Source organism: Propionibacterium acidifaciens (genome assembly GCF_003798325.1).
Classification (GTDB): Bacteria; Actinomycetota; Actinomycetes; order Propionibacteriales; family Propionibacteriaceae; genus Propionibacterium; species Propionibacterium acidifaciens.
This window is the reverse complement of sequence record NZ_CP033719.1, coordinates 460,051-921,423: the sequence shown is the minus strand read 5'-3', so window position 1 is coordinate 921,423 and position 461,373 is coordinate 460,051. Positions and strand designations below refer to the sequence as shown.

At 70.0% G+C, this 461,373-nt stretch carries 382 protein-coding genes, 3 tRNA genes, 1 other RNA gene, 9 pseudogenes, 3 CRISPR repeat arrays and 2 riboswitches (2 of these 400 cut by a window edge); of the genes and pseudogenes, 263 read left to right on the top strand and 132 right to left on the bottom strand.

Annotated features, from left to right (window positions below; genetic code table 11):
- On the top strand, positions 1 to 848 hold the 3' portion of the coding sequence (locus tag EGX94_RS03925; protein WP_021798889.1) for a rhamnulokinase. It extends 676 nt beyond the left edge of the window; only the last 848 of its 1,524 coding nucleotides appear in the window; the start codon falls outside the window, past its left edge; its stop codon occupies positions 846 to 848.
- Positions 845 to 1,669 carry a class II aldolase/adducin family protein gene (locus tag EGX94_RS03920; RefSeq protein ID WP_021798886.1) on the top strand — a complete coding sequence of 275 codons (825 nt, stop codon included), beginning with the start codon at positions 845 to 847 and terminating at the stop codon, positions 1,667 to 1,669. Before EGX94_RS03925 ends, EGX94_RS03920 begins: the two co-directional genes overlap by 4 nt.
- 87 nt (positions 1,670 to 1,756) lie before the next feature.
- Here EGX94_RS03920 and uidA read toward each other — a convergent pair whose 3' ends face one another.
- The 3 genes from uidA to EGX94_RS03905 form a co-directional block, all read right to left on the bottom strand.
- Positions 1,757 to 3,601, bottom strand: a complete 1,845-nt coding sequence (gene uidA / locus EGX94_RS03915; protein WP_021798884.1) for a beta-glucuronidase — start codon at positions 3,599 to 3,601, stop codon at positions 1,757 to 1,759.
- Positions 3,602 to 3,970: 369 nt separating this feature from the next.
- Positions 3,971 to 4,306, bottom strand: coding sequence for an MFS transporter (locus tag EGX94_RS03910; protein ID WP_021798888.1), 336 nt, complete (start codon positions 4,304 to 4,306; stop codon positions 3,971 to 3,973).
- A gap of 321 nt (positions 4,307 to 4,627) precedes the next feature.
- On the bottom strand, positions 4,628 to 6,265 hold the full coding sequence (locus EGX94_RS03905; protein WP_081707501.1) for a dolichyl-phosphate-mannose--protein mannosyltransferase: 1,638 nt from the start codon (positions 6,263 to 6,265) through the stop codon (positions 4,628 to 4,630).
- Between the two features lie 418 nt (positions 6,266 to 6,683).
- Here EGX94_RS03905 and EGX94_RS03900 point away from each other — a divergent pair, with 418 nt between their 5' ends.
- The 5 genes from EGX94_RS03900 to EGX94_RS03880 all read left to right on the top strand — a co-directional run bounded on the left by EGX94_RS03900 (position 6,684) and on the right by EGX94_RS03880 (position 12,932).
- The gene (locus tag EGX94_RS03900; protein ID WP_021797015.1) at positions 6,684 to 9,122 is read left to right on the top strand and encodes a glycosyl hydrolase family 95 catalytic domain-containing protein; all 2,439 of its coding nucleotides are present in this window, start codon (positions 6,684 to 6,686) and stop codon (positions 9,120 to 9,122) included.
- Positions 9,123 to 9,213: 91 nt separating this feature from the next.
- Positions 9,214 to 10,080, top strand: coding sequence for a 16S rRNA (cytidine(1402)-2'-O)-methyltransferase (gene rsmI, locus EGX94_RS03895; RefSeq protein WP_021797017.1), 867 nt, complete (start codon positions 9,214 to 9,216; stop codon positions 10,078 to 10,080).
- Positions 10,081 to 10,130: 50 nt separating this feature from the next.
- The gene (locus tag EGX94_RS03890) at positions 10,131 to 11,063 is read left to right on the top strand and encodes a TatD family hydrolase (RefSeq protein ID WP_028706822.1); all 933 of its coding nucleotides are present in this window, start codon (positions 10,131 to 10,133) and stop codon (positions 11,061 to 11,063) included.
- Between the two features lies 1 nt (position 11,064).
- Positions 11,065 to 11,955, top strand: a complete 891-nt coding sequence (gene rsmA, locus EGX94_RS03885) for a 16S rRNA (adenine(1518)-N(6)/adenine(1519)-N(6))-dimethyltransferase RsmA (protein WP_123825917.1) — start codon at positions 11,065 to 11,067, stop codon at positions 11,953 to 11,955.
- On the top strand, positions 11,952 to 12,932 hold the full coding sequence (locus EGX94_RS03880) for a 4-(cytidine 5'-diphospho)-2-C-methyl-D-erythritol kinase (protein WP_123825915.1): 981 nt from the start codon (positions 11,952 to 11,954) through the stop codon (positions 12,930 to 12,932). Before rsmA ends, EGX94_RS03880 begins: the two co-directional genes overlap by 4 nt.
- A gap of 13 nt (positions 12,933 to 12,945) precedes the next feature.
- On the opposite strand, the gene EGX94_RS03875 is transcribed toward EGX94_RS03880, so the two are convergent.
- On the bottom strand, positions 12,946 to 13,401 hold the full coding sequence (locus EGX94_RS03875; protein ID WP_021796565.1) for a MarR family winged helix-turn-helix transcriptional regulator: 456 nt from the start codon (positions 13,399 to 13,401) through the stop codon (positions 12,946 to 12,948).
- A gap of 57 nt (positions 13,402 to 13,458) precedes the next feature.
- On the opposite strand from EGX94_RS03875, the gene EGX94_RS03870 reads away from it, so the two are divergent.
- Both EGX94_RS03870 and EGX94_RS03865 read left to right on the top strand, forming a co-directional pair.
- On the top strand, positions 13,459 to 13,824 hold the full coding sequence (locus tag EGX94_RS03870; protein WP_028706818.1) for a VOC family protein: 366 nt from the start codon (positions 13,459 to 13,461) through the stop codon (positions 13,822 to 13,824).
- A gap of 226 nt (positions 13,825 to 14,050) precedes the next feature.
- On the top strand, positions 14,051 to 14,578 hold the full coding sequence (locus EGX94_RS03865; RefSeq protein WP_021796559.1) for a MarR family winged helix-turn-helix transcriptional regulator: 528 nt from the start codon (positions 14,051 to 14,053) through the stop codon (positions 14,576 to 14,578).
- Here the strand turns inward: EGX94_RS03865 and EGX94_RS03860 are convergent.
- From EGX94_RS03860 to pyrB, 3 genes are all read right to left on the bottom strand, one after another.
- Entirely contained in the window at positions 14,575 to 15,672 is a 1,098-nt protein-coding gene (locus EGX94_RS03860; RefSeq protein ID WP_021796554.1) for a DUF2330 domain-containing protein, read from the bottom strand. The genes EGX94_RS03865 and EGX94_RS03860 overlap by 4 nt on opposite strands.
- Positions 15,673 to 15,841: 169 nt before the next feature.
- On the bottom strand, positions 15,842 to 16,489 hold the full coding sequence (locus tag EGX94_RS03855; RefSeq protein WP_081707296.1) for a TetR/AcrR family transcriptional regulator: 648 nt from the start codon (positions 16,487 to 16,489) through the stop codon (positions 15,842 to 15,844).
- A 61-nt stretch (positions 16,490 to 16,550) separates the two neighbouring features.
- Positions 16,551 to 17,597 carry an aspartate carbamoyltransferase gene (gene pyrB / locus EGX94_RS03850; protein WP_021796567.1) on the bottom strand — a complete coding sequence of 349 codons (1,047 nt, stop codon included), beginning with the start codon at positions 17,595 to 17,597 and terminating at the stop codon, positions 16,551 to 16,553.
- Positions 17,598 to 17,704: 107 nt separating this feature from the next.
- Here pyrB and EGX94_RS03845 point away from each other — a divergent pair.
- The 10 genes from EGX94_RS03845 to EGX94_RS03800 all read left to right on the top strand — a co-directional run bounded on the left by EGX94_RS03845 (position 17,705) and on the right by EGX94_RS03800 (position 29,726).
- Positions 17,705 to 17,783, top strand: a tRNA-Gln gene (locus EGX94_RS03845).
- A 108-nt stretch (positions 17,784 to 17,891) separates the two neighbouring features.
- Positions 17,892 to 19,433: a bifunctional UDP-N-acetylglucosamine diphosphorylase/glucosamine-1-phosphate N-acetyltransferase GlmU gene (glmU, locus tag EGX94_RS03840; RefSeq protein ID WP_021796564.1), complete on the top strand. Its 1,542-nt coding sequence runs from the start codon at positions 17,892 to 17,894 to the stop codon at positions 19,431 to 19,433.
- A 91-nt stretch (positions 19,434 to 19,524) separates the two neighbouring features.
- Entirely contained in the window at positions 19,525 to 20,475 is a 951-nt protein-coding gene (locus EGX94_RS03835) for a ribose-phosphate diphosphokinase (protein ID WP_028706813.1), read from the top strand.
- A 196-nt stretch (positions 20,476 to 20,671) separates the two neighbouring features.
- Positions 20,672 to 21,286, top strand: a complete 615-nt coding sequence (locus EGX94_RS03830; protein WP_021796560.1) for a 50S ribosomal protein L25/general stress protein Ctc — start codon at positions 20,672 to 20,674, stop codon at positions 21,284 to 21,286.
- Positions 21,287 to 21,437: 151 nt separating this feature from the next.
- The gene (gene pth, locus EGX94_RS03825) at positions 21,438 to 22,028 is read left to right on the top strand and encodes an aminoacyl-tRNA hydrolase (RefSeq protein WP_021796556.1); all 591 of its coding nucleotides are present in this window, start codon (positions 21,438 to 21,440) and stop codon (positions 22,026 to 22,028) included.
- Positions 22,029 to 22,035: 7 nt separating this feature from the next.
- Positions 22,036 to 23,439, top strand: coding sequence for an amino acid permease (locus tag EGX94_RS03820; protein WP_021796557.1), 1,404 nt, complete (start codon positions 22,036 to 22,038; stop codon positions 23,437 to 23,439).
- Positions 23,432 to 24,811: an amino acid permease gene (locus tag EGX94_RS03815; RefSeq protein WP_021796561.1), complete on the top strand. Its 1,380-nt coding sequence runs from the start codon at positions 23,432 to 23,434 to the stop codon at positions 24,809 to 24,811. The genes EGX94_RS03820 and EGX94_RS03815 overlap by 8 nt, the downstream gene beginning before the upstream one ends.
- A complete protein-coding gene (gene mfd, locus EGX94_RS03810) occupies positions 24,808 to 28,413 on the top strand; it encodes a transcription-repair coupling factor (protein ID WP_123825913.1) in 3,606 nt (1,201 codons plus the stop codon). Before EGX94_RS03815 ends, mfd begins: the two co-directional genes overlap by 4 nt.
- A gap of 120 nt (positions 28,414 to 28,533) precedes the next feature.
- The gene (locus EGX94_RS03805; RefSeq protein ID WP_021798735.1) at positions 28,534 to 29,070 is read left to right on the top strand and encodes a hypothetical protein; all 537 of its coding nucleotides are present in this window, start codon (positions 28,534 to 28,536) and stop codon (positions 29,068 to 29,070) included.
- Positions 29,070 to 29,726 (top strand): MazG family protein, encoded by a 657-nt coding sequence (locus EGX94_RS03800; RefSeq protein WP_021798731.1) that lies wholly within the window; start codon positions 29,070 to 29,072, stop codon positions 29,724 to 29,726. Before EGX94_RS03805 ends, EGX94_RS03800 begins: the two co-directional genes overlap by 1 nt.
- A gap of 257 nt (positions 29,727 to 29,983) precedes the next feature.
- On the opposite strand, the gene EGX94_RS03795 is transcribed toward EGX94_RS03800, so the two are convergent.
- Together EGX94_RS03795 and EGX94_RS03790 are read right to left on the bottom strand one after the other, a co-directional pair.
- Positions 29,984 to 31,003 carry an ABC transporter permease gene (locus EGX94_RS03795; RefSeq protein WP_021798736.1) on the bottom strand — a complete coding sequence of 340 codons (1,020 nt, stop codon included), beginning with the start codon at positions 31,001 to 31,003 and terminating at the stop codon, positions 29,984 to 29,986.
- Entirely contained in the window at positions 31,003 to 31,683 is a 681-nt protein-coding gene (locus tag EGX94_RS03790) for an ABC transporter ATP-binding protein (protein WP_196807798.1), read from the bottom strand. The genes EGX94_RS03795 and EGX94_RS03790 overlap by 1 nt, the downstream gene beginning before the upstream one ends.
- A gap of 998 nt (positions 31,684 to 32,681) precedes the next feature.
- Between EGX94_RS03790 and EGX94_RS03785 the strand changes: the two genes are divergently transcribed.
- The 3 genes from EGX94_RS03785 (at position 32,682) to EGX94_RS03775 (ending at position 35,065) form a co-directional block, all read left to right on the top strand.
- Positions 32,682 to 32,945, top strand: coding sequence for a hypothetical protein (locus tag EGX94_RS03785; protein WP_021798074.1), 264 nt, complete (start codon positions 32,682 to 32,684; stop codon positions 32,943 to 32,945).
- A 357-nt stretch (positions 32,946 to 33,302) separates the two neighbouring features.
- The gene (locus tag EGX94_RS03780; protein WP_043122331.1) at positions 33,303 to 34,214 is read left to right on the top strand and encodes an ABC transporter ATP-binding protein; all 912 of its coding nucleotides are present in this window, start codon (positions 33,303 to 33,305) and stop codon (positions 34,212 to 34,214) included.
- Positions 34,211 to 35,065, top strand: coding sequence for an ABC transporter permease (locus EGX94_RS03775; protein WP_021798076.1), 855 nt, complete (start codon positions 34,211 to 34,213; stop codon positions 35,063 to 35,065). Before EGX94_RS03780 ends, EGX94_RS03775 begins: the two co-directional genes overlap by 4 nt.
- 114 nt (positions 35,066 to 35,179) lie before the next feature.
- On the opposite strand, the gene EGX94_RS13670 is transcribed toward EGX94_RS03775, so the two are convergent.
- Complete coding sequence (locus EGX94_RS13670; RefSeq protein WP_021798080.1) at positions 35,180 to 37,429, bottom strand: helix-turn-helix domain-containing protein; 2,250 nt, start codon at positions 37,427 to 37,429, stop codon at positions 35,180 to 35,182.
- A 730-nt stretch (positions 37,430 to 38,159) separates the two neighbouring features.
- Between EGX94_RS13670 and eno the strand changes: the two genes are divergently transcribed.
- From eno to EGX94_RS03740, 6 genes are all read left to right on the top strand, one after another.
- Entirely contained in the window at positions 38,160 to 39,449 is a 1,290-nt protein-coding gene (eno, locus tag EGX94_RS03765; RefSeq protein ID WP_021798072.1) for a phosphopyruvate hydratase, read from the top strand.
- 270 nt (positions 39,450 to 39,719) lie between these two features.
- A complete protein-coding gene (locus tag EGX94_RS03760; protein WP_021798067.1) occupies positions 39,720 to 40,379 on the top strand; it encodes an FtsB family cell division protein in 660 nt (219 codons plus the stop codon).
- 296 nt (positions 40,380 to 40,675) lie between these two features.
- A complete protein-coding gene (locus EGX94_RS03755; protein WP_021798073.1) occupies positions 40,676 to 41,200 on the top strand; it encodes a DUF501 domain-containing protein in 525 nt (174 codons plus the stop codon).
- The gene (locus EGX94_RS03750) at positions 41,197 to 42,159 is read left to right on the top strand and encodes a Ppx/GppA phosphatase family protein (RefSeq protein WP_021798070.1); all 963 of its coding nucleotides are present in this window, start codon (positions 41,197 to 41,199) and stop codon (positions 42,157 to 42,159) included. The genes EGX94_RS03755 and EGX94_RS03750 overlap by 4 nt, the downstream gene beginning before the upstream one ends.
- 55 nt (positions 42,160 to 42,214) lie before the next feature.
- Positions 42,215 to 42,287 (top strand) — tRNA-Leu (locus tag EGX94_RS03745).
- Between the two features lie 66 nt (positions 42,288 to 42,353).
- Positions 42,354 to 43,181, top strand: a complete 828-nt coding sequence (locus EGX94_RS03740; RefSeq protein ID WP_028706871.1) for a uracil-DNA glycosylase — start codon at positions 42,354 to 42,356, stop codon at positions 43,179 to 43,181.
- Here EGX94_RS03740 and EGX94_RS03735 read toward each other — a convergent pair.
- Positions 43,132 to 44,745, bottom strand: a complete 1,614-nt coding sequence (locus tag EGX94_RS03735) for an MFS transporter (RefSeq protein ID WP_051245580.1) — start codon at positions 44,743 to 44,745, stop codon at positions 43,132 to 43,134. The two genes, EGX94_RS03740 and EGX94_RS03735, sit on opposite strands and share 50 nt — an antisense overlap.
- 144 nt (positions 44,746 to 44,889) lie before the next feature.
- On the opposite strand from EGX94_RS03735, the gene EGX94_RS03730 reads away from it, so the two are divergent.
- Together EGX94_RS03730 and EGX94_RS03725 are read left to right on the top strand one after the other, a co-directional pair.
- Complete coding sequence (locus tag EGX94_RS03730) at positions 44,890 to 45,534, top strand: TetR/AcrR family transcriptional regulator (RefSeq protein ID WP_021798692.1); 645 nt, start codon at positions 44,890 to 44,892, stop codon at positions 45,532 to 45,534.
- A 117-nt stretch (positions 45,535 to 45,651) separates the two neighbouring features.
- Positions 45,652 to 46,518, top strand: a complete 867-nt coding sequence (locus EGX94_RS03725; protein WP_021798691.1) for a Bax inhibitor-1/YccA family protein — start codon at positions 45,652 to 45,654, stop codon at positions 46,516 to 46,518.
- Between the two features lie 129 nt (positions 46,519 to 46,647).
- Here the strand turns inward: EGX94_RS03725 and EGX94_RS03720 are convergent, their stop codons facing one another.
- The 3 genes from EGX94_RS03720 to EGX94_RS03710 form a co-directional block, all read right to left on the bottom strand.
- The gene (locus EGX94_RS03720; protein ID WP_021798690.1) at positions 46,648 to 47,706 is read right to left on the bottom strand and encodes an aldose 1-epimerase family protein; all 1,059 of its coding nucleotides are present in this window, start codon (positions 47,704 to 47,706) and stop codon (positions 46,648 to 46,650) included.
- 198 nt (positions 47,707 to 47,904) lie between these two features.
- Positions 47,905 to 48,498, bottom strand: a complete 594-nt coding sequence (locus EGX94_RS03715; RefSeq protein WP_081660737.1) for an NUDIX hydrolase — start codon at positions 48,496 to 48,498, stop codon at positions 47,905 to 47,907.
- Positions 48,499 to 48,951: 453 nt separating this feature from the next.
- Positions 48,952 to 49,923: a hypothetical protein gene (locus EGX94_RS03710; RefSeq protein WP_123825911.1), complete on the bottom strand. Its 972-nt coding sequence runs from the start codon at positions 49,921 to 49,923 to the stop codon at positions 48,952 to 48,954.
- 95 nt (positions 49,924 to 50,018) lie between these two features.
- Here EGX94_RS03710 and EGX94_RS03705 point away from each other — a divergent pair.
- From EGX94_RS03705 to EGX94_RS03695, 3 genes and pseudogenes are all read left to right on the top strand, one after another.
- Positions 50,019 to 50,582: pseudogene (locus EGX94_RS03705) on the top strand (DNA-3-methyladenine glycosylase); the annotation flags it as partial.
- Between the two features lie 279 nt (positions 50,583 to 50,861).
- Positions 50,862 to 51,275, top strand: coding sequence for an SRPBCC family protein (locus EGX94_RS03700; protein WP_021797177.1), 414 nt, complete (start codon positions 50,862 to 50,864; stop codon positions 51,273 to 51,275).
- A gap of 184 nt (positions 51,276 to 51,459) precedes the next feature.
- Positions 51,460 to 53,211 (top strand): FUSC family protein, encoded by a 1,752-nt coding sequence (locus EGX94_RS03695; RefSeq protein WP_021797551.1) that lies wholly within the window; start codon positions 51,460 to 51,462, stop codon positions 53,209 to 53,211.
- 10 nt (positions 53,212 to 53,221) lie between these two features.
- Here EGX94_RS03695 and EGX94_RS03690 read toward each other — a convergent pair whose 3' ends face one another.
- A complete protein-coding gene (locus EGX94_RS03690; protein WP_021797554.1) occupies positions 53,222 to 53,734 on the bottom strand; it encodes a DUF664 domain-containing protein in 513 nt (170 codons plus the stop codon).
- Positions 53,735 to 53,799: 65 nt separating this feature from the next.
- Positions 53,800 to 54,339, bottom strand: coding sequence for a mycothiol transferase (locus EGX94_RS03685; protein ID WP_021797548.1), 540 nt, complete (start codon positions 54,337 to 54,339; stop codon positions 53,800 to 53,802).
- A gap of 644 nt (positions 54,340 to 54,983) precedes the next feature.
- Between EGX94_RS03685 and EGX94_RS03680 the strand changes: the two genes are divergently transcribed.
- The 4 genes from EGX94_RS03680 (at position 54,984) to EGX94_RS03665 (ending at position 59,048) form a co-directional block, all read left to right on the top strand.
- Positions 54,984 to 56,135 carry an ABC transporter substrate-binding protein gene (locus EGX94_RS03680; RefSeq protein WP_021797552.1) on the top strand — a complete coding sequence of 384 codons (1,152 nt, stop codon included), beginning with the start codon at positions 54,984 to 54,986 and terminating at the stop codon, positions 56,133 to 56,135.
- A gap of 2 nt (positions 56,136 to 56,137) precedes the next feature.
- Positions 56,138 to 57,223, top strand: a complete 1,086-nt coding sequence (locus EGX94_RS03675; protein ID WP_028706865.1) for an ABC transporter permease — start codon at positions 56,138 to 56,140, stop codon at positions 57,221 to 57,223.
- The gene (locus EGX94_RS03670; RefSeq protein ID WP_081660734.1) at positions 57,217 to 58,032 is read left to right on the top strand and encodes an ABC transporter ATP-binding protein; all 816 of its coding nucleotides are present in this window, start codon (positions 57,217 to 57,219) and stop codon (positions 58,030 to 58,032) included. The genes EGX94_RS03675 and EGX94_RS03670 overlap by 7 nt, the downstream gene beginning before the upstream one ends.
- 479 nt (positions 58,033 to 58,511) lie before the next feature.
- Positions 58,512 to 59,048 carry an NADPH-dependent FMN reductase gene (locus EGX94_RS03665; RefSeq protein ID WP_028706864.1) on the top strand — a complete coding sequence of 179 codons (537 nt, stop codon included), beginning with the start codon at positions 58,512 to 58,514 and terminating at the stop codon, positions 59,046 to 59,048.
- A gap of 146 nt (positions 59,049 to 59,194) precedes the next feature.
- On the opposite strand, the gene EGX94_RS03660 is transcribed toward EGX94_RS03665, so the two are convergent.
- Positions 59,195 to 59,884 (bottom strand): uracil-DNA glycosylase, encoded by a 690-nt coding sequence (locus tag EGX94_RS03660; protein WP_021797422.1) that lies wholly within the window; start codon positions 59,882 to 59,884, stop codon positions 59,195 to 59,197.
- Positions 59,885 to 60,068: 184 nt separating this feature from the next.
- On the opposite strand from EGX94_RS03660, the gene EGX94_RS03655 reads away from it, so the two are divergent.
- Positions 60,069 to 61,487: an AI-2E family transporter gene (locus EGX94_RS03655; RefSeq protein ID WP_021797423.1), complete on the top strand. Its 1,419-nt coding sequence runs from the start codon at positions 60,069 to 60,071 to the stop codon at positions 61,485 to 61,487.
- Between the two features lie 61 nt (positions 61,488 to 61,548).
- On the top strand, positions 61,549 to 62,520 hold the full coding sequence (locus EGX94_RS03650) for a hypothetical protein (RefSeq protein ID WP_021797421.1): 972 nt from the start codon (positions 61,549 to 61,551) through the stop codon (positions 62,518 to 62,520).
- Positions 62,521 to 62,884: 364 nt separating this feature from the next.
- Here the strand turns inward: EGX94_RS03650 and greA are convergent, their stop codons facing one another.
- Positions 62,885 to 63,385, bottom strand: a complete 501-nt coding sequence (gene greA / locus EGX94_RS03645; protein WP_021797424.1) for a transcription elongation factor GreA — start codon at positions 63,383 to 63,385, stop codon at positions 62,885 to 62,887.
- Positions 63,386 to 63,452: 67 nt separating this feature from the next.
- On the opposite strand from greA, the gene mca reads away from it, so the two are divergent.
- Positions 63,453 to 64,379: a mycothiol conjugate amidase Mca gene (gene mca, locus EGX94_RS03640; RefSeq protein WP_043121397.1), complete on the top strand. Its 927-nt coding sequence runs from the start codon at positions 63,453 to 63,455 to the stop codon at positions 64,377 to 64,379.
- A gap of 236 nt (positions 64,380 to 64,615) precedes the next feature.
- On the opposite strand, the gene uppS is transcribed toward mca, so the two are convergent.
- On the bottom strand, positions 64,616 to 65,425 hold the full coding sequence (uppS, locus tag EGX94_RS03635; RefSeq protein WP_021798300.1) for a polyprenyl diphosphate synthase: 810 nt from the start codon (positions 65,423 to 65,425) through the stop codon (positions 64,616 to 64,618).
- A gap of 132 nt (positions 65,426 to 65,557) precedes the next feature.
- Between uppS and trhA the strand changes: the two genes are divergently transcribed.
- Together trhA and EGX94_RS13320 are read left to right on the top strand one after the other, a co-directional pair.
- The gene (gene trhA / locus EGX94_RS03630) at positions 65,558 to 66,235 is read left to right on the top strand and encodes a PAQR family membrane homeostasis protein TrhA (RefSeq protein WP_051245576.1); all 678 of its coding nucleotides are present in this window, start codon (positions 65,558 to 65,560) and stop codon (positions 66,233 to 66,235) included.
- Positions 66,236 to 66,321: 86 nt separating this feature from the next.
- Entirely contained in the window at positions 66,322 to 66,732 is a 411-nt protein-coding gene (locus tag EGX94_RS13320) for a hypothetical protein (protein WP_021798297.1), read from the top strand.
- 696 nt (positions 66,733 to 67,428) lie between these two features.
- Here EGX94_RS13320 and EGX94_RS03620 read toward each other — a convergent pair.
- The gene (locus EGX94_RS03620) at positions 67,429 to 67,671 is read right to left on the bottom strand and encodes an exodeoxyribonuclease VII small subunit (protein ID WP_043122619.1); all 243 of its coding nucleotides are present in this window, start codon (positions 67,669 to 67,671) and stop codon (positions 67,429 to 67,431) included.
- Between the two features lie 172 nt (positions 67,672 to 67,843).
- On the bottom strand, positions 67,844 to 69,133 hold the full coding sequence (gene xseA / locus EGX94_RS03615) for an exodeoxyribonuclease VII large subunit (protein ID WP_021798298.1): 1,290 nt from the start codon (positions 69,131 to 69,133) through the stop codon (positions 67,844 to 67,846).
- A gap of 425 nt (positions 69,134 to 69,558) precedes the next feature.
- Here xseA and EGX94_RS03610 point away from each other — a divergent pair.
- Positions 69,559 to 70,518, top strand: a pseudogene (locus EGX94_RS03610) (4-hydroxy-3-methylbut-2-enyl diphosphate reductase); the annotation flags it as partial.
- 493 nt (positions 70,519 to 71,011) lie between these two features.
- On the opposite strand, the gene rmuC reads toward EGX94_RS03610, so the two are convergent.
- The gene (rmuC, locus tag EGX94_RS03605; protein WP_021797570.1) at positions 71,012 to 72,259 is read right to left on the bottom strand and encodes a DNA recombination protein RmuC; all 1,248 of its coding nucleotides are present in this window, start codon (positions 72,257 to 72,259) and stop codon (positions 71,012 to 71,014) included.
- A gap of 145 nt (positions 72,260 to 72,404) precedes the next feature.
- Here rmuC and EGX94_RS03600 point away from each other — a divergent pair, with 145 nt between their 5' ends.
- The 5 genes from EGX94_RS03600 to EGX94_RS03580 all read left to right on the top strand — a co-directional run bounded on the left by EGX94_RS03600 (position 72,405) and on the right by EGX94_RS03580 (position 76,388).
- The gene (locus EGX94_RS03600; protein ID WP_043121620.1) at positions 72,405 to 73,667 is read left to right on the top strand and encodes a M18 family aminopeptidase; all 1,263 of its coding nucleotides are present in this window, start codon (positions 72,405 to 72,407) and stop codon (positions 73,665 to 73,667) included.
- A 40-nt stretch (positions 73,668 to 73,707) separates the two neighbouring features.
- Positions 73,708 to 74,799 (top strand): redox-regulated ATPase YchF, encoded by a 1,092-nt coding sequence (ychF, locus tag EGX94_RS03595; RefSeq protein WP_021797565.1) that lies wholly within the window; start codon positions 73,708 to 73,710, stop codon positions 74,797 to 74,799.
- A gap of 142 nt (positions 74,800 to 74,941) precedes the next feature.
- The gene (locus tag EGX94_RS03590; RefSeq protein ID WP_021797566.1) at positions 74,942 to 75,202 is read left to right on the top strand and encodes a type II toxin-antitoxin system Phd/YefM family antitoxin; all 261 of its coding nucleotides are present in this window, start codon (positions 74,942 to 74,944) and stop codon (positions 75,200 to 75,202) included.
- Positions 75,171 to 75,458 (top strand): Txe/YoeB family addiction module toxin, encoded by a 288-nt coding sequence (locus tag EGX94_RS03585; protein WP_450091336.1) that lies wholly within the window; start codon positions 75,171 to 75,173, stop codon positions 75,456 to 75,458. The genes EGX94_RS03590 and EGX94_RS03585 overlap by 32 nt, the downstream gene beginning before the upstream one ends.
- A gap of 285 nt (positions 75,459 to 75,743) precedes the next feature.
- Entirely contained in the window at positions 75,744 to 76,388 is a 645-nt protein-coding gene (locus EGX94_RS03580) for a class I SAM-dependent methyltransferase (protein WP_021797564.1), read from the top strand.
- A 241-nt stretch (positions 76,389 to 76,629) separates the two neighbouring features.
- Here EGX94_RS03580 and EGX94_RS03575 read toward each other — a convergent pair whose 3' ends face one another.
- Both EGX94_RS03575 and EGX94_RS03570 read right to left on the bottom strand, forming a co-directional pair.
- Positions 76,630 to 78,759: a P-loop NTPase fold protein gene (locus tag EGX94_RS03575; protein ID WP_226906068.1), complete on the bottom strand. Its 2,130-nt coding sequence runs from the start codon at positions 78,757 to 78,759 to the stop codon at positions 76,630 to 76,632.
- Between the two features lie 2 nt (positions 78,760 to 78,761).
- The gene (locus tag EGX94_RS03570; RefSeq protein WP_021796964.1) at positions 78,762 to 79,664 is read right to left on the bottom strand and encodes an aldo/keto reductase; all 903 of its coding nucleotides are present in this window, start codon (positions 79,662 to 79,664) and stop codon (positions 78,762 to 78,764) included.
- Between the two features lie 396 nt (positions 79,665 to 80,060).
- On the opposite strand from EGX94_RS03570, the gene EGX94_RS14020 reads away from it, so the two are divergent.
- Both EGX94_RS14020 and EGX94_RS03560 read left to right on the top strand, forming a co-directional pair.
- On the top strand, positions 80,061 to 80,639 hold the full coding sequence (locus tag EGX94_RS14020) for an MFS transporter (RefSeq protein WP_021796966.1): 579 nt from the start codon (positions 80,061 to 80,063) through the stop codon (positions 80,637 to 80,639).
- Positions 80,542 to 81,459, top strand: a complete 918-nt coding sequence (locus tag EGX94_RS03560) for an MFS transporter (protein ID WP_081707333.1) — start codon at positions 80,542 to 80,544, stop codon at positions 81,457 to 81,459. Before EGX94_RS14020 ends, EGX94_RS03560 begins: the two co-directional genes overlap by 98 nt.
- A 451-nt stretch (positions 81,460 to 81,910) precedes the next feature.
- On the opposite strand, the gene EGX94_RS03555 is transcribed toward EGX94_RS03560, so the two are convergent.
- The 4 genes from EGX94_RS03555 to EGX94_RS03540 all read right to left on the bottom strand — a co-directional run bounded on the left by EGX94_RS03555 (position 81,911) and on the right by EGX94_RS03540 (position 86,948).
- Positions 81,911 to 82,978 (bottom strand): IS630 family transposase, encoded by a 1,068-nt coding sequence (locus tag EGX94_RS03555; RefSeq protein ID WP_081707332.1) that lies wholly within the window; start codon positions 82,976 to 82,978, stop codon positions 81,911 to 81,913.
- 1,536 nt (positions 82,979 to 84,514) lie between these two features.
- Positions 84,515 to 85,207: a hypothetical protein gene (locus EGX94_RS03550; protein ID WP_123825903.1), complete on the bottom strand. Its 693-nt coding sequence runs from the start codon at positions 85,205 to 85,207 to the stop codon at positions 84,515 to 84,517.
- A 212-nt stretch (positions 85,208 to 85,419) separates the two neighbouring features.
- Entirely contained in the window at positions 85,420 to 85,863 is a 444-nt protein-coding gene (locus tag EGX94_RS03545) for a hypothetical protein (protein ID WP_123825777.1), read from the bottom strand.
- 887 nt (positions 85,864 to 86,750) lie between these two features.
- Positions 86,751 to 86,948, bottom strand: coding sequence for a PIN domain-containing protein (locus EGX94_RS03540; protein WP_051383757.1), 198 nt, complete (start codon positions 86,946 to 86,948; stop codon positions 86,751 to 86,753).
- Between the two features lie 697 nt (positions 86,949 to 87,645).
- Between EGX94_RS03540 and EGX94_RS03535 the strand changes: the two genes are divergently transcribed.
- The 4 genes from EGX94_RS03535 to EGX94_RS03520 all read left to right on the top strand — a co-directional run bounded on the left by EGX94_RS03535 (position 87,646) and on the right by EGX94_RS03520 (position 94,134).
- A complete protein-coding gene (locus EGX94_RS03535) occupies positions 87,646 to 89,664 on the top strand; it encodes an acyltransferase family protein (protein WP_051383758.1) in 2,019 nt (672 codons plus the stop codon).
- Positions 89,665 to 89,823: 159 nt separating this feature from the next.
- Complete coding sequence (locus EGX94_RS03530) at positions 89,824 to 91,881, top strand: acyltransferase family protein (RefSeq protein WP_081707348.1); 2,058 nt, start codon at positions 89,824 to 89,826, stop codon at positions 91,879 to 91,881.
- Positions 91,882 to 92,236: 355 nt separating this feature from the next.
- On the top strand, positions 92,237 to 93,601 hold the full coding sequence (gene brnQ / locus EGX94_RS03525) for a branched-chain amino acid transport system II carrier protein (protein ID WP_051383760.1): 1,365 nt from the start codon (positions 92,237 to 92,239) through the stop codon (positions 93,599 to 93,601).
- Between the two features lie 176 nt (positions 93,602 to 93,777).
- Positions 93,778 to 94,134, top strand: coding sequence for a DUF1304 domain-containing protein (locus tag EGX94_RS03520; RefSeq protein ID WP_028707281.1), 357 nt, complete (start codon positions 93,778 to 93,780; stop codon positions 94,132 to 94,134).
- Positions 94,135 to 94,215: 81 nt separating this feature from the next.
- Here the strand turns inward: EGX94_RS03520 and EGX94_RS03515 are convergent, their stop codons facing one another.
- The gene (locus tag EGX94_RS03515) at positions 94,216 to 94,836 is read right to left on the bottom strand and encodes a DJ-1/PfpI family protein (protein ID WP_028707280.1); all 621 of its coding nucleotides are present in this window, start codon (positions 94,834 to 94,836) and stop codon (positions 94,216 to 94,218) included.
- A gap of 304 nt (positions 94,837 to 95,140) precedes the next feature.
- Here EGX94_RS03515 and cas7g point away from each other — a divergent pair, with 304 nt between their 5' ends.
- The 9 genes from cas7g (at position 95,141) to EGX94_RS03470 (ending at position 116,442) form a co-directional block, all read left to right on the top strand.
- Positions 95,141 to 96,487, top strand: coding sequence for a type I-G CRISPR-associated RAMP protein Csb1/Cas7g (cas7g, locus tag EGX94_RS03510; protein WP_081660886.1), 1,347 nt, complete (start codon positions 95,141 to 95,143; stop codon positions 96,485 to 96,487).
- A 1-nt stretch (position 96,488) separates the two neighbouring features.
- Entirely contained in the window at positions 96,489 to 97,883 is a 1,395-nt protein-coding gene (csb2, locus tag EGX94_RS03505) for a type I-G CRISPR-associated protein Csb2 (RefSeq protein WP_021798711.1), read from the top strand.
- The gene (cas3g, locus tag EGX94_RS03500) at positions 97,880 to 100,729 is read left to right on the top strand and encodes a type I-G CRISPR-associated helicase/endonuclease Cas3g (protein ID WP_021798694.1); all 2,850 of its coding nucleotides are present in this window, start codon (positions 97,880 to 97,882) and stop codon (positions 100,727 to 100,729) included. Before csb2 ends, cas3g begins: the two co-directional genes overlap by 4 nt.
- Complete coding sequence (locus tag EGX94_RS03495; RefSeq protein WP_123825901.1) at positions 100,726 to 101,661, top strand: type I-G CRISPR-associated protein, Cas3-extension family; 936 nt, start codon at positions 100,726 to 100,728, stop codon at positions 101,659 to 101,661. The genes cas3g and EGX94_RS03495 overlap by 4 nt, the downstream gene beginning before the upstream one ends.
- A gap of 50 nt (positions 101,662 to 101,711) precedes the next feature.
- A complete protein-coding gene (locus tag EGX94_RS03490) occupies positions 101,712 to 103,337 on the top strand; it encodes a CRISPR-associated endonuclease Cas4/Cas1 (RefSeq protein WP_021798721.1) in 1,626 nt (541 codons plus the stop codon).
- Positions 103,334 to 103,624: a CRISPR-associated endonuclease Cas2 gene (gene cas2, locus EGX94_RS03485; protein ID WP_028707274.1), complete on the top strand. Its 291-nt coding sequence runs from the start codon at positions 103,334 to 103,336 to the stop codon at positions 103,622 to 103,624. Before EGX94_RS03490 ends, cas2 begins: the two co-directional genes overlap by 4 nt.
- A gap of 167 nt (positions 103,625 to 103,791) precedes the next feature.
- Positions 103,792 to 109,205: a CRISPR direct-repeat array (repeat unit 36 nt; unit sequence GTATTCCCGGTCTTCATGACCGGGCTCCATTGAGGC).
- 199 nt (positions 109,206 to 109,404) lie between these two features.
- Positions 109,405 to 110,136: a transposase family protein gene (locus EGX94_RS03480; RefSeq protein WP_192962690.1), complete on the top strand. Its 732-nt coding sequence runs from the start codon at positions 109,405 to 109,407 to the stop codon at positions 110,134 to 110,136.
- Positions 110,137 to 110,143: 7 nt separating this feature from the next.
- Positions 110,144 to 114,719: direct repeats of the CRISPR family, unit length 36 nt; unit sequence GTATTCCCGGTCTTCATGACCGGGCTCCATTGAGGC.
- Positions 114,720 to 114,828: 109 nt separating this feature from the next.
- A CRISPR array of direct repeats spans positions 114,829 to 115,224; the repeat unit is 36 nt; unit sequence GTATTCCCGGTCTTCATGACCGGGCTCCATTGAGGC.
- Between the two features lie 150 nt (positions 115,225 to 115,374).
- Positions 115,375 to 115,680 (top strand): helix-turn-helix domain-containing protein, encoded by a 306-nt coding sequence (locus EGX94_RS03475; protein ID WP_043123207.1) that lies wholly within the window; start codon positions 115,375 to 115,377, stop codon positions 115,678 to 115,680.
- 48 nt (positions 115,681 to 115,728) lie between these two features.
- A complete protein-coding gene (locus tag EGX94_RS03470; protein WP_021798705.1) occupies positions 115,729 to 116,442 on the top strand; it encodes an IS630 family transposase in 714 nt (237 codons plus the stop codon).
- Positions 116,443 to 117,573: 1,131 nt separating this feature from the next.
- On the opposite strand, the gene EGX94_RS03465 is transcribed toward EGX94_RS03470, so the two are convergent.
- Positions 117,574 to 118,494 (bottom strand): DNA-methyltransferase, encoded by a 921-nt coding sequence (locus EGX94_RS03465; protein WP_021798727.1) that lies wholly within the window; start codon positions 118,492 to 118,494, stop codon positions 117,574 to 117,576.
- 4 nt (positions 118,495 to 118,498) lie between these two features.
- The gene (locus EGX94_RS03460; RefSeq protein ID WP_021798699.1) at positions 118,499 to 118,882 is read right to left on the bottom strand and encodes a putative sulfate exporter family transporter; all 384 of its coding nucleotides are present in this window, start codon (positions 118,880 to 118,882) and stop codon (positions 118,499 to 118,501) included.
- A gap of 92 nt (positions 118,883 to 118,974) precedes the next feature.
- Between EGX94_RS03460 and EGX94_RS03455 the strand changes: the two genes are divergently transcribed.
- Positions 118,975 to 119,622, top strand: coding sequence for an aminoacyl-tRNA hydrolase (locus tag EGX94_RS03455; protein WP_028706982.1), 648 nt, complete (start codon positions 118,975 to 118,977; stop codon positions 119,620 to 119,622).
- Between the two features lie 192 nt (positions 119,623 to 119,814).
- Positions 119,815 to 120,720: an ABC transporter substrate-binding protein gene (locus EGX94_RS03450; protein WP_021798703.1), complete on the top strand. Its 906-nt coding sequence runs from the start codon at positions 119,815 to 119,817 to the stop codon at positions 120,718 to 120,720.
- Between the two features lie 90 nt (positions 120,721 to 120,810).
- On the opposite strand, the gene EGX94_RS03445 is transcribed toward EGX94_RS03450, so the two are convergent.
- From EGX94_RS03445 to EGX94_RS03430, 4 genes are all read right to left on the bottom strand, one after another.
- On the bottom strand, positions 120,811 to 121,032 hold the full coding sequence (locus EGX94_RS03445; RefSeq protein ID WP_021798713.1) for a hypothetical protein: 222 nt from the start codon (positions 121,030 to 121,032) through the stop codon (positions 120,811 to 120,813).
- The gene (locus EGX94_RS03440) at positions 121,032 to 121,946 is read right to left on the bottom strand and encodes an SPFH domain-containing protein (RefSeq protein ID WP_021798725.1); all 915 of its coding nucleotides are present in this window, start codon (positions 121,944 to 121,946) and stop codon (positions 121,032 to 121,034) included. The genes EGX94_RS03445 and EGX94_RS03440 overlap by 1 nt, the downstream gene beginning before the upstream one ends.
- Positions 121,947 to 122,345: 399 nt before the next feature.
- The gene (cysK, locus tag EGX94_RS03435; protein WP_021798704.1) at positions 122,346 to 123,311 is read right to left on the bottom strand and encodes a cysteine synthase A; all 966 of its coding nucleotides are present in this window, start codon (positions 123,309 to 123,311) and stop codon (positions 122,346 to 122,348) included.
- A gap of 444 nt (positions 123,312 to 123,755) precedes the next feature.
- Positions 123,756 to 124,874, bottom strand: coding sequence for a hypothetical protein (locus tag EGX94_RS03430; protein ID WP_123825897.1), 1,119 nt, complete (start codon positions 124,872 to 124,874; stop codon positions 123,756 to 123,758).
- A 144-nt stretch (positions 124,875 to 125,018) separates the two neighbouring features.
- Here EGX94_RS03430 and EGX94_RS03425 point away from each other — a divergent pair, with 144 nt between their 5' ends.
- Positions 125,019 to 126,236 (top strand): M20 metallopeptidase family protein, encoded by a 1,218-nt coding sequence (locus tag EGX94_RS03425; protein WP_021798495.1) that lies wholly within the window; start codon positions 125,019 to 125,021, stop codon positions 126,234 to 126,236.
- Positions 126,237 to 126,382: 146 nt separating this feature from the next.
- Here EGX94_RS03425 and EGX94_RS03420 read toward each other — a convergent pair whose 3' ends face one another.
- On the bottom strand, positions 126,383 to 126,883 hold the full coding sequence (locus EGX94_RS03420) for a phosphoribosyltransferase (protein WP_021798498.1): 501 nt from the start codon (positions 126,881 to 126,883) through the stop codon (positions 126,383 to 126,385).
- A 10-nt stretch (positions 126,884 to 126,893) separates the two neighbouring features.
- Positions 126,894 to 127,439 carry a GNAT family N-acetyltransferase gene (locus EGX94_RS03415; RefSeq protein WP_021798502.1) on the bottom strand — a complete coding sequence of 182 codons (546 nt, stop codon included), beginning with the start codon at positions 127,437 to 127,439 and terminating at the stop codon, positions 126,894 to 126,896.
- 170 nt (positions 127,440 to 127,609) lie between these two features.
- Between EGX94_RS03415 and tkt the strand changes: the two genes are divergently transcribed.
- Positions 127,610 to 129,673: a transketolase gene (gene tkt / locus EGX94_RS03410; RefSeq protein ID WP_021798491.1), complete on the top strand. Its 2,064-nt coding sequence runs from the start codon at positions 127,610 to 127,612 to the stop codon at positions 129,671 to 129,673.
- A 338-nt stretch (positions 129,674 to 130,011) separates the two neighbouring features.
- Positions 130,012 to 131,298 carry an MFS transporter gene (locus tag EGX94_RS03405; RefSeq protein ID WP_226906046.1) on the top strand — a complete coding sequence of 429 codons (1,287 nt, stop codon included), beginning with the start codon at positions 130,012 to 130,014 and terminating at the stop codon, positions 131,296 to 131,298.
- Positions 131,299 to 131,655: 357 nt separating this feature from the next.
- Here the strand turns inward: EGX94_RS03405 and EGX94_RS03400 are convergent, their stop codons facing one another.
- Both EGX94_RS03400 and EGX94_RS13315 read right to left on the bottom strand, forming a co-directional pair.
- Complete coding sequence (locus EGX94_RS03400; RefSeq protein ID WP_021798480.1) at positions 131,656 to 133,143, bottom strand: pentapeptide repeat-containing protein; 1,488 nt, start codon at positions 133,141 to 133,143, stop codon at positions 131,656 to 131,658.
- Between the two features lie 35 nt (positions 133,144 to 133,178).
- Complete coding sequence (locus tag EGX94_RS13315; RefSeq protein ID WP_155948346.1) at positions 133,179 to 133,355, bottom strand: hypothetical protein; 177 nt, start codon at positions 133,353 to 133,355, stop codon at positions 133,179 to 133,181.
- Positions 133,356 to 133,439: 84 nt separating this feature from the next.
- On the opposite strand from EGX94_RS13315, the gene EGX94_RS03395 reads away from it, so the two are divergent.
- Positions 133,440 to 133,895: a helix-turn-helix domain-containing protein gene (locus EGX94_RS03395; protein ID WP_192962689.1), complete on the top strand. Its 456-nt coding sequence runs from the start codon at positions 133,440 to 133,442 to the stop codon at positions 133,893 to 133,895.
- Positions 133,896 to 133,926: 31 nt separating this feature from the next.
- Positions 133,927 to 134,508, top strand: a complete 582-nt coding sequence (locus EGX94_RS03390) for an IS630 family transposase (protein ID WP_021798485.1) — start codon at positions 133,927 to 133,929, stop codon at positions 134,506 to 134,508.
- Between the two features lie 1,298 nt (positions 134,509 to 135,806).
- Here the strand turns inward: EGX94_RS03390 and EGX94_RS03385 are convergent.
- The 4 genes from EGX94_RS03385 to aspA all read right to left on the bottom strand — a co-directional run bounded on the left by EGX94_RS03385 (position 135,807) and on the right by aspA (position 140,947).
- On the bottom strand, positions 135,807 to 136,703 hold the full coding sequence (locus tag EGX94_RS03385; RefSeq protein ID WP_021798500.1) for a DUF6531 domain-containing protein: 897 nt from the start codon (positions 136,701 to 136,703) through the stop codon (positions 135,807 to 135,809).
- 655 nt (positions 136,704 to 137,358) lie between these two features.
- A complete protein-coding gene (locus EGX94_RS03380; RefSeq protein WP_021798474.1) occupies positions 137,359 to 138,138 on the bottom strand; it encodes an aspartate/glutamate racemase family protein in 780 nt (259 codons plus the stop codon).
- A 16-nt stretch (positions 138,139 to 138,154) separates the two neighbouring features.
- Entirely contained in the window at positions 138,155 to 139,447 is a 1,293-nt protein-coding gene (locus EGX94_RS03375) for an anaerobic C4-dicarboxylate transporter (RefSeq protein WP_021798478.1), read from the bottom strand.
- 39 nt (positions 139,448 to 139,486) lie between these two features.
- Positions 139,487 to 140,947 carry an aspartate ammonia-lyase gene (gene aspA / locus EGX94_RS03370; protein WP_021798477.1) on the bottom strand — a complete coding sequence of 487 codons (1,461 nt, stop codon included), beginning with the start codon at positions 140,945 to 140,947 and terminating at the stop codon, positions 139,487 to 139,489.
- A 234-nt stretch (positions 140,948 to 141,181) separates the two neighbouring features.
- On the opposite strand from aspA, the gene EGX94_RS03365 reads away from it, so the two are divergent.
- Complete coding sequence (locus EGX94_RS03365) at positions 141,182 to 141,934, top strand: FadR/GntR family transcriptional regulator (protein ID WP_021798494.1); 753 nt, start codon at positions 141,182 to 141,184, stop codon at positions 141,932 to 141,934.
- A gap of 100 nt (positions 141,935 to 142,034) precedes the next feature.
- Here EGX94_RS03365 and fumC read toward each other — a convergent pair whose 3' ends face one another.
- Positions 142,035 to 143,459 (bottom strand): class II fumarate hydratase, encoded by a 1,425-nt coding sequence (gene fumC / locus EGX94_RS03360; protein ID WP_021798492.1) that lies wholly within the window; start codon positions 143,457 to 143,459, stop codon positions 142,035 to 142,037.
- 125 nt (positions 143,460 to 143,584) lie between these two features.
- A complete protein-coding gene (locus EGX94_RS03355) occupies positions 143,585 to 144,550 on the bottom strand; it encodes a 2-hydroxyacid dehydrogenase (RefSeq protein ID WP_021798490.1) in 966 nt (321 codons plus the stop codon).
- A 223-nt stretch (positions 144,551 to 144,773) separates the two neighbouring features.
- Between EGX94_RS03355 and fdxA the strand changes: the two genes are divergently transcribed.
- The 11 genes from fdxA to EGX94_RS03300 all read left to right on the top strand — a co-directional run bounded on the left by fdxA (position 144,774) and on the right by EGX94_RS03300 (position 158,398).
- Positions 144,774 to 145,091: a ferredoxin gene (gene fdxA / locus EGX94_RS03350; protein WP_021798476.1), complete on the top strand. Its 318-nt coding sequence runs from the start codon at positions 144,774 to 144,776 to the stop codon at positions 145,089 to 145,091.
- Complete coding sequence (gene dapC / locus EGX94_RS03345; protein ID WP_021798487.1) at positions 145,091 to 146,182, top strand: succinyldiaminopimelate transaminase; 1,092 nt, start codon at positions 145,091 to 145,093, stop codon at positions 146,180 to 146,182. The genes fdxA and dapC overlap by 1 nt, the downstream gene beginning before the upstream one ends.
- Before the next feature lie 233 nt (positions 146,183 to 146,415).
- The gene (locus EGX94_RS03340; protein WP_021798479.1) at positions 146,416 to 152,367 is read left to right on the top strand and encodes a DUF6531 domain-containing protein; all 5,952 of its coding nucleotides are present in this window, start codon (positions 146,416 to 146,418) and stop codon (positions 152,365 to 152,367) included.
- A complete protein-coding gene (locus EGX94_RS03335; protein ID WP_021798486.1) occupies positions 152,364 to 152,792 on the top strand; it encodes a DUF7878 domain-containing protein in 429 nt (142 codons plus the stop codon). The genes EGX94_RS03340 and EGX94_RS03335 overlap by 4 nt, the downstream gene beginning before the upstream one ends.
- A gap of 76 nt (positions 152,793 to 152,868) precedes the next feature.
- Positions 152,869 to 153,225 (top strand): hypothetical protein, encoded by a 357-nt coding sequence (locus EGX94_RS03330; RefSeq protein ID WP_043122886.1) that lies wholly within the window; start codon positions 152,869 to 152,871, stop codon positions 153,223 to 153,225.
- Between the two features lie 309 nt (positions 153,226 to 153,534).
- Positions 153,535 to 153,771, top strand: coding sequence for a hypothetical protein (locus tag EGX94_RS14275; RefSeq protein WP_192962688.1), 237 nt, complete (start codon positions 153,535 to 153,537; stop codon positions 153,769 to 153,771).
- A gap of 54 nt (positions 153,772 to 153,825) precedes the next feature.
- Positions 153,826 to 154,893, top strand: coding sequence for an IS630 family transposase (locus EGX94_RS03320; RefSeq protein ID WP_081707470.1), 1,068 nt, complete (start codon positions 153,826 to 153,828; stop codon positions 154,891 to 154,893).
- Positions 154,894 to 155,164: 271 nt separating this feature from the next.
- Positions 155,165 to 155,581, top strand: coding sequence for a DUF6188 family protein (locus EGX94_RS03315; RefSeq protein WP_123825893.1), 417 nt, complete (start codon positions 155,165 to 155,167; stop codon positions 155,579 to 155,581).
- Between the two features lie 146 nt (positions 155,582 to 155,727).
- Positions 155,728 to 156,828 carry an IS630 family transposase gene (locus tag EGX94_RS03310; RefSeq protein ID WP_043122888.1) on the top strand — a complete coding sequence of 367 codons (1,101 nt, stop codon included), beginning with the start codon at positions 155,728 to 155,730 and terminating at the stop codon, positions 156,826 to 156,828.
- A gap of 85 nt (positions 156,829 to 156,913) precedes the next feature.
- Positions 156,914 to 157,063, top strand: coding sequence for a hypothetical protein (locus EGX94_RS13310; RefSeq protein WP_192962687.1), 150 nt, complete (start codon positions 156,914 to 156,916; stop codon positions 157,061 to 157,063).
- A gap of 522 nt (positions 157,064 to 157,585) precedes the next feature.
- Positions 157,586 to 158,398 (top strand): Imm51 family immunity protein, encoded by an 813-nt coding sequence (locus EGX94_RS03300; protein WP_051383847.1) that lies wholly within the window; start codon positions 157,586 to 157,588, stop codon positions 158,396 to 158,398.
- Between the two features lie 702 nt (positions 158,399 to 159,100).
- Here the strand turns inward: EGX94_RS03300 and EGX94_RS03295 are convergent.
- Together EGX94_RS03295 and dapD are read right to left on the bottom strand one after the other, a co-directional pair.
- Positions 159,101 to 159,934, bottom strand: a complete 834-nt coding sequence (locus tag EGX94_RS03295; RefSeq protein ID WP_021798475.1) for a hypothetical protein — start codon at positions 159,932 to 159,934, stop codon at positions 159,101 to 159,103.
- A gap of 1 nt (position 159,935) precedes the next feature.
- Complete coding sequence (dapD, locus tag EGX94_RS03290) at positions 159,936 to 160,862, bottom strand: 2,3,4,5-tetrahydropyridine-2,6-dicarboxylate N-succinyltransferase (protein ID WP_021798508.1); 927 nt, start codon at positions 160,860 to 160,862, stop codon at positions 159,936 to 159,938.
- Positions 160,863 to 161,072: 210 nt separating this feature from the next.
- On the opposite strand from dapD, the gene dapE reads away from it, so the two are divergent.
- The 5 genes from dapE to EGX94_RS03265 are packed head-to-tail and all read left to right on the top strand — an operon-like array spanning position 161,073 to position 165,019.
- Entirely contained in the window at positions 161,073 to 162,182 is a 1,110-nt protein-coding gene (gene dapE / locus EGX94_RS03285) for a succinyl-diaminopimelate desuccinylase (RefSeq protein WP_043122894.1), read from the top strand.
- Positions 162,175 to 162,921: an LOG family protein gene (locus tag EGX94_RS03280; RefSeq protein WP_021798501.1), complete on the top strand. Its 747-nt coding sequence runs from the start codon at positions 162,175 to 162,177 to the stop codon at positions 162,919 to 162,921. The genes dapE and EGX94_RS03280 overlap by 8 nt, the downstream gene beginning before the upstream one ends.
- 34 nt (positions 162,922 to 162,955) lie before the next feature.
- Entirely contained in the window at positions 162,956 to 164,419 is a 1,464-nt protein-coding gene (locus EGX94_RS03275) for a chloride channel protein (RefSeq protein ID WP_123825891.1), read from the top strand.
- Between the two features lie 49 nt (positions 164,420 to 164,468).
- Complete coding sequence (locus EGX94_RS03270) at positions 164,469 to 164,864, top strand: DivIVA domain-containing protein (RefSeq protein WP_021798671.1); 396 nt, start codon at positions 164,469 to 164,471, stop codon at positions 164,862 to 164,864.
- On the top strand, positions 164,852 to 165,019 hold the full coding sequence (locus tag EGX94_RS03265) for a DUF3117 domain-containing protein (RefSeq protein ID WP_081660596.1): 168 nt from the start codon (positions 164,852 to 164,854) through the stop codon (positions 165,017 to 165,019). Before EGX94_RS03270 ends, EGX94_RS03265 begins: the two co-directional genes overlap by 13 nt.
- A 110-nt stretch (positions 165,020 to 165,129) precedes the next feature.
- On the opposite strand, the gene glgA is transcribed toward EGX94_RS03265, so the two are convergent.
- Positions 165,130 to 166,320: a glycogen synthase gene (glgA, locus tag EGX94_RS03260; protein WP_021798672.1), complete on the bottom strand. Its 1,191-nt coding sequence runs from the start codon at positions 166,318 to 166,320 to the stop codon at positions 165,130 to 165,132.
- Between the two features lie 137 nt (positions 166,321 to 166,457).
- Here glgA and glgC point away from each other — a divergent pair, with 137 nt between their 5' ends.
- Positions 166,458 to 167,702, top strand: a complete 1,245-nt coding sequence (gene glgC / locus EGX94_RS03255) for a glucose-1-phosphate adenylyltransferase (RefSeq protein ID WP_021798674.1) — start codon at positions 166,458 to 166,460, stop codon at positions 167,700 to 167,702.
- An 82-nt stretch (positions 167,703 to 167,784) separates the two neighbouring features.
- Here glgC and EGX94_RS03250 read toward each other — a convergent pair whose 3' ends face one another.
- A complete protein-coding gene (locus tag EGX94_RS03250; RefSeq protein ID WP_021798670.1) occupies positions 167,785 to 168,453 on the bottom strand; it encodes an O-methyltransferase in 669 nt (222 codons plus the stop codon).
- Between the two features lie 69 nt (positions 168,454 to 168,522).
- Between EGX94_RS03250 and dapA the strand changes: the two genes are divergently transcribed.
- Positions 168,523 to 169,404, top strand: coding sequence for a 4-hydroxy-tetrahydrodipicolinate synthase (dapA, locus tag EGX94_RS03245; protein WP_021798673.1), 882 nt, complete (start codon positions 168,523 to 168,525; stop codon positions 169,402 to 169,404).
- A gap of 110 nt (positions 169,405 to 169,514) precedes the next feature.
- On the top strand, positions 169,515 to 170,030 hold the full coding sequence (locus tag EGX94_RS03240; RefSeq protein ID WP_226906067.1) for a sec-independent translocase: 516 nt from the start codon (positions 169,515 to 169,517) through the stop codon (positions 170,028 to 170,030).
- A gap of 63 nt (positions 170,031 to 170,093) precedes the next feature.
- On the opposite strand, the gene EGX94_RS03235 is transcribed toward EGX94_RS03240, so the two are convergent.
- The 3 genes from EGX94_RS03235 to EGX94_RS03225 all read right to left on the bottom strand — a co-directional run bounded on the left by EGX94_RS03235 (position 170,094) and on the right by EGX94_RS03225 (position 173,274).
- Positions 170,094 to 171,251 (bottom strand): Mrp/NBP35 family ATP-binding protein, encoded by a 1,158-nt coding sequence (locus EGX94_RS03235; RefSeq protein ID WP_028706428.1) that lies wholly within the window; start codon positions 171,249 to 171,251, stop codon positions 170,094 to 170,096.
- A 155-nt stretch (positions 171,252 to 171,406) separates the two neighbouring features.
- The gene (locus EGX94_RS03230; RefSeq protein ID WP_021796779.1) at positions 171,407 to 171,949 is read right to left on the bottom strand and encodes a DUF1003 domain-containing protein; all 543 of its coding nucleotides are present in this window, start codon (positions 171,947 to 171,949) and stop codon (positions 171,407 to 171,409) included.
- Complete coding sequence (locus tag EGX94_RS03225; protein ID WP_021796776.1) at positions 171,949 to 173,274, bottom strand: magnesium transporter MgtE N-terminal domain-containing protein; 1,326 nt, start codon at positions 173,272 to 173,274, stop codon at positions 171,949 to 171,951. Before EGX94_RS03225 ends, EGX94_RS03230 begins: the two co-directional genes overlap by 1 nt.
- A gap of 135 nt (positions 173,275 to 173,409) precedes the next feature.
- Here EGX94_RS03225 and EGX94_RS03220 point away from each other — a divergent pair, with 135 nt between their 5' ends.
- Together EGX94_RS03220 and EGX94_RS03215 are read left to right on the top strand one after the other, a co-directional pair.
- Positions 173,410 to 174,273, top strand: a complete 864-nt coding sequence (locus EGX94_RS03220) for an HpcH/HpaI aldolase/citrate lyase family protein (RefSeq protein WP_021796778.1) — start codon at positions 173,410 to 173,412, stop codon at positions 174,271 to 174,273.
- A 149-nt stretch (positions 174,274 to 174,422) separates the two neighbouring features.
- Complete coding sequence (locus tag EGX94_RS03215) at positions 174,423 to 175,187, top strand: general stress protein (protein WP_051245413.1); 765 nt, start codon at positions 174,423 to 174,425, stop codon at positions 175,185 to 175,187.
- Positions 175,188 to 175,200: 13 nt separating this feature from the next.
- Here EGX94_RS03215 and EGX94_RS03210 read toward each other — a convergent pair whose 3' ends face one another.
- Entirely contained in the window at positions 175,201 to 176,643 is a 1,443-nt protein-coding gene (locus tag EGX94_RS03210; RefSeq protein WP_021797245.1) for an aminopeptidase P family protein, read from the bottom strand.
- Between the two features lie 91 nt (positions 176,644 to 176,734).
- Positions 176,735 to 177,421 (bottom strand): 4'-phosphopantetheinyl transferase family protein, encoded by a 687-nt coding sequence (locus tag EGX94_RS03205; RefSeq protein ID WP_021797247.1) that lies wholly within the window; start codon positions 177,419 to 177,421, stop codon positions 176,735 to 176,737.
- 104 nt (positions 177,422 to 177,525) lie between these two features.
- Between EGX94_RS03205 and EGX94_RS03200 the strand changes: the two genes are divergently transcribed.
- The 4 genes from EGX94_RS03200 (at position 177,526) to EGX94_RS13305 (ending at position 180,396) form a co-directional block, all read left to right on the top strand.
- Positions 177,526 to 178,269 (top strand): zinc ribbon domain-containing protein, encoded by a 744-nt coding sequence (locus EGX94_RS03200; RefSeq protein WP_021797244.1) that lies wholly within the window; start codon positions 177,526 to 177,528, stop codon positions 178,267 to 178,269.
- Between the two features lie 50 nt (positions 178,270 to 178,319).
- Positions 178,320 to 178,711, top strand: an RNA gene (rnpB, locus tag EGX94_RS03195) — RNase P RNA component class A.
- Positions 178,712 to 178,949: 238 nt separating this feature from the next.
- Positions 178,950 to 179,387 carry a hypothetical protein gene (locus EGX94_RS03190; protein ID WP_021797246.1) on the top strand — a complete coding sequence of 146 codons (438 nt, stop codon included), beginning with the start codon at positions 178,950 to 178,952 and terminating at the stop codon, positions 179,385 to 179,387.
- Positions 179,388 to 179,604: 217 nt separating this feature from the next.
- Complete coding sequence (locus EGX94_RS13305) at positions 179,605 to 180,396, top strand: hypothetical protein (protein WP_192962686.1); 792 nt, start codon at positions 179,605 to 179,607, stop codon at positions 180,394 to 180,396.
- Positions 180,397 to 180,455: 59 nt separating this feature from the next.
- On the opposite strand, the gene map (EGX94_RS03180) is transcribed toward EGX94_RS13305, so the two are convergent.
- Positions 180,456 to 181,364, bottom strand: coding sequence for a type I methionyl aminopeptidase (map, locus tag EGX94_RS03180; protein ID WP_021798902.1), 909 nt, complete (start codon positions 181,362 to 181,364; stop codon positions 180,456 to 180,458).
- A gap of 53 nt (positions 181,365 to 181,417) precedes the next feature.
- Entirely contained in the window at positions 181,418 to 182,305 is an 888-nt protein-coding gene (locus EGX94_RS03175) for a DUF2510 domain-containing protein (RefSeq protein ID WP_021798903.1), read from the bottom strand.
- A 147-nt stretch (positions 182,306 to 182,452) separates the two neighbouring features.
- Here EGX94_RS03175 and glnA (EGX94_RS03170) point away from each other — a divergent pair, with 147 nt between their 5' ends.
- A complete protein-coding gene (glnA, locus tag EGX94_RS03170) occupies positions 182,453 to 183,787 on the top strand; it encodes a type I glutamate--ammonia ligase (RefSeq protein ID WP_021798905.1) in 1,335 nt (444 codons plus the stop codon).
- A 20-nt stretch (positions 183,788 to 183,807) separates the two neighbouring features.
- Positions 183,808 to 184,905 carry a threonine synthase gene (locus EGX94_RS03165; protein ID WP_021798904.1) on the top strand — a complete coding sequence of 366 codons (1,098 nt, stop codon included), beginning with the start codon at positions 183,808 to 183,810 and terminating at the stop codon, positions 184,903 to 184,905.
- A gap of 36 nt (positions 184,906 to 184,941) precedes the next feature.
- Here EGX94_RS03165 and EGX94_RS03160 read toward each other — a convergent pair whose 3' ends face one another.
- Both EGX94_RS03160 and EGX94_RS03155 read right to left on the bottom strand, forming a co-directional pair.
- Positions 184,942 to 185,676, bottom strand: coding sequence for a sterol carrier family protein (locus EGX94_RS03160; RefSeq protein ID WP_123825887.1), 735 nt, complete (start codon positions 185,674 to 185,676; stop codon positions 184,942 to 184,944).
- A 101-nt stretch (positions 185,677 to 185,777) separates the two neighbouring features.
- Positions 185,778 to 187,106 carry an aminotransferase class I/II-fold pyridoxal phosphate-dependent enzyme gene (locus EGX94_RS03155; protein ID WP_021798591.1) on the bottom strand — a complete coding sequence of 443 codons (1,329 nt, stop codon included), beginning with the start codon at positions 187,104 to 187,106 and terminating at the stop codon, positions 185,778 to 185,780.
- Between the two features lie 48 nt (positions 187,107 to 187,154).
- Here EGX94_RS03155 and EGX94_RS13300 point away from each other — a divergent pair, with 48 nt between their 5' ends.
- From EGX94_RS13300 to EGX94_RS03115, 9 genes are all read left to right on the top strand, one after another.
- Entirely contained in the window at positions 187,155 to 188,339 is a 1,185-nt protein-coding gene (locus EGX94_RS13300) for a tRNA ligase class II core domain protein (RefSeq protein ID WP_021798596.1), read from the top strand.
- A complete protein-coding gene (locus EGX94_RS14270; RefSeq protein WP_404825116.1) occupies positions 188,252 to 188,611 on the top strand; it encodes a hypothetical protein in 360 nt (119 codons plus the stop codon). Before EGX94_RS13300 ends, EGX94_RS14270 begins: the two co-directional genes overlap by 88 nt.
- Positions 188,604 to 189,296, top strand: a complete 693-nt coding sequence (locus EGX94_RS03145; protein WP_081660591.1) for an HpcH/HpaI aldolase/citrate lyase family protein — start codon at positions 188,604 to 188,606, stop codon at positions 189,294 to 189,296. The genes EGX94_RS14270 and EGX94_RS03145 overlap by 8 nt, the downstream gene beginning before the upstream one ends.
- A gap of 439 nt (positions 189,297 to 189,735) precedes the next feature.
- Positions 189,736 to 190,212, top strand: coding sequence for a citrate lyase holo-[acyl-carrier protein] synthase (locus EGX94_RS14265; protein ID WP_081707481.1), 477 nt, complete (start codon positions 189,736 to 189,738; stop codon positions 190,210 to 190,212).
- Between the two features lie 4 nt (positions 190,213 to 190,216).
- Positions 190,217 to 191,635 (top strand): L-threonylcarbamoyladenylate synthase, encoded by a 1,419-nt coding sequence (locus EGX94_RS03135; protein WP_192962684.1) that lies wholly within the window; start codon positions 190,217 to 190,219, stop codon positions 191,633 to 191,635.
- 14 nt (positions 191,636 to 191,649) lie between these two features.
- On the top strand, positions 191,650 to 192,606 hold the full coding sequence (locus EGX94_RS03130; protein WP_021798598.1) for a triphosphoribosyl-dephospho-CoA synthase: 957 nt from the start codon (positions 191,650 to 191,652) through the stop codon (positions 192,604 to 192,606).
- Between the two features lie 323 nt (positions 192,607 to 192,929).
- Complete coding sequence (locus EGX94_RS03125; RefSeq protein ID WP_021798593.1) at positions 192,930 to 194,327, top strand: MFS transporter; 1,398 nt, start codon at positions 192,930 to 192,932, stop codon at positions 194,325 to 194,327.
- A 441-nt stretch (positions 194,328 to 194,768) separates the two neighbouring features.
- Complete coding sequence (locus EGX94_RS03120) at positions 194,769 to 197,735, top strand: bifunctional [glutamine synthetase] adenylyltransferase/[glutamine synthetase]-adenylyl-L-tyrosine phosphorylase (protein WP_123825883.1); 2,967 nt, start codon at positions 194,769 to 194,771, stop codon at positions 197,733 to 197,735.
- Positions 197,732 to 198,607 carry a decaprenylphospho-beta-D-erythro-pentofuranosid-2-ulose 2-reductase gene (locus EGX94_RS03115; RefSeq protein WP_226906044.1) on the top strand — a complete coding sequence of 292 codons (876 nt, stop codon included), beginning with the start codon at positions 197,732 to 197,734 and terminating at the stop codon, positions 198,605 to 198,607. Before EGX94_RS03120 ends, EGX94_RS03115 begins: the two co-directional genes overlap by 4 nt.
- A gap of 81 nt (positions 198,608 to 198,688) precedes the next feature.
- On the opposite strand, the gene EGX94_RS03110 is transcribed toward EGX94_RS03115, so the two are convergent.
- Both EGX94_RS03110 and EGX94_RS03105 read right to left on the bottom strand, forming a co-directional pair.
- A complete protein-coding gene (locus EGX94_RS03110) occupies positions 198,689 to 199,240 on the bottom strand; it encodes a TetR/AcrR family transcriptional regulator C-terminal domain-containing protein (protein ID WP_021796721.1) in 552 nt (183 codons plus the stop codon).
- Positions 199,241 to 199,244: 4 nt separating this feature from the next.
- On the bottom strand, positions 199,245 to 199,772 hold the full coding sequence (locus EGX94_RS03105; RefSeq protein ID WP_021796720.1) for a hypothetical protein: 528 nt from the start codon (positions 199,770 to 199,772) through the stop codon (positions 199,245 to 199,247).
- Between the two features lie 154 nt (positions 199,773 to 199,926).
- Here EGX94_RS03105 and EGX94_RS03100 point away from each other — a divergent pair, with 154 nt between their 5' ends.
- Positions 199,927 to 200,325 (top strand): helix-turn-helix domain-containing protein, encoded by a 399-nt coding sequence (locus tag EGX94_RS03100; RefSeq protein ID WP_043120491.1) that lies wholly within the window; start codon positions 199,927 to 199,929, stop codon positions 200,323 to 200,325.
- A gap of 188 nt (positions 200,326 to 200,513) precedes the next feature.
- Here EGX94_RS03100 and glnA (EGX94_RS03095) read toward each other — a convergent pair whose 3' ends face one another.
- From glnA (EGX94_RS03095) to EGX94_RS03075, 5 genes are all read right to left on the bottom strand, one after another.
- Positions 200,514 to 201,935 (bottom strand): type I glutamate--ammonia ligase, encoded by a 1,422-nt coding sequence (glnA, locus tag EGX94_RS03095; RefSeq protein WP_021796716.1) that lies wholly within the window; start codon positions 201,933 to 201,935, stop codon positions 200,514 to 200,516.
- A 198-nt stretch (positions 201,936 to 202,133) separates the two neighbouring features.
- Complete coding sequence (locus EGX94_RS03090; protein ID WP_021796718.1) at positions 202,134 to 203,549, bottom strand: ABC transporter substrate-binding protein; 1,416 nt, start codon at positions 203,547 to 203,549, stop codon at positions 202,134 to 202,136.
- Between the two features lie 9 nt (positions 203,550 to 203,558).
- Entirely contained in the window at positions 203,559 to 204,503 is a 945-nt protein-coding gene (locus EGX94_RS03085) for a carbohydrate ABC transporter permease (RefSeq protein WP_021796714.1), read from the bottom strand.
- A gap of 12 nt (positions 204,504 to 204,515) precedes the next feature.
- Positions 204,516 to 205,421: a carbohydrate ABC transporter permease gene (locus tag EGX94_RS03080; protein ID WP_021796711.1), complete on the bottom strand. Its 906-nt coding sequence runs from the start codon at positions 205,419 to 205,421 to the stop codon at positions 204,516 to 204,518.
- Positions 205,418 to 207,634, bottom strand: a complete 2,217-nt coding sequence (locus EGX94_RS03075; protein WP_021796717.1) for an alpha-galactosidase — start codon at positions 207,632 to 207,634, stop codon at positions 205,418 to 205,420. Before EGX94_RS03075 ends, EGX94_RS03080 begins: the two co-directional genes overlap by 4 nt.
- A 396-nt stretch (positions 207,635 to 208,030) precedes the next feature.
- Between EGX94_RS03075 and EGX94_RS03070 the strand changes: the two genes are divergently transcribed.
- From EGX94_RS03070 to EGX94_RS02990, 17 genes are all read left to right on the top strand, one after another.
- Complete coding sequence (locus EGX94_RS03070) at positions 208,031 to 208,663, top strand: DUF1819 family protein (RefSeq protein WP_081707308.1); 633 nt, start codon at positions 208,031 to 208,033, stop codon at positions 208,661 to 208,663.
- Positions 208,660 to 209,268, top strand: coding sequence for a DUF1788 domain-containing protein (locus tag EGX94_RS03065; RefSeq protein WP_021796722.1), 609 nt, complete (start codon positions 208,660 to 208,662; stop codon positions 209,266 to 209,268). The genes EGX94_RS03070 and EGX94_RS03065 overlap by 4 nt, the downstream gene beginning before the upstream one ends.
- A complete protein-coding gene (gene brxC / locus EGX94_RS03060) occupies positions 209,265 to 212,780 on the top strand; it encodes a BREX system P-loop protein BrxC (protein WP_021796710.1) in 3,516 nt (1,171 codons plus the stop codon). The genes EGX94_RS03065 and brxC overlap by 4 nt, the downstream gene beginning before the upstream one ends.
- A complete protein-coding gene (pglX, locus tag EGX94_RS03055; protein WP_021796719.1) occupies positions 212,777 to 216,352 on the top strand; it encodes a BREX-1 system adenine-specific DNA-methyltransferase PglX in 3,576 nt (1,191 codons plus the stop codon). Before brxC ends, pglX begins: the two co-directional genes overlap by 4 nt.
- A gap of 11 nt (positions 216,353 to 216,363) precedes the next feature.
- Positions 216,364 to 217,608 carry a Shedu immune nuclease family protein gene (locus tag EGX94_RS03050; protein WP_123825881.1) on the top strand — a complete coding sequence of 415 codons (1,245 nt, stop codon included), beginning with the start codon at positions 216,364 to 216,366 and terminating at the stop codon, positions 217,606 to 217,608.
- 123 nt (positions 217,609 to 217,731) lie between these two features.
- The gene (locus EGX94_RS03045) at positions 217,732 to 218,766 is read left to right on the top strand and encodes a virulence RhuM family protein (protein WP_021796703.1); all 1,035 of its coding nucleotides are present in this window, start codon (positions 217,732 to 217,734) and stop codon (positions 218,764 to 218,766) included.
- 18 nt (positions 218,767 to 218,784) lie between these two features.
- Positions 218,785 to 219,915: an ATP-binding protein gene (locus tag EGX94_RS03040; RefSeq protein WP_021796706.1), complete on the top strand. Its 1,131-nt coding sequence runs from the start codon at positions 218,785 to 218,787 to the stop codon at positions 219,913 to 219,915.
- Positions 219,912 to 222,425: a BREX-1 system phosphatase PglZ type A gene (pglZ, locus tag EGX94_RS03035; protein WP_021796709.1), complete on the top strand. Its 2,514-nt coding sequence runs from the start codon at positions 219,912 to 219,914 to the stop codon at positions 222,423 to 222,425. The genes EGX94_RS03040 and pglZ overlap by 4 nt, the downstream gene beginning before the upstream one ends.
- Positions 222,426 to 222,440: 15 nt before the next feature.
- Positions 222,441 to 224,669, top strand: coding sequence for a BREX system Lon protease-like protein BrxL (gene brxL / locus EGX94_RS03030; RefSeq protein WP_021796723.1), 2,229 nt, complete (start codon positions 222,441 to 222,443; stop codon positions 224,667 to 224,669).
- A gap of 610 nt (positions 224,670 to 225,279) precedes the next feature.
- On the top strand, positions 225,280 to 228,333 hold the full coding sequence (locus tag EGX94_RS03025) for a sigma-70 family RNA polymerase sigma factor (RefSeq protein WP_192962683.1): 3,054 nt from the start codon (positions 225,280 to 225,282) through the stop codon (positions 228,331 to 228,333).
- Positions 228,334 to 228,485: 152 nt separating this feature from the next.
- The gene (locus tag EGX94_RS03020; RefSeq protein ID WP_021797267.1) at positions 228,486 to 230,339 is read left to right on the top strand and encodes an ABC transporter ATP-binding protein; all 1,854 of its coding nucleotides are present in this window, start codon (positions 228,486 to 228,488) and stop codon (positions 230,337 to 230,339) included.
- Positions 230,336 to 232,066, top strand: a complete 1,731-nt coding sequence (locus EGX94_RS03015) for an ABC transporter ATP-binding protein (protein ID WP_021797265.1) — start codon at positions 230,336 to 230,338, stop codon at positions 232,064 to 232,066. The genes EGX94_RS03020 and EGX94_RS03015 overlap by 4 nt, the downstream gene beginning before the upstream one ends.
- A gap of 195 nt (positions 232,067 to 232,261) precedes the next feature.
- A complete protein-coding gene (locus tag EGX94_RS03010) occupies positions 232,262 to 232,492 on the top strand; it encodes a hypothetical protein (protein WP_043121110.1) in 231 nt (76 codons plus the stop codon).
- A gap of 217 nt (positions 232,493 to 232,709) precedes the next feature.
- Positions 232,710 to 233,657, top strand: coding sequence for an ATP-binding cassette domain-containing protein (locus EGX94_RS03005; protein WP_226906043.1), 948 nt, complete (start codon positions 232,710 to 232,712; stop codon positions 233,655 to 233,657).
- A 3-nt stretch (positions 233,658 to 233,660) separates the two neighbouring features.
- Positions 233,661 to 234,449 carry an ABC transporter permease gene (locus EGX94_RS03000; RefSeq protein ID WP_021797273.1) on the top strand — a complete coding sequence of 263 codons (789 nt, stop codon included), beginning with the start codon at positions 233,661 to 233,663 and terminating at the stop codon, positions 234,447 to 234,449.
- Entirely contained in the window at positions 234,446 to 235,237 is a 792-nt protein-coding gene (locus EGX94_RS02995) for an ABC transporter permease (RefSeq protein ID WP_043121111.1), read from the top strand. Before EGX94_RS03000 ends, EGX94_RS02995 begins: the two co-directional genes overlap by 4 nt.
- Positions 235,237 to 236,400, top strand: coding sequence for an isochorismate synthase (locus tag EGX94_RS02990; RefSeq protein WP_051383771.1), 1,164 nt, complete (start codon positions 235,237 to 235,239; stop codon positions 236,398 to 236,400). Before EGX94_RS02995 ends, EGX94_RS02990 begins: the two co-directional genes overlap by 1 nt.
- Positions 236,401 to 237,549: 1,149 nt before the next feature.
- Here the strand turns inward: EGX94_RS02990 and EGX94_RS02985 are convergent.
- Positions 237,550 to 237,834, bottom strand: a complete 285-nt coding sequence (locus EGX94_RS02985; protein WP_192962682.1) for a hypothetical protein — start codon at positions 237,832 to 237,834, stop codon at positions 237,550 to 237,552.
- A 72-nt stretch (positions 237,835 to 237,906) separates the two neighbouring features.
- Here EGX94_RS02985 and EGX94_RS02980 point away from each other — a divergent pair, with 72 nt between their 5' ends.
- From EGX94_RS02980 to EGX94_RS02910, 16 genes and pseudogenes are all read left to right on the top strand, one after another.
- Positions 237,907 to 239,262 carry an NAD-dependent epimerase/dehydratase family protein gene (locus EGX94_RS02980; protein ID WP_196807746.1) on the top strand — a complete coding sequence of 452 codons (1,356 nt, stop codon included), beginning with the start codon at positions 237,907 to 237,909 and terminating at the stop codon, positions 239,260 to 239,262.
- Positions 239,263 to 239,356: 94 nt separating this feature from the next.
- Entirely contained in the window at positions 239,357 to 240,439 is a 1,083-nt protein-coding gene (locus tag EGX94_RS02975; RefSeq protein WP_021797255.1) for a Gfo/Idh/MocA family oxidoreductase, read from the top strand.
- Between the two features lie 52 nt (positions 240,440 to 240,491).
- A complete protein-coding gene (locus EGX94_RS02970; protein ID WP_021797263.1) occupies positions 240,492 to 246,047 on the top strand; it encodes a non-ribosomal peptide synthetase in 5,556 nt (1,851 codons plus the stop codon).
- Between the two features lie 5 nt (positions 246,048 to 246,052).
- Complete coding sequence (locus EGX94_RS02965; RefSeq protein ID WP_021797253.1) at positions 246,053 to 246,661, top strand: VOC family protein; 609 nt, start codon at positions 246,053 to 246,055, stop codon at positions 246,659 to 246,661.
- Positions 246,658 to 248,298, top strand: a complete 1,641-nt coding sequence (locus tag EGX94_RS02960; protein ID WP_196807747.1) for an AMP-binding protein — start codon at positions 246,658 to 246,660, stop codon at positions 248,296 to 248,298. The genes EGX94_RS02965 and EGX94_RS02960 overlap by 4 nt, the downstream gene beginning before the upstream one ends.
- 12 nt (positions 248,299 to 248,310) lie before the next feature.
- Positions 248,311 to 256,086, top strand: a complete 7,776-nt coding sequence (locus EGX94_RS02955; protein WP_021797281.1) for a non-ribosomal peptide synthetase — start codon at positions 248,311 to 248,313, stop codon at positions 256,084 to 256,086.
- Positions 256,086 to 256,901, top strand: coding sequence for a thioesterase II family protein (locus EGX94_RS02950; protein ID WP_021797257.1), 816 nt, complete (start codon positions 256,086 to 256,088; stop codon positions 256,899 to 256,901). Before EGX94_RS02955 ends, EGX94_RS02950 begins: the two co-directional genes overlap by 1 nt.
- An 84-nt stretch (positions 256,902 to 256,985) precedes the next feature.
- Positions 256,986 to 257,309, top strand: a complete 324-nt coding sequence (locus EGX94_RS13290) for a hypothetical protein (RefSeq protein ID WP_043121118.1) — start codon at positions 256,986 to 256,988, stop codon at positions 257,307 to 257,309.
- Between the two features lie 54 nt (positions 257,310 to 257,363).
- A complete protein-coding gene (locus EGX94_RS13285; RefSeq protein WP_192962681.1) occupies positions 257,364 to 258,041 on the top strand; it encodes a hypothetical protein in 678 nt (225 codons plus the stop codon).
- Positions 257,953 to 258,135: pseudogene (locus tag EGX94_RS14260) on the top strand (hypothetical protein); the annotation flags it as partial. The gene EGX94_RS13285 and the pseudogene EGX94_RS14260, both read left to right, overlap by 89 nt.
- 97 nt (positions 258,136 to 258,232) lie before the next feature.
- A complete protein-coding gene (locus tag EGX94_RS14255) occupies positions 258,233 to 258,433 on the top strand; it encodes a transposase (RefSeq protein ID WP_404825144.1) in 201 nt (66 codons plus the stop codon).
- Between the two features lie 139 nt (positions 258,434 to 258,572).
- On the top strand, positions 258,573 to 259,175 hold the full coding sequence (locus EGX94_RS02930; RefSeq protein ID WP_021797279.1) for an MptD family putative ECF transporter S component: 603 nt from the start codon (positions 258,573 to 258,575) through the stop codon (positions 259,173 to 259,175).
- On the top strand, positions 259,175 to 259,909 hold the full coding sequence (locus EGX94_RS02925; RefSeq protein WP_021797282.1) for an energy-coupling factor transporter transmembrane component T: 735 nt from the start codon (positions 259,175 to 259,177) through the stop codon (positions 259,907 to 259,909). Before EGX94_RS02930 ends, EGX94_RS02925 begins: the two co-directional genes overlap by 1 nt.
- Before the next feature lie 30 nt (positions 259,910 to 259,939).
- Positions 259,940 to 261,409 (top strand): ABC transporter ATP-binding protein, encoded by a 1,470-nt coding sequence (locus EGX94_RS02920; protein WP_021797270.1) that lies wholly within the window; start codon positions 259,940 to 259,942, stop codon positions 261,407 to 261,409.
- 216 nt (positions 261,410 to 261,625) lie between these two features.
- Positions 261,626 to 261,976, top strand: coding sequence for a hypothetical protein (locus tag EGX94_RS02915; RefSeq protein WP_021797250.1), 351 nt, complete (start codon positions 261,626 to 261,628; stop codon positions 261,974 to 261,976).
- A 4-nt stretch (positions 261,977 to 261,980) separates the two neighbouring features.
- Positions 261,981 to 262,694, top strand: coding sequence for an IS630 family transposase (locus EGX94_RS02910; protein WP_021797283.1), 714 nt, complete (start codon positions 261,981 to 261,983; stop codon positions 262,692 to 262,694).
- Positions 262,695 to 262,923: 229 nt separating this feature from the next.
- Here the strand turns inward: EGX94_RS02910 and EGX94_RS02905 are convergent, their stop codons facing one another.
- The 7 genes from EGX94_RS02905 to EGX94_RS02875 form a co-directional block, all read right to left on the bottom strand.
- The gene (locus EGX94_RS02905) at positions 262,924 to 263,811 is read right to left on the bottom strand and encodes a polysaccharide deacetylase family protein (protein WP_043121156.1); all 888 of its coding nucleotides are present in this window, start codon (positions 263,809 to 263,811) and stop codon (positions 262,924 to 262,926) included.
- Positions 263,812 to 263,839: 28 nt separating this feature from the next.
- Positions 263,840 to 264,811 carry an asparaginase gene (locus EGX94_RS02900; protein ID WP_021797271.1) on the bottom strand — a complete coding sequence of 324 codons (972 nt, stop codon included), beginning with the start codon at positions 264,809 to 264,811 and terminating at the stop codon, positions 263,840 to 263,842.
- A gap of 260 nt (positions 264,812 to 265,071) precedes the next feature.
- Entirely contained in the window at positions 265,072 to 267,009 is a 1,938-nt protein-coding gene (locus tag EGX94_RS02895; RefSeq protein WP_021797252.1) for an ABC-F family ATP-binding cassette domain-containing protein, read from the bottom strand.
- 46 nt (positions 267,010 to 267,055) lie between these two features.
- Entirely contained in the window at positions 267,056 to 267,817 is a 762-nt protein-coding gene (locus EGX94_RS02890; protein WP_021797277.1) for a DUF4191 domain-containing protein, read from the bottom strand.
- Positions 267,818 to 268,298: 481 nt separating this feature from the next.
- Entirely contained in the window at positions 268,299 to 269,942 is a 1,644-nt protein-coding gene (gene sucB / locus EGX94_RS02885; protein WP_123825875.1) for a 2-oxoglutarate dehydrogenase, E2 component, dihydrolipoamide succinyltransferase, read from the bottom strand.
- A 488-nt stretch (positions 269,943 to 270,430) separates the two neighbouring features.
- Positions 270,431 to 270,652, bottom strand: a complete 222-nt coding sequence (locus EGX94_RS02880) for a hypothetical protein (RefSeq protein WP_021797260.1) — start codon at positions 270,650 to 270,652, stop codon at positions 270,431 to 270,433.
- Positions 270,652 to 271,233 (bottom strand): DUF3043 domain-containing protein, encoded by a 582-nt coding sequence (locus EGX94_RS02875; protein WP_021797251.1) that lies wholly within the window; start codon positions 271,231 to 271,233, stop codon positions 270,652 to 270,654. The genes EGX94_RS02880 and EGX94_RS02875 overlap by 1 nt, the downstream gene beginning before the upstream one ends.
- Before the next feature lie 232 nt (positions 271,234 to 271,465).
- On the opposite strand from EGX94_RS02875, the gene EGX94_RS02870 reads away from it, so the two are divergent.
- From EGX94_RS02870 to EGX94_RS02860, 3 genes are all read left to right on the top strand, one after another.
- Positions 271,466 to 272,308, top strand: coding sequence for a PspA/IM30 family protein (locus EGX94_RS02870; RefSeq protein ID WP_021797264.1), 843 nt, complete (start codon positions 271,466 to 271,468; stop codon positions 272,306 to 272,308).
- 43 nt (positions 272,309 to 272,351) lie between these two features.
- On the top strand, positions 272,352 to 273,245 hold the full coding sequence (locus EGX94_RS02865; RefSeq protein WP_123825873.1) for a glycerate kinase: 894 nt from the start codon (positions 272,352 to 272,354) through the stop codon (positions 273,243 to 273,245).
- 76 nt (positions 273,246 to 273,321) lie between these two features.
- Positions 273,322 to 273,687, top strand: a complete 366-nt coding sequence (locus tag EGX94_RS02860) for a HesB/IscA family protein (RefSeq protein ID WP_021797122.1) — start codon at positions 273,322 to 273,324, stop codon at positions 273,685 to 273,687.
- 114 nt (positions 273,688 to 273,801) lie between these two features.
- Here the strand turns inward: EGX94_RS02860 and EGX94_RS02855 are convergent, their stop codons facing one another.
- On the bottom strand, positions 273,802 to 275,265 hold the full coding sequence (locus EGX94_RS02855) for a GuaB1 family IMP dehydrogenase-related protein (protein ID WP_021797132.1): 1,464 nt from the start codon (positions 275,263 to 275,265) through the stop codon (positions 273,802 to 273,804).
- Positions 275,266 to 275,700: 435 nt separating this feature from the next.
- Here EGX94_RS02855 and EGX94_RS02850 point away from each other — a divergent pair, with 435 nt between their 5' ends.
- The 3 genes from EGX94_RS02850 (at position 275,701) to EGX94_RS02840 (ending at position 278,213) form a co-directional block, all read left to right on the top strand.
- Entirely contained in the window at positions 275,701 to 276,216 is a 516-nt protein-coding gene (locus EGX94_RS02850) for a DNA-binding transcriptional response regulator (RefSeq protein ID WP_021797116.1), read from the top strand.
- Entirely contained in the window at positions 276,216 to 277,265 is a 1,050-nt protein-coding gene (gene trpD / locus EGX94_RS02845) for an anthranilate phosphoribosyltransferase (RefSeq protein WP_021797131.1), read from the top strand. Before EGX94_RS02850 ends, trpD begins: the two co-directional genes overlap by 1 nt.
- 156 nt (positions 277,266 to 277,421) lie before the next feature.
- Positions 277,422 to 278,213 (top strand): DUF4282 domain-containing protein, encoded by a 792-nt coding sequence (locus tag EGX94_RS02840; protein ID WP_123825871.1) that lies wholly within the window; start codon positions 277,422 to 277,424, stop codon positions 278,211 to 278,213.
- A 70-nt stretch (positions 278,214 to 278,283) separates the two neighbouring features.
- Here EGX94_RS02840 and EGX94_RS02835 read toward each other — a convergent pair whose 3' ends face one another.
- Both EGX94_RS02835 and EGX94_RS02830 read right to left on the bottom strand, forming a co-directional pair.
- Entirely contained in the window at positions 278,284 to 278,982 is a 699-nt protein-coding gene (locus EGX94_RS02835) for an A24 family peptidase (RefSeq protein WP_021797123.1), read from the bottom strand.
- Between the two features lie 370 nt (positions 278,983 to 279,352).
- Entirely contained in the window at positions 279,353 to 279,796 is a 444-nt protein-coding gene (locus EGX94_RS02830) for a transposase (protein ID WP_051383763.1), read from the bottom strand.
- A 118-nt stretch (positions 279,797 to 279,914) separates the two neighbouring features.
- Between EGX94_RS02830 and EGX94_RS13280 the strand changes: the two genes are divergently transcribed.
- Positions 279,915 to 280,403: a hypothetical protein gene (locus EGX94_RS13280; RefSeq protein WP_155948320.1), complete on the top strand. Its 489-nt coding sequence runs from the start codon at positions 279,915 to 279,917 to the stop codon at positions 280,401 to 280,403.
- 135 nt (positions 280,404 to 280,538) lie between these two features.
- Here EGX94_RS13280 and EGX94_RS14250 read toward each other — a convergent pair whose 3' ends face one another.
- From EGX94_RS14250 to EGX94_RS02795, 6 genes are all read right to left on the bottom strand, one after another.
- Positions 280,539 to 281,009: a transposase gene (locus EGX94_RS14250; protein ID WP_123825869.1), complete on the bottom strand. Its 471-nt coding sequence runs from the start codon at positions 281,007 to 281,009 to the stop codon at positions 280,539 to 280,541.
- 1,019 nt (positions 281,010 to 282,028) lie between these two features.
- On the bottom strand, positions 282,029 to 282,520 hold the full coding sequence (locus EGX94_RS02815; RefSeq protein WP_021797112.1) for a hypothetical protein: 492 nt from the start codon (positions 282,518 to 282,520) through the stop codon (positions 282,029 to 282,031).
- Positions 282,521 to 282,704: 184 nt separating this feature from the next.
- Entirely contained in the window at positions 282,705 to 283,772 is a 1,068-nt protein-coding gene (locus EGX94_RS02810; protein WP_081707345.1) for an IS630 family transposase, read from the bottom strand.
- A 336-nt stretch (positions 283,773 to 284,108) separates the two neighbouring features.
- Positions 284,109 to 285,176, bottom strand: coding sequence for an IS630 family transposase (locus tag EGX94_RS02805; protein ID WP_081707356.1), 1,068 nt, complete (start codon positions 285,174 to 285,176; stop codon positions 284,109 to 284,111).
- A gap of 268 nt (positions 285,177 to 285,444) precedes the next feature.
- Positions 285,445 to 285,681, bottom strand: coding sequence for a hypothetical protein (locus tag EGX94_RS02800; protein ID WP_043120932.1), 237 nt, complete (start codon positions 285,679 to 285,681; stop codon positions 285,445 to 285,447).
- 730 nt (positions 285,682 to 286,411) lie between these two features.
- Positions 286,412 to 286,939 (bottom strand): transposase, encoded by a 528-nt coding sequence (locus EGX94_RS02795; protein WP_021797130.1) that lies wholly within the window; start codon positions 286,937 to 286,939, stop codon positions 286,412 to 286,414.
- 118 nt (positions 286,940 to 287,057) lie between these two features.
- On the opposite strand from EGX94_RS02795, the gene EGX94_RS13275 reads away from it, so the two are divergent.
- Positions 287,058 to 287,501, top strand: coding sequence for a hypothetical protein (locus EGX94_RS13275; protein ID WP_155948321.1), 444 nt, complete (start codon positions 287,058 to 287,060; stop codon positions 287,499 to 287,501).
- A gap of 174 nt (positions 287,502 to 287,675) precedes the next feature.
- Here EGX94_RS13275 and EGX94_RS02785 read toward each other — a convergent pair whose 3' ends face one another.
- The 6 genes from EGX94_RS02785 to EGX94_RS02760 form a co-directional block, all read right to left on the bottom strand.
- Entirely contained in the window at positions 287,676 to 288,170 is a 495-nt protein-coding gene (locus EGX94_RS02785; RefSeq protein WP_123825867.1) for a hypothetical protein, read from the bottom strand.
- 17 nt (positions 288,171 to 288,187) lie between these two features.
- Positions 288,188 to 288,322 (bottom strand): hypothetical protein, encoded by a 135-nt coding sequence (locus tag EGX94_RS14245; RefSeq protein ID WP_404825115.1) that lies wholly within the window; start codon positions 288,320 to 288,322, stop codon positions 288,188 to 288,190.
- Positions 288,323 to 288,643: 321 nt separating this feature from the next.
- The gene (locus tag EGX94_RS02775) at positions 288,644 to 289,711 is read right to left on the bottom strand and encodes an IS630 family transposase (RefSeq protein WP_081707345.1); all 1,068 of its coding nucleotides are present in this window, start codon (positions 289,709 to 289,711) and stop codon (positions 288,644 to 288,646) included.
- On the bottom strand, positions 289,672 to 295,704 hold the full coding sequence (locus EGX94_RS02770) for a DUF6531 domain-containing protein (RefSeq protein ID WP_123825865.1): 6,033 nt from the start codon (positions 295,702 to 295,704) through the stop codon (positions 289,672 to 289,674). The genes EGX94_RS02775 and EGX94_RS02770 overlap by 40 nt, the downstream gene beginning before the upstream one ends.
- Positions 295,705 to 295,942: 238 nt before the next feature.
- Positions 295,943 to 297,085 carry a bifunctional GNAT family N-acetyltransferase/nucleoside triphosphate pyrophosphohydrolase family protein gene (locus tag EGX94_RS02765; protein WP_021798305.1) on the bottom strand — a complete coding sequence of 381 codons (1,143 nt, stop codon included), beginning with the start codon at positions 297,083 to 297,085 and terminating at the stop codon, positions 295,943 to 295,945.
- Between the two features lie 95 nt (positions 297,086 to 297,180).
- Complete coding sequence (locus EGX94_RS02760) at positions 297,181 to 297,834, bottom strand: sunset domain-containing protein (protein WP_021798307.1); 654 nt, start codon at positions 297,832 to 297,834, stop codon at positions 297,181 to 297,183.
- A gap of 244 nt (positions 297,835 to 298,078) precedes the next feature.
- Between EGX94_RS02760 and EGX94_RS02755 the strand changes: the two genes are divergently transcribed.
- The 5 genes from EGX94_RS02755 to EGX94_RS02735 all read left to right on the top strand — a co-directional run bounded on the left by EGX94_RS02755 (position 298,079) and on the right by EGX94_RS02735 (position 303,232).
- Complete coding sequence (locus EGX94_RS02755; RefSeq protein ID WP_021798306.1) at positions 298,079 to 298,588, top strand: peptidylprolyl isomerase; 510 nt, start codon at positions 298,079 to 298,081, stop codon at positions 298,586 to 298,588.
- 25 nt (positions 298,589 to 298,613) lie between these two features.
- Positions 298,614 to 299,717, top strand: a complete 1,104-nt coding sequence (locus EGX94_RS02750; protein WP_123825863.1) for a hypothetical protein — start codon at positions 298,614 to 298,616, stop codon at positions 299,715 to 299,717.
- Positions 299,718 to 299,961: 244 nt separating this feature from the next.
- A complete protein-coding gene (locus tag EGX94_RS02745) occupies positions 299,962 to 300,768 on the top strand; it encodes a lysophospholipid acyltransferase family protein (RefSeq protein WP_051383823.1) in 807 nt (268 codons plus the stop codon).
- Positions 300,761 to 301,696: a lysophospholipid acyltransferase family protein gene (locus EGX94_RS02740; protein ID WP_021797998.1), complete on the top strand. Its 936-nt coding sequence runs from the start codon at positions 300,761 to 300,763 to the stop codon at positions 301,694 to 301,696. Before EGX94_RS02745 ends, EGX94_RS02740 begins: the two co-directional genes overlap by 8 nt.
- 183 nt (positions 301,697 to 301,879) lie before the next feature.
- Positions 301,880 to 303,232 (top strand): class II 3-deoxy-7-phosphoheptulonate synthase, encoded by a 1,353-nt coding sequence (locus EGX94_RS02735; protein WP_081707428.1) that lies wholly within the window; start codon positions 301,880 to 301,882, stop codon positions 303,230 to 303,232.
- 10 nt (positions 303,233 to 303,242) lie between these two features.
- Here the strand turns inward: EGX94_RS02735 and EGX94_RS02730 are convergent, their stop codons facing one another.
- Positions 303,243 to 304,331 carry a Rib/alpha-like domain-containing protein gene (locus EGX94_RS02730; RefSeq protein WP_021798000.1) on the bottom strand — a complete coding sequence of 363 codons (1,089 nt, stop codon included), beginning with the start codon at positions 304,329 to 304,331 and terminating at the stop codon, positions 303,243 to 303,245.
- A 223-nt stretch (positions 304,332 to 304,554) separates the two neighbouring features.
- On the opposite strand from EGX94_RS02730, the gene EGX94_RS02725 reads away from it, so the two are divergent.
- The 7 genes from EGX94_RS02725 (at position 304,555) to EGX94_RS02695 (ending at position 311,035) form a co-directional block, all read left to right on the top strand.
- A complete protein-coding gene (locus EGX94_RS02725) occupies positions 304,555 to 305,205 on the top strand; it encodes an MBL fold metallo-hydrolase (RefSeq protein ID WP_021797994.1) in 651 nt (216 codons plus the stop codon).
- Between the two features lie 341 nt (positions 305,206 to 305,546).
- Positions 305,547 to 306,860, top strand: a complete 1,314-nt coding sequence (gene secY, locus EGX94_RS02720; RefSeq protein ID WP_021797985.1) for a preprotein translocase subunit SecY — start codon at positions 305,547 to 305,549, stop codon at positions 306,858 to 306,860.
- Positions 306,857 to 307,429 carry an adenylate kinase gene (locus EGX94_RS02715; protein WP_021797988.1) on the top strand — a complete coding sequence of 191 codons (573 nt, stop codon included), beginning with the start codon at positions 306,857 to 306,859 and terminating at the stop codon, positions 307,427 to 307,429. The genes secY and EGX94_RS02715 overlap by 4 nt, the downstream gene beginning before the upstream one ends.
- A 53-nt stretch (positions 307,430 to 307,482) precedes the next feature.
- Positions 307,483 to 308,271, top strand: a complete 789-nt coding sequence (gene map / locus EGX94_RS02710) for a type I methionyl aminopeptidase (protein ID WP_051245323.1) — start codon at positions 307,483 to 307,485, stop codon at positions 308,269 to 308,271.
- Between the two features lie 280 nt (positions 308,272 to 308,551).
- Complete coding sequence (locus EGX94_RS02705) at positions 308,552 to 309,046, top strand: hypothetical protein (protein ID WP_123825861.1); 495 nt, start codon at positions 308,552 to 308,554, stop codon at positions 309,044 to 309,046.
- A gap of 486 nt (positions 309,047 to 309,532) precedes the next feature.
- Positions 309,533 to 309,898: a DUF1707 domain-containing protein gene (locus EGX94_RS02700; protein ID WP_021797980.1), complete on the top strand. Its 366-nt coding sequence runs from the start codon at positions 309,533 to 309,535 to the stop codon at positions 309,896 to 309,898.
- Positions 309,899 to 310,204: 306 nt separating this feature from the next.
- A complete protein-coding gene (locus EGX94_RS02695) occupies positions 310,205 to 311,035 on the top strand; it encodes a cation diffusion facilitator family transporter (protein ID WP_231386110.1) in 831 nt (276 codons plus the stop codon).
- Positions 311,036 to 311,066: 31 nt separating this feature from the next.
- Here EGX94_RS02695 and EGX94_RS02690 read toward each other — a convergent pair whose 3' ends face one another.
- A complete protein-coding gene (locus EGX94_RS02690; RefSeq protein WP_021798003.1) occupies positions 311,067 to 311,354 on the bottom strand; it encodes a YciI family protein in 288 nt (95 codons plus the stop codon).
- A 320-nt stretch (positions 311,355 to 311,674) separates the two neighbouring features.
- Here EGX94_RS02690 and infA point away from each other — a divergent pair, with 320 nt between their 5' ends.
- The 8 genes from infA to EGX94_RS02650 all read left to right on the top strand — a co-directional run bounded on the left by infA (position 311,675) and on the right by EGX94_RS02650 (position 316,521).
- Positions 311,675 to 311,896 carry a translation initiation factor IF-1 gene (infA, locus tag EGX94_RS02685; RefSeq protein ID WP_021797992.1) on the top strand — a complete coding sequence of 74 codons (222 nt, stop codon included), beginning with the start codon at positions 311,675 to 311,677 and terminating at the stop codon, positions 311,894 to 311,896.
- A gap of 56 nt (positions 311,897 to 311,952) precedes the next feature.
- Positions 311,953 to 312,066, top strand: coding sequence for a 50S ribosomal protein L36 (gene rpmJ / locus EGX94_RS02680; protein WP_016667967.1), 114 nt, complete (start codon positions 311,953 to 311,955; stop codon positions 312,064 to 312,066).
- 206 nt (positions 312,067 to 312,272) lie between these two features.
- The gene (gene rpsM, locus EGX94_RS02675) at positions 312,273 to 312,647 is read left to right on the top strand and encodes a 30S ribosomal protein S13 (RefSeq protein WP_021797990.1); all 375 of its coding nucleotides are present in this window, start codon (positions 312,273 to 312,275) and stop codon (positions 312,645 to 312,647) included.
- A gap of 45 nt (positions 312,648 to 312,692) precedes the next feature.
- Positions 312,693 to 313,100: a 30S ribosomal protein S11 gene (gene rpsK / locus EGX94_RS02670; RefSeq protein ID WP_021798001.1), complete on the top strand. Its 408-nt coding sequence runs from the start codon at positions 312,693 to 312,695 to the stop codon at positions 313,098 to 313,100.
- 31 nt (positions 313,101 to 313,131) lie between these two features.
- Positions 313,132 to 313,737, top strand: a complete 606-nt coding sequence (rpsD, locus tag EGX94_RS02665; protein WP_021797997.1) for a 30S ribosomal protein S4 — start codon at positions 313,132 to 313,134, stop codon at positions 313,735 to 313,737.
- Positions 313,738 to 313,893: 156 nt separating this feature from the next.
- A complete protein-coding gene (locus EGX94_RS02660; protein ID WP_021797995.1) occupies positions 313,894 to 314,916 on the top strand; it encodes a DNA-directed RNA polymerase subunit alpha in 1,023 nt (340 codons plus the stop codon).
- 43 nt (positions 314,917 to 314,959) lie between these two features.
- Positions 314,960 to 315,487 (top strand): 50S ribosomal protein L17, encoded by a 528-nt coding sequence (gene rplQ, locus EGX94_RS02655; RefSeq protein ID WP_021797982.1) that lies wholly within the window; start codon positions 314,960 to 314,962, stop codon positions 315,485 to 315,487.
- A 236-nt stretch (positions 315,488 to 315,723) separates the two neighbouring features.
- Positions 315,724 to 316,521, top strand: coding sequence for a carbon-nitrogen hydrolase family protein (locus EGX94_RS02650; RefSeq protein WP_021798004.1), 798 nt, complete (start codon positions 315,724 to 315,726; stop codon positions 316,519 to 316,521).
- Between the two features lie 46 nt (positions 316,522 to 316,567).
- On the opposite strand, the gene EGX94_RS02645 is transcribed toward EGX94_RS02650, so the two are convergent.
- On the bottom strand, positions 316,568 to 317,698 hold the full coding sequence (locus EGX94_RS02645; protein ID WP_021797991.1) for a resuscitation-promoting factor: 1,131 nt from the start codon (positions 317,696 to 317,698) through the stop codon (positions 316,568 to 316,570).
- Between the two features lie 279 nt (positions 317,699 to 317,977).
- A complete protein-coding gene (locus EGX94_RS02640; RefSeq protein ID WP_021797989.1) occupies positions 317,978 to 318,586 on the bottom strand; it encodes a superoxide dismutase in 609 nt (202 codons plus the stop codon).
- 357 nt (positions 318,587 to 318,943) lie between these two features.
- Here EGX94_RS02640 and EGX94_RS02635 point away from each other — a divergent pair, with 357 nt between their 5' ends.
- Positions 318,944 to 319,741 (top strand): ABC transporter ATP-binding protein, encoded by a 798-nt coding sequence (locus tag EGX94_RS02635; protein WP_021797999.1) that lies wholly within the window; start codon positions 318,944 to 318,946, stop codon positions 319,739 to 319,741.
- Positions 319,711 to 320,196 (top strand): hypothetical protein, encoded by a 486-nt coding sequence (locus EGX94_RS02630; RefSeq protein ID WP_123825859.1) that lies wholly within the window; start codon positions 319,711 to 319,713, stop codon positions 320,194 to 320,196. The genes EGX94_RS02635 and EGX94_RS02630 overlap by 31 nt, the downstream gene beginning before the upstream one ends.
- Positions 320,197 to 320,598: 402 nt before the next feature.
- On the opposite strand, the gene EGX94_RS02625 is transcribed toward EGX94_RS02630, so the two are convergent.
- On the bottom strand, positions 320,599 to 321,186 hold the full coding sequence (locus EGX94_RS02625) for a hypothetical protein (protein ID WP_043122215.1): 588 nt from the start codon (positions 321,184 to 321,186) through the stop codon (positions 320,599 to 320,601).
- A 239-nt stretch (positions 321,187 to 321,425) separates the two neighbouring features.
- Here EGX94_RS02625 and EGX94_RS02620 point away from each other — a divergent pair, with 239 nt between their 5' ends.
- The 3 genes and pseudogenes from EGX94_RS02620 to EGX94_RS02610 all read left to right on the top strand — a co-directional run.
- Positions 321,426 to 322,646 (top strand): CbiQ family ECF transporter T component, encoded by a 1,221-nt coding sequence (locus EGX94_RS02620; protein WP_192962680.1) that lies wholly within the window; start codon positions 321,426 to 321,428, stop codon positions 322,644 to 322,646.
- A complete protein-coding gene (locus tag EGX94_RS02615) occupies positions 322,643 to 324,247 on the top strand; it encodes an ABC transporter ATP-binding protein (protein WP_021798227.1) in 1,605 nt (534 codons plus the stop codon). The genes EGX94_RS02620 and EGX94_RS02615 overlap by 4 nt, the downstream gene beginning before the upstream one ends.
- Positions 324,244 to 325,020, top strand: a pseudogene (locus EGX94_RS02610) (ECF transporter S component); the annotation flags it as partial. The gene EGX94_RS02615 and the pseudogene EGX94_RS02610, both read left to right, overlap by 4 nt.
- Before the next feature lie 107 nt (positions 325,021 to 325,127).
- Here the strand turns inward: EGX94_RS02610 and EGX94_RS02605 are convergent.
- The 8 genes from EGX94_RS02605 to EGX94_RS02570 all read right to left on the bottom strand — a co-directional run bounded on the left by EGX94_RS02605 (position 325,128) and on the right by EGX94_RS02570 (position 333,505).
- Positions 325,128 to 325,778 carry a TetR/AcrR family transcriptional regulator gene (locus EGX94_RS02605; protein ID WP_081660502.1) on the bottom strand — a complete coding sequence of 217 codons (651 nt, stop codon included), beginning with the start codon at positions 325,776 to 325,778 and terminating at the stop codon, positions 325,128 to 325,130.
- On the bottom strand, positions 325,775 to 326,656 hold the full coding sequence (locus EGX94_RS02600) for a CPBP family intramembrane glutamic endopeptidase (RefSeq protein WP_021798228.1): 882 nt from the start codon (positions 326,654 to 326,656) through the stop codon (positions 325,775 to 325,777). Before EGX94_RS02600 ends, EGX94_RS02605 begins: the two co-directional genes overlap by 4 nt.
- A gap of 381 nt (positions 326,657 to 327,037) precedes the next feature.
- Positions 327,038 to 327,619, bottom strand: a complete 582-nt coding sequence (locus EGX94_RS02595) for a hypothetical protein (RefSeq protein ID WP_051245317.1) — start codon at positions 327,617 to 327,619, stop codon at positions 327,038 to 327,040.
- 304 nt (positions 327,620 to 327,923) lie between these two features.
- Complete coding sequence (locus EGX94_RS02590) at positions 327,924 to 328,535, bottom strand: class I SAM-dependent methyltransferase (protein ID WP_021798634.1); 612 nt, start codon at positions 328,533 to 328,535, stop codon at positions 327,924 to 327,926.
- 1 nt (position 328,536) lies between these two features.
- Complete coding sequence (gene truA, locus EGX94_RS02585; protein ID WP_028706145.1) at positions 328,537 to 329,400, bottom strand: tRNA pseudouridine(38-40) synthase TruA; 864 nt, start codon at positions 329,398 to 329,400, stop codon at positions 328,537 to 328,539.
- Positions 329,397 to 330,188 (bottom strand): tRNA (guanosine(46)-N7)-methyltransferase TrmB, encoded by a 792-nt coding sequence (trmB, locus tag EGX94_RS02580; RefSeq protein ID WP_081707486.1) that lies wholly within the window; start codon positions 330,186 to 330,188, stop codon positions 329,397 to 329,399. Before trmB ends, truA begins: the two co-directional genes overlap by 4 nt.
- A gap of 54 nt (positions 330,189 to 330,242) precedes the next feature.
- On the bottom strand, positions 330,243 to 332,351 hold the full coding sequence (locus tag EGX94_RS02575; protein ID WP_043123097.1) for an elongation factor G-like protein EF-G2: 2,109 nt from the start codon (positions 332,349 to 332,351) through the stop codon (positions 330,243 to 330,245).
- A gap of 122 nt (positions 332,352 to 332,473) precedes the next feature.
- Positions 332,474 to 333,505 carry an NlpC/P60 family protein gene (locus EGX94_RS02570; protein ID WP_123825855.1) on the bottom strand — a complete coding sequence of 344 codons (1,032 nt, stop codon included), beginning with the start codon at positions 333,503 to 333,505 and terminating at the stop codon, positions 332,474 to 332,476.
- Positions 333,506 to 334,014: 509 nt separating this feature from the next.
- Between EGX94_RS02570 and rplM the strand changes: the two genes are divergently transcribed.
- From rplM to glmM, 3 genes are all read left to right on the top strand, one after another.
- Positions 334,015 to 334,458, top strand: coding sequence for a 50S ribosomal protein L13 (rplM, locus tag EGX94_RS02565; protein ID WP_021796122.1), 444 nt, complete (start codon positions 334,015 to 334,017; stop codon positions 334,456 to 334,458).
- A gap of 14 nt (positions 334,459 to 334,472) precedes the next feature.
- Positions 334,473 to 334,994, top strand: a complete 522-nt coding sequence (gene rpsI / locus EGX94_RS02560) for a 30S ribosomal protein S9 (protein WP_021796123.1) — start codon at positions 334,473 to 334,475, stop codon at positions 334,992 to 334,994.
- Between the two features lie 402 nt (positions 334,995 to 335,396).
- Positions 335,397 to 336,752: a phosphoglucosamine mutase gene (gene glmM, locus EGX94_RS02555; RefSeq protein WP_021796121.1), complete on the top strand. Its 1,356-nt coding sequence runs from the start codon at positions 335,397 to 335,399 to the stop codon at positions 336,750 to 336,752.
- A gap of 11 nt (positions 336,753 to 336,763) precedes the next feature.
- Here glmM and coaA read toward each other — a convergent pair whose 3' ends face one another.
- Positions 336,764 to 337,744 (bottom strand): type I pantothenate kinase, encoded by a 981-nt coding sequence (gene coaA, locus EGX94_RS02550; protein ID WP_051383694.1) that lies wholly within the window; start codon positions 337,742 to 337,744, stop codon positions 336,764 to 336,766.
- Positions 337,745 to 337,944: 200 nt separating this feature from the next.
- Here coaA and glmS point away from each other — a divergent pair, with 200 nt between their 5' ends.
- The 18 genes from glmS to guaB all read left to right on the top strand — a co-directional run bounded on the left by glmS (position 337,945) and on the right by guaB (position 359,043).
- Positions 337,945 to 339,789, top strand: coding sequence for a glutamine--fructose-6-phosphate transaminase (isomerizing) (gene glmS / locus EGX94_RS02545; RefSeq protein WP_021796117.1), 1,845 nt, complete (start codon positions 337,945 to 337,947; stop codon positions 339,787 to 339,789).
- Positions 339,790 to 339,799: 10 nt separating this feature from the next.
- Complete coding sequence (locus EGX94_RS02540; RefSeq protein ID WP_028706150.1) at positions 339,800 to 340,168, top strand: holo-ACP synthase; 369 nt, start codon at positions 339,800 to 339,802, stop codon at positions 340,166 to 340,168.
- A 1-nt stretch (position 340,169) separates the two neighbouring features.
- Positions 340,170 to 341,624: an NAD(P)H-hydrate epimerase gene (locus EGX94_RS02535; RefSeq protein ID WP_123825853.1), complete on the top strand. Its 1,455-nt coding sequence runs from the start codon at positions 340,170 to 340,172 to the stop codon at positions 341,622 to 341,624.
- Between the two features lie 310 nt (positions 341,625 to 341,934).
- Positions 341,935 to 343,848: a DEAD/DEAH box helicase gene (locus EGX94_RS02530; protein WP_123825851.1), complete on the top strand. Its 1,914-nt coding sequence runs from the start codon at positions 341,935 to 341,937 to the stop codon at positions 343,846 to 343,848.
- A gap of 474 nt (positions 343,849 to 344,322) precedes the next feature.
- Positions 344,323 to 345,288, top strand: a complete 966-nt coding sequence (gene tsaE / locus EGX94_RS14160) for a tRNA (adenosine(37)-N6)-threonylcarbamoyltransferase complex ATPase subunit type 1 TsaE (RefSeq protein WP_051245319.1) — start codon at positions 344,323 to 344,325, stop codon at positions 345,286 to 345,288.
- Positions 345,285 to 345,986 (top strand): tRNA (adenosine(37)-N6)-threonylcarbamoyltransferase complex dimerization subunit type 1 TsaB, encoded by a 702-nt coding sequence (tsaB, locus tag EGX94_RS02520; protein ID WP_021796204.1) that lies wholly within the window; start codon positions 345,285 to 345,287, stop codon positions 345,984 to 345,986. The genes tsaE and tsaB overlap by 4 nt, the downstream gene beginning before the upstream one ends.
- Positions 345,983 to 346,495: a ribosomal protein S18-alanine N-acetyltransferase gene (gene rimI / locus EGX94_RS02515; RefSeq protein ID WP_021796206.1), complete on the top strand. Its 513-nt coding sequence runs from the start codon at positions 345,983 to 345,985 to the stop codon at positions 346,493 to 346,495. Before tsaB ends, rimI begins: the two co-directional genes overlap by 4 nt.
- Positions 346,492 to 347,559 carry a tRNA (adenosine(37)-N6)-threonylcarbamoyltransferase complex transferase subunit TsaD gene (tsaD, locus tag EGX94_RS02510; protein ID WP_021796205.1) on the top strand — a complete coding sequence of 356 codons (1,068 nt, stop codon included), beginning with the start codon at positions 346,492 to 346,494 and terminating at the stop codon, positions 347,557 to 347,559. The genes rimI and tsaD overlap by 4 nt, the downstream gene beginning before the upstream one ends.
- Before the next feature lie 103 nt (positions 347,560 to 347,662).
- On the top strand, positions 347,663 to 349,504 hold the full coding sequence (bluB, locus tag EGX94_RS02505; RefSeq protein ID WP_123825847.1) for a 5,6-dimethylbenzimidazole synthase: 1,842 nt from the start codon (positions 347,663 to 347,665) through the stop codon (positions 349,502 to 349,504).
- A gap of 13 nt (positions 349,505 to 349,517) precedes the next feature.
- Positions 349,518 to 350,006 carry an NUDIX hydrolase gene (locus EGX94_RS02500; RefSeq protein ID WP_021796664.1) on the top strand — a complete coding sequence of 163 codons (489 nt, stop codon included), beginning with the start codon at positions 349,518 to 349,520 and terminating at the stop codon, positions 350,004 to 350,006.
- Positions 350,007 to 350,077: 71 nt separating this feature from the next.
- Complete coding sequence (locus EGX94_RS14010; RefSeq protein WP_123825845.1) at positions 350,078 to 351,256, top strand: class I SAM-dependent methyltransferase; 1,179 nt, start codon at positions 350,078 to 350,080, stop codon at positions 351,254 to 351,256.
- 230 nt (positions 351,257 to 351,486) lie between these two features.
- Complete coding sequence (locus tag EGX94_RS02490) at positions 351,487 to 352,128, top strand: ABC transporter permease (RefSeq protein WP_021797074.1); 642 nt, start codon at positions 351,487 to 351,489, stop codon at positions 352,126 to 352,128.
- Positions 352,125 to 353,354: an ATP-binding cassette domain-containing protein gene (locus tag EGX94_RS02485; protein ID WP_021797092.1), complete on the top strand. Its 1,230-nt coding sequence runs from the start codon at positions 352,125 to 352,127 to the stop codon at positions 353,352 to 353,354. The genes EGX94_RS02490 and EGX94_RS02485 overlap by 4 nt, the downstream gene beginning before the upstream one ends.
- Entirely contained in the window at positions 353,348 to 354,088 is a 741-nt protein-coding gene (locus EGX94_RS02480) for an ABC transporter permease (RefSeq protein WP_021797068.1), read from the top strand. Before EGX94_RS02485 ends, EGX94_RS02480 begins: the two co-directional genes overlap by 7 nt.
- 1 nt (position 354,089) lies before the next feature.
- Positions 354,090 to 355,073: a glycine betaine ABC transporter substrate-binding protein gene (locus EGX94_RS02475; RefSeq protein ID WP_021797081.1), complete on the top strand. Its 984-nt coding sequence runs from the start codon at positions 354,090 to 354,092 to the stop codon at positions 355,071 to 355,073.
- Positions 355,074 to 355,410: 337 nt separating this feature from the next.
- Positions 355,411 to 355,707, top strand: coding sequence for a co-chaperone GroES (gene groES, locus EGX94_RS02470; RefSeq protein ID WP_021797066.1), 297 nt, complete (start codon positions 355,411 to 355,413; stop codon positions 355,705 to 355,707).
- Between the two features lie 15 nt (positions 355,708 to 355,722).
- The gene (gene groL / locus EGX94_RS02465) at positions 355,723 to 357,315 is read left to right on the top strand and encodes a chaperonin GroEL (RefSeq protein ID WP_021797095.1); all 1,593 of its coding nucleotides are present in this window, start codon (positions 355,723 to 355,725) and stop codon (positions 357,313 to 357,315) included.
- 192 nt (positions 357,316 to 357,507) lie between these two features.
- On the top strand, positions 357,508 to 359,043 hold the full coding sequence (guaB, locus tag EGX94_RS02460) for an IMP dehydrogenase (RefSeq protein ID WP_021797097.1): 1,536 nt from the start codon (positions 357,508 to 357,510) through the stop codon (positions 359,041 to 359,043).
- An 828-nt stretch (positions 359,044 to 359,871) separates the two neighbouring features.
- Here guaB and EGX94_RS02455 read toward each other — a convergent pair.
- On the bottom strand, positions 359,872 to 361,323 hold the full coding sequence (locus EGX94_RS02455) for an amino acid permease (protein ID WP_021797078.1): 1,452 nt from the start codon (positions 361,321 to 361,323) through the stop codon (positions 359,872 to 359,874).
- Between the two features lie 16 nt (positions 361,324 to 361,339).
- Positions 361,340 to 362,455 (bottom strand): alanine dehydrogenase, encoded by a 1,116-nt coding sequence (ald, locus tag EGX94_RS02450; protein WP_021797065.1) that lies wholly within the window; start codon positions 362,453 to 362,455, stop codon positions 361,340 to 361,342.
- 269 nt (positions 362,456 to 362,724) lie between these two features.
- Between ald and EGX94_RS02445 the strand changes: the two genes are divergently transcribed.
- Positions 362,725 to 363,828 (top strand): GuaB3 family IMP dehydrogenase-related protein, encoded by a 1,104-nt coding sequence (locus EGX94_RS02445; protein ID WP_021797091.1) that lies wholly within the window; start codon positions 362,725 to 362,727, stop codon positions 363,826 to 363,828.
- A gap of 72 nt (positions 363,829 to 363,900) precedes the next feature.
- Entirely contained in the window at positions 363,901 to 364,212 is a 312-nt protein-coding gene (locus EGX94_RS02440; RefSeq protein WP_021797094.1) for a chorismate mutase, read from the top strand.
- Positions 364,213 to 364,587: 375 nt separating this feature from the next.
- Here EGX94_RS02440 and cysK (EGX94_RS02435) read toward each other — a convergent pair whose 3' ends face one another.
- Complete coding sequence (gene cysK / locus EGX94_RS02435) at positions 364,588 to 365,514, bottom strand: cysteine synthase A (RefSeq protein ID WP_021797088.1); 927 nt, start codon at positions 365,512 to 365,514, stop codon at positions 364,588 to 364,590.
- Positions 365,515 to 365,784: 270 nt separating this feature from the next.
- Here cysK (EGX94_RS02435) and guaA point away from each other — a divergent pair, with 270 nt between their 5' ends.
- The 5 genes from guaA to EGX94_RS02410 all read left to right on the top strand — a co-directional run bounded on the left by guaA (position 365,785) and on the right by EGX94_RS02410 (position 374,824).
- The gene (gene guaA / locus EGX94_RS02430) at positions 365,785 to 367,338 is read left to right on the top strand and encodes a glutamine-hydrolyzing GMP synthase (protein WP_021797067.1); all 1,554 of its coding nucleotides are present in this window, start codon (positions 365,785 to 365,787) and stop codon (positions 367,336 to 367,338) included.
- Between the two features lie 137 nt (positions 367,339 to 367,475).
- Positions 367,476 to 368,732, top strand: a complete 1,257-nt coding sequence (locus tag EGX94_RS02425) for a hypothetical protein (protein WP_021797075.1) — start codon at positions 367,476 to 367,478, stop codon at positions 368,730 to 368,732.
- Between the two features lie 424 nt (positions 368,733 to 369,156).
- On the top strand, positions 369,157 to 371,733 hold the full coding sequence (locus EGX94_RS02420) for an excinuclease ABC subunit UvrA (RefSeq protein ID WP_051245326.1): 2,577 nt from the start codon (positions 369,157 to 369,159) through the stop codon (positions 371,731 to 371,733).
- A 771-nt stretch (positions 371,734 to 372,504) separates the two neighbouring features.
- Entirely contained in the window at positions 372,505 to 373,734 is a 1,230-nt protein-coding gene (locus tag EGX94_RS02415) for a hypothetical protein (RefSeq protein ID WP_043120885.1), read from the top strand.
- 67 nt (positions 373,735 to 373,801) lie between these two features.
- Positions 373,802 to 374,824 carry an aldo/keto reductase gene (locus EGX94_RS02410; RefSeq protein WP_021797064.1) on the top strand — a complete coding sequence of 341 codons (1,023 nt, stop codon included), beginning with the start codon at positions 373,802 to 373,804 and terminating at the stop codon, positions 374,822 to 374,824.
- Positions 374,825 to 375,035: 211 nt separating this feature from the next.
- Here EGX94_RS02410 and EGX94_RS13270 read toward each other — a convergent pair whose 3' ends face one another.
- Both EGX94_RS13270 and EGX94_RS02405 read right to left on the bottom strand, forming a co-directional pair.
- The gene (locus EGX94_RS13270; protein ID WP_155944957.1) at positions 375,036 to 375,176 is read right to left on the bottom strand and encodes a hypothetical protein; all 141 of its coding nucleotides are present in this window, start codon (positions 375,174 to 375,176) and stop codon (positions 375,036 to 375,038) included.
- The gene (locus EGX94_RS02405; protein WP_021797077.1) at positions 375,173 to 377,677 is read right to left on the bottom strand and encodes a Cna B-type domain-containing protein; all 2,505 of its coding nucleotides are present in this window, start codon (positions 377,675 to 377,677) and stop codon (positions 375,173 to 375,175) included. The genes EGX94_RS13270 and EGX94_RS02405 overlap by 4 nt, the downstream gene beginning before the upstream one ends.
- Positions 377,678 to 378,050: 373 nt before the next feature.
- Between EGX94_RS02405 and EGX94_RS02400 the strand changes: the two genes are divergently transcribed.
- From EGX94_RS02400 to EGX94_RS02390, 3 genes are all read left to right on the top strand, one after another.
- The gene (locus EGX94_RS02400; protein WP_021797090.1) at positions 378,051 to 379,670 is read left to right on the top strand and encodes a hypothetical protein; all 1,620 of its coding nucleotides are present in this window, start codon (positions 378,051 to 378,053) and stop codon (positions 379,668 to 379,670) included.
- A gap of 968 nt (positions 379,671 to 380,638) precedes the next feature.
- Positions 380,639 to 381,205 carry an AzlC family ABC transporter permease gene (locus EGX94_RS02395; RefSeq protein ID WP_196807738.1) on the top strand — a complete coding sequence of 189 codons (567 nt, stop codon included), beginning with the start codon at positions 380,639 to 380,641 and terminating at the stop codon, positions 381,203 to 381,205.
- Positions 381,202 to 381,528, top strand: coding sequence for a branched-chain amino acid transporter permease (locus tag EGX94_RS02390; protein ID WP_021797072.1), 327 nt, complete (start codon positions 381,202 to 381,204; stop codon positions 381,526 to 381,528). Before EGX94_RS02395 ends, EGX94_RS02390 begins: the two co-directional genes overlap by 4 nt.
- A 143-nt stretch (positions 381,529 to 381,671) precedes the next feature.
- Here the strand turns inward: EGX94_RS02390 and EGX94_RS14005 are convergent, their stop codons facing one another.
- From EGX94_RS14005 to EGX94_RS02375, 5 genes and pseudogenes are all read right to left on the bottom strand, one after another.
- Positions 381,672 to 382,202 carry an aldo/keto reductase gene (locus tag EGX94_RS14005; protein ID WP_231386082.1) on the bottom strand — a complete coding sequence of 177 codons (531 nt, stop codon included), beginning with the start codon at positions 382,200 to 382,202 and terminating at the stop codon, positions 381,672 to 381,674.
- The gene (locus tag EGX94_RS14000) at positions 382,114 to 382,716 is read right to left on the bottom strand and encodes an aldo/keto reductase (RefSeq protein ID WP_021797073.1); all 603 of its coding nucleotides are present in this window, start codon (positions 382,714 to 382,716) and stop codon (positions 382,114 to 382,116) included. The genes EGX94_RS14005 and EGX94_RS14000 overlap by 89 nt, the downstream gene beginning before the upstream one ends.
- Positions 382,717 to 382,783: 67 nt before the next feature.
- Complete coding sequence (locus EGX94_RS13635) at positions 382,784 to 383,011, bottom strand: hypothetical protein (protein ID WP_021797098.1); 228 nt, start codon at positions 383,009 to 383,011, stop codon at positions 382,784 to 382,786.
- A gap of 71 nt (positions 383,012 to 383,082) precedes the next feature.
- A pseudogene (locus EGX94_RS13630) lies at positions 383,083 to 383,672 on the bottom strand (aldo/keto reductase); the annotation flags it as partial.
- Positions 383,673 to 383,897: 225 nt separating this feature from the next.
- Positions 383,898 to 384,776 (bottom strand): aldo/keto reductase, encoded by an 879-nt coding sequence (locus tag EGX94_RS02375; protein ID WP_043120888.1) that lies wholly within the window; start codon positions 384,774 to 384,776, stop codon positions 383,898 to 383,900.
- 119 nt (positions 384,777 to 384,895) lie between these two features.
- Between EGX94_RS02375 and EGX94_RS02370 the strand changes: the two genes are divergently transcribed.
- A complete protein-coding gene (locus tag EGX94_RS02370) occupies positions 384,896 to 385,762 on the top strand; it encodes a LysR family transcriptional regulator (RefSeq protein WP_043120892.1) in 867 nt (288 codons plus the stop codon).
- Positions 385,763 to 385,829: 67 nt separating this feature from the next.
- On the opposite strand, the gene EGX94_RS02365 is transcribed toward EGX94_RS02370, so the two are convergent.
- The 10 genes from EGX94_RS02365 to EGX94_RS02320 all read right to left on the bottom strand — a co-directional run bounded on the left by EGX94_RS02365 (position 385,830) and on the right by EGX94_RS02320 (position 398,167).
- Complete coding sequence (locus tag EGX94_RS02365) at positions 385,830 to 387,251, bottom strand: MATE family efflux transporter (RefSeq protein WP_081707350.1); 1,422 nt, start codon at positions 387,249 to 387,251, stop codon at positions 385,830 to 385,832.
- Positions 387,244 to 388,836: an MFS transporter gene (locus tag EGX94_RS02360; RefSeq protein ID WP_021797083.1), complete on the bottom strand. Its 1,593-nt coding sequence runs from the start codon at positions 388,834 to 388,836 to the stop codon at positions 387,244 to 387,246. The genes EGX94_RS02365 and EGX94_RS02360 overlap by 8 nt, the downstream gene beginning before the upstream one ends.
- The gene (locus EGX94_RS02355) at positions 388,833 to 389,153 is read right to left on the bottom strand and encodes a MarR family winged helix-turn-helix transcriptional regulator (RefSeq protein ID WP_021797089.1); all 321 of its coding nucleotides are present in this window, start codon (positions 389,151 to 389,153) and stop codon (positions 388,833 to 388,835) included. Before EGX94_RS02355 ends, EGX94_RS02360 begins: the two co-directional genes overlap by 4 nt.
- 1,908 nt (positions 389,154 to 391,061) lie before the next feature.
- Positions 391,062 to 392,129 (bottom strand): IS630 family transposase, encoded by a 1,068-nt coding sequence (locus EGX94_RS02350; RefSeq protein WP_081707329.1) that lies wholly within the window; start codon positions 392,127 to 392,129, stop codon positions 391,062 to 391,064.
- Between the two features lie 59 nt (positions 392,130 to 392,188).
- The gene (locus tag EGX94_RS02345) at positions 392,189 to 392,713 is read right to left on the bottom strand and encodes a flavodoxin (RefSeq protein WP_021796935.1); all 525 of its coding nucleotides are present in this window, start codon (positions 392,711 to 392,713) and stop codon (positions 392,189 to 392,191) included.
- 85 nt (positions 392,714 to 392,798) lie between these two features.
- Positions 392,799 to 393,668, bottom strand: coding sequence for an aldo/keto reductase (locus tag EGX94_RS02340; RefSeq protein WP_021796934.1), 870 nt, complete (start codon positions 393,666 to 393,668; stop codon positions 392,799 to 392,801).
- An 83-nt stretch (positions 393,669 to 393,751) separates the two neighbouring features.
- Positions 393,752 to 394,075 carry a carboxymuconolactone decarboxylase family protein gene (locus tag EGX94_RS02335; protein WP_021796931.1) on the bottom strand — a complete coding sequence of 108 codons (324 nt, stop codon included), beginning with the start codon at positions 394,073 to 394,075 and terminating at the stop codon, positions 393,752 to 393,754.
- A gap of 53 nt (positions 394,076 to 394,128) precedes the next feature.
- Positions 394,129 to 394,542 (bottom strand): cupin domain-containing protein, encoded by a 414-nt coding sequence (locus tag EGX94_RS02330; RefSeq protein WP_021796932.1) that lies wholly within the window; start codon positions 394,540 to 394,542, stop codon positions 394,129 to 394,131.
- 257 nt (positions 394,543 to 394,799) lie between these two features.
- Positions 394,800 to 395,888, bottom strand: coding sequence for a cytochrome P450 (locus tag EGX94_RS02325; RefSeq protein ID WP_051245458.1), 1,089 nt, complete (start codon positions 395,886 to 395,888; stop codon positions 394,800 to 394,802).
- A 248-nt stretch (positions 395,889 to 396,136) separates the two neighbouring features.
- On the bottom strand, positions 396,137 to 398,167 hold the full coding sequence (locus EGX94_RS02320; RefSeq protein ID WP_123825841.1) for a bacterial Ig-like domain-containing protein: 2,031 nt from the start codon (positions 398,165 to 398,167) through the stop codon (positions 396,137 to 396,139).
- Between the two features lie 287 nt (positions 398,168 to 398,454).
- A riboswitch (TPP riboswitch) is annotated at positions 398,455 to 398,551 on the top strand.
- On the opposite strand from EGX94_RS02320, the pseudogene EGX94_RS14155 reads away from it, so the two are divergent.
- The 7 genes and pseudogenes from EGX94_RS14155 to EGX94_RS02290 all read left to right on the top strand — a co-directional run.
- Positions 398,541 to 399,104 (top strand): annotated as a pseudogene (locus tag EGX94_RS14155) (MFS transporter); the annotation flags it as partial. It overlaps the preceding riboswitch by 11 nt.
- Before the next feature lie 560 nt (positions 399,105 to 399,664).
- Positions 399,665 to 399,865 carry a hypothetical protein gene (locus EGX94_RS13620; protein ID WP_226906117.1) on the top strand — a complete coding sequence of 67 codons (201 nt, stop codon included), beginning with the start codon at positions 399,665 to 399,667 and terminating at the stop codon, positions 399,863 to 399,865.
- A gap of 904 nt (positions 399,866 to 400,769) precedes the next feature.
- Positions 400,770 to 400,925, top strand: a pseudogene (locus tag EGX94_RS14235) (BCCT family transporter); the annotation flags it as partial.
- Between the two features lie 91 nt (positions 400,926 to 401,016).
- On the top strand, positions 401,017 to 401,124 hold the full coding sequence (locus tag EGX94_RS14230) for a hypothetical protein (RefSeq protein ID WP_390896265.1): 108 nt from the start codon (positions 401,017 to 401,019) through the stop codon (positions 401,122 to 401,124).
- Positions 401,125 to 401,694: 570 nt separating this feature from the next.
- Positions 401,695 to 402,471 (top strand): SDR family oxidoreductase, encoded by a 777-nt coding sequence (locus EGX94_RS02300; protein WP_043121722.1) that lies wholly within the window; start codon positions 401,695 to 401,697, stop codon positions 402,469 to 402,471.
- Between the two features lie 61 nt (positions 402,472 to 402,532).
- Positions 402,533 to 402,676 (top strand): annotated as a pseudogene (locus EGX94_RS14225) (sugar O-acetyltransferase); the annotation flags it as partial.
- Positions 402,677 to 402,878: 202 nt separating this feature from the next.
- Positions 402,879 to 403,616 carry an aspartate/glutamate racemase family protein gene (locus EGX94_RS02290; protein ID WP_021797632.1) on the top strand — a complete coding sequence of 246 codons (738 nt, stop codon included), beginning with the start codon at positions 402,879 to 402,881 and terminating at the stop codon, positions 403,614 to 403,616.
- 63 nt (positions 403,617 to 403,679) lie between these two features.
- On the opposite strand, the gene EGX94_RS02285 is transcribed toward EGX94_RS02290, so the two are convergent.
- Both EGX94_RS02285 and EGX94_RS14220 read right to left on the bottom strand, forming a co-directional pair.
- On the bottom strand, positions 403,680 to 404,468 hold the full coding sequence (locus EGX94_RS02285) for an MFS transporter (RefSeq protein WP_264291249.1): 789 nt from the start codon (positions 404,466 to 404,468) through the stop codon (positions 403,680 to 403,682).
- 121 nt (positions 404,469 to 404,589) lie between these two features.
- Positions 404,590 to 404,874: pseudogene (locus tag EGX94_RS14220) on the bottom strand (MFS transporter); the annotation flags it as partial.
- Positions 404,875 to 404,993: 119 nt separating this feature from the next.
- Between EGX94_RS14220 and EGX94_RS02275 the strand changes: the two are divergent.
- Complete coding sequence (locus tag EGX94_RS02275; protein ID WP_021797639.1) at positions 404,994 to 405,215, top strand: hypothetical protein; 222 nt, start codon at positions 404,994 to 404,996, stop codon at positions 405,213 to 405,215.
- A 416-nt stretch (positions 405,216 to 405,631) separates the two neighbouring features.
- Here EGX94_RS02275 and EGX94_RS02270 read toward each other — a convergent pair whose 3' ends face one another.
- Positions 405,632 to 406,246, bottom strand: a complete 615-nt coding sequence (locus tag EGX94_RS02270) for a GNAT family N-acetyltransferase (RefSeq protein WP_226906041.1) — start codon at positions 406,244 to 406,246, stop codon at positions 405,632 to 405,634.
- Between the two features lie 62 nt (positions 406,247 to 406,308).
- On the opposite strand from EGX94_RS02270, the gene EGX94_RS02265 reads away from it, so the two are divergent.
- The 3 genes from EGX94_RS02265 (at position 406,309) to EGX94_RS02255 (ending at position 410,704) form a co-directional block, all read left to right on the top strand.
- Positions 406,309 to 407,994, top strand: coding sequence for a ribonuclease J (locus EGX94_RS02265; RefSeq protein ID WP_021797635.1), 1,686 nt, complete (start codon positions 406,309 to 406,311; stop codon positions 407,992 to 407,994).
- A gap of 130 nt (positions 407,995 to 408,124) precedes the next feature.
- Positions 408,125 to 408,310, top strand: coding sequence for a 50S ribosomal protein L28 (gene rpmB, locus EGX94_RS02260; RefSeq protein ID WP_021797631.1), 186 nt, complete (start codon positions 408,125 to 408,127; stop codon positions 408,308 to 408,310).
- 129 nt (positions 408,311 to 408,439) lie between these two features.
- Positions 408,440 to 410,704 carry an ATP-dependent DNA helicase RecG gene (locus EGX94_RS02255; protein WP_021797643.1) on the top strand — a complete coding sequence of 755 codons (2,265 nt, stop codon included), beginning with the start codon at positions 408,440 to 408,442 and terminating at the stop codon, positions 410,702 to 410,704.
- A gap of 56 nt (positions 410,705 to 410,760) precedes the next feature.
- On the opposite strand, the gene EGX94_RS02250 is transcribed toward EGX94_RS02255, so the two are convergent.
- Positions 410,761 to 411,180 carry a pyridoxamine 5'-phosphate oxidase family protein gene (locus EGX94_RS02250; RefSeq protein ID WP_028706534.1) on the bottom strand — a complete coding sequence of 140 codons (420 nt, stop codon included), beginning with the start codon at positions 411,178 to 411,180 and terminating at the stop codon, positions 410,761 to 410,763.
- Positions 411,181 to 411,258: 78 nt separating this feature from the next.
- Here EGX94_RS02250 and rsmD point away from each other — a divergent pair, with 78 nt between their 5' ends.
- The 26 genes from rsmD to EGX94_RS02125 all read left to right on the top strand — a co-directional run bounded on the left by rsmD (position 411,259) and on the right by EGX94_RS02125 (position 434,579).
- Entirely contained in the window at positions 411,259 to 411,846 is a 588-nt protein-coding gene (rsmD, locus tag EGX94_RS02245; RefSeq protein ID WP_021797633.1) for a 16S rRNA (guanine(966)-N(2))-methyltransferase RsmD, read from the top strand.
- Positions 411,847 to 411,859: 13 nt separating this feature from the next.
- A complete protein-coding gene (gene coaD / locus EGX94_RS02240) occupies positions 411,860 to 412,333 on the top strand; it encodes a pantetheine-phosphate adenylyltransferase (RefSeq protein ID WP_028706533.1) in 474 nt (157 codons plus the stop codon).
- Between the two features lie 45 nt (positions 412,334 to 412,378).
- A complete protein-coding gene (locus EGX94_RS02235) occupies positions 412,379 to 412,948 on the top strand; it encodes a YceD family protein (RefSeq protein ID WP_021797638.1) in 570 nt (189 codons plus the stop codon).
- 85 nt (positions 412,949 to 413,033) lie between these two features.
- Complete coding sequence (rpmF, locus tag EGX94_RS02230; protein ID WP_021797627.1) at positions 413,034 to 413,246, top strand: 50S ribosomal protein L32; 213 nt, start codon at positions 413,034 to 413,036, stop codon at positions 413,244 to 413,246.
- A complete protein-coding gene (gene rnc / locus EGX94_RS02225; RefSeq protein ID WP_021797634.1) occupies positions 413,233 to 413,955 on the top strand; it encodes a ribonuclease III in 723 nt (240 codons plus the stop codon). The genes rpmF and rnc overlap by 14 nt, the downstream gene beginning before the upstream one ends.
- On the top strand, positions 413,955 to 414,872 hold the full coding sequence (gene mutM, locus EGX94_RS02220; protein WP_123825839.1) for a bifunctional DNA-formamidopyrimidine glycosylase/DNA-(apurinic or apyrimidinic site) lyase: 918 nt from the start codon (positions 413,955 to 413,957) through the stop codon (positions 414,870 to 414,872). Before rnc ends, mutM begins: the two co-directional genes overlap by 1 nt.
- Before the next feature lie 6 nt (positions 414,873 to 414,878).
- Entirely contained in the window at positions 414,879 to 415,529 is a 651-nt protein-coding gene (locus EGX94_RS02215) for a GtrA family protein (RefSeq protein ID WP_123825837.1), read from the top strand.
- A gap of 40 nt (positions 415,530 to 415,569) precedes the next feature.
- On the top strand, positions 415,570 to 419,115 hold the full coding sequence (gene smc, locus EGX94_RS02210; protein WP_123825835.1) for a chromosome segregation protein SMC: 3,546 nt from the start codon (positions 415,570 to 415,572) through the stop codon (positions 419,113 to 419,115).
- Positions 419,116 to 419,290: 175 nt separating this feature from the next.
- Positions 419,291 to 419,464 (top strand): hypothetical protein, encoded by a 174-nt coding sequence (locus EGX94_RS13265; RefSeq protein ID WP_021798389.1) that lies wholly within the window; start codon positions 419,291 to 419,293, stop codon positions 419,462 to 419,464.
- A 139-nt stretch (positions 419,465 to 419,603) separates the two neighbouring features.
- Complete coding sequence (gene ftsY / locus EGX94_RS02205) at positions 419,604 to 420,767, top strand: signal recognition particle-docking protein FtsY (RefSeq protein ID WP_123825833.1); 1,164 nt, start codon at positions 419,604 to 419,606, stop codon at positions 420,765 to 420,767.
- Between the two features lie 69 nt (positions 420,768 to 420,836).
- The gene (ffh, locus tag EGX94_RS02200) at positions 420,837 to 422,399 is read left to right on the top strand and encodes a signal recognition particle protein (RefSeq protein WP_021796126.1); all 1,563 of its coding nucleotides are present in this window, start codon (positions 420,837 to 420,839) and stop codon (positions 422,397 to 422,399) included.
- A 7-nt stretch (positions 422,400 to 422,406) separates the two neighbouring features.
- Complete coding sequence (locus tag EGX94_RS02195; protein WP_021796125.1) at positions 422,407 to 423,498, top strand: amidohydrolase family protein; 1,092 nt, start codon at positions 422,407 to 422,409, stop codon at positions 423,496 to 423,498.
- An 87-nt stretch (positions 423,499 to 423,585) separates the two neighbouring features.
- A complete protein-coding gene (locus tag EGX94_RS02190) occupies positions 423,586 to 424,602 on the top strand; it encodes a hypothetical protein (RefSeq protein ID WP_123825831.1) in 1,017 nt (338 codons plus the stop codon).
- A gap of 198 nt (positions 424,603 to 424,800) precedes the next feature.
- Positions 424,801 to 425,214, top strand: a complete 414-nt coding sequence (gene rpsP / locus EGX94_RS02185) for a 30S ribosomal protein S16 (RefSeq protein WP_021796659.1) — start codon at positions 424,801 to 424,803, stop codon at positions 425,212 to 425,214.
- A 2-nt stretch (positions 425,215 to 425,216) separates the two neighbouring features.
- Positions 425,217 to 425,471 (top strand): RNA-binding protein, encoded by a 255-nt coding sequence (locus EGX94_RS02180; protein WP_021796658.1) that lies wholly within the window; start codon positions 425,217 to 425,219, stop codon positions 425,469 to 425,471.
- Complete coding sequence (rimM, locus tag EGX94_RS02175) at positions 425,471 to 426,034, top strand: ribosome maturation factor RimM (protein WP_123825829.1); 564 nt, start codon at positions 425,471 to 425,473, stop codon at positions 426,032 to 426,034. Before EGX94_RS02180 ends, rimM begins: the two co-directional genes overlap by 1 nt.
- A gap of 32 nt (positions 426,035 to 426,066) precedes the next feature.
- On the top strand, positions 426,067 to 426,786 hold the full coding sequence (gene trmD, locus EGX94_RS02170; protein ID WP_028706525.1) for a tRNA (guanosine(37)-N1)-methyltransferase TrmD: 720 nt from the start codon (positions 426,067 to 426,069) through the stop codon (positions 426,784 to 426,786).
- Positions 426,787 to 426,978: 192 nt separating this feature from the next.
- On the top strand, positions 426,979 to 427,335 hold the full coding sequence (gene rplS, locus EGX94_RS02165) for a 50S ribosomal protein L19 (RefSeq protein WP_021798578.1): 357 nt from the start codon (positions 426,979 to 426,981) through the stop codon (positions 427,333 to 427,335).
- Complete coding sequence (gene lepB / locus EGX94_RS02160; protein ID WP_021798576.1) at positions 427,332 to 428,138, top strand: signal peptidase I; 807 nt, start codon at positions 427,332 to 427,334, stop codon at positions 428,136 to 428,138. Before rplS ends, lepB begins: the two co-directional genes overlap by 4 nt.
- Entirely contained in the window at positions 428,135 to 428,773 is a 639-nt protein-coding gene (locus EGX94_RS02155) for a ribonuclease HII (protein ID WP_028706524.1), read from the top strand. The genes lepB and EGX94_RS02155 overlap by 4 nt, the downstream gene beginning before the upstream one ends.
- A complete protein-coding gene (locus tag EGX94_RS02150; RefSeq protein ID WP_021798575.1) occupies positions 428,770 to 429,084 on the top strand; it encodes a DUF2469 domain-containing protein in 315 nt (104 codons plus the stop codon). Before EGX94_RS02155 ends, EGX94_RS02150 begins: the two co-directional genes overlap by 4 nt.
- A 287-nt stretch (positions 429,085 to 429,371) precedes the next feature.
- The gene (locus tag EGX94_RS14215) at positions 429,372 to 429,749 is read left to right on the top strand and encodes a YraN family protein (protein ID WP_043119931.1); all 378 of its coding nucleotides are present in this window, start codon (positions 429,372 to 429,374) and stop codon (positions 429,747 to 429,749) included.
- Positions 429,746 to 431,293, top strand: coding sequence for a YifB family Mg chelatase-like AAA ATPase (locus EGX94_RS02140; protein WP_021796139.1), 1,548 nt, complete (start codon positions 429,746 to 429,748; stop codon positions 431,291 to 431,293). Before EGX94_RS14215 ends, EGX94_RS02140 begins: the two co-directional genes overlap by 4 nt.
- Entirely contained in the window at positions 431,290 to 432,432 is a 1,143-nt protein-coding gene (locus tag EGX94_RS02135; RefSeq protein WP_021796151.1) for a DNA-processing protein DprA, read from the top strand. Before EGX94_RS02140 ends, EGX94_RS02135 begins: the two co-directional genes overlap by 4 nt.
- A 437-nt stretch (positions 432,433 to 432,869) precedes the next feature.
- Positions 432,870 to 434,198: a TrpB-like pyridoxal phosphate-dependent enzyme gene (locus EGX94_RS02130; protein ID WP_021796144.1), complete on the top strand. Its 1,329-nt coding sequence runs from the start codon at positions 432,870 to 432,872 to the stop codon at positions 434,196 to 434,198.
- 3 nt (positions 434,199 to 434,201) lie between these two features.
- A complete protein-coding gene (locus tag EGX94_RS02125; protein WP_021796146.1) occupies positions 434,202 to 434,579 on the top strand; it encodes a NifB/NifX family molybdenum-iron cluster-binding protein in 378 nt (125 codons plus the stop codon).
- Positions 434,580 to 434,629: 50 nt separating this feature from the next.
- Here EGX94_RS02125 and EGX94_RS02120 read toward each other — a convergent pair whose 3' ends face one another.
- Positions 434,630 to 435,484 (bottom strand): undecaprenyl-diphosphate phosphatase, encoded by an 855-nt coding sequence (locus EGX94_RS02120; protein WP_021796133.1) that lies wholly within the window; start codon positions 435,482 to 435,484, stop codon positions 434,630 to 434,632.
- Between the two features lie 736 nt (positions 435,485 to 436,220).
- A tRNA-Leu gene (locus EGX94_RS02115) sits at positions 436,221 to 436,307 on the bottom strand.
- A gap of 189 nt (positions 436,308 to 436,496) precedes the next feature.
- Here EGX94_RS02115 and EGX94_RS02110 point away from each other — a divergent pair.
- A complete protein-coding gene (locus EGX94_RS02110; protein WP_021796137.1) occupies positions 436,497 to 436,745 on the top strand; it encodes a DUF5703 family protein in 249 nt (82 codons plus the stop codon).
- Between the two features lie 65 nt (positions 436,746 to 436,810).
- Here the strand turns inward: EGX94_RS02110 and EGX94_RS02105 are convergent, their stop codons facing one another.
- Positions 436,811 to 437,743, bottom strand: coding sequence for an aldo/keto reductase (locus EGX94_RS02105; RefSeq protein ID WP_226906062.1), 933 nt, complete (start codon positions 437,741 to 437,743; stop codon positions 436,811 to 436,813).
- Positions 437,744 to 437,888: 145 nt separating this feature from the next.
- On the opposite strand from EGX94_RS02105, the gene mshC reads away from it, so the two are divergent.
- On the top strand, positions 437,889 to 439,151 hold the full coding sequence (gene mshC, locus EGX94_RS02100) for a cysteine--1-D-myo-inosityl 2-amino-2-deoxy-alpha-D-glucopyranoside ligase (RefSeq protein ID WP_021796147.1): 1,263 nt from the start codon (positions 437,889 to 437,891) through the stop codon (positions 439,149 to 439,151).
- A 221-nt stretch (positions 439,152 to 439,372) separates the two neighbouring features.
- On the opposite strand, the gene ftsH is transcribed toward mshC, so the two are convergent.
- Positions 439,373 to 441,523 carry an ATP-dependent zinc metalloprotease FtsH gene (gene ftsH, locus EGX94_RS02095; protein WP_051383695.1) on the bottom strand — a complete coding sequence of 717 codons (2,151 nt, stop codon included), beginning with the start codon at positions 441,521 to 441,523 and terminating at the stop codon, positions 439,373 to 439,375.
- Positions 441,524 to 441,722: 199 nt separating this feature from the next.
- Between ftsH and EGX94_RS02090 the strand changes: the two genes are divergently transcribed.
- The gene (locus EGX94_RS02090; protein ID WP_021796132.1) at positions 441,723 to 441,989 is read left to right on the top strand and encodes a phosphoribosyl-ATP diphosphatase; all 267 of its coding nucleotides are present in this window, start codon (positions 441,723 to 441,725) and stop codon (positions 441,987 to 441,989) included.
- A gap of 79 nt (positions 441,990 to 442,068) precedes the next feature.
- On the top strand, positions 442,069 to 442,914 hold the full coding sequence (gene hisG / locus EGX94_RS02085) for an ATP phosphoribosyltransferase (RefSeq protein WP_043119927.1): 846 nt from the start codon (positions 442,069 to 442,071) through the stop codon (positions 442,912 to 442,914).
- Between the two features lie 39 nt (positions 442,915 to 442,953).
- Here hisG and EGX94_RS02080 read toward each other — a convergent pair whose 3' ends face one another.
- Positions 442,954 to 443,442 carry a hypothetical protein gene (locus EGX94_RS02080; RefSeq protein WP_021796135.1) on the bottom strand — a complete coding sequence of 163 codons (489 nt, stop codon included), beginning with the start codon at positions 443,440 to 443,442 and terminating at the stop codon, positions 442,954 to 442,956.
- 328 nt (positions 443,443 to 443,770) lie between these two features.
- Here EGX94_RS02080 and infC point away from each other — a divergent pair, with 328 nt between their 5' ends.
- The 13 genes from infC (at position 443,771) to EGX94_RS02020 (ending at position 456,950) form a co-directional block, all read left to right on the top strand.
- Entirely contained in the window at positions 443,771 to 444,469 is a 699-nt protein-coding gene (gene infC, locus EGX94_RS02075; protein WP_021796152.1) for a translation initiation factor IF-3, read from the top strand.
- 73 nt (positions 444,470 to 444,542) lie between these two features.
- Positions 444,543 to 444,737: a 50S ribosomal protein L35 gene (gene rpmI / locus EGX94_RS02070; protein ID WP_043119942.1), complete on the top strand. Its 195-nt coding sequence runs from the start codon at positions 444,543 to 444,545 to the stop codon at positions 444,735 to 444,737.
- Positions 444,738 to 444,777: 40 nt separating this feature from the next.
- A complete protein-coding gene (gene rplT / locus EGX94_RS02065; protein WP_021796136.1) occupies positions 444,778 to 445,149 on the top strand; it encodes a 50S ribosomal protein L20 in 372 nt (123 codons plus the stop codon).
- 7 nt (positions 445,150 to 445,156) lie between these two features.
- On the top strand, positions 445,157 to 445,984 hold the full coding sequence (locus EGX94_RS02060; protein WP_021796148.1) for a TrmH family RNA methyltransferase: 828 nt from the start codon (positions 445,157 to 445,159) through the stop codon (positions 445,982 to 445,984).
- Positions 445,981 to 446,121: a hypothetical protein gene (locus EGX94_RS13260; RefSeq protein WP_021796143.1), complete on the top strand. Its 141-nt coding sequence runs from the start codon at positions 445,981 to 445,983 to the stop codon at positions 446,119 to 446,121. The genes EGX94_RS02060 and EGX94_RS13260 overlap by 4 nt, the downstream gene beginning before the upstream one ends.
- 108 nt (positions 446,122 to 446,229) lie before the next feature.
- Positions 446,230 to 447,324, top strand: a complete 1,095-nt coding sequence (gene pheS, locus EGX94_RS02055) for a phenylalanine--tRNA ligase subunit alpha (RefSeq protein WP_021796140.1) — start codon at positions 446,230 to 446,232, stop codon at positions 447,322 to 447,324.
- Positions 447,321 to 449,846, top strand: coding sequence for a phenylalanine--tRNA ligase subunit beta (gene pheT, locus EGX94_RS02050; protein ID WP_123825827.1), 2,526 nt, complete (start codon positions 447,321 to 447,323; stop codon positions 449,844 to 449,846). The genes pheS and pheT overlap by 4 nt, the downstream gene beginning before the upstream one ends.
- A 162-nt stretch (positions 449,847 to 450,008) precedes the next feature.
- Positions 450,009 to 450,220: riboswitch (cobalamin riboswitch) on the top strand.
- 96 nt (positions 450,221 to 450,316) lie between these two features.
- Positions 450,317 to 451,261, top strand: a complete 945-nt coding sequence (nikB, locus tag EGX94_RS02045; protein WP_021796675.1) for a nickel ABC transporter permease — start codon at positions 450,317 to 450,319, stop codon at positions 451,259 to 451,261.
- Positions 451,258 to 452,139, top strand: a complete 882-nt coding sequence (gene nikC / locus EGX94_RS02040; protein WP_021796676.1) for a nickel transporter permease — start codon at positions 451,258 to 451,260, stop codon at positions 452,137 to 452,139. Before nikB ends, nikC begins: the two co-directional genes overlap by 4 nt.
- A gap of 34 nt (positions 452,140 to 452,173) precedes the next feature.
- Entirely contained in the window at positions 452,174 to 453,778 is a 1,605-nt protein-coding gene (locus tag EGX94_RS02035; protein WP_021796677.1) for an ABC transporter substrate-binding protein, read from the top strand.
- Between the two features lie 118 nt (positions 453,779 to 453,896).
- Positions 453,897 to 454,646: an ABC transporter ATP-binding protein gene (locus tag EGX94_RS02030; RefSeq protein ID WP_043120468.1), complete on the top strand. Its 750-nt coding sequence runs from the start codon at positions 453,897 to 453,899 to the stop codon at positions 454,644 to 454,646.
- A 10-nt stretch (positions 454,647 to 454,656) separates the two neighbouring features.
- A complete protein-coding gene (locus EGX94_RS02025) occupies positions 454,657 to 455,571 on the top strand; it encodes an ABC transporter ATP-binding protein (protein ID WP_021796673.1) in 915 nt (304 codons plus the stop codon).
- Positions 455,568 to 456,950 (top strand): MATE family efflux transporter, encoded by a 1,383-nt coding sequence (locus tag EGX94_RS02020; RefSeq protein WP_021796678.1) that lies wholly within the window; start codon positions 455,568 to 455,570, stop codon positions 456,948 to 456,950. Before EGX94_RS02025 ends, EGX94_RS02020 begins: the two co-directional genes overlap by 4 nt.
- Before the next feature lie 25 nt (positions 456,951 to 456,975).
- Here EGX94_RS02020 and EGX94_RS02015 read toward each other — a convergent pair whose 3' ends face one another.
- Positions 456,976 to 458,190 (bottom strand): pyridoxal phosphate-dependent aminotransferase, encoded by a 1,215-nt coding sequence (locus tag EGX94_RS02015; RefSeq protein WP_021796679.1) that lies wholly within the window; start codon positions 458,188 to 458,190, stop codon positions 456,976 to 456,978.
- A gap of 100 nt (positions 458,191 to 458,290) precedes the next feature.
- On the opposite strand from EGX94_RS02015, the gene argC reads away from it, so the two are divergent.
- The 3 genes in view from argC to argB are tightly spaced (each overlapping or abutting the next) and all read left to right on the top strand, a layout consistent with a single transcriptional unit that may run on beyond the window.
- The gene (gene argC, locus EGX94_RS02010; protein ID WP_028706512.1) at positions 458,291 to 459,322 is read left to right on the top strand and encodes an N-acetyl-gamma-glutamyl-phosphate reductase; all 1,032 of its coding nucleotides are present in this window, start codon (positions 458,291 to 458,293) and stop codon (positions 459,320 to 459,322) included.
- Complete coding sequence (argJ, locus tag EGX94_RS02005; protein WP_021796669.1) at positions 459,319 to 460,470, top strand: bifunctional glutamate N-acetyltransferase/amino-acid acetyltransferase ArgJ; 1,152 nt, start codon at positions 459,319 to 459,321, stop codon at positions 460,468 to 460,470. Before argC ends, argJ begins: the two co-directional genes overlap by 4 nt.
- Positions 460,467 to 461,373 carry the 5' portion of an acetylglutamate kinase gene (gene argB / locus EGX94_RS02000; RefSeq protein ID WP_021796672.1) on the top strand. The gene runs 2 nt beyond the window's last position, so only the first 907 of its 909 coding nucleotides appear in the window; it begins with the start codon at positions 460,467 to 460,469; the stop codon is cut by the window's right edge — 1 of its three bases falls inside, at position 461,373. Before argJ ends, argB begins: the two co-directional genes overlap by 4 nt.

Here is a 461,373-nt window from a genome sequence, read left to right as displayed (position 1 = left end):
CGGAGGCGGCCACCGCATCGGGCGCCCCCACCCCGGTCGTGACGGTCGGCTCCCACGACACGGCATCGGCCGTGGTCGGCGTCCCGGCCGGCGGGGACGCCTTCGCCTTCATCTCGAGCGGCACCTGGTCGCTGGTGGGACTGGAGCTGTCGGAACCGATCCTCACCGAGGCCTCCCGGGCCGACAACTTCACCAACGAACTCGGTGTCGACGGCACCGTGCGTTATCTACGGAATGTTTCGGGCATGTGGACGCTCAACCACTGCATCGCTCAGTGGCAGGACGAGACCGGACAGCTGCAGGACCTCACGGCGCTGCTCGCAGAGGCCTTCGAGGAGCCGCCGCTGGCCAGGATCGTCGATCTCAACGACGACACCCTGCTGGACCCCGGGCCCATGACGGAGCGGATCAATGCTCTTCTGGAGTTCACCGGCCAACCGGCCGCCCGCACCCGGGCCCAGGTGGTGCGCACGATCATGGACTCCCTCGCGCTGGCCTATCGCGCGGCGGTCCGGGCGGCCTGCCGCCACAGTGGAAGGACGGTCGACGTGGTGCACGTCGTGGGCGGCGGCTCCCGCAACATCCGGCTCTGCCGGGCCACGGCGGACGCCACCGGTCTGCCGGTGGTCGCAGGCCCCGCGGAGGGCACCGCGCTGGGCAATCTGCTGGTCTGCGCACGGGCCGTCGGCGACCTGTCCGGCGGCCTGGACCGGCTGCGTGCCGTGGGCGCCGCATCCTGCGCGCTCACCCGATACGAACCGACCCACTGCCCGGAGGCCCTCGCCGCCTGGCGCGCCGCCTCCCAGACCCTCGAATCACTCACCCAAGGAAAGGCGAACCGATCATGACCACTTCACGACCGAGGAATCTCGCCGACGTGCTCGCCGGCATGGGGGCCGCGGGGCGCCGCCTCAACGAGATCGACGCCATCGAGTCGGGCGCCGGGAACCTGTCCGTCTGCCTCGCCTGGCAGGTCGACCTGGATCCCCTCTTCCCCGATGTCACAACCATCGAGCTGCCCTGGACCGCGCCCGGATTGGCCGGCTGCACGGTGCTGGTCACCGGTACCGGCTGCCGTCTGCGCGAGGTGGCCGAGGCGCCCCGGGAGAACGTCGGAGCGGTCGTGATCGGCGCCGACGGCGCCTCGGGCGAACTGCACTACCTGGCCGACGGCAACTTCGTCCGGCCCACGAGCGAGTTCAACTCCCACTTGGCCGTGCACGCCGACCATGTCGGACGGCGGGGCCTCAGTCTGCACGCCGTGATCCATGCCCAACCGCCGCACCTGGTGCAGCTCAGCCACATTCCGGAATACCGGTCCACCGAGTCGATGAACCATGCGCTCCTGCGCTGGGAGCCCGAGACACTGGTGCAGCTGCCCGCCGGTGTCGAGTTCCTGCCCTTCATGGTTCCCGGCTCGCAGGAACTCATGGAGAACACCGTGCGGGGTCTGCGGGAGCACGTCATCGTGATCTGGGCCAAGCACGGGCTGATGGCCCGCAGCGATGCATCGCCGCTGGGCGCCTGCGACAAGATCGAGTACGCCGAGACCGGAGCGGCCTACGAGTACCGCGATCTCGCCGGCGGCGGTCGGGGCGAGGGCGTCAGCAGGGATGAACTGCGCCGCGTGCGCGATGCCTTCGGCGTGGTCACGGATCTGCTCGACTGACATGCGGGTGGCCCCGTCGGAGCGTCCGGCCCGCCCCGGTGCCCGCTGCCGGGCGGGGCGTCGCCCCGCCCGGCGGTCGGCGACGATTCAGCCCTTGTAGCCGAAGTCGGGGATCGCCGACCAGCGCCGGCGGAACCAGTGGGCGGCGAGCTTCGGCTTCCGATCGCGGGTGAAGACGCCCTTCCTGTTGCCCTGGACGCGCAGGAGCGACTGGCTCGTCGCGAAGTCCGCGAAGTTCCACAGCTGCTCCCCGACGACGAAGTCGAACTCGTCGAGGACCCGGCAGTTCATCGCGTAGTAGTCGACCTGGTACTCCTCGGTGTACAGGACCGGCGTCGTGTCGTGCAGGCCCGCCACGGCGTCGGCGCCGAACTCGGTCAGCATGAGCGGCTTGCCGAGCCCGGCCCACTGCGCGAGCTCGGCCCGGAGCCCCTCCTCGGAGGAGGCCAGGTCGGGTCCGCCGAAGTACCAGCCGTAATAGCGGTTGAGGCAGATGATGTCGCTGAGCCGCGCCGAGCAGTCGGTGCGCGGGGCGTCGTTCATCTGCACCGAGACGAGCGTGCACGGGCGCTTCGCCGGGTCGAGCTCGCGGGCCAGGTCGAACAGCGGCTTGAAGTACTCGTAGGCGCCCGGGGCGCCCGAGTCGGGCTCGTTGGCGATGCTCCAGACGACCACGCAGGCGTGGTTCTTGTCGCGGGTGATGAGATCGCGGATGACCTCCCGGTGCGCCTGCCCTGTCCGTACGCCGTGCTCGGGGTCGAAGGTCTCGACGCGCTCACCGCCGAAGGCGGCGCCGCCGCCGAACTTCAGGTTGATGCCCACGGCCGCGGTCTCGTCGATGACGACGACGCCCTCGGCGTCGCACTGGCGCATCATCTCCTCGGAGTACGGGTAGTGGCTGGTGCGGAGGCTGTTGGCGCCCTGCCACCCCATGAGCGCGATGTCGCGGGTGTTCATCGGCAGATTGATGCCTCGTCCCGCCGGGAAGGTGTCCTCGTGCTTGCCGTAGCCCTTGAAGTAGAAGGGGCGCTCGTTGATGAGGAAGCGGGTGCCGTCGATGCGGACCGTCCGGATGCCGAACGGCTCGGTGTAGACGTCCTCGCCGAAGCGCACCCGCACCTGGTAGAGGTGGCCGGCGCCAGGGCGCCACAGCGTCGGGCTCTCGACGACGAGCTCGCCGCTCGTGCCGCGGGCCCCGTCGATCCGCGCGCCGTCGGCGTCGAGCAGCTCGACGGTGCACTCGCCGTCGCCCACCGTCGTGACCTCGTAGTGCACCGTGGCCCTGGCGGCGGTTCCGCTCGCACCGTCGAGGCCCTCGACGTCGCTCGTCAGGGCGATGTCGGCGATGTACTCCCGGGGCGTCGCGCACAGGCGCACCGGGCGGGTGATGCCGCAGTAGTTGAAGAAATCGAAGTTCGGGTGGTTCTGCTTCCGCGAGCCCGACGGGGAATCGGCGAGCGCGGCCCCGGGGCCTCCGCCGAGCATGTCGCCCGTGCCCCCCACGGGAAGCGTCGTGTGGTCGATGACGTTGTCGACGGCGATCGTCAGCAGATTGTCGCCGGCGGCGAGGTGCCCGTCCAGCTCGACCTCGAAGGGCAGGAAGCCGCCGCGGTGTTCGCCGAGGAACTCGCCGTTGAGGTAGACCCTCGCGTGGTGCGTGACGGCGTCGGCGCGCAGCACGACGCGCTGGCCGCGCAGCGCGGCCGGCACCTGGACCGTGCGCTGGTAGAAGACCCAGCCGCAGTGGTCGCGGATGTCGACGCCCTCCTTCAGGTCGTTGTAGGAGGCGGGCACCGGCATCGTCATGGCATCGGCCAGCGGGGCGGCGCACCACCGGTCGTCGAAGCCGGTGCCGTCGTCGAGCGCGAAGTCCCAGATGCCGCCGAGGTCGATGACGGTTCGGGAGTCGGTGGTGGTGGGGTAGAGCATCATTCCTCGTTTCGATCCGGTGGATGGGCGGCGGGGCGGCCGTGGACGGTCGGGCGGCGCCCTCGGCCTCGCGCCGGGCGGCGAGCCGGGCGGCGTTGGCGTCCACGCGCTCCTTGTCGAGCGGGTACAGGAACCACAGGGCGAGGAAGAGGACGACGAAGGCGCCGCCGGGCACCGGGCACGTGATGCTGTAGATGCCGTTGGAAGGCACCGCGAGCGGGCCAATAGCCTCGAGAGTCACACCCGGATCGACACGACCTGCACCCATCCTGACCAGCCGATCCCAGACCAGCCAGAGTCCATACTCACAGGTGACCTCGGAGTCGAAGCCGGTCTCCTTCGCGTACCCCACCACCGGCAGGAGGATACCGGTCAGGCCCTCCGAGCCGGCCTGACCGAGCTCGCGCGCCACGAGCAGGTGGCGTACACGGTGCCGTCCCGACGGTCGCCGAAGCGCACCTCGGTGTCGTTGATGACGTCGATGGTCATGGCCCAGCAGATGAGCGAGAAGGTCGCCACCCCGAGCCAGGCGAAGACGGAGGGGGCGATCCACACGCGGACGTCGTGGGTGCGGACGACGAAGGCGGAGAACAGGGCCACCACGTGCTGGGCGCCGAGCCCGATCGTCCTGCCCCAGCCGAGCCTCTCGCCCGGGGCGACGACCTCGCCCGGCCTCGGCCCGCCGTCCCCGTGCAGCCTCCAGATCACCGCCCGCCCCCTCCGTCGCCCGCGCCCGGCTCCTCGTCCCCCCGCCGGGACGATGCGCGCGGCCCGCAGCAGTGCGGGGGACCGGTGGGCGCCGCGGGGCGTGCGTCCTGTGATCGTTGCGGTTCGTGGTCGTTGCGGTTCGTCGTGTGGCTGGTTCGCGCTCGTTGCGCGTTCGTCCCGCGTGCGGTCTTCGCTCCCGTTGCGCGTTCCCGCCTCGCGTCTGCGCAGACACCCGGGACATGTCCGAGGTGGGAAGGCCTGGGTGAGGTGCGAACGCATGAGGGGAGGTGGGAGTGGGAACGGGGGTGCGGGGTGGCGCGATCAGATCCACGTGGTGAACCACATGCGCATGAACCACTGGCGGCGCGTCAGGAGGGCGTCGGTGAGGATCGGGTAGATGAAGAGGAAGTTCGCCGTGATGAGCACCGTCACCGCCGTGACGATGAGGGCCCCGCGGCGCCGTCGCGGCGGGGGCGCGTCCGCGGGGCCGAGGATCCGGCCCAGCACCATCGCCAGCACGGTCGCGGTGAACGGGATGAGCATGATCGCGTAGAAGAAGAAGGTCGGGCGGTCCGAGCTGGGGAACCACATGAGCCAGGTGGCCGCGGCCACGACGATCGGCACGCAGTAGTGCCACTGACGCCCGCCGATCCACAGGAACAGGCCGACGACGACCGCCAGGCACGCGAACCACCACAGGAAGGGCGTTCCGGCGCCGGAGACGACGCGCAGGCAGGTGTCGTTGACCGCGGTGCAGCCGTCCTCGCCCGGCTGGATGCCGTTGACCGCGTCGATGCCGATGACGCGCGCCATGACCGGCCAGCCCAGCGGCTTCGCGTCGTAGGTGTGGGTCTGCGAGGCGATCCAGTCGCCGGTGTGGAAGGCGTAGATGTCGTAGTGGTAGTGCCACAGGCTGCCCAGCCCGTCGCCGAGCAGCCGCGTGACGCGGTCGGCGGGGTGCTGGGCGCCCCACTGGCGGTCGTAGCCGCCGTCCGAGAGCAGCCAGCTCGTCCAGGTGGCCACGTAGACGACGAGGGCCGCGACGGCGAGGTGGACGACGGCGGAGAGGCCGTCGCGCCAGAGACTGCGGATCGCCTGCCGGCCCGCGCCCGCGGTCAGACGCGCGCGGCGGTCGTCGACGAGGCTGAGGACGCCGAGGACCGCGAGGACGTAGACGGCGTTCCACTTGCAGCCGCAGGCGGCGCCGAGGAGCAGGCCGCAGGCCAGGCGCCAGGGCCTCCACAGGAGAAGCGGACCGTAGCCCCCGCCGAGGTTGAGCAGGCCGTTCGCACGCAGGTGCTCGGCGAGGCGGTGCCGGAACCAGTCCCGGTCGGCCAGCCAGCAGCCGACGGCCGCGACGGTGAAGAAGGCCTCGAAGACGTCGAGCAGCGCGATGCGGCTCATGACAAAGCTGAGGCCGTCGACGATGATGAAGAAGCCCGCCAGGGCACCGATGAGGGTCGACCGGCCGAGCCGGCGCGCCATGCGCACGACGGCCCCGATGAGCAGGCAGCCGAAGACGAGCGAGGCGAAGCGCCAGCCGAGGGGCGTCATGCCGAAGAGTCGCTCGCCGCCCGCGATGAGCCACTTGCCGAGCTGGGGATGGACGATGAACGAGCCGATGCTCGTCCAGCCGTCGACATGGCCCGCGGCGATCTGGTCGTCAGCCCCCGCGCCCCAGGTGCCCTCGTAGCCCAGGTGCAACAGCGTCCAGGCGTCCTTGGCGTAGTAGGTCTCGTCGAACTCGAGGTGCGCCGGCGTCCCGATGCCGACGACGCGGGTGAGGAGGCCGAGCACGACGAGGGCGGCGGTCACCAGCCAGCTGCGGGCCTCGTCGAGCCTGAGGACGGCGGCCTCCTCCAGCCGTTCGATGGTGGACGGCAGCGCCGACCGCAGGCCGTGATCGAGGGGGGCGGCGCCCGTCGGGGCCGGGCTCGGGAGTGAACTCACGCGCCCCATGTTAAACGCCGGTTCCACCGTCGCCGTGCCGATACCGGCCCCACTGCCCCTGCGCCGGCGCCGGCCCGCACGGCTCCGAGGCCGTGCAGCGCGCCGGGCCGGCATCGCCGGCGGTGGGTCCCCGCCGGCGTCGGGACGCGGCTGATGCCGCACAGGGATCCGGGGCCCGGACCCGTCCGCCGGCCCCGGGCGCGCGGGCCGCGTGGTGCGACATGTGTCGCAGGGCTGCCGAGGGGATCGTCGGCCCCGGGCGCGCGGGCCGCGCCCGCCCTCGTGGGCCCGATGGTCGGCACCGGGTCCGATGGTCGATAATGTGCCTGCCCCTGTCGTCGCCCGTGAACCTGCGGCCCGGCGCCCGGGGGAGCCCCGGAGGATTGGGAACGGGCCGGCGCCGGCCCACCATGGAGGAGTGTCGGACGTGACCAGTCGCAGCGGTTCCGAGCGTCGGGGGGCCGGCGCGCCCCCGGGGGCCGACCCGCACGCCCGGTACCGGATCGTCCTCGACGAACCGGCCGCGAACCCCCGCGACGCCTTCCTGCTGGGCAACGGCCATCTCGGCGCCGTCGCCCACGGCGGCATCGGCGCCGAGGTCCTCGAACTGTCGCTCGACACCCTCTGGTCGGGCGGCCCCGGTGCCGGCGACGACGCCGACGCCGACGGCGCGGCGCTCCTGCCCGCCCTGCGCGCGGCGATCGCCGCCGGCAACCTGGAGCAGGCCGACGGGATCGCCGCCCGGATGGCCGTCGCGCCCGCCGTCCAGACCAGCCAGCCCGTCGGCGTGCTGCGCTGGGACTACGCGCCCGGGCTGCGCACCCGCGGCTACGGCCGCGAGCTCGACCTGCGGGACGCCACCATGACCACCACCGTGCGCGGCAACGAGCTGCGCACCTTCATCAGCGCCCCGGCCGAGGTGCTCGTCGTCCAGTGGGGCGGCCCGTCCGCCCCGCTGAGGGCCCCGCACCTGAGCAGCCCCCACCGCGGCGCCGTCCGCACCTGGCGCGAGGGGCGGGTGCTGTGGCTGACCCTGTCCTCCCGCGTTCCCGCCGACGCCCGCGCCGGCGAGCCCGTCCGCTACGGCGTCGAGCCGCCCGCCGACGACGGCAGCGTTCCCGCGGGCATGGCCTTCGCCGTCGCCGCCGCCGTCCAGCCCACCGACGAGGGCCCGCGCCTCGTCGTCGCCGCCGAGAGTGGTTTCACCGCCTGGAACCGGCGCCCCTCGGGCGACACCTCGGCCGTCGAGCACGTCGCCAGGTACCGGGTCCGCCGCGCGCTGGGCCGCAGCACCGCCGAACTCCACGCCGAGCACGTCGCGGACCGCCGCGCCCTGTTCGACCGCAGCGACCTGGACCTGTCCGACTCCTGGCGCGCCGACGTCGACGAGCTGGCCTTCCACCTGGGCAAGTACCTGCTCGTCTCGTCCTCGCGCGCCGACTCCCAGCCCATGCACGCCCAGGGACTGTGGAACGCCCATGCGCGCCCGGCCGGCGAGGCCTACCGCACCGACATGGGTCTCCAGCTGAGCTACTGGTCGGCCGAACGGGTCGGCCTGTCGGAGTGCGCGGCCCCCGTCCGGCGCCTCGCCGACGAGCTGTCTCGCACCGGCCGCGACCGCGCCTGGCGGGACTTCGGGTTCTCCGGCGCCGTCGTCCTCGAGCGCGTCGACCTGTGGCGCGCCACGAGCGCGCGGATCGCCCGCGCCCGGCGGGGCCACTGGCTGGGGGCGCTGCCCGCCCTGGCGTCCTGCCTGTACGAGCACGCCCTGTTCACCGGCGACACCGCCCACGCCCTCCAGGTGCACCGCATGGCCGTGCGCTTCGCCCTCGACCTGCTCGTCACGGGCCCCGACGACGAGCTCATCGCGAGCCCCTCGGCCGCCCCCGGCCAGACGCTGCGCGGCACCGCCCGGGAGTTCCGGGTCGCGGCGGGCTCGACGATCGACCGCGAGGTCATCGCCGAGGTCTTCGAGCACTACCTGTCCCTGGCCGGCGAGCAGCCGTGCGGCCTCGATGCGGCGCTCGCCCCCCGGGTGCGCGACGCCCTCGGCCGGCTGGCCCCCGTCCCCGTCGTCGACGGCCTCATCGCCCAGTGGCCCGAGCGCCGGGCCGGTGCCCCGAGCGCCGGCTCGGACTCCCTGACCCAGCTGTACGGCCTCTTCCCCGGCAGGCGCATCAACCACACCGACCCGACGATGCTCGACGCGGCGCGCCGCACCCTCGACGCCGAGATCTCCCGCGGTGCCGGACGCACCGCCGCGGGCCAGGCCAGGATCCTCGCGATGGCCGCCCGGCTGGGCGACGAGGTCCTCGCCACCCGGGCGCTGACCCGCCTGACCGGACCGCTCAGCTCCGCGTCGCTGCTGGCGCTGGGCCGGGAGCCCCAGATGCCCGGCGCCGTCCTCCAGCTGCCCGCCTCCCTCGTGCTGCCGGGCGCCCTCGCCGAGATGCTCGTCGGCGGCGACGCCGGCGTCATCCGCCTGCTCGCCGCCCTGCCCGCCCGGTGGCCGAAGGGCTCGGCGCGCGGCCTGCGCGCCGTCGGCGGACACCGCGTCGACGTCGCCTGGGAGGAGACCCAGCTCACCGTCGCGCGGATCACGCCCAACTTCGGCTGCACGATTCGCGTCGAGGCCGAGAACGGCCGCTTCACCGTCACCGACGACACCGGCGCCCCGGTGCGGTTCGCGCAGGTCGCCGCGTGGCGGCGCAACCGCGATCTGCTCAGCTTCGAGGTCGTGGACGGGCGCAGCTACGTCATCACCCGCGAGGGCCGGGCCCGCCGCGCCGAGCAGACCGCGACCGGTTCGGCGATCAGCATCGGGACCGGCCTGTCGATGACCCTCTCGGGGCTGCCCGCCGACTGACGCCGAGGGCCCTCCGGCGGCCGCGACCGGCCCGCCCGTCCGGCGGTCGGCGACGCCGGGGGCGGCTATCGTCGGGGGCGTGAGTGAGCACATGAGCGGGTCCGCCGAGCGCCTCGTCGGGCCGGGCACCCTCGTCCTGGCCGGGACGCCCATCGGCGACGCCACCCAGGCCTCCCCGCAGCTGCGCCGGGCCCTCGCACAGGCCGACGTCATCGCCGCCGAGGACACCCGGCTGCTGCGCACGCTCCTGGCCCGCACCGGCGTCGAGACGGACGCCCGCATCGTCAGCTACTTCGAGGGCAACGAGGCCGAGCGCACCGGCCCGCTCCTCCGCGAGCTCGCCGACGGCGCGGTCGTCGTCGTGGCCACCGACGCCGGCATGCCGTCGGTCTCCGACCCGGGGTTCCGCCTCGTGCGGACCGCCGTCGACGCGGGCATCCGGGTGACGAGCGTGCCCGGCCCCTCCGCCGTGACGACCGCCCTCGCCGTCTCGGGCCTGGCCTGCGACCGCTTCTGCTTCGAGGGTTTCCTGCCGCGCGCCGCCGGCCCGCGGCGCAGGCGCCTGGCCGTCCTGGCGGCCGAGGAGCGCACCATGGTCCTCTTCGAGGCCCCGCACCGGCTCGCCGGCTTCCTCTCCGACGCCGCGGACGCCCTCGGCGCCGACCGCCCCGGCGTCCTGTGCCGCGAACTCACCAAGCCCTGGGAGGAGATCATCCGCGGGCCCCTCGCCGAGCTGCGCGACTGGGCCGCCGAGCACGCCCGCGGGGAGACGACGATCGTCATCGCGGGCCGTCCCGCCGACCCCGACGGCGGTCTCGACGAGGCCCTCGTCCGGGTGGACGAGCGCATCGACGCCGGCGAGCGCCTCAGCGAGGCCGTCGGGCGGGTCGCCGCCGAGACCGGCGTCCGCAGGAGGACCCTCTACGAGGCCGCCCTGGCCTCCCGGAACGGTTCGTGAGCGGCTGGCCCCGGCGCGGCGCCGACGAGCGGGTGCGCGACAATGGCCCCGTGAACCCCGCCGAGATCGCCGCCGAGTTGGCGCGCCTGGACCTGCCGTCGATGCCGGCGCCGCTGCCCGGGCGCTGCATCGACGACCACACCCATGTCGACTCGACGGCCGACCGCTCGGGGCTGGACGCCGAGCTCAACCTCGCCGCGGCGGCCGCCGTCGGCGTCGACCGCCTCGTCCAGGTGGGCTGCGACCTCGATGCCTCGCGCTGGGCCGTCCGCTTCGCCGCCGACCACGAGCAGGTCGCCGCCGCCGTGGCGATCCACCCCAACGACGCGGCCCGACTGGCCGCCGCGGCCGGCGTCGACGGGCTCGACGACGGGATCGACCGGATCGCCGAGCTGGCCGTCGCGCACGAGCGGGTCCGCGCCGTCGGCGAGACCGGGCTGGACTACTTCCGCACCCGCGACGAGGCCGGCCGGGCTGTGCAGCGCCGGGCCTTCGCCCGCCACGTCCGGATCGCGCACGACACCGGCCGCACCCTCGTCATCCACGACCGCGACGCCCACGCCGACGTCCTGCGCGTGCTCGACGAGCAGGGATGGCCCGAGCGCACCGTCCTGCACTGCTTCAGCGGCGACGCCGACTTCGCCCGCGCCGCCCTGGCGGGGGGCGCAGGCCGCCGGGACGTCTGGCTCAGCTTCGGCGGGGCCGTCACCTTCAAGCCCAACACCGCCCTGCGCGAGGCCCTGGCCGTCACGCCGCCCGACCGCCTCCTCGTCGAGACCGACGCCCCCTATCTCACGCCCGTGCCGCTGCGCGGCCGCCCCAATGCGCCCTATCTGCTGCCCGTCACGGTGCGCTTCGTCGCCGGGGCGAGGGGCGTCGACGTCGACGACGAGCAGGCGCTGGGGCGGTTCTGCGACCGGCTCACCGCCAACACCCTCGCCGCCTACGGGCCCTGGGGCGCCCGTGCGGGGCGAGGGGCCTGAGATGGCCGCGCTGCTGGACCCCCGCTCGGTCCGCGCCGCCGCCGAACGGCTCGGGCTGCGCCCCGCGAAGGCGCTCGGTCAGAACTTCGTCGTCGACGCCAACACGGTGCGCCGCATCGTCGCCCTCGGCGGCGTGGACGACGGCGACACCGTCCTCGAGATCGGTCCCGGTCTCGGCTCGCTCACCCTCGGGCTGCTCGCCACGGGCGCCTCGGTGACTGCCGTCGAGATCGACCGGCGCCTGGCCGGGCAGCTGCCGGCGACCGTCGCCGAGCACCAGCCGCAGGCGGCCGGCCGCCTGCGGGTCGTCGCCTCGGACGCCCTCGCGCTCACCGGGATCCCCGGCCCGGCGCCCACCCGGCTCGTCGCGAACCTGCCCTACAACGTCGCGGTCCCCGTGCTCCTCCACGTGCTCGCACTGTCGCGATCCTGGCGGGCGGGCCTGGTCATGGTCCAGCTCGAGGTGGCCGAGCGCCTCGCCGCCGCCCCCGGGTCGAGGGTCTACGGGGCCCCCAGCGCCAAACTCGCCTGGTACGGCACGGCGCGGCGCGCCGGCACCGTGCCGCCCAGCGTCTTCTGGCCGGTGCCGCGGGTCGACTCCGGTCTGGTCCGGATCTCCCGGGGCGGGCCGCCTGCCTCCGGAGCCACCCGGGAGCAGGTGTTCGCCGTCGTGGACGCGGCCTTCGCCCAGCGCCGCAAGATGCTGCGCTCGGCCCTGTCGGGGCTCGCCGGCGGCTCGGCCGCCGCCGCGGCGGCCATCGGGGCGGCCGGCCTCGACCCGACCGCCCGCGGCGAGCAGCTCCCCATCGGGGACTTCGCGGCGATCGCCGAGCGGCTCGTCGCCGCCGGCTGGGCCGGTCCCGCCCGCGCCGGGGAGGAGCCCGCGCCATGAGCGGCGCGTCCCGGGGCGCACCGACCCCCCGGCCGCGCCCGGAGGTCCGGCGGGTGCGGGTCGGAGCCCCCGCCAAGATCAACCTGACGCTGCGCGTCGCCGCCCGGGGCGAGGACGGCTACCACCGGCTCTCGACCGTCTTCCACGCCGTCTCCCTCGGCGACCGGATGCGCCTCACCGACCGGCCCGGACGCATCAGCGTCGTCACCCGCGGCGAGCACGCCCGCCACGTCGCCGACGACGAGACGAACCTCGCCGTCCGCGCGGCGAGGGCCGTCCGGGACCGTTTCGGCGGCCCCCGGATGGGCGCCCACCTCGAGATCGAGAAGGACATCCCCGTCGCCGGCGGGATGGCCGGGGGCTCCGCCGACTGCGCGGCCGCCCTCGTCGGCGCCGTCCGCCTGTGGGGCCTCGACGTGGGCGACGCGGAGCTCTTCGAGCTCGCCGCCGAGCTCGGCTCGGACGTCCCCTTCGCGCTGCTCGGCGGCACGGCCCTCGGCGCCGGCCGCGGCGAGCGGCTCGAGCCCCTCGAGTGCGCCGGCACCCTGCACTGGGCGCTGGCCGTCGCCCGCCGGGGCCTGTCGACGCCCACCGTCTACCACCGCTTCGACGAGCGCGTCGCCGCCGGGACGAGCACCCCGATGGACGCCGGGCGGGGTCGGCCCGGCGAGCTCATCGGGGCCCTGGCCCGCGGCGACGCGGCGACCGTCGCGGGCCTGCTCGTCAACGACCTGCAGCCGGCGGCCCTGGACCTCTACCCGGGGCTCGCCGCGACCCTGGAGCTCGGCCGGGCCGCCGGGGCCCTGGCGGGGATCGTCTCGGGCTCGGGCCCCACCTGCGCCTTCCTGTGCGCCGACGGGGACGCCGCTCGCGCCGTCGCCGCCGTGCTCGGCCCCTCTCCCGAGGTGACCGCCGTGCGCACCGCCACGGGCGCGGCGCCCGGCGCCCTGGGCCCTGTCGGCGGCGACCCCCGCTGATGCCGGCGCCGCTCTAGTCCTCCAGCGCCTCGGCGCACCGGACGGGCGCCTCGTGCAGCGCGCGGCGCTGGCCCACGGTGAGCCCGGAGACCATCCGTTGCTCGATCTCGCCGATGCGCTCCGAGGCCAGGTCCAGGAGCCGCCGCCCATCGGGGGTGAGCTCGACGGGGAGCGCCCGTCCGCCGGAGGGGCGCTCCGCCCGCGCCACGGGTCCGCGGGACTGGAGTCCCCGGAGGAGCTCGCTCATCGTCTGCCTGGTCACGAAGGCGCCGCGGGCCGGCTCCGAGCTGGACGTCGCCGGCGTGCGGGCGAGGAGCTCGAGGCAGACGTACCGCGGGGTCGTGGGTCCCAACGGGCGCAGCGCCTCGTCCATCCGCGAGCGCAGGACCGCCCGGGTCTGCTTCAGGCGGTAACCGACCAGGTTCTCGAGTCCGGGTTCTCCTCGATTCGTGTGAGCATCCCGACGCACCGGGGCGAACAGATGTCAGAACCCCGACATTCATTCACGAGACGGAGGTCCATGCCCATGACAGTGACAGGTCCTGATTCCATCGCTCTCCAGGTGCGCGATCCGGAGCGCTCCGCACAGTTCTACGAGACCGTGCTCGGCCTTCGCCGCGCCCCGAGGGCTCCATCCGGTGCCGTGGCGCTCGCCGGTTCGCCCGTTCCCTTCGCAGTGCGCGAGCCCCTGCCCGGTGTCGATCTCGACGAGGGGCGTCCCGGTCTCGGAGTCGCGCTGTGGATGCACTGCGACGGCGTGAAGGGGCTCCACGCCAGGCTCGTCGAGGCCGGTACCCCGATCCTGAACGGGCCCGCGGAGGGGCTCTTCGGCCTGGCGCCCGCCTTCGCCGACCCCGACGGCCATGCGGTGACCGTGCACGACCGGGGCTGAGCGGGACCGCCCCGGAGCCGCGTCGGCGGGGGCGACCGCGGCGGCTGCGCCGATCCCGACCCGAGGCGCGGCGCAACGGGGGCGGGGCATTCGTCCTCGCGGTGCTCGTGCTGCGGGAACGACCCGTGGAACGGGCGCCGGGGCGGCGCACGGCGTCCTGATGCCGATCCGCCGGGCTCTCGCGAGACCGCCCGTGAGCCGCCGGCGACTGCGGGAGAATACCCGTGTGAATCAGGACCGGATGGACGACGACCGGGGCGACGAGGACGAGGTCGACGAGCTGGTCGCGGACTGGCGCCGTGAGCGCCCCGAGCTGGACGTCTCCAGCCTCGAGATCTGGTCGCGCATCTCCCGCCTGGCCGCCATCCTCGTCAAGGAACGGGCCCGCGCCTACGCCGAGCACGACCTGACCGTCTGGGAGTTCGACGTCCTGTCGGCGCTGCGCAAGCTCGGCGCCCCGTACAGCGCCAGCGTCGGCCACCTCATCCGGGACAACCACGTCACGAGCGGCACCATGACGAACCGTCTCGACCGACTGGCCGGGCGCGGCATGATCACCCGGCACGCCGACCCGCACGACCTGCGCAGCAGGACCATCGAGCTCACCCCGCTCGGTCTCGAGCGCGTCGACGCGGCCATCGAGAGCCTCGTCGCGGTGGAGTCGCGCATGCTCGACGGCCTGGCCGTCGATCGCGACCAGCTCGTCCGGCAGCTGCGAGCGCTGCTGACCGTTCGTCGTCAGGGGCCGCGCTAGCGGCCGGCCCCGCGCCTCCTCGTGCTCACCGCGACGGTGATCACGACGGGGACGAGGACTGCGGTGAGCCCGAGCGTCACGAGGATCACCAGCCCCAGGTGCTCCCCGGGCGAGGTGTCGATCACGGTGTGCACGCGCTGGTACGGCGAGTCGGAGGTGGCCCGGGCGAAGGCGTAGTCGTCCGTGATGGCCCCGGGGCTCAGTCGGCCCCCGTAGGCGCTCAGCCAGACCTGGTCCGAGCCGTCGAAACCGGTCTCCAGGCCCGCGTCGGAGGCCCTCACCCGGCCGGAGAAGAGCCGTTCGAGCGGCTCGGCGGGGGCGGCCTGCCGGCTGATGTCCATCTGGTGGGCGGCCACGACGTACAGACTCACCCACTGGTCCGCGGCGGCCATCGAGCTCAGCCTGATCGGGTAGACCGGCTCGGTCGTGTCGAAACTCAGGTTCATCGGCGGCAGGGCCTCGTCGAAGCTCTCGTCGGCCGCCTGCGGGGTCAGTTTCACCGCGAGGATGCGCCAGCCCTGGTCCAGATAGTCCTGGAAGGGCCCGACCAGGTCGGAGCGGTCGGGGTAGCCTTTGTCGACCAACCAGGTGGTGAGCGCGCCCGCGTCGCCGCCGGACAGGGTCACCACGTCGAAGGGGCCGACCGTCGTGCTCGACTCCACCCGCACCGCGTCCTCAGAGCCGTCGACCGGGTCGGATGCCCTCCTCGAGTCGCCGTCGGGCAGCCTGGGGGTCCAGTCCTTCACGTGCTCGATGCGCGGGAGCGAGTCGTTGCGCAGATCCACGATGGTGTCGGTGGAGCCCAGCTCGATGCCGGTGCCCGCCGGTGCCGGCATGATCCAGGCGAGGTCGTCGGCGCCGGCGTCCATCGACATGACCATCGTGATGGTCTCGCGCGAACCGTCCCAGGTCAGCACGCTCGTCTCGCCGGTGACGTGGCTGTCGGCGTTGTCGACGACGGCGCCGCAGGCGCAGGCCGCGGCCGGGCGGGGCACGAGCCACAGCGCGCCCGAGAGGGCCAGCACGAGGAGCAGTCGCAGCGCGGCGGTCGGGGTGCGTCGGAGCGCCCCCGGGCGGGGGGTCGTCGGGATCATGTCAGCACGATACCGGAGGGGCGCCGACCCTGCCCGGGGCCCGTCCACCCGCCCCGCGCGGTGCGGCCCATGGGGGGCGGGCGAGGTTCTGCTCGATCCGGGCAGTCACCCACCCCGCGCGGTGCGGCCCATGGACCGCCGCGCCACCGGCCGAGGCGCCACAGCCCGTCTACCCCCGCGCGGTGCGGCTCATGAGCTTCGGCGCGTGCTCCATGCTCGCGAGGCCGTTCCAGGCCAGGTTGACCAGCTCGGCGGCGACCCGCTCCTTGTCGGGCTCGCGGCGGTCGACCCAGGCCAGCCCGGCCGAGCCGACCATGCCCACCAGCCCGTGCGCGTAGACGCCGGCGAGCGCAGGGTCGTAGCCGCGGCGCACGAGCGGGGGGCGCAGGAGGTCCTCGACCTTGTCGGCGATGTGGTCGAGGATGAGGGCGAACGATCCGCTCGTGGAGCCGACGGGGGAGTCGCGGGAGATGATGCGGAAGCCCTCGGGCCGCTCGTCGATGTAGCTGAGCAGGGCGATCGTGCCGCGCTCGATCACCGCGCGGTAGCTCGTCGACGGCTTGGCGATGGCGGTCATGATCGCGTCGTCGAGGGTGCGCAGCTCGCGGTCGGTGACGACCGCGTAGAGGCCCTCCTTCGAGCCGAAGTGCTCGTAGACGACCGGCTTGCTCACCCCGGCGTGCGAGGCGATCTCCTCGACGCTCGCGCCGTCGAAGCCGCGCTCGGCGAAGAGCGCGCGGGCCACGCCCAGCAGCTGCTCGTGGCGCTCACTGCTGCTCATCCGCATGCGCCTGCGGCCCGGTTCGGCGCGACTCATGGGTCGAAGTCTACGGGCGGGCCGACGCCGGGGGCGGTGGGAGAGGCCGGCGCGGGCGGGGTCACTTCGTGCTCAGCCAGCTCGCCGGGCGCAGGTCGTCGAGCACGCGGTCGGCGACGCCGAGGGTGGTCGAGAAGATCGCCATGCGGATGAGCAGGCCGTTGTCGGTCTGGTGGAAGACCGCCAGGCCGGGCCAGCCGTCGACGTCGGGCGACAGGTCGAAGGAGTTGTGCCGGGAGTCGCGCGGCAGCGGGTGCATGATGATCGACTCGGGGCGGGCCGCCTCGTCGAGGATGGCGCGGTTGAGCAGATCGCCGGTCAGGTGGACCCGCTGCTCGTCCTCCTCCGAGAGGCGCTCCTTCTGCACACGGGTGCAGTAGATGACGTCGGCCGGGGCGATGGCCTCCTGCACCGAGTCGCACTCGACGATCGCATTGCCGCCGGCGTGGACCAGGTCGAAGAACTCGGTCGGCAGGGCCAGGGCCGGCGGGCCGAAGACCCGGAAGCTCACGTTCTCGAACAGGCCGAGGATCGCCAGCAGCGAGTGCACCGTGCGGCCGTAGCGCAGGTCGCCGAGGACGGCGATCGTCGCGCCGTCGATCGACTTGCCGCGGGCGGCGAGCTCGGCGCGCATGGTGAAGACGTCGAGCAGCGACTGGCTGGGGTGCTCGCCCGAGCCGTCGCCGGCGTTGATGACGGGGACGACGGAGGCCTGCGCGAACCGGGCCACCGAGCCGGTGTCGGGGTGGCGCACGACGAGGGCGTCCGAGTAGCCCGAGACGACGCGGGCGGTGTCGTGGATCGACTCGCCCTTGGCCATCGAGCTGAAGGTGAAGCCGGTCGTCGAGACGACCGAGCCGCCGAGGCGGTGGAAGGCGGACTCGAAGGACAGGCGCGTGCGGGTGCTGGGCTCGAAGAAGAGGCTGCCGAGGTTCGCCCCCTCCAGGACGCGGCACACCCGCGTGCCGCGTCCGACGGGGCGCAGCGCCTCGGCGAGGTCGAGGAGGGCGCCGAGGGACGCGCGGTCCAGCTGGTTGACGCTCAGCAGGTGCTGGCCGGGGCCGAAGGGGGGAAGCGTGGAAGTGCTGGAAGGGTTGTCCGTGCTCACGGAACCCCAGCCTAGAGGATGGGCGGGCCGCCGCCGCGCCCGACGGGGCGTTCGACCCGCTCACCCGCCGGGCCCTACACTGGCAGCGGTCGCCGATGGGCGATCCTTCCCTGGTTGGTCTGCCGGCAGGGCCCGCCTGACTTTGAATCAGGATCAGCGACGCAGGTTCGACTCCTGCCCAGGGAGCGCGACGGCGCTCCGGTCGAGACGCCTCCGGCGGACGGCCGCGGGAGGCCGGCGCGGGCGGTCGTCGGGCCGTCCCCCACGAGTCGGGCCGGGGGCCCAGGAGGAATCATGTCCACTGATCCGCAGATCTTCCCGCAGGGCGCAGGCCGGCCGGACGGCGTCGGCGTCTCGGCGGTCATCGTGCTCGCCGCGGGCGGGGGCACCCGCATGAAGTCGCGCACCTCCAAGCTGCTGCACCGCGTGGCCGGGCGCCCCCTGCTGAGCTACGCCGTCCAGGCCGCCGGCTCCCTCGAACCCGACCGGCTCGTCGTCGTCGTCGGCCACGAGCGCGAGCAGGTGCAGGCCCACCTGGCCGAGTTCGCCCCCGAGGTCTCCATCGCCGTGCAGGAGCACCAGAACGGCACCGGCGACGCCGTGCGCGCCGGCCTGTCGGTGCTGCCCGACGACCTCGACGGCGTCGTCGTCGTCACCTACGGCGACGTGCCGATGCTCTCGGGCGCGACGCTGGCCGAGCTGGTCGCCGCCCACGAGGCGGAGGACAACGCCGTCACCGTCCTCACCGCCGTCGTGGACGACCCGACCGGCTACGGGCGCGTCGTCCGCTCCGGCGGGGCCGTCGAGCGCATCGTCGAGCAGCGAGACGCCTCGCCCGACGAGGCCGTCATCCGCGAGATCAACTCCGGCATCTACGTCTTCGACGCCGCCACCCTGCGCGAGGGCCTGTCCGGACTGACCTCCGACAACGCCCAGGGCGAGCTCTACCTCACCGACGTCATCGGTTTCGCCAACGCCGCCGGCCGCCGCGTCGGCGCCCACCGGATCGACGACGTCTGGCAGACCGAGGGCGTCAACGACCGCGTCCAGCTGGCGGCCATGAACGCCGAGATGAACCGGCGCATCTGCGAGCACTGGATGCGCGAAGGCGTCACCATCGCGGACCCCCGCACCACCTGGATCGAGGACGACGTCGCCCTCGAGCCCGACGTCACCCTGCTGCCCGGCACCCAGCTGCTGGGCGCCACGAGCGTCGCCGCCGGCGCCGTCGTCGGCCCCGACACGACGCTGCGCGACGTCGAGGTCGGCGAGAACGCCCACGTCATCCGCACCCACGGCGAGCTGGCCGTCATCGGCCCGAACGCCGACGTCGGCCCCTGGGCGCGGCTGCGTCCGGGCACCGAGCTGGGCGCCGGCGGCAAGATCGGCACCTTCGTCGAGACGAAGAACGCCCGCATCGGCGCCGGCTCCAAGGTGCCGCACCTGACCTACTGCGGCGACGCGATCCTCGGGGAGGGCGTCAACGTCGGCGCCGGCACGATCTTCGCCAACTACGACGGCGCCCACAAGTCCACGACGCACCTGGGCGACGACGTCTTCATCGGCTCGAACTCGGTGCTCGTCGCGCCGGTCGACATCGCCGACGGCGCCTTCATCGCGGCCGGCTCGGCCGTCACCCAGGACGTCCCCGCCGGCGCCCTGGGGGTGGCCCGCTCGCACCTGCACGTCTCGAACGGCTGGGTCGCCAGGACCCGCCCCGGCTCCAAGGCCGACCGGTCGGCGGCGGCCCACGAGGGTGGAATCCACCCGGCCGTCCAGGCGAGCCGTGATGTACTTGAGGCCGACGCCGCCGAGAAGGCCGAGGGCGGGCACTGAGCCCGGCCGGGGCCGGCGGCGCACGAGACAGTCGAGGGCGGGGGGAACCAACGGGATGACCGGGGTCAAGCGCAACGACGAGAAGCACCTGATGCTCTTCTCGGGCAGGGCGTATCCGGAGCTCGCCCGGCGGGTCGCCGACCTCATGGAGGTCGAGCTGGCGCCCCAGCGCCTCATCACCTACGCCAACTCCGAGATCTACGTGCGCTTCAACGAGTCGGTGCGCGGCTGCGACGCCTTCGTCATCCAGTCGCACCCGGCCCCCGTCAACGAGGCGATCATGGAGCAGCTCATCATGGTCGACGCCCTGCGCCGCGCCTCGGCCCGGCGCATCACCGTCGTCGCCCCCTGCTTCCCCTACGCCCGCCAGGACAAGAAGCACCTGGGCCGCGAGCCCATCTCGGCGCGCCTCATGGCCGACCTGTTCTCGGCGGCCGGCGCCGACCGCATCATGGCGGTCGACCTGCACGCCGCCCAGATCCAGGGCTTCTTCAACGGCCCCCTCGACCACCTCACCGGCCTGCCGGTGCTGGCCGACTACGTCGAGAAGAAGTACTCGGGCCAGGACATGGTCGTCGTGAGCCCCGACGCCGGCCGCGTGCGCCTCGCCGACCAGTGGAGCGACCGCCTGCACATCCCGCTGGCCATCATCCACAAGCGCCACGACCCGACGACCGCCAACGAGGTGAAGGTGCACGAGGTCGTCGGCGAGGTGGCGGGGCGCACCTGCCTGCTCGTCGACGACATGATCGACACGGCGGGCACCATCTGCCAGGCCGCGCAGGCCCTCATCGAGCACGGCGCCGCCAAGGTGATCGCCGCCGCCACCCACCCGATCCTGTCGGGCCCGGCCCAGGAGCGCCTCAACGCGACGCCGTTCGAGGAGATCGTCGTGACGAACACGCTGCCGCTGGCCGAGGGCGTCGACGTCCCGCGGATGACCCAGCTGTCGATCGCCCCGCTGCTGGCCCGCGCCATCACCGAGGTCTTCCGCGACGGCTCGGTGGCCAGCCTGTTCGCCGACGGGGGCGGGAACGCCTGAGCCCGGCGCCGGCGGCTATACTTGCCCGCGTCGCTTGGCGAGGGCCGCAGGGCCGTGATCGACTGGCGCCCGGTCCCCTTCCGTGCGCGGTCGCGCACGACGCCTCCTCGTCCATCCGGGCCACGCGTCCGGGGCGCCCGTCCCCGTGCCCGCGTGCAGATCACAGGCGCCCCGCGCCACGACGAAGGAGAACGAGATGGCCGAGATCATCCTCGACGCCGAAGAGCGCACCGAGTTCGGCAAGGGCGCGGCCCGCCGCATCCGCCGCGCCGACAAGGTCCCCGCGGTCCTGTACGGCCACGGCACGGAGCCGGTCCACCTGACCCTGCCGGGGCACGAGGCCCTGCTGGCCCTGCGCCAGGAGAACGCCCTGCTCACCGTGCGCGTCGCCGGCTCGGAGGACCGCCTGGCCCTGCCGAAGGAGGTCCAGCGCGATCCCATCAAGGGCTTCCTCCAGCACGTCGACCTGCTGCTCGTCACGCGCGGAGAGAAGGTGACCGTCGAGGTCCCGATCGAGTTCGTCGGCGTCCCGGCCCCCGGCGGCATCGTCAACGAGGAGCGCACCCACCTGGCCCTGCAGGCCGAGGCCACGAACATCCCGGCCCACGTCGAGGTCTCCGTCGAGGGCCTCCAGATCGGCGCCCAGGTCACCGCCGCCGAGATCGTCCTGCCCGCCGGCGCCGAGCTCGAGGACCCGGCCGACGCCCTCGTCCTGTCCGTGTCGGCCCCGGCCGCCGAGGAGCTGCCCGAGCCCGCCGAGGGCGAGGGCGACGAGGAGGCCGAGACCGAGGGCGAGCCCGAGGCCGAGTGAGCCCACGCCGCCCGTGACCGACGGGGGCGGGCCCGCTGCACGCGGGTCCCGCCCCTCGTCCTGTCCGCCCGTCCCCGCCCGGAGGCCGCGCGGGGCGACGGGCGGAGCGGAACGCGCGGGGCGGGTGGAGCACGCAGAACGAGGAGGCGCCATGACCTGGCTCGTGGCGGGCCTGGGCAATCCCGGCCCGCGGTACGTCTGGACGCGCCACAACGTCGGCTTCATGGTCGCCGACGAGCTGGCCCGTCGCGCGGGCGAGCGCTTCACCGCGCCGCGCGGCATGCACGCCGAGGTCGCCACGACGCGCATCGGCGCCGCGGGGATCGGCGTCCCCGGAGGCGAGGCGCTGCTCATCGTCAAGCCCCGCACCTTCATGAACGACTCGGGCCGGGCCGTCGGGCCCCTCGCCGAGTACCACCGCGTCGCGCCGGACCACGTCATCGTCGTCCATGACGAGCTCGACCTCGACCCGGGCCGCATCCGCCTCAAGGCGGGCGGCGGCGGCAACGGCCACAACGGGCTGAGGTCCGTGCGCGCCCACCTGGGCACGGGCGGCTTCCTGCGGGTCCGCCTCGGCATCGGCCGGCCGCCGGGCCACCGGGCGGGCGCCGACCACGTGCTCGGCCGCGTCCCGCGGGGCGAGCGCGAGGACCTGGCCGTCACCGTCGGGCGGGCCGCCGACGCCGTCGAGGCGATCATCACCGCCGGCCTCGGGGCCGCGCAGAACCGGTACAACGACTGAGGAACCGATGTCATCGAGCAACGAGGCGGGCGGACCCGGCGTCCGCGAGCTGCCGCAGGACGAGGGCCTGCGCCGCGGCCTCAAGAACCGCCACATCCAGCTCATCGCCCTGGGCGGGGCGATCGGGACGGGCCTGTTCTACGGCTCGTCCGAGTCGATCGGCCAGGCCGGCCCGGCCGTCATGATCTGCTATCTCGTCGGCGGGGCCGTCATCTTCCTCGTCATGCGCGCCCTCGGCGAGATGAGCGTCCACACCCCCACCTCGGGGGCCTTCAGCCAGTACGCCTACGAGTACTGGAGCCCGCGGGCGGGCTTCGTGTCGGGATGGAACTACTGGTTCAACTACATCGGCGTCCAGATGGCCGAGCTGACCGTCGTCGGCAAGTACGTGCAGTTCTGGCTCCCCGGCCTGCCCGCCTGGGTGAGCGCGGCCGTCTTCGTCGTCGTCATCACGGCCGTCAACCTCGTCACCGTGCGGGCCTACGGCGAGATCGAGTTCTGGCTCGCCCTCATCAAGGTCGTGGCGATCATCGCCATGATCGTCGGCGGCGTCCTCCTCGTCTGCACGGGCCTGGGCAACGGCGGGCGCCCGATCGGCCTGTCGAACGTGTGGACGCACGGCGGCTTCTTCCCGAACGGCGTCCAGGGCATGCTCATGGGCCTGGTCGTCGTCATGTTCAGCTTCGGCGGCGTCGAGCTCATCGGCATCACCGCCGGCGAGGCCGACGACCCGCGCCGGACCATCCCGAAGGCCATCGACCAGGTGGTCGGCCGCATCCTCATCTTCTACGTCGGCACCGTCGCGGTCATCGTCGCGCTCTTCCCCTGGGACCGGCTCGGCAGCGCGGGCAGCCCGCTCGTGACGATCTTCTCCGGGCTGGGCATCGCCGGGGCGGCGCACATCCTCAACGTCGTCGTCCTCACCGCCGCCGTCTCGGCCTACAACTCCGGCCTCTACTCGAACGGCCGGATGCTCCACGCGCTGGCCCGTCAGGGCAACGCGCCGGCCCCCCTGGCCCGCACCAACCGCTTCGGCTCCCCGTGGCTCGGCATCCTCGTGTCCTCGGCCGTCACCGCCGTCGCCGTGCTGCTCACCTATCTGTTCCCCGACACGGTCTTCCTCTACGTCATGTCGGTGACGACGATCGCCGCCGTCATCAACTGGACGATGATCGTCATCACCGACATGCGCTTCCGGGCGCGCCTGCGGTCCCGCGGCGAGGCCCCGGCGGGCTTCGCGATGCCCGGCTTCCCGTGGACGAGCGCCCTCGTGCTCGCCTTCCTGGCGATGCTCGTCGTGCTCATGGCGTTCATCCCCAGCTACCGCGTCGCCCTGGTCGTCGGGCCGGTCTGGCTCGTCGTCCTGCTCGTGGCTCGCCGGATGAGGACGGGGGCGCGGAACCGTGGCTGAGCGGGGCTCCGGGGCGGGCCTGCGCCGAGGCCTGGGGAACCGTCACATCCAGTTCATCGCGCTGGGCGGGGCGATCGGGACGGGGCTGTTCTACGGCTCGTCCGAGTCGATCGGCCAGGCCGGCCCGGCGGTCGTCGTGTGCTACCTCGTGGGCGGAGCCGTCATCTTCCTCATCATGCGGGCGCTCGGCGAGATGAGCGTCCACCGGCCCCGGCCCGGCTCGTTCAGCGCCTACGCCTACGAGTACTGGAGCCCCCGGGCCGGCTTCGTGGCCGGCTGGAACTACTGGTTCGACTACACGGTCGTGTCGATGGCCGAGCTGTCGGTCGTGGGGGAGTACGTCCAGTTCTGGGCCCCCCAGGTGCCCGCCTGGGTGAGCTCGGCGGTCTTCCTCGTGGTCGTCACGGCCGTCAACCTCGTGACGGTGAAGGCCTACGGCGAGGTCGAGTTCTGGCTGGCCCTCGTCAAGATCGTGGCCATCGGCGGCATGATCGTCGGCGGCCTGCTGCTCATCTGCACCGGCATCGGCGGCCCGCCGATCGGCGTCGCCAACCTGTGGGCGCACGGCGGCTTCGCCCCCCACGGCCTGCGCGGCGTCCTGCTGGGCCTGGTCGTCGTCATGTTCAGCTTCGGCGGCGTCGAGCTCATCGGCGTCACCGCCGGCGAGGCCGGCGACCCCGCCCGGACGATCCCCCGGGCGATCAACGGCGTCGTCGGCCGGATCCTCATCTTCTACGTCGGCACGATCGCCGTCATGGTGACCCTCCACCCGTGGGACCGGCTCGGCAGCGCGGGCAGCCCGCTCGTGACGATCTTCTCCGGGCTCGGCATCGCCGGGGCGGCGCACATCCTCAACGTCGTCGTCCTCACCGCCGCCGTCTCGGCGTTCAACTCGTTCCTCTACGCGAACGGCCGGATGCTCTACTCGCTGGCCCAGCAGGGCAACGCTCCCGATGCCCTGGCGAGCACCAACCGTCACGGCTCCCCGTGGCTCGGCGTGCTCGTCTCGGCCGCCTGCACGGGCACGACGGTGCTCCTCGACTACCTGTTCCCGGGCCGCGCCTTCGTCTACATCATGGCCGTCGCGACGATCTCCGTCGTCATCACCTGGGTGCTCATCCTCGTCACCCACCTGAAGTTCCGCGCCCGCCTCGCCGCCGACGGGCAGCGCTCCGACTTCCCCATGCCCGGCCACCCGGTCACCACGTGGATCGCGCTGGCCTTCCTGGCCGGCGTCGTCGCGCTCATGGCCCTCAGCCCCAGCTACCGCATCGCGCTCGTCGTCGGCCCGATCTGGGTGGCGCTGCTGCTCGTCGCCCACGAGCTGAGGCGCCGCGCCGGCTCCGGGCGCCCGCCTAGGATTGACGGGTGAACCTCTCCGGCCTGCTCAACGCCGTCCTCTCCGACCCCGGGGCGGCCGACCTCCTCGCCCGGGCCCGGGCCGGGACGCGGGCCCTCGACGTCACCGCCCCGGCGGCGGTGCGGCCGCTGCTCGTCGCCGGGCTCGCCGGCCGGACGGGCCGGACCGTCCTCGTCGTCACCTCCACCCTCCGCGAGTCCGAGCAGCTGCTCGACCAGCTGGCCGGGCTGCTCGGCGAGGAGGCTGTCGCCCACTACCCGGCCTGGGAGACCCTGCCCCACGAGCGCCTCAGCCCGCGCTCGGACACCGTCGGGCGGCGCCTCACGGTGCTGCGCCGCCTGGCCGGCGCCGACGACGCCCCGGCGCCGCGGGTGGTCGTCGCGCCCGTCCGCGCCGTCCTCCAGCCCCAGGTCAAGGGCCTGTCGCGGCTGGCGCCCGTGCGGCTGCGGGCCGGCGCCGAGCACGACCCGGCCCGCCTCGAGGCCGAGCTCGTGGCGGCCGCCTACAACCGCGTCGACCTGGTCGAGCGCCGCGGCGAGTTCGCGGTGCGCGGCGGCATCGTCGACGTCTTCGACCCCACTCACGACCACCCGGTCCGCGTCGACTTCTTCGGCGACACCGTCGAGGAGATGCGCTTCTTCACCGTCGCCGACCAGCGCTCCATGGACGGGACCCTCGACGAGTTCACCGCCGTGCCCTGCCGCGAGCTGCTCATCACGCCCGAGGTCCGCGCCCGCGCCGCGGCCCTGGCCGGCGACCACCCCGAGCTGTCCGAGATGCTCGAGCGGATCGCCCAGGGCCAGGCGTGCGAGGGCATGGAGGCCCTCATCCCGGCCCTCGTGCCCGAGCTCGAGCTGCTGACCGATGCGATGCCCGCCGACACGATGGTCCTCGTCGCCGACCCGGAGCTCGTGCGCACCCGCGCCGACGAGCTCGTGCGCACGAGCCGGGAGTTCCTCCACGCCTCGTGGGCGGCCGCGGCCTCCGGCGGGCGCGCCCCCATCGACCTGGCCGCCTCGACCTACCGGGAGCTGGAGCAGGTGCGCGAGCACGTCCTCGACGGCGGCAGGTCCTGGTGGGGGCTGTCGGCCTTCGCCGGCTCGCCCGACGGCGTCGCCGGGCCCGGCGGGGAGTCGGGCCCGGTCGGCCCGGGCGTCGAGCCCGTCGGCCCCTGGCACGGCGACACGGGGGCCGTCGTCGAGGCCGTCCGCGCCGACCTGGCGAGGGGCTGGCGCGTCGTCCTGTCCGTCGAGGGCCCCGGCCTGGCGCGGCGCATGCACGAGCTGCTCGCCGACAACGACATCGGCTCCCACCTCGCCGCCGAGCTCGCCGAGGAGCCGCCGCGCGGGCAGGTGACGATCATCACCTCGCCGCTGCGGAACGGGCTGCGCGTCCCGGCCGCCGAGCTGACCCTCATCGCCGGCGGCGACCTGTCGAGCCAGCCGCAGGCCGAGCACGGCTCCCGCCGCATGCCGGCCCGCCGCAGGAACCAGGTGCAGCCGCTCGAGCTGCGACCCGGCGACCCGCTCGTCCACGAGCAGCACGGCGTGGGGCGCTTCGTCGAGCTGACCCAGCGCGCCGTCGGCGGCGCCACCCGCGAATACCTCGTCATCGAGTACGCCCCCTCGAAGCGGGGCAGGCCGGGCGACCGCCTCTACCTGCCGATGGACCAGCTCGACCAGGTCACCCGCTACGTCGGCGGCGAGGCGCCCGCCCTCGACAGGATGGGCGGCGCCGAGTGGCGCCAGCGCAAGAGCCGCGCGAAGCGGGCCGTGCGCGAGATCGCCGCGGGCCTCATCAAGCTCTACGCCGCCCGCCAGGCGACCCGCGGCCACGCCTTCGGGCCCGACACCCCCTGGCAGCGCGAGATGGAGGACGCCTTCCTCCACACCGAGACGCCCGACCAGCTGGCCTGCATCAACGACGTCAAGCACGACATGGAGCAGATCGTCCCGATGGACCGCCTCGTCAGCGGGGACGTCGGCTACGGCAAGACCGAGATCGCCGTGCGCGCCGCCTTCAAGGCCGTCCAGGACGGCAAGCAGGTGGCCGTTCTCGTGCCGACGACCCTGCTCGTCCAGCAGCACGCCCAGACCTTCGCCGACCGCTACGCCGGCTTCCCCGTCGTCGTCGAGCAGCTGAGCCGCTTCCAGTCCGACGAGCGGAGCGCCAGGACGATCGACGGCCTGGCGAGCGGCCGGGTCGACGTCGTCATCGGCACCCACCGGCTCCTGTCCGACCGGATCCGTTTCAAGGACCTCGGCCTCGTCATCATCGACGAGGAGCAGCGCTTCGGCGTCGAGCACAAGGAGGCCCTCAAGAAGCTGCGCGTGAACGTCGACGTCCTGTCGATGAGCGCGACCCCGATCCCCCGCACCCTCGAGATGGCGGTCACGGGCATCCGCGAGATGAGCACGATCGCCACCCCGCCCGAGGAGCGCCACCCGGTGCTCACCTTCGCCGGTCCCCACGACGAGGGCCAGGTGGTGGCCGCCGTCCGCCGCGAGCTCGCCCGCGAGGGCCAGGTCTTCCTCGTCCACAACCGGGTGCAGGACATCGACCGGGTCGCGGCCCGGCTGCGCGATCTCGTGCCGGAGGCGCGGGTGGCCGTCGCCCACGGCCAGATGAGCGAGAAGCAGCTCGAGAAGGTCATGGTCGACTTCTGGCAGCGCCGCGCCGACGTGCTCGTGTGCACGACGATCGTCGAGGCCGGCCTGGACGTCTCCACCGCGAACACCCTCATCGTCGACCGGGCCGACCGGATGGGCCTGTCGCAGCTGCACCAGCTGCGCGGGCGCGTCGGGCGGGGCCGCGAGCGCGGCTACGCCTACTTCCTCTACCCGCCCGAGAAGACGCTGACGGCCACCGCCCACGACCGGCTCGCCGCCCTGGCCGCCAACGCCGACCTGGGCGCCGGGATGGCCATCGCCATGAAGGACCTGGAGATCCGCGGCGCCGGCAATCTGCTCGGCGACGAGCAGTCCGGGCACATCGCCGACGTCGGCTTCGACCTGTACCTGCGCCTCGTGGGGGAGGCCGTCGCGGAGTTCAAGGCAGGCGGCCCCGTCGAGGCCGAGCAGCCGATGCGCATCGAGCTGCCCGTCGACGCGCACCTGCCCGTCGACTACGTGGACTCCGAGCGTCTGCGCCTCGACGTCTACAAGCGCATCGCCGAGGTGCGCTCGGAGCGGGAGCTCGACGAGCTGCGCGCCGAGCTCGTCGACCGCTACGGCCCGCCGCCCCGCCCGGCCGAGCTGCTGCTCTCCGTGGCCTCCTTCCGGCTGCTGTGCCGCGGAGTCGGCCTCACCGAGGTCGTCGCCCAGGGCAACCAGATCCGCTTCGCCCCGTTGGCGGGGCGAAGCGGTCCCGACGGCGCCGGGATCGCCCTGCCCGAGAGCCGGCAGCTGCGCCTGAACCGCCTCTACCCGGGCGCGGTCGTCAAGCACGCCGCGAACATGCTGCTCGTCCCGGCTCCCCGCACCGCGCCCATCGGCGGTCACATGGTGACCGACGAGGAGCTCATCGCCTGGGCGGGCGACGTCGTCACCGCGATCCTCGCCCCCGACCCGCCGCGGACGGGCGGGGCGGGCGCCGGGGCCGACGGCAGCCGTTAGACTCGTGCCGACGGGGGCTCCGTCCGTCCCGGCCCGAGGCGACGAGACCGATCCCGTCCGACCCGCGGTGCCGGGCCGAATCCGCCCCGGCACCGAACCCAGCGCTGCAAGGAGACCCCGATGACCTCTCGTCGACTGCCCCGTCCGGTCCGTCTCGGCCTGCCGGCCCTGGCCCTCGCCCTGCTCGCCGGCTGCGCGCCCAGCGCCGGCACCGCGATGGTCGTCGACGGCCGGAGGGTCACCGAGGACCACCTCGACGCCCTCGCCGAGGGCTGCCGGACGGCCCTCGACGGGGCCGGCACGTCCGACCAGTACCCCGACGGCGAGGTGCGCCAGGCCGTCGCCTCCTGGGTCGCCCAGGGCCTCGTGGCGGACGCCCTCATCGAGCGGGCCAATGCGACGGTCTCGGACGCCGACCTCCAGAAGGCCCGCGCCGGTCTGCGCAACGCCGATCTCTTCACGAGCACCGCCGACTGCAGCGAGGCCTTCATGGGCATCGTCCGGCTTACCGCCTACGTCTCGCTGGAGGGCGAGCAGAGCGCCAGGGATCAGGCCTCCGGCCTCCGGATCGAGATCAACCCGCGCTACGGCGCCTGGGACGCCGACGAGCTCACCGTCATGGGCTCCGGCTCGCTGTCCGGGCGCAGCGAGGGCTGATGGCCGCCGGGGAGCGGGCCGACCGGGGCGACACCGGCGCGCGGGGCGCCCAGCTCGAGCGGCTCGTGCGGGTGGTCGACCGACTGCGCGCCGACTGCCCGTGGGACGCCGCCCAGACGCACCGCACCCTCGTCAAGCATCTCATCGAGGAGTCGGCCGAGCTCGTCGACGCGATCGAGGTCGGCTCGGACGACGACCTGCGCGAGGAGCTCGGCGACGTCCTCATGCAGGTGGTCCTCCACGCGAGGATCGCCGAGGAGGACGGCCTGTTCACCATCGATGACGTCGCCGCCGCGACCGCCGACAAGCTCATCGCCCGCCATCCGCACGTCTTCGCCGGCGAGGGCGTTCCGGAGGACCTGGACACGGCCTGGGAGCTGCGCAAGCGCGCCGTGAAGCACCGTGATTCGTGCCTGGACGGCATCGCCGGGTCCCTGCCGACGCTGGCCCGTGCCGCGAAGACCGCCCAGCGCCTCGACAACGGCGGCCCGGACGGGGTGCCGTTCGCGGCGGAGCCGATCACCTCCGTCGAGGCCGGCGTCCGGGTCCTGCGGCTCGTGCAGCGGGCCCAGGCCAGCGGCGTCGACATCGACCAGGCGGTCCGTGACGCCACCCGGGCCTGGGAGGACGAGATCCGCGCGGCGGAGGAGCCCTGACCGGGTACCGGCGCTGGCTGCTGGCGGGTGATGCGGAGAGGGGCATGAGCAGTGCGCCTCGGTGGCGATCGATGATGATGTCGCGCGGCCGGAAGCAGGTCGCCTCGGGTCCGTCCGGAGGTCACGTCGCAGGGTGTTTCACCGGATCTCCTGCCAGGGGGATGGGGGCCGCCGAATCCTCCGCTCGGCGCCTCCAGGGCGACGGGTGTTCAGGGCGATGGGCGTTGCATGCATCTTCGTCGTGGACCAAGCACTCCTCACAATGCACGATAACGCTTCAGCAACAGAGCGTTGGCGATCATGAGAACCAGCTGCATGCCGAGCAGGACCAGAAGGTTGATCCGTGTTGATCCGAGTCCTTGTCCATAGACCAGGGTGCGCTGCAGCCCGGAGCAGGAGTGGTACATGGGCATGACCAGTGCGACCTTGTCGAACCCCCACGGCATCGTCTCCACGGGAATGATGCCCGAGAAGAAGACCTGCGGGATGACGACTACGGGGATGAATTGTGCGACCTGGAATTCCGAGTTGGCGAAGATTGAGGCAAACACACCGATCTCAACCGCAACAACGACCTGCATCACCATGATCAGAAGGGCCAGCGCGAAATTCCAGCCCCCAATGAATTGAACGCCCAGAGCATAACGGGTGAAGAACAGCAGAAGAACCGCCTGCACAACGGAGAAGAGACCGATCCCCAGCACATAACCCATGGCTACTTGGAGTCGGGTGATGGGGGTCAGTATCATCCGTTCCAAAGTTCCTTGTGTGCGCTCGCGAACAAACCAGATACCGGCGACAATGAATGTCAGGAAGAATGACATGATACCCAACAGGGTGTGCGCGAGTCGCTTGAATGTGGTGTCCAAGGAGGTTCCATGGAGATAAAAGGTGCTGATGCTCTCCGTGGTCGGGGGCTGTTGCTGTGCGGACACCAAGGCGCTCCGGATCTTATTCTCATAGGCGGTGTTCTCCTGCAGAAGATGGATCGATGTGCCACGGTTGTCCACGACGACCACTGCGTCATAGATTCCGTCGTCCAGCGATCTGTCAATGTCCAGTCCGGCGCCCTCTTGAGTGACAGTACCCGCCTGCTGCAGGGCTGTCTCTGTTGAAGGCGCGACGTGGCCGACGACTCCGATCTTGATGTCGATGCGCGGCTCTCCCATGAGAAGATAAAGAAGGGTCATGATCACCAGTGGGGAGATGAACATCATCCCAAGCGAACGCCGATCATTCTTGATCTGTCGGATCAGTCGGCGGGCCATTGTTCCCATCAGTGCACCTTTCGAAAGAAGTAATGCTCCAGGCCTTCGCCATCGCTGGACGCCTCGAGCGCGGAGACCGTGCCGTCCGCTACTTTTTCTCCGTCCCGGAGGAGCACGGCCCGATCGCATCTGCGGGCCTCTTCCATCACGTGCGTTGAGATGAGAACGGTCTGCCCGTCGGTTGCGAGCCGCCGCAAGGACCCCCAAACGGAGCGACGGAGAACCGGATCCATTCCTACGGTGGGTTCGTCGAGAATGAGGGTACTCGGTTCGGGTAACAAGGTGATGGCGAGTGAAAGGCGTCGTCGCATGCCGCCCGAGAAATTCCCCACACGCTCGTCTGCATGCTCCCCGAGGCCGACGATCTCGAGTACGTTCGCGATGCGGTCGTGTCGTCTCGCTCCGGAGAGTCGGTGCAGGCCGGCGAAGAATTCAAGATTGGCGCGCGCGGAAAGATCGGTGTAGACGGCGTCTGACTGAGGCATGTAGCCCACTTTTTCCAGCAGACTGCGATGGGGCACTGGAAGCTCGTTGATCATCACTTTTCCAGTCGTTGGACGGATGGCCCCGACCAGACAACGGATCAGCGTCGTTTTCCCGGATCCGCTGGGACCGAGGAGCGCAGTGATGGCCTTGTCCGGAAACTCGGTGGTGACGTCGGTGAGTACAGTCGTGTTCTTGAATGTCACTCCGACGTGGGATACGGTTACAGGCACTGGTCCTCACCCCTTTCCTGTTATCAGAAGACGAATGAACCTTGGCCAGAGGGTTGTTCAAAACCCTGATTTGAGGGGTTGATTCTTTTGGCTGTTCTGCCGGTACGGGCGTGTCCTGGTGGAAGGTGAGGACCTGCCGCTGGGACAATCGGGTCATCCAGCATCCCATGTTCTCAGGACGGGTTCTCGCATGGATCGTGCAACAGGCCCGCCGGCCGAGGCGATCGTAGTCCTCCCACAGGCTCTCGTCCACAATCACCCCCGTACCCCGCGGACCACCGGGCGGCCACCGGCACTGAGCCAGGCGGAAGAGATCGGGGCCGCGCCGGCCCACCTGCGGCGCGACCGCGCCCGAGCCGAGCTGGCCGAGTCGTTCGGGGCCGGTCGGGCCTCGTGCCGGCCGCAGACGACCCGGACCAGGCCCGGACCCTGGTCGTGGACGGCACTCCCGTGCCGTGCCGGGACCGGAAGCACGAGCCGGGCCCGCACTCGGGCAGGCACCACCGAGCCGGGCCGGGCCTCCGGGTCGCCTGCACCCCGGCCGGAAGACCCGTACGGGTGCCCGACCCGGCCCCCGGATCGACCCACGACGCGAGAGCCCCTCAACTGACCGGTCTCCTCGACAATCCCCCGGACACGCCGCCACTGGGCGACGAGGGCTGCATCGGACCGGGCATGACAACCCCCCGTATGGAGACCAGCAGGGGGCGAAACTCATGGACCGGCAGAAGCAGCACAACAAGATCATCAATTCGTCACGGGCCCCGGTCGAACGAGCAACAGCCCAGTGATCTCGAGCGCCCGTTCCATGTTTCGCCTGGTGAGGATCAGTATGACGCGATCGCGGTGGTCCAGCTCGTCTTGGCTGACCGCGAGCGTATGTCCGGGTATTCGCCCGCCATCCGCACGTCTTCGCCGGCGAGGGCGTTCCGGAGGACCTGGACACGGCCTGGGAGCTGCGCAAGCGCGCCGTGAAGCACCGTGATTCGTGCCTGGACGGCATCGCCGGGTCCCTGCCGACGCTGGCCCGTGCCGCGAAGACCGCCCAGCGCCTCGACAACGGCGGCCCGGACGGGGTGCCGTTCGCGGCGGAGCCGATCACCTCCGTCGAGGCTGGCGTCCGGGTCCTGCGGCTCGTGCAGCGGGCCCAGGCCAGCGGCGTCGACATCGACCAGGCGGTCCGTGACGCCACCCGGGCCTGGGAGGACGAGATCCGCGCGGCGGAGGAGCCCTGACCGCGGATCCTCCGACGTGCCCGTCGATTCTGGAATCCTCCCGAAGGCTCTTCCGCCCGCCCCGGCGGCCCTCGGGGCATCTCGGGGCCCGGCCCGCCCGTGTCACCGGCTCCTCGGCCCCCGACAACAGCATCCGGCATGGTTTTCGGGGTCGCCGCCGGGAGCGGGTTCCCGGAGGGCTCCGGGACGGTTGGCTGCGTAGGCATGCGTATCCGTGCCGGCGCAGTGCGTAGCTCCCCATGACGACCATTGGAGAAGTCCGGGCCTCGAGCTTGAAATACTCTGATGGGTGGACGGGGAGTCGCCGCCTTCCCGTCCACCCATCGACACATGGTCGGGTGCAGAGGAGAGCTTGTGATGCAGAGTGCCATCACCGTCAGCGGGCTGCGGAAGGTCTACGGTGATTTCGTCGCCGTCGACGACCTCGACCTGCGGATCGAGAGTGGGGAGGTGTTCGCCTTCCTCGGTCCGAATGGCGCCGGTAAGACGACAACCATCGACATCCTCACGGGCGCGCAACGCCGCACCAGCGGGTCAGTGAGCGTGCTCGGGCAGGACCCGCAGCATGACGAGCGCGAGTGGCGGGCCCGGATCGGGGTGGTGCCCCAAGGGACGGCGAGTTACGCAGACCTCACGGTGCGTGAGGTCATTGATCATTTCAGTGCTTTTTACCCGGACCCGTTCCCCACCGGGCAGCTCATCGACATGGTGGGTCTCGGCGCCAAGACCACGACACTCACCAACAAGTTGTCGGGGGGCCAGCGCCGTCGACTCGATGTGGCTGTCGGCGTTGTCGGCAGACCCAGGCTCGTCTTCCTCGACGAGCCGACCACAGGACTCGATCCGGAGGCCCGCAGGGAGGCCTGGGACCTCGTGCGTCTGCTCACGCACGAGGGCGTGACGACGGTGCTCACCACTCATTACTTGGACGAGGCCCAAGAGCTGGCCCAGCGGGCGGGCATCATCGTGCACGGCAGGATGCTCCATGTAGGCACTCTGGACGAACTGGCGAGAATGACCGGCCGCCGGTACCGAGTCTCCTACGCGCTTGATCCTCTTGTCGAGGTGCCCTCGGACCTGGCGGAAAGACTCGGGTCCGAGCCTCACCGTTGTGAGTACACGACCGATGAGCCAACGGCATTGTTGAGGCTGTTACTGGACGCTGCCAAGCGGCAGGGCATTGCAGAGATCCCTGGCCTGCAGGTCAGCCAGCCCAGTCTTGAACAGATCTACCTGAACATGGTCGAACAGACGAAGGATCACCGATGAACGAGGCGATGCAGATCATGACGGTCCATGAGGACACTGCCGCACGGGCTGGGCTTCCCGGAACATTGCCGGGCGCCTTGGCGCGTTCCCGGGTCGAGCTGCGGTCATTCTTCCGGAACTGGCAGTCCTTGGTGTTCACCATGGCTCTCCCCGTGCTGATGCTGCTCGTGTTCGGAGCGGTGTTCACCGGCAAATTGCCGGGCACCGACACCGACTACAGACTGCTGTTCGTGTCAGGTATCATCGCAGCCGGCGTGATGAGCACCAGCTTCCAGTCCTTGGCGATCAGCGTCAGTCTCGACCGTGAGAATGGCCTCATCCGAAGACTGGCCGCCTCGCCGATGCCGAAAGCCGCGTATTTCATCGGAATCACGGTGAAGACGATCGTCACCACCTTGATCGAGACGGCCATCCTCGTGGTGCTGGGCATGGTGCTCTACGGATTGCCGATGCCATCCGATGCCGGACGCTGGTTGACTTTTGCATGGGTGGTTCTGCTCGGGGTCACCTCCTGTTCCTTGGCAGGTATTGCGTACACGGCGCTGATTCCCAACGCCAGGTCCGCAGCGGCCATCGCCACGCCCCCGTTCATGATTCTCCAGTTCATCTCCGGGGTGTTCTTCCCTCTCATGATGATCCCGACCGTCCTGCGGTGCACGGCCAGTGCCTTCCCCCTGCTGTGGATGGCCAAGGGCTTGCGTTTCGTGTTCCTGCCCGACTCACTGGCGTCGGCTGAACCGGGTGGGAACTGGAATCTGGGCTTGGTGTGCGGAGCCTTGGCGGCATGGACCGTGGGCGGCGTCATCCTCGTTGTTCTCACCTTCCGGTGGCGGGGCCAGCGTGTGAAGTGAGGCCTCGTGGAGGCCGTTTCTCAGGAGCCACTCGAACAGGCCCGGTGGGGGAATTCCTCGCCCCACCGGGCCTGTTCGAGTGGCTTGGGAGCGACCGGGTCCCCGGCCCGCCGGTCAGCGCCTCCGGCTCCGCTCCTCCTCGGACCCGCTGTCGGCCTGATCCGGTCGTCGAGCGGGCGCAGGCTCCTGGCGGCTCGCCCCGACGATCTTGATCAGTTCGGTTCGACTGGAGATCCCGAGACGGCGATGGATGTTTCGCAGGTGAGTGTCCACCGTGCGCTTGCTCAGGTACAGCGCTTCGGCGGCCTGCGCATTGGTGCATCCAGCGATGACGCGCTCGACGACTCGCCACTCACTCGTGCTGAGCGCCAACGATCCGTCGCCGTCATCCGTGCCGGTGCCGTCGTCCTCGTGGGGGATGATGGCATCCGAGGACGAGTTCACGGTGCGCCACGATTCCAGCGCAGCATGGATGTCGTTCTGCAGGCACTCGGCCATCGCATCCTCATGACAGGCGACGAATATGACTCGGAGCCGCTGTCTCCAGTTCAGGAGCAACGGATTCGTGAGCTCGGCCGATGCAAGAGCACGACCGACGGCGAAGTATTTGTCGATGGCTGATTGGACGCTGCTCCCCCATTGATCGAGGTTCGCGGCGCAGTAGGTGGCGAACACGTGAAGAATGACATGGATCCCGTCGTCCGGCGCGGGGTGCCGGTCCGCGCCGGCGGAGTCCTTCTCGAGATACTGAATCGCGAGCCCGCAGAACTGCGTGACGGCTGAGGCGTGCAGGGCCGCGGTTGCTTCGGCGGCGCGTGACAGCAGCTCGCCGGCCAGCGCCGTGTCCTGTCGGTGGAAGGCGATGAGGGAATGGACGATGAGCGTCCAAGCATAATCGGCGCCGTGAGGGCTGACCAGGGCTCTGGCCCGCCAGCACCACACTGCGGCATCATCAGCGCGATCACTGAAGCACGTGGTCAGCCCGGCCAGGCAACAGGCGATGAGGGGCAGTCCGCCTGAGGACAGTCCTTGTCGTGCGACGAGTCCCCGAAGATAGCGGCTCGTAGAACGTCGGGTGAAGGCGCGCAGACTCGCCACCCCTGCGCGGATGACGGGAGCAGTTGGGCCGTCGTCGTGGGACATGGCGACGATGCGCCGCAGCACGCGCAGGCGTTGCATGGGCTCGGCGCACGTCGTCGTCGGTGATGTCATGATCCACGAGAGCGCCGCCGTGACGGCACGGGGATCATCCCGGCCAAGTCGGTCCAGAACTCTTTCGGCCAGGCGCGCGACCAGGACGGGATGCTCCAACGCGACCAGCGGGGACAGCGCGGTGCACGCGGCGTCGGGTGCGGCTCCGCTGGCGTCGAGCTCCCTCAGCGCCGCCCCGAGAGCTCCCAGATCGGTGTCGGCGCAGACCACGGCCAGTCGGGCGGCCGCTTCGCCCGCTGACGAGTCGCCGGCGAGCTCTGGCAGGGCTTGCACGATGCATCTTCTGCCCTCCGTGCCAGCCGCGTCAGCCACTCGCCGAACCAGGTCCGCCACCTCGTGGGTCACGCGAGGATTTTCGCCCGAGGCGAGCAGCTCGAGCGGCCCGAGATGGTCCACATCGCCGGGCGGGCTGTTGCTGAGCAGCGCGAGGAGGGCACGCTGGGCGACGGCGAAGGTCGAGGCGTCGAGATGCACGCGCAGCTGCTGCCACAGGGCGACGGTCACTTCCGCAGGCACGGGCTCCGACGAGAGGACCTGCGCCATGGAACGGATGGAGCGTGAGCCCGCGGCCTCCAGGTACTGACAACAGCCTTTCGGGGTGGTCGCCGGGTCTGCACGCAGCGCAAGGCACAGCAGGAACACCGCCTGATCCCGAGGTCGGGCGAACTGGGTCCTCACGACATACGTGACGGCTTCTGCCAGAGCTTCGATGATCGCTGACGCAGGGAAGGGATCGTCCTCCCCGGTGCGGCACAGTGCGGTCAGGAACAGCTGTGCCAAGGCGGGGTGACAACCGCACACTGTCTCGATCACTGTCCGGTGCGCGTCCAGCGCGTGGCCGGTCTGCTCCTGCAGGATGCGCCACGGGCTGTCAGGAGGCGTTCCGCGCCGAGTCAGCAGTTTTGGTTCCAAGTGACTGAGACGCGTCACGAGATCGAACTCATCCATGGTATCGGCCACGGTGACCACCACCTGCATGCCGTGGTGCACCAGGTTCTCGATGTCCGATGCCAACCCGGGTTCTGCGCGGAACATTCCGTGGTCATCGATGCAGACCTCGGTGACACCCAGTTCCGTGATGCGAGCGGGCCATGAGTCAGCCGGTACAGCCGTCCTCTCGTCCTGGTCGTCGCTGTAACGGACAAGGGCCACGCTGCACTCCTCGGGGAGTCCCACCACGTAGGCGCGCCGTCCTGGTTCGGAGGTACCCGTCAAAGCCGTCTCGGGCCAGTCCGGAATCTTCTGTGCGGTGATGGCGGAGGTGATGCTCAGGGAGCCGTTCCGCCGAGCCGGGTCCAAGGGGTTGCTGCCCGCGGTAGCGGCTTGCCCAGACAATACGATCACTCCTCGGGGATGCTTTTCCTTGTCACCTGAGCATGGATCCTGAACCCGGGGGCCCTGGGGGAAGTCCGGCAGGCGTCTTCGGATTGGGGGTGGACCCGGGGTCTGGGGGCTCGGTCCGCCGCTCCCTCGTCCGGAGCCCGGACGTCTCCCTCCCCTCGTCCGTCCGCGGCTCGTCGTCGGCCCCGCGCAGCGCCCCGTCCCGAGCCGGTCCGGGCCCCTCCGGCGGGTACGGGGTTCGCGCGGACGACGCCCTCCGCCCCGCCGCCCAGGAACCTCCCGACGCGGGCCCGGACGGCGGGGGAGCGGCCCGGTCCACCCGAGGTGCTCGTCCGACGCGGCTCCGACAACGGCGTCGGCCCGTCGATGCGGCGTGAGCCGCTCATCGCGCCCTCCGGGGCCTCCGGGGGCCGGACCGGAGGGCGGCCTCGGGCATGGTCCGCGCAGGGCCCGAACGGATAGGATTGGCACCGCGAGAGCGAGAGCCCGCGGCGAGAACCCGCTGTGCGCGGGCTCGCCCAACACTGAAAGGTCAACACCCGTGGCAGTTATCGAATTCCTTGAGGCTCGCGAGATCCTCGATTCGCGCGGCAATCCGACCGTCGAGGTCGAGGTCGTCCTCGACGACGGCTCCTCGGCCCGCGCGGCGGTCCCGTCGGGTGCGTCCACCGGCGCCTTCGAGGCCGTTGAGCTCCGCGACGGCGACAAGGCCCGCTACGGCGGCAAGGGCGTCCAGAAGGCCGTGAGCAATGCCGTCGACACCATCGGCGAGGAGGTCCTCGGCATGGAGGCCAGCGACCAGCGCGAGCTGGACGCCGCCATGATCGAGCTCGACGGCACCGACAACAAGGGCAAGCTCGGCGCCAACGCCATCCTCGGCGTCTCCCTGGCCGCCGCCAGGGCCTCGGCCGACTCCGCGGAGCTGCCGCTGTACAAGTACCTCGGCGGCCCCACCGCCAATGTGCTGCCCGTCCCGATGATGAACATCCTCAACGGCGGCGCCCACGCCGACTCCAACGTCGACATCCAGGAGTTCATGATCGCCCCGATCGGCGCCTCCAGTTTCGCCGAGGCCTTCCGCATCGGGGCCGAGGTCTACCACGCGCTGAAGTCCGTCCTCAAGGACAAGGGCCTGAGCACCGGCCTCGGCGACGAGGGCGGCTTCGCCCCGAACCTCGAGTCCAATGCGGCCGCCCTCGACCTCATCGAGGAGGCCATCAAGAAGGCCGGCTGCAGGCCCGGCAAGGACGTCGCCCTGGCCCTCGACTGCGCCGCCAGCGAGTTCCACGACAACGGCACGTACACCTTCGAGGGCAGGAGGCGCAGCAGCGCCGAGATGATCGAGTACTTCGAGGAGCTCGTCGAGAAGTACCCGCTGGTCTCCATCGAGGACCCGCTGGACGAGGAGGACTGGGAGGGCTGGGCCACGCTCACCGAGCGCATCGGCGGCAGGGTCCAGCTCGTCGGCGACGACCTGTTCGTCACCAACGTCAAGCGTCTCGGCAAGGGCATCGACACCGGTTCCGCGAACGCCCTGCTCGTCAAGGTCAACCAGATCGGTTCGCTCACCGAGACCATCGACGCGGTCAACCTGGCCCACCGCAACGGCTTCCACACCATGATGAGCCACCGCTCCGGCGAGACCGAGGACACGACGATCGCCGACCTCGCCGTGGCCCTGGCCTGTGGCCAGATCAAGTCCGGCGCCCCGGCCCGCGGCGAGCGCATCGCCAAGTACAACCAGCTCATCCGCATCGAGGAGGACCTCGACGAGACGGCCGTGTACGCCGGCGCCGGCGCCTTCCCGCGGTTCAACCCCGACCAGTGGTGAACGGCTGCTGAGCTCGTCCGACGATCGCACGGAGGGCGGCGCCCCGTCGGGGCGCCGCCCTCCGTCGTGTCCGGGGGCCTGCTCGGGTGCGGTCCGGGTGTGTGTCCTGTGCTCCGTGATGCGGTTGGTGGGGTTTGCTCGTGGATCGTGCGCGGGTGGTTTGGTGTGGGCGTTCGGGACGGGCGCCGCTCTCCGGCGTGCTCTTCGGGGCCCTGCGGGCGCGCCGTCGTGCGCGCCGGGTCGGGGATGCCGGGGCACTAGGATGTCGACATGGCTTCCCCACGATCCGGCAAGCCCTTCAGTGGGCGTCCCACGGCGGGCGACACCCCGGCGCGTCGCACCGCCCGGCGCACCGCCCGGCGCACCGCCCGGCGCGCCTCGCGCGACCGGGACCGCGTCCAGGTGCAGGCCGGGCCCCAGGCCACTTCGGGCGAGGACGGCGTCGTCGAGCCCGAGGACAGTCACGGCGGCATCCACCTCACGAGGAGGCTCGTCGCAGTCCTGCTCGCGGGGGCGATGGTCGTCGTCCCGATCGTCTCGAACTTGACGGTCTACCTGAACCAGCGCCGGCAGATGGCGCAGGCCCGCGCCCAGATCGCCGCGAGCGACGAGCACATCGACGAGCTGCTCGACGAGCAGGAGCGCTGGTCCGACCCGGACCATGTGCGCGCCCAGGCCCGCGCCCGGCTCGGCTGGGTGCTGCCCGGCGAGGTCGGCTTCCAGGTCGTCGACGAGAACGGCAGCCCCTACGGCGGCGGCTCGAGCATCGACCGCACGGGCGCCTCGACCACCGAGGACCAGCCCTGGTGGGAGCGCCTCTGGAACTCCGTCGACGAGGCCGACACGCCGACCGGCGCGCCCTCGACGGCCGACGACGGGCAGATCGTCACCGGGGACGGGGCCGGCGCCGCGCCCACCCCCGGCGGCTGACCCGGTCTCCCGGCGCGGGGTGCTGCAGCTGCGGCGCGGGGCGAGCGCCTCCGTCACCGTCCAGGTCTCCCGGGCGCGGGGCGGTGGTTCGGAGGCTCTGGCAATCGGCACGGCGGCTGCTCCCGGCCTCCCGGGCGCGGGGCGCTGCCGCGTGGACCGGCGGTCGCAGCGAAGGCCGGGTCTGGCCTCCCGGCGCGGGGCGGTGTCTGCTTCACGACGCGAAGCGTCCGCCGAGCCGGCCCCGGCGCGGGGCGCTGCCGGGGCGGGGGTTACCCGCCCCGTGGAAGAATTGTGTCGTGCGTCAGTCCGAACCTCTCAGCGATGAGGATCTGAGGATCATCGCCGATCAACTCGGCCGGGCCCCCAGGGGGCTCGTGGCGGTGGCTTGGCGCAGCCCGTGCGGATGCCCGGGCGTCATCGCGACCGAACCGCGGCTCCCCGGCGGTTCGCCCTTCCCGACCTTCTACTACCTCACCGATCCGCGCGCCGTCGTCGGCTGTTCGCGCCTGGAGGCCGACGGCGTCATGGCCTCGATGACGGCCCGCCTCGGGCAGGACGAGGAGCTCGCCGCCGCCCACCGGCGCGCGCACGAGTCCTACCTGGCCGACCGTCGGGCCCACGGCGAGGTCCCCGAGCTCGAGGGCATCAGCGCCGGTGGCATGCCTCGGCGCGTCAAGTGCCTGCACGCCCTCCTCGCCCACGCCCTCGCGGCGGGCCCGGGCGTCAACCCCCTCGGCGACGAGACCCTGGAGCTGCTCGGCCCGTTCTGGGACGAGCCCTGCCCCCGACACGGCGCGCCCGCCGGGGAGGCGGCGTCATGAGGGTCGCGGCCATCGACTGCGGGACCAACACCCTGCGCCTGTTCGTCGGGACGCTCGACGCCGACGGCTTCCTGCGCGAGCTCGACCGCAGGCTGACCTTCGTCGGCCTGGGCGAGGGCGTGGACGCCACCGGGCGCTTCGCCCCCGACGCCCTGCGACGGGCCTTCCGGGCCTGCGAGCAGTACGCCGAGATCATCGCCGACCTGGACTGCTCCCGGACCCGCTTCGTCGCGACCTCGGCCACCCGCGACGCCGTCAACCGCGAGGAGTTCTTCGCCGGCGTCCGCGCGCGCATGGGCATCGAGCCCGAGGTGATCAGCGGCGTCGAGGAGTCCGAGCTGAGCTTCGCCGGGGCCGTCAACGGCATCCGCTGCCCGAGGAACCCCGTGCTCGTCATGGACAGCGGCGGCGGCTCCACCGAGCTGGTGCGCGGCACGGCCGCCTGCTGCCAGGACAGCGTCACGGCCGTCGAGCGGGGCGTCAGCATCGACGTCGGCTCGCGCCGCCTGCGCGAGCGCATCCTGCACGGCGACCCCCCGACGGCCGGCGAGGTCGGCGAGGCCCGCGAGCTTGTGCGCCACCAGCTGGACGGCGCCGGGCTCGATCTCGGCGGCATCGGCTCGTTCATCGGCGTCGCCGGCACCGTCACCTCGATGACGGCCCTCGCGCTGCGGCTGCGCCGCTACGACCGGGCCCGCGTCCACGGCGCCGCCATGGGCGCCGCCGCCGTCCACCGTGTCGCGGAGCGCCTGCTGACGAGCACGGTCGCCGACATCACCTGCTGGGGCCCGGTGCAGCCGCAGCGGGCCGAGGTGCTGTGCGCCGGCGCCCTCATCGTCGACGAGGTCGTCCGGCGGGTCGGGACCGCCGAACTCATCGCCTCGGAGGCCGACATCCTCGACGGCGTGGCCCTCGGTCTGCTCTCGGACGGGGACGGCCGGGGGCCGGCCGTCCGCTGAACCGGCCCGCCGACGAGGGCCCCGGAGGAGCCACCGGTCGGTAGTCTGGGCGCGGGCCCCCGTAGCCCAATGGCAGAGGCAGGCGGCTTAAACCCGCCCCAGTACGAGTTCGACTCTCGTCGGGGGCACGGCCGGGCCGGGCCCTCCGGCGCCGGCCCGGGGACGGGGTCCCGGTCCGGGGCTACGGTGTCCTCATGACCGACCCGCACCCGCTCACCGGCGTCCGCTTCGAGTCCCCGGTCCCGCCGGGGACGGGATGGCCGGGGGACCCCGCCCGGCCGGGCACCCCCGTCGCCCGCGACGCCGCCGGGGCGGCCCGCCTCGCCGCGGGCGCCGCGACCCTCGAGGAGCTGGACGCCGCCGTCTCCGTGTGCCGCGCCTGCCCGCGGCTCGTCGCCTGGCGCGAATCGGCGGCCACCGTCGGACGGCGCGCCTCCTTCGCCCACGAGCCCTACTGGGGCCGGCCCGTGCCGAGCTTCGGGGACGCGCGCCCGCGCATCCTCATCGTCGGCCTCGCGCCGGCCGCGAACGGGGCCAACCGCACCGGCCGCATGTTCACCGGCGACCGATCCGGCGACTGGCTCTGGGCCGCCCTCCACCGCGCCGGGCTCGCGCGCAGGGCCTCCTCGCAGTCCGCCGGCGACGGGCAGGAGCTCGTGGGGGCCAGGATGGGCGCCGCCGTGCGGTGCGCTCCGCCCGCGAACCGGCCCGCGCCCGCCGAGCGGGACGCCTGCGCGCCCTGGCTCGCCCGCGAGATCGAGCTCCTGCCGTCCGTCCGTGTCGTCCTCGCCCTCGGTCAGGTCGCCTGGGGCGCGGTGCTGCGCGTGGTCCGCGGCATCGGCTGGGACGCGCCCCGCCCCGCGCCGCGCTTCGGGCACGGCGCCGCCGCCCGGCTGTCCGCCCCGGACGGGCGGGCCGTCACGCTGCTGGGCTCCTACCACCCCAGCCAGCAGAACACCTTCACCGGCCGGCTCACCGCCCCGATGCTGGACGAGGTGCTGGCCGAGGCCCGCCGTCTGTGACGGCGCCCGCGCGCCGGCGTCGCGCCGTCAGGGCACGGACGAGCCCGCAGGCGGCCAGCACCGCCGCGGCGCCGAGCAGGATCCGGGCCAGGAGGGCGAAGCCGCTGGCGCAGGCGCTGACCTGGGCATGCGCGACGAGGTCCTCCCGCAGCCGTGCGATGATCGCCCGGCCCGCCTCGCTGTCCGGCGTCGCCCGGGCGCCGGCGAGCGCCTCGGTCACCCGCTGCTGCAGTTCGCCCGCGTGCTCGGACGCGTAGTCGCCGGCGGCGTGCGCGATGTGCGCCGCCAGGAGCGCCACTCCGAAGGACGAGCCGATCTGCTGGCTCGCGCTGAGCACCGCCGAGGCCAGCCCGGAGCGCTCGGCCGGCACGCCGTCCGTCCCCCTGTTGAAGGCGACCGGGGTGGTGATGCCCACACCGACGCCGATGACGAGCAGCCCGGGCAGCGCGATCCGCGTGTAGTCGGCGTCGAACGAGACGCCGGAGAGAACGAGCAGGGCGAGGCCCTCCACGAGCAGACCCGTCGGCAGAAGGACCCGGGCGCCCAGCCTCGGCACGAGGAGGCGGCCGACGACCAGGGCGGTGACGATGACGGTGCCGACCATGGGCAGGAAGGCGACACCCGTGCGCAGCGGCGAGTAGCCGAAGTGGCGCTGCAGATAGGCGGTGAGCTGGACCAGCCCGCCCATCTGGGCGGCGCCGGCGAAGAACTGGGCGGCGTACGAGGCGGCGCGCGCCGGGCTCGCGAGGATCCACAGCGGCAGCACCGGCCGCTCGGCGCGGTGCTCGCACAGGACGAGCAGGGCCAGCAGGACGACGCCGGCGCCCAGCCAGGCGATCGTCTCGCGCGCCGTCCACGAGTGCTGCTGGGCGCGGTCGAGTCCGAAGACGATGCTGAAGATGCCGGCGCAGCCCAGCAGCAGCCCGAGCAGGTCGTCGTCGACGCGGTCCTGCCCGGGCTCGCGGGCGGCGGCGGGCACCTGCCGGACGCCGATGAGCAGGGCCGCGGCGGCGATCGCCAGGTTCACGTAGAGCGACCAGCGCCAGCTCAGGGCGTCGGTGAGGGCCCCGCCGATGAGCAGGCCGGCCGCCGCGCCCAGCCCGCCGGTCGCGCCGAGCACCGAGAAGGCCCTGGCGCGCGCCCGGTGGTCGGGGAAGGTGCTGCTCACCAGGGCGAGCACAGTCGGGGCGAGGAGTGCGGCGAAGGCCCCCTGGACGGCCCGGGCCGTCACGAGCACCGCGAAGGACGGCGCCAGGCCGCCGGCGAGGCTCGCCAGGGCGAAGCCGCTCAGCGCGATCGCGTAGCAGGCCCGCAGCCCGAGCGCCTGGACGACCCGCCCGCCGAACAGGACGAGACCGCCGAAGGCCAGCGTGTAGGCCGTCACCGCCCACGGCTGCTGAGCGGGTGTCATCGCCAGGTCCGCCTGCATGTCGGGCAGAGCGATGGCGATGATCGTCATGTCGAGCACGACCATCAGCTGCGCGATGACGGCGCTCACGAGGACGCGCCGTCGCGGCGTCGGAGGCGCCGTCCGGGTCGCGTCGGTGTCGAGGATCAGTGTCATGAGAACTCCTATATCGAAACGAGCGTTTTCGTAACAATAGGTCGCCGCGAGTCAAATGACAATGATCGTTTTTGTTTGCTCGGGGATCGCCCCGGGTCACGTGGCGCCCGATGGCGTGCCCGCGGCCGCCGTTATGATCAGGCCATGCCACGGGTGAGCGAGGAGTACCGGCACGGTCAGGCGCAGCGCATCCTGCGGGCCGCGCGCGCCTGCTTCGCCGACGACGGCTTCCACGCCGTGACGATGGACCAGATCATCGCCGCCGCCGGCGTCTCGTCGAGCACCGTCTACCGCTACTACCCCGAGGGCAAGACCCAGCTCATCCATGCGGTCTCGGCCGAGCGCCTCGGCCCGCTCATCGGCTACCTCGAGGAGGTGGCCGGCAGGAACGACCCGGCCCCGCCGGACGGGGTCCTGCGGGAGGCCATGTCGCTGCTCCTGCCTCCGGGCGCCGACGAGGCGATGATCGTCCAGGACGTCCGCCTGGCGGTGAACGCCTGGGCCGAGGCCGCTCGCGACGAGGTCGTGCGGACGATGCTCGGGGGGAATCTCGCCCGGATCCGCGCGCTCGTCACGGCGATCGTGCGCTCCTGGATGCGCTGCGGGCGGCTCTCGACCTCGCTCGGCGTCGAGCAGGCCGCCGAGCTGCTCATGGATGCCGGCTTCGGCCTCGTGGCCGGGCTGGCGATCGAGGGGGGCGGGTCGGCCGCGGTGGTCCGACGGCGCCTGCATCGGCTGTCCGCGGCCGTCGACGAGATCCTCGCCGCGCCGGGCCCCGCCGACGGGTGAGGAGGAGCCGGTGCGCCGTCACGGGGCCGCTCCGGGGGCGAGCGCCCCTTCCCCTCCGGGCGCGGACCGCTACGCTGGAGGAAAGGCCCCAAGGGCGAGTCGACCGATTGGAGCGTCGTGCGCAGCACCAACCCCGTCCTCAGCAGGAGTGACGCGTTCACCCCCGGCCACCGTCAGACCGGTTTCCAGAACCCCGGCCCCCAGCAGTACGCCCGGCCGGGCCACGGCTACGGCCCCCAGCAGTACGGTCAGCCCGTGTACGGCGCCCAGGCCTGGGGGCAGCCCTCCGGCTACGCGCCCCAGGGACAGGCCCCGGCCGTCATGACGATCAACGACGTGCTGGCCAAGACCGGCACGCTGTTCGTCGTCCTGCTCGCCGCGGCGGCCGTCTCCTGGCTCTTCCTGCCCACCGCGCTGCTCTACCCGGTGGCCATCGTCTCCTCGCTCGTCGCCGTCGTGACGTCGGTCGTCGTGACCGTGCGCCACTCCACCTCGGTGCCGGCCATCATGGTCTACACCGTCGCCGAGGGCCTCATGCTCGGCGCGTGGAGCAGGGTCTTCGAGTACCTCTACCCGGGCATCGTCTCGCAGGCGGTGCTCGGCACCCTCGCGGCGACGGCCGTGGTCCTCGCCGCCTACCGCTACCTCGGGGTGCGCGTCACCGGGCGGCTGCGCCGGATCGTCGTCCTGTCGGTCATCGCCTATGCCGTCGTGGCCCTCGTCAACTTCGTCGTCGTCCTCCTCGGCGGGAGCCTCGGCCTCACGGAGATCGGTTCCGGCGCAGGCATGCTGAGCTGGCTCTTCGCCGGCATCGGCGTCACCCTGGCCGTCATGTGCCTGCTCATGGACCTCGAGGAGTGCGAGCGCGGCGTCCGCATGGGCGCCCCCGCCAAGGAGTCCTGGCGCGCCGGCTTCGGCCTCATGGTGACGCTCGTGTGGCTGTACACGAACATCCTGCGCATCCTCAGCTTCCTCCGGAACTGACCGGAGACGGGACGCAGCGGAGGGGCCCCTCCGCTGCGTCCCCGGGCGCGTCCGCCTGAGGCGCTCGACCGTGTTCCCTCGGGCGGGGTCCCCGTGCGCCCGGGGACGGACGCCCTGTGCCGGAACGCCTCAGGGACGGCCGCAGAGGGCGTCGCGCCGCCGGCGCAGCGCGGCGATGTCCGCCGGGTCGTCCAGGACGGTGAAGCGCAGGTGCTTCGTCTCGGACGACTGGGCCGGCAGGCGGTGCAGGTCGCCGCGCGCCTCGTGGTACCCGCGGCCGTGGACCGAGGAGTTCGACGGCTCGAGACCGACGACGTAGTCGCCGGAGGCCATCGACTTCCACTGCGTGAAGCAGGGGAACTCCCGGGTCGAGAACTCGACGACGAGCGCGAGCCCGAGCCCGTCGTTGACGACCCCGGCGAAGGTCGAGCCGTCGTCGGCGGCGGCGAGGGTGTGCAGGTAGACCGACTCGGGCACCTCGGGGCGCGGCTCCTCGACGCCCGACCAGGGGGTCGGATCGGCCGCCGCGTCCTCGTTGCGGGGCTCCGCGCCGAGGCTCGGGATGACGACCTCGGCCCCGGGCGCGAGGAGCGGCCAGCCGATGTTGCAGTGGTACATGAGCATCATGGGCTCGTCGCGGAAGCCCTCGTTGACGACCTCGTCGACGAGCTCCAGGGCCGGCTCGCCGAGGCGAGTGCTCAGACGGCGACGCAGCAGGAGGTTCTCGCCGAAGAGCTCGGCCTCGCGGACCTCCCCGTGGACCGACAGGACGTAGTCGTCGCCCTCCCAGGCGGCGTCGTGGCCGACGTGCTCGGCCGGGCTCGTGCGGAGCCGCCCGTGCATGGGGTACTCGCGCCCCTGGGGGTCGCGCCAGGGGGCGCCGATGTTCTCGAAGCCGCAGGTGAAGAACAGCCCGCCCATGATGGACCGCTGCGCCTCCAGACCGTGGGTGTCGAAGGGGTTGCGGCCGTTGAGGCCGGGCTTGGAGGTGAAGGTGAGGTTCTGCCCGCGGTACTCGAGCCGGGCGACGTCGAGCGCCTTGTCCGCCATGGCGGTGAAGCACAGGGGCCCGTTCTTCACCTCGATCGTGCGCATGCCGGCCGCTCGGCCGTCCTCCTGCCGCATGGAGCGCACGAAGGCGAGCTGCTGCATCGAGCCGACCCGGGCGAGCGTCTCGGTACGGTTCATCGGTGGTCCTCCTGGGATCCTGCGCCGTGTCGGCGGGGTGCCGCGGGGAGCCCGGCGCCGGCTCCCGCGTCGCACCGGGGGCCGCTCCTGGGTGCGGGCCCGGGTACGGACAGCCCATCACAGATCACGACGCGCAGGAAGGGGCCGGGCCCGTCGCGCACCGCCCGACGGGCTGGTTGGCGGGCTCCGGCGTGCCGTTCAGCGGGCTCCGCCCGGGTGCCCGCCGCCGATGCTGCCGAGATGCTTGTCGAGCGCCGATCGCGCGCCCGAGGTCCACGGCAGCGCGCGCCAGTGGCGCACCGACACCCAGCGCGCCGACTCGGTGGTGCCCCCGACATCGAGCACCCGCGGGGGCCTCGGCTCGGCGCAGACGGCCGTGTAGATGATGCGCAGCGCCTGGAAGTCCTCGAGCACGCCGGCGGGGGAGGTGCCGATCCAGTGGTTCGACTGGAGGTCGACGACGCGCAGGATCCGGATGCGCTGGTCGGCCTCCTCCAGCACCTCGCGGATGACCGCCTCACTGGGCGTCTCGCCGGGCTCGACGCCGCCGCCGGGCAGCTGCCAGCGCCCGGGCACGGCGGTGCGCCGGCTGCAGGTCGTGCCGAGCACGCCGAGGGGGGAGCGGACGATCGCATAGGCGGCTACGCGCTGGCGCGGCACCGGCTCGACGCCGTTCTCGCGCGGCAGGGCGTGGACGCGGTGGGCGTGGCGCCGGGGCATCCGGCTGCCCGCGCCCCGCTGGGCGACCCGGGCCGTCATGACGATCCCGTCGTCGCACCCGGAGGCCGACATCCAGTCGCTCACCGTCCAGCCCCTGCGCCAGAGCAGCTGGCGAGGGTCCTGGCCATGGCCGACGGTGACGTCGACGACGGGTCCCTCCGACAGACGATGAACCCCGACGATGCGCACCGCCCAATTCTTCCACGCGGCCGGGGCGTCCGGTGGACGGAACCGCCGTCGAGCGGGTGCGCGGTGAGGGGCCGCCCGCGCCGCGAGGCGCGGAGCGCGGCCGTCGTCCCCCAGCGCCGACCCCCGGCCCCCGGGCCCGGGACGCCCCGGGCCGCCGACAGGCGCAGCCCGGTCGTCATGTCCGGCCCCCGGGCGCGGGACGACGGACGCCGACCTGTCTCATCGACGAGGGGAAGTCGAGCCGGTCTCCTCGGTGCGGGACGACGCCGTGCGGCGGCGGGGACCAGCTCTGCGAACGGAGCCGGCTCCCCGGGCGCGGGACGACGCCCCGTGCGGCTACTTCTCCTGCACCGCGCCGCTCATGTCGGTCACGATCTCGGTGCCGCCGGCCTGGAAGCGCATGAGCGGCTCGGTCCTGCCCGACTCGACGTTGATCGTGACGGTCACGTCGGGGGCGGGGCTGCGACCCCCCTGGCCGGCCGTCTGCGCGATGAGCCGGGCGATCGTCTCGGGGCTGATGAGAGAGGAGTCGAACGACGGGTTCTTGTCGCTGTTCTTGATCGTCGAGACGATCGTCGGCAGCCCCGCGCGCCGGGTGCGCTCCTCGACGGTCGCCTCGTCGGTGCGCACCCGCACGCTCAGGGCGTCCGCCTTGATCGTCACCGAGAGCACCTGCGGCGAGTTCTGGACGGTGTCGGCCAGCGCCTCGGCGATGTCGGCTGCGCGCGTCAGGTCGAGCTCGTTGATGACCGAGCCGTCGTCGCGGAAGAAGACGGTGCTCGACTCGGGCGTCGTGGTGACCGTCATGAGCACATTGCCGTGGTCGTACTCGTTGATCTGGAGGTCCTGGTCCTGGTTGGAGCCGGAGACCTCGGCGGCGGTCTCGAAGAGGGCCGCCACGTCGTCGAAGGCGAAGTCGTCGGGGTCGAACCGGGCCTGGTCGATGTACTTGATCGTCGAGTCGAGATGGGAGATCGCGCCGTTGGCGTAGCCGATCGTCTCGGCCTTGTCGTCCTCGGTGAGGTAGGTGAGGTTCGCCGCCGCCGCGGTGACCTCGATGCGCAGCACCGGGCGGTCGCCGCTCGCGTGGCGCAGGAAGCCGATGACCTGGCGGGCCCTGCCCGGCCGGGTCAGGTCGTACGCCGGGTCGGGCGCGGAGCCCGGGCTGGCCTGCGAGGCCGTGCTCGTGGGCGCGGGGGAGCCGCTGGGGCCGGTCCTGCCCGCCCCACGGGCGCAGCCGGCCAGGGCGAGGGCCCCGGCGACGAGGGCGCACAGGACCGCGCGGGCTCGGGCGGTACGGCTGGACATGGCCCCCACGCTACTTCCCGAGGCCCGGTCGTCCTGCCCGGCGCGCGGCGGACGCGCCGGACGGCGCCGGGGCGCCGGGGTGCCACACTGGGGCCGTGATCGATCTCAGCGCCCGCGCCGACGAGGTCGCCCCGCAGCTGCTCGGGGCGGTCGTCCGGCGGGGATCCGTCGCCGTGCGCCTCACCGAGGTCGAGGCCTACCTGGGCCTCGACGACCCCGCCTCGCACGCCCACCGCGGCGAGCGCGGGCGGGCGGCCGTCATGTTCGGGGCGCCCGGCAGCATCTACGTCTACGTCAGCTACGGCATCCACCGCGCCGGCAACATCGTCTGCTCGCCGGCGGGGCGGGCCTCGGCGGTGCTCCTGCGCGCCGGTGAGGTCGTCGACGGCGCCGCCGACGCCCGGGAGCGCCGGGGGCTGCCCGCCGACCGGCCCGACGCGCTCCTCGCCAGGGGGCCCGGCAACCTCGGCCGGGCGCTCGGCCTCGACCTGTCCGACAACGGCCTGCTGCTCGGCGGGCCGGACGGCCTCTTCGGGCTCACCGCGCCCGGCGGGCCGGCGGGGCGGATCCTCGTCGGGCCGCGCATCGGCATCTCGCGGGCGGTGTCCGCGCCGCTGCGCTTCTGGCTCGCCGACGAGCCCTCCGTCTCGGGCCGCCGGGGCGGGACGCCCTGGGGCGGAGGGACGGGCCCCGTGGGGGGACCCTCCGGCGGAGGGGACGGGCCCGGAGCCGGGGCCCGTGGGGCCTGACGCGAGGGGCCTCCCGGGCACGGCGGGGGAGTCGTGAGGGGTCGTCCGGCCGGCCCGAATCCGGCCCCCTCCGCTTCCGCCCGGATGCGCATCGGAATAGGGTTTGGGTACGTCGGGTCGCAGCGTTGCGGACGAGCCGAGCGCCGATCCGGCCCACATGAAGAGACCATCGGATGAATCGAGGTTCCCATGTCGGAACAGCCAAAGAATGAGGCGCCCGAGTCCTCTCCCGACGGCGTCGTCGTGACGCGCACCATCGCCCAGCCGCTGTCGCGGGTGTGGGGCGTGCTCATGACGAAGGAGGGCTCCGAGGCGCTGCTCGGCCGCGGCGCCATGCTCGGCGAGAAGGGTCAGGCGTGGAAGGCGGCGGACGGCCGCTCGGGCGTCATCAGGAGCTTCCACCCCCGCGAGCAGGTCCGCTTCTGGTGGCGGAAGAACGACGACGCCCCCGCCTCTCTGGTCGACCTGCGGGTGGCGGCCCCCGACGAGGGGCACACCGAGCTCACGGTGACCCACACGAGGCTCGCCGAGGGCGTCGACCCGGCGTACCTCCAGGGCCGCTGGGAGGCGGCCCTCGAACGCATCGAGAGCGACTGCTTCTAGTCGATTCATCGCAGTCCCCGCGGCGCGGTCGGTCCGGTCGAGCACCGGGCGGGCCGCGCCGCCGCTCGTTGCGGGGCCCACCTGCCGCGCCTGCGCGTCGGCGGGCCCCCCGTCGCCCCGAGCCGCGTGGGCGGCATGTGCCGGCCGTCACGGCGCCGGCCGGCGTCCCCCTAGACTCACCCGGGTGAGCAGGGCGAGACGATCGGCGGGCAGGCTGGGGCGCAGCCTCGTCGTCGTGCACCCCGAGCCCGGACGCGCCGCCCGGGCCGCCCGCTGGTGCGCCGCCGTCGCCACCGGGCTGGTGGTCTCCTGCCTCATCTTCGGCCCCTCGCTCGGCTCGATGGGCCTCATCGGCGCCCAGGCCGCGCACACCGGCCGCGAGGCGCCCCTGCGCAACCGCGTGAGGATGCTGCTCGTCGTCGGGCCCGCGACCCTCGCGATGGAGTGCGTCGGCGCCCTCGTCGGCCCCCGCACGTGGCTCATCCCCCCGCTGTTCGGCCTGCTCACCCTCGTCATCGTGTGGACTTGGCACGCCCTGCTCACCGGGCCTCCGGGGCCCATCAACACGATCTTCGCGGCGGCCTTCTCGGCGTACATGACGGGCCACGGCTACGCCCTCACGACGCTGCTGAGGGTCACCGGCCTGTCGTGGCTCATCGCCTCGCTGACCTCGGTGGTCATCCTGTCGTTCGATCTCTTGGCGCCGGAGCGCGGGGCGGTCGACGAGGCCGATGAGGCGGTCAGCGCGTACCGCGACCGCCCGGACGGGTGCCTCGCGCGCCGGGCGAACCGGATGCGCTCGGAGGCGGTCTTCGCGGTGAACAACGCCTGGCACGTGCTGCGCACCGGGCGGCGCCGCCTGACGGGGCGCACCGCCGCCCGCCGCGACATCGAGGAGCGGCTCATGGGCATCCACCTGAACCTCGTCGACGTGCTGCGCGGAGAGTCCTTCCCGACCTCGAGCCTTGACATCGGGGAGAACTTCCGGCGGGTGCCGCTGGGGCGGCCGTCGGCCCGCTACCTGCTGAGGACCGCCGCCGACCGCGGCTCGCGCCCCCGGCTCGTCGCCGCCCGGGCCGCCCCGGCGGTCCTCGCGGCCTCGACGATGATGATCGCCTCGCCTGTCGGCCACGCCTACTGGGCGATCCTGTCGAGCCTCATCGTCCTGCACATGGGCGCCTCGCGCGCCGATCTGACGATCCGGGCGGCCCACCGCGTCATCGGGACCGGCGTCGGCGTGCTCTGCTACGTCGGCATCGTCGCCCTCCAGCCCGCGCCATGGGTCCGGGTGGGCATCGTCGTCGTCATGATCTACGGCCTGGAGGTCATCGTCACCCGCAACTACGCGGTGGCCGTCGTGTGCATCACGATCTTCTCGCTCATGATGACGCCCGTCGTCTCGCGCGCCGACATCGCCGTGCTCATGCGCGACCGCGTCGTCGAGACCGTCATCGGTGCCGGCGCCGCCACCGGCATGATCTGGCTCGTCGGGCGCAGCGCTCCGGTGCTGCTCGTGCGCAGCCAGTACCGGCGCACGCTGCGGTGCATCGAGCGGGTGCTGGCCGACCTGTCGGCCGGCAGGCTCGTCACCCGGGCCTCCCGCGAGGACCGCCGCACGATGGTCTTCGAACTCGGCCGGGCCTCGGAGATCCTCTCGTCCCAGCGCCCGGACGACCCCGAGACGCTGTCGCGCTGGCAGGACGTGCAGGAGGAGGTCAACCTCTTCGGCTTCGACGTCATGGCCTCGTGCTGGCGCCGCCTTCCCGGCGGCGACCCGGCCGCGGCGCGGGCGCACGATGCGCTGTCGCGGCTGCTCGACTCGCTGCCGCCGATCTCGTCGCGGACGATCGAGACGTGCGCCTTCACCGCGCAGGTGCGCGCGATCCACCAGCGCTACATGAGCGAGAGCTCCCGCCGGACCAGGGCCGGCGGCTGACCGGCTCCGCTCAGCCGTCCTGCTCGGTCCGCCGCTTCGCGTGCATCGCCTTGATCGAATCGGTGAGGCCGCGCAGGAAGGCGATCTGGCCGAGGTCCTTCGTGATCTCGTTGAGCAGCTCGACGAGCGAGGAGCCCACGCTCCTGCCGCCCTCGAGCACGCGGTCGAGGTTCTCGGCGGCCCCCGACTCGAGCACCCTGGCGCTCGCTGCGGAGACGGCCCGGTAGTAGTCGCTCAGCAGCGCGGCGTCGACGACGCGGTAGTCCTCGTCCTCGACGGTCTCGGCGGACTCGGGCAGGTCGAAGCGCTCGGCCCAGCCGTCGTCCCAGACCTGCGCCGTGTCGCCGATGCGGGCGAACAGCTCGTCCTGGCGGCGGGCCATGGTGAAGGCCAGCCACGAGACGGAGTGGCCCTGCTTCTGGGCGCGGTGGAGCAGGGAGCGGGGGGACATGCCCTCGAGCTTGCCGGGGAGCTCGTCGGCGATGCGCGCGAAGGCGTCCCTGATGAGGTCAACTGAATCCATGACCCCATTATGCTGGCGCGTCGCCGCGCCGGGGCGGACGACCGGCCCGCCGGGGCCCGGGCCGCTCAGGGCTGCCGCCAGCCGGGGGCGGGGACGTTGGAGCGGACCGAGGGCAGGCCGTGCAGATAGGCGATCTGGCCGAGGTGCTGGGTGATGTCGTTGATGACCGAGACGATGCGCACCCCGGCGGTGACCGGGGGATCCCAGGTGGCGTCGACGATGCGGTCGAGGCTCTTGCCGCGCTCGGCCTCGAGGACGTCGAGGGTCTGCTCGTGCACGGCCGCGTAGTAGCCGAGCAGGAGCCCGGGGTCCGCGACGGTGAACCGGTCGACCTCCTCCTGGCTCTGGCCGTAGCCCCCGTCGTGGGGTCCGTAGGGCAGGTCGAAGCGCTCGCGCCACCCGGTGTCCCAGACCTCGGTGCGGTCGTCGAGGGCGGCCATCTGGGCGTCCTCGCAGCGCCCGATGTGCCAGACGAGCCAGGCGATCGGGTTGCCGGTGGTGTGGGCGCGGCGCAGCAGGGAGTCGGCGGGGAGCCCGTCGAGTTGGCGGGGCAGTTCCTCGGCGACCCTGGTGAAGGCGTCCTTGAACAGGTCGATTGAGTCCATGGGGTCAATTGTCCCTTGTCGGGCCCCGTCGCGTCAGACCCGTCGGCGGCCCGCAGTGGGATCGGGCCGGTCCGCCCCCGCCCCGGCCGCGCGGTCCCGCGCCTCCCCGTCCGATGCCGAGGACGACGGCCCCCTCTCCCGGACGCGCGGCCCGCACGGTGCGGGCCGCCCGCGGTCTGCGGGAGCCGCTCCACCGTCGGCGAACCGGCGCGCCGGGGTCGGGCGGGGTGTTGCCCGAGGTCCTCCCCGTGCCTACCATGGCCCGTGACGACGGCCGGAGCCGTCGGGCGCCGCCGCTGCGGCGCCGGATCGTGGCCGATTTCCCGGCCCGCCGGTCCTTCCGCCCTGAGGAGCAGTACATGGCACAGCGCACCATCTGCCGACCCGCGGCACGCCGGATCCAGGCGCCCGTGGTCGACTGTTGCGCTCCGATCGCCGTGCGCCAGTGAGCCCTTCCGCGTCGGTCTGACGCGCCGCCGACGCCCGGCCCGGGCCGTTCGGGCGCCGCGTCCCGGCCCGCGTCGAGCGGCCTCCGCACCGGCAGCACCATCACCGTACCCGTCCCGCGGGACGAGTGCGCCCCGAACCCATCAGCCCCGGCACGGCCCGGCCGTGCGCAGTCAGAGAAGACCAGGAGAAGACGAATGCCCGGAACGAACAACCCCGCCGACGGCGCGCACGGGACCGGGAGGGTCCTGCCGTCGGGCGCCGTCGTCCAGGAGACCGGAACCACCCGGCGGGCCGGGGACTCGCGGCGGCTCTCCCGCCGCGGCCTCATCGGCGGCATCGCGGCCGGCGCCGTCGGCGGTCTCGTCCTCGGCGGCGCGGCCGGGGGAGTCCTCGGCGACCGCCACGGCAGGTCCGCGGCCGCCGCGGACGCCTCGGCATCGGCCGAGGCCCGCCGGCTGACCCTCATCTACGGCGGCGACGTCTGCGACGCCCCCGCCATCGTCGCCCTCGAGAAGGGCTTCTTCGCCGAGCACGGCCTGGACGTCGGCCTCCACAAGACCGTCGGCGACGAGGACATCAAGGCCGCCGTCGGCTCGGGCACCTACGACGCCTCCAGCGGCATCTTCTACAGCTGGCTCAAGCCCGTCGAGCAGGGCCAGAACGTGAAGTTCATCGCCGGTCTGCACAGCGGCTGCCTGCGGCTCCTCGCGCGCAACGACTCCGACGTCAAGCAGATCTCCGACCTGCGCGGACGCTCCATCGGCGTGCCCAGCCTGTCCAGCTCGGCGACCATGTTCTTCTCCCTCGACCTCGTCGACGCCGGCATCGACCCGTCGGCCGAGGCCGGCGAGGTGCAGTGGAGGGTCTACGACACCCCACTCGTCGCCGATGCCCTGAAGAACGGCGAGGTCGACGCCATCGCCACGAGCGACCCGATCGCCTACCGCCCGATCCAGGAGGGCTACGGCTGGGAGCTGGCCACCAACATGACCGGGGCGAACGCCCAGGCCTACTGCTGCTGCACCGCGCTCAACGGCGACCTCGTCGCGGACGAGCCGGACGTGGCCCGTGAGCTCGTCACCGCGTGGGCGGAGGGCTCGCGCTACGTCGCCGGCAACGAGGACGAGGTCGCGCACCTCGAGATCGACAAGGGCTACGTCGCGGGCGACGTCGACCTGGTCGCGACCCTGCTGCGGAGCTACCGCTGGGAGCCCTCGGTCACGAAGCTGCGCGACGCCCTCACCCCGGGCATCGAGAAGTTCAAGCGGACCGGCTACCTGGACCCGGACGTCGACACCGACGCCCTCGCCGACCGGGCCTTCGACACCCTCGGACTGGACTGGTGAGCATGAGCGCAGTCGGACCGGAGCGCCGGGGCACCGCGCCCGGGGCGGACGCGGCGGGCACGGCGTCGGAGCGCGAGGCGGCCCTCGTCGCCGACCCGCAGGTCGTCGCCGAGCTGGTCCGGCGGCACCGGCCGCACAGCGTCGACCACGCCCTGGCCGGCGCCGCCGTCGCCCTGTGGGCCGCCGTGGCGATCGTCGTCGCGCTCGTGCCCTCCACCGGCGCCTATCTCGTGAAGGGGGAGGCCCAGGCGTTCTGGCTCGCCGTGGCGTTCACCGCCGGGCTCGGCGCCGCATGGCTCGGCTCCCGCGTCTGGGCGGCGTCCTCGCGCTGGCTCGGCGCCTGGGCGCCGTGGTGGATCGCCACCGCCGTCGTCGTCCTGGCCTGGGAGCTGCTCACCGCCAAGACCGGCGCCCTGCGCCCGCCGTACGTGCCGAGCCCCGGCCAGATCATCGCCGAGGGCTGGTCCGACCGCGCCCTGCTGGCCCGCTCGGTCGGCAACTCGCTCCTGCTGCTCGCCGCGGGTGTCGCCGTGGGCGGCGTCGTCGGCCTGGCCACCGGCCTGTGGATGGGCTGGTCGAGGCGCGCCGGCTACTGGCTCGACCCGATCGTCAAGTACATCGGCCCGGTGCCGACGCTGGCGTGGATCCCGATCGTCTTCATCGCCTTCCCGAACTCGTTCAGCGCGGCCGTCTTCCTCGTCTCCCTCACCGTGTGGTTCCCGATGGCGGTGACGACGAGCGCCGGCATCCGCGGGGTCTCCCGCGAGTACTTCGACGTGTGCCAGACGCTCGGCGCCTCCACCCGCTTCCTCATCCTCAGGGTCTCCCTGCCCGCGGCCCTGCCGAGCATCTTCACCGGCGTCTTCATGGCGCTGCCGACGGCCTTCGTCACCCTGACGATCGCCGAGACGCTCGGCGTGAACTCCGGCCTGGGCTGGTACATCAACTGGAAGAAGGGCTGGAGCGCCTACCCCGCGATGTACGCGGCGATCGCCCTCATGGTGATCATCTGCGGCTCGCTGCTGACCGCCGAACTGGCAGTGCGCAACCGCGTGCTGTCCTGGCAGAAGGACCTGACCCGATGGTGAACACGATCCCAGGGGGCGCGGCCCCCGAGAGCACGGGCCCCGGGGGCGCCGCCACGGCCGGAGGCGGCGCCGTCGACGCCCTGAACGTCGTGCAGGCCTTCGTCTCGCACCGCAGGCCGCTGCCCGTGCTCGACGACGTCTCGCTGTCCGTCACGCCCGGCCGGTTCGTCTCGCTCGTCGGCCCCTCGGGCTGCGGCAAGTCGACCCTGCTGCGGCTCATCGCCGGACTCGACCGGCCGATCCGCGGCGAGATCTTCGCCGACGGGTACCGGGTTGACGGCCCCGACCCCTCGCGCGGCGTCGTCTTCCAGGACCCGACGCTGCTGCCCTGGCTGACCGTCGAGCAGAACATCGGGCTCGGCCCGCAGGTGCGCGGCGTCGCCGACCGGCCGGACGAGCGCGAGCGCGTCGACGAGATGATCGAGATGGTCGACCTCGGCGGCTTCCGCCGGGCCTACCCGTCCGAGCTGTCCGGCGGCATGGCCCAGCGCGCCTCGCTGGCCCGCGCCCTCGTCAACCGTCCGCGCATCCTCCTGCTGGACGAGCCGCTCGGCAAGCTCGACGCGCTGACCCGCTCGACTCTCCAGCACGACATCGCGAGGCTGTGGGAGGCGCGGGGCTTCACCGGGATCATGGTCACCCACGACGTCGAGGAGGCGCTGCTCCTGTCCGACCGGGTCGTCGTCTTCTCGCCGCGCCCGGCCCGGGTGATCGCCGACCTGCCCGTCGCGCTCGAGCGCCCGCGCGCCCGGGACGATCCCGGTTTCCGCGCGCTGCGCCGCACGATCCTCGGCCTGCTCGGGCAGTGAGGGGCTGCTGGGCGGCAGGGAGAATTCGCACCGCCGCCGGCCGGTGATGGGGCCGACGGGGCACCGCCGGGCGGGCCGGGGGCGGTCCCCGCCCGGCGGTTCCATGGGCGACGGGCGCCCGACTCCGGACCGGGCGCCCGTCGCCTGCGCCCGACCCTGCGTCCTCGGGCGTCTCCCGTACCGCGCCCTCGGGTGCTTCCCGCGCCGCGCCTTCGGGCGGCATGCGCCGGGCACGGGTCCCGACCGACGGGCCCTGCGCCGCCCCGGCCCGCCCGCCGGGGCGCTCCTCGTGCCGTGCACCGTGCCGTGCGCTCCGATGTGCGCGCTGCCCGCGTTTATTCTCTCGTCAGCCCGTGGAGGAAGAACAGGCCCAGAGCTTTTGACTCATGTCTCGACGAATTAGCTTCGTGCCATCGGCCGGTCGTACCGTGCCCGGGCGAACAGGACCCCAGGAGTGAAAGAGTGAAGGGGAGAACAGGATGAGGATCGGTATCGTGCTCGGCAGTGTCCGGGAAGGGCGCGCGGGCGAGCCCGTCGCGAACTGGGTGCTCGAGAGGGCCAGGACCCACGGGGGCGCCGACGTCGAGTTCATCGACGTGAAGTCCTTCGGCCTGCCCGTCTTCGACGGCGCCTACCTGCCCGCCATGGCGGACAAGAAGTACGACGACCCGGCCGTCCAGGCATGGAGCGACGCGGTCGACGCCTGCGACGCCTTCGTCATCGTGACCCCCGAGTACAACCATTCGGTGCCCGGCGGCCTGAAGAACGCCGTCGACCACCTCGGCGGCGAGTGGCTGGGCAAGCCGGTCGCCTTCGTCGGCTACGGCGCCGACGGCGCCGTGCGCGCCGTGGAGCACTGGCGGCAGATCTTCGGCAACTTCGACGCCAAGGCCATCCGCGCCCAGCTGTCGATCAACATCTTCGCCGAGATGACCGAGAACGGCTTCGTCCCGAACGAGCGCCGCGCCGGCGAGCTGGACGCCCTGCTCGACTCGCTCATCGCGGCCGTCGGGTGAGCACGCCCGGTACCGGACGGCCGACGGGCCCCGCGGCGGCGGCGCTGCGGGGCCCGACTGCGTTCCCGCGCCGGGCGGCGCGCTCCGGCACGACGACCGGCGCCCGAGCCCCGGCCCCGGGCCGACGCGGCGGGCCCGTGCCCGCCTCAGCGTCCGTTCAGGTCCCAGTCGATGGGCGGGGCCCCGGCCGCGGCGAGCGCCAGGTTCGCCCGGCTGAAGGGTCGCGAGCCGAAGAAACCCGAGCGGGCCGACAGCGGGCTCGGATGGGACGACTCGATCACGGGGATCCCGCCGGCGGTGAGCATCGGGGCCAGCGACCGGGCGTCGCGTCCCCACAGGATCGCCACGAGCGGGCCGCCGCGGGCGACGAGGGCGTCGATGGCGGCGCCGGTGACCTGCTCCCAGCCCTTGCCGCGGTGGGCGGCGGGACGGCCGGGCTGGACGGTCAGGCACCTGTTGAGCAGCAGGACGCCCTGCTCGAACCACCCGGTCAGGTCGCCGTGCGGGGCCGGGGCGATGCCCAGGTCGTTCTGGAGCTCCAGGTAGATGTTGGCGAGGCTCTTCGGCAGCGGGCGGACGTCGCGCCCGACGGCGAAGCTGAGGCCGATCGGGTGCCCGGGCGTCGGATAGGGGTCCTGGCCGACGATGAGCACCCGGACGTCGGCGAGCGGCCTGCTGAAGGCCCGCAGCACCCGGTCCCCATCGGGCAGGTAGCCGCGTCCGGCGGCGATCTCGGCGCGCAGGAACTCGCCCATGGCGTGGATCTGCTGCTCCTGGCCCGCCAGGGCCTGTGCCCAGTCGGGCGCCATGAGCTCGCTGATCGGGTGGACTGCCATGATGCCTCCTCCTGCGCGGTCCGGGCGCCCGCGCATCACAGAACAGGGTAGCGGCGCGCACCCGGGATGATCATCCGAGCCGGGGCCCGGTTCGTCGCCCCGCGCATCCGGGCCCGGACGCTGGCGCGAGGGCTCGCCGCATGGCTCCCCGATCGGGTCCGCGCCGCATGGCACACTGGCCGACATGGCAGTCTCGACCGGCGACAGCAGCTCGCGCCACCGTCGCAACGCGCTCACGGGCCTCGGCGGGCGCATCCCGCGGCTCGGCGTCTCCGCGCGCGGGCGCGTCCACGGGCGCGAGGACGGGCCCGGGCCGGACCCCGACCCCCGGGCGTCCGACTCGATCACGCTCACCGCGGAGCAGCTCACCGCGCTGCGCGGCGCCAGTGTCGAGAGCTTCGTGCCGCGTCCGCTGCGCATCCTCGCCGCGTGGAGCTGGCGGATCCTCATCGCCGCGGCCTTCGTCGCCCTCCTGTGGTGGCTCGGCTCCCAGCTGTCCGAGGTCGTCATCCCCCTGGCTGTCGCCCTGCTCCTGTCCGCCGCCCTCCAGCCCCTCAACGCCCGCATGGTCCGGCACCGCTGGCCGAGGTGGCTCGCCTCACTGGGCTGCCTCCTGCTCGTCGCGCTCATCGTGCTCGGCCTGCTCAGCCTCGTCGGGGCCCAGATCGCCACGCAGTGGACGCAGCTCGTCGACCAGGCCATCGCCGGCGCGCGGGGATTCGTGGGCTGGCTGGCCGACAGCCCGCTGCACATCAACGCCGAGCAGATCGACTCGCTCGTCTCGCAGGCCACCGACTGGGTGCAGCACTCGCGCGCGACCCTCGCCGCGGCCGCGGCCACGGCGGGCTCGAGCATCGGCAGGTTCTTCGCTGGCGCGGCGATGGCCCTGTTCGCGACCTTCTTCTTCCTCAAGGACGGCTCGCGCCTCGTCGACGGGGGAGTGCGGCTCATGACGCGCGCCAGCCGCCTCACGGTGATGCCGGCCATCGTCTCGGGCTGGGCCTCGCTGTCCAGCTATGTGCGGGCCGCCATCGCGGTGGCCGCCGTCGACGGCATCGGAGCCGGCATCGGCGCCGCGGCCCTCGGCTCGAACCTGTGGCTCGCCATCATGGCCCTCACCTTCGTCTGCGCCTTCGTGCCGATCATCGGCGCCATCACCTCGGGCGTCGTCGCCGTCGCGGTCACGCTCGTCACCCTCGGCCTCTGGAAGGCCGTCATCATGCTGGCCATCTTCGTGGCCGTCATGCAGCTCGAGTCCCACGTGCTCCAGCCCCTGCTGCTCGGCCGCGCCGTCTCGATCCACCCGCTGGCCGTCCTGGTCGGCATCGCGGTGGGCATGTCGGTGGCCGGCATCGTCGGCGGCGTCTTCGCCATCCCCATCGTGGCCTTCGTCACCGGCGTGCTGCGCGCCATGCACCCCGACGAGACGGCCGAGGACGAGCTGACCACCGCCGACGAGGTGCTCGACGCCGAGGAACGGGTCGCCGGCGACACCGCCGGGGGCATCGGGGACGACGCCACGAGCGCAGGCGGAAGCGCCGTCGGGCGGGCCGGGGAGGCCCCCGCCGGCCCCGAGGACGGGGCGCCCCCGGACGACCCCTGAACGGTGCGGCCGCGGGGCGGGACGGTCGGGGCCGGGTCGGCCGATCCCTTATATTGACGCCATGAGCGATTCCCCCGAGCTTGACGCGATCCTGTCCGAACTGGCCCGCGGGGCCATCGACACCGCCGAGGCCTCCCGGCGCATCGCCGCGCTGGAGCGGGCCGAGGACGAACCCGAGGCGCTGCCCGGCGCCGTGAGCGCCCGCCCCATCCCCGAGCTGACCGGCAGCGGCGGCATCAACGCGGTCACCATCCGCGCAACCGGCCAGCGGGTGCGCGTCATCGGCGACGAGGCCGTCGACACCGTCGTCGTGAGCGGCCAGCACACCCTGCGCCGGCGCGCCGACGGGCTCGACATCCTGGCCACCGGGCACCTCGGGCCGAGCGTCAGGGGCTTCTCGCCCATCCACCCGCCCCGGAGCGCCGACGACCTCAAGCAGCTCGGGCTCGGGGCGGCCCTCGTGGTGAGGGTCAATCCGCACATCCAGGTGAACACCCAGCTCTCCGGGGGCTCCCTCGTGGGCCGGGGCGTCCCGCACTGGGGGCGCGTGCGGGTGAGCGCCGGCCTCACCAGGCTGAGCGATGTCGCCCAGCTGAACGACGGCCTCTTCCAGGCCGGCTCGGCCGTCGTGAGCGGCCCGCTCAGCCGGGGGGCCAACGTCCTGCGCGTCGAGTCGGGCGGCCTCGTCGTCGAGCTCACCGCCGGCGCGGACGCCGCGCTGAGAGCCAGGAACCAGCTCGGCGCGGTGCGCTGGCCCGGCGGCAGGGGCGACCGCTTCGACGAGTACGTCGTCGGTCGGGGGCAGGCGCGCACGGAGCTGTCGGGCGTCATGAGTCGCATCGTCGTGCGCGACCCGGTGGCCTTCCCCGAGGAGGCCGACAGGCCGACCGCGGGCGATTGGCTGCGTGTCGGCGGGGAGCGGCTGCGGGACGGCGCCCGCCTCGTCGTCGAGAGGGTCCGCGAGGTGCAGGCCGCGCACCAGGACGCCCGTGACGGCGGCGCGGAGGGCTCGGAGACGCCCATCGGGCGGTGATTCCGGCCGCGGGGGACTCGTTCTGCAGCGTCCGGGCGGCATGCCGACCAGCATGCGGCAGCGGTTCCGGTGCGTCGGTCGGGACCATGGGGGTCCCGACCACGGGTCACGGCCGGGCGGTGCACGAACCCGCTCGGTATGGCGGACGTCCCACGCGCGCACGGCGGCGCTCCACCTCCATGACGTGCTGCGGCGCCGGAAGGCCGACACCGCCCCTGCGCACGCGGCGGCGCCGTGCGCGGTGACCGGTCGGTTACGAGTCCCTGAGTAGATCGTCGACGAGACCACCGTCGTGCGTGCGAGGGCGGTCGGTCGGGGCGCAGCGCGCTCCGAGGTGGTGGCCCGGCTGCTCGGCCCCGGCGGTTCAGGCGCGCGATTCGATCTTGACGATCGTCACGCTGATCTGCCGGCCGTTGGGCGTCTCGTAGGAGACCTCGTCGCCGGCCCGGTGCCCCAGCACGGCCGCGCCGAGCGGGGACTGGGGGCTGAAGACCTGGGTGTCCAGCGAGTCGTCGGCCCCGAGCATCTCGCGGCTGCCCAGCAGGAAGACGTCCGTGTCGTCGGGGTCGCCGTCGTAGGCGATCGTCACGGTGATCCCCGCGGCGACCTCCTCGGGCTCCTCCTGGGCGCCACCGACATCGGCGGTACGCAGCATCTGCTCCAGCTGACGGATGCGGGCCTCCATCTGGCCCTGCTCCTCGCGCGCGGCGTGGTAGCCGCCGTTCTCCGACAGATCGCCCTCGGCCTTCGCAGCGCCGATCTTCTTCGCGATCTCCGCACGGCCCCGCCCCTTCAGGCGGTTGAGCTCCTGGGCGAGCTTGTCGTACGCGTCCTGCGTCATCCAGATCGTCTGCTTGTCGGTCATTGCTCCATCCTATGACGGCTGTGGACACGGTTCGGTGCGTCGAGCGTGAGCGTGCACAATGAGGATCATGCCAGTGCCGGGAGGTCGAGAAGGGGCGGACGAGGGGCTCCGTCTGCTGCACGTGCACGCCCACCCCGACGACGAGTCGAGCAAGGGGGCCGCGACGACGCTGAGGTACATCGCGGGGGGCGCCCGGGTGATGGTCGCGACCTGTACCGGCGGAGAGCGCGGCAGCGTGCTCAACCCCAAGATGGACCGCCCCGAGGTCTGGGAGAACATGCCCGAGGTGCGCCAGGGCGAGATGGAGGCCGCGCGCGCGATCCTGGGCGTCGAGCACCGTTCGCTGGGCTTCATCGACTCCGGCCTGCCCGAGAGCCCCGACGAGCCGCTGCCGGAGGGCTGCTTCGGTCTGACCGATCCCGTCGAGGCCGCAGCCCCGCTCGTGCGGGTCATCCGCGAGTTCCGTCCCCAGGTGATGACCACCTACGACGAGAACGGCGGCTACCCGCACCCCGATCACATCCAGTGCCACCGCGTCTCCATGGCGGCCTTCCGCATGGCCGCCGACCCGGACGCGCTGCCCGAGTCGGGGCCCGCCTGGCAGGTCAGCAAGCTTTACTACCAGGTGAGCTTCCACCGGGCCCGTTTCGCGGCCTTCGACGAGGCGATGGCCGCGGCCGGTCTGGGGCACCCGTACGCGGAGCGGCTGGCCCGCTGGGGCAACCTCGACTACGAGCAGCGCATCACGACGCGGGTGCCCTGCGGCGACTACTTCGAGCGCAGCGATGACGCCCTGCGCGCCCACGCCTCGCAGATCGACCCCGACGGCGCCTGGTTCCAGGTGCCGGTCGAGATCCGTCGGCGCGTCTGGCCCACCGAGGACTACCAGCTGGTCTACTCGGCGGTGCCGACCTTCATGCCCGAGACGGACCTGTTCGCCGGCCTGCGCGCCGGCGCGCAGGCGCCCGACCCGGCCGACACGTGGGTCATCTGAGCCCACGGGCCACCGGGGCCCGGAGCGGGCGGGGCGTGCCCGCGACGCCCGGCCCGACCGGAGCGGACCGCCCGGACGGCCCGTCCGAGGGGCGGGTGCCCTGAGGGTGCGTGCGGGCCGCCGGCCCCGACGGGTCGCTCGTGCCGGCGGCCCGGCCGGACGGTTCACGTGCCGAAGAGGCGTTCGCGTGCCGGCCCGGAGACCGCTGCACGAGGCATCCCAGTGGCCACAAGGCCTCACTTGCCGAAACGGCGTTCGCGCTGCTGGTAGGAGCGCAGGGCGCGCAGGAAGTCGATCTTGCGGAAGTCGGGCCACAGCGCCTCGCAGAAGTACAGCTCCGAGTGAGCGCTCTGCCAGGGCAGGAAGCCGCTGAGGCGCTGTTCTCCCGAGGTGCGGATGAGCAGGTCCGGGTCGGGCTGGCCGCGCGTGTAGAGGTGCTCCGAGATCTGGTCGACCTCGAGGGTGCGGGCGAGCTCCTCCAGCGTCGTGCCCCGCTGCGCCTCGGCGGCCAGCAGCGAGCGGACGGCGTCGCGCAGCTCGTGGCGGCCCCCGTAGGCGACGGCCATGTTCACCTGGGTGCCGGAGTGCCCGGCGCTGGAGCGCTCGGCGCTGCGCAGGCGCTCGGCGATCGTGGCGGGCAGCAGGTCGAGGTCGCCGACGATCATCACGCGGTGCCCCGGGGCGGCGGCCAGGTCGTCCGTGAGCCGGGTGATGACCTCCATGAGGGGGTTCAGCTCGTCGTCGGCGGAGCGCTGGAGGTTCTCGGTGGACAGCACCCACAGGGTGACGGTGCCGATGCCGATCTCGTCGCACCAGCCGACGAAGTCGCACAGCTTGGCGGCGCCGGCCTGGTAACCGACCTCCAGGGGTCGTCCGGGGGCGTTGAGTCGGGCCCAACGGCGGTTCCCGTCGGCGAGGACCGCGACGTGGCGGGGCAGGGAGCGCGGGTCGAGGGCGCCGCGCAGCCGGTTCTGGTAGGTCGTGTAGATGAGACCCTCAGGGCTGAGGCGATCGATCGCCCTGTTCACCATGTCCCGGCGCGCCATGGGCCAAGACTACAAGCCGCCACGGGGCCGCTGTCGGCGTCGGGGGAGGATCAGGTGATCGACAGGGGAGGAGACTTCCCCGGGACCCTAACCTACGGTACGGTAGGTTAGGTGATCCCAGGTGATGAGCAGATGCCCTTGCAGTCCCGTCCCGGCATCGTCCGTGCAGCGCCCCCCTCCGAGTCCAAACCCCGCCTGCGCGGCTGGCTGCACGCCGTCACGGCCCCGCTGCTGCTGCTGGCCGGGCTCGCGCTCATCGTCGTCACGCACTCGCTGGCCGGGCGCGTCAGCGAGGCGATCTACCTGCTCACCGGCCTCATGCTCTTCGGCAACTCGGCCGTCTACCACCGCGGGCACTGGTCGGGGCGGGTCGGCGCGGTGCTGCGCCGCTTCGACCACTCGAACATCGCGATCTTCATCGCCGGCACCTACACGCCCCTGGCCGTCCTGCTGCTGCACGGCGGTTCCCGGGCGGTGCTGCTGTCGCTCATCTGGGGCTGCGCCGTCGCCGAGGTGGCCTGCCGCAACCTGTGGATGAACGCGCCGCGCGTGCTCTACACGGTGCTCTACGTCGTCATGGGCTGGACGGCCCTGTTCTGGCTGCCCCAGTTCTGGCGGGCCGGCGGGCCGGCGGTCGTCTGGCTCCTCCTCGCGGGCGGCCTGTGCTACACGGCGGGCGCCGTGTGCTACGCCCTCAAGAGACCCAACCCCTGGCCCGCATGGTTCGGCTTCCACGAGTTCTTCCACACCGGCACGGTGCTCGGCGCCGGGTGCCATCTCGTCGCGATCTGGCTCGCCTCCTGTCGGTGAGTCCGCCCCTCGGTTACTGTGGATGAGACCCGATGGGGCCGCCCCAGTCGGAGGGGCTCCCCGCGGACAGGAGCAATGAGGGAGCAATGGTCATCAACGGCGACGAGCCGCGGGACACCACCGGCGGCGACGGGACCGACAACGACGAGGAGGCCGCCGGCGACGCGGTCGCGGCGGACGACCGGGCCGGGGCGGACGGCGCGGCGGAGTGCGTCGACTGGCGCCACCCGAGACCCGAGCAGGGTGCCGAACGGGTGCCGAGCGGGCTCGTGTGGCACAACCCGGGCTTCATCCCGCAGACCCGCCGCCCCGTGTCGACGCACAGGCTCGACGAGGACCTCGAGCGTCACTTCGACTCCGGGGCGGTCGCCGTGACGACCACCGCCCGGGACGACGAGGCCGGCGGGCGGATCCCCCCGGAGCAGCCGGCCGGCCCGGACCGCGCGGAGGCCGATTCGGCGGACGACGTCGATCCTGACGAGGACATTCTCGACTGAGAGGTCGTCCCCGCGTTCATGCCCATGAGCACCACGGCCATGGGGGGCGGGGTTCCTCGCGCAGTGCTCGACGGTCGTGCGGAGGGGCCCCGTCGCAGGAGGACGGGAACATTCTCGACCGAGGGGCCGTCCTCCGAGGGACCGTCCTCGGGCCCGGCCGCGACGCCCGCCCGGGCCCCGGTCGCCCGGACCCTGGCGGGAGGACGCTCCCGGGGCCTGCGTCCGGCCGGTCGCTCGATGGAGGCGGACCACCGGCGCGGGGCCGCGAGGGGCCGATCCCGGGGTGCCGGCTCGGGCTCTGTGGGGGTGGCGGGTTTCCGGGTCTTGATGGGTCAGGGCGTAGGAACCCGGTCCTCACAGAGGCCGGAACCAACTAACCGAGCCTCCACGAAACCCGGGCAATGCACCCCCATGATCCCGTCGCCCGGCCCGCCGGACAGGACCGCTGCACCGTGAAGGGCGCACCAGCGACACGCCTACGAGCAACCCGACAGGGCCACGCCCGACCCCGAACCCCCGCTCGCCCCCGCTCGACCGTCCCCGCCGGAACCGGGAACCGCGGTGACCAGCCCGCGAACACCAGACCGACCACGCATCGCACGACACACCGCACCCCGACCCCGACACCCGGCAACGAACAAGCACCCCCGCGCAACCAGCACAAGAGCACCCCACCCGGCAGAGAACACCCGCACATCAGCCGTCCTGCGCGGCGGGTTCGTCGTCGGGCCGGCCGCCGTCGGGCTGCGCCGTCCGGCGCGCCTCGTCGATGAGCCTGCGCGCCCCGTCGAGCTCGGCCTGGCAGTAGGCGGCCAGTTCCTCGCCGCGCTTCCACAGCTGCATCGACTCGGCCAGCGGCACACCGCCGGACTCGAGCCTCGCAACGACCTCGGCCAGTTCGGCGCGGGCCTGCTCGTAGCTGGGTTTCTCGTCCGCCATGGGTTCTCCTTCCGTCGGTCCCGCCCGTCGCTGCCCGTCGGGACTGCTTCCACTGGTCGTGTTGTCGGGCTGGTCGTGGCCCGGGGGTCGTGCCTCCACGCGGGCCGCGGGCGCGCGGGCCGTGCCACCCCATTCACGTGCCGCCATTCACTGTCGCATCCGATGCGGGAACTCAACGAGGGGCGCGGGCCCGGGTCGCGTCCCCCGCCGGATCAGCCGGCCGGGGGCCGGGGATCGCGTCGTCCACCTCGACGACCAGCCGGCCGTCCGCGAGGAAGACCATGAGCTGCTCGCCGGGCTCCGTGTCGCCGACCGAGGCGACCGAGGCGTTGTCGGAGTCGGCGATGATCGCGTAGCCGCGCTCCAGGGTGGCCTTCGGGGACATGGCCCGCACCTGGGCCAGCGCATGGTCGACCGCCTGGGACTCCTCGGCGACGATGCGGTCGATCGTGGTGCGCAGCCGCAGGCGCGCCATCTCGAGCTGCTGCACGTGGCCGGCCAGCGCCGAACCGGGGTCGCGGAGCACCGGACGCGAGGCGAGCCGGCCCAGCTCGTAGTACTCGGAGCTCACGCGGGCGTCGATCGCGGTGCGCGCCCGGCCCAGGAGCTCGGCGACGTACCGCTGCTCGTCGGCGGCGTCGGGGACGATGCGCTTGGCGGCGTCGGTGGGGGTCGAGGCCCGAAGGTCGGCGACGAGGTCGAGGATCGGGGTGTCGGGCTCGTGACCGATCGCGCTGACCACCGGGGTGGCGGCCGCGGCGACGGCCCGGACGAGCCCCTCGTCGCTGAAGGGCAGGAGGTCCTCGAGGGAGCCGCCTCCGCGGGCGATGACGATGAGGTCGATCCGCGGGTCGGCGTCGAGCTCGACCAGCGCCGCGGCGACCTCGGCTGCGCTGCGCGGGCCCTGCATGAGCGCATGGCGCACCTCGAACCGGGCGGCCGGCCAGCGGCGCAGCGTGTTGGTGAGCACGTCGCGCTCGGCCGCCGAGCCGGCACCGGTGATGAGGCCGATGCGGGACGGGACGAAGGGCAGGGGCCTCTTGCGGGCCGGGTCGAACAGGCCCTCGGCCTGCAGGGCGCGCTTGCGCTGCTCCAGCTCGGCGAGCAGCCGGCCCTCGCCGGCGATCCGGATGACCGAGCACTCGAACGACAGACGGGCCGTCTTGTTCCAGACGCGCGGGCGCAGGCAGGCCAGGACGGTGGTGCCCTCGGTGAGGGGCCCGGCCGCGTCGAGCACGGCGTTCGTCGCGGTGGCCTGCGCCGAGACCTCCAGGGAGGTGTCGCGCAGGGTGAGGAACTGCATGCTGTAGTTGGCCCGGCGGCGCAGCTCGATGATCTGGGCGCTCACCCAGACCCATCCGCAGCGCTCGACCCAGCCCTTGAGCATGCCGACGACGGCGCCCAGCGGCTGGGCGGTCTCGGGGCTGTTGCGCGGGCCCTGCTCGGTCGGTGTTCCAGGCATGCCCCTCACGGTAGTCGGCGCAGCCGACGGTCCGGGGCGCCGGGCGGCAGGCGGCTCCGGGGGTACCTGCTCTCCTGTCGGTCGTCTCGATGGTGTCGGTTGAGCCGCATGGCCGTGTCGTCCTCGGTGTCCGGGGAGCATCCGTCCTCCCGCCGGTCGCCCCGACGAGGGCTCCCGGAGGCGAGGGGTCCCGGTCCCGGGCGTCGGGGCGCAGCGGTTGTCGGCGTGGACTCCGGAAGGATCGGCGAGTTCCGCTCACGGGCGCCGGAACGCGGCCGCCGGCCCGACCCGGCGGGGGAGCTCGTAGCCCGATGGCGAGCCCTCGGCACGTGGACGACGGCCAGGGTGCCGAGCCTCCTTCGGCGGGCCCTCAGCCGTGAAGAATCCGGGGCCGGCCCGGATGACGGGGCCCGTAGACTGGCCGCATGAGTGATGCGTCGGCCTCCCAGCCAGCCAAGCGCGTCGTCGTGGCGGCGCCCCGCGGCTACTGCGCGGGCGTGGACCGCGCCGTCGTCACCGTTCAGAGGGCCCTGGCCGTCTACGGGGCGCCGGTCTACGTGCGCAAGCAGATCGTCCACAACAGGCACGTCGTCGAGACCCTCGAGCAGGAGGGCGCCGTCTTCGTCGACGAGCTCTCCGAGGTGCCGTCCGGCTCGCTCGTGATCTTCTCCGCCCACGGCGTCTCCCCCGCCGTCCGCGCCGAGGCCGTCGAGCGCGGCCTGCGCACCATCGACGCGACCTGCCCGCTGGTGACCAAGGTGCACCACGAGGCGAGGCGCTTCGCGAAGCAGGGCGTGCCGATCGTGCTCATCGGGCACGCCGGCCATGAGGAGGTCGAGGGCACCACCGGCGAGGCCCCCGACGACATCACGCTCGTGCAGACCCCCGACGATGTCGACGAGCTCGACATCGACCCCGGCGCCCCGCTCGCCTGGCTCACCCAGACGACGCTCAGCGTGGACGAGACCCGCGAGACCGTGGAGCGCCTGCACGAGCGCTTCCCCCGTCTGATCGACCCGCCGAGCGACGACATCTGCTACGCCACCCAGAACCGCCAGGGCGCGGTCAAGCAGATCGCCGGGCACTCCGACCTGGTGATCGTGGTGGGCTCGCGCAACTCGTCGAACTCGGTGCGGCTGGTCGAGGTGGCCCTCGAGAACGGCGCGCGGCGGGCCGAGCGCGTCGACAACGCGGGCGAGATCGACCCCGCCTGGCTCGAGGACGTGACGACGATCGGCATCACCTCGGGTGCCTCGGTGCCCGAGCGGCTCGTGGACGGCGTGCTCGAGCGGCTGGCCGAGCTCGGCTACCCGAGGGCCGACGAGGAGCGCTTGGTCGAGGAGTCATTGAGCTTCGCCCTGCCGCCGGAGCTGCGCGCGTGCCGCGCCGGCGGGCCCGGCCGCAGGACCCGCTCCCCGCTGGCGCCTCGGGCCGTCGGGCCGGTCGCGGACGCGTCGGGTGCCGAGGATCGGCCCGCCGCGCCCTCCGAACCCGCCGTCACAGGGGCCTGACTGGGCCTGACTGCGCTCTCGGGCCGCCTCGCCGACGGGCGGCCTGCCCGCTCCCGCCTCGGCCGGCGCACTCCTCGGGCGCCGGCCGAGCACTGTCCGGGGGGGGGGGGGAGGATGAGGGGGCCGGGTCTCCTCGGCGCGTCCCGGCGCATGACGCCCTGTGCTCACGGTCCGTGCTCACTGCGCCCACGGTCGCCGCCTCCGTGACCCCGCCGCCTCTTTTCTGATCGGAGCGGGGGCGCAGGGTCCTCCTGGTTCGCGTCGGTGTCCCGTCGGGCCCCTCGGCGCGCCTTCGGTCGGCGCGCCTTCGGATTGCCGGAGCGCCGGTCCTGGCCGCCGGTCTCCTTCATGATCATCCCCATGATCCTCAGCACGCCTTCGGATTGCCGGGGCGCCGGTCCTCGTCGGACACCAGCTCGGGCGCCGTCATGACGCGCGGGCTCGTCTCGACGGCGCGCGGGCTCTCCAGCTCGCCGTCGGAGCCCTGCAGCTCGTTGATCCGGCGGGCGCTCACGAGCACGCGCTGCTCGAGCGAGCCGATCGTCCTGTTGTAGGCCTCGACGGAGGTCGCCAGCGACCGGCCCAGCTTGTCGAGGTGGCCGCTCATCGTCGCGAGGCGCTCGTACAGCTCGCTGCCGAGGGCGGCGACCCGGCGGGCCGACTGCGCGAACGCCGCCTGCTTCCAGCCGTGCTGCACCGCGCGCAGCATGGGGATGAGGATCGACGGGCTGGCCAGGAAGACCGAGTGGGCGGCCGCGTACTCGTGCAGATCGGGGCGCTCGTCGAGCGCGACCTGGAGCAGCGCGTCCGACGGCAGGAAGAGGATCACCATCTCGGGACTGCCCGCGTCGAGCCGCCAGTAGTTCTTGGCGCCCAGCTGGTTGATGTGGGTCACCACGTTCTTCACGTACTGGCCGAGCAGGGCGGTGCGCTGGTCGGGGTCGTCGGTGGCGAAGGCGTCGATGAAGTTGCCCAGCGGCGTCTTGGCGTCGACGAAGATCGCCCTGCCATCGGCCATCGCCACCCGCATGTCGGGGCGCAGGCCGCCGTCGTCGGTGGCGACGGCCACCTGCGTGTCGAAGTCGCAGCGCTCCACCAGCCCGGCGATCTCGACGACGCGGCGCAGCTGCGTCTCGCCCCAGGCGCCGCGCACCTGCGGCTGGCGCAGGGCCGTGACGAGGGCCGCGGTCTCCTTGCGCAGCGACTCGCTGCTGGAGGCGACGGTCTCGACCTGGCGGCGCAGGTCGGCGGCCCCCTGGGCCCGGTCGCGCTCGACTTGGAGCAGACGGTCGTTCATCGCCTGGAGACTCGTGCTGATCGGCTCGAGAAGGCTCCTCGTCTGGTCGAGCCGGGCCTTGGCCGTGCGGTCGACGCTGACCGCCTGTCGCTCGGCGGTCGCGGCCGACAGGCGCTGGAACTCGTGGGCCATCGACGTGCGGTCGGAGGTGATCGCCTGGAGCTGCGCGGCGGAGGCGTCGCGCTCGGCCTTCGCTCGGGCGAGCTCGGTCCGCTGCTCGCCCGCCTGCGAACGCGCCTGCGAGCGGCCCAGCAGGAAGCCGACCGCCAGGCCGACGGCGATCAGGATGAGGGCCCAGATGAGTGTCGTGGCGTCCATGGCCCGAACTTTTCCAGCGGGCACTGACGATTTCCCGAAGGGGCTCGTCGGGTCGCGATTCGCGGCGGGGGCGGAATGGCCCCCGCCGGAGGACGATCCGCCGGTGCGGTCGGGTTGTGCCGGCGCGGCTTGGTTCAATGGGGCCATGGCCGATCCCACGGATTTCATGACGGGCTTCGCGCAGTTCATCACTGCCGGCCCCACCAGCTACCACACCGCCGCCGTCATGGCGCAGGGCCTCGCCGAGGCCGGTTTCACGCGGCTCGACGAGCGACAGGAGTGGGGGAGCGTCGCGGGCCGGCGGTTCCTCGTGCGCGGCGGCGCGCTGGTCGCCTGGGTCGCGCCCGACGGGCTCGACGACGACGCGGGGGTGCGCATCGTCGGCACGCACACCGACTCGCCGGCGCTCACTCTGAAGCCCTCCCCGTCGTTCGTCCGCGCCGGCTGGCAGCAGGCCAACGTCGAGGTCTACGGCGGCCCGCTGCTCAACTCCTGGCTCGACCGCGAGCTGGGCCTGGCGGGGCGCGTCGTCACCCTCGACGGCGTCGAGCGCCTCGTGTCCACCGGCCCGGTGCTGCGCGTCAGCCAGATCGCGCCCCACTTCGACCGCGGCGTCAACGAGCGGCTGACGATCGACCGCCAGTACGAGCTCGTGCCCAGCTACGGGCTCGGCGACGAACCGGACATCGTCGAGTGGGTGTGCTCCCGGGCGGGCGTCCCCGCGGGCGAGGTCGCCTTCGGCGACATCCGCGTCGTCCCGACCCAGGCTCCGGCGGTCTTCGGCATCGGGGGCGAGTTCTTCGCCTCGGCCAGGCTCGACAACCTCTCGTCGACCTATCCGGCCTACCGGGCGATCGGGGAGACCCGGCCGGGCCGCGACATCGCGCTGTTCGTCGCCTTCGACCACGAGGAGGTCGGCTCGGGCACCGCCTCCGGGGCGGCCGGCCCGCTCCTGTCCGACGTTCTGGCGCGCATCGCCGACGGCTACGGGTTGGGCGTCGACGCCCGCCGCGCCCTGCTGGCGCGCAGCTCGTGCATCTCGGCGGACGCCTCGCACGCGGTGAACCCCAACCACACGGCCAAGTACGACCCCCTCGTCCAGCCGGCGATGAACCGGGGGCCGGCCCTCAAGGTGAACGCCCAGCAGCGCTACGCCACCGACGCGATCTCGACGGCGCTGTGGGAGCGCGCCTGCCGCGCCGCCCGGGTGCCGCACCAGGTGTTCGTCTCGAACAACGACGTGGCCTGCGGCACGACGATCGGGCCCCTCACCGCCCAGCGGCTGGGCGTTCCGACGGTCGACGTGGGCGTGCCGATCCTGTCGATGCACTCCACCCGCGAGATGTGCGGCACGAGCGATCCGGAGCATCTGTGCGCGGCGCTCCGCGCCCACTGGGCCGGGGCCTGATCGGCGCCGGAGGGGCGGCGGAAGGGTAACCTGGGCGGACGTGGCACTCACCATCGGAATCGTCGGCCTGCCCAACGCCGGTAAATCGACCCTGTTCAACGCTCTGACCCGCAACGACGTGCTCGCGGCGAACTACCCGTTCGCGACGATCGAGCCCAATGTCGGCGTGGTCGGGGTGCCCGAGCCCCGACTGGCGGTGCTGGGGAGGATGTTCGGCTCGCAGCGTCTCGTGCCCGCCACGGTGAGCTTCGTCGACATCGCCGGCATCGTGAAGGGCGCCAGCCAGGGCGAGGGCATGGGCAACGCCTTCCTCGCGAACATCCGCGAGGCCGACACGATCTGCCAGGTCACCCGCATGTTCGAGGACGCCGACGTCACACACGTCGACGGTTCGATCAACCCGGCCTCCGACCTGGAGACGATCACCACCGAGCTGGTGCTCGCCGACCTGCAGACGATGGAGAGGGTGCTGCCCAGGATCGAGAAGGAGGCGGCGATCAAGAAGGAGTCCCGCCCCCGCGCCGCCGCCTACCGCGAGGCCTACGAGGTGCTCGGCGCCGGCAGGGGCGTCTTCCAGGCCGGGCTCGATCTCGAGCCGCTGCGCGATCTGTGGCTGCTCACCGCCAAGCCGTACATCTACGTCTTCAACTGCGACCAGGACGAGCTGGCCGACGAGGAGCTGAAGGCCCGCACCCGCGAGCTCGTGGCCCCTGCCGAGGCGATCTTCCTCGACGCGAAGTTCGAGGCCGAACTCGTCGAGATGGACGAGGACGAGGCCCGCGAGTTCCTCACCGAGATGGGCGTCGACGAGCCGGGCCTCGACAAGCTGGCCCGCGTCGGGTACGACACGCTCGGCCTGCGGAGCTTCCTCACGGCGGGCGAGAAGGAGTCCCGCGCCTGGACGATCCACAAGGGCTGGACCGCCCCGCAGGCCGCCGGCGTCATCCACACCGACTTCGAGAAGGGCTTCGTCAAGGCCGAGGTGGTCAGCTACGACGACCTGGTCGAGTACGGCTCGAAGAAGGAGTGCCAGGCCGCCGGGAGGGTGCGTCTGGAGGGCAAGGACTACGTCATGCAGGACGGCGACGTGGTGGAGTTCAGGACGGGGCTTGCAGCTGGGGGCAAGAAGTGAGTGAGGGCGAACCCGAGGACCCGAGCACCAGCAGGTCCTGCTCTCCGCTCTTGACGCGTTCGTCCAGGTCGGTTGAATCCACCGATGATCGCCGCCTCGGAGTGGTACCGTGATCCGGTACGAGCGATCGCGAGGAGGGTTCATGTCGATCAGTGCCAGTGAGGCTCGCAGGACACTGTTCCCGCTCATCGAGCGGGTGAATGCGGATCGTGATGCGGTCGAGATCGTTTCTCGTCATGGCAATGCCGTCCTGATGCCCGCCGATGAGTACGCGGAATGGCAGGAGACGGCCTACCTGTTCCGCTCTCCGGCCAATGCCCGTCGTCTGCTGGACGCTTGCGAGCGCGCCCGGGGCGGTGAGGTTGTCGTGCATGAACTCGATCGATCGGGTGAGGACGCCTGAGATGCGCCTGGTCTGGGTCGATTCTGCGTGGGAGGACTACGAGCACTGGCAAACGGCTGACCGCAAGATCCTCAAGCGTGTCAACACGCTGATCGACGCATGCCTGCGCGACCCATTCGACGGCATCGGCAGACCGGAACAACTCAGATACGGCGCGCCGGGCGCGTGGTCTCGGCGCATCACGGAGGAGCATCGTCTGGTCTACCTCGTCGACGGCGATGATCTGATCATCCTGCAGGCGCGCTACCACTACTGAGCCGTCAGTGCTGCTCACCGGCCGCACTGGCCGGCGAACACCGTGTTTTCGAGCATTGGTGCGTACCACTGCGGCGCGAGCAGCAGCTGGACCAGCCCGACGAGCGTCGGGACGATCTGGAGGACGGCCACGGCCAGTGGGCATCCTCGGACGGCCCCCACGATGCCTTCTTCCTCGGCGCAACAGGCATGCGACGTGCCCGCTCATGCATCCTGTGCACGTCCACGCCCTCGCCCAACGTCTCCGGCCATGGAGATCAGGTGATCGCTCGCCTGGACTCGCCGCGTGAGTCACGCCAGCCCCACTGCTCATGACGAGGCAGCCCCCGACCCCAGCGACCCCGCGTACTGGGACACGCGCTACGGCGAGTCCGGGCGGGTCTGGAGCGGTGACCCCAACGGCGCACTCGTCGACGAGGCGGCCGGCCTCGCACCCGGCCGTGCCCTCGACGTCGGCTGCGGTGAGGGGGCCGACGCCATCTGGCTCGCCTCGCAGGGCTGGCGGACCACGGGGCTGGACGTCTCGATCGTCGCCCTCGAACGGGCCCGGGCCAACGGGGCGAAGGCCGGAGTGGACGTCGAGTGGCTGCATGCCGGCCTGCTCGACGCAGACCTGGACCCCGGGTCGTTCCAGCTCGTCTCGGCCCAGTACCCGGCGCTGGGACGCACAGCGGATCGAGCGGCGGAACGCCTGCTGACCAGCCTGGTCGCCCCCGGCGGGACGCTGCTGTTCATCCACCACGACGTGTCCGGCTCACCCCACGGGCATCACGGCGACTTCGGCGGCGTCGTCATGCCGCAGCATGTCCTCCGCGTCTTGGACGACGGCTGGACGATCCTGACCAATCAGACGCGCCAGCGGCGTGTCAGCGGGGGAGCGGGGGCCCTCCACACCAGGGACATCGTCCTGCGCGCCCAGCGGACCCGCTGAGAAAAGGGGCTCTTCACAATTGACGGCCATACAATCACAAACGACCCCCGCTCGGCGATCGACTACCGCACACCCAACGAAATCGACACCGAATGGAGACGCAACAACCAGACAGCCTGAACCAGACATTCACCACTGTCCGAGAAACCCACTTCACTCCAGTGGTCCCTGTCGATGATTCTCACCGTCCATCCTCGTGGTGGTGCCTCCTGCCCGGTCGGCTGCACCATGCGGTCGAAGATCAGCCAGTGCTGCGATCGACAACCTCATCAGGTCTTTCCCTGGTATCTTCGATGAACTGGGCGGCGAATCTTCTACGGCCCTCCCAACTGTCGTCCATCGATATTTCAGAGGAATCGTTGTCGTCAGTGCTTCGAGCTGGTATCCCGGTGAGCTCGGTGAACAACTGTCCGGCGAATGAAGCTGAGCACTGGTTCCCGTATCCCCTGCGCGAAGGGCTGCGGCCGACCAGACGCGCTGCGACGTCCTCCGGTGTGAACTCGCCGTTCTCGATCCCCTCCCGAATTCCTTTGACGAGTTCGTCGCGCGTCGAAGGCGAGTGTTTGCGCACATGGGTCAGGAGGTACGCCATTTTCACATCGGTGTCGGCGCCGTCGCGGTCTCGAAGATTCTTGAGCAGCTCGGGTATCAGTTTTTCGGTCTCACTCTCGAGTATGTCTGAAAAGTTTGATTCGAGGCGAATGCGCTCAGATTCTCCTGCTATCAACTTGATTATCTCTATTCTCTTGTCCAAGGACTGGCAGGCTGTCAATGCTTCACGTAGGTCATCGGGTGATTCCTTGTCCGCCAGCAGGAGAAGGAGTTTGATCGCCCAACGACGAAGCATTATGAACCTCTTATTTAATAATGGATTCGTGTCATCCGGACATGCCGAGAGAAGTTCCATGGATGCCCTCAGAAGGGCTGGAGTCGCCGGACCCATGGGTTCGTCATGATAGGGCATCATAGAGATTTCTGGATACCATGAATCAATCTTGGTCAGCACATTGTATGAGCGGTCGTCGTCGGCGACATGGAGCAGTTTCGTAAGGTCTTCTTGCTCGCCATTGGCAGCCCTTTCGAGCGCATCCCTGACATCTGCGTCCGGAACGTCTCCGTCGGGGATCGCCTGTGCCAGATAGCGGTCGAAGTACAAGCGATTCGCGAATCGTGGAGAACTTCCCTCCATGACTCCTCCTCCTGCGACTGCTGGGAAGATCGCCTCCAGCGTGGAGAGCGCATCCTGTCTGTCCCGCTCCTCCAAGGATTCGAGAAGAGGGTTCCACGCAGCCTTCCCCTCCTTGGGGGGATCGTCGGCCGTGAGACGTTCCTTCCAGTCCTGGAGTCGGGAGAGCACGTCTGGGAACTGGACCCGGAGGAAAGCGGCGAGCAGTAGGTCGACGCAATCGATCTCCCGTGGGTCGTGGAGTTTGATCTCCTCGTTCGCTTGGGCGAGGAATCTCTCGATCGCTCGTGGGGTCCTGAGCTGGGACGGCATCGTGGTTCCGATGATGCCTCCCATGCGTGAGTCGTCAAGACCTGCGCCCAGCCGACCGGATGACAGCAGTTCATTCAATCGGGTGGTCAATATCTTTATGATCTGCCCCGTGAGCAGAGGGGGAAGGGAGAGCGGGTACTGCACGATCTTCTCCATGAACGAGCGGGCCCTGGCCTGGGACAGGCCGCTCCCATCGGGCGATCGGAGGATCTCGATCAGGCTCTGCTCGTCGTAGGCGAGCAGGTAGTCCACGCCCGGGAACCGGCCGAGCAGTCGCACGACCTTGAGCAGGTCGAGCAGTTCATCGGCCTGCAACCTGTCGATGTCGTCGACGACGACCAGTATCGAGATCCCGAGCTTTTGAAGCTCCTTCGACAGCTCATCAAAGCACTGTTTCCATGATTTTTCGAGGCTGTCCTCGATGACCTTGACAGCGCTGTTGAGGGCGGTGCCGACCTTCGGGATGAGTGGCATGACCGGTCGCGCAACCATCATGCAGTTCGCGAAAATTTTCCGGAATCCTTCACGTCTGGCCGTATCGCTGTTTGGGACGGCGTTCAACATGGACGCAAAGAATTCAGAGATCATCCCGTCGGTTCCAGCTGTTGCCCACGGCGTGAAGAAGGCGACCCTCCAGCCTTTCCTGTCCTCGAGCAGCTCCGTGAGCATGGCGATGACGGACGACTTGCCGCATCCCCACGGCCCCTCGAGTCCGTAGACGATGCTTGATTCTGGTGAATGATTGCTCGTGATCAGGTCCGTGAGCCGCTCGGCCACGGGAGCCCGGTTGAGCTTGTCCTCGGCCTTCCCCTTGATCGGATCGTCATGCCAGCCGCTGGCCCGCTCGGTCGATGCGGCGTCCTGCTTCTGCATTGTCACGGTTCACACGATAGTGAGTCGCCCCGACGTGTTCGGGGCGGGACGCGTTGCGAGCTGCATGCTGGGCGGTGACTCATGGCCGAGAGACCGCGGCATCGGGCCGGGCGAGCACCTCCGGCGGCAGTCGCAGGGTCGCTGCGGCGATGTTCTCGTCGAGATGGTCGACGCAGGAGGTGCCGGCGATGACCAGCGACTGCGGGCTGTGGGCGAGCAGCCCGGCTTAGCCTCCGCCCCGAGCGGGAAGTAGGGGCCCAGACCATGGCGCCCGTCTCGGCGAGGCGGAGGAGCGGTTCGTGGGTGCGGTCGAGCAGGTTGTAGATGTTCGACACCGCTGAGATGCCCGCGGGAAGCGCCCGCTCCAGCTGTGCCAGGGACACGTGGCTGAGGCCGATGGCGCCGATCGTCCCCGATTCGCGAAGAGCCTCCAGCGCGGCGAGTTGGTCGTCCAGGTCCACCAGCTGCTGCGGATCGGTGATAACCAGGCCGGGCGGCATGTCCATCCTCCGCAGATGAACCAGGTCGAGCCGGTCTGTCCCCAGCGAGCGCAGATTCGCCTCGACCGCCTGCCGCAGCTCGTCGGGACGCTGCGCCGCCGTCATCGGCACGGCTCCCGGCACGGGCCGGGCGCCCACTTCCGTCGTGAACACCACTTCGTCCCGGTGCGATCCGAATGCCCTGGCCAGCAGCTGGTTGGCCAGGCCCTGCCCGTAGAACTCCGCGGTATCGAAGAACTGGGCGCCCTCCTCCCTCGCGTGGCGCAGGAGCGACACGGCGGCATCGCCGGTGAGGCGCCCGGCCGAGACGGCCCCGGTGAGCGCCCCCATGCCGTAGCCGATCCTCGCGGTCGGCCGGCCTGCCAGGGCGATGGCGCCAGCGGCGCGCGCTGGGATGGTGCTCATGGTTCTCCTGTCTCCTGCCCGAGTCGTCGGTGCGCGCCCTGAGGGCCACCGGCCCGGGGCGGTAGGGTCCACGGACCCGCCGTCCTCGAGAACCGGGTGCCCATCGCGTCGTTCGGCGACTCGTCACCATCATGGCGGGCGATGGGGCGCGTGCGTTCAGGAGGAGTAGGTGGCGGTCGTCTTGCAGCGCCTGGGCGGGGCGCGGGACAGAGCATCAGCATTCCGAGGGGCGGTCGGTCCGATCCCGCCGGTGACGGAGTCCGGACCGAGGAGAACGCCGCCCCAGGGGGGCGTCCTTGCCCCGTCCGGAAGACCGTGATACCCATGGCCCTTGGCGTCTCCGCGGCTGTCGGCGCCGTCGATGACCGCGGGACCGGGGGAGGATCGAGAAGGACCGTGCCGGAGTTCGAACGACGTCTCGACAAGCGTCTTGTCATCTCCATCGTCGCCGTCGGCGTCATGTCGTTCGCCGGTGTCGTCGTCGAGACCGCGATGAACATCGCCTTTCCCGCACTCATGCGCGAGTTCGGCGTGACGACGGCCGCCGTGCAGTGGGTCACCACCGGCTATCTGCTGGTGCTCTCGGCGATCATGCCGATCTCATCGTTCCTCATCCGCAGATTCCGCATCCGGACGCTCTTCGTCGTGGCCATGGTCGCCTTCCTCGTCGGCACGCTCGTGTGTGCGGCCGCCCCGCAGTTCGTCCTGCTCATCGTGGGGCGCGTCCTGCAGGGCCTCGGCACGGGCATCGCCCTGCCCCTCATGTTCACCATCGTGCTGCAGCAGGTGCCGCTGGCCCAGCTGGGCACCATGATGGGCGTCGCCACCCTCATCACCGCCATGGCCCCCCGTCGGTCCCTCGCTCGGAGGATTCCTCATCGGCGCCTTCGGCTGGCGCTCGATCTTCCTGGTACTGCTGCCCTTCCTCGTGCTCGCCCTCGTCCTCGGCGCCCTGACCATCCGTCAGTCTCGTGAGACCAGGAGGGTGCCCTTCAGTCCCGTCCAGTTCCTGCTCATGGCGGCCGGTTTCGTCGCGCTCGTCGTCGCCGCCAATGCCGCCTCGACGAGCGGCTGGACGAGCCCGAGGGTGCTCGGCCTGTTCGCTCTGGCCCTGATGCTCCTCGCCGGTTTCCTTCTGCTGTCGCGGCGCTCCGAGCGGCCCCTGCTTCACGTGCGCGTCTTCGCCGACCGCACCTACACGCTGAGCGTTCTCTACGTGGTGCTCATCCAGGCCGTCGTGCTGGCGCTGGGCTACCTCATCCCGTACTTCGCCCAGGTGGTCGGGTCGATGGGCTCCTTCGCGGCTGGCTGTCTGCTGCTGCCCGGGTGCATCATCGGCGCGGCCCTCACCCCGTTCGGCGGCAGGATCCTCGACCGCCTAGGGGCGATGCGTCCCATCCTCGCCGGTGCCGTCATCGAGGTGCTGGCTCTGGGGCTCTTCGCCGCCCTCGGCGCCCACGGCTCCGGAGTGCGGCTGGCGCTCATCTACCTGCTCATCCCGGTCTGTCAAGGGCTGTCCGTCTCGAACTCCATGACGAACGGGCTGCGCAGCCTGCCTGACGAGCTCCAGGCGGATGGCAATGCCGCGTTCAACACCATCCAGCAGCTCGGCGGAGCCATCGGCACCGCCGTGGCGGCCTCGCTCGTCAACGAGGCGCAGGCGGCCAGCCCCGCAGATCCGGTCGCCGGAACGACGGCGGGCGTCCAGACCTCGTTCTGGGTGCTGCTGGGCGCCGGTGTCATCGCATTCGCCGCGGCGCTGGGCGTCTTCGTGACGCCGCGTCGTCCCCGGTGAGGCGTCCGCATCCCTCGACGCGCGCAGCGACGTGCCGGTCGCATATGCCGCCAGGCGCGTCGCTTCTGCGCACTTGCACCCGGCTCGAGCTCGACGTGGTGACCATTGCTCATGGCCGCAGACATGTCGGTACGGCCCGGACGTAGGTCTGCAGGGGTCACGCTCGGCGCTGCGCGTCCCGATCAGTCATCCCAGTCGACGTCCACCGAGTAGTCCGCATACTGCGTGTTCGACACCACCGTCGCCACGTGCGCCACGTGCCGTCGCCACGTGCGCCACGTGCCGTCGCCACGTGCGCCGTGAGCAGGTTCTCGGCCTGCGTCCGTGCCCTGTCGATGAGGCCGTTGTCCTCGGCGATCTGCTCGGAGCTCGCCTCCTCGGAGGTGAGGAAGGCGGCAACGTCGTCCACCTTGATCTGGTTGACGATGTCGAAAGACTGGTTGTATGGCGGTCATGAAACAAGATCGTTTCTGGTTTCGCGGGGTGGGAGGTGTTCGAAGTCGTAGTCGAATGTTCGGCCGGTGATGTATGAGGCGAACGCGCCGAAGGTTTCTTCGGGGGTCTCGCGCTGGATGTTCGCGATGTTGTTCTTGGCCGTGTTCCAGACGTGCTCGACCGGGTTGTGGTCGGGCGCATACGGTGGCAGATGAATCGGGGTGATGCGTTCCAGCAGCCGGCCGGGCTCGTAGAGACCGGTCAGCATCTTGGCGTGGTGGAACCGGGCGTTGTCGAGGACGACCGCGATCTTCTCGGTGTCGGTTTCGCGTTGAAGTCGGTCCAGCGCGAGGATTGTCTGCTCGGTGTTCTGGTTCCCCTCGATCGGATACAACTTGACCTTCTTGCTGGTCAACGAGAGAGCACCGAAGAACGACTGGGACGTCTTCTTCCGGTCCACGGACAGTTTGGTGCGCTGTCCTTTCGGGGGCTGCATGCGGCGGGTCTCGGCCTCATGCTCCAGGCGCACCTCGTCTGCCGCGTACACCTCCCAACCGGCGTCCAACAGGTCCTTGACCTGGGCTTTCACCTCGACCATGCGCTTGGTGACGGCCTGCTCGTCGCGGTGCTTGTCGAACGGGTCCGGCAGCTTGAAACTCAGCCCGCAGAACCGCAGGAGCAGCTGGTACGAAGAATCTGACTCGTACTCGACATCGAACAGGATCTTCACGACGTCACGTATCGCTGGGACGTCCCAGAACTCGGCATCAATCCCGGACTGTGAGGGCGGCTGGGCCAAGACGGCCTTGAGGTCTTCCTTCTGGGCACGGGTGAGTTTCGCCGCGTTCTGGTTCCCCGCATGCCCGGTCAGCACCGAGCACATCCTGCTGTCCCGCCAACCGGCCAGCCACTCCCGGATGGTTTTCACGCTGCGCTCAACCATTTCAGCGATGATGCTCACATCAACGCCTCGAGAAGCGTACAGGATCGCTTCTGCTTTCATCCGCACCAACACATAATTGTCCGCGCGCTTCTTCCACCTGATCAGGACGGCGGTTTCTTCCCCGGTGACCTCAACCTGCATGTCCCAATCATATCCGAAACAGCACAGGAAATCCACGAAAAATACGGTTTCGTTTCATGACGGCCATAGGTCGTGATGTGGAGTGATGTGGGTTTTTCAGGTAGTGGTTGATGGTTGGTCTCGGGCTGCTGCCTTGTGTTGTTGTCTCCATTCTGTGTCGGCTTGGTCGGGGGTCCGGTGGTCGATCGCCGAGTGGAGACGCTCGTGATCGCATCGTGACCCGGTCCGGGCTGTCACGTCCCGGATCGCATGGTCCCGGGCCGAGTGGACCCCACGGTTCACGAGTTCCTTCCCCGAGACCGCGGTGAACGATTCGGCGGCGGCAGTGCCACAGCAGCTGCCGGCCCGCCCGACGGACGGGAGGACCCCGCGGCCGGCCATGAATCCCGTGCATCCGGCCGACGTGCATCGAGCCCCCCGATCCGAGTGGAGGACCCTGAACACCACGGATCGGTGGACGGGCCCGGCACGGCCACGGCCGAGGCCCCGGCGACGAGCCCGGCGCGCATGCGACCGGCGATCGCGCCCCCGACGACCCCTCCCCCGGGGAGCAATCCACGACGACCGCCGGGTGGGCGGATCCCCGCCGGGCCGGACCATGCGCGATGCCGCCCACCCGTCTCATCCCGGGCGCGGCGGCGACGACGCCCCGGCCAGCCGGCCCGGCCGGCCCGGAAGATCCGGCGCCGGCACGATCCGTCCCGGCCCGTCCCCGAGGCCGACGGGCAACCGGACCCGCCGCCACCACGATCCCGCGGACCACGCCGAGCGAGAGGCCTCGACGCCGCCTCGGGCCGGCCCCGCGCGGACCCGGCGGCAACCGGTGGGCCCGTTCAGAGACTCGTCGAAGAACCCGACGATGACGGCCGCCGGGTCCTCCCCCGCCGGGCCGTCGAGGACCCGGGACGGCTCCGCCGGGCGCAGCAGCCGGACCCGGATACCTCCACCCACCGGCACACGGACCGGACGGGGCGGTCGCCTCCTCCGCGGCGGATGCGGCGGCGTCCCACGCCCACCCGGACCCCCGGGCGAAGAAGACCACCGCTCCCTCCAGGAACCCGTTCCCCACGCGGGCCTCCCGGAGCCCCGCCCTCAGACGTCCGATCCCGGCGTGCCCTTCCGCGGTCACGGCATCAGCGCCGAGACCGGGGTACTCCCTCCGCCATCCTGCGACCCGGCCCCCGACCGCCCGCGCCACAAGACCGTACGATCCGGCCACCCCGGCCACCGGCCCGGACCCCCGGGACGATCCCGAGAACGACCCGCCCCTCAAACCCCGCACCGCATCCCGGCACCGACACGACCCAACCCCACCTCACGATCACTTCCACCCACCGCCCGAAAAACACCAACCACTCCATTCTTCTGTCCGGTATCTCCCAGAGACTCGTCCACAGGGGTTGGATCATGATCGTCGTTCCTGGTCGCAGTGTCATCCGCGGGCACCGTGAGCAGGCCTCGAGGCGTCGGGTGGGGTCGCCCGGCTGGAGCTGCGGGGGGCCCCGCGCATGGTCCCGGTCCGTGTGCTCTCGGGTGTCATCGGTCCGGTTCGGTGAGGACGGAGACGAGCTCGATGACGGTGACGGCACGAGCACCGGCGGGCCGGGTGACGGTGTCGGTCCCGGACCGGCCGGCGGCAGACCACGTGATCTCCCATGTACGGGTCGCTGTGACCGTGTACTCGCCGGTGTGTTCCCAGGCGTGCCCGCAGTACGGGGACGGGGCATTGACCCCGTCCGGGTTGCGGTACGGGACCGTACGGCGACAGGCCTGACGGCGGCCGTCGCCGGTGTCCACGGTGAGGATGCCGGGTGTGGCGGTGATGTCGATGGTCAGGCCATCGGCGGTGGCACTGGTGCGGAGAACACCCGGGTCGGGGGCGTGGAACCAGGTGTGGAACCCCACAGCGGTGGCGCCCCACTCGTTGGCGGCGGGGTCCGGGTCGAGAAGAAGGCCCGGCTCGGTCAGGGTGAGCGAGGCGACCGCCCGGCGGGCGGCCTCGGCCGGGTCCACGGCCGGGCCGGCGGCCGGGGCGCCACCGGCTGGGGCGTCCGGGCCGGTGGTGCGGAAGACCGGGTAGAGGCAGCTGGTCGTGACGGCCGGGTCGGGATCGGCCACGAGCCGGCGGCACTCCTCGACACGATCATCCCCACCGCCCCCGGAGCCGGCCGGGGCCCAGTCCCCGGCCGCCGCCGGGGCCCACTGCCCGCCCGGCCCCTCGGAGACCACCGGAACGAACCCACCGGCACCGGCGGCATCACCGGCAGACCGATAAGCATCCGACGCCGACACCGAATAATCAGAACCAGAATCAGACGTCGACACAGAACCATCGAACCTGGATCGCGTGTCGTCAGAACATGAGGTAGAATCACACCCGTAGGTGATGGCGGGAAACACGACGTGGGCGAGACTGCACCCCGCTAAAATGATGCTGAAAGTCAGTTTTCTTCGCATGAATCAGTCGTTCCTTCGTTGCTGGAGTAGATCTTTAGTTTGCCGTCGACATCATATTTAAAAAACACTCTGCTCAAGTCGTATCCGCCGGCCACGAAATTCCCGTCGGCGTCGACGAGGGGACTCGCCGTGGAGTCGATGCACACGCTCAGGGAGACGAGGGAATCCGAGGGCGGGTCATCGGGCACCTGCTCCAGGACCGTGTACTGCGACCGCGTCCCTTCCTGCATCCGCACACGACGCTCGGCCATCTGGGCGAGGACCGTGTTCTCCGACTTCGCGTACCAACCCATGATGTACTGGTTCATCTCGACGGGGACACCATTGACCCCGCCCTCGAGAAAAGCCCGCTGCTCCAACTCGAAATACGCCCGGTAGACCCGCTCGGCCTCCGCGTACAACTCGTCCTGGGACAACGACGCCGACACCGACACAGACGACGCCGACGACGCCGGGCCGGCAGACCCCTGTCGGCCGCACGCCGACACCACGACCACCGCGCAGAACACACCCAGGACCACAGCCCGGCACCATCGCCGACTCACGGAACAACCTCCACAGGGGGCGGGAAGCACACGACACCGCCATCGTCCCATGCCCGCCCCACCACCGGAAGACCTGTGGAAAACCCCACCGCCCACCAGCCGACCACCCCCGCAGACCCAACCGAACCCGACAACCAGCCTGGAGTGATGCTGCGTCCCGGGTTTGGTGGGGGCAGTGAATGCATGGAGGGGTCACTGTCATGGGTGCGCCCGAGGAAGTGTCCCGCCGGGTTGCGTGGGCGGGCCACGAGGATGGCCGTGCAGGCCCGTCGGGATCCTGACGGGCCCAAGGGGGCGGTCAAGAGGGTCGCCGATGAGCCGGGGGTCCATCCCGAGGCGCTGCGGGCCCGGGTCAGGAGGGCCGAGATCGACGCCGGTGGGAGGGCCGGGACCACCACGGCCGATGCCCCGGGCGCATCCGGGCCCTGGAGGCCGGGAACCGCGGGCTGGGGCGGGCCGACGAGATCCTGCGCAAGACGAGCGCGTGTTCCGGCCCGGGCGGAGCCAGGCCGCCGGTAGGGGTCATCGACTCCTCCATCCATGACAGCAGAGCGGATCCCCGGGCCTGGCCGATCCGCGAGCCGCTGACCGGCGCCGGGGTCAGGATCGCCCCGTCCGCCTTCCACGCGGCCCGGTCCCGCCCGCCGTCGGCCAGGAGCGTGCGCGACGAGACCCTCAAGACCGGGACCGCAGGGATCCACGAGGCGCAACACGCCGTGAACCCGGCGCGCGGCCCACGTCCGCCCCGGGGTGACTGAATGGTGGTCGCGTCACGCCGGGGCGACGATGCGGAGGCCTGCCGCCTCTGCTGCGCGAGTGAGTCCGATGTCGTACGTCACGATCTCGTCGACGCCGAGTCGGAGCGCCGTGGCGAGGTGGATCGCGTCGGCGGAGCGCAGCGGTGCCTGCGTGCCCGCTGCGAGCAGGTCCCCGCGCGTGACGTCGACGAGGATGATCGTGTCGAGCACGGCGGTGATGGCGGATGCGCCGATCAGTGCTGGGTTCCGCCCGGCTGCGCAGTGCAAGTTCGGCGTGCAGTCGCCGGACGCGGGAGGAGGATGCTCCAGAGCGTCCACCGAAGACGCACTGCGTTGAGCCCTGTCGCCGAGCGCAAGGAGAGCGGGGGTGCGGTGTGCGGTGTGCAGCCTGGCCCCGCGCCCCTGTCGCCGAGCGGTGGAGGACGGGCATGGCGACACCGGGATCGTCCACGGGCCGAAGCTCTGCCTCTCCCCCTCGTGGTGGGTGGGCTGCGGGGGAGTCGGGCCGCCCCTCGCGCGTCCGCGAACCGCCTCCGACATGGTGATCGGCCGGGGCCGGTGGTGCGTGCTCTTCTCCGCGTCCGCGGATCGCCTGGGTCCGGGCGATCCGGATCCCGCTGCAGGTTCACGCCCGGCCCCGCACGTCTGCTGCGCGTCCGACGTCGCGACCCGGCCGGCGCAGACCCGTCGTCCTGCTCCGCGCGCCCACTCCGCGCGTCCGCGAACCGCCTGCGGTCGAGCCGGCGGCGGTGCGTCCGCTAGAGTCGGGGGAGCATCCGGGAGCGGCGTCACCCCCTGAAGCGCCGCGCGGTCGCCCGCGGGCGGCCGTATCCGGCCCCGAGAGATTGGTGTCTGAGTGGTCCGCAGTTCTGTCACCCTGCTCGTGGGCGCGCTCCCGGAGGCACCCGTGCAGAACAGCGCCACGAGGCCCCGCCGTCGCGACATCCAGGGGCTGCGGGCCGTGTGCATGATGCAGGTGCTGGCCTACCACGCCTGGCGCATCGGCTCTCCCATCGGAGTGGACGCCTTCATCATGATCTCCGCGTACCTCATGACGGGCTCGTTCGTGCGGCGCACGGAGGCCGGGCGCATGCCCTTCTTCGCCGAGCGCTGGGCCCACACCTTCAAGCGTCTGCTGCCCCCGCTGGTGACAACGGTCCTCGCGACCATCGTGGCGTCCATGGTGATCCTGCCGCGCACCCGCTGGAACGAGCTCATCACGCAGGGCGTCGCCTCGGTGACCTACTGGCAGAACTGGCGGCTCGCCGTCGTGAGCGCCGACTACTTCGCCGCCAACCGCGGCGCCGCCTCGCCCCTGCAGCACCTGTGGTCGATGTCGATGCAGGGTCAGGTCTTCCTGGCCTGGCCGCTGCTCATGACCTGCTGCGTGTTGCTGGCCGGGGCGCTGCACATCAGGCCGCGCCCGGTGATCCTCGCTGCATTCGCCGCGCTCACGGCTGTCTCGCTGCACTGGCTCGTCGCCGACGCGCCCGCCGGCCGCACGGTCTACTTCGACACCCGCGCCCGCCTCTGGGAGTTCGCGCTCGGCTCGGCCATCGCCGCCGCCGCGCCGTGGATCAGGCCCCGCGGCAACCTGGCGCGCGTCCTGTCGCTGGCCGGCTTCATGGTGCTCGTCGTCTACTGCGTCGAACCCATCGGCCACTACCCGGGGCCCATGGCCGCGGCGCCGATGCTCGCGGTGAGCGCGATCCTGCTCGCCGAAGTGCCCCCGGTGCCGGGCAGTGTCCAGCGGCTCCTGTCGTGGCGCCCCTTGGCGGCGCTCGGCGACATGTCGTACTGCGTCTACCTGATCCACTGGCCCGTCTTCGTGCTGACGATGTCCGTCCTCAGGCGCACCCAGCTCGGCACCGGGCGGGCGCTCGGGGCGATCGCGCTGTCCCTCGTCCTGGCCTGGCTCATGCGCCGCTACGTCGATCGCCCGGCCCAGGACCGGCCCACCGGCGACCGGCTCGCCGTGAGGAAGGGCCTCATCGTCGCCGTCGCCCTGGCCCTCGGCCTCGGCCCTCTGTACGGAACCCGCGCCGTGCTCGACAACCGGCGGGCCGTCGAGCGCGCCACGGTCATGGACGCCTCCGGCGACCCCCGCTTCCCCGGCCCGACCGCATTGAGCACGGCCGAACCCGTGGACTACACGACCTCGCCCATCCCCGGGCCGCTCACCCTGCACGACGACTGGGTGCCGTCCTTCCCCGAGGCCTGCCCGTCCGACCACGACGCGCTCCTGGCCGGGACCAAGACCAACTGCGCGGTCCTGCCCGGAGCCGACGCGGACTCGCCGAGGGTGGTCGTCGTCGGCGACTCGCACGCCCAGCAGACGATCGTCCCGCTGGCGGCCGAGCTCGCCTCCCGCCACGGCTGGCAGGTCACCGAGTACCTGACCGGCTCGTGCGCCTTCGGCATCTGGGACGCCTACCGAGCGTCCTGCGTGCAGCGCAACGAGGCCGTCCTTGACCTGCTCACCGACGATCCGCCCGACATCGTCATGCTCCAGTCCACCGAGACGATGCAGGACCATTCGGACGAGATCCAGCGCCCCGGAGTCCAGGCCGCCATCGAGTACCTCACCTCCCTCGGGGTCACCGTCGTCGGTGTGCGCGACAACCCGCGTTCGGCCGACGACCTGTACGAGTGCTCCAACCGCCGCCCCGCCGACACCGTCGCCGGCGGCTGCTCCTTCAGCCAGCGTCAGTACCTCGCCGAGTTCGACCCGGCCGAGGAGTTCACCTCGATCCCGGGCTTCATCGAGATCGACCCGACCGATCTGTACTGCTACGAGGACGAGTGCTACACGATCATCGGCAACGTCTACGTCTACATGGACAACAACCACATCACCGGCACCTACTCGCGGGCCATGGCGCCCGAGCTCGCCGATCGGGTCGATGCGTTCCTCCAGCCGGCCTGAGCCACGGTGCCGCGCGTCGTGACCACCGGTTGTCGGGGGCGGACCGGGCTCTCCGCTACATTGTGCTTCCAGCCGGGCGATCGTCCCGGACCCGCCACCTGCGGGCCCGGCGCACCCGGGAGGACCTGGCGATGACCGAGCGAGTGGGTGCGGCGGACGATGAGCTCTGATGACAACGCCGGCCGCAGAGCGTCCCCGGGCGCCCCAGCCGGGGACGGCGGGCGTCACCGCAAGGACATCCAGGGGCTGCGGGCCGTGTGCATGATGCAGGTGCTGGCCTACCACGCCTGGCGCGTCGGCTCTCCCGTCGGGGTGGACGCCTTCATCATGATCTCGGCCTATCTCATGACGGGCTCGTTCGTGCGGCGCACGGAGGCCGGGCGCATGCCCTTCTTCGCCGAGCGCTGGGCGAACACCTTCAAACGCCTCCTGCCGCCGCTCGTCGTGACCGTCCTGGCCACCCTCGGCGCCTCCGCGCTGATCCTTCCCCAGACCCGTTGGGACGAGCTCATCACGCAGGGCGTCGCCTCGGTGACCTACTGGCAGAACTGGCGGCTCGCCGTCGTGAGCGCCGACTACTTCGCGGCCGACCGGGGAGTCGCCTCGCCGCTGCAGCACCTGTGGTCGATGTCGATGCAGGGTCAGGTCTTCCTGGCCTGGCCGCTGCTCATGACCTGCTGCGTGTTGCTGGCCGGGGCGCTGCACGTGAGACCCCGGAGGATCGTCGCGGGGGCGTTCGCCGTGCTTGCGGCCGCATCGCTGTGGTGGCTCCTGGCGTCCGCGCCGGACGACCCGACCGTCTACTTCGACACCCGCGCCCGCCTCTGGGAGTTCGCGCTCGGCTCGGCCATCGCCGCCGCCGCGCCGTGGATCAGGCCCCGCGGGATCGCCGCCCGGGTACTGTCCTGGGCGGGGCTCGTCGCGCTCGTCGTCTACTGCGTCGTGCCGATCGGTCACTACCCGGGGCCCATGGCCGCGGCGCCGATGCTCGCGGTGAGTGCGATTCTGCTCGTCGAGGAGTCCCCGACCCCCGGCTCGGTCCAGCATCTGCTGTCGTGGCGCCCCCTGGCGGCGCTCGGCGACATGTCGTACTGCGTCTACCTGATCCACTGGCCCGTTGTCGTGCTCTTCCTGGCCCAGTCCGAGCGCGCGCAACTCGACGCGGGCAGCGGCGGTGCCCTCATCGCGGCCTCGCTGGCCCTCGCCTGGCTCATGACGCGGCTCGTCGACCGGCCGGTCCAGCGCTTCCCGAAGGGCGGCGGGCACGTCGTGCTCAAGAAGACCGCGCTCGTGCTCGTCGCGCTCGCCGTCGGCCTGCTCCCGCTGGCGGTCGCGGACAAGGCCTTCGACAACGAACGCGAGGCGCAGCGGGCCGCCGCCCGCAACAACGACGCCGACGACCCGGAGCACCCGGGCGCCGGGGCGGTCGCCGAGCAGGGCTGGCAGGACGGCTCCGCCGGGCCGATTCCCGGGCCGCTGGCGATCCACGAGAACTGGGTGCCCGATCTGCCCGGCCCCTGCCCGGCCGGGCAGCGCGAGCTCTTCGGCCGGACGAAGACGCTGTGCAGCTCGATGCCCGCGCCCGACGGGAACGGGCCGGCCGTCGTCGTCGTCGGCGACTCCCACGCCGAGCAGACGATCATCCCCACCGCCGAGCTGTTCGCCGAGCGCCACGGCCTCGGCGTGGCGCAGTACCTCATGGGGGGCTGCTCCTTCGGGCCGCCCGAGTACTACGAGGGCGACTGCCGGACCAGGAACGAGGTCGTCATGACGCTCCTCGACGAGGACCCGCCGGACCTCGTCATGCTCGACACGACGGTGTCCGCGCCCGACTTCCCGTCCGAGGGGCTGCGGCCCGGCGTGGCCGAACTCGTCGAGCACCTGACATCGCTCGGCATCACCGTCGTCGGCTTCCGCGACAACCCGCGCTCGGTGCAGGACCTCTACGAGTGCTCGGACGACGCGACGCACGGCGGGTGCTCCTTCGCCCAGGGCGACCACCTGGCGCCGGTAGACCCCGCCGAGCAGCTGCTGACGATCCCCGGCTTCCACGAGATCGACCCCACCGACCTGTACTGCTCTGCGGGCACGTGCCGCACGATCATCGGCAACGTCCACGTCTACCTGGACGACAACCACATCTCGGGCTCCTACGCGCGCACGATGGCGCCGATCCTCGTCGACCGGATCGAGTCGCTGCTCGAGCTGAAGGTGTGAGGCCGGCGGACGGAAGGTGTGAGATCGCCGGGCGCGCCCGGCCCGCGGCATGGAGGGCCTCGGACGAACGACGTCGACGGTGACGACGTCAGCCCGGGACGGGGGCGACAACACCCCGGGACCATTCGTGCGACAGGGACGGCGAGTCATGCCGGGCCCGGCGACCGTGACCCCTTCCAACGGGGCCACCAACAAGGCAACGGGAGTGAGCGCGGCGAGACAGCCGTCCTCGAGATCGACGAACGACGCCCGCCCGAACCGGAGCGGCGAGGCCGCCGAATGCGCCGGTTTCGGCTCACCGGGTGGTCGCGCCTACCCTTTACGGGTTCACGCCGACGAGCTCGAGGAGAATCCCGTGCCGACCAAGTCCGGCCCCGCAGGTCGCGTCCTGACCACTGGACTCATGCTGTTCGCCCTGTTCTTCGGGGCGGGCAACCTCATCTTCCCGCCGGCGCTCGGCGCCTCGGCCGGCTCGAGGCTCGTCCCGGTCGTCCTCGGCTTCCTCGCCACAGGCGTCCTCATGCCGCTCGTCGGCGTCATCGCCGTGTCGACCTCGGGCGAGGGCATCACCGGCATCGCGGGGCGCGTCGGCCCGCGCTTCGGCGTCCTCATGCCGCTGGCTGTGAACCTGTCGATCGGGCCCCTCTACGCGGTTCCGCGGGTCGCCACCGTCTCGTACGAGCTGGCCACCCGGCCCGTCCTCGCGCTCCTCGGCCTGCCGACCGGCCGTCCGGCGCTGGCCGTCCACGTGCTCGTCTTCTTCGCCGTGTCGGTGCTGCTGGCGCTCAGGCCGTCCCGGATGGCCGACCGCGTCGGCGGTTGGCTGACGCCCGCCCTGCTCGTGCTCATCGCCGTGCTGTGCACCGTCGTGCTCATCGGCATGCCCGTGCAGGGCCGCACCGCCGTCGGCGAGTACGCCGCCCGCCCGTTCGCCACCGGCCTGACCCGCGGCTACATGACGATGGACATGCTCGCCGCGACCGTCTTCGGCATCGTCGTCATGACCTCGCTGAGATCGCAGGGCATCACGACGCGGCGCTCGATCATGAGGGCGACGTGTTGGTCCGGCATCATCGCCGCCCTGCTGCTCGCCGTCGTCTACGTGGGGCTGGCGCTGCTCGGGACGCGCGCCGTCGGCGACGCCGGCGACGGCACCGCTCTGCTGCGCAGCGCCGCCGCCTCCTCGCTCGGCACGGCGGGGGTCGTCGTCTTCGCCGCCATCGTGCTGCTGGCCTGCCTGACGACCTCCGTCGGCCTGCTCAGCGCGTGGGGCCAGTTCTCGAACGACCTGTGGCCGAGGGTGAGCTTCACCCGCGAGGTGCTGGCCGCCGCCCTCGTCTCGCTCGTCCTGGCCAACCTCGGGCTGGCGGCGATCCTCACGGTCGTCTCCCCGCTGACCCTGCTGCTCTACCCGATCACCATCACCCTGGTCCTCGTGACGCTCGTCGATGTCGTCGCACCGGGACATCTGCGCGCCGCCTACCGGTGGGGCGTCGTCTGCTCGACGGCGCTCGGCCTCGTCTCAGCCCTGTCCGACCTCGGCTGGACCGCGCCGAGCAGGCTGCTCGCCCGCACCGGCCTCTGGAACGACCAGACCGGGTGGATCCTGCCGACCGCCGTCTTCGCGGTGGTCGGCCTGGTCATCGACGTCGTCGCGGGGCGCTGGAGCATGCCGGTGGAGCAGGGCGGGCGGGGCGACCCCGCCGTCCACCGCCCCTGAGACGGGGGCGCGCCGGCGGGCGGCGGACCACGCGGGGGAGCGGGGCCGGTCCGATCGGCCGGGCCGGGCCGGCTCGGAATGGGCGGCGGCCCCGCGGCGTTGTACCCCGGGGGACGCGGTCGTGCGGCCGTTCCGTCAGAGAGGAAGCTCATGCTCGTCTCGGTTCGGTTCTCGCGGTGCTCGCGGCGCTGCTGCACGTCGTCATCTTCGCGATGGAGTCGTTGGCGTGGACGAGCGGGCGCACCCGTGCCACCTTCGGCATGAGCGAGGAGGAGGCGCTGGCCACCCGCGAGATGGCCTTCAACCAGGGCTTCTACAACCTCTTCCTGGCCGTCGTCACCGGGCTGGGCGTGGCTCTGTCGGCCTGCGGCGCGCACGGTGCCGGCGCGGCGCTCATGCTGGCGGGGGCGGGGTCGATGCTCGCCGCGGCCGTCGTGCTGTTCGCCGGCTCGCCCGACAAGCGCCCGGCGGCGCTCAAGCAGGGCGTGCTGCCGCTGCTGGCCGTCGTGTGCGTCGGGATCGCGTTCCTGTGAGAGCGGGGGAGGGGCGCGGTGCGGAACCGCGGGCCGACCCGGGCGGGGTGAAGGCGGCCGGGCCGCCTCCCTCTCCCGGAGCTATTCGGCTTCCAGAGCCCTCGTCATCCGCGTGAAATGCGCCGGGTCCGCCGTTCTGAAGTAGTCGAACCAGGCATCGAGCACGTCCTTGCCGTACAGCTCCAACTCCTCGAGGATCAGCTTGGCCCACAGGAGGGAGCCGGCCGAGCCCGCGGTGATGACGTTTCGGTCCGCGGTGGCGGGCGTTCCCTCGTACAGGTCATTGCCCCGGTACGCGGTGATCGCAGCGAGGAGTTCTGGTGCATTGCTCGTGTGTCTGCGGTTGTTGAGCAGACCCCTACTGGCGAGGCCGAGGGTGGCGCCGCATATTGCCGCGACGATTCCTCCCCCGGCCAGTACGGCTTCTGCAAGGTCGAGGGCGGCGTGCCTGTCCTCCGAGAGCCACGTGTCCCCGCCGATCAGGACGAACGCGTCGATGCCCTCCGCATCAGTCTCCGCGAGAGTCTCGTCGGGGATGATCCTCATTCCGCCCGCCGTGGTCACGGCATCGCGCGCATCAGCTGCGAAGCTCATGGTGCAAACTGGCGTCGGGGTCGCTCCTTGGAGCGAGACGCCATGCAGCAGATAGCCGTGCTCCCAGTCGGCCATGGTGTCCTGGACGTACATGCAGATGTGCTTCATCGAGCAGTCCTCCCCCTCCGTTCTCCTCGGACCGAGGCCCGAGGTCGACACCGACGGCCTTCTTCAGGTTCGCGCCGTCGGTTCTCCTCTTCGTCCCCACGGGTCGAGGAGCTTGGTCACCCGGCCGGACGTGACTCGGGCCGCCGTGTGTGAGTGGGGTGCTCGACTGGGCGAGCCGATGATCCTGCCCCGTCTTCCCAGGTGGGCCCGTTCCCAGTTGGTCTCGGTGATTGTGCTTGCACAAGGGTAGTGCTGCGGATCCTTCTGGTCGACGGAGCGGTTCCTCTGCTGGCCCGGTGGGGCGATGCGGCTCGGCGGATCCGGCAGGACACGAAAAATGTCAGTGGTGCCCGCGAGCATGGCGTGTATGAAAGAAACGTGCCCTCGCGCAGTCAGCGTTGACAGCTGTGTGCGTCGTTCTGCGCTCGGACGCTCCTCCGCCGGAAGGTCGCGGGGGAGCCAGCTTCGAGGGCGCTTGGCCAGTGAGAAAGGGAAGACCATGACGGAGCTCACGCTCAGCACCTTGCAGGAGAAGCTGTCGGACACGGAGTGGGCGGCTGCTCGCATCGTGGCTGCCTATCAGCCCAGCGGAGGGCCCGGAAGTCGGGTGTTCCCTCCGACATTCCCCACCACGGCGACGGATCCTTCGCCATACCTGATGGAGGAGCGAGTGCGTGATCGTGATGGCGAGGTCCGCAGGGCGACGGTCCTGGACCAGGTGCCTGCACAGGCGAACAGGTGTGAGGAGGCCACGGCTGCGGCATGGCGCCAAGGTGTTGTGCGCGTGCCGATGCTTCGGCTCGTTCACAGGGGCGCGTCGAGTTTCGAGCTCACGGGGCTCGATGCGCCGCACCGGGCGTTCGACGCCTACTGGCGCGACTCGCGGCTCGACGGGGCGAAGTTCGACAGCACCGAGATCGGACGGGCCCTGCTGAACTCCTCGTTGACGGATGCGACGGCGCTGCTCGAATACGACCCCGGCACGCTCGTCTACGGCGGCTGGAACAGCCATCGGAAGGGAAGGCAGGCCAAGTTCCCGCGGATCTACAGCAGCGAGATGATCGGCTGGGATCCCGTGGTGGGCGTCCGCAGGGCGGGGCGCATGGACCCGGCGAACCTCACCGGGTCGCGCACGGGCGAGGGCGACGAGTGGTCGTACTCGCCGATGGCGGACAAGAAGAAGGACTCCAAGCTGAGTGAGATCGGGCATGGCAACATCGCCCCGAGTACCACGCACGGCGGCGTCACGATCACCGAGGCGACTCGCACCGCCGTTCTCAGCCTGACCGCCACCCGCCGCATTCGGTTCGGCTCCCTCGACCGCGCAGCCGTCGATGCCGCTCACGTCCTGCTCGCCGCCTTCGGGCTGCTGGGTGACCGGCTCGCCTTCGGTCAGGCGGGGCTGTGGCTGCGCAGCGGCTGCGATCTGGTGACGCAGTCCGAGACACTGGAGTGGATCGGCCGTGGCGGAACGACGGAGCAGTTCTCCCTGTCCCCGCACGGAGCCGTTCAGCTCTACGACGAGGCGCTTCGCGCGGCCCAGGCGGCCGGGGTGCCATTGCACCTGGAAACCGTGGAACTCACCCCGTCCGAGCCCTTGGCCGAGGCCCTCGACTTCAGCCTGACCAAGGCCGAGTCGGCAGGGGAATGACATGCCCATCCGTCTGGACATCACGCTGCTGAGCGGGCGTTATGACGCCGGCGGCGGGGATGACCCCCATGCGGCGGAGTGGCCGCCGCACCCGGCCAGGGTCTTCTCGGCCCTGCGGGCAGTGGCGGCCGATGACGAACTGGCTCCGCTGGCCGAGCTGGAGCGGCTCTCGCCTCCGCTGATCCATGCCTCTGCGGCAGGGGAATACCGCGCCAGAGGCTATGTGGTGACGAATGCTCGGGAGCGGAAGGGCACGCATCAGAATCATCCTGCTCGAACCGCCGGTTTCCGCCAGCGCTTCGGCAGCCTTCCCTACGATGCCCGCGTCCAGTTCGACTGGCCTGACGGTGATGCGCTGTCCGACGGTTCCCTGGCCTGCCTCGACAGGCTGGCCCGCCGGGTGCCGTACCTCGGACGATCGACGTCCCCGGCCATCCTCATCTTCAGCCGGGTGAGGGATCCGGAACCGCTGCCCGGGCTGACCACCTACGAACCGGTGGAAGGGCCCGGGACGGCGAGCATCAGAGTCCCCTACCCCGGCTACCTCGACGAACTCGACGCACTCCACGAGGCGGACCAGCCCGCCTGGCAGGCCGCCGGGGCACGGTCCCGACGCTCCTACCGGGAGGCGGGCGCCGAGGAAGAGGTTCCGGGCCGGCAACCCGTCGAATCCCCTTACCCCGACCTGGTCGTCCTCAGGTTCGTCGGCCGGCGTCCGCCGGGGAGCCTCGTCGGGCGTTTCACGGAGGCGCTCCGTCGGAAGGTGATGGGTCAGACCGAGGAGCCGTTGCCGCCGGCCCTGCACGGCCACGGCCTTCCCGGGGTGCCGCACGTCGCCTACCTCGGGCTCCCGTTCGCCGGCTACGAGCATGCTGACGGGCAACTGATGGCCCTCGCCGTGGCCATCCCCGGGCTGGACCGGGCCGAGCGGCGGCGCATCCTGCGAGGCATCCTCGGCAGTGATCCGAATCACAGCGTGTCACTCTACGTGCCTGGTATCCACGGGAGCTTCGAGCTGCAGTACTCCCCGAACGACCCGCTGCCCCGAAGCGCCACCGTCACGCGGTGGACAGGGCCCTCACACACCTGGGTGTCGGTGACGCCCCTGGTGCTGGACCGCTACCCGAAGGACCGCGACCTGGCCTCGGCCGCCACCACGTCCCTCGTCCAGGCGGGCCTCCCGGCGCCCCGCGAGGTCGAGCTGAGCAAGCAGCCGATGACCCAGGGGGCCATCCGCTTGAGGCCCGATGAACTGCCGAAGCGCTGCCGCGGGCGTCTCTACACCCATGCCCGCGTCATGTTCGACCAGCCGGTGAAGGGGCCGGTTCTCGCCGGCGCCGGCCGCTACTTCGGGGTCGGGCTCTTCGCCCCGGAGAAGGGGGGAGAGCAACGATGAACGTCGGGGACTTTGATTCGTTCATGCGCCAGGTGCACGGCCACCCGCCCTTCCCCTGGCAATCCCAGGTGGTGACCGAGGCCGTCGAAAGGGGTGCATGGCCCGCGCTCGTCGACGCACCGACGGGTCTGGGCAAGACCTCGATGCTGGACATCGCCGTCTTCCTGCTGGCCATGAGCGCAGGCGGCGAGGCGCCGGTTGGCCTGGGGCGCCGCCGGATCTACATGGTGGTGGATCGGAGGATCGTCGTCGACCAGGCGGAGCAGCACGGCCGGCTCATCGCCGATGCCCTGGATGAGGCGGAGCGAGGGACGATCTGCTGGGAGACCGCCGAGCGACTACGGAGCCTTTCGTCCGCTCGTGAAGGCGATCCTGCACTGCGCGTGGTGAAGATGCGCGGGGGCACGACGTGGGACGCGGCGTGGCTGTCGCGCCCCGATCTTCCAGCCATCGTTACCGGCACCGTTGACCAGGTGGGGAGTCGACTGTTCTTCCGCGGCTACGGGGTCAGTGCTCGGCGGCGTCCCATCGACGCTGCTCTGGTGGGAACGGATTCGGTCATCATGATCGATGAGGCGCACCTCGCTCAGGCCTTCACGGCGGCGTTGGCGTCGGCCTCGGAGCTGGATTCCAGTGAGGTCCTCGGTCTTCCGAGCACGTCGATCGTCCACCTGAGTGCCACAGCAGTCGAGCAGTCCGATGGGTGGAGTGCCCAGTTCGACGAGGAGGCTCATCGTCTCAACGTGACGGCGGATCGGCGGCTGCGGGCCGCCAAGACGCTCAGTTTCGTCGATTCCAGCGAGAAGACGATCGTCAAGGAGGTGGCTGGGCGGGCTGCTGAGCTGGCGAGTAGGCCCGGGGCACGGGTGCTGGTCGTGTGCAACACGGTCAACCGGGCACGTGAGGTGCACGACGCTTTGATCTCCAGGAAGAAGCCATCCTGTGTCGCCGAGACAATGCTGCTCATGGGCAGGTCACGTCCGCTGGATCGCGAGCGGATCGCCGAGCGAGTCACCGAACTGTTCGGAGCCGAACGTGAGCAGACGCCGGTGTCGGTCATCCTCGTTGCGACCCAGACCATCGAGGTGGGCATCGACCTCGACGCCACCGACATGGTCACCGAGACCGCTGCGTGGGACGCCTTGGTGCAACGGTTCGGACGGGTGAACCGGCGCGGAGACTTCTCGGACGCCACGGTGACGGTCGTCGAGGACAATGCCGAGAAACCTCCGGTTTACGGTCAGGCCAAGAGCAGAACGGCCGCATTCCTGCGTGCTGCTGCCTGCGATAGGCTCGATGTGTCACCGCTGGCCCTGCGACACGTGGATGTGCCCAGCGGCCTGACCGCTGAGCCCCCACTTCTGCCGGTGCTCCTTCCGGCGCAACTCGATGCGTGGGCTCGCACCGGTCCCGCTCCCTCGAACGATCCGCCGCTCGATCCCTACCTGCACGGCATCAAGAAGGCCACCGCCCAGGTCACCGTCGCGTGGCGAGACGGCTTGGTCGATGCCATGGGAGAACTGCTGTCGGCCCGGGAGGCGGGTGCCGCTGTCGATGCGCTGCCCGTTCGCAGCGAGGAGTGCGCCGAGCTCTCCTTGCGGGCGGTGAGGGACTGGCTTCTCAACAAGAAGCCGTCGGTCATGGCGGACGTCGACGAATTCGGCGACATCCCCTTCAGCGAGGGCGAGTCAGACGCTCGGGTGCTTCGTCGCGCGGCCGATGCCGACTGGCAGTGGGTCGCGGCCGCGGCCCTGCGGCCTGGGGACGCCATTGTCGTGCCCAGCCGTTACGGCGGTCTTGACCGGTTCGGATGGAACCCGGTGGATCACGAGAGCGTCAGGGACGTTGCCGAACTAGCGTCTTTGCGCCGTGGGCGTGCCGTGCTCCGACTCGACCCCGGGCTCGGCGACCGATTGGGGCTGGAATCCCCGCCGGTACTGGCGGAATCGAGAGCAGCCTGGTTGAACGCCGAGGACCCGGCAGAGCGCGAAGAAGTAGCGCAGCACCTGGTCGAGACCGTCCGTGAATGGCTCAGCGGTGAGATCGTCCCCGCTGACGGCAGCCCCTGGACCGCGGAAGACCTCACCGACCTGCGGAAGGCCCTCTCCCAAGGGGCTGTGGTCTTTGACGGCGACGACGCTTCGACTCCCCCGCTTCTCCACACGTCATCGCCCCGAAAGGCATGGCAGGGCGTGGACGAAGGGACTCCTGCTGACAGCTCCAGTTTGAATCGGCGAGTGAGCCTGGCCGACCACTTGAAGGCGGTTGCTGCTCGCAGCGGGCAGATCGCTGACAATCTCGGTCTGCCGCAGGAACTGAGCCGCGTCATTGTTGATGCCGCACGCTGGCATGATCTGGGGAAGGTCGACCGGCGGTTCCAAGCCATGCTCTTCGGTGGCAGTGAGATCGCTGCCGAGCTGGCCGAGGAACCGCTGGCCAAATCGGGAATGCCCCAAGACGACAGGGCTCAACGCCTTCGTGCCCTACGGCTCAGCGGCCTTCCCAGGGGTGCCAGACACGAGGCATGGTCCGAGACCATCGTCGCAGCGCACTTGCAGAGCCTGGAGGAGCTCTACCCGGGCGATGAGGACCTGCTGCGCCATCTGGTTGCCAGCCACCACGGCCATGACCGGCCCCTGCTGCCACCCGTCGACGACCCGGGAACGCACACCGTGGACGCCGACGTGGAAGACGTCCACGTCCACGTCTCACTTCCCACTGGAGTCCGGTTGGCAGACGCCGACAGATTCGTTGAACTCAACGCCAGATACGGCAGGTGGGGTCTCGCCCTGCTGGAGACCATTGTGCGGTGCGCAGACATGACTGTTTCATCGGAGGGATCATGAATGACGTCAAATTCCCCGCTCTGGTAGGTGACTCGCCGCTCGCCATCCTTGCCGCCATCGGCACTCTTCGGCTGATCCGCGACTTCGTTGATGATCATGCCCTGCTGTCTTGGGACGCCGCGGACCGTGCGCCGGTGCTTCACTCCTCGATGCCGTCGGTCGACGACATCGTGGCCCGACTTGCCCAGATCATTGAGTCGATGCCTGAGGGTGTGGTAGTGCCCGGTGGTCCTCCAGGATTTCCTCCCCCGGGGGCGGCGCCAGATCGTCTGCGCTTGGAACTGGGCGAGCTACGACATTTTACCGGTATGCTCTGCAGGGATCAGTCCTCGGCTCCAACAGTGCGGGCATGGATTTCAGGTCTGGTAACGGACCTCGTTGTCGATCCTTCGGGACGTGGGGCGATAAGCCAATACGCTGCGCCTTCAGGGAAGCAGTCCATGGCCACAATGCTGCAGAAGCCATTGGAACTGGTGCGCGATACTCCGGACTACCTGCGTCAGGCTTTGGTCGGCTGGCGACGTGTTTCGGGGGTCACTGGTGAGTACTTGGATCACAGGGCTAATTGGGATAGCAGTGAGGACGGTCGTGGAAAAGCGGAGATGCGCGGTGTCCCGGGAGCAACGTGGTTGGCATTGATGTCATACCCCTTGTGGATCACGACTGCCGCTGGTCCGCGCGTGCGGACCAGCGGTTGGCACACGGTGAGTGAAGAGCGCCGCCATGAGGAGGAGCTCAGACTTCCTCTGTGGAGCGAACCGCTGGGGCTGGCGGCTGTCAAGGCGCTCGTCGAGCACCCTGCGCTCGAGGGGGACTGGGATGACATCGACCAGAACGCACTCCGGACGTTGGGTGTGATCCATGTGTGCAGAGCCCACCGCCGCAAGGCGGAGGGCGGTAAGTCTGCTGGCGTCCTGGTGCCGCTGCCATGAGTACCGTCAGACCCGACCTTCCGGGTTTGCCTGAGACGCTTCCGGCCCGCATGCTGAACGAGTTCGTGTACTGTCCCAGACTGTTCCACTTGGAATGGGTTCAACAGGAGTTCGCAACCAGTGATGATGTCGAGGAGGGCCGCTACCTGCATCGCGTCGTCGACCAGGAGACGGGGAATCTTCCCGACGAGTCCGAGGCGTTGGCCGGGAGGGCTGCCAGATCAGTCTCGCTGTCATCGCAGCGGCTCGGCATGGCCACGCGGATGGACTTGGTGGAGGACGGCGGCGACGGTACTGTCGTGCCGGTCGACTACAAGAAGGGCCATCCTGACAAGAACGGTGAGGCTTGGCCGAGCGATCGTGTGCAGGTACTGGTCCAAGCGCTGCTGCTCCAAGAGGCCGGTTATGTCGTCGAGCGGGCCGAGATCTGGTATGCCGAGACCCGGCAACGCGTGCACATCATGGTGGACGATGCCGCGCTGAAGGAGATCACCGATACCGTGAAGCGGGCATGGGAGGTGGCAGCCGACCCCGTGGCGCCACCGCCTCTGCATGACAGCCCGAGGTGCCCGCGGTGCTCGCTGGTGGGGATCTGTCTTCCTGACGAGCTGGAATCTCTGCGCGTTCCTCCTGCGCAACGGCGTCCACTGAAGCGTCTGATGGCGCCGGTTCTGGAGGGTCGTCCCGTGTACGTGACCGTGCAAGGAGCTGTCATCGGCGTTCGCCATGAGCGGCTGGAGATTCGTCTCAAGAGTGAGTTGGAAGTCAGCTATCGGTTGATCGACATCAGCCAGGTCTGCGTCTTCGGGAATGTGACGGTATCGGCTCAAGCCGTGCGGGCACTGATGTCACGGGACATTCCAGTGCTGTGGTTCAGCTACGGGGGATGGTTCTCTGGAATTGCTGAAGGGCTGCCGGGGAAGAACGTCGATCTCAGGATCGCGCAGTTCTGCGCCACGGAGCTGAGAAGACTGGAGATTTCCCGTCGAATGATTTCCGGGAAGATTCGTAATAGTCGCACAATGCTGCGCCGTAATTCTCGCGGCGTGGTCGACGATGTCGGGGGTCAGCTGAAGTCGTTGGCTCTTCAAGCCATGCAGGCTGACTCTCCTCAGCGGCTGCTGGGAATCGAAGGTACTGCGGCACGTCTCTACTTCGAGAACTTTATTTCGCTTCTCGGTGAGAACGTGCGAATTGATGTTTCCGGTTTCAGTGAGGGTGGACGCACCAGGCGTCCTCCCGGGGATCCAGTGAATGCGCTTCTATCGTTCTGTTATTCTCTGCTCATCAAGGATTTGACGGTGACGCTTGAGGCGGTTGGCTTTGATCCTTATTATGGCATGTTCCACAGGCCTCGGTTCGGGCGTCCTGCTCTGGCTCTGGACTTGGCGGAAGAATTCAGGTCTTTGATCGCTGAGAGCGTTGTGCTGCAGGTGCTGAACAATGGTGAGGTCGGTCCTCGGGATTTCAAGTTCCGCGCCGGAGGGTGCATGCTTGAGGCTGATGGCCGCAAGGCCGTCCTGAGGGCCTATGAGCGGCGGCTCGACCAAGAGGTGACCCATCCACAGTTCGGGTACAAAGCGTCGTATCGGCGTGTCATGGACATCCAGGCCCGGATGCTGGGTGCGGTCATGCTTGGAGAGCTCGATCAGTACACGGCGATGATGACCAGATGAGGACGAACAGAAGAAGATACCTGATCGCCTATGATATTCGTGATCCGGCGCGACTTCGTCGAATCTGCAAGTTGATGGAGGCCAACGGTGAACGTCTCCAGTACTCTGTTTTCGTTTGCGACTTGAACAGGACTGAACTCATTCATCTGCGTGCGGATGGTGAGGATATCATGAACTTGGCTGTGGACTCGGTGGTGATCGTCGACTTGGGTGACCCCAGCGGGGACCGGTTCACGTTCGTCGGACACCGCAGGCAGCTCCCCACGAGAGGATCCCAGATTGTCTAGCGAGCGCTCTGGTGCCGATTGGGTCACCCGACAGTGCTCGCGCCCTAGTCAGGGCTGGTTCTTGTCTACCCTGCCGGCGCTCCCTCCCATCGGCTGGGGGTGCCGAGTGGCAGTCCTCGCAAGAGTGTGCAACACTGGTAGCCAACGGCACCGAAGCAAGCGAGCCGGTATTCCCGGTCTTCATGACCGGGCTCCATTGAGGCTGACTAGGCCTGACGGTACAGAGACGTCTGTGGGCGGGTATTCCCGGTCTTCATGACCGGGCTCCATTGAGGCTCCACCCCCCGCCTACGCCGCACTTACCGGCAACTCGGTATTCCCGGTCTTCATGACCGGGCTCCATTGAGGCAATGCCATGGCGTGGGTCCTTTCTCAGTATTCCCCGGTATTCCCGGTCTTCATGACCGGGCTCCATTGAGGCAGCCAGTCCCAGATGGCCGACACGCGGCGGACGCCGGGTATTCCCGGTCTTCATGACCGGGCTCCATTGAGGCTGGGGCGATCCAGACGAGGAGGATGCCGTCCCCGACGGTATTCCCGGTCTTCATGACCGGGCTCCATTGAGGCTCCGTGGTGTGGATGGTCATCTCTGACTCCTGTCGGGGTATTCCCGGTCTTCATGACCGGGCTCCATTGAGGCATCGACATCACAGCGTTCAACGCCCCCTGCGCCGTCGGTATTCCCGGTCTTCATGACCGGGCTCCATTGAGGCGTGCAGCTGACGTGGCAGGATGCCGCTTCGACGCGTGGGTATTCCCGGTCTTCATGACCGGGCTCCATTGAGGCCGCGAGGCGGTAGAAGCCAACATGGACGTCAGCGGGGTATTCCCGGTCTTCATGACCGGGCTCCATTGAGGCAGGGTCTGTACTAGCGCATACGGCGTCGAGGACCCGGTATTCCCGGTCTTCATGACCGGGCTCCATTGAGGCTACCCGGCGCTGTGCGAGGCTTGCTATGTGCGGACGGTATTCCCGGTCTTCATGACCGGGCTCCATTGAGGCAATGCGATCCCTGCCTCGACGAAGGCGGCTGCGGCGGGGTATTCCCGGTCTTCATGACCGGGCTCCATTGAGGCACGCCGCCCGGCTGGAACAGCCGCTACCTGGACGTCGGGTATTCCCGGTCTTCATGACCGGGCTCCATTGAGGCGCCTCCCTTTTGTTGGTGTTGGTGGGTGTTCCGCCGGGTATTCCCGGTCTTCATGACCGGGCTCCATTGAGGCGCCGTCGGTGATGTCGGCGAGGTCCCGCTCCCAGACGGTATTCCCGGTCTTCATGACCGGGCTCCATTGAGGCATCTCGACCGGGCTCGACGGTGACCGGCAGGGGCTGGGTATTCCCGGTCTTCATGACCGGGCTCCATTGAGGCGGGGTCTGTGCTGGCGCATACGGCGTCGAGGACCCGGTATTCCCGGTCTTCATGACCGGGCTCCATTGAGGCATCTCGACCGGGCTCGACGGTGACCGGCAGGGGCTGGGTATTCCCGGTCTTCATGACCGGGCTCCATTGAGGCGGGGTCTGTGCTGGCGCATACGGCGTCGAGGACCCGGTATTCCCGGTCTTCATGACCGGGCTCCATTGAGGCCAGCTCACCTCGTCCGGCATCCCTGTCTTACAGCTGCGGTATTCCCGGTCTTCATGACCGGGCTCCATTGAGGCCTGCTTGGCCGGGTCGATGACCCACGAGGACGACAGGGTATTCCCGGTCTTCATGACCGGGCTCCATTGAGGCATGGTGGTGCTAATCGGCATGGTGTCTCCTGTCGGTGGGTATTCCCGGTCTTCATGACCGGGCTCCATTGAGGCCTGCCGTGCAACGCGTGGCAGATGCCGGACAAGAAGGGTATTCCCGGTCTTCATGACCGGGCTCCATTGAGGCTTCTCGGCGTGTCTCACATGCTACGGGGTTTCGCCGGGGTATTCCCGGTCTTCATGACCGGGCTCCATTGAGGCCGCAGCACTGTGACATGCCCACTGCGGCCCCATGGCGGGTATTCCCGGTCTTCATGACCGGGCTCCATTGAGGCCTCTGCGATCTGCTCGATGGTGGTGTGGGTGGTCATGGTATTCCCGGTCTTCATGACCGGGCTCCATTGAGGCACGAGTAGACCGTCCGTGTCGTTGACGATCTCGCTGGGTATTCCCGGTCTTCATGACCGGGCTCCATTGAGGCATCACGATGCTTGACGGGCTCGGCGCGTCGGGCGGGCGGTATTCCCGGTCTTCATGACCGGGCTCCATTGAGGCCGCAGCACTGTGACATGCCCACTGCGGCCCCATGGCGGGTATTCCCGGTCTTCATGACCGGGCTCCATTGAGGCCTCTGCGATCTGCTCGATGGTGGTGTGGGTGGTCATGGTATTCCCGGTCTTCATGACCGGGCTCCATTGAGGCACGAGTAGACCGTCCGTGTCGTTGACGATCTCGCTGGGTATTCCCGGTCTTCATGACCGGGCTCCATTGAGGCATCACGATGCTTGACGGGCTCGGCGCGTCGGGCGGGCGGTATTCCCGGTCTTCATGACCGGGCTCCATTGAGGCGAATTTACATGGTTTGGGCGTACCGGTGACGCCCCCGGTATTCCCGGTCTTCATGACCGGGCTCCATTGAGGCGCCGCGCCCTCCGCGACATCCGCCGCAGCCGCACCCCGGTATTCCCGGTCTTCATGACCGGGCTCCATTGAGGCCCACACACACACACACGCATATACTGGGTGCATGGTATTCCCGGTCTTCATGACCGGGCTCCATTGAGGCCCACACACACACACACGCATATACTGGGTGCATACCCGGTATTCCCGGTCTTCATGACCGGGCTCCATTGAGGCACCATCCTCGTTGCGTAGGGTGATTCCTCGGTAGTCGGTATTCCCGGTCTTCATGACCGGGCTCCATTGAGGCGACACATCCACACGGTCCAGCGCCTCCTTCGGCACGGTATTCCCGGTCTTCATGACCGGGCTCCATTGAGGCAGGCTGCTGCCAGACGCCGATCCGGAAGAGATGCCGGGTATTCCCGGTCTTCATGACCGGGCTCCATTGAGGCAGCCAGTCCCAGACCGCCGACACGCGCCTGATCCCCGGTATTCCCGGTCTTCATGACCGGGCTCCATTGAGGCCCGTCGGTGATGTAGCCGGTGCCGCCCTGAGCGGACGGTATTCCCGGTCTTCATGACCGGGCTCCATTGAGGCTTCCACAGCAGAACAATGACCGCGATGAACGCGATGGTATTCCCGGTCTTCATGACCGGGCTCCATTGAGGCTCCTTTCTCTCGTGTCAGGCGTCTTGTCCGACACGGCGGTATTCCCGGTCTTCATGACCGGGCTCCATTGAGGCGGCCTGTGGATAAGTCTTGTTTGTGCTTGTCAAGTAGGTATTCCCGGTCTTCATGACCGGGCTCCATTGAGGCCCGGCCTGCGTGGAGGTGGTGACCTCGCCGGCTCGTGGTATTCCCGGTCTTCATGACCGGGCTCCATTGAGGCTTCCCGGTGTGTCTTAGACACTACGGGGTTTTGCTGGTATTCCCGGTCTTCATGACCGGGCTCCATTGAGGCATGATGGTCATGTCCCGGTCCTCGCGGCGGGGCGGCCAGTATTCCCGGTCTTCATGACCGGGCTCCATTGAGGCCTGCGAGCTGGCTGGTCACGATCATGCCTCCTCGATGTATTCCCGGTCTTCATGACCGGGCTCCATTGAGGCCCCAGGGGTCGAGGCCTGTACGCTGGCAGACGTGGAGGTATTCCCGGTCTTCATGACCGGGCTCCATTGAGGCACGCCGTACCCGATGCCAAGGCCAGCAGCCACTCCGGCGTATTCCCGGTCTTCATGACCGGGCTCCATTGAGGCTCCTGGGAGCGCCTCCGTACCGCACACCCCCGCAGCCCGTATTCCCGGTCTTCATGACCGGGCTCCATTGAGGCTAGAAGCTGTTGTAGCTCACATACGAACGATTGTCACGTATTCCCGGTCTTCATGACCGGGCTCCATTGAGGCCGGTCAAGGATCCGCTCCAACGCTTCTCGCAGCGCGGGTATTCCCGGTCTTCATGACCGGGCTCCATTGAGGCCAGACGCGCCGTGCCGCGCGTACCGAGATCGGCCAGTATTCCCGGTCTTCATGACCGGGCTCCATTGAGGCCCCTGTTCCCCTGTTCCCCTGTTCCCCTGTTCCGGGTATTCCCGGTCTTCATGACCGGGCTCCATTGAGGCCGGTCGATGGTCTGGCGTCCGGCGCCGAGGATGTGCGTATTCCCGGTCTTCATGACCGGGCTCCATTGAGGCGCGTCGCGCCTGTTCGCGCGCGTGCAGGCGGCGCAGGTATTCCCGGTCTTCATGACCGGGCTCCATTGAGGCGGCGTGTCGACGACGGCGACGGGGATGCCCTCGTGTATTCCCGGTCTTTATGACCGGGCTCCATTGAGGCTTCGTCTGGCCGTATGCGACGGTGTCGGGGCAGGTGGTATTCCCGGTCTTCATGACCGGGCTCCATTGAGGCTTACATACGGTCGCACCCTGACGGGTGCTCCCGACGTATTCCCGGTCTTCATGACCGGGCTCCATTGAGGCAGCCCGGCCGAGTGGGGCATGCTCGCCGAGCAGGCCGGTATTCCCGGTCTTCATGACCGGGCTCCATTGAGGCTTTCTGTTGAGACTGGATGATCAGCCGGGAGTGCGGGTATTCCCGGTCTTCATGACCGGGCTCCATTGAGGCTCCTCGTACACGATGTCGTCCACCGTACCGGGCATGTATTCCCGGTCTTCATGACCGGGCTCCATTGAGGCTAGCAGATGCTAGGCTGCGGGGCATGGACACCACCGAGTATTCCCGGTCTTCATGACCGGGCTCCATTGAGGCGTCTCGTCCCCGTTCGGGGAGGTCGTCGCCGGCGTAGTATTCCCGGTCTTCATGACCGGGCTCCATTGAGGCCAGTCCCCGAAGGCCGCCACCGGGATCTTCGACCAGGTATTCCCGGTCTTCATGACCGGGCTCCATTGAGGCGCAATGGAAGCAGTCAGCTCCGTGATGGCCTGTCGAGTATTCCCGGTCTTCATGACCGGGCTCCATTGAGGCCGCCGCATCCGCGCCCGCCGCATCGCCGACGCCGAGTATTCCCGGTCTTCATGACCGGGCTCCATTGAGGCACCCCAGCGGCCGGCCAACCCCAACCCGAAAGACCCAGTATTCCCGGTCTTCATGACCGGGCTCCATTGAGGCGCCGGCGGCTTCGGCTACACCTCGCAGGTTCTGGACGTATTCCCGGTCTTCATGACCGGGCTCCATTGAGGCGGGAATATCCTTCCCGGTCGCATAACTGATGGTGCGTATTCCCGGTCTTCATGACCGGGCTCCATTGAGGCCGTCAGAACCGCCAGCTGGCTGTACCCGCCGGTGCGCGTATTCCCGGTCTTCATGACCGGGCTCCATTGAGGCTCCTCTGGGGGTGCGCTGGGGGTGCAAGGGTGCGCGTATTCCCGGTCTTCATGACCGGGCTCCATTGAGGCGTAGTCCGCCATGTCCGTGTTCAGGACGGCTTCAAGTATTCCCGGTCTTCATGACCGGGCTCCATTGAGGCCATCAGGTGCCTGCTCCATCAGGTGCCTGCTCCATGAGGGTTATGCAAAACTCCTGATTTTAATCTTCGGTGATTCCCGCTCCCGGGCGTGTCGGAACAGACAATGAGGACCTGCCCTGAGACAATAAAGCAACCAATGGCCGAAAATCTCAAAACAGGTCCTCACGTGTATCATACAACAGGTTTCTCCGCGGCCGCAATGGCAGCCTTGTGCACGATCCTCATCGAGACCCACCCTCGTCCCCCGCAGAGAACAGGCAGGCCCCGGGCGCTGACCACCGAACAGGAAATCAGACTCACCCTCGTCTATCACCGACGTAACCGCACCCAGGCCGAGCTCGCCGAGTCCTTCGACGTGGACCAGTCCTCCGTCTCCCGGGCCATCTGCCGGTGGACGCCCCGCTTGGCCGAAGCCCTCGAGGACTTCATCCCCACCGTGGACGACCTCGACTCGTCCCGGACCCTGCTCGTCGACGGCACCCTCGTGCCGTGCTGGAACTGGCGGGACCAGTCCGGCCTGTACTCGGGCAAGCACCACCGCACCGGCCTGAACCTCCAGGTCGCCTGCGACCTGGACGGTCGGCTGGTCTGGGTGTCCGACCCGGCCCCGGGCTCCACCCACGACGCGAAAGCCATCCGGCACACCGGCCTGCTCGACCACTTCCCCGACCCCCCGCCGATGGCCGACAAGGGCTACACCGGGCTGGGCATGATCACCCCGGAACGAAAACCTGCCGGCGGTGAACTCACAGAAACCCAGAAACAGTACAACAAGGCCATCAACACGCTACGCGCCCCGGGTGAACGAGCAATCGCCAACCTCAAAACCTGGCGGACACTCCACACCGGCTACCGAAGACCCCTGCACACCTTCCCCGAAACCATCACGGCCATCATCGCCCTAGAATTCTTCAAAAACAGTTTTGCATAACCCTCCATGTATTCCCGGTCTTCATGACCGGGCTCCATTGAGGCGCGTACTCGCTGAGTTCCACGGTCACCACCGTCCAAGTATTCCCGGTCTTCATGACCGGGCTCCATTGAGGCTTGTTCCCATTCCAGAGAATCGCGTTTCTTCGCGGGTATTCCCGGTCTTCATGACCGGGCTCCATTGAGGCGGTAATCGTATCGGTACATGATGAGTCCTTTCTCTGTATTCCCGGTCTTCATGACCGGGCTCCATTGAGGCGCGCCGTTCCCGTTCGACCTGGTCGAGTTCGGCCACGGTATTCCCGGTCTTCATGACCGGGCTCCATTGAGGCAGCTCATAGATGAACTTCGCCTTGTCGGCGTACTGCTGGTATTCCCGGTCTTCATGACCGGGCTCCATTGAGGCCTGGTGAAGCGGTCGATGGTGATGTTGTTGTCTCGGGTATTCCCGGTCTTCATGACCGGGCTCCATTGAGGCCGGGCGGGGTAGTCTGCCTCGTCGACGAGTTCCCAGTATTCCCGGTCTTCATGACCGGGCTCCATTGAGGCGTGAGGGTGATGGTGACGGCGCCGTCCTGGACGGCGGGTATTCCCGGTCTTCATGACCGGGCTCCATTGAGGCCTGTGTCCGAGAAGTATGCTGCGGCGGCGCAGGCGCGTATTCCCGGTCTTCATGACCGGGCTCCATTGAGGCAGCATGGACGATGACAGAATTGTCACTGCAACCCGGGTATTCCCGGTCTTCATGACCGGGCTCCATTGAGGCGTTGTACTTTACCCTGGTGGCCGCCGGCAACTTCATGTATTCCCGGTCTTCATGACCGGGCTCCATTGAGGCATCTCGCCGGGAGGACCGAAGATGGAGTCCTCGAGTATTCCCGGTCTTCATGACCGGGCTCCATTGAGGCTGCAAGACCGACGGGGAGACCGTCCGGGACGGTACGTATTCCCGGTCTTCATGACCGGGCTCCATTGAGGCAACCAGACCATGAACAGGGCGCCCCTCTTCGCCACGAGTATTCCCGGTCTTCATGACCGGGCTCCATTGAGGCTCCCATACGGCGAGCCCGGGGGCGGCGGCGGTGACGAGTATTCCCGGTCTTCATGACCGGGCTCCATTGAGGCAGGCGGGCGGCCCGCGGGTCGAGGGCGGCGTCTTCGTATTCCCGGTCTTCATGACCGGGCTCCATTGAGGCTCTCTGGGGGGGCGCATACGAGGGGCCCCGTAGACGTATTCCCGGTCTTCATGACCGGGCTCCATTGAGGCGCTCTTTTCCTGTGGGGGCGGTCAGATGCGGGCCCAGTATTCCCGGTCTTCATGACCGGGCTCCATTGAGGCTCGTCGGTGACGACGCATGGCGCTTTGTTGTCCCAGTATTCCCGGTCTTCATGACCGGGCTCCATTGAGGCCCGATGGCTGCTGCCGGCCCGTCCCCTCCTCCCGGGTATTCCCGGTCTTCATGACCGGGCTCCATTGAGGCGCGGAGGATCTTCTCGGCCACACCCGCCTCGCCCCGGTATTCCCGGTCTTCATGACCGGGCTCCATTGAGGCTGGCGTTGTTGGCGGTCGGGCTGTAGTGGACGTCCTTGTATTCCCGGTCTTCATGACCGGGCTCCATTGAGGCAGCTCTCGTGGGATGCAGAAGTCCTCGATCAGCTGGTTGTATTCCCGGTCTTCATGACCGGGCTCCATTGAGGCAAACTTCTCAATGGGTACTGCGATGGCAACTATTCGTATTCCCGGTCTTCATGACCGGGCTCCATTGAGGCGATGCTGTCGCAATGACGGTTCCATGTGCGATGGGCGTATTCCCGGTCTTCATGACCGGGCTCCATTGAGGCATCGTCCTGATCCTGGCCATCGGTCAGCCCTCCTCGTATTCCCGGTCTTCATGACCGGGCTCCATTGAGGCTCCTCTGGGGGTGCGCTGGGGGTGCAAGGGTGCGCTGGTATTCCCGGTCTTCATGACCGGGCTCCATTGAGGCGTCTTGAGTCCCGCATCCGCGATGCTTGGGCCGACGTATTCCCGGTCTTCATGACCGGGCTCCATTGAGGCCTGTCCGATGACCTGTGCCTTGAGCTTCGCAACCCCCCGTATTCCCGGTCTTCATGACCGGGCTCCATTGAGGCGACACGAAGGTGTACCGGAGCGGGGATGACCTGTACGTATTCCCGGTCTTCATGACCGGGCTCCATTGAGGCTCCCTGGACTCGATGATGAGCCTGATGGCGTCCCGGGTATTCCCGGTCTTCATGACCGGGCTCCATTGAGGCAACAGATCATCGTCGGCGTTGCGAAGAAACATTCGCGTATTCCCGGTCTTCATGACCGGGCTCCATTGAGGCGGGCGTGTCGTGCTCAAACGGTTCACGGCTCCGGACGGGTATTCCCGGTCTTCATGACCGGGCTCCATTGAGGCGAGACGGTCTGGTCACCGCTGGAGGACGAGACGCTGGTATTCCCGGTCTTCATGACCGGGCTCCATTGAGGCGAGATCGAGGGGCTGCCGATCATCCGGGACGGCAGCCGGTATTCCCGGTCTTCATGACCGGGCTCCATTGAGGCTGCATCCCCCGAGAGCTCGAGAGCATCGCGCGGAAGTATTCCCGGTCTTCATGACCGGGCTCCATTGAGGCAATATGACGTCCACACCATCTGGCATGTCATCACGGGTATTCCCGGTCTTCATGACCGGGCTCCATTGAGGCGGCCAAGTGAAGACGACGTCGCCCGTCGGGCCCGCGTATTCCCGGTCTTCATGACCGGGCTCCATTGAGGCAATATGACGTCCACACCATCTGGCATGTCATCACGGGTATTCCCGGTCTTCATGACCGGGCTCCATTGAGGCGGCCAAGTGAAGACGACGTCGCCCGTCGGGCCCGCGTATTCCCGGTCTTCATGACCGGGCTCCATTGAGGCTTCCCGAGGTTGTGGGCGTCGTACTGGCGTGCGTGGGTATTCCCGGTCTTCATGACCGGGCTCCATTGAGGCACGAACGTGCAGCAGGCGATCAAGGCGCTCGGTCCGGTATTCCCGGTCTTCATGACCGGGCTCCATTGAGGCCAGTGCGGGTTGACCGTCCCCAGGCAGAACGGGAAGTATTCCCGGTCTTCATGACCGGGCTCCATTGAGGCGAGGAAATGGAGACCGGAGGCTTCGGGGCCTCGAAGTATTCCCGGTCTTCATGACCGGGCTCCATTGAGGCTGCATCCCCAGAGAGCTCGAGAGCATCGCGCGGAAGGTATTCCCGGTCTTCATGACCGGGCTCCATTGAGGCGACAACATCTGACTCGCCAGATTACGAGACCAGTTGGGTATTCCCGGTCTTCATGACCGGGCTCCATTGAGGCCCGATGGGGTGTTCGCGAATTGGGGCGACGCCTACAGGTATTCCCGGTCTTCATGACCGGGCTCCATTGAGGCGCCTTCTCGACGGGAAGCCCAGAGGAAATGCGGGACGTATTCCCGGTCTTCATGACCGGGCTCCATTGAGGCTCCTGGGTCGAGGCTCTGCTCAGCTGGGCTGAGGAGGTATTCCCGGTCTTCATGACCGGGCTCCATTGAGGCCTTATCGCGATGCTGGTGCCAGCGCGGCTGGCCGTGACGTATTCCCGGTCTTCATGACCGGGCTCCATTGAGGCCACCGCCGCGCGGAATATCCTTTTTGCATTGTCCGGGTATTCCCGGTCTTCATGACCGGGCTCCATTGAGGCCACCGCCGCGCGGAATATCCTTTTTGCATTGTCCGGGTATTCCCGGTCTTCATGACCGGGCTCCATTGAGGCACGTCAGGCGCAACAAACAGGTTCAGGGCGACCTTGTATTCCCGGTCTTCATGACCGGGCTCCATTGAGGCGTTTTGGTCGGTGACTGTTTTTCCCTCTTGTCCTGGTATTCCCGGTCTTCATGACCGGGCTCCATTGAGGCATTGTAAGGCCAATGAGTGGGTCGGCTCAAAAGTAGGGTATTCCCGGTCTTCATGACCGGGCTCCATTGAGGCACGAATTATGGCGAGCTCTGCGAGCCGGCCGTGGCATGTATTCCCGGTCTTCATGACCGGGCTCCATTGAGGCGCCTGACTGACGTCCGCCCGCATGCGCGTGGCCACGTATTCCCGGTCTTCATGACCGGGCTCCATTGAGGCTCCCCGGTGGACTTCTTCGCCGCCCGCATCAGCCCGTATTCCCGGTCTTCATGACCGGGCTCCATTGAGGCCCGTCGTAGTGCTGGTAGATGCGGCAGTAGACGGAGCGGGTATTCCCGGTCTTCATGACCGGGCTCCATTGAGGCGTGTAGGCCAGCAGGATCGCCGGGTCAATACCGCAGGTATTCCCGGTCTTCATGACCGGGCTCCATTGAGGCACCCAAATGATATCCGTAGCGTTACCCGCATCCGCGTATTCCCGGTCTTCATGACCGGGCTCCATTGAGGCGGCTGCCTCGTGGGCGGCCCCTGCCACGGCAGCCGTGTATTCCCGGTCTTCATGACCGGGCTCCATTGAGGCGCACTCATAATCATGATCTCATTCCTCTCTCATCCGGGTATTCCCGGTCTTCATGACCGGGCTCCATTGAGGCGGTCTCAGGCCGCGGCTGTAGTCCAGGCGTACGCCGGTATTCCCGGTCTTCATGACCTGGGCTCCATTGAGGCGCCGCCCACTGAGGCCGGCACGCTGGGCCTGCTCGGTGTATTCCCGGTCTTCATGACCGGGCTCCATTGAGGCGATGCCTCCAAGCTACGCGCCCTGAGCCCCTGTTCAGTATTCCCGGTCTTCATGACCGGGCTCCATTGAGGCCGGTTGAGGTCGACGTTCACCCGGACGGCCCCGTGCGTATTCCCGGTCTTCATGACCGGGCTCCATTGAGGCGCCATCATCGGCGGCGGCCTGTGGCTCGTGTGGGGCGTATTCCCGGTCTTCATGACCGGGCTCCATTGAGGCACCGTCCCCCTACCCAAGACCGTGAACCCGCTCCGCGTATTCCCGGTCTTCATGACCGGGCTCCATTGAGGCCGTACGGTGCCGCCCTGGGGCTTCTGGGCGAGCACGTATTCCTGGTCTTCATGACCGGGCTCCATTGAGGCTCCGAGGAGCCGGTCCTCGCGAGAGGCTCGGTGAAGGTATTCCCGGAGGATTATTCAAAAGTATTTTTTGGTTTCTTGTGGCTATGGCTGGCATGAAACGAAACCGTATTTTTCGTGGATTTCCTGTGCCGTTTCGGATATGATCGAGGCATGCAGGTCGGGGTCACCCCGGAAGAAACAGCCGTCCTGATCAGGTGGAAGAAGCGTTCCGACAATCATGTGCTGGTGCGGACGAAAGCAGAAGCGATCCTGTACGCCTCCGAAGGAGTCAGTATCAGCATCATCGCGAAGATGGTCGAGCGGGCCGAGAGGACCGCACAGGAATGGCCGGCCGACTGGCAGGCCACCAGGATGTGTTCGGTCCTGACCGGGCACGCCGGGAACCAGAACGCGGCGAAACCCACCCGCACCCAGAAGGAAGAACTCAAGAAAATCCTCGCCCAGCCGCCCTCCTAGGCGGGCGTCCACGCCGAGTTCTGGGACGTCCCGGCGATACGTGAGGTCGTGAAGACCCTGTCCGACGCCGAACACCAGTCGGACCCCTCGTACCAGCTGCTCCTGCGCTTCTGCGGGTTGAGTTTCGAGCTGCCGGACCCGTTCGACGAGCACCGCGACGAGAAAGCCATCACCAGACGCATGGCCGAGGTGAAGACCCAAGTCAATGCCCTGTTGGACGCCGGCTGGGAGGTCTACACGGCAGACGAGGTGCGCTTGGAGCACGAGGCCGAGACCCGCCGGATGCAGCTCCCGAAGGGGCAGCGTACCAAGCTGTCCGTGGACCGGCGGAAGACGTCCCAGTCCTTCTTCGGCGCCCTCTCGCTGACCAGCAAAAAAGTCAAATTGTACCCGATCGAGGGGAACCAGAACACCGAGCAGACAATCCTGGCTCTGGAACGACTCCAACGCGAAACCGGGACAGGGAAGATCGCGGTTGTCCTGGACAACGCACGATTCCACCACGCGAAAGCGTTGACCGGCCTCTACGAGCCGGGTCAGCTGCTGGAGCGCATCACGCCGATCCATCTGCCGCCGTACGCGCCCGATCACAACCCGGTCGAGCACGTCTGGAACGCGGCCAAGAACAACATCGAGAACATTCAGCACGAGACCCCCGAAGAAACCTTCGGCGCGTCCGCCTCACACGTCACCGGCCGCGCCGTCGACTACGACTTCGAACACCTCCCACCCCGCGAAACCAGAAACGATTTTGTTCCATGACGGCCATACCGGCCGTCGAACAGGATCTTCACGACGTCACGCAGGGCCGGGGCGCCCCGGAACCCGGCGTGGACGCCCGTCCGGGAGGGCGGCCGGGCGAGGATGGCCTTGAGGTCTTCCTTCTGGGTGCGGGCGGGTTCCGCCGCGTCCTGGTTCCCCGCATGCCCGGCCGGGACCGTCAGCGAGGGGACCGCCGCCGGCGCCGTCCCCCTGGTTCCCGGCGTGCCCGGCCGGGACCCAGCACATCCTGGTGCCCCGCCACTCAGCCAGCCGTTCCTGCACGGTCCTCTCCGTCCGCTCGACCGTCTCTGCGATGATGCCCGCATCGACGCCACGGGAGGCGTGCAGGACCGCTTCGGCCTTCATCCCGGCGAGCACGCGACTGCCGGGCCGCTTCCTCCACCAGACCAGGACGGCGGTCTCCTCCGGGGCGACCCCGACCCGCACGCCCCCACCGCATCCGAAACAGCACAGGGAACCCACGAAAAACACGGTTCCGTTTCATGCCAGCCATAGGCGCCAAGTTCTGACCGACAGCACGGGAGGCCTATTCAAAACCCTTGTCGGACCCATGCCTGACTAGGGTCTTTCCTTGACAAGGAGTTAGTTTTTAATAACCCTCCGGGTTTGCGCAAGTCTGAATCAGCCTGCATCGCAGTCGAGGAATTCTACTGCTTCTTCTCACCCGCGGGCGCTTGGTCTGCGGGTCAGTACCGCGACTTGGATGGACGTGCGGTTCCCGTCCCCTTCGACGGAAGCGCCTCGGCAGGGTACGACGAGGAGAATCGCATGTTGTCGTTCGGTGGCGGTCTTCGAATGTACCGCTTCGTCCCTGGCGAGAAGATTGGCATCCCTCGTTCGAGCTGATGCAGCCGCTCGACTCGTTCGAGGTCACCGACTGCTTCGTCCCCAGCTTGCACGATGCCTTGGCCGAGCACATGTGCATCGAGGAGGCGTGAGCGCGGTGCGGCGTCCGTCACTCCCCTGACAGCCATTCTGGTTGCGGCGGGTCTCCGAACGCCGGGCACTCGTGCGGTGAGTCCTGCGTCCCGCGCTCCGCCCGCAACGGAGCCGAAGAGCGCCACGCCCAGCGCGCCAGCCGCCCCGTCGTGCCCTCCCGCGGCGTCCGCCTCACGCCCCGCGGCCGGAACGGGCCGGACGGCCTCGGGCCGCTGCCTCCCGGGCCCGGCCCGGCCCCCGGACGTAGCTGACCGTCTCGCCCAGCCTGGCCCGCATCACGGCGATGGCCTCGGGGTTCTCGTCGATGAGCAGGAATCGCCTGCCCAGCGCTGCCGCGGCGGCTCCTGTCGTGCCGGAGCCGGCGAAGAAGTCGAGCACCCAGTCGCCGGGGCGGGAGCTCGCCGCGATGATGCGCCGCAGGATTCCCTCGGGCTTCTGCGTCGGGTAGCCCGTCTTCTCCCTGCCCGTGGGGGAGACGATCGTGTGCCACCACACATCGGTGGGCAGCTTGCCGCGCGCAGCCTTCTCGGCCGTGACGAGCGAGGGCGCCATGTACGGCTCGCGGTCGACCTCGTTCGAGTCGAACCAGTAGCTCCGGGGGTCCTTCACGTAGACGAGGATCGTGTCGTGCTTGGCCGGCCAGTGGCGCTTGGCGCGGCCCCCGTAGTCGTAGGCCCAGATGATCTCGTTGAGGAAGCAGTCGCGGCCGAACATCGCGTCGAGGAGCACCTTCGCGTAGTGCGCCTCCCGGTAGTCCAGGTGCAGGTAGAGGGTCCCGGTGTCCGTCAGCAGGCGCCAGGCCTCCTCGAGGCGGGGCTCCAGGAAGTCCCAGTAGTCCTCGAAGACGTCGTTGTAGCCGAGCACCGTGCCGCGGACCGTCTCGTAGCTGTGCCCTCGGAAGCCCAGCCGCGACCCTCCCTCGGCGACGTGCGTCGTGACGGCGCGGCGCTTCTGCGTCATCCCCGTGTTGAAGGGCGGGTCGATGTAGACCAGCTGGAAGGCCCCGTCCGGCAGCCCGCGCAGGACGGGCAGGTTGTCGCCCTCGATGACGGTGTCGGGACGGTCAGCGCTCCACAGCGCCCGGGTGCTCACGGATTCAAGGTAGACGACGGCATCGCCCGTCCCGCCGTCGGGTCGCGCGACCCGATCGGCTCCCGGAGGCGGGTCGTCCCCGCGGGGTGTCGGGTCGCACCCGGGCGCCGGCGCCGAGAATGATCCCGACGAGCACGACGGCCAGGATCACCAGTGTGCTGCACAGGCCGAGCAGCACCGGGCGCAGACCCAGCCTCATGAGCGATTTGACGTGCACGCCCAGACCGAGCGCGAACGTGGCCGTGGTCAGCAGGAACTGTTGGAGGACCTTGATCCGGGCCGGCTGCGCGGCGGGCACGACCCCGGTCGTCGCGACGGCCATCACGGTGATGAATCCGACGACGAACAGCGGCAGGACCGGTGGGCGCCGGGCGTGCCCGGCCGTCACGGCCCGCCCCTACCCTGGGATGCATGACCGCCGAGCCCACCGCCTTGTCCGCAGGAGAGCGCCCCTCCGGGCCCGAGGAGATCCCCTGGGCGATGCAGCTCGTCGTCCTGCGCGACAAGCACGCCATGGCCCGCGAGGTCGACGTCTGCGAGGCCGCGGCCCGCGCCGTCGTGGGCCTGCTCGACGACGAGCGCTGCGCCCCCGGCGGCCCCTGGTACGCGGCCGTCCGCCGCTGGGTCGACGGCGGGCGCATCCGCAAGCTCGTGCGCCGCGCCGACGGCAAGCGCTGGGACGACGTGCAGGCGCTGCCCGGCGTGCTCGTCACCCAGGACGGCCCCGACGGCTTCGGCCCGGCCCGAGTGCGGGCCCTCCCGCCCGGCCCGGTGCGCCCGCTGCCGCGGGCCCTCGCCAAGCTCCAGGTGAGCGGCACGAGCTTCCCGCCCGAGCGCGTCAGCTCCAGCGCCGACGCCCTGGCCATCGTCGAGGCGACCCCGCTCGAGCGGATCACCAGCGGCAAGCTCGCCGCCCAGTGCGCCCATGCCGCGCAGCGCCTCTACGAGACCGCCGACGAGGCCCGCCGCGCATCATGGCGGGCCGACGGCTTCCGGGTCGAGGTGCGCTGGCCCGGCCCGGACGAGTGGGCCGCCCGCCCCCGCCCGGTGAGCATCGTCGACGCCGGGTTCACCGAGCTCGACGGCCCCGCCGAGACGGCCCGGGCGCTCTGGCGCTCCGAGCCGTGAGCGGCCCGCGACGGCTCCCGCGGATCCCGGGGAGTACGCCGACGGCGAAACCGCATGGTGGAAGGCCGCGGGGGTGATTGTTCGGCCCCGACCGGGGCCCTAGTGTGACCCGCGAGCCGATCGATCCAGAGCACCCCGGTGATCCCGAGCATTCCGGTGGCCCAGGGCACCCCGGTGCGGAAAGGCCCTCCCATGCAGATCGCACGTCGTTCCCTCCTCGCAGCGGGCGGGCTCATGGCCCTGGCGGCCTGCTCGTCCGACAACCCCGTGGGCTCCTCGTCCTCCACGGGCGGCGGCTCGACGATCGTCGTCGCCTCGCAGCAGTACTACTCGAACGAGATCATCGCCGAGCTCTACGCCCAGGCGCTCGAGAACGCAGATCGCACCGTCGAGCGTCAATATCAGATCGGCCAGCGCGAGTTCTACCTGCCCGAGCTCGAGTCCGGCTCGATCGACCTCATCCCCGAGTACGGCGGCAATCTGCTGCAGTACTACGACAAGTCGAGCACCGCCTCCGACGCCGAGGCGATCGCCCGGGCCCTGGCCGATGCCCTGCCCGCCGGGCTGCGCGTCCTCGACGCGGCCGAGGCCTCCGACCAGGACTCCTACACCGTCACCCGCGCCACGGCCGACCAGTACTCGCTCGGCTCGATCGGTGATCTGGGCAGGATCGGCGGCACCGTCACCGTGGCCGCGAACTCCGAGTTCGCCACTCGTCCCTACGGCACCGATGGCGTCAGGGACGCCTACGGCATCGACATCACCGTCCTCGGCGTCGAGGACTCCGGCGGCCCTCTCACCGTCAAGGCCCTCACCGAGGGTCAGGCGCAGGCCGCCGACATCTACACGGCCGACCCGGCCATCGAGCAGAACGATCTCGTCGTCCTGGCCGACCCGCAGAACCTCATCCTGCCCCAGCGCGTCACCCCGCTCGTCTCGTCGAGGATCGACGACGCCGCGGCGGAGGTCATCGGCCGGGTGAATGCCCGGCTGACCACCGATGAGCTGCGCGGGCTCAACCGCCGGTCGACGGTCGAGCAGCGCTCCAGCGCCGACATCGCCAGGGACTGGCTGCCGGCCCAGGGCATCGTCCCCTGACCGTCCGGCTCTCGGCGCCGCGTCCGAACCCGCTGCTCCGGAACCCGCGTCCTTCCCTCGGCGAGGGGCCGCAGGACGGGCCTCGCGCCCTCAGTGCCGCTCCGGTTTGGGCGGGCGCCCTCTTCTGGGGATCGGTCCGGCGTCGGAGGGGAGGCGTCCGGCCCCGCGCAGCGCATCGCGCAGCACCATCTCGATCTGGGCGTTGACCGAGCGCATCTCGTCGCCGGCCCAGCGCAGCAGCGCGTCGTGCACCGCCGGGTCGAGACGGACGAGCACCTGCTTGCGCCCGGCGCCCGATGAGTGCTCGGGCATCAGGTGTAGAGGGTCCCCGCGTTCACCACGGGGGTGGCCCGGGAGTCGGAGCACAGCACGACGAGCAGGTTCGAGACCATGGCCGCCTTGCGCTCGTCGTCGAGCTGGACGATGTCCTGGCCCTCGAGGCGGTCGAGGGCGTTGCTCACCATCGACACCGCGCCCTCGACGATCTTCTCCCGGGCGGCGATCACCGCCGCCGCCTGCTGGCGCTGGAGCATCGCCTGGGCGATCTCGGGGGCGTAGGACAGCGAGCTGATGCGGGTCTCGATGACGGTCAGCCCGGCGATCACGATGCGGGCGGCGACCTCGTCGGCCAGCTCGGCGGCGACCGATTCGGTGGAGCCGCGCAGCGTCTCCTGCCCCGGTTCGGCGTTGTCGTAGGGGTGGGCGCCGGCGATGTGGCGCAGCGCCGACTCCGACTGCACGGCGACGAACTCCTCGGCGTCCTCGACGGCGAAGACCGCCTTGGCCGTGTCGGAGACCTGCCAGACGACGATGGCCGCGATGTCCACCGGGTTGCCGTCGGCGTCGTTGACCTTGATCTCGTGGGTCTCGAAGTTGTGCACCTTCACCGAGACCTTCTTGGTGGTCGACAGGGGCACGGTCATGATCAGGCCGGCGCGGCGCACGGTGCCCAGGTAGCGGCCGAAGAACTGCACGACCTTGGCGTCGCCGGGGTTCACGATGGTGATGCCGGTCGCCAGCAGCGCCCCCAGGACGACCAGGACGATGCCTGGGACCGGGCTCTGCGCCAGCAGGAGCGCCCCGACGCCCAGGACGACCAGGACGACCAGCAGGCCCAGCCCGCCGTTGATCGACGGGGCCCCGTGCTCGGTGATGTCGACCCCCGTGACGCGTTCGGTGTAGGCCGGGTCGGCGGGGACGGGTTCGGTGATCCGGTCGGTGCTCATGACGGTCTCCCCTCTCGAAAACTGTTATCAAAGTGATATCACTTTTTGTGTGGAGGGGGAAGCCCCACGGCGCGCCGCCTCCCGGCCGCCCGCGGATCGCCGTTGCGTCTGCGGGCCGGACGGGAGGCCCGGAGCGCGGGTCCGCAGGACTCCGGCTGGGGCGCGGCAAGGGCACTCGGGGACTTCCTGGACACCGTGATCGGCGACATGACGGGTCCGCAGGGCTCCGGCAGGAGTGCGGCCGAGCGCTGGGCCGGGAGGCCCGGGGGATCGCAGGGGCTGCGCGGTGGCGCCGGCCGGCCCGGCGGAGAGGCGAGGGGCCGGGACGCAGTGCGCCGCCGACGGGGAGGGTGATGCTCCCGCCGACGGCGCGCGAAGGAGGTGAGGAATCGTCCGGCCTCAGGGCTCGACGTCATGCACCTCGAGCTCGGGGAACTGTCCGAGCGCGGTGGACAGGTAGCGATCGCCGGAGTCCGGGAGGATGGCGACGATGAGCTTGCCCTTGTTCTCGGGGCGCGCGGCGACCTGCAGGGCGCCGACCAGGGCGGTGCCGGAGCTGATGCCGGTGAAGATGCCCTCGGCGGTGCCCAGACGGCGGGCCTGCTCGATGGAGTCCTCGTCGGTGATGTCGAGGACCTCGTCGTAGACCGAGGTGTCGAGGGTGTTGGGGACGAAACCGGTGCCGATGCCCTGCAGGCCGTGGGGGCCGGCGGGCCTGCCGTTGAGGACGGCGCTCTTGGCGGGCTCGAGGCCGATCACCCGGACGTTCGGGTTCTGCTCCTTGAGGTAGCGCCCGGCGCCCGAGAGGGTGCCGCCGGTGCCGATGCCGGCGACGAGGATGTCGATCGCGCCGTCGGTGTCGGCCCAGATCTCCGGGCCGGTGGTGCTGTGGTGGATGGCCGGGTTGGCCGGGTTGTCGAACTGGCCGAGCAGGACGGAGTCGGGATCGGCCTCGTGCAACTGCTCGGCGTAGGCGATGGAGCCCTTGATGGCCAAGGGGCCGGGGGTCAGGATGACCTCGCCGCCGTAGGCCTGGATGAGGGCGCGGCGCTCAACCGACAGGCTGGCGGGCAGGACGACCTTCACCCTGTAGCCGCGGGCGGTGCCGACGGCGGCCAGGCCGATGCCCGTGTTGCCGCTGGACGGCTCGATGATGGTGCCGCCGGGCTTCAGCAGACCCTTCTCCTCGGCGTCGGTGATCATGGCCAGGGCGATGCGGTCCTTGACCGAGCCGGCCGGGTTGAAGTACTCGAGCTTGAGGGCGATGTTGGCGTCCTCGGCGCCGTTGGCGGCCAGGAAATGGGGGACGCGGACGAGCGGGGTGCCGCCGATGAGTTCGGTGATGGAGGAATGAATTCCGGGCATGATGGTTCCTTGAGGCATCTGGGAAATGGAGTCTTATTCACAGGAGTTGTTCGCGAGAGTGTTTCTCCTTGTCAGGTCTTCGTTCCATTATGCTGTGAACAAGCTTCATGGTACGGAGGACTTCCCGGGTCGAATCGGTTCGGTCGGGGTGCCGCCGATCCGCCGCGCGGGTCCGGCCGGGACCCGCGAGTGCAAGCAGGGGACTGGTCGGGGCGGGGCGATCGGTGGTCCCGCCCGGCGCACGTGCGAAGAAGGACCGTGGCGGCGGGACCGTCATCAACGGGAACAGGAACAGCGCACCATCGCGGAGGCGACGCGCATCATGTCGACGTGGCGCCGGACGACGAGGTGGACCATGCGCTGAACGGTAGCGCATGAATTCCTGGGGGCAAAACCGGTTCGCGTTCCACCGGGCCGGGAGGTTCATGCCGGAGGCGGGCGCCGTCACGTGGAGCCCCTGACCGGGGGGACTGCGGAGGCGGGGTTCTGCACGGGCTTCCGGGGCCGGTTCGCGGCGGGTCGGCCACGGGGCCCGGCACCGCGGACGATCCCGGCCGTCCGGCGGAGCCAGGCGCGGGTGACGGCGTCCGCCAGGCCGGGGACGGGGCGGGTGTCGAGGGCGAGCACCCCCTCCGGCCACAGGGTCCCGTCGACCGAGTCCGGCCGGGCCCAGTCCATGGGGGAGAAGACGCCGCGGGCGGCGAGCTCGACGTCGATCGCCGCGGCGTCCCGGACGCGGACGAGCAGCGGGGCGGGGACCCCGGGGTTGATCGTCCCGACCCCGGAGCCGGCCAGCGCCCTGGCCAGGGTCTGCGAGTTCGCAGCCGTGCGGCGGGCCAGCCCGGCCCCGTCCAGACCGGCCAGGACCCGCAGCGTGGCGGGACAGGGCGGGGCGGGGGACAGCGCGGCGTCGAAGCGGGCCTCGGCGCGCGCCAGGGCGTCCAGGTGGGCGAGCGCGCCGTCGGGCACCGGTCGGTGGGGCGCGTCGAACAGGGCGGGCAGTTCGCGCCGGCTCACCGGCCCGCGGCCCGGGTCGCCGCCGGTCGCGGGCCCCACCGGGTCGACGTCGACGCCGTCCTCGGCGCGCAGCAGCGCGCCGTCGGGCACCGGCAGCAGCTTGCGCAGGCTCGCCACGGAGGCGTCGCACCAGCCGGGCCGCTCGTCGTCCGCGAGGTCGGCGAGGACCGCATGGGTGGCGTCGTCGATGACCAGGTCGCCCCGCCGGCGCATCCGGGCGAGCTCGGCGCGCAGCGCCGCGGAGGGGCCGGAGCCGCCGGTGCGCGCCACGAGCACGGCGACGGGCCCGTCGAGGCCGGCCCGGGCCGCGCGCAGGGGCTCCGCGGCCATGACGAGCCGCTCGTCCACCGCCGTGAAGCGCACCGACATGCCCTCCAGCCAGAAGGGCGTGACCATCGTCGGGCAGCAGAAGGCCGGCGCCAGCACCGTTCCGATGCCGTTGCCGCGGCACCAGCGGGCCAGCAGGCCGAGTGCCTGCCGGCCCGATCCGACCGTCACGGCGCGGCCGGGTCCGGTCCAGCCCCGCACCGCCCAGTCGAACGTCATGGCCCCACGCTATGCGGCCCCGCCACGCGGCGCGGTCCCCCGCCCCGCGACCCGGCGCGTCCTCCCCGTGGCGATCGGGCCCGACGGCCGGCCGGCCGGTGGCGTGTCCGCCCGGGGACCGCCCATCGGTGCGAGCATGGGGCCATGAGCACGCAGCAGAACGCCTCGACATCTCCCGATTTCCGCACGATGGGCGCCGGACTCGCCGAGCGCCTCGGAGCCCTGCGACGGGATCTCCACCGGATCCCAGAGCTCGGCTTCGACCTGCCCCGTACGAAGGCCCGTCTGCTCCAGGAGTTCGCCGGCATGCCCGTCGAGATCCACGAGTTCGACGGCTGGTCGGCGTTCGTCGTCGTCGTGCGGGGCGGCGGGCCCGGGCCGGTGGTCCTCGTGCGCGGCGACATGGACGCCCTGCCCGTCGCCGAGGAGTCCGGCGAGGACTTCGCCGCCACCAACGGCGCCATGCACGCCTGCGGCCACGACATGCACATGTCCGCCCTCGTCGGGGCGGTGAAGATGATCGCCGAGCAGCGCGCCGGGCTGGCCGGCTCGGTCATGTTCATGTTCCAGCCCGCCGAGGAGACGGCCCGCGGCGCCCGGCGCATGCTCGACGAGGGCCTGCTCGAGGTCGCCGGCGAACGCCCCGTCGTTGCCTGGGGCATCCACGAGATGCCCTACCCGGCGGGCACCGTGCACGTGCGCGCCGGCGCCCAGATGGCCTCGAACTGCCAGCTCGTCGCCACCTTCAAGGGCCGGGGAGGGCACGGCTCGGCCCCGCACACCGCCATCGACCCGGTGCCCGCCGTCCTCGACCTGGGCCAGGAGCTGCAGACGCTCGTCACCCGCGAGTTCAGCGTCTTCGACCCGGTCGTGTGCACCGTCACCCAGCTCGGCGCCGGGAAGATGTACAACGTCATCCACGACCAGGCCAGTCTCGGCGCGACGATCCGCGCCGTCTCCAAGGGGACCACCGACCGTTTCGGCTCCCGCGCCGTCGAGATCGCCGAGCTCATCGGTCGGATCCACCGCTGCGAGACCGACGCGAGGTTCCGCGTCAACTGCCCGACGACGCTGAACGACCCGCGCGCCGCCCGCGTCGCGCTGGACACCGCCCGCGGCCTGTTCGGCGCCGACCGCGTCGTCGAGATGGAGCAGCCGGTCATGGCCAGCGAGGACTTCAGCTACGTCCTCGAGGAGGTGCCCGGCGCCTTCCTCTTCATGGGCGCCCTTCCCGACGGCGTCGACCCGGACGGTGCCCCGCAGCCGCACTCGCCCCTCGCCCGCTACAACACGGGGGTGCTCGGCGACCAGGCCGCCCTGCTCGCGGCTCTGGCGTGGAGCGGCGAGCTGCCGCGGGTCTGAGTCCCGGCGGATCCGGGCCCCGACCGGGCGGGCCGGGCCTCGCAGAGGTGTCGCGGGAGGGCCCTCGTCCGCGGGGGACCGCCGTCGGGACTCCACCCGCTGGGGCCCGTGAACCGCTGACGCCGTGAACGGTCCCTCGGGTCCCCTCAGGCCCGCCTCGTCACCGGGTCCTGCGCCGACCAGGGGAAGGCGATCCACCGGTCGGTGTCGCGCCATGAGTAGTCGGGGGCGATGACGGTGGTGGGCTTGCTGTAGAGCACGGCCGAGCGCACGTCGGCGCCGTAGCGGCGCAGCAGGTCGATGACGAGCCGCATCGTGCGGCCCGAGTCGACGACGTCGTCGACGACGAGCAGTCGCCTGCCCCTGATCGACTCCGTGTCGAGCAGGGGGGCGAGCAGCACCGGGTCGGGAAGGGTCTGCGCGATGCCGGTGTAGAACTCCACGTTGATGGCGTCGGTGAGCTTCACGTCGAGCGCGTAGGTGAGCGCCCCGCCGGGGACCATGCCGCCGCGGGCCACCGCGATGACGATCTCGGGCTCGAAGCCCGAGTCCACGATGGTCTGGGCCAGCTCCCGCGTCGCCGCGCCGAAGCCCTCCCAGGTGAGGATCTCCCTCTCGTTCGTCCCGTCGTCCCGGTCATCCGCCATGGCGTGCATCCTAGCTTCTCGGACGCCGTTCTCCCGCCCCGGTGGGTGGCTCGTCGAGGAGTCTGACGAGTACGGCCGTGTCGAGCCAGCGGTCGAACTTGCGCCCCACCTGGGGCAGCACCCCGCAGATGGTGAAACCGAGGTGCTCGTGGAAGGCCAGCGAGGCCTTGTTGTCGGCGTCGACGACGCCCACCATCGCGTGCAGTCCGGCCCGGCGGGCCAGCCCGATCAGCTCGGTCATGAGGGCCCGTCCGATGCCCTCGTGCTCGTGCTCCGGCGCGGTGTAGACGCTGTGCTCGACCGTCGGGTCGTAGCCGGGCAGTTCGCGGAAGCGCTCGTAGGCGGCGAAGCCGATCACCCGCTCGTCCCCGTCGAGCGCGACCAGGACGGGGAATCCCTCGCGCCGGTGCCGGGCCAGCCATGCGGCGCGCTCGGCGGCGGTCCCGGGGCTCAGCCGGTAGCTGGCCGTGGTCGCCACGCCCTGGGCGTTGTGGATGGCGCAGATGTCGGACGCGTCCCGGTCCGAGGCCGCTCTGATCGGGATCGTGTGTGGCATGCGACGATGCTATGCGCATTCGTGCGCGGGGCCCGGCCCCGCCCGACGACGGCCCCTCGGGCGGCCCCGCCGCGCGCCCTGCTCCCGTCGTTCTTCGTCCCGCTGCTCCGCGGGGGCCTGCCATAGACTGAATTCCACCATTCGACATCGTCGACGAAAAGGACATCTCCGTGACTTCACTCACCTGGACGGAAGAGGACCGCAAAGCGGTCGACATCGCTCGGATCCTGGCGGCTGACGCCGTTCAGAGCACGGGCAACGGCCACCCCGGCACGCCGGTGTCACTGGCCCCCGTCGCCCACCTGCTCTACCAGAAGGTCATGAACACCGATCCGGGGGACGACAAGTGGATCGGGCGCGACCGCTTCGTGCTGTCCGCAGGTCACGCCTCGGTGCTCCAGTACGCGCAGTTCTACATCAACGGTCTCGGCCTCGAACTCGACGACCTGAAGCGGCTGCGCAAGCCGAACTCCCTGACCCCGGGCCACCCGGAGTACGGCCACACGAAGTACATCGAGTGCACCACCGGCCCGCTGGGCGCCGGTGTCTCGATGGCCGTCGGCATGGCCATGGCCTCCCGCTACGAGCACGGCCTGTACGACCCGGACGCCGCTCCCGGCGAGTCGGTCTTCGACCACTTCGTCTACGTCATCGCCGGCGACGGCTGCATGCAGGAGGGGGTGCAGTCCGAGGCCGCCTCGCTGGCCGGCGCCCAGGAGCTCGGCAACCTCATCGTCATCTACGACGCGAACCGCATCACCATCGAGGGCGATCCCGCGATCACCTTCAACGAGGACGTGCTGGCCCGCTACGCCGCCTACGGCTGGGACACCGCCGAGGTCGACTGGACCCACGGCGGCGAGCGCTACGAGGAGGACGTCCAGGCCCTCCACGACGCCATCGAGGCGGCCAAGAGGGTCACCGACAGGCCCTCCATCATCAAGCTCGACACCATCATCGGCTGGCCGCTGCCCACCAAGCAGGGCACCGAGGGCATCCACGGCGCCGCCATCGGCGAGGACGAGATCAACGCCATGAAGAAGCTCCTCGGCCTGCCGCAGGAGCCCTTCGCCTTCGACGAGTCCGTCGTCGAGCGCACCCGCGCCGCCATGGCCGAGCGCGGCGGAGCCGCCCGTGCCGCCTGGGACGAGCGCTTCGCCGCCTGGCAGGCCGCCAATTCCCAGCAGGCCGCCACGCTGGCCCGCGTCCGCGCCGGAGAGCTGCCCGCCGGCCTCGAGCTGCCGACCTTCGACGCCGGCGAGCTCAGCACCCGCAAGGCCTCCGGCAAGGTGCTCTCCGCGCTGGCGCCCCAGCTGCCCGAGCTGTGGGGCGGTTCGGCCGATCTCGCTGGCTCGAACAACACGACGATGGACGGCCAGGAGTCCTTCTTCCCGGCCCACCTGTCCACTCCCGAGTGGCCCGGCGGCCCCTACGGCCGCGTGCTGCACTTCGGCATCCGCGAGCACGCCATGGGCGGCATCCTCAACGGCATCAACGTGGGCGGGCTCTCGCGCGCCTTCGGCGGCACCTTCTTCGTGTTCGCCGACTACATGCGCCCGGCCGTCCGCCTGGCCGCGCTCATGGGCGTGCCCTCGGTCTTCGTCTGGTCGCACGACTCCATCGGTCTCGGCGAGGACGGCCCCACGCACCAGCCGATCGAGCACCTGGCCTCCTACCGCGCCATCCCCCGCCTCGACATCGTCCGGCCCGCCGACGCCAATGAGACCGCCGTGGCCTGGGGCAGGATCCTGTCGGCCACCGACCATCCCGCGGGCATCGTCCTGAGCCGCCAGAACCTGCGCACCGTCGACCGCGCCGGCGGCGAGTTCGCGCCCGCCGAGGGGGCCGCGAAGGGCGCCTACGTGCTGCGCGAGGCGAGGAACGGCGAGCCGAGGCTCATCCTCATCGCTACCGGCTCCGAGGTGCAGCTGGCCCTCGACGCCCAGGACGTGCTCGAGGCCGACGGCGTCGCCACCCGCGTCGTCTCGATGCCCTGCCAGGAGTGGTTCGACGCCCAGCCCGACGAGTACAAGGAACAGGTGCTGCCCGCGGCCGTCACCGCCCGCGTCTCGATCGAGGCCGGGCTGGCGCTCGGCTGGAGCCGCTACGTCGGCGCCGGCGGGGCCTCGGTGAGCATCGAGCACTTCGGGGCCTCCGCCGGCGGTTCGCTGCTCATGGCCGAGAACGGCTTCACCGCCGAGCACGTCGTCGAGGTCGCCAAGGGCGTTCTCTGAGTCGTGCCGTTCGGGCCCCGGCGCGTCAGGCTCGCGCGTCCGGGGCTGTCGGTCTTCCGATCTGACAGTTCGAACCCACGACATAGTCAGGCCCGTGCGCCCGGGGCCGTCGGATTATCCGCTGGGATTTCTGGTGCGTGCCGCCTGTCAGGCCCGCGCGCCCCGTCATGGCACTCCCGGCCTGCACCCGGCCTGCTCGACGAGGCCGCGCGTCCCGTGCGCGCCCCTCGCAGCGCTCCGCGTCTGCGCTCCCGGCCCGCGCGTCCGGCATGACGGTGCGGGTCCCGCCCGGGCCGGCGCGAGGGGCCCGGCCCGCCGCGGACCTAATCTTGATGATCATGACGGTGCGGGGCGGGCTCAGGAGCTTCGGACGCCGCACCTTCGCCTCGTTCGCCGTGCGGAACTACCGCTGGTACTTCGCCGGGGCCCTCGTCTCGAACATCGGCACGTGGATGCAGCGCACCTGCCAGGACTGGCTCGTGCTCGTCGACCTGACCGACCATTCGTCGACGGCTCTCGGCTACGTCACCGCCCTGCAGTTCCTGGCGATGCCCTTCCTGGCCCCCTACGCCGGCGCCGTCGTCGATCGCTTCGCCAAGCGCTCGGTGCTGCGCGTCACCCAGGCGCTGCTCGGCCTCAACGCCCTGTGGCTGTGGGCGCTCATCGCCACTCATGCGGTCGCGCTGTGGCAGGTCTACCTCTTCGCCTTCGCCCAAGGGGCCATCACGAGCTTCGACTCGCCCGCCCGGCAGGCCTTCGTCTCGGAGATGGTGAGCAGGCGGCTCATCCCGAACGCGGTGGGCATGAACTCGATGAGCTTCAACGCGGCGCGCATCATCGGCCCCGGGCTGGCCGGTCTGCTCATCGCGGCCTTCGGTGTCGGGCCGGGCATGCTCGTCAATGCGTTGAGCTTCGCCGCCATGCTCGCGGGGCTGGCCATGATGAGCGCCGACGAGCTGCACCCGGCGGAGCCGCGCCGGGGCGGGGGAGCCGCCCGCGAGGGCCTGTCGTACGTGGGGCACCACCCCGAGATCCTCATCATCTTCGTCATCGCGTTCATGACGGGCACCTTCGGCATGAACTTCCAGATCACCAATGCGACGATGGCCACCGAGGTGTTCGGGCGGGGCGCCGCCCAGTACGGCGCGCTCGGCACGATCATGGCGGTCGGCACGCTCGGGGCCGCGGTCATCGCGGCCCGGCGCCGGAATCCGCGCGTGCGCACCCTCATGATCGGCCTGGTGGGCTTCACCGCGGCCGACACGGCGCTCGCCCTGGCGCCGGACTACTGGGTCTACGCGGTACTCCTCGTCCCCACCGGGCTGTGCGCGCTGACCGTGCTGACCTGCGCGAACTCGGCCGTCCAGGTGGCCTCGGCGCCCCAGCTGAGGGGGCGGGTGCTCGCGCTCTACGCGGCGCTGACGATGGGCGGCACACCGATCGGCGCGCCGATCGTCGGCTGGGTCGGCGACGTGCTGGGGCCGCGCTGGTCGTTGCTCGTCGGCTCGATCGGCACGGGCGTCACCGTCGTCGGCGTGCTCTTCTACTACGTCGTCCACGAGGGACTGCGGTTCGACCGCCACGGCATGCACCGCCCGCCCGGAGCCGTGCGCCCGGCGGGGTGATGCCCCCAGCTCGGTTGACAAGGAGGATTCGTCGGCGCGGTCGGGGTTGAGGGTGCGGTTCGGTCTCAGCAATTCCAGGTCCTTCTTCTCGCTGGTCGACTCCAGATCCAGCAGGGTGGCTTCTTCGAGGTTGGTGATTATTTCCAGGGCGTTGAGCAGGTCGTGCATGTTTGCGGAGGCTGCCAGGGTGTGCGCGGTTCTCCGCCCCCGGGGCCCTTGGGTTCTCGTTTGTTCTTGGGTGTCTTGCCGGCCCCGGAGTTCATTCCCGCGTGCCCGAATGTCTTCTGGCGGTTCCCGGCCGCGGTCCGGGGCCGGTGGCGATCTGTGTTCCTGTGGCGTGGCTGCTGGTGTGGTGTTTTATTCTTCCCAGGCGGGTCCTGTGGGTCCCCAGATGGTGCCTGCGGGGAGGCCTTGGTTCTCGTGTCCGAGTTCGGGTGGGATGCCTCGTTTGGCGTTGCCCTCGAACATGGTCTGGTTGAAGATGACGTCGTCTGCGAAGTCGGCTTCGAGTGAGGTGTCGGCCCAGAATTTGGTTCTGGTGAGGTCGAGGGTGCTGGTGAAGGCGGCGGCGTCGAAGACGGCGGGTCCTTCGAAGCTGGTTCCGGTGAGATCGGCGGGGCCGGTGAGTTCGGCGCGGGCGAAGTCTGCCGGGCCGTTGATGGTGCAGTCGGTGAGGGTGAGGGCGCCGGTGACGGTGAGGTCGGTGAAGGCGGCTCCGCCGTCGAAGGTGCAGCCGGTGAAGGTGAGGTCTCCTGGTGCGGTCAGTCGGGTGAAGGTGCTGCCCGGGGCGAAGCGGGTGCCGGTGAAGGCGGTGTCGGGTCCGAGTCTGGCGCCGGTCAGGTCGAGTGTGACGGGTGTGTCGGCGGGGAGGTTGTTGGTGAGTGCCCGGGTCGCCTGGTGCGTGCGGGCGGCGCTGGTGGCGGGGTTCTTGAGGATGTCGGTCAGGGCGCGGGCGGTCTCGTCCCGTTGGGCGGGGTCGGTGGCGGTGCGGAGCCGGTCGCCGAGGGCGGTGATGTCCGGGTCGGCCGGCCCGGTCCGGGCGGCCGGTTTCTTCTTCCTGGCGGCTGGTTTCTTCTTGGCGGGTCGGGTGGCCGGTGCTGGCCTGGGCGGGTTGTTGGGGTCGTCCCCGGCCAGCAGGGCCCGCAGAACGGGCCACTCCTTCTCTGCGTATTTCACTCCGAAATCCTTGGCGGCGAAGAATCCCTGCACCTGGCCCTTTCTTGTGGCGTCGGCGTATATGCCAAGCCACCGTTTGATGGTCTTGCGGATTGTTGTGTCGGTGATCTGGTCGAGGCGGTTCTGGGCGGCGGTGATGGTGGTGGCGGCGTCCGGGGCGTAGAACGTGTCGGGGCCCTCCGGGAGTCTCTGGCGGGTGAGGTCGACGCCCCACCTGAATTCGGAGGTGATGAATTCGGCGCCGCTGAAGTCGTTGTCGAGGATCGTGTTGGCGGGCGCGTCCGGCTCGTAACTGGAGCGGCCGTTGAAGATGCAGTCGCGCAGGCGTCCCGTGAACGTGCACCCCACCAGCGCGAATCTGCTTGGCTGCCAGTGGCTCAGGATCACGTTCCGGAACGAGCAGTGCCTGAACTCCGTATCGGCTGCCGGGATGAACCTGATCCGCGCCCCGTCGAAGACGCAGTCCTCGAACAACACGGGATTCCCGCCCCACGAGGCCCGCTGAACCTTGATCTTGCGGAAGTCGCAGCCGCGGAGCGTGGAACCGTTGATGCTGAAGTAGTCGATCCTCAGGCCGCTGAAGTCCACGCCCTCGAGCACCCTGTCGAGGATCATCAAGCCGTCGGGTTGCCCGATCCGGTCCGCCCGGAACTCCTCGATCGACGTCATGCCAAAACCCTCCTCCTGCACGGCCCCGCGTCCTCTCACGGGATCACATATGTCGCGTACTGGGCATCCCCGTAGCGGGGGTCCTTCGCGGCCCTCCGCTGATGGGCGGGGACCTGCCCCGGTGTGGTCAACTCGACGAACTCGTCGGCGTCCGCCCCGCTCAACTCCTTCGGGATCCTGAAGTCCGGCCCGTTGTTCGAACTGTACTCCACACCGGGAACAGCTTCTTATGGCTGACATGAAACGAAACCGTATTTTTCGTGGATTTCCTGTGCTGTTTCGGATATGATTGGAGCATGCAGGTTGAGGTCACCCCGGAAGAAACAGCAGTCCTGATCAGATGGAAGAAGCGTTCCGACAATTATGTGCTGGTTCGGATGAAAGCAGAAGCGATTCTGTACGCCTCCCGTGGCGTTGATGTGGGTATCATCGCTGAAATGGTTGAGCGCACGGAGAGGACCGTGCAGGAACGGCTGGCCGAGTGGCAGGCCACCAGGATGTGCTCGGTGCTGACCGGCCATGCCGGGAACCAGAACGCGGCGAAACCCGCCCGCGCACAGAAGGAAGAACTCAAGGCCATCTTGGCCCAGCCGCCCTCCCGGTCCGGTGTTCATGCCGAGTTCTGGGATGTCCCGGCGATACGTGAGGTCGTGAAGATCATGTTCGATGTCGAGTACCAGGCGGACTCCTCGTACCAGCTGCTCCTGCGCCTGTGCGGGCTGAGTCTCGAGCCGCCCGGACCCGTTCGATGAGCACCGCAACGAGAAAGCCATCACCCGGCGCATGGCCGAGGTGAAGACCGAAGTCAAGGCCCTGTTGGACCAAGGCTGGGAGGTCTACACGGCAGACGAGGTCCGCTTGGAGCACGAGGCCGAGACTCGCCGTATGTGGCTCCCTAGAGGGCAGCGCACCAAGCTGTCCGTGGACCGGAAGAAGACGTCCCAGTCGTTCTTCGGTGCGCTCTCGTTGACCAGCAAGAAGGTCAAGCTGTACCCGATCGAGGGCAACCAGAACACCGAGCAGACGATCCTCTCCCTGGACCGGCTCCAACGAGAAACCGAGGCCGGCAAGATCGCGGTCGTCCTGGACAACGCCCGCTTCCACCATGCGAAAGCGTTGACCGACCTGTACGAGCCGGGTCAGCTGTTGGAGCGCATCACGCCGATTCATCTGCCGCCGTACGCGCCCGATCACAATCCGGTGGAGCACGTCTGGAACGCGGCCAAGAGCAACATCGCGAACATCCAGCGCGAGACCCCCGAAGAGACCTTCGGCGCGTTTGCCTCATACATCACCGGCCGTGCCTTCGACTACGACTTCGAGCACCTCCCACTCCGCGAAACCAGAAACGATTTTGTTTCATGACAGCCATAATTTTATCCTGAACCGCGTTGTGGATCTCTGTCCCGGCGTACATCCTGTCCAAGTAGGGTGGAGTGATGTGGGTTTTTCAGGCAGTGGTTGATGGGTGGTTTCGGGCTGCTGTCTTGTGTTGTTGTCTCCGTCCGGTGTCGGCTTGGTCGGGGGTCCGGTGGTCGATCGCCGAGTGGAGACGCTCGTGATCGCATCGTGACCCGGTCCGGGCTGTCACGTCCCGGATTGCATGGTTTCGGGTCGAGTGGACCTTACGGTTCACGAGTTCCTTCCTCGAGACCGCGGTGAACGACTCGGCGGCGGCAGTGCCACAGCGGCTGCCGGTCCGCCCGACGGACGGGAGGACCCCGCGGCCGGTCATGAATCCCGTGCATCCGGCCGACGTGCATCGAGCCCCCTCGATCCGAGTGGAGGACCGTGACACCGCGGATCGGTGGACGGGCCCGGCGCGGCCGTGGCCGAGGCCTCGGCGACGAGTCCGGCGCGCATGCGACCGGCGATCGCGTGCCCGATGACCCCTTCCCCGGGGAGCAATCCATGACGACCGCCGGGTGGGCGGATCCCCGCCGGGCCGGACCATGCGCGATGTCGCCCACCCGTCTCATCCCGGGCGCGGTGGCGGCGACGCCCCGGCCAGCCGGCCCGGCCGGCCCGGCGCCGGCACGATCCGTCCCGGCCCGTCCCCGAGGCCGACGGGCAACGGGACCCGCCGCCGCCACGATCTCGCGGACCACGCCGAGCGAGAGGCCTCGACGCCGCTCCGGGCCGGCCCCGCGCGGACCCGGCGGCAGCCGTGGGCCCGTTCGGACCCGTCGAGGAACCCGACGATGATGGCCGCCGGGTCCTCCCCCCGCCGGGTCGTCGAGGACCCGGGTCGGTTCCGCCGGGCGCAGCAGCCGGACCCGGATGCCTCCACCCACCGGCGCACGGACCGGACGGGGCGGTCGCCTCCTCCGCGGCGGATGCGGCGGCGTCCCGCGCTCACCCGGACCCCCGGGCGAAGAAGACCGCCGCTCCTTCCGGGAACCCGTTCCCCATGCGGGCCTCCCGGAGCCCCGCCCTCAGCCGTCCGATCCCGGCGCGCCCTTCCGCGGTCACGGCATCAGCGCCGAGACCGGGGTGCCCCCTCCGCCATCCTGCGACCCGGCCCCCGACCGCCTGCGCCACAGGACCGTACGATCCGGCCACCCCGGCCACCGGCCCGGACCCCTGGACGATCCCGAGAACGACCCGCCCCCTGAACCCCGCACCGCATCCCGGCGCCGACACGACCCAACCCCACCTCACGATCACTTCCACCCACCGCCCGAAAAACACCAACCACTCCAGTACTCGTCGATGGTGAGGTGCTGGTCGGCTGTGGAGGCCCAGCCGGGCCCGAACGCGCCGATGCTGGCCGACAGGGAGTTGTACACGCGGTTGAACCCGAGTGAGGCGCACCCGCCGCTGAAGGCGAGGTCGGTCTCGGGTTCGATGAAGTTCCCGGTCGTCGTGTTCACCGGGTCGTCCGCATACCCGGAGGTCTGGGGGTCGCCCAGGATGCTCGGGGCGGTCACGTCGACCGGCCGGCGGGCCTGGTCCACCCCGGCGGCCCGCAGGGACGCGTCGATGGCCGCGTCCGAGACCGTGGAGACGGCCCCCGAGGCGCCGGCGGCCTCGAACGCTGCCGCGACCGTGTCGACCCAGCGGGTCTCGTTCGTGTTGTTCGCCCCGAACGAGGCCAGGGCGCCCGTGATGCCGGACGCGTCGATGCCGCACCACGAGCATTTCGCCGTGAAGTCGGCGATCGCCCCCTCCAGGGCGCCCTTCTGGGCCGTGACGGTGTCGTTGGCGCCGGTCACGTTCGACGAGTACGCCCGCAGATCATCAGGCCGCGCCGAGGACACCGCCCCCGCCGGGCCGGGTGCGGGCTCGGACCACGGTGTGGTCGTCGGCTCGTGGGGCTCCGGCAGCGGTACCTGGTCCGGGCCCGAGGGGGGCTTGTCGCCGTTGGTCACCCAGTCCCAGCCCCTCTTGAAAATGTTCTCCCGGTCCTGCCGGTCCGCCCACTCCTTGGCCTGCCTCCTCCGCTCACGCTCGGCCTGGGCGGCCTCCTTCAGCTTCTGCACCTCGGCCACCAGATCATCCAACGCCGATGCGATGTTCGTGCAGTCCGTCGAGGCCGCCCTCGCGTTCGCGTCGAACACGTCCGCGTAATGACCCTCGAAATCCGCAGACGCCGCCGACGCCCACCCCGCCCGCGAGCCCGCCTGACCCGTCAGAGTGCCCGACAAGGTGCTCGCGGCAGACTTCAGAGTGTCGGCCGTCGCGTCGCGACCGCCACCGGCTCGTCATAGGCTCCCAGCCTGCCCGAGTACTCGGCCACGGCACGATCCTTCCCACACGGTTCTGACGGGCCAGCACCAGGGGGCGGGCGGCCACACCCCACCGACGCTAAACCCGGGCGCCGACACGGCGCCATGGGCTTCCGGCCCGGACCGGCCCGGGCCGGGAGGGAATCAGGGAGACCCCTCAGGGGGCGAGGCCAGGGGCCCAGGAGGCGCACAGGACACGGGCCGGCGGATCCTGCTTCGTCACGACGCGGGATCCTCGACGGGGCGGAGTCGCGTGTTTCAGCACGCGGTCGTGCCGAAGAGCGAGCCCCTCGTCGGTGTGCGGGCCACGAGTCGGACGGGTCGACCTCGTCGACGACCAGAATGGGTCCCCGCGAGTGCACAGGTCACGATCCGCGGGGCGCTCGAAGACCGAACCCGCCTCCTTCCACTCCACGACGACGGCGCCCGCCGGTTCCCCGACGAGCGCCATCGCAGCAGCGCACCCGGCCCGCACCGGGCACCCGACTCAGGCCGGGCTGCTCGGCCGGACCTCCGCCGGCTCGGGCTGCTCGGCGGGCCAGTGGCCGACGGTGCCGGCCGCCGCCTCGAGCGTGGCGTGCGCCAGCGCCGTGAGCGAGGAGATCTGGATGCCGGGGTCGAGACCCGAGGCCTCGAAGGCCAGCGGTAGCTCGGTGCAGGCCGTCATGAGCGGCAGCTCGCGCTCGCCGCGCAGACGCCCGGCGAGCGCCCGGTACAGCTCGCCGGCCCGGGTCATCCGGCCCGCCTTCACCTCGCCGATGATCTTCATCATCGCGGCCTTCTCCTCATCGGACGGTACCTTCAGCGGGTAGTCGCGTTCGGCGGCCAGCCGCTGGTACAGGCCGGTGTTCACCGTCCCCGCCGTGGCGGTCAGCCAGGCCCCCTCGGGGCTCGTCTGCATGGCCGCGGTGATGGTCGCGTCGACGATGTGGATGAGCGGCACCGGCAGCTCGTCGACGAAGTCGTCGATGAAGTAGTGGACCGTGTTGCACGGGACCGCCAAGACGGACGCGCCCAGCTGGGCGGCCCGCAGGAGGTCGGCGCGCACCATGGTCCCCGGAGCGGGGTCGCCTGCGGCGATGCACGTCGTCCTGTCGGGCACCTTCGTGTCCGACAGGACGAGGACCCGCGGGTGATCCTGGTCGTACTCGACCGGCAGCGCTGCGGCCAGCTCGACGAGGAACTGGCCGGTGGCGGCCGGCCCCATGCCCCCGACCACGCCGATGACGGCGCGGTCGAAGGCGTCGGGGGCGAAATTCGTACTCATGCGAGCGTCACTGTCCTCAGAAGATGAGCGGGCAGATGAGGAAGCCGAGGCAGACGGCCACGACCACCGAGGTGACGCCCGGCAGGATGAACGGATGGTTGAACACGTACTTGCCGATCCGTGTCGTCCCTGTGTCGTCCATCTCGATCGCGGCGACGGTCGTCGGGTAGGTCGGCAGCAGGTACAGGCCGGTGACGGCCGGGAACGAGGCCACCATGACGGCGCCGCCCACACCCATCGCCGCGGCGACGGGCATGAAGGTCGCGGTCGTCGCGCCCTGCGAGTAGAGCAGCGCGGAGGCGAAGAACAGCACGACGGCCAGGAGCCACGGATGGCCCTGGATCACGGTCTGACCGGCGCCCTTGATGAGGTCCATGTTGGAGTTCACGAAGGTGTTGCCGAGCCATGCGACGCCGAGGATGCACAGCGCCGCGCTCATGCCGCCCTTGAAGGTGGCCTGGTTCGAGATCTCGCCGAGCTCCATCTTGCAGGTGAACTTCATGATGAGCGCGGCGGCCATCATGAAGGTCATGATGGCGGCGTTGCGCCCGAGCGGGAGGTCGAGCTTCGAGGTGCAGGCGGCGTAGACCATGACGACCAGCAGCGTGATGCCGAAGATGGCCAGCGAACGACGGGCGAACGGCTTGATGTCGTACTTGCCCTCGCCGCGCATCTTCACCAGTCCGGCGGCCATGCGCTCCTTGTAGACCGGGTCGTCCTCGAGCTCGCAGCCCAGGTGCGAGGAGACCAGGGCGCCGACCATGCAGCCGACGAAGCAGATGACGATCGAGATGATGACCAGCGGCAGGTAACCGACCCCGAGGGGCTCGACGGCCGATGACATGGCGATCATGGCGGCCGAGATCGGGGAGGCGGCGATGGCTACCTGCGACGCCACGACGGCGATCGACAGGGGGCGGGAGGGCCGGATCTTCTGCTCCTTGGCGACCTCGGCGATGACCGGCAGCGTGGCGAAGGCCACGTGGCCCGTGCCGCAGAAGACGGTCATGAAGAAGGTCACGACGGGGGCGAGGAAGGTGATGCGCTCAGGCTTCCTGCGCAGCATCTGCTCGCTGACCTTGACCAGGAGGTCCAGGCCGCCACAGGCCTGGAGGGCTGCGACGCAGGAGATGACGGCGATGATGATTCCCAGGACGTCCCAGGGGATGTCCTTCGTGGGGTCGACGGTGCAGCCCAGCAACCCGAGGACGATGACGCCGGCGCCGCCCGCATAGGCGATGCCGACGCCGCCGAGCCGGGCGCCGATGAAGATGAAGATCAGGACCACCGCCAACTGGACCCAGAACATGTTTGCTCCTTTACGAATCGACTCGTGCCGGTGGGGCGACTACTTGGCCGGAGGGGTCAGCCCATCGGGCAGGCCCTTCTCGTCGGCCCCGTAGACCTTGCCGGAGTAGGTGGGCTTGAGGAAGTTCTCGGTGGACAGGATCGCGTCGATCTCGTCCTCGGTGAGCAGGCCCTTCTCGAGGGCGACCTCGCGGACGGACTTGCCGGTGCGTGCGCACTCCTTGCCGATGAGGTCGCCGTTGTGGTGGCCGATCACGTCATTGAGGTAGGTGACGATGCCGATCGAGTTCATGACGAAGTCGCGGCAGATCTCCTCGTTGGCGGTGATGCCGTCCACGCACCGCGTGTGCAGGGTGTCGAGGGCGTGGGTGAGCAGGTGCAGCGACTCGAACATCGCCTGCGACATCGCGGGCTCCATGACGTTCAGCTCGAGCTGGCCGGCCTCGGCGGCGAAGCAGACGGTGACGTCGTTGCCGAAGACCTTGAAGCAGACCTGGTTGACGACTTCGGGGATCACCGGGTTCACCTTGGCGGGCATGATCGAGCTGCCGGCCTGCATCTCCGGCAGGTTGATCTCGTTGAGGCCTGCGCGCGGGCCGCTGGAGAGCAGGCGCAGGTCGTTGCAGATCTTGGAGACCTTGGCCGCGGTGCGCTTCACGGCGGAGTGCAGGGCGATGTATGCCCCGTTGTCGTAGCTGGACTCCAGCAGGTCGGGGGCGGAGATGATCTCGTAGCCGGTGACCTCGGCGAGCTTCTCCGCGACGACCTTCGGGAAGTCGGGCGGGGTGTTGAGGCCGGTGCCGATGGCGGTGCCGCCCAGATTGATCTCGAGGAGCAGCTTCGCGGCCGTGCTCACCCGCTCGATCTCCTCGGACATGTTGTTGGCGTAGCCGTGGAACTCCTCGCCGAGGGTCATGGGGACGGCGTCCTGCAGCTGGGTGCGGCCCATCTTGAGGACCCCGGCGAACTCGTCGCCCTTCTTGTGCAGGCTCGCGACGAGCTCGTCGACCGCCCGCAGCAGGTCCTGCGCGATCGTGTAGACCGCCAGGCGGAAGCCGGTGGGGTAGGCGTCGTTCGTCGACTGGGACTTGTTGACGTGGTCGTTCGGGTTGATCACGTCGTAGCGGCCCTTCGGCAGGCCGATGAGCTCGAGGGCCAGGTTGGCGACGACCTCGTTGGTGTTCATGTTGATGGAGGTGCCCGCGCCGCCCTGGAAGGAGTCGGTGGGGAACTGGTCCATGCAACGGCCGTTGTCGAGGATCTCGTCGCAGGCGGCGCAGATGGTGTCGGCGATGTCCTCCTGGATCGCGTGGAGCTCCTTGTTCGCCAGCGCCGTGGCCTTCTTCACCTGGACCATGCCGCGGATGAACTCGGGCTCGTCGTTCATGCAGCCGTTCGAGATCCTGAAGTTCTCGAGGGCGCGGATCGTGTGGATCCCGTAGTAGTTCTCGTCCGGAACCTCTCGCTGACCCAGTAGGTCCTCTTCGGTGCGAGTGCTCATGATCGCTCTCCTCAGTGCGTGAATCATGCGGACGATCGGCCCCGACATCGGTGTCCGGGGCGCTGGGTGGTCTGTCCGGTAAGACCACTTAACCAAGTCGCGCTCCCCGTGTCAATGGACCGCTCCGATTCGCTCTTGAAGAATTTGGTCATACCGGTGTATCTAATTACGCCCGGCTGGTGTCAACAGTGGGATGAAAGGCCTCCGAGCTGTCCGAGCTGAGAGAATGACGTCATGTCCGTTGTCAACGGTGATGCACCGCTTCGCAAGTCGGAGATGCTCGTGCGCCTCTTTGCCGAGCGCATCCGTTCGGGGCAGTGGGAGCCCGGTTCGCGGCTTCCCTCCGAGCGGGAGCTGGCGCGCCTGTTCGAGGTGAGCCGCACGGCGGTCCGCGAGGCGCTCAAGGCGCTCCAGCTCGCCGGCGAGATCGAGACGCGTCTGGGCGAGGGAAGTTTCGTGCTCGAGAGCCGGCGCAGCGAGGCCGACGAGGAGGCGCTGGTGGGCGCCGGTCAGAGCATCGTGAGCAAGCTGCAGGCCCGGCAGGCGCTTGAGATCGCCTCGGGCGTGCTGGCCATCAAGAATGCGAGCGAGTCCGACCGCATCAAGCTGCGGGCCGTGCGCGTCGAACTCGCCGAGGCCCTCGAGGCAGAGGACTACCAGTGGTACCTCGTCGTCACCTTCGACCTGCACGAGCTCATCGCCAAGGCCTCCCACAACAGCTACCTCGAGGAGGCCACCCACGATCTCGTCGAGCCCATGCGCAACGACGAGTGGGCGCTGACCGCCAGCTACGACGCGGCGATGGCCGGCTACTCGGCGGGGGTGCACCGCGCGATGATCGACGCCCTCCTGACCAACGACGTCGACGCCTTCGTCGGGAGCGTGTGCCAGCACTACGAGGACTACCCGGCGCTGCGCCATCCCGAGCTGAAGCGGCTCCGCACCGTGGAGGGCGCCGGACTCGATCCGTTCCGCGACGCCGGCTGACCGCATCGGTCGACCGTCCGGGGCCGGCCCGTCGTTCCCCGGATGCGGCGGGGCCCCGGAACCGCTCGGTTCCGGGGCCCCGCCGCGCCGGTCGGTCCGATCAGCCCTCGTCGGCCGCGGACGGATGGGTCATGTCCATCGGGACGACCCACCTGTCGAACTCCTCGTCGGTGACGAAGCCGAGTTCGAGAGCCGACTCCTTGAGGCTGATGCCCTTGTGGTGGGCGTTCTTGGCGATCTTCGAGGCCTTGTCGTAGCCGATGTGGCGGTTGAGGGCCGTGACCTGCATGAGGTTGATCTCGAGGTCGTGGGCGATCTTCTCGCGGTTGGGCTCGAGGCCGTAGGCGCAATGGTCGTCGAAGCTCACGCAGGTGTCGCCGAGCAGCTGGATCGACTCGAGCACGCACCAAGCCATGACCGGCTTGAAGACGTTGAGCTGGAAGTTGCCCTGGCTGCCCGCGAAGCCGACGGTGGCGTCGTTGCCGAACACCTTGGTGGCGACCATGGTCATGGCCTCGCACTGGGTCGGGTTGACCTTGCCGGGCATGATCGAGCTGCCGGGCTCGTTCTCGGGGATGAGCAGCTCGCCCAGGCCGTTGCGCGGGCCGGAGGCGTACCAGCGGACGTCGTTGGCGATCTTCATGAGGGCGTCGGCCAGGACGCGCAACGAACCGGAGACCTGGACCAGGGCGTCGTGGGCGCTCAGGGCGGCGAAGAGGTTGTCGGCCTGCTTGAACTCGATGCCGGTCTCCTCGGAGATCTTCCGGGCGGTGAGCGCGCCGAACCTCGGATGGGCGTTGAGACCGGTGCCGACGGCCGTGCCGCCGATGGCCAGTTCGCGGGCGCGGGACTCCGCGTAGCGGATGCCGTCGAGGGCGAAGTCGATCTGGGCGACCCAGCCGGAGATGACCTGGCCGAGCAGGATCGGCGTGGCGTCCTGCAGATGGGTGCGGCCGGGCATGACGACGTCCATGTACTCCTCGGCCTTGGCGGCGAGGGTGTCGCGCAGCTTCTGCACGCGCGGGAACATGGCGTTCAGCTCGCACACGACCGCGATGTGCATGGCGGTCGGGAAGGTGTCGTTCGAGGACTGGCCGCGGTTGACGTGGTCGTTGGGGTGGACGGGAGTCTTCGTGCCCAGCTGCCCGCCGGCGATCTCGATGGCGCGGTTCGAGATGACCTCGTTGGAGTTCATGTTGGACTGCGTGCCCGAGCCGGTCTGGAAGACGACCAGCGGGAACTCGGCGTCGAGTTTCCCGGCGATGACGTCGTCGGCGGCCTGCACGATGAGCCCGGAGATGTCCTTCGGCAGCTCGCCCAGCTCGCCGTTGGCCTGGGCGGCGGCCTTCTTCAGGGTGCCGAGGGCCCTGATCATCGGGCGGCCCCACACGAAGGTCTCGCGGCCGATGTCGAAGTTGTGGAGGCTGCGCTCGGTCTGGGCGCCCCAGTAGTGGTCGGCGGGCACCTCGATCGTGCCCATGGAGTCGGTTTCCGCGCGCATCTGCGCGCTCGTGTTCTCAGCCATGGATCCAGCCTAGCGGCGGGGTCGGGGCCGCGAGCCGTCGCCCGGCGGTTCCCGGGCGCCGGTCACGGGAGGGGGGACCGGCGCGGACGGGGCGGGCTGGGAGCCCCGCCGCGTCCGGCCGGGACTCACGGGCGCAGGGCGTTGGGCGCGGGCCGCCCGGCGAGCACCGCCAGCGCGTTCTCGGCGGCCAGATCGCACATCGCCGTGCGGGTCTCGACGTTCGCCGAGCCGAGATGAGGGGCCAGGACGACGTTCTCCAGCCCCAGCAGCGCCGGGTCGATCTCGGGCTCGTTCTCGTAGACGTCCAGCGCGGCGCCGGCCAGACGGCCGCTGGCCAGGGCCTGCGCGAGGGCGTGCTCGTCGATGCAGGCGCCGCGGGCCGTGTTGATGACGTAGGCGCCGGGGCGCATCGTGGCGATGCGCCCCGCGTCGAGGATGTGGCGGGTCCCCTCGGTGAGCGGGCAGTGCAGGCTGATGACGTCGCAGGAGGCGACGAGCTCGTCCAGCGGCATGCCGACGGCGTCGAGCTCGGTGCGGGCCGGCTCGCGCATGGGGTGCTCGGCGGCGTAGGCGATGGACATCCTGAAGGCCCGGCAGCGCCGCGCCATGGCGGTGCCGATCTGGCCGGCGCCGATGAGGCCGATGGTCTTGCCCTCGATCGAGTGGCCGAGCAGGAAAGTGGTGCGGTAGCGCCAGGGGCGTCCGGCGCGGATGAGGCGCTCGCCCTCGCCGAGGCGGCGGGTGACGGCCAGCAGCAGGCCGAAGGCGAGGTCGGCGGTGGCGTCGAAGAGCACGCCCGGGGTGTTCGTCGCGACGACGCCACGGGCGGCGCAGGCCGCCAGGTCGATGTTGTCGTGGCCGGCGGCGATGTTGGCGACGACCTTGAGCCGCGGCCCGGCGGCCTCGAGGAACTCGGCGTCGACCCGGTCGGACAGGACGGTGAGCACCGCGTCGGCGCCCTCGACGAGGGTGAGCAGCTCGGCGCGGTCCGGGGGCTGAGGGCCGTCGTGGACGATGACCTCGTGCCCGCTCGCGCGCAACCGGGCGATGCTGGGCTCGGGGATCGCATCGGTGACGCAGATCCGTGTCATGAGGGCCTCCCACAGGTGAACGGGCGTTGCCAGACCATGCTAACGACCGGCGCCCCCGCCCCGACGGTGAGGGTAGGCTAATCCTCACGGCCGTCGGGGGCCGCGCGAGAGGGCTGCTCAGGGCGCCGTCGCCGCCCTCGAATCCGCTTGTGGCCACGGTAAGGTTGCCGTGGCGACCGCCGATGTGGCGGCGTCATGTCATCTGACCGTTTCAGGAGCCGTCATGACCTACGTCATCTCCTTGCCCTGCGTGGACGTCAAGGACAGGGCCTGCGTCGAGGAGTGCCCCGTCGACTGCATCTACGAGGGCGAGCGCACGCTGTACATCAACCCGGAGGAGTGCGTCGACTGCGGTGCGTGCGAGCCGGTGTGTCCGACCGAGGCGATCTACTACGAGGACGACCTGCCCGAGGACATGACCCAGTGGCTCGACATCAACGCGAACTTCTTCGCTGAGCTCGGGTCCCCGGGCGGGGCGGCCCGTCTGGGCAAGCAGGACTTCGACGAGCCGTCGGTGGCCGCGCTGCCGCCCCAGGCCTGATGAGCCTCTCGCAGACGCTGCCCGCCTTCCCGTGGGACACGCTGGCCGGGGCGAGGGCCCTGGCCGGCTCCCACGAGGGGGGCATCGTCGACCTGTCCGTCGGCACGCCCGTCGACCCCACGCCCGGGGTCGTCCGCGAGGCCCTCGAGGCCGCCTCCCAGGCCCCCGGCTACCCGGCCGTGTGGGGCACGCCGGCGCTGCGCGAGGCGATCATCTCCTACCTGCGGGGTCGCTGGGGCAGCGTCGAGCTCGGCGAGCACAACGTGACGACCGCCATCGGCACGAAGGAGCTCGTCGGCTGGCTGCCCACGCTGCTGGCGCTCGGCCCCGGCGACTCCGTCGTCCTGCCCCGGATCGCCTACCCGACCTACGAGGTGGGCGCCCTCATGGCCCGCGCCCGGACCCAGCGCTGCGACGATCCGGACGAGGTCTCCGGCTCCCCGCGGCTCATCTGGATCAACTCGCCCGCCAACCCCCACGGCGCCATCGCCCCGCTCGAACTGCTGCGCCGCTGGGTGCGCTTCGCCCAGGAGCACGGCGCGGTCCTCGCCGCGGACGAGTGCTACGCCGAGTTCGCCTACGACGCCCCGGCGCGCACGATCCTCGACCCGGCGGTCAACGACGGCGACATCACCGGCCTGCTGGCCGTGCAGTCGCTGTCCAAGCGCTCGAACATGGCCGGCTACCGTGCCGGCTTCGTCGCCGGCGACGCCTCGATCGTCGACGAGCTCACCGCCGTGCGTAAGCACCTCGGCATGATCGTCCCGGCGCCGGTGCAGACCGCCATGGTCGCGGCCCTCGGCGACCAGCGGCACGTCGACGAGCAGCGCGCTCGCTACGCGGCCCGACGCGCCCGCATGCGCGCCGCCCTCGAACGGGCCGGCTTCCGCATCGACCACTCGGAGGGCTCGCTCTACCTGTGGGCCACCCAGGACGGGCCCGGCCGCGAGAGCATCGACTGGCTGGCCGGCCGCGGCATCCTCGCCGCGCCGGGCGACTTCTACGGCCCCCACGCCACCGACCACGTGCGCATCTCGATGACCGCCACCGACGAGCGCATCGCCGCCGCGGTGGACCGCCTCACCGCCTGATCCGCCCCGAAGGCCCTGCTGGTACGGGGTCCCGGCCGGCCCGGCCGGCGACCGCGGTCGGGGGCCCGGAGACGGCACGGCTCGCCCCGGGGTCGCAGGAGCCGTTCACTGACTTCGGGTTGACCTGTGTCGCCGCTTGTGGGTAGCGTGTCGGCGACGTGTGATCGTTGTTGATCGCCGGTGCTGTCGTACGGTCCCCGGGGTTGGGGAGGCTCCTGTGAGGAGGCGTTCGGGTGAAGGTTGATGAGGCCAATCTTGATGCGTTGAAGGGTCTGCCGGACGTTGCCTATGACTTTGACGTGTCGGCAGCGTTGGAGTCTGCCTTCCGGAGCGCGGCGACGACTCTCGAGGATCAGCGGGGGTCGCGGTCGGGCTACCGTTCGGACGCGCTCACCGATTTCGCGGGTTACTACTCGTCGTTGTTCAGTGACAATGGCACGACCCAGTTGTCGGATCTGGACGAGATCGTCACGAATCTGCGTCTTGTGGCCACGGAGATCACCGAGCTGGACGAGAAGGCCCGGGCGGAGAACGACCGGCGCCGGAAGGCATGGGAGTGGGCACAGCGGCGTGCCAATCGCAACCTCCTCGACCACGCCCACGACGCCCTCTTCGGTGATGAGGAGCCGCCGTTCAGCCAGATCAGTGATGACGAGAAGAGCACGTCGGCCTCCGCGGCGGTCACCTCGGCGCCGGCGAGGAGCCGTGAGGATCTGACCGGTTCGGGCCCCTCAGGCGGGGTCTCGAGTGGGCGACCGTCGAACCTACGGAGTTTCGCGACGAGTTCCCGGGCGGCTGATGCGCAGCTGTCGGGGACGACCGGGACGCTCAACGGCAAGTGCAGCGACTTCACCGAGTCTTGCTCGTGGGCGACTCTCGACGCGTCGGGGGTCGTGACGGCGTTGAGTACCTGGCTTGAGGAGAACGAGAACGACGCCCGGTGGGCCGATGTTGTCGCGGCGGCCTTCGAGGCGGCTGGCGCGGACAGTGGGCTGGCCAGTGTCCCGGACTCGGCTGTCGAGGCGTCCCTGGCAGCGGCCGGGGTGCAGGCAGGCCGACAGGACATCGTGGTCGACCCGCCAACCGCCTACGGTTCACCGCCCACGACCGGTTACGCGGATGATCCGGTGAACGCGTTCACCGGTAACTTCGTCGAGGTCGAGGACGATCTCGGATTCGTCGGAGTGGCGGGGGTGCTGGGCTGGCAGCGCTCCTACAGCGCGTTGAACCCGGAGGTTGGTGCTTTCGGGCCCGGCTGGTCTTCGTGGTGTGAGGCGGGTCTGGCTGTCGATGATGAGGGTGCCAGGCTGCGGCTGCCGGACGGACGGGTCGTCATCTTTCCGCGCGAGGGCGAGGGCTGGGGCCGGGCGAGTGGCGAGAACCTGTGGCTTGCCGCGGTACCCGGTGGTAGCTGGGAGTTGTCGTCCTCGTGGGGGCTGGTGTGGTCCCTTGAAGCGACGGGCCGGGTGCGCGGCACGAGCCAGGGCGAGGGTACCGGCGTCGAGCTCACCTACGACCGGGCGGGGCGTCTCGTGCGGCTCGCGCACGAGCGGGGCCGGGCCCTCGAGGTGCTGTGGGACGGTGCGGGTCGGCGTGTCGTGGCGGTGGTCGCCGATGACGGACGGCGCGTCGACTACGTCTACGACGACGCCGGCCGTCTCGTCGAGGCGGCCGGTGGGGCCGGTGCGCGCCGTTACCGGTGGAACGAGGCCGGGCTCATCAAGGAGGTCGTCGACGCCGACGGTGTCGTCGAGGTGAGCAACGAGTACGACGAGACCGGCCGGGTGGTGCGGCAGCGCTCGCCGTTCGGGCGCCTGACCCGGTACGCCTATCTGCCGGGTGGGATCACGGCGACGAGTGATGAGGATGGCGGCCGGGGGAACACGTGGGTCCATGACCGTTCGGGCCGGCTCATCGGGCTCGTGGACGCCGAGGGACGCCGCCAGTCGATGTTCTGGGACCGGTGGGGCAACCAGGTGCTCGTTCGTGAGCGGGACGGTTCTGAGACGGTCTCGGCGTATGACCGGCGGGGGCGTCTTGCGACCCGCCGGCTGCCGTCGGGGGCACGGGTCGACCAGGAGTGGGACGAGTTGGACCGGCTCGTGGAGTCCCGGGTCTCGGTGGCCGACGGGTCCGGGACCGTGGCGGTGACTCGCTACGAGTACGAGGGGGTCGGGCGTCGGCCGGTCCGGGTCGTGGACCCCGGCGGCGGGGCGACCGCCATGACTTGGCGTGACGGGCTGCTCACCAGGATCACGGATCCGACGGGCGTGCGGGTGCGTTTCGATCATGACGAGCACGGTGACCTCGTGGCGGTCACGGACGCGGCGGGCAACACGGCCCGGCTCGTGAGGGACCGGGTGGGCCGGGTAGTGGCGGCCGTGACACCGCTGGGGAACCGCACCGAGTTCTCCTACGACGCCGGTGGGCGGCTGGTCTGCCGCACTGACCCGACGGGGGCGCGGACCCGTTTCGAGTACAGCGCCGCGGGCAGGACGTGCGCGATCATTGACCCTGAGGGCGGGCGCACAAGCATGAGTCACGGCGCCCACGGGGCCCGTGAACGGACGAGTGACCCGCTGGGGCGGGTCGTGGGCGAGTCCTACGATGACTTGGGCAATCTGGCGGCCGTTGAGCTGCCGGACGGTTCGACGTGGGAGTTCGGCTACGACGGCCTGTCGCGGTTGACGGGGATGAAGGACGCCGGCGGCGGCGTGTGGGCGATGGGTTACGGGCCCGATGGCATGCTGGCGGCCACCGTCGACCCGACCGGTGTGGGCCGGGACGTGAGACGCGGCTGGTTCGGTGCCCCGGTGTCGGTCCGCGACGGCGGGGACGACTGGAGCGCGGTGTGGGACCGGTTGGGTCGACTCGTTTCGCAAACCGGGCCCGACGGTGGTACGAGCCTCAACCGGTACGACCTGTGTGGGCGTCTCGTGGAGACCGTGGACGCGACCGGGGCTGTCACCCGGTACGAGCGGGACGCGGCGGGCCGGCTCGTCGCGGTCACTCAGCCGGGTGGGACGACCTACCGATACGAGTACGACGAGTGCGGGCGCTGGGCGGCGACGATCAGTACCGGTGGCCGTCGCTACGAGATCATCTACGACGCTGACTCACGGATCGCCGGGGAGCTGTGGCCGACCGGTGAGAGGGTCCGGACCGAGTTCGACCGGTGCGGACGGATCCTGACCCGGCGCCAGCCGGGGCGCGGTCTCGTGCGTTTCGGCTACGACCGGTGCGGGCGGATCACGAGCGTCCGGGACCGGTGGAACGGGCACCGCCGGTTCCGTTACGACGAAGCCGGGCAACTGGTCGAGGCCGTCAACGCGCTGGGCGGGGTCACTCGTTTCGAGTACGACGAGATGGGCCGTCAGGTTGCGGTCGTGGACCCGACCGGGGCCCGCACCGAGTCTTCCTTCGACTCGATGGGCCGGATGACGAGCCGGGTCGACCCGCTGGGCAGGGTCACCCGGTACGAGTGGGACGCTGCTGGACGCATGAGGGGCCGGGTCGAGCCGGACGGGCACCGGCTCGAGTGGGGCTATGACCGGGCCGGGCGCGTGGACCGGAGTCTGTCCGACGGGAGGCTGCTCTCCCGCGTGGAGCGGGATTTCGTCGGTCGTCGTCTCCGGCTGACCGATGCCGCCGGGCGTCGGGTCGAGGAGGCCTGGGACGGCCGGGGCAATCTGCTTCACCGCCTCCGGGACGGCTTGGGGGTGTCCTACAGCTATGACGTGGGCGGGCGCCGGATCGCCATGAGACGCCCTGACGGGTCGAGCACCGGGTATGAGTACGACGCCGACAACCGACTGTCCGCGATCGTCCAGCCCGGTCTCGGTCGGGTCGAGATCGACCGTGACCGACTCGGCCGGGTCGTCGGGGTGCACGGGCCCGGCCTTGAGGCAACGTGGGTCTGGCGTGACGGCGCTGTCGTCGAGAACCGGGTGAACCGGCGTGGTTTCATTCAGCAGATCCGCATCGAGCGTGACGGGGACGGGCGGCCAGTCGCCGAGGTGCGGGACGGCCTGCGCACGGTCTACGAGTATGACCCGGCTGGCCAGCTGACCGGTGCTCGCACGAGCGAGGGCACCCGTGTCACCTGGGAGTGGGATGCCGGTGGGCGTCTGGTCGCCGAGACGACAGACGGTTCGGTGACCCGGCACGGGTACGACCGGGCCGGCCAGCTCCTGTGGACTCGCACGCCGCAGGGGGACCGCACCGACTACACCTATGACGCCGCGGGTCGCCGCATCCGCGAGGCCGGGCCCGATGGGGAGCGGCTGTTCTCCTGGGATCCCCGCGGCTTCCTCGCCTCGGTCACCCGTGTCCGGCACGAGCAGGACACGGTGATGGCGAGTGCCCGTAGTGAGCTGTGCGTTGATGCCGGCGGTGAGCTCGCCGCCGTTGACGGGCGGGCCGTCTACTGGGACAGCGATGCTGCTGTGCCCACGCTCGCCCAGGTTGGTGAGCGCGTCATCACGGATGCGCTCGCCGCCACTGTCCTGTCGGGGGATCAGCAGGAGGCCCTGTGGCTCGTCCCTGACGTCGACGGTCCGGCCGGGTCGGGCTCTGACCTGCCGGCCGGCTTGGAGGGCCTCCAGGCCAGGGTGTGGGGGCAGTCGCCCGGGGCCGGCGAGGGCGCTGGCGACACGGGCGGCGCTGGTGGCGGTGTCGCCGTCGGCGCGGACGGGGCCCTGCGTACTGGTGGTCTCGGCTGGATGGGTGCGCGGGTTTATGATTCGTTGACTCGTTCTTTCTTGTCGGTTGATCCGGCCGTGCCGGTGACGGGGGCGGCCTGGGCTGCGAATCCGTATTCGTATGCGGGGAATGATCCTGCTGGGATGGTCGATCCGACTGGTTTGCGGCCGGTGTCCGAGGATGATCTGCGGGTTTATCAGCAGGCGTCGAACAGTGCCTTGGAGAACGCCGTGTCGGCGGCCGGGGACTGGTTGTCCGACAATTGGGAGTACATCGCCGCCGGGGCCATGGTCGTCGCCGGTGTGGCGGTGATGTGCACTGGTGTTGGCGGGCCGGTCGGTGCGGCGATGCTGGCTGGTGCTCTGACGGGTGCGGGCGGGTCCGTGTGGTCGCAGAAGTCCTCGAACGGGGCTGTTGACTGGGGCACTGTTCTGCGGGACGGGGCCGTGGGCGCGGCGACCGGTCTCATCGGTGGCGGGGCGTCGGCCGCTGCGGCGCGGGCCACCGCGGGGATGACGAGTTGTCTGGGCAAGAACATTCTGACCGGGGCGGTCGAGGGTGCCATTGATGGCGGTGGCAGCAGTGGCTTGGAGTATCTGACCAGCGGCCAGCCGATCACGCCGGCCGGGTTCGCTCGGGCTGTTGGTGAGGGCGCGGGTGAGGGTGCTCTGGGCGGCGGGGCTGGTGGGGCTCTGTCGAAGGTGTCGGGCGTGGCCCGGTATGGGTGTTTCACGCCGGATACCCCGGTGGTCATGGCTGACGGCAGTACCAAGCCCATCAGTCAGGTGGAGGCCGGTGATCGGGTTCTTGCTCATGATTCGGTCACGGGCCAGAACGTGCCGGCCGCCGTGGAGCGGACGTTCGTCCACGAGAAGGTTCCGACTCTGCGGGTGACTACCACCGGAGGGACGGTGGAGACCACGGGCACGCACCCGTTCTATGTTGAGGATCGTGGCTACATCCCGGCCGAGCAGTTGCATGAGGGCGACATCCTCCACACCCCGGACGGGCGAGTCACCGAGGTGGTGTCGGTCCAGGCCACCGGACACGCCCAAACCGTCCACAACCTAGCCATCGGTGGCCTTCACAACTACCACGTGGTCACCGACACCGGACAGGCCATCCTCGTCCACAACAACAACGGCCCCAGCGGATGCGGTATAAACGAGACGCAACAGGGTGCAATAGAAAAGGCGGCAAGTAATCCTGATGATATCTTTATTAAGAATAAGCATCTTGCGAGCGCTTCTGGAAATCAAGCAAAATTTGACACTGATGATATCTCTGAAGCGCAATCATGGGTTGCAGAAGGGTTGAAGTCTGGAGATTCGCAAGTGATGCCAAATCCAAATCATCCAAATGATACGTTCCGAGTGGTTTCTGATCTGGGGAGAGAAGTTGGAACAAAGGGTCAAACTCGAATACGATCTGTTTTGTCTATTGATGGAAGAGTTATAAACGCGTTCCCTGTAAAAGGGGTATGATTGTGGAGTTTAAATTTTTCGATTTATCAACTACGCAAATTCCAGAGCGTTCAGAAGTCGGGTATCTGATTGGCGTTGAGGCTTCTTTGGTAATCTCTGATCATGGACTTGTCATACTAAACGAGCCGACTTTTCCGGTGCTTGAATTGGCATGGTCACTAGGTCATTGGACGGCTTCTTCTCCGCTGCACGATTTCGAATTTGAATCACTTGATTACGAAGAGATAGGGGTAGTTTCCATCAAAAGTCATAATAATAAGTGGGTGGTGTCTTCCTGTTTCAATCCAACCGTCAGCAGCGCACCGTACGAGCGAGAAGTAATATTCACGTCGATCGCCAACTTTATTGGGAGGTTGTATCATGAGTTAAAGCAGACTGAGTCTGATGCTGCGACGATGCTTGAATCTGCATTCAAATTGCTTTGAGTAGAAGTATATGGCCGCATGAAACAAAACCGTATTTTCCATGGATTTCCTGTGCCGCTCCGGATATGATTGGGGCATGCCGGTTGAGGTCACCCCAGAAGAAACTGCCGTCCTGATCAGGTCGAAGAAGTGGCTTGGCAGTCACGTGCTCGTCGGGATGAAGGCCGAAACGATTCTGCACGCCTCCCGTGGCGTCGATGTGGGCATCATCGCTGAAAGGGTCGAACGGGCGGAGAGGAACGTGCGGAAATGGCTGGCCGGGTGGCAGGGCGCGCGGATGTGTTCGGCGCCGACCGGGGGCGCCGGGAACCAGAACGCAGCGAAACCCGCCCGCGTCCGGAAGCAGGAACCCAAGACCATCCTCGCCCGGCCGCCCTCCCCGGCGGGCGTCCACGCCGAGTTCTGGGACGTCCCGGCTATCGTGACGCCGTGAAGATCCTGTTCGACGCCGAACACCAGCCGGACTCCTCCTACTAGCTGCTCCTTCGCCTGTGCGGGCCGAGCCTCGGACCGCCCGACCCGCTCGACAAGACCGCGACGAGCACGTCTGGAACACGACCAAGAACAACACCGCGAACATCCAGCACGAGACCCCTGAAGAGTCCTCGACGCGCTCGCCTCCCACGTCACCGGCCGCGCCTTCGACTACGACTTCGAGCACCTCCCACTCCGCGAAACCAGAAACGATCTTGTTTCATGACGGCCATATGTTGAGGATCGTGGCTACATCCCGGCCAAGCAGTTGCATGAGGGCGACATCCTCCACACCCCGGATGGGCGAGTCACCGAGGTGGTGTCGGTCCAGGCCACCGGACACGCCCAAACCGTCCACAACCTAGCCATCGGTGGCCTTCACAACTACCACGTGGTCACCGACACCGGACAGGCTATCCTCGTCCACAATGACCAAAACCCACTCACCGGCGAAAACGGAGCCTGCGGGTCCAGTGGAAAGACTTTTGTTGTATGGCCGTCATGAAACGAAACCGTATTTTTCGTGGATTTCCTGTGCTGTTTCGGATATGATTGGGACATGCAGGTTGAGGTCACCGGGGAAGAAACCGCCGTCCTGATCAGGTGGAAGAAGCGCGCGGACAATTATGTGTTGGTGCGGATGAAAGCAGAAGCGATCCTGTACGCTTCTCGAGGCGTTGATGTGAGCATCATCGCTGAAATGGTTGAGCGCAGCGTGAAAACCATCCGGGAGTGGCTGGCCGGTTGGCGGGACAGCAGGATGTGCTCGGTGCTGACCGGGCATGCGGGGAACCAGGACGCGGCGAAACTCACCCGTGCCCAGAAGGAAGACCTCAAGGCCGTCTTGGCCCAGCCGCCCTCACAGTCCGGGATTGATGCCGAGTTCTGGGATGTCCCGGCGATACGTGACGTCGTGAAGATCCTGTTCGATGTCGAGTACGAGTCAGATTCTTCGTACCAGCTGCTCCTGCGGTTCTGCGGGCTGAGTTTCAAGCTGCCGGACCCGTTCGACAAGCACCGCGACGAGCAGGCCGTCACCAGGCGCATGGTCGAGGTGAAAGCCCAGGTCAAGGACCTGTTGGACGCCGGTTGGGAGGTGTACGCGGCAGACGAGGTGCGCCTGGAGCATGAGGCCGAGACCCGCCGCATGTGGCTCCCGAAAGGGCAGCGCACCAAGCTGTCCGTGGACCGGAAGAAGACGTACCAGTCGTTCTTCGGTGCTCTCTCGTTGACCAGCAAGAAGGTCAAGTTGTATCCGATCGAGGGGAACCAGAACACCGAGCAGACAATCCTCGCGCTGGACCGACTTCAACGCGAAACCGACACCGAGAAGATCGCGGTCGTCCTCGACAACGCCCGGTTCCACCACGCCAAGATGCTGACCGGTCTCTACGAGCCCGGCCGGCTGCTGGAACGCATCACCCCGATTCATCTGCCACCGTATGCGCCCGACCACAACCCGGTCGAGCACGTCTGGAACGCGGCCAAGAACAACATCGCGAACATCCAGCGCGAGACCCCCGAAGAAACCTTCGGCGCGTTCGCCTCATACATCACCGGCCGCACCTTCGACTACGACTTCGAACACCTCCCACCCCGCGACACCGAAAACGATCTTGTTTCATGACCGCCATAACCCCTAGGGGCACAACATTTGATGTGCCAAGCGGTTGGGCTGGCAGAACGGCCGATAATGGTCGAGGAATTGTTTTTCAAAAACCAGGATCACTAAAAAATCAGAACTCAATTAGGATAATGGAGCCAACTCCCCAGTATCCTAATGGATATGTAAGAGTTTATAACGGCAAGGGTGGGGGGCAGCCTATCGATGTAAATGGTAAGCCAGGGGGCCAGGTGGAAACGCATATTGACGAGTTTTATAAAGGGAGATGGCCAGGGTGGCCCAGCTAATCTTGGACAAGACGCTTGAGGGGTCATGGTCTCTCGTGGCGGTTAATTCAGTACAGACTTCTTTATCGTTTGATTGGGCTGTAACTTTTACGCTTGACGCAGATACTGCTATTCGCATCGAATGTCCTTTTACACTACTCAATCGAGTCTCGGCTCCCATTGAACTTGACCCCCAATCAAACCCAGAGTCTTTAGCTCCTGTGCTAGCCCTTGTGCGTAGATACTTTACAGAACTGAAAATATCAAGTTTTGGTGAAATGCATATTAGTTTTGATGGGGGATATCAAGTTGCAATAAAGCCATCGCCGATGTACGAGGCTTGGGATCTATGGTATGAGAACTCGATTCATTTGATATGTCTTCCGGGTGGTGGAATGGCTGAATGGACTAGTAAAGATAAATAAGATTTGCTTGCAAAAAATTTATTAAACCCCGTTGCTTTTTAATCTCCAGCGCAGGAGGATTATTCGAAAATCTTTTTGTATGGCTGGCGTGAAACGAAATCGTATTTTCCATGGATTTCCTGTGCCGTTTCGGATGTGTTCGGGGCATGCAGGTCGAGGTCATCCCGGAAGAAACAGCCGTCTTGATCAGGTGGAAGAAGCGTTCCGACAATCATGTGCTGGTTCGGATGAAAGCAGAAGCTGTCCTGTACGCCTCCCGTGGGGTCGACGTGGGCATCTTCGCTGAACTGGTTGAGCGCACGGAGCGGGCCGTGCAGGAATGGCTGGCCGAGTGGCAGGCCACCAGGATGTGCTCGGTCCTGACTGGGCATGCCGGGAACCAGAACGCGGCGAAACTCACCCGCACCCGGAAGGAAGAACTCAAGGCCATCTTGGCCCAGCCGCCCTCCCGGTCTGGTGTTCATGCCGAGTTCTGGGATGTCCCGGCGATACGTGAGGTCGTGAAGATCCTGTTCGACGTCGAACACCAGCCGGACTCCTCTTACCGGCTGCTCCTGCGCTTGTGCGGGCTGAGTTTCAAGCTGCCCGACCCGTTCGATGAGCACCGCAACGAGAAAGCCATCACCCGGCGCATGGCCGAGGTGAAGACCCAAGTCAAAAGCTTGTTGGACCAAGGCTGGGAGGTCTACACGGCAGAGGAGGTCCGCTTGGAGCACGAGGCCGAGACCCGCCGCATGTGGCTCCCCAGAGGGCAGCGCACCAAGCTGTCCGTGGACCGGAGGAAGACGTCCCAGTCGTTCTTCGGTGCGCTCTCGTTGACCAGCAAGAAGGTCAGGTTGTACCCGATCGAGGGCAACCAGAACACCGAGCAGACGATCCTCGCCCTGGACCGGCTCCAACGAGAAACCGGCACCGGCAAGATCGCGGTCGTCCTGGACAATGCCCGCTTCCACCACGCGAAAGCGTTGACCGACCTGTACGAGCCGGGGCAGCTGTTGGAGCGCATCACGCCGATTCATCTGCCGCCGTACGCGCCCGACCACAATCCGGTGGAGCATGTCTGGAACACGACCAAGAACAACACCGCGAACATCCAGCACGAGACCCCTGAAGAGTCCTCGACGCGCTCGCCTCCCACGTCACCGGCCGCGCCTTCGACCACGACTTCGAGCACCTCCCACTCCGCGAAACCAGAAATGATTTTGTTTCATGACGGCCATAAATCGATGCAACGAACAAGCATTTAGAGCGAGAAGGAGGGGGCTATGGCTGACATGAAACGAAACCGTGTTTTTCGTGGATTTCCTGTGCCGTTTCGGATATGATCGGGGCGTGCGGGTCGGGGTCGCCCCGGAGGAGACCGCCGTCCTGATCGGGTGGAAGAAGCGTTCCGACAATCATGCGCTGACGCGGATGAAAGCAGAAGCGATCCTGTACGCCTCTGAAGGAGTCCGCACCGGCATCATCGCGAAAATTGTTTGAGCGGGCCGAGAGGACAGTGCAGGAGTGGCCGGCCGAATGGCGGGCCACCAGGATGCGCTCGGTCCTGACCGGCCATGCGGGGAACCAGAACGCGGCGAAACCCGCCCGCGCCCAGAAGGAAGAACTCAAGCCATCCTCGCCCAGCCGCCCTCCCCGGCGGGCATCCACGCCGAGTTCTGGGACGTCCCGGCGATACGTGAGGTCGTGAAGATCCTGTCCGACGACCGGTACCAGTCGGGCCCCTCCCACCAGCTGCTCCCGCCCCTGTGCGGGCCGAGCCCCGAACCGCCCGGACCCGTTCGACGAGCACCGCGACGAGAAAGCCATCACCAGACGCATGACCGAGGCGACGACCCAAGTCAAGAGCTTGTTGGACCAAGGCCGGGAGGTCTACGCGGCAGACGAGGAGGCTTATTCAAAACCCTTGTCGGACCCACGCCTGACTAGGGTTTTTCCTTGACAACGAGTTAGTTCTGAATAACCCTCGAGGTCCGCTTGGAGCATGAGGCCGAGACCCGCCGCATGCAGCCCCCCGGAGGACAGCACACCGAACTGTCCGTGGACCGGCAGAGGACGTCCCAGTCCTTCTTCGGCGCCTTCTCGTTGATCGGCAAGAGGGTCACGCTGTACCCGATCGAGGGGAACCGGAACACCTGGCAGACGATCCTCGCGCTGGACCTGCTCCAACGCGAAACCGAGGCCGGCAAGATCGCGGTCGTCCCGGACAACGCCCGATTCCACCACGCGAAAGCGTTGACCGGCCTCTACGAGCCGGGCCAGCTGCTGGAGCGCATCACGCCGATCCATCTGCCGCCGTACGCGCCCGACCACAATCCGGTGGAGCATGTCCGGAACACGGCCAGGAACAACACCGCGAACATCCAGCACGAGACCCCTGAAGAGTCCTCGACGCGCTCGCCTCCCACGTCACCGGCCGCGCCTTCGACCACGACTTCGAGCACCTCCCACTCCGCGAAACCAGAAACGATTTTGTTTCATGACGGCCATGCTTTGTTTGAGCCGGATCCCGAGGCTGGTGATGATCAGGGGTGCCTGACGATCCAGGCCGGCACCTGTTTGAAGGAGGTCTTCGCGTCCCGGGCTGATGAAGGTGCCGAGGGAAGTGGTGACGATTGGGCGGCCTTGACCCGTGTCCTGATCGATGAACGTGCTCCCGAGCTGGCCGACCGGGTCGAGCTCGACCCTGATGCGCAGGAGCTTTTTGTCTTCAGCGCCGACACGAAGGCGCTCCGACGAATCCGGGCCCTGCTCGAGCGGCTCGTCGACGACCCCGAGGATGCGCGAACCCTTTTCAGCAGGGCGGAATTGGCATAGACGGACGCTCCTGGAGGATTGTCCAAAGTCTGTTCGTGGAGCTGTGATGCGATGGCTGTGGTGATGGTCTGGGTGAATGTGTGGAAGGAGGATTGTTCAAAACTGGCGCGTCGACAAGGGAAATACCTGGTCGGAGAAGCTTGTTCACTGCCTCGATGAACCAGGTCATGGCTAGAGGCTGCGCCTCTCGCCTGACCTCCTGTGAATAAGACTCAGAGCCTGCTTCGCCGAGAATTTTGAATGGGCTTCCAGGATCGTGAGCCTTCCCCCGGGCCTGTCAAGAGTGGGGCACCGACCGGCGATCCGCTCGTAGCGGGCGTCTACGACCACGACCGGGAGTCCCGTTGCAGTTTACATGTGAGGGCCTGTTCGCGACGACTGTTTCGACAATTCATTCGTCACGCGAACAGGCCCTCCGCGCTGTCCCCACGAGAAAATCGGACGAAAGTCCCCTGAAGAGTCAAAAATGACTTTTGAACAATCCTCCCGGAGGAAAGAATTCGTGAACCGCAAGGTCCACCCGAGCAGGGTCCACGCGACCCGGGACGTGCCATCCTGGACCGAACCGGGGCACAATCCCGGACGACCCCCACTCGGCGATCGACCACCGCACACCCGACGAAATCGACACCGAACCCGGACGTCGCAAAGGCAACCTGAACCAGACGCTCACCGCCGCCCGAGAACCCGCTTCACCCCAGTTCAGGAGTGCAGGGTGGCGGTGACGATGCTGGCGTCCTCGTCCGTCCCGCCGGTCCAGTCGGTCCGCACGGTGCGGCTGGCCGTCCAGCTCGCCTGCCCGGCCTGCAGTCCCGTGAGGCCGGCGGCCGAGCCGCGGCACAGGAGCAGCTGGGCCAGCGACCAGCCCTGACGCGAGTCGGGGACCGTGAAGGTGATCGTTGTCCCGTCGATTACCGAGCCGACAGCTTCGCCCCAGACGGTGCCGACGAAACCGGTGAGCGCCTCCGCGTCGGCAGCCGCCTCCGCCCGGTCGACGAGGGTGACGGCCGCCGGGTCGTAGCCGTACAGGGCGCTCGCCCAGGTGCGGCTGACGTCCTCGTGCTCGGCGTAGCCGTCGGGCACCCCGGAGCGCTGCACGGCCTGGGCCACGTCGTTGATGCTCCCGGTGTCCCAGCCGTCGATCTTCACCAGGGCGTCGTAGAAGGCGCCCGAGGAGTACCAGGGGTCCATGATCTGCTCCTCGGTGCCCCAGCCCTGGCTGGTGCGCTGCTGGAACAGGCCGAGCGAGTCGCGGTCCCCGTACTCGATGTTGTACAGCTTCGACTCCTGGAGCGCCGTGGCGAGGGCGATCGTCGCCGCCCGGGCCCGCAGGCCGCGACGGATCGCCTCGCCGACGATGATCGCCGCGTTCGCCGCCTGGTCGAGGTCGAGCAGATGGGTGAGCCCGTCGACGCTCACCAGCGCGCCCTGCTCCGGCAGGCTCTCCACGGCCCCGCCGGAGCAGGCGGCGAGCGGCAGGGCGAGCGCCCCGGCGCCGAGACCGGCGAGCAGTCCCCGTCGGGTCAGGGCCGCCATGTCAGTTCTCGTGAAGGGCCGTGTTGAGCTCGATGCGCCGCCCGGCGCGGGCGATGACGCGCACGGCGCCGGTGACGGAGTCGCGGAGGAACAGCATGTTGGAGCCGCCGGACAGCTCGCGAGCTGGCACCACGGAGCCGTCGGGCATCGTCACCTTGGTGCCGGCGGTGACGTAGAGGCCGGCTTCGATGACGCAGTTGTCGCCCAGCGCGATGCCGCAGCCGGACTCCGCGCCCAGCAGGCAGCCCCTGCCGATGCGCACCCGCTGCGTCCCGCCGCCCGACAGGGTGCCCATGGTGGAGGCGCCGCCGCCGATGTCGGAGCCCGCCTCGACGATGACCCCCTGCGAGATGCGGCCCTCGATCATCGAGTCGCCGAGGGTGCCGGCGTTGAAGTTCACGAAGCCCTCGTGCATGACCGTCGTGCCCTCGGCCAGGTGGGCGCCCAGGCGGATGCGGTCGGCGTCGCCGATGCGCACCCCCGAGGGGATGACGTAGTCCACCATGCGGGGGAACTTGTCGACGCTCGTGATGACGAGCGAGCCGCGGTCGGCCGCCAGGGCGCGGCGGAGTTGGTCGAAGTCGCCCGGCGAGCAGGGCCCGGCGCTCGTCCACACGACGGTGGGCAGGATCCCGAAGATGCCGTCGAGGTTGATGCTGTTGGGGATGACCAGGCGCGCGCTCAGCAGGTGCAGGCGCAGATAGGCGTCGCCCACCTCCTCGGGCGGGGCGTCGAGGTCGATGACGACGCGGCGCACCTCGGTGCTCACGCGGCGCAGCTCGTCGCGGCCGGCGGCGAGCCGGGCGGGCGCGGGCCCGTCGTCGGGCTCGCCGAGGGCGGGGGAGGGGAACCAGGTGTCGAGCGTCCGGCCCGAGTCGTGCACGGTGGCCAGGCCCCAGCCCCAGGCGGTGCGGGTTGCGTCAGTCATGGCGCCCAGCCTACTGACGGGCGCCGCCGTTTCCCCGTGACGCGCGAGTCCGACCGGTCCGTCCGGGCGTCCGCGGTGGTTCTCCGTGACGCGGGGGACGAGCGCCCGCGCAGGTCCGGTCCCCGGACGGTCCCATCCCACGGCGACAGCCCCGGGCGGCTCGCCGGTCGCCCGCGCCGGGCCGGCGCGGCTAGGCTTCGGTCCATGGCAATGCGCAACGAGGAGGCCGAGGGCCTGGAGCCGGGCGATCTGCACGGCCTGTTCGCCCGGATCGTCGACATCGAGTCGGTCAGCCGGGGCGAGGCCCGCCTCGCCGATCTGGTCGAGCGGGCGCTGTCCGGCTGCCCGCACCTGGAGGTGCTGCGCCACGGCAACAGCATCGTGGCCCGCACCCGGCTCGGCCGCGACCAGCGCGTCATCATCGCGGGCCACCTCGACACCGTGCCGGTCGCCGACAACCTGCCCAGCCGCGTCGAGGTGCGCGACGGGCGCGAGGTCCTCGTCGGGCGCGGCGCCGCCGACATGAAGGGAGGCGTGGCCGTGGCCCTCCACCTGGCGCAGGCGCTCGACGAGCCCGTCCACGACGTCACCTGGGTCTTCTACGAGTGCGAGGAGATCGAGGCCTCGGCGAACGGCCTGGGACGCATCGCCGAAGACCACCCCGACTGGCTCGCCGGGGACTTCGCCGTCCTCATGGAGCCCACCAGCGACCGCATCGAGGGCGGCTGCCAGGGCACGACCCGCTTCAAGCTGACCACCCACGGTACCGCCGCCCACTCGGCGCGCAGCTGGCTCGGCCGCAACGCCATCCACGAGCTCACCGGCCTGCTCGAGGCCATCCGCGACTACCCGGTGCGCGAGGCCGTCGGGGTCGAGGGCCTCGTCTTCCGAGAGGGGCTCAACGCCACCATCGTGAGCGGCGGCACCGCCGGCAATGTCATTCCCGACACCGCCGAGCTGTACGTCAACTTCCGTTTCGCGCCCGACGTGTCCGCCGAGGGCGCCCTTGCCGCGATGCGCCGCACCTTCGAGCGCCCGGGCGTCGACTTCGAGGTGCTCGACCTGTCGCCGGCCGCGCGCCCCGGCCTGGACCGTCCGGCCGCCCGTCAGTTCTGCGCCGCCGTCGGCGGCGAGCCCGGCCCCAAGTACGGCTGGACCGACGTGGCCCGCTTCTCGGCCCTCGGTGTGCCGGCCGTCAACTACGGCCCCGGTGACGCCGGCAAGGCCCATGCCGTCGACGAGTGCTGCCCGCTGGACGACCTCGACGCCGCCCGCGACGCCCTCCTCGCCTGGCTCCGGCCCGGAGGCGGCCATGAGTGAGGCGGGCCGTCCCCCGGACCGGCAGGCGACGGCGGGCCCGGTCATCCGCCGGGGCGACCAGATCGACGGCCGCACCACAGACCAGCGCCTGCTCGAGGGCGGCCACAGCTGGATGCACGACGACCCGTGGCGCGTGCTGCGGATCCAGGCCGAGTTCGTCGAGGGCTTCGGCGCCCTCGACGAACTGGGCCCGGCCATCTCGATGTTCGGCTCCGCCCGCGCCGGGCGCGGCACCCCCGAGTACGCGCAGGCCGAGTACATGGCGCGGGAGCTGGTGAGCCGGGGGCTCGCCGTCATCACCGGCGGGGGCCCCGGCATCATGGAGGCCGCCAACCGGGGCGCCCACGAGGCCGGCGGCTGCTCGGTCGGCCTGGGCATCGAGCTGCCCTTCGAGCAGACGATGAACCGGTACGTGAACCTCGGCGTCAACTTCCGCTACTTCTTCGCCCGCAAGGTGATGTTCCTCAAGTACGCCCAAGGCTTCATCGCCATGCCCGGCGGTTTCGGCACCCTCGATGAGCTCTTCGAGGCCCTGACCCTCATCCAGACGCGCAAGGTGATGGACTTCCCGGTCGTCCTGTTCGGCTCCGGCTACTGGCGGGGGCTGGTCGACTGGCTGCGCACGAGCGTCACCGGCAGCGGCTGCATCAACCCCGAGGACGTCGACATCTTCCACGTCACCGACGACCCGGACGAGGCCGTGCGGATCGTCACGCGGGCCGGGGCCGGGCCGGACTGAACCCGCCGCCCCGCACCGGCCTCTCGGTGCCATAATGGCCGCCGTGTCGAAGCTCGAGCCGGTGCGGGGGAGCCCGCGGTCCCGTCGCCGCGGCGCCCGGCTCAGGGGCCTCCTGCGGCTCCTCGTCCCGCGCCGCCCCAAGGCGCTGCGCGACTCCCTGACCCGGTGGCTGCTGTTCGGCGTCGCCATCGGCCTCGTCGCCGGCGCGGGCGCCGTCGTCTTCTACTGGTGCCTCGGCCGCGCCACCGGGTGGCTGCTCGTCGGTCTCGGCGGCTACCAGCCCCCGACGACCGTCGGGGAGGGTGGCGGCCTGACGGGCGGCGGCTTCACCCGCCCCTGGGCCGTGCCGCTCGTCACCTGCGGCGGCGCGCTCGTCGCCGGCCTGCTCGTCGCGGCGTTCGCCCCCGAGGCGAAGGGCCACGGCACCGACGCGGCGATCCACGCCGTCCACCACGAGCCCACCGCGCTGCGCGGACGGGTGGCGCTGGTCAAGATCGTCGCCTCCTCCCTCGTCATCGGCTCGGGAGGCTCCGGCGGGCGGGAAGGGCCCGCCGCCCAGATCAGCGCGACGGTCGTGTCGATGCTCTGCGGCCGGTTCCGGGTGCCGCGCCGGGACGCGCGGATCGCCGTCTCGGCCGGCATGGCGGCAGGCATCGGCGCGATCTTCCGCGCCCCGCTCGGCGGCGCGCTGCTCGGCGCCGAGCTGCTCTACCGCAACGACCTCGAGGCCGACGCGATCATGCCGAGCCTCGTCTCCTCGATCACCGCCTACGCCGTCTTCGGGGCGGTCAACGGCTTCCAGCCGATCTTCGGGACGATGAGCGCCCTCACCTTCACGCACCCGGTGACCCTCGTCTGGTTCGCGCTCCTCGGCGTCGCCGCCGGGCTCGCCGGACGCGTCTACGCGGGCCTGTTCCAGCGCGGCGGCGCGGCCCTGCGGCGCCTGCCGGTGCCGGCCGCCCTCCTGCCAGCCCTCGGTGGCCTGGCCGTCGGCCTGCTCGGCCTGGCCGTGCCGGCGGCCCTCGGCACCGGCTACGGCTGGGTGCAGCTCGAGATGCGCGCCGACCGGCTCCTGGCCGCGCCGCTGTGGCTCGTCCTGGTGATTCCGCTGGTCAAGGTCCTCGCCACGACCCTGTCGATCGGCTCGGGCGGTTCCGGCGGGGTCTTCGGGCCCGGCATGGTCGTCGGGGGCTGCACCGGCGGGGCGCTCTGGCGCGTCCTGGCGGCCCTGCCCTGGACCGGCGCCAGCCCCGCCCCGTACGTCATCGTCGGGATGATCGCCTGCTTCGGCGCGATCGCCCACGCCCCGCTCGGCGTCATGCTCATGGTCGCCGAGATGACCGGCAATCTGTCGCTGCTGGCCCCAGCCATGATCGCGGTGGCCATCGCCACGCTCGTCGTCGGCGAACGCACCATCTACGTCAACCAGCTCGAGGACCGGCTCGAGTCCCGCGCCCTGTACGCCGAGCAGGCCCGCTCGGGCGCCCGGTCCGAGTGAGCAGTCCGGCGGCGGGCCCGCCCCGGGCGGGCGACCTAGGATGGTGGGCATGGTCTGGGCCCTCGGAATCCTCGTCGTCGGCGTCATTGCGCTCGGTCTGTGGGCCGCGCGCGGGCACCTCGGGCAGCTCGGGCCCCAACTCCCCGAGCGTCCCGGGCCCGATCTGCCTGACGGCCCGGTGAGCGCCGAGGACCTCCGCGCGGTGCGCTTCGCCGTCGTCACCCGCGGCTATGACATGGAGCAGGTCGACGCCGTCCTGGCCCGTCTCGGCGAGCAGCTGGCGGCGGCCGGGCCCGACGCCGCGGCCAGCGCCGACCGGCCCGCCCCGGGTGCTCCCGCGCCGGCGGGTTCGGTTCCGGACGGAGCCATAGGGGATAATGGTGGCATCCGCACGGCCGATGGCGTGCAGCACGACTCAGAAACGAGGAACCAATGGCAGCAATGAAGCCACGTACTGGCGATGGCCCCATGGAGGTAACGAAAGAGGGCCGCGGCATCGTGATGCGCGTTCCGGTCGACGGCGGCGGCCGTCTGGTCGTCGAGCTCAACGCCGAAGAGGCCGCCGAACTTCTCGGATGTCTCAAGGGCGTTGTCGGCTGACCATCATCGGTCCGCACGACGGGACGGGTCGGGTCCGGCACCGCCGCGGTGCCGGACCCGACCCGTCCCGTCGTGCGGACCGCACGTGCCGCGCGTGCGGCCCCGTCCGGTCAGCGGGCGGCGCGGTAGTCGACGGCCGCCCGGTAGACCTCGACGGTCTGGGCCGCGATGGCCTCCCAGCTGAAGTGGTCGATGCAGCGCTGACGGCCGGCCTTGCCGAAGACCCGGACCTTGTCGGGGTTGCCGACGAGGTCGTTCATCGCGACCGCGAAACGGTGCTCGAAGTCGGCCACGTACTCGGCGTCCTCGGCGCGCTCGGGGTCGTAGGCGACGAGCGTCCCGGTCGTGCCGTCGTCGATGACCTCGGGGATGCCGCCGACGGCCGAGGCCACGACGGCCGCCTCGCAGGCCATCGCCTCGAGGTTGACGATGCCCAGCGGCTCGTAGACCGAGGGGCAGGCGAAGAGCGTGGCGTGCGAGTAGACCTGACGGACCCCCTCGCGGGGGGCCATCTCCTGCACCCAGATGACGTCGTCGCCGTGCACCCCCTTGAGGGCCTCGAGGCTCTCGCCGAACTCGGCGGCGATCTCGGGGGTGTCGGGCGAGCTGGCCAGCAGGACGACCTGGGTGCCGGGCTGGAGCTCGCGGGCCGCGCGCACGAGATGGACGAGGCCCTTCTGACGGGTGATGCGCCCGACGAAGACGACCGACGGGCGGCTCGTGTCCATGCCGATGCGGTCGCAGAAGTCGTGGTCCTCGGTGGGGTAGAATTCTGTGACGTCCACGCCGTTGCGCACGACGTGGATCTTGTCGGGGTCGAGGTCGGGGTAGCAGCGCAGGATGTCCCCGGCCATCGCGGTGCTCACGCCGATGATCGCCGAGGCGCCCTCGTAGGCGGTGCGCTCGGCCCAGCTGGACAGCTCGTAGCCGCCGCCGAGCTGCTCGCGCTTCCAGGGCCGCAGGGGCTCCAGCGAGTGGGCCGTGACGACGTGGGGGATCGAGCGGAACAGGCCGCCGAGATGGCCGGCCATGTTCGCGTACCAGGTGTGGGAGTGGACCAGATCGGTGTCGTCGGGCAGTGCCGAGACCATGGACAGATCGGCTCCGAGCACGCGCAGGGCCGCATTCGCCCCGGGCGGGAAGTCCTCGGCATGGGCGACCACACCGTCGCGGGGCTCACCCATGCACTGCACATCGACGTCGATGAGATCACGAAGACGCGGCACCAGCTGGGCCACGTGCACGCCCGCGCCGCCGTAGACGGACGGGGGGTACTCGCGAGTGAGAATGGATGCATGCATACCCCGATCGTCTCACACGCCGCCTAGGGGGGGATCGCCCGCCCCATGCGACCGGGGCCGCTCCGGTGGATGCTGAACGGCCCCTGATCGTCCGGACCGTCTTGCCGCCCGCCCGCCCCGGGCCGTAGGTTGAGTCCATGGCTACACCCAGCGTTCTCTCCCTCGTGCTGGCGGGAGGCGAAGGAAAACGGCTCATGCCCCTCACCGCTGATCGGGCGAAGCCCGCCGTGCCCTTCGCCGGCACCTGCCGTCTCATCGACTTCGTCCTGTCGAATCTCGCGAACTCCAACCTGCTGAAGATCGCCGTTCTGACGCAGTACAAGTCGCACTCGCTCGACCGGCACATCTCGGTCAAGTGGCGCATGTCGACGATGCTCGGCAACTACGTCACCCCCGTCCCGGCCCAGCAGCGCCGCGGCCCCCATTGGTACCAGGGCAGCGCCGACGCCATCTACCAGTCGATGAACCTCATCAAGGACGCCGACCCCGACTACATCGTCGTCTTCGGCGCCGACAACATCTACCGCATGGACGTCATGCAGATGCTCGAGGCGCACATCGACTCGGGCATGGACGCCACCGTCGCCGGCATCCGCGTGCCGCGCTCGGAGGCCTCGGCCTTCGGCGTCATCGACTCGGACCCCGAAGGCCGCATCAAAGGCTTCCTCGAGAAGCCCAAGGACCCCCCCGGCCTGCCCGACTCGCCCGACGAGGTGCTGGCCTCGATGGGCAACTACATCTTCAGTCGCAGGGCCTTCGTCGAGATGCTCGAGGCCGACGGCGAGAACTCCGAGTCCAAGCACGACATGGGCGGCGACATCGTCCCCGCCTTCGTCGAGGCCGGCCAGTGCGGGGTCTACGACTTCAAGGACAACGTCGTGCCCGGCGCCACCGAGCACGACAAGGACTACTGGCGCGACGTCGGCACCATCGACGCCTTCCACGCCGCGCACATGGATCTCGTCTCGGTCGTGCCGCAGTTCAACCTGTACAACGAGCAGTGGCCCATCTGGGCCGACGCGATCCAGGCGCCAGCGGCGAAGTTCACCCTGCACGGCACCGCCGAGTCCTCGCTCGTCTCGGCCGGCTGCGTCATCTCCGGCGGCGACGTCGACCACTCGGTGCTCAGCCCGAAGGTCCGCGTCGAGAAGGGCGCCTCGCTCGACCGCTGCGTCCTCATGGACGGGTCCCACGTCGGCGAGCAATGCATCCTGCGCAACGCCATCCTCGACAAGGGCGTCGTCCTGCCCCCCGGCACGCACGTGGGCCTGGACCGCGAGGACGACGAGGCCCGCGGCCTGACGGTCTCCTCCGGCGGTATCACGGTCGTGCCGAAGGGCTTCACGGTGACCAGGGAGGCGGCCTTCCGCGCCGACGACTGAGCGGGCCGGGCGTCGACGCCACGACGCACGTGCCGCGCGTGGCGGCCCCGCGCCCGCACGTCCGGGCCCCTCGCAGGCGGCCTCAGCGCGCCGTGACCGCGACGAACAGGCCCTCGCCCACCGGCAGCAGCGCGCTCGTGAGGCCCTCGTTCTCGATGGCCGCCGTGAGCGTCTCGCGGATGATGAGGGCCTCGTCCTCCTCGTCGGAGGGGTCGGCCACCTTGTTCCGCCAGAGCACCTCGTTGAGGATCACCAGTCCGCCGGGGCGCAGCAGGCGCAGCGCCTGGTCGAGGTACTCGGCGTACTCGAGCTTGTCGCCGTTGATGAAGACGATGTCGTAGGCTCCGTCGCGCAGATTGTTCAGCACGTCCAGCGGGCTGCCGGGGATGAGGCGGAAGCGGCGCGTGGGGATCCGCTCGGCGATGAAGGCCTGGCGGGCCTGCACCTGCCACTGGGCCTGCGCGTCGATCGAGGTGAGGACCCCGCGCTCGTTCATGCCGGCGAAGAAGGCCAGCCCGGACGCCCCGGTGCTCGTCCCGATCTCGACGACGGCCTGCGCGTCGAGCGCCCGGGCCAGCATCGTGAGGGTCGCGCATGCGCCATTGCTGAGCGCCGGCGCGCCGCTCAGGACGGCCTGCTCGCGAGCGGTGCGGACCGCCTCGACGGCGGGGATGAGATCATCGGCGTAGGACAGGGAACGGGAATCCAGCCCGTCCCGGGCGGAGTTCTTGCTGCTGCGAGAGGACGACACGTGCACAGCCTAGCCGCCCGGGTCTCTACCATGGGTTGAGGCATATCGCACTGACGGAAGGCGACGACGATGAGCGAACCGATTTTCGGGCGACTGTTGACCGCGATGGTCACACCCTTCGACGACGAGGGGAAGCTCGACCTCGACAAGGCCAAGGAGCTCGCCGCCCATCTGGTCGACGACCTGCGCAACGACGGCCTCGTCATCTCCGGCACGACGGGCGAGGCGCCCACGACGACCCCCCGGGAGAAGTTCGACCTGCTGTCGGCGGTGAAGGCCGAGGTGGGCGACCGGGCGAGGCTCGTCGCCGGCGTCGGGACGAATGACACGGCGGCCAGCGTCGAGCTGGCCCGCCAGGCCGAGCAGGCCGGCGCCGACGGCCTGCTGGCCGTCACGCCCTACTACTCGCTCCCCCCGCAGGACATGATCGTCGACCACTTCGTCGCCATCGCCGACGCGACGAGCCTGCCGGTCATCCTCTACGACATCCCGCACCGCACCGGGCGCCCGATCGAGACCGGTTCGCTCCTGGAGCTGGCCTCCCATCCGAGGATCCGCGCCGTCAAGGACGCGAAGAAGGACCTCGACGCGTCCTCGCGCGTCATGGCCGAGACCGATCTGCAGTACTACTCGGGCGATGACGCCATCACCCTGCCTCTCATGGCGATCGGAGGCGTCGGCGTGGTCGGCACGAGCACCCATTTCACGGGCCGGCGCGCCCACGAGATGATCGACGCCTTCTGCTGCGGCGACGTGGCCGAGGCCCTTCGCCTCCACCGCATGCTGCTGCCGGTCTTCACCGGCGTCTTCGCGACCCAGGGCTGCATGATGGTCAAGGCGGGCCTGGCGCACCAGGGCGTGCCCGTCGGCGCCTGCCGCCCGCCGCTGCGCAGCGCCCCCGCCGACCTGGCAGGGGCCTTCGGCGAGCTGCTCGACAGCACCGATCTGTAGACCCCGACCGGTCGCGGGCCCTGCGTCCGCCGGCGGGAAGGATCCGCCCGGCCCGAACCGACGGGCCGGGCGGATTTCGTCGCGGCGGCTAGCCTTGTGACGTGGTCCCCATGAGTTTTCTCGGCATCAACGCCAGCGAATTCCTCATCCTCGTGGTGCTCGCCGTGATCTTCTTCGGGCCCGAACGCATCCCCGAGTTCAGCCGCAAGGCGGCGCGGGTGGTCTTCTACGTCCGCAACATCGCCAACGGCGCCACCCAGCAGCTCAAGGACGAGCTGGGGCCCGAGTACCAGGACCTCACCCTCGAGGACCTCAACCCCAAGACCTTCGTGCAGAAGCACCTGCTCGACGAGATCCAGGCCGACCTCGACGACGTCCGGAGCGATCTCGACGACGTCCGGCGCGAGGTGGGCTCAGCGGCGAGCGCGGCCACGAGCGCGACGGGCGCCGTGGACCGGGCCGTCCGCGCGCCGGACTCCCCGGCGCCCGGCGCTGCGGGATCCGTCGGCGCGGCGTCGGAGGCGAGGCCCCCGACCGCGGATGCGACGGCGGCCGCCGCCCTCGACGCCGCGGTGGGCGCCATGCGGGCCCGCTACGGCCTCTGCTTCGACCTCGACGCGACCTGAGATCTCGACGCGGCCCGATGCCGTCCGGCCGTCCGGCCCCGGGGCCGGACGGCGCACCGCCGGTCAGTTCACCGTGAGGTTCAGCGAGGTGCCCTTGAGGCCCTTGCGGTGCGCGGTGACGATGGCGGCCAGGGTCTGGATCGCCTTGGTCGTCGGGCTGTTCTCGTCGGACAGGACGATCGGCTCGCCGGTCTCGCCGCCGGCGCTGATCCGCGGGTCGATCGGGATCTGGACCAGCAGGTTGATCTGGCGGTTGCAGCGCTCGGACAGGGCGTCGGCGGTGGCCTGACCGCCCCCGGAGCCGAAGAGCTCCACCGTGTGGCGCTCGTGGCAGTGCGGGCACTCCACCTCGAGGTGGCTCATGTTCTCGACGACGCCGAGCACGTGCTGGTGCAGCATCTCCGCCATCGTGCCGGCGCGCTCGGAGATCTCCGAGACGTTCGACTGCGGCGTCGTCACGACGAGCACGTCGGAGTTCGGGATCTTCTGGCCGATGGCCAGGGCGACGTCGCCGGTGCCCGGGGGCAGGTCGATGAGCAGATAGTCCAGGTCGCCCCAGAAGACGTCGGACAGCAGCTGCGTGACGGCCCGGTCGAGGATCGGGCCGCGCCAAGCGATGACCTGGTCGCGGGACTGCTTGAGCATGCCCATCGAGATCACGCTGATGCCCGAGACCGGCACGGGCAGGATCATCTCGTCCACGACGGTCGGCCGGGCCTCGTCGATGCCGAGCAGGCCGGGGATCGAGTGGCCGTAGATGTCGGCGTCCAGCAGCCCCACGGTCAGGCCCCGCTGGGCGAGCGCAAGGGCCAGGTTCACGGTGACGGAACTCTTGCCGACGCCGCCCTTGCCCGAGGCCACCGCGACGACGCGGGTGAGGTTGCCGGGCTGGGAGAACGGGATGACGTTCTCGGTGCGGCCGGCCTGCAGGGACTCGCGCATCGCGGCGCGCTGCTCGTCGTTCATGACCCCCATCTCGACCTCGACGCCGGTGACCCCGCGGACGGCGGACAGGACCTTCGTCACGTCCTGCCTGATGGTCGCGTGCAGCGGGCACCCCGCCACGGTCAGCAGCACCTTCACGGTGACGACGCCGTCGTCGCCGACGGAGACGTCGTCGATCATGCCCAGATCGTCGATCGAGCGGCGGATCTCGGGGTCCTGCACGGTGTGGAGGGCCGTCCGGATCTGGGACAGCATGGGGTTCTGCGCTTCGCTCATAGGCACGTGTCTACGTCACTTCCGGGGATCGATTCAAATCATCCGGACGATCATGATCCGTCGGGCCGCGCCGCACGGCCGACCGGTGCATCGCCGGGCGCGCACCGGGGCGGCCGGGGACGGCCGGGCCGTCGCCTTTCACGGGGCGTCCTCGCTCACTGGGCGTCCTCGGGGGACGGGGATGACTCGTCGTCGGGGCTGTTGCCGTGCTCGAGCTCGAAGAGGAGCTCGTGCAGCTGGTCGCGCAGCTCGGAGCGGACGAAGTCGCGGGTGGCCATGTCACCGATGCCGGCGCGCAGGGAGGCGATCTCGCGCGCCAAGTAGTCCATGTCGGCGCGCGACTGGGCGTTGACCCGCCGGTCGCCGTCGAGGGAGGCCTTGTCGCGGGCCTCCTGACGGTTCTGCGCCAGGAGGATCAGGGGGGCCGAGTACGAGGCCTGGGTGCTGAAGGCCAGGTTGAGCAGGATGAAGGGGTACGGGTCCCAGTGGTGCCAGCTGCCCAGCAGGTTCAGCACGATCCAGGAGACGACGAAGACCGTCATCCACAGCAGGAAGCGCGGGCTGCCCATGAAGCGGGCGATCCACTCGGCGAACTGACCGAAGCTCTCCTCGTTGAACCGCAGGCGGCGTCTGCGGTGGAAGCCGGTGCGATCGCCGGGGGTGTTGAGACGGTCCTCGGGGCGCTGGGCGTCGGCCATCAGTCCACCTCCTGCTCGTCGGATCCGCCGTCGGGCCGCCGGTCGGGGCCGTCGTCGGCGCGCTCGCCGGGCTCGATCCCGTCCATCTGGTCGCCGCGCCAGTCGTCCGGCAGCATGTGGTCGAGCACGTCGTCCACGGTCACCGCGCCGACGAGCTGGTGCTCGGCGTTGACGACCGGCGCGATGACGAGGTTGTAGGTGGCGAAGTAGCGCGAGACCCGGTTCAGGTCGGCGTCGGGCGTCAGCGGCCGCATCGCCGTGTCGATGACCGTTGAGGCCATGAGGCTCGGCGGCTCGCGGAGCAGGCGCTGGATGTGGGCGGCGCCCAGGTAGCGCCCCGAGGGGGTGTCCGTCGGGGGGCGGGTGATGAACACCATCGAGGCCGCTGCGGGGGTCACCTCGGGGTTGCGCAGCGCGGCCAGCGCTTGGGCGATCGTCGCGTCGGGGGCGACGATGACCGGTTCGGGGGTCATCATGCCGCCAGCGGTGAGCTCCTCGTACTGCATGAGGTTCCGCACATCGGCGGCCTCCTCCGGCTCCATGCGGGCCAGGAGGTCCTCGGCGAACTCCTCGGGCAGGTCGTTGATGAGGTCGGCGGCGTCGTCCGGGTCCATCTCCTCCAGGACGTCGGCCGCCCGCTCGGCCTCCAAGGTGTTCAGCAGGGCGACCTGCTCGTCCTCGGGCAGTTCCTGGAAGGCATCGGCCAGCTGCTCGTCGGCGAGGGCACGGGCGACGTCGGTGCGCTGGGCGGGCGCCATGTCATGCAGCTCTCGGGCCACGTCGGCCGGGCGCATGTCGGCGAGCTGGGCGACCTTGCGGTCGGTGGCCTCGTCGGCCGCGGCCAGCGAGGGGGCGATCTCCGACCACGGCACCTGGAGGAGCGCGCCCCTGCGGGACGCGAAGCCGAAGCGCTTCGCGGTCGTCTCGCGCAGCGCCGCCCTGGTGATCTCCCACTGTCGGTTGCGGCTCCCGCGCATCGCCACGTCGAAGATCGTGGCCCTCTTCCCGTCGGTGGTGACGACCGCGCGGTCGAAGAGGTCCTCGAAGACGAGGGTCTCGCCCTCGCGCTGCTGGAAGCGCCGGGCGTCGATGACGCCCGCCAGCGACAGGCGCTCGGCGTCGATCGACTGGACGCGGGCCATCGGGACGAAGATGCGGCGCGCGGCGAGCAGCTCGACGACCAGGCCCTTCACCCGGGGCAGGCGTCCGGGCGCCCGGAACTGCGTGACGAAGTCGCGGACCTTGCCCACCTGATCGCCCGAGGCGTCCAGCACCGGGAGGCCCTGCAGGCGCGAGAGGAAGATCGAGGAGGAAACAGGACTCACGCATGAAGGGTACCCGCCGGGTCCCCGGGGGCGCCCCGGTGAGGCGGTTGCCGTCGCGGTCGTCGTGGCGTACCGCCGGGCCCCGGGGGACGCCCGGACGGCGTCCGCGGGCCGGCCGGGCGTTAGCGTTGTGCCATGAGCTACCGACCCCGCCGTTCCGTGCTGTACATGCCCGCCGCCAACGCCAGGGCCCTGGCCAAGGCGAGGACGATCGACTGCGACGCGATCATCCTCGACCTCGAGGACGCCGTCGCGCCTACCGCCAAGCCGGCGGCCCGCGAGACCGCCTGCGAGGCCGTGCGCAGCGGGCGGTACGGGTACCGCGAGCTCGTCGTGCGGGTCAACGCGGTCGGCACCGCCTGGCACGAGGACGACCTCGCCGCCGTCTGCGCGGCCGGCCCCGACGCCATCGCCGTGCCGAAGGTCGACTCGGCCGAGCAGGTGCGCTCCCTGGTCGCCGCCATGGAGCGTCTCGGCGCGCCCGCCTCGACGAGGCTGTGGGCGATGGTCGAGACCCCGCGGGCGGTCCTCGACGCGGACAGGATCCTCGGTGCCTCCGAGCGCCTCGAGGTGGCCGTGCTCGGCACGAACGACCTCGTCAACGAGCTGCGCGCGGCCTGGACGCCCGGCCGGGCCCCGCTGGCCCATGCGCTCCAGGCGGTCGTCTGCGCGGCCCGCGCCAACGGCAGGGTCGTGCTCGACGGGGTCTACAACGACGTGCACGACCGCGAGGGCCTCGTCGCCGAGTGCGAGCAGGGCTTCGAGTGGGGCTTCGACGGCAAGACGCTCATCCACCCGAGCCAGGTGGACGTCGCCAACGAGATCTGGGCACCCGACGAGACGGCGGTCGCCGAGGCCCGCGAGCTGATCGCCGCCTTCGACGAGGCCCTCGCGGCGGGCTCCGGCGTCGCCACCTTCCACGGTCGCATGATCGAGAACCTGCACGTCGAGGCCGCGCACCGCACCGTCGACATGTTCGAGGCCGTCAGGGGCCGCTGAGCCGGCTGTCCGCGCCCAGTCCGCGCCCGGTTCACGGTCGGCGCAGGGCGGCACGGTGGCCCCGCACGCCGTGTCGACTAAACTTGAGTCCGTCAGGCTTAGGTTTCGCCCCGGCGGGCGGACCGGTTCCAGAGACACGAGGAGGGCCCATGTCCATGATGGGTGGCACTGCTTCCGTCCCCGGCCGTGGCAATTCGCGCCTGCGGCTCCGCTCGCCTGCGTCCATCGCCGTCTACGACACCTACGAGGACGCCCAGCACGCCGTTGACTACTTGGCCGACAGGAACTTCCCGGTGCAGTTCCTGTCGATCGTCGGCACCGAGCTGAAGAGCATCGAGCGCATCACGGGCGGCCTCAGCTGGGGCCGGGTGCTCGCGAGCGCCGCGATGAACGGCCTGGTCTGGGGCGCCATGGCGGCGCTCCTGTTTTACTTCTTCGTGCCCAATGTGAGCATCGCCCTCGTCTTCCTCGGCGCCATCGTCGTGTTCGTCCTGGCCAACGTGCTCACCTCGGGCATCAGCTACGCCATGACCGCCGGGCGGCGCGACTTCACCTCGAGCTCCCAGATCGTCGCGACCCGCTACGAGGTCATCGGCGAGAACGAGGTGGCCGGCCAGGCCCGCCGGCTCCTGACGGGCGGGCGCCCCGCCCGGACGGTGCGCGGCTCACCCGTCGTGTCCCGGCCCGGCGCCGGCTGGCAGGACGCCGCGCAGGGCTCCGAGCCGAGCCCCGACTGGGCGCCTCCCCGGACGCCCCCGGCCGCTCCTGCGGATCGTCCGGCGCCGATGGGCGGGTCCTCCGCCCCGGACCAGGCGGCCCCGGGCGGGGCCGGCCCGGACCAGGCCCGGGGCGGGCAGTCGGAGACCGGCCCCGGCTTCTTCGACCCCGCCGATCGCGGCGGGGGCCCCGCCTGACCGGCGGGCCGGGTCACCGGCGGGCCGTCGAGCCCATCCAGGCCTCGACGGCGGCCGACTCGCGCGGCAGCCGGTCGCTGAGCACCGAGCAGCCGTCGGCGGTGATGACGATGTCGTCCTCAATGCGCACGCCGATGCCGCGCAGCGGCTCGGGCACGAGCAGATCGGACGACTTGAGGTAGATGCCCGGCTCCACGGTGATGACCATCCCCTCGGCGAGGGCGCCCCGGCGGTACTGCTCGTCGCGGGCGTGCGCGCAGTCGTGGACGTCCAGGCCCAGGTGGTGGCTCGTGCCGTGCACCATCCAGCGGCGCCACTGCCCGCCGCCGGTCGACAGGGCCTCGTCCACCGAGACGGGCAGGATGCCCCAGTCCCGGAAGGCCCGGACGAGCACCTCGACGGCGGCGCGGTGCACGTCGAGGAAGCCGGCGCCGGGCCGTGCCGCGGCCATGCCGGCCCGCTGGGCGGCGAGGACCGTGTCGTGGACCAGGCGCTGGGCGTCCGTGAAGGCTCCGGTGACCGGCATCGTGCGGGTGATGTCGGCCGTGTAGAGCGAGTCCAGCTCGATGCCGGCGTCCATGAGGACGAGATCGCCGGGGCGCACCGGACCGTCGTTGCGCACCCAGTGCAGGGTGTTGGCGTGCTCGCCCGCCGCGACGATCGAGTCGTAGCCGACGGCGTTGCCCTCGGTGCGGGCGTGCATGCCGAAGACTCCCTCGAGCAGCCGCTCGCCGCGGCGGTGGGCGACCGCGCGGTCGAGGTGGGCGACGACGTCGGTGAAGGCGTCGGCGCTGACCCGGCAGGCCTCGCGCAGCTGGCCGAGCTCCCAGTCGTCCTTGACCATGCGCAGCTCGTCGGCCGCGGTGACCAGCTCGTCGTCGGCCCGCGGATCGGCGCCGCGGGACCCGTCGACGAGCGCGGTGACCGCGGGGTCCGCCTCCCGGATGACGCGGACCGGGGCGTCGGCGCGCTCGAGGAGCGCCGGCAGCCGGTCGATGCTCTCCGTGCGCATGCCGCACAGCGACGACATCTCCGCCGGGGACTCCCGGGCGCCGACCCACATCTCGCCGTAGCGGGGGTCGGAGTAGAACTCCGGGTCGGTGCGCGGCACGCGCGGGTGGAAGAACAGCACGCCCTCGCCGTCGGGCTCGATGACGAGCACCGCGTCGGGCTCGCGGTCGGAGCCCAGCCCGCTGAGGTGCGCGAAGGCCGAGTGCGGCCGATAGGGGAAGTCGCAGTCGTTGTTGCGTCGCTGGAGGCCGCCTGCCGGGACGACGAGGCGCTCGCCGGGAAACCGCGCCGACAGGGCCGCGCGGTGGGCCGTGGCGCTGGGTACCGACGCCAGCCGGGCCGGGGGCTCGGCGGGGTAGGGTGCCCAGTCCGCCGCGATGAACTCCTTGAACGCCTCCGAGTACGGCGACCCGCCCCGGGGGGTGTCCGTCCCTTCCCTGTTCATGCTCGCCTCCATGGTTCTGAGCGTCGGTTCGGCCAGTGCCGATGGTAGGCCGGTCGCGCCGACGACGGGCCGGGCGCCCGGGGCGCCGTGGTCAGGGGCCGTACGGGGTGAAGCCGGCCGGCCACTCGACGGGCCCGTCGCCCAGGACGGCGAGCGCCGCGACCGCGTCGGGGAAGGGGCGCCAGTGCGCCAGCCGCACGTCGGCCCGCCGCAGGGTGTCGTTGACGGGCAGCCCGGGGTCGGACAGGAAACCGGTGCCGCGCGCCTTCAGGAGGGCCTCCTTGGCCGTCCACAGGCGCAGGGCGTCGGCGTCCGTGCCGCGGGCCGCCCACCAGTCGCGCTCGGCGTCGGTGAACACCGAGGTGAGGGCGCGGACGTCCACGGCGCTGTCCCGCCCCTGGGTGTCGACCCCCACCACGGCCCGGGCGAGCACGGCGACCACGGCGTTGTCGTGGCTGATCGAGGCCCGCCATCCCGCCAGCCCGGTCGTCGGCCCGCCCCGCCCGTCGGCGCGCTCGTGCAGGATGACGGGCCCCGTCGTCCCGAGGAGGCCCCGTTCGGCGGCCGCGCGCCCGGCATCGGCGATGAGCTTCCGGGCGGTCACCATGCGCGCCCGGTCGATCTCGCGGCGCAGGCGGTGCAGACGGGCCAGCGTCGGCGGGTCGAGCAGCGCGGTGAGTTCGGGGCGGTCCCAGTCGGTCAGCGGACGGGACCAGACGATGACGGCCGCGGGGGTGTCGAGGACGACGAGCCCGGGGGCCGGTCCGTCACCGTCCATCGCTCTCCGATCCGTCGCCGAAGGTGCCCAGCGGGGCCAGTCTAGGGGGCGTCCGGGACCGTCGTGACGCGCGCACCCGCCGCGCGCCCGGCTAGGCTTGGCCCATGCTCGCCGATCCCGTTGCACAGCGTCGACTGCTCGATGTGGCCGCCCTCGACATGAAGGCCGTGCACCTGCGGCACAGGGCGGCGAACCTCCCCGAGGACGAGGAGCTCCGCGGGCTCCAGGCCGAGCGCGTCGCGCTGACCGAGCGCATCACCGAGGCCGACACCCGCCGAGGCGACGTCCAGATGGAGCTCGACCGCATCGACCGCGACCTCGAGACGGTCAAGGCCCGCCAGAAGCGCGACCAGGGGCGCGCCGACTCGGGCGAGGTCGTCGACCAGCGGGCACTGCAGTCCCTGCTCGCCGAGATCGAGCACCTGACCGGACGCATCAACGACCTCGAGGAGACCGAGCTCGAGGCCATGCAGGCCGTCGAGGACGCCACGGCGGCGCGCGACGAGTTCGTCGCCCGGCGCACCGGCATCGAGGAGCGGATGCGTGAGCTGCTGGCCAGTCGCAAGAGCGCCAGGGCCGAGATCGCCGAGCAGGCCGAGCGGCTGGCCGCCGAGCGGAGGGCGGTCCGCGAGCGGCTGCCCGCCGAGCTGCTGGCGCTGTACGACCGGATCGCCGGCCGCAGCGGCTCCAGCGGCGCCGCCGAGTTGCGCGCCCGGCGCTGCGGAGGCTGCGGGCTCGAGATCGACCCGACCGAGCTGCATGCCATCGCCGCCGCCGCGCCGGACGCCATCGTGCGCTGCGAGGAGTGCGGGCGCATCCTCGTCCGCACCGACGAGTCCGGGCTGTGACCCGGCGGGTGCACGGACCCGGCGCGCGCCCGCGCTAATCTGTCCACGGACGAGTCGGCCGGACGGTCGCGGCGCCCAGGCGCTGAGGAAAGTCCGGGCTCCACAGGGCAGGGTGATGGACAACATCCACCCGGGGCGACCCGCGGGACAGTGCCACAGAGAACAGACCGCCCGAGCGATCGGGCAAGGGTGAAACGGCGGTGCAAGAGACCACCGCATCGCAGGCGACTGCGATGGCACGGCAAACCCCACCCGGAGCAAGACCAAGAAGGATGCCCCCGGCATCCGCGCAGGCGTCCGAGGGCTGCCCGCCCGAGCCTGCGGGTAGGTCGCGCGCCCGTCGCGGAAGCGGCGGGGGAAGGACGCCGGCAACGGCGTTCGCAGATGGATGACCGTCGGCTGCATGCAGTCACAGAACCCGGCTTACAGGCCGGCTCGTCCGCTCCTCCGGATGAAGCATGACCGAGCATGCGGAGCCGCACCCGCCGTCCGGAGTCGCCTGTGGCGGAGGCGGTGCGCGCCACGATCGGTGATGACCCTTAGGTTGTTTCCCTGATTCCTCCCCAGTTGTTTTATGCTGAGACTCGGCAGAGATGCCGCAGCAGCCACGGCCATCGCCGTCGGAGATGCACAAGTCCCCTGTAGCTCAGCTCTTGTGGTTCGAAGGAGAGCTGTCACCAATGAACGGACGTCGCCTCGCCGCTGCATCTGCGACGATGCTCGCGCTCACCGGGTGCAGTGCCGGCTCCCTCATCCCCGGGGCCTCACCGTCACCGACACCCGAAGTCACCTACGACAGCGTCACAGAGCTCCGCGATGCCGCCGTGGAGGACGGATACGACTGCCCCGACTGGCGGCAGACCAACGTCGTGAAGAACGCGGCACAGTCAGGGAACTGCTCCAGTGCGGACGTCTTCTCCATCTACCTGTCAGAAGAAGACGCGCAGCAGACCATCGACGGTGTGAAGTCGCTCGGTACCGAGGTTCACGTGCTGACTGGCGGGAACTGGATCATCAACGCTCCCACTGCTGAGTTGTCCTCCCTCAAGGAGGCGCTGGGTGGGACGATCGTCCAGTACTCGGGGACCGTGAGGCTTATTCACAGCGCCTGTGGATGACACTGTGACCAGGGGCGACGATCGCGATCTGGCCCTCCATGAATAAGCCTTCATGAACCGCCCCCGAGGGGGAGGTGCGGACCCTGCTCGCACAGGCCAGCTCGTCCGCCCCGCGGCGCGTGCTCGGCGGCCGTTCGTCACCGGGTGGCACCATGGTGTGGTGGCAGATCAGGGTTCCGGGAGCGGGTACGAGCCGAGTCTCGGTTGTCTCACGTCCATGGCCGTCAGGATCCTCCTGCTGGTCGGCCTCGTCCTCGGGGGCCTGTCCTTCCTGCTGCTCTTCGTGCTGGCCCTGCTCTTCATGCTGGCCGCCAGCTACCAGACGGACGGGACCGGCACGTTCAACGACATGATCCTGTGGATCCTCGAGCGCGTCTTCCTCGACGGCCTCGATCCGCGGATGTCGCCCGGGGCCATGTTCGGCAAGGCCCTGTGGACCGGCATGTGCTCCCTCGGGCTCCTCCCCCTGGGCCTGGCGCTCCTGGCGCGCCAGGTCACCCGCCAGCTCTGGGAGGAGCCGCGGCACCATGTCCTCCGGCTCGTCGGCCTGGGCCTGTCCCTGCTGATCCTGGTCAACCCGGTCGGCCTCGTGCATGCGGGCCTGCCGTTCGGCCTCAGCCTCCAGGCCCTCACCTGGGGCCCGGCGTTCGTCCTCATCGGGAGCTGCCTCGACCGACAGCTGTTCGGCGCCGAGAAGCCGGTGTGGATGCGGTCGTGGTTCCGGGCCGGGAAGGGCTCTCCCGTCCCGGCCGGGCCCGTGCCCGCGGGCACGGGCCCGGTTCCTCAGCCCATGCCGATGGGGGCTCCCGGCCCCGTGCCGGCGCCCGTGGGACGCCCCCTCCCGCCGGCGCCCATGGCGCCGCCGCCCGGGCCCGCGCCGATCGGCCCGCCCGGGCAGTACCCCGCCCGAACGGGCCAGCAGGCCATGCCGCCGGCCCCTCACGGCGGCCGGCCCCTGCCGTACCCGCCGCCCACCTGGCCTCCGATGACCGGGCCGAATCCGCGCTGACGAGGCACGACGGCGCAGGAGGGCGGGACCCGGCGGGCTGATCGTCCGGGCCGGTCGGCTCAGTGGATGCCCGACAGGTCGATGCCGGCGGGATCGCCGCCCAGGATCGGTTCGCCGCTGCTGGGCAGGGTGAGGATCTCGGCGCCGGTCTCGGTGATCACCAGCGTCTGCTCGAACTGGGCGCAGCGCGAGCCGTCCTCGGTCACGACGGTCCAGCCGTCGTCCCACTGCTTGGTGCGGGCACTGCCGATGGTGAGCATCGGCTCGATCGTCAGGGTCATGCCCGGCGCCATCGTCCGGTCGTAGCGCGGCTCGTCGTAGTGGAAGATGATGAGCCCCGAGTGGAAGGCGGTGTGCACGCCGTGGCCGGTGTACTCGCGCACCACGTCGTAGGCGAAGCGCCGGGCGTACCTCTCGATGACGCGGCCGATGACCGAGACCGAGCGACCGGGCTTGCATGCCTTGATGGCGCGGTACATCGACGCGCGGGTCACCTCGGACAGCTTCCGCGACTGCTCGTCGACCTCGCCGACGTAGAAGGTGGCGCAGTTGTCGCCGTGCACTCCCTCGGCGTAGGCGGTGACGTCGAGCTTGATGATGTCGCCGTCCTCGAGCGGGCGCTTGTCAGGGATGCCGTGGCAGATGACCTCGTTGACGCTCGTGCAGATGCTCTTGGGGAAGCCCCGGTAGTCCAGGCTTGCCGGCCAGGCGTGGTGGTCGCACATGAACTCGTGGGCGACCGCGTCGAGCTCGTCGGTGGTGACCCCGGGGGCGATCCGGGCCGCGGCCACGAGGATGGCGTCCGCGGCGATGCGGCCGGCGACGCGCATCCTCTCGACGACCTCATCGCTCTGGATGTCGGAGCCCTCGTAGTCCTCCGGCTCCATCCTCCCGACGTAGGGGGGGCGGACGATGCCCGCGGGAACGGGACGCGTCGGGCTCTGAGGATACGGCTTCATGGCAGTCACGGGCCCAAGTCTAGGACCGGGCCCCGTCGCCGGACGCCCGGCTGCGGGTCCCGTCAGGAGACGACCTTCAGTCCGGCGATGCAGTCGCGCACCTTCTTGTCGCGGGCGGAGTCGCCGATCGTGACGCTGGAGATGAAGACCCCGAAGTGGTCGTCCGAGCCGACGTCGACGACGTAGACGTCCACGACGTCGCCCTCGACCTGCGGCAGATTGCTCATCGTGACGTAGACCTCGGCCTGCATGTGCCAGGCCTGGTGGCCGTTGACGGTGGTCGCCTCGTCGACGAGGTCCTTGCGGCCCGTGTAGCCCGAGTAGTAGCCGCTGGAGGCGTAGCACTCCATGGTCTGGTGGGCCGAGACGGTCGGGTCGGTGAAACCGTCGGTGGCGTTGAGGGCGCCCACGCTGACGTTCGACATCCACCCCGGGTAGACGTCGTCGATGAGCGTGTGGAGGTCGGAGACCCAGTCGAGGTAGAAGGACGGGCTGTTGTCCCAGCCCGAGATGTCCGGGGCCTGGAGCCCGCCGCCGGCGATGCCCTTGGAGGGCTGGTTCGTCTGCGTGCTGACGGTGGTGACGGGGCAGCGCTGGCTGGACTGGTGGGAGCTGGGCGTCGGCGTGGGGGTGCTCGTCTCGTCCCAGGCGGACTCGGTGGGTGCGGCGGAGTTGGTGTCCTCGGGGACGTCGCCTCCGGCGCCCTGGCCGCCGCGGGTCAGGACGATGACGACGACGAGGGCGACGGCGGCGAGGATCGCGATGATGGCGACGACGAACCCTCTGCCCCCGCCGCTCCTCCCGGCGCCGCCGGCCGCGGTCGGGGCCTCCCCCGGCGGGGGCGTGGCCGCGGGGTCCGTCGTCGTCGTCTCGGACCATGCCTGGCCGTCCCAGTAGCGATACCTGCCGGGCGTGCCGGCGGGGTCCGGATACCAACCGGGGCTGGGCATGCGGTCTCCTCGGGGACGATGAGTCGGCGGGCGGGCTCCCGAGCCCGACCGCCGACCGGGACGGTGGACGGTGACTCGCCTTGGAGTTTATCGCCCGTGGTCCGGCCCGCCCGGCGCCGTACGGCCGGCACTGGCAGACTGGGGGTCATGGATCGCCAAACCGAGTTCGTCCTGCGCACCGTCGAGGAACGCAATGTGAAGTTCATCCGACTGTGGTTCTCCGACGTGCAGGGCTTCCTGAAGTCCGTGGCGATGGCCCCGGCCGAACTCGAGAGCGCCTTCGACGAGGGCACCGGCTTCGACGGCTCGGCGATCGAGGGCTACGCGCGCGTCTACGAGTCCGACATGGTCGCGCACCCCGACCCGTCCACCTTCCAGTTGCTGCCCTGGCGCACGCACGCCAACACGGCCCGCATGTTCTGCGACATCTCCATGCCCGACGGCTCGCCGGCGATGGCCGACCCGCGGCACGTGCTCGAGCGGGCCCTGGGCAGGGCCGCCGACATGGGGTTCACCTTCTACTGCCATCCCGAGATCGAGTTCTTTCTCATCGAGAAACTGCGTCAGGGCGAGTACGGGCCCAAGCCGCTCGACAACGCCGGCTACTTCGACCACACCACCATGGACGACGGCACCGACTTCCGCCGCGACGCCGTCATGATGCTCGAGCAGATGGGCATCTCGGTCGAGTTCAGCCACCACGAGAGCGCCCCCGGCCAGCACGAGATCGATCTGCGCTACGCCGACGCCCTGTCGATGGCCGACAACATCATGACCTTCCGCGTCGTCGTGCGCGAGATCGCCGCGAGTCAGGGCATCCAGGCGTCCTTCATGCCGAAACCGTTCACGGACGCGGCCGGCTCCGGGATGCACACCCACATGAGCCTGTTCGAGGGCGACCGCAACGCCTTCTTCGACGCCGCCGACGAGGTGCGCCTGTCGCGCACCGGACGCCACTTCGTGGCCGGCCTGCTGGCCCACGCCCGCGAGATCACGGCCGTGACGAACCAGTTCGTCAACTCGTACAAGCGCCTGTGGGGCGGCGGAGAGGCGCCGGCCTACGTCTGCTGGGGCCGGAACAACCGCTCCGCCCTCGTGCGGGTGCCGCTGTTCAAGCCGAACAAGCAGTCCAGCGCCCGCATCGAGTACCGCGCCATCGACTCCTCGTGCAACCCCTATCTCACCTACGCGCTGCTCCTCAACGCCGGGCTGGACGGCATCGAGCGCGAGCTGCCGCTGCCCGACGAGGCCGAGGACGACGTGTGGGCCCTGTCCCACAAGGAGCGCCACGCGCTCGGCATCGCGCCGCTGCCGCGCAGTCTCGACGAGGCGATCGAGGCCATGGAGTCCAGCGAGCTCGTCGCCGAGACCCTCGGCGAGCACGTCTTCGACTACTTCCTGCGCAACAAGCGCGCCGAGTACGTCGAGTACGCCCAGCAGGTCACCCCGTGGGAGCTCAGGCGGGGCATCGGCCGCATCTGAGGGTGAGGAAGGAGTCGGCCATGATGTTCGTCTGCTCCCGCTGCGGGGCCCATGAACCGTCCGCCACGCGCGCGCCCCGCTGCCGCTGCGGCGGCTTGTGGGACCTCGAGCACGAGCACCCGCCGTTCGACCCCGCCGCGGTCGACCGGCGCGAGTGGAGCATGTTCCGCTACCGGGCCTTCATGGAACTCGACGACGACGCCACATGGCAGTCCGTCACCATGGGCGAGGGCATGACGCCGATCATCGACTTCGACGACGACCTCGCGCTGAAGATGGACTACCTCATGCCCACCGGCTCGTTCAAGGACCGAGGGGCGGCCGCGCTCATCGCGCACTGCGTCTCGATCGGGGTGGACCGCGTCGTCCAGGACTCCAGCGGCAACGCCGGGCACGCCGTGGCCGCCTACTGCGCCCGGGCCGGCATCGGCTGCGAGATCTTCGTCCCGCAGGGCACCTCACCGAAGAAGATCGACCTGATCCGGGCCAGCGGCGCCGCCGTCAACGTCGTGCCCGGCAGCCGCGACCACTGCGCCGACGTCTGCCGCGCGAAGGTCGCGGCCGAGGGCGTCTACTACGCCAACCACGTCTACAACCCGGTCTTCTACGAGGGCACGAAGACCTTCGCCTACGAGATCTGGGAGCAGCTGGGGCGCATCCCGGCGAACATCCTCGTGCCGGTGGGCAACGGCACCCTGTTCCTCGGGCTCGTGAAGGGCCTGGAGGAGCTGCTGGACGCCGGGCTCATCGAGGCGATGCCGCAGATCATCGCCGTGCAGGCCGCCGGCTGCGATCCGCTGCTGCGCGCGGCCGAGGCCGGGGCCTCGCAGCCTGCGGCGGTCACGCCCGAACCCACCCTCGCCGAGGGCATCGCCATCGGGGCGCCGATGCGCGGCGCGCAGATCCTCGCCTGCGCCCGCAGATACGGCGTGCGTTTCGTCCACGCCCCCGAGGACGAGATCCTGCCCGCCCGGGCGGCGCTCGATGCCCGGGGCGTCCACTGCGAGCACACGACGGCCGCGAACCTGGCCGCCTACTGGCAGTACTGCCGCCAGTGGGGCCCAACCCCGGACTGCCTGACCACCATGTGCGGGGCCGGCCTCAAGTCCGACCACTGACCCGCTCCGGGCGCTCAGGCGTTGACCGTCCTCGGGTCAGCGCGGACTGACGACCGGCAGCATCCGTGCGACCTCGGCGGCGTGCACGCCCGAGACGCGCAGCAGGTGCTCCTCGTGCGCCCGCTCCCACGTGAGGGCGCCCGTGCACAGGGCCCAGAAGGTGTCCGGGTCGGTCTCGACGACGTTCGGCGGGGTGCCGCGGTGATGCACCGGCCCGCCGCCGGGCGCCCTCAGCTGCACGGCCGTCGTCGGGGGCACCCGCAGTTCGATGCTCAGACCGCCGAAGCGCTCGCCGAGCACCTGGGAGCAGGCGCGCAGGGCCTGCGCCGCGCCCGCCCGGTCCGGGACGACGCCGCAGCGGTCGGCGAGCAGGCGCGCCTCGATCGTGAGCGCCCGGACGACGTCGACCAGCCGCACCGGGCCCTCCTCGGTGCCGACGGTGCCGCACCCGGCTCCTTCCAGGGCCCGCTCGCAGGCGTCGATCGCCTCGTCGGCGCGGACGGCGAGACGATCCGGGTCCGTGCCGGCCATGAGCCCCCGTACGCGGCCGGCGCGGGCGGCACGGGTGCGCTCCCGGGCCTCGAGGTGGTCGGCGAGCGGCATCGCGGCGGCCCGCAGGGGGCTGGCGGCGGCCGCCGCCAGTTCGTCGGCGGCCAGCGTCAGCTCGGCGAGGGCACGCGGGTCGTCGCAGACCGCGGCCCGCAGCGCCCGCAGCAGCGCCACGCAGGTGCCGGCCGCCCTCCGTGCGGCGGTCTCGGAGCGAGCCGTCATGGTGTCCTCCTTCCGCTGCCCGTGTCGATGGTGCCCATCGGGGCCTGCTGACGGCATTAAGGCTACCCGCTGCTCCATCCGCCGCCGGCCATGCGGGATGGTCATGGGGCCTTGCAGCCGATGTCCATGGCGCTGTGCGCGCGGATCGCGGCGAGATCTGCGGCGAGAGCCTCCGCCTGATCGGACAGCAGGCAAGTCGTGGTCACTCGGATGGCGGGTTCGCTGTTGATTCTGAACAGTGAGCCTGGTGCGACGCTCCAGTGCTTGGCGAGCAGGTCCGTGCACAGACGCGCCTCGTCATCGGTCGGTATCCACACATGGAGCCCCGTGGTGTTCGTCCCGGTGACCGGGATCCCGTGTCTGCGGAGCGTCTGAAGAAAGATGTGTCGTCTTCTGTCATAGGTGCGTGCGGCATTCCTGAGGGCGTGGAGCGTGTGCTGGCCCGTCATGAGGGAGAGGACGAGTTCCTGCATGGTCCGAGGAATCCAGCCCGACGTGATGAGCAGCGTTCTGTCCAAGCGGTCGGCGGTCACAGGATCAGCCGACAGGGCCGCGAACCTCAGATCCGGACCGTGACTCTTGGACAACGACCGGATGCAGGCCCACCGGGTCGTGATGCCGGTCAGTGTCCTCAGCGGTGCACTGGTCAGATACGCGAGGTAGTCGTCCTCGATGACCAGCAGGTCCGGATGCTCGGAGATGATGGCGTGCAGCGCCGCATGGCGCTGCGGTGTCGTCCCGACCCCTGTGGGGTTCTGCGAGCGTGCGGTGATGATGACGGCCTTCGCGCCTGCTCGGATCGCCTGACGGAGCGATTCCGGGGAGATCCCCTCATCGTCGAGCGCGATGGGGGTCTTCCTCATGCCGAGAAGATCCACGAGGAGATGCGCGTGCGGGTATCCCGGATCCTCCACTGCGACGGCATCGCCTTGGGAGAGGGCCGATCTCAGGAGCCCTCCGACCGCTTCCATGGCTCCGTGGGTGAAGACGATGTGCTCGGCGGTCACATCATCAGCGGCGAATCCCTGTCTGAAGAGCTCTTCCAGTTCGGCCAGCCGAGTTGCGCTGTCCGGGCGGGCAGGAAGGGACACGGGCGTGTCATGGAGCGCAGGCAGGAGGGTGTAATCGGGATGGCCGCTGGACAGGTCCACTGACTCTGCGGGTCGGTCGATCGTCAGACGGCTGGGCGGATGGGCCCGGGCCGTGGACACGAAAGTTCCGCGCCGGCCCTCCGTGACGAGGAGACCGCGCTGGCGCAGGTCGCGGATGGCTGCTGAGACCGTCACAGGGCTCAGGTCCGCGAGCGATGCGAGCTCACGCACGGCGGGGAGCCGCTCGCCCGGCTGGCACTGGCCAGTGGCGATCGCGTCCTCGATGAGATGGACCAATTGTCGAGCGGAACGGATGCTGGTACTGTCAAGGGCGAACACGGATTGTATTGTATCAGATTTTATCTGATCTGTCACAGTATGGGGGACATGGTGTTCGAGATGGACGTGGTGCTGGATGCACCGCTCGCTGCCGACTGCCTCTCAGAGGCCGCCTACTGGCTCTACTTCGCGAGTCCTAACATCGCTCGCTTCTACATTGATCCAGTCGAGCGTCGGCGTGTGCATGTCTGGAGCCTCGCAGAGGATGAGGAATCCGAGATCGATCGAAAGGTGAGGATGACGCTGGCACGGTTCGCTCAGTCGACAAATGTCATTGATGCGGTGCCACGACGTGTTGGGATCGAGTCGTCAGGTGAAGATGTGAGGGGGGCTGACCCGGCGGGTGCGGCGGATGCAGGGTTAGTACGACGACTCGGCCTCGCGGACACGGAGATCGGAGAATTGATGACGGCACTCGCAAGAGGATTCGATGATGAGTTTCGCCGTCTTGGAACAAGTATGGGGGCCTGTGAACGTGAATACTCGACGTTGCTGCCCATCGAGTTTTTCGAGAAGTGTCATTACTTCGACGCTTTTCCGCAGAACATCATGTATCCGACGATGATGCAGACGGATGTGGATGCTGCTGAAAAATTCAGCGACTACACGGTGAATCATCGTGGTCGGCCGCCGCGTGATTATTCTGGTTTTCAGGAACGTACGCATGTCCTCGCGCCAGCGGCGTGTTTCCATGTTTACATGGCGAATGAAGAAAAAACTTTGGAGGGCAACACTCTTGTGACCACGCGTGGTACCTGCTATCGGTACGAAGGGCGTAATGCGTCGACGTTGGAGCGTCTCTGGGACTTTCAAATGCGGGAAATTGTTTACTTGGGTTCGCGTCAGTTCGTTCGTGACTGTCGAGACGAGACACAGGAACGTGTTCTCCGACTAGTCGAACAGTGGGGCTTGAGCGGGGTCGTCGAAGCTGGCCATGATCCCTTCTTCCTCCGCGGTGAGCGTCCTGAGTGCGAGCTCGACCCAGACGCGAAGTTTGAGCTTCGCCTTGATCTGCCCTATCGGGATGCAGATTCAGCCTGTGCATCGTTCAACATCAGCGGGACTTTCTTCGGTTCGACTTCGAACATCATGTTGAGTGATGGTGGAACCGCATGGACAGGTTGTACGGCTTTCGGACTGGAGCGATGGGCATGGGCGGCTGTCATGCAGCACGGCACGAATCCTGCACGCTGGCCGCACGGATTGCGCGCTGTGCTGGAAGGAGCCCGCTGACGATGAGTGCTGTGAATGCAGGAAGCCAGCTGTCTGGAGACGTTCTTGTCGAGATTCGATCAAGCTCGTCCGTCTCAGTGAGGGTCATCAGTCCGCTCGGTGACCAGGCCGAGCGACTGATTCGTGAACTGGTCAACGAGACTTTGACTCAGCGGGGCATTGATAATGTTCGGATCAAGATTCTTGATAACGCAGCGTCGGAATGGGCTGTGAGAGCACGGCTTGCCACAGCCTTCAGGCGTTGGAGGGAGCAGAGGGCTCCTCATGACTGACCACGTCATCTCTTTATATGTCTCAGCCACGAAGCCGGGGTACATTGAGCATGCACTGACAGTATCTGTCGACGAAGTTGTTGTCGATTTGGAAGACTCTGTGCCAAGTGACGAAAAAGATAGCGCACGAGATGTTGCCAGAGAGTTCCTGCGGGCTCATCCAGGCGTCGAGAATCTCATAATTCGGGTGAATCAACCTCGTGGTACTGCTCTGTATGATGACCTGAGTGCACTTGTTCCGCTCGGTTTGCGTGCGATCCGTCTTCCGGGGGCGCGGAGATTTGAGGATGTATCGCGATTCTTTTCGTGGACAAAGGAATTCGTGGATCAAAGTTCTGTCCGACTAGAATTGATGATCGAGAACAGGGAGATTTTTAGTGATATCACAAGGATTGTCGAAACTTTTCCGCAGGTGAAGGCACTGACATTTGGTGGTGGAGACTATCTGGCTGACATCAAAAGTGAGTCCCTTGAGTCCTTGTGGGAGGCGAAACGTCAGTTGGTCGCTGTTGCCCGTGAATGTGGACTGCCCGCATATGACACTGTATTCTCCGATTATCATTCGCGAGATCTCGTGTTCGGTGACGCATTGAGAGCCGCGAGTCTTGGTTTTCATGGGAAGAGTGTTATCCACCCTGCGCAGATTCCTGTTACGCGCGAGGCATTTTCCGACGCCTGTTCGTAGACGCTGCGCAAGGACCGGCTTCATGCGTGTCCTGTCCAAGAGGGGGCATTCTCTCCACTTGAGGCGATGCAGGGTGCGAGGGTAAGACTAAGTGAGGACATTCTGTGGGGTGGGGGCGATGGTTTTACCGTCATGGACCAGAAGAACCTATCGAACTCCACAGAGTCCTCGTGGTCGGCCCTTCACCGGTTCGGGTGATTTGTGGCGGGGCTCCTCTCAGGCGGGTCGTGGAGTATTTGGTTTCCCAGAAGCACTCAGGGTGTGTCAATGGATACCTCGGGCAAGGGGCTGCGGGTGTCTTGACCTACAAGCAATGACACCCACGAGAAGGCGTTTTATTGATGGCTGTTACGAATGAAATCAGAACTGGTGACCGGTGAAGTGGGCATATGATCACGAGTTGAAACGACGTGACTGCGTCTCGCGGAAGATTCGCGATATGGGGAGGCAACCAGGAGCGGGTGTTCTGGTTGTTGGCCGGCGAGTGCCTCACGGCGCGCTTCCGTCGCCAATCATCGACTCTTTTTGCCTTCGTGTTGTGAGAGCCATGCGCTGTCGACTCGATGGTGAATATGGGGCTGTTCACCGGGTCTGTGGCACGTACATCTTGCAGTTTTCGCCTGGACCGTTGGAGACGAAACGGATGGCAGTGCGTTTGGAGCAGGACCTATGGTATGGTTTCTTGGTCGATGTGGATGTTTATGATGGTGTCATTCCTGTCACCAGGCATTCTCTTGGTCTTCCTCCTCGTTCCTGCTATGTGTGTGGGTCACCGTCAAAAGAGTGCGTGGTGAAGAGCAGGCACTCTCGTCCGAGAACAATAGTCAAAATATGGATCTCCCTGATTGGAAGAGCGATTCTTCATAGGGTGCGTCCGAATGGGAAGATGCGAGGAGAGAACAGTAGTGAGTCCTAGGCGTGTGGTTGGAACAAGTCAGCAGGACATCAGTCTGGCGGCTGAGGCCCTTGTGCGCGGTGAAGTAGTGATATCCCCGACGGATACGCACTACACGTTGCTTGCTTCTCCTGCGCAGGAAGCTGGGTCCGCCCGAATATATGAGATCAAGAAACGGGACTCAGATTTTCCGTTGACGATCTTCTTGTCCGGCCCGGGTTTGTTGGATCAAGTTGCGCTCGTGGATGATCGCGTAAAAGCTCTGGCGGAAGATCTGTGGCCTGGAGGGCTTACGCTTATTCTTCCCAAGCGTCGTTCGAAAGTTCCTGATTATATCACGGCGGGATTGCCTACCGTGGCCGTTGCCTGTCATCGAAATCCAGTATTTGTAGAATTGTTGCAAAAAATCGGCGGCTGGGGTGTTTGTACTTCAGCGAATCTGTCAGGTCAGGGTGAGCAGTTGGTCACGTTCCGTCAGGCGGCTGATCAGCTAGGGGATAAGGTTTCTCTGATGGTTGACGGAGGCCCTGCGGTTTCTGATTCTGGTAATACCATTGTCGACCTCACTGGACGAACCCCACTGCTTGTCAGGGCCGGTCGGATCGCGCTGACGGATGTGCGGAAACACCTTCCGGATCTGGTTGACCGAACGAAAGACTACAAAACAAGGCTCAAGCGTCGGCAGCAGAGCGTTGCAACTTGGCACCCGACTCTTGCTGGAATGACGGCGCTGGTCACTGGGGCTGCGCGTGGACGTGGTTCTGAGCTTGTACGCGTTCTTGCTCAGTCAGGCGTGCGCACATTGGTCACGGACAAGAGCGAAACCGGAGAATCAGTGGCAGAGGAACTGATTGCTCAAGACTTCGATGTGGAGTTCCGTGTGCTGGATGCGACGGATCCTGTGCAGTGGGATGATGCCGTGAAACATGTTCTGAAAAAGTGGGGGGGACTGGATCTACTTATAAATAACGCAGGGTATTTTGAGTCAAGGCAGCTTGATGAGGTTGACCGGCACGATTGGCAGCTCAGTTTTGCTGTCAATACATCGGCCGCCTTCTATGGAATTCGTGCTGCTGCGCCATACATGGGGATGCATTCATCGATCGTGAATGTTTCATCAGTGTTCGGGAAAATCAGTCGCCCTTATACGGGAGTGGCGTATGAGACCAGCAAGGGGGCACTGTTGCCTTTAACGCGTTCGGCGGCTCGTCATTTGGCTTCCAGCGGTATACGAGTGAATGCCGTTTGCCCTGGACTCATCCGTACGCCGATGACTGAGGATCTGTTCGTTGCGGGGAATCATGATGTTCTTGCTGGCATACCGCTGGGGAGAGCAGTTGATATTTTTGATATCATCGATGCTGTTTGTTTTCTCGCATCCCCGTTGAGCAGTTACGTGACTGGGACAGCCCTTCATGTTGATGGTGGTTTGCTCTGCTTATGAGCCTGTCAACATCAATGGCCACCGATGAGTCGGCTGAGTTCCTCGCTGAGGATATTGTTTATGCGCTTGCCGCGGAAGCCGCTGCAGAGTCAAAGCCAGGACTTGTCACAGCGTCACAAACGGCCAGCCACACGGATATGGATGTCTTCACGCTTCTGCGTAGCGCGTGCAGTCTTCGAGATACTTTTCGCGATGCGGCTTTGCTGTGCGCAAACCTTGATGTGGGGCAGGCTATAAATTCTTGCTCAAGCTTGTTCGCAGAACTACGTAGCATTGGGAAATATGGCGAACAGGTGATGTTCAGGGTCACTGGTGGAGTCAATACCCACAAAGGAGGAATTTTTCTCGGAGTTCTCTTGGCGGCTGCTGCGCGGATTGTTGTGGATCGTGAGCCTTTCCTCAATCCTTCGCAAGTATGTCTTGTGGCGCGGCAATTGGCGTTTCCTGCTCTGCTTTCTGACATGATCTTCTCCGATGATGACAGTGACTCCGTTGATCATCTATCGGGTGGGTTGAGAGCTTGGAGGATGTTCGGTGTGCAGGGGATCCGCGGAGAAGTAATCTCGGGTTTCTCCAGTGTGTTGAACAATGGAATTCCTGCTCTTGAGCTATCATTGAATCGTGGTGTGCGCATCGGGGCGGCTTTGACGCATACGTTGATTTCTCTCATGGCCGTGGTGCAGGATTCGACGGTTCTCAACCGTGTCAATGATCCTAAGAGGCTAGCTCTCGTGCAGGATCGTGCAAATGACATTTTGGCCAATGGAAGTATTTTCACGAAGCGAGGGAAACGACTCATCCGACGTGCAAATGGTGAGTTTACTCGATTGCGGATCAGTCCGGGGGGAGCGGCTGATCTCACTGCGGTCAGCCTGTATCTTCATTTGTGGTCGAGTCATGGCCGTGTGGCTTGCAAGAAGAATTATTCTTCTCTATGCGAGGAAGTCGATGGCCAATCTTTCTGGATCTGACCCTCTTCTCGGGCTGTCATCATGAAATAATCAAGGGGGGAAGAGGTTCAGGGGCTCACCACAGAATTGGTGCGCTTCCGTGTCGCTCGAGGATCTATTCATGGAGGCTCGGCGGAAAAACATGGTCCCCAGTGGTAGCCAGGTCTACTGTTGTTGTGAACAATCTTCCAGGAGTGTGTCCGCAAGGGATGTGGAGCCCATCCGTCGATGACGGAGACAAGTTTTCAGAGCTTTGACTGAAATGGAAATGACGTAAAATAAAATCGGTGGTTTCTTGGCGTTTTCCATGGGAGCGGATTCTTCTGTCAGAAAGTAGAGGCAAGATGACAGGACTTCTTTTTGTGCTCGTTGGTGCCTTCCTGTCCATTTTTGATCAGTTCGTGATAAACGTGTCTGCCTATCAGATAGGTCGGGATCTTGGCGCATCGTCAGTGCAGTTGGAGGCGGTGATCAGTGGTTATGCCTTCGTGTACGGGCTGGGGCTGATCACGGGAGGCAGGATCGGTGACAGGTTCGGCCGACGCAGAGTGTACCGGACTGGGCTGATGATGTTTGCGATGACCTCTCTGTGCTGTGGCCTGGCGGGGACCGCGACCCAAATGGTTGCGGCGCGCCTTGGCCAGGGGCTGTCGGGGGCAGTCATGGTCCCGCAGGTCCTGGCCCTGATCAGGGTGAATTATCTTGGGGAGGAACGCACACGGGCGCTGTCCTGGTTCGGGATTTCGTTGGGTCTCGGTCAGGTCATGGGACAGGTCTTCGGTGGCATGATCCCGAGTCTCGATGTCCTGGGTCTGGGCTGGCGGCCGATTTTCCTGATCAATGTTCCGGTGTGCTTGCTCGCTTGGCTGGGGTGTGGGCGCTGGCTGGTCCACGACCAAGGAGCGCCCGCGGTGAGGATGGACACACTCGGTGTGATACTTTTCGCGGCTTCGGTTGTGCTGCTCTTCGTCCCCCTGCTCGACCCGACCCGGCTGGAACGGTTTCCTGCGGGGGTCGTGCTGCTTGCGGCGGGGGGAACGTTCATCGGGCTGTTCATATATCACGAACATGCTGCAGCCGTGAGAGGATCTGTGCCGCTCATACCCTACCGGCTCTTCAAGTCGTCCGGGTTCGTGCTCGGTGTTTTCCTGAACGCTGCCCTGTACATAGGAATAATTCCTTTCTTCTTCCTTCTGGGGCTTTACTTCCAGTCCATCGTGCATCTCACCTCTTGGCAGTCCGGGTTGTTCTTCGTCCCGATCGGCATCGGGTTCGTCGTGGCCTCAGTGCTCGGTCCCGGGATCATGCGTGCGATCAGTGCTCCTCTGGTGCTCGTTGCCGGCTCCGCAACCAGTGCTGCGGGACTCGGAATCGTCATGGTCCTGGTGTCCCTCGGTGCTGCCCGTGGCTGGGCGTTTCTCGCACCGCTGTTCGTGTTCGGATTCGGGAACGGCTCCATTCTTCCCATCGTGACCGGAGTCGTGCTGCGTCATCTTCCGGTGCGGAACGCGGGGGCGGGCTCGGCGATCCTCACCACCGCCCAGCAGCTGTTCGGGGCGGTCGGTGTCGCCATCACTGGATCCATGATATCGAACGCCGGCACGCTTGGGGCCACTCCCTCCGACTACGTCGAAGCGCTCTTCTTCCAGGAAATTTCGATCCTTGCTGCACTGGCATTCGCTGCCATGCTGCTCAGATCGCAATCCAGGAGTCGTGATCCGGTCGACGGAGGAACGGGATGACGGTACGATCCTGCTGATTCGCCGGCCATCTCCACAGGATCCGTCGAGACTCGTTCACCGGGAACTGACCAGATTCCTTTCTGTCGTTGGGCCGTTCTTGGGCATGAGGAACGAGTGTCTCCGGCGGTCCGTCCGACCCCGATCGGTGATCATTCGTCCTTGGCGGTCTCGCGCAGGTGGCACTTCGATCGCTGGACCGTCCCCGTGGCCACCGACAAGGTGATGGGCGGAGAGAACATACCGGCCAGACGGCCGCGCGGATCCAGCGGTGGCCGATGGTCCAACCGGGAGAGGCCATTGGCATCACGGCGGGCACGACGGATTCGTGCCAGTGATCCGGGGCCGTGCCTCCGTCCGAGGTCGCCACCCGCCCCGGCACCTCCCTCCACTAGGCTCGGTGCTGACCACCGCGGCACGGGCGCGCGGCGACCGGGAGGGGCCATGGCAGCACGCAGGATGACACTGACGGGTGTCCTGGCGCGGCGCGGGTTCACCGGCGTCGCCCATGCCGCGGAGGTGCTCGGCTCCCTTCCCGTCGACCCCGCAGGACTCATCGACGAGCTGTCCACGGCGGCCGACCCCGACCTCGGCCTGGCGGCGTTCGCCGAACTCTTCGAGCAGGCCCCCGAGCTGATCGGCGAGATCATGGCCGACCAGGGATGGCGCCGCCGCCTCGTCGCCGTCATCGGCTTCAGCCAGGCGCTCGGCCACCACCTGGGGACCCACCCGCAGGACGCCCGGGTGCTCGCGGCCGGGCCCCTCCGCTGGTCGGCCCGGGAGATCCTCGACGACCTGCTGGCCGACATCGGCCTGCCGGACCTGACCGGGGCCGAGCCGGGCGAGCTCGCCCGTGCCGTCGCCGGCGCCCCGGACGCCGCCGACCGGCTGCGCCTGGCCAACAGGCGCCACCTGGTGCGGATCGCCGGCCGCGACCTGCCGTCCCCCGACCCGGCGCTGGCCGTCGGCTCGGTCGCCGCCGAGCTGGCCGACCTGGCCGACGCCGTCATGGTCTGCGCCCTCACCATCGCCCGCAGCGAGGTCGTCGACCAGGCCCGGGCGAGGCTCGGCGTCATCGCGCTCGGCAAGTGCGGGGCCCAGGAGCTCAACTACCTGTCCGACATCGACGTGCTCTTCGTCGCCGAGCCCGCCGACGAGACGGTCACCACGGCGGAGGCCACCGCCATCGGCAACCTCATCGCCGCCGCCACCACGCGCATCTGCTCGGCCCATTCGACCTGCGGCACCATCTGGCAGGTCGACGCGGCGCTGCGCCCCGAGGGCAAGAAGGGCCCGCTCACCCGCACTCTCTCGGCCCACCGCGCCTACTACGAGCGATGGGCCAGGAACTGGGAGTTCCAGGCCATGCTCAAGGCCCGCCCGATGGCCGGCGACCCGGAGCTGACGGAGGGCTTCTGCCGGATCGTCGAGCCCCTCGTCTGGCAGGTCGGCGGGCGCGACGACTTCATGAGCGAGGCCCAGGCGATGCGCCGGCGGGTCGTCGGCCTCATCCCGGCCAAGGACGCCCGGACCGAGATCAAGCTCGGCTCCGGCGGCCTGCGCGACGTCGAGTTCAGCGTCCAGCTCCTCCAGCTCGTCCACGGGCGCGTCGACGAGCGCCTGCGCCTGCGCGGCACCCTCCCCGCCCTGCACGCCCTGGCCGCCCACGGGTACATCGGCCGCGGCGACGCCTCCGAGCTCGACCGCGCCTACCGCTTCGAACGCACCGTCGAGCACCGCATTCAGCTGTTCTCCCTGCGCCGGAGCCACCTCATGCCGTCCGGCGACGACGACCGGCGCCGCATCGCCCGCTCCCTCGGCATGCACGAGGGCGAGGAGCTGTGGGAGGCCTGGCGGCGCACCGCACGCGACGTCGAGCACCGCCAGCGCCGCATCTTCTACTCGCCGCTGCTCGAGGCCGTCTCGCACCTGTCCGACGAGGAGCTGCGCATGTCGCCGCAGGCCGCCCAGGACCGCCTCAAGGCCCTCGGCTTCGCCGACCCGCGCTCGGCGCTGTCCCACATCAGGGCCCTCACGACGGGGGCCAGCCGCACCGCCGAGATCCAGCGTCAGCTCATGCCCGCCATGCTCGGCTGGTTCGCCGAGGGCCCCAACCCCGACCTCGGCCTGCTCAGCTTCCGCCAGCTCTCCGAGGAGATGGGCGGCACGAGCTGGTACATGAGGGCCCTGCGCGACGAGGGCCAGATGGCCGAGCTGCTCGCCTCGATCCTGTCGAGCAGCCGCTACGTCATCCGGATGATCGGCTACGTTCCCGGCGCGGTCCAGATGCTCGCCGACGCCTCCCAGCTGGCCGTCAGGCCCCGCGAGGCCCTGGTCGAGACGATGAGCGCCGCCGCCCGCCGCCACGACGACACCGACGGGGCCGTCGAGGCGCTGCGCACCGTTCGCTGCCGCGAGCTCACCCGCCTGGCCCTCGGCGACGCGCTCGGCCTCATCGGCACCCAGGACGTCGGCGCGGGCCTGTCGTCCGTCATGGGCGCCACCATCGACGTGGCCCTGGCCATCGCCGCGCGCGAGCAGGACGGGCCGGTGCCGCCGATCGGCGTCGTCGCGATGGGCCGCTGGGGCGGCGCGGAGCTCAGCTACGGCTCGGACGCCGACGCCATGTTCGTCGTCCCCGACGGCACGGACCCCGAGGGGATCACCGTCGCCACCCGGGTCGTCGCCCGCCTGCGCGCCCTGCTCAAGGCGCCGGGCCGCGGCCCGGCCCTCGAGATCGACGCCGGCCTGCGCCCCGAGGGCAGGGACGGCGCCATGGTGCGCACCCTGTCGGGCTTCCTGAGCTACTACGAGCGCTGGTCGAGCACCTGGGAGCACCAGGCCCTCGTGCGCGCCGACCACGGGGCGGGGGACCGCCGCCTCGTCGAGGCCCTGCTGGCGGGCGTCGACCACCTGCGCTGGCCCGCCGACGGGCTGAGGCCCGAGCAGGTCGCCGAGATCCGCAGGCTCAAGGCCCGCATGGAGCGCGAGCGCATCCGTCGCGGCACCGACCCGCACCGCAACCTCAAGCTCGGCCCGGGCGGGCTGTCCGACGTCGAGTGGACCGTGCAGCTGCTCCAGATGCAGCACGCGGGCCGGATGCCCGGGCTGCGCACGCCCACGACGATGACGGCCCTCACGGCCCTGCGCGAGGCCGGTCTCGTGGACGAGCCCGACGCCCGGGCCCTCGGCCGGGCGTGGCGGCTGGCGAGCGCCCTGCGCGACCACACGATGCTCGTGAGCGGCCGCTCCAGCGACCTGCTGCCCTCCGACCCGCGCGACCTGGCCGCCATCGCCGTGCAGCTGCACCGCGACATGGCCAACGCCTCCGAGCTCATCGAGGACTGGGAGCGCACCTCCCGCAGGGCCTCGAACGTCGTCGACTGCATCTTCTGGGAGCGCGACTCATGAGACACCCGAGATTCCCGCAGCGCCCGCGCCCCGTCGGCGGGCGCGTCGTCCCCGGCATGACGCACGCCCCCGGCGGGAAGCCCGCGCCGTCCGGCGACGGCCGCGGGGCGGGCCACGGCGCCGACGGCTCCCTCGTCGTCTTCGGCGGGACGAGCGACATCGGCCTGGCCGTCGCCGCCGAGCTGCTCGCCGCGGCACCCCGCCCCGTCGTCCTCGTCTGCCGGCCCGGCGCCCCGCGCGTGCCCGCCGCGCGGCGGGCGATGCTCGAGGCCGGCGCGACCCGGGTGCGGATCGTCGACCTCGACGTCGCCGAGCTCGGCGCTCACGAGGCGGCCGTCGCCGAGGCCCTCGCCGGGCCGGTCGACCGCGTCGTCCTCGCCTTCGGCGTGCTCGGCGACCAGGAGCGGGCCTGGCAGGACGCCGGGGCCGCCGTCACCGTCTTCACCGTCAACGCCACGGCCGCCGTGAGCATCGGCGTGCTCGTCGCCCAGCGGCTGCGCGGGCAGGCCCGGGCGACCGGCCGCCGCGGGCGCATCATCGCGATCAGCTCGGTGGCCGCCGAGCGGGTGCGGCGCCCCAACTTCGTCTACGGGGCCTCCAAGGCCGGCATGGACGGCTTCTTCACCGGCCTGCGCGAAGCCCTGCGCCCCGACGGCATCGGCGTGCTCGTCGTACGGCCCGGCTTCGTGCGCAGCGCCATGACGGCCGGCCGCAGCATGCCGCTGGCCGTCGACCCGCGTCGCGTCGGGCGGGCCGTCGCCGAGGCGGACGAGCGGGGCCGCGAGCTGGTGCGGGTGCCGGCCGTCTTCGGGCCGGTCATGACGGTCTTCAGGCTGATGCCGCAGGCGCTGGCGCGCAGGATGCCCTGGTGACCGACGGGGCCGCGGCCGCCTCGTCGGGCCCGTGCCCGACGAGGGCGTCGTCGCGCGGGACGCCCCCGCGGCCGACGGGGCTCAGGGGAACTGGGCCGCGATGCCGTCCAGGAGCAGCCCCACACCGGCGCGGAAGTCCTCGGCCCCCGACGGGACCGGCGGGGCGTCCTCGCCGGCCAGCGGGCCCAGCTGGACCCGCTGCTGCTCCTCGTTGACGTGACCGATGACGAAGTGGACGAGCGTGCGGGCCCCGAGCCCCGCCCGCTCCGGCTCGAGCCCCGCCCCGGTGAGGCAGGCGGCCGGGCCGTCGGCGAGATCGGTCGCGGCCATGCCGATGGCACGCATCGTGGCGACGAGGTCGGCCGAGTCCCGGTGGGCCAGAAGCCTCGAGCGCAGCGCATCGGCCCACCCGGCCAGCCCGGCCCGCCACGGCCCTGCGGGCTCCTCCAGGCCGTCGAGGATCACGGTGACGAGCCCGGCCAGCAGGGTCTGCTTGTTGCTCACGTGCCAGTAGAGGGCGCCGGCCCTCACCCCGAGAGAGTCGGCCAGGCGCCGCATCGTGAGATCGGCCAGGCCGTACTCGTCGAGGATCGCCAGGGCCGCGTCGGTGACATCCGTGTCGTTGAGAGCCATGAGGTCAGCCCAGGGAGTCGTAGAGCCCGTTGGTGAAGGCGCCGAGCTCCTCGGCGGCAGGCCCCGTCGCGGTGACCTGGATGAGGCCACCGGTCAGCTCGCGGGTGCAGGTGACGGCCTGCGGCACGTCCTGCGGTGCACCGCAGACGGAGGCGCCGACCTCGGTCGTGTCGCTGGTCTTCTTGCGCAGCGACTCCAGGTAGCCCTTGTCGCGGGTCGCGATGAGCGTCACCAGGCGCGTGCCGGTGCCGTCGGAGTAGACGCCGGTCTGCATGACCGCCGGGGTGTTGTCGATGGTCGTCGGCGCCGGCGTGGGGGACTCCTGGGCGCTCCAGCCGTCGAACTGCGCGGGCAGGGCGAGGTCGTCGGCGGCCAGGGGGGTGGGGCTGTCCGACGTGCTCGCGGCCGGGGTCGACGGGCTCGACGAGGCGCTGGCCGAAGGCCCTGGCTCCGGCGAATCCGCGCATCCGGCGAGCCCCAGCACGGCCAGTGCCGCGCCGACGATGACGAGCGGATCCCTCCAAGAGCCCATGGGGCAAGTATGGCAGCCGTTCCGGACAGGACGAGGGACGAGCACGGACTCGCGGATACAAGTGAAAGTTCATATCGTGGCAGGTGCTCCTGCCGGACGGTTCCGCGGCGGTCCTGCCACGGCATCACGGGATGCGATGAGGCGAGGAGGATCCATGGCCATGATGATCGACGATGAACACGTCCTGACGACGGCCGAGGATGCCCGGGATGCAGGGGCCGTGGCCGAGGAGCTGCGCCGTCCGAACCCCGCGCTTCATGCGGGGAACCTGCCGCCGCGGATCGTGGAACTTCTTCTCCGGGTGCTCGACGCGACGGCCAGAGGAGGCACCCTCAGCGTGACTCCTCTTCCCGAGGAGCTCACGACGTCCACCGCGGCCAAGATCCTCGGCATCTCGCGCCCCACCCTGATGAAGATGATCCACGAGGGGCGGATTCCCGCCCATGAGGTCGGTACGCACCATCGTCTGAGGACCCAGGACGTCTTCGCCGAACTGCGCAGGCGCCGTGAACGCCAGAGCGCCGCCTTCGCGGTGGAGGGCGACGAGATCTGACATCCGCGGGGTGTCCGGTGGGCTCGAGAGGACCCGATCGGGGGCGGCGTCGTTCTTGCTGGTGGGGTCCTCCATGCGGAACGCCGTGATCATGCGCGGCGGGCCCGTCCGACGAGCCGCATGAGGCCCGACGCGCCGGGGCCCGCCCCCGGTGGCAGGGGGCGGGCCCCGGACTCGGCCCGGACGGCTCAGATCTGGTAGTACAGGTCGAACTCGTAGGGGTGCGGGCGCTGCTGCAGCTCGGCGATCTCCGCGCGCTTCATCGCGATCCAGGTGTCGATGAGGTCGAGGGTGAAGACGTCACCGGCGAGCAGGTAGTCGTTGTCCTTCTCGAGGGCGTCGAGCACCTCGGACAGCGAACCGGGCACCTGGTCGACCTCGTCGTACTCCTCGGGGGGCAGCTCGTAGAGGTCCTTGTCGATCGGGGCCGGCGGCTCGATCCGGTTCTGGATGCCGTCGATGCCGGCCATGAGCTGGGCCGCGAAGGCGAGGTACGGGTTGGAGCTCGGGTCGGGGCAGCGGAACTCGATGCGCTTGGCCTTCGGGTTCGGGCCGGTGATCGGGATGCGGATGCAGGCCGAGCGGTTGCCGTTCGAGTAGACCAGGTTGACCGGCGCCTCGAAGCCCGGCACGAGACGGTGGTAGCTGTTGACGGTCGGGTTGGTGAAGGCCAGCAGGCTGGGGGCGTGCCTGAGCAGGCCGCCGATGTAGTGGCGGGCCATGTCGGACAGCTGCGCGTAGCCGTTCTCGTCGAAGAACAGCGGCTCGCCCCTGTTCCAGATGGACTGGTGGCAGTGCATGCCCGAGCCGTTGTCGCCGAAGACCGGCTTGGGCATGAAGGTGGCGGTCTTGCCGTGCAGGTAGGCGGTGTTCTTCACGATGTACTTGAACTTCATCGTGTTGTCGGCGCTGGTGAGCAGCTCGTCGAAGCGCCAGTTGATCTCGGCCTGGCCGGCGGAGCCGACCTCGTGGTGGGCGCGCTCGATGTCGAGGCCGGCGGCCAGGCAGCGCTTCACCATCTCGTCGCGCAGGTCCCCGTAGTGGTCGGTGGGGGCGACGGGGAAGTAGCCTCCCTTGACCCGCACCTTGTAGCCCTGGTTGCCGCGGTCCTCGGTGCGGCCGGTGTTCCAGGCCGCCGCCTCGGCGTCGACCGAGTAGAAGGACCTGTGGCCGTTGGTCTCGTAGCGCACGTCGTCGAAGACGTAGAACTCCGCCTCGGGGGCGAAGTAGGCGGTGTCGCCGATGCCGGTGGTGCCGAGGTAGGCCTGGGCCTTGCGGGCGATGTTGCGGGGGTCCCGGCTGTAGGGCTCCTTCGTGATCGGGTTGTGCACGAAGAAGTCGATGATGAGGGTCTTGTGCTCGCGGAAGGGGTCGAGCCAGGCGCTGGACGGGTCGGGCATGAGCGCCATGTCGGACTCGTTGATCGTGGCGAAGCCCTCGACGGAGGAGCCGTCGAAGGCGAGGCCCTCGGTGAAGACCTCGGGGCCGAAGCCGCTGGACGGGACGACGAAGTGCTGCATGACACCTGGCAGATCGCAGAAGCGCACGTCGATGAACTCGACGTGCTCGTCCTCGATGAACTTCAGCAGGTCATCGGCGCCTTTGAACATGTTTTCCCCCCGGGAGAGTCGAGCGGGGCCCGGTGCCCTGCTCGTACGGTGACGGGCATCACGCTACTAGGTGCGGGGCCCCCGGTGTTGCACGCGGGTTTCAGCGAGGTTACGGGGCCGGACCGCGCGGCAGGGATCGGACCGCGCCCGGCGGGCCCGCCGGATGTTCATCGCGGCCCGCGCCCGGCCGGCCCGTCCTCAGGATCCCCCTCTGCCGCGCGAGGAGGTCTCGAACAGCAGGTTGATCTGCTCGTTGGCCTCGTCGAGGGAGGACGCGGGGAGGCGCTCCGACCAGACGGCCTCCATCGCCGGGCTCATGATGGCCAGGATGTCGGCGCCGAAGTAGGACAGCGGGAAGTAGAAGCCGGTGCCGTTCTCGACGTGCTGGGTGAAGGAATCCACGGGCAGGCCCGTCCGCTCGAAGACCTCGATGGCCTTCTCGGTCGACGAGGCGATCGCCGGGAAGACGACGCCGTACGAGGCGACGATGTCCTGCGCCTCGGCCGTGCCGAGGAAGGCCACCCACCGGCAGGCCTCGGCGATCCTCGGCGACTGCTTGACGACCGAGTCGCCGACGCCGTTGAGCATCGACGCGTTGCGCCCCGACGGGCCCACCGGGGTGGCGGCGATGCCGACGTCGATGTCCAGCTTCGCGAAGGTGTTGAACATCCAGGCGCCGTGGACGACCATGGCCACGGCGCCCGAGCCGAGCTGGATGTCCTGCCCCGTCACGTCGGAGAAGGTGCCGTAACTGTTCAGACAGCCCTTGTCCACCAGCCCGAAGTACCAGTCGATGGTCCGCTGGAACCGGTCGGCGTCGTCGTACCGGTAACGGGTGCCCCAGGTCGGCCTGTCCATGTACGACCAGTCGCCCACCGAGCCGGTGAAGGGGCTCCAGGACGTCTGCCCGTCGCCGTCCCCGGCGTCCTTGGTGCCGAGGCCGTAGACGGCGACGTGGTCCTTGTCGAAGCCCTCCTCGTCGCCGCGCACCCCGTTGCGGTCGACGGTGAGGTGGGCGATCATCGCCTCGAAGCTGCCGCCGTCGTCGGGGTTCCAGTCCCAGTGCGCGACGTCCTCCTCGGTGTAGCCGGCATCGGCGAGCATGCTCCGGTTGTAGAAGACCGCCTCGGTGTCCCAGTCCTTGGGGCAGCCGTACTGGTGGCCGTCCTCGCCCTTCCACAGGTCGATGAGGCCCGCCTGGAAGGACGACTCGTCGACGCCCGCCCAGGCCTCCTGCTCGTCCAGGGGCACGAGCACGTCGAGGTCGACGAACTGGGCGAACTTCGAGACGTGGTCGATGAAGGCGTCCGGCCCGGTGCCGGCGATGAAGGCGGCGGTCAGCTTGGTCCAGTAGTCGTCCCAGCCGGTCTGGGTGATGTTGACCGTGATGCCGGTCTTCTCCTTGAAGCGTTCGGCGCAGGCCTCGTAGGCGGGCTTCTGGAGCGAGTCCCACAGCCAGTACTCGACCGTGCTGCCGCCCTGTGAGCCGGTGCCGTCGGAGGAGCAGGCGCCCAGACCCAGGGCGGCGGTGCCCGCCGCGAGGGAGGCGAGCGCGGTGCGGCGCGTGATCATGGGCGAGGAGGGCCTGCCGGTGCGGGGGATTCTCTCGTTCATCGTGGTGCCTCACTTGATCCCGGTGAAACCGATGGAGTTGACGATGCGCTTGGCCGAGGCCATGAAGAGCAGGAGCATCGGCAGGGCCGCCACGAGGGTGGCGGCCATGAGACCGGCCCAGTCGGTGCCGCTGGAGGGCGCCTGGGACTTGAAGACCGCGACGGCCACCGTGAGCACCCGTGAGGAGTCCGAGTAGGAGACCAGCAGGGGCCAGAAGTAGTCGTTCCACGCCGTGATGTAGGTGAGGATCGCGAGCGTCGTGATCGGGGCCTTGGCCATCGGCAGGACGAGTTGGAAGAACACGCGGATCTTCGAGGCGCCGTCCAGGAGGGCGGCCTCCTCCAGCTCGTACGGGATGTTCATGAAGAACTGCCGCAGGAAGAACACCGCGAAGGGCGTCATGAACATCGTCGGCAGGGCCATGCCCAGCAGGCTGTCGATGAGGTGGAGCTGCCTGATCAGCACGAAGTTCGGCAGCAGCGTGAAGATCGACGGCACCATGAGGGCCGCGAGGAAGACGCCGAAGACGACGTCCCGGCCCCGCCAGCGCAGTCGGGCGAAGGAGTAGGCGGCCATTGAGGAGAAGAAGACCTGGCCCGCCGTCACGAGCGTCGCGACGACGAAGGAGTTGCGCAGGTAGATCCAGAAGTTCATCGAGGCGCCGGAACCGCCGTCGGCGATCGCCTCCTCGGTGGACTGCATGCCGAAGACGCGCTCGAAGCCGCGCAGATTGGCATCGACCGGCAGGATCGAGGTCGGGCCGCTGGTCAGCCCGGCGTTCGAGGACAGCGCGGTGCGCAGCACCCAGTAGAAGGGCAGGATCGTGATGATCATGATGAGGATCATCACGATCCAGGCGAGGGCGTGCCCGACGGAACGGCGCCCGCCGGCCGGCTCGGCGGCCGGTGCGGTGGCGGCCTCAGAGGCCGGGCCGGTGGTGGAGATGGTGCTCATGGTCGTTCCTCCTCAGGCCAGGTCCGTCTCGCCGGCGCGCGTCATCCGGTACTGGAGGATCGTGATGGCGGCCAGCACGATGAGCAGTCCGACGGCCATCGCCGAGGCGTAGCCGAACTGGAAGCGCCCGAAGGCCATGTCGTAGATGTAGTACTGGAGCACGCGGGTGGCGTTGACCGGGCCGCCCTGGGTCGTCACGGAGACCGTGTCGAAGACCTGGAAGGAGCCGATCATCGTCATGATGAGGACGAGCGCGAGGATGGGGCGCAGCAGCGGCATCGTGATCCGCCAGAACATCGTCCACTCGCTGGCGCCGTCCACCTTGCCGGCCTCGTAGACCGAGTTCGGGATGGACTGCAGGCCGGCGAAGATGAGCAGGGCCGTGTAGCCCATGTGGCGCCACACGTTGATGAGCGCGATGGTCGGGATCGCGAGCGCCGAGGAGAAGAAGTTGACGCTCTCGCCGGTGATGGCCTCGATGATCTGGTTGGAGATGCCGAGGGTGTTGTCGAGGATCCACAGCCAGAGCATGGCCACGACGACGTTCGAGACGAGGTAGGGCGTGAGGACGACCGAGCGGACGAGGGTCGACTGGGTGAGGCGCTGCATGAGCACGGCGATGAGCAGCGCGAGGAGCGTCTGGAGGCCGATGTTGATGACGACGTACTCGAGCGTGACCTTGACCGCGTTCCAGAAGATCGAGTCGCCGAGCATGCGCTCGTAGTTCGCGAGACCGGTGAACTGCTCGGGCGTGAGCAGGTTGTACTCGGTGAGGGACAACCAGATGCCGCGGACCAGCGGCCACAGGTAGAAGGCGACGAGCCCGATGCCGGCGGGGATGATGAAGGCGATGCCGAGCACGCGGTCGTCCTTCGTCCTCCTGCCGGGTCTCGGAACCGCCCCGGTGAGGGCGCTCATGAGGATCCTCCGTTCGCCGTGGAGTGTGCTCGGATCGCCGGCGCGCGGTCCGGGCCGAGGGCGGTCGCGCGCACGAGCAGAAGGTGGTCCGGGTGGATGGAGGGCAGGGACAGGCCCGTCACCGACAGATAGGCGCCGGGCAGGACGACGCCCTCGGGGCGGGTCCAGGGGGCCCCGTAGCGCAGCTCCTCGCCGAGCGGCGTCTCGAGCCGCACGTGATAGGTGCGCGCCGGGTCGAGGCCCGGCAGCGGGCGGGGCGCGGCGGGCCACGAGAGCGGCTGGCCGAGGGCCGCGATCTCGTAGAGGGCGTCGGAGCCGTCGGCCGCGACGACGCCCTGGATGCGCAGGGGCTCGTCCTCGTCGAGGTCGGCGTGGACGAGGACGCCGGAGTGCAGCAGGGGGCGGAGCCGCTTGTGCAGGGCGATGAAGGAGGCGAGGGCGCGCCGCTCGGGCTCGGGGGCCGACAGCAGGTCGAACTCCACGCCCATGTGGCCCCACAGGGCCGTGCCGGCCCGGAAGGAGATGTCCAGTTCGCGGCGGGTCGTGTGGTCCCGGCGGTTCCCCACGTGGGTGCCGACGAGCTCGGGCGGCAGCAGCAGCATCGTGCCGCGGTTGATGTCGTGGCGGTCGTGGGCGTCGTTGCAGTCGCTGGCCCACACGCGCTGGACCCGCTCCGTGACGCCGAGGTCGATGCGCCCGCCCCCACCGGCGCACGACTCGATCTCCAGCCCGGGGAAGCGCCCGTGCAGGGCGTCCAGGAGCCGGTAGTAGGCGAGGGTCTGGTCGTGGACGGCGGGGGCGCCGCAGCGGGTGCCGGCCGCCTGGTGCCCGGCGGTGAGCAGGGGCGAGTTGTGGTCCCACTTGATGTAGGCGATGCCCAGTCGCTCGACGAGCCCGCTCATCGTGTCGCGGAGGTGGTCCCAGGCGCCGGGGGCGGTGAGGTCGAGGACCCGCTGGTTGCGGTGCTCGGGGGCGCCGCCCGCGCCGTCGGAGAGGATCCAGTCGGGGTGGGCCCGGGCGAGGTCGGAGTCGGCGTTGACCATCTCGGGCTCGAACCACAGGCCGAACTCCATGCCGAGGCCCCGCACGTGCTCGGCCAGCGGCTCCAGCCCCTGCGGCCAGGCGTCGGGGGAGACCCACCAGTCGCCCAGGCCGGAGCGGTCGTCGCGGCGGGAACCGAACCAGCCGTCGTCGACGACGAAGCGCTCGACCCCGAGGGCGGCGGCCTCGTCGGCCAGGGCCGTGAGGGTGCCCAGGTCGTGGTCGAAGTAGACGGCCTCCCAGGTGTTGAGCAGCACGGGGCGGGGCCGGGCGGGGTGCGAGGGCAGGGAGCGCAGCCAGGCGTGGGCGCGGCCGGCGAGCTCGTCCAGGCCCTCCCCCCAGGAGAAGACCGCCCAGGGGCACGTGTAGGACTCGCCCGGGTCGAGCACGACCTCGCCCGGGTGGAGCAGCTCGCCCGCCCCGAGCAGGCGCAGGCCCTGGGAGGTGTTGAGGGCGACCGAGCGGGTGTTCCCGGACCAGGCCGGGTGCACGCCGTGGACGGTGCCGGAGCGCCAGCCGAAACCGGTGCGTCCGGCGGCCAGCCAGGTGGCGGCGTCGTGGCCCGGGCGGCCCTCCCAGCTCTCGCGCAGCCTGGTGCCGGCGGTGAAGGGCGTGCGCACGAGACGACGCTCCCGGCCGTGGTGCCCGGCCATGTCGAGCAGCTCGGACGCATCGGCGGGGACCGGCAGGACGGGGGTGACCTCGCCCACGACGAGGGGCGAGCCCTGGGGGCCCCGCCCGTCGGTCGCCCGGTTCGTGACGGTGACGCGGACGCGGACGAGCCCGCAGGCCTCGAGGCGCAGTTCGGTGGCCACGCCGATGGCATGGACGGGGTCGGCGCCGACCGAGCGCACGACGTCGGCGCCGGCCTCGGCGGCCACCGCATGGGCGATCCCGGTCACGTGGGCGGAGAAGGCCGAGCCGTCCTGGCGGTGGAGGAGCAGCGCGGGGCGCCCCGCCCAGCCCAGGTGGGGCAGCGGCAGGACGGGCAGGTCGTTGGTGATCCAGGTGCTGTTGTCGCCGGTCGACGTCGCCTGCGCCGTCGCGAGGTCGGTGAACGCCGCGCCGTCGAACGGCCCCAGGTCCGTGCCCCAGTGGCGGACGACGGGGAAGCGGTCCGTCGGCAGGTCCAGGACCAGCGAGGTGCCGGCTCGGCGCAGATGCACGGTCATGACAACGATGTCCTCGTCTCAGGACCCCTTGTGAGGGGTGCGGAGCGCGGTGCCCGGCGGCGGGAGCCGCGTGGGCACCATGATAACCGGTGGGCCGATGGTGGGTGCGCGTCTCACCACGTGGCGGTTCACCCCGCCGGTTCACTGTGCGGAGCCGGTGGAATGACGAGCGATCTCCGCACAGTGAACGGGCCGGGACGGCGTTCCGCTGCGCGCGGGCGTGGACTTTCGGGGCCGATGACCGACATCGGGAAGAAACGGCGCTCCGCTGCGCGCGGGCGTGGGGGGCGGCAACATGTCAGTGGGCCGCCGTACCCTGTTCGTGAAGTGAAGCGCGGGCCGGGCGAGCACTGACACGGCAGGGCGGCGCCTGCGCCCACGACGCCCCGCACGAGCATGAAAGCGAGCAGAGTGCACGAGACGATTCCGCAGCCGTACCGCCTGTCCTTCCTCGTCGGCGGCCTGTTCGCCGAGGAGTCCAGGGTCGCCGCCCGGCTCCACGGGGAGCTGGGCGACTGGGCGGCTGCCCGCCGGGCCCTCGACGAGGGCAATCTGCTCCACGCCCGCACGCACGCCACGGCGGTGCGGCTCGCCCGGGAGCTCATCCAGCGCATGGCGACCCTGAGCGACGAGGAGACGGCGCACGTGGCCACGGCGCCCGGGCCCGACCACAGGCACCTCATGTGGGTCGCGTTCTGCCGCCGGTACGCCTTCGTCGGCGAGTTCGCGCAGGAGGTGCTGCGCGACGGCTTCCTCCTCGGCGCTCCCGCGTTGGGGGCCGAGGACTTCGAACGCTTCTGGGCCGCGAAGGCGTTGTGGCACCACGAGCTCGATGCGGTCAAGCCGTCCACCCGGTCCAAGCTGCGCGTGAACCTGTTCCTTGCCATGCGCCAGGCGGAGCTCCTCGACGACGGCCGGATCCTGTCTCCGCTGCTGTCGTGCGAGGTCGCCTCCTTCCTCCGCGCCCGCACGCCGAGCGATCTCCGGTTCTTCCCGGTGGAGGACGCGCTGGTGGGGAGCCCGGCATGAGCGAGCGCAACCTGGCCGAGGAGGAGCAGCGTGTTCTGGCGGTGCTCTCGTCCCGGCGCTTCCAGCGGATGAAGGGCCTGGGCCATGAGGTGCCCTTCTTCATCTGGGCCTATCCACCCGAGTGGGAGCTCGAGGTGGCGGCCGCCGCCGGCAGGATCCGCACCGCGCTGCAGACCGAGCAGGGCCTGACCGTCATCACCATCGACCTGTTCGAGCTCGCGATCGGCATGCTGGGGGAGCGCGGCGTCCTCGATCGGCTCGACGAGCTGGAATCCCGCCGTTGCAAGAGCGACTTCCAGCATGATCTCCAGCGGATGCTCGACCCCGAGAAGCACATCGCCCCGGCCATCAGGAAGCGTCTCGACGCCCAGCCGGACTACGACATCCTCTTCCTCACCGGCATCGGCAAGGTCTTCCCCGTCATCCGCACCCACACCGTGCTGAACAATCTTCAGACGGTGGCCTCGAGCCGGCCGATGCTGGTGCTCTTCCCCGGCGAGTACCGTCAGTCGGCCACCCTCGGCTCGGCCCTCGTGCTGTTCGGCAGACTCTCCGACGACCAGTACTACCGGGCCAAGAACATCCTGGAACAGGAGCCAGCATGAGCGACGTCACGATCGGCAGCATCTTCGCCAAGGACATCGCCCGTCCGATCGAGGGCGTCATCAAGGCCGACGACGCCGAGCATCTGGCGACCGAGATCGACGAGTACGTGCTCACCGGCGAGACCGCCGCCGCCCTGTCCGATCTGCTGGAGGCCTACACCGCCCCGGTCTACGGCGGCGGCAACGGCGTGTGGATCTCCGGTTTCTTCGGCTCCGGAAAATCGCACCTGCTCAAGATGCTCGCCCACCTGCTGGGCGATGTGCCGGGCCAGGATCATCCTCGTGGGTCGGTCGTCGACGCCTTCACCGCCAAGGCCGAGGGCGATTCCATGCTCGCCGCCTCGCTGGCGAGGGTGGCGCGCATCCCCGCCACCTGCCTGCTGTTCAACATCGACCAGAAGGCGCCGCTCATCGACAAGAACCAGACCGACGCCCTGCTGCAGGTCTTCGTCAAGGTGTTCAACGAGGCCCGCGGCTACTACTCTGGCGAGCCGTCGGTGGCCCGCTTCGAACGCGACCTCGACCGCCGCGGCCTGCTGGGGCGCTTCCGCGAGGCCTTCGCCGAGATCGCCTCGGTGCCCTGGGAGCAGGGCCGCGAGGAGGGCATCCTGCAGGAGCGCAATGTCACGCAGGCCTGGGCGAAGGTGACCGGGGAGCCGCCCACCGAGAACATCCTCGCCCGCTACGAGGAGCGGTTCACCCTGTCCATCGAGGACTTCGCCGACGAGGTCGCCCAGTGGCTGGCCGAGCGCCCCGCGGATCATCGGCTGCTGTTCCTGACCGACGAGGTGGGCCAGTTCATCGGCTCCGACACGAAACTCATGCTCAACCTCCAGACCATCGTCGAATCCCTCAACACGAAGTGCGGCGGCAGGGCGTGGGTGTGCGTCACCAGCCAGGAGGACATGGACGGGGTCATCGGCGACCGCACCACATGGCAGGCCAACGACTTCTCCAAGATCCAGGCCCGCTTCGCCACCCGCATGAAACTGACCAGCCGCGATGTCGAGGAGGTCATCGAGAAGCGCCTGCTCGGCAAGAACGCCGACGGCGAGGCCGCGCTCGATGCGCTGTACGACGCCCAACGCGCGAACTTCCGCACCCTGTTCGACTTCGCGGACGGGGCCAAGACCTACCGCAACTATCAGGGCCGGGAGCACTTCACCGGCAGCTATCCCTTCGTGCCCTACCAGTTCCCGCTCTTCCAAGCGGCGCTGGTCGGCCTGTCGGGGCACAACGTGTTCGAGGGCCGCCACGCCTCGGTCGGCGAGCGCTCCATGCTGGGCGTCATCCAGGACGTGGCGAAGGAACTCGCGGACGAGCCCGTCGGCGCCGTGGCGCCCTTCGACCTCATGTTCTCGGGCATCGGTCAGACCGTGAAGGCCGCCGCGATCCGCAACATCCTGGAGGCCGAGAAGCAGCTGCCCCCCGGCTCCGAGACCTCCACGATCGCGATCCGCCTGCTCAAGGCCCTGTTCCTCGTCAAATACGTCGACGGCTTCACCGCAACGGCCCGCAACCTCACCGTGCTGCTCTACGACCGCTTCGACCAGGACATCGCCGGGCTCACCAGCAGGATCACCGAGGCCCTCGACCTGCTGGAGGGGCGGAGTTATGTGCAGCGCGCCGGCACCGCCTACGAATACCTGACCGACGAGGAGCAGGAGATCGAGCAGGAGATCAAGAACACCGACATCGACCCGGCGGAGGTCTCCAAGCTCCTGTCCACGATCATCAGTGACGACGTGGTGAAGTCCACGACCTTCCGCCACACGCCGACCGGACGCGACTTCACGTACGAGCTGCGGCTTGACGACGTCCTCTACAGCCGCGCCCATCCGCTCGCCATCCACTACGTCACCCGGGCACTGGGGCAGCCGCGCGAGGTCGTCATGGCGCAGTCCATGGGACGCGACGAGGTACGGGTGCTGCTGCCCGACGACCCGCGGCTGTACGCCGACCTGCGCCTGCACGTGCAGACGGACAAATATGCGCGGCGCCGGCGCTCCTCGTCGCTGACCGAGACCCAGCGCCACATCCTCGACGCCAAGAGCCGACTCAACCAGGAACGCCGCCGAGAGCTGGTCGGACGGGTCAGGGAGGCCATCGAACGGGCCGAATTCATCATCAACGGAGCCCAGATCAATGTGCGGGCGGTCGGCCCGAAGGACCGCATCGACGAGGCCATGGCCCAGCTCGTCGACCGCACCTACACCCAGCTCTCGCTCCTGGACGGGATCAACTACGCCGAGCCGGACATCACCCGGTTCGCCGAGGAGGACCCCGCCATGATCGACCGCGGCGAGGACAGGCTCCAGCCGGCCGCCGACGAGGTGGCGGCCTTCATCACCGCCCAGCACCGGCTCAATGCCACCGTCACCGTCAGGGGAATCGTGGAGCACTTCGAGAACAAGCCCTACGGCTGGCCGCTGGCGACGATCCTGTGCGCCGTCACCAGGCTGCACATCACCTCCCGGATCGCACTCTCCCTGGACGGGCGCAGGCTCAAGCGCACCGAGCTTCCCGAGGCCCTGCGCAACGGTCACAAGCACGCAGGCATCGTCGTGACCCGGCAGCGCCAGTTCGACCCGGCCGCGGTGCAGCGCGTACGCGCCTTCGCCCGGGAGTTCCTCTCCCAGGGCGAGCTGCCGGCCGATCCCTCGGAGCTGGCATCCCAAGTCAAGAGTGCCCTTGCCGAGGAGCACAGGGACCTGCAGACGAAACGCGACGACTACGCGGGCACGTACCCGTTCATGACGATGCTCGACGAGCCGCTCGCCCTGCTCGACCGGACCCTCGAGAAGCCCACCGAGTGGTACCTCGAGGAACTACCCGCCCATGCGGACGCCCTGCTGGACGCCAAGGAGGACACCATCGACCCGGTGCGCCACTTCCTGGCCAGCCCCCAGAAGGGCATCTACGACGACGCGATGCGGCTGGTGGGCGCCAACCGCGACAATCTCGCCTATCTCCATGACGGGCAGGCCGAGAGGGTCCAGGCCCTGCTGGACGATCCGCGGATCCTGCGCGGGCAGGGCATCAACCGGCTCAAGGAGACCGCAGCGGCGCTGCGGAGGGGTCTCGGCCGGGTGCTCGCCGACGAGCGCGAGAAGGCCGCCGCCGTGGTCAACGCACGGGTGGCGGCCATCCGCGGCAGCGCCGCCTGGGCCGAGACCACCGACGAGGCCCGCGCCGGGGTCGAAGATGCGGGCAGCAGCGTCCAGGCCAGGATCGCCGATGCCGCCTCGGTGCCGCTCATCCGCCAGATCGCGAACGACTTCGACGAGGACGGCTACACCGAACTGCTCTCACTCGTCGAGACGGCCCGCCCGCACCGGGAGCAGGGCTCTGACGAGCCGGCCGCCCCGCCCCGGCCCATCCTCCCGATCCGCCGCCTGCCGAGGCCCCGGGCCAGGCTGCTGCGCACCACCGCCGACGCCGACGCCTACCTCGAGGAGCTGCGCGCCATCCTGCACGAGGCCATCGATTCGGGGAAGCAGGTCTCGCTGTGATCGACACGAAGAAACTCGAAGCCTTCGCGGCCTCGGCCCGCAGCGGGCTCATCGCAGAGGTCGAGGCCCGGCTCATGGCCGCGCTCGCCCCGGCCTCGACCGCACGGGTCGAGGCCCCCGGTGCGGTCAGAGAACTCGAGGACGCCATCGCCCGCCACGGCGGGGGCCGGGAGGGGCGACGGCGCATCGTCGAGGAGCAGGCCTACGCATGGTTCAACCGGATCATCGCCCTGCGCTTCATGGACGCCAACCGGTGCACGCCCACGCCCGTCGTCTCGCCCGAGGCGGGCCGAGCGAGCGGCCAACCGGCAGTGCTGGCGGCGGCCAAACGCGGCGAGTTCGACCCCGATGTCTTCACCCGCCCGGCGCAGGTGGAACGCATCACCGGCCTGCTCGACGGAACCCTGACCAGCCACAACGCGCAGGGCGAGGCCTACGGGCTGATCCTGGCCGCCCACTGCGCCTTCTGGCACCGGGCCATGCCCTTCATGTTCGCCGCCGACGGAAGCTTCACGAGCCTGCTCATGCCCGGCAACCTGCTGGCCGACGGCTCGGTGCGGGCCACGGCGGTCGAGACCCTCACGGTCGAGGACTGCCAGGACGTCGAGGTGATCGGCTGGCTCTACCAGTTCTACATCTCCGAACGCAAGAACGAGGTCTTCGCCGGCTTCAAGAGGAACAAGAAGGCCGGCCCCGACGAGATCCCCGCCGCGACCCAGCTCTTCACCCCGGACTGGATCGTCCGCTATCTGGTGCAGAACTCTGTTGGCCGTCTGTGGCTGCTCAACCACCCCGAGTCGGCCCTGGGCGGGCGGATGGAGTACTACATCGAGCCGACCGGCGAGGAGGACTTCCTGCGGATCGAGCGGCCCGAGGAGCTGACGGTGATGGACCCGGCCTGCGGCTCGGGGCACATGCTCACCTACGCCTTCGACCTGCTCTACGAGATCTACGAGGAGGAGGGCTACGCGCCCTCCGAGATCCCCGAGCTGATCCTCACGCACAATCTGCGCGGCACCGAGATCGACGGCCGCGCCGGGGCGCTCGCGGCGTTCGCGCTCATGATGAAGGCCCGGGCCCGGCAGCGCCGCTTCCTGCGCAAGCACGTCCAGCCCCGGATCCGTGTCATCGAGCCGGCCGAGTTCACCCCGGACGAGCTGGACCGCCTCGTCAGCGCCGGCGGCGACCGCCGGGCCGAGGAGGACTTCTGGCAGTGCTTCCGCCATGCTGACATGCTGGGCTCACTCATCCGCCCCGACTCCGAGACACTGGCAGTTGCCAAGGCGCAGGCGGAAGATCTCGACCCTGACACTCTGGCCGGTGCGAACCTGAGAGAACGCGCCGAACAGGTGCTGTGCCAGGCCGAGTACCTCGCCCGCGAGTACGCCGTCGTGGTGACCAATCCGCCGTACATGGGCAGCAAGAACATGGATGCGGTCCTGTCGGACTGGGGGAAGACGCACCACCCGGCGGCCAAGGCCGATCTCTTCGCCGCCTTCATCGAACGGTGCCTCGCGCTGGCCGAGGGCGGCCACGGGCTGGTCGCGATGATCACGATGCAGGGCTGGATGTTCCTCGGATCCTTCGAGGAGCTGCGAAGCCGCATCCTGAGCTCGGCCCCGCCGGTGACGATGGCGCACCTGGGGGAGAGGGCCTTCGACTCCATCGGAGGCGAAGTGGTCTCCACCACTGCCTTCATCCTCGAGCAGGGGCGCTCTCCTGAGAGACAGTCCTGCTACCTCAGGCTGGTCGAGGGGAGTTCCGAAGCGGAGAAAGAGGAACTGCTCGCAGAGGCGGTGAGGGGGAGCGCTCCCCGCTTCACCTTGACAGCCCGGGAACTCGCCAGTGTCCCAGGCGCTCGCATCGCCTACTGGCTCTCGCCCGCCATGCTGAGGGTCTTCGCCGAGGGCAGCCCATTGGGCGAGATCGCCGCCCCGAAGCAGGGGCTGGCCACGGCGGACAACTCGCGTTTCCTGCGCCACTGGTTCGAGGTCTCCCGGGACAAGTCGTGCTTCACCGCCGCATCCCGCGAGGAGGCCGCCGCCAGCGGTGCGAAGTGGTTCCCCCACCTCAAGGGCGGCGCCTTCCGCAAGTGGTGGGGCAACCAGGAGTACGTGGTGAACTGGGAGCATGACGGCGCCGAGATTCAAGAGTTCCGTGACGCGGGAGGGAAGCAGAAGTCTCGCCCGCAGAACATCGACTCCTACTTCAAGCCGGCGATCTCGTGGTCTCGACTGTCAAGCGGTGACATTGGATTCCGATACTCCATTCCCGGTTTCATTCCGAACGACAAATCTCCATTCATTGTGGGTGATGCAACAGAATCTGATCTGCTGTCGCTCCTCAACTCGAACGTGACAAATGTTCTGATGAGTGTTCTCGCGCCAACGATCATGTTCGAGATTGGACAACTGTCCGAACTGCCTCTTCATAAGAGTGATAATAGTGGGAATGGACATTTTCAGTCTATCAATCAGGTCTCCCGTAGATTGACCGATTTGTTTCGTTGTGACTGGGATTCCTATGAGACTTCATGGGGATTCACTGACTCTCCTCTGGTGGGGCGTGCACAGTTTAATGGACCGCTTGAAGATGCTCTTGGGCTCTGGTGGAATGACTCGATCGACGCGGCTCATGAGGCCCAGGAGCTGGAGACCGAGAACAACCGTTACTGGGCCTGCGTCTACGGCTTGGAGGATGAGGTGCCGACCGAGGTTCCGCTCAACCGAGTCTCCCTGGCCTCGAACCCGTGGTTCCGTTATGCCCCCGCCAAGGGTGAAGAACGTAGCGAGGCTGAATACCGCGGGCTGTTCGCGGCCGATGCGGTCCGCGATCTCATCTCCTACGCCGTGGGCTGCATGTTCGGCCGCTACAGCCTCGATGAACCCGGGCTCATCCTGGCCAGTCAGGGCGAGACGATCCAGGACTACGTGGCACGGGTACCAGAGCCCGCCTTCGCGCCGGACGGCGACAACGTCATCCCCGTGACACAGGGCGACTGGTTCGAGGATGACATCGTCGCCCGCTTCCGAACCTTCCTCAAGGCCTCCTTCGGGGAGGCGAATCTCGAGGAGAACGTCCGATGCATCGAATCCGTTCTCGGGAAACCCCTGCGACGGTACTTCCTGAGGGACTTCTACAAGGACCACTGCAAGCGCTACTCGAACCGCCCGATCTACTGGATGTTCTCCTCGCGCCCCGATGGCAAGGGCGTCTTCAACGCGCTGATCTACCTGCACCGCTACACCCCGGCGGCACTGAACACCGTGCTCAACGAGTACCTTCGCGAATTCCAGACCAAGCTCCGTGCAGAGATCGACCAACTGGAGCGATCCGATAGGAGTGCGAACCTCAAGAGGGCCGACAAGTACCGCAAGGACCTGCTCGAATGCGAGGACTACGAGCGCGACGTCCTCTACCCGCTGGCCACCCGGAACCTCGATCTTGACCTGGACGACGGCGTCCTGGTCAACTACCTCCGCTTCGGCAAGGCCCTCGTCAGGATCAAGGCCATCGAGGAGAAACGACGCGATGTTCAGAGTTGGACTTGGATTATTGCCCAATTGGACTGAGAGGTTTGATCGTGATCACCTTCATTGATAACGAGGATGAATTTCTTTTAAGATACTCATCGGAGTATTATTCCATTGAATGGGTGGATCAACAGCTTCGCAACGATGGTGAAGTTGTTATTTCTCGAGTGTTTACAGTCAGGATACAGGACCTTCGAAAAAGTGATGATGATCCATTTGAAGAAAACAGAGTCTTTGCTATTGGCGATATAAAAGATGGGTATCGCAGAGTTCGCTCTGCTGTACTCGGACTAGACCACGATTTGCTAATTGCAGCCTCCATGAAGTTGAAACGTAGCTATTTCATCACTGAACGTAACATCTCAGTGTTTAAGGCTCTTGATGAAGTGGCGGGTAGGCAAATAATAATTGGAGGTGCTAGGCCTGATGCAATCGACGAAGCTGATTTCATTCATCTTGTCAAAGAGTTTCCGACGTCTACTGAGCTTAAATATTACACCCAGGCCAGAATTGAAAGAGTCCTCCAAACTTACCTCGAGACTCGCGGGCAGGCTGAGGAACGACTCATTCAGTACATGAATCGCAAGGAGAAAAGAACTCGTGGTTATCGGTCGACTGATTTTACAAGACTGGAAGCCACTGATGAATTGGAGCTAGAAAAATTTATCTATACTAGAGATAGATTTAACGAAATGCTCAAGGATGCTGATGCATATTCCGAGACTGATTGGCGTCGTCAGGTTGCAAAACTTTTCACTCTCGTGTTCCCACGATATATTTCCGTGTTGGAAGAAGTGAATGTCAAAGAACGATACTCAACACTAGGGGGACTTGCCAATCGTTATATCGATATGTTGTTAGTTGATTCAAATGGATCAGTCGATATTCTTGAAATCAAGAAACCATTTTCTAGGTGTCTTGTTTCAAAACGAACTTATCGAGATAACCATGTCCCAGTGCGTGAGTTGGCTGGAGCGATTGTACAATGCGAAAAATATATTTTTTACTTAAATAAGATGGGAATAAAAGGTGAGCACGATATAAAATCTCGTTACAAAGAGACGCTTCCTGACTCCATTCATATCAAAATTACAAATCCACGAGCATATATTCTCGCTGGTAGAGATTCCAATTTGTCAAATGGAGAAAGATTTGATTTTGAGTTCATCCGAAGAGGAAACAAAAATATAGCTGACATCATTACATACGACGATTTATTGCGCCGATTGAACAACATTGTAAATTCGATTGAGAAAAGGCTTGAAAAACAAGGAATAAAAAGCCTTAATGAATAAATGTAAAACCACCTTAATTAAATTGATGTTCGATCATATCTTTAACGCTCTTGGATTTAAGGCTCGTTGATATTTTTGCCTGCACTCTAAGTATTATTACTTGGATGGGTAGAAGGGGGAGCGGTGAACAGCAGCGAGATCATCCTCTATCAGGCCGATGACGGCAGCCGTGTCCGACTGCGGGCCTCGGGCGGCACGGTGTGGCTCACCCAGGCGGAGATGGCCGGGCTCTACGACACATCGGTGCCGAACATCGCCCAGATCGTCAGGCGAGTCCTCGCGGACGGCGAGGTCACGGCGGAGACTGTTAACTCAGAGTTAATGGTTCGCACGGAGGGCGCCCGGAGGGTCAGACGTGAGATCAAGGTCTACAACCTCGACATGATCCTCGCCGTCGGCTACCGCGTCACCACGCCGCGCGCCGTCCAGTTCCGCCAGTGGGCCACCAGCGTCCTGCGCGAGTACCTCGTCAAGGGCTTCGCCATGGACGACGCCCGCCTCGCCGAGGGATCCGGGCAGGACTACTTCGACGAGCTGCTCGAGCGCATCCGGGCCATCCGGGCCTCCGAGAAGCGCTTCTACCAGAAGGTCCGCGACTTCTACGCCACGGCCGTCGACTACCGGGCCGACAGCGATGAGGCCCGCACCTTCTTCGCCGCCGTCCAGAACAAGATGCTCTGGGCCGTCACGGGGCACACCGCCGCCGAGATCGTCGCGCTCCGCAGCGACCCCGATGCGCCCGTCATGGGGCTCACCAGCTGGAGGGGCGAGGTCATGCGCAAGGGCGACGTCGCCGTCGCCAAGAAGTACCTCGACCGCGACGAGACCAAGGACCTCGATCAGATCGTCACCATGTACCTCGACTACGCCGAGACCCAGGCCCGCCGCCGCCGTACCATGACCATGGCCCAGTGGGCCGAACGGCTCGACGCCTTCCTCCAGTTCAACGAGCGCGAGCTCCTCACCCACGCCGGGACGGTCTGCGCCGATGTCGCCCGGGCCCTCGCCGAGGACCGTACGAGCTCTACGACCAGAGGCGGCGGGCGCTCGACGCCCAGGAGGCGGACCTGCGGAGCCTGCGGGAGCTCGAGCACAGGGCCGACCCGACGAAGGATGATGGAGGCGATGAGGCATGAGCGCCCCGCCCGCCGCTCGTGAGGATGAGGAGGTGCAACCGTGGACGGACTGCTGACCCTCGGCCCCACCACCCGGCAGGCCGACCCCGCACTCGTCGTCGAACTCGAACGCACTGCGCGCGGCTTCTCCTTCGAGGAACAACCCGAGCCCCGCGCCGACCTGGCCGATCTCGATCTCGCCGTGCTCTCCGAGCTGCGCGGTCGGCCGACCGAGGTCGACGATTTCCTCGCCCTCGGTCTGGCCGCAGGACAGGGCGGCCGGATCGTGCCCACCTACGCGGGCATCCTCGCCGCCTGCCCCGGCCCCACCCGCTTCCTGCCGTCGGCATGGGTGCAGTGCGGCAGGCTCCGCGGCCCCGGCGGCACCGATATCTTCGACCAGATCGAGATCCACGGTCCCATGCCGCTGGCGGTCGACAAGGCCATGGACTTCCTCCTCAAGCACGCCTACCGGACGGCCGTCTTCGGCGGGGTGCGCCGCCGCGACGTCTGGTCCATCCCCGAGGAGGCCGTCCGCGAGGTCGTCGTCAACGCCCTCGTCCACGCCAGCTACGCCGAGCGCAGCACCCCCATCCGCGTCGGCTTCTACGACGACCGCATTCAGGTGGACAGCCCCGGGCTCCTGCTGCCCGGCATGACCGTGGAGACCATGCGCCGGGCGTCCCGGCTGCGCAATCCGGCCCTGGCCCGCGTCTTCCGCGAGGCCGGGATCATGGAGCAGTGGGGCACCGGTGTGCAGCGGGTCTTCGACCAGGTGGCCGAGGCAGGCCTGCCCGAACTCGTGATCGAGGAGATCATGGATCGGGTGCGGGTCACCGTCTACGTGCCCAGCCACGATCCGGCGGGCCGGTCACGTCCTGCACGAGAGGCTGAAGGAGGACCGCTGAGTCACCAAGTCGAGCCATCCGATGAGCAAGTGAGCAAGTCGAGTGAGCAAGTCGCAGTTCTTCTTCGCCGCGCCGCCGCCGGGCCCTGTTCCCGCGCCGATCTGTTGACGACGATCGGTCTTAGTGATGCCTATGGGAACTACCGTCGGCACCTGCTGCCGCTCGTCGAACAGGGCTATCTGGCCAGGACCATCCCGGACAAACCGAACAGCCGCTTCCAGCACTACCGACTCACCGATGCGGGGCGTGCCCACCTCGATGCCGTGGCGGGAGACGCCGAATGAGCGCCCTGTCCATCATCCAGCGCCAGCTCGGCGAACGCTTCGAGGCCCCGGGGGAGGCCGGCCGGATCGTCATCTGGAACGATCCGGACGGCGACTACGACAACGGCTGCATCGAGGATCTTGATCTGCCGGGCGTGACCGTGCTCCGCGTGGACGGCAACGAATTCGCGATCAAGCGGCGCGTACTGGCCGCCGAGCCGACGCGCAAATTCCTCATCCACCGCCCCTCGCCCGTTCCGGACGATCCCGTGGCGAACTGGCTGCTTGACCTCGAGCTGGCATACGGAACATTCACCGCCGACCCCGCCTCGCTCGTCGTCCAGGAGCTCGGCGGCGGTCCGGCACTGCGCGAGATCGCCGAGCAGTACCCGGCCTTCTTCAGGCAGGAATCGCGCGTCGCCGCCCTCAAGGCCCGGTTGGAGAACGGTGACGACGCCACCGACATCGCGGCCAAGATGGTCGCCGCCGTCATCGGCTGCCAGGGGAACTCCTTGGATGTCATCTGGCGCAATCTGCTGACGGAGAACGCCTCGGGCGAGTCGACATGGATCGACGAGATCACCGGGCTCGGCCTGGCCGGTTTCCACTGGGCCGGCACCCGTGACATCTACGGCTACGGCGCCGAGACGCCGTCCGTCGACGACTTCGTCCGGTGGCTCTTCGCGCGGGCCTGGGAGAAGTTCGCCTCGCCCACGCCCGGCGAGTACCGCAACATCGGCCGGGACTTCAGCATGTGGAGCAACGACGTCCGCTTCGCGGACACCCACCGGGCCCTGGCCCGCCGGGCCGCCGACGAACTCGCCATCGAAGACCGCGTCGCTGAACTGGACCTGCCCGCCCTCGCCGAGCGCTTCACCTTCGAGGAAGTGGACCAGCGGATCATCGCGCTCCTGGCCACGGGCGTCGAACAGCGAACCATGACGGACCAGGACGTGCGCAGAACGGTGGGGCGGCGCGCCACGGGCATCTGGTACCAGCAGCAGTACGAGCAGGACTATCAAGCCATCGCCGCAGCCTCCACGCTGTCGACCCGCATCGAAGCGCTGCCCCCCTCGATCGGCTCGCCCGCAGAGGGATTCCGCCGGTACGTCGAGGAATGGTTCGCCATCGACCAGTCCTACCGCCAGTTCATCGTGCACGCGGGCAGGGCCGTCCTCGACGAGCCACTGGGATCCCTCAGGCAGAGGGTCGAGGCGCTGTACACCGGCTCCTACCTGGGGCCCCTCGGGAACGCCTGGCAGGAGCAGATCGATGCCATGGACCGCTGGACGGTCGATGAGGCGCCCGCGGCCTCCTCGTTCTACAACAAGCGGGTCCGTCCGGTTCTGCACCGGGGCAACAAGATCGTCGTCATCGTCTCCGACGCCCTGCGCTACGACGTGGCCGAGGAACTCGCCCGCCGCATCCGCGAGGAGGACCGCTTCAGCGCGGAACTGGCCGCGATGCTGGGCGCACTGCCCTCGTACACCCAACTGGGCATGGCAGCGCTCCTGCCGCACAAGACCCTGGCCCTCGCAGAGGGGAGCAAGGGGCTCGTCGAGGTCGACGGCGGCCCCTCCGACGGGACGAAGAACCGCGCCCGCATCCTTCAGGCCGTGGGCGGCACCGCCGTCCAGGTCTCCGACTTCACCCGCCTGCGGCCCGGTGAGGCCCGCGAGCTCGTCAAGGCGCACCGGGTGCTGTACCTCTACCACAACCAGATCGACGCAACGGGGGACGACCCGACCACCGAATCGAGGGTGTTCCAGGCCTGCGAGGACACCATCGAGGAGCTGATCAGGCTGGTGAAGAAACTCGCCAACGCGAACGTCAACAACGTCCTCATCACCGCCGACCATGGTTTCCTCCACCAGGACACGCCCCTGGACGAATCGCAGTACCTCACCGAGAAGCCGCACGCCGATGCCCTGCTGTACGCGAATCATCGTTTCGTGCTGGGCCGCGGTCTCAAGCGCAGCCCGGCCTTCACCACCTTCACCCCCGCTCAGCTCGGACTGGCGGGCCGGGTCGAGGCCCAGGTGCCCAAGTCGATCCACCGGCTGCGCATGGCCGGCTCGGGGGTGCGCTACGTGCACGGCGGGGCAGCATTGCAGGAGATCGTCGTGCCGGTGCTCGCCATCAACAAGCGCCGCACCTCGGACACCCGGCAGGTCGCCGTCAGGATCATGGCTCAGACCGATCGCATCACCACCGGGCAGATCACGGTGGTGCTCCACCAGGAGGAGCCGGTCAGCGAGAAGGTGAAGGGGCGCACTCTCATCGCCGGTCTCTACGCCGATGACGTCCTCATCTCGAACGAGGTGCGGGTTTCCTGCTCGCAGACCTCGCCCGAGGAGCGGGACCGCCTCTTCCCGGTCACCTTGATGCTCAGCAAGGAGGCCGACGACGCCAACGGCCGGACGGTCGAGCTGCGCCTGTCCGAGCAGGTCGGCGCATCGGAACGACGGCCATACCCGGACAAGGCCAGATTCACTCTGGTGCGCACCTTCACCAGCGACTTCGACTTCTGAGCTCAGGGGGCATGCATGAACGACGAGATGGACGACACGGCGGGGCAGGGCTACCGGGCGCCGGACGCGGCGGGCCCGGCTCCCCGCCCCGGTGGCATGACGCCGCTCGACCGTAGGATCAATGAGGCCTTCCCCGGCGTGGTCGTGAGGAAGGACCTCGTCAAGGCGGTCAAGGGCAACGCCATCGTCCCCACCTACGTGCTGGAGTACCTGCTCGGCCAGTACGCCGCCACCGACGACGAGGCGAGCATCCGCTCCGGCATCGAGCAGGTGCGCAACGTGCTGCGCGACCACTACGTGCACCGCGGCGAGAACCGCCTGGTGCAGTCGCGCATCAGGGAGAAGGGGCGGCACCGGGTCATCGACAAGGTGTCCGTCGCGCTCAACGAGCGGGACGACGTCTACGAGGCGGAGTTCTCCAATCTCGGCATCTCCCGGGTGGAGATCAGCTCCGAGGTGGTGCGCAAGCACCCCAAGCTGCTCACCGGCGGGGTGTGGTGCATCTGCGACATCGTGTACGCCCACTCCGGCGATCCGAAGGAGGCGCCGTGGCGGCTGCACTCCCTCAAACCCATCCAGCTGTCCAACCTCGACCTCGACGGCTACCAGGCGACTCGCGCCAGATTCACCACTGATGAGTGGATCGACCTGCTCGTCCAGTCCATCGGATTCAACCCAGAGCTGCTCGGAGCCCGAGCAAAACTGCTGCACCTGGTGCGGCTCATCCCCTTCGTGGAGCGCAACTACAATCTCATCGAGCTCGGCCCCAAGGGCACCGGGAAGTCCCACATCTACTCGGAGTTCTCACCCCACGGCATGCTGATCTCCGGCGGGGAGGTCACCGCGGCCAAGCTGTTCGTCAACAACTCCACCGGGAGGATCGGCCTGGTCGGCTACTGGGACACCGTGGCCTTCGACGAGTTCGCCGGACGCAAGAAGCGGGCCGACCGGGGGCTCGTGGACATCATGAAGAACTACATGGCCAACAAGTCCTTCTCCCGCGGCGTGGAGACGCTCGGCGCCGAGGCCTCTATGGTCTTCATCGGCAACACCACCCACACGGTGCCCTACATGCTGAAGAACTCGGATCTGTTCGACGAGCTGCCCGAGCAGTACCACGACCCGGCCTTCCTCGACCGCATCCACGCCTACATTCCCGGCTGGGAGTTCGAGCAGATCCGCGGCGAGATGTTCGCCACCGGCTACGGGTTCGTCGTCGACTACCTCGCCGAGGTGCTCAAGTCGATGCGCGACCTCGACTACTCCGACCGCTACCGAGAGCATTTCCAGCTCTCCGCCGACATCTCCACCCGCGACCGCGACGGCATCCACAAGACCTTCTCCGGCCTCATGAAGCTGGTCCACCCGACGGGGCGGGCGAGCTGCGACGAGATCGAGGCGCTGCTGCGCGCCGCCATCGAAGGGCGCAAACGCGTCAAGGACCAGCTCGTGCGCATCGACACGACGATGACCCCGGTGCGTTTCGGCTACCGGGGCGCCGACGGGGAGTGGTCCTCCGTCCCGGTGCTCGAGGAGAATGAGTACCCCGAGCTGTACCGCCGTGGCACGCCGAGTGCGGACGTCGCGGACGAGGGGGAGGCTGAGGCCTCGGGCCGAGGGCGAAACGGAGTCGGCGCGTCGGCCGGCAACGAGGAGGGAGCCCGCAGCGGCGCCGCCGGGGATGCTGCCGGCTCGACAGCGGACGGGGCCGTGCCTGCGCCCACGGACTCGGCACCGGCGGTGTCGGAACTGGAGGAGCAGCATCTTTCCTTCCGCGACGGTCAGCGCGGATTCAGCTTCGATCGCTTCTTCGGCCCCTACCTGCGGGGTGCCACGAAGGTCACCGTCGCTGACCCGTTCATCCGGCAGCCCCATCAGGCGAGGAACCTCATGGAGCTCATCGAGACCATCGCCAAGGTCACCGATGACGCCACTGAGACCGGGGTCCATCTGGTCACCAAGGTCGACGAGAACCCTGAGCACGCCAGGAAGCAGCTCGCCAACCTGGAGATGATCCGCACCAGCTCCGCCGTCGCCGGCATCGGCTTCGACTACGAGTTCAGCGACACCATCCACGACCGTTCGATCAGCGCCGACACGGGCTGGCTCATCGTCCTGGGCCGCGGTCTCGACGTCTTCCAGCCCTTCGACACGGACTGGCTCGATCTGCGCCTGCGCCAGCAGCGCTACCGGCAGGTCAAGGAGTTCACCGTCACGTACATGCGACGGGACCAGTCGCGGTGACGCCGTTCCCCGGCGACTCGTCCAGAGGCTTATTCACAAGAGTTGTTCGCAGGAGTGCTTCCCCTTGTCAGACCTCCGTCCTGTCGTGCTGTGAATAAGCTTCCCAGAACGTCACCCCCGTGCCCCTCTGGCCGGGGGCTCCGCTCGACATGCTCCGTTTTGTACGCCTCGGATTCGGGGATCCTCACCGGCGCACTGGATCTTGACGGGGGCGCTTCATGCCGGCCCCTCACGGGCGGGGCTCCCTTCGTGCACGAGTTCGGCCATCTCCGGGTCGAGATGCCGGCCCCTCACGGGCGGGGCTCCCTTCGTGCACGAGTTCGGCCATCTCCGGGTCGAGATGCCGGCCCCTCACGGGCGGGACTCCCGTCGCACCAGCCGCTCCGCCGGCTGATCGCCTGGCCCTACGTACCGACCGCGGGCGCGATTCCCTCCCCGCCAGCCGCTCCGCAGGGCGCGGGCTCCCGCGTGCCCTGCCGCCGGCGCCCCGTCCTGGTCGCCGGGTTCTGGCCCGTCCGGCGATCGTGTCGGTGGGCACCTCTACGCTGTTGCGCGGAACATCACTGGACGGTGGGGCGGGGGCGCGGGCATGAGCGCTGAGGACGGTCGCGTGAGCGATCTCGTGGTGCCGAGTGCCGGCGTGCCGCGGACCACCGACCTGGTTCTTGTGCGCCCCGCTCCGGAGGCCTGCCCCGGCTCGGGAACTCCTGAAGCCGACGCCCGCGTCCCCCTCCGCGCCTGGCAGGCCGAGGCGCTCGCCGCATGGCGCGACGCAGACCGCACGGGCGTCGTCGAGGCGGTGACGGGAGCGGGCAAGACCCGCGTCGGCATCGCCGCGGTGAGCGAGGCGGCCACCGCGGGGATGCGGGCGGTGGTGCTCGTGCCGACCAGGACGCTCGTCGCCCAGTGGGCGGATTCGTTGCACGAACTGCTGCCCGGCATGGCGGTGAGCACCGACCTGAGGGCGTCGCAGCCCTGGCGGGTCATGGTGACCACGGTCCAGGCGGCCCACCGCCGTCCGGCCCTGCGGCAGGGGGAGAGCGGTCTGCTCGTCGCCGACGAGTGTCACCGCTACGGGGCCGAGTCGTTCTCACGGGCGCTGCGCCCCGAGTACGCGTGGCGGCTGGGCCTGACGGCGACGCTGGCCCGCGGAGACGCCGGTGACAGCATCCTGCGCGACTACTTCGGCCCTGTCCGCTTCGGGATGGGCTATCAGCGGGCCGCCGCCGACCAGCTCATCGCCCCCTTCAAGATCGCTTTCGCCGCCGTGCCCCTCGGCCGTGACGAACGGGAGACCTACGACGAGCTGGAGGAGACCCTGTTCGACGTCCGTAAGAAGCTGGTCCAACACCATGGCCTCGAGCCCGAACCGGTGGGCGAATTCCTGAAGCAGGTGAGCCGGCTGGCCGAGCAGGGGGAGTCCTCCGCGGGCCGTCGTCTCGCCCGCTGCTACCTGGCCAGGTTCGCCGACCGCCGCGCCCTGCTGTCGGGGACGCGCATGAAGGCGCTGGCGCTCGAGGGCCTCGCCCCCGCCGTGCGGGCCAGCGCGGGGGCCATCGTCTTCACGCAGACGAAGGAGGGCAGCCGCGAGGCCGCGGAAGTCCTGGGCTCCGCCGGCTGCCGGGCGGCCGCCATGCACTCGAGCATGGCCGACCAGGAGCGCGAGGAACGGCTCGAACTGCTCCGCGACGGCTCGGTCGATGCGGTCTCGGCGCCGCGCATCCTCGACGAGGGCGTCGACGTGCCGGACGCCGATCTCGGCGTCGTCATGGCCGCGACCAAGAGCTGCCGCCAGATGATCCAGCGCCTCGGCCGCGTCCTGAGGCGCAGGCGGGGCAAGATCGCCCGCTTCGTCGTGCTCTACGCGCAGGACACGGTCGAGGATCCCCTCGCCCGGAGGCCGGTGTCGAGCGGGCAGCAGGACTTCTACGCGGAGTGCACCCCCGCTGCGTGCGAGATGGGGGAGTTCGACCTCGGCACCGAGGATGGCCTGCCGCATCTGCTCGAGTTCCTCGCCGCCGATCCCCGGGCGGGCCGGGCGGTGCAGGAACGGATGATCCGGGCGGCGGGCCCTGACACGGGCCGGAACGCCTCGCAGCGCACCGGGGGCCGTGCAGCCGATGCCGGGCACGGGCCCGGCCGCCCGCGGAGCACCGGCGCAGTGGCGAGCGATGCCGGGGGCCGGGACGGCTCCGCCTCCGACCGCGCGCCCGTCGGCCTCCGGAGCGACGGCAGGGGCCGGAAGGGCGGCCGTCCGAGGCGCCCCGGCGGGGGCGAGCCGTCGGCGGACGCGCTGCGCGACTACCGGGAGGCCATCAGGAGGTATCCGCTGCTCGACGCCGAGGACGAGCGCCGCCTCGGCGCCCTCATCGAGGCCGGCCTCTACGCCCAGCACCTCCTCGAGGCCGCTGATGAGCGCTTCGACGAGGAGGACCTGCGGCGCATCGCGGCGGAGGGCCGGGCCGCCCGCCACCAGTTCATCACCTCGAACCTGAGGCTCGTGGTGTCCATCGCCGCGCGCCACCGGAGCCGGGGCATGGAACCCATCGACCTCGTGCAGGAGGGGAACCTGGGCCTCATCCGGGCCGTCGAGAAGTTCGACCACCGGCGCGGGAACAAGTTCTCCACTTACGCAACCTGGTGGATCAGGCAGTCCGTCACGAGGGCCCTCGCCGACCGGGGCGCCCTCATCCGCGTGCCGGTGCACTTCGAGGAGAAGCGCCGGGCGGCCGACCGCATCCGCCGGGGCGAGGGTCTTGGCTGGGGCGGGTTCGTCCGGGCGCACCCCGACGGGCTGCTCGACAGGGCGATCAGCGCCGACGAACTGGGGCGCGCCGCCAGGCTCTCGCGGCCGGTGCTCGACGTGGACCTGCTGGACGAGGATGCCCGCATCATCGCTGTCCCCGGGGCCGGGCAGCCCCCGCCCGATCCCGAGGAGCTCGTCGAACGGTTCGACCCGGACCGGGAAGCGACGGAGATCCTCGAATGCCTCGGCGCGGAGGATCCCCGGGCGATGAGGATTCTGCGTTACCGGTACGGCCTGGTGACCGGGGAGCCCGAGACCCTGGACGTCATCGGGACGCGCTTCGGCCTCACCCGCGAACGCATCCGCCAGATCAAGAAGAAGGCGCTCGAGCGGTGCCGTGGTATCGCCGCCGAGCTCGCCGCCGGGCCGCCGGTCTCACCGGAGGCCGTGGCGACAAGGACGGTGCCGAGGGGAGGGGCGCGCACGGCGCCCAGGGCGCCCGCGGAGCCGGGGCCCGCGATGGCCGCCTCGAGGGCAGGCGCTCCGAGGGCAGTCGGACGCGCGGCGGGGACGGCCTCCCGAGCCGGTTCCGGGGCCCTCGGGCGGAGGGGGCCCTCGGTCGGCGCGATCCCGCCGGGGCCTTCCGGAACCGCGGGTCGGAAGACGACTGCGGGTGGCGCAGCGGGCGGGCCGGCGCGGAGCGTGCTCCGGCGCCGCGAAGCGGCTCCCGGGATCGAGGAGCCGAGACGGGAGCAGGCGCCGAGGCGCGCCCTGCCGGACTCCGTCGTGGCGTTGTACCGGCCGCGGCGGGCCCTGCCCGGCGACGTGCCGCCGGAATCCGGCCACCGTCCCAGACGGGTCCTCGACGAGGACTCGGAGCAGGAGCGCTACCGCCCCCGGCGGGGGCGCGACGCCTGAGGGACGCCAGAGACGCTGCGCTGCGGGCCCGGCCGTCGCGTTCTCGCATGAATTAGGCTAGCCTTTCCAAAACACGACCTTGCGGCTCGGCCATCGGTCGTCCGCCGCGGGGCCGTTCGTGATGGCTGGGGGCGGCCAGAGGGGAGGGCGCGATGAGCAGCGGTTCCGGACCGATGGACGAGCCGGTCGACGGCGGCCCCGAGCCGAAGACGTCGCGGGAGCCGGGTGCGGGGGCGGAACCCGGCCAGCAAGCCAGCGCGAGCGCCGTGCTGAGGCGCTTCACGAGGCCGGTGGCGCGCACCATCATCGTGGGCGCGGTGCTGACCGCCGTCTCCTCCGTGTGCACCTTCATCCCCTACCTCGTCATCACCCGCATCGCCCAGCAGGCGCTCACCGGGCGGATCGACTCGTCCCGCGAGCTCGCCGTCCCGCTCGCCGTCGCCGCCGTCGCCGCACTGGCGGGCCGGGCGCTCTTCGGCCTGGGAACGGGCATCTGCCACCACGCCGACGCGGACTTCCGCGTCAGGGTACGCGAGGAACTCATCCGGCACCTGTCCCGGGTGCCCCTCGGGTGGTTCCTCGACAACCCGTCCGGTGAGGTGAAACAGGCCGCCTCCGACGACGTGCTGTCCATGCACCAGGCGGTCGGGCACGCCCCGGCTGACATCACCGCGGTACTCCTGTCCCCACTGATCCCGCTGGTCTACCTGTTCACCGTCGACTGGCGGTTCGCGCTCGTCCTGCTGCTGTACGTCGTCGTGGGCCTGGGTGTCTCGCTCATCCTCATGAGCAAGGACCACGATCGCCTGAACCGCGAGTACAACAACGCCATCGTCGAGCTGTCCGCCGCGTCGGTCGAGATGATCGACGGCGTCGAGGTGGTGAAGACCTACGGCACCTCGGCCCGCGCCAACCGGCGCTTCTCGCAGGCCGTCGACCGGCTGTCCGCCATCGCCTACCTCTGGGCCATCAGAACAGCGGCGCCGTTCAGCACCGTCATGGCTCTCTTCTCGCCGGCCGTCATGCTCATCCTGCTTTCCGCCCTGACCATGTTGTTCGTCTCGCGGGACTGGCTGGGGCTCGTCGACTGCGTCCCCTTCCTCATCCTCGGCGTCGGCATTCCCAGCGCCCTGCTCCACATGGCAACCTCCCTCGGTTTCCTGCGTCTGGCCCTGCAGAGCAGCGGACACCTGGGCGCCGTCCTGGCCGCCGAGCCCCTGACCGAGCCCGACGAGCCCGGCGAGTTCCCCGACGGCGAGCTGGGCGTGCAGATGGATGGGGTGAGCTTCGCCTACGGCACGGACTCGGCGCCGGTGCTCACCGACGTCGACATCACGCTGAGCCCGGGCACGGTGGCGGCGCTGGTCGGGGACTCGGGCAGCGGCAAGACGACCCTCGCCCGCCTCATCCCGCGCTTCTGGGACCCGGCGTCGGGAGCGGTGAGGATCGGGGGCCTGGACCTCCGCGACGTGACGACCACGCAGGTGCTGTCGAGGACGGCCATGGTGCTGCAGGACAGCATGCTGCTGCGCCAGAGCATCCGCGACAACATCCGCCTTGCGCGCCCCGACGCGGACGACGACGAGGTCATCGCGGCGGCCAGGAGCGCCCAGATCCACGACCGCATCATGGAACTGCCCCACGGCTACGACACCGTCATCGGCTCCGACGACGGCGAGCTCTCCGGCGGCGAGGCCCAGCGCGTGGCCATCGCCCGCGCCATCATGCAGGACGCGCCGATCCTCATCCTCGACGAGGCCACCGCCCACGCCGACCCCGAGAACGAGGTGGCCATCCAGGACGCGCTCGCGCACCTGGCCCGGGGCCGCACGACCGTCGTCATCGCGCACCGGCTCAACACCATCACCCACGCCGACCAGATCCTCGTCGTGGAGCGCGGGCGCATCGTCGAACGCGGTACCCACGACGAGCTGCTGGCCAGGGACGGGCGATATACGGCGCTCTGGCGCAAACAGACGGTCAAGGAGGGGAGCGACGCGCGATGATCATCGACCAGATGGACCGGCTCGCCGCCGGCAGGACCGGCGTGCTGCCGCAGGCCGGGGCCTACGTCGTCACGGGCCTGCTGGAGGCCGCCATCTTCGCGCTGCTGCTGCCGCTGCTGCGCAGCCTCGTGGGCGGTGACCTCGGCCGGGCCCTCGTCCTGCTCGTCATCGGGGCGGTGGTGGCCGTCGCCTACGGCATCGTGCTGTACTGGGCGGACAACCGCGGCTATTTCATCGGCATCAAGCACGTGCTGCGGCCCATCCAGTACCGGCTGGGCGACCACATGGTTCAGCTGCCCCTCGGCTGGTTCACCAAGGAACGCAGCGGCCAGATGTCGACCCTGCTCACCCACGACCTGCAGATGATCATGAACATGCCCAGCAACTTCATGCGGCAGCTCATCTTCTCGATGCTGACCCCGGCGACGGTCGCCGTCCTGTTCTTCGTCGTGGACTGGCGGGTGGGGCTTTCGTTCCTCGTCCTCACACCCGCGCTGTACGCCAGCTCCCGCTGGATGGCCAGGGCCGCGGGCGACGGGCATCTCGAGGAGGAACGGGCCGGCGCGGAGCTCTCGTCCCGCATCCTGGAGTTCGCTCAGGCGCAGCCGGCCCTGCGTTCGGCGAACCGCAACGAGTCGGCCTGGGGCGCCCTGCAGGAGGCCATCACAGCAGACCGCAAAGCGACAGTGCGCACCCTGCGCATGACGAGCATGCCCATATGGCTGCACACCCTGCTCGTTCAGGCCATCTACGCGCTACTGCTCGTCGTCTCGGCGCTCGTCCTGGCTTCCGGGGGCATCGGCGTCGCCGACTTCATCTTCGTCGCCGTCCTGGGGCTGCGGGCCGTCGACTCGCTCAACGCGGTCGGCCAGCAGGGCATGAACCTGCGCGTCTCGCAGAACGCCCTCGACGCCGCACAGCGCGTCCTCGACGAGGAACCCCTTCCCCAGCCGAGGACACCCGCGGTGCCAGGAGGATCGGGGATCGAGTTCGCACATGTGAGTTTCTCGTACGACGGTCAGCGCCCCGTACTGGACGACGTGACATTCACTGTCCCCGAACGCACCCTCACCGCGCTGGTCGGCCCCAGCGGTTCCGGCAAGACGACACTCACCCGGCTCGTCGCGCGGTTCTGGGACGTCACCGATGGCAACGTGCGCATCGGCGGAACCGACATCCGCGACATGAGCACCGAGGATCTCATGGCGCGCATCGCCCTGGTGTTCCAGGACGTCTACCTGTTCGACGGCACCATCGAGGACAACATCCGGCTCGGCAGCCCGGACGCCGACAACGAGCAGGTGCGCCGCGCCGCCCGCCTCGCCGGCCTGGACGAGGTCGCAGACCGGCTGGACGACGGCTGGGACACCCGGGTCGGCGAGGGCGGCAACCGCCTGTCCGGCGGTGAGCGGCAGCGGGTGTCCATCGCCCGCGCACTCCTCAAGGACGCACCCATTCTGCTGTTCGACGAGGCCACCGCCGCGCTCGACGCCGAGAACGAGGCGGCGATCGTCGCGGCCATGCACGAGCTGGCCCGCGACCGCACCGTCATGGTCATCGCGCACCGCATGTCCACCATCGCCGCAGCCGACCAGATCGCCGTCCTCGAGGACGGCCGCATCACCCAGCTCGGCACCCATGAGGAACTCGTCGGCCGGCCAGGGCGCTACGCCACGTTTTGGAACGAGCGGGTGAAGGCGCAGGGCTGGCGCATCACCAACGAGTGACCCCTGTCGCGTCGGCAGTCGTTCATCGTGCGCCCGGGGGAGAGCAGACTCCGTCAGGCCGTACGAAGAGCAGGCCACAGCACACCAGACCCCGAGGCCATCCCGCGACGCGGGGTCGTCGACGGGACGCCCCGGGGCCGTGCGCGGTCAGTCGGTGAAGGCGCCGGCTAAGCCACGATGTCGGCGCAGGAGTCGATGCTCCTGATGAGGGACGCCAGATTGCTCGCCGTGGTGACGCCCTCGAAGCAGCTGCCGGCCGACGCGTTGAGGTCGCCTCGCGCGTTCGGCTCCAGGCCCTCCCGGCCGATCCGGTGCGGCGTCGTCCGCGTCCTCGACCTGCCATTGCTCCTGGAACTCCTCGGGTGCGATGCTGCCGACCGAGACGAGCACTTGGCCGACCCCGGGGTCGACAACTACTGCTGCTGATTGTCTCGGTCATCATGTGGCTCCTCCTGCCCTGTCGGGCGATGGAACCACCTACACCGTTTCTTGGACAGTCCTCAGTGACATCAATGGTTAGGTAAAGCTATGCTAACTATTGTCATGCTGACAGGCTGTATGGAACGGCGACGCGTACCCCATGGGAGGAATGCTCATGCTCGAGTCCCGGACGACCGGACGCGACGACGAGGTAGTGCTGTGCGTGAGCGAGCTCTGCAAAACCTTCGGACGGGGTGACAAAGCCACCGAGGTGCTCAAGGGGCTCTCCTTCGAGGTCCTGAGAGGCTCGGTAGTCTCCCTGCTCGGCGCCAACGGTGCCGGCAAGACGACGCTGGTGAACATCGCCTCGACCCTCATGCTGCCCAGTGCGGGCACAGTGCGGGTGTGCGGAGCCGATGTCGTCGATGAACCAGCCGCGGTGCGCCGCACGATCTCCCTCACAGGTCAGTTCGCGGCCGTCGACGGTGAACTGACCGGCCGCGAGAACCTCGTCTTTTTCGCCCGACTCCACGGTTTCGGCGCGTCCGCGGCCAGGGCCCGCGCCGATGAACTGTTGCGGACCTTTCGCCTGACCGATGCCTCCGGTAGGCGTGCGGCGAACTATTCAGGGGGCATGCGCCGTCGGCTCGACATCGCGGCCTCCCTCGTCGTCGAGCCCTCACTGCTCTTCCTCGATGAGCCAACCACCGGTCTGGACCCGTTGTCGCGGCGTGAATTGTGGAAGACCGTCGACGAGTTGCGCGACCGCGGGGTCTCGGTGCTGCTCACCACCCAGTACCTGGACGAGGCCGAACGGCTCTCCGACGGCATCGTGCTGTTGCGAGGGGGACGGGCCGTGGCCCAGGGCGCCCCAGGCGAACTGCGCCGCCGCTTCGGCGCCCCAATCTGCCGACTCGGTTTCGACGAGGCCGAGACGGCCGAACGGTGTGCCATCGAGTTGCTGCCGGGCGTGCTTTCGCGTCCGGCCGAGGATTTCCGGGCCGAGGCTCTCGAGGTCCTGTTCATCACGCACAACGGGGCCCGAGATCTGTCCCGGTGCGTGGCTGCACTGGCGGATGCGCAACTGGAGCCTGTCTCGGCCTCGCTCAACCCGCCCTCCTTGGACGAGGTTTTCCTCGGCACAGCCTTCGCCGACACGCAGGAGGACTGAGGGATGGCGCTCTCCAACTCCTTGTCTGCCCAGCTGCGGTCGAGTGCTCTCACCGCTGTACGCGGAGCCACTTGGCGCAACAATCTGCGCCTGATGCGCAATTCCGCCTCGTTGGTCTCGGCGCTGGTGATCCCCGGCATGTCGATGCTCGCTTTCTGGGTGGTCTTCGGTCACGCTGCTAGTGGCTCCGGTTTCGACTACGCCCTTTTCCTCATGGCGGCTGCCATGTTCCAAGCTGTCATGTTTACCGCCGGGGGATCGGCGATGGCCTTGGCCGTCGACGTCGAGTCGGGGCTTCTGGCCCGGGTTCGCGCGATGCCGGTCCACGTCCTGAGCGTGATCATGGGGCGCATGATCTGCGATCTGATCCGCTCGATCCTCTCCCTGTGCACCGTGATCGCCCTGGGGCTGCTGTGCGGGGCTGAACCAGCGAGTTGGTCCGGGCTGGCCTTGGCATTCCTCGTCGCCTTAGCGATGGGTGAGGTACTGGTGCTGGTCTTCTCCGGGCTAGCCCTGCGCTCGAGACAGCCGGTCCAGATGGCTGGACTCATCCAAGGCGTGGAACTTCCCCTGCTCATGGTCTCGACGGCCTTCATCCCGTTGAGCACGCTGCCTGATCGTCTGGAACCGCTCATCGCCCACATGCCCTTCTCCCCGATGATCGATACGAACCGGGCCTTGCTCAACGGTGAGACGCCCGGCGACTCGGGCTGGGAGGCGCTGGTATGGCTGACCGGCGGGCTCGTTCTCGGCGCTTGGTGGGTCTCGCGAACCTTCAGGAGGTCGGTATGAGTAGCGGCGAGCAGAACCACATTGGATGGGCGGGCGCGGTCGCTGTGCACGCCGGGCGTCTGCTGAGGCGCTGGCGCAGATCGCCCGTGACGATAGGCGCCACGCTTGGTGTGCCCGTGGTCATGATCGTGATCATCAGGGTGATGTTCGCTGGCATGGTCGAGCAGTTCAGCGGCGCTGAGATGGACATGACCGGTGTGGCCGTCATGGTCGGCGTCTCCCAGGCGTTCACTGGGGGCCTGCTCGGTGCAGGGGCGATCGTCCAGGAGCGTCACGAGGGGCTGCCGCAGCGCCTCGCCAGCATGCCGGGACCGCGCAGTGCGGCGATCGTCGGGCGTATCCTCGCCGAGGCAGCGCGTGCCTTCGCTACAACACTGGCGGCCGTGGCCCTCGGTCTTGTCCTCGGCGCGGAGTTCGGTGGTGCGGTGCATCTGCTGGGCGTGCTCGTCGTCTTGGCGTTCGTCGCGGTCTCGGCCGGTGCTGTGGGCGTCATGCTCGGTCATCTCGTGGAGACCCCGCAAGGCGCCTTCAGCTTCGCGCCGCTGGTGATGGCCGCCATGTTCTTCAACACCGCCATGATGCCCCGCGAGATGTACGCGGCTGTGCTGCGTCCCCTCGTCGACGGTTCACCGATCACCGCTGTCATCGAACTCGTCGATGCGATCATCGGCGGGGGCCTTGAAGGCCAGCAGTTGCTCGTCTTCGTCCTCTGGTTCGGCGGTCTCGTGGCGCTCAGCCTCTTGGCGCTGCGGCGCCGGGCAAGCGGTCTGCGGCGTTGGGTCCTGTGATGAGCAGTTCGTCCGCGGCGCGGGAGCCCCGCTTCGAGTTCGCCTCCTCAGGGCGTCATCTGGTCGCCACCGGAGTCGTGCGGCACGTCGAGCCGCGCTCATGGGTCGGTACCGGGGTTGCCAGGGCCGTCGAGGAGGTGCTGGCTGCTCCCCTTGAGGCCCCCCAGCTCGTGGTGGGGGTGCTTCCCTTCGACAGTGCAAGGCCGGGGATGCTCTACCGTCCTGCGGAGGCCTGCTGGAGGAGTTGCGCTTTTCCCGGTCGGCCCGAGCCCTTCGCTCCCTCTGCGTCCACGACCGCCGTCACCGATCGGCGGCCCAGTCACCAGGGCTATCGGTGCCTTGTCGCCAAGGCCGTCGAGACGATCCGCTCAGGGGGGCTGGACAAGGTGGTTCTGGGGCGCTGCGCGACGGTGTGCGCAGCGGCCCCCTGGGATCCTCAGTCGGTCTTCGTCCGACTCGGGATACAGAATCCAGACGCCTTCGTCTACCTGATTGACGTGCCCGGGGGCTATGGCGGCGAGTTCGCCCAGGAAGGGGTCTTCCTGGGCGCCAGCCCCGAACTTGTGCTGTCCTGCTCGGGTTCACGGGTGCGCACTGTGCCTTTGGCCGGCACCACCGCCCGCTGGAGTGAGCCCGAGCGGGACGAGCGGGCCTCCGAGGCCCTCCTTGAGTCTGGGAAGGACCTGGCTGAGCACTCATATGTCGTACGGGCGATCGCCAGGGTCTTTCGCGCGCGCACCGATGATCCGAGGATCCCCTCGCGTCCACGACTGGTGCCCACCCCGGCCGTGTGGCACCTTGGCACCGAGATTACGGGAACGCTCAGGGGCGGAGCCAGCCCCTTCGAGTTGCTCTATGAATTGCATCCCACGCCGGCCGTGTGCGGCTGGCCCCATGAACGTGCGCGCGATTTCATCGTCGACCACGAGGGGTTCGACAGAGGCCTCTTCGCGGGGCTGATCGGATGGATCGACGCCGATCGGAACTGCGAGTGGGCGCTGGCCCTGCGCGGAGGTGTGCTCCGCGGGGACCGGGCGACGATGTTCGCAGGAGCCGGCGTCATCGCCACCTCCGAACCAGAGGCAGAGCTGCGCGAGACCGCAGCCAAGATGCGGACCTTCCTGGCGGCCCTCGGCGGGCAGGAGGGCAGAACCGATCCCTGAGCGGCCGTGCTCGTGCCAACGGCGGGGCCATGGCCGTGAGTGATCGTCGTCTGATTCCTCGCGCGGGCCATTGCGAGGCAAACCAGTCATCGCCCGATCCCATCCACCATCCGATTCAATGCACAATCGAGGAGTGAACATGGACTCTCGAGAAGAGTCGCAGACTGGCCAGAACGGGCCGGATGCCCTGGTAGGGGCCGAGTCGCCGTGAACCGGCCGGCGGCAGGTCGCCATTGACCGCCGCGTGGATTCTCCGGTACAGGTCTTGCATCCGGGCCCGGGGCAGTCGTGTGATAACATGCGGTCCACGGCCTGTTCCTTGATTGTTTCTGGTCACGCATTAATTATCTCGGGGCAGGCCGCCCTTCGTCTTCTGCGACACGCCTCCGCGAAATCACCGACAACAACTTGGATCAACCCTATGAATAAGCCTCCCTGTCGGGTGATCCGCGGGCTCGGCCCCCAGGACAGGCTGCTGACCGCCTCCGGGCAGGGTGAGGACGGCACGTCATGAGGGCGCTTGCCGCCGTTCTGGGTTCTGAGGGCGACGTCATTCCCTTTGTGGGCTCCGTGGGCCTTCCGGTTCGCGGCCCGCAGGGTGAGCGGGGTCTGCGTCGTGGCCGTGTCCCGGGCCGCGCGGGCCGATGACGGTCCGCCGTTTCTTCGCGGCGTGGTGGGCTGCTCGGAGGCGCCTGCGGGTGCCTGCGGATGACCTCGGCTCCGAACTCGGCACGGTCTTCGTCGATGACCTCGATGGTCATTTCGAGGGGCGGTCGGGTTCCGCCGCGGAGAGGGCCGGGGCCCGTTTCAGTGGATCGTTGGCCCGGCGAAGCCCGTGGTTCTCCTGCTCCGGCTCCTTGGTGCGTTTTGCCTCAGTCGTCCTCGGGCCGGGCTCGATGCCCTTGTCGGTGTCGGCCTGCTCGACCCGGGCGCGCAGTGGCTCCACCCCTGCAGCCGGTCTGGTCGGTCCACCTGCTGGGCCGTCCCGTGCGTCGTGCCGAGCTCCTTGCGCCGTCGTACCAGTCGGGCAGCCCGTGCCTTCTCCTCGGGCGGGTACCGCCGCCGTGTCGGCCTCCCCGACGTGCTCTTGCCTCCCATGACCCCGTCCTCGTCTCCAAGATCAGGAGCCCCCAAGCAACCCAAGACGACTCAGACGGGCCAGGACGAGCTGGAAGAAGGCCCCGTCACGGGTCTGATCGAATCCCAACGCCGACCACGCCACCTGCACAACACCGACCAGTACGGCCGAGTCGCCGCGGTCACCACCGCCGGGTGCGTCACCGCGGCAGCGTCGAACTCCACCATCTGCTGGTCCGGCGCGGTCAGTCCGGCTCTCCCGGCGGCCATCAACGAGACCGGTCCGGCCTCGTCATGGGCCGAGCCGAGATGTTCCACGACCCGGTTGGTGCGGCCGTCCCTGGCCACGATCTGCACGGCCGTCGCCCCCGACGCGGTCCTCACCCTCCGCAAGAACGGACCCACCCACCGGATCCCACCCCGCCATCAGTGACCCACACCACCCACCCAAAACGTCCTGACAAGCAACAAAGCACACCAGAAACACCCAAGCCGCCTCAAGAGGCCCAATTCAGGTCTGAGACATCGTTGACTGCGGTGTTGAGCTTAGGTAAGCTTTACCTAACTTATATCCAGACTGCCTCTTCGTTTCAGGGGAAGCGGATGACGGGGCTTGAGTTCGCCGCATCCGATGCGTCCGTGGCCCAGTTGCTGATGTGTGAAGGAGTCAATGTGGGGAGCAGTGCTCGAGGACGTCGAATCGGTGTCATCGGTTCGCACGGAGCCGTCGGTAGGGCCCTGCTCGAACTCCTGTGCGCCGAGGGGTGTGAGGTCATCTGCGGCAACAGGACCAGGAGAACGCCCGATGAGGACACCCTCTTCGTCGACGCTCACAAGGCAGACAGCGTGCGCGAGTTCGCCCGAGGCTGCGCGGTGGTGGTGAACTGCGCCGGGCCTTCGTGCCTAATCAAGGACCGTGTCGCCGCTGCGCTGCCTGCAGATGCGATCTACGTCGACCCCTTCGGAGGGAATTGCTTCGAGCACTACGCAGGGGTCTGCCCCAGCATCATTAATGCGGGCTGCACTCCCGGACTGGCGGGCCTCCTGACGAGGCATCTGGCGGGGTCCTTCGACGAGTGCACCACAGCGGTCGTTTGCTGCGGCGGAAGGGAACAGGGCGGCCTCGCCGGTTTCGCTGACGTCATCCTCAGCACCCGCGACGGATACGGGCATCCTGGTCAGATGCTGGTGGAGGGGCGTGTCTGCCCCCATGTTGAGAGCGACTGGCAGATGCAGGACACCGCCTCCTTCCCGCAGGAACCGGAGAACCTGCGTTCTCCCTTCGTCACCGACGAGCTGTACAGGGTGGTTCGTGACTGCGCCATCGCGCAGCTAGCCGGATTCCTGGTGATCCCCGATCAAGCTTCACTGCAGCTGCTCCTGAAGGCCATGAGCCTCAGCGAGAGTGGTGAGCCTGAAGAGCTGATGAGATTCTTCGCACAGATCGACGCCGCCAAGTCGGGGCTAGACGAGGACAGGAAGAACTGGTCCGCCATGCAGGTGAGCGCGCGCGGACACACGGCGGGCGTGCTCAAGCGGAGTTCTGTCGCCGTGTGCTCCGATGACAGCAGCGAGCTGACGGCAGTCGTGCTCGCGCAGACCGTGCTCCGTGCACTCGAGACCGGCTGCCCCCCGGGAGCCCACTGGGCCTACCGCTTCCTGGAGGTCGAACCGGTGATGGGCGCGCTGCGGCAGGCTGGCATGCGGCTGAGCGAGAGCGGGCCGGACGAGCTGATGACAGAACGCCATCAGCATGCCGGGGCGGTCGAGTCCGGGTTCCTGTGAGCCCCTCCCCGCCGGACCTCGTCCCTCACCGAACCGTCGCGCCCCGGCCCGGGTGTCGCGGTGATCGTGCTCTGCCCGAGAAGGAAGGCGCATTATGAACAGAACACGCGTGGTCGTGTGCGGAACCACCTTCGGCCGCGTCTACGTGGCGGGTGTCCGCCGACTTCCCGAGCACTACGAACTGGTCGGCATACTCTCGCGCGGGAGCGAGCAGTCCCGCGCCTTCGCCAGCCGGCAGCGGTTGCCGCTGTTTACCACGATTGAGGAGCTGCCCGAGTTCGATATGGCTTGCGTGGTGGTCCGCTCGGGCATCGTGGGCGGCAAGGGTTCCCAGCTGGCCAGGCGTTTTCTTGCGGACGGTCGGCACGTCGTTCTCGAGCACCCGATCCACCGTGACGACGCGGTGGAGTGTTATCGCGAGGCAGCCAGGAGCGGCGGCGCCTTCTTCATCAACCCCTTCTACCGTCACAGCCCCACCATTGCGAGCTATCTGGAGATGGCGCGGGTCCTGTGCGAGGACCACGGGATCCTTGGCGTCGAGGCCGAGTGCAGCATCCACTTCCTCTTCTCGATGATCGACCTCGTAGGTCGGATCACCGGTGGTTTCACGCCTTGGGAGATCCAGGCGCAGGGCACCGTCGCCGGCGTGCTTACGCAGCTGGGCGGATCCTTCAGGGGTGTCCCCGTGAGCCTGCGCGTCGTCAATCGGATGAATCCTCTCAACCCCGATGACTTCGCCCATGTGGGCCATCGGATCACCGTTTTCACGGTGACGGGCAATCTTGTGCTGACCGAGACCGATGGGCAGATCATCTGGCACCCCAATGTCACAACCCCCCGCACTACGGAGGGTCTCTTGGAGATCGAGGCCGACGAGGCCCTGAGCACCGTCCGGTTGCATGAGAGCCTCGCCGTCGAGACCGAGGTGACCAGGCGCTGCCAGTTCGAGCGCATCTGGCCCTCAGCCGTTGCCGGATTCCTCGATGCGCTCCGCCAGGAGACGGGTAGCCCGGTGGCTCGGGCCCGCGAGGCCGAGTACATGCTGACCCTCTGCGCGGTGTGGGCCCATGCAGGCCAGCTCATGGGCCCGGCCGAACCGTTGGGTGCTGAGACACCTCTCCGGTTCCTTTCCCTCGCGCACCTCATGGAGCGGATGCCAGATGGCGCACCCAGATGACGGTGCCCAGAGCGACTCGCTCGTGATTTCGAGAATGTCAGGAGAGCTTCCAGTGAACATCGCAATACTGGTTGAAGAATTCCAGCAGCGGGGCATCGTCCTGTGGGCCAACGGGGACAGACTGGGCTACCGGTCACCCAAGGGCGCGCTGGGCCCAGCAGACCTGGCGAGCCTGAGGAGTCACAAGGCCGAGATCCTTGAGTACCTGAGGGCCGAGAAAGCTATCGAGCATGATAGCGTCGCGCGCTTCATGCCCTTCGGGATGACGGACATTCAGCGGGCCTACGCCACCGGCCAGCACGCCGGCTACGAACTCGGTGGGACCGGCTGCCACAGCTATGCGGAGTTGCGCACACAGCCAGTGGAGCGCGAGAGGCTGGAGAGGGCTTGGCACGAACTGATCCGCCGCCACGACATGCTCTCGGCATTCGTGCTGCCCCCGGACTCGCTGCGGGTTGTCCCTCCTGAGGAACTGCCCGTCGAGAGGATGCCGCGGCTGGAGGAAATCGATCTGCGTGGCCATGATCCGCAGTCGCCTGACGAGGAGCATTTGCGTCACCGTCGCGAGATGGAAGAGCGGAGCTATCCGCTGGGAGCTTGGCCCCTTCACTGCTTCCGGATCCTCCAGTTCGAAGAGTGCAGCATCTTGCAGTTCTCGATCGACATGATCATCGCCGATTTCATCAGCGTCTCGGTCATGGTCGAGGAACTGATGGACCTCTACGAGGGCAAGCCGCTGGAGCCCCTGCCTCGGGCTACCTTCAGGGACGTCCTGGTTGCGCGGGCTATCCGCGAGGAGACCCCGGCCGGGCGCGCCGAGTACGAGAGCGCGAAGGAGTACTGGCTCGGGCGTATCGGGTCCATGCCGGAGAGGCCCTCATTGCCGATTCTCACCGCCCCGCAGAGATGCGAGGGGGAGACGGTCCGCTTCACCCGTCATAGCTGGCGGTGCGGCCCTGCCGAGTGGGCCTTGCTGGTGGAACGGGCCGCTGCCTTCGGCGTGACACCGTCGAATGTGCTGCTGACCGCCTACATCGATGTCATCCGGCGCTGGTCTTCCCAGCCGGAGTTCTGCGTGAACATCACCTCGATGAACCGCGGTGATGAGCTCCCGGGCGTCGAGCGCATCATAGGGGACTTCACCGAGGTGAGCGTTCACGCCAGCCGCCGGGAGACCGGTAGCTTCCTCGAGCGGGTGTGCAAGACCCAGGAGCAGCTCGTCGACGAGCTTTCTCACTCGGCGTTCGGCGGCCTCGACGTACTGCGCGAGCTCGGCCGGGCCAGAGGCGGAAGTGCCGTCGTGCCGATCGTCTTCACCGGGGCACTGGGTGCCGGTCTGCGACGCAGGGAAGGACGAGCCCTTGAACTCGTCCATGGCGTCAGTCGCACACCGCAGGTCTGGATCGACTGCCAGGCCTTCGAGGAGGCCGGCGGTTGCAACATCAACTGGGACGTCCGCGAGGGCATCCTCGCGCCCGCGGTCCTCGAGGCTATGTGGGAGGCCTTCACCGAGGCGCTCGAGCGGCTGCTCGGCGCCGAGGAGGAGCCCTGGCATGCCGAGGACATCGTGCAGCTGGGCGAGCGGCAGCAGCAGGTGCGTGAGCGGATCCACCGGAGAGACGCGCCGCTGGCGCCCCGGACACTCCAGACTGGTTTCTGGGGAAGGGCCCAGAGCCAGCCCGAGGCGTGCGCACTGGTGTGCGGCGGCGAGAGCTTCAGCTATAGCGAGCTCGCCGGCCACGTCCAAGCCGTGGACGCGCAGCTGTCCGGGGTTGGCAGAGGGGACCGGGTCGCGATCGTCCTGGGTAAGGGCGTCTGGCAGGTGGCGGCGGTTCTCGCCGTCGTCTCCAGAGGAGCGGCCTATGTCCCCGTCGACCACGACCAGCCGTCGGCGCGCCAGCGCCGGATGATCTCGCTGTGCCGCCCCCGGGCGATCATCGCCGATGCGAACTATCGCGCGACGGACGGGCAGCTGGCCGTCGTCGACGTCGACGCATTGGGCCCACTGTCCTGGGACGGGACGGTTCCGGTGGCCGGTCCGGCGGAGGACACGGCCTACATCATCTTCACCTCCGGCAGTACGGGAACGCCCAAGGGCGTCGTAATGACACACACCGCCGCCATGAACACGATCGAGGACGTCAACCAGCGCCTCGCGGGAGCAACTCCGCGGACGGTGCTCGGCCTGTCCAAGCTGTCCTTCGATCTGTCCGTCTACGACGTCTTCGGGACCTTCGCGAGCGGGGGACGCCTCGTCCTGCCCCTTGAGTCCGAGGCGAAGGACCCGAGCAGCTGGATCGAACTGATGCGCACTTGGCGGGTGGACACCTGGAACTCGGTGCCCGCCCTGTTCCAGATGCTCCTGGCCGAGCGCGTGGCTGCTGGCCTGGCACCCGATGAGATTCTTGGGCTCGTCCTGCTCTCGGGTGATCTCATTGCCCGCACCCTGCCCGCCCAGGCCGCTTCGCACTTCCCCCGCGCCGAACTCGTGAGCCTCGGCGGGGCCACGGAGGGAGGGATCTGGTCGATCCACCATCGGATGAACGGCCACACCGGCGAGGAGAACATCCCCTACGGCAGCGCCCTGTCCCGTCAGGGCATGTACGTACTCGACGCATTCATGAACGAGTGCCCCGACGGGGTCAGGGGTAGGATCCACATCAGCGGCGAGAGCCTTGCGAGCGGCTACTTCAACGATCCCGAGACCACGGAACGCAAATTCTTCTTCTCGGCCAAGCAGGGCTGCCGTCTCTACGACACCGGCGACATCGGCAGCTACCGCCCGGACGGGGTGATCGACTTCCACGGCCGGGCGGACACCCAAGTCAAGATCAACGGCTACCGGGTCGAGATCGGTGAGATCGAGGCCGTCCTTGAAGAGCACCAGGACATCGGCCGTGCCGTCGTAGTCGTGGAAGAGACAGACGGCCGTAAGAAGCTGAGGGCCTTCGTGACGCCCGCCCAGCAGCAGGGCTCTTCTGCGGCAGATGAAGAGCGGGCGGACACACCCGAGGCGCTGGGCGCGGCGCTGCGTGAGCGCTGGTCCTCGGGTGACGCCGGCGGTCCCGACGCCGCATGCTATGCGGCATGGACGAAGGCCGGCAACGAGGCCGCCCTGGCCGCTCTGCTGGCGGCCTTCGTCGAGGCTGGGCTTTTCACCGAGCCAGGGGCGGTTCATTCCCAGGAGCAGATCGTCGCCAGGCTCAGGCCCGATCCCGAGTACCGGGAGCTGGTGGGTCGCTGGCTCGGCATGCTCACGGCCGAGGGCGTCCTGCAGGCCGACGAGGGGGGCTTCACCCTCACGTCCGAGAGCCTCGAGCACTACCGCATGGCCGAACGTTGGGACCACTTCGCGGCCATGGAGGCCCGGGTGCTCAACAGCTCCGCTCTGTTCGAGTACCAGCATTACGCGGCGGGCACACTGCTGCGCCAGATCCGTGGCGAGGTGAATCCTCTTGAGCTGTTCTTCCCCGGCGGCAGGACCGACAACGCCCACGCCATCTACGCGGAGAACAGGATCAGCGAGGCCACCAATGCGGCCGTCGCGGAGGCGGTGGCGAGAGTCGTCGAGTCACGCGGGGACCGCCCGATCCGTGTCCTGGAGATCGGGGCGGGCGTGGGCGCCAGCACCACGTACATCCTGCCTAAGCTCCCCGAGAACATCGCGGAGTACCGGTTCACCGATTTGTCCACCTTCTTCCTGCGCAATGCGAGGGAGAGCTATCGCGACTACGGCTTCATGAGCTACGGGCTCTTCGACATCAACGCCGAGTGTGCCGGGCAGGACGTCGAGCTGGGCGCCTACGACGTGATCGTCTGTGCGAACGTCCTGCACAATGCGGTGAACATCGACCAGACCTTCGCCCGGCTGAACCAGCTGCGGCGGCCCGACGGCGTGATCGTCATGATCGAACCGGTCACCGAGCTTTACGCCGCGCTCATCTCGATATCGATCAAGATGAGCCTGGTCGAGTTCACCGATGTGCGCGCCGACGGCCATCGGGTCTTCCTCGACGAGGAGCAGTGGGAGGGAGTCTTCACCAGGGCGGGACTGCGCAGGATCGCCGAGTACCCCGGCCGGTTCGACCCGCTGCGCGAGTGCGGCCAGCGCCTGTTCGTCCTCACCGAGCCTGGTGCGCGCAGGATCGACGAGGAGGAGCTGACGGGCTTTCTGCGCGAGATGCTTCCCGGCTACATGGTGCCCGCATCCCTCACCGTGATGGACGCGATGCCGTTGAGTGCGAACGGGAAGATCGATAGGAAGGCTCTCCTGAGCTCGTTCACGTCCCGTCAGGAATCCGAGGAGCAGCCGCTCGCCGCGCCCCAGGGGGGGTTGGAGGAGCGGATCGCGGCCCTGTGGCGCGATGTCCTTGAGAACGAGCGGATCGGCCGCGACGAGGACTTCTACGCAGCCGGTGGCGACTCGCTGCTCATGGCCAAGGCCGTCACAAGGATGCGCCAGGAGATCGACGCGCTGAAGGACCAGAGCTGGGATCTCATCATGCGTGAGATGCTCAAGAAGCCCACGGTCGCCGGGATCGCCGAGGCCCTCGGTGGTGGGGCGGTTGAGGTCTCCGACCCCCAGACGACCGCCGATACCGTGGTCGCCACAGATGGAGCGCGGGTGGCTCCGAGCGGCCCTGCCGTCTCGTCGTCTTCTGCGGCTGCTGCTGGTGCACAGCGCCTGCACGTCTACGGGCTCGGGGAGGACCAGGGCTCGTGCCGGGCCTTCTTCCACGCCGGTACCGGGCGCATCAAGGACTACGATCTCCTGGTTCCGGCGCTCATGGAGCGCAGCCCCGCAACGGCCCACGTCGGTTTCACCTCCGGTGACGCCGACGAGTACCTGGCCAGTCCCACTGATGCTCTCATCGCCGAACGGGCGCGCCTCTACGCACAGGACCTGCTGGAACTGGACATGGACAGCTACGAGCTGGTCGGCTACTGCATCGGAGGCTTCTTCGCGTTGGAGACGGCGAAGATCCTCACCGAGCTGGGGCGCCGGGTCTGCAGGGTGGTCGCGGTGAGCACCCATCTGTGCCCGCACCGCATCGCCAACGAGATGCTGTGCGAGTTCGCCTACGGGTGCGTCGTCGAGGCCGACCCACGGGCTCTCGGCGCTGATTTCAGCATCGAGTTGCTCCGTGAGGGCCTCGAACACATCCTCGGTGGCCAGAACAGGGACATCACGGACGAGGAGCTGTGCGCCCTCGACGGCCGCTACGCCTCGCTCGGCTCCTATTTCTCTGCCTGCTCGCGCATGTCGCCGAAGCATCGACGCCGGCGGATCTACGAGACGGTCAAGGGCTACGAGAACGATGCAGGCAGCGCCCGAGCCATGCTCGAGATCCTCTACGACGTCTTCCGGCACTCCCTGCGCGGGACGATCGGATACCGGCCGGATGTCTACTTGGGCACGGTGCTCGCTCTGCAGCCCGAGCGCGGAGTCGATGGCTTCTATCCCTCGCTCGGCGGCGACGTCGACTGGCCCAGCACCGTCCTGGGGCAGCTGCGGACCGGGATCATCAGTGGTTCGCACTCCGACTGCCTGACCGAGGAGAACTATCGCTCGATCCTGACCCACTTCGAGCAGGACCAGGGGGATTGACAAGCATGGCCAGGATCGGACATGTCATCTACAAGGCGGACGATCTGGAACAGGCCGTGGCCGAGTTCCGCGCCGAGGGTTTCGAGGTCGAGTACGGCAAGGCCAAGGACCCGCACAATGCGCTGATCTACTTCTCCACCGGCCCCTATGTGGAGATCATCGCGGGGATCCACATGCCTGCCGTGGTGCGCGGTGCTCTCGCGCTCACAGGGCACCGGCGCATGGTCGAGGACTATGACCGCTTGGCGCAGGCCCCGCAGGGCTACAGCCGGATCGTCTTCGAGGTCGAACGCGAGAAGTTCACGGCCCTGGAACATCTGTGCGCCGTGCACGACCGGTCAACGGTGATCTCGCCGGTCGCCAGGAAGGACCCGCACGGGCGTCGGCTCTCCTGCCGCTGTCTGGTGCCGGACGATTGGAGTGTGCCGATGTTCGTCACCCCGTTCGCGGTGGACACGCACCGCGCATCAGCCCATCCCAATGGTTTCACGCGGATCGAGGAGATCCGCTACGCCGGAAGCGAGACAGCCGTGGGAATCTGCCTGGGCGCGCAGGCCGAGGAACGACTCAGGTGCAGCATCGGGGACGGCACCATCGAGGTGAGTTTCGCATGAGTGCCGGGGCGCGGATGAGGGCACAGGAGATCCTTGACGCCTATGAGGCGAGCGGTCATCTGCGCAGGAGGAGCCTGTGCGAGGAACTGCACGAGGTCTGCCTGCGCCACAGCGAGCGCCGCGCCGTCGTCGCCCCAGACGCAGAGCTGAGCTATCGGCAGCTGGACCTGACGATCGCGCACTGGGCCCGGGCATTCCTTGAGGCGGGGCTGTCGGGAGGAGACCAGGTGCTCGTGCAGCTGCCGAACAGCGCCGCCTATCTGGTGAGCCTGTTCGCGCTCATGAGGATCGGCGCCGTCCCGACGCTCATGCTGCCCTCACACCGTCATAGCGAACTGGTCCGGCTGGCCCGGCAGCTTCGTCCCGTCGCCTACATCGGGGGGCGGGACCAGCTCGGATTCGACTGCGTCGCGATGGTCGAGGAAGCCGATCCGCAGGAGCTGGACATCCGTCTCCTCTACGCCGACGCTGGCCCTGAGTACGCCGGACCCGCGCCGTGCCACCGACTGCCCCCGCTGCCTGGGACGGCCGATCCCGAGCCCCCGCCGCTGCCGGTGGCCGGGCCTGGACACCGGGACGCGGCCCTGAATCTGCTCTCCGGGGGCACGACGAGCGAACCCAAGATCATCCCGCGGGTGCACGAGGCCTATGCCTGCAATGCGAGGGCGGCCGCTCTGCGCTGCGGCATCGGTCCCGACAGCGTCTACCTTGCGGTGCTCTCGAGCTCCCACGACTTCCCTCTGGCGCAGCCGGGCGTCCTGGGGACGCTGCTGTGCGGCGGGACCGCAGTGATGTGCGCCAGCGCCGCCTTCGACGAGGCCTTCGCCGCGATCGAGGCCAACCGGGTGACAGTGACTGCGATCGTGCCAGCCGTCGCCCAGCTGTGGAACGAGGCCCTGGAGTGGTACCCAGCCCAGCTGTCCAGTCTCCGGCAGATCCTCATCGGGGCAGCCAGGCTCGACGCGGAGCTGGGGCGTTCGCTCATGGCCAGGACAGGTGCGCTGATCCAGCAGGGATACGGGCTGGGCGAGGGAATCACCACGTTCACCCGCCTGGACGATCCGGAGCTGGTGGCCCTCGGCACCCAGGGGACGCCGATCTCGGACGGTGACGTCCTGCGGATCGTCGACCCGCAGGGCAGACAGCTGCCCGCCGGCGTCGTCGGCGAGATCATCGAGAAGGGCCCCTACACCTTCCTTGGCTATCACGGCGCCCACGCCGATGACGACTGCTTCACCGCCGATGGTTTCCTGCGGACCGGCGACCGTGGCTATCTGGATGCCGACGGCAATCTCGTCGTCTGCGGCCGCGTCGTTGAGCAGATCAACCGGCTGGGGGAGAACGTCTCCCCGCACGAGATCGAGCACTTCCTGGGGCTGATCGGTGGCGTCCGCGAGGCTGCGGTCTTCGGCGCACCCGATGAGGAGCTGGGGGAGCGGACGGTGGCGGTCATCGTCACCGACGGGCCCCTCGACCGGCGGAGGGTCATGAAGGACTTCGAGGAGCAGGGTATTGCTCGCTACAAAGTGCCCGACGAGGTCATCGTCGTCGATGCGATCCCCCGGACCAACATCGGCAAGGTCGACAAGGAAGCGCTCCGCGCGATGACCCAGCAGCGGACCGAGCGGACAGACTGAGGAAGGACAGAGGTGCTCACCAAGGACGAGATCCGCGAGAGGCTCGCGGCGTCGGTCTCGGCGATTCTTGGCGCCGAGACCGAGATCGCTGGCACGGACAATCTGCTCACACTGGGGCTGGAGTCCCTGCCGACCATGAGGTTGCTTGCCGGATGGATCAAGCAGGGCTACCGCGTCTCCTTCGGCTCGTTCATGCGCCGTCCCACGCTCGCCGAATGGGTGCAGCTGCTCGTCGAGGCCTCCCCGGGCGAGCCTGCCGACGGCTCGGCTGAAGGGATGGCCATGGCGTTCGCGCAGTCGGGGCCCCAAGACCCTGCCGATGCCGGGATCGGTCAGGGCGCGGAGCCGCCCGAGGCCGCGGGGGCGCGCAGTGATGCCGAGCCCTTCGACCTGACGGACGTGCAGTACGCCTATTGGATCGGCCGCAGGCAGGGGCAGTACATGGGCGGTGTCGGCTGTCACGGCTATGTGGAGGTCGAGACCGGCTGGCTGGACCCGGCCCGGCTGGAGGCTTCCTGGGAGACGCTGCTGCGCGCCCATCCCATGCTGAGGGCCTGCTACACCGACGACGGCAGACAGTACGTGCGCGCCGAACCGGCTGACGCCTCCGTGGCCATCCATGATCTGACCGGCCTGGGCGCCGATGAGCAGCAGGCGGCGCTGCTGGAGATGCGCGAGGCGTTGTCCCACCGGCTCCTGGCCATCGACGAGGGGCAGGTGTGCTGCCTGCAGCTGAGCCTGCTCGATGAGAACAGGGCACTCCTGCATTTCGACATCGACCTGTTGGTCTGCGATGTGCAGAGCTTCCAAATCATCTTGCGCGATCTCGCGCACCACTACGCGACGGGCGAGGCGCCCCGGACCGACCCAGAGTGGAGTTTCGCGGACTATCTGGAGACCAGGGCGCGTGAGGGCGCCGAGGACGTCGAGCGGGACAGGCAGTACTGGCTCGCGCGCATCGACGAACTCTCCTCAGGCCCGCGGCTGCCCCTGCGCCGGGGCGGGAAACCTGCCGCGGCTCCGCGTTTCGTGCGCCGCTGTCACAGCTTCGACCGGAGCAGCTGGAGGGCCCTGCGCACGGCCTGCGAGCGGCACGGCACGACACCGGCGATGGTGCTCCTGACTGCCTATGCGCGCACGATCGGGCAGTGGAGCGAGGAGAAGCGCTTCCTCATGAGCGTTCCGCTGTTCAACCGTGACAGCGATCCCGCCATCGAGGACGTCGTGGCGGACTTCACCACCCTCACCCTCACCGACGTCGACCTGAGCAGCCGACGGTCCTTCGTCGAGGACCTGCGCGCCATCCAGGAGTCCTTCTACGAGGACGTCGTCCACTGTGGCTACTCGGCGGTCCGGGTCCTGCGCGATCTGCGTGCCCGACGCGGCGAGCAGTTCCTCGCGCCCGTCGTCTTTTCCTGCAATCTCGGTGAGCCGCTGGTGAACGAGGAGTTCGTGGAGACCTTCGGCGAGATCGGCTATATGATCTCGCAGACCCCGCAGGTCTGGATCGATCTGCAGGTCTTCAACACTATTGACGGCTTCACCCTTATCTGCGACGCCGTCGAGCAGATTTTCCCCGAGGGCCTGCTCGACGAGATCGTCGACTGTCTCGTGCGCGAGACCGAGCAGGCGATCGCCTCGCAGCTGGGATCCGCTGGGCCCGTCGAGCCTCGAGGAGTGCTCGCCAGGCGCGCCGAACGCGCCGAGCTGACGAACTGGGCCCTGCCCGAGACCACTCTGGTCCACCAACTGCTCGCAGCGGCTAGCAGATTCCCTGACCGTCCCGCCCTGCGCGCCCACGACGGGCGCACACTGAACCACCGCGAGTTCGTCGAACGCGCGCGGGCCGTTGCTGGCTCACTGGCGGCTGTCGGGTTGCGGCGCGGTGGGCTCTGTGCGGTCATGATGGACAGAGGCCCCGAGCAGGTCATCGCCGCCTTCGGGGTGATGCTCACCGGAGCCGCCTATGTCCCGGTGAATCCTCAGCAGCCGCCGGAGCGGCTCGCGGCCATCCTCTCCTCCCCGCGGATCGGCTTCCTGCTGAGCGATCAGGAGCCCTGGGAACGGTGGTACGAGAACGGTGTGCGCGTCATCGGCTTCGAAGAGGCCCGCCGCGGCAGCGGGGAGCTGTCCCTGCCCAGGCCACGACCGCAGGACCCCGCCTATGTCATCTACACCTCCGGGACCACCGGTGTCCCGAAAGGGGTCGAGATCAGCCACGGAGCCGCCTGGAACACGATCGAGGTGGTGAACCGCCGTCTCGGCATCAGGCCCTATGACCGGGTGCTGGGTGTCTCGGCCTTCGACTTCGATCTGTCGGTCTACGACGCCTTCGGCGTCCTCGCGGCGGGCGGTTGCCTGGTGACCATCGCCGACGAGGCGCGCCGCGACGCCGTCGTCTGGCTGGACCTGGTGGAGTCCTGCCGGATCACCGTGTGGAACTCGGTCCCCACTCTGTTCGAGATGCTTTTGACGAGCGCCGCCGGCGCGCCGGAAAGGCTTGCGAGCTTGCGTCACGTGCTGCTGTCCGGCGACTGGATCGACGTGGGGCTGCCGAGCCGGATGGCCGAGCTCATGCCCGACGGGCACATTCTCGCCATGGGAGGGGCGACTGAGGCCGCCATCTGGTCGAACGCCATCGAACTGACCGGCGCCGTCCCCGAGGACTGGGTCTCGATCCCCTACGGGCGCGCCTTGGAGCACCAGGCCTATCGAGTGGTCGACGCCGAGGGACGGGACTGCCCGGACCACGTGGCGGGGGAGCTGTGGATCGGTGGGCTCGGCGTCGCCACCGGCTATGTCGACGACCCGGAGCTCACTGCGAAGAAGTTCGTGGACGCAGAGGGAAGCCGCTGGTACCGTACCGGTGATCTGGGCTGCTTCTGGCAGGATGGGACCATCGAATTCCTCGGCCGCTCCGACAATCAGATCAAGCTGCGCGGGCACCGGATCGAGCTGGGGGAGGTCGAGGCCGCCTGCGAGGCCCTGTTGCCCGTGACACGGGCCGTGTGCGTCCCCGTGCGGGGCTCGGCCTCGAGCTCGCTGGTCGTCTTTGTCCAACCCGAGCAGCCTCTGGCCCCGGACGGCCCGGAGAGTGGGGGAGCGCTCGAGACGGAGGCTGAGGACGTCGGCCGTATCGATGTCGACGCCGTCCTGGCACCCGTGCTAGCCGACCAGGAGTTGCGCGCCGCGCTCGCGCACGACGAAGCCGTGCAGTGCGGCTACGCCATGGAGACCATGCGCCGATGGACCGCCCAGCTCATCTGCCGGAGGCTCTCCGCCGACGACCGTCTCGTCGCCCTGAAACGCAGCTGGGCGCACTGGCTCGCCGACCAGGACGCCGTGACCGCGGTCCTGCCCAGTGAGGCCGAACGCGCCGAGCTCGATCGCTTCGTGAGGCCCTTCGGCAGGGCCTTCGTCGAGGCGGCGCAAGCCGAGTCACTGGCCGAGTTTGTCCAGAGGCCCGAGGTCGTGTCCGTCGAGGAATTCCTGTCCGGCAGGGCCGTGGGGCGTCTGACGCACGCTGCCATCAGGGAAATCGTGCGCGCGCTCGGGCAGGCGGACGAGGCGGGGATGCGGGTGTTTGAACTGGGCGCCAGACGCCTCCGTGAGTCTCGCGAGTACGCCCAGGCGAGCGGCTCGTCCTCCTATACCATGGCTGACTACTCGCCCTATTATCTCGACCGGATGGACGAGTCCGAGCCCGGCTCCTTCGGGCGGATGCTGTTCACAACTGTCGGGAAGCCGGCCCCGGTGTCGGCCGCCGAGCGCTTCGACCTGGCGATCTGCAATCAGAGCGTCCACCAAAGCACCGACGTCGACGCGAGCCTGCGACGGATCCACGCCCTGCTCGCCGAGCAGGGCCTGCTGCTGCTTGTCGAGCCGATCTCCTCGACGCCCCTGGCCGAGGTGAGCATCGCCTTCCTCAGCGTGCAGTACAGCGATGCCCGCCAGGGCAGTGGAGAGATGCTGCTCGACGCGCAGGCCTGGCGAGAGGCGCTCGAGGGCGCCGACTTCCGCCTGTTGTCGAGCATCGGGCTGACCGAGTCCCTGATGCTCTTCCTGGCGGTCAGGGCCGGCGGAGCCGAACCGGTGCCTGTGCCGCCCCAGGAATACGAGGAGGCCGTCCGCGTGCTATCGGCCAGACTCCCCGAGTACATGCTCCCCAAGCGGATCATGCGCCTCGGCGAGTTCCCCCTAACCGCGAACGGGAAGGTGGACCAGAGGGCACTTGTGGGGCTCCTCACGCCCGAGAGTTTTCAGGACGAGCCTACGGCGGCCAAGAGCGAGGTCGAGCTGAGCGCCACCGAGGAAGCTCTGATCGGCATCTGGGAAGAGCTGTTGGACGTGGATGCCGGGACGGACAGCGATTACTTCCGGCTGGGCGGGGACTCGCTGGTGGCGACCAGACTCAGGAAGCGGATCGAGGAGCGCTTCGATGTCGACTTCGGGCTGGACATCGTCTTCGACTCGCCCGTGCTGAAGGACATGGCTGCCCGGATCGACTCGCTCGCGGCGCGGACGGGAGGCGGTGACGAACTGCCGGCGATCGTGCACGCCGAGGACCAGTACGCACCCTTCCCCCTCACAGAGGTGCAGCAGTCCTATCTGATCGGCGCCTCGGGAGCCGTGGAGCTTGGTGAGGTGTCGAGCCACTGCTATTTCGAAATGGCCACCGCAAGGCTCGACTTGGCGCGCCTGGAGGACTCCTTCAACGCTCTCGTCGAACGTCACCCGATGCTCCGCGCCGTCGTCTGCGAGGACGGTCTGAGCCAAAGATTCCTGCCGCAGGTGCCGCGCTACAGGATCGCCCATGTCCAAGGGCAGGGTCTACCGGGCACCCAGCGCGTCGAACGAATCCGGCAAGAGATGTCGCGTCAGCGCTTCGACCCGACGCAGTGGCCGTGCTTCGACGTGCGCTACGCGGGCACCGGCGAGGGTGAGGGACGGCTTTTCCTGAGTTTCGACAACGTCTTCATCGATGGCTGGAGTATGTTCCACGTCTTCCGCGAGTGGAAAGAGTTCTACGAGGCTGGGCCCGCTTCGTACGCCGGGCGGACTCCCGCGTACTCCTTCAAGGACTATGTGGAGGCGATGGAACGGCTCCGGGCTAGCGAGGCCTACCAGCAGGACCTCGACTACTGGGAGGACCGCCTGGACCGCATCCACCCGGCGCCGCAGCTGCCGGTCTCGCAGCCCGATGGGGACTCTTCGTCGGCCTTCGTCCGACACAGCGCCCTCGTGGAGCCCGCCGCCTGGCAGGCCGTGAAGGAGGGCCTCCGTCAGGAGGGCCTCACCGAGGCCGCCTTCCTCGCCGAGGTTTACGCGGAGACGCTGGCCCGATACAGTGAGGAGCCGGGGCTCAGCATCAATTTGACACAGTTCGAGCGCACTCCCTTCGCGCCGGAGGTCGACGCGATCGTCGGCGATTTCACGAGCCTGTCGATCCTGAGCGTCGACACTCGCAGCGGCGCCTCCTTCAGCCGGCGGGCCAGAGCCCTGCAACGGCGGATGTGGCGCAATTTGGCCCACAGCCATGTCAGCGGGGTGAGCGTCGAACGCATGCTCAACCGGCAGCGCCGATCGCAGATCACCATGCCGGTGGTTTTCACCTGCGGCCTAGGGGTGGTCGAACGCGATGCGTCCACCAGCCCCTATCTCGGCGTCATCGACTACGGGCTCTCCCAGACGCCCCAGGTGTGGATGGACCTGCAGGTCTACGAGGACGACGGGGGGCTGGTGCTGAACCTCGACGCCGTCGAGGCCCTCTTCCCCGAGCAGATGGTGGACGGGATTTTCCGCTCGCTGGTGCAGGCGGTGGAGTCCCTCGCCAAGGGATTCGCAGCGCAGCCGCTCTCCTGGGGGCAGGAGACAGTCACAGTCTGCCCAAGCCTCAACCGTGACGGGATCGCGGCGCTCAACCGCACCGGCGTCCTCAGCGAGGACTCCGGGCCGGGTGACGGCACGCAGACGCTGCTCGGGCTCTTCGACGAGGGCCTGCGGGACCACGGTGGGCGCACAGCGGTCATTGACTCCGAGCGCGAACTGTCCTACACAGAACTCGACGAGGAATCGGAGCGCTGGGCCCGGCTCATCGCGGCCGAGTCCCCCGAGCCCGGCTCCCTCGTCGCGATCCTGCTGCCGAAGTCCACCCATCAGATCAGCGCGGTCCTCGGCGTCTTCAAGGCAGGCTGCGCCTATCTCCCCCTGGACCCCACCCACCCGGTGGCGCGCAACAGTAGGATCCTCACCGACGCGGGGGTCGGCATCGTCCTGGTAAAGGACCGTCAGGGGTTGCCCGAGCCTATCGGGCGTGGCCGCGCCGTGATCGAACTTGCCGACGTGATGGGCGGGTTCTCTCCTGTCAGTTCCCCTGCGGCGCCCATCGGGAGCGGACCCGCAGCCGACGGATTGGCCTATGTGATCTACACCTCCGGGACGACCGGTGTGCCCAAGGGGGTCGCGATCGCCCATCGGGCGGTGGTCAACACCATCCGGGACGTCAACGCGAGACTCGGGGCGGGCCCGCAAGACCGTGTCCTCGCTCTGTCCGAACTGAATTTCGATCTGTCCGTCTACGATGTCTTCGGCATGCTCGCCTGCGGCGGCGCGATCGTCATGCCCTCTCTGCAGGGTCTGCGTGATCCTGCGCACTGGTGGGAGCTGACGTGCAGTCACCAGGTCAGCCTGTGGAACTCGGTGCCCTCGCTGTTCTCGATGTACGCCGGACACCTGGCCGACCGGGGACTCGTGGACGAGCATCTGCGGGCGGTGCTGCTGAGCGGAGATTGGATTCCGGTCGACGTGGCGCTGCGCATCGCGGACAGTTTCCGGGACTGCCGTGCATACGGCCTGGGCGGCGCGACCGAGGCCTCGATCTGGTCCAACTGGCATCCGATCAGTGTCGCCGACGCACAACGGCCGAGCATCCCCTACGGCAAGCCGCTGGCGAACCAGCGGATGTACGTCCTGGACGACGCGCTGGAGGACCGTCCCGAGCTCGTGCCGGGCGATCTGTACATCGCCGGCCGTGGGCTCGCGCTGGGCTACTGGAAGGACCCGGTGCGGACCGGGCAGTCCTTCCTCCGGCACCCGAGGACGGGCGAGAGGCTCTACCGCACCGGCGACCAGGCCATGTACGGGCGCGACGGGCAGATCGTCTTCCTCGGACGACGTGACGGCCAGGTCAAGGTCGGCGGCTACCGCATTGAGCTCGGGGAAATCGAGTCGGCCGCTTTGACGGTACCCGGATTGCGGGAGTGCGTCGCCGTCGTCACTAGGGCCGGTGTTTCCGAGCGCACTGCATCGACGACGCGTGCGTCCGAACGCACCGGCAATATTGAACTGTACGTTGTGGTCGAGTCTGAGGATGTCCTTGGGCTTGTGGAAGGACGACTGGCCCAGACACTGCCGCAGTACATGCGGCCCCGACGGATCGTTCCACTCGCCGAGCTCCCACGTACCTGGAACGGCAAGGTTGACAGGGACAGCCTTGAAGCGCAGTCCCAGGAGTCTTTCATGGCTCCGACGGGTCCACGTAATGAACGGGACGCTCGACTCGTCGCGATGTGGTCGAGGCTGCTGGACAGCGACGAACCCGGTATCGACGACGACTTCTTCCGGCTCGGCGGCGACTCGCTCGCCGCGGTCCACTTGGTCAACGCGATCCGCAAGGAGATCTCGGTGGAGATTTCCATCCGGGATGTCTTTGCTCTCCCGACGGTGCGTCAGCTTTCCGATCACATCGAGGCCAGCGTGGGGGCTGATGTCGAGGAGGGGGAGATCTGATGGAGCGACTGACGGAATTCCCCTTCGTCGAGGACACAGGCGCGTCCCGGCTCCGCATGATGTTCTGCTTCCACCATGCCGGCGGTTCCGCCGCGGTCTTCCGGCCATGGACCAAGTACCAGGAACGGCTCATGGTCGTGCCGGTCGAACTGCCCGGCAAGGCGACACGGATCAGTGAGAAACCCGCGACTGACGGGGAGCAGCTGGTGGGCTCGCTCGCCGGGGCCATGGCCGAGATGATCAACGACCAAGAGTACTGCGTCTACGGTCATTCGATGGGCGCGATGCTGGGATTCAAAACGGCGGCGCTCCTCGAGTCTGAGTATGGGATGGTGCCGCGGCTCATGGTCGTGGCTGGCCGCCACGAGCCCCTGCGCAGCCCCGTCAGCCATTTCCACAGCTCTCAGGGCGAGGAGGCGCTGATCTCTGAACTCGTCAGGCTCGGCGGTACCCCCGCCGAGCTGCTCGCCGACCGTGAACTGCTGGACTGGTTACTGCCACAGATCATTGCCGACTACCGCATAGACGAGACCTTGGTCCACCGGGGGGAGATACTCAGCTGCCCGATTCATGCCCATGTCGGGTGTGAGGACACCGAGACGCCTGCTGAACTCGTGGTCGGATGGCAGGCCATGACGAGTGCGCAGTTCGAGTTGCGGAGCTTCGAGGGGGACCATTTTTTCCCCCACCAGCCGGGAACGGCCTACTACCGGGAGCTTGAGGAGGAGATGTGCGCGAACCCGCGAACGTCGGCACGGCAGCGCCACCGACAGTCGAATCACCCAGGAGATGTGGAGGAGAAGGATGAGCGATGAGGACCATGCGAGGCCGGGCCTTCGAAAGACTGCAGATCACCGATTTTATGACGATCAGCATCTTCTTCCAGCATCTTCTTCGTCGTGAACACGCTAGTGGGCCTGGGCGTGGCTTCCGCGGGGATCACTCCGGTGAGATATGTGATGGTGAGTCCGTTGCAGGTCTTGGTCCTGGGCATCCCCACCATGCTGTTTTACTCGAAGGTGCGCAAGTCGGGCATGCTGCTGATCCTGTCGGATGAAAGCACAGCTTCCATTGAGCATGAGAACGAAACAATGATTCAGAAGGCCATCGGCAGGCTTATTGAGAACAGAACGGTACTGATCATTGCCCATAAACTACGATCCGTAGTAGCGTGCGATAAGATCGTAGTTCTGAGCGAAGGGAAACTGATATGGTCTTCATGAAACGAAATCGTGCTTTTGATGGATTTGTGGTCTTGCTTTGGATATGATGAGGGTATGCAGGTTGAGGTCACCCCAGAAGAAACCGCTGTTCTGATCCGATGGAAGGAACGCACGGATAATTACGTACTGGTTCGGATGAAGGCCGAAGCCATTCTGTGTGCTTCTCGTGGTGTCGATGTGGGTATTATCGCTGAAATGGTCGAGCGCAGCGCGAAAACCATCCGGGAGTGGCTGGCTGACTGGCAGGACACTAGGATGTGTTCGGTGTTGACCGGGCATGCGGGGAACCGGAACGCGGCGGAACTCACCCGCGCCCGGAAGGAAGACCTCGAGGCTGTTCTGGCTCTGCCGCCCTCCCGGTCCGGCATCGATGTCGAGTTCTGGGATGTTCCGGCCCTGCGTGACGTGGTGAAGATTCTGTTCGATGTCGAGTACGAGTCGGATCCTTCGTATCAGCTGCTTCTGCGGTTCTGCGGGTTGAGTTTCAAGCCGCCCGATCCGTTCGACGAGCACCGTGACGAGGAGGCCATCACCCGGCGGATGGCCGAGGTGAAAACTCAAGTCAACCACTTGTTGGAGGCCGGCTGGGAGGTGTACGCGGTCGACGAGGTCCGCTTGGGAGAACGAGGCCGAGACCCGCCGCATGTGGCTACCCAAGGGGCAGCGCACCAAGTTCTACGTGGACCGGCAGAAAGTGTCCCAGTCGTTCTTCGGTGTCTTGTCTTTGACTGACAAGAGAATGCGGCTGTATCCGATCGAGGGGAACCAGAACACCGAGCAGATCATCCTTGCTTTGGAGCGACTCCAACGTGAAACCAAGGCCGACCGGGTCGCTGTCGTGTTGGACAATGCCCGGCTCCACCACGCGAAAGCGTTGACCGGCCTCTACCGGCCGGGCCGGCTCCTGGAACGCATCACCCCCTATTTTCCTGCCGCCGTACGCGCCCGACCACAACCCCGTCGAGCACGTCTGGAGCACTGCCAAGAACAATATCGCGAACATCCAGCACGAGCCCCCGGACCAGACCTTCGGAGCATTCGCCTCATACATCACCGGACGCACCGTCGACTACGACTTCGAACACCTACCCAAACCCAGACCAGAAACCGATCTTGTTTTATGATCGCCATAGAATCCGGCACACACGAGGAACTTGATGCAGAGGGATGGCTTGTACCATCGCCTTCATTCACCGCAAAACGAGAGTCTGGTATGGAAGGCCAAATGAATGAGATCATTATTTTTGGAAAGGACCACCTAACATGAAAAAAGAAACGAACAAGAACCGGTTGAACGGAAAAGACCTGATGAATGTGGGTATTTTTACCGCAATCAATGTCATATGCATTGTGTTGATTGCCGTGGCGATCGGTTTGACACCCGTTGGCTTTATGCTGATCCCAAGTGTTACTGCAATCATACTTGGCATTCCAATGATGCTTTACTTTACCAAAATCAAAAAATTTGGAATGATCTTGATTTTTGAGATTGTAAATGGTGTTGTCCTTTTACTGACGGGTATGGGGCCCGACGCGCTCATCTGCGGAATTGTTATCAGCCTGATCGTAGAACTTATTATGAAGTCTGGAAACTACCAGAGCGCCAAGCGCGCTGTTCTGGGATACGCCATTCTGATGGTCACATCCTGTGCCAATTACATCCATTGGCTGAACGCCAGCGCAGAGTGGCTTGATAAAAACGCGGCAACATATGGACAGGGTTTTGTGTACACGATTTCCGATTGGTTCGATTATTGGTGGATGCTGCCCTTGGTCATTCTTTCCGCCTTTGTTGGAGGTCTGATAGGTGGCCTGCTGGGTAGGGTTGTGCTGAAGAAACACTTTGTCAGAAGTGGGTTGGTCTGATGGAAACAGTGCTGCGAAACGCAAGGTCGGCAGCAAAGCAGATGTTTCTTGACCCGCGGACAAAGATTCTGCTTTGCCTGACGGTTTCCTGCGTTATGATTTCAAGCGACAGCTTCGGAATTATGAACGTTGTACTGCCGTGCCTTGCCGCGATTCCATTACTATTCCTCATTTTACTCAAAAAACCGCAGATTGCAGCCTACTATGCAGTGATGTATGCGGTCACGGCGACGGTTCCCCGCCTGTTGATGCCGCATTTATCACCCCTGCTCAACCTCCTCTTTACCGGCATGATCGCCATGTTCACAAAGCTGATTCCGGGGATGTCCATGTTTTGCCTTCTGGTGTTGACAACCACGGTAAGCGAGTTTGTTGCAGCTATGGACAGGCTGCATATATCCAAGAAGTTTTCGATCCCAGTATCCGTGATGTTTCGCTTTCTTCCCACGATACGGGAGGAATACAGAGCGATTCGGGATGCCATGCGGCTTCGGGAAGTCGGATCATGGCGCAATCCCATGGAGATGCTGGAGTATCGGATGGTGCCGCTGCTGACCAGTCTTGTCACAATCGGGAATGAACTGTCCACATCCGCCCTTACGAGAGGGCTAGATGCCCCTGTACGACGCACCAGTATCTGCCCGGTTGGATTTCATTGGCAGGACGGCGTTGCGCTGCTGCTCTGTATCGCGGTCATCATTTGCTTTGTCCTCTCAACTTTCTATGGATGGTAGCAGAAACTGCTTCAAGGAGGAGATTTCCCTTTGATAAGAATTGAGAACGTATCTTTTACTTATGAAAATGTCGACAATGGTGCGGCAATCCTTGATAATTCCATACAAATTTCCAAAGGGGAAATCATCCTGTTGTGCGGGGAATCAGGCAGTGGGAAAACCACGTTCAGCCGATTGGTAAATGGGTTGATCCCAAACTACTATGAAGGTACGCTTACCGGTAAGGTTCAGGTCGAGGACAAGAACCCGGAGGATGTCGAGCTGCACGAACTGGCACCATATGTTGGCTCCGTGTTCCAGAATCCCAAAGCGCAATTCTACACGTTGATAACAGATACGGAGATTGTATTTGCCTGCGAGAATATGGGTATGGATCGCGACGAAATCCTACGTCGTTTTGATGGCACCGTGACTGCAATGCACCTGGAGCCGTTGATTGGCAGAAATCTTTTTACGCTGTCCGGTGGTGAAAAACAGAAAATAGCCTGCGCCTCTGTCCATGCCCTGCAACCCGATGTATTGGTTTTAGACGAGCCGACTTCAAATCTGGACATAGGAACAATCTATGAATTGGAGAACATTCTGCGCTTGTGGAAAGCACAAGGAAAAACCGTCATTGTAGCGGAGCATCGGTTGGATTGGCTTCGCCTCCTTGCAGACCGGGTACTGTATTTCAAAGATGGGAAAATTGAACAGGAATTTACCGGAGCAGCCTTCTTTGAAAAACCACTGGGCGATCTGCATGAAATGGGGCTTAGGGGAACGAGCCGATTTGTTCCGCAATTCGTGAAGAAGGGCAGAGCAAAGGAGGGACTGGAGCTTAGGGATTTTTGCTTTACTGGCAAAAAGAAAGACCTTCTCCATGTTGAAAGTCTGACGATCCCCAAAGGAGCCGTTGTTGCCGTGCTGGGGGATAATGGCGCGGGCAAAACAACATTGGCCCGGTGTTTATGCGGCCTGGAGAAGAAAATGCGCGGTGCTTTCGCTTTTCTGGGCAAGGAATATAAACCAAAGCAGCGACTGAAACTCTGCTATATGGTTATGCAGGACGTAAACCATCAGCTCTTTGCCGAGAGCGTGCTTGATGAAGTGACGCTTGGCATCAAGGATATAGCGGAAGAAGAAAAGACAGAGTATGCTCAGAACATCCTGTCTATGTTGGATTTGCTGGCACACAAAGATAAGCACCCCATGTCTCTTTCCGGTGGACAGAAGCAACGCGTAGCCATAGCAGGAGCAATTGCTTCCCATAAAGAAATCATCGTGTACGACGAGCCTACCAGCGGCCTGGACTATCGACATATGAAGGAGGTCTCTGCGTGTATCCAGAAACTCTCTGAAATGGGCAAAACGCAACTGATAATCACCCACGACCCTGAACTTGTAGCTCATTGCTGCGATTATATCGTGTTTATGGACAACGGAGCTGTGTCCCGTTTTGGGGAATGGACAGATGAAAATATTGAGTTTGCATCTTGCTATTTTGAAAACGCGAGGTAAACGCTTTTGCATGCCAAGCATGGAAAAATACTGCGTCAATAAATCTGTATAAATAATATTGATTACAATGATCTCAGAACTCGAAAAATGACGGGGATGCCAATCGGAATGAAAGAAGATTCAGTAAAAATTGGAGAAAATACCCTTTGTATGGCTGGCGTGAAATGAAATCGTATTTTTCATGGATTTCCTGCGCCGTTTCGGATGCGGTGGGGGGTGCGGGTCGGGGTCGCCCCGGAGGAGACCGCCGTCCTGGTCGGGTGGAGGAGGCGTTCCGACAATCATGTGCTGGTGCGGATGAAGGCCGAGGCGGTCCTGTACGCCTCCGAAGGAGTCGGAATCGGCATCATCGCAGAGACGGTCGAGCGGACGGAGAGGACGGTGCAGGAGTGGCCGGCCGAGTGGCTGGCCACCAGGATGCGTCGGGTCCCGGCCGGGCACGCGGGGAACCGGGACGCGGCGGAACCCGCCCGCGCCCAGAAGCAGGAACTCGAGACCATCCTGGCCCGGCCGCCCCTCCCAGACGGGCGTCCGCGCCGAGTTCTGGGACGTCCCGGCGATACGTGAGGTCGTGAAGATCCTGTTCGATGTCGAGTACCAGGCGGATTCTTCGCATCAGCTGCTCCTGCGCCTGTGCGGGCTGAGCCTCGAGCAGCCGGACCCGTTCGACGAGCACCGCAACGAGAAAGCCATCACCCGACGCATGGCCGAGGTGAAGACCCAAGTCAAGGCCCTGTTGGACGCCGGCTGGGAGGTGTACGCGGTCGACGAGGTGCGCTTGGAGCACGAGGCCTGGACCCGCCGGATGCAGCTCCCGAAAGGGCAGCGCACCAAGCTGTCCGTGGACCGGCGGAAGACGTCCCAGTCGTTCTTCGGTGCCCTGTCCCTCATCAATAAGAAGGTGAAGCTGTATCCGATCGAGGGGAACCAGAACACCGAACAGATCATCCTGGCTCTGGAACGGCTACAGCGTGAAACCAAGACCGACCGGCTCGCTGTCGTCCTGGACAACGCCCGATTCCACCATGCGAAAGCGTTGACCGGCCTCTACGAGCCGGGCCGGCTGCTGGAGCGCATCACGCCGATCCATCCGCCGCCGTACGCGCCCGACCACAACCCGGTCGAGCACGTCCGGAACGCGGCCAGGAACGACATCGCGACCATTCAGCGCGAGACCCCCGAAGAAACCCTCGGCGCGTTCGCCTCATACGTCACCGGCCGCGCCTTCGACTACGACTTCGAACACCTCCCACTCCGCGAAACCAGAAACGATCCTGTTTCATGACGGCCATTGTTTCATGACGGCCGTAATACCACCTCACGATCATTTCACCCACTGTCTGAAAAACACCAAGCACTCCAGTCCGTTACATACCCAAACGGGCTGTCGTGGGCTGATGATGCGCTCATCCTGCGTTTCTTGTGGGAAGACGCGCGAGAACCGCAGGGTGAAACTGGCCCTGCGGTGAGGGCGGTCGTTCGCCCTGCGGTTCTTGGCGAACGTCACCGCGTCGTCACTGCGTGGTGCGGGGGAAACGCTGCGCGAAGTCGAGCGCGACGTCCTTCATGGCGGCGAACTCGACACCGTCCGCCTCACGCATGTGCGCGATGAGCCGTTCCAGCATGAGCAGGTTCTGCGGGCGGCCCGACACGTCGGGGTGGATCGTGATGGGGAACACCGCGTAGTCCATCTCCCGCTGCACCCAGTCGAACTGGTCGGTCCACAGCTGCTCGATGTCCCGCGGCGACACGAAGCCGTGGCTGGTGAAGCTCGACTTGATGAACATCATCGGCGGCAGGTCGTCCAGGTACCACGACGCCGGCAACTCGATGAGGTCGGTCTCCTCGCCCCGGACGAGCGGTTTCATCCACTCGTGGGCCGACTCCGCCGCGTAGTCGATCTTCGTCCAGGAGTCACCCACCCTGACGTAGTAGGGGGTGTGGTCGTTGTGCATGAGCGAGTGGTCGTAGAGGAAGCCCCGCTCCACGAGCAGTTCGTTGGTGACGGAGGAGAACTCCCACCACGGCGCCACGTAGCCGACCGGCCGGGTGCCCGAGCGCCTCTCGATCAGATCGGTGCAGTAGTCCAGGATCTCGGTCTCCTGACGGCGGGTCATCGCGATCGGGTTCTCGTGCGAGTAGCCGTGCACGCCGATCTCGTATCCGGCGGCGACCACCTGGTCGAACCGCTCGGGGAAGGTCTCGATCGAGTGCCCGGGCCAGTACCAGGTGACGGGCAGCTCCTGCTGCTGGAACAGTTTCAGGAGCCTGGGCACACCGACCTCGCCGGCGAACATGCCACGCGAGATGTCGCCGGGGGAGTCCTGGCCCCCATAGGACCCCAGCCAGCCGCCGACCGCGTCGATGTCGATGCCGAACGACACGTAGATCTTCTTCGACATGGTGATCACTCCTTGTCCTGTCGTGCTGTCAGATGTAACTGCGGAAACGGTCACCGAAGTCGCCGGCCGGTGTCTCGGCCGCGACGAGCAGGGCCGTCAGGATCCGGGCCTGGTAGGCGTTCAGTTCACCGGAGGCGACCGCGCCGGCGTCGACCAGGTCGACACCGCCCCCATTGCCGTAGACCGGCACCGTGGGGCCCCACGCCACCCGCGAGGACAGGACGACGGGGATCCCGGCGCCGGTGGCGCGCGCGACCTGTTCACCGAACCCGAGGCCGGCGTTGCCGATGCCGGTGCCGGCGAGCACGACGGCGTCGACACCCTCGTCGATCACATGGGCGAGGACGCCGGGGCCCGCGCCCAGGAAGCAGGGCACGACCTCGACCCGGATCCGGTCGAAGCGTTCCCCGGGCGCCGGCAGCGGCGGGAAGCGACGGGGGACGGCGACCGAGTGCAGCCGCCGGTCACGGACGGTGGCCACCACGGTGCCGCCGTCGAACGCCGACAGCGACCAGGTGCGGGCCTTGCGGGTGCCACGGGCGGAGCGGACCTCACCGGCGAAGCAGATGAGCACGCCGCAGTCACGCATCGCGGGAGAGGCCGCTGCGACGATCGCGTCGCCGAGATTGCCCGGCCCGTCCGGGGCGGGGGAGTCCGCCGTGCGCTGGGCGCCGGTGAGCACCACGGACTTGGGACTGTCATGCACCAGGTCGAGCAGGAACGCCGACTCCTCCATCGTGTCGGTGCCGTGGGTGATGACGACACCCGCGCAGTCCTCGTCCGCGAGGGCCGCGGCGACGGCCCGTTGCAGCACCCGCAGATCGGCGAACGTGAGCAGATAGCTGCCGGTCCTCAGGACGTCCGTGGCACGCACCTCGACCCCGCCACCGGCCTCCCCGACGAGCCGGGCGGCGCCATCGCTGGCCGTCGCGCCCTGAAGGCCCGAGCCGAACCGCGACGAGATCGTCCCGCCCGTGCCGAGCACCCGTACATGCGTCATGTCGTGCTCCTCCCACCGGAAGTACGCACCGTGGTCACCGTTGACCACGACATGGCGGACCTGCGAAGGACTGTGGTGCCGCGATACGGCCGGCGCAGGGCAGCACATGGTCCTCGCTCGCCGACCGGGGACGACCGGACCCTTGAACCGGGCCGCACCCGCCGCTCGTACCAGATGGCCCCGAGCGGTCCGCTGCGTCTCACGATAGATGCCCGACGGTTCCCGCGTCCACGGGGGTGGTGGCAGGCCATCTGGCCCGGTCACCTGCAGGGCGCCGGTCCCCACGGCCACGGGCCGGTGGGGCGGTTCCGGCCCGTGCCCCAGGGTGTGCCGATCGGTACGGTCCCCGGCCGGCCACGTGGTTCACCACATGGGCCCTGGCACCGTCCAGTGGACGGTGCCAGGGCCCCTCGGTCCAGCCGCTCGGCCAGTGCCAGCCAGCGCTCCTCGAGTTCGGCGGTCTCGGCGTCCATCGCCTGCAGCCGGGCGGCCTGCTGTGCCAGCGTCTCGTAGTCGGACGGGTCGGCGGCCGCCATCTCCTCCTGCAGCTCCTGGCGCGCCGCCGCGAGTTTGTCCATGCGCCGCTCGATGGCCCGCGACTGCTTCTGCATGGCCCGCACCTCGGCCCCCGAGGGGCCGTCGGGGGCAGCCGCCGTCGCCGGCGGGGCCTCGCCGCCGGCCGCGGCGGCCCTCTCCTCGGCACGCAGCCGCAGGTACTCGTCGACGCCGCCGGGCACGTGGCGCAGCCTTCCGCCGAGGAGGGCGTACTGCTGGTCGGTGACCCGCTCGACGAGGTAGCGGTCGTGCGAGACGACGATGAGCGTGCCCGGCCAGGAGTCGAGCAGATCCTCGAGGACGGCGAGCATGTCGGCGTCCACGTCGTTCGTCGGCTCGTCGAGGATGATGACGTTGGGCTCGTCGAGCAGCAGGAGGAGGATCTGCAGGCGTCGTCGTTGACCGCCGCTCAGCTCCTCGACCCGGGCCGACAGGTGCTCGTGGGCGAAGCCGAGGCGCTCCAGGAGTTGGGCGGGTGTGAGATCGCGGCCGTCGACGCGGAAGCTCGTCCGGGTGCGGGCCAGCACCTCGCGGACGCGGTCGGAGCCGATCTCGGCGAGCCGGCTGAACTGCTGGTCGAGGATGCCGACGCGGACGGTGCCGCCCCGCCGCACGTGCCCGCTCGTCGGCTCGACCGTCCCGGCGATGAGACCGAGCAGGGTGGACTTGCCGGCGCCGTTCGCCCCGAGGACTCCCGTGCGCTCCCCGGGGCCGATGTGCCAGGTGATCTCGCGCAGCACCTCGCGCCCGTCGAAACTCACGCCGACGTCCTCGAGGTCGACGACGTCTCTGCCCAGGCGGGCGACGGCCAGGCGCTGCAGCTCCAGCGGGTTGCGCACCGGCGGGACGTCGGCGATGAGCTCGTTGGCGGCCTCGACGCGGAACCTCGGTTTGGACGTGCGGGCCGGGGCGCCGCGGCGCAGCCAGGCCAGTTCCTTGCGCATGAGATTCTGCCGCCGGGCCTCGGCGGCGGCCGCGATGCGGTCGCGCTCGACCCTGGCCAGCACGTAGGCGGCGTAGCCGCCCTCGAAGGGCTCGACGACGCCGTCGTGCACCTCCCAGGTGGCGGTGCACACCTCGTCCAGGAACCAGCGGTCGTGGGTGACGACGAGCAGGCCGCCGGCGTTCTGCGGCCAGCGGTGCGTGAGGTGCCCGGCCAGCCAGGTGATGGCCTCGACGTCCAGGTGGTTCGTGGGCTCGTCGAGGATCAGCAGGTCCCACTCGCCCACGAGCAGCGCCGCCAGCCCGACGCGGCGCCGCTGGCCGCCGCTGAGGGAGCCCATCGTCGCATGCCAGTCGATGTCGGCCACGAGCCCGGCGATGATGTCGCGGATGCGGGCCTGCCCGGCCCACTCGTACTCGGGGCGGTCGCCGATGACGGCGTGCTCGACGCTCTCGGCGGGGTCCAGCGTGTCGGCCTGCGACAACAGGCCCACCCGCAGGCCGTTGCGGCGGGTGACCCGGCCGTCCTGCGGTGCGATGGTGCCGGCGAGCACGCCCAGCAGGCTGGACTTGCCGTCGCCGTTGCGGCCGACGACGCCGATGCGGTCGCCCTCGTTGACCCCGAGCGTGACCCGGTCGAGGACGGCCCTGGTGGGGTACTCGAGGTGAAGGCCCTCGGCCCCCAGCAGGTGCGCGCCCATCAGCTCCCGCCCCCGGTGGAGGGCACGGCACCGCCCGTTCGGCGGCTCATCCGCGCATGGCGCGGCGCGACATCTTCATGTTGCCGCTGGTGGGGAGGGGGCCCTTGGGCATCGGGACGCGCGAGTGCATGCGGTCGAGTCCCTTGAGCCGGTAGGCGATCTCCTCGACCTGCTCCGTGGAGAGGGTCTTGGGGAGCTTGGTGATGTACTTGGTGAGCTCCTGGAGCCTCACCTGACCGTTCTTGTCGCCGATCATGATCGTCTGGACCTCGACGCCGTAGAGCACCTGCTTGTAGCGCTTGGCCTCGGCGTGCAGCAGGTTGTGGGCGCCTCTGCCGTCGCCGATGAGGAGCAGCCCGCCGGGGCCCACGGCCCGGTGCACGCAGTTCATCTGGCGGTCGATCGCGACGGCGGGGGTGCAGTGCCACTTCTTCTTGTCGAGCATGCTCAGGGCCATCTCGCCGCCGCCCGGCTGGTCGACGGCGCGGGCGAAGGCCGCCTTCTTCACGATGCGCTGCATGACGTACAGCCCCAGCGTGAGGCCGCCGAGCACGCCGATGACGATCCACATGACCAGCCAGCCGAGCCACAGGCCCAGCACGACGCCCAGGGCCGTGCAGCCGAGTACGCAGGCCAGCAGGATCCACGGGGTGGACGACTGGTGGCCCGCGGCCAGCTTGTAGGTCTCGCGCAGCTGGCGGAGGGTGCCCCAGTCGGCGGGGTTGTCGGAGTTCTTCTTGGCCGCCTTGAGGGCCTTGGCCTCGGCCCTCTGCTTCCTGGCCAGTTCCTTGGCCCGCTCGCTCGCCATGTCCGTCTCCTCGCCGTCCGTGGGTGGGTGCCGTGCGTCGCGCCGGACGCGGCACGACGCGAACGTTCGCGCCGGATCATTCTAGTCCAGCGCGCTCGGCCCCGGCCCGCGCTCCGGCCGGGGCCGAAGGCCGTGCGCCCGGCGCGTCGTCGCTGGCCGGGGGACGAGAACCCCGGTGGGGCGTGTCTCGGGCCGCCGGCGTCCGGGGTCAGGGCGCCGTGCCGGAGCTGCTGGGCGAGTGCGCGGGGAATGGGACGGCCCGAAGCTGCGGGGGCGCCAGCCATCCGGTGGACTTGTCAACCCGCCGGCCCCGGGACGCCGGGCGAACCCGAAGACGAACGGTGCCCATCCTCGTGCGGGGACGGCCGGAGTCCCGGGGACGCCAGTGGGGCCCGGCCGGATGGCCGGGCCCCACCGCTCCGCGCCGGTGCTCCTGCGCCGGTGGTTCCGCCGAGGGCCGCCCGCTCTCGGCAGGTGCGGGTCACTGCGTCTGGCCGAACTCGCCTCCGAAGTCGCCCTCCTCGAGGCGGGCCTTGAGGGCCGACAGGAAACGGCTGGCGTCCGCGCCGTCGACGAGGCGGTGGTCGTAGGTCAGCGACAGGTACATCATCGGCCGGATCGCGACGGTGTCGTCGCCGAAGGCGTCGGTGACGACGATCGGACGCTTCACCATGGCGCCGGTGCCCAGGATCGCCACGTTCGGCTGGTTGATGATCGGGGTGTCGAACAGGGTGCCGGTGGAGCCGTAGTTCGTGATGGTGAACGTGGCGCCGTTCAGCTCGTCGGGGCCGATCCTGCCGTCGCGGGCCCGGGCGGCCAGGTCGCCGATCCGCTTGGCGATGCCACCCACATTCAGGTCGCCGGCGTCCTTGATGACCGGCACCATGAGGCCCTTGGGCGTGTCGACGGCGATGCCGATGTCCTCGGAGTCGTGGTAAGTGATCGTGCCGGCCTCCTGATCGACGCTGGCGTTCACCTTCGGGAAGTCGCGCAGCGCCTCGGTGGCGGCCTTCGTGATGAAGGCGAGGTAGGTCAGGCCGACGCCCTCGCGCTTGCGGAACTCGTTCTTGGCGGCGGCGCGGACCCTGGCGATGGCCGACAGGTCGATCTCGACGGTGGCGGTGAGCTGGGCCGAGATCTGGAGCGAGTCGCGCATGCGCGTGGCGACGATCTTGCGCAGGTTCGTCATCTTCTCGGTGGTGCCCCGCTTCGCGGCGTCCGGGGACGGGGCCTTCGAGGCGCGGACCGGCGCCGGGGCGGCGGGAGCCGATGCGGCGGCCGCGGCGGCCCTCCTGGCCTCGATGGCGGTCTCGACGTCCTGCTTGCGGATCCGGCCGCCGACGCCGGTTCCCGTGACGGCGGCCAGGTCAATGCCGTTGTCGGTGGCGAGCTTGCGTACGAGCGGGGTCACATAGCCGTCGAAGTCGGGCAGGGTGGCGCGCGGTGCGGGGGGCGCTGCCGGTGCAGCCGGGGCGGCGGGTGCCGCAGGGGGCGTGGAGGCCGCCGGGCCCGTCGGCGTCGGGGCTTCGGACGGCTCGCCGACGACGGCCAGGACGGCGCCGACCTGGGCGACCTCGTCCTCGGCGAAGCGGGTCTCGAGGAGGGTGCCGGAGACGGGTGAGGGGACCTCGGTGTCGACCTTGTCGGTGCTGACCTCGAGCAGGGGCTCGTCGGCGTCGACGTGCTCGCCCACCTCCTTGAGCCAGCGGGAGACGGTGGCCTCGGTGACCGACTCGCCGAGGCTCGGCAGGGTCACCTCGGTGCCGCCGGCCGCGCCGGACGGGGTGGGTGCCGCAGTCGGTGCCGCGGGCGCTGCCGGTGCAGCCGGGGCGGCGGGTGCCGCAGGGGGCGTGGAGGCCGCCGGGCCCGTCGGCGTCGGGGCTTCGGACGGCTCGCCGACGACGGCCAGGACGGCGCCGACCTGGGCGACCTCGTCCTCGGCGAAGCGGGTCTCGAGGAGGGTGCCGGAGACGGGTGAGGGGACCTCGGTGTCGACCTTGTCGGTGCTGACCTCGAGCAGGGGCTCGTCGGCGTCGACGTGCTCGCCCACCTCCTTGAGCCAGCGGGAGATGGTGGCTTCGTTGACGCTTTCGCCCAGGGTGGGGAGAGTGACTTCAGTCGACATGGTTCTACCGGACTCCTTCGCCAGAGATCATGGGAGAATCCCGCCGGGTCGTTCCAGCGGAAATTTCCTCGCCAGCCTAACCCCAACGGGTACCGCATGGCGGGCCGCGAGGACCCTCCGGGCTCCCCCGGCCCATGCCTTGAGCGAACAGAGCGAACATGGGGAAGGACGCGAGCGGATGAGGGGGAACGCGCCACGGCGCCCTCGACATCCCCGATGGGCGGGGGACGGGTCCGGCGCCTGCGGGTGCGAGATGAGGAGAAGCGGCGGCTCCGACGGCCGGGGACGGGGTGCGCTCGTCGGGGTGTCGCTGACCGTCGTCGTGGCGGTCCCGACAGATGGGGCGCACAGACGGAGCATGAGCCGGCGGCCTGCACGACGTGTCGTCCGGTCGCGGTCCTCGGCCCGGCCCGGCGCGTCCGCGCCCAGGAACCAGTCCCATCGACTGCCAGCGGCTCTCCGGCCCGGCGAGGCGCGGGCCGGTCCGCTCACTCCTGCTTGCCGAGACCCATCGGCCCGTAGACCAGATCGTCGTCCTCGAACAGGCTCACGGCGGCGATGCCGTAGTCGGACAGCTCCTCGAAGTTCTCGCCGAGCCAGAACTCGGCGTCCTCGCGGGTGTCGAACTCGCGCCCCAACCCCAGGCCGTGGCGCTCATCCTCGCTGAGCTCGGCCTCCGGCTCGAGCTCCTCCTCCCAGTGGAAACTCATCAGTAGTCCTCTCCTCGGGCGACGACGCAGCCGGGGTTGCGGAAGCGGCGCATGGTGATCATCCGGGACATCATTTCCTTGAGCAGGTACTGACCCTTCGGGTTGAACCGGGGAATGCGGGCGAGGGCCTCCTTCCTGTAGGAGCGCCAGCGGATGAGGACGTCGACGGCGCACGCGAGGAAGTAGACCCAGATGCCGGCGCTGGAGACGAGTTGGAGCCACGGCAGCCACTGCATGGCCAGCATCGTGGCGATGAGGATGAGCACGACCGGCCAGGCGAACTCGCAGATCGACCAGTGGGCGTCGACGTTGTTGCGCAGCAGCACACGCTCGGGCCGGGCGTTGACGGCTCGGTAGGCCTCCTCGCGGCGGCGGTACGTGGCCTCGCGGTCGCGGGCCCGCTGCTCCTTCTTCGTGAGCGTCGGGTGCAGCCGTTCCATGCGCGCGGTCTCGGCCTGCTTGCGGCTGGGCGTGGGGGCGTTCTTCCTCCGCGTGTCCCGGGCCCGCTCGGACGGCTCCGGCTGTGCGGCCGCGGCCTCGTCGGCCGGGGCGGTCGTCTTCCTGGAACGCAGCAGTGCCACAGGGATGCCCTTTCGTCAGTGGTCCTCCGGGCCCGATTCTAGGATGGCCGGCGGGGCCCTCGCCAACAAGGGCCGTCGCCGAGGGCCCGCCGGCCGACGAGGGCCCCGCCGGGGCGCCCCGCCCCGAATGGCAAGATGATGCCCATCGGATCGTCCAGGCAATAGGCTGTGGGGGACAGGGCCCTCGTGCGGCAGCGCGCAGGGCATCGGCACCGGAAGGATCGATGCACCGATGGCAGGAATCTTCGAACGGCTCTCCATGATCTTCAAGTCGAAGGCCAACAAGGCCCTCGACAAGCATGAGGACCCCCGTGAGACCCTCGACTACTCCTATCAGCGCCAGCTGGAGCTGCTGCAGAAGGTGCGCCGCGGCGTCGCCGACGTGGCAACCAGCCGCAAGCGCGTCGAGATCCAGGGCAACCAGCTCGGCCAGGAGATGGACAAGCTCACCCTCGCCGCCCAGCGCGCCCTGTCCCAGGACCGGGAGGATCTCGCCAGGGAGGCGCTCACCCGCAAGTCCGGCCTGCAGGCCCAGCTCAGCGATCTCCAGGCCCAGCACGCCGCGCTGGCCGAGGAGGAGGAGAAGCTCATCCGTGCCAGCACCCAGCTGCAGGCCCGGGTGGACGCCTTCCGCACGAAGAAGGAGACCATCAAGGCGCAGTACTCGGCCGCCGAGGCCCAGACCCGCGTCAACGAGGCCTTCACCGGCCTGAGCGACGAACTCGGCGACGTCGGCCAGGCCATCGCTCGCGCCGAGGACAAGACCGCCCAGCTGCAGGCCCGCGCCGGCGCCGTCGACGAGCTGCTCGCCTCGGGCGCCCTCGACGACCCCTCCGGCACCTTCAAGGACGACATCACCCGCGAGCTCGACGCCATGGCCTCCTCCGCCTCGGTCGAGGACGAGCTCGCCGCCATGAAGACCCAGCTCGGCCTCGCCGCCGGCCCGACGGCCGCCCCCGCCCCGCAGCTCGAGCAGACCGCCCAGGCCGCACCGGACCCCCAGGCCGCTCCCGCCGCTCGGACCACGCCGGAGGCCCCCGCGGAGCAGGCCGGCTCCGACACCGACCGGGCCTGAGCCGCCGACCGGCGCCGCAGGCCGCGGGAACGGGGCGTGACGCATGAGGGTCCTCGTCGCGGCGGATGCCATGGCCGGCTTCGACGCCTGGCGCGCCGGGGCCGGGATCGGCGGCGCCTGGCGCAGCGCCGGCGCCGAGGTCGCGCTCGTGCCGCTGGCCGAACTCGGGCCGTCGTGGCGCTCGGCCAAGGAGAACCTCGCCGGGCCCGACAACACCCTGTTCATCCCGCTCGACGGCCATGACCACGACAGCGGCCCGATGCTCCTGTCCTTCCTCGCCGGGGGAGGGCCGAGCTCGCTCGTCGACGCCGTCGGGACGGCGGGGCCCGACTCCCGGGCGCAGCGGCTCGACCTCGGAACGGTCCGCGCCCACCTGGCCGAGCGCCCGCTCGTCGGCCTGTGCCGCTCGGGCGAGCAGGACGCCGTCCTGGTCGGCGTCCGCGGGCTGGCCGGCGCCCGGACGGACCTGCCCCTGTCCCGGCGCCTGGCGCTCGACCGGATGCTCGTCGCCTGGGCCGATCTGCTCGCCTCCGGCGGCGCCGCCCCGACGGCCCCGCCGGACGGGGCCGCCCTCGCCGCCGCACCCGGCTCGGGCGCCGGCGGGGGAGCCGGGGTCGTCGTCCTGGCCCTCGGCGGGAGGGTGCTCACCGGGCCCGAGGCCCTCGGCGAGATCGCCGACCTCGACCGGACGATCGCCGCAGCAGACCTGGTCGTCACCGGCTGCGACGAGTTCGATGTGGACGTCTGGGGCGGTCCGGTCGTCGCCCACGTCGTCGCGCGGGCGAACGCGGCGGGCAGGCCCGTCGTCGTCATCGCCCGGACGAACCGTACGAGCCTCGCGGGCCAGCGCGAGCACGGCATCGAGGCCGTGCACGCCGTCGGCGACGGCGACATCACGGACGGCTGCCTGTCATTTGCCCGGAGCTGGTTCTGGTAGACACTTGGGGTGGTGTGGGTCGGGCCCGACCGGCCCACGTGCCCGGCTCCGGCCGGGAAGGCGAGGAGAGGACCACATGAGCGACACCGCGACGACCGACACCGCTGCCGAGAGGACCACCGGCGTGATGCTCACCGACGCCGCGGCGGCGAAGGCCGCCGGGCTGCTGCGCGCCGAGGGCCGCGACGACTTGGCGCTGCGCATCGAGGTGCAGCCGGGCGGCTGCGCCGGCCTGCGCTACCGTCTGGCCTTCGATGACGAGCAGCTCGAGGGCGACCTCGTCGACCACTACGACGGCGTCGACCTCGTCGTCGACCGCATGAGCGCCCCTTATCTGGGTGGTGCCGTGATCGACTACGCCGACACCATCGAGCAGCAGGGCTTCACGATCGACAACCCGAACGCGGCGAGCACCTGCGCCTGCGGCGACTCCTTCCACTGAGCCCGCTCCGCCGTCCGTCGCCGCGTTCTGCGCCGTCGGTTGCGCCCCGACGCCGTGCGGGGGCCGGTGACCCGGCTCGGCGGATCTCGTGCCCGGTGGCGAGTCGGCGGGCGGTCAGGCCCAGCTGACCGGGATCGGCCGGCCCTCCTCGTAACCCGAGGGCGACTGCACGCCGACGACGGCCTTCTCGTGGAACTCCGCCAGTGAGCGCGCTCCCGCGTAGGTGCACGCCGAGCGCACGCCCGAGGTGATCCAGTCGAGCAGGTCCTCGACGCCCGGGCGGGCCGGGTCGAGGTACATGCGCGAGCTCGAGATGCCCTCCTCGAACAGGGCGGCGCGGGCGCGCTCGTAGGCGCTCTGGTCACGGGTGCGACTGCGCACCGCGCGGGCCGAGGCCATGCCGAAGCTCTCCTTGTACTGCCGTCCGTCGGCGTCGGTGAGCACCTCGCCGGTGGACTCGTTCGTGCCGGCGAACCACGAGCCGATCATCACCGAACCGGCCCCGCCCGCCAGGGCGAGGGCCGCATCGCGCGGGTGCCGCACCCCGCCGTCGGCCCAGATCGCGCCGCCCGCCCCGGCCGCCGCGTCGGCGCACTCCAGGACCGCCGAGAACTGCGGACGACCCACGCCGGTCTGCATGCGGGTGGTGCACATGGCGCCCGGGCCCACCCCGACCTTCACGACATCGGCGCCCGCGTCGATGAGGTCCAGGGTGCCCTGGGCCGTGACGACGTTGCCCGCCACGATCGGCACGCGCACCCCGGTGGCCTCGGCATGGGCGTCCCGGATCGGGCGGACGCGGGACAGGGCGTCGAGCATGCGCTCCTGGTGTCCGTGGGCGGTGTCCATGACGAGCACGTCGGCGTGTGCGTCCAGCAGGGCCCTGGCCCTGCCCTGGGCGTCGCCGCTGATGCCGATCGCCACGCCGATCCGCAGCCTGCCGTCCTCGTCCAGGGCCGGGGCGTAGATACCGCAGCGCACGGCGCCGCGCTGGCTCATGACGCCGACGAGGGTGCCGTCGGCGTCCACGCCGATGGACAGGCGGTGGCGGGACGAGGCGAGGGCCTCGAAGACCTTCTGCGGGGCGGTGTCGGCGTCGACGACGGTCAGATCGGTCGTCATGACGTCGTGGAGCTGCACGAAGCGGTCCACGCCTGCCGCGTCGGACGGCGAGAACAGGCCGATCGGATGGTTTCCGTCGTCGATGATGACGGCCGTGCCGTGAGCCCGCTTGGGGACGAGGGCGAGAGCCTCGCCGACGGTCATCGTCGGGCCGAGCACAACGGGGGTCTCGAAGGCGGTGGGGGAGGACTTGACCCGGTTGATCGCCTTGGCGGCGTAGTCGACGGGGATGTCCTGGGGCAGGACCGCGATACCGCCCCGGCGCGCCACCGTCTCGGCCATGCGGCGGCCGCTGATGGCCGTCATGTTGGCGACGACGAGGGGCAGCGGGAGGTCGATGCCGTCGCGGCTGGTGAGGTCCACGTCATGGCGCGACTGCACGCTGGAGCGGTTCGGCGCCATGAAGACGTCGTTGTACGTCAGGTCGTAGGCCGGTTGCTGGTTGAGGAAACGCACCGTCCGATTCTATGCGGGCGCCTCGTGCGGGCCCGGGCCGACGCAGAGCGGTCAGTGCAGAGAGCAGGACGGGCATGGGTGCCCTCGCGCGGGCCCGGAGTGATGGCCCCTCGTCCCGCCCGGCGGGTCCCCCGGGCGGCTCCCGTCTCGCCCGTATCGTCGCCGCGATCGCGGACGGCCTCCCGGGCGCCCGTCGCAGCCGGGAGGGCGCAGCGGATGAACGGGTGGAACGGGCAGCGGATGAACGTGGGAGACGCGACGGGATGGGGGCGCGGCGCCCCCATCCGGTGCTGCGCGGCGACGGCGCCCCCGGCCCGTGCCCCGCGCGGCGACGGCGGGGCGTCTCATCCCGGTGGTGCGGCGTCGCCGTCCACGGCATGGGGCTACGATGTGCCGAGTAGCTTCGCATCCGTTGAACCAGCCGAGGACGGTCCCATGAGCAACGACGCCAGTTCCGACTCCGCCGACCTTAGAGTCATCATCTACTCCGACGATCGCACGGTGCGCGAGCAGGTGCGGCTCGCCTTGGGGCGTACCCTCGCGTCCGGTCTGCCCCCGCTCGAGACGAGTGAGTTCGCCACCCAACCCGCCCTGTGGGCCGCCCTCGAGAAGGAGGATTATGACGTCGCGGTCCTCGACGGGGAGGCCGTGCCGGCGGGCGGGATGGGCGTCGCTCACCAGATGAAGGACGAGTTCGCGCACCCGCCGCTCGTCGTCCTGCTCGTGGCGCGCGCGGCCGACTCGTGGCTGGCCGCCTGGTCCGACGCCGAGGCGATCTCGCCCTACCCTGTCGATCCCATCCGTCTGCCCCAGACGGTGGCCGACGTCGTGCGCAGGGCGCGCGCCGGCTCGTCGATGCCCATGACCACCGAGGGCTTCGGAGCCCCGGGCCAGTCGAGCCGGCACGGTCTCGACGACAACCATGACGTTCCCGAGGAGATGGCGATCTGATGGCGCAGATGACATGGCCCGACCTCATCACCGGACTCATCAATGGCCATGATCTCGACGACGAGGCCGGTGCGTGGGCCATGGATCAACTGCTCACGGGGCGGACCAGCCCCGAGCAGATGAGCGGCTTCCTCGTCGCCCTGCGTTCCAAGGGCGAGACGAGCGGTGAGTTGTCGGCCCTCTCCAAGGGCATGCTCTCCAGGGCCCTCCCGCTCGAGCTCCCGCGCGAGGCGGTCGACATCGTCGGCACCGGCGGCGACCGCGCCAACACGGTCAACGTCTCGACGATGGCCTCCATCGTCACGGCGGCGAGCGGCCGCCCCGTCATCAAGCACGGCAACCGCGCCGCCAGCTCGATGTGCGGCACTGCCGAGTGCCTCGAGGCCCTCGGCGTCGTCATCGACCTGTCGCCGGCCGCCGAGGCGGCCGTCCTCGCCGAGGTCGGCATCGTCTTTCTGTACGCCCAGCGCTACCACGCCTCGATGCGTCATCTCGGCCCGACCCGCAAGGCGCTCGGCGTGCGGACCGTGTTCAACTTCCTCGGCCCGCTGGCCAACCCGGCCCGTCCGCACGCCCAGGCGATCGGTGTCGCCGACGAGCGGATCGCTCCGCTCATGGCCGGGGTCCTGGCCCGGCGCTGCGACCGCGGCTTCGTCTTCCACGGCACCGACGGCCTCGATGAGCTCACGACGACGGGCCCCTCGGACGTGTGGATCCTCGGCGGCGGCCGCTGCGAGCGCACCGTCCTCGACCCCGCCGAGCTCGGGTTGGCTCCTGCCACCCGCGAGGACCTCGTCGGCGGCGACCCCGAGCACAACGCCGGGGTCGTCCGCGAGGTCGTCTCCGGCGCCACAGGTCCGGTGCGCGACATCGTCTCGCTGAATGCCGCGGCCGCGATGCTGGCCTTCGACGGCCCGGACTTCGATGAGCCGGTCGCCGACCAGCTGCGCGCCCGCCTCGAGCAGGCTCGGCGAGTCATCGACGACGGCCACGCCGCCGCGCTGCTCGACCGGTGGATCTCCTCGACCCGGGAGCACGCCCGGGAGTGATCTCCCGGCGGGCGGGCCCGGGCCGTCCGCGTCCGGGCCCCGCCCGGGGCCGTGCCGGTCGCCGATCCTCGTCGACCTCGCGTCGTGGGGCGGGTCGATCCGCGCCGGAATGTGGCCCCTTGATCGTCGGAGCCCTTGATGGGTCATGATTGGTCCATGAGTGAGAATCCGACCAGCACGTCCCAACCCGACGAGCCCGACGACGCGACGCGCGTCTTCGCCCCCGGTTCGGCGGCACCGTCTCCGGGTGCCCCCTCCTCCCAGAGCTCGGCGCCCACATGGCGCAGCACCACCTCGGCCTCTTCGAGCGCACCGACCTCGAACCCCGTTCCGGGGTGGCGCGGCGCTCCGACCCAGACGCCGGCGTCCGCGTCGAGTGCCTCCGCGGCCTCCTCCCCGGTCAGCGGTTCTTCGACCGGTTCCTGGGGGCACCAGCAGCCCACCGCGTCCCAGCCCCAATCCGCCCCGTCGTGGGGTGGCGCGCCGGGCCGTCCGTCCGCCCAGCAGCCCGCCGCGTCCCAGCCCGCGCAGCCCTGGGGCGGCCAGAACTGGGGGCAGCAGGGCCAGTCCGTGCAGGGCGGCTACGCCGCCCAGCAGGCCCTTTACGCCGCACCCGCTCCGGCTCACAAGGACGGCCTGCGCGCCCTGTTCGACCTCAGTTTCACCGAGATGGTGACGCCCCTCGTCGTGAAGATCCTCTACGTCCTGTCGATGATCGTGGGCATCCTGTGGTGGCTCTTCGCCATCCTCATCGGCACCGGCGCCGCGTCCATCGACCCCTACTTCAACAGCGGTTCGAGCGTCATGCTCGTGCTGGGGATCCTGCTCGGCTGGATCCCCGGGGTGATCATCGTCCTGGGCACCCGCATGATCAGCGAGTTCGTCCTGTCGAGCCTGAAGACGCAGCGCACCGCCGAGGACATCCTCAAGCGCCTCGAATCGCAGTGAGCGAGTCCGGGCCCCATCGGTGGCGAGGAGCCGTCCTGCCATCGGCCGGGCGGCTCCCGCCGTGTCGGGCTCAGCGCAGGAGCCGCTGGACGAGGCAGGCGTAGGCGCCCGCCCACAGCGCCGGCCCGTAGGCGAAGGGCCTGCGGCGCGCCCGTCCGAGCCCGTGGACGATCCCGGTGAGCGCGCCGAGCACCGCAGCGACCATGACGGCGCCGATCACCCCGGCGATGCCCGTGCCGGACGAGCCCGTCAGCGCGCCGAGCCCGACGGCGAGCCGCACGTCGGCGAAGCCCAGACCGGCGCCGGAACGCCAGACGAGCCAGAAGAAACCGCCCACGGCGACGGCCCCGGCGGCTGCGCCGACGAGGGGCCACGGGTCGCGTGCGAGCGCGGCGCCCAGGGCGAGGGCGGCGGCGAGCTCGCCGAGCACCAGCCTCGTGAGGCCGCGCGGTATCCATGTCGAGACGGCGTCGACGCCGACGAGGACGACCGCCCCGGAGCCCCAGACCAGCCAGGCGGGGGCGAGGGGCCCGGCGGTGGCCGTCGCGGCCGAGGACCCCAGGGCCCCCAGCAGGCAGATGAGCCGCACCCGTCCGCTGACGGCGAGCAGCGCGTACGGAGTCTTCCCCTCGGCACCCGGCACCATCGGGTCGGGCTCGGGCTGGCGAGCCAGGAGGCGCAGGTGGACGGCGACGAGCAGCAGCGAGGCGGCGAGGCACAGCGCCCATCCGATGAGCCAGGAGGACGCGACCAGGGGCGGGTCGGCCATGACACGAGCCTATTGACAGCTGGGCCCGTCCGGAAGGCCTCCGTGCGGTCCGCGCGGGGCGACCCGGAGCCCCGGGGGTGCCCCCCATGTGCTCTGCCATGCGGCAGTGGGGCAGGTCGGGGGGTCTGCCGCGTGTCAAGTCCTAGGTTTTGTGGGGGTTTGTCTGTCTGGTTCCGGCTGGCGCGGGGGCGCGTTTGCCGGGGTCTGGTGACGGGGCGGCCTGTACTGGCCCGGCGGGGTGGTTGCGGTGCCAGGCTTGCTCGTGCTCGGCTGGGTGGAGTGATGTAGGTTTTTCAGACAGTGGTTAATGTGGAGTGCTTGGTGTTTTTCGGACAGTGGGTGAAATGATCGTGAGGTAGAATTATGGCTGTCATGAAACAGGATCGTTTCTGGTTTCGCGGAGTGGGAGGTGCTCGAAGTCGTAGTCGAAGGAGCGTCCGGTGACGTATGAGGCGGACGCGCCGAGGGTTTCTTCGGGGGTCTCGCGCTGGATGGTGGCGATGTTGTTCTTGGCCGCGTTCCGGACGTGCTCGACCGGGTTGTGGTCGGGCGCGTACGGTGGCAGATGGATCGGCGTGATGCGCTCCAGCAGCCGGCCCGGCTCGTGGAGGGCGGTCAACGCTTTCGCATGGTGGAATCGGGCGTTGTCGAGGACGACTGCGATCTTCTCTGTCTCGGTTTCGCGTTGGAGTCGTTCCAGCGCGAGGATCGTCTGCTCGGTGTTCTGGTTCCCCTCGACAGGGTACAGCGTGACCCTCTTGCTGGTCGGGGAGAGGGCGCCGAAGAAGGACTGGGACGTCTTCTTCCGGTCCACGGACCGGTCTGGTGCGTTGTCCTTTCGGGGGCTGCATGCGGCGGGTCTCGGCCTCGTGCTCGGGGCGGGCCTCGTCTGCCGTGTAGACCTCCCAGCCGGCGTCCAACAGGGCATTGACTTGGGTTTTCACTTCGGTCATGCGTCTGGTGATGGCTTTCTCGTTGCGGTGCTTGTCGAACGGGTCGGGCAGTTCGAGGCTCAGCCCGCAGAAGCGCAGGAGCAGCTGGTACGAGGAGTCCGACTGGTGTTCCACGTCGAACATGATCTTCACGACGTCACGTATCGCTGGGACGTCCCGGAACCCGGTGCGGGCGCCCGTCTGGGAGGGTGGCTGGGCGAGGATTTTCTTGAGTTCTTCCTTTTGGGTGCGGGTGAGTTTCGCCGCGTTCTGGTTCCCCGCATGGCCGGTCAGGACCGAGCACATCCTGGTGGCCCGCCACTCGGCCAGCCATTCCTGCACGGTCCTCTCCGTCCGCTCGACCATTTCAGCGATGATGCCCACGTCGACGCCACGGGAGGCGTACAGGATCGCTTCTGCTTTCATCCGCACCAGCACATGGTTGTCGGAACGCTTCTTCCACCTGATCAGGACGGCGGTTTCTTCTAAGGTGACTTCAACCTGCATGCCCCGATCATATCCGAAACGGCACAGGGAATCCACGAAAAATACGGTTTCGTTTCATGTTAGCCATAGTCCCGTCGCCAACGCGTTCAGGATTTATAGTCCCTTTATAGAGATTATTTACGATGTTTTGGAGTTTATGGCTGTCATGAAACAGGATCGTTTCTGGTTTCGCGGGGTGGGAGGTGTTCGGAGTCGTAGTCGACGGTGCGGCCGGTGATGTATGAGGCGAATGCGCCGAGGGTTTCTTCGGGGGGTCTCGCGCTGGATGGTCGCGATGTTGTTCCTGGCCGCGTTCCAGACGTGCTCGACCGGGTTGTGGTCGGGCGCGTACGGCGGCAGATAAACCGGTGTGATGCGCTCCAGCAGCCGGCCCGGCTCGTAGAGGGCGGTCAACGCTTTCGCGTGGTGGAATCGTGCGTTGTCGAGGACGACTGCGATCTTCTCTGTCTCGGTTTCTCGTTGGAGTCGTTCCAGCGCGAGGATCGTCTGCTCGGTGTTCTGGTTCCCCTCGATCGGATACAGCGTGACCTTCTTGCTGGTCGGGGGGAGGGCGCCGAAGAAGGACTGGGACGTCCTCCGCCGGTCCACGGACGGCCTGGTGCGCTGCCCTTTCGGGGGCTGGGCTGCATGCGGCGGGTCCAGGCCTCGTGCTCGGGGCGGGCCTCAGTCTTGCGGTGTGGGCCTTCCAGCCCTGGTCCGACAAGCTTTTGACCTGGGTCGTCGCCTCGGCCATGCGCCGGGTGATGGTCGTCTCGTCGTGGTGCTCGTCGAACGGGTCGGGCGGCCCGGGGCTCGGCCCGCACAGGCGCGGGAGCAGCCGGTGGGAGGGGCCCGACTGGTGTTCGACGTCGAACAGGATCTTCACGACCTCACGTAGGGCCGGGGCGTCCCGGAACCCGGTGCGGGCGCCCGTCCGGGAGGACGGCCGGGCCAGGATGGTCTCGGGTTCCTGCTTCCGGGCGCGGGCGGGTTCCGCCGCGTCCTGGTTCTCGGCGTGCCCGGCCGGGACCGGGCGCATCCTGGCGCCCTGCCACTCGGCCGGCCATTCCTGCACGGTCCTCTCCGTCCGCTCGACCATTTTCGCGATGATGCTGGTGCTGACCCCTTCGGAGGCGTACAGAATCGCTTCAGTCTTCATCCCGGCGAGCACGCGACTACCGGAACGCTTCCTCCACCCGACCAGGACGGCGGTCTCCTTCCGGGGCGACCCCGACCCGCACGCCCCCACCGCATCCGAAACGGCACAGGAAACCCACGAAACACGGTTCCGTCTCATGCTGGCCATAGTCAGAGCCGGGATTGCCGAGAGTTTCGAATGGGTTTCTCGGTCCAAAAAATTAAGGTTTTAAGTAATCTCCCATCCTTCAATATTCACATCTTCAATATCCCAATTTATTATCCAGTCCACCTCTGCAAAAACCCTTTTAATGATTCATAGTCCACAACCCAATTATCATAGTATTCTTTATTGCGATTTGTCAGGATATAATATCCGCTGTCATGGCTAGGGGCATCGTGAATTATTTTGATAAAAAACCCTGCTTGACTCCCGGATTCTATGAATCCAATCTTGCCGATAGGGATATTCATTTCATTTACCTTTGGTATTACCTGATAAGCGGTATGTGGTTGTTCACGTATGGGTAATTTGCACCAGGAGAAAATGCTTCAAGGTGTACGTGTGGAACTCCTGGAGAATGCGCTCCAGTCAAAGAACCATCATCAATTCTAAATTGACGAGTTCCGTCTGCGCTTCTGAATACCCCTTGGCCGGATCTTCCAATCTCAGAATACTCATTTCCTAACCATTTTTCTCCAACTTCAAGCGCCTCATCCTCCGTCAACTTGAACTGACTTGTTATGTTACCTTTGCCCTGTTGGGTTTCTTGGATGACTTTGTCGACTGTGCAGCTGTTGTGGACTGTTGTCCATGTGGTGCCTGTGTGGACGTGGCAGGTGTGGAGGTCTTCGATTTCGAGGTTGTGGACGGTGCGTGCGTGTCCGGTGGCCTCGATGCTCTGCACGGTGACCCAGGTGTTGTCGGGGGTGTGGAGCTGGTCGCCGGGAGCGATCCCCGATGCCAGTGCCCTCCAGCTCACCGGTCTTTTCGAACGCCCCAGCTTGCATGACCATCCTCGTCGAGGTGGATCTGGTCAAATCGGAGGGCCTGGATGCACAGCAGATGTCAGGCTGGCCCTGGGTCGTTGTTCTGATCGGCGAGCCAGGCTTTACCTGCGGGACTGTCCAGCCACTCCTGTTCGGTTGCGGGGAGGGTTATGGCGGTCATGAAACAAGATCGTTTTCGGTGTCGCGGGGTGGGAGGTGTTCGAAGTCGTAGTCGAAGGTGCGGCCGGTGATGTATGAGGCGAACGCGCCGAAGGTTTCTTCGGGGGTCTCGCGCTGGATGTTCGCGATGTTGTTCTTGGCCGTGTTCCAGACGTGCTCGACCGGGTTGTGGTCGGGCGCATACGGTGGCAGATGAATCGGGGTGATGCGTTCCAGCAGTTGACCGGGCTCGTAGAGACCGGTCAGCATCTTGGCGTGGTGGAACCGGGCGTTGTCGAGGACGACCGCGATCTTCTCGGTGTCGGTTTCGCGTTGAAGTCGGTCCAGCGCGAGGATTGTCTGCTCGGTGTTCTGGTTCCCCTCGATCGGATACAACTTGACCTTCTTGCTGGTCAACGAGAGAGCACCGAAGAACGACTGGGACGTCTTCTTCCGGTCCACGGACAGTTTGGTGCGCTGTCCTTTCGGGAGCCACATGCGGCGGGTCTCGGCCTCATGCTCCAGGCGCACCTCGTCTGCCGCGTACACCTCCCAACCGGCGTCCAACAGGTCCTTGACCTGGGCTTTCACCTCGACCATGCGCCTGGTGACGGCCTGCTCGTCGCGGTGCTTGTCGAACGGGTCCGGCAGCTTGAAACTCAGCCCGCAGAACCGCAGGAGCAGCTGGTACGAAGAATCTGACTCGTACTCGACATCGAACAGGATCTTCACGACGTCACGTATCGCTGGGACGTCCCAGAACTCGGCATCAATCCCGGACTGTGAGGGCGGCTGGGCCAAGACGGCCTTGAGGTCTTCCTTCTGGGCACGGGTGAGTTTCGCCGCGTTCTGGTTCCCCGCATGCCCGGTCAGCACCGAGCACATCCTGCTGTCCCGCCAACCGGCCAGCCACTCCCGGATGGTTTTCACGCTGCGCTCAACCATTTCAGCGATGATGCTCACATCAACGCCTCGAGAAGCGTACAGGATCGCTTCTGCTTTCATCCGCACCAACACATAATTGTCCGCGCGCTTCTTCCACCTGATCAGGACGGCGGTTTCTTCCCCGGTGACCTCAACCTGCATGTCCCAATCATATCCGAAACAGCACAGGAAATCCACGAAAAATACGGTTTCGTTTCATGACGGCCATAGTTCACTTTCTCGTGCCGTGTACCGGATCTGGCCGTTCGGAGTGGTTCCTTGACGTCTGACCTTCAGACGTGCGCCGACGGGAGGCCAGTTCTCGGGGTTGATGCAGAGGATGTCATCCCCGATGAATCTCAGATCGATGACACCGATGATGTCCGAGTCGTCGGTCCTCACGTCCAGGCCCCACGGATGGTGTTCGATGACTGTGCACCATTCTACCGGGCCATGCCATGGCACTTCTTTTGTCATGTTTCCTCTCAACTATGGCCGTCATGAAACAAAATCGTTTCTGGTTTCGCGGAGTGGGAGGTGCTCGAAGTCGTAGTCGAATGTTCGGCTGGCGATGTATGAGGCGAATGCGCCGAAGGTTTCTTCGGGGGTCTCGCGCTGGATGTTCGCGGTGTTGTTCTTGGCCGCGTTCCGGACGTGCTCGACCGGGTTGTGGTCGGGCGCGTACGGTGGCAGATGGATCGGGGTGATGCGTTCCAGCAGTTGACCCGGCTCGTAGAGACCGGTCAGCATCTTGGCGTGGTGGAACCGGGCGTTGTCGAGGACGACCGCGATCTTCTCGGTGTCGGTTTCGCGTTGAAGTCGGTCCAGCGCGAGGATTGTCTGCTCGGTGTTCTGGTTCCCCTCGATCGGATACAACTTGACCTTCTTGCTGGTCAACGAGAGAGCACCGAAGAACGACTGGGACGTCTTCTTCCGGTCCACGGACAGTTTGGTGCGCTGTCCTTTCGGGAGCCACATGCGGCGGGTCTCGGCCTCATGCTCCAGGCGCACCTCGTCTGCCGTGTAGACCTCCCAGCCGGCGTCCAGCAGGGCCTTGACTTGGGTTTTCACCTCGGCCATGCGCCGGGTGATGGCCGGCTCGTCGCGGTGCTTGTCGAACGGGTCCGGTAGCTTGAAGCTCAGCCCGCAGAAGCGCAGGAGCAGCTGGTACGAGGAGTCCGCCTGGTACTCGACATCGAACAGGATCTTCACGACGTCACGTATCGCCGGGACGTCCCAGAACTCGGCGTGAACACCCGCTTGGGAGGGCGGCCGGGCCAAGATGGTCTCGAGTTCTTGCTTCTGTGCGCGGGTGGGTTTCGCCGCGTTCTGGTTCCCCGCATGGCCGGTCAGGACCGAGCACATCCTGGTGTCCTGCCAGTCGGCCAGCCATTCCTGCACGGTCCGCTCGGCCCGCTCGACCATTTCAGCGATGATACCCACATCAACGCCACGGGAGGCGTACAGGATCGCTTCGGTCTTCATCCGCACCAGCACATGATTGTCGGAACGCTTCTTCCACCTGATCAGGACGGCGGTTTCCTCCGGGGCGACCCAGACCTGCATGCTCCGATTATATCCGAAACGGCACAGGAAATCCACGAAAAATACGGTTTCGTTTCATGTCAGCCATACCTCACGATCATTTCACCACTGTCCGAAAAACACCAAGCACTCCAGGGTCCGACTGGTGTTCGGCGTCGGACAGGATCTTCATGACGTCACGTATCGCTGGGACGTCCCAGAACCCGGCGCGGACACCCGTCCGGGAGGGCGGCCGGGTTAGGATGGTCCTGAGTCCTTGCTCCTGTGCGCGGGTGGGTTTCGCCGCGTCCTAGTTCCCGGCGTGCCCGGTCAGGACCGAGCACATCCTGGTGGCCTGCCACTCGGCCGGCCATTCCTGCACTGTCCGCTCGGCCCGCTCAACAATTTTCGCAATGATGCCGGTGCGGACTCCTTCAGAGGCGTACAGGATCGCTTCTGCTTTCATCCGCGCCAGCACATGATTGTCGGAACGCTTCTTCCACCCGATCAGGACGGCTGTTTCTTCCGGAGCGGCCTCGACCTGCACGCCCGGATCACATCCGGAACAGCACAGGAAATCCACGAAAAATACGGTTTCGTTTCATGGTGACGATATAAACCTCTATGTATTCCTCATGGACAGGCTTCTTCGTTGCAAAGAGAAGCAACAACCCAAAAAAGACTTTTTAGGGAATTGTCTTCTACGACTCCGTCATCTGTTATATTATTAGGAATATTGGTGATATGTGCACTCATTGGATAAGGCCCATCTCCCGACAACGAGTACCCTGCATGTCGTGGTATAAGAATTCCTTCGGTGAGTGGCAGCCTGTATCCTTTATTCGCAAGGCCACTGAGCCCCCAGTTTTCAGGGCTCAAACTTGGTGTAAATCGGACGAGAGCATACCCCTTTCTGTGTCTCGTCCGGAGCCATCGAAGAAGGGTTGCCAGAACTTGTAGGCGAGGATCCGGGTTTTCTTCTGGTGTAAGCATCCATACTTTCTTTTCAAAATGGTGGATTGACACCATATACTCCCGTCAAAGTGATCTGCGTCTCTGGATTTGGGACAAGTATCTCATCTAATCCTCCCGCGTTTCCATCAAGTGGAAGTGCCGATCGAGAGGTCATACCTGAAGCGCCATTGACGACTCCCTCGCTTACGAATCTTCCATAGTTTGCGCCTTCTGGAAGTCCGGCGATATCTCTGTAATTGGATATGGTTCTTGGGTCGACTCGGGTCCAACTGTGTCCCCATGGTCCGGACTGTTGTGCAAGTTCATCTGGAAGGGTCGGATCTTTCCCTCCATATGCGGTATACACGTTCGCCTTCTTTTGGGATCCCGGTGGAAACTATGGCCGTCATGAAACAAAATCGTTTCTGGTTTCGCGGGGCGGGAAGGTGCTCGAAGTCGTGGTCGAATGTTCGGCCGGCGATGTATGAGGCGGACGCGCCGAGGGTTTCTTCGGGGGTCTCGTGCTGAATGTTCGCGGTGTTGTTCTTGGCCGCGTTCCGGACGTGCTCGACCGGGTTGTGGTCGGGCGCGTACGGTGGCAGATGGATCGGTGTGATGCGTTCCAGCAGCCGGCCCGGCTCGTGGAGGCCGGTCAGCGCTTTCTCGTGGTGGGATCGGGCGTTGTCGAGGACGACTGCGATCTTCTCTGTCTCGGTTTCGCGTTGGAGTCGTTCCAGCGCGAGGATCGTCTGCTCGGTGTTCTGGTTGCCCTCGATCGGGTACAGTTTGACTTTTTTGCTGGTCAGCGAGAGGGCGCCGAAGAAGGACTGGGACGTCTTCTTCCGGTCCACGGACCGGTCTGGTGCGTTGTCCTTTCGGGGGCTGCATGCGGCGGGTCTCGGCCTCGTGCTCGGGGCGGGCCTCGTCTGCCGTGCAGACCTCCCAGCCGGCGTCCAACAGGGCATTGACTTGGGTTTTCACTTCGGTCATGCGTCTGGTGATGGCTTTCTCGTTGCGGTGCTTGTCGAACGGGTCGGGCAGTTCGAGGCTCAGCCCGCAGAAGCGCAGGAGCAGCTGGTACGAGGAGTCCGACTGGTGTTCCACGTCGAACAGGATCTTCACGACGTCACGTATCGCTGGGACGTCCCGGAACCCGGCGTGAACACCAGACCGGGAGGGCGGCTGGGCCAAGATGGCCTTGAGTTCTTCCTTTTGGGTGCGGGTGAGTTTCGCCGCGTTCTGGTTCCCGGCGTGCCCGGCCGGGACCGAGCACATCCTGGTGGCCCGCCAGTCGGCCAGCCATTCCTGCACGGTCCGCTCCGTCCGCTCGCGACCATTTCAGCGATGATGCCCACATCAACGCCACGGGAGGCGTACAGGATCGCTTCTGCTTTAATCCGAACCAGCACATGATTGTCGGAACGCTTCCTCCACCTGATCAGGACGGCGGTTTCCTCGGGGGTGACCCCGACCTGCATGCCCCGATCATATCCGAAACAACACAGGAAATCCACGAAAAATACGGTTTCGTTTCATGTCAGCCATAGTTTTGGATAACTCCCCAATCCATTACAAGACCGGTGGGGGTTAGTCCGTTGCGGCGTCAACCCCATATTCATCAAAAAGAAATTCTGTAGAAAATTCGCCATACGATTCAAAGTCCTCTAGGAGCCCAAACCAAAAATCCGTATCTCGAGAAACAGCTTTATCGATACTCACTAAAGCTTTCTTGATTTCACCTTCTTTTCTGCGTATGGACTCTATTTCAGTGTCGTCTGTATAATATGGATAAAATTGAGCAAAAGTTTCGAGTGACCAAATAAACTTATTTACATCCGAATTGATGAATTCGGGGCTATCGATGCCACTTCTCATAACAGATCCATCCCCCTCACAGATATAAATGCAACGATTCGGATTTCCAATCACCAATCTATCTGGAAAATCTCCACGGATCACAGGCTCGTCAATCCGATCGAAAACGCCATATACCCTTTTAGGAATTTTTCTAAGAGTTTCGTCGGGGCAAAATTTTCCCCAAATATCCTGAGCCCTGAACCCCCATGGGCTTCTGTCGATCATCGCTACCATAACAGTTGTTACCTCCCGAACAGATTTCGTACGGCATCGCCAAGTGCGCTATTTGTCGTATCTCTAATTGCTTGTGCAGTTTCATTTGCTCCTGATGTCCACGGATAAGAATACGTTGTATCGATATTTCTTCCTCGGAGCATTGGATCACATCGAGACGAACAGGGTTGACGTTCAGTGTACAGCTCGACAATTCGATCACCATATTATTTGACAGCCCCCTGCTCGGCGTGCCAGTCTTTATTAGAGCGAAAAACTTCAATCGGACCATCTGGTCCATCGAGGCGAGTCGCTGCATAGTTTCCTTTTGCGCTCGTGGCTGTTGCGCCGCCACGGCTCCACCCATCAGCGAGGCGTTGTTCTTGGACGGCTTGGCTGAGCTCCGTTGAACCGTAATCGACTTGCCGGATGCAGCTGTTGTGGACTGTTGTCCATGTGGTGCCTGTTTTGACGTGGTATGGCGGTCATGAAACAAGATCGTTTTCGGTGTCGCGGGGTGGGAGGTGTTCGAAGTCGTAGTCGAAGGTGCGGCCGGTGATGTATGAGGCGAACGCGCCGAAGGTTTCTTCGGGGGTCTCGCGCTGGATGTTCGCGATGTTGTTCTTGGCCGTGTTCCAGACGTGCTCGACCGGGTTGTGGTCGGGCGCATACGGTGGCAGATGAATCGGGGTGATGCGTTCCAGCAGTTGACCGGGCTCGTAGAGACCGGTCAGCATCTTGGCGTGGTGGAACCGGGCGTTGTCGAGGACGACCGCGATCTTCTCGGTGTCGGTTTCGCGTTGAAGTCGGTCCAGCGCGAGGATTGTCTGCTCGGTGTTCTGGTTCCCCTCGATCGGATACAACTTGACCTTCTTGCTGGTCAACGAGAGAGCACCGAAGAACGACTGGGACGTCTTCTTCCGGTCCACGGACAGTTTGGTGCGCTGTCCTTTCGGGAGCCACATGCGGCGGGTCTCGGCCTCATGCTCCAGGCGCACCTCGTCTGCCGCGTACACCTCCCAACCGGCGTCCAACAGGTCCTTGACCTGGGCTTTCACCTCGACCATGCGCCTGGTGACGGCCTGCTCGTCGCGGTGCTTGTCGAACGGGTCCGGCAGCTTGAAACTCAGCCCGCAGAACCGCAGGAGCAGCTGGTACGAAGAATCTGACTCGTACTCGACATCGAACAGGATCTTCACGACGTCACGTATCGCTGGGACGTCCCAGAACTCGGCATCAATCCCGGACTGTGAGGGCGGCTGGGCCAAGACGGCCTTGAGGTCTTCCTTCTGGGCACGGGTGAGTTTCGCCGCGTTCTGGTTCCCCGCATGCCCGGTCAGCACCGAGCACATCCTGCTGTCCCGCCAACCGGCCAGCCACTCCCGGATGGTTTTCACGCTGCGCTCAACCATTTCAGCGATGATGCTCACATCAACGCCTCGAGAAGCGTACAGGATCGCTTCTGCTTTCATCCGCACCAACACATAATTGTCCGCGCGCTTCTTCCACCTGATCAGGACGGCGGTTTCTTCCCCGGTGACCTCAACCTGCATGTCCCAATCATATCCGAAACAGCACAGGAAATCCACGAAAAATACGGTTTCGTTTCATGACGGCCATAGGTGTGGAGGTCTTCGATTTCGAGGTTGTGGACGGTGCGGGTGTGTCCGGTGGTCTGGACCGCGGTGACGGTGACCCAGGTGTTGTCGGGGGTGTGGAGCTGGTCGCCTGGTTTGAGGTGTCCTGCGGGGGTCCAGCCGTGGTCTTTGGTGAGGAAGGGGTGTCCGGCGGTGGTTTCGACCTGGCCGCCGTCCTCGAGCCTCACCACGAGGGTTTCGGTGTTCTCGTGGGTCCAGGTGCGGGTGACGGTGCGTGCCTGTGTGGTGTCGGTGTCGGGGTCCCAGGCGGCGACCTGGTCTCCGGGTTGGACGTCCTGGATGGGTTTCGAGCTGCCGTCGGCCATGAGGACGGGGGTGTCGCCGGTGAAGCAGGCGGCCCCGTTGCAGGCGTCGTGGGCGACCCGGGCGGTGTCGTCGCCGAGGTTCTCGGCGGCGTCCGTGCCGATGGTGGACAGTTCGCGTTCGCCCGTGGTGCGGGCGGCCTGCTCGGCTGCTTCGCGTCCGGTGGTCTCGAGGGCTTCGCGGCCGGCTGTGGCGGCTGCTTCGCGTCCGGCCGCGGCTCCTCCGCCGCCGGGGATGGGGATGGCGCCGATCGCGGCCTCGACGCCGACCCGGCCCCAGTCCACGGACCCGTTCTCGTGCTTCTGCTGGGCGATGCTGATCCCGCCGGAGACCAGGGCCCCGGACAGGCTCATGAGCGCGACGCCGGCGGGCCCGCCGACGCCGGTGAACATGAGCGCGACACCGGCCACGACCGCGGCGCCGGCGGCGATGTACTCCCAGTTGTCCTTCAGCCAGTCCCCGGCGGCCGCGAGGCCGGTCGTGTGCCGGTCCCGCCAGGCGTTCATGTCGGCGTCGGTGAGGGGGTGCAGGCCGGTCGGGTCGGTGAAGGCGACCGGGTTGTTGGCGGCGTACGCGTACGGGTTGGCGGCCCAGCCGGCCCCGGTGGTCGGCTGTTGGGGGTCGGGGCTGAGGAAGGCCCGGGTCGCGGGGTCGTGGAAGCGGGCGCCCAGGGCTTCGAGGCCGCCGGGCAGCACCAGCTCCCCGGCCCCGCCCAGCAGCATCCCACCGGCGGCCGGCCCGGCCGGGGTGTCGAGTGGGGTGCCGGCGCCGACGGCCCACACGTCACCGCCGCCGGCGCTGGTGGTGCGGGTGGTGCGCCAGCCGGGGGTCCGCCAGCCGCCGCCCGTGGTGGCGGTGAACCCCGGCACGGACAGGACACCGGCACCGGCGGCCGACACCAGGGACGGGAACCCGGCGGCGCTGTCCCAGTCCAGGGGCCGGCCGTCGAGGGCGGCGAGCTCGCCGAGCGCGTCGGTGAACAGTGATGTGCGGGCGTGTTCCAGGGCCGAGTCGATGGTGACGGTCTCGAGACGGGCCAGGGGCCCCCACCCGTACGTGCGGATGGTGCCGTCGGCGTGCTCCTCACGGACCCTGCGGCCGGCCGGGTCGTAGGAGAACCACGCCGACAGGCCCTCCCCGCCGCCGGCGCCCCCGCCGGTGTCCTCGCCGGCGCCGGTGGTGGTCCGGCGGGTCCGGGTGAGTTGGCCGGCCGCGTCGTAGGTGTAGTGGCGGGTGACGCCACCAGCCGTGGTTTCGGTGGCCAGTCGGCCGGCCCGGTCCCAGGTGTAGGCGGTGGTGCCGCCGTCGCCGGTGACGGCGGTGAGCTGGTTCGCGCCGTCGTAGGTGTAGGCGGTGCGGGCCCCGTCCCGGCTGGTCCACGCGACCCGGCCGGTCTCGTCGCGGCCCACCGCCGTGTGCGACACCACACCGCCGTGGCGGACGATGTGGCCGGTGACGAACCCGTCGGTGTGCTCCCACTCCTGACGCACCGCCCGGCCGGCCCGGTCCTCGGCGGTCGCGGCGGTCATCCGCCCGGACGGGCCGTACTCGTAGACCACCCGCCCGAACGCGGAGGACTCGACCCGGGCGAGTCTGCCGGCCGGATCGTACCCGTAGCGGACGGACCGGCCGTCGGGGGTGCGCATCCACGCCCTGCGCCCATCACGGTCGTAGCCCCACCGGACGGCCCGGCCGTCCCGGGCCCGGGAGACGAGCCGGCCCGCATGATCCCACCGGACCGTGTGCGTGACACCGCCGGTCTCGGTGACCGTCATGGTCCGGGCCGCGAAGTCGCGGGCGACCGTGTGGTGCACGACCCCGTCCCAGGACAGGGCCTCGAACCGGCCCGTCCGGTCGTACGACCAGCCGGTCACATGCCCGTCCGGGCCGGTCTGGGACGTCTGCCGGCCCGCCGGGTCGTACTCGCCGACCGTGACCCTGCCCAGCGCGTCCGTCGCCTTGACCACACGGCCGAGCTCGTCGCGCCCGTACCGGGTCACCCCGCCGGTCGGGTCCGTCACCGTGACAAGCGCACCGAGCCGGTCGTAGCCGTACCGGGTGACCGCGCCCGTCCCGGAGACCGCCTCGACGAGATTCCCGGCCCCGTCGTAGCGGAACCGGCGACGCCCGCACACCGGATCGGCGAGACCCCTCACACGGCCCGACCGGTCATAGGCGTACCGGGTCGTGCCGTACCCCGGCACGTGCCGGGCGGTCACCCGCCCGCACTCGTCATAGGACCACCACGCCCGCTCCCCACCAGGCCGGACCTCCTTCACAAGCCGCGAATCCCCGTCATAGACGAAACAGGCCACCCCGCCCGCCGGGTCGGTCACCCGCGCGAGCCGCCCGCAGACGTCATACCCGTACCGGGTGACCGCCCCCGACGGCCGCACCACAGCGGTGACCCTGCCCGCCCGGTCCCGCACCAGCCCGGTCGTGTTCCCCCCGCCATCGACGAACCCGACCGGCCGACCGCACAAGTCATACGACGTCACCCGGTCCGCCCCGTCATCACCGGTCACCGCGACCACCCGGCCCAGCCCGTCCGTGGTCACCGACTCCGACGCGGCCCCGTCCGACACCGTCCGGACCCGCCCCCGGCCGCCCGTGACCCAGTCCCTGCGCACCCCCGCAGGATCCACCGTCGCCGCCAGCGCACCATCGACGTCGTACTCCCGCCGCCACAGCCCACCCGCCGGGTCCACCGTCGCCACCAACCTGGACAGGCCGTCATGCACGTACCGCCACCGGGCCCCGTCCGGAAGCACCGCCCCGGCAAGATTCCCCGCATCATCCCACGCCATCCGGGCACTGGTCCCCAACGCGTCAACCCGCTCAACCCGCTCACCATGAGCCCCGTACCCGTAACCAGTCCGGCCCCCGCCCGGATCCACCACACCGGCCAGACGCCCGCCGGCCGTGTACTCCCACCGCCACACGGCCCCGTCCGGGTCCCGCCGCGACACCAGCCGGCCCGCACCGTCACGCACCAGCCGGGCCACATTCCCGTCCCCGTCAGTCGACGACACCAGATCCCCGTGCCCGTCATAACCCAACCGCACCGCCACCCCGGCCGGATCCACCACCCCGACGAGCAGGCCCCGATCCCACACCAGCCGGGACACGCCCCCGCAGGGGTCCGTCACCGTCGACGGATTCCTGTCCCCGCCCGCGTAGCCGTACGAAGTGACCGCCGGCCCAGACCCACCAGCCCCGCCGGCGGCCCCGCTGCCAGCGCCGGCGTCATCGCCGCCGCCGCTGCCAGTGACGGTGCCGGTGCTGCCGGTGCTGCCGGTGCTGGTGCTGTCGGTTTTGCCGGTGGCGGCCCCGCTGGTGTTGGTGGTGTCGGTGACGGTGACCCGCACGACCCGGTCGGCCTCGTCCCATTCGTAGTCGGTGCGGGCCCCCGTGGCTTCCAGGCGCGTGACGAGCCGGCCCCGCCCGTCATACCGGAAAACAGTCACCGCCCCGTCGCGGCCCGTCACCAGGGTCCGGTTGCCCCACCGGTCCCAACCGACCGACTGCCGGGCCCCGTCCGCGTCCACCATCCCCACAAGACGGCCCCGCCGGTCATGGACCCACGTGTTCGCCCGGCCACCATCCCCATCAGCCACCTGCGTCACACCGCCCGGCAGGTACGTGTAGTGCGAGGTACGGCCGAACCGGGACCGCTGCGACACCACCTGCCCCCGCCCGTTGTAGGCGTTGACCACCTCCACCACACCGTCCGGGTCCGTGACAGTGGCGATGAGACCGGCCTCGTCCCACCCGTACCGGCGGGCCCCGCCCGCGGAAGCGGCCTCCACCAGCCGGCCCGCCGGGTCGTACGAGTAGCCCACCCGACGCCCATCCGACGCCACCAAGGCAACGACCCGGGTGCCCTCCGGGTTCCACTCCACCCGGACGGCCCGGCCCCGCTCGTGCGACAGGCCCACCAGCCGGTCACCATCCCACCGATAACCCACCCTGGTCCCCGCCCCACGGGACACCGACACGGGCCTGCCGGCCCGGTCGAACACCCACCGGCCACCCGCATTGTCCGACACCACAAACCAGCCGGCGGTAATGGTGGAAGACCCCCCACCGGCAGCAGGGCCGCCAGTAGTAGCGGTCGAAGCAGCAGCGCTGGAGGCGTGAGAGCCCCCACCGACACCACCAGCACCGGGGTCGGCATCGGCAGTGGCGGAGGCGGAAGCATGCGCGTCACCGCCGGCGGAGGCGGCCCCGGCGGCACGCGCGCCCGACATGGCGGTGGTACCGGCAGTGGTGGCCATGGTGGTGGGGGAGTCCCCGTCGGCCGGCCCGGCAGCGCCCCCAGCGGTATCAGTAGCGTCGGGGGCGCCGCCAGGGCCGGCGGTACCACCGCCGCCAGCGGGGCCGGCCTCGCCGGCGGGGCCGTCGGCGGTGGGGACGGCACCACCGGCGGTGTTGTCGGTGGGGCCGGTGGTGTGGAGCCAGTAGTTGTCGCCGTCGGCCCGGTCCCAGCCGCCACCGAGCCTCGGGAACACGATGTGGCGGCCGGAGGGTTGGATCCAGGTCGCGCCCTCCTCGGTCACAAGCAGTCGTTGGTCGGCGGTGGAGGCCCAGCCGGGCCCGAACGCCCCGATACCGGCCGACAGGGAGTTGTACACGCGGTCGAACCCCAACGACGCGCACCCGCCGCTGAAGGCGAGGTCGGTCTCGGGTTCGATGAAGTTCCCGGTCGTGGTGTTGACCGGGTCGTCCGCGTACCCGGAGGTCTGGGGGTCGCCCAGGATGCTCGGGGCGGTCACGTCGACCGGCTGGCGGGTCCGGGCCACGCCGGCGGCCTGGAGGGAGGCGTCGAGGGCCGCGTCCGAGACCGTGGAGATGGTCCCGGACCCGCCGGCGGCCTCGAACGCGGCCGCGACCGTGTCGACCCAGCGGGTCTCGTTCGTGTTGTTCGCCCCGAACGTGGCCAGCGCGCCCGTGATCCCGGACGCGTCGATCCTGCACCACGAGCACCGCTCGGCGAAGTCGGCGATGGCCCCCTCCAGGGTCCCCTTCTGGGTGGTGACGGTGTCGTTGGCGCCGGTCACGTTCGTCGAGTACGTCCGCAGATCATCAGGCCGGGCCGAGGACACCGCCCCCGCCGGGCCGGGTGCGGGCTCGGACCAGGGTGTGGTCGTCGGCTCGTGGGGCTCCGGCAGCGGTACCTGGGCCGGGCCCGAGGGGGGCTTGTCGCCGTTGGACGCCCAGTCCCAGCCCCTCTTGAGAATGTTCTCCCGGTCCTGCCGGTCCGCCCACTCCTTGGCCTGCCTCCTCCGCTCACGCTCGGCCTGGGCGGCCTCCTTCAGCTTCTGCACCTCGGCCACCAGGTCGTCCAACGCCGATGCGATGTTCGTGCAGTCCGTCGAGGCCGTCCTCGCGTTCGCGTCGAACACGTCCGCGTAATGACCCTCGAAATCCGCAGACGCCGTCGCCGCCCACCCCGCCCGCGAGGCGGCCTGCCCCGACAGGGTGCCCGACAACGTCCCCGCCGCCGACTTCAACGCATCAGCCGTGGCGTCATCGACCGCCACCGGCTCGTCATAGGCTCCCAGCCTGCCCGAGTACTCGGCCACGGCACGATCCCTCCCACACAGGCGCAGACAGGCCGGACCGGGGGCGGGCGGCCACACCCCACCGACGCTAAACCCGGGCGCCGACACGGCGCCATGGGCTCCCGGCCCGGGTGGGGAGGGAATCAGGGAGACCCCTCAGGGGGCGAGGCCAGGGGTCCAGGAGGCGCACAGGACACGGCGTGCCGGGACGAGCTGCCCGGCTGCGACAAGATCCCGGGCCACGGACGCTCGGATCATGTCAGATTCTCGGGGTCGGCCTCCCCGCTCGTCGTCGCACGGGCCGGCGCCCGCCGCGGGCCAGTACACCGGCCACGTCGGGTCCGAAGAAGTCCGGTCCCTTGAGCACCTTGCCGTCCGCGCGGTGGATGGGTCGCCCGTCGGCGCCCAGCTTCGACATGTTCGAGCGCTGCACCTCGGCCAACACGCCCGGCAGGTCGATGCCGGTTTCCAGGGCCATGCCGTAGATGACGTAGACGAGGTCGGCCAGCGCGTCGGCGGTCTCGACCAGGTCGCGTTCGTCCTCGTCGACGGCGATGGCCCTCGTGAAGGCCTCCTCGAGGATCCCGCGGGAGGAGGGGCCGTAGACCGCGCCGACGAGCTCGGCGAACTCCTCGGCGATGAGGCTCATGCGCATGTGCAGGTGCTCGCGGTCCAGGCTCGGGCCGTCGGTGACGATCGGCAGGCCGTAGACGCGGTGGAAGCGCGCCACGAGGCCCTCGGGGCAGTCGCCCTCGCGGGTGGCGGTGGCGTCGGTCGGGGTCGCCTCGCGTTCGAAGGCCGGGGCGCCCGGGCGCGACAGCGGGCCGTCCCAGGGGTCCTGCGGGGCGCGCGGGTCGCTCGGCAGCAGGTCGGCCAGCCACATGTCGTGGCGTCTTTCACCGTCGGCGGCGGCGCTGCGCAGCCGACCCTGCTTGCGAAAGCCCAGTCGCCAGGCGATCCGCCAGCTCGCCCAGTTCGGGACGCCGTCATGGACCTCGGCCCGCCACAGCAGGCGCTGCGCGGCGATCCCGCCGTCCGGGTCGAGGGCCGCGTCGACGAGGGCCCGCACCGCGCGGGTGGTCAGGCCCCTGCCGCGCGCCGCCTCGCTCGTCCAGTAGCCGATCTCCCAGGTGCCGAACGGGCGCGCGGTAAGGCTCACCATGCCGATCGGTTCGAGCCCCCGCCCCGGGCGCACCGCCCACATCGGGTGCGCCCCGGTCCGCCAGCCCTCCTTCGTCGCCACCGTCACGAGGCGCTGCGCGTCGTTCCGGGTGAAGCCGGTCGGGATCGTCGTCCAGGCGGCGATGCTCGGCTCGGCGCAGATGCGCGCGAAGGCGTCGGTGTCGTCCCCGGTCGGGGCCGACAGCACCAGCCCGCCCGCGGTGATGAGGAAGGGCTCCATGTCGGGTGAGCCTACTGCGGCCGCGGTCCCCGGACGGCCCCGGGCGGACGAGGGGCCCCGCCGATCGGCGGGGCCCCTCGTGTCGACTCTCGGGGTCAGCGGAGCGCCTTGGTGAAGCCCGCCGCCTCGGCGGCCTCGGTGGAGATGAACCACACGTCGGCGTTGGTGCGGCTGTAGCCGGCGCCGTCGGGGGTGTGGTACTTCATCGAGCGTTCGTTGCCCTTGGTCGTGTAACCCTCGGGCGGATTGGCGCCGACGTAGGAGCCGGGGCCGTAATCCCTGGTCGTGCCCTGCCCGGTGGGCTCGGCGGGCGCCTCTGCAGCCTCCTCCACGGCGGTTTCAGGCTCGGCGACGGAGTCGCTGAAGTCGGTGGTCACGTCGTCGTCGCCGAAGGCGCCGCTGGGCTCGTGCGGGGTCCAGCCGTCGTCCTTGGGCAGGAGGATCTGGCGGACGACGAGGAAGACGGCGCCGATCACGGCGATGATGCCGAGACCGGTCAGCAGCCGGTGGTGCCTCTTGGCCGGACGGGCGGCCTCGGGCAAGTGCCTTTTCACCGAATCGGGCAGTTCGTCGGCCCTCTCGCGCACGGCGTCGGCGTACGTGCCGTCGCCCGCCTTCTCGAGCACCTCCAGGATGGTGTCGCGCGTCTGGTCGTACAGGGGGCCGGCCTTCTCGGCGGCGGAGCTGATGGCTTCGCGGGCGTTCTCGCCGGCGGCCGCCATGGACGTCTTGAGAGTCTTCCTCGACATGGGATTCTCCGATCCTCGGTGGGTGCTCGTGGTCGAGCCTGCTCGTGATCGAGCTGATGCCAGGCTACAGGCGGGTGGCCCGTCGTACGAGGGCGGATGGCCGGGCTCAGGGTCGATCGGGACCGGGGTGCCGGTCTCACCGGGCGGGGATGGGCCCCGCCGGCTCGGGGACGGCCGGTTTTGCCCGGTCTGAGAGGATGGACGCCGTTCTCGTACGACATACGACAGCTGGAGGGGGAGGAACGTGACGCAGGCCGTCCTGCACACCAACCACGGCGACATCACGCTCGACCTGTTCGACGACTTCGCGCCCAAGACGGTGGCGAACTTCGTGGAGCTGGCCAACGGAACGCGCGAGTACCTCGACATGACCACGGGGAAGAGGGCGACCGGCCCGTTCTACGACGGCACGGTCTTCCACCGCGTCATCGACGGCTTCATGATCCAGGGCGGCGATCCCACGGGCACCGGTCGTGGCGGCCCCGGCTACCGCTTCGCCGACGAGTTCTACCCCGACCTCACCTTCACCAAGCCCTATCTGCTCGCCATGGCGAACGCGGGCCCGGGCACCAACGGCTCGCAGTTCTTCATCACGGTGGCCCCCACCCCGCACCTCAACATGCGCCACACGATCTTCGGCGAGGTCGCCGACGCGGACTCGAGGAAGGTCGTCGACGAGATCGCCGCCGTGGAGACCGGCCCGATGGACCGTCCCGTCGAGGACGTCGTCATCGACAGGGTCGAGATCATCTGAGCCCCCGCACCGGGATGGGGCGGCGATGAGCGGTCGGTCCGCCCTCGGCCGGGCACTGCTGGGCGCCCTCGCCGTGGCGCTCGCCGCGCCGCTGGCCGCCTGCTCGCCGTCCGGACCGTCGAGCGCCGACGACGCGCTGGCGGTGCTCGACTCGTCCATCGCGGCGGGCGACCGCGAGCGCTTCGACACGGCCCTCGACCGGACGGTCCCGCAGTCCACCCGGGACATGTGGTGGTCCAACCTCGGTCGGCTGTCCGACGTCGACTTCGAGCGGACCGGGGACGGCTGGCGGGTCCGCTGGTCGGTGCCCGGCGAGCGGGCCGTCGCCACCGAGGCCGTGAGCATCGCCACAGCGTGCGCCGGCAGCGTCTGCCGGATCACCGGGATCGGGGCGGCGTCCGGCCCGGCCCCCGCCTGGCTCGTCGAACCGACCGACGTCGTTTCCGTCGACGGCGCGGTGCTGATCGTCGGCCGGGGCGCGCCCGACCTGTCGGCCGCGGCGTCGGTGGCGTCGTCGGCGGCGCGCGATGCGGGCATGTCCCTGCTGACCGTCGACCCCGATGCGCCGCTCGTCCTCGAGGTGCCCGCCGCCGACAGCACGTACGCCCTGGTCACCGGCATGTCGGCAGCCCGCACGCAGGGTCTCGGGGCCCTCACCCAGCGCGAGGGCGGCGCCCCCCGCATCGTCGTCAACCCGGCCCGGGCCGGCCAGTGGAGCCCCTCGCAGGCGAACATGCTCCTCACCCACGAGTCGGTGCACTGGCGCCTGTCCGACCTCGGGGCGCCGGTCGGCGGCAACGAGTGGGTCAGCGAGGGCCTGGCCGAGTGGCTCGGCCTGCCCCGCGACGCCGACGAGGCCGCCGCGAGCCGGGCGCGGGTCGCCCGGGCCTGCCGCGACACCGACGGCGCACCGGTCCTGCCCGCCGACGAGCAGTTCTCGTCCACCGACGACGCCGACGCCCTGCGCGACGCCTACGCCCTCAGCTGGGCCGCCGTCGACGAGCTCGTCGACGAGAACGGGGCCGAGGCGGCCGGGGCCCTCGTCGAGCAGCTGTGGACGACGCCCGCGGAGCAGCTGGGCGGGGCCGCTGATCCGCTCCCGCGCTGGTGCGCCGCGAACAGCTCCTGACCATCGCCTCACGCGGCCCGGACGGGGCGACTCGGTGGGATGCCGTCGGCCGTCGACGGCCGGCCCGAGCGCCGCCCGGGCCGGGACGAGCGGTGCGCACGACCTTTCACCCGTGCGCTCCGCCGCGGGTGCTGTCCGGGCCGGATGAACGTTGCCTGAGCAGGCATGGGGGTCCTCCCGGGCCCCGTCCCTCCGGGGCCGAGTCCTCTCCGGCGGCGCCGACGCCGCCGATAGAGTGGACGGCGTGTGGTACCGCTTCTTCAAGTACGCGCTGTTCCGTCCCGGCGTGAGGCTGCTCATGCACCCCGAGCTGGTGGACGAGCGGAACATCCCCGCCACCGGCCCCGCGGTCCTCGCGAGCAACCACCTCGACGCCGGCGACACCTTCACCCTCCCGGCGCTCATGCGGCGCCGCCTCATCTGGCCCGCCAAGAAGGAGCTCTTCGAGGGCAAGGGTCTGCGGATGCGCATCGTCGCCCGTTTCCTGCGCGCCGTCGGCATGGTGCCGCTCGACCGCTCCGGCGGTCGGGCCAGCGTCGACGCCATGGGGCCGGTCGAGGCCGAACTGGCCGCCGGCAATCTCATCGGCATCTTCCCCGAGGGCACGCGCACCCCGGACGGAAGGCTCTACCGCGGCCACACCGGCGTCGCACGCCTCGCCCTCGAGAACGGCGTGCCCGTCGTGCCCGTCGGCATGGTCAACACCCGGCTGCGCCGGGGCCCGCTGGGACTGCCCACCATGAAGGGCGCCCGCATCGTCATCGGCGCCCCGCTCGACTACACGCCATGGCGGGGCCAGGCCGATTCGGTGCGCGTGCTGCGCTGGGTGACCGACGACGTCATGGCCCACATCCAGCAGCTGAGCGGTCAGGAGTACGTCAACGTCTACGCCTCGCGCGTGAAGTACGGCAACCTCAAGGGCAAGGACCTCACCGGCCATCTGCGCGCCAGGGCCGACGAGGGCCTCGAGGCCCCGCCCACCGACGCGGAGCTGGCCGCCCGGGACGCCGGGTCCGCCGAACGGTCCGGGGCCGGCGAGAGCCATGACTGACGAGAACCGCTACGACGACCCGATGGCCCCCGACGAGGATCCCGCGCCGGTCCCCGGGGAGGAGGCCGGGCCCGGCTCCCAGATCACTCCGGATGAACTGACCCGCGTCGAGCAGCTCGACGCGCCCGGGCGCGTCCGCGCCGCCTGGGGCTGGACCCGCCGGGCCGCCAGGACCACCCAGCAGGCCCTGTCCGTGCACGCCGAGGGTCTCGAGAGGCTGCCCGACGGTGCGGCGATCCTCGCCGCCAACCACGTCTGGGCCGGCGACTTCACCCGCCTCTGCGCGGCGCTCGACCGTCCGCTCCACCTGGCCACGGCCTCGGCAAACCGCCTGCTGCGCCGCCGCGTCCCCATCGACGACCCGGCCCAGGGCGACGACGCGGCCCGGGTGCTCGCCGACGGCGGCCTCGTCGTCGTCTTCCCCGAGGGCGCCCCCAGCCCCGACGGCGACATCCACCGCGGCGGCACCGACGTGGCCTGGCTGGCGCTGACCGCCAAGGTGCCGGTCGTGCCCGTCGGCATCGTCCCCGCGGCGGCCGGCCCCCGGCTGCTCGAGCCGCTCACCCGCCGCGCCTTCGGCCCCACCGTCGTCGTCGGCGAGCCCCTGGACTTCTCGCGCTTCTGGGAGACCCCGGCGCTCAGTTACGCCCTCGACGGGGTGCTGCTGCGCGGCGCGACCGACGAGATCATGGGCGCGATCGCGGCCCTGACCGGGCTGCCCTACGTCGACACCACGCCGGCGCGGGCCGCCGAGCTCGCGGCCGCGGCCCGTCGGCAGAACGCCTGGGCGAGGGCGCGCGCGTACCCGACGCTCTCCCAGCTGCGCCGCGCCGAGGCCGAGCGCCGGGAGATGCTGCGCGAACGCGACGAGCAGGACCTGGCCCGCGCGGCCGCCGAGGCGCAGGCCAGGGCCCGGGGCGGGCACTGAGCCGGTCCGGGCCCGGCTGCGGGGCCGGGTGATGACCGCCGGGGACCTGTCCGAAACCTGGGCGGCGCCGTGAAACCCCTGGCCGAAGGGCCCACGGGACGGAGCCCCGAACAGGCATCCGGATGCGGAAGTATCCTTGGGAAGGTGCCCGAACTGATTCCTTCGCTGACCGATCTGCACGCCATGCCCCAGGTCCAGCAGCCGCACTACGACGCCGCCGAAGCCGCCCGGGTCGTCAACGAGTTGCGCTGTCTGCCGCCGCTCGTGTTCGCCGGCGAATGCGACGACCTGCGCGAGCACATCGCCCAGGCCGCCGACGGCAGGGCCTTCATCCTCCAGGGCGGCGACTGCGCCGAGACCTTCGACGGCGTCCAGGCCAACCAGATCAAGGCCAAGCTGCGCGTCCTGCTCGCGATGAGTGTCGTGCTCACCTATGCGGCGCAGGTGCCGGTCGTGAAGATCGGCCGCCTGGCCGGCCAGTACGCCAAGCCCCGCAGCAAGGACACCGAGACCCGTGGAGACGTCACGCTGCCGGCCTACCGCGGCGACGCCGTGAACGGCTTCGCCTTCACCGCGGAGGCCCGCCGCCACGACCCGCAGCGCCTCATCGACATGTACAACGCCTCGGCGGCCACCCTCAACCTCGTGCGCGCCTTCGTCAAAGGCGGTTTCGCCGACCTGCGGCAGCTGCACGCCTGGAACGCCAGCTTCGTCAAGGACTCGCACGTCGAGGACGACTACGAGCGCGTCGCCGACGAGATCCAGCGCGCCCTCGGCTTCATGACCGCCTGCGGCGTCGACGCCGACACCATGCGCACCGTCGACTTCTACGCCAGTCACGAGGCCCTGCTGCTCGACTACGAATACGCGATGACCCGCATCGACTCGCGCAGCGCCCTGCCGTACGACACCTCCGGCCACATGGTCTGGATCGGCGAGCGCACCCGTCAGCCCGACGGCGCCCAGGTGGAGCTGCTCAGCCACGTGCACAACCCGCTGGGCATCAAGCTCGGCCCGTCGGCGACCGCCGCCGACGCCCTCGCCATCGCCGACCGGCTCGACCCCGCCCGCGTGCCGGGCCGCATCACCCTCATCACCCGTATGGGAGCCGAGAGGGTGCGCGACCGGCTGCCCGCCCTCGTCGAGGGGGTCGAGGCCTCGGGGCGCAGGGTGGCCTGGGTGTGCGATCCCATGCACGGCAACACCTTCGAGACGCCCAAGGGCTTCAAGACCCGCGAGTACGCGGCCGTCGTCGCCGAGCTCAACGGCTTCTTCGACGTCCACGAGCAGCTCGGCACCTGGCCCGGCGGCGTCCACATGGAGCTCACCGGCGACGACGTCACCGAGTGCCTGGGCGGCGCCTTCCAGCTGTCCGAGGTCGACCTCGCCGAGCGCTACGAGACCACTTGTGATCCGCGCCTGAACCGCAACCAGAGCCTCGAGATGGCGTTCATGATCGCCGAGCGCCTCAACGCCTACCGCGCCAAGTACGCCCCACCCGAGCCACCCGAGCCCGCGCCCGACTGGTACGGGTGAAGCCGCGTCGTCAGTCCCGGACGGCGGTGAACCTGGAGACCAGCCCGGTGCGCCAGGAGCCGTCGGGGTAGGAGACCTTCAGCTCGACGTCGACGCTCGTGCCCGCCTTGACGGAGGCGTCGGCCGTGGCGGTCACCCGCCCTGTCGACCCGTCGACGGCGACGGACCAGCCCTGCGGGGCCGACCAGCCCGGGGCGAGGGAGAAGACCGTCCCGTCCGGCATCGTCCGGTCGCCGGTCTGGTCCGCGGAGGCGGAGGATCCGGTCGTGACCTCCTGAGTCTCGTAGGCGGGGGAGTGGGCCCGGTGGTAGACGTCGAGGCGGAGCGAGCCCACCTGCTCGCGGGTCCCGCTCGGGTAGGCTGCCTCGACGTCGAACTCGTAGCGCCCGATCGGCGTCTGCTCGCTCGTCGTCCCCGTGATGGCCCCGGTCGCCGGGTCGAGCTCGAGGAAGTCGGGCAGACCCGTGGCCGTGAACACGGTCCCCTCGGGGATCCCGGTGCCGGTCCGCCCGGTGGCCGGCTGGTACTTCGACGCCAGCCGGTAGCTCACCGCATGACCGCCGGGCACCGCCTCGTGGGTCTGCACGTAGCTGGGCCGTTCGGACGGGTCGGAGCAGGTGCTGGCGTCGACCGAGAAGTAGCTGTAGATCGTCTTGGACGAGCCGTCCGGGAACCCGGAGACCGTCACCGGGACCTTCTGGATGCCCGAGGCGCTGGCCTCCTTGCACATGGACAGGGTCTCGATGTAGACGGTGCTGCGACCGGCCTGGTCCCGGTAGGTCACGAGTTCCGGGTTCAGCCCGGTGCTGTCGGGCTTCGGCCAGTCGAGCGAGTAGGACAGCGTGTAGTCGTCGTGGCCCTCCGGCAGGACCAGGTAGTCGTGGGTCCGCGTCCACAGGGTCCGGGGGTTGAGGTCAACGGGCACCGGGTTGTTCGCGCTCGAGCCGAAGCGCACGTCGTAGCCCTCGGCCTCGGCGGCGGAGGCGGACGGGGCGTCGAGGACGAGCGCTCCGCCCGCCAACGACAGCGCGGCGAGGACGGCCGTGACTCGGCGCGGTGCCCGGCGCGGTGCGCCGGGGCGAGGATCGGATGCTGCCATGGGGGACTCCTTCCCGGCAGGGACCATCGGGTGGACCGCTCGCCGCGGCGAGCGGCGAATCCCGTAGTGACCCGCGTGATGCTGTTTCCGGAACGGTTCTCGATCCTAGGGTTCCGGCGGGTCGTCCCGTGGGGGGCGCGCGGTTTTTCGGGGTGCCGCTCGCGGGGCGGGAGGGGGATGTCCCGGTGTTCGGACCGGGCCCTCTCAGGGGCATAGTGGGGGCATGCAGATCACGCGTTTCGGTCATTCCTGCCTTCTGGTCGAGACCGGCCGGGCCAGCATCCTCATCGACCCCGGGGAGTACTCCGACGGCTGGACCGATCTGGACGGGCTGGACGCCGTCCTCATCACGCACCGGCACCCGGACCACGTCGACCCGGCCCGCTTCCCGCAGTTCATCGCCGAGCGCCCGGGTCTGCCCGTACATGCCGAGAAGGGGGTCCTCGAGGACCTCCCGGCGGTCGGGGGCGCGGTCCTGAGCGCCGGGACGCGGATCACCGTCGAGGACGTTACGGTCACCGCCGTCGGCGGAGAGCACGCGGTGATCCATCCGGAGATCCCGCGCATCGGCAACGTCGGCCTGATCATCGCGGGCCCCGGTGAGCCGGTGCTGTTCCATCCCGGGGACGAGATCGACACCGCGCCCGAGGGCGTCGACGTGCTCGCCGTGCCGATGATGGCCCCGTGGAGCAAGATCGGCGAGACCGTCGACTTCGTCCGCTCCGTCGGCGCCCGTTTCGTGATCCCGATCCACGACGGCCTGCTCAACGACCGGGGCTTCGCGCTTCTCGCCGATCGGGTCGCCGCCATGGGCGGCAGCGAGTTCGTGCCGCTCGGCGCGGGCTGGCCCTGGACGGTACCGGCCGTCCGGTAGCGGCGCGGCCCGGTGGTGGCGCAGTCGGGGTGGGAAAGGGCTGTTCGGTGTCTACCGGGGTGTTCCGGGGCGTCGTGGGCGGCGGTGGGGTCGTGCCGCTCGGCGCGGACCGGCCCTGGGGTGCCGGTCGTCCGGTGGCGGCGCGGCAGACGGTGGTGCGGTCGGCGTCGACCGCCCGGTGAGAAGGGGGTCCGGTGCTCCGGACCGACGACGGCCGGGCGGCTCGCGGGTCGTCGGGACTCACCCGGCTCAGGCGGACGGGGTACGCTGTTCGGGTTGCGCCATGGCCCGACCGGCGTCCTCGGCACCGGGTGGGCAGCCCACCAACAGAGAGTGCAGTTGTGATTTCGGCTTTCCTCAACGCGTTCCGGTCCCCGGACCTGCGCAAGAAGATCCTGTTCACCCTGATGATCCTCGTGATCTTCAGGCTCGGGGCGTCCGTCCCCACGCCGAATGTGAACATCTCCGCGATCCAGCAGTGCGCCGCCGACGCCACGACCGGTGACACGGCGGGCGCCTATGCGATGATCAACCTGTTCAGCGGCGGCGCCCTGCTGCACCTGTCGGTCTTCGCGCTGGGCATCATGCCCTACATCACCGCGTCGATCATCCTCCAGCTGCTCACCGTCGTCATCCCGCACCTCGAGAACCTCAAGCAGGAGGGCTCCACCGGCCAGGAGACGATCACCAAGTACACCCGGTGGGTCACGATCGTCCTCGCCGTCCTCCAGGCCACGAGCTTCACGATGCTCGCCGTCTCCGGCCAGCTGTACAGCTCGTGCAGCCAGGCCGTCGTCTACGACAGGGGCATCTTCTCGATCGTCGTCATGATCCTCACGATGACCGCCGGCACCTCGCTCATCATGTGGCTCGGCGAGCTCATCACCGACCGCGGCGTCGGCAACGGCATGTCGATCCTCATCTTCACCCAGATCGCCGCCCGCTTCCCGAGCTCGATGTGGGCCATCCGCACCGCCCATCCCGGCAACCAGGGCTGGCTGCTCCTGGTCGTCGTCGTCGCCGTCGGCCTGCTCGTCATGGCCGGCGTCGTCTTCGTCGAGCAGGCCCAGCGCCGCATCCCGGTGCAGTACGCCAAGCGCATGGTCGGCAACCGGCTCATGGGGGGCTCCAGCACCTACATCCCGTTGAAGGTCAACCAGGCGGGCGTCATCCCCGTCATCTTCGCCTCGTCGATCCTCTACCTGCCCTCGCTCTACACGGTCTTCCGCCCCACCGGGAAGGTCTCCGAGTGGATCGCCGCGAATCTGGCGGGCACCGGCGACAGCCTCGTCTACAACGTCGTCTACCTGCTGCTCATCATCTTCTTCACGTACTTCTACGTGGCGATCACCTTCGACCCGGTCGAGATCAGCGACAACATGCGCAAGTACGGCGGCTTCATCCCGGGCATCCGGGCCGGCAAGCCCACCGAGAACTACCTGTCGTACGTCCTGAGCAGGCTGACCGCCCCCGGCTCCCTCTACCTGGCGCTCATCTCGCTCATCCCGACGCTGGCCATCGTCCTGCTCGGCGCGGACCAGAACTTCCCGTTCGGCGGGACGAGCCTGCTCATCATGGTCGGCGTCGGTCTTGACACGATGAAGCAGGTGGAGTCCCAGCTCCATCAGCACAACTACGAAGGGTTCCTCTCATGAGACTGCTCATCATGGGCGCTCCGGGCGCGGGCAAGGGCACGCAGGCCGTCGGCGTCGCCGCGCACTACGGCATCCCCGCCATCTCCACCGGCGACATCTTCCGCGCGAACGTCAAGGAGGGCACCGAGCTGGGCGAGCAGGTCAGCGCCATCATGGCCGCCGGCAACTACGTCCCCGACGAGCTCACCGAGCGGATCGTCGCCGATCGTCTCGACCGGGCCGACGCCGCCGACGGCTGGCTGCTCGACGGCTTCCCCCGCACCCTGCACCAGGTCGGGGCCCTTGAGGCCCACCTGTCAGAGCGCTCCCAGGCGCTCGACGCCGTGATCTGCCTCGACGTGAATCCCGAGGACCTCGTCACCCGTCTGCTCAGGCGCGCCGAGATCGAGGGCCGCGCCGACGACAACGAGGAGACCATCCGGCACCGCATGGACGTCTACCTCGAGTCCACCCGGCCTCTGCTGGACGCCTACGAGAAGCGGGGTCTGCTCGTACGAGTGGACGGCAACGGCACGGTCGAGGAGATCGGCGCCCGCATCATCGCCGCCGTCGACGCCTTCGTGGCCTGATCGTGTTCCAGCGCGAGCGCGTCGAGATCAAGACCGCCGAGCAGATCCGCCTCATGCGCCGTGCCGGGCTCGTGACGGCCGAGGGCCTCCGGGCGATGGGCGCCGCCGTCCGACCGGGCGTCACGACGGCCGAGCTCGACCGGATCGGCCGCCGCGTGCTGGCCGAGCACGGAGCCCGGAGCAACTTCCTCGACTACGGCGCGGACTGGGGCTACCCGCCCTACCCGGGGGTCGTCTGCATCAGCGTCAACGAGGTCGTCGTCCACGGCATCCCGGGCGGGCGCGTCCTCGAGGAGGGCGACATCGTCTCCATCGACTTCGGCGCCATCGTCGACGGCTGGCACGGCGACGCCGCGCGCACCTTCCCGGTCGGCGAGGTCGACGGGGCCTCGTGCGCCCTGTCCGAGACGACCCGTCGGTCCATGTGGGACGGCATCGCCCGGATCCGGGTCGGCGCCCGGGTCGGCGATGTCTCGCACGGGGTCGAGGCCTCGCTCCACTCGCACGGGCGCCCCTACGGCATCCTGCGCGAGTACACCGGCCACGGCATCGGCACCGCCATGCACCAGCCGCCGGACGTGCCCAACTACGGCCGTCCCGGCAAGGGCCCGCGCATCGTCGCAGGCATGTGCCTGTGCGTCGAGCCCATGGCGACGCTCGGCGGCGAGGATGTCGCCGAGCTCGACGACGGATGGACCGTCGTGACCTGCGACTCCTCGCGGGCCGCGCACTGGGAGAACACCGTGGCCGTCCTGCCCGACGGCCTGTGGGTGCTCACCGAGCCCGACGGGGGCAGGGCCGAGCTGGAGGCCAGGGGAGCGCCCTTCGCGTCCCTCGACTGAGCCCTGGTCCGTTCCGTCGGGTCTTCTCGTCCTCATGTGCGGTTGGTGGCGGGTGCCTGCGGTTGTGCACGGGTGGTGTCGTGTGCGTGCGGTTGGGGGCAGGTGCGGCGTCCCGGAGGGCGGAGTCGGCAGGCGGCGGGCCGCCGGAGTTTTCCACAGGTCTTGCCGGGATCGTTCGGGTCCGCGAGTCATGGGCCCCATGACGGCGATCCGTGCACTCGAGGTGCTCTCCCGGGCGGCCTGAAGCGAGGCGGTCGGCGGGGTGCTGAGCATTCGCGCCTTGACGCGGGCGGGTGCGACGAAGCGTGTGATCCGGGACTGCGTCGACGACGGCTCGATGCGGCGCCTGCGACGGGGTTGGTACTCGCCGGCGAACGTCGACCCGCGAGTGGTGCGCGCCATCGAGGCCGGAGGAGTGCTCGGCTGCGTCTCCGCCCTGTCCCGGTACGGGGTCTGGACGCCGCTGGTCGGCGGCGAGATCCATGTCAGGACGAGTAGGGGCCGGGCCCGGGGAGAGCTGGTGCGCACGGGCAGCACCCATCTGTACGAGTGCGCCCCGCGCGCGGCCGTGGATCCCGGAAGGCCATCCAGGCGATGGTGCGGTGCCTCGACCCGCGCAGCGCTGTCGCCTGCCGACTCCGTCATGGATCTGGGGCTGGCCGACCGTGGCGATCTGCACGCCCTCTTCCTGCCCGGAAGCGTCCGCCCCACCGGCTCATCGACTGCTGCGAGTGGGCCCGGTCGGGAACCGAGTCGCTGGTGCGGATGCGGTTGAGGGCGCTGCACCTGCCCGTTCTCACCCAGGTGGAGGTGGCCGGGGCGGGGCGCGTCGATCCTCTGGTGGGCGACAGGCTCGTTCATCGAGGTGGACAGCCGGGCTCGTCGCACCAGCCAGTCGACCTGTCACGGGGACCGGTGCCGCGACCGGGGGAGCTTCCGGCGCGGGGCCATGCCGTGATGCGACTCACCTGGGGGAGCAGGTGATGTTCTCTGGAGCGAGGTCGAGCAGGACATCCTCGCCGTCACCCGCCGCTACGAGCACATGTGGCGGAGGGCCCGGATCGGGCAGCGGCGTCGTGGGACGCGTCCCGACAGTGCGGCGTGAGCATCCGGCTCTGCACGACAATCCGTGGGGCCGGTCGGGGCTGCGTTCGGGGACGGTGTCACCCGGGGTACTGTGTCGGTGACTCGGTGGTGGTCGGTCGGGGCTGCATTCGCAGGATGGTGCCGCCACTGGGGGCGGGCCGCATAGGCTGGGGCCATGACGAACAGCCCGGTGCCGCGGGGCCAGCTCGAGAACGACCGGTCGCGCCTCAACGACCTTCTGGGAAGGGCCTACGCCGGAGGCCAGCTCGATTTGGCCGACTACCACGCCCTCCAGGACGAGCTCTTCAGCGCCGGCACGAGGGCGGAGCTCGCCAGGGTGGGCGAGCGGCTGCCCGCCCAGTACCGCTTCGGCGATCCCGCCGGCGCCGCGAACGGCGTCGATCTCGCCCCCGGGCAGATCAACGAGCCGGCGGCGCGTCCCGGCAGCGCGTCCCTCGCACGGGTCTCGCTGGGGGTGGCCCTCGGCCTCTGCGCGGCCGTCCTCGCCGTGGTCGTCCTCCTGCTGACAGTCCTTCTCTGAGCCTCTCGCCGTTGAGGACCGTTCGCATCTCGTTCATGCGTGCCGACTAGGGAGCATGCTCGTCCGGGAGAATTGTTGGCTCATGGGCGGCCGATGCTGGACGCGCGGCTCGCGGCGCTCCTAGGGTGGTCCCGAACCGACCGACAGGAGGCACCGATGCGGCACGGCCACACCCGCGACGCCCACGAGCACGGCCACGGCGAACCGGACGAGGTGCACGTGCAGCACCACGACCACGGCGTGACCGTCACCGCCGCCACCCGCCGCGGGCCCCTGTGGGCGGCGCTGCTCCTCCTACTGGCCTTCATGCTCGCCGAGGTCGTCATCGCGCTTCTGACCGGCTCGCTGGCCCTGCTGTCCGACGCCGGGCACATGCTCACCGACGCCGCCTCGATCGCCATCGCCCTGTGGGCCGCGGGCCTGGCCGTCCGGCCGCCCAGGGGCCCGATGACCTTCGGCTGGCGACGAGCCGAGATCATCTCGGCCATGGTCAACGGCGTGAGCCTGCTCGTCGTGGCGCTCGTCGTCCTCGTCGAGGCCGTCCGCCGCCTCGTCGACCCGCCGCAGGTCGACGCCCTGCCGGTCATCGTCGTCGCCCTCGTCGGCATGGTCGTCAACGTCGTCGACGTGCGCCTCATCGCCGCCGCCAACCGCACGAGCCTCAACGTCGAGGGTGCCTACCAGCACATCCTCACCGACCTGTTCGGCTTCATTGGCACCCTCGTCGCCGGCGTCGTCATCTACGTCACCGACTGGACGCGCGCCGATGCGATCGCCTCGCTCATCGTCGTGGCTCTCATGGCGCGGGCCGGGGTGCCGATCACGATCAAGGCCGTCCGCGTCCTCATGGAGGCCGCTCCGGCCGACCTCGACCTCGACGAGGTGCGCGAGCACCTGCTCGGCGTCGACCACGTGCAGGCCGCCCACGACCTGCACGCCTGGACCGTCACCTCGGGCGTCACGTCGATCAGCGCCCACGTCGTCATCGCGGACGAGTGCTTCACCGACTCGCACGCCAACGAGATCCTCGACCAGCTGGACGAGTGCCTAGCCGAGCACTTCGACATCAGCCACTCGACCATCCAGCTCGAGCCGGCCCGGCACCGGGCCCACGAGCGCAACACGACGAGCGTCTGAGGAACGAGCGACCGGGGAGCGCCCGAGTCGTTCAGGCCTGGGCGAAGACGCCGGTGACCGGGTTCCACTCGGTGATGCTGCGCTTCATGACGACGCCCTCGACGACCATCGGGTCGGCGTCGCTCAGCGCCGCCGCGGCGGCCTCGTCGGGCGTCTCGACGATGAGCAGCGCCCGGACCGGATCGGTGCCGAGCAGGGGTCCGGCGGCCTTGAGTGAGCCCGCGGCGTACAGCTCGCGCAGATAGGCGCGGTGGACGGGACGCACGGCATCGGCGTCCTTGGCGGGGTCGTAGATGTAGTCGATGATGAAGAAGGACATCCTCGCTCCTGTGGTGCTCGGCGGCCCGTCCGGGCAGGACGGCAGTCCAAGCAAAGCAGATCGCCCGGCCCTCGCGCTCCATCCGGTGGGAATCCTGTGGCGCCTCCGCGACCGGGGCTGGCGTCGATGCCGCGCGCCCGTCCGGCGGGGATCCGGGCGGATTCGGACGTGCGCCCCGGTGACTTGGGCGTGAGCCCCCGGTGTCGTAGCATTGATCGTCGGTTCTTTGTGCCCGATGGTGCCCGCATGCTCGCATGCGGGTGTCCTGCGGCTGCGGCCGCCGGGCACGTCCAAGCGTTCGATCGAGAGATTGAGAGTCAATGACCAAGAAAGAGGGGGCCCTCGAGCTGGAGGGCACGGTCGTGGAGGCCCTGCCCAACGCGATGTTCCGTGTTGAGCTGGACAACGGCCACAAGGTGCTGTCGACGATCAGCGGGAAGATGCGTCAGCATTACATCCGCATCCTGCCCCAGGATCGTGTCGTCGTGGAGCTCTCCCCCTACGACCTGACGCGCGGACGCATCGTCTACCGCCACAAGTAATCACGTCAACCCACGGCCGCGGGCGCCCGCCCCGCGGCCCAGCAAGGAGAGGCTCGATGAAGGTCCAGCCGAGCGTCAAGAAGATCTGCGACAACTGCAAGGTGATCCGTCGCCGCGGTGTCGTCCGGGTGATCTGCACCAACCCGCGCCACAAGCAGCGCCAGGGCTGAGAACCCGCTCTTCGGACAACTGAACAACCGCCGCGGACCGCCGCGGCGGCGCCCAACGTGAGAGCAGGGCTGGGAGCCGCCCAGTCGAACCCCCGGACGAAGGCCGGGGCCCGCCGGCGAACCGCTCGCCGGGCCAACGGGAACGCCTCACGCCACAACCTTCGCGGTCGTACGGAATCGACCGACAATCCGAAAGGTATCGCCACATGGCACGCCTCGAAGGAGTCGACCTGCCGCGCGAGAAGCGCCTCGAGGTCGCACTCACCCACATCTACGGCATCGGCAGGACCCGGGCCGACAAGATTCTGGAAGCCACCGGCATCAGCCCGGACATCCGCGTGAAGGACCTGACGGACGAGCAGCTCGTCGCCCTTCGCGACTTCATCGACGCCAACTACGAGGTCGAGGGCGATCTTCGCCGCGCTGTTGCCGCCGACATCCGCCGCAAGATCGAGATCGGCGCCTACCAGGGCCGCCGGCACCGCTCCGGCCTGCCCGTGCGGGGCCAGCGCACCCGCACCAACGCCCGTACCCGGAAGGGCCGCAAGAAGGCCGTCGCCGGCAAGAAGAAGGCCCGCTGAGCCTGCGGGTGACGCGGAACAAGGATTCCAGGAGACACAGAACTCATGGCTACAGCAGCCCGCAAGAGCGCCGCGAGGACCAAGGTGCGGCGCAAGGAGAAGAAGAATGTGGTCGCCGGGCAGGCCCACATCAAGAGCACGTTCAACAACACGATCATCGCCATCACGGACGCCTCCGGCGCCGTGATCGCATGGGCCTCCGCCGGCACCGTCGGCTTCAAGGGCTCCCGCAAGTCGACCCCGTTCGCCGCGCAGATGGCAGCCGAGGCTGCTGGTCGTCGTGCCATGGACCATGGCATGAAGCGCATCGACGTCTTCGTCAAGGGCCCCGGCTCCGGCCGCGAGACCGCCATCCGTTCGCTCGGCGCCATCGGTCTGGAGGTCGGCACGATCTCCGACGTCACCCCGGTGCCGCACAACGGCTGCCGCCCCCCGAAGCGCCGCCGCGTCTGAACCCGACCAAGCAGAAAAGGACTGAACAACAATGGCCCGTTACACCGGCCCCATGACCAAGAAGTCCCGTCGCCTCGGGGTTGACCTGGTCGGCAATGACAAGGCCTTCGAGCGCCGTCCGTACGCCCCGGGCGTCCACGGCCGCGGGCGGACGAAGGACTCGGAGTACTCCCTCCAGCTGCGCGAGAAGCAGAAGGCCCGCTTCGCCTACGGCGTGCTCGAGAAGCAGTTCCGCCACTACTACGAGGAGGCCTCGCGCCGCCAGGGCAAGACCGGCGATCTGCTGCTGCAGATTCTCGAGTCCCGCCTCGACAACGTCGTGTACCGCGCCGGCTTCGCCACGACGCGCCGCCAGGCGCGCCAGCTGGTGAGTCACGGCCACTTCCTCGTCAACGGCAGGAAGGTGAACATCCCCAGCTTCCGCGTGAGCGCCCTCGACATCATCGACGTGCGCCCGAAGAGCCAGGGCATGGTCCCCTTCGTCGTGGCCCGCGAGACCTTCGGCGAGCGCGACGTGCCCGCCTGGCTCACCGTCAAGCCCAACAGGATGCGCATCCTCGTGCATCAGCTGCCCACGCGCGAGCAGATCGTCGTGGACGTCAACGAGCAGGCAATCGTCGAGCTCTACTCGAAGTAGTCGGCGCGCCCCCGCGCCGGTCCTCCGCCGGTGCGGGGCGGTCGTCCTCTTCACGGCGCGCGGGGCCGGTCCCCGCGTCCCCACCGGGTTGCGAGGAGGTCTCCGCAGCCCACTCATCGCCCCGTCATATAGCGGTCGGGGCGGAAAGGCAGAAGAATGCTCATCGCACAGCGTCCGACCCTGTCGGAGGAGGTCGTCAGCGACTTCCGCTCGCGTTTCGTCATCGAGCCCCTCGAGCCCGGTTTCGGCTACACGCTCGGCAATTCATTGCGCCGCACGCTGCTCAGCTCGATCCCCGGCGCCTCGATCACCTCGATCAAGATCGAGGGCAACCAGCACGAGTTCTCCACGCTGCCGGGCGTCGTCGAGGACGTCACCGAGATCATCCTCAACCTCAAGGGCCTCGTGCTCTCGAGCGAGGAGGACGAGCCGGTCGCCATGTACCTGCGCAAGTCGGGCGCCGGCGAGGTCACCGCCGCCGACATCGCGGTGCCGGCCGGCGTCGAGATCCACAACCCCGAGCTGCACATCGCCACCCTGTCCGAGGACGGCTCCATCGAGATGGAGCTCATCGTCGAGCGGGGCCGCGGCTACGTGTCGAGCACCCTCAACAACGACCCCGACGCCGAGATCGGGAGGATCCCCGTCGACTCGCTGTACTCGCCCGTGCTGAAGGTGAGCTACAAGGTCGAGGCCACGCGCGTCGAGACGCGCACCGACTTCGACCGCCTCGTCGTCGACGTGGAGACCAAGCCGAGCATCCGCCCGCGCGACGCCGTGGCGTCCGCCGGCAAGACCCTCGTCGAGCTCTTCGGTCTGTTCCGCGAGCTCAACGTCGAGGCCGAGGGCGTCGAGATGGGGCCGAGCCCGGTCGACGAGCAGCTGGCCGCCGACCTGGCCCTGCCGGTCGACGACCTGCACCTTTCGGTGCGCTCGTACAACTGCCTCAAGCGCGAGGGCATCCACACCGTGGGCGAGCTGGTCAGCCGCTCCGAGCAGGACCTGCTCGACATCCGCAACTTCGGTTCGAAGTCGATCGACGAGGTCAAGGACAAGCTGGCCGAGCTGGGCCTGTCCCTCAAGGACAGCGCCCCCGGCTTCGACCCGCTGGCCGCTGTGGACCGCTACGAGGACGAAGAAGACGACGGCGCCGACTACGCCGAGACGGAACAGTACTGATCCGTGCGCCTCGTGCGCGCCACATGATTTGGAGAGTTGAACAATGCCCAAGCCCACGAAGGGTCCCCGCCTCGGCGGCAGCGCGTCCCACCAGCGGATCATCCTGGCGAACCTCGCCAGCCAGCTGTTCGAGCACGGCCGCATCACCACCACGGTGACCCGTGCCCGCCGCGTGCAGCCGCTGGCCGAGACGCTCATCACCAAGGCCAAGCGCGGCGATCTGCACAGTCGTCGTCGTGTCGCCAGGACGATCCGCGACAAGGACGTGCTGCGCCACCTCTTCGACGACATCGCCCCGGTGCTCGAGGGCCACGAGGGCGGTTGCACCCGCATCACGCGGATCGGCAACCGCAGGGGGGACAACGCCCCGATGGCCGTCCTCGAGATCATCACCGATCCGGTCGAGTCCAAGGCCTCCGCGCCCGCCGCCGGGACGGTCGAGGACACGGTCGAGGACGTTGTCGGGGAGCCCGCCGCCGACGCCCCCGTCGACGACGAGGAGTCCTCGTCCGAGGACGCTCCGGCCGAGGACGATGCCTCCGCCGACGCGGACACCGCCGACGAGGCCTGAGACCGCCCCGAGAACGCGCAGGACCCCCGACGCCGGAAGGGGCGTCGGGGGTCCTGCGCGTCATGCGGGTGGCCCCGGGGTCGGGGGGTGCGTGTGCCGGCCGCTCGCTGGCCCCGTCGTGGTCGCCCGAGGTTCGTCGGGGTTCTGTGCAGGGGAGGCTCGGGCCCGGGGCGGGGTGACGCGGGGCGGTGACGGGCGGCTTGCCCGGAGGGCCGCTCCTGGGCGAGGGTGGGTCCATGCGGATCGCCCTCGCCCAGCTGCTGGCCACCACCGAGCCCCGGGAGAACCTGGCGCAGATCGCCGATCTCGCGGCCCGCGCCGCCGACCTGGGGGCCGAGCTGGTGGTCCTCCCGGAGGCGACGATGTGCTCCTTCCGGCGGAACCCGGCGGAGGCGGCCGAGCCCCTCGACGGGCCGTGGGCGAGCGCCGTGCGCGCCCTCGGCGCGCGGCTCGGCGTCGTCATCGCGGTGGGGATGTTCACCGACTCCCCGGACGGCCGGGTGCGCAACACGCTCCTGGTCACGGGGCCGGGCGGCGCCCGGTACGACAAGATCCACCTCTTCGACGCCCTCGGGCGGCGGGAGTCGGCTCGGGTCGCGCCGGGGGACCGCCTGGTCCTGGCGCGGGTCGGGGCCGAGCGCATCGGGCTGGCCGTCTGCTACGACGTCCGGTTCCCGGCCCAGTTCGTCGCCCTGGCCCGCCGCGGCGCCAGGGCGGTGCTCGTGTGCGCCTCGTGGGCGTCCGGGGCGGGCAAGGTGCACCAGTGGAGGACGCTCGTCACGGCGCGGGCGATGGACTGCGCGTCCTTCGTCATCGCCGTCGACCAGGCGGATCCCGGCGGGGGCGGCACGGCGCCCACCGGGGTGGGGCACTCGATGGTGGTGGACCCCTCCGGCGAGGTGCTCCTCGAGCTCGGGACGGGGCCCGGGCTGGCCGTCGTCGACGTGGATCTCGATCTCGCCGACGTCGTCCGGGCCCGGCTGCCCGTCCTCGAGGACGGATCCTCCGCCGGGACGCCGACCGACGCCCCCTGACGGAGGGGCTGGCGGGCCGGGGGCGGAGATGGGCGGCCGCCGGGGGTCAGGCGGCGGAGGCGCAGCCCCAGGGCGAGAGGCCGCGCTGGGCGTAGACCTTGTTGGCGATCGTGATCTGCTGCTCGCGGGTGGCCTGGTCGGCGCGGGGCGCGTACTGGCCGCCGCCGGCGCCGAGCCAGGTCTGGTTGTCGAACTGCAGGCCGCCGTAGTAGCCGTTGCCGGAGTTGATCGACCAGTTGCCGGTGGACTCGCAGGCGGCGATCCGGTCCCACATGGCGGCGTTCGACAGGTCGAGGCCATCGGTGGAGCCGGTGCTCCCGCCGGCTGACGAGGACTTCGCTGACGAGGACTTCTTCGTGCCGACGGCGACCTCCTCGGTCACGGGCTCGGAGGCGACCTTCTCGGACTTGGTGGTGCGGCTCTCCTCGACGCCATCGACCATGACGACCTCGTACTCGACGTCCTTGGAGCCGTCCTTGCCCTCCTTGGTCACCTTCTCGGTGCCGGAGTCGAGGCTGTCGTCCTCGGTCTTCTTCGTGTCGTGGGCGATCGTCTCGGTGGTCTTGACGTCCTGGACGGTGACGCGCTGCACCTGGACGCGCATGCCCTCGGTGAGGGGGGTGCTCACGTCGGCGCTCACGCGGTCCCTCTCGCCGAGCGTGATGCCGTTGGAGGCGAGCAGGTCGGCGACGGTCTCGTCGGTGGAGACCATGGTGCGGTCCTGGCCGTCCGCGACGAGCGTGACGTGCTTGGGAGTCACCGCGGTGACCGTGATGCCCTCGCGCTCGATGCGGGTGCTGCGGTCGATCGAGATACGGGCGTCATCGGCCACGCCGAGCGAGTCGAGGACGTCGTCGAGACTGGTGGAGGTGGTCCACAGCGAGTTCTCCGCGCCGTCGATGGTGACGTTGACCGGACGGCCGTAGTTCACCGAGACCTGTTGGCCGTCGGTGATCCTCGTGTCGAGCGAGGTGTTGAGGGCATCGTGCTCGCCGAGCGCGATGCCGTGGGCGTTGAGCAGGTCGGCGACCGTGCCGCCCAGCTGGTGGGCGTGGGTGGTCTGGCCGTCGACCGTCAGCTCGACGTCGTTGTCGGCCAGAGCGATGCTGAACCCACTGGTGAACAGCGTCGCCGCACCGACGCAGGTGGCGACCGGGGCGGTCCATGTCTTCTTCACGCGTTCGGACTCCTGATGAGCTGGGTGAGTGTCCTGTGCCACGCTCCGGCACGGAGGAAGAGCGCGTCGCGTGAGCGCCCCCAGTCTAAGACAGAGCTGAGAAATGTGAAAGAAGGCGTACGGGGCCGTTCCGCGCCGGTCCGGGGCCGCGCGCCGCCGTCCCGGAGCGAATGCGCTGGTCGGGACGAAGGAAGGGGCTCCCCGCATCCGCGGGGAGCCCCTTCGTCCGGGCGAGCGGTTGCCTCGAGTTTCCTGAGGTGACCGCCGCGCCGGCGCGGCTCAGGCGTTCTTCGCGGCGAGGAAGCGCTCGGAGACATCGGCCCAGTTGACGACGTTCCACCAGTTCTTGACGTAGTCGCCCTTGACGTTCTTGTACTGCAGGTAGAAGGCGTGCTCCCACATGTCGAGCTGGAGGATCGGGGTGGCGCCGGCCGGCAGGTTGTTCTGGTGGTCGTAGAACTGCAGGGTCTGGATGCGCCTGCCCAGCGGGTCCCACACGAGCGAGGCCCAGCCGGAGCCCTGGATACCGGTGGCCGCGGCCGAGAACTGGGCCCTCATCGTCTCGAAGGAGCCGAAGAACTCGTCGATGGCCTCGGCCAGCTCACCGGTGGGGGCCTCGGGGCCGGAGCCCTTGGGGGCCATGTTCCGCCAGAAGACGGAGTGGTTGACGTGGCCGCCGAGGTTGAAGGCCAGGTCCTTCTCGAGCTTGTTGATGGTGCCGAAGTCGCCCGCTCCGCGCGCCTCGGCCAGCTTGTCGAGGGCCGTGTTGGCGCCGTCGACGTAGGCCCTGTGGTGCTTGTCGTGGTGGAGCTCCATGATCTCGCCCGAGATGTAGGGCTCGAGAGCGGAGTAGTCGTAGGGCAGATCCGGAAGCGTGTAAACGGCCATGTCTCCTCGTTCCGCCCCCCGGTGCGCGGAGGGCTGGTTGTCGGTCCTCGGTGGTTGTCGATCAGGGGAACGCCCGGACGGCCCGGGGTATTCCAGCCCGGGGGCCCGAGCGCTCACGGTGAACGCCCCCGCAGCGGTTCCTCCGCCGTGCGGGGGACGCGCGACCGGGGACTGCGGGGGCGGTCGGAAATGACCGGGATCCCCCGCCGTGCGGAGGTCCGCGGTGTTCACACGACCATGGCGGCCTCTCCGTCGTGCGGAGGATGCGTTCTCGCCCCCCACAAGGCGAGAACGGTTCCATGAGCAGCACGACGATGCCACCGACCGGCACCGGGCGCCCCGCATGGGCGCCCCCGGATGGATGCCCGCCCCGCCCCCGACGGACCCCGGGCGGCGCTGCCGGTCCGGGATCTCGTGAAGTTCTTCGGAGTCCGCTGCGCGGTGGCGGGCATCGACTTGGACGTCCCGGCGGGCTCCCTGTTCGGGCTCGTCGGCCCCAACGGCGCGGGCAAGACGACGGCCCTGTCGCTGGCGACCGGCCTGCTGTGCCCCGACCAGGGGCGCGTGGCCGTCGCCGGGCACGACGTCTGGTCCGACCCGTCCGCCGCCAAGGCCCTCATGGGCGTCCTGCCCGACGGCCTGCGGACCCTCGACCGCCTCAGCGGGCGCGAATTGCGTGAGTTCGTCGCCCGCATGCACCGGCTCGACATCGCCACCGCCCGCGGGCGCTCCGAGGAGCTGCTCGTGACCCTGGGCCTGGCCGGCGACGCCGACACGATGGTCCGCGACCACTCCGCCGGCATGACGAAGAAGATCGGCCTGGCCGCCGCGCTCGTCCACAACCCGCGCCTGCTCGTGCTCGACGAGCCCTTCGAGTCGGTCGACCCGGTCTCGGGCGAGACGATCCGGGAGATCCTCCACCGGCGCACCGCCGGCGGCGGGACCGTCATCATGCCGAGCCACGTCATGGGGCTCGTCGAGACGCTGTGCGACCGCGTGGCCGTCACGGCCGGCGGGCGCCTCCTCGCGGTCGGCGCCACCGCGGACGTGCGCGCCGGCATGCCGCTGCAGCAGCGCTTCCTCCAGCTCGTCGGCGCCCGCCGGATGGACGGGGGTGGGCTCTCGTGGTTGGATACCTCGTCCGGCTCCGACTGAGGCTGGCCTGGCGCAGCCTCACGGCCTCGACGGGGCGCATCGTCGCCTCGGCCGTCGTCCTCCTCCACGCTCTGGGCCTGCTCGTCGTCCTCGGGGCCGACGGGGCCGCCCCGCGCGCGGGCCGCTCCCGACGCTCGCCATGGCGGCCGTCACCCTCGTCTGGCCGCTCCTGGCCCTGCTCGGGGCCGGCGCGGACCCGCTCGACCCGACCCGCTTCGCCCTCACGCCCTGCCGCGGCCGCGAGCTGGTCCCCGGCCTGCTCGCCGCGGGCCTGCTCGGTCCCGGAGCGATCGCCGTCGGCGTCCTCGGCGTCTTCGGCGTCCTCGTGGTCGTCGCCTGGCGCTCCGAGCCCCTGCCCCCTGCTCGTGGGCGTCCTCCAGCTGGTGCTGGGGGTCGTTCTCTGCATCCTGGCGGTGCGCACCACCGTGACCGGGCTCGGCGCCGTGCTGGGATGACGACGGGTGCGCGAGACGCTGGGCGTCCTCCTGCTGCTGGGCATCCTCGGGGTCTGCGCGCTCCTCCAGGTCCTCCCGGACGAGTTGGCGCGGCATCTGTCGAGTCCGGGGCCGCCGGCCGGGGTGATGGCGGCTGCGCAGGCGGCGCGGTGGACGCCGTTCGGCTGGTACTTGGTCGCTGTCCTGGGACGCGCAGCAGGGCGCATGGGCGTCCCTGGCGGTCCACATCGTGGCCTCGCTCGCCCTCGTCGCCGTGCCGGCCCGGTACTGGGAGCGCCTCATCGAGCGCGCCCTGGTGAGTCCGGGCACGCGTTCCGTCGAGGCCGTCCGGATCAGGGGCTCGCGACTCGACGCGCTGCTGCCCGGAGGGGCGGTGGGCGCGCTCATGGGCGGGGAGCTGCGCTACCGGCGCCGCGACTCGCGGCGGGTCATGCAGCTGCTCGGACTCGTCGCGGTGCCGTTCATCATGCTCGTCCCGGCTCTGACCAGGGGCCGGACGGAGCTGCTCCTCATCGCGCCGTTCCTGTGCGCCGTCATGACCGCGACCGTCTCGGCCTGGGGCCTGAGCGACGACGGCTCGGCGCTGTGGATCCTGGCCCTGACGCAGGTGCCCGCCGCCCGCGAGCGGGCGGCGAGCGTCGTGGTCGTCGCCCTCCTCACCGGCCCGCTCCTGGCCGTGAACCTCGTCGTGACGCTCGGCCTGTCGCCCGGCCTCGACGTGCCGGGACTGCTCGGCATGACCGTCGGCCCGTGGCTCGTCGCGCTGGGCACCGGCACCTGGGTGGACTCGATGTGGCAGCAGTCCCTGCCGCCGCCCACGGCGGGCCTGGGCCTCCGCAGCACCGGCGACAGCGTCGAGGGCCTCGTCGGGTCGTTGCTGTCGATGGTCATGCCGGTCATCGGCGCCCTTCCCCCGATCGTCCTGTTCGCCCTCGCGTCCATGGGCGCCCGGGGGCTGGGCTGGGCGGGCCTGGCCGTCGGGCTGCTCATCGGCGCGCTCGCCTGCCGGGGCGGCGTCCGGCTGGCTGGCCGGCGTCCGGAAGCCGACCGGCGGCGTCCGTTGGCGCGCCCGCTGCGCGGTCGGGCGGGCCCGCCGAGGACGTATGAGGAGCTCATCGGCGGCGCTCCCGCTGCGCGGGTGGGCCGGGCCGCTGCGCGGGGCCATCGGGCGTTGTACCCTCGGTCGTGCCCGCCGGGACGGCGTCGGCCGGGCGCGGACGGGGGGACCAGTGTCGAGCAGGACGTGGGCCGGAGGCGGCCCGGGGCCGGGCGGCGCCCGACTCGCCGGCCGTACCGTGCACCCCTGGGCCTGGTGGTCCTGGGCGATCTGCGCGGCCGTGACCGTCAGCCTCACCACCAACCCCTGGCTCATCGGGCTCGTGTGCGCCGCCGTCCTCGTCACCGTGCTGCGCCGGCGCACCGACGAGCCGTGGGCCCGCTCGCTGGGCGTCCACCTGTCGCTGGCTGGCTTCGTGCTCGTCATGCGCATCCTCGTCGCGGTCGTGCTCGGCTCGGCACGCTCCGGCACCCTCCTGTGGCGCCTGCCCCAGTTGTCGCTGCCGGCCTGGGCCGCCGGCGTGCGCGTCGGCGGGAAGGTCTACCTGGAGCCGCTGCTCATGTCCTGCTTCGACGCGATGCGCCTGGCCGCCATGCTGCTGTGCGTCGGCGCCGCCAACACCCTGGCCAACCCGCGGCGGGCGCTGCGCTCCGTCCCGGCGGCCCTCCACGAGATCTCGGTGTCCGTCGTCATCGCGCTCACCGTCGCCCCCCAGATGGTCGAGTCCCTCGCCCGCGTGCGCCGCGCCCGCCGGCTGCGCGGCGACGCCGGTCGGGGCGCCGGCGCCCTGCTGCCGATCGTCGTCCCCGTCCTCGAGGACTCCGTCGAGCGGGCCATGGGCCTGGCCCGGAGCATGGAGTCGCGCGGCTTCGGCCGGACGCGGGCCGTCGGCAGTTCGCCGCTGGGCGCCCTTCTCGGGCTGGTGGGACTGGTCGGCCTGGGCCTGGGGGCCTTCCTCATGCTCGGCGGCGGCCACTCCCGGGTGCTGTGGGGCGGCCTGCTCGCGGCGGGTCTGCTCGCCTCGTGGGCGGCCCTGCACCTGGCCGGGCGGGGGCTGTGCGTCACCCGCTACCGGCCCGACCCCTGGTCGGGGCCGGAGTGGACGGTGCTCCTGTGCGGTCTGCTCGCCGTGGCGGCGACGGTGCTCGTCGGCTCCCTCGCGCCCCGGACGCTCACTGTCGTCCTGCCGCCGCTGGCGCCGCCCGACCTCCACCCGCTCCTCGTGCTGGCCGGGCTCTCGCTGGGCGCCCCGGCGCTCCTCACGCCCGCGCCGCCGCGGGTCCGTGACTGGCTCGCCCGGGCCGACGAGCGCGCCGGCGCCGGGCGCGACGACGCGGGGGAGCGGCCCGACTGCGGGCCGGAACGGCTCCGTCCACGAGGTGACGAGCGGTGATCGACGTCGAGCGGCTGTCGGTGAGCTACCCGGGCCCGGCCGCGCCCGTCCTGTCCGAGGTGAGCCTGCACATCGACGAGGGCGACCTGGTCCTCGTGACGGGCCGCACGGGCACCGGCAAGTCGACGCTGCTCGGCGCGATCAACGGGCTCGTCCCGCGCTTCAGCGGCGGGCGCATGCGCGGCACGGTGAGGGTCGCCGGGCGCTCGGTCGCCGAGCACGCGGCCCGCGACATGGCCGACCTGGTCGGCTTCGTGGGCCAGGACCCGCTCGCCGGCTTCACCACCGACGTCGTCGAGGAGGAGATCGCCTACGGCATGGAGCAGCTCGGCATCGCCCCCGACGTCATGCGCAAGCGCGTCGAGGAGACCCTCGACACGATGGACATCGCCGATCTGCGCCGCCGCAGCCTGCGCAGCCTCTCGGGCGGTCAGCAGCAGCGCGTCGCCATCGCCGCCGTGCTCGCCGCGCAGCCCCAGGTGCTCGTCCTGGACGAGCCCACCTCGGCGCTCGACCCGACCGCCGCGAGCGATGTGCTCGCCGCCATCGGCGCCCTCGTGTGGGACGCCGGACTCACCGTCGTCCTCGCCGAGCACCGGCTCGAGCGGGTCATGAAGCAGGTCGACCGGGTGCTGTGGCTGCCGGGCGGGGGCCGGGCCGAGCTGGGGCCGGCCCCCGAGGTGCTCGCCCGCGCGGACGTCGTCCCCCCGCTCGCCGAGCTCGCCCGCGCCGTCGGCTGGGCCGAGGTTCCCCTGTCGGTGCGCGAGGCCCGCCGACGGGTGCAGCGCGACCGGCTGGAGCCGCGCCTCGTCGGGCGCCCGGCCGTTCCCGTGGGCCCGACGACCGTGCGGGCCCGGGGACTCGGCGTCTCGTACGGGCCCGTCGTCGCGCTCGACCGGGTGAGCCTGGAACTCGATGCCGGACGCGTCACCGCCCTCATGGGCCGCAACGGCGCCGGCAAGTCGACCCTGCTGTGGGCCCTCCAGGGGGCGCTCCGCAGCACCGGCGAGCTCGAGGTTGCGGGCGCCGATCCGCGCCGGCTCGGCGCCCGGGCGGCCCGCCGGATCATCACGCTCGTGCCCCAGACCGCGGCCGACCTGCTCTACCTGCCGAGCGTCGCCGCCGAGTGCGCCCGCGCCGACCGGGACGCCGACGCGGCCGACGGCACGACGAGGACGCTCCTCGAGCGCCTCGGCCTGGACCCGCCGCCGGGGGCCGACCCGCGTGACCTGTCGGAGGGCCAGCGCCTGGGCCTCGTCCTGGCGATCCAGCTGGCCGCCGGACCCGCCGTCCTGCTCCTCGACGAGCCCACCCGGGGTCTCGACTACGAGGTCAAGCACCGGCTGTGCGCCGTGCTGCGCGGGCTCGCCGCCGACGGCACGACCGTGCTCGTGAGCACCCACGACGTCGAGTTCGCCGCCGCCGTGAGCGACCGGACGATCATGATGGCCGACGCCCAGATCGTCGCCGACGGGCCCACCCGCGAGGTCTGCACGGCCTCGCCCGGCTTCGCCCCGCAGCTCGCCCGCGTCCTCGCGCCCCGCCCGGTCCTCACCCTGGACGACGTCGACTGGTCCGGCGCGAAGGCGGCCCGGCCATGAGGGGCTCCGGCGGGGGAGCCGCCACCCCCGCGTGGCGCTCGCGCGTCGCGCTCGCAGCGGCCGGCGTCCTCGGGCTGGCCGCCTTCTGCTGGCCCCTCGTCGTGCCGGCGGCCGGTACCGGCGCCTTCACGGAGCGGGCGCCCTTCGTCCTCGCCCTCGTGCTGCCCGTGGTGCTGGCCCTCGTGCTCGTCGAACTGGCGAGCGGCGCCATCGACGTGAAGGCCCTGGCCATGCTGGGGGTGCTCACCGCGATCGACGCGGTGCTGCGACCCCTCAGCGCCGGCACCACCGGCATCGACCTCATCTTCTTCCTCGTCATCCTCGGGGCGCGCGTCTTCGGGGCCGGCTTCGGCTTCATCATGGGCGTCCTCGTCATGCTCACCTCGGCCCTGCTCACCGGCGGCGTCGGCCCGTGGCTGCCGTACCAGGCGCTGTGCTGCGCCTACGTCGGGCTCGTCGCCGGCGTCCTGCCCGCCAGGGTGCGCGGCGCCGGAGAGATCGCCATGCTGTGCGGCTGGGGCGTTGTGAGCGCGGTGCTCTACGGGGCCCTCATGGACTTCGCCTTCTGGCCCTACAACGTGGGCGCCGGCACCGGGCTGAGCTGGGACGCGGACGCCGGGCTGGCGCACAATCTGCACACCTTCGTCCTGTTCGAGCTGGCCACCGGCATGGGCTGGAACGTCGGCCGGGCCGTCACCAACACGGTGGCGATCATCGTCGTCGGCCCCGGCGTGCTGAGGGTGCTGCGCCGGGCCGACCGGCGGGCCCTCTTCGAGACGGTCGACGCGGAGCCGGACGGCCCGGCCGCCGGCGCTCCTCGCGGCTCCTCGTCCGGGGCCCGCGCCTCCTGCGCCGGTTCTCACCGCTGGTGCCGGGGCCGTCACCGGCGCTCTGGCGGGACGGGGCCGCCGCCCCAGCCGCCGAGCATGGCGTCGAGCCCGCGGGCGAATTCCTCGTCGGGCGACCAGCCGTAGCCCGTGGCCAGTGCCCGCGTCAGGTGCGGATGGCTCGTTCCGTCCGTGCCCTCGAGCGCCGTGTCGACGGACACGCCGGGGCCGCCGACGGGCCGGCGGAGCTCGCCCTGGACCTTGCCGACGACGTAGCCGGTGACGCAGTCGAGCAGCCGCAGCGCCTCGGCGGGCGCGAGGCCGTCGCGATCGAGCCAGCCCAGTACCCGGTCGATGGTGGTCAGCATGTGCGGCGTGACAGCCGGACGGGTGCCGACGAGCGCGATGAGCCGGGGGTGCTCCAGGAGGACGCCGCGCAGGCGGTGCGCCAGGCCCGCGAGGCTCTCCCGCCACTCGGTGCCCGGGGCGGGCTCGCCGAGCTCGATGCTGCTCCACAGCTCGTCGACGACGGCGTCGAGGAGCGCGGCCCTGTTCGGCAGGTGATGGTAGAGCGTCATCGGGTCCACACCCATCGCGGATGCCAGGCGCCGCATGCTGAACGAGTCGATGCCGTCGGCGTCGATGAGGGCGATGGCGGCGCGCACGATCTCCTGCCGGTTGGTCCTGGGCGGACGAGGGCTCATTGCGTCTCCGGTCGGGTGAGGAACAGGGCTCGATCGTGCCAGAGTACCCAGATGCAGACGGGGACGAGGATGAGGGTCTGGATGACCTTGGTGCCGGGACTCGTGCGGAAGAGCTCGTTGCCCACGTTGGCGCACAGGTGGAAGAGCACGGCGATCCAGATGCTCCGGCCGCAGCGGTAGTAGAGCCAGTTCATCAGGATCGTGAACAGGAGGAGCGACAGCAGGAAGTTGGCGCCGGCGAGCGGGCCCGTGTCGGTGACCTCGGCCTGGTAGGAGCCCCTGATGCCCGCGAGCGGGGCGTGCCACAGGGCCCAGAAGACCGTGAACGCCCACGTGGTGCGCCACAGGCTCCACCGGGCGGTGAGGGCGTCGGTGCCGTAGCCGTGCCAGGCCAGCTCCTCGAGGAGGGGGGCGAGAGTGATGGTGACCCAGCCGGGGATCGTGCCGATCATGACGGCGGAGTGCCGGTTGAGCTCGAACTGCTCCGTCGATCCGCCGCAGGCGACGGAGACGGCGGTGGCCGCCAGCAGGGCGATCGGCATGAGGGCGATCGCGACGGCGGCCCATGCGAGGGCGGTGCCCCTCGGTGCGGTCATGCGGCCGATGACGTCGCGGCGCAGCCGGGGATCGCGGCGGATCAGTGCGGCGGCTGTCAGCATCGGGGACGCGAGCCCGGCGAGCCCCAGTCCGCTCGTGACCCAGCGGGCCGCGGTGCCCTGCCCGGCCCGTGAGACGAGGCTCGCCGCGGTCCACAGCGCCCAGGGGATGGCGATGGCGAGGCCGTAGAACAGTCCGACACGGCTGTAGAGGCGGACGGCGGGGCGATCGATTCCTCGACTGGGGCCGGCGGTGGTGCGGACGGAACGTGGAAGGGACATGGACGAAACATTACTCTACAACGTAGAGAAATCAATGCGGGGGACTCCGCCAAGGGTTCCCGGGCGCCGCCGGGTGCAGGATTCGGGTCCGGGATCGCGGGTGAGGCCACCGGCCGGCGGGAGGGGACGTGCGTCGGCCGCGACGGCCCCTGCCGGTTCCGCGCGGAAGTCGTTTGCCGCGCGCGGCTGCGCGGGCACGTCCATCCGCCCGTCCGAGAGGGCCTCGGCGTCGGGGAGGACCCGGTCCGCCTCCACCCGCGCGTCGAGCACTTCGACGCCGCGCACGCGGCAGCGGGCGAGGGGCGCGGGCCGATGGGCCCGAACGCCGCGGGGCCCGCCGCGGGCCGAAGCTCGCGGTGGGCCCCGGGGACGGGCGGCCGGTCAGGCGGCCGTGGACTCCGCGGCCGACGGGCTCTCGCTCGCGTCGCCGGTCGCCGGCTCGGCGCTGCTGACCTGCGGGGCGGCGTCGCCCTCGATGCCCTCGGGCGTGCAGGTGGAGCCGTAGCACCAGCCCTCGATCCAGCCGGCCTCGGGCTTGAAGGTGTCGGCGCCCTCCTGGGAATAGATCCAAGTGCCCGACGGCTCGGCGTGGTAGTAGTTCCAGTACTTGTCATAGGTGGTCGGGCACTCGGACGGGTAGTCGCCGATCTGGCAGATGAACTGGCCGCTGCTGTCGCGGCCGATCGCCAGGCCGGCGGACTCGAGGGCGGCGGTGCCGTTCTCGGGGGTGCCGACGCACTGGTTCGCCATGACCCGGCCCTCGTCGTCCGAGACGACCAGCCACACCTGGCCCGCGCCGGTGCAGTCCTCGACGGTCGAGTAGGCGCTCGCCGACGCCGAGCCGGAGGACGGGGAGGACGAGGAGGAGGACGAGCCGGAGCACCCGGCGAGCGAGGCCGCCGCGACGAGGCTCATCGAGACTGCCGCCGCCCTCCTGCCGAGGGACTTCTTGCTGATGGACATGTGCGGTCCTTTCCGCGGGGGCCGGGCACGGCGGGCGCCGCTCCCGCGAGCTGATGAGAAGACGGATCAACGAGGCCGCCGGCCCCTCCGCACGGGCGGACCCCGCCCACACGCGACGACCGGACAACGACGTCCTGCCCCGATTCTACGACCGGACCCAGCGGTCGACGGGGGCCTGTTCGCAGGAGGATTGCCGCGCCGGGCCGCGTCCCCGCGGCCGAACCGGCCAGGAACCGACCCGGGCGCCGGAGCCGCGGCCGGGCCCCGACCCTGTGCCTGCGGTGACGGCCGGGGCCCGTCGGGCTCAGAGCCCGCCGTCCCCGCCGCCGGTCACGTCGAGGACGCGGTAGCCCCTGGACGAGCCGACGCGCCGGACCCGCCAGCCCTGACGGACGAGCCAGGCGGCGAGCGAGTCGGCGCCGAGGTTCCTCGCCACGACCAGGTGTGCGACGCCGCCCGGGCGCAGCCGCCCCAGCCAGGTGCCCAGCAGCTCGTGCAGGGCCGCCTTGCCGATGCGGACGGGGGGATTCGACCAGATCTCGTCGTAGCGCACCGCGGGGCCGATGTCGGAGGGGCGGACGGCCCTCACACGGTCGGCAACGCCGAGGGCCCGCGCGTTGGCGGCGGTCAGCTCGACGGCGCGCTCGTTGACGTCGACGGCGTCGACGAGGGCGCTCGGGCACTCCAGGGCCAGTCCCAGTGCGATGGGGCCGATGCCGCAGCCCAGGTCGAGGAGGCGGGCCCCGCGGTCGGCCGGCGGGTCGAGCTCGCGCAGCAGTACCGCGGTGCCCGGGTCCAGGCGGTGCGCGCTGAAGACGCCGTCGGCGCTCATGAGGGTCAGCTCGCGGCCCCAGATGCGGGCGCGCACGGTGCGCGGCCGGGCCGGGCCGGCGGGCGTGACGAAGTAGTGGCCCATCTCATCCCTCCGTGGTGCAGCAGTCGTCGGGCGGCAGGGTCCGGACGGCGCGCGCCCGGTCGGCGCGCTCGGCGAGCGCGCCCTCGTCGGGGTAGCCGACCTCCTCCAGGCACAGGCCGCCGGGCGGCATGACGGTCACCCCGCCGTGGCGCCGCGTGCTGGCGGCCACCTCGTCGATCCACTCCGGCGGCCGGCGGCCGGTGCCGACGGCGACGAGGGCCCCGGTCAGGGAGCGCACCATCGAGTGGCAGAAGGCGTCGGCGCGCACCGTGAGCTCCACCGTGCCGCACGGGTCGTCGGCGCGGACGGCGGTGCACTCGAGCAGGGTGCGGATCGTCGTGGCGCCCTCGCGGCGGCGGCAGAAGGCCGCGAAGTCTCGCAGCCCCAGCAGGCGCGCGCCCGCCCCTGTCATCGCCGCCGTGTCGAGGACCCCGCCGACGGCGGTGACGTGGCCACGCATCAGGGGGTCGGGGCGCGAGCGCTCGTCCCACAGGCGGTAGACGTAGCGGCGCCACAGCGCCGCGAAGCGGGCGTCGAAGCCGGCCGGTGCCCCGACGATCCGGTGGACGACGAGGTCCGGCGGCAGGACCCTGCGCAGGCGGTGCGCGAGCGCCTCAGGCGCGACGCCCGCGGGCAGGTCCACGTGGGCGACCTGCCCGCGGGCGTGGACGCCGGCGTCGGTGCGCCCGGCGACCGTCAGCTCGGCGTCGGCGCCCAGTCGGGCGAGGCGTCCGATCCAGCGGGCCAGTTCGCCCTCGACGGTGCGCAGGCCCGGCTGGGCGGCCCAGCCGTGGAAGCCGGTCCCGTCGTAGCCGATGTCCAGACGCAGGCGGCGCGTCCCCGCCCGTGCGGTCCCCGGGCTCATCGGGGCGCCCTGGCCCACACGAGGTCGCGGATGGCGCGCCCGGCCGCCAGGCCGCGCCGCTCGAAGCGGGTGGGCGGCCGGTCGCCGCGCGGGGCCCAGCCGCCGGGCCGGTCGGCGCAGCTGTTGACGAACAGCCCGTTGGAGCCCAGCACCTCGGTCATCTGGTCGGCGTAGTCCTCCCAGTCGGTGGCCAGACGCCACAGGCCGCCGTCGACGAGGCGGTCGGCGACGAGCCGGGCGAGCTCCGGGCCGACGAGGCGCCGCTTGCGGTGGCGCTTCTTCGGCCACGGATCGGGGAAGAAGGTCCACAGCTCGGTCAGCCCCGCGGGGGCGACGAGCTCGCGCAGGCCCTCCACCCCGTCGGCCGCCACGAGGCGCACGGTGTCCACGCCGGCGCGCTCGAGCCTGCCCATCGTCGAGGCGACGGCCGGCGCGTAGACCTCGAAGGCCAGTACGTTCAGCTCCGGGCGGGCGGCGGCCATGGCGACGAGCGACTCGCCGACCCCCGAGCCGATCTCGACGACCAGTGGCGCCTCGCGGCCGAAGCGCTCGGCCAGGTCGACCCGGGTGCCCGGGGCGATCGAGGTCGACATGGACGAGTGCGGCACGTCGATGAGGTAGTGGGGCGCCAGCTCGTCCATCGCCCGGTGCTGGGAGGCGTTCATGCGGGGGCTGCGGCGCACGAACGAGACGACGCCACGGCCCGGGCGTCCCACGGCGGCGCCGTTCCCCGGCGCGCCACGGGACGCGGGCCCGGCCGGGCGGGACGGGGCGAGATGCTCTGGCACGGTCAACCAGCCTACTGGTCCGGGCGTCCCGCCGGGAGGCGTCCGCGTCGGCGCTCAGTGCTCCCCGAGGTGGGCGGCCGCCTTGGTGGCGGGCATGAGCTCGAAGCCGGAGCGGGCGCGGGTGAAGCTGGCCGCGCCGCGGGCGATGCCGCGCAGGTCGATGGCGTACTCGAGCAGCTCGAGCACCGGGACGCGGGCGGTGACCGTGGTGAAGCCGTCGTCGCCGGGCTCGGTGCCGCTGACTTGGCCGCGCCGGTTGCTCAGATCGGTCATGACGGCGCCCAGGTACTCGTTCGGGCAGTGCACCGCGATCTCGTCGATCGGCTCCAGCAGGGCGACCGTCGCGGGGTTCGCCGCCTCGCGCAGCGCCAGGGCGCCCGCCGATTGGAAGGCCATGTCGGACGAGTCGACCGAGTGGGCCTTGCCGTCATGGAGCGTGACCCTGACGTCGACCATCGGGTGCCCGCTGATCGTGCCCTTGGCGAGCTGGGCGGCGATGCCCTTCTCGACCGAGCCGATGAACTGGCGGGGGACGGCGCCGCCGACGACCTCGTCGACGAAGGTGAAGCCGCTGCCCCGCTCGCCGGGCTCGACGCGGATGTCGCAGATCGCGTACTGGCCGTGGCCGCCCGACTGCTTGACGTGACGGCCGTGGCCCTCGGCCGGCGCGACGAAGGTCTCGCGCAGCCCCACGCGCACCGGCGGGGTCGTCACCTGCACGCCGTAGCGTCCGCGCAGCCTCGCCAGGACGAGGTCGCGATGGGCCTGGCCCATCGTCCACAGGAGCATCTGGTCGGTGTCGGGATCCCGTCCGACGCGCACCGTCGGGTCCTCGACGAGCAGCCGGCCCAGGGCCGTGGCGAGCTTGTCCTCGTCGCCCCGCCCGGCCGCCTCGATGGCGGTCGGCAGCAGCGGCTCGGGCAGCTCCCACGGCTCGATGACCGCCGGGTGCCCCGGATCCGAGAGGGTGTCGGAGGTGTCGGTCCGCGACAGCTTGGCGACGTAGACGATCTGGCCCGCGATGGCCCTGTCGACCGGGGCGGTGCCGGTGCCGGCCGGGACGGTCAGCAGGCCGATCCGCTCGGTGTCGTCGTGGTCCTCGCGCCCGTGCCGGACACCGGTGATGCCCTCGCGGTGGCCGGCCACGTGGACGGCGGCCTCGGGGGTGAGCACGCCGGAGTAGACGCGCACCATCGACAGGTGCCCGGCGTAGGGGTCGGCGATCGTGCGGATCGACTCGGCGAGCAGCGGGCCCTCGACCGAGCCGAGCTGCGGGTCGATGGGCTCGTCGTCGGCGTCGACGACGAGCGGCAGCGTGCGGCGGTTCGGGTGCGGGAAGCCCCGGTGGACCAGGCCGAGGATCTCCTCGGTGCCGATGCCGTCCAGCCGTACGGGGATGACCGGGAAGAAGTTGCCGTGGTACATGGCCGACAGGAGGGCCTCGACGACCTGGTCGTTGTTCAGCTCGTCGCCGTTGAAGTAGCGCTCGAGCAGGGCGTCGTCCTCGGACTCGGTGATGATCGACTCGACGTAGTCGGTGCGGAAGGCCTCGATGAGGGAGCGCTGGGCCTCGTCCGCGTCGGTCGTGACGCGCCGGCCGCTGGAGTAGTCGTGCACGTGCCCGGTCAGCAGGCTCATGTTGCCGATGACCTGGCCGTCCTCGTCCTCGAGGGGCAGATAGGCGGGGTGCGTGCCCGAGCCGAAGGCCGTCGTGATGGCGTCGAGGGTGGCCTCGAAGTCGGCCTTGTCGGTGTCGAGCTTCGTGATGACGATCGCCCTCGGCATGCCGGTCGCGGCGCACTCGGCCCACAGCGAGGTGGTGATCGGGTCGAGGCCGTCGGCGGCGCTGATGACGAAGACGGCCCCGTCCGCCGCCCGCAGGCCGGCCCTCAGCTCGCCGGCGAAGTCGGGGTGGCCGGGCGCGTCGAGCAGGTTGACGACGACGTCGTCGCCGGCCGTGTCGTTGTGGTCGACGACGCTGGCCAGCGCGAGCGTGCTCGTGCGTTCGGCGTCCTCCTTGTCGGGGCGGTGGTCGGGGATGCGGGCCCGCAGGAGGTTCTGGAACAGCGTGGTCTTGCCGCTGCCGGCGGAGCCGACGAGGACGACGTTGCGGAGATCCTCCGGACCCTGGATCCGTGGTGCGGTGTTCGTCTTTGAACTCATGTGCACACATTGCCCCGAGCTCGCCGCTCTGGCAAGGCCCGTCGGCCCGGAGGGGCCCGGACGGGCGGGAAAAGGGGAGGCCCCGGCGTGTCGCCGGGGCCTCGGGGGCCGGATCGTCCGGGTCAGCCGGTCGCGCTGGGCAGCCAGACGGTGGACCAGCCGATGATCGGCTCGTGCCAGCCGTCGGCCGGCTCGTCGAGCGGGATGAGGCCGACACCGGTCGGGGCGCCGTTGGAGTAGATCATGCCGTCGCCCGCGTACATGGCGACGTGGCCGTAGGGATTGCCGGACGGGCCGCCGTCGTACCAGACGAGGGCGCCGACCGGGATGCTGTTCATGTCGGTGTGCATCTGGCCGGCGGCCTGGATGGTCGCGGCGGCGTCGGTGGCGGAGTTCACGCCGGCGCTGGAGTATCCGTAGAAGGCCGCCGACAGGGCGAGGCACATGTTGCCGTAGTTCTGGTCGCCGACCATCGACTTGGCCTTCTCGATGGCCTGGGCGGTGGACAGCGGGGCCTTCTGCCCGGGGGCGGTGACGCTCGCCGGGTCGACGGTCGGTGTGACGTCGACGGTGATGGGTTCGACCTCGACGACCTCGGGGGTCTCCTCGATGGCCGGATCGGCCTCGGCGCCGACCTGGTCGTCGGCGATGACCCCGGCGGTCTCGGCGTCCGTCGTGTCGAACGGGCTGGCGGTGCCCGAGGCCATGGCGTTCGTCGTGATGGCCAGACCGCCCGAGACGGTGCCGATCACGGCGGCCAGGCCGATGCCGGCGGCCATGAGGCGCGACCTGCCGTGGTGTCTGCGGGAGTCCGGCTCGGCCTTGATGAAGGCGCGTTCGGGGCCGGTGCCGTCGAGGGTCAGGGCGACGGGGACGACGGGCTCGGCGGCGCGCCGGGCGCGCCCGGCCCCCGTCGGCTCGTCGACGGGCTCGGCGGCCCGCAGCGGCCGCGGCGACTCGGTCGCCCGCAGCGACTCGGACAGGGCCCGGCGGGCGGCGGGAGCGGCGATGAACTCGTCGTCCGCGAGCGCCCGCCGGGCGCCGGTGGTGGAGGTGGTGGACATCGCCCTGCGTGCTGTGGTGACTGCAGTGATGGCGAGTGTCGCCGAGATCATGTCGGCGGACTGCTCGACCAGTGCCCTGCGTGCGCTCATGCAACGAATCCTCAAGGTCTGCGGGAGGGGAGCGGCGAAGAGAAGATCGTGCTCCCTGAATCAATTCCTGAGAAAGTCTAAGACTCTTCAGGAACCGGGTCAACTCGGGGGAGGAATCCGGTTGCCGTTCTCCGGGCCGCCGCACATGAGCCGCACATGACGGGGCACCGCCCCCGGTGCGGGGCGGGGTGATCCCGACGACCGGTACCCGTGGTGCGCGCCCGGCCGTTGCCCGCCCGCGTCCGGCGGTGGAGCCCCTGGCTCCGGCTCCTCCGGCGGGGGATCGGCGGCGGCAGCAGAGGGGTCCCGGCGGCGGGCGGCCGGGGCGATGGTCCCTCGCCATGCTTTGACCAGGGCGGGGTTCCCGGGCTATCGTTAGTCGCTGGTGTGCCTCCGCCATGGCGGTGCGCCGGTCCGGCGGGCTCTCGAGGGCGCCCCGAAGACCGCGCCCCGACAGTGCGGAGTGAACTCAGAACCCGTAGTGAACTAGTGGAAGATGGTCTGCGACCGTGTCTACCTACAGCCCGAAGCCCGGCGAAGTGACCAGGGCCTGGCATGTCATCGATGCCGAGGACGTCGTGCTCGGCCGTCTCGCCGTGACCGCTGCCACCCTGCTGCGCGGCAAGCACAAGCCCACCTACGCCCCGCACATCGACACCGGTGACTTCGTCATCGTCGTCAACGCGGGCAGGATCGCCCTCACCGGCAAGAAGCGCACCGATTCCCTGCGCTACGACCACTCCGGCCGTCCCGGCGGCCTGCGCGTCACCTCGATCGGCGAGCTCCTCGAGAAGGATCCCCGTCGGGCCGTCGAACGCGCCGTCTGGGGCATGATGCCGAAGAACAAGCTGAGCCGTCAGCAGATGAGGAAGCTGAAGGTGTACGCCGGCCCCGAGCATCCGCACGCGGCCCAGGCTCCCCAGCCCTACCAGATCACCCAGATTGCGCAGTGAGCGAGGAATTGACTGTGTCCGAGACCGCCAACGAGGACGTCGAGACCGGCACGACGCCGTTCACCGACGAGAACGACCGCGAGATCGCCTACCGCTCCGACTCCACCGGTGCCGCCGGTGCCGGCGCCGCTGAGCGCCCGGCCGTCATCGCGCCCGGCGCCGGCACGGGCCGTCGCAAGGAGGCCGTGGCGCGCGTGCGCCTCGTCCCCGGCACCGGCTCCTACCGCGTCAACGGCCGCACCCTCGAGGAGTACTTCCCCAACAAGGTGCACCAGCAGCTCATCAACGAGCCCTTCGTCACCGCCGGCGCCACCGGCGCCTACGACGTCATCGCCCGCATCGACGGCGGCGGCACGACCGGACAGGCCGGCGCCCTGCGCCTCGGCATCGCCCGCGCCCTCAACGCCATCGACGCGGAGGTGAACCGCCCGGTCCTCAAGAAGGCCGGCCTGCTCACCCGTGACGCCCGCGTCAAGGAGCGCAAGAAGGCCGGCCTCAAGAAGGCCCGCAAGGCCCCGCAGTACTCCAAGCGCTGATTCGTCGCGCCCGTCGCACGGCCCGGTCCCGCCTCCCGTCCCCGCTCCGCGCTCTGCTCCCGCCCCGGTCGCCTCCGAGGCGAGGCGGAGGGGGACGGACGGGTCCGGGCCGTCGTCGTCCCCGCGGAGCACGAAGGAGGGCGCCCACGGGCCCGGCCGGCGTGCGGGCCGCTGCCGTCGCCCGTTCCGCGGGCGTGGCGCCCCGTCCTCCCCGAGGGGGGAGAGTCGCACCCTCACCGAGGAGATGTGCGGCCACGTCATGCGCCCTCCCCCGGGCGGGGGAGTCGGGTGCCCGGCCACGTGCTCCCGCCGCCCCCGTCCTCGGGCGATGCGCGGCCGGCGGTCGCCCCCGGGCGATGGACGGGATCGGGTGCACCGCGGGTGATGAGTAGAGTTCCACCCATGGCTCGATTGTTCGGAACCGACGGCGTCCGCGGCGTCGCCAACGGTGACCTCACAGCAGAACTCGCCCTCGGCCTGTCCGTCGCCGCAGCGCATGTGCTCGGCGAGGTCGGCGCCTTCGACGGCCGGCGGCCGGTGGCGATCGTCGGACGCGACACCCGCATCTCGGGGGAGTTCCTCCAGGCCGCTGTCATGGCGGGCCTCGCCAGCGCCGGCGTGGACGTCGTCGACGTCGGCGTCATCCCGACCCCGGGCCTGGCCCACCTGGTCGCCGCTCAGGAGGTCGACCTGGGCGTCATGCTCTCGGCGAGCCACAACCCGATGCCCGACAACGGCATCAAGTTCTTCGCCCGCGGCGGCGTCAAGCTCGACGACGCCATCGAGGACGCCATCCAGGAGCGCATGGGCGAGAACTGGCGGCGCCCCACCGGCGCCGACGTCGGCCACGTCCGCCCCGACGACCGGCTCCTGGGCTCCTACATCGACCATCTCGTCGACTCCCTCGGCGGGACGAGCCTGGCGGGCCTGCGCATCGTCCTCGACTGCGCCAACGGCGCCTCCTCGGTCACCGCCGTACCGGCCTTCGGGGCGGCCGGCGCCGAGGTCATCGGCATCCACCGCAGCCCCGACGGCCTCAACATCAACGAGGGCTGCGGCTCGACGCACATCGAGAGCCTGCAGGCCGAGGTCGTCGCCCGCCGCGCGGACCTGGGCTTCGCCTTCGACGGCGACGCCGACCGCTGCCAGGGCGTCGACGCCCTGGGCCGCTGGATCGACGGCGACCAGATCATGGCCATCCTCGCGCTGGGGCTGCAGGCCCAGGGCAAGCTCGTCGAGAACACCCTCGTGGCGACGATCATGAGCAACCTCGGTCTCATCGTCGCGATGCGCGAGCACGGCATCCACGTCGACCAGACGAAGGTCGGGGACCGCTACGTGCTCGAGGACATGGCGGCCAACGGCTTCACCCTCGGCGGCGAGCAGTCCGGCCACGTCATCATGAGCGAGTTCGCCACCACCGGCGATGGCGTGCTGACCGGCCTCCACGTGGCCGCCGAGGTCGCCAGGAGCGGCACCGGCCTCGCCGAGCTGGCCTCCGTCATGACGCGCCTGCCGCAGTCCCTCGTCAACGTGCCCAACGTCGACAAGCTGCGCGCCGGCATCGACCCGGTCATCACGAGCCGGGTCACCGCGGCCGGCCGGGAGCTCGGCGATTCCGGGCGCGTCGTCCTGCGGCCCAGCGGCACCGAGCCGCTCGTGCGCGTCATGGTCGAGGCCGCCACCCAGGAGCAGGCCGACGAGATCGCCCACCGGCTCGCCGGCGTCGTGGCCGAACGGGTCGGCCTGCGGGGCTGACGGGCCGACCCTCAGATCTTGCGGATGCGCACCGTCGCGACGCGGTGGTCCGGGCCCTTGCGCAGGATCACCGTGGCGCGCGGGCGCGTCGGGGCGATGTTGTCGCGCAGGTTCGGGCCGTTGGTCCGGGCCCACACCCGGCGGGCGAGGGCGAGGAAGTCCTCGTCGCTCAGGTTCCGCCAGGCCCGGAAGAAGTTGTCGTCGTCCTCGGCGGCGGCGTGCAGATAGGCGAGCTGGCGCTCCATGTACCAGCGCTCGATGTCGTGCTCGTCGGCGTCGACGTAGACCGAGAAGTCGATGAAGTCGCTGATCGCGACCGAGGCCCGCTCGCTGCGCCCGGCGCTGGCCGGCTGGAGGACGTTGAGGCCCTCGAGGATGAGGATGTCGGGGCGGTGGATCTGCTCGCGCTCGCCCGGCACGATGTCGTAGAGGGTGTGGGAGTAGACCGGCGTCGAGACGTCGGGACGGCCCGACTTCACGTCCATGACGAAGCGCAGCAGCGCCCTCAGGTCGTAGCTCTCGGGGAAGCCCTTGCGCTGGAGCAGGCCGCGGGCCTCCAGCTCGGCGTTCGGCAGGAGGAAGCCGTCGGTGGTCACGAGCACCACGCGGGGACGGTTCTCACCGCGGGCCAGCAGCTCGCGCAGCAGCCGGGCCGTCGTCGACTTGCCGACGGCCACCGAGCCGGCGACGCCGACGATGAGCGGGGTGCGCGGCGTCGTGTCCGGGCTCAGGCCGAGGAAGCGGTTCTGGGCCCCCCACAGGCGCCCGCGGTTCGTGCGGTGCAGCTCGATGAGCCGGCTCAGCGGCAGGTAGACCTGCTCGACGTCGGACTCGTCGGTCGGGTCGTCGAGCCCCCGCAGGTGCTCAACGGTCGCCCGGTCGAGGCCGGGGGAGCCGCCGTCGGCCAGCCGTGCCCACTGCGCGCGGCCGACCTCGAACCAGGGGCCGTCGGCCGCCACGGCGTGACGGGCGACCACGTCGAGGGCCTCAATGGTGCGCGGCGGCCGGTCGTCCTCCGAGCCGGTGGGGTCTGATGAGCCTTGCACCCGTGCAGCCCACCACGTCACGGCGCCGATGTCCACTCGGCGCGACGGGCCGCGGCGATGAGAAGGTCGCCGCGCGGGTCCGCCGGGACGCCGAGCGGGTCGGGCCGTGCGCCCGCCCCGGCGCCGGGTGCCCCTAGAGTAGGACCATGTGCGGAATCATCGGTTACGTCGGCCCGCAGCAGGCCGTGAGCGTCATCATCGAGGGCCTGCGACGCCTCGAGTACCGCGGCTACGACTCCGCCGGGGTGGCCGTCGGCGCCGACGGCCGGATCGAGTGGCGCAAGAAGGCCGGCAAGATCGCCAACCTCGACGAGGAGCTGGCCGCCAGGCCGCTGCCCGCGTCGACCATCGGCATCGGGCACACCCGCTGGGCCACCCACGGCGGCCCCACCGACGCGAACGCCCACCCGCACCTGTCGGCCGACGGGCGCGTCGCGCTCGTCCACAACGGCATCATCGAGAACTTCGCCTCCCTGCGCGCCGAGCTGGTCGGGGAGGGCGTCGCCTTCCGCTCCGAGACCGACACCGAGGTCGCCGCCGTCCTGCTCGGACGCGAGCTCGACTCCGCCGGAGACCTCGCGGGCGCCATGCGCCGGGTCTGCTCCCACCTGGAGGGCGCCTTCACGCTCGTCGCCATCGACGCCCGGGACCCGACCCGCGTCGTCGCCGCCCGGCGCAACTCGCCGCTGGTCGTCGGCGTCGGCAGGGGCGAGAACTTCCTCGCCTCCGACGTGGCCGCCTTCATCGAGCACACGCGCGACGCCATCGAGCTGGGCCAGGACCAGGTCGTCGTCATCACCGCCGACACGATCGAGGTCACCGACTTCGAGGGCGGGCCCGTCGAGGTCAACCCCTACCACGTCGACTGGGACACCACCGCCGCCGAGAAGTCCGGTTACGACTGGTTCATGCGCAAGGAGATCTTCGAGCAGCCCCGGGCCGTCGCCGACACGCTCCTGGGGCGCTACTCCGACAACGGCGAACTCGTCCTCGACGAGATCCGCATCGGCCCCGAGGAGCTGCGCCGGGTCGACAAGATCATCATCATCGGCTGCGGCACCGCCTACTACGCCGGGATGGTCGCCAAGTACGTCATCGAGCACTGGACGCGCATCGGTTGCGAGGTCGAGCTGGCCAGCGAGTTCCGCTACCGCGACCCGATCGTCGACGCCAACACCCTGTGCGTGGCCATCAGCCAGTCCGGAGAGACCGCCGACACGCTGCAGGCCATCCGGCACGCCCGCGAGCAGGGCTCGAAGGTCATCGCCATCTGCAACACGAACGGCTCGACCATCCCGCGCGAGTCCGACGCCGTCATCTACACGCATGCCGGCCCGGAGATCGGGGTGGCCTCGACGAAGGGCTTCCTCACCCAGCTCATCGCCTGCTATCTGCTCGGCCTCTTCCTCGCCCAGGTGCGCGGCGTCAAGTTCGGCGACGAGATCGGCGCCGTCATGGACGAGCTCGCCGGCATGCCGCCGCGCATCCAGCGGCTGCTCGACGGCGCCGACGAGGTCTACGGGCTCGCCCACGAGCTCATCGACCAGGGCGACTACGTCTTCCTCGGTCGCCACGTCGGCTACCCGGCCGCCATGGAGGGCGCGCTCAAACTCAAGGAGATCGCCTATCTGCACGCCGAGGGCTTCGCCGCCGGCGAGCTCAAGCACGGCCCGATCGCCATCATCAACCCCGGCATGCCGGTCTTCGTCATCGTCCCGCCGGCGGGACGCGACCAGCTGCACGACAAGGTCGTGAGCAACATCCAGGAGGTGCGCGCCCGCGGGGCCCGCACCATCGTCCTGGCCGAGGAGGACGACGGCGAGGTCGACGCCTACGCCGAGCGGGTCATCCGCCTGCCGAGGGTGAGCACCCTGCTCCAGCCGGTCCTGGCCGTCGTGCCGCTCCAGCTGTTCGCCTGCGAGCTGGCCACGGCGCTCGGCAACGACGTCGACCAGCCGCGCAACCTGGCCAAGTCGGTCACCGTCGAGTAGGGGAGTGGACATGATCATCGGCGTGGGCATCGACGTCTGCTCGGTCGAGCGCTTCAGCGCCATGGTGGAGCGCCGGCCCGGCGTCCTCGACCGGCTGTTCAGCCCGGACGAGCGCCTCGCCCACGGGCTGCCGCGCGCCCCCGAGTCGCTCGCCGCCCGCTTCGCCGCCAAGGAGGCCCTCGCCAAGGCGCTCGGCGCCCCCGGGAACCTCTCGTGGCGCGACACGGAGATCGTCGTCGGCCCCGACCGTCGGCCCTCGCTCGTGGTGCGCGGCACGGTGCTGGCCCGCGCCGAGGAGCTGGGGGCCACCTGCTTCCACCTGTCGCTGAGCCACGACGGGCCGGTCTCCTGCGCCGTCGTCGTCGCGGAGGCGCGCTGAGATGCGCCCCGTCGCCACGGCGGAGACGATCAGGGCCGCAGAGCGGGCCTGGTTCGACGCGCACCCCGGCGAGGGGCTCATGGAGACCGCCGCCGCGCGCGTGAGCGCCACCGCCTGCGAGATGCTCGGCTCCGCCCCGGCGTCCCGCACCCGCGTGCTCGTCGTCGTCGGTCCCGGCAACAACGGCGGGGACGGCCTCTACGCGGCCCGCGACCTCGCCGCCGCCGGGATCGAGGTGGCGCTGTGGCCGACCTCCGCGCGCCGGCACGAGTCCGGCTGGGCCGCCGCCATCGCCTCCGGCGCCCACGAGGTCGACGCGGCGGCCGCCATGGCCGGGCTGGCCGACACCGATCTGGTCATCGACGCCGTGCTCGGCATCGGGGGCCGCCCCGGGCTGCGCGAACCGGTCGCCGAGCTCGCCCGCGCCTGCGCCGACCTGGCCGTGCCGGTCCTGTCCGTCGACGTGCCCTCGGGCCTGGACTCCGACGGCGCCGGAGCCGAGCACCCGGCCTGCTTCACGGCCGCCCGCACCGTCACCTTCGGGGCCCTCAAGCCCTGCCACGTCGCCCAGCCGGCCGCCTCCCGCTGCGGATGCGTCGAGGTGGCCGACATCGGCATCGACGTCACCGGTACCGGGCTCCTGGCCGCCGACCCCTGGGACGTCGCGGCCCGCTGGCCGGTGCCCGGGCCCGAGTCCGACAAGTACGCCCGTGGCGTCGTCGGCATCGACGCCGGCTCGGCCCGCTTCCCGGGCGCCGCCGTGCTCACCGCCTGCGGGGCCCTGCACGCCGGGGCCGGGTTCATCCGCTGCTGCGCGCCCGAGCCGGTGCCCGCCATGGTCGTCGCGGCGATGCCCTCGGTCACCCTCGGGCCTGGCCGCGTCCAGGCCTGGCTCGTCGGCCCCGGCTGGGGCGATCCCGGACGGAATCGGCGGCGCCTGGCCGAGCGGCTGGCCGACGGGGTGCCGCTCGTCGTCGACGCGGACGCCCTGGCCGAGTTGCCCGTCGCGCTGCCCGCCGGCTCGCTCGCGACCCCGCACGCAGGCGAGCTCGCCCGCATGCTGGGCGTCGAGCGCTCCAGCGTCCTCGCCGATCCCGTCGGCGCCGCCCGCGAGGGCGCCGACCGTTTCGGCACGACGGTGCTGCTCAAGGGCGCCGCCCAGTACGTCGCCGAGCCCGGCGGCCGCGTCACCGTCGCCCTGCCCGGCCCCGCCTGGACGGCGCAGGCCGGTTCGGGCGACGTCCTCGCCGGCATCTGCGCGACGCTGCTGGCGGCGGGCCTGGGACCCCGCTGGGCGGGCGTGCTCGGGGCCAGCGCCCAGGCGCTCGCCGCGGAGGCGATGCCCGGCCCGTACCCGCCCGACGCGCTCGCCCGCACGCTGCCCGCCCTCATCGCACGGCTCGCGGAGCGGGCTGGCGCCGCCTCCGGACGCCGGGACCGGCCCGCGCCGGCTTGACGGGGCGGATGGTGGAGCGTCCCGGCCCGCCGGGGTCGTGCCGATGGTGTCGGGACGAGGGCGCTCGTGAACCAAGAGCGCCCCGACTCACCGGGTCGTGCTCATCCGTACCGCACGCCGGGTGCCCCGGAGGGCGCGTCCCGGCTCGACGGGGGCGGCCGGTCGCGGCCGGTCTCCGTCCTCGCCGACGGTCTCGGCCCGGCTTGGCCCGGCCGCTATGCTGGATCGCCGGTGCGCGATGTGCGCACGAGGGGCCCGACCGGGAATTTCGACGCAGGGCTTCCGCTCCCGTCGTCTCGAAGGTTCCTCCATGTCCTCCTCCCATGATTCCGGCCGCCCTCGTCGTGGCCGCGGCTCCGACCGTGGCCGTTCCGCCCGCGAGCGCTCCTCCCGAGGCCGCGGCGGGCGCGACGAGCGGGACGCCCGTCCGCGCGCCTGGGGCCGTGACGAGTGGGAGGCCGGCACCGGCCGTCCCGCGCACCGCAGGACGTGGCGGCCCGCCGGAGACGACCGACGCCGGCCCGCCCGTCCGGCGCGCGGCGGGGACCGGTCCGAGGGCCGGGGCGACGACCGACGGCCAGCAGGCCGTGGTGCCGGCCGCCAGGCCCGGGGCCGGGACGAGCGCCGTGGCAGGGACCGTCATGGCGGGGATCGTCGTGAGGACCGCTGGAGCCGGGGCCGTCGTGAGGACCGGTGGGGTCGTGACCGCCGCGGTCGTGACGAGCGCCGCGGGTCGGCGGGGGACGTCGACCCCCAGTGGGCGCGCGCCCTCGACACCGACCCCGCCGTTCCCGAATCCGAGGCCGGTGCGTCCCCGGCCGCCGGGCCCGCGCCGGAGAACTCCGCGTCCCGCGCGGGCACCGGGCGCGTCGGGCGTCCGCGCGGCGAGCACCCGCACGGTTCCGTCGGCCTCGATCGGCCCGCGCACCGGCCCCGGCGCGGCCCGCGCTTCGCTGAACTCGGCGTGCCCGAGGCCATCGTCGCCGTCCTCGACGCACAGGGCATCACGACGGCCTTCCCGATCCAGGCGGCCGCCATCCCCGACGCCATGAGCGGACGCGACCTGCTCGGCCGCGGCCGGACCGGCTCGGGCAAGACCCTCGCCTTCGGTCTGCCCGCCCTCACCCGCCTGGGCACGGGCGGCGCCGCGCCCGGGCATCCCCGCGTTGTCCTGCTGGCTCCGACCCGCGAACTGGCCATGCAGGTGCACGACGTCCTGCGCCCGCTCGCCGGTGCCGTCGGCGTGCGCACCGTGCTCGTCGCCGGCGGCATGAGCTATACCCCGCAGCTGCGGGCCCTGCGCCACGGCGTCGACGTCGTCGTGGCCACGCCCGGACGGCTCGTCGATCTCGTGGAGCGGGGCGCCGCCCGTCTCGACCGGGTCGAGACCGTCGTCCTCGACGAGGCCGACGAGATGGCCGACATGGGTTTCGTGCCCGAGGTCACCCGCATCCTCGACGAGGTGCCCGCCGGGGCCCAGCACCTGCTGTTCAGCGCGACGCTCGACGAGCAGGTCGACGGGCTCGTGCACCGCTACCTCCACGACCCGGTCGTCCACGGCGTCGACTCCGCGCGGGCCTCGGTCACGACGATGCGCCACGAGGTCTGGGGCGTCAGCGCCCGCGAGAGGAGGCAGGTCATCGCGCAGGCCGTCAACCGGCCGGGACGCACGATCGTCTTCGTCCGCACCCAGCGCGACGCCGACGAGACCGCCGAGCGGCTCCGCGGGGCGGGCGTCATGGCCGGCGCCCTCCACGGCGGCCTGCCCCAGGGCATGCGCGCCCGCGTGCTCCACGCCTTCCGCGCCGGCAGGGTGCCGGTGCTCGTGGCCACCGATGTGGCCGCCCGCGGCATCGACGTCGACGACGTCTCGCTCGTCCTCCAGGCCGACCCGCCCCACGACGGCAAGGACTACCTGCACCGCGCCGGGCGCACCGCCCGCGCCGGCACCGACGGCCTGGTCGCCTCCATCGTGCTGCCCCGCCAGCGCCGCCGGATGGAGCGCATCCTGCGCGAGGCCGGCGTCCACGAGCGCCCCCACGGCGTGCGCCCCGGCGAACGGCTCGCCGAGCTGACCGGCGGCGCCGAGCCCGACGGCGAACCGATCAGCGCCGAGCGGTACAAGGCCCTCATCGCCCCGCCGCGCCCGGCCCGCAGGCAGGGGGGCCGCAGGGGCGTGCGCCGCGGTGGGCGGCCGTACCGGCGCAGGGGCTCCAGACAGTGAACCCGGCCACACGGCCGGACCACGGGCGTCGGCACGGCACCGGTCACCGATCCGGGTCGGCCAGCGGCCGAGCGCACCACGCGCCCCGACGAGACACGTCCGAGCCGGGAGGAGCCGACCCGTTCCGTGATGCGGACGTCGACACGCTGTGGGTCGGCGTTGCCATGGTCCTTGATCATACGCGGTTTTGCTGTTCCATCCCTGGTCAGGTTCGGGCGGGACGCGGCGGGCCGTCTGGTCGAGGTGACCCAGCCCACCGGCAGGTCGTACCGGTACGAGTGGGGCGAGTGCGGGCGCTGGGCCGCGACGGTCAGCACCGGCGAGGACCGTCGCGAGATCGTCCATGACGCGGATTCGCGGATCGTCGGGAGGCCTGGCCGACCGGGGCGATGCAGGGGACGGTTTCGGTCAGATGAAGGGCGACTCTGGCTGCCGGATCAGGCCCGGGTGGGTCACTCACTAGACTGGGCCGACGTGACCGATGACGACGTGCAGCTGAGACTGGCGGGCCCGCAGGACGCGCCCGCCGTGCTCGCCATCATCCACGAGGCCTTCGGGGCCAGACGAGCACTCGACCCCCCGCCCGAGGCGCTGAGCGACACCGTCGACGACGTGCGCGCCCGCATCGCAGACGGCGGCGGCATCATCGCCACCGTCGGCTGCCGCGACGCGGCCTGTCTGCTCATGAGCGCCCCCGACCCGGACACCCTCATGGTGCACAGGGTCAGCGTCCGGCCCCGGTTCCAGCACTGCGGGCTCGCCGCCCTCATCGTCCGCGCGGCGGGGGAGCGGGCCGCCGAGCAGGGGCTGCGCCGGCTCCAGCTCATGGCCCGCACCGACCTGCCCGAGGTCATCGGCTGGTGGCGCTCCCACGGGTTCAGCACCGACCACGAGGTGCCGGGGGGTCTCATCCTGGGCATCGACCTGCCCGTGGCCGTCGCCGTGCCCACGGCCGAGCAGATGCGCCGCCTCGGCGCGCTGCTGGCCGCCCGCCTGCGCGCCGGTGACCTGCTCGTCGCCAACGGCGGACTCGGCGCCGGCAAGACCACCCTCGCCCAGGGGATCGGCGCCGGCCTCGACGTCGAGGGGCCGGTCATCTCGCCCACCTTCGTCCTGTCCCGCGTGCACCGCGCCCGCGGCACCGGCCCCGATCTGGTGCACGTCGACGCCTACCGCATGGGCTCGGCCGCCGAGCTCGAGGACATCGACCTCGACGCCACCATGGACGATTCGGTCACCCTCGTCGAATGGGGCGCCGGGATGGCCGAGGGTCTGGCCCCCGACCGGCTCGACATCGACATCGCCCGCGGCGACGACCCGGCCGACGACACCCGCACCGTCTACCTCACCGGCCACGGCGACCGCTGGGCCGGCGAGAACCTTCACGGCCTGCGCGACGAACTCGCCGCACCGGCCGCCGAGGCCCAGGAGACCCGATGAGCGCCCATCCGCCCACCCGCCCGATCGGCTGGACGCTGGCCGTCGACACGTCGACCGTCGTCACCGCCGGCCTGGCCCGCGACGGCCGGACGGTCGCCTCCGAGCAGGCGGGCGACAACCACTCCCACGTCGAACTGCTCGTGCCGACCATCCAGGCCGTCCTGGCGGACGCGGGCATCGGCTGGGCCGACCTCGCGGCGATCGGCGTCGGGGTCGGGCCCGGCCCGTTCACCGGGCTGCGGGTGGGCGTGGCCACCGCCGTCACCGCCGGTATCGCGGCGGGCGTGCCCGTCATCGGCGTGTGCAGCCTCGACGCCATCGCCGCCCAGTGGGCCGCCCGGGGCGCGCCGGCGGAGTTCATCATCGCCTCCGACGCCCGGCGCAGGGAGCTCTACTGGGCCGCCTACCGTGACGGACGTCGCGTCGGCCAGCCGCGGGTGAGCGCCCCGGCCGTCCTTCCCGAGCTGCCCACCGCCGGGCCCGGCGTGCGCGTCTACCCGGACCTGCTCGCCCCCCGCCGCCCCGGCGACGCGCCGCTCGGGCTCGACGCCGGCCTCCTCGCCGCCCACCTGCACGAGCTGCCCGACGTCGGCCTCGAGCCGCTGTACCTGCGCACACCCGACGCCGCACCGCCCACCGCGCGCAAGTCGGCGCTCACCGGGCGCCGTCACCGTCTGCGCCCCGGGACGGCGCAGTGAACGCCGCCGTCGGCCTGCCCGTGAGACGCGGCGAGCGCCTCGGCGCCGCCCACCTGCCCGGTCTGCTCGCCCTGGAGGACCTCGGGTTCCCCCCGCGCGAGCGCTGGAGCGCACGGTCGTGGACGAGTGAGCTGACCCGTCCCGGCAACCGGGCACTGGGGGCGTACTCCGGCGAACTGCTGGTCGCCGCCGGCGTCGTCGGGGTGCTCTACGAGGACGCCGAGCTGCTGCGCATCGTCGTCGCCCCGGCCCACCGCGGCCGGGGCGTGGCCGCCGCCCTGCTCGCCCGGCTGCTCGCCGAGGCCGCCTCGGCCGGGGCGCGCCGGATGCTGCTGGAGGTCCGCCACGACAACACCTCCGCGTTGGCCCTCTACGGGCGGGCCGGTTTCACCCGCATCGACGTCCGCGCCGACTACTACGGGCCAGGGGCCGACGCCCTCGTCATGGAGGCCCCGATCACCCCGCCGGACACGACCCGACCCGACACGGGCGAAGGAGGACGACCATGAGCGAACCTCTCGTGCTGGGCATCGAGTCCAGCTGCGACGAGACCTCGGTGGGCATCGTGCGCGGCGAGCAGCTGCTCGCCAACGAGGTCGCCAGCTCCATGGAGCTGCACGCCCGCTTCGGCGGCGTCGTGCCCGAGGTGGCCTCGCGCGCCCACTTGGAGGCCATCGGCCCCGCCCTGCGCCGCGCGGTCGCCGCGGCCGACGTCGACCTGTCGGAGCTCGACGCCGTCGCCGTCACCGCCGGGCCGGGCCTCATGGGCTCCCTCGTCGTCGGGTTGGCCGCGGCGAAGACCCTTGCGGCGGTCCTCGGCAGGCCGCTGTACGGGCTCAACCACCTCGTCGGCCATGTCGCCGTCGACCTGCTCGACCATCCCGCCGGCGAACCGGCCCGGCCGCTGGCCCGCCCCACGCTGGCGCTGCTCGTCTCGGGCGGTCACACCCAGCTGCTGCGGGTGGGGAACATCACCGGCGACGTCGTCGAGGTCGGCACGACGATCGACGACGCCGCCGGCGAGGCCTACGACAAGGTCGCCCGGCTGCTCGGCCTGCCCTACCCGGGCGGGCCGGTCATCGACGAGGCCGCCCGGGGCGGCGACCCGACGGCCATCCGCTTCCCGCGCGGCCTCACCGCCCCGCACGACATGGCCCGGCACCGCTTCGACTACTCCTTCTCGGGCCTCAAGACCGCCGTCGCGCGCTGGGTCGAGACGCGCCGCCTCGACGGCCTCGACGTGCCGGTGGCCGACGTGGCGGCCTCCTTCCAGGAGGCCGTCGCCGACGTCATCACCGCCAAGGCCGTCGACGCCGCCCGGCACCACGGCATCACGGACATGATCATCGGCGGGGGCGTCGCCGCGAACTCGCGGCTGCGCACCCTGCTGGCCGAGCGCACCGCCACCGCCGGTGTCGTGCTGCGTCGGCCGCGGCCGGGGCTGTGCACCGACAACGGCGCCATGATCGCCGTGCTCGGCGCCCAGATCGTCGAGGCCGGGCTGGAGCCCTCCGGCCTGGGCATCGGCGCCGACTCGGGGCTGCCGGTCGGGACGGTCGTCGTACGCGACTGACCCGCCGTCGGTCGCGACTGCGCTCCGACGGCCCGCGGAGCGCGCGTCCACCGGGCGGGGCCGCCGGGCCACGCCCCTGGCGATCCACCGGTACCGTGGGCCCATGAGTGCGCACACCACCGAGTCCTCCGGTCGCATCTGGCGTCGCCCGGTGCCGCTCATCGGCGACGCGACGAGCTCGGCCGAACGCGACGACGACATCACCGGCTGGGCCTTCGACGACGCCACCCGCGCCGCCCTGGACCGTGTCATCGGCGCCCGCCGCGACATCCGCCGCTACCGGCCCGACGACGTGGCGGACGAGCTCGTCCGCGCCGTCATCGGGGCGGGCCACGGCGGCCCCAGCGTCGGCCAGTCCCAGCCGTGGCGCTTCCTCGTCGTGCGCGACCGCCGCACCCGTGAGCGCGCCGCCCTCATGGCCGACCGCGAACGGCTGCGCCAAGCGGCCGGCCTGACGCCCGACCGGAGGTCCCGGCTGCTCGACCTGCAGCTGGAGGGCATCCGGGAGGCCCCGCTCGGCCTCGTCGTCGCCTGCGACCGCCGCACCCCCGCCTCCGGGGTGCTCGGCCGCAACACCTTCCACGACGCCGACCTGTGGAGCTGCGCCGCCGCCATCGAGAACATGTGGCTCACCGCCCGCGCGGCCGGCCTCGGCATGGGCTGGGTGACGCTCATGCGCCCCGCCGAGCTCGCCGGTCTGCTGCACCTGCCCGCCGGCGTCGAGACCCTCGGCTGGCTGTGCCTGGGCTGGCCCGACGAACGCCCGCCCCTCCCCGGCCTCGAGCGCCGCGCCTGGTCGCACAAGCTGCCCCTGGACGAGGTGATCATGGCCGACCGCTGGCCCGAGAACGCGCCCCGGCCGCCGGTGAGCGGACTGCCCGGCGCCGCGCCGTCCCCCGAGACCGCGCCGCCCGCCCCGGTGCCCGGACCCGACCCCTCCTCGCCGCTGTGGAGCGAGCTCGCCGCCCCCGACCAGCGCCGCGTCGTGGCCGCCCGCGACCGGGCCGACGACCTGCTCACCCCGCCCGGCTCGCTGGGCAGGCTCGACCAGGCGCTCGACCGCACGGTCGCCGTCACCGGCGAGGAGGTCACCGCCGGCACCCTCGTCCTCGTCGCCGCCGACCACCCGATCGTCGAGCACGGCGTCTCGGCCTTCGACCAGTCGGTGACCCGCGAGGTCATGGACGCCGCGGCCGCCGGCCGCGCGGTCGGCGTCGTCACCGCGGTCGCCGCCGGCCTGGACACGATCCTCGTCGACGCGGGCGTCGCGGGCGAGCCCCTGGCCGGTGTCGAGCAGCTGCGCCCGGCCGGCCCCCGCGGCGACCTGGTGAACGCCCCGGCCATGACCGGCGGGGACACGGCCCGCCTCATCGCGGCCGGACGGGAACTCGGCCGGCGCGCCGCAGCCGGGGGGCTCGTCGCCCTCGGCGAGATCGGCGTGGCCAATACGACGGTCGCCTCCGCCTTGGCCAGTGCGCTCACCGGCATCAGCCCCGAGCGGGCCGTCGGCATCGGGGCCGGCTCGGACGCGGCGATGCTCGACCACAAGGCCGAGGTGCTCCGCGCCGTCTTCCGCCGCGTCGATCCGCAGGCGCTGCGCACGGATCCGGCCCGCACTCTCGCCGAGGTCGGCGGTCCGGAGTTCGCCGTGCTCGCCGGCGTGACGATCGGCGCCGCCGAGGCCGGGGCGATCGTCGTGCTCGACGGCCTGGCCACCTCGGTGGCCGCCCTGGCCGCCGTCGAGGTGACCCCGGCCGTCCAGCCCTACCTGGTCGCCGGGCAGGTCAGCCGCGAGTTCGCGCACCGCGAGGTGCTCACCGAACTCGGCCTGGAGCCGCTGCTCGACCTGCGCCTGCGCGCCGGCGAGGGGGTCGGCGCGTCCCTGGCCGCCCAGAGCCTGCTCACCGGCCTGGCCGTGCGCCGGGGCGCCGGCCGCACCCGCTGACAGGAGGTGGCCCGTGATCTGCCCGCAGCTGACCACCCTGGCCTTCGTGCTCCACCCCGACGGCGAGCGCGTCCTCATGGTGCACCGCACCGCCAGACCCGACGACGACCAGCTCGGCAAGTACAACGGGCTGGGCGGCAAGGTCGAGCGCGACGAGGACGTGGCCGCCGGCATGAAACGGGAGCTGCGCGAGGAGGCCCGCCTGGAGGTCGACCACATGAGCCTGGCCGGCACGGTCAGCTGGCCCGGCTTCAACCCGGACGGCTCGGACCAGTTCGGCTTCGTCTTCGTCGTCGACGCCTGGCACGGCGACATCCCCCCGGCCAACGAGGAGGGCCCGCTCGCCTGGGAGCGCATCGACCGGCTCGGCGAACTGGACATGTGGGAGGGCGACCGCTACTTCGTGCCGCTCGTCCTCGACCCCGACGTGCCCCAGTTCCACGCCGTCATCCCGTACGAGAACGGCCGCCCGACCGGCGCCCGCTGGACGGTCCTGCCCTGAGCCCCGGCCGCCCGTCACGAGCAGCGGGGCCGGCCCGCCGCGTGTCGGCCCGGCTCGAGTACCCTGCACGGGTGCACATCGAGCTCGCGCGCCGTCTGACCGGCCCCGAGGGGGCCGAGGCCGTCGCCGCCGCCGAGGCGCTGCCCGACCCCGACTCCCTGGCGGCCGCCGAGGCCATGCGCGCCGCCTTCGATCCCGAGCTGGCCGCGGCGGCCCTCACCCAGGCGGGGCTGCGCGCCCGGGCCCGCCGGAGAATGGGCCCGGGCGCCGCCCGCCTCTGGTGGACGCCCGACTCCGTCGAGCAGGCCTCCCGGCCGGCCGTCTCGCGCTGGCGAGCCGCCCGCCTCGTCGCCGCCGGCATCACCCGGGTCGTCGACCTCGCCTGCGGCGCCGGCGTCGACGCCCTGGCCTGCCTCGACGCAGGCTTGGACGTCACCGCCGTCGACATCGACCCGGCCACCGCCGAGTTCGCCGCCCGCAACCTGCCCGGCGCCCGTGTGCTCTGCGCCGACGCGGCCCGGGTCGGCGCTGACCTGACCGCCGGGGCGGACGGGCGCACCGCCGTCCTCCTCGATCCGGCCCGCCGCACCGCCCGCGGCCGCAGCTGGCGGCTCGCCGACCTGCGACCCGGCTGGGGATTCGTCCAGGACGTGCTCGCCGGCCCGACGAGCGCCGTCGTGAGGCTCGGCCCCGGAGCCCCGGCCGAGGCTCTGCCCGAGGCGGCCGAGGCGGTCTGGGTGAGCGAGCACCACGAGCTCGTCGAGTGCGGGCTGTGGCGGATCCCGGGTGCCGGGCCCGGGCGCGCGGCGCAGCTGCTGCCCTCCGGGGCCCTCGTCCGGGCCGAGCCCGACGCACCGGCGCCGCCCGTCCGCGCGCCGGGGCGCTACATCCTCGAACCCGACCCCGCCGTGAGCCGGGCGGGCGCCTCGGCCGCCATCGCGCCCGGCCTGTGGCGGCTCGCCGAGCGCGTCGCCTACCTCTCGTGCGACGAGCCCGTCCACGGCCCGCTCGCCGACTGCTTCGAGGTGCTCGAGGAACTGGACGCCGGGCCCGCCGCCCTGCGGGCCTGGGTGCGCGCCCACCGGGTCGGCGTCCTCGAGATCAAGAAGCGCGCCCTCGACCTCGACCCGGCGCAGCTGCGCCGACGGCTGCGCCCCTCCGGCCCGAACCGGGCCACCCTCCTCCTGAGCCCCACGACGGGTGGTGCGCGGGCTTTCGTCGTACGGCGGCTGGAGCGCCCCGCCCCGTGACCCCACCCCTGCGCGGCGCCGGTGGGGGAGGGGTCCCGCGGGCGCTCGGCACGAGTGCGGCCGGTGGGGAGCAGGACGCGGGAACGGCTCGCGCGAGGGCATCTGGTGGGGCTCCGAGGAGGGGGAAAGTCGCCGGAATGTGCATCGGGCCCGATCACGACCTATGGTGGACGGAAAGAGGCCCCCTGCTCCGAGGGGATCGTGCAGGACACCTGAGGACGGGGAGGACCATGGGAGCTTTTATCTCCGAACGCTGGGCGGACATCGCATTCCGCTCCTATCAGCATGCCAGCCTCGTCGCCCAGTCCGTGCTGCTGGCGACGGTCATCGCCGTCGCCCTGGCCGTCGTCGTCACGACCGTGCCGAGGCTCGAGCCCGTCGCCAACGCCATCTCGACGGTCGGTCTCACCATCCCGTCCTTCGCGCTGCTCGGCCTGCTCATCCCGCTGTGCGGCATCGGGACGGTCACCTCGGTGGCCGTCGTCACCTTCTACGCGGTGCTGCCCATCCTGCGCAACGCCGTCGTCGGCCTCCTCGGGGTCGACCGGGCGCTCATCGAATCGGCCCGCGGCATGGGCATGCGGACGGTCGGCGTCTTCCTCCGGATCAGGCTCCCCCTGGCCTGGCCCGTCATCCTCACCGGACTGCGCGTCTCGACGCAGATGTCCATGGGCATCGCCGCCGTCGCCGCCTACGCGCTCGGGCCGGGCCTCGGCTCGTACATCTTCACCGGGCTGGCCCAGATCGGCGGCAAGAACGCCCTCAACTACGCCGTCGTCGGAACCGTCGGCATCGTCATCGTGGCACTCCTCGCCGATGCGGTGCTCGTCGGCGTCGGCCGCCTCACCATCCCGAAGGGAATCCGTTCATGAGCCAGACCTCGACCGCCACCGGCAGCGAGATCGTCTTCGCCGACGTCGTGAAGCGCTACCCCGGGCAGGGGCGGGCAGCCGTCGATCATCTCAGCCTCACCATCCCCGCCGGGAGGATCGTCACCTTCGTCGGCGTCTCCGGCTGCGGCAAGACGACGAGCCTCAAGATGATCAACCGGCTCATCGAGCCCACGAGCGGCACGATCACCATCGACGGGCGGGACACCCGAAGCCTCGACGCCGACGAGCTGCGCCGGCGCATCGGCTACGTCATCCAGGGCGGGAGCCTGTTCCCCCACATGACGGTCGGCGCCAACGTCGCCGTCGTCCCCAAGCTGCTCGGCTGGAACAAGAGGCGCATCGCCCGTCGCACCGACGAGCTCCTCGAGATGGTGGGCCTCGACCCCGCCGCCTACCGCGACCGCTACCCGAAGGAGCTGTCCGGCGGTCAGCAGCAGCGCGTCGGGGTCGCCCGGGGCCTGGCCGCCGACCCGCCCGTCCTGCTCATGGACGAGCCCTTCGGCGCCGTCGACCCGATCACCCGCACCCACCTCCAGGACGAGCTGCTCGACGTGCAGGCCCAGCTGCACAAGACCATCGTGTGCGTCACCCACGACATCGACGAGGCCATCAAGCTCGGCGACCGCATCCTCGTGCTGCAGGACCAGGCGCGCATCGCCCAGTACGGCACGGCCTCCGAGATCCTCACGAACCCGGCCGACGACTTCGTCGCCGACTTCACCGGCGGCGGCTCGACCCTGCGACGCCTCGCCCTGGAGAGGGTCTCCTCGATCGAGCTGGAGAGCGCCGTCCTCGTCCGCGGCGGGGACCCCGTGGCACGCGTCCTCGCCCAGGCCCGCGAGCGCGGCACGAACCAGGTCGTCGTCGTCGACGGGCGGAACCACCCGGTGGACTGGTACTGGACGAACACCCTGCGGGGCGAGCGGGTGCAGGTCAGGCCCGGGCGCCAGCCGATCCTCCTCGACGAGGACGCCACCCTCGACGCGGTCCTCGACGCGCTCGTCACCTCGTTCCACGAGGGCGCCCTCGTCGTCGACCACGCGGGCGAGTTCCTCGGCGTGGCCACCTTCGACGAGATCACGCGGTTCGTGCGAAGGCTCAGCGCCGAGCCGGTCGACGAGTCGCCCGCCGAGGGCGCCCAGCGGCCGGGCGAGATCGAGGGGGAGAGCCGTCCCGACGGGGCGGGGCAGGAGCCGTCATGCTGAACCGCCTCTCCGCCGACGACCGCAGGTTCCTGCTCGGGATCCCCGTCGCCGTCGTCGTCATCTTCGCCGGCTGGCTCCTCTGGCGCTGCACCGCCGACCTCGACGACATCGAGTCCCGTCAGCTCGCCTGGGGCACGATCGGCGAGCTGACCGTCCAGCACATCGTGCTCACGCTCATCTGCACCGTCGTCGTGCTCGTCACCGCCATCCCCATCGGCATCCTGCTCACCCGCCCGGGCATCAAGCGGGCGGCGCCGGTCGTCCTGGTGATCGCCAACGCCGGTCAGGCGGCGCCCGTCATCGGGCTCGTCGTGCTCCTGGCCATGGCGATGGGCTTCGGCACCGCCACCGCCGTCGTCGCGCTGAGCATCTACGCCTTCCTCCCGGTGCTCCAGAACACCATCACGGGCCTCCAGGGCGTCGACCGCGGCCTCATCGAGGCCGGGCGCGGCATGGGCATCTCGGCGGTGGGCGTGCTCATGCGCATCGAGCTGCCCCTGGCCGCGAAGGTCATCATGGCCGGCGTGCGCACGGCGCTCGTCCTGCTCGTGGGCACGGCCAGCTTCGCCACCTTCATCAACGCCGGCGGGCTGGGCGCCCTCATCCAGACGGGGATCACCCTGTTCCGCTTCCGAATCCTCGTCTCCGGCGCCATCCTCGTGGCCCTCCTGGCGCTCCTCGTGGAGTGGGCCGGGCAGGTGCTGCAACTGATCGTCGAGCCGAAGGGACTGTGAGATGACCCGAGCCGTTCCCCGAATCCGCCGTCTCGTCGTCCTGCCGGCCCTGGCCCTGTGCCTCCTGCTCGCCTCGTGCGGGCTCGGCACCTCCGGCGGTTTCACGCGCTCCGGCCATCTCGCCGGCGATCTGGCCGACATCGACCTGAGCGGGACGAGCATCTCCGTGGGCTCCAAGAGCTTCACCGAGCAGCTCGTGCTCGGCAAGATCGCCGTCATCCTCCTCGAGTCGGCCGGGGCCGACGTGTCCGATCTCACCGGCATCCCCGGCTCCTCGTCGACCCGGCAGGCGCTCCTGAGCGATCAGATACAGATGATGTGGGAGTACAACGGCACGGGTTGGATCAGCTACCTCGGCCACTCCGATCCCATCGCCGACCCGCAGGCCCAGTACGAGGCCGTCCGCGACGAGGACGCCAGGCTCAACAACCTCGTCTGGCTGTCCCCGGTGCCCGCGAACAACACGTACGGCTTCGCCATGAACGCGAGCACCGCGCAGCGTCTGGGCGTCACGAAGTTCTCCGAGCTGACCTCCCTCGATCCCTCCGAGCTGACCTTCTGCCTCGAGAGCGAGTTCGCCAACCGCAACGACGGCTTCGAGCCGATGGCCCGGCGCTACGGCCTCGACCCCGGCTCGACGCAGCGCATGGTCATGGACACCGGCGCCATCTACTCGGCCACGGCCGAGGGGGTGTGCAACTTCGGCGAGATCTTCACCACCGACGGGCGCATCCAGGCGCTCGACCTGACGGTTCTCGCCGACGACCTGCACTTCCTGCCGAACTACAACGCCTCACCCGTGCTGCCCCGTGAGGTCTACGACCGGAACCCGGCCGCCTACGACGAGCTGTTCGGCGCCGTCTCCCCCCTGCTCACCGACCAGGAGCTCATCGCCATGAACGCCCAGGTCGACGTGGACGGCCGTGAGCCGGCCGACGTGGCCCGCGACTGGCTCATCGGCAAGGGCATCATCACCGACGGCTGATGTGTGGGTGTTCTCTGTCGGGCCTCCCATGCATGCCGGCATCCCCGGGCCCGGTCCCGGAGACGATCCACGAATCCGCACTGCGGGGCCCTGGCCCATCAAGACCCGGAAACCCGCCACCCCCGCAGAGCCCGAGCGCCATCGGTGGCGCCCCGTGCTCCGACCCGGAGCCCTGGCACTCGGCTTGATCGAGTGCTAAAGCGGGTATAACTTGGTCCTTGGCGCTCCCGGTAGGGGAGTGCCAGTCCAGGGGATGGCACCGCGACGACGTCCCGCTGGTCGACACAGCCGAGAAACCCGCGCCGAAAGGCGCTGACTAGTGAGAAAGGGGTTTGACGTGGCCACCACGATCAAGCCGCTCGAGGACCGCGTCCTCGTTCTGCCTCTGGAAGCCGAGACCACCACCGCTTCGGGCCTGGTGATCCCCGACACCGCCAAGGAGAAGCCGCAGGAGGGCAGGGTCATCGCCGCCGGCCCCGGCCGCGTGGACGACAAGGGCGTCCGCGTCCCCATGGACGTCTCCGAGGGCGACGTCGTCGTCTTCAGCAAGTACGGCGGCACCGAGGTCAAGTACAACGGCGAGGACTACCTCCTGCTCAACGCCCGCGACATCCTCGCGGTCGTCGAGAAGTAAGGCGGGCCGGTACTCATGGCTAAGCAGCTCCAGTTCGACGAGGAGGCCCGCCGCTCCCTCGAGCGCGGCGTCGACGTCCTCGCCAACACCGTCAAGGTGACGCTCGGCCCCAAGGGCCGTTACGTCGTCCTCGACAAGTCGTGGGGCGCCCCCACGATCACCAACGACGGCGTGACCGTCGCCAAGGAGGTCGAGCTCGACGACCCCTACGAGAACCTCGGCGCCCAGCTCGCCAAGGAGGTCGCGACCAAGACCAACGACATCGCCGGCGACGGCACCACCACCGCCACCGTGCTCGCCCAGGCCATGGTCCACGAGGGTCTGCGCGCCGTGGCCTCCGGCACCAACCCGGTCGGCCTCAAGCGCGGCATCGAGAAGGCCGTCGCGGCGATCACCGAGTCGCTGCGGGGGGCGGCCCGCGAGGTTCAGACCACCGCTGACATGGCGAATGTCGCCACCATCAGCTCCCGCGAGGAGGAGATCGGCCGGATCATCGCCGACGCCTTCGACAAGGTGGGCAAGGACGGCGTCATCACCGTCGAGGAGTCCCAGACCCTCGGCACCGAGCTCGAGTTCACCGAGGGCATGCAGTTCGACAAGGGCTACATCTCCCCGTACTTCGTCACCGACCAGGATCGCATGGAGGCTGTCCTCGACAACCCCTACATCCTCATCAACGACGGCAAGATCTCCTCGATGAACGACCTGCTGCCGCTGCTCGAGAAGGTCATCGCGGCGAAGGGCCAGCTCGTCGTCATCGCCGAGGACGTCGACGGTGAGGCGCTGTCGACCCTCGTGGTGAACAAGATCCGCGGCACCTTCACCTCCGTGGCCGTCAAGGCCCCGGCCTTCGGTGACCGCCGCAAGGCGATCCTCGAGGACATCGCGATCCTCACCGGCGGCCAGGTCGTCTCCGAGACCGTCGGCCTCAAGCTCAACGAGGTCGGCCTCGAAGTCCTCGGCCGCGCCCGCCGCGTCGTCGTGACGAAGGACGCGACGACCATCGTTGAGGGCGGCGGCGACGCCTCTGCCGTCGAGGCCCGCGTCAAGCAGCTGCACGCCGAGATCGAGCGCACCGACTCCGACTGGGATCGCGAGAAGCTCAACGAGCGCGTCGCGAAGCTGGCCGGCGGTGTCTGCGTCATCCAGGTCGGTGCGGCCACCGAGGTGGAGCTCAACGAGAAGAAGCACCGCATCGAGGACGCCGTGTCCGCCACGCGCGCCGCGATCGAGGAGGGCATCGTCGCCGGCGGCGGCGCCGCCTTCATCCACGCCGCCTCGTCCGTCGACGGCCTCGGCTTGGCCGGCGACGAGAAGGTCGGCGCCCAGATCGTCCAGAGGGCGGTCGTCGAGCCGACCCGCTGGATCGCCGAGAACGGCGGCGAGCAGGGCTACGTCATCGTCTCGCGGATCGCCGACATGGCCGCCAACGAGGGCTACAACGCCCGGACCGGCGAGTACGGCAACCTCATCGACCAGGGCGTCATCGACCCGGTGAAGGTCACGCGCTCGGCCCTGGCCAACGCCGCCTCCATCGCCGGCCTGCTGCTCACCACCGAGACCCTCGTGGTGAACAAGCCCGACGAGGACGACGACGACAAGAAGTGAGCCGCTGAGCCCACGCACCGCAGAGGGCGGTCGGACACCGGTCCGGCCGCCCTCGCGCGTCCCGGCCCGAAGCCGCGAGCCCGACGGGAGGACCGCGCGAGGGCGCGGGGCGGTCCGCCCGCCCGGCGCCGGACTCACTAGACTTGGTCCCACCGTCGAGCGAGGAGAGGTCGAGCGAGGAGAGGGTGTCACATGGCACGGGAGACGGCGAGCAGCAGGCTCGAGGCGGAGCGGGAGACCGGTGAGATCGCGCCCTTGGCGCTGACCTTCGACGACGTCCTCCTCATCCCGCGCGAGACTGACGTGATCCCCTCCGAGGTCAGCACCAGCTCGCGCGTCACCAGGCGCATCACCCTCAACGTGCCGCTCATCTCCGCCGCTATGGACACCGTCACGGAGTCCGCCATGGCCATCGCCATGGCCCGCGAGGGCGGTCTGGGCATCATCCACCGCAATCTGTCCGTCGAGGACCAGGCCGCCATGGTCGACCGGGTGAAGCGCTCCGAGGCAGGCATGGTCGTCGAGCCCATCACCATCGGTCCCGACATGAGCCTCGCCGACGTCGACGCGCTGTGCGCCACCTTCCACATCAGCGGCGTCCCCGTCGTCGCCGAGGACATGACGCTGCTCGGCATCATCACGAACCGCGACATGCGCTTCGAGACCGACTCGGCCCGCCCGGTGCGCGAGGTGATGACGCCCATGCCGCTCGTCACGGCGCCCGAGGGCATCGCCTCCGACGACGCGCTGGCCCTGCTGGCCCGCAACAAGATCGAGAAACTGCCGCTCATCGACGACGCCGGCCGGCTCAAGGGCCTCATCACGCTCAAGGACTTCGTGAAGTCCGACCAGTTCCCGCTGGCGAGCAAGGACCCGCAGGGCCGCCTGCGGGTCGGCGCCTCGATCGGCTTCTACGGCGACGCCTTCCAGCGCGCCATGGCGCTCGTCGAGGAGGGCGTCGACGTCCTCGTCGTCGACACCGCGCACGGCCACTCCAGGGCCGAGATGGACATGATCGCCCGCCTCAAGGCCGAGCCGGCCGCGAAGGACGTCGACGTCGTCGGCGGCAACGTCGCCACCTTCGAGGCCGCCGGGGCCCTGTGCGAGGCCGGCGCGGACGCCGTCAAGGTCGGGGTCGGCCCCGGCTCGATCTGCACGACCCGCGTCGTCGCCGGTGTCGGCGTCCCCCAGGTCACGGCCATCGCCGAGGCCGCCTGCGCCTGCCGGCCCTTCGGCGTCCCGGTCATCGGCGACGGCGGCCTGCAGTACTCCGGCGACGTCGCCAAGGCCATCGTGGCGGGCGCGGACACGGTCATGCTCGGCTCCCTGCTCGCAGGCTGCGACGAGAGCCCCGGCGAGCTCGTCTTCATCAACGGCAAGCAGTTCAAGGAGTACCGCGGCATGGGCTCCCTCGGCGCCATGGCCACCCGCGGCCGCAGGATGAGCTACTCGAAGGACCGCTACTTCCAGGCCGACGTCACGAGCAACGACAAGATCGTCCCCGAGGGCATCGAGGGCCAGGTGCCCTACCGCGGCCCTCTGGGAGCCGTCGTCTACCAGCTCATCGGGGGGGTGCACCAGGCCATGTTCTACTCGGGCGCCCGCACGATCGACCAGCTCCAGGAGCGGGGACGCTTCGTGCGCATCACCTCGGCCGGCCTGCGCGAGAGCCACCCGCACGACATCCAGATGACCGTCGAGGCCCCGAACTACTCCTCGCACGACTGAGACGGGCACCCCGGGGTCGGCCCCTGAGAGGGGCAGTGGCGGGGCGGACGGACGACGGGCTGCCCGGGACGATCGTCTCGCGGACGGAGCACGATGCCGACCAGGTGGTTCGTTGTCATTCGGCGGAGATCGCGGCGCCGGTCGGTTGTCGCCGCATGGCGTCGGGCCATGTCCGCATGACGTCCGGCGGGATGGCGCCCGTGCTGCGGCCGCGGCTGACCCCGGTCGGGACGACGCCCGGTGCCGGGGTGCCTCTGCTCCCCGCGGTGGGGGGTCGGTCCGCAGTCCCATGGAACTCGGGCCACAGGCCCTCTGCTCCCCGCGGAGGGGGGTCGGCTGGGCCGCGAACCCGTACTCGTAGGCGGGCAACGACCCGGTCGGCATGTCCGGCCCGATCGGGCTGCGCTCGTTGAGCGACGCGCTCAGCTTGAGACTCATCCCGAGGAACGCAGAAGGCGATACGGCCCCACCCCGCGATCGGGATGCTCACCCCCATCGAGCACGAGCGCGCCCACAAGACACCGAGCATGGCCTCGAGGTCATCAAGGGCGGCAACCAGCCCCTACCCCAGACCACCGCAACCGGACGGACGAGCCCCCGCAAAACCCAAGGCTTGACACGGGGCCCGGACGAGCTCGCGCCCGCAGGACTCCGCTCAGGGCCTCGGCGACGACTGCCATTCGCCTCGGCGGATCTGCGGGAGCCGTCCGCGCGGCATCCGGACGACCGCCGTCCCGAACCGCTCCTCGCGCGAGCACGGGCTCGGTTCGCGACGGCCCCACGACGGGAGGGGCGCCCCACCGCAGGGGCGCCCCCGTCGCTCGCGGATCAGTCCGCCGCGGCTGCCGGCGTCTTGACGACGGCCGGCCGGCCCGCGAAGCGGAGCCGCCAGACGACGGCCAGGGCGATGAACCACAACGGCGTCAGGACCAGGGCGACGCGCGTCTCCTCGTCGAGCGCCAGGATCGCGATCATGCCGAGGAAGAACACCAACACGACCCACGGCATGAAGACGGCGCCCGGCACCCTGAAGGAGGCCTGCGCGTGAGCCTGCGGGAACTTCCTGCGGTACATGATGTAGGCCACCATGATGAGCGACCAGATGAACAGCACGAGGATCGACGACACGCTCGAGATGAGCTGGAAGGCCCGCATCACCGTACCGCCGATCTTCAGCACCGGGAAGGCGATGAAGACGAGCGCCCCGGACAGCACCAGCGCGTTGGCCGGCACGTGCCGACCCGACAGCCTGGCGAACCGTTTCGAGGCGTAGCCCGTGTCGGCCAGACCGTAGAGCATCCGCGAGGTGGAGAAGATCCCCGAGTTCGAACTGGACGACGCCGAGGTCAGCACCACGAAATTCATGACACTGGCCGCCGCCACCAGACCGGCGAGGTTGAACACGTTGACGAAGGGGCTCATCTCGGGACTCACCCTGTCCCAGGGCGTGACCGCCATGATGGCGGCCAGCGCCAGGACGTAGAAGATGATGATGCGCACCGGGATGGCGTTGATCGCCTTCGGCAGTGTCTTGTGCGGGTCGGCCGTCTCCGCCGCCGCCGTGCCGATCAACTCGGTTCCGATGAACGAGAAGATCGCCAGCTGGAACGCCGCCAGGAAACCGGTCAGGCCGGTCGGGAAGACGCCCCCGTGACTCCACAGGTAGGTGACCGAGGCCACTGTGCCGTCCGGCGAGGTGAACCCGGTCGTCACCATGTACGCGCCGACCAGGATCAGCGCGATGATCGCGATGATCTTGATGAGCGCGAACCAGAACTCGAGCTCTCCGAACAGCTTCACCGTCAGAAGGTTCGAGCCCAGCAGCGCCAGCAGCAGCGCCGCCGTGCAGATCATCGAGACGTTCAGGTTCCCGATCCAGAAGTCGAAGTAACCGATGATGGCGATCATCTCGGCCGCGGCGGTGACGACCCACAGGACCCAGTAGGTCCAGCCGGTGAAGAAACCGGCCCATGGGCCGATCATCTCCCGCGAGAAGTCCTGGAACGACTTGAAGCGCAGGTCGTGCAGGAACATCTCGCCCATGGCCCGCATCACGAAGAAGAGCATGAGCCCGATGATGAGGTAGGCCAGCAGCAGGGAGGGCCCGGCAAGGCTGATGGCCTTGCCGGATCCCATGAACAGACCGGTGCCGATGGCCCCGCCGATGGCGATGAGTTGGATGTGACGGTTCGAGAGCTCCCTGTTGAGCGCTCTGACGTCCCCGCCGGGTCTCGCGGCGGGGACGTCCGGGGACGGGGGCGCCGTCTCGTTGCCTGTCATGAGGCCCTCCTGAGGGTCAGACCAGAACGGATTCCAGGGGCGTGGTCTCCATGCCGAGGGCCTCACCCACACCGGCGAAGACTAGCCTGCCCGCGTGCGCGTTGAGCCCCAGGGCCAGGGCGTGGTCGTCCCTCAGCGCCTGCTTCCAGCCCTTGTCGGCGAGCTGGATCGCAAAGGGGAGGGTGGCGTTCGCCAGAGCCTGGGTGGAGGTGTTCGGGACGGCGCCGGGCATGTTGGCGACGCAGTAGAACACCGAGTCGTGCACCGGGAAGGTGGGATCGGCGTGCGTCGTCGGGCGGCTGTCCTCGAAGCAGCCGCCCTGGTCGATGGCGACGTCCACGAGGACCGAGCCGGGCTTCATGGCGGCGACCATGTCGTCGGTGACGAGCTTGGGCGTCTTGGCGCCGGGGATGAGGACGGTGCCGATGACCAAGTCGGCGGTGAGCACCTGCTCGCGAACCGCCAGCGCGGTGCTAGCCAGCCCCTGGATGCGGTTGTCGAAGTCCCAGATGATGCGGTGGAGCTTGCGCAGGTCGACGTCGAGGATCGTGACGTCGGCGCCCATGCCGAGCGCGATCCGTGCCGCGTTCTGACCGGCCGTGCCGGCGCCGAGGACGACGACCTTGGCCTTCTGGACGCCGCCGACGCAGCCGAAGAGGACGCCTCGTCCGCCTGCCGCCTTCATGAGATGAGCCGCACCGACCTGCGGGGCCAGGCAGCCGGCGACCTCTGACATCGGCGACAGCAGCGGCAGCGAGCCGTCGTCGCGCTGGACGGTCTCGTAGGCGATGGCGGTGGTGCCCGCACCGAGCAGGGCCTCGGTCTGCGGGCGGTCGGCGGCCAGGTGCAGATAGGTGAACAGCACCTGGTCGGAGGTCAGGAAGCGGTACTCGCTCTCGATCGGTTCCTTCACCTTGAGCACCATCTCGCCGGCGGCCCATGTCGCCTCGGCGCCCTCGACGATCCGCGCGCCCTGGGCGGTGAACTCCTCGTCCGTGAAGGACGAGCCCGCCCCGGCGCCGGCCTGGACGTAGACCTCGTGTCCGCGGCGGGTCAACTCGTGCACTCCGACGGGCGTGATGGCGATGCGGAACTCGTTGTTCTTGATCTCGGTGGGGACGGCGATGCGCATGGTCTGCTCCTCGGTGAGTTGGCTACGAGAATTGCCACTGACACGATAGGTTCGGCGGGCCTGTGGTGGGAAGACCGCCACGACGGAGACCCCAGCGCGGTGCGGGCGCTCCTGCGCGTTCGTGCAGGATCGTCCGGAACGGTGAGTGGGGGATCGCGCGGGCGAATAACCTTGCCTCTTCGCCCATTCGGCGCCCACGTGGTCCCCCGGACGGCCCGACCGGGGCCCGGGCCGGTAGATTTGTCCTCGCAGACCGCGATCGGAGGACTATGTACGACATCGGACGCAGCAAGCGCGCGCCGAAGGCTTTCTCGCTGGACGACGTGGCGATCGTTCCCTCGAGGCGTACGCGGGACCCCGAGCTGGTGGACCTCTCGTGGAAGATCGATGCCGTCGAGTTCGACTTCCCGCTCGTGGCCGGCCCCATGGACTCCGTCATGAGCCCCGCCACCGCCGTCGCCTTCGGCCGGCTGGGCGGCCTCGGCGCGCTCAACCTCGAAGGCCTGTGGGCCCGCTACGAGGACCCCGAGCCGCTCTTCGCCGAGCTCGCCGCCATCACCGACGAGGTCGAGGCGACGCGGCGCATGCAGCAGATCTATGCGGAGCCGATCAAGGCCGAGCTCATCACGACCCGGCTCGACGAGATCCGCGCCGCCGGCGTGCCGGTCGCCGGCGCCCTGTCGCCCCAGCGCGCCGCCGAGTTCGCCTCGGTCGTCGAGAGCGCCGGCGTCGACTTCTTCATCATCCGCGGTACGACCGTCTCGGCCGAGCACGTGAGCGAGCAGGGCGAGCCCCTCGATCTCAAGGAGTTCATCTACGACCTCGACGTGCCCGTCATCGTCGGCGGCTGCGCCAGCTACCAGACCGCCCTCCACCTCATGCGCACCGGTGCGGCCGGCGTCCTCGTCGGTTTCGGCGGCGCCGCCACGAGCACGACGCGTCAGGTGCTCGGCATCGAGGTGCCGATGGCCTCGGCCATCGCCGACGTCGCCGAGGCGCGCCGTGACTACCTCGACGAGTCGGGCGGTCGCTACGTCCACATCATCGCCGACGGCGCCATGGGCACCTCCGGCCACATCGTCAAGGCGATCGCCTCCGGCGCCGACGCTGCCATGATCGGTGGCCCGCTGGCCCGCGCCGTCGAGGCCCCGGGCAAGGGCTGGCACTGGGGCGCCGAGGCCTGGCACGCCACGCTGCCCCGCGGGCGGCGCGTCCGCTACGACTCGGTCGGCTCCCTCGAGGAGGTGCTCCTCGGGCCGAGCACCGTCACCGACGGCACGATGAACCTCGTCGGCGCCCTGCGGCGGGCCTTGGCGACCACCGGCTACCAGGACCTCAAGGAGTTCCAGCGCATCGACCTGGTCATCCGCTGACCCGGCCACCCGCCGGGCCCCTCCTCGGCGGCCGGGACGGGCCGCCCCCGTGCCATTCACTAGGCTCGTGACATGAGCGATGAACGCGACCAGGCCCTCGACGCCCCGCCCGAGCTCACGCGGCTGCGCGGTTCGATCGACAACCTCGACGCGGCCGTGATCCACATCATGGCCGAGCGCTTCAAGATCACCCAGCGCGTCGGCGAGCTCAAGGCCGAGCTCGGGCTGCCCGCCTCCGACCCGGGGCGCGAGGCGGTCCAGATCGCGCGGCTGCGCGAGCTGGCCGCCGAGTCGCACCTCGACCCGGAGTTCGCCGAGAAACTGCTGGGCTTCATCGTCTCCGAGGTCGTGCGGCACCACACGGAGATCGCGAAGCGGGCCTGACCCGCCGCCCCGGCGGCCGCACCGGGACGCCCGACGTGGACCGGCTCGACCGTTGTCGGAGCAGCGGCCGGTGTCGGAGCGCAGCGGCCGGCCGCCCGCGGTGATGCCTCCAGCGTCCGCCCGGTCCGGGGGCGTCCGGGGCCGACGCGGGCATCGCGGCCTCCGACGGCCCGCAGGTCATCGGTCACGGCGGGCCCTGGCCCTGGACCTCGTGGCGCGGGGCGTCGTCCTCCGCGCCCGTGCGGCCGGCCGGACCATGGGCCAGGATCCCCGGGCGCGGGGTCATCGCTCATTCGGCCCATGAGCGCACGGCGGTCGTGCGCCTGTGACGCCGGTCGTCCATCGCGCCGCCGGGGCGACCGCGGGATTGCCGGCTCAGCCGTCCATGACGTCGGCGAACAGGGGAGTGGACAGATAGCGCTCGCCGAAGTCGCAGACGATGGCGACGATCGTCCGCCCGGCGAACTCGGGGCGCGCGGCGACCTCGAGGGCAGCGGCGACGGACGCGCCCGAGGAGATGCCGCAGACGATGCCCTCCTCGGTGCCGAGCCGGCGGGCCATGTCGATGGCGTGCGGGGTGTTGACAGTGAGGACCTCGTCGACGACGCTCGCGTCGTAGTTGGCCGGGACGAAGTTGGCGCCCAGCCCCTGGATGCCGTGGCCGCCGGCCTGGCCCTTGGTGAGCAGCGGCGACTCGTCGGGCTCGACGGCGAACACCCGGAGGGCGGGGTTCTTTTCCTTGAGGTATTTCCCGGTGCCGCTGATGGTGCCGCCGGTGCCGACGCCGTCGACCACGGCGTCGACCCTGCCCTCGGTGTCGGTCCAGATCTCGGGGCCGGTCGTGGCGTAGTGCGCGGCCGGGTTCGCCGGGTTGTCGAACTGGCGGGCCAGGACGCCGCCGCGCTCGGCGGCGATGCGCTCGGCCGCGGCGACGGCGCCCCTCATGCCCTCGGCGGCCGGGGTGAGGACGAGCTCAGCGCCGAAGGCGCGCAGCATGGCGCGCCGCTCGCGGCTCATCGACTCGGGCATCGTGAGGACGACGCGGTAGCCGCGGGCAGCGCCGACCATGGCCAGAGCGATGCCGGTGTTGCCGCTCGTGCCCTCGACGATCGTGCCGCCGGGCCGCAGCTCGCCGCTGGCCTCGGCCGCCTCGACGATGGCCACGCCGATGCGGTCCTTCACCGAGTTGGCCGGGTTGCAGTACTCGAGCTTCGCCAGGACGGTCGCGCCGGTGCCGTTGACCCGGTTGAGGCGCACGAGCGGGGTGCGGCCGACGAGCTGTGTCACGTCGTTGTAGATCATGGTTGAACCCTAGTGCCCGTCGCGTCCGCCGGCCCCGTCGTCCGGCCCGGCGGCTCCCGTCGTCCGCACCTCACGTATGCGCTCCCACCTCACTTTCGTGCTCGCACCTCGGATGTATCCCGGGTGCGAGCACGAAAGTGAGGTGGGAAGCAGGGGGTGGAGCTCGGGCGCGGGGTGTGAGGCCTGCCGGCGTGTTGACGTTCACGACGGGGCAGGGGTCTGGTGCGGGGTCGAGCCGGGGCGCGGGGTCCGGGCACTAGAATCCGTCGCATGCCCACGAGCCATGATCTCGTGCTGGTCGTCGATTACGGCGCGCAGTACGCGCAGTTGATCGCCCGGCGCGTCCGCGAAGCACACGTCTACTCCGAGATCGTCCCCCACGACACGTCCGTGGACGAGATCCTCGCGCGCAGACCCGCGGCCGTCATCCTGTCCGGCGGCCCCGCCTCGGTGTACGCCGACGGGGCCCCGCGGGTCGACCCCGCGCTGTTCGAGGCGGGCGTCCCCGTCCTCGGCATCTGCTACGGCTTCCAGGCCATGTCCGACGCCATGGGCGGGCGGGTCGAGCGCACCGGGGACTCCGAGTACGGCCGCACCGCCGTGACGGTCGAGGAGCCGGGCCGTCTGCTGAAGGGCATGGCCCCCGACTCCTCGGTGTGGATGAGCCACGGCGACTCGGTGACGAGGGCCCCCGCCGGCTTCACCGTGCTCGCCCGCACCGACGGTGCCCCGGTGGCCGCCATCGAGGACCTCGACCGGAGGCTGGCCGGCGTCCAGTGGCATCCCGAGGTGCTGCACTCGCAGTACGGCCAGCAGGTGCTCGAGCACTTCCTCCACGACATCGCCGGCTGCCACCGCACCTGGAGCAGCTCGTCGATCGTCGACGAGCAGGTGCGGGCCATCCGCGAACGGGTCGGCGACCGACGCGTCCTGTGCGGCCTGTCGGGCGGCGTCGACTCGGCCGTCGCCGCGGCGCTCGTCCAACGGGCCATCGGCGACCAGCTCACCTGCGTCTTCGTCGACCACGGGCTGCTGCGCAAGGGCGAGGCCGAGCAGGTGCGCACCGACTTCGTCGCGGTCACCGGCGTCGACCTCGTCGTCGTGGACGAGTCGGAGCGCTTCCTGGCCGCCCTGGCCGGCGTCACCGATCCGGAGGCCAAGCGCAAGATCATCGGCCGCGAATTCATCCGCTCCTTCGAGGCCGCCGCTCGTCGGATCGCCGGTGACAAGGGCATCGACTTCCTGTGCCAGGGCACGCTGTACCCCGATGTCGTCGAGTCCGGCGGTGGCGACGGCGCATCCAGCATCAAGAGCCACCACAACGTCGGCGGCCTGCCCGACGACCTGCGGTTCGAGCTCGTCGAGCCGCTGCGCACCCTGTTCAAGGACGAGGTGCGCGCCGTCGGCACCGAGCTCGGCCTGCCCGAGTCCATGGTGCGGCGCCAGCCGTTCCCCGGCCCGGGCCTGGGCATCCGCATCATCGGTGAGGTGACCCGCGAGCGCCTCGACCTGCTGCGCGAGGCCGACGCGATCGCCCGCGCCGAGCTCACCGCGGCCGGCCTGGACCGCCAGGTCTGGCAGATGCCGGTCGTGCTGCTCGCCGACGTTCGCTCGGTGGGCGTGCAGGGTGACCACCGCACCTACGGCCACCCCGTCGTGCTGCGCCCGGTGAGCAGCGAGGACGCGATGACCGCCGACTGGTCGCGTCTTCCCCACGAGGTCATCGAGCGCATCAGCACCCGCATCACGAACGAGTGCCCTCAGGTCAACCGCGTCGTGCTCGACTGCACCTCCAAGCCGCCGGGGACCATCGAGTGGGAGTAGACGTGGCCGACGCGAGACAGGGCCGCATTCTTCGTGGATTTCATGCGTCGTTCCGGACGTGATCGGGACATGCGGGGCGAGGTCGCCCCGAAGAAACCGCCGTCCTGGTCGGGCGGAGGAAATGGTCCGGCAGTCACGTGCTCGTCGGGATGAAGGCCGAGGCGACCATGTACGTCTCCGGAGGAGTCGCCACCGGCATCATCGCGAAGATGGTCGAACGGACGGAGAGGACCGTGCAGGAAGGGCTGACCGACTGGCGGGATGCCAGGATGCGCTCGGTGCTGACCGGGCAGGCCGGGAACCGGGACGCGGCGAAACCTGTCCGCGCCCAGAAGCAAGAATTCAAGACCATCTTGGCCCGGCCGCCCTCCCGGTCCGGTCTGGTGGGCGGCCGGCAGAGGCCGGCGAGCGGGGCCCACTCACCGCCCCGGAAGGAGTGTGACGCCATGCCGAGACGTTCCGAGCCCATCCGCACCGCTTCGCCCTATGCGTACGCGAACGCGCAGGAGGCCGTGCGCAGGTTCCTCGGCAGGCATCGGCGCATCGTGATCGGCGCCGTCCTCGTGCTGATTGTCTGCGCGGTCCCCACTGTCGTCCGAGCGCCTGACATCGAGGGGCTCGCCGTGTACGCGGTGGTGTGCCTGGGCGTCTCGTTCGCCTCGGTCGTCCTCAGCAGGCGCAACGTCGACGGGCTCTTGGGCATCTTGTCTGCCGACTGCTGCGCCCGGAAGATGCTCGACGCAACGGCCCTGTTGATGGGGAAACGCACGAGGCGCCGCGAGAGGCCAACCTGGGAGGTGCTCTACGCCATGTGCTCGGCGCAGCTCGGATACGACGACATCGCCCTCCAGTGGGCGGACGAGGCGGAATCCTCCCCCGGACTGAGCCTGTCCAACAGGCTTCTGGCCTGCAACGTGCGCGCGGTCGTTGCAGAGCATCGTGACGACCGGGACGCGTTGGCGAACGTCCGCGGGCGGGTCGCCGCCCTTGCCGTCCTCTGCTCGAACGGGCGCGCATCGGTTCGGCTGCGCAGGACCGCCCATTTGCTTCTCGCATGGATCGACTTCGACCTTGCCCTGGAGGACAAGGACTGGCAACACTGCAACGAGCTTCTGGGGGCCATGGATGCCCTGAGCTCCACACGCCAGCAGCAGGTGGGCGCGGAACGTCGCCGCGGACTGCTCGCGGAGGCGCGCGGCGACCTCTCGGCCGCGCGTGACCGCTACGCGTTCGTCGCCGACAACGGCGGGGATTGCTGCATGGCCCGAATATCCTCCGAATGGCTGGACGCTCATGAGGGCGTACAGGAGGCCACCGCCCGGACTGCCGGCGCCAGCAGTTGCGCCGCTTCCGGACCGGGGGAGGCAATGGGCGCCGGCCCGGAGCGCGCATGAGTGCCGGTGCGCCCCGGTTGCTCGCGGGGCCGGTGGCTCCGGCGGCATGGGCGGCAGGATGCTCTGCCTCCCACGCAGGCATCCCACCAGACGGCGTCTGCGCGCGGGGCGCATGAGGAGGCGCCGTCCGGTCGCCTCGTGAGATTAAGGTGGCAGCATCGCACGTGGGAACCGGACAGGCGCATGCGCCTGTCCGTCTGCAGGTCATGGGAGGCTGCCGTGCCTGCGCATCCGAGACGTCGTGCATTCGCCATCATGGCGGTGTGCGTCGCGCTCGTCGCATGACGCTCACGAGCCGCCGTGGATGGGACGGGCCCCGGCCGGTGCCGTCGGGGCCAGGACCGGAGGAGGGGCGGCGACGGGCTCGGGCCCAGGCGGGGCATCTGAGGAGGGGCGGCGCCTTTCGGTGAGAGGAGTGCAGACGATGAGTCGGAACCCCGGTGGAGCCGGGCGCGGACGCGCGCCGGACCGGACAGCGGTGCGCGGTGCGCGCGTCCACAACCTCAAGGACGTCGACGTCGACGTCCCGCTCAACGAGTTCGTCGGCATCGCGGGCGTGTCGGGCTCGGGCAAGTCGAGCCTGGCGCTGGGCGTGCTCTACGCCGAGGGCTCGCGCCGCTACATGGACGCGCTCTCCACCTACACGCGCCGACGCATCGGGCAGGCGAGCAGGGCGCAGGTCGACGAGGTGCGGCACGTGCCGGCGGCGCTGGCGCTGCGGCAGCGGCCCGCGGTGCCGGGCGTGCGCTCGACCTTCGGCACCGCGACCGAGCTGCTCAACCATCTTCGTCCGCTCTTCAGCCGCACGGGCGCCTACACCTGCCCCCACTGCGGCGCCGAGGTCCCACCGGGCATGAACGAGGCCCGGATGGTGCCCTACACCTGCCCCGCCTGCGGGACGGCCTTCGACGGCCTGGGCGCCGAGCAGCTCGCGTTCAACTCCGAGGGCGCCTGCCCCACCTGCGGCGGGACGGGCGTCACGCGTGTCGTGGACGAGTCCACGCTCGTGCCCGACGAGTCGATCTCCATCGATGACGGCGCCGTCGCCCCGTGGGGCACCCTCATGTGGGATCTCATGAAGCAGGTCTGCGGCGCGTGCGGGGTGCGCACCGACGTGCCGTTCAACCGGCTCACGCAGGAGGAGCGCGACATCGTCCTCCACGGCCCGGCCGAGAAGAGGCACATCCTCTACCGGGCGAAGAAGGGCGACACCTTCGCCGAGATGGACTTCACCTACTACAACGCGGTCCGCACCGTGGAGAACGCGCTCTCCAAGGTCAAGGACGAGAAGGGCATGAGGCGCGTCGAGAAGTTCCTCACGGTGGGGCCGTGCGCCGACTGCGGCGGCACGCGCCTCAACGAGCGGGCCCGTTCGATGACGGTGCGCGGCATCGACCTGGCGCAGGCCACCGCGCTCACCCTGGACGAGCTGGCCGACTGGGTGCGCGGCGTGCCCGCGTCGCTGCCCGACGAGGTGCGCCCCATGGCGGTCGCGATCCTCGACGAGATGACCGAGCCGATGGAGCGCTTGCAGCAGCTGGGGCTGGGTTACCTCTCGCTCGACCGCGCCGGCGTCACGCTCTCGACCGGCGAGCTCCAGCGCGTGCAGCTCTCGCGGGCGGTGCGCAACCGCACGACCGGCGTGCTCTACGTGCTCGACGAGCCCTCGATCGGCCTGCACCCCGCCAATGTCGACGGCCTGCTGGGCGTGGTGGACGATCTGCTCGCCGACGGCAACTCGGTCGTGGTGGTGGATCACGACGTGCGCGTGCTGCGCCGGGCGGACCATCTCATCGAGGTCGGGCCGGCCTCCGGCGCCGATGGCGGGCGCATCATCGCGCAGGGCACCGTGGCGGAGGTCGGGCGGAACCCGGCGTCGCGCATCGCCCCGTTCCTCACCGGCGAGCGCACGGTGCGCGTGCGCAGCCGCGTCCCTACCGCCGAGATGTTCGCCGCGGGATCGATCGACCTGACCACGGGGCCGCTGCACACCGTCGGGCCGCTCGAGGTGCGCATCCCCCGCGGGCGGCTCACGGCGGTCACGGGCGTCTCGGGCTCGGGCAAGACGACGCTCGTGCTGGAGAGCCTGGTCCCGGCGCTGAAGGCGAGCGCGGCGGGCGAGCCGCTCCCGGCGCACGTCAGGAGCGTGGCGGCCGACGGCATCGGACGGGCCAGGATCATCGACGCCGCGCCCATCGGGGTCAACGTGCGCTCGACCGTGGCCACCTACTCGGGCGTGCTCGACGAGCTGCGCCGCGCCTTCGCGCGCACCGAGGACGCCAGGGCGCGCGGCCTCCGGGCGGGGGACTTCTCGTACAACACCGGCGCCCTGCGCTGCCCGACGTGCGACGGCACGGGCACCATCACGCTCGACGTGCAGTTCCTGCCCGACGTGGACGTCCCGTGCCCCGACTGCGGCGGTGCGCGCTACGCGGAGGAGGCGGGGCGGGTGCGCCGACCGGTCAAGCGCGCGAAGGACGCTGCGACGGGCGCCCCCGGGTCCCGTGCGCGCGCCGTCCCCGAGGCGGTCTCGCTGCCCGAGCTCATGGCCTGCACCGTCGACCAGGCGCTCGTGCTGACGCGGGGCATGCGCACGGTGACCGCGCGTCTGCGGACGCTCCACGACCTGGGGCTCGGCTATCTCACGTTGGGCGAGGCCACGCCAGCGCTCTCGGGTGGCGAGGCGCAGCGGCTCAAACTCGCCGGTGAGCTCGGCAGACGCCAGGACGACGCGCTCCTCGTGTTCGACGAGCCGACCATCGGCCTGCACCCGCTCGATGTGGGGACGCTGCTCGGGGTGCTCGACGGCCTCGCGCGGAACGGCGCGACGGTCGTGGTCGTCGAGCACGACCTCGACGTGATCGCCGACGCCGACTGGGTCGTGGACATGGGCCCCGGCGGCGGCGGGGCGGGCGGCGCCGTCGTCTGCGCGGGCACGCCGGAGGACGTGGCCGCGAACCCGGCGAGCGTGACGGGGCGCTATCTCGGGCAGGAGCTGTGAGCCGGGACTGCTGGTTCGCCGTCGCGGCCCCGGCCGTGTCGTGATGGGGCGCTGTCCCGCTCGGGCAGGAGCTGTGAGCCCGCGGGCGGGCTCCCCACGGGTCCGCGGCCCGACGAGATCACGGGGGCTCGTCCGCGGGGCGGCTCGGAAGCTCTCCGGCTCGCCGCAGCCTCATCCGACGGTGCCGACGGTGCTGCGAGAGCTGTTCGGGGGCCTGCTCGCAGGGGCCCGATCATGATGGTCGTCCCCGGTCGGAGTGTCCGCCGCGGATGCCGTGGACGAGCCTCGCGGAAACCCCGTGCAGAAGCGTCGTCCCTTGTCGTGCCCCCGGAGACAGATGCGGTGAGGCTCATTCACAGGAGTCGTTCGCACGAGCGCTCCCCCTTGTCAGGACTCCTTTCCGTCGTGCTGTGAACAAGCTTCTGTGAGCAAACCTCCGGGAATGATTCCCATGGTCCGACGAGTCATGGCGTTTGACTTCTGGAATCTTGTCGAGTAATGTTCAAGATGATTTGCTCGCGAGGATCTCATGGGGACCGGTCGGGAGGCTGATTCCCGGAGGGGCATTCAAAGCTGACTCGTCATCAAGGAAAGATCGTGGTCAGGGTTGGGTCCGACAAGGGTTTTGAATGAGCCTCCCGGTCAGGAATGTCATTCCTCACCGCCGGAAAATCCCGTGAACGTGAAGAGTTTTCACTGCCCATCCGGGGCATTGTTCGGAACGGGGGACGCATGGCGGCGGCGAGGCGGTCGAGGCGGCGTGCTCTCCTCGTGGTCGCGATCGTCCTGGTCGGTGTTCTCCTCCCCGCCCTGCTCCTCTCCCTTGCTCTCTGCACGTCGCAGCACTGCTCGCAGCGCGTGCGGATGAGCGCCTACAACGCCCGGCGTGCGCAGCAGGCGCAGCAGGCGGTCGTCGACCACTGCCGCGACAAGTACGGCTTCGAACCCGAGATCACCGGCCACCGGGGGAGCACCGACATGGACGACGACCCCTCCCGCACGGCGGTCGACGACGCGGTCGTCTTCACCGCGCGCCACGACGGACGCGATTTCCACGTCGAGGCCGACTATGCGACGCACGAGCGGCCGATGTACAAGGTGCCCGATGGCCCGGTGGACGCCGGCATCTCGTCCTTCAGGGACAGCTACCAGGCGCCGGAGATCATCGCGGACACGTACCGGAGCATCGCCGATGCGCTGGACCTGCCGGCGCCCGTCTCCACCAATGCTGACACCATCGACGAGTCCGAGGTGATGGTGAGCGACCTCTACGACGGTGGCGACCCGCAGAGGGTGTTCGGCGCGACGATGGCCAGTCGCAACGATCTCGAACTGCTCTACCCCGGCGACGTGGACATCCGCGGCGCGCTCGACCGCGCCGACCGGCTGCTCGCCGGAGCCGGACCGGGGAACCCGGAGAACCTGGCGCTCCACTGCGTCCTCTACCAGATGAAGGACGGGGCCGATGCCGGCACCTGGAAGTGGGGGCAGGACCGGGACGCGGTCCTTCACGACGAGAGCCTCTACTTCCCCGAGGTCACCCGCGCCCTGAGGATCGACGCCCCCCTCTCCCAGGACTCGGATCCGAAGCGCGAGGCCACGACCCTCGTCGACGAGGACACGCCGTTGCTCCAGTGGGGGAGCTCCGCGTCGTTCGCGGAGCAGTTCACCGAGGTCGCCCCCCAGGATCTCCCCGACGACCTCTGCTGGGGGCGGCGCTCCTCCTGCTCGGCAGCGGAGCCCGTCGGCCCCACGTACCGGCGCACAGTCGACGGCGGGTCCGAGGGCCGACCCGTCTGGATGGACACGGTCTACATCCCCGACTCCGTCATGGCGGGATACCTGGCTCAGGGGCACGGCGATCCGGTCGTGCTCGTCCACTCGTCCAGCGAGTACCAGGGGTCCTGCTGCCAGAGATACGGGCTCGCGCACGTCGGCGGCTACTATGTGCTCGACGCCCTCCTCATCGACGACGGCGACTATCTCACCGTGGCCGCGTGACATGGCCGGTGCCGCGTCCGCGGCGCCGTCGGCCGGAGAGCGGAACGGGGCGGCTCGAGGAGGAGTAATGGAGTACACGCGACTCGGCGCCACGGACATCACGATCCCGCGGCTGTGCATCGGGGGCATGAGTTTCGGCCGGGTCTTCCCGGACTTCCACCAGTGGGTCATCGACCAGCCCGCAACCCAGGCGGTGATCGCCAGGGCCCTCGAGCTGGGGGTGAACTTCATCGACACGGCGAACGTCTACGCCCACGGCACGAGCGAGGAGTTCATCGGGCAGTCGCTGAAGAACTTGGGCGTCAACCGCGAGGACGTGGTGCTCGCCTCGAAGGTCTACTTCAACGAGGGGCACCTGTCGCGCCGGGCCATCGAGCGGGAGATCACCGCCACCCTCGGGCGGCTGGGCACCGACCACCTCGACCTCTACATCATCCACCGCTTCGACTACGACACCCCCGTCGAGGAGACCATGGAGGCCCTCGATGCGCTGGTGCGGGGCGGCCGCGTCCGCGCGATCGGGGCGAGCGCGATGTACGCCTACCAGCTGCACACCATGCAGGTCGTCGCCGACGGGCACGGCTGGACGAGGTTCGCGTCCATGCAGAACCACTACAACCTGCTCTACCGCGAGGACGAGCGGGAGATGATCCCCGTGTGCCGCCGGTACGGCATGTCGCTCACGCCCTACAGCCCGCTCGCCTCCGGTCACCTCGCGCGCCCGGACTGGGACGCGGACAGCGTCCGGGCCACCACCGACGTCACGATGCGCAGCAAGTACGACCGCGAGCGCGAGGCCGACCTGCCGATCGTCGCCCGCGTCGCCGAGCTCGCGGCCCGACGCGGGGTGCCGATGGCCGACATCGCCCTGGCCTGGCACTGGGCCAAGGGGGTCGCCGCCCCCGTCGTCGGCTGCTCGCGGCCCGGCCGCGTCGACGACGCGGTGCGCGCCCTCGACGTGCGGCTCACCGCCGACGAGGTGGCGCGCCTCGAGGAGCCCTACCGGCCGCACGAGCTCGTGGGGCCGCTCGTCCGTCCGGACGAGGGAGCCCTCGCCGGGACCGTTCAGGAGCCGCCGAAACGTTCGTGAGGGCGGGCCGACACGCCATCCACCATCCATCCAGGTGGCGGCGGTCGCCGTCCTGGTGCCCGTGAGGGCCGCTCGCCCGCCCGGACCCTGCCGGTCCGTTCCTGTCCGATGGCGCGGGCGGGGACGGCTCCGGCCGCGCGGCGCCCTGCCCATCACCCGGGTATCCGATTTCGACAAGGACAGACAGTTCCGGCCGCGCGGCGTCCCGTGCTCACAGCGAGGCGCTCGATCGGGAGCGTCCGAGGACGAGACCGATCACCAGGATCGCCACCGCGGACAGGACGCACACTCCGCAGTCGGACACCAACGGGTGCGGGGCGCTGTCCCGCACCCGGCCGTCACCCTGGGTCATGAGCGCTTGTGGCTGCGCAGCGCCTGGACGCCGGCGCAGGCGGCGACGAGCGCCACGGCCCCGAACAGTCCTTCGAGGGCGTCCTCACCGGTTCGCGGCATCCTGGCGGGCCTCGTCGTGGGCGACGTTCCCGGCGTCGGAGCAGTCGTCTCCTCAGGCGTCGTCGGCGCATCGGGAGTCGGCGTCACCTCGGGCATCGGGGTGGGTGTCGGAGTCGGCGCGGGCATCGGGGTGGGTGTCGGAGTCGGCGCGGGCGTGGCCTCGACGGCCTCGTTCGTCACGACGATGGAGATCACCCGGGTGTCCGGGTTGTACTCGCGCTGGTAATTCGCGGTCCAGCCCTCCGGCGCGTCCTCCTCGATGGTGGCGCCGGAGTTCAGCGGCAAGCCTTCGAAGGTGTGGGTCCAGCCGTTCGACTCATCGAGCACGGCGCTCTCCACACGGTGGCCGTCGATGGTCAGCCAGACCGTGGCGTTCTCGGGTGCGCTGAGCGCGGTCTGGCCCGGGTCCCAGTGCTTGGTCACGGTGAGGCTCTCGGTGTATTCGTGCTCGTTGCCGAGCACGACCTTGCCGTTCGAGCCGATGCCGCCGCCGCGGGTGGATGAGTTGTTCCGGATGGTCACTGTGGCGAGGCCGGAGGAGAGCTCGATGGCCTCTTCGCTCGGGGTGGCCTTGAGTTCGTAGGAGGCCGGGTCGTCGGTGATGCCCGAGACCGCCGTCTGGCCGGCCGTGTCGGTGGAGTAGCGGGCGACGTCCGGGTCGGGCACACCGACCGAGTTATCGGCGTCGGCTTCGAGGGTCGCGCCGTCCAGGTGCCAGTCGGCCAGGCCGCCGCCCAGCATGCGGTCGGAGATTGTCGCGGCCGTCTTCTTCTCGTTGTCGGGGAAGCGCACGATGGAGGCGTCATCGCCGGCGCCGGTGGCGGTGTTGCCGTAGAGGGCGGTACCGCTGTTCACGTTGATGCTGGCCTCGCCGGTGGGGCAGAACCACACGCCGCCGCCGAGCACGGAGGCCTCGTTGTCGGTGATGAGGGAGTCGTTGATGTACAGGGTGTAGGGCACCGAGCCGACGTAGAGTCCGCCGCCCTGCTTGCTGGCGGTGTTGTTCTCGATGGTTCCGGCGTTGATGCGCACCTCGCTGGAGGCCACGTAGACGCCGCCGCCGCAGCCCCTGTCCGTCTGCGTCGTCTCCTCCATCCGGGCGCTGTTGCCGGAGATCGTGCCGCCGTTCATGGTGAACGAGGCGGGGAAGAAGCTGGGCCACTGGCTGTAGACGATGTCGTAGTAGCGGCCGGGCGCGTCCTCGTAGGCGGTCTTGTGGAAGTAGGCGACGAAGGTGTCGTAGGTCGCGACGCCGCCACCCACGCCGACGGAGGTGTTGCCGGTGATGGCGCCGTCGTTCATGACGAAGTCGCTGCCGCTCTCGACGTAGACGCCGCCGCCAGCGCCGTCGGAGAGTTCACCCGTGGCCGTGGTCAGGCCCGTCGCCTGGCAGTTGGAGATCGTGCCGCCGTTCATCGTGAAGTGCGCCTTCGACCAGAAGTCGCGGTAGCCGGCGGAGCCGCCGTAGACGTAGACGCCGCCGCCATGCGGGGCCGAGCAGTTCGTGATCGTGCCGCCGTTCATCGTGAAGGTGGACTCGATGGCATTGTCGGCGGCGGCCCCATTCGGGTTGACCGCCAGGACGAGTACGCCGCCGGAGGTCTGGATCTGATCCCCGGCTGCGCCGTTGGAGATCTCGCCGCCCTCCATGGTGAAGGTTGCCCCGTCGATGAGGACCGATCCTGCGAACTGGTTGTCGATCGTGGTGTTCGTGATCGTGCCGCCGCTCATCGTCGCGGTGGCGCCGTCGCGGACGTAGACGGCCGCGCCATGATCGCGTTCGATCGTGGTGTCGGTGATCAGGCCGCTCGCCATGGTGAACGTGGCATCGCCGCCCGAGGCGATCACAGCGCCCACGTTCTGGTCGTCGGCGCCCTGCCGGGAGGCCAGCAGATTGCGCAGGGTGGCGCCGTCCAGGGTGAAGGAGCCCTCTGTGCGGACGAAGCTGTTCTCCCGACCCTGGCCGTCCAGCGTCACGTCGCCGCTGAGGGTGAACGTGCCGCCGGCCGCCACCTGGACGAACGGCTTGGCGCTGCCCGTGACGGTCGGCGCCGCGCCGTCGGCGTTCGTGATGGTGATGACCTTGCCGGCGGGGATCGTGACGGTGCCGGTCAGGGCGATGTCGCCCGTGAGCTTGATCGTCGTCGCGTCGCCGTCGGTCGCGGCGGCGATGGCGGCCAGCAGGTCCGCCTCGTCGTCCACCGTGACCGTCACGGCGTCGAAGAGGGCCGCGCGGGGCTGGGACGTCGACAGCGAGTCGGAATCGTCGGCCGGGGCCCCCTGCTGGAGCACCTGGGCGGGGATCGAGTTGCCCAGCCCGGTCGCTGTCGTCGTCCCGCCCGGTGCCACGATGCCGAACGCGAGGATCGCGCTCAACAGATAACAAAGCTTTTTCCTCATGAGTGCAGCCCCTCCTGGTCTGCTTCACGCCTCCGGGACTCTTCAGGGAGTGGCAGGGGTGTGAAGGTATTGAAAATTTATCTCTGACATAGTAACAAGTCGTGGTGGAGAGCGGCACCGCATGGGCCGCATCGGCGCGGCGGTCACATGCCTGCTGTGGCACTGGCTAGTGGTGAGCCGGCGCGAGCAGCCCCTGCCGCCGTGGTCGACGGGCCCTGCTCGATCGGGCACGTGCGTGATATCGTTACTCAACCCTGAGCAGTTCCCCGGTTTCGATGAGGATGTCGAAGTGACTGCCTGACCACTCAGGGCTCCGCCGTGTCAGTGGTGGGGCTCTGTCGTGCGTTGCCCTGACTGATCAAGGAGGATCCGCATGCCCCTGCCGAACGACGCGTCTTCTCGATCCGATCCCGCGTCCCGCGATGATCCGACGACCGCGCTGGTCGAGGTCGGGGCCGGCATGGCCGTCCTCTTCGCGGACAGGCCCCCGTCCGAGATGGAACTGATCCCCTTCAGCATGATGGGCACCGAGACGACGAAGAGACTGACCGACCGGCTCGCGATCGGTGCCGGGCTGGTGAATACCGGGGTCCAAGGCGTCCAGGGCGCGCTGCCGGCGCAGGGGCTGGTCCGGCTCGCACCCCAGACGCTGGAGGCGCTCAAGACCGCGGTTCCGGTGCAGTCAGGGGGCTGGAACCTGGGCGTCCTCACCGAGGGCCACGGTTTCTCGCACGTCATACGGTGGGCTCCGGCGACCAGTGCGCAGGCCGCCACCCTGCTGTCCTCGCTCGGGCCCGCAGCCGCGCTCCTGAGCCTGCAGATGCAGTTGGCCTCCGTCTCCCGCCGGGTTGATGAGAACCTCGAACTCACCCAGGAGGTTCTGAAGGAGTTGCGTCAGGACCATTGGAACACCCTGCTCGGCCTGTACGAAACCACGGTCCGTGCGGTGGAGGAGGCCCAGATGGTGGGCTTCGTCAACCAGCACATCTACGGTGCCGTGAAGACGAGGGAGGCCGACCTGCGCGCGGAGCGCCATGTTTTCGACGACTACGTGAAGGGCCACGTCAAGGCCCTCAGTCCGAATGCCAGGAGTCGCAATGAGTATCTCCAGGGGCACGGCGAGGAGATCATCGCCGACGCCCATGGGCTTCTCATGGCCGAGGGTTCCTGGTTCCGCTTCCGGGTGCTGCGAGCCGCCTCCATCGCCTACGACGAGGACCACGCCGCTGAGAATCAGCAGCTGCTGACTTCCCTCGTGGAGACGACCCAACAGGAGCACGACGAGGCGATGGGGCGCATCGCGGAGCTGCTCGAGGCCCTCGAGCGGCGGGCCCGCCTGGTGGCCGCACTGCCCGGCAGGCGGTCGTTCAAGCTCGGCGCCGGTCGAGGTACGGACCGCCACGACATCGCACCACTGGCCGAAGCGCTGGCCGAAAAGGTGGCGGTTCTCCGCAACCGTCCCCACCGGATCGGCGAGTTGCCGCAACCGGCCCTGGCAGTGTTCAAGGACGGGACCGCTCCGAAGGAATTGCTGCGGATCCTGCAGTACGTTCTGCCGGAGGGGACGAGGCTGCTGGCGCTCGCCGATGTGAATGACACCGAGCATCTCATCCACGGCAATGCGTATCTCGGTGTCACGCCCGAGCACTTCTTCCTCTCGTCCCAGAGCGGCGTCAACAGCCAGGGCATCATCGAAAGACAGATTCCACTTGCCGACATCCGCTACGTGCGCACCGGCGCCGACAGGGCCGCAGGACTGGTGCTGGACGTCATCACCAAGGATGAGAACATCCGGATCTCCTTCGACGCGTGGGCCCAGGAGGGAGAGCGCCTGAAGGATGCTCGTCGGCTCGGCACCCTGCTTGCGTCCGCCATGAACATCCCAGATGAAGAGCTGTGTTCGGACCCGTTGCTCCCTTCCCCGGCGGTGCCGGACCGAATGGAACTGCCCGGCGATCCTCAGCGGTTCCCTGCGCCGCGTCGCTCGGCGTGAGCCGGTCGAAGGGCCGCATGGGACCGGATCGCTTCCACCGACCGACCCGGCATCCCCACCGGGGACGTCATGGACTGAATCCTGACTCTCATCGAAGGCGAGTGGAGGACATGCGGACTCAGTGATTCACAGGCATCGTCGCCGTACTTCGTCGCGTTTCTGTCTGTCGTAGCCCGCGTCCGGCATCCTTCAAGATTTTCCGTCCTTGGTCTGATTTGATCTCTTCAAATCATGCGCTGACCGCTGGGGTCAGCAAGAAATGGGTGCGATCATGTCGAGCAATGGCGTTTCCCCTCGTTTCCGATACATGGCAAAGGGTGCTGATGGGGCCGAGGGAACGATTGTCATCCGTAATGGCGAGTGGCTTGCTGTCACGTGGCCCGGTGAGGGGCATTCTCCTGACGAGAATGTCTTCCCTGGTTCGGAGAGACTTGGTCAAATCCTTCCTTCCGGACCAGTCTGCTCGACCGCGTGATCCGCACGAAGCGGCAGCGCCGCGCAGCGGCGGAGGAGGTCGAGGACGAGCCCGAACCGCTTGAGGCGGGGTCGGTGCTCTGGGGGCGACGGTCGTGGCTGCGCCGGGGCGGCCGCCACGAGGCACGGCTCGCCCTGCTGGGCGGCGGGCCACTCGCAGCAGGCGGCCTCGGCATGGCCGGCGGCAGTTCGTCATCGCGATCGCGGGGCGTCATGGTCTCGGCGCGGCGGCTGTCCCGTGTCCCATGGCTGGACCGCCGCCGCATGTCTGGCGCATCAGGGGTAATCTGCCATGCCGGGTGCCGCCGGGCCCGCCGGGGAGGCGGGCGCCGCAGCGGCGGGGAAGAGTGGCCAGTGGCATCGGGAGCCGGGGCGAGGGCGTTCAGGGCCGTGTTCCCCTGCACGTTGCCCATCTTCGCCGGGTTCTGGTTCCTGGGGTTCGCCTACGGCGTGTACATGAACGTGTCGGGGTTCGGCTTCTGGTTCCGATGCTCATGAGCCTGACCGTCTTCGGCGGCTCCCTGGAATTCGTCGCCGTCTCGATGCTGCTCGCCCCCTTCGCACCGGTTCAGGTCATGGCCATCACCTGCATGGTGCAGGCGAGGCATCTGTTCTACGGGATCGCCATGCTCGACCGGTACCGGGGCATGGGCTGGAAGAAGGCCTACCTGATCTTCGGGCTGTGCGACGAGACCTTCTCCATCAACTACTCGGCGCGGATCCCCGAGGGCGTGGACCGCGGCTGGTTCTACTTCTTCGTCACCCTGCTCAACCACTTCTACCGGGTCTCGGGCGCCACCATCGGCGGTGTGGCCGGCTCGCTCGTGGCCTTCGACACCTCGGGTCTCGAATTCGTGATGACGGCCATGTTCGTCGTGATCTTCCTGGACCAGTGGCTGAAGGAGCGCAGGCACTGGACCGCGCTCATCGGCGTCGGCGCGGCGGCGGGATGCCGGCTCGTCTTCGGCGCCGATTCGTTCGTCGTGCCCACGATGGTTTGCATCCTGGTGCTGCTCATGGCTCCGCGCAGGCCGATCGAGGTCGAGGGAGGTCTGCTGTGAGTCCTGCCCAGCAGGTCTGGACCGTCGGTATCTGCGTCCTCGGCACCGTTGCCATGCGCTTTCTGCCGTTCCTCGCGTTCGGCCGCGGGCGGCGGACGCCGGAGTTCGTCCGTTACCTCGGCCGGGCGTTGCCCGCAGCGGTCTTCGGCATGCTGGTGGTCTACAGTCTCAAGGACGTCTCCCTCGTCTCGGGCGGTCACGGGGTCCCTGAGGTGATCGGGATTGCTGTCACGGTGGGGCTTCACCTGTGGAGGCGGCAGATGCTGGTCTCCATCGCTGGTGGCACCATCGTCTACATGCTGCTCGTGCAGTTCGTGTTCTGAGCCCGCCGGCCCTGGCGGGCCGGACCGGGGAGATCGCCGAACTCGTGGCCTTGCCGATGCCCGACGACGAACCGGTGATGACGATTGTGCTCATGCCTTCTCCTGTGCCCGGAAGGTGCTCTGTCCATGGAACGGCCGGTCTGTCACCGGTTCCATTCCCTCATGGTCATGCCGTCGAACTCGACCTGCCCGCGATGGTCGTGCACCTCGATGGCATCCAAGGCGGCGTCGAGCTCGCGGAACTCCACGTCGGAGAATTCCACGTCGCATGCGCCGAGATTCTCCAGCACGCGCTCCCTGCGCTTCGAGCCCGGGATGGGCACGATGTTCGGGTACTTCGCCAGCATCCATGCCAGCGCGATCTGCGCCTTGGTCGCCCGGTGCGCGATTGCGCAGCGCTCCAACAGCTCGAGGACGGGCTGGTTCGCCCTGATGTTCTGCGCGGAGAGCTGGGGCACGAACTTCCGCACGTCATCGGCGTGCGAGAAATCCGTTGCCGCGTCGACTCCGCCCGAGAGGAAGCCGGAGGCGACCGGTGAGAAGGGGACGACCCCGATGCCGTGCTCCAGGCAGAACAGGATGACCTCATGTTCGCAGTCGCGCTCGAGCATGTTGTAGAGATTCTGGACCGCCGAGACCGGGGTGACGGCGTGCGCCGCGGCGAGCGTGTTCACGTCCACTTGTGACAGGCCCCATCCCCGGATGAGGCCGTCGGATGAGGCCGTCGCCGATGAGCCTGCTCATGACATCGGCAACCGCCTGCACCGGAACCCTGCGGTTCACGCGGTGCAGATAGTAGAGATCGACGTGGTCCGTTCGCAGGTTCTTCAGCGACCGGGCGAGATGGTCGCGGATGCAGGACTCGACCCCGTCGGTGCCCTCGGGGGCGTCTCCCATGAAGTGGAACTTGGTCGCCAGCGTCACCGAGTCGCGGAAGCCCCGCACGGCGTCACCGAGCAGCTTCTCGTTGTGCCCGGCGCCGTGAAGAGCTGCTCCATAGCCCTCTGCGGTGTCGAAGAAGGTGCAGCCGGCGTCGTAAGCCGCGCGGATCGTCGCGACCGACTCCTCCTCGGGCGGGATCCGTCCGTAGCCGTGGGACAGTCCCATGCAGACCATCCCGGTCTCGGAGACCTCCAGGCTGCCCAGACGACGTTTCTTCATGCTCCCTCCCACCTTCTGCTGCTTCATCCTGCTGCTTCATCGCGGGTCCTGACGGCGCAACGCAGGTCGGGCCCCGGCCCCGTTCGTCCACCGCTCAGTACAGGGTGCCGCCGCCCAGCTGCTGGGTCCTGACCAGGTCGCGCACCAGCCAGCCGACGACCTTCGGGTCGTAATGGTCGAAGATGCGCGGCAGGGTGCCGTCGTCCAGGGCGGCGAAGGCGGCCGTGTCCTCGGCGTCCAGCTCGAAGTCGAAGACGTCGAAGTTCTCGGCCATGCGCTCGCGGTGCGTCGACTTCGGGATGACGACGACGTCCTTCTGCATGAGCGCTCGCGGTGCGTCGACTTCGGGATGACGACGACGTCCTTCTGCATGAGCGCTCGCAGGACCACCTGGCCCGGCCTCTTGCCGTGTTTGGCGTCGATCCCGGCCAGGGTCGGGTCGGCGAAGATGTTGTTCTGCCCCTCGGCGAAGGGCGCCCAGGCCTCGTGGACGACGCCCAGCTCGGCCATGACGGCATGCGCGGCGTCCTGCTGTCGGAAGGGGTGCGTCTCGACCTGGTTCACCGCCGGTGGGATCTCGGCCAGGGCGGCGACGTCGACGAGGCGCTCGGGGTAGAAGTTCGAGACGCCGATGGCGCGCAGCTTCCCGGCCCGGTACGCCTCCTCCATGGCGCGGTAGGCCCCGGGTAGTCGCTCATCGCCTGGTGCAGGAGCATGAGGTCGATGTGGTCGGTGCCCAGCTTCTCCAGCGACTCGTCGATGGAGGCGGCCGCCCGCTCGTGGTTCATGTTCGACACCCAGATCTTCGATGTGATGAAGATCTCGTCGCGGGGCACGCCGGCGGCGGCGACGGCGGCGCCCGCGCCTTCCTCGTTGGCGTAGGCCTGGGCGGTGTCGATGAGCCGGTAGCCGACTTCGAGGGCCTCTGCCACGCAGTGCTCGGTCTCGTCGGGCGGGGTCTGGAGGACGTCGTAGCCGAGCATCGGCATCTCGACGCCGTTGTTGAGAATCACGGTGGGGACGGTTGTGGTCACAGGTCCTCCTGAAAGGTCGCTCTGAGCGGGTCAAGTTGTGCAGCCGCCGCGGGGCCGGATGGTGCATGCCCCCGGAGCGCCTGCGCCGACGAGCCGTGTGCTGTCGTCGCCGCGGGGCGGGCCCTCCCCGTCGGGGCGCGTGTCAGCCGGGCCGGGTCCACCCCGCCAGCGGGTTCAGGCCTGCTGAGAGTAGTCGTTGGTGGTCAGTACGAAGGCGGGCGGCTCATCCGGGATCCGGTAGTAGGGCTGCTGCGGGATCCCGTTGATCGTGGCGATCTCGGCGGCGGTGAGCTCGACGTCGAGGGCGGCCAGGTTGTCGGCCATGTGGGCGGGGCTGAGGGTCTTGGGGAATGTGATGTTCCGCTCCGCCAGATGCCAGGCGAGGATCACCTGGGCGGGAGTGGCGCCGGTGCGCTGCGCGGCGGCGGCGATGACGGGCTCCTCAAGCAGCGTCTTGTCGCCATGGCCGAGCGGGTACCAGGCCTCCACCAGCACTTCGGTGCCGGTCGCCTCGGACATCCGGGCCTTGAGCTCGTGCTGGTTCCAGCGCGGGTGCGCCTCGACCTGGTGGACGGCCGGGATGATCTCGGCGACGTCGAGGATCTCCTGGAACTTGGCGATCGGGAAGTTGGACAGGCCGATCGAGCGGACCCTGCCGGCCGCCACGGCCTCCTCCATCGCCTTCCAGCCGGACACGTACTCCCCGTAGGGCTGGTGGAACAGCAGCAGGTCCACGTAGTCCAGGCCGAGCCGGGCCAGGGTGGCGTCGATGTCCTCGACCGCCTGAGCGTAGGGGTAGGACTGCGGGAACAGCTTGGTGGTGATGAACAGATCCTCGCGCGCGAGCTCGCCGGCGGCGATGGCGTCGCGCACCACCTCGCCGACGGCGACCTCGTTGAAGTAGGCGTTGGCGGTGTCGATGTGCCGGTAGCCGAGCTCGAGCGCCTGGGGCAGATGCTCGCGCACCTGGTCGGAGGTCATGAGGAAGACGCCGTAGCCCAGGGCGGGGATGGTCCGGCCGTTGTTCATCGTGAAGGACGGGATGGCGGTCATGGTGCGCTCCTTCGGATCGCGAAACGTGCTCACCCCAGATTCACTGCGGTGCTTGTCACAAGTCTTCGTCGGATCGTGGCGCGGATAAAATGCCAATGTCGGAACCGTTGATGCACCGAATGCATGAGCGAGAGGCGGGCGCGACGGATCCGGAGCAGCTGCGGCAGCTCGATGCGATCGCGAACGCGGGCACCATGAGCGCAGCCGCCCGCACGGTGCACATCTCCCAGCCGGCGTTGAGCCGCTCGCTGCGTCGTCTTGAGACCGAGCTCGGCCAGCCCCTGTTCGATCGGGTCGGCCGGCGTCTCGAGATGAACGAGGCGGGCAGGATCGCACTCGAACATGCCCGGCAGATCCTGCGCGACGAGCGCCTCATGCGCGACGCCCTCGACGAGGCGGCCCGCCGCACCAAGGCGCTGCGCGTCGGCACGGTCGCGCCGGCCCCGCTGTGGCGCCTGACCGCGCTCATCGTGGAACGCTTCCCGCAGACGGTGCTCACCTCGCAGATGCTCGCGGAAGCGGACGTCGAGGCGGGCATCATCGCCGGGAACATCGACCTCGCGGTCGCCCTGCGGACCCACCCCCTGCCGACGGTCCGATCCACCCGGCTCATGGTGGAGAATCTCGCGGTCGCCCTGCCCGCCGATCACGCCCTGGCCGGTCGGAGCGCGGTGAGCGCCGCCGAACTCGATGGCGAGACCTTCCTGCTCTTGGCGGACATCGGTTTCTGGCGGGAGCGCTGCGACCGGCACCTGCCGCACGCGCAGTTCGTCGTGCAGGAGGACCGTGGTGTCTTCGAGCAGCTGACGCGGACCTCGGCACTGCCCTACTTCGTCACCGATGCGCCCTCGCTGTCCGCGCCTGCGTCGGGGCGCGTCGTGGTGCCGATCCGGGACGCCATGGCGCACGCCACCTTCTACCTGCTGGCACGAACGGAAGGGCGCCAGGAGACCACCGACGTGTTCGACTGGGTCAGCCGGCAGTAGGACGCGCCGGGCATGGCGCGGGCATCCGCCGCCGGGCGCCGATGCGGTGGGCCACCGCCCTCGGCGGTCAGCCGAGAGCCGGCGCGGGAGCCGCTACGAGGGGCGGCCGGGAGTCCGTCTCGGGCGGCCGCCGACCGACGAGCCCGTACCGTGGCCCGAGCCCCCTGACGAGGGCCGCCACGATGAGCGCCGCCGCCGTCTCCGCGACGACGACGGAGAACCAGATGCCCGTCGGGCCGAACAGGGGCGGCAGCAGGAGGACCGCGCCGACCTCCAGCCCGAGCGTGCGGACCGCCGCCAGGGCCGCCGAGAGCAGACCGTTGCCGAGGGCGGTGAACAGCGACGAGCCGTAGAGGCCCACGCCCATCGGCAGGAACGAGAGCGAGAAGATGCGGAAGGCCCGCTCGGTCAGGGCGAGGAGCGCCGGGTCGTGGCCGGCGAAGGCCAGGGCGAGCGGGCGGGCCAGGAGCTGCGAGACGACGAGCATCCCGGCGCCGGCGACGGTCACGACGACGAGCGAGGCGCGCATGAGGCTGCGCTTCTCGACGGCGTTGGCGGCGCCGTGCTGGAAGCTCATGAGCGGTGCCGAAGCCATGCAGAATCCCTCGAAGACGGCGGTGAAGACCATGCTGACGTACATGACCGTGCCGTAGGCGGCCACGCCGTCCCGGCCGATGAGCCGCAGCAACTGCAGGTTGTAGACGATGCTCACGACCGACACCGCGATCGAGGCCATCATCTCGGACGAGCCGTTCGCGCAGACCGATCCGAGGGCGGCCGGGTCCCTCGCCGGGCGGCCCAGTCGCAGAAGGCTGTCGTTGGGCCGTGCGAACCAGACGAGCGGGGCGAGGCCGCCGATGAGTTCGGCGACGACGGTCGCCCAGGCGGCGCCGGTCACGCCCAGACCGAGGACGCCGACGAGCAGGAGGTCCAGGACGACGTTGGCCAGGCCCGCCGCGATCGTCACGCGCAGTCCGAGCCGGGGCCTGCCGGCGGTCGAGGCGAAGGTCTGGAAGGCGTACTGCAGCATGAATGCCGGCAGGGAGACCATCGAGATCCGGCCGTACCGGACGCACAACTCCAGCAGCTCGCCGGAGGCGCCCAGCGCCTCGGCGACGGGGCGCATGAGGACGGCTCCGACGACCGCCAGCACGATGCCGGCGGCGAGCGTGGCATGGATGATCATCGAGAAGTAGCGGTTCGCCAGCTCGTCGTCGCCCTCGCCGCGCGTGCGGGCGACGAGCGCGCTGCCGCCCGAGCCCATCATGAAGCCGAGCGTGCTGAGGATCATGATGAACGGCATGATGAGGTTGACCGCCGCGAAGGCCGTCGTGCCGGCGCAGTTCGAGACGAACAGCCCGTCGACGACGCCGTAGACCGAGGTGAGGATCATCATCGCGATCGAGGGCAGGGTGAAGCGCAGCAGGGCGCGTCGGCCCAGGTGTCGCGACATGTCCATCGTCAGGACGCTCCTGTGCTCGTCACTCATCCGATTGCAGATCGAGCCCCCTCGGCACGAGCCGGTGCACGAGGACGGCGACGATCACCGTGATGAGGCCGCCGACGGCCGAGGTCAGCACGACCGAGCCGTTGAAGGAGGCGGTGGCCCGGCTCGCCAGCTCGTCGAGGCCGTGCTCACGGGCGATCGAGACCGCGGCCGCGTAGGACTGCGAGGCCTGCGCGGCGAGCCCGGCGTCCACCCCGGCCTCGGCCAGGGAGTCGGCGTCCAGGCCGAGGCGGTAGGTGATCGAGGCGATCGAGCCGAGGACCGCCACCCCCAGCACATTGCCGAGATCGTAGGCGATCTCCTCGAAAGCCGCCCCGCTGGAGGCCTTCTCGGGCGGGGTGGCTCCCATGAGCGCGGCCGATCCGACCGCCAGCGAGCCCATGCCCAGGCCGACCAGGGCCATGACGACCGCGACGAGCGGATAGCCCAGGGCGCCCCGCAGCAGGAACAGCAGCAGCAGGGCCAGCCCCGCGACGGCGATGCCGCCGGCCATGACCCGCCGGGCCCCCAGCAGCCGCGCCAGAGCGGGGGCCGTGGCCCCGGAGAGGATGCCCGACAGCACCGCCGGCAGCAGCAGGACGCCCGAGCGCAGGGGGCTGAAGCCGTTCACCAGCTGCATCCACTGCGAGAGCAGGAAGAGCATCGAGGCCAGCGCGAACATCGAGCCGAATGCGGCCAGGATGCCGCCGGTGAAGGTCCGGTCGGCGAACAGCCGCACCTCGAGCAGGGGCTCGGCGGCCCTCAGGCAGCGGCGGACGAAGAGCGCCAGGAGCGCGATGCCGGCGCTCAATGCGAGTGCGAGGGTGAGCAGCAGCCGGGGCGCCGGCGCCTCGTCGCCGGCGGCGATGTGTTTGAGCGCCCGGACCGTCAGCACCATGCCCAGCAACGAGAGCACCGCGGCGGCCGGGTCCCAGGGGCCCTTCTTCACCACCTTGATCTCCGGCAGCACGGCGATGCCCGCGACGAGCACGAGACCCATGAGCGGGATGTTCACCAGGAAGGCCGAGTGCCAGCTGAAGCGCTCCACCAGGAATCCCCCGAGCACGGGGCCGACCGCCATGCCGGCGCCGCCCACGATGGACCAGGCCGCGACGGCCACCACCCATTCCACCGCGTCCAGGAAGATGTTGCGCACCGCCGAGATCGTCGTCGGCATGATGAGAGCGGCTGCGACGCCCATCACCGCCCGCACCCCGATGACCCCCGGCGCGCTGCGGGCCGCCAGGACCAGTGCGGAGCCGATGCAGAACACCAGGGCGCCGCTCAGGAAGGTCCGCTTCCGGCCGATGCGGTCGGACAGGGAGCTGGCCGCCACGAGCAGCCCGGCCAGGACCAGGGAGTAGACGTCCACGATCCACAGCTGCTGCTCGGAGCTCGGGTGCAGCTGCGTCGAGATGCCCGGCAGCGCGATGTCCATGATCGTCAGGTCGATGGCCAGCACGAACTGGGCGAAGAGCAGCACGAGCAGCACCGCCCAGCGGCGCCGTCCGCCCAGCGCGGTGGTGAGGACCGTGCCGGTGCGGGGCTCCTCGGCGGGGATGTTCCTCTCGCAGTGCGTGGTGCTCATGCCCGCCCGCCACCGATCCGGTCGAGCGCCGCGCAGAGCGCATCGGCGTAGTCGCCCATCGCTCTCAGCAGCCGGGGGAGCCGCTCGGCGGGGACGGTGCCGAGCGCGGCGAGCTCGGCGGCGACGACCGGGGCGATGTGCTCGTCGGCCAGGGCGAGGCCCTCGTCGGTGAGGAAGATCCGGGTGGCGCGCCCGGTGCCGTGCTCGATGCGGACGAGGCCCTCGCCCTCGAGCTTCTTGATCGACGAGTTCACCGTCTGCTTGCCGGTGAAGCACAGCTCGCACAGCTGCTTCTGCGAGCAGCCCTGGCCGGCCACGTGCAGGGCGTAGAGGATGTCGAAGGCGCTGTCGGACAGGCCCGCCGCCCGGGCAGCCCGGCCGTAGGCCTCGTCGATGCGTTTGGTCGCCCTGTTGATGCTGCGCTGCGCGCCCTCGAGCTCGCTCCCACTGCGCCTCCGTCCCTCCCTGAATCCGATTTCGGACTCGATGCAATCGCCTGGAATGCTACCCGTCCGGGGGAGCGCTCAAGTCGGGTTGCAACCTGGCCGGGGCCGCGGATCGGCCGCCCGGCCCGGCGGGGGCCCGGGCGACTCGGGACACCGGCTGCATGCCGCTGGCGGCATCCGGTGGCGCCGGTGGTGCAGGGCATCATGACGGCAATGGCCGGCGCCTCCCGTCCGGTGCTCGGGCTCGGTGCTCACTGCGCTGCCGACCGTCCGCCGGTGGTCGCTGCCTTGGACGGCTGGGTGGATGGTCCCGAACCGCTCGCGACCCCTCGGGATTCCTACGAACTTCCGCGGTCATCCGAGTGGCCCACCACCGGCGGCTTCTCGGGGTGTTTCCTCTGGCGGCGCTCATGGCAGATCTTTCCGTGCGTTCGCTGCCTTCGTGGAGCCCTGGGCGGTTCAATCAATTCAGGGTTCAATCATCCCGGGTTCCGGGACCTTCTCCGCGCCTCGTCCTTTGGTGGTTCACTGATCTGTGAGTCGGGCCCGCCTGGAGTGATGTGGGTTTTTCAGGCAGTGGTTGATGGTTGGTTTCGGGCTGCTGTCTTGTGTTGTTGTCTCCGTCCGGTGTCGGCTTGGTCGGGGGTCCGGTGGTCGATCGCCGAGTGGAGACGCTCGTGATCGCATCGTGACCCGGTCCGGGCTGTCACGTCCCGGATTGCATGGTTTCGGGTCGAGTGGGCCTCACGGTTCACGAGTTCCCTCCCCGAGACCGCGGTGAACGACTCGGCGGCGGCAGTGCCACAGCAGCTGCCGGTCCGCCCGACGGACGGGAGGACCCCGCGGCCGGCCATGAATCCCGTGCATCCGGCCGACGTGCATCGAGCCCCCCGATCCGAGTGGAGGACCGTGACACCACGGATCGGTGGACGGGCCCGGCGCGGCCATGGCCGAGGCCCCGGCGACGAGTCCGGCGCGCATGCGACCGGCGATCGCGCCCCCGACGACCCCTCCCCCGGGGAGCAATCCACGACGACCGCCGGGTGGGCGGATCCCCGCCGGGCCGGACCATGCGCGATGCCGCCCACCCGTCTCATCCCGGGCGCGGTGGCGGCGACGCCCCGGCCAGCCGGCCCGGCCGGCCCGGCGCCGGCACGATCCGTCCCGGCCCGTCCCCGAGGCCGACGGGCAACGGGACCCGCCGCCGCCACGATCTCGCGGACCACGCCGAGCGAGAGGCCTCGACGCCGCTCCGGGCCGGCCCCGCGCGGACCCGGCGGCAGCCGTGGGCCCGTTCGGACCCGTCGAGGAACCCGACGATGATGGCCGCCGGGTCCTCCCCCCGCCGGGCCGTCGAGGACCCGGGACGGTTCCGCCGGGCGCAGCAGCCGGACCCGGATGCCTCCACCCACCGGCGCACGGACCGGACGGGGCGGTCGCCTCCTCCGCGGCGGATGCGGCGGCGTCCCGCGCTCACCCGGACCCCCGGGCGAAGAAGGCCGCCGCTCCTTCCGGGAACCCGTTCCCCATGCGGGCCTCCCGGAGCCCCGCCCTCAGCCGTCCGATCCCGGCGTGCCCTTCCGCGGTCACGGCATCAGCGCCGAGACCGGGGTGCCCCCTCCGCCATCCTGCGACCCGGCCCCCGACCGCCTGCGCCACAGGACCGTACGATCCGGCCACCCCGGCCACCGGCCCGGACTTCTGGACGATCTCGAGAACGACTTGTTCCTTAAATTCCGCACTGTATTTCGGTGTCGACATGATCTAATTCTATGGCCGTCATGAAACAAAATCGTTTCTGGTTTCGCGGGGTGGGAGGTGTTCGAAGTCGTAGTCGAATGTTCGGCTGGCGATGTGTGAGGCGAACGCGCCGAGGGTTTCTTCGGGGGTCTCGTGCTGGATGTTCGCGGTGTTGTTCTTGGCCGTGTTCCGGACGTGCTCGACCGGGTTGTGGTCGGGAGCGTACGGCGGCAGGAAAACAGGGGTGATGCGCTCCAGCAGCCGGCCGGGCTCGTAGAGGCCGGCCAGCATCTTGGCGTGGTGGGATCGGGCGTTGTCCAGGACGACCGCGATCTTGCCGGTCTCGGTTTCTCGTTGGAGCCGGTCCAGGGAGAGGATTGTCTGCTCGGTGTTCTGGTTGCCCTCGATCGGGTACAGTTTGACTTTTTTGCTGGTCAGCGAGAGGGCGCCGAAGAAGGACTGGGACGTCTTCTTCCGGTCCACGGACAGCTTGGTGCGTTGTCCTTTCGGGAGCCACATGCGGCGGGTCTCGGCCTCGTGCTCGGGGCGGGCCTCGTCTGCCGTGTAGACCTCCCAGCCGGCGTCCAGCAGGGCTTTGACTTGGGTTTTCACTTCGGTCATGCGTCTGGTGATGGCTTTCTCGTTGCGGTGCTTGTCGAATGGGTCGGGCAGTTCGAGGCTCAGCCCGCAGAAGCGCAGGAGCAGCTGGTACGAGGAGTCCGACTGGTACTCGACGTCGAACAGGATCTTCACGACGTCACGTATCGCTGGGACGTCCCAGAACTCGGCGTGGATGCCCGTCTGGGAGGGCGGCTGGGCGAGGATTTTCTTGAGTTCTTGTTTCTGGTCGCGGATGAGTTTCGCCGCGTTCTGGTTCCCCGTATGGCCGGTCAGGACCGAGCACATCCTGGTGGCCTGCCAGTCGGCCAGCCATTCCTGCACTGTCCTCTCGGCCCGTTCGACCATCTTCGCGATGATGTCGATTCCGACTCCTTCAGAGGCGTACAGGATCGCTTCTGCTTTCATCCGAACCAGCACATGATTGTCGGAACGCTTCTTCCACCTGATCAGGACGGCGGTTTCTTCCGGGGTGACCCCGACCTGCATGCTCCGATCATATCCGGAACAGCACAGGAAATCCACGAAAAATACGGTTTCGTTTCATGTCAGCCATACCTCACGATCATTTCACCCACTGTCCGAAAAACACCAAGCACTCCACGGAGCCATGCGGCGATCTGCTGGTGGGCGCCGGCCGCCGCCGCGTCGGACTGGATGGGCAGCCCCTCGAGGATCGTCGCGCCGGGCGCCAGCCGGGCGATCATGGCGTAGGTCCCGCCGTCGCCGCCGCCCAGGTGGGTGTTGAACGGGGCGATCCGCCGGCCCGAGAGGTCGTGCTGCTCGAGGAATCCGCACACCGGCATCGGCGGGGCGCCGTCCCGCAGCGGGTGGCCCAGGAAGATCGGGTCGTGCCCGGCCGGGTCGATGTCGTCGACGAGCTCGGGGCGCAGCCCGGCGGCGCGCTCGCGCCTGACCCGGGCCAGCAGGGCCCCGTGGTGCCGGGGATCGGCGTCGTAGGGGACGACCGGTCTGATCCCGACGATGTCGGCGCCGGTCAGCGAGGCGATGGTCCGCGCCGCCCGGGCCGTACTGCCGTGCACCGAGAAGTGGACGACCAGCCCGTTGCCCATGAAGACCTCCTCAGTGCGTTCGACGGTGCCGCCGGGCGGCGGGCCCCATCCGGAGGAGGGCCCTGCCGCCGCGGTCTGCGGGGGCTCAACCCAGCTGGGTGCGGAAGACGGGGAAGAAGCTGTGCTCGCCGTAGCTGGTGAGGGGCTCGACGGCCCCGAGGGCCGTCATGTCGTCCTCGCCGATCGTGAAGTCGAGGGCGGCGTTCTGCTCCATGTGGGCGCGGTTGGCGGTCTTGGGCAGGGCCACCAGGCCGAGCTGGAGAATGTAGCGGAGGCACAGCTGCGCCACCGAGACGTCGTACCTGGCGGCGATCGCGGCGACCTCGCCGTTGTCGAGAATCGCGCCGTGGGCCACGGGGGAGTAGGCCTCGACCACCACGTCGTTCGACTGGCAGAAGTCGATGAGCTCGAACGGGGTGTTGCCCACATGGGCGAGCACCTGGTTGACGGCCGGCCTGACCCGGGCGTTGTCGATGATGTTCCGCAGGTCGTCGATCAGGAAGTTGCTCACGCCGATCGAGCGGACCCTGCCGGCGGCCTGCGCGTCCTCCATGGCCCGCCAGGCCTCGAGGTTCTCCGCGTGGTAGTGGTTGTCGCCGGCGCGGAACTCCGCCCACGGCTGGGGGCTGTGGATGATGAGCAGGTCGACGTGGTCCAGGCCGAGCCTGGTCAGCGACTCGTCGATCGAGGCGGCGGCCGTCTCGTAGGACTTGTGCTCGGCGGCGACCTTCGTCGTGACGAACAGCTCCGAGCGGGGTACGCCGCACTCGCGGACGCCGGTGCCGACGCCGGTCTCGTTGCCGTAGGCCTGCGCCGTGTCGATGTGGCGGTAACCGACGGCCACCGCGTCCTCGACCGCCCGGGCCGCGTCCGCGTCGTCGATGAGCCAGGTGCCCAGCCCGAGCGCGGGGATCGAGTTGCCGTCGTTGAGCCGGATCCGCTCGTCGTATGCCATGATCTTCCTTCCTCGTGGTCTTCTGGGTGGTCTCCTGGCGTGCCGGTGTCCGCCGGCCCGCCGCCGACCAGCCAGGGCCGCCATCAGTCGGCGTAGACCTCCTCGGCCATGCGGAGGGCCGCCCACGCCTTGGGCCAGCCGGCGTAGAAGGCCGCATGGGTGAGGATCTCGGCCATCTCCTCGGCGGTCACGCCGTGGCGTCGGGCGTTGCCGATGTGGAATCGCAGTGAATTGTCGAGGATGCCGCCGGCCATGAGCGCGGTCACCGTGACGACGCTGCGGTCGCGCGCCGAGAGCCGGTCCTCGCGCGACCAGACCTGCCCGAAGAGCACGTCGTCGTTGAGCTCGGCGAACTTCGGGGCGAACCCGCCCAGCTGGTCGCGGCCCGTCGTCACCTTGTCTGCCATCTCTTCCTCCTGCTGTCCTTCCGGCGCTCGTGGTGCGTTCGGTGCGGACCCGCTCAGCCGAGCCGGTCGTAGTCCTCGTCGGCGACCGGCTCGAGCCACTCGTTGTCGAGGCCCTCGCCGGGCACGGCGATGGCGATGTGGGTGAACCAGGAGTCGGGGGCCGCGCCGTGCCAGTGCTTCACCCCGGCCGGCACGTTGACCACGTCGCCCGGGTGCAGCTCGACCGGTTCGGCGCCCCACTCCTGGTAGTAGCCCCGGCCCGCGGTGACGAGCAGGATCTGGCCGCCGCCGGTGTCGGCGTGGTGGATGTGCCAGTTGTTGCGGCAGCCGGGCTCGAAGGTCACATTCGAGATGTTCATCTGCTCGGTCGAGAGCGGGGCCAGATGGCTCGTGCCGATGAAGTACTGCGCATAGGCGGTGTTCTCCTCGCCGAGGGGGAACGGGCCGGTGTCGATCTCGTCAGTCATGGTGGATGCATACCTTCCCGCCCGAGGCGCGCCGGTGCTGTGGCGGTGGCGTCGGCACGGCACCCGGACGGTCCTGGGCCTGGACCAATTGTCGCTCCGACGAGCCGACGGATCCAGTGCCCGGCTCCCTTTCGGGCGGCCGATCTGACGGCTCGGCCGGCCGGGTCGGGCGCGGCGCCCCGACCGACCGCGGCATGCTCCACCCCGGACGGGCGCCGGGCACTGGCTCGGCGCCCGCGGCTCCACGGGTCGGGCCGTCAGCGGGCGGCCCGGGGCGGGTGCGCGGCCGGCCGAGGGGCGCGCAGCACGACGGGCAACGACTCCCAGCCGCCCAGCGGGAACAGCGCGCGGACGCCCCGCCCGCCGGACTCCAGTCGGAAGCGCGACAGGAGCGCGCGGGTCAGTACGCGCAGCTCGAGGGTCGCGAGCGACCGGCCGGGGCAGGCGTGCGGGCCCGTGCCGTAGACGAGGTTCCGGTCGGCGTTGCCGGCCGGGTCGTAGCGGTCGGGATCGCCGAAGACGGCCGGGTCGCGGTTGGCCCGCGTCCAGTCGATGACCAGCTGCGTGCCGGCGGGCACGTCGCGCCCCGCCACGCGGACCTCCCTCGTCGTGACGCGGCGGTTCGAGGTGAACGGGTCGTCGATGCGCAGCACCTCGTCGATGGCCGCGTCGAGGGACGCGTCGTCGAGCCCGCGCCACTCGTCCTGCCTCGACCCGTCGGCGACGAGCCAGCCGACGACGACCCCGGCGCACAGGGCCAGCGAGCCGAGATCGCCGCCGGTCCAGTTGCGCAGGATCGACACGAGCACCGGGTCGGGCAGCGTCCGGCCGTCCTCGTCGCGGGTGTGGACGAGCTCCCAGGTCAGGTCGTGGGCGGCCCCGGGCTCGCGGCGGGCGGCGATGATGGCGGCGATGATGCGGTCGAACCGCTCGGCGACCTCCCGGGTGCGGGCCAGCTCGCCCGAGCGCGTCGCCTCGTGGTTGGCGGCCATCCATGCGATGAGCTCGTCCTCGAGCCCGGGCGACCAGCCGAGCCAGGCCGACTGGGCCCGGACCGCGTAGTGCGAGCCGAGGTCGCCGACCGCGTCGAGCGCGGTGCCGTCGGCGAGCGGATCGAGCAGCCCTGCGGCCGTCCTCTCGAGGGCCGGCCGCAGGGCGGCCATCCGGGCGGGGGAGAGGAACGGGGCCAGGAGCCTGCGCATCGCGGCGTGCTCGGCGCCGTCCATGCCGTTGGGCACCTGGAGGAAGCGCGAGACGCGACTGGAGTAGGTGTCCGGGTCCTGCGCCACGGCGACGGCCTCGGCATGGGTTCTGACGACGGGGCGCTCGGCCCGGTGATCGGTCATGGTGCTCCTCCCCGGCACGCCCCGCACGGGCCGAGCCGTCCGTTCCCACTGATCTTCCCCCAATTCAACCAGGGAAATGCCTGCGGGGCGACGGGGACCTGGAACGCCGGCGTGGAGCGGTGCGCACGCCCGCCCCCGGAGGAGGGCCGGCCGGGGATCCTGCGGAACCAGCCGTGCCGTCCGTCGCGCGAGGCGGTGCGGAGGCCCCAGGCGACGGAGGTCCTGAGCGGGGACGGGGGCCGGGCCCGTCAGTGGAGCGGGTCGGGGTGGTTCCCGTGCAGGCCGATCACCGTGCCGACGGCCACCATGACCGCGCCGGTGCCCATGGCCAGCATCGCGCTCTCGTCGCTGATGAGCCTGATCGACCCGTCCCCGTCGGAGCCGTTCCCGTCGGGCGGCTCGGCGATCGGGCCGGCCGACGCGCCGGGCGTCGGGGCGGCGGAGGTCCCGGGCGTCGGGGCGGCGGAGGCCCCGGGCGTCGGCGACGGGGTGCTCGAGTCGTCCACGAGACCGCTGACGTTCGAGAAGGTCACGCCGTCGGCGTCGGTGCTGACCGTCGTCACCGGATCCGCGCCGTTCTTGCCGGCGCGCACGTGCACCTGCACGTGCTCGGTGTGCGTGTCGTAGGCGATCCCGTCGGCGACGACGGCGCCGTCCGGGGTCTGCTCCGCGCCGTCGGGGACGACCTCGGTGACCGTGCAGTCGAGGGTCCTGCCGATGTCGGTGCGGTCGAACGCGGGCAGCTCGAGGGCGAAGGAGCCGTCCGCGAGGTTCGTCGTCGTGCCGAGCCGCTCGCCGGAGGCGCTCGTCGCCTGGAAGGTGAACTGCCCGGCCGCCAGGTCGGCGCCCTGGAGCGTCGTCGTGCCCGTGATCGTGGCGCGACCGCCGGTCACGGCGACCTGGACGGTCGCCGCGGCCTCGTAGTCGTCCGCGGCGTAGTGGGCGGACTGCGGCGCGTAGTAGTAGGCGACCTGGTAGACGCCGGGCGTGCTCGTGTCGACGTTGGAGACGACGCGCACGTCGGCGCTGTCGATCCCGACGTCGACCCCGGCGTGGTCGTGGATCCACTCGAGGTTGTCGGCTGGCCGCCATGCGGCGCCGACCGGGATGGTGCTGTTCACCGCGCTGATCACCTGGCGGACCGGCACCTCGGCGCCGCCCAGGGCGCCGGTGCCCGCCACGGCGGGGGAGGAGAGGGCGCCGCTGGGGAACTCGTGGGTGGTGGCCAGGCCGTCGGGGGCGTTGTCGTCCGTCTCGACCTGCCAGCCGGCGTCGCGGATCGCCGACCTCACGCGGGTCAGGTTGAGGCTGACGGTGCCGCCCGTGAAGAGGGCGTCGTCGGGGCCGGCGACGTGCGCATCGGTGCCATCGAGGTTCGAGACGGTCAGGTCACCGGCCGTCATCTCGGGCATGAGCGCCTGGATGGACTCGGGGGCGTTGGCCGAGGCGCGGTACCGGCCGGCGCCGGCGAGCGGATTCGCGCCGTCGCCGGCGCCGCCCACGCGGTGGGCGAAACGGATGCTCGTCGCCGAGTGGGCGGCGGCGGGGGAGCGGAGCTCCTCGTCGATGCCGACCCAGGTCTTCGCGCCGGGGTCGAGCCCGTCGGCGTCGACGAGCATCAGCGCGACGGACACCGTGAACGTCTCCCCGGGGGCGAGGGAACCGGTGAGCAGGAGTGAGCGCAGGGACGACCAGCCGCCGGCGGGCGGTTCGGTGCTCTCGCCCTCGGCGGTGCCGTAGGCGAGCGTCACGCCCGCGGCGTGTCGCGGTGCGGTGCTCGTCCCGTCCGACTGTTGCGGGGTGGGGCTCGTCCCGTCGGGCCCGGGCGTGGTACCCGCCTCGCCGTCCTGGTGGGCGGTGGCGCTCCCGCCGGTCGGCTCCGGCGCGCCGCTCGCCACCAGCTGCGGGGCGCCGGGCCCGGTCCCGCCGGTGGGCAGGGTCGCGGTCTCGTCCAGTTCGAGCGTGGCCTCGGTGGTGTTCGCCACCGTGATCGTGGCGGTGAGGCCGGCGTAGTCGTCGAGGTCGACGATCGAGTGGGCCCCGGCGCCGGTGGCGGAGTGGTTGGACTGCCAGGACCCCCCGCTCCGGTCGGTCACGGTGAAGTAGGCGCTGTGCGTGAGGCCGCCGTCGACGAGGGGCGCCGTGTCGGTGCCCGTCCCGGTGTAGATCGCGCCGGACTGGGCGGCGGAGGCCCCCGGCGAGCCGAGGCCGATGAGGCACACGAGCATCGCGACGACGGCGACGCCGATGCGCGCGGCCGGGCGACCAGTCGAGTCCATGGTTGATCCGCCAATCGATGCTCGAGCAGAACTGTGCGAACGGAACGATATCAGCAACCCTGAGAAACATTAAGGGTGTTCGCGGCCCCAGTTATACCCGTCCCCGAGTGCGGATGGCGCGGTGAATCAGGGTGTCGCCCGGTCGGGCCCGGAACGCCCGGGTCGTCGCGGGGCTCCTCCCGGCCGGGTCCGGGGCGTTCGATCACTCCGTCCCGTGCGCCGTGGGGTCGGCGTCGTGGCGCACGGGCCCCGGCGCGCCGCGCCCGGTGGCCCTGTGCCGTGCTGGAGCTCAGAACACGGGGTGCGCCCGGGCAGGGCGCTGGGACCGCACCCGTGGAACTTGATCCAGCTCGTACTGGCGAAAGGATGTCCGATGAGTTCACCCGCCCGCCCTCCGTCCGACCCGCCCGTCGCCCTGCCGCCCGCCGGACGTGCCGCGCTGCGCGCCGGCGTGGTCGGCAACCGGATCGACAACGTCCACGTCTTCCTGCCGCTCACCGCGCTCGCGCCGGTGATCGCCCGGCTCGCCGGTCCCGCCGCCGCGACCGGCACGGGGGCTGTCATCGTCATCGCCATGCTGCTGGGCCGCCCGGTGGGCGGCCTCGTCCTCGGGCCGGTCTCCGACCGGCTCGGCCGTACCCGCACCACCAGGCCGACCATCGGCGGCACCGCGAGCTGCGCGCTGCTCATCGGGTGCATGCCGACCCACCGGGTGCTCGGGGCCGGCGCCATCGTGCTCGTCCTGGTTCTGCGCTTTCTCGGCGGCGTCTTCGTGGCCGGGGAGTACTCGGCGGCGATCCCGCTGGCCATGGAGTGGTCGGCCCCGGGTCGCCGCGGTCTCATGAGCGGTCTGATCCTGTCGATGGCGCCCTGGGCCCAGGCCTTGGTCGCCTTCGCCGTGGCGGGGCTGCTCACCGCGCTCGGCCCGGAGCGCTACGCGGAGTGGGGCTGGCGTGTCCTCTTCCTCCTCGGCGCCGCCTGCTCGCTGGGCATGCTCGGCCACTACCGCACCCGCGTCGCCGATGCGCCGCTGTTCCACCGGCGGCGCCGCTCGTCGGCGGCGGCCGGGGGCGGCATCGGCGAGGTGCTCGTCGGGCGCTGGGCGGGCGCCTTCTGGCAGGTCTTCAACCGGGCTGTGGCTGCTCACCGACACGACAGTGCTCATCCTCACCACGAGCCTGTCGACCGATGCCGGGCTGCCGGCGGCGAGGGTCTCGCTGGCGATGGGTGCGGCCTCGGTCGCCCAGGCCCTGTCGATGACGCCCGCCGGGCACCTGTCCACCCGCACCGGCAGGCGGGCCCTGCTCGTCGGCTGGGGGATCGTCGCGGCCGTGCTCGGCCCCGTCCTGTGGCGGACGACGGTCTCCTCGCGCGGCCTCGGTCGCGCGGCCGCGCTGGCGGGCCTGCTGCAGGTGGCGACGGTGGCGGCCTACGGGGCCCGTCTCGGTCTATCTGTCGGAGCGGTTCCCCACTCGGGTGCGCTCCACCGGCTACGGCATGGGGTACAGCCTCTCGCTCGTCCTCCCGGCCCTCTACACCTTCTACCTGCCGGCGGCGCGCGGCGATCTGCGGGCTCGTCGCCCTGGAGGGGCGCTCCTCGCCGTCGGCGTCCTGCTGGGCCCCGCCCTCGGCCCCGGACGGATCGACGACGACCTCGACACCGTGGCGGACGCGTCCCGTGGGCAGGACGTCCCGTGAACGCGGCGGCCCACGCCCGGCGGGTCCGTCTCCGGCGCGGCAGTCGACGGCGCGGGCGGGGCGGCCGGTCGGGCCCGGGACGATCCGGCGCCCGGCACCCGTGCGCAACGGCGCGGGGGAGCGCTGTCGGGCGTCGACCCTGAGAGGCCTCAAGGATGTCCACGGCCCCAGGGGGCCCGTCCCCGAGCGCTGACGGCCCGGCGGATCAGGGTGCTTCCCGGTCGGCCCGGAACGCCCGTCGGTCCGAACGGGCCTGCCCGACGCGCCGACGCGCGGCTCGACAGGCGTGTCGGCAGGGGATTCGGGGTTGTCGCGGCCCGGTGCCCGAACCCCGCCGTGAGCTCGTCCGATTCCCCCGATCGGGCATGATCGACGAGGGGAGCGGGCCCGTCCTGGAGGTCCCTCCCCGTGGCCGAGCGACCGGTCCGTCCGCCGATCGGTGCGTCGTTCGGGGGCCTGGAGCCCCCGTCCGATGTGCGATCCTGCCCTCCGGGAGGATGACCCGTGACGAGTACGCGAAGTGATGCGAAGGAACCCGACCAGGGTCGGAGGATGAGGCACCCCGCCCCGCAGTGGTCCCGTGACATGTCGGCGATGCACACGCCCTCCCGCGAGGAAGGACCGTGCCGACGGACTCGGCACGGTCGACGTCGAGGAGCAGGACAACGGCGGTGCCGGCCCCTCGTGGGGCCGGCACTTCATGACCCCGGTGCTCTGGATCTCGCCGGCCGTCGTGGGCGCCGTCGCGGGTCTGGCCCTCGTCCTCCCCCAACCCTTCTACGACGCCTCTTCTACGACGCCTCGCGGACGATCCGCAACGTGATCTCGGAGCGCTTCGGCTGGTACTACCTCCTGCTCGTCGCGATGGTCGTCCTGGTCTGCCTGTTCTTCCTGGTCGTGGTGGATCGCCTGGTCGCCGTTCGTGGGCGTCTTCATCGCGCGCATCTCGCGGGGCCGCTCGATCCGGCAGTTCCTGCTGAGGGTCATCCTCATTCCGACCGTCTTCAGCTGCATCTGGTTCGCGACTTTCGGGACCCTCTCAACCTCGGCACGGATCAACGGCGCCGACCTCGCCTCGCTGCCGACCGAGAGCGTGCTGTTCGGCACGCTCGCCCAGCACCCCCCTCGAGAGGCCCCTGTCGATCCTGTCGGTGCTGCTCATCATCTCGTTCTTCGTGACCTCGGCCGACTCGGCGACGTTCGCCCTCGGCATGATCTCCGAGGACGCAACCTCGACCCGCACAAGCGGACGAAGGTGATCCGGGGGCTGCTGCTGTCCGTCCTCGGCGCCGTCCTGCTCATGGTCGGCGGTCTCGACGCCCTGCGGAACGTCCTCATCATCACGGCGCTGCATCACGGCGCTGCCGTTCTCGGTCATCATCCTGCTCATGGTGCTCGCCCTGTTCCGGGAGCTGAACCACGAACGGCTCATGATGGGCCTGCACATTGATGGGCCTGCTACATCAGGCCGACCGCGTTCCCCGAGCAGGACAAGCCCTTCCGCTCCTACGAGGACGATCCCCCTCGAGCCGGTGGAGCTCATGCAGCGCGACATCGCGCTCATGCAGCGGCTGCGGCCGGACGAGGACGGGGCGGCCTGCGATGACGAGGAGATCGAGCCGGACGCCGAGCGGATCTGACGGGTCGACCCACCCGCGCTCCGGCCCCGGCGCGGTGGCTTGGCTCGACGGGTGTGGCGGACTGTTCCTGGGTGAGGAACCGCCCCCGGTCCCATGACGATGGCCCCGGTCCTGGGCGGTGTCCGGGCGCCGACGGCGTTCGGGGACCCGATGATCCCGCGGACCTCCCGCGGGGGCAGGAGCACAGTCATGGACAGGAACTACTTCGACCTGAGCGGGCGCGTCGCGCTCGTCACCGGCTGCTCGACCGGCCTCGGCGTCCAGATGGCCGAGGCGCTCGCCTCGGCCGGTGCATCGATCGTCCCCGTGGCCCGGCGCACGCAGCTCATCGAATCCGTGGCCGGGAGGCTCGCCGGGGAGTTCGGCGTCGAGACCATGCCGGTCCGGTGCGACGTCACGAGCACCGAGAACGTGGACGCCGTCGTCGACGCGGCCCTCGAACGTTTCGGGCGCATCGACGTCCTCGTCAGCGATGCCGGCACGGGCGCCATCGGCAATGCCGAGGAGATCACCGACGAGCAGTTCCGTCAGGAGCTCGAGGTCGACCCGTTCGGCACCTTCCGCGTGGCGCGCGCCGTGGCGGGCAGGGCGATGATCCCGGCCGGCTACGGACGCATCATCAACATCGCCTCGATGTACGGCCTGGTCGGCAACATGGTCGCCGGTTCGACGCCCTACCACGCCGCGAAGGGCGGCGTCGTCAACCTCACGCGGGCCCTCGCCGCCGAGTGGGGCGGGCACGGCATCACAGTGAACGCGATCTGCCCCGGCTACTTCTACACCAATCTCACCGCCGAGACACTCGACAGCGACTTCTTCCAGCAGCACGCCAGGGTCACGATCCCGGTGCAGCGCTACGGGCGGGCCGACGAGCTCGACACGGCGGCGCTCTTCCTGGCCTCCCCGCCCTCCTCCTACGTCACCGGCGCGGCGGTGCCGGTCGACGGCGGCCACACCGCGATCTGATCGTCCGCCCCGACCGGCCGTCGGGGCGCGTCCCGGGCCGGTGCGCATCGGCGACCACTGCATGATCGGGCCGGGCACGACGATCTCCACCGTCGGCCACCCGCTCTCACCGGCCGGCCGCCGCGCCAAGCTCGCCAGGGGCGAGCCCGTCACCATCGGCGACGACGCGTGGCTGGGCGCCAAGGTCGCCATGCTGCCCGGTGCCACGATCGGCTCCAACGTTGTCGTCGCCGTCGGAGCCGTCGTCACGAAGGACGTGCCCGACAATGTGATCGTGGCCGGGGTGCCCGCCCGCGTCGTCCGGACCATCGACGACGACGTCGACCGCGGCGACTGGGGGGCAGCCGGACCGCTCGGGCGCCCGCCGCGTCCCCGGGACGGTGGCACCATGGACCCGGGAGGAACTCATGCGCAAGCTCGGACTCATCGGCGGCATCGGCCCGGAGTCGACCATCCCCTACTACCGCGGCATCGTCTTCGGGGTGCAGGAGCGCATGGGGGAGCGCGTCTTCCCGCCGATGACGATCGAGAGCCTCGACGTCTACCGGGTGCTCGAGCTGTGCGAGGGCCGCCGCTTCGACGAGCTGGTCGACTACCTGGGCGACGGTCTCGACGCCCTGGCCGCCGCTGGCGCGGACTTCGCTGCGCTGAGCGCCAACACGCCGCACATCGTCCTCGGCCGCCTGCAGGAGCGCTCCCCACTGCCGCTGGTCAGCATCGTCGAGGCCGCCCGCGCCGAGGCGCAGCGCCGCGGGCTGGGCCGCGTCGGCCTGCTCGGCACGATCTTCACCATGCGCGAGGAGTTCTTCGCCGAGCCCTTCGAGCGGGCGGGCATCACCGTCGTGCGCCCCGACGCCGACGAGCAGGAGCTCATCCAGGCCCGCATCTCCGACGAGCTCGAGCTGGGCGTCGTCCGGCCGGAGACGGTCGACGAGCTGTGCGCGATCGTTGCCGGCCTCCGGCGGCGGGCCGGCATCGAGGCCGTGGTGCTCGGCTGCACGGAGCTGCCGCTGGCGTTGGGCGACGGGAATTCGCCGGTGCCCTGCCTGGACACCGGCGAGATCCATGTCCGGGCCCTGATCGACGAGATCCTCGACGACGGGGCCCGGGACGGGGACCCGGCGGGCTCGGTGTCAGGCGCCTGACATCCGGCCCGTCAGGCCGTGGCCGAGCAGATCCGCGGGCCTGGCGGACGGGCCCGCGGAGACTCAGTCGAGGACGACGCTCTCGCCGCCGACGGCAGCGCTCCCGTCGGCGGAGGCGGTGCGCTCGTCGGCCGGGATGCGCTCACGGCCGGGTTGGGGCTCGACCCGGACCCGGAGCCCGGTGCGCCGCGAGCGCTCGACGCCGGCCAGGGCGAACGAGAGCGCCAGGGCGGTGACGGCGACGCCGACGGCGACCAGGGCCGCGGTGCGGAAGTCGGACGCGGTGGCGGCGCTCATCGGGTCGCCCGCCGCGAGGCGGCTCGCCTGGATGCCCGAGAGGACGCCCAGGAGCAGCGAGGAGCCGATGCAGCCTGCGGTCTGGAAGCAGGTCGAGACGATCGTCGTGCCGTGCGGGTGCATCGGGCGCTCCAGGCCGGCCAGCGCGAAGGTCTGCGCCGGACCCATCGTGAAGGCGGTGCCGGCGATGACCGGGGCGCAGCAGGCCATGACGAGCCAGGGGTCGGCGCTCCCGTCCAGCCCTCGACAGGGCGCCGGTGAAAAGACCACGACGACCGCGAGGGCGATCGGGAGAAAGACGCGCAGACCGAACCGATCGTAGAGCCCGCCGGCGACCGGGGACAGGACGCACGACAGGATGCAGGCCGGCAGCAGCGTGCCGGCCGCTCCGAGGGGCGAGAGGCCCAGCGCGCTCTGCAGGAACATCGGCAGGACGATGGTCATCGAGAAGACGATCATGAGCGTGAGGACGATGACGGCCAGGCCGAGGGCGAAGCTCCTGGTGCGCAGGGGCCGCAGGTCGATCAGCGGCTCGGCGATGCGGCCCTGGCGCAGGACGAAGGCGGCCGGGGCGGGCCAGGGCGATGAGCAGGGGGACGACGGCGACGGGCACGGGGCCGGTGAAGATCGTCGAGATGCCGTGGAGGACGCCGACGAGGGCCAGCGAGATGAGCGCGGTGGAGGCCGCGTCCAGCCTCGGACGGGTGATCTCGGCCTCGTCGCCGACGCAGACGAGGGCGGCGACCCAGGCCGCCGCGACGAGCACGGCGAAGAGGGCGAAGAGCAGGTGCCGGTCGCCGAGCCGGAGGATCGCGCCGGCGACGATCGGGCCGGAGGACGGGCCGAGGGTCGTCATCGCCGAGACGATGCCCATCGTGGTGCCGAGCCTCTCGGGCGTCGAGACCGTCAGTGTGAGGTTCATGCCGATCGGCACGACCATGCCGGTGCCGAGGGCCTGCACGATGCGGTGCCGAGGGCCTGCACGATGCGGGGACGAGCACGACGACGAGGTTCGGGGCGAGCGCGCCGAGGACCGTGCCGGCCAGCAGCAGGCCCAGGGCGCACAGGAGGAGCCGGTGCGTGCGCACCGAGCGGTGGAGGAGGCCGGTGACGGGCACCATGATCGCGGCGGCGGGTATGCAGGCGGTGGTGACCCAGCCGATGGCGCCCGAGCCGACGCCCGGGTCGTGCATCATCGGGGTCAGGACCACGTTGAGGAGGGTCTCGTTGAAGGTGGCGAGGAAGGTCGTGGCGGGCGGCCACGACGGCGGTCACCGCGGCGGCGCTGCGGCTCGTGCGTGAGGGGACATGCGGGGAACAGCTCTTTCTTCGTGATGGGGACACACGCGCGGGAGCGCGGTCGAGCCGGCCACGGCCACCGACAGGGAGCGGGTGATGGGGACGCATGCGCGGGAGCGCGGTCCCGGGGAGACGCGCGCGACGGTGTGCTCGGGACGGCGACTCGCCAGTGGCCGCGCAGACGGCGGCGGTGCGCTGCCCGTGATGCGGCCCGCGGACGCGTGCACGGAGTTGCCGGTGGCGCGCTCCCGGGCCGACGCGCAGGGACGCCAACACGCCGGCCAGGACGCCCGTAAGTGTCGTGGCAAGCCCCGGGCAACCGCATCCGGCAACGGTGGACGGTTCGGCGAAGAATCCGGCGGGCCCTCCCCGGAACCAGGGGCCCATGGCGCGGCGCACGCCCCGGGTTCGGCCGGGCCTCAGCCCAGGCCCGTGTGGAGGCGCACCTGGCGCAGGACCGCCGAGCCGTCCTCGGTGCCGATCTCGCGGTGCGCCCCGTCGGGCGCCCAGCCGCTGCCGGCGAGGAAGGAGCGCAGCGCGTCGTCGGTGCTGCCGACCCACCACGTGGCGCGCTCGAAGCCGTCGGCCCGCATTGTGTCGACGACCGCGTTGAGCAGGCGCGAGCCGTGGCCGCGCCCGGTGCGCCCGACGACGAACTCGCCGACGACCGCGTCGGCGGGCCCGGCATCAGGGTCCTCGCTAGGGCCGATGGCGGCGAAACCGGTCAGCGTCCGACGGTCGGGGGTCGTCGAGACGAGCACCCGGCAGCTCGCGAGCGGGGGAGCGGTGATCGCCGACAGCCACCTGGCGGTCATGGCCGCGGGCCCGGGCAAATGCCCGGCCAGTCCGGCCCGCGCCCAGGCGCCCGTCTGGAGGTCCGCGATGCGCCCGGCCTCGTCGGCCATGGCGAGCCGGACGAATCCCGGCTCGGGGCCGTGGGGACTGCGCCGCCGGGCGCCCCCCGGTGCGCGCCCGGCGCTGTCCGCGTCCTCGCGCCCGTCCCGGGCGGCCCCCTCATGAGGATGCTCGCTCACGGTTCACAGTCTATGGCCGCGGCGCGCCGGCCCGTGACCGGCGGGCCGCTAGGCTGTCCCCCGTGGCACACGACGGTTTGAAGACCCCTCCCCAGCTGAAGCCCGACACCCTGCGCGTCACCCCGCTCGGCGGTCTCGGCGATGTGGGGCGCAACATGACCTGTTTCGAGCTCAACGGGAAGATCCTCGTCGTCGACTGCGGCGTGCTCTTCCCCGAGGAGAGCCAGCCCGGCGTCGACCTGATCCTCCCGGGCCTGGACCAGCTCGCCGACCGCCTCGACGACGTGGTGGCGCTGGTGCTCACCCACGGGCACGAGGACCACATCGGCGGGGTGCCCTATCTGCTGCGCCAGCGCCCGGACATCCCCGTCTACGGCAGCCGTCTGACCCTCGCCTTCGTCGAGGCGAAACTGCGCGAGCACCGCCTGCGCGACTGCGCGCTGCACGCCGTCGCCGAGGGGGAGCGGATCGCCCTCGGCGAGTTCGGCCTCGAGTTCTACGCCGTCACCCACTCGATCCCCGACGCCCTGGCCGTCGTCATCCGCACCCCGGCCGGCTCGGTCCTGCACACCGGTGACTTCAAGATGGACCAGCTGCCGCTCGACGGGCGCATCACCGACCTGCGCGGCTTCGCCCGGGCCGGGGAGGAGGGCATCGACCTGCTCATGGCCGACTCGACGAACGCCGAGGTCAAGGGCTTCACGCCGCTCGAGCGCGACATCCTGCCGAACCTGGAGCGCGTCTTCGCCGAGGCCGGGCGCAAGCTCGTCGTCGCCTGCTTCGCCTCGCACGTCCACCGCGTCCAGGAGATCCTCGACCTGGCCGCCGAGCACGGCCGCAAGGTCTGCTACGTCGGACGCTCCATGGTCCGCAACATGGCCGTCGCCCGCGAGCTCGGCTACCTCCACGTGCCCGGCGGCATCCTCATCGAGCTGTCCGAGCTCAACGACCACCCCGATGACGAGGTCGTGGTGGTCTGCACCGGCTCCCAGGGCGAACCGCTGGCCGTCCTGAGCCGCATCGCCAACCGCGACCACCCGGCCATCGGCATCAACCCCGGCGACACCGTGCTGTTCGCCAGCTCGCTCATCCCCGGCAACGAGAACTCCGTCTACCGCGTCGTCAACGGCCTCACCCGCCTGGGCGCCCGGGTCGTCCACCGCGGCAACGCCTTCGTTCACGTCTCGGGCCACTCGGCCTCGGGCGAGCTGCTCTACCTGTACAACATCGTCCGGCCGGGCAACGTCATGCCGGTCCACGGCGAGGAGCGCCACCTCGTCGCCAACGCCGAGCTGGCCGTCGCCACCGGCGTGCCGCGCGAGCGCGCCATCGTCGCCCACGACGGGGACGTCATCGACCTGCACGACGGGGTGGCCCGGAGGGTCGGACGCGTCGACGCCTCGTACATCTTCGTCGACGGCTCGACCGTCGGCGACGTCTCGGAGTCGAGCCTCACCGACCGGCGCATCCTCGGTGAGGAGGGCTTCATCTCGATCGTCGCCGCGGTCGACCTGCGCGAGGGCGAGCTCGTGGCCGGCCCCGACGTCTCGGCGCGCGGTTTCCTCGAGGCGCCCGCGATCTTCGACGACGTCACCGAGAAGATCTCGCGGGCCCTGGTCACGGCGCTCGACGAGGGCGTGGACGACGAGCACCGCCTCCAGCAGGTGGTCCGCCGCACGGTGGGCCAGTGGGTGTCGAGCACCTACCGGCGCCGCCCGATGATCGTCCCGGTCGTCATCGCGGTCTGAGCCGCCGTCCCCCGGCCGCCCCCGCGCCGGCCCCGTCTGATTTGGGGAACGCTCGGGCAGGAGGATAAACTTGCGGGGCTGCGCCCCCTCGGGCGCCGTTCACAGTCGTCGAAGAGGTCAAGGAGTCGCCATGGCTGCCGTGTGCGAGATCTGCGGCAAGGGTCCCGGCTTCGGGCACAACGTGCCGTGGTCGAAGAAGAAGACGAACCGTCGCTGGAATCCGAACATCCAGCGCGTCCACGCCGTCATCGACGGCACGGCGAAGCGCCTGAACGTCTGCGTCTCCTGCCTGAAGGCCGGCAAGGTCAGCCGCTGAGCGCGTGGTCCTCGCACCGAGCCCGCCCACCGTCGTGGGCGGGCTCGGTGCTGTCCGGGCCCGTTCCCCGTGCCCCGTCCGGGCCGGTCGGCGCCGAGAATCGTCGGCGAGCCCCACTAGTCTCGGATCGTGGTCGCAGAAGAGGGAACATCGGGTCGGGCCCCACTCGCCGGGCGGGTGGCGAGCCCGTACCGCACGCGCGCCTACCGGCGCCTGGCCGAGCCTCTGTCGGGCGCCTTCGGGGCGAGGACCGCCAAGGCCTTCGACGCCGTCGGCGTGCGCACGCTCGACGAGCTTATGCACTACACGCCGCGCGACTACCTCAGCGGCACCCAGCGCAGCGATCTCGGCGCGCTCCTGCCGGGGGAGCGCGCGGCCGTCCTGGCCGAGGTCGCTGCGGTCGGCGCCCAGCCGTTCCGGGGCGATCCGCGCCGCTGGCGCCTCGAGGCGACGCTCACCGACGGCCGCGGCGGCCTCACCCTCATCTTCTTCGGGCGCAAGCACCTCGTCGAGTACTGGCGCCGGCAGCTCCGGATGGGATCCAGGGGCATCTTCGTCGGCAGGATCGGCGAGTTCCGCGGCGAGCTCCAGATGAGCCACCCCGACTTCGTCATGCTCGACGACGACGGGCGCATCGTCGGGGCCGCCGACGAGAAGAAGGTCCGGATGGCCCAGGTCGTCAGCCGGGGCGGGATCATCGGCATCTACCCGGCGCGCGCCGCCCTGCCGACCTGGCGGATCGCCGAGTGCGTCGCCATGGGGATCGACATGCTCGCGGGCATCGACGACCCCCTGCCCGAGCCGATCCGCACCGCCGAGGACCTGCCCGGCCTGCTCGAGGCCTTCACGATGGTCCACCAGCCCCGCACCGAGCAGGACGTCGCCGCCGGCATGCGCCGTCTCAAGTTCGACGAGGCCCTCGGCCTCCAGCTCGCCATGGCCTACCGCCGCCGCGAGGCGGCCTCGCAGGCGGCGGCCGCCGTCACCGTGCGCGACGACGGCCTGCTCGCCGTCTTCGACGCGCGCCTGCCCTTCGAGCTCACCGAGGGCCAGCAGCGGGTCTGCGCCGAGATCCTGGCCGACATGGCCTCCGAGCGGCCCATGCAGCGCCTCCTCCAGGGCGAGGTCGGCTCCGGCAAGACGGTCGTCGCCCTGCGCGCCATGCTCGCCGCCGTCGACGCCGGACGTCAGGGGATCCTGCTCGCGCCCACCGAGGTGCTCGCCGCCCAGCACGCCGCCACGATCGTCTCGCTCCTGGGGGACCTGGCCTCCGGCGGCACCCTCGGGGCCGCCGAGCACGCCACCGGCGTCGAGCTGCTCACCGGCTCGATGCCCGGTGCGCGGCGCCGCGAGGCCCTCGACCGGATCGCCTCGGGCGAGGCCGGTATCGTCGTCGGCACCCACGCCCTGCTCGGCGACGACATCCGCTTCGCCGGGCCCGGCCTTGTCGTCATCGACGAGCAGCACCGCTTCGGCGTCGAGCAGCGGGCCCGGCTCACCGCGGGCGCCGCGCTGCGTCCCCACGAGCTCGTGCTCACGGCGACGCCCATCCCGCGCTCGGTCGCGATGACGGTCTTCGGTGACCTCGAGGTCTCCACCCTGAGGTCCCTGCCCGGGGGGCGAGCCGACGTGCAGACCACGGCGGTCCTCACCGCGGAGCACCCCGGCTGGCTGGGGCGCGTCTGGGCCCGCCTGCGCGAGGAGGTCTCGGCGGGCCGCCAGGCCTTCGTCGTCTGCCCGCGCATCGGGGGCCCCGGCCAGGGATCCGGGGACCGGGGCGGCGAGGAGATGATCGGCGCCGAGGAGATGCACGCCAGGCTCGCGGCCGGCGAGCTGTCCGGGCTGCGACTGGGGCTCCTCCACGGGCGTCAGAGCGCCGAGCTCAAGGCCGCGACGATGGAGGACTTCGCCGCCGGCGAACTCGACGTGCTCGTGTCGACGACGATCATCGAGGTGGGCCTCGACGTGCCCAACGCCAGCGCCATGGTCGTCCTCGACGCCGATCGCTTCGGCGTGAGCCAGCTCCACCAGCTGCGCGGGCGCATCGGCCGCGGTGCCCACCCGGGCATCTGCCTGCTCGTGAGCGCCGTCGACCCGCGCACGCCCGCGGCGCAGCGGCTGCGCGACGTGGCGGCCACCCGCGACGGCTTCGCCCTGGCCGAACTCGACCTAGCCCAGCGCCGCGAGGGCGACGTGCTGGGCGCCGAGCAGTCCGGCGGGCGCAGCTCCCTGCGGCTGCTGCGCGTCCTCGACGACGCCGACGTCATCGCCCGGGCCCGCACCGTCGCCGAGCGCTTCGCGGCCGCCCCCGCCGACGAACTGCCCGACGGGCCCGCCGACATGCTCCGCAGGGGCCGCGGGCTCAGCGCCGACGAATGGCTCGAGCGCGACTGACCGCGCCCCGAACGGCCCCGGGCCCCGACGCGGGCCGACGGCCGCCGCCCGGTCCGTCAGTCCTGCGGCTCGGGGCCGAAGGCGAAGCGGCGGGCCGTGATCCTCGTGGGGGTCACGCGCACCCAGTTCCTCTTCACGGTGGGCACCCAGGGGCGCAGCGGGGCCTTCGCCAGACGGGCCAGCTCGTCGGCGTCCTCGATGAGCGCGGCGGTGCCGCGCACCAGCACGCTCCAGCCGCCCTCGTCGGTCCAGCCGTCCGCCTCGAAGGCGACGTGGGAGTCGAGCACGAGCTTCTCGAGCTTGCTGCCGGGGGCGCTGCGGAAGACGACGCTCTCGCCGTCGAGGCAGAAGTTCACGGGGTAGATCTCGGGCGTGGAGTCCGAGAACACCGCGATGCGGCCCACGTCGACGCTGGCGAGGTAGCCCCAGGCGCTCTCCTCGGGGATCTCGGACACAGGATTCGTAGTCTCAACCATGGACCCATCTAACCCCAGAGGGGCTCCGCGGCGCCGGGGGAGGACCCTCTGAGAGCGTCACACCGCTAACGTTGAGCCGTGGGCAGAATCATCGCGGGCGGCGCGCGCGGCACCAGTCTGGTCGCCCCCGACGGCAGGGCGACCCGGCCCACCACGGACAGGGTCAGGGAGGCCCTGTTCAACGCGCTGGCCGCCTGGAACGGCACCGCCGGGGGGCCCGCCGAGGACCAGTGCCGGGGCCTGGCCCTGCTCGACCTGTTCTCCGGCTCAGGCGCCGTCGGCCTCGAGGCCGCCAGCCGGGGCGCTGACCCGGTCCATCTCGTCGAACGCGACCGTCGGGCCGCCGGCGTCATCTGCCGCAATCTCGCGGCCACCGGCCTGGGCGCCCGGCTGCACGTGCGCGACGTCGCGGCCTTCCTGGCCGCCCCGGCACCGGTCGTCTTCGACGTCATCGTCGCCGACCCGCCCTACGCGCTGCCCGGCGACGAGCTCTCGGAGCTGCTCGGGGCGGCCGTCTCCGGCGGCTTCCTCGCCGACGACGGCCTGCTCGTCGTCGAGCGCTCGAGCCGCGATCCCGAGCCCCGCTGGCCGGACGGCTTCGGGCCCGGTGCCCGCCGGGACTACGGTGAGACCGCCCTGTTCCTCTGCCGACCAGCGAAGAGGTGAACCGATGACACTGGTGCGCGCCGTCGTCCCCGGCTCGTTCGACCCCATCACCCGGGGACATCTCGACATCATCACGCGCGCCCGCGCCGTCTTCGGCGGGGTCGTCGTCGCCGTGGGCCGCAACACGACGAAGAACTACCTCTTCGACCCGGACGAGCGCCTGGGCCTCGTGCGCGACGCCGTCGCGGAGCTGGCCGGGGTGAGCGTCGAGCCGATCGACGGGCTGCTCGTCGACTTCTGCCGCGACCGCGGCATCTCCGTCGTCGTCAAGGGCGTGCGCTTCGGCTCGGACTTCGACTACGAGCTGCAGATGAGCCAGCTCAACCGCATGCTCTCGGGCCTCGAGACCGTGCTCCTGCCGGCCGGCCACGAGTACGGCACCGTCTCGAGCTCGATGCTGCGCGAGGTGGCCGCCAACCACGGCGACATCGGCCCCTTCGTGACGCCCGCCGTCGATGCGGCCGTGCGGGCCAGGATCGGCTACTGACGGGCGCCCGCCGTCCGGATTGGCGCAGGGCCCTAGGCTGGCGGGGTGAGCACTCATCTGGACGCCCGCGACCCGCTCGTCGTCAACACCCACGAACTGGTCCGCCGGGCCGGGGCGACGAGGCCCTTCCACGGCACCGCCCCGGCCCCCGCGGACCTGGGCATCGAGGTCATCGGCGTGCCCGAGGGCGCCCCGCTGAGGCTCGACCTCGACCTCGAGTCCGTCGTGGAGGGCGTCCTCGTCGTCGGCACCGTCCGGGCGCCGCTGGTCGGGGAGTGCTCCCGCTGTCTGGAGCCCGTCTCCGACGAGGGCGTCCACCGGATCACCGAGCTCTACAACTACCCTGGCCGCGAGGCCGACGAGGACGAGCTCTTCCTCGACGACGAGCTCCTCGACCTCGAGCCCGCCGTCCGAGCCGCCATCGTCCTCGACCTCCCGTTCAGCCCCCTGTGCCGGCCCGACTGCCGGGGCCTGTGCCCGCGGTGCGGCCTCAACCTCAACGAGCACCCCGAGCACGAGCACGCCGACGACCCCGATCCTCGCTGGAGCGGGCTCTCCGGACTCGACCTCGGCGGGGACCGGGCCGCCGACGAGGGCCCCGCCGCGGGGGATTAGGCCGTTGCGCCGGGCCGGGGTATGATGACGCGTCGCGTGCCCGTGCCAGGCGTGCCCAAACGACCATTGACCGAGGAGAACTAACGTGGCTGTCCCGAAGCGGAAGATGTCCCGCAGCAACACGCGGTCGCGCCGCTCGCAGTGGAAGGCTGCGCCGGTGACACTGGTGACCTGCCCCAATCCGGCGTGCCGTGCCCAACACCTTCCCCACACCGCGTGCCCGAAGTGCCACCAGTACGGCACCGGCCGCAACGCCCGCACGGTGACGGGGAGCCTGAACACCCGTGAGTTCGAGTGAGTCCCCGAGTCGATTCATCGCACTGATCAAGGAGCTCGGCATCCACGTGGACGCCGAGCTCCTTGAGCTTGCGCTGACGCACCGCTCCTACGCCTACGAGAACGGGCAGATCCCCCACAACGAGCGGCTGGAGTTCCTCGGCGACGCGGTGCTCGGCGTCAACGTCACCGACTACCTGTACAACGCCTTCCCCGATTTCCCCGAGGGCCGCCTGGCCAAGGTCCGCGCCTCCGTCGTGAGTGCCGTGAGCCTCGGCGAGGTGGCGCGGCTCCTGGGGATCGGCGGGCTCGTCAGGCTCGGCCACGGCGAGCTGACGACCGGCGGGCGCGACAAGACGAGCATCCTCGCCGACACGACTGAGGCCCTCATCGGCGCCATGTACCTCACCGACCCGGCGGGCGCGGCCCTGTTCGTTCACCACATCTTCGACCCATTGGTCGACCGGGCGGTCCGCACCGGCGCCGGGCTCGACTGGAAGACCTCCCTCCAGGAGATCTGCGCCTGTCTGGGCGCCGAGCCGCCGGAGTACGAGATCGAGGAGTTCGGCCCCGACCACAACAAGCACTTCGTCGCCACCGCCCTGGCGGCCGGCCAGCGGTTCAACGCCGGCAAGGGCCACAACAAGAAGCAGGCCGAGCAGCGCGCTGCCGAGTACGCCTTCAAGGCGCTCGAGCGCGGCTGTCGGCGGGCCGAGGCGGACGAGGGCTGATGCCCGAACTGCCCGAGGTGGAGGTCGTCCGGGCCGGGCTCGAGCCCTTCCTGACCGGTCGGCGCATCGCCGGCGTCGACGTCCTCGACGAGCGCGCGGTGCGCCGCCACGAGGCTGGTGCGGCCGACTTCGTCCGGCGTCTGACCGGACTCGAGCTGGGACGCCCCGCCCGTCGCGGCAAGTACCTGTGGCTGCCCGCCGTCGGCGGCGACGCCGTCCTGGCCCATCTGGGCATGAGCGGGCAGTTCCGCGTCGACGCGCCCGACGCCCCGCTGGCGCGCAACACCCGCGTCCTGGTCGACCTCGACGACGGCACCCAGGTGCGGTTCGTCGACCAGCGCCTCTTCGGCGGGCTCTCGTTCAGCCCGGGCGGGGCGCAGCTGCCGCCGGAGATCGCCCGCATCGCCCGCGACCCCTTCGACGAGCGCTTCGACCTGCCCGCCGTCGCGGCGGCCATGACGGCCCGCCGCTCCACCGTCAAGCGCGCCCTGCTCGACCAGCGGCTCGTCTCGGGCATCGGCAACATCTACGCAGACGAGGCCCTGTGGCGCGCCCGCACCCACCCCGGGACGCCGACCCGGCTGCTCGGCGCCCGCAGGGCCCGCGCCGTGCTGCGCGCCGCGCGGGCGGTGATGGCCGAGGCCCTGGCCGCCGGCGGCACGAGCTTCGACGCGCTGTACGTCCACGTCGACGGGGAGCGCGGCTACTTCGACCGAGAGCTGGCCGTCCACGGGCGCCTCGGGGAGCCCTGCCCCCGCTGCGGGGCGACGATCGTCCGCGAGGCCTTCATGAACCGGTCGAGTCACCTCTGCCCCCGCTGCCAGCGCGGGCCGGGCACGGCGGCGATCCGTCCCGGGAAAGCGTCGTCCCGGAAAAGCGTCGTCGACGCCGGGCCGGGGCCGCGGGGAGTAGGTTGAGCAACCATGAGCGTCCAGACCGTCAGCGCTCGCGGGAGCCGGATCGGCCGCCTGCTGGGCCAGTTCGTCCGATTCGCCGTCGTCGGCGGCTCGGGCGTGGTCGTCAACATGGCCGTCGCCGTCGTCATGAACAAGATGCACGGCGGCTCCGCGAACGCCACACGGGTCATGTTCCCCATTCCGGGCACCGACCTCAACTTCCGCTTCAGCTCGCTGGTGTGGATCGTGTCCTTCCTCATCGCGAACACTTACAACTACCAGCTCAACCGCAGCTGGACCTTCCGAGGCACCGGCCGCGGCTGGTGGAGGGGCTTCTGGCAGTTCCTGGCCATCGGCGCCGTCGCCGCCCTCATCGGCATGGTCCTCAAGGCCCTCATGATGAGCCCCGGCAATCCCCTCAGCTTGCGCGGCCCCTGGTTCGACGCCTGGACCTGGCGTCACGGCGGCAGCGTCCTCGCCCAGCTCGAGGACGCCTGCCACTCGCCCGAGTACGTCGCCCACGCCGCCTCGATCCTCATCACGATGCCGATCAACTTCATCGTCAACAAGGTGTGGACCTTCCGGGGCAGGGGGGCGGCCGCTGCGGACGTCGTGGCCCCCGAGCCGGCGGACGGCCCGGCCGGCGCCGTCGGCGAGGCGCCGCAGGAGCGCGTGTGAGGGCCGCCGTCGGCGCGCCGGGCCCGGGGATCGGGGCGGCATGTACCTGAAGTCGCTCACGCTCAAGGGCTTCAAGTCCTTCGCCTCGGCCACCACCCTCACCTTCGAGCCGGGCATCACGGCCATCGTCGGCCCGAACGGCTCGGGCAAGTCCAACATCGTCGACGCGCTCGCCTGGGTCATGGGCGAGCAGGGCGCCAAGCACCTGCGCGGCGGCAAGATGGACGACGTCATCTTCGCGGGCACCGCCGGCCGCGCCCCCCTCGGCCGCGCCGAGGTCACCCTGACGATCGACAACACCGACGGCGTGCTGCCCATCGACTACACCGAGGTGACGATCTCGCGCACCCTGTTCCGCGCCGGCGGCTCGGAGTACGCGATCAACGGCCAGACCGCCCGTCTGCTCGACGTGCAGGAGCTGCTGTCCGACACCGGCATGGGCCGTGAGATGCACGTCATCGTCGGTCAGGGCCAGCTCGACCAGATCCTCCAGGCCACGCCCGAGATGCGCCGGGGCTTCATCGAGGAGGCCGCCGGCGTCCTCAAGCACCGCCGCCGCCGGGAGAAGGCGGTCCGCAAGCTCGACTCCACCGCCGCGAACCTCGACCGGTTGAACGACCTCATCTCCGAGATCCGCCGCCAGCTCAAACCGCTCGGCCGCCAGGCCGCCGTGGCCCGCCGGGCGGCCGTCGTCCAGGCCGAGCTGCGCGACGCGCGGGCCCGTCTCATGGCCGACGACCTGACGGCCGCCACGCTGGCCCTCGAGTCCGGGACCGCCTCGGCCGCCACCCGCGAGGAGCAGAGGAGGCGGGCCGAGGAGCGGCTGGAGGCCGCCCGCCGCGTCCAGGCCCGGGCCGAGACGGAGGCTGCCGCCGCCCAGCCGGCGCTCACGAGCGCCCAGGAGCGGTGGTACGCGGCCTCGACGCTGCGCGAACGCGTCGCCACCGTCGTCTCGATCAGCGCCGAGCGCATGCGCCACCGCGTCGACGACCGGCCCGGCACGAACGGTCGCGATCCCGACGAGCTCGACGCCGAGGCCGCGCAGGTCCGCGAGGCCGAGGCCGACCTGCGCGCCGAGATCGAGGCCGCCCGCTCGCGGCTCGCCGACGCCGGGGACGAGCGCTCCCGCCTCGAGGACGAGCACGCCGAGGCCGAGAAGGGGTACGCGGCCCGGCTGCGCGCCGTCGCCGACCGCCGCGAGGGCCTGGCCCGGCTCGGGGGTCAGGTCTCGGCGCTGCGCTCCCGCCTCGAGGCCGGGGCCGAGGAGACCGAGCGGCTGAGCGCCCGCCGCGACGAGGCGCTCGAACGCGCCGCCGAGGCCGACCGCCGGTACCTGGCCCTCGAGACCCGGATCACCGGCCTCGGCGAGGGCGAGTCCGATCTGGACGCCGCCTACGAGGACGCCGACTCCCGGGTCGCGCAGGCCCGGGAGCGGGTCGAGCGCTACGAGGCCGAGCGCGTCGGGCTCGACCAGCGGGTCGCCACGCTGAGCGCCCGCATCGACGCCCTGGAGCTGGGCCTGGAGCGCGGGGACGGCGCCGCGGCCCTCGCCGGGCGCGACGGGCTGGGCGTCCTCGGCCCGCTCGACGGGCTGGTCGCCATCGAGCCCGGCTGGGAGGCGGCCCTGGCCGCGGCCCTCGGCCCGGCGTCCGAGGCACTGGCCGTCGCGGACCTCGACGGCGCCCAACGGGCCCTGGCCCTGCTGGGCGACGAGGAGCTCGGGACCGCCTCGCTCCTCGTCGCCGACGCCCCCGACGGGGGCCGGGGCCCGCACGGGCCGGTCGCCGGGGCGCGCCGCCTCGACGAGCTCGTCACCGCCGGCCCGGAGGTGGGCGCCTCCCTGCGCAGGCTGCTGGCCGGCGTCGTCGCCGTCGAGGACCTCGCCGGGGCGCGCGCCGTCGTCGAGGAGCACCCCGATCTGGTGGCCGTCACCCGCTCCGGCGAGCTGCTGAGCAGCTGGTTCGCCGCGGGCGGCTCGGGCCCCGGCAAGAGCGCCATCGAGCTGCGGGCCGCCGTCGCCGCGGCCCGCGAGGAGCTCGAGGAGGCCCGCCGCGAGGCTGAACGGGTCCGCTTCTCCGCGGCGCGCGCCGACGAGGCCCTGGCGGAGGCCGAACGGGCCGCCGGCGAGGCGCTGGCCCGGCTCAACGAGTCGGACGCGGCGATGTCGGCCCTCGCCGAGCAGATCTCCCAGGCCGGCCAGGACGCCGAGAGCTCCCGCGCCGAGGCCGAGCGGCTCGCCGCGACGATCGACCGGACTGCGGCGGGCCGCGAGGCGGCAGAGCAGGAGCTGGAGGTCCTCACCGAGCGGCTGGCCCGCGCCGGCGACGAGGCCGAGCTGACCGAGCCCGACCCGTCCGTCCGCGACGAGCTGGCCGCCGCCGCCCGCCTGGCCCGGCAGAACGAGATGGAGGCCCGTCTGGCGCTGCGCACCGGTGAGGAGCGCGCCCGCGCCCTGGCCGGCAGGGCCGACTCCCTGGCCCGCTCCGCCGCCCGTGAGCGGCGCAGCCGGGCCGAGGCCGCCGCCCGCGCCGAACGGGCCCGCCGCGAGGCCGCCGTGGCGGCCTGCGTCCACGAGGCCGCCGTCTGGCTCGCCGCGCGGGTCGCCGCCGCCCGCGAGGCCGCCGACGCCGAGCGGCGCCGCGCCGACGCGGAGCGCGTCGAGGCCGAGACGGCGCTCGTCACCGCCCGCCACGAGGCGCGCGACCGCGCGGCCGAGCTCGACGAGCTCGTCGAGGGCTCCCACCGGGATGAGATGGCCCGCATCGAGCAGCGGATGCGCCTGGAGCAGCTCACCGAGAAGGCCATGTCGGAGCTCGGCATGGAGGCCGGGACCCTCCTCGCCGAGTACGGCCCCGACAAGCTCGTCCCCGTCCTCACCAGGCCGGACGGCTCCGCCCTCACCGCCGACGACGAGGTGCCCGAACCGGTGCCTTTCGACCGCGAGGAGCAGACCCGTCGCGCCCGCCGCGCCCGGCGCACCCTCGACCAGCTGGGGCGCATCAACCCGCTGGCCCTCGAGGAGTTCGACGCCCTCAACGAGCGCCACCAGTTCCTCGCCACCCAGCTCGAGGACCTCAGGAAGACCCGCAAGGACCTCCAGGACATCATCACCGAGATCGACGACCGCGTCCAGGAGGTCTTCACCCGGGCCCACGCCGACGTGGCGCGGACCTTCGACGAGGTCTTCCCCCGCCTGTTCCCCGGTGGCGAGGGCCATCTGGTCCTCACCGAGCCCGACGACATGCTCGCGACGGGTGTCGACATCGAGGCGCGCCCGGCCGGCAAGAAGGTCAAGCGCATGTCGCTGCTGTCCGGCGGCGAGCGCTCCCTCGTCGCGGTGGCCTTCCTGTTCAGCCTCTTCATCGCCAGGTCCAGCCCCTTCTACATCCTCGACGAGGTCGAGGCGGCGCTGGACGACATGAACCTCTCGCGCCTGCTCGGCATCTACGAGGAACTGCGCAAGGACTCCCAGCTGCTCGTCATCACCCACCAGAAGCGCACGATGGAGAAGGCCGACGCGCTCTACGGCGTGACCATGCGCGGCGACGGCGTCACCACCGTCATCTCGCAGCGGCTGGCCGAGTGAGTCCGAGCCGGTGCGGCACGCGGGTCGAAGGCCCGCTCGTCGATGTGGTGCGCATGAGTGAGTCCACGCCGGCGCGGTGCGCGGGGGTCACCGGTGCGGCGCGGTGCGCGGTTCAGCGGCAGGTGGGCACTAGGGTGGACGCGTCCGCTCTGACGACCGGCGCTGGAGGCCCACCGTGTTCCTGTTCATCATCGTCACGATCCTGATCCTGGCCATCGCCCTCGGCATCGGGCTGGTCGTCGTCGTGGGCATGCAGGGCTACCGCCGCGAGGAGAACAGGAAGCTCTACGAGCGCCTCAACCGGATCGCCGTGCGGATGAACGGCGATCTGCCGCGCGAGCGGCCCTGAGCCCCGGCCGCGCCGCCGCCTGTCCGGCGCGTCACGGCACCGGCGCCCCGACCCGGTGACGGGCTCCGCGCAGAGGCCCGCGGGGGACGGCCCGTCTCCGGAGGGCGGATCGGCCGGGGCCGGTCGGTAGACTCGCCCTGTGAGTCCAACGATCTGGGTAGTCATCGCCATCCTCGCCTGTGCGCTCGTCATCGGCGGCGTCGTCGGCGGGGTCCGCCGCGCGCGCCGCTCCAGGGGCGAACTGGCCCCCTCGGCCGAGCCGTCCACGATCCCCGCGCCCGCCCCGCCGCCTGCGCTCGGCGGGGCCGAGGGGGCGCCGGGGGCCGGCGAGTCCGAGGAGGCCCCGTCCGAACCGGCCGCCCCGCAGCTCGAGATCCCGGAGGCTCCCGCCGGCCGCATGGTGCGGCTGCGACGCAGACTGGCCGGTTCGAACAACCATCTGGCCCGTGCGCTCGCCGATCTGCTGAGCGCCGACCGCCTCGATGAGGACGTCTGGGACGACTTCGAGACCACCCTCATCACCTCCGACCTGGGCGTCGGCCCCACCGCGGAGCTCGTCGAGAGGCTGCGCCGCGAGCTGGCCGTCGAGGGCATCAGCGAGCCCGCCCGGGCCCGCGAGCTGCTGCGCCGCGAGCTCATCGGGCTCGTCGACCCGAGCCTCGACCGGGGCCTGGCCCTCGAGCACGCCGAGGGCGTGCCCGCCGTCATCATGCTCGTCGGAGTCAACGGCACCGGCAAGACCACCACCGTCGGCAAGCTCGGCCGCATGCTCGTCGCCCAGGGCCGCAGCGTCCTGTTCGGCGCCGCCGACACCTTCCGCGCCGCCGCCGCCGAGCAGCTCGGGACCTGGGGCGAACGCGTCGGCGTGCGCACCGTCCGGGGCGCCGAGGGCGCCGATCCCGCGTCGGTCGCCTTCAACGCCGTCGACGAGGGCATCACCGAGGGCGTCGACGTCGTCCTCGTCGACACCGCCGGTCGGCTGCACACCAAGGTCGGCCTCATGGACGAGCTCGGCAAGGTCAAGCGCGTCATCGAGAAGAAGGCCCCCGTCGGCGAGGTCCTGCTCGTCCTCGACGCCACGACCGGCCAGAACGGGCTGGCGCAGGCCCGCGTCTTCGCCGAGGCCGTCGACGTCACCGGCATCGTCCTCACGAAGCTCGACGGCTCCGCCAAGGGCGGCATCGTCGTCCAGGTCCAGCGCGAGCTGGGCGTTCCCGTCAAGTTCATCGGCCTCGGCGAGGGGGCCGACGACCTGGCCCCCTTCGACCCGGAGGGCTTCGTGGACGGCCTGCTGGGCGAGTAGCCCGCCCGGCCCCGGCGGGCGGGGGCCCCACGTATTGTTGACCCCACATCCGCAACCGAGGAAGAGCCAGTGTTCGACACCCTGCAAGATCGTCTCGCCGCCACCTTCAAGTCGCTGCGCGGCAAGGGCCGCCTCACGGACGCCGACATCGACGCCACGACCCGCGAGATCCGCATCGCCCTGCTCGAGGCCGATGTCGCCCTGCCGGTCGTCAAGGAGTTCGTCTCCCACGTGCGCGACCGCGCCAAGGGCGCCGAGCTGTCGAAGGTCCTCAACCCCACCCAGCAGATCGTCAAGATCGTCAACGAGGAGCTCATCGCGATCCTCGGCGGCCAGGAGCGCCAGATCCGCTTCGCCCCCGCGCCCGGCCCGACGGTCATCATGCTCGCCGGCCTCCAGGGCGCCGGCAAGACGACCCTGGCCGGCAAGCTCGGCCACTGGCTGTCCGAGCAGGGGCGCAGTCCGATGCTCGTCGCCGCCGACCTCCAGCGGCCCAATGCCGTCGAGCAGTTGCGGATCGTCGGCGAGCGCGCCGGCGTGCCGGTCCACGCCCCCCAGCCCGGCAACGGGGTCGGCGATCCGGTGGAGGTGGCCCGGGGCTCCCTCGAGGAGGCCCGCCGCGGCCTCCACGACGTCGTCGTCGTCGACACCGCCGGCCGGCTGGGCGTCGACGAGGAGATGATGGCCCAGGCCCGCGACATCAAGGCCGCCATCGCGCCCGACGAGACCCTCTTCGTCGTCGACGCGATGATCGGCCAGGACGCCGTCAACACGGCGCGCGCCTTCGAGGAGGGCGTCGGCATCGACGCCGTCGCCCTCTCCAAGCTCGACGGCGACGCCCGCGGCGGCGCGGCCCTGTCCATCGCGCGCGTGCTCGGCAAGCCGATCATGTTCGCCTCCAACGGCGAGCAGCTGACCGACTTCGACCTCTTCCACCCCGACCGGATGGCCAGCCGCATCCTCGGCATGGGCGACATGCTCACCCTCATCGAGCAGGCCGAGAAGGCCTTCGACGAGGAGCAGGCCCGCGCCAGCGCCGAGAAGCTGCTCGCCGGCAACGGGGAGTTCGGCCTCCAGGACTTCCTCGACCAGCTCAAGCAGCTGCGCACGATGGGCCCGCTCACGAAGATCTTCGGGATGCTGCCGGGCGCGGGCGGCCAGATGAAGGAGGCCCTCGACAACCTCGACGAGCGCGAGGTCGACCATCTCGAGGCCATCATCCTCTCGATGACCCCGGCCGAACGCGCCGACGTGGGCATCCTCAACGGCTCGCGGCGCGCCCGCATCGCCAGGGGCGCCGGCGTCACGGTGCACGACGTCAACTCCCTCGTCAACCGCTTCGTCGACGCCCGCAGGATGATGCAGTCGATGGGGCCGATGATGGGCATGGGGGGCGGCGCCCGCAGGCCCCGCCCGCCCAAGACGGAGCGCTCATCCCTGGCCATGGACCGCTCCGCGAAGAAGGGCAGGGGCAAGAAGGGCAGGAAGAAGAAGGGCACCGGCCAGCAGGTTCCCGCGCAGCTGGCCGGGGGGGTGCAGAACCCCTTCGCCCAGGCGGGCCCGGCCCGGCCCGGCGCCCAGGCGGGCGACTTCGAGCTGCCCGGCGAGCTGCGCGGCATGTTCGACGAGTGAGCCGACGATGAGTGGCCGCGACGATCGGGGCGTCTGGCGCCTGCGCGGCGTGCTGCTGCCGGCCGGCGAGACGGCGGAGCTGTGGGTCGCCGACGGCGTGCTCGTGCCCGGCCCCGTCGACGGGGCCACGACCCTGTGCGACGGCGGCTGGATCATGCCCGGTCTCGTCGACGCCCACTGCCACGTCGGGCTGGGCCGCGGCGGCGCCGTGAGCACGGACACGGCCCGCGAGCAGGCCCTCGCCGACCGCGACGGCGGCGCCCTCCTCCTGCGCGACGCCGGCTCGCCGACCGACACCCGTGCCTTCGACGACGACCCGGAACTGCCGCGCATCATCCGCGCAGGACGCCACATCGCCCGCCCCAGGCGCTACATCGCCGGGTACGCCGCCGAGATCGAGCCCGGCGAGCTCGTCGCCGAGGTCGAGCGCCAGGCCCGCGCCGGGGACGGCTGGGTGAAGATCGTCGGCGACTGGATCGACCGCTCGCTCGGCGACCTCGCGCCGCTGTGGGACCCCGCGGAGGCCGCCGAGGCGATCGCCCGCGCCCACAGGCTCGGTGCCCGCGTCACCGCGCACTGCTTCGCCGAGGAGTCCGTCGCCCAGCTCGTCGACGCCGGCATCGACGGCATCGAGCACGGCACCGGTATGAGCGAGGACGTCATCGGCGCGATGGCGGCCCGCGGCGTCGCCCTCGTGCCCACCATGATCAACCTGGCCACCTTCGGGCGCATCGCGGACGCCGGCCAGGCGAAGTACCCCCGCTACGCCGCCCACATGCGCGTGCTTGGCGCCCGTCACCGGCGGGTGCTCGCCTGCGCCCGAGAGGCCGGGGTGCCGATCTACGCGGGCACCGATGCCGGGGGCACCATCGTCCACGGGCGCATCAGCGACGAGATCGCCGCCCTGGCGACCATCGGCCCGGCCGAGTTCGCGCTCGGCGCGGCGAGCTGGCGGGCCCGCTCCTGGCTCGGCCGCTCCGGGCTCCAGTACGGCGCCAGCGCCGATCTCGTCGTCCTGGGCGCCGATCCGCGCCGTGACGTGGGCGTCTGCGCCCATCCGGAGCTCATCGTGCTGTGCGGGACGCCCCGGCGCCCATGAACCCGCCGCGCCCCGCCGCCGGCCGACGGCGCCCGTCCATGATCCGGCCCCGGCGGAGGCCGTGGCGGCCCGTGAAAGAATCGGTTCATGAGTGAGCGCCCTGAGTTCGTTGGACCCGCCGACTCCGAGGAGTCCGTCTTCTCCCGCGGCGGGCAGGATCCGTCGGTGCCGCAGGACCCGCCCCCGCCCGACGAGGACGACCTGCCCGAGACCGTGCTGGCCTCCCGGCAGAATCCCCCCGCCGGGCCGGACGGCCCCGATGCTCCGGCGGCTCCGGGGTCGCAGGAGGCCCCTGCCGGGGCGGACGGGCCTGCCGCACAGGGGCCCCCGGCCGCCCCGGCGGCTCCGGAGACCCCCGCCGGCGGCGCCCGGGACGTCCCCGACGAGCCGACTGCCCGGGCCTCCAGGATCATGCCGCCGTGGACCGCCCAACCCTTCCCGAACGCGAGCAACTACCGCGACCCGGCTGCCCGGGAGGCCCCGTCGTTCGTCGATCCGGGCGCGTCGGGTGCGCCGGTCGCGCCGCCGGGGAACCACTGGCAGCCCCGGCAGGCCTCCTCGAACCGGTTCCAGACCGGCGCCCCGGGTTGGTACGGCGCCCCGGCGACGAACCCGCCTCCGCCGTCGGCCGGACGCGCCACCGGCCACGCGCAGGGCGCCGATCCGGCGGCGGGGGGCTACGCGGGGTGGCCCCAGGGCGGCTACGCCGGGCAGGCCCCCGTGCCGGTCGTCCCATCCCCGGCGGCCCCGGGCCCCTGCTACGAACTCGGCCCCATCCTCATCCGAGGTGACAGGGTCATCACGCCGAACGGCACGATCCCGCTGTCGCAGGCCCAGTTCTCGTTCCAGGACATGTCGCAGACCGTCAAGAGCACGCCGACGTGGGCGATCGTCCTGGCGATCGTCCTGGTTTGGTTGCTGCTGCTCTCGCTGCTGCTGCTCATCGTCCAGGAGGAGCGGACCACCGGCCAGGTCGTCATCTCGGTGGTGGGCGGCGAGGGGGCCTTCACCATGACGGTTCCGGTGACCAGCCGGGCCCAGGTCGGCGTCTGGGCCCAGCAGGTGCAGTACGCCCAGATGATCGCCGCCCGGGCGCGCGGCTGAGCCCCGTCCCGCATCGGGCGTTTTCACGATGATCCCGCCATCTGGCACAATGGACGCCGCGTCTGCGTCGCGGTGCCCTCTCACGCCGCCCCGCCGACCCCGTCGAGCGGCATCGCCGTGTCCCCACGCGCGCGAGGCCCGCCCATCCACCAGCCCCGGGCGCGTCCCGGGCATTCGTACAGGAGAGAACCACATACCGTGGCCACCAAGATTCGTCTGAAGAAGCTCGGCAAGATCCGCGAGCCGCACTACCGCGTCGTCGTCATGGATTCGCGCAAGAAGCGCGACGGCCGCTCCATCGAGGAGATCGGCCAGTACCACCCCAAGGACGACCCGTCGGTCATCGCCATCGACTCCGAGCGCGTTCAGCACTGGCTGTCCGTGGGCGCCCAGCCCACCGAGGCCGTCGTCGCCCTGCTCAAGCGCACCGGCGACTGGCAGAGGTTCACCGGCGACGACTCCGTCCCGGCGGGCCTCGACGTGAGGGCCCCGAAGGCCGACAGGCTCGAGCTCTTCAACGCCGCCCTCGCCGAGGCCGATGGCGAGCCCGTCACGAGCGCCGTCACCGCCAAGAGGGGCAAGGAGGCCGACGGCGAGAAGGCCGAGGCCTGATCGTGCTCGCCGACGCTCTGGAGCACCTGGTTCGGGGCATCGTCACCCATCCCGAGGACGTGCGCATCCGCGACAAGGAGCTCCGTCGTGGCCGCATGCTCGAGGTCCGGGTCAACCCCGAGGACATCGGCAAGGTGATCGGCCGTCAGGGCCGCACCGCGACGGCGCTCCGCACCGTCGTGTCGGCCCTCGCCGGGCCCGAGCAGGTGCGCATCGACTTCATCGACGTCGACCGCCGCGGGCCCCGTCGCCGCTGATGGACGGGGCAGCGGCGACCGTCGAGATCGTCGTCGCCACCGCGGGCAGGCCCCGCGGCGTGCGCGGCGAGGTCACTCTGCGGCTGCGCACCGACGAGCCCGGGCGCCGGCTGGCGCCCGGCTCGTGCTGCCGGGCGCGCCCCGGCGGGCACCGGCTCACCGTGCGCACCGCCCGGTGGATCGGGGGCCGCTTCGTCGCCTCCTTCGACGAGGTGGGCGACCGCGACGGCGCCGAGCGGCTGCGGGGCGCCGAGCTCGTCGTCGACGCGCCCGCCGACGAAAGGCCCGCCGACGGGGACGAGTACTACGACCGCCAGCTCGTCGGGCTGCGCGTCCACGACGCCGCGGGCCGTGACGCCGGAGAGCTCGTCGACGTCCTCCACAACCCGGCGCAGGACCTGCTCGTCGTGCGCACCGCCGACGGGGAGCGCCTCGTGCCCTTCGTCGCCGCGCTCGTGCCCGAGGTCGACCTCGACGCCGGACGCGTCCGCCTGGCCGATGTGCCCGGTCTCCTCGACGAGCCCGCCGAGGCCGCGGACGGCGCCGGGGAGGACGGTTCGTGAGCGCCGGCCCGGGGGCGGCGGACGGGCCGGCCATGCGCCTCGACGCCGTGACGATCCTCCCCGAGTACTTCGAACCGCTCCGCCTCAGCCTCATCGGGCGGGCCGTCGAGAGCGGGCTGCTCGAGCTGCACGTCCACGACCTGCGCGAGTACACCCACGACCGCCACCGCACCGTCGACGACACCCCGTACGGTGGGGGAGCGGGCATGGTCATGAAGCCGGAGCCCTGGGGCGAGGCCCTCGATGCACTGCTGGCCGATCTCGGGTCGCGCGAGGACCGGCCGGTCCTCGTCGTGCCCACCCCGTCCGGGCGGCCGTTCACGCAGGCCGAGGCCGCCGACCTCGCCTCCCACCCGTCGATGGCCTTCGCCTGTGGACGGTACGAGGGCATCGACCGCCGCGTTCTCGACTGGGCCGGCGGGCTCTTCGACGTGCGCGAGCTCAGCCTGGGCGATTACGTGCTCAACGGCGGCGAGGTCGCGGCGTTGGCCATGATCGAGGCCGTCGTCCGGCTCGTCCCCGGCGTCATCGGCAACCCCGACTCGCTCGTGGAGGAGTCGTACTCCGACGCCGACGACCCCCTGCTCGAGTACCCGGTCTACACGAAGCCGGCCAGCTGGCGGGGCCTCGAGGTGCCGCCGGTCCTGCTGTCCGGCGACCACGGCAGGGTCGGGGCCTGGCGCGCCGAGCGCTCCCTCGAGATCACCCGCGCCCGCCGTCCCGACCTGCTCGGGCGGCCCGCCGCCGAGTGATGAGGGGCAGGACGACCCGCCGCCGGGGGCCGGGCCGCTCCCCGTCGCGGCGTTTGGCCCGGGGCGGTGAGTGTGCCAGAATGACTTGCTGTTGCGTCCGGTCCGGCTCCTGCCACGGGGGGATCGTCCGGCCGGGGGCTCCCACCGATCTTTCATGACGAGGCGACCCGTGGCGCCGGCGAGGACGAGAGCATGACCAACAGTCTCATCAGCAGCATCGATCGGGCGTCGCTGCGCGATGACGTCCCCGAGTTCCGCGTGGGCGACACGCTCCGCGTCCACGTGAAGGTCGTCGAGGGCAACAAGTCCCGCGTCCAGATGTTCACCGGCGCCGTCATCTCCCGCACCGGCGCCGGCGTCCAGGAGTCCTTCACCGTCCGCAAGGTCTCCTACGGCTGTGGCGTCGAGCGCACCTTCCCCCTGCACAGCCCGATCATCGACCACATCGAGGTCGAGCGCCGCGGCGACGTGCGCCGCGCCAAGCTCTACTACCTGCGCGGTCTGCGCGGCAAGGCCGCCAAGATCAAGGAAAAGCGCGATCACGCGTGAGCGGGGCAGACAAGGACCCGGACGCCTCCGGCAGGACTGGGAAGACGAAGGACCGCGGCGGACGGTCCACCCGGTCGGGTCTTCTGGGCTTCCTCGGCGAGTTCGGGATCATCGTTCTCGTGGCGCTGATCCTGTCGGCGCTCCTGCGCACCTTCCTGGTGCAGCTGTTCGTCATTCCCTCCTCCTCGATGGAGCACACGCTCGACATCGGTGACCGGGCGGTGGTCGTCAAGACCGTGGACTTCCACCGCGGCGACGTCGTCGTCTTCCGGGACCCCGGCGACTGGCTCTCCGAGAACTCGATCACCACGACGAGCCCGGTGCGCAGGGTCTTCGAGTTCCTCGGGGTCATGCCCGCCTCGTCGGCCGACCACTTGGTCAAGCGCGTCATCGGCATGCCGGGCGATCACGTCGTCTGCTGCACCGACAACGGCCGCATCGAGGTCAACGGCACGCCCTTGGACGAGGACCCCTATCTCTACGAGGCGAACGGCTCGATGGTCTCGCCGAGCGACATCCCCTTCGACCTCGTCGTGCCGGCCGACCGCGTCTTCGTCATGGGCGACCACCGCAACGACTCTCGCGACTCCCGCTACCACCTGTGCGACAGCGCCCCCGGTGAGGCCGAGGGCACGGGGGCCTTCGTCCCCGTCGCCGACGTGACGGGCCCCGTCGTGGCGATCGCGCTGCCGTTCTCCAGGGCGACGAGGCTGCACATCCCCGGCACCTTCGCCTCGGTCCCGGACGCCGGCGCGGCGCCGGCCCAGCCCGTCATCAACCTCAGTCCCTGCAAACCCTCGTGAGTGTGCGGGCCGAGCGCCCGTACGGCTACGAGCGCGCCCTGACCGAGGCCGGTCTCGGCCCCGTCGCCGGTGCCGACGAGGCGGGGCGGGGCGCCTGCGCGGGCCCCCTCGTCGCAGCAGCCGTCATCCTCGACGACTCCCCGGCCGGTCTCATCGAGGGTCTCGACGACTCCAAACGGCTCACCGCGCGGGCCCGCGAGCGCCTCTACGAGGAGATCACCGCCCGCGCCCTGGCCTGGTCGTGCGTCCGCGTCGAGGCCGATGAGTGCGACCGCTTGGGCATGGCCGAGGCGGACCTCCAGGGGCTGCGCCGCGCCCTGCTGCGCCTGGACCCCGGGCCCCGATTCGCCCTCATCGACGGCTTCGAGGTGCCCGGGCTCCCCGTCCCCGGCCTGGGCATGTGGAAGGGCGACCGGGTGTGCGCCTGCGTGAGCGCGGCCTCGATCATCGCCAAGGTCACCAGGGACCGCATCATGGTCGGCTACGACGAGCAGTACCCGGCTTACGGCTTCGCCACCCACAAGGGCTACGTCACGGCGCTGCACCGCGAGCGCCTCGAGCGGCTCGGGCCGTGCGCCATCCACCGGCTCGGCTACGCGAACGTCCGGGCAGCGGCTAGGCTGGTCCAATCATGAGCAGCGCCGATGATCTGGATGCCTACGAGAGCAGACTCGAGCTCGATCTGTACCGCGAGTACAAGGACGTGGTGAACATCTTCGCCTACGCCGTCGAGACCGAACGGCGCTTCTACCTGTGCAACGCGGTCGACCTCAAGGTGCGCACCGAGGGCGGCGACGTCTACTACGAGGTCTCCCTCGGCGACGCCTGGGTCTGGGACATGTACCGGCCCAGCCGCTTCGTGAAGTCGGCCAAGGTCCTCACCTTCCGCGACGTCTCCATCGAGGAGATCCAGCACACCGACCTCGAGGTGCCGGAGACGAAGTGAGTCCGGCCCCGGACGGACCTGTGGACAACTGATCGGAACGGCCCGCGCCGACCACACTCCCAACGGAGGTGGTGGTGATGAGCACCAGATCGACGGGCAGAGGAACGACGGGGGCATCGCGGGGAGCCGTGCCGGTGGGCGCCCGGCGCACGGGCGATGGGCGCACCGACGGGGGCCCGGCGGGTCACTGGGCGGCGGCGCCGAACGGCGCGGCGAGGCGATGCCCGGCCTCGAACGGCCCCTCGGAGCGCGGCGCTGCGGCATCGGGCCGCGACGAGGGGCGGCCGCTGGGCACCGGCGGCACCGCGGCATCGGGTCGGCGGGGCGAGGCCTTGGCCGCCGAGCACCTGGAGCGGCTGGGCTGGCGCGTCCTCGACCGGAACTGGCGGTGCAGTGCCGGCGAGATCGACCTCGTCGTCCACGATCCTCTCGAGGACGCCCTCGTCTTCGTCGAGGTGAAGTACCGCACCGGCACCGGCTACGGGGCGCCGCTCGAGGCGATCACGCACGCCAAGAGGATGCACCTGCGCGCCGTGGCCGCCGTCTGGCTGCGCGAGCACGGCATGTCGCTGCCCGACGGGACGCGGGTGCGCATCGACGGGCTCGGCATCGTCAAGCTGCCCGGCCGCCGCGCCGAGTTCACCCATGTGCGGGGGCTGTCATGAGCGCCGCGCCGAGCACGGCGTCGGCGTGGTCGGTCGCGCTCATCGGCGTGCAGGGCACCCCGGTCGAGGTCGAGGCCGCACTCGGCCCGGGTCTGCCCCGCACCGTCCTGGTGGGGCTGCCCGACGCCGCCCTGTACGAGGCCCGCGACCGGTGCCGCGCCGCCGTTGCGGGAGCCGGCCTGGCCTGGCCCGACAGGCTCCTCACGATCAACCTCACCCCGGCCAGCCTGCCCAAGGCGGGCAGCCACTACGACCTGGCGATCGTCGCCGCCGTCCTCGCGTGCTCCGAGCTGGTCCCGCGAGGCATCGCCTCGTCCTCGGTGCTGCTCGGCGAGCTGGGGCTCGACGGCAGGGTCAGACCCGTGCGGGGCATCCTGCCGGCCCTCCTCGCGGCGCGGGCGGCCGGCCTCGGGCGCGCCGTCGTGCCCGCCGGTCAGACCGGTGAGGCGCAGCTCGTCACGGGGCTCACCGTGTGGGGTGTGCGCGACCTCGCCGATCTCGTCGAAGTGCTCCACGGTCGGCCGGTGCTCACCGGGGCGGGGCCCCGATCCGTGCCGGCGCCCCTGGCTGTGCCCGACCTGGCCGACGTCCTCGGTCAGGAGCAGGCCCGCTGGGCCCTCGAGGTCGCCGCGGCCGGCGGCCACCACATCTTCTTCCACGGGCCGCCCGGCACCGGCAAGACGATGCTCGCCCAGCGTCTGCCGGGGCTCCTGCCCCTTCTCGACGACGAGCAGGCTCTCGAGGTCTCGGCCGTGCACTCGCTGGCCGGCGAGGACCTCGGCGGCGGCCTCATCCGGCGCGCCCCGTTCGCCGATCCGCACCACAACGCGACCGTCGCGGCGATGGTCGGCGGCGGCGCCCGCGTCGCACGGCCCGGGGCCGTCTCGCTGGCCCACCGCGGGGTGCTCCTCCTCGACGAGGCGCCGGAGTTCTCCCCCCGGGTGCTCGACGCCCTGCGCACCCCGCTGGAGTCCGGTCGCATCACCATCGCGCGCTCGGCGGCGTCGGTCACCTATCCGGCGCGCTTCCAGCTCGTCCTGGCCGCCAACCCGTGCCCCTGCGGGAACCACGGCGTCCCGGGGGTGCAGTGCCGATGCACTCCCATGGCGGTGCGCCGGTACGCCCAGCGGATCAGCGGCCCGGTGCTCGACCGCATCGACATCCACGTCCGGGTCACGGGCGAGGGGACCGCCGGGCTCACCGCCGGTCCCGATGCGCAGCGGGGCGAGGACTCCGCGTCGGTCGGAGGCCGCGTCATCGAGGCCCGGCAACGCCAGCGAGCGCGCCTGTCCGGGACGCCGTGGACGCTCAACGCCCACGTCCCCGGCTCCCACCTGCGCCGCGGGCTGCCGCCGGTCCAGGGCGTCGAGCTCATCGACCATGCGCTGGCTCGGGGTCTCGTCTCGGCCCGGGGCATCGACAAGATCCTGCGCGTCGCGTGGACCGTCGCCGACCTCGCCGGTCACGACGAGGTCACGCGGGCCGACCTCGCCGCGGCCGTGGGGCTGCGGCGGGGCGAGCTCTGGACGGGGGCGGCGGCATGAGCACGACGGGAACGGCCTGGACCCCCGAACGCCGCGCCCGGGCGGCGCTCACCTTCATCTGCGAGCCGGGCAGGCCCGATCTGTCCCGGTTCGTCGCCGAGCAGGGGGCGCCGGACGTCGTCGAGGCGCTCCTCGCTTCGAGCGGCACCGCGGCATGGTCGCGGCGGGCGCGCTGTCTCGACCTCGACGCCCTCATCGCGCGCGCGGAGGCTCTCGGCGCGCGTCTGGTCGTCCCCGGCGACGACGAGTGGCCTGCCCCGCTGGCCGAGCTCGACCGCATCGAACCGGTCGGCGGCATGTGCGGGGCGCCACTGGCCCTGTGGGTCGCGGGCCGCCGGCGGCTCGACGAGATCCTGCGACCGGGGTACGGGGCGCTGGCGATCGTCGGGGCCCGGGCCTGCACGCGCTACGGTCAGGCGCTGGCCACCGACCTGGCCTCGCGCCTGGCGGGCCAGTTCCCCGTCATCAGCGGGGGCGCCTACGGCATCGACATCGCGGCCCACAGGGGGGCCCTCGCCGCCGGGGCCCCGACCGTCGCCGTCATGGCCGGCGGCCTCGACGAGTGGTACCCGAAGGGCAACACCCGGGTCTTCGAGCAGATCCTCGACGAATGGGCGGTCGTCTCCGAGCTGCCGCCGGGCATGCGCCCCACCCGGCCCGGCTTCCTCGCCCGGAACAGGCTCATCGCCGCCCTCTCCGCGGGGGTGCTCGTCGTCGAGGCCGCGATGCGCTCCGGCGCGGTCAACACGGCGCACTGGGCGGGTGCGCTGGGCCGGATCGTCATGGCCGTCCCCGGGCCCGTCACGTCGGGCATGAGTGAGACACCGCACCGGCTCATCCGCGACCACGAGGCCGAGCTCGTCGCGGGGCCGGCCGATGTGCGGGCCCTGCTCTGCGCGCCCGGCGAGCAGCTCGAGGGGCCGTGGATGACACCGACCAGACCCCTCGACGGGCTCGACCCGCGGCTGCTCGCCGTCCGCGAGGCCCTGCCCGGGCGGGGGAGCCTCACCGTTGACCAGCTGGCCTCCCGAGCCCGCTGCACCAGCGCCGCCTGCGACGGCGCCCTCGTCGAACTGGAGCTGCTCGGCCTGGTCGAGCAGGACGAGTCGGGGCGCTGGCGGCTCCGTAGGCCCCGTTGAGCGACGGTCCGTGGCCGACTCTCGGCCGTCCCGGCAGTCGCCCCCGTTCCCCGGGAGCGTCCTCCTGCGGGCCCGGGACCCGGCTCGATAGCCGGCTTCGAGCCGTTCCTGTTGAAGCCGTTCCCCCTGCGGGCCCCGGGGCCCGCAGCGCGGGGGCAAGGGCCGCGACCGCGACGCGCAGCGTCCCTCTGCGGGTCCGGGCCCCGGGTTCCGCGGGACGCGAGCAGCGCGAACGGGCCGTTGTGACTCCGATGTCCCCGTGCGGGGCCCGGGCGCGTCGGACAGGCGGGGTGGGCGGCGGAGCGCCCGCCGGTTAGGATGAGCTGCCGGCGGCGCACTCCGGCGCGCATCCGAAGATGGCGGTGCGCGCCCAGCGCGCCAGGACGACGACGTGCCCGTGCCCAGCGACGAGTCCGGGGACCGGAAGGAGCATCACGGTGAACCAGACCACCCGGCAGGAGGCCGGGGCCCGCCCCGGCGGCCCCGGCCTCGAGCTCGGCATCGAGGTGCCCTCACGGGTGCCCACGCACTGGTACAACCTGAACGCCGACCTCCCCGAGCCCGCGCCGCCGCCGCTCGACCCGGCCACCGACGAGCCGATCCGTCCGGCCGATCTCGAACCCCTGTTCGCGAAGGCCCTCATCGCCCAGGAGCTCAGCACCGAGCGCCGTCTCGAGATCCCGCGGCCCGTCCGGGAGGTCTACTCCCTGTGGCGTCCCAGCCCGCTGCGACGCGCGGTCCGGCTGGAGCGGACCCTGGGCACCCGGGCCCGGATCTACTACAAGTACGAGGGCGTCAGCCCCTGCGGCTCCCACAAGCCCAACAGCTCGGTGCCGCAGGCCTACTTCAACCTGGTCGAAGGCATCAGGAGACTGACCACCGAGACCGGGGCCGGCCAGTGGGGCGCCTCGCTCGCCTTCGCCTGCGCCCTGTTCGGCATGAGCTGCGAGGTCTGGCAGGTCCGCTCCTCCTACGAGCAGAAGCCCTACCGGCGCCTGCAGATGGGCGTCTACGGCTCGCAGTGCCACGCCTCGCCGTCCGAGCTGACCGAATCCGGGCGCCGGATGCGCGAGCGCTTCCCCGACACCACCGGCTCACTCGGCATGGCCATCTCGGAGGCCGTCGAGGTCGCGGCGAAGGACCCCGGCACCCACTACGCGCTGGGCAGCGTGCTCAACCACGTCATGATCCATCAGAGCGTCATCGGGCTCGAACTGCTCGACCAGCTCGCCGAGGCGGGGGAGGAGCAGGCCGATGTCGTCTTCGCCTGCGCCGGCGGCGGTTCGAACGCGGCGGGCATCATCTTCCCGCTGCTCGGCCGGAACCTGCGCGAGGGCTCGACCACCCGGTTCGTCGCCGTCGAGCCCGCGGCCTGCCCGTCGATGACCAGGGGCGAGTACCGCTACGACTTCGGCGATGTCGCCGGCATGACTCCCAAGCTCAAGATGTACACGCTCGGCACCGACTTCGTGCCCCCGGCCATCCACGCGGGCGGTCTGCGCTACCACGGCATGAGCCCGATGGTCAGCCATGCCGTCCACCTCGGACTCATCGAGCCGATCGCCGTCGAGCAGGACCGCTCCTTCGAGGCGGGCGTCCTCTTCGCCCGCACTGAGGGCATCGTCCCGGCCCCGGAGTCCACGCACGCCATCGCCGGCGCCCTCGACCACGCCACCAGCGCCGGGGTCGGGGACGGCGAGGTCATCGTCATCGGCGTCTCGGGCAACGGGGTGCTGGACCTGGCGGCCTATGACGGTAGGTTCTGAGACATGACCGAGAACACGAGCACCACTGCCGGGCGCCGCGTCGTCGCGCTGGCCCTGACCGCCGACGGCGCGCCCTGCGGTCTCGGCCGGGCCCCGCGGATGGCCGTCGCCGCCGTCGAGGACGGCAGGATCGCCGACTGGCGTGTCGCGGAGACCGACTGGGACGTCCTCCACGACCAGGGCGGGCACGGCCAGCACCACGCCCGGATCGTGCGCTTCATGCGTGAGAACGGCGTCGACGTCGCTGCCGCCGGTCACATGGGCCCGCCCATGGTCAACACGCTCGACAAGCTCGGGCTCGCCGTCGTGACCGGTGTGCCGTCCGACATGGACGCCGAGCAGGCCGTCCTGGCGGTCGTCGAGCGTCTCGTCGAGGGCTGAGAGGCCCCGGCGAGACGCCGTCGGGCCGGAGACACGGGTGCGCGCCGGGCTCAGGCGGTGACCGCGTCGAGCATGAGCAGGACGATGATCACCGCGGCGAGGACGACGCGGTAGACGATGAAGCCGGTGAACTTGTTGCTCGAGACGAACTTCAGCAGCCAGGCGATCGAGAAGTAGGCCACGACGAGCGAGACGAGCGTCGCGACGATGGTGGGCAGCCAGCCGATCGCGACGCCGCCGCTCGGCGCGGCCGTGATGTCGGACGCCGCGGTGACGGCCTCGTAGATGCCAGCGGCCACGAGCGCCGGGATGCCCATGTAGAACGACAGCCGCGTGGCGGTCTCGCGCGTGTAGCCCCGGAAGAGTCCCGCGGAGATCGTCGCGCCCGAGCGGGAGATGCCGGGGAACAGTGGGGCGAGGGCCTGGAACAGGCCGATGACGAGGGCGTCCTTGATGCTGACGTCGCCCATCTCGCGCGTCAGGTTCCGGCGCCGATCGGCCACGGCCATGGCGATGCTCCAGCCCAGCAGGGCCGCCACGATGATCCACAGCGAACTCAGCGCGCCTTCGATGAGGTCCTTGAACACGAGGCCGACGACCGCGACGGGGATGGAACCGATGATGATGCCCCAGCCGAGCGTGTAGTCGGGATCGCTGCGCTCGTCCTTGTGGGCGAGGCCGCGGCACCACGCGGCGATGATCCGGACGATGTCCTTCCAGAAGTAGATGATCGCCGCGAGGATGGCGCCCACTTGGATGATGGCGGTGAAGGCGGTGATCCCGACGCCCTGGATGTCGTAGCCGAGCAACTTCTCGACGATGCGCAGATGACCGGTGCTGGATATGGGCAGGAACTCCGTGATGCCCTCGACGATGCCGAGGATGATGGCGTGGAGAAGGTTCATGACTGCTTTCGCGGATCGGGGTGCCGTTCGACGGCCGGGCCTTCCAAAGCCTAGCCCGACCGTTCATGTGTCGGAGCGGGCGACCACATCGGTCCTCCCGGGCCGATCCTCGGAGTCCCCGGACGGCGGTCGGCCCGGGTCCTGCGCATCGACTGCGCGGCCCGGGCCGATCTCGACCTACGAGGATTCGTGGTCATGCTGTGAACAGTGCTCGGCGAACGAGGGTGGCGCCTCGCCCGCCGCGCTGGGGGTGGGCCCCGATGGGGGCGCCCGACGAATCACCGAGGGGGAGCGCCGGCGGTGGGGGTGCACGCCTGGCGCATTCGGTGTCCTGCCGGGTGCACGATCCCACCGGGGTCATGCGCGACGGACGTGGGGGTGGGTGACGCAACGCCAAGCACCGCTCACAGCTTCAGGATGCGATCTTCTTACGAAAACCACAGGAATCAGTGTAGGCGATCCGCGGGGCGAATGCCAGTCGGAGAGCATGGTCTGGGGGTTCAGTAAGGGTAAGTCTGTGTCACTCAAGGTATCGCGAGCTAGATGCAGGAAGATTTGTCGCGAATGCGAGGAAGTACAGAAACAAGTCCTGTGAGATTCCTGGGGGTCCGTCTCAGGGAGTGGACAGTTCGCAGTGTGGAGCTGTGAGTCGCTCACAGCTTCCTCACCACCGGCGTCGCCGATCGGTTGCCCGTCGAAGAGGGGGCCCCGCCGCAACGGTGGGGTCCTGAGGGGGTGTCCGAGAGAGGACTTGAACCTCCATGGCCTGAAAGCGGCCACTAGCACCTCAAGCTAGCGCGTCTACCAATTCCGCCACCCGGACTCGCTGCGGCTGCCCGCATCGAACATGATCTTAGCAGAGCCCGCGGCCTCGACGCGAATCGTGTGCTCCACGGGTGCCGTCGACGGGGTGCCGCCGTCACGACCGGCCGTCCCCGCCCGCCACCGGCGGGCGCATACCATCGGTGACACGATCGTGAACGGGGCACCGGCGAGCGGGGCAGGAGGCAGCGTGGACGACACGATGGACCGCATCACCTCGACGGGGCTCGCCCGCCAGACACCCGGTGGCGTCGAGTACGAGGTGCAGCGGATCGGGTTCGCCCGTTGGTTCACCCGCACCCAGACGCGCCGCATCCTCACCGAACGGGCGCAGCACGAGGGCTGGGAGCTGTGGAGGCTTCGCCGCTACCGGGACGGTTCGCGCGAGGCCTGGCTGCGCCGCAGGATCATCCGCGCCCGCCTCACCGTGTTCGTGTGAGGGCCGTTCCTGAGCGGTGAGGGGTCCCGCGCGGGCGGCGCTCCCCGGCCCGGGTCGGCACGGATTCAGTCCGTCGTCCCGGCGGTCGTCCTGCGGTCGCTCCGCGCCTGGTTCGGGCCGCCCGTCACGTCGTCGAGCGCGGAGACGATCGGTTCGGGCAGCGTCGTGTCATCGAGGTCGAGGTAGGGCTCGAGCTGCTGGACAGTGCGTGCGCCGAGCAGGGGCGCCGTGACGCCGGGGGCGTCGCGCACCCACAGCATCGCGACCTGCGCCGGGGCGAGCCCCAGCCCGTCCGCGGCGCGCGTCACAGCGTCGACGACGGCGCGGCTGCGCGACTCGAGATAGGGCTCGACGAACCAGCTGAAGTGCTCCCTGGCGCCCCGCGAGTCGCGCGGCACGCCCCGTCGGTACTTGCCGGTGAGCACGCCCCGCCCGATGGGGGACCAGGCGAAGAGCCCCATGCTGTGCGCGGCGAGCGCCGGGACCACCTCCACCTCGGCCCGCCGGGCCAGGAGGGAGTACTCGACCTGGCCGCTCACCAGACCGGAGCGCCCTGGGACGGCCCGCTGCCAGGCGGCCGCGGTGCCGATCTGCCAGCCGATGTAGTTGCAGACGCCGACGTAGCGCGCCATGCCGGAGCTGACGGCCGTGTCGAGGGCGGCCAGCGTCTCCTCGTACGGGGCGCGCCCCCAGGCGTGCACCTGCCACAGGTCGACGTGGTCGGTGTGGAGCCGACGCAGGGAACCGGTCAGGTCGTCGAGCATCGCCTTGCGGGAGGTGTCGACCGTCCGGCGGCCGTTGCGCAGGCCGAAGCCCGCCTTCGTGGCGATGACGAGCTCGTCCCGGCGCACGTGGGTCCGGGTGATGCGGCCGATCATCTTCTCGGCCGCTCCGCCGCCGTACGCCGGGGCCGTGTCGATGAGCGTGCCGCCGGCCTCGACGAAGCGGGCGACGAGCCGCTCGGCGCCGTGCAGATCGGTGTCGCCGCCCCAGGTCATGGTGCCCAGACCCAGTCCGCTGACCTCCAGCCCGGAGGCGCCAACCCTGTGCGTCCTCACCCCGACGTCCTCCGCCCCACGGGCCAGCGCGCCCGCCATGTGTGCTTCCGGGCGCCAGCCTAGTGGGCGCGGGTAGTTTTGGGGCATGCGAGCATGGCCAACCGTCGAGGTCCCCACGATCCCCGCCACCCCGGGCAGCTACCAGGTCCCCGAGCGGGTGAGTCTGGTCACCACCAATGACAGGGCGCTGACGGCGGTCGGCCCGGAGCGGGGGGCGGCCGGCCTGTACGTGTGCGGCATCACCCCCTACGACGCGACCCATCTGGGGCACGCGTTCACCTATCTGTCCTTCGACCTGCTGAACCGCGCCTGGCGCGACGCCGGTCTCGAGGTCCGCTACGCGCAGAACGTCACCGACGTCGACGATCCCCTGCTCGAACGGGCGATGGACACCGGGGTGGACTGGCGCGAACTGGCCGACGGCCAGATCGACCTGTTCCGCTCCGACATGACCGGCCTGCGCGTCCTGCCCCCGGACTGGTACGTGCCCGCCACCTCGGTCACCGGCGAGGTCGCCGACCTGGTGAACGAGCTGGTCTCCCGCGGTTTCGTCTACCAGGTGGACGACCCCGAGCACCCCGACTGGTACTTCCGCAGCGCACAGGCCCCCGGTTTCGGCGCCGAGAGCCACCTCGACCGCGAGGCCATGCTCGCCGAGTTCGTCGAGCACGGCGGCGACCCCGACCGCCCCGGCAAGGAGGACGCCCTCGACTGCCTGGTCTGGCGTCTGGAGCGCCCGGGCGAGCCCGCCTGGGAGTCCCCCCTGGGGCGGGGGCGCCCCGGCTGGCACATCGAGTGCACGGCCACCGCGCTCAACCGCCTCGGGGCCGCCTTCGCCGTCCAGGGCGGCGGCCGCGACCTGGCCTTCCCGCACCACGAGATGTGCGCCGCCGAGGCCGTCGTCGCCACCGGCGGCGAGCCCTTCGCCAGGGCCTACGCCCATGTCGGCATGGTCGGCCTGGACGGGGAGAAGATGAGCAAGTCGCTCGGCAACCTCGAGCTCGTGAGCCGGCTGGTCGCCGGCGGGGCCGACCCGATGGCCATCCGGCTGGCCCTCCTGGACCATCACTACCGCGCCGACTGGGAGTGGACCGCCGGGCAGCTCGGCCGGGCCCAGCGCCGCCTCGACGCCTGGCGGGCGGCCGTCCGGGCCGACCGCGGTACGAGCGCCGTGCCCGTCATCGCCGACCTGCGCCGCGCGCTGCGCACCGACCTCGACGCCCCCACCGCCCTGGCCGTCGTCGACGAGTGGAGCTCGGCGGTGCTGGCCGGGGACGGCCAGGACGAGGAGGCCCCGGGCCAGGTGGCCGCCGCCGTCGACGGCCTGCTCGGCATCGAGCTGGGCTGAGCCGAACCGCCCCGGGCGCCCGCCCTGCTCCGGGCGCCGTCGTCTGCGCGCCCCCGCGGAGGCTCCTGCCAGTCCGGCCAGGAGCCGCAGTCGGACGAGCAGGAGCGATGACGGATCGCGCCCGTTGCCCGCAGTGCCCGGCCCCGCGCCATGATCCGGTGCACCGTCGGCGGTGAGCCGTCCGGGTCCTCTCCCGGGCCCCGCGGCGAGGGGCCGGCGCGTCAACCGATCGGCGGCAGCTGGTGGCGCGTCTCGTCGGGCCCACCGGGCGCGGACGGATCGGCCGGGGGAGGAAGCGTGGCGAGGTCGTCATCGCTCGGCCCGGCCGACTCAGGGCCGGGGACGTCCTTGGTCGGACGCTCGATGCCGGCGGCCTCGTAGACCTCCGCCTCGTCGAGGGTCTCCTTCTCGAGCAGACGGCGGGCGATCGCGTCGAGCTGGGCCCGGTGCTCGCGCAGCATCGTCACGGCCTGGGCGTGGCACTCCTCGATGATGCGGCGGACCTCGTCGTCGACGGTGGCGAGCGTCGCGTCGGAGATGCCGAGCTGGTGCGGGTCGGCGTCGTGGGGGAGCACCGTCACCGGGCCGACCTTCTCGCTCATGCCCCAGCGCCCGACCATCTGGCGGGCGATGGCGGTGGCCTGGTTGAGGTCGGACTCGGCGCCGGTGGTGACGACCCCGAAGATCGCGTCCTCGGCCGCCATGCCGCCGAGGGCGCCGACGATGCGCCCGCGCAGATAGGCCTCGTCGTAGCCGTACTTGTCGGTGTCGGGCGTCGACAGCGTGATGCCGAGGGCCTGACCGCGCGGGATGATCGAGACCTTGCGCACCGGGTCGGCGCCCTTCTGGAGCATGCCGAGCAGGGCGTGCCCGCCCTCGTGGTAGGCCGTGCGGCGCCTCTCGTCGTCGGGGATGACGACGGAGCGGGCCACGCCGAGCTGGATCTGCTCGAGCGCATTCGTGAAGTCGCGCTGGTGGACGATCTGATCGGCGCGCCGCGCCGCCTGGAGCGCCGCCTCGTTGGCCAGGTTGGCCAGGTCGGCGCCGGTCATGCCCGGCGTGGAGGCCGCGATCTGCGCCAGGTCGACGTCGGACGCCATGGGGATCTTCCGGGTGTGCACCCGCAGGATCGACTCGCGGCCCTTCTGGTCGGGGGCGCTCACCGTGATGACGCGGTCGAAGCGGCCCGGCCGGGTGAGCGCGGGGTCGAGCACGTCGGCGCGGTTGGTGGCCGCCATGACGATGACTCCCTCGGTGCCGTCGAAGCCGTCCATCTCGGTGAGGATCTGGTTGAGCGTCTGCTCGCGCTCGTCGTTGCCCCCCATGGCGCGGTTCGAGGCCCGCGAACGGCCGATGGCGTCGATCTCGTCGATGAAGATGATCGAGGGGGCCGTCTTGCGGGCCTCCTCGAACAGCTGGCGCACGCGCTGGGCGCCCACGCCGACGATCATCTCGATGAACTCGGCGGCAGAGGCGGAGTAGAAGGGCACGTCGGCCTCGCCGGCGGTGGCCCGGGCCAGCAGCGTCTTGCCGGTGCCGGGCTCGCCCTCGAGGAGGACCCCCTTGGGGGCGCGGGCCCCGACCCGGCGGTACTTGTCGGGGTTGCGCAGGAAGTCGACGATCTGGCCGACCTCCTCCTGCACCTCGTCGATGCCTGCGACGTCGGAGAAGTTCACCCGGACGGTGTCCTTCTGGACCGGTTTCACGTCACGGCCCATGCCCCCGAAGGCGCCCAGGCCGCCGCCCTTGGACATGCGGTTCATGAACCACAGGTAGATGCCGAAGAGCAGCAGCCAGGGCCCGAAGGCCATGATGAGGCTCATGAGCGGGCTGGTGGTCTGGACCGTGGAGTTCGCCGAGACGGTGACGCCCTGGTCGTTGAGCATCGTGAGCAGGTCGTCCTGGGCCCAGGTGGGGCGCTCGGTGGTGAACTGCGTGTACTGCTGGCCGGCCTTGGAGTCGGAGTCGTCGGGGACGGTCGCGGCACTCTTCAGCTTGCCGTCGATCGTGTCGCCGGTGGCGTGGACGACGTCGACGTTGCCGGCCCGGACCTGGGTGATGAACTCGTTGTAGCTGATCTTCGGGGGCTGGCGCGAGTCGTTGTACCAGCTGACAGCGGCCATCATGACGACGAGCAGGACCACCCACGGCACGATGCGCGCCCACAGCGGGCGCTTGGGCTTCTCGGGCCCGCCGTTGGGCAGACCCTCGGTGTGCCAGGGCTTGGGGGAGTCGAGTGGCGGGGGCCCGGAGGGGGCCTCGCTGCGCCACTTCTTGGGCGTGTCGGGGTCACGCGGGGGATCCTGAGCGGACAGGCCATCCTGCCCCGGACCCCCGGCGCGCTCGGCTGAGGGCGACGACTCTCGTGCCATGAACACCTCCTGTTGCTGCAATAGATAGTAGGTGCGCCCGCCGACGAATTCCTGTCGCGCGCCCCTGACATCGCCCCCGAGGGGCGCCCGGGCCCGCTCGTTCCGATTCACGGAGGCCGTTGAAGGCGGGATCGCCCCCGCGGCCGCGGCGTCCGGGCCGTCGCCCGGCCGCCCGGCCGGGCTGGGTTAGGCTTGCGCGGTGAGCAAGAGTTTTGAGCAGCTGTTCGCCGAGCTGGCCCGGACGGCGGCCGAGCGCCCGGACGGCTCCGGAACCGTCGCCAAGCTGGACGAGGGGACCCACGCCATCGGCAAGAAGGTCGTCGAGGAGGCCTCCGAGGTGTGGATGGCCGCCGAGCACCAGTCCCGGGAGGAGCTCGCCGAGGAGATCAGCCAGCTCCTCTACTGGACGCAGGTCATCATGCTCGACCGGGGGCTCGACCTGGAGGACGTCTACCGCTACCTGTGAGTCGTCCCACCGCCCTGCACCGCGGCCCGTCCGGCCGCGTCCACCGTCGAAGGATCCCGTTGTGAGTGAAGAGAAACTGATGCGCATCGCCGTGCCCAACAAGGGCGCCCTGTCGGCTGCCGCGGCGCAGATGCTGACCGAGGCCGGGTACGCGCAGCGCAGCGACTCCAAGGAGCTCGTCCTCGTCGACGAGGAGAACGGCGTCGAGTTCTACTACCTGCGTCCGCGCGACATCGCCGTCTACGTGGGGGAGGGCACCCTCGAGCTGGGCATCACCGGCAGGGACATGCTCATCGACTCCGGCGCGGCCGCCGACGAGATCCTCGCGCTCGGCTTCGGCGTGAGCCGCTTCCGCTTCGCCGCCCCGAAGGGCTCCGGCTACCGCCTGGCCGACCTCGAGGGCAAGCGCATCGCCACCAGCTATCCCGGCCTGCTCGGTCGCTACCTGTCCGAGCACGGCATCAGCGCCCGACTCGTCCACCTGGACGGCGCGGTCGAGTCGAGCATCTCCCTCGGCGTCGCCGATGCGATCGCCGACGTCGTCGAGACGGGCACGACCCTGCGCAAGGTCGGGCTCGAGCTCTTCGGCGAGCCGATCCTGCGCAGCGAGGGCATCCTCATCCGCCGCTCCTCGGGCGGGATCGACCCCGTCATCCTCGACCACGTCACCCGCCGCCTGTCGAGCGTTCTCGTGGCCCGCGACCACGTCCTCATGGACTACGACTGTCCGAGCCGGGTCCTCGAGGAGGCCACCCGGCTCACGCCGGGCTATGCGGCCCCCACGATCACCGAGCTCGCCCGCCCCGGCTGGGTCGCCGTGCGCGCCATGGTGCGCCGCGACGACGCCCAGCGCCTCATGGACGAGCTGTGGGACCTCGGCGCCCGCGCGATCCTCGTGACCGAACTCGGGGCCTGCCGCCTGTGAGGCCGGCCGGCGCGCCCCCGGGCGGGTCGGGGCGGCGGCTCACCGGATGCCGCGGCGCTCCAGGATCGCCGTGACCTCGTCCTCGTCGAAGTCGTCCGGTGCCTTGTCCGCCGCCTCCGCGGCCGGCGCCCCGTCGGGCCCGGCGGGCTCCCGGGGGGCGGGCGCACCGGTGACGCCCAGGCGCTTCTGCATGGCGGCCTCACGGCGCTGCCTGCCCTCGGCGCGGCTGACGCCGGACAGGAACGAGGCGATGACGTAGAGGACGACGCCGAGGCCGGCGCAGACGATGCCGGCCCACATCATCGCGTCCAGTCTCTGCCCGCGGGTCCAGTCGACGAGGCCGTGCGCCGCGTTCGCGAGGAGCTCCATCACGCCGGTCAGCCATGCCCCGACGAAGAAGACGGCGACGGCGATGCCGTGGAGGAGGGCGCGGGGACTGCGGCGCCGGCGCCACCCGAGGACGGCGTACAGCAGGCCGAGGACGGCCAGTGCGGCGGAGACGACGAGAGCGAGGGTCTGGGCGTTCATGCCCCCAGACTCTCACACGAACCCCCTTCCGCCGCATGGATGCGTCCCCCGTCGCCGCGCCCGGCGTCGCGCACCGGCCGGATTTCACCCGCGCGGCCCGCTGGTCTAGACTGGCCGAGTTGACCGGCGTCCGAGGGCGCCCTCAGCACGCAAGTGGAGGCCCGATCTCCCACCCTGCCGCGGCAGCGCGGCGGGTCAGTTCCAGTGCAGGACGCCTGGCCGTGCGGCCGGGCGGGACATCGTCCCCGTCGGCGTCCGGTCGGGTCATGACCAGGCCTCCGCCCGCGGGCGGAGGCCTTTCTCGTGCGCCGGTCCCGACGGTCACACATTGGAGGACACAATCAGCAACGAACTGCGCATCAACGAGCGCATCCGCGTCCCCGAGGTCCGCCTGGTCGGGCCCAACGGCGAGCAGATCGGCATCGTCCGCGTCGAGCAGGCGATGCAGCTCGCCCGCGAGCACGATCTCGACCTCGTCGAGGTCGCGGCGACCGCGCGCCCGCCCGTCTGCAAGCTCATGGACTACGGCAAGTTCAAGTACGAGAACGCCCAGAAGGCCCGCGAGTCCCGACGCAACCAGTCCAACACCGTCATCAAGGAGATGAAGCTCCGTCCCAAGATCGACGAGCACGACTACGAGACCAAGAAGGGTCACGTCGTCCGCTTCCTCCGCGGCGGTGACAAGGTGAAGATCACCATCATGTTCCGGGGCCGGGAGCAGTCCCGCCCGGAGCTCGGGTTCAACCTGCTCAAGCGGCTGGCCGACGACGTCGTCGCCGACGGTGTCATCGAGCAGAACCCGAAGCAGGAGGGCCGCAACATGCACATGGTGCTGGCGCCCACCCGCAAGAAGAGCGAGGCCCGCACCGAGCAGGAGGCCGAGAAGGCGCGCCGGCAGGCCCGGCGCGCCGACGAGGCCGCCGCCGAGAAGGCCGAGGAGGCCCGCCTGCGCGAGGCCGCCAAGAAGCAGCCCCGGAAGAAGAAGCGGGGCCCCGCCGACAACATGGATCCGGACATCGACCTGTGAGCCGCCGGCCCGCAGGCCGATCCGAGGAGCAGCCGGCGTCGGTGGACGCCGGACGAAGTGAATGGAGCGACAGATGCCCAAGATGAAGACGCACACCGGTGCGAAGAAGCGTTTCAAGGTGACCGGCAGCGGCAGGCTCGTGCACGCTCGCGCGGGCAAGGCCCACCTCAACGAGCACAAGCCCACCAGGCGCACCCGTCGCCTCTCGGTCGACGCGACGCTCGCCAAGGGCGACGCCAAGAAGGCCCGCAGGATGCTCGGCATCTGAGGCCGCGGCCCCCATCTGATCCCAAGCAAGGAGTAGAACCATGGCACGCGTCAAGCGCGCAGTGAACGCGAAGAAGAAGCGCCGCGAGATCCTCGAGCAGGCCTCTGGCTACCGCGGCCAGCGGTCGCGCCTCTACCGCAAGGCGAAGGAGCAGGTGCTGCACTCGGGCACCTACTCGTTCCGCGACCGCAAGGCCCGCAAGGGCGACTTCCGCTCGCTGTGGATCCAGCGCATCAATGCTGCGACCCGCGCCGAGGGCATGACCTACAACCGCTTCATCAGCGGTCTGAGGACCGCTGGCATCGAGGTCGACCGCAAGATCCTCGCCGACCTCGCCGTCAGCGACCCCGCCGCCTTCTCGGCCCTGGTGAAGGTCGCCAAGGAGAACCAGCCCGCCGCCAGCGCGGCCTGATCCGGCCGTGCCGACGGAGGCCGTGGACGACGGGCCGGGCGCCGATGCCCCTCCTCTCTCGAAGGGGGCGCTGCGCTCGACCCGTCGTCTCCTGCAGCGGCGGGCCCGCGCCGAGACGGGCCTGTTCCTCGCCGAGGGCGCCCAGCCGGTGCGCGAGGCGCTGCGCCGCCCGGGCACGGTCGTCCGGCTCATCGTCGACGACCCCGGGCACCACGGCGAGCTCATGGCCCTGGCCCGCGGGGTCGAGGTCGTGCGGGCCGGTCCCGAGGAGCTGCGCTCGCTGTGCGGCACGGTCACGCCGCAGGGCGTCGTGGCCGTCTGCCGCTGGCCGCGGGCCGTGCTGTCCGAGCTGGTCCGGCCGCGTCTCGTCGTCCTCTGCGCGCAGGTCCGAGACCCCGGCAACGCCGGCACCGTCGTGCGCTGCGCCGACGCCTTCGACGCGGACGCCGTCGTCCTCACCCGGGGCTCGGTCGACGTCACCAATCCCAAGACCGTGCGCGCCTCGGTCGGCAGCCTCCTCCACCTGCCGGTCGTCACCGACGTCGAGGAGGACGAGGCGATCGCGTGGGTGCACGCCCACGGCATGAGGGTCCTGGCCGCCGACGCGGCGGGGGAGCCCCTCGACGAACTCGACGCCCGCGGCGAGCTGGCCCGCCCGACCGCCTGGCTGCTGGGCAACGAGGCGTGGGGCCTGCCCGACGCGCTGCTCGACGCGGCCGACCGGACGGTCGCCGTGCCGATGTGGGGCCGCGCCGAGAGCCTCAACCTGTCGACGGCGGCGGCGATCTGCCTGTACGCTTCAGCCGGCGCGCAGCGGCGGGCGGCGCGGCGATGAGCGCGTTCGTCAACGTCCTCGTGGCGGTCCTGCTCGTCGCCTCGGCCGTCGCCGCGGGCTGGCTGTTCTGGCTCGGGCGCAGGCAGTCGACGCGCCGGCCGGGGGATCCGGGCCGCGGCGGACCCGCCGGGGACTGAGGACGGTCCCGCTCCCCGAGTCGGGGCGGTGGCCTGCCGGGCCGGCCCCTAGACTTGTCGGGTGCGGCCGGCCCGCGCCGGCCCGTTCGGAACGAAAGAGGGGAGCCCATGGCAGGGCCAGACAGCACCAGCGAGTCGCTGGACCCGGAGCAGATCGAGCGGATGGTGGACGACGCCCTCGGGGCCATCGCCGCCGCGGCCGACTCGGCGCAGCTCAAGGCGGTGCGCCAGACGCACGCCGCGGACAGGTCGCCGCTGGCGCTCGCCAACCACAGCATCGGCTCCATGCCCAAGGAGCGGCGCAAGGACGCCGGCCGGCTCATCGGCAGGGCCCGCGGCCGCGTCAACGAGGCCCTGGCGGCCCGCGCCGCCGAGCTCGAGGCCGCCGAGCTGGCGGCCAGGCTGGAGGCCGAGCGCGTCGACGTGACCCTCCCGGTGGTCGAGCACCCGGTGGGCGCCGAGCATCCGCTGACCGCCCTCATCAACCGCATGTGCGACGTCTTCGTCGCCATGGGCTGGGAGGTCGTCGAGGGGCCCGAGCTCGAGGCCGAGTGGCTCAACTTCGACGCCCTGAACTTCACCCCCGATCACCCGGCGCGCTTCATGAGCGACACGCTCTTCGTCGATCCGCCGAGCGGTCACACGATCATGCGCACCCAGACCTCGCCGGTGCAGGTGCGCACCCTGCTCGACCGCGCGCTCCCGGTCTATGTCGTGAGCCCCGGCAAGGTGTTCCGCGCCGACGAGTACGACGCCACCCATCTGCCCGTCTTCCACCAGCTCGAGGGCCTGGCCGTCGACCGGGGCATCACGATGGGGGACCTCAAGGGCACCCTCGACCACCTGGCCAAGGCCATGTTCGGCGACATCCGCACGCGCCTGCGCCCGCACTACTTCCCGTTCACCGAGCCGAGCGCCGAGGTCGACCTCGAGTGCTTCGTCTGCCACGGCTCCTCGGTCGGGGACCCCGAGCGCCCCTGCCGCGCCTGCCGCTCCGAGGGGTGGATCGAGTGGGGCGGCTGCGGCGTCGTCAACCCGCGCGTGCTCGTCGCCGCCGGCATCGACCCGAACGTCTACTCCGGCTTCGCCTTCGGCATGGGCGTCGACCGCACCGTCATGTTCCGCAACAACGCCCCCGACCTGCGCGACTTCGTCGAGGGCGACGTGAGATTCAGTCGTTCGCTGGTGGGGGGTGCGCGATGAGGGCGCCGATGAGTTGGCTCCGCGATCTGGTGGAGCTCCCGCACGGCGTGACCTGCGCCCAGGTGGCGGACGCCTTCACCCGGATGGGTCTGCAGGTCGAGCACGTCGAGACCGTCGGCGCCGACGTGAGCGGCCGGGTCGTCGTCGGCCGCGTCCTGGACTTCGTCGAGGAACCCCAGCGCAACGGGAAAACCATCCGCTGGTGCCGCGTCGACGTGGGCCCGTTCAACGACTCCGAGGTCAACCCCGAGATCGAGAACGCCCGCGGCATCGTCTGCGGCGCCAGCAACTTCGCCAAGGGCGACCACGTCGTCGTCTCGCTGCCCGGCGCGATGCTGGCCGGCGGTTTCGGGATCAGCGCCCGCCGGACCTACGGGCACATGAGCGACGGCATGATCTGCGCCGCCGACGAGCTGGGCATCGGCGAGGACCGCACCGGCATCATCGTGCTCCCGCCGGCGGAGGCGGCCCGGGCCGGTCTCGGCTCCGACGCGATGGCGCTGCTCGGCGTTCCCGACGAGGTCCTCGACATCGACGTGACCCCCGACCTGGGCCATGCACTGTCGATGCGGGGCCTGGCCCGCGAGGCCGCGCAGGCCTTCGATGTGCCCTACAACGACCTCTACTCGCGTCGCGTGCCCGACCCGGCCCAGGACGCCTACCCGGTGCGCGTCGAGTCGGACGACTGCCAGCTGTTCGTCGCCCTGTGCGTCAACGGCATCGATCCGCACGCGCCCACCCCGACGTGGATGCGCCACCGGCTCGAGGCCGCCGGCATGCGCGCGATCAGCCTGCCCGTCGACATCACCAACTACGTCATGCTCGAGTCGGGCCAGCCGCTGCACGGCTACGACGCCGACGCGCTGCTGGGCCCGATCGTCGTGCGCAGGGCCGCCGCCGGCGAGCGGCTCACCACGCTCGACGACGTCGAGCGCACCCTGAGCGCCGAGGACCTGCTCATCACCGACGACTCGGGCCCCATCGGCCTGGCGGGCGTCATGGGCGGCCGGACCACCGAGCTGAACGACGGGACGACGAACGTCGTCATCGAGGCGGCCCACTTCTCGCCCGGCACGATCGGGCGCACCTACCGGCGCCACAAGCTGCCCTCGGAGGCCTCCCGTCGCTTCGAGCGCATGGTCGACCCGGGCGTGGCCTGCGCCGCGGCACGGATGGCCGCCCGACTGTTCGCCGAGTACGCCGGCGGCACGATCGCCGAGGGCGTCACCGTCGTCGGCCGAGTGCCCCAGCCGCCGTCCCTGACGATCGACGCCGGTCTGCCCGCGCACATCCTGGGCGCCCGCATCGACGCCGACCGCGTCGTCGAGGTGCTCCGCGCCGCCGGCGTCGAGGTCCGCAGGCGGGGCTCCTCACTCGCCCTGACCCCGCCCACCTGGCGCACCGACCTGCGCGATCCCTACGACTACGTCGAGGAGGTCGGCCGCAAGCTCGGCCTAGACGTCATCGAGCCGAGGGTGCCCCGCGCCGTCGCCGGCCGGGGCCTCAGCCCCGCCCAGCGCGCCCGCCGCGCGGTCAGCGCCGCGGTGGCCGGGGCCGGTTTCGTCGAGGTCATCACGCTGCCCTTCCTCTCCGACTCCGAGCTCGACGGCCTCGGGCTGCCCGACGACGACGAGCGGCGCCGCCTCGTGCGGCTGGCCAATCCGCTCGCCGACACCGCCCCGTACCTGCGCACGACCCTCCTGCCGGGGCTGTTCGCCGCCGCCCGGCGCAACATCTCGCGCAGCCAGGACGACCTGGCCCTCTTCGAGGCCGGCTCGGTCTTCCGGGGCGGGCCCGCCCCGGCGGCCCCGATGCCCGAGGTCGACCATCGTCCCTCCGACGCCGAGATCGCCGCGATCCGCGCGGCACTGCCCGACCAGCCCCGCATGATCGCCGCGGTGCTCACCGGCCAGTGGCTGCCCGGCGGCTGGGACCACGCCGCCGTCCCGGCGGACTGGACCCATGCGGTGCACTTCGCCCAGACCGCGGCCGCGACGCTCGGCCTGACGCTGGAGCGCAGGGCCGCGTCGATCGCCCCCTGGCACCCCGGCCGGTGCGCCGAGCTGTCGGTGCGCGGCGCGGGCGGAGAACGGGTCGTCCTCGGCGCCGCTGGCGAGCTGCACCCCGAGGTCGTCCGGGCCCACGGGCTGCCGGAGCGGACCTGCGCCGTCGAGCTCGACCTCGACCTGCTCGTGGCCTGCGCGCCCGGCGGCGGCGAGGTCACCGCGCTGAGCGGCTTCCCGCTGGCCAAGGAGGACGTCGCCCTCATCGTCGACGAGCGGGTCCCCGCGTCCGAGGTCGAGGCCGCCCTCGTCGAGGGCGCAGGCGAGCTGCTCGAGTCGATCGCGCTCTTCGACGTCTTCCGGGGCCCGCAGATCGGCGAGGGCCGCAAGTCGCTCGCCTACGGCCTGCGCCTGCGCGGGCCCGACCGGACGCTCACCCAGGCCGAGGCGGCGGCGGCCCGCGACGGCGCCGTGCGGCTCGCCGTCGAGCGCCTCGGCGCGGTGCCCCGCGAGGCGTGAGCCCCGCGGTCGAGGGTTCCGGGAGGCGTGAGCCTCACGGGCGCCGTCCGGCGCCCCCGTCCAGCGCTCGCCCCGGGTGAGTGCCCGATCGCGGGCGTCCGGCGTGCGGGGGCGGCGGCAGCTGGTACTCTGCTGTCGCGAAGCAAGGGTTGCTGCGCACCCCCGTGCGCAGCGCCCCCAGGTGCCCGGCCGGCCCGACGGGTCGTCCGGGAGAATAGGGAACCGCGTGGGAATCGCGGACGGGACCGCCGCTGTGAGCGTCCCGGGTCCTCATCGGCGTGAGCCGGCCACCGTCCGTCGGGAAGGTCGAGGGCCCGTCGGGGCAACCGCCCCGGGGCGCGAGTCAGAAGACCTGCCTGGGAACCGTTCCGCGTCGCCGCGGCACTTGGCGACCGGGCGCCCCTCGCGGGGTCACGAGAATCCGGTTGTGACGAACGGCACTCGTCATGATCGTGAGGTGACTTCGACCCGTGGACCCCAGATGGCTGGCCCGACGGCTGGGCCAGATCCTCATCGTGCTGGTGGGCATCAGCTTCATCACCTTCACGCTCGTCTGGCTGGCGCCCGGCGATCCCGCTCAGGCCGTGTACACCAGTCAGGGGATCACGCCCACCCCCGAGATGGTCGATCAGATGCGGGTGCGCCTCGGCCTCGACAAGCCCTTCCTCGTGCAGTACGTCACCTGGCTCGGCAACTGCCTGCACGGCGACTTCGGCACCTCGTACTCGCTGAACAAGCCCGTCGCCGATCTCATGCTCGTCCGCCTGTGGCCGACCATCAAGCTCTCGCTGGCCTCCCTGCTGCTCATGCTCGTCGTCGCCGTCCCGCTGGGCATGCTCGCCGCGGTGCGCCGGGGCGGCATCGCCGACCGCCTCGTCCGCGGCTTCAGCTTCCTGGGCATCTCGATGCCGAACTTCTGGTTCGGCCTGCTCCTCATCTGGGCGGTCGCCCTCAAACTCGGCTGGCTGCCGGTCGTTTCGACGGGGCAGGGCCTCGACAGGCTCATCCTGCCGGCCGCGACCCTGGCCTTCGCGATGATCGGCAAGTACACCCGGCAGGTGCGCACGGCCGTCCTCGAGGAGCTCGGCCAGGACTACGTCGTCGGCGCCCGGGCGCGCGGCCTCTCCGAGCGCGCCATCCTCACCCGGCACGTCCTGCCCAACGCCCAGCTGCCCCTCATCACCCTGCTGGGCCTGTCGCTCGGCTCGCTGCTGGGCGGCACGGCGGTCGTCGAGGTCGTCTTCTCCTATCCCGGTCTGGGCAACATGGCGGTCACCGCCGTCACCTCGTACGACTACCCGCTCGTGCAGACCTATGTGCTGTGGATCGCGCTGATCTACATGGTCATCAACCTGGTGGTCGACGTCTCCTACGCCCGACTCGATCCCCGCGTCCGCCGAGGAGCCCGGTCATGAGCCCATCGCACCGCATCCGTCGCTTCCTCGGCGCGCACCGGGCGTTCTGCGTCCACGCGGCGCTGGCCCTGGTCATCGTCCTGGTCGCCCTGCTCGCCGGCGTCATCGCCCCCATGAGCCCCTACGAGGCCAACCTGGCGGAGGCCTTCCAGGGGCCGAGCGCGCAGCACTGGTTCGGCACGGACAAGCTCGGCCGCGACATGGCCTCGCGCGTCATCTACGGCACCCGCGTCTCGCTGGCCGCCTCGATCGTCCTCGTCCTCGTCATCTCCGTCGTCGGCTCGCTGCTCGGCGTCATCGCCGGCTACGCGGGCGGCCTCGTCGACGCGGTCATCATGCGGGTCTCCGACATGATGATCTCCTTCCCCGGGATCGTCCTGGCCATCGCAGTGGCCGGCCTCATGGGGGCCAGCATCCGCAATGCGATCATCGCCCTGGCCGTCGTCAGCTGGACCAAGTACGCCCGGCTGGCGCGCAGCCTCGTGCTGAAGATCCGCCACAGCGACTTCGTGACGGCCGCCGAGCTCACCGGTGCCCGTCCGGGCCGCCTCATCCGCCGGTACCTGCTGCCGAACGCCCTGCCGACGCTCGTCATCACCGCCGCGACCGACATCGGCACGATGATGCTCGAGCTGGCCGGCCTGTCCTTCCTCGGCTTCGGCGCCCAGCCGCCGCAGGCCGAGTGGGGCCTCATGCTCAACGAGGGCCGCGCCTACCTGCTCGACTCGCCCTGGCTCATGATCTTCCCCGGCGCGGCGATCTGCGCGACCGTCATCGTCTTCAACCTGTTGGGCGACGCGCTGCGCGACGTCCTCGATCCCCGCCATGCCGGCCCCGACGAGGCCGTCGTGGAACTCACCACGGCCCCACTGGCCTGACCCACCACCCACCACCGTGAAGGAGCGCATTGAGATGCAGGGAATCATCGTCACCCGCCGCGGCCTGCTGGCCGCCTCGGCGGCCGGAACCGTCGTCGCCGGCCTCGGACTGACCGGCTGCTCGTCGTCCGACTCCGGCGGTTCGAGCGGCACCGAGCTGAAGTTCGGCTGCACCAACTTCTCCAAGGAGTCCCTCGACCCGTCGAACCAGCCCAACGCCGCCTGGGCGTGCATGCGCTACGGCATCGGCGAGTCGTTGTTCAAGTTCGACGAGAAGATGGTGCCCCAGCCGTACCTGGCCGAGTCCTGCACGCCCGACGACGAGCACCTCACGTGGACGATCGCGCTGCGCGAGGGGCTCAAGTTCTCCACCGGCACCGAGGTGACCGCCACGAAGGTCGCCGAGTCCCTCCAGCACATGTTCGACAAGGAGGGCTCCGAGGGCTCGTCCGCGCCGTCGACCTTCATGAAGCCGGTCTCGATCACGCCCGACGACGGCGCCCGCACCGTGACCATCGTGACCGGGAGCCCGTCGGCCGACCTCTCGGCGGCCCTGGCCAATCCGCTGTTCGAGATCCTCGACATCGCCGGCAGCGAGAACCTCGGCGAGAAGCCGATCGGCACCGGCCCCTACGCCGTCACCGAGTTCAACTCGGGCCAGGACGTCAAGCTCGTCCGCAACACCAACTACTGGAACGGCGAGGTGCCCTACGAGAGCGTCCACGTCATCTTCATCGACGACTCCTCGAGCCTCACCAAGTTCATGGCCCTGCAGTCCGGCGACGTCGACGTCACCGAGAACATCACGGCCATGTCCGACCTCGAGACGCTGCGGAACGACTCCACCTACTCGGTCTCGCAGACGATCGGCATGCGCACGGGCTTCTCGTACCTCAACGCCGCCGAGGGCCGCCCGCTCGCCAACAAGGACCTGCGCAGGGCCGTCCTCATGGCGGTCGACGACGCGACGATCACCGGGACGACGGTCGGCGGCCTGTACACCGCGGGCTGCTCGGTCGTCCCCTCCTCGCTCGACTTCGGCTACGACCAGCTCACCGACGCCACGCCCCACGACCCCGAGAGGGCCAAGCAGATCCTCGACGCCGCGGGCATCGTCGACTCCGACGGCGACGGCTTCCGCGAGCTCGACGGCACGAAGATCAACCTGGACTACCTCACCTACGAGTCCCGGAACCTGTCGGTCATGGCCGAGGCCGTGGCCAGCCAGCTCGCCTCGATCGGCATCCAGGCGACGGTCACCAAGCTCGACGCCGACACCGAGTGGAACAAGCTCGTCGCCGGCGAGTACGACCTCAACTCCAGCAACTGGATGACGGCCCAGGAGGGCGAGCCCTACAGCTACCTGGCCAACTGGTACTCCAGGAGCGGGGCCAACTACTGCGCCTACCACAACGACGAGTACGACTCGCTGTACGAGCAGCTGGCCACCCAGCTCGACACGGCCGAGCGCAAGAAGATCTATGTGCGCCTCCAGCAGATCCTCATCGACGACGCGGCGGTCCTCGTGCACGGCTACTACAACAGCAACATGTGCTCGAACACGAAGGCCGTGAGCGATGCGAGCGTCTCGACCGCGGACTACTACTGGATCACGAGCGCCTTCAAGCCGGCGAAGTGAGTCGGCGGCGATGACGGGCAGCGGGCCTGGGCCGGAGGGGCCCTCGGGGAGGGGCGCGGCGGACGATGCGGCGTCGCGCGGCGGCGCGGCGCGCGACGAGCTGCTCCGCGTCTGCGGGATGACCGTCAGCTACGACGGGGCGCTCGCCGTCGTCGACGTGAGCGTCGACGTGGCGCCCGGGGAGATCGTGGCCGTCGTGGGGGAGTCCGGCTCGGGCAAGACCACGGTGATCCGCTCCGTCCTCGGCCTGCTGCCGGCCAGCGGCAGGATCAGCGCCGGCGACGTCGTCTTCGAGGGGCGTTCGCTGGTCGGCCTGGGCCGGGCGCAGTGGCTCGACCTGCGCCGGCACCGCATGGCGATGGTCTTCCAGGACACCGGGGCGATGCTCAACCCCGTGCGGCGCATCGGCGGCCAGTTCGTCGAGTACATCCGCACGGCCGAGCCGGGCTGCTCGGCGGCGCGGGCCCGGCAGCGCGCCGAGACCATGCTCGGGCGCATGGCGCTGCCGGACCCGCACCGCGTCATGGGCTCCTACGCCTTCGAGCTGTCCGGCGGCATGCGCCAGCGGGTCGGCATCGCCATGGCGATGACCTTCAGCCCGGCCCTGCTCCTGGCCGACGAGCCGACGAGCGCCCTCGACGTGACGATGCAGGCCGAGATCGTCCGCCAGATGCTCGCCCTGCGCCGCGAGGAGGGCACGGCGATCATGATCGTCACCCACAACCTCGGCGTGGCCGCCCACATGGCCGACCGGATCATGGTCATGCGCGCCGGGCGCGTCCTCGAGCTCGGGCCGACCGAGCGGGTCATCGACCACCCCACCCATGAGTACACGGCATCGCTGCTGGCCAGCATGCCGTCGCTGTGAGGAGACGAACGTGTCCACGCCTGCGATGAGCGCCGAGGGGCTCACCAAGACCTTCCGCACCCCGGGCGGCGGGAGCCTCACCGCCTGCGAGGACGTCTCCGTCGAGCTGACGCAGGGCCGGACGGTCGCGATCGTGGGGGAGTCCGGCTCGGGCAAGAGCACCCTGCTGCGCATGCTCACCGGCCTCGAGAGGCCCACGAGCGGCCGGGTGCTCCTCGGCGAGCAGGAGATCCAGGACGTGCGCGGCTCGCTCCTGCGCGAGGTGCGCCGCCACGTGCAGATGGTCTTCCAGGACCCGCTGGGCTCCTTCGCCCCGCGCATGCGCATCGCTGAGGCGGTCTGCGCCCCGCTCATCAACTACGACGCGATCGGGCGCCGCGAGGTCGTCCCGCGGGCCCGTGAGATGCTCCGCCTCGTCGGCCTGTCCGAGCACCTCGTGACGCGCCGCCCCCACCAGCTGTCCGGCGGCCAGCTCCAGCGCTGCGCCATCGCCCGGGCGCTCACCCTCGACCCGCAGGTGCTCCTGTGCGACGAGGCCACCAGCGCGCTCGACGTGAGCGCCCAGGCCGAGATCATGGCCCTGCTGGCCCGGCTGCAGGACGAGCGCGGCATCGCCATCGGCTTCGTCTGCCACGACCTGGCGCTCGTCGCCCACTTCGCCACGACGATCCTCGTCATGCACCGCGGCCGCGTCGTCGAGCAGCTGCCCGCCGAGGGCCTCGTCGAACGGGCCCGGCACCCCTACACGCGCAGGCTCCTGGCGTCCGTGCTCGACCTGCGCGACCGCGACGGCCACCTCGGCCGGGAGCCCGGGGGCGGATCCCGCCCCCGGCCGCAGGACGAGGCCGCCGACGGCCCGCTCGTCGAGATCGCCCCCGGGCACCTCGTGGCCCGTCCCGCGTCCGGCGCCGGGGACGGTCGATGACGGCGGCGCCGGGACTCGGCGGGCGCCGGGCCCGGGTCGTCGACCTGACGGCCGGTCCGCTGGCGCGGGGGATCGTCCTCTTCGCCCTGCTGCTGCTCGGCGCCGCGCTCATCCAGCTGCTCTACAGCACCGTCGACCTCATGTTCGTCGGCCACGTCCTGGGCACCGGGGCGGCCGCCGCGGTCGGCGCCAGCGGCCTGGTCGTCACCTGCCTCGTCGGCATCTTCACGGGGCTCGGCACGGGCACCGGCGTGCTCATCGCGGGGCACTTCGGCGCCGGCCGGCACAACGAGGTCGAGCGCGTCATGCACACCGCGCTCACCTTCGGCCTCGCCGGCGGCCTCGTCCTCATCCCCGTGATGATCGCCCTCGCCCCCGCCCTCATGGCCCGGCTCGGCACGCCGCCGGAGATCGTGCCGTCGGCCGTGGTCTACCTGCGCATCTACCTGCTCGGCCTGGTGAGCGTCGTCCTGTTCAACATGGGATCGGGGGTCCTGCGCGCCCTGGGCGACTCGCTCACCCCGATGCGCTGCCAGCTCGTGGGCGGCGTGGTGAACGTCCTCGTCGACGCCCTGTTCATCGTCGTCCTGCGCTGGGGGATCGGCGGTGCCGCCGTGGCGACGCTCCTGTCGCAGACGCTGGCGGCCGGGCTCGTCCTCCTCGCGCTGCGCCGCCTCGACGAGCGCTACCGGCTGCGCCTGTCGCGCTTCCACCTGCACCCGGTCACGCTGCGCGAGATCCTCGCGATCGGCCTGCCGGCGGGTGCGCAGGCCCTCGTCATCACGCTGAGCAATGTCGCCGTCCAGTACCGGATCAATGCGCTGGGCATCTGGGACATCGCGGCCTTCACCGTCTGGTTCCGCGTCGAGAACTTCATGTACATGCCCATCATGGCCCTCGGCCAGGCCGCCTCGACCTGCGTGGCCCAGAACCTCGGCGCCGAGGACCGGCCGCGCACCCGGCGCGCGGTGCGGGCCTGCTGCCTCATCGGGGCGGTCGTGACGGTCGTCCTGGCCGGGGCTCTGCTCGTCGGCGTGCGCCCGGTCCTCGGCCTGTTCACCGCCGACCCCGAGGTGATCGCGCGCGGCACGACGATCGCCCGCATCGTCGCGCCCTGCTACGTGCTCTTCGCCCTCATGGAGGTCGTCTCCTCGTCGATCCGCGGCGCCGGGCGCGCCCTGCCCCCGATGATCATCGTCGTCAGCGCCCTGTGCGGCCTGCGGGTGGTGCTGCTCATGGCGCTGCCGCGGGTCTTCGGCACGGTCGGGCGCGTGGCCCTGCTCTACCCGCTGTCCTGGGTCGTCACCGACACGGCGCTGCTGGTCTACCTGCTGGCGCGCCGCCGGCTGCTGTGGGGCGATGCGCCCGCCGCGAGGTGAGGACGGTCGGGGCGGGGCCGGGCGCTCAGTCGCGGCGGGTCTCCTCGCAGTATTCGGCGAGGCGGGCGAGGGCCTCGCGCAGCACCTTCTCCTCGGGCAGCGCCACGAGGCGGAAATGGTCCGGGTCGGGCCAGTTGAAGCCGCGCCCGTGGCTGATGAGGATCTTCTTGCGGCGCAGCAGGCCCAGTGCCCACTCCTCGTCGTCCTCGATGGGGAAGCGCTCGGGGTCGAGGCGGGGGAACAGGTACAGCGCGCCGTCGGCCGGTACGCAGCTGACGCCCTCGATCCCGTCGAGCAGCCGCTGCGACAGCATGATCTGGTCGTGGAGGCGTCCGCCGGGGGCCACGAGGGCGTCGATCGACTGGTAGCCGCCCAGGCAGGTCTGGATGGCGTGCTGGGCGGGCACGTTCGCGCACATGCGCATGTTGGCCAGCAGGTGCAGGCCCTCGAGCAGGTCCTCGGCCGCGGCCAGCGGACCGGTGACCGCCAGCCAGCCGGCGCGGAAGCCGCAGGCGCGGTAGGCCTTCGACAGGCCCGAGAAGGTGAGGCACAGGACGTCGTCGCCGGCCGGGCCCGCCGCGTGGACGTGCTCGCCGTGGTAGATGATCTTCTCGTAGACCTCGTCGGAGAGGACGATGAGCCCGTGCTCGCGGGCCAGCTCGACGATGCCCCGCACCGTCTGCCCGCTGTAGACGGCGCCGGTCGGATTGTTCGGGTTGATGAGCACGATCGCCTTCGTGCGCGGAGTGATCCTCGCGGCGATGTCCGCCGGATCCGGGTTCCAGCCGTTCGACTCGTCCGACAGGTAGTGCACCGCCCGGCCCCCGCACAGGGTCACCTGGGCGGTCCACAGCGGGTAGTCGGGGGCGGGGATGAGCACCTCGTCATCGACGTCCAGCAGGGCCTGCAGGACGATCGAGATGAGCTCGCTCACGCCGTTGCCGAGCATGACCTGGTCGACGTCGACGTCGAGGCCCTTGGACTGGTAGTAGTTCGCCACGGCGGTGCGGGCCGAGTAGATCCCGCGCGAGTCCGAGTAGCCCTCCGACTCGGGCAGGTGGGCGACCATCGAGCGCACCACCGAGCCGGGCGTCTCGAAGCCGAAGGGGGCGAGGTTGCCGATGTTGAGCTTGAGGATGCGCTGCCCGGCGGCCTCCATGCGCTGCGCCTCGATCATGTTCCTGCCCCGCACGTCGTAGCGCACGCCGCGCAGTCTGGAGGCCTGGTTGTATGTGGTCATCGGAGCATCCTCGTCGGTCGGAACGGACTGCGCTCCACCCTAATCCGTCCCGCCACGGACGAGATCGCATAGTTATTTTCACCGTGGCATACTTATGCTCATGTCGTACACAGCAGCAGTCGCCGGGTGCACCGGCTACGCCGGGGGAGAGGTCCTCCGGCTCCTCGCCGGGCACCCGATGATCGAGATCGGCGCGCTCACCGCCGGGGCCAGCGCGGGGACCCTCCTGGGCGAGCACCACCCCAACCTCCTCGACCTGTACGACCGGCCCGTCGTGGAGACCACCGCCGAGAACCTCGCCGGCCACGACGTCGTCTTCCTCGCCCTGCCGCACGGCGCCTCGGCCGCCGTCGCCGACCTGCTGCCCGCCGAGACCCTCGTCATCGACTGCGGCGCCGACCACCGCCTCACGAGCGCCGAGCGCTGGAGGGCCTTCTACGGCACGCCCTACGCCGGCGCCTGGCCCTACGGCCTGCCCGAGCTGCCCGGCCAGCGCGAACGGCTGAGGGGCGCCCGGCGGATCGCCGTGTGCGGCTGCTACGTCGCCACGAGCACGCTCGGCCTGCTGCCGGCCCTCACCGGCGGCCTCATCGCCGGCCGTGACATCACGATCGCCGCGGCCTCCGGCACGAGCGGGGCCGGGCGCAACCCCCGGCCGAACCTGCTCGGCTCCGAGACGGCCGGCTCGGTGAGCGCCTACGGGGTGGGCGGCACGCACCGCCACATCCCCGAGATCCTCCAGAACCTCGAGCTCCTGGGGGCGCGATCGCCCTCGATCAGCTTCACCCCGCTGCTCGCTCCGATGCAGCGCGGCATCCTCGCCGTCATCACCGCGCCGGTCGACCCGTCGATCACGGCGGAGCAGGTGCACGAGAGCTATCGGAGCGCCTACGCCGACGAGCCCTTCGTCCGGGTGCTGCCGCCGGGCGTCTGGCCCGCCAGCGGCTCGGTGCTCGGCTCGAACTCGGTCGTCGTCAACGCGACCGTCGACGAGGCGGCCGGCCGGCTGGTCGCCGTGTCCGCCCTCGACAACCTCACCAAGGGCACGGCGGGCAGCGCCGTGCAGTCCATGAACCTCGCGCTGGGACTGACCGAGACGACCGGCCTGTCCACGATGGGAGTCGCACCGTGACCGTCACCGCACCCAAGGGCTTCCGCGCCGCCGGCGTCGCCGCCGGCCTCAAGGCGGGCGACCGGCCAGACTTGGCGGTCGTCATCAACGACGGCCCCCACGACGTCGCCGCCGGCGTCTTCACCTCGAACCGGGTCTGCGCCGCGCCGGTCATCTGGTCGCGACAGGTCCTCGCCGACGGCGCGCTGCGGGCCGTCGTCCTCAACTCCGGAGGCGCCAACGCCTGCACCGGAGAGGAGGGGCTGGCCGACTCGGCGGCCACGGCCGACGCGCTGGCCGGCCTGCTCGGCACGGCGAGCCACGACGTCGCCGTCTGCTCGACGGGGCTCATCGGCGAGCGCCTGCCCATGGACCGACTGCTGCCGGGAGTCGGGACGGCCGTCGCCGCGCTGTCCGCCGACGGCGGCGCCGATGCGGCCCGCGCCATCATGACCACCGACACCCGGCCGAAGACGGCCGTCCTCTCCGGCGACGGCTGGTCGATCGGCGCCATGGCCAAGGGCGCCGGCATGCTCGCCCCGGCCCTGGCCACGATGCTCGTCGTCATCACGACCGATGCCGTCCTCGACGCCGAGCAGGCGCGCACCGCGCTGCGCGCCGCCACCGAGGTCTCGTTCAACCGCCTCGACTCCGACGGCTGCCAGTCGACGAACGACACCGTGCTGCTCCTGAGCTCCGGCGCCTCCGGGGTGTCGCTCGACACGAGGGAGTTCGCCGCCGCCCTCACGACCGTCTGCCTCGACCTCGGCGCCCAGCTCCTGGGCGACGCCGAGGGCAGCGGGCACGACATCGAGATCCTCGTGCGCGGCGCCGCGAGCGAGGCGGACGCCCTCGAGGTGGGGCGCGCCGTCGCCCGCTCGAACCTGTTCAAGTGCGCCGTCTTCGGCAACGACCCGAACTGGGGCCGCGTGCTCTCCACGGTCGGTACGACGAGCGCAGCCTTCGAGCCGGACGAGCTCGACGTCTCCTTCAACGGCGTCATGGTCTGCCGTGGCGGCGCGATCGGCGAGGACCGCTCGCTCGTCGACCTGCGCCCGCGCCGGGTCGAGGTCGTCATCGACCTGCACGCCGGCGGCGAGCAGGCCCTGGTCTGGACCAACGACCTGACGTACGGCTACGTCAAGGAGAACGCGGAGTACTCCTCATGAGCAGGGTGCGCAGCATCGACCGGGAGGCGGCCATCGGCAAGGCGGGCACGCTCATCGAGGCCCTGCCGTGGCTCGAGCGCTACGCGGGGCGGACGATCGTCATCAAGTACGGCGGCAACGCCATGGTCGACGACGACCTCAAGCGAGCCTTCGCCGAGGACATCGTCTTCATGCGTCGCTGCGGGGTCAAGCCGGTCGTCGTCCACGGCGGTGGCCCCCAGATCAGCCGGATGCTCAAGCGCCTCGACATTCGTAGCGAGTTCCGCGCCGGGCTGCGCGTCACCACGCCCGAGGCGATGGACATCGTCCGCATGGTGCTCGTCGGCAAGGTGGGACGCGAGCTCGTCAACCTCATCAACGACCACGGCCCCTACGCGGTCGGGCTGTCCGGCGAGGACGCCAGGCTGTTCACCGCCGTACCGAAGAAGGTCAGGGTCGACGGCGTGCCGATGGAGCTCGGCCAGGTCGGTGAGGTCACCACCGTGCACCCCCAGGCCGTCCAGGACCTCATGGCCGCGGGCCGCATCCCGGTCGTCGCGACCGTCGCTCCCGGCGAGCACGAGGAGGTCTTCAACGTCAACGCGGACACCGCGGCGGCCGCCCTGGCCGTCGCGCTGGGCGCCGAGCGCCTCGTCATGCTCACCGACGTGGCCGGCCTCTACTCGGACTGGCCCGCCAGCGAGGACGTCATCACCCAGATCAGCGCGGGCGAGCTGCAGGAGCTGCTGCCCGGCCTGGTCTCGGGGATGCGCCCCAAGATGGAGGCCTGCCTGCGGGCCGTGCAGGGCGGGGTGAGTCGCGCCACGGTCATCGACGGGCGCGTCGAGCACTCGCTGCTGCTGGAGATCTTCACGAACGACGGCATCGGCACGATGGTCCGGGCCGAGGAGGACGAGGAACTGT

Coding starts and splice junctions, on each gene's coding strand:
- EGX94_RS03920 (WP_021798886.1), top strand. CDS start 845: ATGACCACTTCACGACCGAGGAATCTCGCCGACGTGCTCGCCGGCATG.
- uidA (WP_021798884.1), bottom strand. CDS start 3,601: ATGATGCTCTACCCCACCACCACCGACTCCCGAACCGTCATCGACCTC.
- EGX94_RS03905 (WP_081707501.1), bottom strand. CDS start 6,265: ATGGGGCGCGTGAGTTCACTCCCGAGCCCGGCCCCGACGGGCGCCGCC.
- rsmI (WP_021797017.1), top strand. CDS start 9,214: ATGAGCGGGTCCGCCGAGCGCCTCGTCGGGCCGGGCACCCTCGTCCTG.
- rsmA (WP_123825917.1), top strand. CDS start 11,065: ATGGCCGCGCTGCTGGACCCCCGCTCGGTCCGCGCCGCCGCCGAACGG.
- EGX94_RS03880 (WP_123825915.1), top strand. CDS start 11,952: ATGAGCGGCGCGTCCCGGGGCGCACCGACCCCCCGGCCGCGCCCGGAG.
- EGX94_RS03870 (WP_028706818.1), top strand. CDS start 13,459: ATGACAGTGACAGGTCCTGATTCCATCGCTCTCCAGGTGCGCGATCCG.
- EGX94_RS03860 (WP_021796554.1), bottom strand. CDS start 15,672: ATGATCCCGACGACCCCCCGCCCGGGGGCGCTCCGACGCACCCCGACC.
- EGX94_RS03855 (WP_081707296.1), bottom strand. CDS start 16,489: ATGAGTCGCGCCGAACCGGGCCGCAGGCGCATGCGGATGAGCAGCAGT.
- glmU (WP_021796564.1), top strand. CDS start 17,892: ATGTCCACTGATCCGCAGATCTTCCCGCAGGGCGCAGGCCGGCCGGAC.
- EGX94_RS03835 (WP_028706813.1), top strand. CDS start 19,525: ATGCTCTTCTCGGGCAGGGCGTATCCGGAGCTCGCCCGGCGGGTCGCC.
- EGX94_RS03830 (WP_021796560.1), top strand. CDS start 20,672: ATGGCCGAGATCATCCTCGACGCCGAAGAGCGCACCGAGTTCGGCAAG.
- pth (WP_021796556.1), top strand. CDS start 21,438: ATGACCTGGCTCGTGGCGGGCCTGGGCAATCCCGGCCCGCGGTACGTC.
- EGX94_RS03820 (WP_021796557.1), top strand. CDS start 22,036: ATGTCATCGAGCAACGAGGCGGGCGGACCCGGCGTCCGCGAGCTGCCG.
- EGX94_RS03805 (WP_021798735.1), top strand. CDS start 28,534: ATGACCTCTCGTCGACTGCCCCGTCCGGTCCGTCTCGGCCTGCCGGCC.
- EGX94_RS03800 (WP_021798731.1), top strand. CDS start 29,070: ATGGCCGCCGGGGAGCGGGCCGACCGGGGCGACACCGGCGCGCGGGGC.
- EGX94_RS03795 (WP_021798736.1), bottom strand. CDS start 31,003: ATGGGAACAATGGCCCGCCGACTGATCCGACAGATCAAGAATGATCGG.
- EGX94_RS03780 (WP_043122331.1), top strand. CDS start 33,303: ATGCAGAGTGCCATCACCGTCAGCGGGCTGCGGAAGGTCTACGGTGAT.
- EGX94_RS03775 (WP_021798076.1), top strand. CDS start 34,211: ATGAACGAGGCGATGCAGATCATGACGGTCCATGAGGACACTGCCGCA.
- EGX94_RS03760 (WP_021798067.1), top strand. CDS start 39,720: ATGGCTTCCCCACGATCCGGCAAGCCCTTCAGTGGGCGTCCCACGGCG.
- EGX94_RS03750 (WP_021798070.1), top strand. CDS start 41,197: ATGAGGGTCGCGGCCATCGACTGCGGGACCAACACCCTGCGCCTGTTC.
- EGX94_RS03740 (WP_028706871.1), top strand. CDS start 42,354: ATGACCGACCCGCACCCGCTCACCGGCGTCCGCTTCGAGTCCCCGGTC.
- EGX94_RS03735 (WP_051245580.1), bottom strand. CDS start 44,745: ATGACACTGATCCTCGACACCGACGCGACCCGGACGGCGCCTCCGACG.
- EGX94_RS03730 (WP_021798692.1), top strand. CDS start 44,890: ATGCCACGGGTGAGCGAGGAGTACCGGCACGGTCAGGCGCAGCGCATC.
- EGX94_RS03720 (WP_021798690.1), bottom strand. CDS start 47,706: ATGAACCGTACCGAGACGCTCGCCCGGGTCGGCTCGATGCAGCAGCTC.
- EGX94_RS03715 (WP_081660737.1), bottom strand. CDS start 48,498: ATGTCGGCCTCCGGGTGCGACGACGGGATCGTCATGACGGCCCGGGTC.
- EGX94_RS03710 (WP_123825911.1), bottom strand. CDS start 49,923: ATGTCCAGCCGTACCGCCCGAGCCCGCGCGGTCCTGTGCGCCCTCGTC.
- EGX94_RS03700 (WP_021797177.1), top strand. CDS start 50,862: ATGTCGGAACAGCCAAAGAATGAGGCGCCCGAGTCCTCTCCCGACGGC.
- EGX94_RS03690 (WP_021797554.1), bottom strand. CDS start 53,734: ATGGATTCAGTTGACCTCATCAGGGACGCCTTCGCGCGCATCGCCGAC.
- EGX94_RS03685 (WP_021797548.1), bottom strand. CDS start 54,339: ATGGACTCAATCGACCTGTTCAAGGACGCCTTCACCAGGGTCGCCGAG.
- EGX94_RS03680 (WP_021797552.1), top strand. CDS start 54,984: ATGCCCGGAACGAACAACCCCGCCGACGGCGCGCACGGGACCGGGAGG.
- EGX94_RS03675 (WP_028706865.1), top strand. CDS start 56,138: ATGAGCGCAGTCGGACCGGAGCGCCGGGGCACCGCGCCCGGGGCGGAC.
- EGX94_RS03670 (WP_081660734.1), top strand. CDS start 57,217: ATGGTGAACACGATCCCAGGGGGCGCGGCCCCCGAGAGCACGGGCCCC.
- EGX94_RS03665 (WP_028706864.1), top strand. CDS start 58,512: ATGAGGATCGGTATCGTGCTCGGCAGTGTCCGGGAAGGGCGCGCGGGC.
- EGX94_RS03660 (WP_021797422.1), bottom strand. CDS start 59,884: ATGGCAGTCCACCCGATCAGCGAGCTCATGGCGCCCGACTGGGCACAG.
- EGX94_RS03655 (WP_021797423.1), top strand. CDS start 60,069: ATGGCAGTCTCGACCGGCGACAGCAGCTCGCGCCACCGTCGCAACGCG.
- EGX94_RS03650 (WP_021797421.1), top strand. CDS start 61,549: ATGAGCGATTCCCCCGAGCTTGACGCGATCCTGTCCGAACTGGCCCGC.
- greA (WP_021797424.1), bottom strand. CDS start 63,385: ATGACCGACAAGCAGACGATCTGGATGACGCAGGACGCGTACGACAAG.
- mca (WP_043121397.1), top strand. CDS start 63,453: ATGCCAGTGCCGGGAGGTCGAGAAGGGGCGGACGAGGGGCTCCGTCTG.
- uppS (WP_021798300.1), bottom strand. CDS start 65,425: ATGGCGCGCCGGGACATGGTGAACAGGGCGATCGATCGCCTCAGCCCT.
- trhA (WP_051245576.1), top strand. CDS start 65,558: ATGCCCTTGCAGTCCCGTCCCGGCATCGTCCGTGCAGCGCCCCCCTCC.
- EGX94_RS13320 (WP_021798297.1), top strand. CDS start 66,322: ATGGTCATCAACGGCGACGAGCCGCGGGACACCACCGGCGGCGACGGG.
- EGX94_RS03620 (WP_043122619.1), bottom strand. CDS start 67,671: ATGGCGGACGAGAAACCCAGCTACGAGCAGGCCCGCGCCGAACTGGCC.
- xseA (WP_021798298.1), bottom strand. CDS start 69,133: ATGCCTGGAACACCGACCGAGCAGGGCCCGCGCAACAGCCCCGAGACC.
- rmuC (WP_021797570.1), bottom strand. CDS start 72,259: ATGGACGCCACGACACTCATCTGGGCCCTCATCCTGATCGCCGTCGGC.
- EGX94_RS03600 (WP_043121620.1), top strand. CDS start 72,405: ATGGCCGATCCCACGGATTTCATGACGGGCTTCGCGCAGTTCATCACT.
- EGX94_RS03590 (WP_021797566.1), top strand. CDS start 74,942: ATGTCGATCAGTGCCAGTGAGGCTCGCAGGACACTGTTCCCGCTCATC.
- EGX94_RS03585 (WP_450091336.1), top strand. CDS start 75,171: ATGAACTCGATCGATCGGGTGAGGACGCCTGAGATGCGCCTGGTCTGG.
- EGX94_RS03575 (WP_226906068.1), bottom strand. CDS start 78,759: ATGCAGAAGCAGGACGCCGCATCGACCGAGCGGGCCAGCGGCTGGCAT.
- EGX94_RS03570 (WP_021796964.1), bottom strand. CDS start 79,664: ATGAGCACCATCCCAGCGCGCGCCGCTGGCGCCATCGCCCTGGCAGGC.
- EGX94_RS03555 (WP_081707332.1), bottom strand. CDS start 82,978: ATGCAGGTTGAGGTCACCGGGGAAGAAACCGCCGTCCTGATCAGGTGG.
- EGX94_RS03530 (WP_081707348.1), top strand. CDS start 89,824: ATGAGCTCTGATGACAACGCCGGCCGCAGAGCGTCCCCGGGCGCCCCA.
- EGX94_RS03515 (WP_028707280.1), bottom strand. CDS start 94,836: ATGAAGCACATCTGCATGTACGTCCAGGACACCATGGCCGACTGGGAG.
- cas7g (WP_081660886.1), top strand. CDS start 95,141: ATGCGGCTCGGCGGATCCGGCAGGACACGAAAAATGTCAGTGGTGCCC.
- csb2 (WP_021798711.1), top strand. CDS start 96,489: ATGCCCATCCGTCTGGACATCACGCTGCTGAGCGGGCGTTATGACGCC.
- cas3g (WP_021798694.1), top strand. CDS start 97,880: ATGAACGTCGGGGACTTTGATTCGTTCATGCGCCAGGTGCACGGCCAC.
- EGX94_RS03495 (WP_123825901.1), top strand. CDS start 100,726: ATGAATGACGTCAAATTCCCCGCTCTGGTAGGTGACTCGCCGCTCGCC.
- EGX94_RS03490 (WP_021798721.1), top strand. CDS start 101,712: ATGCTGAACGAGTTCGTGTACTGTCCCAGACTGTTCCACTTGGAATGG.
- cas2 (WP_028707274.1), top strand. CDS start 103,334: ATGAGGACGAACAGAAGAAGATACCTGATCGCCTATGATATTCGTGAT.
- EGX94_RS03480 (WP_192962690.1), top strand. CDS start 109,405: ATGGCAGCCTTGTGCACGATCCTCATCGAGACCCACCCTCGTCCCCCG.
- EGX94_RS03475 (WP_043123207.1), top strand. CDS start 115,375: ATGCAGGTCGGGGTCACCCCGGAAGAAACAGCCGTCCTGATCAGGTGG.
- EGX94_RS03455 (WP_028706982.1), top strand. CDS start 118,975: ATGCAGCTCGTCGTCCTGCGCGACAAGCACGCCATGGCCCGCGAGGTC.
- EGX94_RS03450 (WP_021798703.1), top strand. CDS start 119,815: ATGCAGATCGCACGTCGTTCCCTCCTCGCAGCGGGCGGGCTCATGGCC.
- EGX94_RS03445 (WP_021798713.1), bottom strand. CDS start 121,032: ATGCCCGAGCACTCATCGGGCGCCGGGCGCAAGCAGGTGCTCGTCCGT.
- EGX94_RS03440 (WP_021798725.1), bottom strand. CDS start 121,946: ATGAGCACCGACCGGATCACCGAACCCGTCCCCGCCGACCCGGCCTAC.
- cysK (WP_021798704.1), bottom strand. CDS start 123,311: ATGCCCGGAATTCATTCCTCCATCACCGAACTCATCGGCGGCACCCCG.
- EGX94_RS03430 (WP_123825897.1), bottom strand. CDS start 124,874: ATGACGTTCGACTGGGCGGTGCGGGGCTGGACCGGACCCGGCCGCGCC.
- EGX94_RS03425 (WP_021798495.1), top strand. CDS start 125,019: ATGAGCACGCAGCAGAACGCCTCGACATCTCCCGATTTCCGCACGATG.
- EGX94_RS03420 (WP_021798498.1), bottom strand. CDS start 126,883: ATGGCGGATGACCGGGACGACGGGACGAACGAGAGGGAGATCCTCACC.
- EGX94_RS03415 (WP_021798502.1), bottom strand. CDS start 127,439: ATGCCACACACGATCCCGATCAGAGCGGCCTCGGACCGGGACGCGTCC.
- EGX94_RS03405 (WP_226906046.1), top strand. CDS start 130,012: ATGACGGTGCGGGGCGGGCTCAGGAGCTTCGGACGCCGCACCTTCGCC.
- EGX94_RS03400 (WP_021798480.1), bottom strand. CDS start 133,143: ATGACGTCGATCGAGGAGTTCCGGGCGGACCGGATCGGGCAACCCGAC.
- EGX94_RS03395 (WP_192962689.1), top strand. CDS start 133,440: ATGCAGGTTGAGGTCACCCCGGAAGAAACAGCAGTCCTGATCAGATGG.
- EGX94_RS03390 (WP_021798485.1), top strand. CDS start 133,927: ATGGCCGAGGTGAAGACCGAAGTCAAGGCCCTGTTGGACCAAGGCTGG.
- EGX94_RS03380 (WP_021798474.1), bottom strand. CDS start 138,138: ATGAGTACGAATTTCGCCCCCGACGCCTTCGACCGCGCCGTCATCGGC.
- EGX94_RS03375 (WP_021798478.1), bottom strand. CDS start 139,447: ATGTTCTGGGTCCAGTTGGCGGTGGTCCTGATCTTCATCTTCATCGGC.
- aspA (WP_021798477.1), bottom strand. CDS start 140,947: ATGAGCACTCGCACCGAAGAGGACCTACTGGGTCAGCGAGAGGTTCCG.
- EGX94_RS03365 (WP_021798494.1), top strand. CDS start 141,182: ATGTCCGTTGTCAACGGTGATGCACCGCTTCGCAAGTCGGAGATGCTC.
- fumC (WP_021798492.1), bottom strand. CDS start 143,459: ATGGCTGAGAACACGAGCGCGCAGATGCGCGCGGAAACCGACTCCATG.
- EGX94_RS03355 (WP_021798490.1), bottom strand. CDS start 144,550: ATGACACGGATCTGCGTCACCGATGCGATCCCCGAGCCCAGCATCGCC.
- fdxA (WP_021798476.1), top strand. CDS start 144,774: ATGACCTACGTCATCTCCTTGCCCTGCGTGGACGTCAAGGACAGGGCC.
- dapC (WP_021798487.1), top strand. CDS start 145,091: ATGAGCCTCTCGCAGACGCTGCCCGCCTTCCCGTGGGACACGCTGGCC.
- EGX94_RS03335 (WP_021798486.1), top strand. CDS start 152,364: ATGATTGTGGAGTTTAAATTTTTCGATTTATCAACTACGCAAATTCCA.
- EGX94_RS03330 (WP_043122886.1), top strand. CDS start 152,869: ATGCCGGTTGAGGTCACCCCAGAAGAAACTGCCGTCCTGATCAGGTCG.
- EGX94_RS03320 (WP_081707470.1), top strand. CDS start 153,826: ATGCAGGTTGAGGTCACCGGGGAAGAAACCGCCGTCCTGATCAGGTGG.
- EGX94_RS03310 (WP_043122888.1), top strand. CDS start 155,728: ATGCAGGTCGAGGTCATCCCGGAAGAAACAGCCGTCTTGATCAGGTGG.
- EGX94_RS03300 (WP_051383847.1), top strand. CDS start 157,586: ATGCAGCCCCCCGGAGGACAGCACACCGAACTGTCCGTGGACCGGCAG.
- EGX94_RS03295 (WP_021798475.1), bottom strand. CDS start 159,934: ATGGCGGCCCTGACCCGACGGGGACTGCTCGCCGGTCTCGGCGCCGGG.
- dapD (WP_021798508.1), bottom strand. CDS start 160,862: ATGACTGACGCAACCCGCACCGCCTGGGGCTGGGGCCTGGCCACCGTG.
- dapE (WP_043122894.1), top strand. CDS start 161,073: ATGCGCAACGAGGAGGCCGAGGGCCTGGAGCCGGGCGATCTGCACGGC.
- EGX94_RS03280 (WP_021798501.1), top strand. CDS start 162,175: ATGAGTGAGGCGGGCCGTCCCCCGGACCGGCAGGCGACGGCGGGCCCG.
- EGX94_RS03275 (WP_123825891.1), top strand. CDS start 162,956: ATGGCCGCCGTGTCGAAGCTCGAGCCGGTGCGGGGGAGCCCGCGGTCC.
- EGX94_RS03270 (WP_021798671.1), top strand. CDS start 164,469: ATGGTCTGGGCCCTCGGAATCCTCGTCGTCGGCGTCATTGCGCTCGGT.
- EGX94_RS03265 (WP_081660596.1), top strand. CDS start 164,852: ATGGCAGCAATGAAGCCACGTACTGGCGATGGCCCCATGGAGGTAACG.
- glgA (WP_021798672.1), bottom strand. CDS start 166,320: ATGCATGCATCCATTCTCACTCGCGAGTACCCCCCGTCCGTCTACGGC.
- glgC (WP_021798674.1), top strand. CDS start 166,458: ATGGCTACACCCAGCGTTCTCTCCCTCGTGCTGGCGGGAGGCGAAGGA.
- dapA (WP_021798673.1), top strand. CDS start 168,523: ATGAGCGAACCGATTTTCGGGCGACTGTTGACCGCGATGGTCACACCC.
- EGX94_RS03240 (WP_226906067.1), top strand. CDS start 169,515: ATGAGTTTTCTCGGCATCAACGCCAGCGAATTCCTCATCCTCGTGGTG.
- EGX94_RS03235 (WP_028706428.1), bottom strand. CDS start 171,251: ATGAGCGAAGCGCAGAACCCCATGCTGTCCCAGATCCGGACGGCCCTC.
- EGX94_RS03230 (WP_021796779.1), bottom strand. CDS start 171,949: ATGGCCGACGCCCAGCGCCCCGAGGACCGTCTCAACACCCCCGGCGAT.
- EGX94_RS03220 (WP_021796778.1), top strand. CDS start 173,410: ATGAGCTACCGACCCCGCCGTTCCGTGCTGTACATGCCCGCCGCCAAC.
- EGX94_RS03215 (WP_051245413.1), top strand. CDS start 174,423: ATGTCCATGATGGGTGGCACTGCTTCCGTCCCCGGCCGTGGCAATTCG.
- EGX94_RS03210 (WP_021797245.1), bottom strand. CDS start 176,643: ATGAACAGGGAAGGGACGGACACCCCCCGGGGCGGGTCGCCGTACTCG.
- EGX94_RS03205 (WP_021797247.1), bottom strand. CDS start 177,421: ATGGACGGTGACGGACCGGCCCCCGGGCTCGTCGTCCTCGACACCCCC.
- EGX94_RS03200 (WP_021797244.1), top strand. CDS start 177,526: ATGCTCGCCGATCCCGTTGCACAGCGTCGACTGCTCGATGTGGCCGCC.
- EGX94_RS03190 (WP_021797246.1), top strand. CDS start 178,950: ATGAACGGACGTCGCCTCGCCGCTGCATCTGCGACGATGCTCGCGCTC.
- EGX94_RS13305 (WP_192962686.1), top strand. CDS start 179,605: ATGGCCGTCAGGATCCTCCTGCTGGTCGGCCTCGTCCTCGGGGGCCTG.
- EGX94_RS03175 (WP_021798903.1), bottom strand. CDS start 182,305: ATGCCCAGCCCCGGTTGGTATCCGGACCCCGCCGGCACGCCCGGCAGG.
- glnA (WP_021798905.1), top strand. CDS start 182,453: ATGGATCGCCAAACCGAGTTCGTCCTGCGCACCGTCGAGGAACGCAAT.
- EGX94_RS03165 (WP_021798904.1), top strand. CDS start 183,808: ATGATGTTCGTCTGCTCCCGCTGCGGGGCCCATGAACCGTCCGCCACG.
- EGX94_RS03160 (WP_123825887.1), bottom strand. CDS start 185,676: ATGACGGCTCGCTCCGAGACCGCCGCACGGAGGGCGGCCGGCACCTGC.
- EGX94_RS13300 (WP_021798596.1), top strand. CDS start 187,155: ATGGTGTTCGAGATGGACGTGGTGCTGGATGCACCGCTCGCTGCCGAC.
- EGX94_RS14270 (WP_404825116.1), top strand. CDS start 188,252: ATGGGCATGGGCGGCTGTCATGCAGCACGGCACGAATCCTGCACGCTG.
- EGX94_RS03145 (WP_081660591.1), top strand. CDS start 188,604: ATGACTGACCACGTCATCTCTTTATATGTCTCAGCCACGAAGCCGGGG.
- EGX94_RS14265 (WP_081707481.1), top strand. CDS start 189,736: ATGGGGAGGCAACCAGGAGCGGGTGTTCTGGTTGTTGGCCGGCGAGTG.
- EGX94_RS03130 (WP_021798598.1), top strand. CDS start 191,650: ATGGCCACCGATGAGTCGGCTGAGTTCCTCGCTGAGGATATTGTTTAT.
- EGX94_RS03125 (WP_021798593.1), top strand. CDS start 192,930: ATGACAGGACTTCTTTTTGTGCTCGTTGGTGCCTTCCTGTCCATTTTT.
- EGX94_RS03120 (WP_123825883.1), top strand. CDS start 194,769: ATGGCAGCACGCAGGATGACACTGACGGGTGTCCTGGCGCGGCGCGGG.
- EGX94_RS03115 (WP_226906044.1), top strand. CDS start 197,732: ATGAGACACCCGAGATTCCCGCAGCGCCCGCGCCCCGTCGGCGGGCGC.
- EGX94_RS03110 (WP_021796721.1), bottom strand. CDS start 199,240: ATGGCTCTCAACGACACGGATGTCACCGACGCGGCCCTGGCGATCCTC.
- EGX94_RS03105 (WP_021796720.1), bottom strand. CDS start 199,772: ATGGGCTCTTGGAGGGATCCGCTCGTCATCGTCGGCGCGGCACTGGCC.
- EGX94_RS03100 (WP_043120491.1), top strand. CDS start 199,927: ATGGCCATGATGATCGACGATGAACACGTCCTGACGACGGCCGAGGAT.
- glnA (WP_021796716.1), bottom strand. CDS start 201,935: ATGTTCAAAGGCGCCGATGACCTGCTGAAGTTCATCGAGGACGAGCAC.
- EGX94_RS03090 (WP_021796718.1), bottom strand. CDS start 203,549: ATGAACGAGAGAATCCCCCGCACCGGCAGGCCCTCCTCGCCCATGATC.
- EGX94_RS03085 (WP_021796714.1), bottom strand. CDS start 204,503: ATGAGCACCATCTCCACCACCGGCCCGGCCTCTGAGGCCGCCACCGCA.
- EGX94_RS03080 (WP_021796711.1), bottom strand. CDS start 205,421: ATGAGCGCCCTCACCGGGGCGGTTCCGAGACCCGGCAGGAGGACGAAG.
- EGX94_RS03075 (WP_021796717.1), bottom strand. CDS start 207,634: ATGACCGTGCATCTGCGCCGAGCCGGCACCTCGCTGGTCCTGGACCTG.
- EGX94_RS03070 (WP_081707308.1), top strand. CDS start 208,031: ATGAAAGCGAGCAGAGTGCACGAGACGATTCCGCAGCCGTACCGCCTG.
- EGX94_RS03065 (WP_021796722.1), top strand. CDS start 208,660: ATGAGCGAGCGCAACCTGGCCGAGGAGGAGCAGCGTGTTCTGGCGGTG.
- brxC (WP_021796710.1), top strand. CDS start 209,265: ATGAGCGACGTCACGATCGGCAGCATCTTCGCCAAGGACATCGCCCGT.
- pglZ (WP_021796709.1), top strand. CDS start 219,912: ATGAGCGCCCTGTCCATCATCCAGCGCCAGCTCGGCGAACGCTTCGAG.
- brxL (WP_021796723.1), top strand. CDS start 222,441: ATGAACGACGAGATGGACGACACGGCGGGGCAGGGCTACCGGGCGCCG.
- EGX94_RS03020 (WP_021797267.1), top strand. CDS start 228,486: ATGAGCAGCGGTTCCGGACCGATGGACGAGCCGGTCGACGGCGGCCCC.
- EGX94_RS03015 (WP_021797265.1), top strand. CDS start 230,336: ATGATCATCGACCAGATGGACCGGCTCGCCGCCGGCAGGACCGGCGTG.
- EGX94_RS03010 (WP_043121110.1), top strand. CDS start 232,262: ATGCTCCTGATGAGGGACGCCAGATTGCTCGCCGTGGTGACGCCCTCG.
- EGX94_RS03000 (WP_021797273.1), top strand. CDS start 233,661: ATGGCGCTCTCCAACTCCTTGTCTGCCCAGCTGCGGTCGAGTGCTCTC.
- EGX94_RS02995 (WP_043121111.1), top strand. CDS start 234,446: ATGAGTAGCGGCGAGCAGAACCACATTGGATGGGCGGGCGCGGTCGCT.
- EGX94_RS02990 (WP_051383771.1), top strand. CDS start 235,237: ATGAGCAGTTCGTCCGCGGCGCGGGAGCCCCGCTTCGAGTTCGCCTCC.
- EGX94_RS02975 (WP_021797255.1), top strand. CDS start 239,357: ATGAACAGAACACGCGTGGTCGTGTGCGGAACCACCTTCGGCCGCGTC.
- EGX94_RS02965 (WP_021797253.1), top strand. CDS start 246,053: ATGGCCAGGATCGGACATGTCATCTACAAGGCGGACGATCTGGAACAG.
- EGX94_RS02960 (WP_196807747.1), top strand. CDS start 246,658: ATGAGTGCCGGGGCGCGGATGAGGGCACAGGAGATCCTTGACGCCTAT.
- EGX94_RS02950 (WP_021797257.1), top strand. CDS start 256,086: ATGGAGCGACTGACGGAATTCCCCTTCGTCGAGGACACAGGCGCGTCC.
- EGX94_RS13285 (WP_192962681.1), top strand. CDS start 257,364: ATGCAGGTTGAGGTCACCCCAGAAGAAACCGCTGTTCTGATCCGATGG.
- EGX94_RS02930 (WP_021797279.1), top strand. CDS start 258,573: ATGAAAAAAGAAACGAACAAGAACCGGTTGAACGGAAAAGACCTGATG.
- EGX94_RS02925 (WP_021797282.1), top strand. CDS start 259,175: ATGGAAACAGTGCTGCGAAACGCAAGGTCGGCAGCAAAGCAGATGTTT.
- EGX94_RS02905 (WP_043121156.1), bottom strand. CDS start 263,811: ATGTCGAAGAAGATCTACGTGTCGTTCGGCATCGACATCGACGCGGTC.
- EGX94_RS02900 (WP_021797271.1), bottom strand. CDS start 264,811: ATGACGCATGTACGGGTGCTCGGCACGGGCGGGACGATCTCGTCGCGG.
- EGX94_RS02895 (WP_021797252.1), bottom strand. CDS start 267,009: ATGGGCGCGCACCTGCTGGGGGCCGAGGGCCTTCACCTCGAGTACCCC.
- EGX94_RS02890 (WP_021797277.1), bottom strand. CDS start 267,817: ATGGCGAGCGAGCGGGCCAAGGAACTGGCCAGGAAGCAGAGGGCCGAG.
- sucB (WP_123825875.1), bottom strand. CDS start 269,942: ATGTCGACTGAAGTCACTCTCCCCACCCTGGGCGAAAGCGTCAACGAA.
- EGX94_RS02880 (WP_021797260.1), bottom strand. CDS start 270,652: ATGAGTTTCCACTGGGAGGAGGAGCTCGAGCCGGAGGCCGAGCTCAGC.
- EGX94_RS02870 (WP_021797264.1), top strand. CDS start 271,466: ATGGCAGGAATCTTCGAACGGCTCTCCATGATCTTCAAGTCGAAGGCC.
- EGX94_RS02865 (WP_123825873.1), top strand. CDS start 272,352: ATGAGGGTCCTCGTCGCGGCGGATGCCATGGCCGGCTTCGACGCCTGG.
- EGX94_RS02860 (WP_021797122.1), top strand. CDS start 273,322: ATGAGCGACACCGCGACGACCGACACCGCTGCCGAGAGGACCACCGGC.
- EGX94_RS02850 (WP_021797116.1), top strand. CDS start 275,701: ATGAGCAACGACGCCAGTTCCGACTCCGCCGACCTTAGAGTCATCATC.
- trpD (WP_021797131.1), top strand. CDS start 276,216: ATGGCGCAGATGACATGGCCCGACCTCATCACCGGACTCATCAATGGC.
- EGX94_RS02840 (WP_123825871.1), top strand. CDS start 277,422: ATGAGTGAGAATCCGACCAGCACGTCCCAACCCGACGAGCCCGACGAC.
- EGX94_RS02835 (WP_021797123.1), bottom strand. CDS start 278,982: ATGGCCGACCCGCCCCTGGTCGCGTCCTCCTGGCTCATCGGATGGGCG.
- EGX94_RS02810 (WP_081707345.1), bottom strand. CDS start 283,772: ATGCAGGTTGAGGTCACCGGGGAAGAAACCGCCGTCCTGATCAGGTGG.
- EGX94_RS02805 (WP_081707356.1), bottom strand. CDS start 285,176: ATGCAGGTCTGGGTCGCCCCGGAGGAAACCGCCGTCCTGATCAGGTGG.
- EGX94_RS02785 (WP_123825867.1), bottom strand. CDS start 288,170: ATGATCGACAGAAGCCCATGGGGGTTCAGGGCTCAGGATATTTGGGGA.
- EGX94_RS14245 (WP_404825115.1), bottom strand. CDS start 288,322: ATGCTCCGAGGAAGAAATATCGATACAACGTATTCTTATCCGTGGACA.
- EGX94_RS02775 (WP_081707345.1), bottom strand. CDS start 289,711: ATGCAGGTTGAGGTCACCGGGGAAGAAACCGCCGTCCTGATCAGGTGG.
- EGX94_RS02765 (WP_021798305.1), bottom strand. CDS start 297,085: ATGGAGCCCTTCCTCATCACCGCGGGCGGGCTGGTGCTGTCGGCCCCG.
- EGX94_RS02760 (WP_021798307.1), bottom strand. CDS start 297,834: ATGTCGAGGAAGACTCTCAAGACGTCCATGGCGGCCGCCGGCGAGAAC.
- EGX94_RS02750 (WP_123825863.1), top strand. CDS start 298,614: ATGAGCGGTCGGTCCGCCCTCGGCCGGGCACTGCTGGGCGCCCTCGCC.
- EGX94_RS02740 (WP_021797998.1), top strand. CDS start 300,761: ATGACTGACGAGAACCGCTACGACGACCCGATGGCCCCCGACGAGGAT.
- EGX94_RS02735 (WP_081707428.1), top strand. CDS start 301,880: ATGCCCCAGGTCCAGCAGCCGCACTACGACGCCGCCGAAGCCGCCCGG.
- EGX94_RS02730 (WP_021798000.1), bottom strand. CDS start 304,331: ATGGCAGCATCCGATCCTCGCCCCGGCGCACCGCGCCGGGCACCGCGC.
- EGX94_RS02725 (WP_021797994.1), top strand. CDS start 304,555: ATGCAGATCACGCGTTTCGGTCATTCCTGCCTTCTGGTCGAGACCGGC.
- EGX94_RS02715 (WP_021797988.1), top strand. CDS start 306,857: ATGAGACTGCTCATCATGGGCGCTCCGGGCGCGGGCAAGGGCACGCAG.
- map (WP_051245323.1), top strand. CDS start 307,483: ATGCGCCGTGCCGGGCTCGTGACGGCCGAGGGCCTCCGGGCGATGGGC.
- EGX94_RS02700 (WP_021797980.1), top strand. CDS start 309,533: ATGACGAACAGCCCGGTGCCGCGGGGCCAGCTCGAGAACGACCGGTCG.
- EGX94_RS02695 (WP_231386110.1), top strand. CDS start 310,205: ATGCTCGCCGAGGTCGTCATCGCGCTTCTGACCGGCTCGCTGGCCCTG.
- EGX94_RS02690 (WP_021798003.1), bottom strand. CDS start 311,354: ATGTCCTTCTTCATCATCGACTACATCTACGACCCCGCCAAGGACGCC.
- infA (WP_021797992.1), top strand. CDS start 311,675: ATGACCAAGAAAGAGGGGGCCCTCGAGCTGGAGGGCACGGTCGTGGAG.
- rpmJ (WP_016667967.1), top strand. CDS start 311,953: ATGAAGGTCCAGCCGAGCGTCAAGAAGATCTGCGACAACTGCAAGGTG.
- rpsM (WP_021797990.1), top strand. CDS start 312,273: ATGGCACGCCTCGAAGGAGTCGACCTGCCGCGCGAGAAGCGCCTCGAG.
- rpsK (WP_021798001.1), top strand. CDS start 312,693: ATGGCTACAGCAGCCCGCAAGAGCGCCGCGAGGACCAAGGTGCGGCGC.
- rpsD (WP_021797997.1), top strand. CDS start 313,132: ATGGCCCGTTACACCGGCCCCATGACCAAGAAGTCCCGTCGCCTCGGG.
- EGX94_RS02660 (WP_021797995.1), top strand. CDS start 313,894: ATGCTCATCGCACAGCGTCCGACCCTGTCGGAGGAGGTCGTCAGCGAC.
- rplQ (WP_021797982.1), top strand. CDS start 314,960: ATGCCCAAGCCCACGAAGGGTCCCCGCCTCGGCGGCAGCGCGTCCCAC.
- EGX94_RS02650 (WP_021798004.1), top strand. CDS start 315,724: ATGCGGATCGCCCTCGCCCAGCTGCTGGCCACCACCGAGCCCCGGGAG.
- EGX94_RS02640 (WP_021797989.1), bottom strand. CDS start 318,586: ATGGCCGTTTACACGCTTCCGGATCTGCCCTACGACTACTCCGCTCTC.
- EGX94_RS02635 (WP_021797999.1), top strand. CDS start 318,944: ATGGATGCCCGCCCCGCCCCCGACGGACCCCGGGCGGCGCTGCCGGTC.
- EGX94_RS02625 (WP_043122215.1), bottom strand. CDS start 321,186: ATGAGCAGCCCGACGGCCAGGCCCGCCCAGCCCAGCCCCCGGGCGCCC.
- EGX94_RS02605 (WP_081660502.1), bottom strand. CDS start 325,778: ATGAGCCCTCGTCCGCCCAGGACCAACCGGCAGGAGATCGTGCGCGCC.
- EGX94_RS02600 (WP_021798228.1), bottom strand. CDS start 326,656: ATGTCCCTTCCACGTTCCGTCCGCACCACCGCCGGCCCCAGTCGAGGA.
- EGX94_RS02595 (WP_051245317.1), bottom strand. CDS start 327,619: ATGTCCATCAGCAAGAAGTCCCTCGGCAGGAGGGCGGCGGCAGTCTCG.
- EGX94_RS02590 (WP_021798634.1), bottom strand. CDS start 328,535: ATGGGCCACTACTTCGTCACGCCCGCCGGCCCGGCCCGGCCGCGCACC.
- truA (WP_028706145.1), bottom strand. CDS start 329,400: ATGAGCCCGGGGACCGCACGGGCGGGGACGCGCCGCCTGCGTCTGGAC.
- EGX94_RS02575 (WP_043123097.1), bottom strand. CDS start 332,351: ATGAGTTCAAAGACGAACACCGCACCACGGATCCAGGGTCCGGAGGAT.
- EGX94_RS02570 (WP_123825855.1), bottom strand. CDS start 333,505: ATGAGCGCACGCAGGGCACTGGTCGAGCAGTCCGCCGACATGATCTCG.
- glmM (WP_021796121.1), top strand. CDS start 335,397: ATGGCTCGATTGTTCGGAACCGACGGCGTCCGCGGCGTCGCCAACGGT.
- glmS (WP_021796117.1), top strand. CDS start 337,945: ATGTGCGGAATCATCGGTTACGTCGGCCCGCAGCAGGCCGTGAGCGTC.
- EGX94_RS02540 (WP_028706150.1), top strand. CDS start 339,800: ATGATCATCGGCGTGGGCATCGACGTCTGCTCGGTCGAGCGCTTCAGC.
- EGX94_RS02535 (WP_123825853.1), top strand. CDS start 340,170: ATGCGCCCCGTCGCCACGGCGGAGACGATCAGGGCCGCAGAGCGGGCC.
- EGX94_RS02530 (WP_123825851.1), top strand. CDS start 341,935: ATGTCCTCCTCCCATGATTCCGGCCGCCCTCGTCGTGGCCGCGGCTCC.
- tsaB (WP_021796204.1), top strand. CDS start 345,285: ATGAGCGCCCATCCGCCCACCCGCCCGATCGGCTGGACGCTGGCCGTC.
- tsaD (WP_021796205.1), top strand. CDS start 346,492: ATGAGCGAACCTCTCGTGCTGGGCATCGAGTCCAGCTGCGACGAGACC.
- bluB (WP_123825847.1), top strand. CDS start 347,663: ATGAGTGCGCACACCACCGAGTCCTCCGGTCGCATCTGGCGTCGCCCG.
- EGX94_RS02490 (WP_021797074.1), top strand. CDS start 351,487: ATGGGAGCTTTTATCTCCGAACGCTGGGCGGACATCGCATTCCGCTCC.
- EGX94_RS02485 (WP_021797092.1), top strand. CDS start 352,125: ATGAGCCAGACCTCGACCGCCACCGGCAGCGAGATCGTCTTCGCCGAC.
- EGX94_RS02480 (WP_021797068.1), top strand. CDS start 353,348: ATGCTGAACCGCCTCTCCGCCGACGACCGCAGGTTCCTGCTCGGGATC.
- EGX94_RS02475 (WP_021797081.1), top strand. CDS start 354,090: ATGACCCGAGCCGTTCCCCGAATCCGCCGTCTCGTCGTCCTGCCGGCC.
- groL (WP_021797095.1), top strand. CDS start 355,723: ATGGCTAAGCAGCTCCAGTTCGACGAGGAGGCCCGCCGCTCCCTCGAG.
- guaB (WP_021797097.1), top strand. CDS start 357,508: ATGGCACGGGAGACGGCGAGCAGCAGGCTCGAGGCGGAGCGGGAGACC.
- EGX94_RS02455 (WP_021797078.1), bottom strand. CDS start 361,323: ATGACAGGCAACGAGACGGCGCCCCCGTCCCCGGACGTCCCCGCCGCG.
- ald (WP_021797065.1), bottom strand. CDS start 362,455: ATGCGCATCGCCGTCCCCACCGAGATCAAGAACAACGAGTTCCGCATC.
- EGX94_RS02445 (WP_021797091.1), top strand. CDS start 362,725: ATGTACGACATCGGACGCAGCAAGCGCGCGCCGAAGGCTTTCTCGCTG.
- EGX94_RS02440 (WP_021797094.1), top strand. CDS start 363,901: ATGAGCGATGAACGCGACCAGGCCCTCGACGCCCCGCCCGAGCTCACG.
- cysK (WP_021797088.1), bottom strand. CDS start 365,514: ATGATCTACAACGACGTGACACAGCTCGTCGGCCGCACCCCGCTCGTG.
- guaA (WP_021797067.1), top strand. CDS start 365,785: ATGCCCACGAGCCATGATCTCGTGCTGGTCGTCGATTACGGCGCGCAG.
- EGX94_RS02420 (WP_051245326.1), top strand. CDS start 369,157: ATGAGTCGGAACCCCGGTGGAGCCGGGCGCGGACGCGCGCCGGACCGG.
- EGX94_RS02410 (WP_021797064.1), top strand. CDS start 373,802: ATGGAGTACACGCGACTCGGCGCCACGGACATCACGATCCCGCGGCTG.
- EGX94_RS13270 (WP_155944957.1), bottom strand. CDS start 375,176: ATGACCCAGGGTGACGGCCGGGTGCGGGACAGCGCCCCGCACCCGTTG.
- EGX94_RS02405 (WP_021797077.1), bottom strand. CDS start 377,677: ATGAGGAAAAAGCTTTGTTATCTGTTGAGCGCGATCCTCGCGTTCGGC.
- EGX94_RS02400 (WP_021797090.1), top strand. CDS start 378,051: ATGCCCCTGCCGAACGACGCGTCTTCTCGATCCGATCCCGCGTCCCGC.
- EGX94_RS02395 (WP_196807738.1), top strand. CDS start 380,639: ATGAGCCTGACCGTCTTCGGCGGCTCCCTGGAATTCGTCGCCGTCTCG.
- EGX94_RS14000 (WP_021797073.1), bottom strand. CDS start 382,716: ATGAAGCAGCAGAAGGTGGGAGGGAGCATGAAGAAACGTCGTCTGGGC.
- EGX94_RS13635 (WP_021797098.1), bottom strand. CDS start 383,011: ATGCAGAAGGACGTCGTCGTCATCCCGAAGTCGACGCACCGCGAGCGC.
- EGX94_RS02375 (WP_043120888.1), bottom strand. CDS start 384,776: ATGACCGCCATCCCGTCCTTCACGATGAACAACGGCCGGACCATCCCC.
- EGX94_RS02370 (WP_043120892.1), top strand. CDS start 384,896: ATGCATGAGCGAGAGGCGGGCGCGACGGATCCGGAGCAGCTGCGGCAG.
- EGX94_RS02365 (WP_081707350.1), bottom strand. CDS start 387,251: ATGAGTGACGAGCACAGGAGCGTCCTGACGATGGACATGTCGCGACAC.
- EGX94_RS02360 (WP_021797083.1), bottom strand. CDS start 388,836: ATGAGCACCACGCACTGCGAGAGGAACATCCCCGCCGAGGAGCCCCGC.
- EGX94_RS02350 (WP_081707329.1), bottom strand. CDS start 392,129: ATGCAGGTCGGGGTCACCCCGGAAGAAACCGCCGTCCTGATCAGGTGG.
- EGX94_RS02345 (WP_021796935.1), bottom strand. CDS start 392,713: ATGGGCAACGGGCTGGTCGTCCACTTCTCGGTGCACGGCAGTACGGCC.
- EGX94_RS02340 (WP_021796934.1), bottom strand. CDS start 393,668: ATGGCATACGACGAGCGGATCCGGCTCAACGACGGCAACTCGATCCCC.
- EGX94_RS02335 (WP_021796931.1), bottom strand. CDS start 394,075: ATGGCAGACAAGGTGACGACGGGCCGCGACCAGCTGGGCGGGTTCGCC.
- EGX94_RS02330 (WP_021796932.1), bottom strand. CDS start 394,542: ATGACTGACGAGATCGACACCGGCCCGTTCCCCCTCGGCGAGGAGAAC.
- EGX94_RS02325 (WP_051245458.1), bottom strand. CDS start 395,888: ATGACCGATCACCGGGCCGAGCGCCCCGTCGTCAGAACCCATGCCGAG.
- EGX94_RS02320 (WP_123825841.1), bottom strand. CDS start 398,167: ATGGACTCGACTGGTCGCCCGGCCGCGCGCATCGGCGTCGCCGTCGTC.
- EGX94_RS13620 (WP_226906117.1), top strand. CDS start 399,665: ATGGGGTACAGCCTCTCGCTCGTCCTCCCGGCCCTCTACACCTTCTAC.
- EGX94_RS02300 (WP_043121722.1), top strand. CDS start 401,695: ATGGACAGGAACTACTTCGACCTGAGCGGGCGCGTCGCGCTCGTCACC.
- EGX94_RS02290 (WP_021797632.1), top strand. CDS start 402,879: ATGCGCAAGCTCGGACTCATCGGCGGCATCGGCCCGGAGTCGACCATC.
- rpmB (WP_021797631.1), top strand. CDS start 408,125: ATGGCTGCCGTGTGCGAGATCTGCGGCAAGGGTCCCGGCTTCGGGCAC.
- EGX94_RS02250 (WP_028706534.1), bottom strand. CDS start 411,180: ATGGTTGAGACTACGAATCCTGTGTCCGAGATCCCCGAGGAGAGCGCC.
- mutM (WP_123825839.1), top strand. CDS start 413,955: ATGCCCGAACTGCCCGAGGTGGAGGTCGTCCGGGCCGGGCTCGAGCCC.
- EGX94_RS02215 (WP_123825837.1), top strand. CDS start 414,879: ATGAGCGTCCAGACCGTCAGCGCTCGCGGGAGCCGGATCGGCCGCCTG.
- smc (WP_123825835.1), top strand. CDS start 415,570: ATGTACCTGAAGTCGCTCACGCTCAAGGGCTTCAAGTCCTTCGCCTCG.
- EGX94_RS02195 (WP_021796125.1), top strand. CDS start 422,407: ATGAGTGGCCGCGACGATCGGGGCGTCTGGCGCCTGCGCGGCGTGCTG.
- EGX94_RS02190 (WP_123825831.1), top strand. CDS start 423,586: ATGAGTGAGCGCCCTGAGTTCGTTGGACCCGCCGACTCCGAGGAGTCC.
- rimM (WP_123825829.1), top strand. CDS start 425,471: ATGGACGGGGCAGCGGCGACCGTCGAGATCGTCGTCGCCACCGCGGGC.
- trmD (WP_028706525.1), top strand. CDS start 426,067: ATGCGCCTCGACGCCGTGACGATCCTCCCCGAGTACTTCGAACCGCTC.
- rplS (WP_021798578.1), top strand. CDS start 426,979: ATGACCAACAGTCTCATCAGCAGCATCGATCGGGCGTCGCTGCGCGAT.
- EGX94_RS02150 (WP_021798575.1), top strand. CDS start 428,770: ATGAGCAGCGCCGATGATCTGGATGCCTACGAGAGCAGACTCGAGCTC.
- EGX94_RS02140 (WP_021796139.1), top strand. CDS start 429,746: ATGAGCGCCGCGCCGAGCACGGCGTCGGCGTGGTCGGTCGCGCTCATC.
- EGX94_RS02135 (WP_021796151.1), top strand. CDS start 431,290: ATGAGCACGACGGGAACGGCCTGGACCCCCGAACGCCGCGCCCGGGCG.
- EGX94_RS02125 (WP_021796146.1), top strand. CDS start 434,202: ATGACCGAGAACACGAGCACCACTGCCGGGCGCCGCGTCGTCGCGCTG.
- EGX94_RS02120 (WP_021796133.1), bottom strand. CDS start 435,484: ATGAACCTTCTCCACGCCATCATCCTCGGCATCGTCGAGGGCATCACG.
- EGX94_RS02105 (WP_226906062.1), bottom strand. CDS start 437,743: ATGACCTGGGGCGGCGACACCGATCTGCACGGCGCCGAGCGGCTCGTC.
- mshC (WP_021796147.1), top strand. CDS start 437,889: ATGCGAGCATGGCCAACCGTCGAGGTCCCCACGATCCCCGCCACCCCG.
- ftsH (WP_051383695.1), bottom strand. CDS start 441,523: ATGGCACGAGAGTCGTCGCCCTCAGCCGAGCGCGCCGGGGGTCCGGGG.
- hisG (WP_043119927.1), top strand. CDS start 442,069: ATGCGCATCGCCGTGCCCAACAAGGGCGCCCTGTCGGCTGCCGCGGCG.
- EGX94_RS02080 (WP_021796135.1), bottom strand. CDS start 443,442: ATGAACGCCCAGACCCTCGCTCTCGTCGTCTCCGCCGCACTGGCCGTC.
- rpmI (WP_043119942.1), top strand. CDS start 444,543: ATGCCCAAGATGAAGACGCACACCGGTGCGAAGAAGCGTTTCAAGGTG.
- rplT (WP_021796136.1), top strand. CDS start 444,778: ATGGCACGCGTCAAGCGCGCAGTGAACGCGAAGAAGAAGCGCCGCGAG.
- EGX94_RS13260 (WP_021796143.1), top strand. CDS start 445,981: ATGAGCGCGTTCGTCAACGTCCTCGTGGCGGTCCTGCTCGTCGCCTCG.
- pheS (WP_021796140.1), top strand. CDS start 446,230: ATGGCAGGGCCAGACAGCACCAGCGAGTCGCTGGACCCGGAGCAGATC.
- pheT (WP_123825827.1), top strand. CDS start 447,321: ATGAGGGCGCCGATGAGTTGGCTCCGCGATCTGGTGGAGCTCCCGCAC.
- nikC (WP_021796676.1), top strand. CDS start 451,258: ATGAGCCCATCGCACCGCATCCGTCGCTTCCTCGGCGCGCACCGGGCG.
- EGX94_RS02035 (WP_021796677.1), top strand. CDS start 452,174: ATGCAGGGAATCATCGTCACCCGCCGCGGCCTGCTGGCCGCCTCGGCG.
- EGX94_RS02030 (WP_043120468.1), top strand. CDS start 453,897: ATGACCGTCAGCTACGACGGGGCGCTCGCCGTCGTCGACGTGAGCGTC.
- EGX94_RS02020 (WP_021796678.1), top strand. CDS start 455,568: ATGACGGCGGCGCCGGGACTCGGCGGGCGCCGGGCCCGGGTCGTCGAC.
- EGX94_RS02015 (WP_021796679.1), bottom strand. CDS start 458,190: ATGACCACATACAACCAGGCCTCCAGACTGCGCGGCGTGCGCTACGAC.
- argC (WP_028706512.1), top strand. CDS start 458,291: ATGTCGTACACAGCAGCAGTCGCCGGGTGCACCGGCTACGCCGGGGGA.